The organism is Arthrobacter sp. Z5-13 (assembly GCF_056499105.1).
Map to the genome: position 1 here is coordinate 741,864 of NZ_CP096460.1, position 452,520 is coordinate 1,194,383.

Annotated in this window: 428 protein-coding genes, 4 tRNA genes and 6 pseudogenes (2 of these 438 running past the window's edge); 242 read left to right on the forward strand and 196 right to left on the reverse strand. The window is 61.9% G+C overall.

Going from position 1 to position 452,520, the window contains the following annotated elements:
- Together M1E02_RS03470 and M1E02_RS03475 are read left to right on the forward strand one after the other, a co-directional pair.
- Window positions 1–282, forward strand: partial view of an ANTAR domain-containing protein gene (locus tag M1E02_RS03470; protein WP_479376774.1) — the 3' portion only. Its footprint begins 465 nt before the window's first position; 282 of the gene's 747 nt are visible here — the last part of the coding sequence; its start codon lies off the left edge, out of view; its stop codon occupies window positions 280–282.
- Window positions 283–405: 123 nt separating this feature from the next.
- Complete coding sequence (locus M1E02_RS03475) at window positions 406–840, forward strand: hypothetical protein (protein WP_479376775.1); 435 nt, start codon at window positions 406–408, stop codon at window positions 838–840.
- A gap of 16 nt (window positions 841–856) precedes the next feature.
- Here M1E02_RS03475 and M1E02_RS03480 read toward each other — a convergent pair whose 3' ends face one another.
- From M1E02_RS03480 to M1E02_RS03495, 4 genes are all read right to left on the reverse strand, one after another.
- Window positions 857–1,168 (reverse strand): hypothetical protein, encoded by a 312-nt coding sequence (locus tag M1E02_RS03480; protein ID WP_479376776.1) that lies wholly within the window; start codon window positions 1,166–1,168, stop codon window positions 857–859.
- A gap of 11 nt (window positions 1,169–1,179) precedes the next feature.
- Entirely contained in the window at window positions 1,180–1,899 is a 720-nt protein-coding gene (locus tag M1E02_RS03485; protein WP_479376777.1) for a GAF and ANTAR domain-containing protein, read from the reverse strand.
- A 321-nt stretch (window positions 1,900–2,220) separates the two neighbouring features.
- Window positions 2,221–2,415, reverse strand: a complete 195-nt coding sequence (locus tag M1E02_RS03490) for a hypothetical protein (RefSeq protein ID WP_479376778.1) — start codon at window positions 2,413–2,415, stop codon at window positions 2,221–2,223.
- The gene (locus M1E02_RS03495; RefSeq protein WP_479376779.1) at window positions 2,408–3,139 is read right to left on the reverse strand and encodes a phosphatase PAP2 family protein; all 732 of its coding nucleotides are present in this window, start codon (window positions 3,137–3,139) and stop codon (window positions 2,408–2,410) included. The genes M1E02_RS03490 and M1E02_RS03495 overlap by 8 nt, the downstream gene beginning before the upstream one ends.
- A gap of 189 nt (window positions 3,140–3,328) precedes the next feature.
- Here M1E02_RS03495 and M1E02_RS03500 point away from each other — a divergent pair, with 189 nt between their 5' ends.
- A complete protein-coding gene (locus tag M1E02_RS03500) occupies window positions 3,329–5,485 on the forward strand; it encodes a transglycosylase domain-containing protein (protein WP_479378047.1) in 2,157 nt (718 codons plus the stop codon).
- A 39-nt stretch (window positions 5,486–5,524) separates the two neighbouring features.
- Here the strand turns inward: M1E02_RS03500 and M1E02_RS03505 are convergent, their stop codons facing one another.
- The 8 genes from M1E02_RS03505 to M1E02_RS03540 form a co-directional block, all read right to left on the reverse strand.
- Window positions 5,525–5,923, reverse strand: coding sequence for a hypothetical protein (locus tag M1E02_RS03505; protein ID WP_479376780.1), 399 nt, complete (start codon window positions 5,921–5,923; stop codon window positions 5,525–5,527).
- Window positions 5,924–6,119: 196 nt separating this feature from the next.
- On the reverse strand, window positions 6,120–7,265 hold the full coding sequence (locus tag M1E02_RS03510) for a Gfo/Idh/MocA family protein (RefSeq protein ID WP_479376781.1): 1,146 nt from the start codon (window positions 7,263–7,265) through the stop codon (window positions 6,120–6,122).
- Complete coding sequence (locus M1E02_RS03515; RefSeq protein WP_479376782.1) at window positions 7,262–8,056, reverse strand: ThuA domain-containing protein; 795 nt, start codon at window positions 8,054–8,056, stop codon at window positions 7,262–7,264. Before M1E02_RS03515 ends, M1E02_RS03510 begins: the two co-directional genes overlap by 4 nt.
- Window positions 8,057–8,149: 93 nt before the next feature.
- Window positions 8,150–9,004 carry a carbohydrate ABC transporter permease gene (locus M1E02_RS03520; protein ID WP_479376783.1) on the reverse strand — a complete coding sequence of 285 codons (855 nt, stop codon included), beginning with the start codon at window positions 9,002–9,004 and terminating at the stop codon, window positions 8,150–8,152.
- Window positions 8,997–9,977, reverse strand: a complete 981-nt coding sequence (locus M1E02_RS03525) for a carbohydrate ABC transporter permease (protein ID WP_479376784.1) — start codon at window positions 9,975–9,977, stop codon at window positions 8,997–8,999. Before M1E02_RS03525 ends, M1E02_RS03520 begins: the two co-directional genes overlap by 8 nt.
- A 9-nt stretch (window positions 9,978–9,986) precedes the next feature.
- On the reverse strand, window positions 9,987–11,222 hold the full coding sequence (locus tag M1E02_RS03530; RefSeq protein WP_479376785.1) for a sugar ABC transporter substrate-binding protein: 1,236 nt from the start codon (window positions 11,220–11,222) through the stop codon (window positions 9,987–9,989).
- Between the two features lie 148 nt (window positions 11,223–11,370).
- Window positions 11,371–12,399 (reverse strand): LacI family DNA-binding transcriptional regulator, encoded by a 1,029-nt coding sequence (locus M1E02_RS03535; RefSeq protein WP_479376786.1) that lies wholly within the window; start codon window positions 12,397–12,399, stop codon window positions 11,371–11,373.
- Window positions 12,400–12,536: 137 nt separating this feature from the next.
- The gene (locus tag M1E02_RS03540; protein WP_479376787.1) at window positions 12,537–14,192 is read right to left on the reverse strand and encodes a glycoside hydrolase family 13 protein; all 1,656 of its coding nucleotides are present in this window, start codon (window positions 14,190–14,192) and stop codon (window positions 12,537–12,539) included.
- A gap of 440 nt (window positions 14,193–14,632) precedes the next feature.
- Between M1E02_RS03540 and M1E02_RS03545 the strand changes: the two genes are divergently transcribed.
- The 5 genes from M1E02_RS03545 (at window position 14,633) to M1E02_RS03565 (ending at window position 19,794) form a co-directional block, all read left to right on the forward strand.
- Window positions 14,633–16,330, forward strand: coding sequence for a S8 family serine peptidase (locus M1E02_RS03545; protein ID WP_479376788.1), 1,698 nt, complete (start codon window positions 14,633–14,635; stop codon window positions 16,328–16,330).
- A 120-nt stretch (window positions 16,331–16,450) separates the two neighbouring features.
- A complete protein-coding gene (locus M1E02_RS03550) occupies window positions 16,451–17,812 on the forward strand; it encodes a sensor histidine kinase (protein WP_479376789.1) in 1,362 nt (453 codons plus the stop codon).
- Complete coding sequence (locus M1E02_RS03555) at window positions 17,805–18,485, forward strand: response regulator (RefSeq protein ID WP_479376790.1); 681 nt, start codon at window positions 17,805–17,807, stop codon at window positions 18,483–18,485. Before M1E02_RS03550 ends, M1E02_RS03555 begins: the two co-directional genes overlap by 8 nt.
- Before the next feature lie 92 nt (window positions 18,486–18,577).
- Entirely contained in the window at window positions 18,578–18,796 is a 219-nt protein-coding gene (locus tag M1E02_RS03560; RefSeq protein ID WP_479376791.1) for a hypothetical protein, read from the forward strand.
- Window positions 18,797–19,011: 215 nt separating this feature from the next.
- Window positions 19,012–19,794: a response regulator transcription factor gene (locus M1E02_RS03565; protein WP_479376792.1), complete on the forward strand. Its 783-nt coding sequence runs from the start codon at window positions 19,012–19,014 to the stop codon at window positions 19,792–19,794.
- A 53-nt stretch (window positions 19,795–19,847) separates the two neighbouring features.
- Here the strand turns inward: M1E02_RS03565 and M1E02_RS03570 are convergent, their stop codons facing one another.
- Window positions 19,848–20,966, reverse strand: coding sequence for a S1C family serine protease (locus tag M1E02_RS03570; RefSeq protein ID WP_479376793.1), 1,119 nt, complete (start codon window positions 20,964–20,966; stop codon window positions 19,848–19,850).
- Window positions 20,967–21,114: 148 nt separating this feature from the next.
- Between M1E02_RS03570 and M1E02_RS03575 the strand changes: the two genes are divergently transcribed.
- Together M1E02_RS03575 and M1E02_RS03580 are read left to right on the forward strand one after the other, a co-directional pair.
- On the forward strand, window positions 21,115–22,362 hold the full coding sequence (locus M1E02_RS03575) for a serine/threonine-protein kinase (protein ID WP_479376794.1): 1,248 nt from the start codon (window positions 21,115–21,117) through the stop codon (window positions 22,360–22,362).
- On the forward strand, window positions 22,359–22,910 hold the full coding sequence (locus M1E02_RS03580) for a hypothetical protein (RefSeq protein ID WP_479376795.1): 552 nt from the start codon (window positions 22,359–22,361) through the stop codon (window positions 22,908–22,910). Before M1E02_RS03575 ends, M1E02_RS03580 begins: the two co-directional genes overlap by 4 nt.
- A 45-nt stretch (window positions 22,911–22,955) precedes the next feature.
- Here M1E02_RS03580 and M1E02_RS03585 read toward each other — a convergent pair whose 3' ends face one another.
- The 3 genes from M1E02_RS03585 to M1E02_RS03595 form a co-directional block, all read right to left on the reverse strand.
- The gene (locus M1E02_RS03585) at window positions 22,956–23,699 is read right to left on the reverse strand and encodes an ANTAR domain-containing protein (RefSeq protein WP_479376796.1); all 744 of its coding nucleotides are present in this window, start codon (window positions 23,697–23,699) and stop codon (window positions 22,956–22,958) included.
- Between the two features lie 222 nt (window positions 23,700–23,921).
- Window positions 23,922–25,019 carry an NAD(P)H-dependent flavin oxidoreductase gene (locus M1E02_RS03590; protein WP_479376797.1) on the reverse strand — a complete coding sequence of 366 codons (1,098 nt, stop codon included), beginning with the start codon at window positions 25,017–25,019 and terminating at the stop codon, window positions 23,922–23,924.
- A gap of 70 nt (window positions 25,020–25,089) precedes the next feature.
- Window positions 25,090–25,905: a carbonic anhydrase gene (locus tag M1E02_RS03595; RefSeq protein WP_479376798.1), complete on the reverse strand. Its 816-nt coding sequence runs from the start codon at window positions 25,903–25,905 to the stop codon at window positions 25,090–25,092.
- Window positions 25,906–26,080: 175 nt separating this feature from the next.
- Here M1E02_RS03595 and M1E02_RS03600 point away from each other — a divergent pair, with 175 nt between their 5' ends.
- Window positions 26,081–26,953, forward strand: coding sequence for an NAD-dependent epimerase/dehydratase family protein (locus M1E02_RS03600; RefSeq protein ID WP_479376799.1), 873 nt, complete (start codon window positions 26,081–26,083; stop codon window positions 26,951–26,953).
- A 29-nt stretch (window positions 26,954–26,982) separates the two neighbouring features.
- Here M1E02_RS03600 and M1E02_RS03605 read toward each other — a convergent pair whose 3' ends face one another.
- Window positions 26,983–27,651: a helix-turn-helix transcriptional regulator gene (locus tag M1E02_RS03605; protein ID WP_479376800.1), complete on the reverse strand. Its 669-nt coding sequence runs from the start codon at window positions 27,649–27,651 to the stop codon at window positions 26,983–26,985.
- An 86-nt stretch (window positions 27,652–27,737) separates the two neighbouring features.
- Here M1E02_RS03605 and M1E02_RS03610 point away from each other — a divergent pair, with 86 nt between their 5' ends.
- A complete protein-coding gene (locus tag M1E02_RS03610; protein ID WP_479376801.1) occupies window positions 27,738–28,157 on the forward strand; it encodes a hypothetical protein in 420 nt (139 codons plus the stop codon).
- On the opposite strand, the gene M1E02_RS03615 is transcribed toward M1E02_RS03610, so the two are convergent.
- The 7 genes from M1E02_RS03615 to M1E02_RS03645 form a co-directional block, all read right to left on the reverse strand.
- Window positions 28,145–28,339: a hypothetical protein gene (locus tag M1E02_RS03615; RefSeq protein ID WP_479376802.1), complete on the reverse strand. Its 195-nt coding sequence runs from the start codon at window positions 28,337–28,339 to the stop codon at window positions 28,145–28,147. The genes M1E02_RS03610 and M1E02_RS03615 overlap by 13 nt on opposite strands.
- 77 nt (window positions 28,340–28,416) lie before the next feature.
- Window positions 28,417–28,626: a hypothetical protein gene (locus tag M1E02_RS03620; RefSeq protein WP_479376803.1), complete on the reverse strand. Its 210-nt coding sequence runs from the start codon at window positions 28,624–28,626 to the stop codon at window positions 28,417–28,419.
- A 38-nt stretch (window positions 28,627–28,664) separates the two neighbouring features.
- Entirely contained in the window at window positions 28,665–29,972 is a 1,308-nt protein-coding gene (mmsB, locus tag M1E02_RS03625; RefSeq protein ID WP_479376804.1) for a multiple monosaccharide ABC transporter permease, read from the reverse strand.
- A gap of 5 nt (window positions 29,973–29,977) precedes the next feature.
- Complete coding sequence (mmsA, locus tag M1E02_RS03630) at window positions 29,978–31,507, reverse strand: multiple monosaccharide ABC transporter ATP-binding protein (RefSeq protein ID WP_479376805.1); 1,530 nt, start codon at window positions 31,505–31,507, stop codon at window positions 29,978–29,980.
- A gap of 111 nt (window positions 31,508–31,618) precedes the next feature.
- Window positions 31,619–32,743 (reverse strand): multiple monosaccharide ABC transporter substrate-binding protein, encoded by a 1,125-nt coding sequence (gene chvE, locus M1E02_RS03635; RefSeq protein WP_479376806.1) that lies wholly within the window; start codon window positions 32,741–32,743, stop codon window positions 31,619–31,621.
- Between the two features lie 297 nt (window positions 32,744–33,040).
- Window positions 33,041–34,174: a DNA alkylation repair protein gene (locus tag M1E02_RS03640; protein ID WP_479376807.1), complete on the reverse strand. Its 1,134-nt coding sequence runs from the start codon at window positions 34,172–34,174 to the stop codon at window positions 33,041–33,043.
- A gap of 50 nt (window positions 34,175–34,224) precedes the next feature.
- Window positions 34,225–34,449 (reverse strand): hypothetical protein, encoded by a 225-nt coding sequence (locus tag M1E02_RS03645; RefSeq protein WP_479376808.1) that lies wholly within the window; start codon window positions 34,447–34,449, stop codon window positions 34,225–34,227.
- A gap of 161 nt (window positions 34,450–34,610) precedes the next feature.
- On the opposite strand from M1E02_RS03645, the gene M1E02_RS03650 reads away from it, so the two are divergent.
- Complete coding sequence (locus M1E02_RS03650; protein WP_479376809.1) at window positions 34,611–35,390, forward strand: phosphatase PAP2 family protein; 780 nt, start codon at window positions 34,611–34,613, stop codon at window positions 35,388–35,390.
- A gap of 53 nt (window positions 35,391–35,443) precedes the next feature.
- Here M1E02_RS03650 and M1E02_RS03655 read toward each other — a convergent pair whose 3' ends face one another.
- Window positions 35,444–35,731 (reverse strand): MerR family transcriptional regulator, encoded by a 288-nt coding sequence (locus M1E02_RS03655; RefSeq protein WP_479376810.1) that lies wholly within the window; start codon window positions 35,729–35,731, stop codon window positions 35,444–35,446.
- A 142-nt stretch (window positions 35,732–35,873) separates the two neighbouring features.
- Between M1E02_RS03655 and M1E02_RS03660 the strand changes: the two genes are divergently transcribed.
- From M1E02_RS03660 to M1E02_RS03675, 4 genes are all read left to right on the forward strand, one after another.
- Window positions 35,874–36,293, forward strand: coding sequence for an Hsp20/alpha crystallin family protein (locus tag M1E02_RS03660; RefSeq protein ID WP_479378048.1), 420 nt, complete (start codon window positions 35,874–35,876; stop codon window positions 36,291–36,293).
- A gap of 147 nt (window positions 36,294–36,440) precedes the next feature.
- On the forward strand, window positions 36,441–36,818 hold the full coding sequence (locus tag M1E02_RS03665) for a J domain-containing protein (protein WP_479376811.1): 378 nt from the start codon (window positions 36,441–36,443) through the stop codon (window positions 36,816–36,818).
- Between the two features lie 51 nt (window positions 36,819–36,869).
- Window positions 36,870–37,259 carry a hypothetical protein gene (locus M1E02_RS03670; protein ID WP_479376812.1) on the forward strand — a complete coding sequence of 130 codons (390 nt, stop codon included), beginning with the start codon at window positions 36,870–36,872 and terminating at the stop codon, window positions 37,257–37,259.
- Window positions 37,260–37,365: 106 nt separating this feature from the next.
- On the forward strand, window positions 37,366–38,850 hold the full coding sequence (locus M1E02_RS03675) for a glycoside hydrolase family 1 protein (protein ID WP_479376813.1): 1,485 nt from the start codon (window positions 37,366–37,368) through the stop codon (window positions 38,848–38,850).
- A gap of 21 nt (window positions 38,851–38,871) precedes the next feature.
- Here M1E02_RS03675 and M1E02_RS03680 read toward each other — a convergent pair whose 3' ends face one another.
- From M1E02_RS03680 to M1E02_RS03690, 3 genes are read right to left on the reverse strand one after another with little or no spacing between them, the layout of a single operon-like run.
- Window positions 38,872–39,930 (reverse strand): App1 family protein, encoded by a 1,059-nt coding sequence (locus M1E02_RS03680; RefSeq protein ID WP_479376814.1) that lies wholly within the window; start codon window positions 39,928–39,930, stop codon window positions 38,872–38,874.
- A gap of 53 nt (window positions 39,931–39,983) precedes the next feature.
- Window positions 39,984–40,715 (reverse strand): DUF72 domain-containing protein, encoded by a 732-nt coding sequence (locus tag M1E02_RS03685; protein ID WP_479376815.1) that lies wholly within the window; start codon window positions 40,713–40,715, stop codon window positions 39,984–39,986.
- Window positions 40,716–41,597 carry an aldo/keto reductase gene (locus M1E02_RS03690; protein ID WP_479376816.1) on the reverse strand — a complete coding sequence of 294 codons (882 nt, stop codon included), beginning with the start codon at window positions 41,595–41,597 and terminating at the stop codon, window positions 40,716–40,718. It abuts the gene before it with no gap.
- 143 nt (window positions 41,598–41,740) lie between these two features.
- Between M1E02_RS03690 and M1E02_RS03695 the strand changes: the two genes are divergently transcribed.
- The 3 genes from M1E02_RS03695 to M1E02_RS03705 all read left to right on the forward strand — a co-directional run bounded on the left by M1E02_RS03695 (window position 41,741) and on the right by M1E02_RS03705 (window position 44,649).
- On the forward strand, window positions 41,741–43,534 hold the full coding sequence (locus tag M1E02_RS03695) for a glycoside hydrolase family 15 protein (protein WP_479376817.1): 1,794 nt from the start codon (window positions 41,741–41,743) through the stop codon (window positions 43,532–43,534).
- 96 nt (window positions 43,535–43,630) lie between these two features.
- Window positions 43,631–43,939: a YegP family protein gene (locus M1E02_RS03700; RefSeq protein WP_479376818.1), complete on the forward strand. Its 309-nt coding sequence runs from the start codon at window positions 43,631–43,633 to the stop codon at window positions 43,937–43,939.
- The gene (locus M1E02_RS03705; RefSeq protein ID WP_479376819.1) at window positions 43,939–44,649 is read left to right on the forward strand and encodes an HAD family hydrolase; all 711 of its coding nucleotides are present in this window, start codon (window positions 43,939–43,941) and stop codon (window positions 44,647–44,649) included. Before M1E02_RS03700 ends, M1E02_RS03705 begins: the two co-directional genes overlap by 1 nt.
- On the opposite strand, the gene M1E02_RS03710 is transcribed toward M1E02_RS03705, so the two are convergent.
- From M1E02_RS03710 to M1E02_RS03720, 3 genes are read right to left on the reverse strand one after another with little or no spacing between them, the layout of a single operon-like run.
- Window positions 44,646–45,458 carry an SDR family oxidoreductase gene (locus M1E02_RS03710; RefSeq protein WP_479376820.1) on the reverse strand — a complete coding sequence of 271 codons (813 nt, stop codon included), beginning with the start codon at window positions 45,456–45,458 and terminating at the stop codon, window positions 44,646–44,648. The genes M1E02_RS03705 and M1E02_RS03710 overlap by 4 nt on opposite strands.
- A 3-nt stretch (window positions 45,459–45,461) precedes the next feature.
- Complete coding sequence (locus tag M1E02_RS03715; protein ID WP_479376821.1) at window positions 45,462–45,821, reverse strand: VOC family protein; 360 nt, start codon at window positions 45,819–45,821, stop codon at window positions 45,462–45,464.
- 2 nt (window positions 45,822–45,823) lie between these two features.
- A complete protein-coding gene (locus M1E02_RS03720) occupies window positions 45,824–46,063 on the reverse strand; it encodes a hypothetical protein (protein WP_479376822.1) in 240 nt (79 codons plus the stop codon).
- 261 nt (window positions 46,064–46,324) lie between these two features.
- Between M1E02_RS03720 and M1E02_RS03725 the strand changes: the two genes are divergently transcribed.
- Window positions 46,325–46,738 carry a CBS domain-containing protein gene (locus tag M1E02_RS03725; protein ID WP_479378049.1) on the forward strand — a complete coding sequence of 138 codons (414 nt, stop codon included), beginning with the start codon at window positions 46,325–46,327 and terminating at the stop codon, window positions 46,736–46,738.
- Window positions 46,739–46,800: 62 nt separating this feature from the next.
- Window positions 46,801–47,976 (forward strand): zinc-dependent alcohol dehydrogenase, encoded by a 1,176-nt coding sequence (locus M1E02_RS03730; RefSeq protein WP_479376823.1) that lies wholly within the window; start codon window positions 46,801–46,803, stop codon window positions 47,974–47,976.
- Window positions 47,977–47,979: 3 nt separating this feature from the next.
- Here M1E02_RS03730 and M1E02_RS03735 read toward each other — a convergent pair whose 3' ends face one another.
- Entirely contained in the window at window positions 47,980–48,954 is a 975-nt protein-coding gene (locus tag M1E02_RS03735) for a CHAD domain-containing protein (protein ID WP_479376824.1), read from the reverse strand.
- Window positions 48,955–49,016: 62 nt separating this feature from the next.
- Between M1E02_RS03735 and M1E02_RS03740 the strand changes: the two genes are divergently transcribed.
- Complete coding sequence (locus M1E02_RS03740; protein ID WP_479376825.1) at window positions 49,017–49,331, forward strand: hypothetical protein; 315 nt, start codon at window positions 49,017–49,019, stop codon at window positions 49,329–49,331.
- A gap of 54 nt (window positions 49,332–49,385) precedes the next feature.
- Window positions 49,386–50,237 carry an RCC1 domain-containing protein gene (locus tag M1E02_RS03745; RefSeq protein WP_479378050.1) on the forward strand — a complete coding sequence of 284 codons (852 nt, stop codon included), beginning with the start codon at window positions 49,386–49,388 and terminating at the stop codon, window positions 50,235–50,237.
- 20 nt (window positions 50,238–50,257) lie between these two features.
- On the opposite strand, the gene M1E02_RS03750 is transcribed toward M1E02_RS03745, so the two are convergent.
- The 4 genes from M1E02_RS03750 to pucL form a co-directional block, all read right to left on the reverse strand.
- Window positions 50,258–51,070, reverse strand: a complete 813-nt coding sequence (locus M1E02_RS03750) for a bifunctional allantoicase/(S)-ureidoglycine aminohydrolase (RefSeq protein ID WP_479376826.1) — start codon at window positions 51,068–51,070, stop codon at window positions 50,258–50,260.
- Entirely contained in the window at window positions 51,067–52,371 is a 1,305-nt protein-coding gene (locus M1E02_RS03755; RefSeq protein ID WP_479376827.1) for a DUF6986 family protein, read from the reverse strand. Before M1E02_RS03755 ends, M1E02_RS03750 begins: the two co-directional genes overlap by 4 nt.
- 3 nt (window positions 52,372–52,374) lie before the next feature.
- Window positions 52,375–53,973, reverse strand: coding sequence for a malate synthase A (aceB, locus tag M1E02_RS03760; protein WP_479376828.1), 1,599 nt, complete (start codon window positions 53,971–53,973; stop codon window positions 52,375–52,377).
- Window positions 53,974–54,102: 129 nt separating this feature from the next.
- Entirely contained in the window at window positions 54,103–55,011 is a 909-nt protein-coding gene (gene pucL / locus M1E02_RS03765; RefSeq protein ID WP_479376829.1) for a factor-independent urate hydroxylase, read from the reverse strand.
- A 183-nt stretch (window positions 55,012–55,194) separates the two neighbouring features.
- Here pucL and M1E02_RS03770 point away from each other — a divergent pair, with 183 nt between their 5' ends.
- The 8 genes from M1E02_RS03770 to M1E02_RS03805 all read left to right on the forward strand — a co-directional run bounded on the left by M1E02_RS03770 (window position 55,195) and on the right by M1E02_RS03805 (window position 63,375).
- Window positions 55,195–55,503: an ArsR/SmtB family transcription factor gene (locus M1E02_RS03770; protein WP_479378051.1), complete on the forward strand. Its 309-nt coding sequence runs from the start codon at window positions 55,195–55,197 to the stop codon at window positions 55,501–55,503.
- A 22-nt stretch (window positions 55,504–55,525) separates the two neighbouring features.
- Complete coding sequence (locus M1E02_RS03775; protein ID WP_479376830.1) at window positions 55,526–55,825, forward strand: hypothetical protein; 300 nt, start codon at window positions 55,526–55,528, stop codon at window positions 55,823–55,825.
- Window positions 55,826–55,958: 133 nt separating this feature from the next.
- Window positions 55,959–57,236 (forward strand): XdhC family protein, encoded by a 1,278-nt coding sequence (locus M1E02_RS03780; protein WP_479376831.1) that lies wholly within the window; start codon window positions 55,959–55,961, stop codon window positions 57,234–57,236.
- On the forward strand, window positions 57,227–58,177 hold the full coding sequence (locus tag M1E02_RS03785; RefSeq protein ID WP_479376832.1) for an FAD binding domain-containing protein: 951 nt from the start codon (window positions 57,227–57,229) through the stop codon (window positions 58,175–58,177). Before M1E02_RS03780 ends, M1E02_RS03785 begins: the two co-directional genes overlap by 10 nt.
- A 2-nt stretch (window positions 58,178–58,179) precedes the next feature.
- On the forward strand, window positions 58,180–61,020 hold the full coding sequence (locus M1E02_RS03790; RefSeq protein WP_479378052.1) for a molybdopterin-dependent oxidoreductase: 2,841 nt from the start codon (window positions 58,180–58,182) through the stop codon (window positions 61,018–61,020).
- Between the two features lie 33 nt (window positions 61,021–61,053).
- A complete protein-coding gene (locus tag M1E02_RS03795) occupies window positions 61,054–62,295 on the forward strand; it encodes an amidohydrolase (protein ID WP_479376833.1) in 1,242 nt (413 codons plus the stop codon).
- Between the two features lie 47 nt (window positions 62,296–62,342).
- Window positions 62,343–62,603 carry a hypothetical protein gene (locus M1E02_RS03800; protein ID WP_479376834.1) on the forward strand — a complete coding sequence of 87 codons (261 nt, stop codon included), beginning with the start codon at window positions 62,343–62,345 and terminating at the stop codon, window positions 62,601–62,603.
- 112 nt (window positions 62,604–62,715) lie between these two features.
- Window positions 62,716–63,375: a DJ-1/PfpI family protein gene (locus tag M1E02_RS03805; RefSeq protein ID WP_479376835.1), complete on the forward strand. Its 660-nt coding sequence runs from the start codon at window positions 62,716–62,718 to the stop codon at window positions 63,373–63,375.
- Between the two features lie 6 nt (window positions 63,376–63,381).
- Here the strand turns inward: M1E02_RS03805 and M1E02_RS03810 are convergent, their stop codons facing one another.
- Window positions 63,382–63,714, reverse strand: coding sequence for a metalloregulator ArsR/SmtB family transcription factor (locus tag M1E02_RS03810; protein ID WP_479376836.1), 333 nt, complete (start codon window positions 63,712–63,714; stop codon window positions 63,382–63,384).
- 67 nt (window positions 63,715–63,781) lie between these two features.
- Between M1E02_RS03810 and M1E02_RS03815 the strand changes: the two genes are divergently transcribed.
- Entirely contained in the window at window positions 63,782–64,711 is a 930-nt protein-coding gene (locus M1E02_RS03815; protein ID WP_479376837.1) for an NAD(P)H-binding protein, read from the forward strand.
- A gap of 399 nt (window positions 64,712–65,110) precedes the next feature.
- Here the strand turns inward: M1E02_RS03815 and M1E02_RS03820 are convergent, their stop codons facing one another.
- From M1E02_RS03820 to M1E02_RS03845, 6 genes are all read right to left on the reverse strand, one after another.
- The gene (locus tag M1E02_RS03820; protein WP_479376838.1) at window positions 65,111–66,289 is read right to left on the reverse strand and encodes an MFS transporter; all 1,179 of its coding nucleotides are present in this window, start codon (window positions 66,287–66,289) and stop codon (window positions 65,111–65,113) included.
- 77 nt (window positions 66,290–66,366) lie between these two features.
- Window positions 66,367–66,897, reverse strand: coding sequence for a helix-turn-helix domain-containing protein (locus M1E02_RS03825; protein WP_479376839.1), 531 nt, complete (start codon window positions 66,895–66,897; stop codon window positions 66,367–66,369).
- 207 nt (window positions 66,898–67,104) lie between these two features.
- Window positions 67,105–69,477, reverse strand: coding sequence for a LamG-like jellyroll fold domain-containing protein (locus M1E02_RS03830; protein WP_479376840.1), 2,373 nt, complete (start codon window positions 69,475–69,477; stop codon window positions 67,105–67,107).
- The gene (locus M1E02_RS03835) at window positions 69,477–69,968 is read right to left on the reverse strand and encodes a hypothetical protein (RefSeq protein ID WP_479376841.1); all 492 of its coding nucleotides are present in this window, start codon (window positions 69,966–69,968) and stop codon (window positions 69,477–69,479) included. The genes M1E02_RS03830 and M1E02_RS03835 overlap by 1 nt, the downstream gene beginning before the upstream one ends.
- Window positions 69,968–70,516, reverse strand: coding sequence for a hypothetical protein (locus tag M1E02_RS03840; RefSeq protein ID WP_479376842.1), 549 nt, complete (start codon window positions 70,514–70,516; stop codon window positions 69,968–69,970). The genes M1E02_RS03835 and M1E02_RS03840 overlap by 1 nt, the downstream gene beginning before the upstream one ends.
- A 1-nt stretch (window position 70,517) precedes the next feature.
- Complete coding sequence (locus M1E02_RS03845) at window positions 70,518–70,973, reverse strand: hypothetical protein (protein ID WP_479376843.1); 456 nt, start codon at window positions 70,971–70,973, stop codon at window positions 70,518–70,520.
- A gap of 348 nt (window positions 70,974–71,321) precedes the next feature.
- Between M1E02_RS03845 and M1E02_RS03850 the strand changes: the two genes are divergently transcribed.
- A complete protein-coding gene (locus M1E02_RS03850) occupies window positions 71,322–72,305 on the forward strand; it encodes an aldo/keto reductase (RefSeq protein WP_479376844.1) in 984 nt (327 codons plus the stop codon).
- Window positions 72,306–72,316: 11 nt separating this feature from the next.
- Here the strand turns inward: M1E02_RS03850 and nboR are convergent, their stop codons facing one another.
- The gene (gene nboR / locus M1E02_RS03855; protein WP_479378053.1) at window positions 72,317–72,907 is read right to left on the reverse strand and encodes a nicotine blue oxidoreductase; all 591 of its coding nucleotides are present in this window, start codon (window positions 72,905–72,907) and stop codon (window positions 72,317–72,319) included.
- Between the two features lie 510 nt (window positions 72,908–73,417).
- Between nboR and M1E02_RS03860 the strand changes: the two genes are divergently transcribed.
- The 7 genes from M1E02_RS03860 to M1E02_RS03890 all read left to right on the forward strand — a co-directional run bounded on the left by M1E02_RS03860 (window position 73,418) and on the right by M1E02_RS03890 (window position 79,997).
- Window positions 73,418–74,464, forward strand: a complete 1,047-nt coding sequence (locus M1E02_RS03860) for an ABC transporter substrate-binding protein (protein ID WP_479376845.1) — start codon at window positions 73,418–73,420, stop codon at window positions 74,462–74,464.
- The gene (locus tag M1E02_RS03865) at window positions 74,461–75,381 is read left to right on the forward strand and encodes an ABC transporter ATP-binding protein (RefSeq protein WP_479376846.1); all 921 of its coding nucleotides are present in this window, start codon (window positions 74,461–74,463) and stop codon (window positions 75,379–75,381) included. The genes M1E02_RS03860 and M1E02_RS03865 overlap by 4 nt, the downstream gene beginning before the upstream one ends.
- Complete coding sequence (locus M1E02_RS03870; protein WP_479376847.1) at window positions 75,381–76,307, forward strand: ABC transporter permease; 927 nt, start codon at window positions 75,381–75,383, stop codon at window positions 76,305–76,307. The genes M1E02_RS03865 and M1E02_RS03870 overlap by 1 nt, the downstream gene beginning before the upstream one ends.
- A gap of 32 nt (window positions 76,308–76,339) precedes the next feature.
- Window positions 76,340–77,314, forward strand: a complete 975-nt coding sequence (locus M1E02_RS03875; RefSeq protein ID WP_479376848.1) for a TauD/TfdA dioxygenase family protein — start codon at window positions 76,340–76,342, stop codon at window positions 77,312–77,314.
- Window positions 77,311–78,741 (forward strand): LLM class flavin-dependent oxidoreductase, encoded by a 1,431-nt coding sequence (locus tag M1E02_RS03880; protein WP_479376849.1) that lies wholly within the window; start codon window positions 77,311–77,313, stop codon window positions 78,739–78,741. The genes M1E02_RS03875 and M1E02_RS03880 overlap by 4 nt, the downstream gene beginning before the upstream one ends.
- Window positions 78,741–79,244: a flavin reductase family protein gene (locus M1E02_RS03885; protein WP_479376850.1), complete on the forward strand. Its 504-nt coding sequence runs from the start codon at window positions 78,741–78,743 to the stop codon at window positions 79,242–79,244. The genes M1E02_RS03880 and M1E02_RS03885 overlap by 1 nt, the downstream gene beginning before the upstream one ends.
- Before the next feature lie 105 nt (window positions 79,245–79,349).
- Window positions 79,350–79,997 (forward strand): Pr6Pr family membrane protein, encoded by a 648-nt coding sequence (locus M1E02_RS03890; protein ID WP_479376851.1) that lies wholly within the window; start codon window positions 79,350–79,352, stop codon window positions 79,995–79,997.
- Here M1E02_RS03890 and M1E02_RS03895 read toward each other — a convergent pair.
- The 5 genes from M1E02_RS03895 to M1E02_RS03915 all read right to left on the reverse strand — a co-directional run bounded on the left by M1E02_RS03895 (window position 79,986) and on the right by M1E02_RS03915 (window position 85,302).
- Window positions 79,986–80,378, reverse strand: a complete 393-nt coding sequence (locus M1E02_RS03895) for a sterol carrier family protein (protein ID WP_479376852.1) — start codon at window positions 80,376–80,378, stop codon at window positions 79,986–79,988. The genes M1E02_RS03890 and M1E02_RS03895 overlap by 12 nt on opposite strands.
- 106 nt (window positions 80,379–80,484) lie before the next feature.
- Window positions 80,485–81,501 (reverse strand): asparaginase, encoded by a 1,017-nt coding sequence (locus tag M1E02_RS03900; RefSeq protein ID WP_479376853.1) that lies wholly within the window; start codon window positions 81,499–81,501, stop codon window positions 80,485–80,487.
- A 36-nt stretch (window positions 81,502–81,537) separates the two neighbouring features.
- On the reverse strand, window positions 81,538–83,115 hold the full coding sequence (locus M1E02_RS03905; RefSeq protein WP_479376854.1) for a molybdopterin-dependent oxidoreductase: 1,578 nt from the start codon (window positions 83,113–83,115) through the stop codon (window positions 81,538–81,540).
- A 78-nt stretch (window positions 83,116–83,193) separates the two neighbouring features.
- On the reverse strand, window positions 83,194–84,219 hold the full coding sequence (locus M1E02_RS03910; RefSeq protein WP_479376855.1) for a PDR/VanB family oxidoreductase: 1,026 nt from the start codon (window positions 84,217–84,219) through the stop codon (window positions 83,194–83,196).
- A 57-nt stretch (window positions 84,220–84,276) separates the two neighbouring features.
- On the reverse strand, window positions 84,277–85,302 hold the full coding sequence (locus M1E02_RS03915) for an aromatic ring-hydroxylating oxygenase subunit alpha (RefSeq protein WP_479378054.1): 1,026 nt from the start codon (window positions 85,300–85,302) through the stop codon (window positions 84,277–84,279).
- A gap of 235 nt (window positions 85,303–85,537) precedes the next feature.
- Between M1E02_RS03915 and M1E02_RS03920 the strand changes: the two genes are divergently transcribed.
- The 3 genes from M1E02_RS03920 (at window position 85,538) to M1E02_RS03930 (ending at window position 88,500) form a co-directional block, all read left to right on the forward strand.
- On the forward strand, window positions 85,538–86,125 hold the full coding sequence (locus M1E02_RS03920; protein WP_479376856.1) for a PadR family transcriptional regulator: 588 nt from the start codon (window positions 85,538–85,540) through the stop codon (window positions 86,123–86,125).
- A gap of 105 nt (window positions 86,126–86,230) precedes the next feature.
- Complete coding sequence (gene purD / locus M1E02_RS03925; RefSeq protein WP_479378055.1) at window positions 86,231–87,547, forward strand: phosphoribosylamine--glycine ligase; 1,317 nt, start codon at window positions 86,231–86,233, stop codon at window positions 87,545–87,547.
- A 2-nt stretch (window positions 87,548–87,549) separates the two neighbouring features.
- Window positions 87,550–88,500, forward strand: coding sequence for a phosphoribosylaminoimidazolesuccinocarboxamide synthase (locus M1E02_RS03930; RefSeq protein WP_479376857.1), 951 nt, complete (start codon window positions 87,550–87,552; stop codon window positions 88,498–88,500).
- Here M1E02_RS03930 and M1E02_RS03935 read toward each other — a convergent pair.
- Window positions 88,497–89,774, reverse strand: a complete 1,278-nt coding sequence (locus M1E02_RS03935; protein ID WP_479378056.1) for a helix-turn-helix domain-containing protein — start codon at window positions 89,772–89,774, stop codon at window positions 88,497–88,499. The two genes, M1E02_RS03930 and M1E02_RS03935, sit on opposite strands and share 4 nt — an antisense overlap.
- 130 nt (window positions 89,775–89,904) lie before the next feature.
- Between M1E02_RS03935 and M1E02_RS03940 the strand changes: the two genes are divergently transcribed.
- Window positions 89,905–90,105 (forward strand): hypothetical protein, encoded by a 201-nt coding sequence (locus tag M1E02_RS03940; RefSeq protein ID WP_479376858.1) that lies wholly within the window; start codon window positions 89,905–89,907, stop codon window positions 90,103–90,105.
- A gap of 162 nt (window positions 90,106–90,267) precedes the next feature.
- On the opposite strand, the gene M1E02_RS03945 is transcribed toward M1E02_RS03940, so the two are convergent.
- The 5 genes from M1E02_RS03945 to M1E02_RS03965 all read right to left on the reverse strand — a co-directional run bounded on the left by M1E02_RS03945 (window position 90,268) and on the right by M1E02_RS03965 (window position 97,502).
- Window positions 90,268–90,344: transfer RNA gene (locus M1E02_RS03945), tRNA-Pro, on the reverse strand.
- Window positions 90,345–90,433: 89 nt separating this feature from the next.
- Window positions 90,434–92,266: an ABC transporter ATP-binding protein gene (locus M1E02_RS03950; protein ID WP_479376859.1), complete on the reverse strand. Its 1,833-nt coding sequence runs from the start codon at window positions 92,264–92,266 to the stop codon at window positions 90,434–90,436.
- Window positions 92,263–94,071 (reverse strand): ABC transporter ATP-binding protein, encoded by a 1,809-nt coding sequence (locus M1E02_RS03955; RefSeq protein WP_479376860.1) that lies wholly within the window; start codon window positions 94,069–94,071, stop codon window positions 92,263–92,265. The genes M1E02_RS03950 and M1E02_RS03955 overlap by 4 nt, the downstream gene beginning before the upstream one ends.
- Before the next feature lie 145 nt (window positions 94,072–94,216).
- The gene (locus tag M1E02_RS03960) at window positions 94,217–95,164 is read right to left on the reverse strand and encodes a metallophosphoesterase (protein WP_479376861.1); all 948 of its coding nucleotides are present in this window, start codon (window positions 95,162–95,164) and stop codon (window positions 94,217–94,219) included.
- 7 nt (window positions 95,165–95,171) lie between these two features.
- A complete protein-coding gene (locus M1E02_RS03965) occupies window positions 95,172–97,502 on the reverse strand; it encodes a transglycosylase domain-containing protein (RefSeq protein ID WP_479376862.1) in 2,331 nt (776 codons plus the stop codon).
- Window positions 97,503–97,539: 37 nt separating this feature from the next.
- Here M1E02_RS03965 and M1E02_RS03970 point away from each other — a divergent pair, with 37 nt between their 5' ends.
- The 3 genes from M1E02_RS03970 to M1E02_RS03980 are packed head-to-tail and all read left to right on the forward strand — an operon-like array spanning window position 97,540 to window position 99,157.
- A complete protein-coding gene (locus M1E02_RS03970; protein ID WP_144671455.1) occupies window positions 97,540–97,695 on the forward strand; it encodes a Sp36 family protein in 156 nt (51 codons plus the stop codon).
- 1 nt (window position 97,696) lies between these two features.
- Complete coding sequence (locus tag M1E02_RS03975; protein WP_479376863.1) at window positions 97,697–98,230, forward strand: RidA family protein; 534 nt, start codon at window positions 97,697–97,699, stop codon at window positions 98,228–98,230.
- A 15-nt stretch (window positions 98,231–98,245) separates the two neighbouring features.
- Window positions 98,246–99,157, forward strand: coding sequence for an NUDIX hydrolase (locus M1E02_RS03980; protein WP_479376864.1), 912 nt, complete (start codon window positions 98,246–98,248; stop codon window positions 99,155–99,157).
- Between the two features lie 257 nt (window positions 99,158–99,414).
- Here M1E02_RS03980 and M1E02_RS03985 read toward each other — a convergent pair whose 3' ends face one another.
- Window positions 99,415–100,092: a Crp/Fnr family transcriptional regulator gene (locus tag M1E02_RS03985; RefSeq protein ID WP_214961308.1), complete on the reverse strand. Its 678-nt coding sequence runs from the start codon at window positions 100,090–100,092 to the stop codon at window positions 99,415–99,417.
- 237 nt (window positions 100,093–100,329) lie between these two features.
- Between M1E02_RS03985 and M1E02_RS03990 the strand changes: the two genes are divergently transcribed.
- Window positions 100,330–101,514 carry a MarP family serine protease gene (locus M1E02_RS03990; protein WP_479376865.1) on the forward strand — a complete coding sequence of 395 codons (1,185 nt, stop codon included), beginning with the start codon at window positions 100,330–100,332 and terminating at the stop codon, window positions 101,512–101,514.
- A gap of 22 nt (window positions 101,515–101,536) precedes the next feature.
- On the opposite strand, the gene M1E02_RS03995 is transcribed toward M1E02_RS03990, so the two are convergent.
- Complete coding sequence (locus M1E02_RS03995; protein WP_479376866.1) at window positions 101,537–101,773, reverse strand: hypothetical protein; 237 nt, start codon at window positions 101,771–101,773, stop codon at window positions 101,537–101,539.
- Window positions 101,774–101,861: 88 nt separating this feature from the next.
- Here M1E02_RS03995 and M1E02_RS04000 point away from each other — a divergent pair, with 88 nt between their 5' ends.
- Entirely contained in the window at window positions 101,862–105,098 is a 3,237-nt protein-coding gene (locus M1E02_RS04000; protein ID WP_479376867.1) for a hypothetical protein, read from the forward strand.
- 212 nt (window positions 105,099–105,310) lie between these two features.
- Here the strand turns inward: M1E02_RS04000 and aroQ are convergent, their stop codons facing one another.
- Window positions 105,311–105,787 carry a type II 3-dehydroquinate dehydratase gene (gene aroQ, locus M1E02_RS04005; RefSeq protein WP_479376868.1) on the reverse strand — a complete coding sequence of 159 codons (477 nt, stop codon included), beginning with the start codon at window positions 105,785–105,787 and terminating at the stop codon, window positions 105,311–105,313.
- A gap of 109 nt (window positions 105,788–105,896) precedes the next feature.
- Here aroQ and M1E02_RS04010 point away from each other — a divergent pair, with 109 nt between their 5' ends.
- The 6 genes from M1E02_RS04010 (at window position 105,897) to M1E02_RS04035 (ending at window position 112,436) form a co-directional block, all read left to right on the forward strand.
- Window positions 105,897–106,280 (forward strand): hypothetical protein, encoded by a 384-nt coding sequence (locus tag M1E02_RS04010; RefSeq protein WP_479376869.1) that lies wholly within the window; start codon window positions 105,897–105,899, stop codon window positions 106,278–106,280.
- 17 nt (window positions 106,281–106,297) lie between these two features.
- Window positions 106,298–107,932: a sensor histidine kinase gene (locus M1E02_RS04015; RefSeq protein WP_479376870.1), complete on the forward strand. Its 1,635-nt coding sequence runs from the start codon at window positions 106,298–106,300 to the stop codon at window positions 107,930–107,932.
- Entirely contained in the window at window positions 107,929–108,588 is a 660-nt protein-coding gene (locus M1E02_RS04020) for a response regulator transcription factor (protein WP_479376871.1), read from the forward strand. The genes M1E02_RS04015 and M1E02_RS04020 overlap by 4 nt, the downstream gene beginning before the upstream one ends.
- Entirely contained in the window at window positions 108,585–110,108 is a 1,524-nt protein-coding gene (locus tag M1E02_RS04025) for an SLC13 family permease (protein ID WP_479376872.1), read from the forward strand. The genes M1E02_RS04020 and M1E02_RS04025 overlap by 4 nt, the downstream gene beginning before the upstream one ends.
- Window positions 110,109–110,130: 22 nt before the next feature.
- Complete coding sequence (locus tag M1E02_RS04030; protein ID WP_479376873.1) at window positions 110,131–111,339, forward strand: glycerate kinase family protein; 1,209 nt, start codon at window positions 110,131–110,133, stop codon at window positions 111,337–111,339.
- A 125-nt stretch (window positions 111,340–111,464) separates the two neighbouring features.
- Window positions 111,465–112,436, forward strand: a complete 972-nt coding sequence (locus tag M1E02_RS04035; RefSeq protein ID WP_479376874.1) for an SMP-30/gluconolactonase/LRE family protein — start codon at window positions 111,465–111,467, stop codon at window positions 112,434–112,436.
- Between the two features lie 95 nt (window positions 112,437–112,531).
- Here the strand turns inward: M1E02_RS04035 and M1E02_RS04040 are convergent, their stop codons facing one another.
- The 4 genes from M1E02_RS04040 to M1E02_RS04055 all read right to left on the reverse strand — a co-directional run bounded on the left by M1E02_RS04040 (window position 112,532) and on the right by M1E02_RS04055 (window position 118,171).
- Window positions 112,532–114,736, reverse strand: a complete 2,205-nt coding sequence (locus M1E02_RS04040; protein WP_479376875.1) for an alpha-galactosidase — start codon at window positions 114,734–114,736, stop codon at window positions 112,532–112,534.
- Between the two features lie 105 nt (window positions 114,737–114,841).
- Entirely contained in the window at window positions 114,842–116,182 is a 1,341-nt protein-coding gene (locus M1E02_RS04045) for an ABC transporter substrate-binding protein (protein WP_479376876.1), read from the reverse strand.
- A 56-nt stretch (window positions 116,183–116,238) separates the two neighbouring features.
- The gene (locus tag M1E02_RS04050) at window positions 116,239–117,210 is read right to left on the reverse strand and encodes a carbohydrate ABC transporter permease (protein ID WP_479376877.1); all 972 of its coding nucleotides are present in this window, start codon (window positions 117,208–117,210) and stop codon (window positions 116,239–116,241) included.
- Window positions 117,211–117,220: 10 nt separating this feature from the next.
- Window positions 117,221–118,171, reverse strand: coding sequence for a carbohydrate ABC transporter permease (locus M1E02_RS04055; protein ID WP_479376878.1), 951 nt, complete (start codon window positions 118,169–118,171; stop codon window positions 117,221–117,223).
- 207 nt (window positions 118,172–118,378) lie between these two features.
- Between M1E02_RS04055 and M1E02_RS04060 the strand changes: the two genes are divergently transcribed.
- Window positions 118,379–119,581, forward strand: a complete 1,203-nt coding sequence (locus M1E02_RS04060) for a Gfo/Idh/MocA family protein (protein WP_479376879.1) — start codon at window positions 118,379–118,381, stop codon at window positions 119,579–119,581.
- 14 nt (window positions 119,582–119,595) lie between these two features.
- The gene (locus M1E02_RS04065) at window positions 119,596–120,627 is read left to right on the forward strand and encodes a LacI family DNA-binding transcriptional regulator (protein WP_479376880.1); all 1,032 of its coding nucleotides are present in this window, start codon (window positions 119,596–119,598) and stop codon (window positions 120,625–120,627) included.
- Window positions 120,628–120,658: 31 nt separating this feature from the next.
- On the opposite strand, the gene M1E02_RS04070 is transcribed toward M1E02_RS04065, so the two are convergent.
- Together M1E02_RS04070 and acs are read right to left on the reverse strand one after the other, a co-directional pair.
- Entirely contained in the window at window positions 120,659–121,462 is an 804-nt protein-coding gene (locus M1E02_RS04070) for a DeoR/GlpR family DNA-binding transcription regulator (protein ID WP_479376881.1), read from the reverse strand.
- A 199-nt stretch (window positions 121,463–121,661) separates the two neighbouring features.
- Entirely contained in the window at window positions 121,662–123,716 is a 2,055-nt protein-coding gene (gene acs, locus M1E02_RS04075; RefSeq protein WP_479376882.1) for an acetate--CoA ligase, read from the reverse strand.
- 403 nt (window positions 123,717–124,119) lie between these two features.
- On the opposite strand from acs, the gene M1E02_RS04080 reads away from it, so the two are divergent.
- From M1E02_RS04080 to M1E02_RS04090, 3 genes and pseudogenes are all read left to right on the forward strand, one after another.
- On the forward strand, window positions 124,120–125,580 hold the full coding sequence (locus M1E02_RS04080; RefSeq protein ID WP_479376883.1) for a hypothetical protein: 1,461 nt from the start codon (window positions 124,120–124,122) through the stop codon (window positions 125,578–125,580).
- A 9-nt stretch (window positions 125,581–125,589) separates the two neighbouring features.
- Window positions 125,590–126,465 (forward strand): endonuclease III, encoded by an 876-nt coding sequence (gene nth, locus M1E02_RS04085; RefSeq protein ID WP_479376884.1) that lies wholly within the window; start codon window positions 125,590–125,592, stop codon window positions 126,463–126,465.
- Window positions 126,462–127,103 (forward strand): annotated as a pseudogene (locus M1E02_RS04090) (NUDIX hydrolase); the annotation flags it as partial. The gene nth and the pseudogene M1E02_RS04090, both read left to right, overlap by 4 nt.
- Before the next feature lie 12 nt (window positions 127,104–127,115).
- Here the strand turns inward: M1E02_RS04090 and M1E02_RS04095 are convergent.
- Both M1E02_RS04095 and M1E02_RS04100 read right to left on the reverse strand, forming a co-directional pair.
- Window positions 127,116–127,313 carry a YegP family protein gene (locus tag M1E02_RS04095; protein ID WP_479376885.1) on the reverse strand — a complete coding sequence of 66 codons (198 nt, stop codon included), beginning with the start codon at window positions 127,311–127,313 and terminating at the stop codon, window positions 127,116–127,118.
- A gap of 154 nt (window positions 127,314–127,467) precedes the next feature.
- Entirely contained in the window at window positions 127,468–129,174 is a 1,707-nt protein-coding gene (locus M1E02_RS04100) for a bifunctional 3'-5' exonuclease/DNA polymerase (RefSeq protein ID WP_479376886.1), read from the reverse strand.
- 200 nt (window positions 129,175–129,374) lie between these two features.
- Here M1E02_RS04100 and ssd point away from each other — a divergent pair, with 200 nt between their 5' ends.
- The 7 genes from ssd (at window position 129,375) to M1E02_RS04135 (ending at window position 134,675) form a co-directional block, all read left to right on the forward strand.
- Entirely contained in the window at window positions 129,375–130,643 is a 1,269-nt protein-coding gene (gene ssd / locus M1E02_RS04105; RefSeq protein ID WP_479376887.1) for a septum site-determining protein Ssd, read from the forward strand.
- Window positions 130,640–131,902 carry a TadA family conjugal transfer-associated ATPase gene (locus tag M1E02_RS04110; RefSeq protein ID WP_479376888.1) on the forward strand — a complete coding sequence of 421 codons (1,263 nt, stop codon included), beginning with the start codon at window positions 130,640–130,642 and terminating at the stop codon, window positions 131,900–131,902. The genes ssd and M1E02_RS04110 overlap by 4 nt, the downstream gene beginning before the upstream one ends.
- 218 nt (window positions 131,903–132,120) lie before the next feature.
- The gene (locus tag M1E02_RS04115) at window positions 132,121–132,777 is read left to right on the forward strand and encodes a type II secretion system F family protein (protein ID WP_479376889.1); all 657 of its coding nucleotides are present in this window, start codon (window positions 132,121–132,123) and stop codon (window positions 132,775–132,777) included.
- Entirely contained in the window at window positions 132,774–133,457 is a 684-nt protein-coding gene (locus tag M1E02_RS04120; protein WP_479376890.1) for a type II secretion system F family protein, read from the forward strand. The genes M1E02_RS04115 and M1E02_RS04120 overlap by 4 nt, the downstream gene beginning before the upstream one ends.
- Window positions 133,458–133,601: 144 nt before the next feature.
- Window positions 133,602–133,949, forward strand: a complete 348-nt coding sequence (locus M1E02_RS04125) for a DUF4244 domain-containing protein (protein ID WP_479376891.1) — start codon at window positions 133,602–133,604, stop codon at window positions 133,947–133,949.
- Window positions 133,946–134,332, forward strand: coding sequence for a TadE family type IV pilus minor pilin (locus M1E02_RS04130; RefSeq protein WP_479376892.1), 387 nt, complete (start codon window positions 133,946–133,948; stop codon window positions 134,330–134,332). Before M1E02_RS04125 ends, M1E02_RS04130 begins: the two co-directional genes overlap by 4 nt.
- Window positions 134,322–134,675: an Rv3654c family TadE-like protein gene (locus tag M1E02_RS04135; protein ID WP_479376893.1), complete on the forward strand. Its 354-nt coding sequence runs from the start codon at window positions 134,322–134,324 to the stop codon at window positions 134,673–134,675. The genes M1E02_RS04130 and M1E02_RS04135 overlap by 11 nt, the downstream gene beginning before the upstream one ends.
- A gap of 93 nt (window positions 134,676–134,768) precedes the next feature.
- On the opposite strand, the gene M1E02_RS04140 is transcribed toward M1E02_RS04135, so the two are convergent.
- A complete protein-coding gene (locus M1E02_RS04140) occupies window positions 134,769–137,153 on the reverse strand; it encodes a DEAD/DEAH box helicase (protein WP_479376894.1) in 2,385 nt (794 codons plus the stop codon).
- Between the two features lie 182 nt (window positions 137,154–137,335).
- On the opposite strand from M1E02_RS04140, the gene M1E02_RS04145 reads away from it, so the two are divergent.
- The 3 genes from M1E02_RS04145 to M1E02_RS04155 all read left to right on the forward strand — a co-directional run bounded on the left by M1E02_RS04145 (window position 137,336) and on the right by M1E02_RS04155 (window position 138,432).
- Window positions 137,336–137,647, forward strand: a complete 312-nt coding sequence (locus M1E02_RS04145) for a hypothetical protein (protein WP_479376895.1) — start codon at window positions 137,336–137,338, stop codon at window positions 137,645–137,647.
- 288 nt (window positions 137,648–137,935) lie between these two features.
- Window positions 137,936–138,205: a hypothetical protein gene (locus M1E02_RS04150; RefSeq protein ID WP_479376896.1), complete on the forward strand. Its 270-nt coding sequence runs from the start codon at window positions 137,936–137,938 to the stop codon at window positions 138,203–138,205.
- Window positions 138,206–138,282: 77 nt separating this feature from the next.
- On the forward strand, window positions 138,283–138,432 hold the full coding sequence (locus tag M1E02_RS04155) for a hypothetical protein (protein WP_479376897.1): 150 nt from the start codon (window positions 138,283–138,285) through the stop codon (window positions 138,430–138,432).
- Window positions 138,433–138,599: 167 nt separating this feature from the next.
- Here the strand turns inward: M1E02_RS04155 and M1E02_RS04160 are convergent, their stop codons facing one another.
- Entirely contained in the window at window positions 138,600–139,292 is a 693-nt protein-coding gene (locus M1E02_RS04160) for a GNAT family N-acetyltransferase (RefSeq protein WP_479376898.1), read from the reverse strand.
- A 187-nt stretch (window positions 139,293–139,479) separates the two neighbouring features.
- Between M1E02_RS04160 and trhO the strand changes: the two genes are divergently transcribed.
- The gene (gene trhO / locus M1E02_RS04165) at window positions 139,480–140,373 is read left to right on the forward strand and encodes an oxygen-dependent tRNA uridine(34) hydroxylase TrhO (RefSeq protein ID WP_479376899.1); all 894 of its coding nucleotides are present in this window, start codon (window positions 139,480–139,482) and stop codon (window positions 140,371–140,373) included.
- Window positions 140,374–140,477: 104 nt separating this feature from the next.
- Here trhO and M1E02_RS04170 read toward each other — a convergent pair whose 3' ends face one another.
- Window positions 140,478–141,014 (reverse strand): hypothetical protein, encoded by a 537-nt coding sequence (locus tag M1E02_RS04170; protein ID WP_479376900.1) that lies wholly within the window; start codon window positions 141,012–141,014, stop codon window positions 140,478–140,480.
- 151 nt (window positions 141,015–141,165) lie between these two features.
- Between M1E02_RS04170 and M1E02_RS04175 the strand changes: the two genes are divergently transcribed.
- On the forward strand, window positions 141,166–141,738 hold the full coding sequence (locus M1E02_RS04175; protein WP_479376901.1) for a GNAT family N-acetyltransferase: 573 nt from the start codon (window positions 141,166–141,168) through the stop codon (window positions 141,736–141,738).
- Between the two features lie 82 nt (window positions 141,739–141,820).
- Here M1E02_RS04175 and M1E02_RS04180 read toward each other — a convergent pair whose 3' ends face one another.
- The gene (locus M1E02_RS04180) at window positions 141,821–142,264 is read right to left on the reverse strand and encodes a hypothetical protein (RefSeq protein WP_479376902.1); all 444 of its coding nucleotides are present in this window, start codon (window positions 142,262–142,264) and stop codon (window positions 141,821–141,823) included.
- Window positions 142,265–142,446: 182 nt separating this feature from the next.
- Here M1E02_RS04180 and M1E02_RS04185 point away from each other — a divergent pair.
- From M1E02_RS04185 to M1E02_RS04225, 9 genes and pseudogenes are all read left to right on the forward strand, one after another.
- Window positions 142,447–143,215: pseudogene (locus M1E02_RS04185) on the forward strand (MerR family transcriptional regulator).
- Between the two features lie 107 nt (window positions 143,216–143,322).
- Window positions 143,323–144,984, forward strand: coding sequence for a DUF7059 domain-containing protein (locus M1E02_RS04190; RefSeq protein ID WP_479376903.1), 1,662 nt, complete (start codon window positions 143,323–143,325; stop codon window positions 144,982–144,984).
- A 58-nt stretch (window positions 144,985–145,042) separates the two neighbouring features.
- Window positions 145,043–145,708 carry an ArsR/SmtB family transcription factor gene (locus M1E02_RS04195; protein WP_479376904.1) on the forward strand — a complete coding sequence of 222 codons (666 nt, stop codon included), beginning with the start codon at window positions 145,043–145,045 and terminating at the stop codon, window positions 145,706–145,708.
- 295 nt (window positions 145,709–146,003) lie between these two features.
- Entirely contained in the window at window positions 146,004–146,978 is a 975-nt protein-coding gene (locus M1E02_RS04200; protein WP_479376905.1) for a hypothetical protein, read from the forward strand.
- Complete coding sequence (locus M1E02_RS04205; RefSeq protein WP_479376906.1) at window positions 146,971–148,425, forward strand: hypothetical protein; 1,455 nt, start codon at window positions 146,971–146,973, stop codon at window positions 148,423–148,425. The genes M1E02_RS04200 and M1E02_RS04205 overlap by 8 nt, the downstream gene beginning before the upstream one ends.
- 1,198 nt (window positions 148,426–149,623) lie before the next feature.
- A complete protein-coding gene (locus M1E02_RS04210) occupies window positions 149,624–149,989 on the forward strand; it encodes a MobC family plasmid mobilization relaxosome protein (protein WP_479376907.1) in 366 nt (121 codons plus the stop codon).
- Window positions 149,986–151,659: a relaxase/mobilization nuclease domain-containing protein gene (locus M1E02_RS04215; protein WP_479376908.1), complete on the forward strand. Its 1,674-nt coding sequence runs from the start codon at window positions 149,986–149,988 to the stop codon at window positions 151,657–151,659. The genes M1E02_RS04210 and M1E02_RS04215 overlap by 4 nt, the downstream gene beginning before the upstream one ends.
- A gap of 3 nt (window positions 151,660–151,662) precedes the next feature.
- Window positions 151,663–152,145, forward strand: a complete 483-nt coding sequence (locus M1E02_RS04220; RefSeq protein WP_479376909.1) for a hypothetical protein — start codon at window positions 151,663–151,665, stop codon at window positions 152,143–152,145.
- On the forward strand, window positions 152,123–152,428 hold the full coding sequence (locus M1E02_RS04225; protein WP_479376910.1) for a hypothetical protein: 306 nt from the start codon (window positions 152,123–152,125) through the stop codon (window positions 152,426–152,428). The genes M1E02_RS04220 and M1E02_RS04225 overlap by 23 nt, the downstream gene beginning before the upstream one ends.
- A gap of 510 nt (window positions 152,429–152,938) precedes the next feature.
- On the opposite strand, the gene M1E02_RS04230 is transcribed toward M1E02_RS04225, so the two are convergent.
- The gene (locus M1E02_RS04230) at window positions 152,939–154,255 is read right to left on the reverse strand and encodes a chymotrypsin family serine protease (RefSeq protein WP_479376911.1); all 1,317 of its coding nucleotides are present in this window, start codon (window positions 154,253–154,255) and stop codon (window positions 152,939–152,941) included.
- 651 nt (window positions 154,256–154,906) lie between these two features.
- On the reverse strand, window positions 154,907–155,953 hold the full coding sequence (locus M1E02_RS04235; protein ID WP_479376912.1) for a PDDEXK nuclease domain-containing protein: 1,047 nt from the start codon (window positions 155,951–155,953) through the stop codon (window positions 154,907–154,909).
- 250 nt (window positions 155,954–156,203) lie between these two features.
- On the opposite strand from M1E02_RS04235, the gene M1E02_RS04240 reads away from it, so the two are divergent.
- Window positions 156,204–156,881, forward strand: coding sequence for an 8-oxoguanine DNA glycosylase OGG fold protein (locus M1E02_RS04240; RefSeq protein WP_479376913.1), 678 nt, complete (start codon window positions 156,204–156,206; stop codon window positions 156,879–156,881).
- Window positions 156,882–156,928: 47 nt separating this feature from the next.
- On the opposite strand, the gene M1E02_RS04245 is transcribed toward M1E02_RS04240, so the two are convergent.
- Window positions 156,929–157,189, reverse strand: coding sequence for a hypothetical protein (locus M1E02_RS04245; protein ID WP_479376914.1), 261 nt, complete (start codon window positions 157,187–157,189; stop codon window positions 156,929–156,931).
- Between the two features lie 25 nt (window positions 157,190–157,214).
- Window positions 157,215–158,801 (reverse strand): competence protein CoiA, encoded by a 1,587-nt coding sequence (locus M1E02_RS04250; RefSeq protein ID WP_479376915.1) that lies wholly within the window; start codon window positions 158,799–158,801, stop codon window positions 157,215–157,217.
- 170 nt (window positions 158,802–158,971) lie between these two features.
- Between M1E02_RS04250 and M1E02_RS04255 the strand changes: the two genes are divergently transcribed.
- Entirely contained in the window at window positions 158,972–159,265 is a 294-nt protein-coding gene (locus M1E02_RS04255; RefSeq protein ID WP_479376916.1) for a hypothetical protein, read from the forward strand.
- 9 nt (window positions 159,266–159,274) lie between these two features.
- Here the strand turns inward: M1E02_RS04255 and M1E02_RS04260 are convergent, their stop codons facing one another.
- The 7 genes from M1E02_RS04260 to M1E02_RS04290 all read right to left on the reverse strand — a co-directional run bounded on the left by M1E02_RS04260 (window position 159,275) and on the right by M1E02_RS04290 (window position 163,525).
- Window positions 159,275–159,433, reverse strand: a complete 159-nt coding sequence (locus M1E02_RS04260; protein WP_479376917.1) for a hypothetical protein — start codon at window positions 159,431–159,433, stop codon at window positions 159,275–159,277.
- A 232-nt stretch (window positions 159,434–159,665) separates the two neighbouring features.
- Window positions 159,666–160,391, reverse strand: a complete 726-nt coding sequence (locus tag M1E02_RS04265) for a DUF2511 domain-containing protein (protein ID WP_479378057.1) — start codon at window positions 160,389–160,391, stop codon at window positions 159,666–159,668.
- Window positions 160,391–160,657 carry a hypothetical protein gene (locus M1E02_RS04270; RefSeq protein ID WP_479376918.1) on the reverse strand — a complete coding sequence of 89 codons (267 nt, stop codon included), beginning with the start codon at window positions 160,655–160,657 and terminating at the stop codon, window positions 160,391–160,393. The genes M1E02_RS04265 and M1E02_RS04270 overlap by 1 nt, the downstream gene beginning before the upstream one ends.
- Window positions 160,658–160,972: 315 nt before the next feature.
- On the reverse strand, window positions 160,973–161,389 hold the full coding sequence (locus M1E02_RS04275) for a DUF2690 domain-containing protein (RefSeq protein WP_479376919.1): 417 nt from the start codon (window positions 161,387–161,389) through the stop codon (window positions 160,973–160,975).
- 85 nt (window positions 161,390–161,474) lie between these two features.
- Window positions 161,475–162,065 carry a hypothetical protein gene (locus tag M1E02_RS04280; protein WP_479376920.1) on the reverse strand — a complete coding sequence of 197 codons (591 nt, stop codon included), beginning with the start codon at window positions 162,063–162,065 and terminating at the stop codon, window positions 161,475–161,477.
- Between the two features lie 133 nt (window positions 162,066–162,198).
- Window positions 162,199–162,831: a DUF4913 domain-containing protein gene (locus M1E02_RS04285; RefSeq protein ID WP_479376921.1), complete on the reverse strand. Its 633-nt coding sequence runs from the start codon at window positions 162,829–162,831 to the stop codon at window positions 162,199–162,201.
- Between the two features lie 4 nt (window positions 162,832–162,835).
- A complete protein-coding gene (locus tag M1E02_RS04290) occupies window positions 162,836–163,525 on the reverse strand; it encodes a type IV secretory system conjugative DNA transfer family protein (RefSeq protein ID WP_479376922.1) in 690 nt (229 codons plus the stop codon).
- A gap of 70 nt (window positions 163,526–163,595) precedes the next feature.
- Here M1E02_RS04290 and topA point away from each other — a divergent pair, with 70 nt between their 5' ends.
- From topA to M1E02_RS04310, 4 genes are all read left to right on the forward strand, one after another.
- Window positions 163,596–166,322, forward strand: coding sequence for a type I DNA topoisomerase (gene topA, locus M1E02_RS04295; protein ID WP_479376923.1), 2,727 nt, complete (start codon window positions 163,596–163,598; stop codon window positions 166,320–166,322).
- Between the two features lie 65 nt (window positions 166,323–166,387).
- Window positions 166,388–166,834, forward strand: coding sequence for an SseB family protein (locus M1E02_RS04300; protein ID WP_479376924.1), 447 nt, complete (start codon window positions 166,388–166,390; stop codon window positions 166,832–166,834).
- A 63-nt stretch (window positions 166,835–166,897) separates the two neighbouring features.
- The gene (locus tag M1E02_RS04305; protein ID WP_479376925.1) at window positions 166,898–167,926 is read left to right on the forward strand and encodes a Ppx/GppA phosphatase family protein; all 1,029 of its coding nucleotides are present in this window, start codon (window positions 166,898–166,900) and stop codon (window positions 167,924–167,926) included.
- Window positions 167,927–168,760, forward strand: a complete 834-nt coding sequence (locus M1E02_RS04310; protein WP_479376926.1) for a sugar phosphate isomerase/epimerase family protein — start codon at window positions 167,927–167,929, stop codon at window positions 168,758–168,760.
- Window positions 168,761–169,025: 265 nt separating this feature from the next.
- Here M1E02_RS04310 and M1E02_RS04315 read toward each other — a convergent pair whose 3' ends face one another.
- Entirely contained in the window at window positions 169,026–169,715 is a 690-nt protein-coding gene (locus tag M1E02_RS04315; RefSeq protein WP_479376927.1) for a hypothetical protein, read from the reverse strand.
- A 333-nt stretch (window positions 169,716–170,048) separates the two neighbouring features.
- On the opposite strand from M1E02_RS04315, the gene proC reads away from it, so the two are divergent.
- Window positions 170,049–170,882, forward strand: coding sequence for a pyrroline-5-carboxylate reductase (gene proC / locus M1E02_RS04320; protein WP_479376928.1), 834 nt, complete (start codon window positions 170,049–170,051; stop codon window positions 170,880–170,882).
- A 15-nt stretch (window positions 170,883–170,897) separates the two neighbouring features.
- Here proC and M1E02_RS04325 read toward each other — a convergent pair whose 3' ends face one another.
- Both M1E02_RS04325 and M1E02_RS04330 read right to left on the reverse strand, forming a co-directional pair.
- Window positions 170,898–171,536: a potassium channel family protein gene (locus M1E02_RS04325; protein WP_479378058.1), complete on the reverse strand. Its 639-nt coding sequence runs from the start codon at window positions 171,534–171,536 to the stop codon at window positions 170,898–170,900.
- A 40-nt stretch (window positions 171,537–171,576) separates the two neighbouring features.
- Window positions 171,577–173,013 (reverse strand): TrkH family potassium uptake protein, encoded by a 1,437-nt coding sequence (locus M1E02_RS04330; RefSeq protein ID WP_479376929.1) that lies wholly within the window; start codon window positions 173,011–173,013, stop codon window positions 171,577–171,579.
- 104 nt (window positions 173,014–173,117) lie between these two features.
- Between M1E02_RS04330 and M1E02_RS04335 the strand changes: the two genes are divergently transcribed.
- Together M1E02_RS04335 and M1E02_RS04340 are read left to right on the forward strand one after the other, a co-directional pair.
- A complete protein-coding gene (locus tag M1E02_RS04335; protein ID WP_479378059.1) occupies window positions 173,118–174,329 on the forward strand; it encodes an acetoin utilization protein AcuC in 1,212 nt (403 codons plus the stop codon).
- Between the two features lie 62 nt (window positions 174,330–174,391).
- Window positions 174,392–174,955 (forward strand): ArsR/SmtB family transcription factor, encoded by a 564-nt coding sequence (locus M1E02_RS04340; protein ID WP_479376930.1) that lies wholly within the window; start codon window positions 174,392–174,394, stop codon window positions 174,953–174,955.
- Between the two features lie 88 nt (window positions 174,956–175,043).
- Here the strand turns inward: M1E02_RS04340 and M1E02_RS04345 are convergent, their stop codons facing one another.
- Entirely contained in the window at window positions 175,044–176,384 is a 1,341-nt protein-coding gene (locus M1E02_RS04345; protein ID WP_479376931.1) for an alpha-hydroxy acid oxidase, read from the reverse strand.
- Window positions 176,385–176,509: 125 nt separating this feature from the next.
- Here M1E02_RS04345 and M1E02_RS04350 point away from each other — a divergent pair, with 125 nt between their 5' ends.
- The gene (locus M1E02_RS04350) at window positions 176,510–177,199 is read left to right on the forward strand and encodes a FadR/GntR family transcriptional regulator (RefSeq protein WP_479376932.1); all 690 of its coding nucleotides are present in this window, start codon (window positions 176,510–176,512) and stop codon (window positions 177,197–177,199) included.
- A gap of 239 nt (window positions 177,200–177,438) precedes the next feature.
- Here the strand turns inward: M1E02_RS04350 and M1E02_RS04355 are convergent, their stop codons facing one another.
- Window positions 177,439–178,452: a LacI family DNA-binding transcriptional regulator gene (locus M1E02_RS04355; RefSeq protein ID WP_479376933.1), complete on the reverse strand. Its 1,014-nt coding sequence runs from the start codon at window positions 178,450–178,452 to the stop codon at window positions 177,439–177,441.
- A gap of 178 nt (window positions 178,453–178,630) precedes the next feature.
- On the opposite strand from M1E02_RS04355, the gene M1E02_RS04360 reads away from it, so the two are divergent.
- The 5 genes from M1E02_RS04360 to M1E02_RS04380 are packed head-to-tail and all read left to right on the forward strand — an operon-like array spanning window position 178,631 to window position 184,593.
- Entirely contained in the window at window positions 178,631–180,070 is a 1,440-nt protein-coding gene (locus tag M1E02_RS04360) for a Gfo/Idh/MocA family protein (protein ID WP_479376934.1), read from the forward strand.
- Window positions 180,067–181,095 carry an NAD-dependent epimerase/dehydratase family protein gene (locus tag M1E02_RS04365; protein ID WP_479376935.1) on the forward strand — a complete coding sequence of 343 codons (1,029 nt, stop codon included), beginning with the start codon at window positions 180,067–180,069 and terminating at the stop codon, window positions 181,093–181,095. The genes M1E02_RS04360 and M1E02_RS04365 overlap by 4 nt, the downstream gene beginning before the upstream one ends.
- On the forward strand, window positions 181,092–181,997 hold the full coding sequence (locus M1E02_RS04370; RefSeq protein WP_479376936.1) for a 5-dehydro-4-deoxyglucarate dehydratase: 906 nt from the start codon (window positions 181,092–181,094) through the stop codon (window positions 181,995–181,997). Before M1E02_RS04365 ends, M1E02_RS04370 begins: the two co-directional genes overlap by 4 nt.
- Window positions 181,994–183,124: a mandelate racemase/muconate lactonizing enzyme family protein gene (locus M1E02_RS04375; protein ID WP_479376937.1), complete on the forward strand. Its 1,131-nt coding sequence runs from the start codon at window positions 181,994–181,996 to the stop codon at window positions 183,122–183,124. Before M1E02_RS04370 ends, M1E02_RS04375 begins: the two co-directional genes overlap by 4 nt.
- Complete coding sequence (locus M1E02_RS04380) at window positions 183,121–184,593, forward strand: aldehyde dehydrogenase (NADP(+)) (protein ID WP_479376938.1); 1,473 nt, start codon at window positions 183,121–183,123, stop codon at window positions 184,591–184,593. The genes M1E02_RS04375 and M1E02_RS04380 overlap by 4 nt, the downstream gene beginning before the upstream one ends.
- On the opposite strand, the gene M1E02_RS04385 is transcribed toward M1E02_RS04380, so the two are convergent.
- The gene (locus tag M1E02_RS04385) at window positions 184,562–184,753 is read right to left on the reverse strand and encodes a hypothetical protein (protein WP_479376939.1); all 192 of its coding nucleotides are present in this window, start codon (window positions 184,751–184,753) and stop codon (window positions 184,562–184,564) included. The genes M1E02_RS04380 and M1E02_RS04385 overlap by 32 nt on opposite strands.
- Before the next feature lie 415 nt (window positions 184,754–185,168).
- On the opposite strand from M1E02_RS04385, the gene M1E02_RS04390 reads away from it, so the two are divergent.
- A complete protein-coding gene (locus M1E02_RS04390; protein ID WP_479376940.1) occupies window positions 185,169–185,462 on the forward strand; it encodes a hypothetical protein in 294 nt (97 codons plus the stop codon).
- A 33-nt stretch (window positions 185,463–185,495) separates the two neighbouring features.
- On the opposite strand, the gene M1E02_RS04395 is transcribed toward M1E02_RS04390, so the two are convergent.
- The 4 genes from M1E02_RS04395 to M1E02_RS04410 all read right to left on the reverse strand — a co-directional run bounded on the left by M1E02_RS04395 (window position 185,496) and on the right by M1E02_RS04410 (window position 191,339).
- A complete protein-coding gene (locus M1E02_RS04395; protein WP_479378060.1) occupies window positions 185,496–186,503 on the reverse strand; it encodes a M24 family metallopeptidase in 1,008 nt (335 codons plus the stop codon).
- 152 nt (window positions 186,504–186,655) lie between these two features.
- Window positions 186,656–188,704 carry a DUF6807 family protein gene (locus tag M1E02_RS04400; protein ID WP_479376941.1) on the reverse strand — a complete coding sequence of 683 codons (2,049 nt, stop codon included), beginning with the start codon at window positions 188,702–188,704 and terminating at the stop codon, window positions 186,656–186,658.
- Between the two features lie 96 nt (window positions 188,705–188,800).
- Window positions 188,801–189,991, reverse strand: coding sequence for an acetylesterase (locus M1E02_RS04405; RefSeq protein ID WP_479376942.1), 1,191 nt, complete (start codon window positions 189,989–189,991; stop codon window positions 188,801–188,803).
- A 55-nt stretch (window positions 189,992–190,046) separates the two neighbouring features.
- Window positions 190,047–191,339, reverse strand: coding sequence for an ABC transporter substrate-binding protein (locus tag M1E02_RS04410; protein WP_479376943.1), 1,293 nt, complete (start codon window positions 191,337–191,339; stop codon window positions 190,047–190,049).
- Window positions 191,340–191,627: 288 nt separating this feature from the next.
- Between M1E02_RS04410 and M1E02_RS04415 the strand changes: the two genes are divergently transcribed.
- The 3 genes from M1E02_RS04415 (at window position 191,628) to M1E02_RS04425 (ending at window position 195,014) form a co-directional block, all read left to right on the forward strand.
- The gene (locus M1E02_RS04415) at window positions 191,628–192,572 is read left to right on the forward strand and encodes a carbohydrate ABC transporter permease (protein WP_479376944.1); all 945 of its coding nucleotides are present in this window, start codon (window positions 191,628–191,630) and stop codon (window positions 192,570–192,572) included.
- Window positions 192,565–193,506: a carbohydrate ABC transporter permease gene (locus M1E02_RS04420; protein WP_479376945.1), complete on the forward strand. Its 942-nt coding sequence runs from the start codon at window positions 192,565–192,567 to the stop codon at window positions 193,504–193,506. Before M1E02_RS04415 ends, M1E02_RS04420 begins: the two co-directional genes overlap by 8 nt.
- A 155-nt stretch (window positions 193,507–193,661) precedes the next feature.
- A complete protein-coding gene (locus M1E02_RS04425) occupies window positions 193,662–195,014 on the forward strand; it encodes an ABC transporter substrate-binding protein (protein WP_479376946.1) in 1,353 nt (450 codons plus the stop codon).
- 279 nt (window positions 195,015–195,293) lie between these two features.
- On the opposite strand, the pseudogene M1E02_RS04430 reads toward M1E02_RS04425, so the two are convergent.
- Both M1E02_RS04430 and M1E02_RS04435 read right to left on the reverse strand, forming a co-directional pair.
- Window positions 195,294–197,105: pseudogene (locus M1E02_RS04430) on the reverse strand (HNH endonuclease signature motif containing protein); the annotation flags it as partial.
- 130 nt (window positions 197,106–197,235) lie between these two features.
- Entirely contained in the window at window positions 197,236–199,356 is a 2,121-nt protein-coding gene (locus M1E02_RS04435; protein WP_479376947.1) for a beta-galactosidase, read from the reverse strand.
- Between the two features lie 183 nt (window positions 199,357–199,539).
- Between M1E02_RS04435 and M1E02_RS04440 the strand changes: the two genes are divergently transcribed.
- The 5 genes from M1E02_RS04440 to M1E02_RS04460 all read left to right on the forward strand — a co-directional run bounded on the left by M1E02_RS04440 (window position 199,540) and on the right by M1E02_RS04460 (window position 204,723).
- Complete coding sequence (locus M1E02_RS04440) at window positions 199,540–200,823, forward strand: ABC transporter substrate-binding protein (RefSeq protein WP_479376948.1); 1,284 nt, start codon at window positions 199,540–199,542, stop codon at window positions 200,821–200,823.
- A 47-nt stretch (window positions 200,824–200,870) separates the two neighbouring features.
- Entirely contained in the window at window positions 200,871–201,824 is a 954-nt protein-coding gene (locus tag M1E02_RS04445) for a carbohydrate ABC transporter permease (RefSeq protein WP_479376949.1), read from the forward strand.
- Window positions 201,821–202,738 carry a carbohydrate ABC transporter permease gene (locus M1E02_RS04450; RefSeq protein WP_479376950.1) on the forward strand — a complete coding sequence of 306 codons (918 nt, stop codon included), beginning with the start codon at window positions 201,821–201,823 and terminating at the stop codon, window positions 202,736–202,738. The genes M1E02_RS04445 and M1E02_RS04450 overlap by 4 nt, the downstream gene beginning before the upstream one ends.
- 27 nt (window positions 202,739–202,765) lie before the next feature.
- Window positions 202,766–203,383 (forward strand): Poxvirus protein I5, encoded by a 618-nt coding sequence (locus M1E02_RS04455; protein ID WP_479376951.1) that lies wholly within the window; start codon window positions 202,766–202,768, stop codon window positions 203,381–203,383.
- 71 nt (window positions 203,384–203,454) lie between these two features.
- On the forward strand, window positions 203,455–204,723 hold the full coding sequence (locus M1E02_RS04460; RefSeq protein WP_479376952.1) for an MFS transporter: 1,269 nt from the start codon (window positions 203,455–203,457) through the stop codon (window positions 204,721–204,723).
- Between the two features lie 100 nt (window positions 204,724–204,823).
- Here the strand turns inward: M1E02_RS04460 and M1E02_RS04465 are convergent, their stop codons facing one another.
- A complete protein-coding gene (locus M1E02_RS04465) occupies window positions 204,824–206,908 on the reverse strand; it encodes a DUF6807 family protein (RefSeq protein ID WP_479376953.1) in 2,085 nt (694 codons plus the stop codon).
- Window positions 206,909–207,283: 375 nt separating this feature from the next.
- Between M1E02_RS04465 and M1E02_RS04470 the strand changes: the two genes are divergently transcribed.
- Both M1E02_RS04470 and M1E02_RS04475 read left to right on the forward strand, forming a co-directional pair.
- Window positions 207,284–208,024 carry a rhamnogalacturonan acetylesterase gene (locus M1E02_RS04470; protein ID WP_479376954.1) on the forward strand — a complete coding sequence of 247 codons (741 nt, stop codon included), beginning with the start codon at window positions 207,284–207,286 and terminating at the stop codon, window positions 208,022–208,024.
- A 189-nt stretch (window positions 208,025–208,213) separates the two neighbouring features.
- Window positions 208,214–209,101: a glycosyltransferase family 2 protein gene (locus M1E02_RS04475; RefSeq protein WP_479376955.1), complete on the forward strand. Its 888-nt coding sequence runs from the start codon at window positions 208,214–208,216 to the stop codon at window positions 209,099–209,101.
- On the opposite strand, the gene M1E02_RS04480 is transcribed toward M1E02_RS04475, so the two are convergent.
- Entirely contained in the window at window positions 209,096–210,133 is a 1,038-nt protein-coding gene (locus M1E02_RS04480) for a LacI family DNA-binding transcriptional regulator (protein WP_479376956.1), read from the reverse strand. The genes M1E02_RS04475 and M1E02_RS04480 overlap by 6 nt on opposite strands.
- Before the next feature lie 181 nt (window positions 210,134–210,314).
- On the opposite strand from M1E02_RS04480, the gene M1E02_RS04485 reads away from it, so the two are divergent.
- From M1E02_RS04485 to M1E02_RS04520, 8 genes are all read left to right on the forward strand, one after another.
- Window positions 210,315–210,656, forward strand: coding sequence for an L-rhamnose mutarotase (locus M1E02_RS04485; RefSeq protein WP_479378061.1), 342 nt, complete (start codon window positions 210,315–210,317; stop codon window positions 210,654–210,656).
- A 28-nt stretch (window positions 210,657–210,684) separates the two neighbouring features.
- Complete coding sequence (rhaI, locus tag M1E02_RS04490; RefSeq protein WP_479376957.1) at window positions 210,685–211,851, forward strand: L-rhamnose isomerase; 1,167 nt, start codon at window positions 210,685–210,687, stop codon at window positions 211,849–211,851.
- An 8-nt stretch (window positions 211,852–211,859) separates the two neighbouring features.
- Window positions 211,860–213,917, forward strand: a complete 2,058-nt coding sequence (locus tag M1E02_RS04495) for a bifunctional aldolase/short-chain dehydrogenase (RefSeq protein WP_479378062.1) — start codon at window positions 211,860–211,862, stop codon at window positions 213,915–213,917.
- Window positions 213,914–215,413, forward strand: a complete 1,500-nt coding sequence (locus M1E02_RS04500) for a rhamnulokinase (RefSeq protein WP_479376958.1) — start codon at window positions 213,914–213,916, stop codon at window positions 215,411–215,413. The genes M1E02_RS04495 and M1E02_RS04500 overlap by 4 nt, the downstream gene beginning before the upstream one ends.
- Window positions 215,414–215,516: 103 nt before the next feature.
- Window positions 215,517–218,084, forward strand: coding sequence for a glycoside hydrolase family 95 protein (locus M1E02_RS04505; RefSeq protein ID WP_479376959.1), 2,568 nt, complete (start codon window positions 215,517–215,519; stop codon window positions 218,082–218,084).
- 292 nt (window positions 218,085–218,376) lie between these two features.
- The gene (locus M1E02_RS04510) at window positions 218,377–219,495 is read left to right on the forward strand and encodes a 3-deoxy-7-phosphoheptulonate synthase (protein ID WP_479376960.1); all 1,119 of its coding nucleotides are present in this window, start codon (window positions 218,377–218,379) and stop codon (window positions 219,493–219,495) included.
- Window positions 219,496–219,658: 163 nt separating this feature from the next.
- Window positions 219,659–219,871: a helix-turn-helix domain-containing protein gene (locus M1E02_RS04515; protein ID WP_247042322.1), complete on the forward strand. Its 213-nt coding sequence runs from the start codon at window positions 219,659–219,661 to the stop codon at window positions 219,869–219,871.
- A 151-nt stretch (window positions 219,872–220,022) separates the two neighbouring features.
- Complete coding sequence (locus tag M1E02_RS04520) at window positions 220,023–220,121, forward strand: 30S ribosomal protein bS22 (protein WP_003792170.1); 99 nt, start codon at window positions 220,023–220,025, stop codon at window positions 220,119–220,121.
- 110 nt (window positions 220,122–220,231) lie between these two features.
- On the opposite strand, the gene M1E02_RS04525 is transcribed toward M1E02_RS04520, so the two are convergent.
- Window positions 220,232–221,050 carry an HAD family hydrolase gene (locus tag M1E02_RS04525; protein ID WP_479376961.1) on the reverse strand — a complete coding sequence of 273 codons (819 nt, stop codon included), beginning with the start codon at window positions 221,048–221,050 and terminating at the stop codon, window positions 220,232–220,234.
- A 130-nt stretch (window positions 221,051–221,180) separates the two neighbouring features.
- On the opposite strand from M1E02_RS04525, the gene M1E02_RS04530 reads away from it, so the two are divergent.
- Window positions 221,181–221,435 (forward strand): glutaredoxin family protein, encoded by a 255-nt coding sequence (locus M1E02_RS04530; RefSeq protein ID WP_479376962.1) that lies wholly within the window; start codon window positions 221,181–221,183, stop codon window positions 221,433–221,435.
- A gap of 95 nt (window positions 221,436–221,530) precedes the next feature.
- Complete coding sequence (locus M1E02_RS04535; RefSeq protein ID WP_479376963.1) at window positions 221,531–222,226, forward strand: redox-sensing transcriptional repressor Rex; 696 nt, start codon at window positions 221,531–221,533, stop codon at window positions 222,224–222,226.
- An 88-nt stretch (window positions 222,227–222,314) separates the two neighbouring features.
- Here the strand turns inward: M1E02_RS04535 and M1E02_RS04540 are convergent, their stop codons facing one another.
- The 3 genes from M1E02_RS04540 to M1E02_RS04550 form a co-directional block, all read right to left on the reverse strand.
- Window positions 222,315–223,172: a hypothetical protein gene (locus M1E02_RS04540; protein WP_479376964.1), complete on the reverse strand. Its 858-nt coding sequence runs from the start codon at window positions 223,170–223,172 to the stop codon at window positions 222,315–222,317.
- Window positions 223,173–223,400: 228 nt separating this feature from the next.
- On the reverse strand, window positions 223,401–224,054 hold the full coding sequence (locus tag M1E02_RS04545) for a hypothetical protein (protein ID WP_479376965.1): 654 nt from the start codon (window positions 224,052–224,054) through the stop codon (window positions 223,401–223,403).
- 286 nt (window positions 224,055–224,340) lie between these two features.
- A complete protein-coding gene (locus M1E02_RS04550) occupies window positions 224,341–224,889 on the reverse strand; it encodes a YceI family protein (protein ID WP_479376966.1) in 549 nt (182 codons plus the stop codon).
- Between the two features lie 214 nt (window positions 224,890–225,103).
- On the opposite strand from M1E02_RS04550, the gene M1E02_RS04555 reads away from it, so the two are divergent.
- The 5 genes from M1E02_RS04555 to ccsB are packed head-to-tail and all read left to right on the forward strand — an operon-like array spanning window position 225,104 to window position 230,156.
- Window positions 225,104–225,769, forward strand: coding sequence for a histidine phosphatase family protein (locus tag M1E02_RS04555; RefSeq protein WP_479376967.1), 666 nt, complete (start codon window positions 225,104–225,106; stop codon window positions 225,767–225,769).
- A gap of 2 nt (window positions 225,770–225,771) precedes the next feature.
- Window positions 225,772–226,398: a TlpA family protein disulfide reductase gene (locus tag M1E02_RS04560; protein WP_479376968.1), complete on the forward strand. Its 627-nt coding sequence runs from the start codon at window positions 225,772–225,774 to the stop codon at window positions 226,396–226,398.
- A 13-nt stretch (window positions 226,399–226,411) separates the two neighbouring features.
- On the forward strand, window positions 226,412–227,167 hold the full coding sequence (locus tag M1E02_RS04565; protein WP_479376969.1) for a cytochrome c biogenesis CcdA family protein: 756 nt from the start codon (window positions 226,412–226,414) through the stop codon (window positions 227,165–227,167).
- Window positions 227,167–229,035 (forward strand): cytochrome c biogenesis protein ResB, encoded by a 1,869-nt coding sequence (resB, locus tag M1E02_RS04570; RefSeq protein ID WP_479376970.1) that lies wholly within the window; start codon window positions 227,167–227,169, stop codon window positions 229,033–229,035. Before M1E02_RS04565 ends, resB begins: the two co-directional genes overlap by 1 nt.
- Complete coding sequence (ccsB, locus tag M1E02_RS04575) at window positions 229,035–230,156, forward strand: c-type cytochrome biogenesis protein CcsB (protein WP_479376971.1); 1,122 nt, start codon at window positions 229,035–229,037, stop codon at window positions 230,154–230,156. Before resB ends, ccsB begins: the two co-directional genes overlap by 1 nt.
- A 30-nt stretch (window positions 230,157–230,186) precedes the next feature.
- On the opposite strand, the gene M1E02_RS04580 is transcribed toward ccsB, so the two are convergent.
- The gene (locus M1E02_RS04580) at window positions 230,187–230,576 is read right to left on the reverse strand and encodes a PLD nuclease N-terminal domain-containing protein (RefSeq protein WP_479376972.1); all 390 of its coding nucleotides are present in this window, start codon (window positions 230,574–230,576) and stop codon (window positions 230,187–230,189) included.
- A 107-nt stretch (window positions 230,577–230,683) separates the two neighbouring features.
- Here M1E02_RS04580 and M1E02_RS04585 point away from each other — a divergent pair, with 107 nt between their 5' ends.
- Window positions 230,684–230,992 (forward strand): DUF4229 domain-containing protein, encoded by a 309-nt coding sequence (locus tag M1E02_RS04585; RefSeq protein WP_479376973.1) that lies wholly within the window; start codon window positions 230,684–230,686, stop codon window positions 230,990–230,992.
- Between the two features lie 23 nt (window positions 230,993–231,015).
- Here M1E02_RS04585 and M1E02_RS04590 read toward each other — a convergent pair whose 3' ends face one another.
- The 4 genes from M1E02_RS04590 to M1E02_RS04605 all read right to left on the reverse strand — a co-directional run bounded on the left by M1E02_RS04590 (window position 231,016) and on the right by M1E02_RS04605 (window position 234,598).
- Complete coding sequence (locus M1E02_RS04590; protein ID WP_479376974.1) at window positions 231,016–231,897, reverse strand: 1,4-dihydroxy-2-naphthoate polyprenyltransferase; 882 nt, start codon at window positions 231,895–231,897, stop codon at window positions 231,016–231,018.
- A gap of 59 nt (window positions 231,898–231,956) precedes the next feature.
- Complete coding sequence (locus M1E02_RS04595; protein WP_479376975.1) at window positions 231,957–233,090, reverse strand: AMP-binding protein; 1,134 nt, start codon at window positions 233,088–233,090, stop codon at window positions 231,957–231,959.
- A gap of 71 nt (window positions 233,091–233,161) precedes the next feature.
- A complete protein-coding gene (locus M1E02_RS04600) occupies window positions 233,162–234,136 on the reverse strand; it encodes a 1,4-dihydroxy-2-naphthoyl-CoA synthase (protein WP_479376976.1) in 975 nt (324 codons plus the stop codon).
- A 21-nt stretch (window positions 234,137–234,157) separates the two neighbouring features.
- Entirely contained in the window at window positions 234,158–234,598 is a 441-nt protein-coding gene (locus M1E02_RS04605) for a VOC family protein (RefSeq protein WP_479376977.1), read from the reverse strand.
- Window positions 234,599–234,863: 265 nt separating this feature from the next.
- Here M1E02_RS04605 and M1E02_RS04610 point away from each other — a divergent pair, with 265 nt between their 5' ends.
- The 4 genes from M1E02_RS04610 (at window position 234,864) to M1E02_RS04625 (ending at window position 239,865) form a co-directional block, all read left to right on the forward strand.
- Entirely contained in the window at window positions 234,864–236,138 is a 1,275-nt protein-coding gene (locus M1E02_RS04610) for an ABC transporter substrate-binding protein (RefSeq protein ID WP_479376978.1), read from the forward strand.
- Window positions 236,139–236,141: 3 nt separating this feature from the next.
- A complete protein-coding gene (locus M1E02_RS04615; protein WP_479376979.1) occupies window positions 236,142–237,086 on the forward strand; it encodes a carbohydrate ABC transporter permease in 945 nt (314 codons plus the stop codon).
- A gap of 3 nt (window positions 237,087–237,089) precedes the next feature.
- The gene (locus M1E02_RS04620) at window positions 237,090–238,007 is read left to right on the forward strand and encodes a carbohydrate ABC transporter permease (RefSeq protein WP_479376980.1); all 918 of its coding nucleotides are present in this window, start codon (window positions 237,090–237,092) and stop codon (window positions 238,005–238,007) included.
- Window positions 238,008–238,071: 64 nt separating this feature from the next.
- Window positions 238,072–239,865: a hypothetical protein gene (locus M1E02_RS04625; RefSeq protein ID WP_479376981.1), complete on the forward strand. Its 1,794-nt coding sequence runs from the start codon at window positions 238,072–238,074 to the stop codon at window positions 239,863–239,865.
- On the opposite strand, the gene M1E02_RS04630 is transcribed toward M1E02_RS04625, so the two are convergent.
- Window positions 239,834–240,583, reverse strand: a complete 750-nt coding sequence (locus M1E02_RS04630) for a lysostaphin resistance A-like protein (protein ID WP_479376982.1) — start codon at window positions 240,581–240,583, stop codon at window positions 239,834–239,836. The two genes, M1E02_RS04625 and M1E02_RS04630, sit on opposite strands and share 32 nt — an antisense overlap.
- A gap of 52 nt (window positions 240,584–240,635) precedes the next feature.
- Between M1E02_RS04630 and M1E02_RS04635 the strand changes: the two genes are divergently transcribed.
- The 5 genes from M1E02_RS04635 to M1E02_RS04655 all read left to right on the forward strand — a co-directional run bounded on the left by M1E02_RS04635 (window position 240,636) and on the right by M1E02_RS04655 (window position 246,810).
- Window positions 240,636–241,589 carry a metal ABC transporter substrate-binding protein gene (locus tag M1E02_RS04635; RefSeq protein ID WP_479376983.1) on the forward strand — a complete coding sequence of 318 codons (954 nt, stop codon included), beginning with the start codon at window positions 240,636–240,638 and terminating at the stop codon, window positions 241,587–241,589.
- On the forward strand, window positions 241,586–242,338 hold the full coding sequence (locus M1E02_RS04640; protein ID WP_479376984.1) for a metal ABC transporter ATP-binding protein: 753 nt from the start codon (window positions 241,586–241,588) through the stop codon (window positions 242,336–242,338). Before M1E02_RS04635 ends, M1E02_RS04640 begins: the two co-directional genes overlap by 4 nt.
- A 2-nt stretch (window positions 242,339–242,340) precedes the next feature.
- Entirely contained in the window at window positions 242,341–243,216 is an 876-nt protein-coding gene (locus M1E02_RS04645; RefSeq protein ID WP_479376985.1) for a metal ABC transporter permease, read from the forward strand.
- A gap of 302 nt (window positions 243,217–243,518) precedes the next feature.
- Window positions 243,519–245,210: a ribosomal protection-like ABC-F family protein gene (gene abc-f, locus M1E02_RS04650; protein WP_479376986.1), complete on the forward strand. Its 1,692-nt coding sequence runs from the start codon at window positions 243,519–243,521 to the stop codon at window positions 245,208–245,210.
- Window positions 245,211–245,349: 139 nt separating this feature from the next.
- Window positions 245,350–246,810 carry an amino acid permease gene (locus tag M1E02_RS04655; protein WP_479376987.1) on the forward strand — a complete coding sequence of 487 codons (1,461 nt, stop codon included), beginning with the start codon at window positions 245,350–245,352 and terminating at the stop codon, window positions 246,808–246,810.
- A 116-nt stretch (window positions 246,811–246,926) separates the two neighbouring features.
- Here M1E02_RS04655 and M1E02_RS04660 read toward each other — a convergent pair whose 3' ends face one another.
- Window positions 246,927–247,103: a CsbD family protein gene (locus tag M1E02_RS04660; protein ID WP_479376988.1), complete on the reverse strand. Its 177-nt coding sequence runs from the start codon at window positions 247,101–247,103 to the stop codon at window positions 246,927–246,929.
- Between the two features lie 137 nt (window positions 247,104–247,240).
- On the opposite strand from M1E02_RS04660, the gene M1E02_RS04665 reads away from it, so the two are divergent.
- The 5 genes from M1E02_RS04665 to M1E02_RS04685 all read left to right on the forward strand — a co-directional run bounded on the left by M1E02_RS04665 (window position 247,241) and on the right by M1E02_RS04685 (window position 251,441).
- The gene (locus M1E02_RS04665) at window positions 247,241–247,699 is read left to right on the forward strand and encodes an SRPBCC family protein (protein ID WP_479376989.1); all 459 of its coding nucleotides are present in this window, start codon (window positions 247,241–247,243) and stop codon (window positions 247,697–247,699) included.
- Between the two features lie 32 nt (window positions 247,700–247,731).
- A complete protein-coding gene (locus M1E02_RS04670) occupies window positions 247,732–248,388 on the forward strand; it encodes a pentapeptide repeat-containing protein (protein ID WP_479376990.1) in 657 nt (218 codons plus the stop codon).
- Between the two features lie 151 nt (window positions 248,389–248,539).
- Entirely contained in the window at window positions 248,540–249,769 is a 1,230-nt protein-coding gene (locus tag M1E02_RS04675) for a thiolase family protein (protein WP_479376991.1), read from the forward strand.
- Complete coding sequence (locus tag M1E02_RS04680) at window positions 249,769–250,560, forward strand: enoyl-CoA hydratase/isomerase family protein (RefSeq protein WP_479376992.1); 792 nt, start codon at window positions 249,769–249,771, stop codon at window positions 250,558–250,560. The genes M1E02_RS04675 and M1E02_RS04680 overlap by 1 nt, the downstream gene beginning before the upstream one ends.
- On the forward strand, window positions 250,557–251,441 hold the full coding sequence (locus tag M1E02_RS04685; protein ID WP_479376993.1) for a 3-hydroxyacyl-CoA dehydrogenase family protein: 885 nt from the start codon (window positions 250,557–250,559) through the stop codon (window positions 251,439–251,441). The genes M1E02_RS04680 and M1E02_RS04685 overlap by 4 nt, the downstream gene beginning before the upstream one ends.
- Before the next feature lie 44 nt (window positions 251,442–251,485).
- Here the strand turns inward: M1E02_RS04685 and M1E02_RS04690 are convergent, their stop codons facing one another.
- The gene (locus M1E02_RS04690) at window positions 251,486–251,716 is read right to left on the reverse strand and encodes a DUF6480 family protein (RefSeq protein WP_479376994.1); all 231 of its coding nucleotides are present in this window, start codon (window positions 251,714–251,716) and stop codon (window positions 251,486–251,488) included.
- 110 nt (window positions 251,717–251,826) lie between these two features.
- Between M1E02_RS04690 and M1E02_RS04695 the strand changes: the two genes are divergently transcribed.
- Window positions 251,827–252,441 carry a GNAT family N-acetyltransferase gene (locus M1E02_RS04695; RefSeq protein WP_479376995.1) on the forward strand — a complete coding sequence of 205 codons (615 nt, stop codon included), beginning with the start codon at window positions 251,827–251,829 and terminating at the stop codon, window positions 252,439–252,441.
- A gap of 40 nt (window positions 252,442–252,481) precedes the next feature.
- Entirely contained in the window at window positions 252,482–252,925 is a 444-nt protein-coding gene (locus M1E02_RS04700; protein ID WP_479376996.1) for an SRPBCC family protein, read from the forward strand.
- Window positions 252,926–252,995: 70 nt separating this feature from the next.
- Here the strand turns inward: M1E02_RS04700 and M1E02_RS04705 are convergent, their stop codons facing one another.
- Entirely contained in the window at window positions 252,996–253,832 is an 837-nt protein-coding gene (locus M1E02_RS04705; protein ID WP_479376997.1) for an SGNH/GDSL hydrolase family protein, read from the reverse strand.
- Window positions 253,833–254,057: 225 nt separating this feature from the next.
- Here M1E02_RS04705 and M1E02_RS04710 point away from each other — a divergent pair, with 225 nt between their 5' ends.
- Window positions 254,058–254,807 carry a tyrosine-protein phosphatase gene (locus tag M1E02_RS04710; protein WP_479376998.1) on the forward strand — a complete coding sequence of 250 codons (750 nt, stop codon included), beginning with the start codon at window positions 254,058–254,060 and terminating at the stop codon, window positions 254,805–254,807.
- Between the two features lie 63 nt (window positions 254,808–254,870).
- On the forward strand, window positions 254,871–257,591 hold the full coding sequence (locus M1E02_RS04715) for a S1 family peptidase (protein ID WP_479376999.1): 2,721 nt from the start codon (window positions 254,871–254,873) through the stop codon (window positions 257,589–257,591).
- Window positions 257,592–257,594: 3 nt separating this feature from the next.
- On the opposite strand, the gene M1E02_RS04720 is transcribed toward M1E02_RS04715, so the two are convergent.
- Window positions 257,595–257,960 (reverse strand): PaaI family thioesterase, encoded by a 366-nt coding sequence (locus M1E02_RS04720; protein WP_479378063.1) that lies wholly within the window; start codon window positions 257,958–257,960, stop codon window positions 257,595–257,597.
- 296 nt (window positions 257,961–258,256) lie between these two features.
- Here M1E02_RS04720 and paaZ point away from each other — a divergent pair, with 296 nt between their 5' ends.
- Window positions 258,257–260,377 carry a phenylacetic acid degradation bifunctional protein PaaZ gene (paaZ, locus tag M1E02_RS04725; RefSeq protein WP_479377000.1) on the forward strand — a complete coding sequence of 707 codons (2,121 nt, stop codon included), beginning with the start codon at window positions 258,257–258,259 and terminating at the stop codon, window positions 260,375–260,377.
- A gap of 292 nt (window positions 260,378–260,669) precedes the next feature.
- Window positions 260,670–261,875, forward strand: a complete 1,206-nt coding sequence (locus M1E02_RS04730; protein WP_479378064.1) for an IS30 family transposase — start codon at window positions 260,670–260,672, stop codon at window positions 261,873–261,875.
- 110 nt (window positions 261,876–261,985) lie between these two features.
- On the opposite strand, the gene M1E02_RS04735 is transcribed toward M1E02_RS04730, so the two are convergent.
- Window positions 261,986–263,248, reverse strand: coding sequence for a glycosyltransferase 87 family protein (locus tag M1E02_RS04735; protein ID WP_479377001.1), 1,263 nt, complete (start codon window positions 263,246–263,248; stop codon window positions 261,986–261,988).
- 193 nt (window positions 263,249–263,441) lie between these two features.
- On the opposite strand from M1E02_RS04735, the gene M1E02_RS04740 reads away from it, so the two are divergent.
- From M1E02_RS04740 to M1E02_RS04750, 3 genes are all read left to right on the forward strand, one after another.
- Window positions 263,442–263,849, forward strand: a complete 408-nt coding sequence (locus M1E02_RS04740; RefSeq protein ID WP_479378065.1) for a VOC family protein — start codon at window positions 263,442–263,444, stop codon at window positions 263,847–263,849.
- 116 nt (window positions 263,850–263,965) lie between these two features.
- Window positions 263,966–264,244 carry a putative quinol monooxygenase gene (locus M1E02_RS04745; RefSeq protein WP_479377002.1) on the forward strand — a complete coding sequence of 93 codons (279 nt, stop codon included), beginning with the start codon at window positions 263,966–263,968 and terminating at the stop codon, window positions 264,242–264,244.
- 485 nt (window positions 264,245–264,729) lie between these two features.
- On the forward strand, window positions 264,730–265,071 hold the full coding sequence (locus M1E02_RS04750) for a DUF8129 domain-containing protein (protein WP_479377003.1): 342 nt from the start codon (window positions 264,730–264,732) through the stop codon (window positions 265,069–265,071).
- A gap of 81 nt (window positions 265,072–265,152) precedes the next feature.
- On the opposite strand, the gene M1E02_RS04755 is transcribed toward M1E02_RS04750, so the two are convergent.
- Genes M1E02_RS04755 through M1E02_RS04765 form a run of 3 tightly spaced genes read right to left on the reverse strand, consistent with a single transcriptional unit; the run spans window position 265,153 to window position 267,726 of the window.
- Window positions 265,153–265,758, reverse strand: a complete 606-nt coding sequence (locus tag M1E02_RS04755) for a TetR/AcrR family transcriptional regulator (RefSeq protein WP_479377004.1) — start codon at window positions 265,756–265,758, stop codon at window positions 265,153–265,155.
- A 37-nt stretch (window positions 265,759–265,795) separates the two neighbouring features.
- Window positions 265,796–267,154: a phenylacetate--CoA ligase PaaK gene (paaK, locus tag M1E02_RS04760; protein WP_479377005.1), complete on the reverse strand. Its 1,359-nt coding sequence runs from the start codon at window positions 267,152–267,154 to the stop codon at window positions 265,796–265,798.
- A 32-nt stretch (window positions 267,155–267,186) separates the two neighbouring features.
- Window positions 267,187–267,726: a hotdog fold thioesterase gene (locus M1E02_RS04765; protein ID WP_479377006.1), complete on the reverse strand. Its 540-nt coding sequence runs from the start codon at window positions 267,724–267,726 to the stop codon at window positions 267,187–267,189.
- A 115-nt stretch (window positions 267,727–267,841) separates the two neighbouring features.
- Here M1E02_RS04765 and pta point away from each other — a divergent pair, with 115 nt between their 5' ends.
- The 3 genes from pta to M1E02_RS04780 all read left to right on the forward strand — a co-directional run bounded on the left by pta (window position 267,842) and on the right by M1E02_RS04780 (window position 272,532).
- Window positions 267,842–269,977 carry a phosphate acetyltransferase gene (gene pta / locus M1E02_RS04770; RefSeq protein ID WP_479378066.1) on the forward strand — a complete coding sequence of 712 codons (2,136 nt, stop codon included), beginning with the start codon at window positions 267,842–267,844 and terminating at the stop codon, window positions 269,975–269,977.
- 8 nt (window positions 269,978–269,985) lie between these two features.
- Window positions 269,986–271,140 (forward strand): acetate kinase, encoded by a 1,155-nt coding sequence (locus tag M1E02_RS04775; RefSeq protein WP_479377007.1) that lies wholly within the window; start codon window positions 269,986–269,988, stop codon window positions 271,138–271,140.
- 234 nt (window positions 271,141–271,374) lie between these two features.
- Entirely contained in the window at window positions 271,375–272,532 is a 1,158-nt protein-coding gene (locus tag M1E02_RS04780; RefSeq protein WP_479377008.1) for a glutamate--cysteine ligase, read from the forward strand.
- A gap of 96 nt (window positions 272,533–272,628) precedes the next feature.
- Here the strand turns inward: M1E02_RS04780 and M1E02_RS04785 are convergent, their stop codons facing one another.
- Both M1E02_RS04785 and M1E02_RS04790 read right to left on the reverse strand, forming a co-directional pair.
- Window positions 272,629–274,848, reverse strand: a complete 2,220-nt coding sequence (locus M1E02_RS04785) for a S9 family peptidase (protein WP_479377009.1) — start codon at window positions 274,846–274,848, stop codon at window positions 272,629–272,631.
- 219 nt (window positions 274,849–275,067) lie between these two features.
- Window positions 275,068–275,442 (reverse strand): cupin domain-containing protein, encoded by a 375-nt coding sequence (locus M1E02_RS04790; protein WP_479377010.1) that lies wholly within the window; start codon window positions 275,440–275,442, stop codon window positions 275,068–275,070.
- A 187-nt stretch (window positions 275,443–275,629) separates the two neighbouring features.
- Between M1E02_RS04790 and M1E02_RS04795 the strand changes: the two genes are divergently transcribed.
- Entirely contained in the window at window positions 275,630–275,995 is a 366-nt protein-coding gene (locus M1E02_RS04795; protein WP_479377011.1) for a hypothetical protein, read from the forward strand.
- A 66-nt stretch (window positions 275,996–276,061) separates the two neighbouring features.
- On the opposite strand, the gene M1E02_RS04800 is transcribed toward M1E02_RS04795, so the two are convergent.
- A complete protein-coding gene (locus M1E02_RS04800; protein ID WP_479377012.1) occupies window positions 276,062–276,775 on the reverse strand; it encodes an ArsR/SmtB family transcription factor in 714 nt (237 codons plus the stop codon).
- 134 nt (window positions 276,776–276,909) lie between these two features.
- Between M1E02_RS04800 and M1E02_RS04805 the strand changes: the two genes are divergently transcribed.
- The gene (locus tag M1E02_RS04805) at window positions 276,910–277,740 is read left to right on the forward strand and encodes a methyltransferase domain-containing protein (protein ID WP_479377013.1); all 831 of its coding nucleotides are present in this window, start codon (window positions 276,910–276,912) and stop codon (window positions 277,738–277,740) included.
- A gap of 47 nt (window positions 277,741–277,787) precedes the next feature.
- Here the strand turns inward: M1E02_RS04805 and M1E02_RS04810 are convergent, their stop codons facing one another.
- The 3 genes from M1E02_RS04810 to M1E02_RS04820 all read right to left on the reverse strand — a co-directional run bounded on the left by M1E02_RS04810 (window position 277,788) and on the right by M1E02_RS04820 (window position 279,892).
- Window positions 277,788–277,979 (reverse strand): three-helix bundle dimerization domain-containing protein, encoded by a 192-nt coding sequence (locus M1E02_RS04810; RefSeq protein WP_479377014.1) that lies wholly within the window; start codon window positions 277,977–277,979, stop codon window positions 277,788–277,790.
- Between the two features lie 57 nt (window positions 277,980–278,036).
- Window positions 278,037–279,104, reverse strand: a complete 1,068-nt coding sequence (locus M1E02_RS04815) for an LCP family protein (RefSeq protein WP_479377015.1) — start codon at window positions 279,102–279,104, stop codon at window positions 278,037–278,039.
- A 143-nt stretch (window positions 279,105–279,247) separates the two neighbouring features.
- A complete protein-coding gene (locus M1E02_RS04820) occupies window positions 279,248–279,892 on the reverse strand; it encodes an arsenate reductase/protein-tyrosine-phosphatase family protein (RefSeq protein ID WP_479377016.1) in 645 nt (214 codons plus the stop codon).
- Window positions 279,893–280,098: 206 nt separating this feature from the next.
- Here M1E02_RS04820 and paaA point away from each other — a divergent pair, with 206 nt between their 5' ends.
- The 7 genes from paaA (at window position 280,099) to galU (ending at window position 286,326) form a co-directional block, all read left to right on the forward strand.
- The gene (gene paaA, locus M1E02_RS04825; RefSeq protein ID WP_479377017.1) at window positions 280,099–281,091 is read left to right on the forward strand and encodes a 1,2-phenylacetyl-CoA epoxidase subunit PaaA; all 993 of its coding nucleotides are present in this window, start codon (window positions 280,099–280,101) and stop codon (window positions 281,089–281,091) included.
- Window positions 281,088–281,540 (forward strand): 1,2-phenylacetyl-CoA epoxidase subunit PaaB, encoded by a 453-nt coding sequence (gene paaB, locus M1E02_RS04830; RefSeq protein WP_479377018.1) that lies wholly within the window; start codon window positions 281,088–281,090, stop codon window positions 281,538–281,540. The genes paaA and paaB overlap by 4 nt, the downstream gene beginning before the upstream one ends.
- Entirely contained in the window at window positions 281,537–282,373 is an 837-nt protein-coding gene (gene paaC, locus M1E02_RS04835) for a 1,2-phenylacetyl-CoA epoxidase subunit PaaC (protein ID WP_479377019.1), read from the forward strand. Before paaB ends, paaC begins: the two co-directional genes overlap by 4 nt.
- A 14-nt stretch (window positions 282,374–282,387) precedes the next feature.
- Window positions 282,388–282,918, forward strand: coding sequence for a 1,2-phenylacetyl-CoA epoxidase subunit PaaD (gene paaD / locus M1E02_RS04840; RefSeq protein WP_479378067.1), 531 nt, complete (start codon window positions 282,388–282,390; stop codon window positions 282,916–282,918).
- A 10-nt stretch (window positions 282,919–282,928) separates the two neighbouring features.
- Window positions 282,929–284,167 (forward strand): 1,2-phenylacetyl-CoA epoxidase subunit PaaE, encoded by a 1,239-nt coding sequence (paaE, locus tag M1E02_RS04845; RefSeq protein WP_479377020.1) that lies wholly within the window; start codon window positions 282,929–282,931, stop codon window positions 284,165–284,167.
- Window positions 284,168–284,256: 89 nt separating this feature from the next.
- Entirely contained in the window at window positions 284,257–285,045 is a 789-nt protein-coding gene (locus M1E02_RS04850; protein WP_479377021.1) for an enoyl-CoA hydratase/isomerase family protein, read from the forward strand.
- Between the two features lie 396 nt (window positions 285,046–285,441).
- Entirely contained in the window at window positions 285,442–286,326 is an 885-nt protein-coding gene (gene galU / locus M1E02_RS04855) for a UTP--glucose-1-phosphate uridylyltransferase GalU (RefSeq protein ID WP_479377022.1), read from the forward strand.
- A 19-nt stretch (window positions 286,327–286,345) separates the two neighbouring features.
- On the opposite strand, the gene M1E02_RS04860 is transcribed toward galU, so the two are convergent.
- The 4 genes from M1E02_RS04860 to M1E02_RS04875 form a co-directional block, all read right to left on the reverse strand.
- Window positions 286,346–286,879, reverse strand: a complete 534-nt coding sequence (locus M1E02_RS04860) for a VanZ family protein (protein WP_479377023.1) — start codon at window positions 286,877–286,879, stop codon at window positions 286,346–286,348.
- A gap of 209 nt (window positions 286,880–287,088) precedes the next feature.
- Entirely contained in the window at window positions 287,089–287,673 is a 585-nt protein-coding gene (locus M1E02_RS04865; RefSeq protein ID WP_479377024.1) for an LPXTG cell wall anchor domain-containing protein, read from the reverse strand.
- 165 nt (window positions 287,674–287,838) lie between these two features.
- Entirely contained in the window at window positions 287,839–289,620 is a 1,782-nt protein-coding gene (locus M1E02_RS04870) for a DUF4012 domain-containing protein (RefSeq protein ID WP_479377025.1), read from the reverse strand.
- A 125-nt stretch (window positions 289,621–289,745) separates the two neighbouring features.
- Window positions 289,746–291,248: a tyrosine-protein kinase domain-containing protein gene (locus M1E02_RS04875; RefSeq protein ID WP_479377026.1), complete on the reverse strand. Its 1,503-nt coding sequence runs from the start codon at window positions 291,246–291,248 to the stop codon at window positions 289,746–289,748.
- A 426-nt stretch (window positions 291,249–291,674) separates the two neighbouring features.
- Between M1E02_RS04875 and M1E02_RS04880 the strand changes: the two genes are divergently transcribed.
- The 4 genes from M1E02_RS04880 (at window position 291,675) to M1E02_RS04895 (ending at window position 296,943) form a co-directional block, all read left to right on the forward strand.
- Complete coding sequence (locus M1E02_RS04880; RefSeq protein ID WP_479377027.1) at window positions 291,675–293,453, forward strand: polysaccharide biosynthesis protein; 1,779 nt, start codon at window positions 291,675–291,677, stop codon at window positions 293,451–293,453.
- On the forward strand, window positions 293,362–294,582 hold the full coding sequence (locus tag M1E02_RS04885) for a DegT/DnrJ/EryC1/StrS family aminotransferase (protein ID WP_479377028.1): 1,221 nt from the start codon (window positions 293,362–293,364) through the stop codon (window positions 294,580–294,582). Before M1E02_RS04880 ends, M1E02_RS04885 begins: the two co-directional genes overlap by 92 nt.
- Before the next feature lie 115 nt (window positions 294,583–294,697).
- Window positions 294,698–295,966: a nucleotide sugar dehydrogenase gene (locus tag M1E02_RS04890; protein ID WP_479377029.1), complete on the forward strand. Its 1,269-nt coding sequence runs from the start codon at window positions 294,698–294,700 to the stop codon at window positions 295,964–295,966.
- A gap of 47 nt (window positions 295,967–296,013) precedes the next feature.
- The gene (locus M1E02_RS04895; RefSeq protein ID WP_479377030.1) at window positions 296,014–296,943 is read left to right on the forward strand and encodes an NAD-dependent epimerase/dehydratase family protein; all 930 of its coding nucleotides are present in this window, start codon (window positions 296,014–296,016) and stop codon (window positions 296,941–296,943) included.
- A gap of 83 nt (window positions 296,944–297,026) precedes the next feature.
- Here M1E02_RS04895 and M1E02_RS04900 read toward each other — a convergent pair whose 3' ends face one another.
- The 6 genes from M1E02_RS04900 to M1E02_RS04925 all read right to left on the reverse strand — a co-directional run bounded on the left by M1E02_RS04900 (window position 297,027) and on the right by M1E02_RS04925 (window position 304,337).
- Complete coding sequence (locus tag M1E02_RS04900) at window positions 297,027–298,094, reverse strand: lipopolysaccharide biosynthesis protein (protein WP_479377031.1); 1,068 nt, start codon at window positions 298,092–298,094, stop codon at window positions 297,027–297,029.
- A 218-nt stretch (window positions 298,095–298,312) separates the two neighbouring features.
- Window positions 298,313–299,728 (reverse strand): O-antigen polysaccharide polymerase Wzy, encoded by a 1,416-nt coding sequence (gene wzy / locus M1E02_RS04905; protein ID WP_479377032.1) that lies wholly within the window; start codon window positions 299,726–299,728, stop codon window positions 298,313–298,315.
- The gene (locus tag M1E02_RS04910) at window positions 299,721–300,842 is read right to left on the reverse strand and encodes a glycosyltransferase (RefSeq protein WP_479377033.1); all 1,122 of its coding nucleotides are present in this window, start codon (window positions 300,840–300,842) and stop codon (window positions 299,721–299,723) included. Before M1E02_RS04910 ends, wzy begins: the two co-directional genes overlap by 8 nt.
- An 88-nt stretch (window positions 300,843–300,930) precedes the next feature.
- On the reverse strand, window positions 300,931–301,542 hold the full coding sequence (locus M1E02_RS04915) for a sugar transferase (protein ID WP_479377034.1): 612 nt from the start codon (window positions 301,540–301,542) through the stop codon (window positions 300,931–300,933).
- A 34-nt stretch (window positions 301,543–301,576) separates the two neighbouring features.
- A complete protein-coding gene (locus tag M1E02_RS04920) occupies window positions 301,577–303,973 on the reverse strand; it encodes a glycosyltransferase (RefSeq protein ID WP_479377035.1) in 2,397 nt (798 codons plus the stop codon).
- Window positions 303,974–304,037: 64 nt separating this feature from the next.
- The gene (locus M1E02_RS04925; RefSeq protein ID WP_479377036.1) at window positions 304,038–304,337 is read right to left on the reverse strand and encodes an acyltransferase; all 300 of its coding nucleotides are present in this window, start codon (window positions 304,335–304,337) and stop codon (window positions 304,038–304,040) included.
- Between the two features lie 422 nt (window positions 304,338–304,759).
- Here M1E02_RS04925 and M1E02_RS04930 point away from each other — a divergent pair, with 422 nt between their 5' ends.
- Entirely contained in the window at window positions 304,760–305,404 is a 645-nt protein-coding gene (locus tag M1E02_RS04930) for a NeuD/PglB/VioB family sugar acetyltransferase (RefSeq protein ID WP_479377037.1), read from the forward strand.
- 62 nt (window positions 305,405–305,466) lie between these two features.
- On the opposite strand, the gene M1E02_RS04935 is transcribed toward M1E02_RS04930, so the two are convergent.
- Window positions 305,467–305,931: an Lrp/AsnC family transcriptional regulator gene (locus M1E02_RS04935; RefSeq protein ID WP_479377038.1), complete on the reverse strand. Its 465-nt coding sequence runs from the start codon at window positions 305,929–305,931 to the stop codon at window positions 305,467–305,469.
- Between the two features lie 159 nt (window positions 305,932–306,090).
- On the opposite strand from M1E02_RS04935, the gene pdhA reads away from it, so the two are divergent.
- The 3 genes from pdhA to M1E02_RS04950 are packed head-to-tail and all read left to right on the forward strand — an operon-like array spanning window position 306,091 to window position 309,888.
- Complete coding sequence (pdhA, locus tag M1E02_RS04940) at window positions 306,091–307,335, forward strand: pyruvate dehydrogenase (acetyl-transferring) E1 component subunit alpha (RefSeq protein ID WP_479377039.1); 1,245 nt, start codon at window positions 306,091–306,093, stop codon at window positions 307,333–307,335.
- Complete coding sequence (locus tag M1E02_RS04945) at window positions 307,332–308,447, forward strand: alpha-ketoacid dehydrogenase subunit beta (protein ID WP_479377040.1); 1,116 nt, start codon at window positions 307,332–307,334, stop codon at window positions 308,445–308,447. The genes pdhA and M1E02_RS04945 overlap by 4 nt, the downstream gene beginning before the upstream one ends.
- 4 nt (window positions 308,448–308,451) lie before the next feature.
- Complete coding sequence (locus tag M1E02_RS04950) at window positions 308,452–309,888, forward strand: dihydrolipoamide acetyltransferase family protein (protein ID WP_479377041.1); 1,437 nt, start codon at window positions 308,452–308,454, stop codon at window positions 309,886–309,888.
- Between the two features lie 90 nt (window positions 309,889–309,978).
- Here M1E02_RS04950 and M1E02_RS04955 read toward each other — a convergent pair whose 3' ends face one another.
- Together M1E02_RS04955 and M1E02_RS04960 are read right to left on the reverse strand one after the other, a co-directional pair.
- Complete coding sequence (locus tag M1E02_RS04955; protein WP_479377042.1) at window positions 309,979–311,469, reverse strand: right-handed parallel beta-helix repeat-containing protein; 1,491 nt, start codon at window positions 311,467–311,469, stop codon at window positions 309,979–309,981.
- Between the two features lie 323 nt (window positions 311,470–311,792).
- On the reverse strand, window positions 311,793–312,146 hold the full coding sequence (locus M1E02_RS04960; RefSeq protein ID WP_479377043.1) for a hypothetical protein: 354 nt from the start codon (window positions 312,144–312,146) through the stop codon (window positions 311,793–311,795).
- A gap of 25 nt (window positions 312,147–312,171) precedes the next feature.
- On the opposite strand from M1E02_RS04960, the gene M1E02_RS04965 reads away from it, so the two are divergent.
- Together M1E02_RS04965 and M1E02_RS04970 are read left to right on the forward strand one after the other, a co-directional pair.
- A complete protein-coding gene (locus M1E02_RS04965; RefSeq protein WP_479377044.1) occupies window positions 312,172–312,639 on the forward strand; it encodes an SGNH/GDSL hydrolase family protein in 468 nt (155 codons plus the stop codon).
- A gap of 102 nt (window positions 312,640–312,741) precedes the next feature.
- Window positions 312,742–313,557 (forward strand): MBL fold metallo-hydrolase, encoded by an 816-nt coding sequence (locus M1E02_RS04970; RefSeq protein WP_479377045.1) that lies wholly within the window; start codon window positions 312,742–312,744, stop codon window positions 313,555–313,557.
- 16 nt (window positions 313,558–313,573) lie between these two features.
- Here M1E02_RS04970 and M1E02_RS04975 read toward each other — a convergent pair whose 3' ends face one another.
- Entirely contained in the window at window positions 313,574–314,308 is a 735-nt protein-coding gene (locus M1E02_RS04975) for a GAF and ANTAR domain-containing protein (protein ID WP_479377046.1), read from the reverse strand.
- Window positions 314,309–314,457: 149 nt separating this feature from the next.
- Between M1E02_RS04975 and M1E02_RS04980 the strand changes: the two genes are divergently transcribed.
- The 3 genes from M1E02_RS04980 (at window position 314,458) to M1E02_RS04990 (ending at window position 317,597) form a co-directional block, all read left to right on the forward strand.
- Window positions 314,458–315,714, forward strand: a complete 1,257-nt coding sequence (locus M1E02_RS04980; RefSeq protein ID WP_479377047.1) for a MinD/ParA family ATP-binding protein — start codon at window positions 314,458–314,460, stop codon at window positions 315,712–315,714.
- Window positions 315,715–315,811: 97 nt separating this feature from the next.
- Window positions 315,812–316,264 carry an SRPBCC family protein gene (locus M1E02_RS04985; RefSeq protein ID WP_479377048.1) on the forward strand — a complete coding sequence of 151 codons (453 nt, stop codon included), beginning with the start codon at window positions 315,812–315,814 and terminating at the stop codon, window positions 316,262–316,264.
- A gap of 217 nt (window positions 316,265–316,481) precedes the next feature.
- A complete protein-coding gene (locus M1E02_RS04990; RefSeq protein WP_479377049.1) occupies window positions 316,482–317,597 on the forward strand; it encodes an ice-binding family protein in 1,116 nt (371 codons plus the stop codon).
- Window positions 317,598–317,616: 19 nt separating this feature from the next.
- Here M1E02_RS04990 and M1E02_RS04995 read toward each other — a convergent pair whose 3' ends face one another.
- Window positions 317,617–318,300 carry an esterase/lipase family protein gene (locus tag M1E02_RS04995; RefSeq protein ID WP_479377050.1) on the reverse strand — a complete coding sequence of 228 codons (684 nt, stop codon included), beginning with the start codon at window positions 318,298–318,300 and terminating at the stop codon, window positions 317,617–317,619.
- Entirely contained in the window at window positions 318,297–319,097 is an 801-nt protein-coding gene (locus M1E02_RS05000; protein WP_479377051.1) for an alpha/beta fold hydrolase, read from the reverse strand. The genes M1E02_RS04995 and M1E02_RS05000 overlap by 4 nt, the downstream gene beginning before the upstream one ends.
- A 153-nt stretch (window positions 319,098–319,250) precedes the next feature.
- On the opposite strand from M1E02_RS05000, the gene M1E02_RS05005 reads away from it, so the two are divergent.
- From M1E02_RS05005 to M1E02_RS05015, 3 genes are all read left to right on the forward strand, one after another.
- Window positions 319,251–319,814 (forward strand): DUF2243 domain-containing protein, encoded by a 564-nt coding sequence (locus M1E02_RS05005; protein WP_479377052.1) that lies wholly within the window; start codon window positions 319,251–319,253, stop codon window positions 319,812–319,814.
- Between the two features lie 10 nt (window positions 319,815–319,824).
- Window positions 319,825–321,039: an MFS transporter gene (locus M1E02_RS05010; RefSeq protein ID WP_479377053.1), complete on the forward strand. Its 1,215-nt coding sequence runs from the start codon at window positions 319,825–319,827 to the stop codon at window positions 321,037–321,039.
- 228 nt (window positions 321,040–321,267) lie between these two features.
- Complete coding sequence (locus tag M1E02_RS05015) at window positions 321,268–321,744, forward strand: hypothetical protein (protein ID WP_479377054.1); 477 nt, start codon at window positions 321,268–321,270, stop codon at window positions 321,742–321,744.
- Between the two features lie 134 nt (window positions 321,745–321,878).
- On the opposite strand, the gene M1E02_RS05020 is transcribed toward M1E02_RS05015, so the two are convergent.
- Window positions 321,879–322,874, reverse strand: coding sequence for a phosphatase PAP2 family protein (locus M1E02_RS05020; RefSeq protein WP_479377055.1), 996 nt, complete (start codon window positions 322,872–322,874; stop codon window positions 321,879–321,881).
- Window positions 322,875–323,020: 146 nt separating this feature from the next.
- On the opposite strand from M1E02_RS05020, the gene M1E02_RS05025 reads away from it, so the two are divergent.
- The 5 genes and pseudogenes from M1E02_RS05025 to M1E02_RS05045 all read left to right on the forward strand — a co-directional run bounded on the left by M1E02_RS05025 (window position 323,021) and on the right by M1E02_RS05045 (window position 331,123).
- On the forward strand, window positions 323,021–323,992 hold the full coding sequence (locus M1E02_RS05025) for an o-succinylbenzoate synthase (RefSeq protein ID WP_479378068.1): 972 nt from the start codon (window positions 323,021–323,023) through the stop codon (window positions 323,990–323,992).
- Between the two features lie 41 nt (window positions 323,993–324,033).
- Entirely contained in the window at window positions 324,034–326,130 is a 2,097-nt protein-coding gene (locus M1E02_RS05030) for a PhoX family protein (protein ID WP_479377056.1), read from the forward strand.
- Window positions 326,131–326,304: 174 nt separating this feature from the next.
- Window positions 326,305–328,103 (forward strand): annotated as a pseudogene (gene argS, locus M1E02_RS05035) (arginine--tRNA ligase).
- A 155-nt stretch (window positions 328,104–328,258) separates the two neighbouring features.
- Window positions 328,259–329,986, forward strand: coding sequence for a 2-succinyl-5-enolpyruvyl-6-hydroxy-3-cyclohexene-1-carboxylic-acid synthase (menD, locus tag M1E02_RS05040; protein ID WP_479377057.1), 1,728 nt, complete (start codon window positions 328,259–328,261; stop codon window positions 329,984–329,986).
- A gap of 156 nt (window positions 329,987–330,142) precedes the next feature.
- Complete coding sequence (locus M1E02_RS05045) at window positions 330,143–331,123, forward strand: hypothetical protein (protein ID WP_479377058.1); 981 nt, start codon at window positions 330,143–330,145, stop codon at window positions 331,121–331,123.
- A 127-nt stretch (window positions 331,124–331,250) separates the two neighbouring features.
- Here the strand turns inward: M1E02_RS05045 and M1E02_RS05050 are convergent, their stop codons facing one another.
- From M1E02_RS05050 to M1E02_RS05065, 4 genes are all read right to left on the reverse strand, one after another.
- Entirely contained in the window at window positions 331,251–332,048 is a 798-nt protein-coding gene (locus tag M1E02_RS05050; RefSeq protein WP_479377059.1) for an amino acid ABC transporter ATP-binding protein, read from the reverse strand.
- Window positions 332,049–332,059: 11 nt separating this feature from the next.
- Entirely contained in the window at window positions 332,060–332,851 is a 792-nt protein-coding gene (locus tag M1E02_RS05055; protein ID WP_479377060.1) for an amino acid ABC transporter permease, read from the reverse strand.
- A gap of 119 nt (window positions 332,852–332,970) precedes the next feature.
- On the reverse strand, window positions 332,971–333,774 hold the full coding sequence (locus tag M1E02_RS05060) for an ABC transporter substrate-binding protein (RefSeq protein WP_479377061.1): 804 nt from the start codon (window positions 333,772–333,774) through the stop codon (window positions 332,971–332,973).
- Between the two features lie 182 nt (window positions 333,775–333,956).
- The gene (locus M1E02_RS05065; RefSeq protein WP_479377062.1) at window positions 333,957–335,330 is read right to left on the reverse strand and encodes an isochorismate synthase; all 1,374 of its coding nucleotides are present in this window, start codon (window positions 335,328–335,330) and stop codon (window positions 333,957–333,959) included.
- Between the two features lie 116 nt (window positions 335,331–335,446).
- Between M1E02_RS05065 and M1E02_RS05070 the strand changes: the two genes are divergently transcribed.
- From M1E02_RS05070 to M1E02_RS05090, 5 genes are all read left to right on the forward strand, one after another.
- Window positions 335,447–336,232, forward strand: a complete 786-nt coding sequence (locus M1E02_RS05070; protein ID WP_479378069.1) for a demethylmenaquinone methyltransferase — start codon at window positions 335,447–335,449, stop codon at window positions 336,230–336,232.
- Window positions 336,233–336,238: 6 nt separating this feature from the next.
- Window positions 336,239–337,558, forward strand: coding sequence for a geranylgeranyl reductase family protein (locus M1E02_RS05075; protein WP_479377063.1), 1,320 nt, complete (start codon window positions 336,239–336,241; stop codon window positions 337,556–337,558).
- Complete coding sequence (locus tag M1E02_RS05080) at window positions 337,555–338,655, forward strand: polyprenyl synthetase family protein (protein WP_479377064.1); 1,101 nt, start codon at window positions 337,555–337,557, stop codon at window positions 338,653–338,655. The genes M1E02_RS05075 and M1E02_RS05080 overlap by 4 nt, the downstream gene beginning before the upstream one ends.
- Before the next feature lie 482 nt (window positions 338,656–339,137).
- Window positions 339,138–339,296: a type IV toxin-antitoxin system AbiEi family antitoxin domain-containing protein gene (locus M1E02_RS05085; RefSeq protein WP_479377065.1), complete on the forward strand. Its 159-nt coding sequence runs from the start codon at window positions 339,138–339,140 to the stop codon at window positions 339,294–339,296.
- A 113-nt stretch (window positions 339,297–339,409) separates the two neighbouring features.
- Entirely contained in the window at window positions 339,410–339,835 is a 426-nt protein-coding gene (locus M1E02_RS05090; RefSeq protein WP_479377066.1) for an endonuclease domain-containing protein, read from the forward strand.
- A gap of 116 nt (window positions 339,836–339,951) precedes the next feature.
- On the opposite strand, the gene M1E02_RS05095 is transcribed toward M1E02_RS05090, so the two are convergent.
- Window positions 339,952–340,374: a hypothetical protein gene (locus tag M1E02_RS05095; RefSeq protein ID WP_247042083.1), complete on the reverse strand. Its 423-nt coding sequence runs from the start codon at window positions 340,372–340,374 to the stop codon at window positions 339,952–339,954.
- Window positions 340,375–340,388: 14 nt separating this feature from the next.
- The gene (locus M1E02_RS05100) at window positions 340,389–341,054 is read right to left on the reverse strand and encodes a trimeric intracellular cation channel family protein (RefSeq protein ID WP_479377067.1); all 666 of its coding nucleotides are present in this window, start codon (window positions 341,052–341,054) and stop codon (window positions 340,389–340,391) included.
- A gap of 62 nt (window positions 341,055–341,116) precedes the next feature.
- Between M1E02_RS05100 and M1E02_RS05105 the strand changes: the two genes are divergently transcribed.
- From M1E02_RS05105 to M1E02_RS05160, 12 genes are all read left to right on the forward strand, one after another.
- Complete coding sequence (locus M1E02_RS05105) at window positions 341,117–341,887, forward strand: sirohydrochlorin chelatase (RefSeq protein WP_479377068.1); 771 nt, start codon at window positions 341,117–341,119, stop codon at window positions 341,885–341,887.
- Window positions 341,888–342,024: 137 nt separating this feature from the next.
- On the forward strand, window positions 342,025–343,767 hold the full coding sequence (locus tag M1E02_RS05110; protein WP_479377069.1) for a nitrite/sulfite reductase: 1,743 nt from the start codon (window positions 342,025–342,027) through the stop codon (window positions 343,765–343,767).
- Window positions 343,764–344,510, forward strand: a complete 747-nt coding sequence (locus M1E02_RS05115) for a phosphoadenylyl-sulfate reductase (RefSeq protein WP_479377070.1) — start codon at window positions 343,764–343,766, stop codon at window positions 344,508–344,510. The genes M1E02_RS05110 and M1E02_RS05115 overlap by 4 nt, the downstream gene beginning before the upstream one ends.
- Window positions 344,507–345,469 (forward strand): sulfate adenylyltransferase subunit CysD, encoded by a 963-nt coding sequence (gene cysD, locus M1E02_RS05120; RefSeq protein ID WP_479377071.1) that lies wholly within the window; start codon window positions 344,507–344,509, stop codon window positions 345,467–345,469. Before M1E02_RS05115 ends, cysD begins: the two co-directional genes overlap by 4 nt.
- Window positions 345,469–346,890, forward strand: a complete 1,422-nt coding sequence (locus M1E02_RS05125; protein WP_479377072.1) for a sulfate adenylyltransferase subunit 1 — start codon at window positions 345,469–345,471, stop codon at window positions 346,888–346,890. The genes cysD and M1E02_RS05125 overlap by 1 nt, the downstream gene beginning before the upstream one ends.
- Window positions 346,891–346,908: 18 nt before the next feature.
- Window positions 346,909–347,877 carry a homocysteine S-methyltransferase gene (gene mmuM / locus M1E02_RS05130; protein WP_479377073.1) on the forward strand — a complete coding sequence of 323 codons (969 nt, stop codon included), beginning with the start codon at window positions 346,909–346,911 and terminating at the stop codon, window positions 347,875–347,877.
- Window positions 347,878–347,969: 92 nt separating this feature from the next.
- Window positions 347,970–349,112 (forward strand): ABC transporter substrate-binding protein, encoded by a 1,143-nt coding sequence (locus tag M1E02_RS05135; RefSeq protein ID WP_479377074.1) that lies wholly within the window; start codon window positions 347,970–347,972, stop codon window positions 349,110–349,112.
- Window positions 349,113–349,163: 51 nt separating this feature from the next.
- Complete coding sequence (locus M1E02_RS05140) at window positions 349,164–349,889, forward strand: ABC transporter ATP-binding protein (RefSeq protein WP_479377075.1); 726 nt, start codon at window positions 349,164–349,166, stop codon at window positions 349,887–349,889.
- Window positions 349,879–350,826, forward strand: coding sequence for an ABC transporter permease (locus M1E02_RS05145; protein ID WP_479377076.1), 948 nt, complete (start codon window positions 349,879–349,881; stop codon window positions 350,824–350,826). Before M1E02_RS05140 ends, M1E02_RS05145 begins: the two co-directional genes overlap by 11 nt.
- 262 nt (window positions 350,827–351,088) lie before the next feature.
- The gene (locus M1E02_RS05150) at window positions 351,089–352,027 is read left to right on the forward strand and encodes a PLP-dependent cysteine synthase family protein (protein ID WP_479377077.1); all 939 of its coding nucleotides are present in this window, start codon (window positions 351,089–351,091) and stop codon (window positions 352,025–352,027) included.
- 130 nt (window positions 352,028–352,157) lie between these two features.
- Window positions 352,158–353,441 carry a uroporphyrinogen-III C-methyltransferase gene (cobA, locus tag M1E02_RS05155; protein ID WP_479377078.1) on the forward strand — a complete coding sequence of 428 codons (1,284 nt, stop codon included), beginning with the start codon at window positions 352,158–352,160 and terminating at the stop codon, window positions 353,439–353,441.
- A gap of 23 nt (window positions 353,442–353,464) precedes the next feature.
- Window positions 353,465–354,931, forward strand: coding sequence for an FAD-dependent oxidoreductase (locus M1E02_RS05160; RefSeq protein WP_479377079.1), 1,467 nt, complete (start codon window positions 353,465–353,467; stop codon window positions 354,929–354,931).
- Window positions 354,932–355,035: 104 nt separating this feature from the next.
- Here M1E02_RS05160 and M1E02_RS05165 read toward each other — a convergent pair whose 3' ends face one another.
- From M1E02_RS05165 to M1E02_RS05175, 3 genes are read right to left on the reverse strand one after another with little or no spacing between them, the layout of a single operon-like run.
- Complete coding sequence (locus M1E02_RS05165) at window positions 355,036–356,289, reverse strand: SRPBCC family protein (protein WP_479377080.1); 1,254 nt, start codon at window positions 356,287–356,289, stop codon at window positions 355,036–355,038.
- A gap of 2 nt (window positions 356,290–356,291) precedes the next feature.
- Window positions 356,292–357,119, reverse strand: a complete 828-nt coding sequence (locus tag M1E02_RS05170; protein WP_479377081.1) for a DUF1206 domain-containing protein — start codon at window positions 357,117–357,119, stop codon at window positions 356,292–356,294.
- Window positions 357,120–357,139: 20 nt separating this feature from the next.
- The gene (locus M1E02_RS05175; protein ID WP_479377082.1) at window positions 357,140–357,424 is read right to left on the reverse strand and encodes a hypothetical protein; all 285 of its coding nucleotides are present in this window, start codon (window positions 357,422–357,424) and stop codon (window positions 357,140–357,142) included.
- Window positions 357,425–357,634: 210 nt separating this feature from the next.
- On the opposite strand from M1E02_RS05175, the gene M1E02_RS05180 reads away from it, so the two are divergent.
- The gene (locus M1E02_RS05180; RefSeq protein WP_479377083.1) at window positions 357,635–358,174 is read left to right on the forward strand and encodes a hypothetical protein; all 540 of its coding nucleotides are present in this window, start codon (window positions 357,635–357,637) and stop codon (window positions 358,172–358,174) included.
- A gap of 73 nt (window positions 358,175–358,247) precedes the next feature.
- Here the strand turns inward: M1E02_RS05180 and M1E02_RS05185 are convergent, their stop codons facing one another.
- From M1E02_RS05185 to M1E02_RS05200, 4 genes are all read right to left on the reverse strand, one after another.
- Window positions 358,248–359,420, reverse strand: a complete 1,173-nt coding sequence (locus M1E02_RS05185) for an AI-2E family transporter (protein ID WP_479378070.1) — start codon at window positions 359,418–359,420, stop codon at window positions 358,248–358,250.
- A gap of 103 nt (window positions 359,421–359,523) precedes the next feature.
- Complete coding sequence (locus M1E02_RS05190; protein ID WP_479377084.1) at window positions 359,524–360,216, reverse strand: FadR/GntR family transcriptional regulator; 693 nt, start codon at window positions 360,214–360,216, stop codon at window positions 359,524–359,526.
- A complete protein-coding gene (locus M1E02_RS05195) occupies window positions 360,213–361,553 on the reverse strand; it encodes an MFS transporter (protein WP_479377085.1) in 1,341 nt (446 codons plus the stop codon). Before M1E02_RS05195 ends, M1E02_RS05190 begins: the two co-directional genes overlap by 4 nt.
- Before the next feature lie 98 nt (window positions 361,554–361,651).
- Window positions 361,652–363,097, reverse strand: a complete 1,446-nt coding sequence (locus M1E02_RS05200; protein WP_479377086.1) for a PucR family transcriptional regulator — start codon at window positions 363,095–363,097, stop codon at window positions 361,652–361,654.
- 183 nt (window positions 363,098–363,280) lie between these two features.
- Here M1E02_RS05200 and M1E02_RS05205 point away from each other — a divergent pair, with 183 nt between their 5' ends.
- Together M1E02_RS05205 and gabT are read left to right on the forward strand one after the other, a co-directional pair.
- A complete protein-coding gene (locus tag M1E02_RS05205) occupies window positions 363,281–364,711 on the forward strand; it encodes a gamma-aminobutyraldehyde dehydrogenase (RefSeq protein ID WP_479377087.1) in 1,431 nt (476 codons plus the stop codon).
- Window positions 364,712–364,797: 86 nt separating this feature from the next.
- On the forward strand, window positions 364,798–366,153 hold the full coding sequence (gene gabT / locus M1E02_RS05210; protein ID WP_479377088.1) for a 4-aminobutyrate--2-oxoglutarate transaminase: 1,356 nt from the start codon (window positions 364,798–364,800) through the stop codon (window positions 366,151–366,153).
- A 25-nt stretch (window positions 366,154–366,178) separates the two neighbouring features.
- Here the strand turns inward: gabT and rarD are convergent, their stop codons facing one another.
- Window positions 366,179–367,156, reverse strand: a complete 978-nt coding sequence (gene rarD, locus M1E02_RS05215; protein ID WP_479378071.1) for an EamA family transporter RarD — start codon at window positions 367,154–367,156, stop codon at window positions 366,179–366,181.
- Window positions 367,157–367,373: 217 nt separating this feature from the next.
- Here rarD and M1E02_RS05220 point away from each other — a divergent pair, with 217 nt between their 5' ends.
- Together M1E02_RS05220 and M1E02_RS05225 are read left to right on the forward strand one after the other, a co-directional pair.
- Window positions 367,374–368,372, forward strand: a complete 999-nt coding sequence (locus M1E02_RS05220) for a DNA topoisomerase IB (protein WP_479377089.1) — start codon at window positions 367,374–367,376, stop codon at window positions 368,370–368,372.
- 72 nt (window positions 368,373–368,444) lie between these two features.
- The gene (locus M1E02_RS05225; protein WP_479377090.1) at window positions 368,445–369,899 is read left to right on the forward strand and encodes an FAD-dependent oxidoreductase; all 1,455 of its coding nucleotides are present in this window, start codon (window positions 368,445–368,447) and stop codon (window positions 369,897–369,899) included.
- 66 nt (window positions 369,900–369,965) lie between these two features.
- On the opposite strand, the gene M1E02_RS05230 is transcribed toward M1E02_RS05225, so the two are convergent.
- Window positions 369,966–370,553: a hypothetical protein gene (locus M1E02_RS05230; protein ID WP_479377091.1), complete on the reverse strand. Its 588-nt coding sequence runs from the start codon at window positions 370,551–370,553 to the stop codon at window positions 369,966–369,968.
- A 200-nt stretch (window positions 370,554–370,753) separates the two neighbouring features.
- Between M1E02_RS05230 and M1E02_RS05235 the strand changes: the two genes are divergently transcribed.
- The gene (locus tag M1E02_RS05235; protein WP_479377092.1) at window positions 370,754–371,788 is read left to right on the forward strand and encodes a C2 family cysteine protease; all 1,035 of its coding nucleotides are present in this window, start codon (window positions 370,754–370,756) and stop codon (window positions 371,786–371,788) included.
- A 17-nt stretch (window positions 371,789–371,805) separates the two neighbouring features.
- On the forward strand, window positions 371,806–372,069 hold the full coding sequence (locus M1E02_RS05240) for a hypothetical protein (protein ID WP_479377093.1): 264 nt from the start codon (window positions 371,806–371,808) through the stop codon (window positions 372,067–372,069).
- 159 nt (window positions 372,070–372,228) lie between these two features.
- Here the strand turns inward: M1E02_RS05240 and M1E02_RS05245 are convergent, their stop codons facing one another.
- Complete coding sequence (locus tag M1E02_RS05245) at window positions 372,229–373,155, reverse strand: hypothetical protein (RefSeq protein ID WP_479377094.1); 927 nt, start codon at window positions 373,153–373,155, stop codon at window positions 372,229–372,231.
- A 143-nt stretch (window positions 373,156–373,298) separates the two neighbouring features.
- Here M1E02_RS05245 and M1E02_RS05250 point away from each other — a divergent pair, with 143 nt between their 5' ends.
- The 3 genes from M1E02_RS05250 to M1E02_RS05260 all read left to right on the forward strand — a co-directional run bounded on the left by M1E02_RS05250 (window position 373,299) and on the right by M1E02_RS05260 (window position 377,337).
- Window positions 373,299–375,026, forward strand: a complete 1,728-nt coding sequence (locus tag M1E02_RS05250) for a sigma-70 family RNA polymerase sigma factor (protein ID WP_479377095.1) — start codon at window positions 373,299–373,301, stop codon at window positions 375,024–375,026.
- 104 nt (window positions 375,027–375,130) lie between these two features.
- The gene (locus M1E02_RS05255) at window positions 375,131–376,663 is read left to right on the forward strand and encodes an APC family permease (RefSeq protein ID WP_479377096.1); all 1,533 of its coding nucleotides are present in this window, start codon (window positions 375,131–375,133) and stop codon (window positions 376,661–376,663) included.
- A gap of 68 nt (window positions 376,664–376,731) precedes the next feature.
- On the forward strand, window positions 376,732–377,337 hold the full coding sequence (locus M1E02_RS05260) for a TetR/AcrR family transcriptional regulator (RefSeq protein WP_479377097.1): 606 nt from the start codon (window positions 376,732–376,734) through the stop codon (window positions 377,335–377,337).
- A gap of 7 nt (window positions 377,338–377,344) precedes the next feature.
- Here the strand turns inward: M1E02_RS05260 and M1E02_RS05265 are convergent, their stop codons facing one another.
- On the reverse strand, window positions 377,345–377,758 hold the full coding sequence (locus M1E02_RS05265) for a hypothetical protein (protein WP_479377098.1): 414 nt from the start codon (window positions 377,756–377,758) through the stop codon (window positions 377,345–377,347).
- Window positions 377,759–378,121: 363 nt separating this feature from the next.
- Between M1E02_RS05265 and M1E02_RS05270 the strand changes: the two genes are divergently transcribed.
- A complete protein-coding gene (locus tag M1E02_RS05270) occupies window positions 378,122–378,415 on the forward strand; it encodes a DUF3040 domain-containing protein (RefSeq protein ID WP_479377099.1) in 294 nt (97 codons plus the stop codon).
- A gap of 29 nt (window positions 378,416–378,444) precedes the next feature.
- On the opposite strand, the gene M1E02_RS05275 is transcribed toward M1E02_RS05270, so the two are convergent.
- The 4 genes from M1E02_RS05275 to M1E02_RS05290 all read right to left on the reverse strand — a co-directional run bounded on the left by M1E02_RS05275 (window position 378,445) and on the right by M1E02_RS05290 (window position 382,048).
- Window positions 378,445–379,080, reverse strand: coding sequence for a DUF2461 domain-containing protein (locus tag M1E02_RS05275; protein ID WP_479377100.1), 636 nt, complete (start codon window positions 379,078–379,080; stop codon window positions 378,445–378,447).
- Between the two features lie 123 nt (window positions 379,081–379,203).
- Entirely contained in the window at window positions 379,204–380,721 is a 1,518-nt protein-coding gene (locus tag M1E02_RS05280; protein WP_479377101.1) for a catalase, read from the reverse strand.
- A 7-nt stretch (window positions 380,722–380,728) separates the two neighbouring features.
- The gene (locus M1E02_RS05285; RefSeq protein ID WP_479377102.1) at window positions 380,729–381,217 is read right to left on the reverse strand and encodes a Fur family transcriptional regulator; all 489 of its coding nucleotides are present in this window, start codon (window positions 381,215–381,217) and stop codon (window positions 380,729–380,731) included.
- Between the two features lie 30 nt (window positions 381,218–381,247).
- Window positions 381,248–382,048: a hypothetical protein gene (locus tag M1E02_RS05290; protein WP_479377103.1), complete on the reverse strand. Its 801-nt coding sequence runs from the start codon at window positions 382,046–382,048 to the stop codon at window positions 381,248–381,250.
- 191 nt (window positions 382,049–382,239) lie between these two features.
- On the opposite strand from M1E02_RS05290, the gene htpX reads away from it, so the two are divergent.
- Window positions 382,240–383,106 (forward strand): zinc metalloprotease HtpX, encoded by an 867-nt coding sequence (gene htpX / locus M1E02_RS05295; protein WP_479378072.1) that lies wholly within the window; start codon window positions 382,240–382,242, stop codon window positions 383,104–383,106.
- 25 nt (window positions 383,107–383,131) lie between these two features.
- Here the strand turns inward: htpX and M1E02_RS05300 are convergent, their stop codons facing one another.
- The gene (locus M1E02_RS05300) at window positions 383,132–384,085 is read right to left on the reverse strand and encodes a glycosyltransferase family 2 protein (RefSeq protein ID WP_479377104.1); all 954 of its coding nucleotides are present in this window, start codon (window positions 384,083–384,085) and stop codon (window positions 383,132–383,134) included.
- A gap of 167 nt (window positions 384,086–384,252) precedes the next feature.
- On the reverse strand, window positions 384,253–384,744 hold the full coding sequence (locus M1E02_RS05305) for a YajQ family cyclic di-GMP-binding protein (RefSeq protein WP_458111681.1): 492 nt from the start codon (window positions 384,742–384,744) through the stop codon (window positions 384,253–384,255).
- A gap of 207 nt (window positions 384,745–384,951) precedes the next feature.
- On the opposite strand from M1E02_RS05305, the gene M1E02_RS05310 reads away from it, so the two are divergent.
- Both M1E02_RS05310 and M1E02_RS05315 read left to right on the forward strand, forming a co-directional pair.
- Window positions 384,952–385,206: a hypothetical protein gene (locus M1E02_RS05310; protein ID WP_479377105.1), complete on the forward strand. Its 255-nt coding sequence runs from the start codon at window positions 384,952–384,954 to the stop codon at window positions 385,204–385,206.
- A gap of 149 nt (window positions 385,207–385,355) precedes the next feature.
- Window positions 385,356–385,437 (forward strand) — tRNA-Tyr (locus M1E02_RS05315).
- Window positions 385,438–385,729: 292 nt separating this feature from the next.
- Here M1E02_RS05315 and M1E02_RS05320 read toward each other — a convergent pair.
- From M1E02_RS05320 to M1E02_RS05335, 4 genes are all read right to left on the reverse strand, one after another.
- Window positions 385,730–387,178 carry a M23 family metallopeptidase gene (locus tag M1E02_RS05320; protein WP_479377106.1) on the reverse strand — a complete coding sequence of 483 codons (1,449 nt, stop codon included), beginning with the start codon at window positions 387,176–387,178 and terminating at the stop codon, window positions 385,730–385,732.
- 225 nt (window positions 387,179–387,403) lie between these two features.
- Complete coding sequence (locus M1E02_RS05325; RefSeq protein ID WP_479377107.1) at window positions 387,404–387,883, reverse strand: hypothetical protein; 480 nt, start codon at window positions 387,881–387,883, stop codon at window positions 387,404–387,406.
- A 333-nt stretch (window positions 387,884–388,216) separates the two neighbouring features.
- On the reverse strand, window positions 388,217–389,029 hold the full coding sequence (locus tag M1E02_RS05330) for a LysM peptidoglycan-binding domain-containing protein (protein WP_479377108.1): 813 nt from the start codon (window positions 389,027–389,029) through the stop codon (window positions 388,217–388,219).
- 314 nt (window positions 389,030–389,343) lie between these two features.
- Window positions 389,344–390,090 carry a potassium channel family protein gene (locus M1E02_RS05335; protein WP_479377109.1) on the reverse strand — a complete coding sequence of 249 codons (747 nt, stop codon included), beginning with the start codon at window positions 390,088–390,090 and terminating at the stop codon, window positions 389,344–389,346.
- Window positions 390,091–390,173: 83 nt separating this feature from the next.
- Here M1E02_RS05335 and M1E02_RS05340 point away from each other — a divergent pair, with 83 nt between their 5' ends.
- Both M1E02_RS05340 and trxA read left to right on the forward strand, forming a co-directional pair.
- Window positions 390,174–390,719: an acyl-CoA thioesterase gene (locus tag M1E02_RS05340; protein WP_479377110.1), complete on the forward strand. Its 546-nt coding sequence runs from the start codon at window positions 390,174–390,176 to the stop codon at window positions 390,717–390,719.
- Between the two features lie 101 nt (window positions 390,720–390,820).
- Entirely contained in the window at window positions 390,821–391,237 is a 417-nt protein-coding gene (gene trxA / locus M1E02_RS05345) for a thioredoxin (protein ID WP_479377111.1), read from the forward strand.
- A gap of 40 nt (window positions 391,238–391,277) precedes the next feature.
- On the opposite strand, the gene M1E02_RS05350 is transcribed toward trxA, so the two are convergent.
- Window positions 391,278–391,556 carry a putative quinol monooxygenase gene (locus M1E02_RS05350; RefSeq protein ID WP_479377112.1) on the reverse strand — a complete coding sequence of 93 codons (279 nt, stop codon included), beginning with the start codon at window positions 391,554–391,556 and terminating at the stop codon, window positions 391,278–391,280.
- A 102-nt stretch (window positions 391,557–391,658) separates the two neighbouring features.
- Between M1E02_RS05350 and M1E02_RS05355 the strand changes: the two genes are divergently transcribed.
- A complete protein-coding gene (locus M1E02_RS05355; protein ID WP_479377113.1) occupies window positions 391,659–393,335 on the forward strand; it encodes an AMP-binding protein in 1,677 nt (558 codons plus the stop codon).
- Window positions 393,336–393,386: 51 nt separating this feature from the next.
- Here M1E02_RS05355 and M1E02_RS05360 read toward each other — a convergent pair whose 3' ends face one another.
- From M1E02_RS05360 to M1E02_RS05390, 7 genes and pseudogenes are all read right to left on the reverse strand, one after another.
- A complete protein-coding gene (locus M1E02_RS05360) occupies window positions 393,387–393,695 on the reverse strand; it encodes a hypothetical protein (protein ID WP_479377114.1) in 309 nt (102 codons plus the stop codon).
- A gap of 119 nt (window positions 393,696–393,814) precedes the next feature.
- Complete coding sequence (locus tag M1E02_RS05365; RefSeq protein WP_479377115.1) at window positions 393,815–395,311, reverse strand: C2 family cysteine protease; 1,497 nt, start codon at window positions 395,309–395,311, stop codon at window positions 393,815–393,817.
- Between the two features lie 84 nt (window positions 395,312–395,395).
- Window positions 395,396–395,566, reverse strand: coding sequence for a hypothetical protein (locus M1E02_RS05370; RefSeq protein ID WP_479378257.1), 171 nt, complete (start codon window positions 395,564–395,566; stop codon window positions 395,396–395,398).
- Between the two features lie 6 nt (window positions 395,567–395,572).
- A pseudogene (locus M1E02_RS05375) lies at window positions 395,573–395,746 on the reverse strand (ABC transporter permease); the annotation flags it as partial.
- 1 nt (window position 395,747) lies between these two features.
- Window positions 395,748–396,586 (reverse strand): annotated as a pseudogene (locus M1E02_RS05380) (ATP-binding cassette domain-containing protein); the annotation flags it as partial.
- Window positions 396,587–396,769: 183 nt separating this feature from the next.
- Window positions 396,770–397,813, reverse strand: a complete 1,044-nt coding sequence (locus tag M1E02_RS05385; RefSeq protein ID WP_479377116.1) for a DNA-3-methyladenine glycosylase family protein — start codon at window positions 397,811–397,813, stop codon at window positions 396,770–396,772.
- A 68-nt stretch (window positions 397,814–397,881) separates the two neighbouring features.
- Window positions 397,882–398,562: a TetR/AcrR family transcriptional regulator gene (locus M1E02_RS05390; RefSeq protein WP_479377117.1), complete on the reverse strand. Its 681-nt coding sequence runs from the start codon at window positions 398,560–398,562 to the stop codon at window positions 397,882–397,884.
- Window positions 398,563–398,670: 108 nt separating this feature from the next.
- Here M1E02_RS05390 and M1E02_RS05395 point away from each other — a divergent pair, with 108 nt between their 5' ends.
- From M1E02_RS05395 to M1E02_RS05410, 4 genes are all read left to right on the forward strand, one after another.
- Window positions 398,671–399,816 carry an epoxide hydrolase family protein gene (locus M1E02_RS05395; protein ID WP_479377118.1) on the forward strand — a complete coding sequence of 382 codons (1,146 nt, stop codon included), beginning with the start codon at window positions 398,671–398,673 and terminating at the stop codon, window positions 399,814–399,816.
- Window positions 399,817–399,949: 133 nt separating this feature from the next.
- Window positions 399,950–400,372, forward strand: a complete 423-nt coding sequence (locus M1E02_RS05400; protein ID WP_479377119.1) for a VOC family protein — start codon at window positions 399,950–399,952, stop codon at window positions 400,370–400,372.
- Window positions 400,373–400,448: 76 nt separating this feature from the next.
- The gene (locus M1E02_RS05405) at window positions 400,449–401,834 is read left to right on the forward strand and encodes a cystathionine beta-synthase (protein WP_479377120.1); all 1,386 of its coding nucleotides are present in this window, start codon (window positions 400,449–400,451) and stop codon (window positions 401,832–401,834) included.
- 35 nt (window positions 401,835–401,869) lie between these two features.
- Entirely contained in the window at window positions 401,870–403,051 is a 1,182-nt protein-coding gene (locus M1E02_RS05410; protein WP_479377121.1) for a cystathionine gamma-synthase, read from the forward strand.
- Window positions 403,052–403,064: 13 nt separating this feature from the next.
- On the opposite strand, the gene M1E02_RS05415 is transcribed toward M1E02_RS05410, so the two are convergent.
- From M1E02_RS05415 to M1E02_RS05425, 3 genes are read right to left on the reverse strand one after another with little or no spacing between them, the layout of a single operon-like run.
- Window positions 403,065–404,558, reverse strand: coding sequence for an APC family permease (locus M1E02_RS05415; RefSeq protein WP_479377122.1), 1,494 nt, complete (start codon window positions 404,556–404,558; stop codon window positions 403,065–403,067).
- On the reverse strand, window positions 404,555–405,766 hold the full coding sequence (locus M1E02_RS05420) for a glutathionylspermidine synthase family protein (RefSeq protein WP_479377123.1): 1,212 nt from the start codon (window positions 405,764–405,766) through the stop codon (window positions 404,555–404,557). Before M1E02_RS05420 ends, M1E02_RS05415 begins: the two co-directional genes overlap by 4 nt.
- A gap of 1 nt (window position 405,767) precedes the next feature.
- Window positions 405,768–406,487, reverse strand: coding sequence for a Tat pathway signal protein (locus M1E02_RS05425; protein WP_479377124.1), 720 nt, complete (start codon window positions 406,485–406,487; stop codon window positions 405,768–405,770).
- 182 nt (window positions 406,488–406,669) lie between these two features.
- On the opposite strand from M1E02_RS05425, the gene M1E02_RS05430 reads away from it, so the two are divergent.
- The 7 genes from M1E02_RS05430 (at window position 406,670) to M1E02_RS05460 (ending at window position 415,232) form a co-directional block, all read left to right on the forward strand.
- Window positions 406,670–407,323 carry an MOSC domain-containing protein gene (locus tag M1E02_RS05430; RefSeq protein ID WP_479377125.1) on the forward strand — a complete coding sequence of 218 codons (654 nt, stop codon included), beginning with the start codon at window positions 406,670–406,672 and terminating at the stop codon, window positions 407,321–407,323.
- Between the two features lie 421 nt (window positions 407,324–407,744).
- Window positions 407,745–409,994 carry a DEAD/DEAH box helicase gene (locus M1E02_RS05435; protein ID WP_479377126.1) on the forward strand — a complete coding sequence of 750 codons (2,250 nt, stop codon included), beginning with the start codon at window positions 407,745–407,747 and terminating at the stop codon, window positions 409,992–409,994.
- 214 nt (window positions 409,995–410,208) lie between these two features.
- Window positions 410,209–410,280, forward strand: a tRNA-Thr gene (locus M1E02_RS05440).
- A gap of 61 nt (window positions 410,281–410,341) precedes the next feature.
- Window positions 410,342–410,415: transfer RNA gene (locus M1E02_RS05445), tRNA-Met, on the forward strand.
- A gap of 118 nt (window positions 410,416–410,533) precedes the next feature.
- Window positions 410,534–411,208: an SGNH/GDSL hydrolase family protein gene (locus M1E02_RS05450; RefSeq protein ID WP_479377127.1), complete on the forward strand. Its 675-nt coding sequence runs from the start codon at window positions 410,534–410,536 to the stop codon at window positions 411,206–411,208.
- Window positions 411,209–411,258: 50 nt separating this feature from the next.
- Window positions 411,259–412,680, forward strand: coding sequence for a 3' terminal RNA ribose 2'-O-methyltransferase Hen1 (locus tag M1E02_RS05455; protein ID WP_479377128.1), 1,422 nt, complete (start codon window positions 411,259–411,261; stop codon window positions 412,678–412,680).
- Complete coding sequence (locus M1E02_RS05460; RefSeq protein WP_479377129.1) at window positions 412,677–415,232, forward strand: polynucleotide kinase-phosphatase; 2,556 nt, start codon at window positions 412,677–412,679, stop codon at window positions 415,230–415,232. The genes M1E02_RS05455 and M1E02_RS05460 overlap by 4 nt, the downstream gene beginning before the upstream one ends.
- Window positions 415,233–415,513: 281 nt before the next feature.
- On the opposite strand, the gene M1E02_RS05465 is transcribed toward M1E02_RS05460, so the two are convergent.
- Both M1E02_RS05465 and M1E02_RS05470 read right to left on the reverse strand, forming a co-directional pair.
- A complete protein-coding gene (locus M1E02_RS05465; RefSeq protein ID WP_479377130.1) occupies window positions 415,514–415,867 on the reverse strand; it encodes an MATH domain-containing protein in 354 nt (117 codons plus the stop codon).
- 96 nt (window positions 415,868–415,963) lie between these two features.
- Entirely contained in the window at window positions 415,964–417,133 is a 1,170-nt protein-coding gene (locus tag M1E02_RS05470) for an RtcB family protein (RefSeq protein ID WP_479377131.1), read from the reverse strand.
- A 47-nt stretch (window positions 417,134–417,180) separates the two neighbouring features.
- Here M1E02_RS05470 and M1E02_RS05475 point away from each other — a divergent pair, with 47 nt between their 5' ends.
- Window positions 417,181–417,840 (forward strand): SDR family oxidoreductase, encoded by a 660-nt coding sequence (locus M1E02_RS05475; RefSeq protein WP_479377132.1) that lies wholly within the window; start codon window positions 417,181–417,183, stop codon window positions 417,838–417,840.
- Window positions 417,841–417,857: 17 nt separating this feature from the next.
- Here the strand turns inward: M1E02_RS05475 and M1E02_RS05480 are convergent, their stop codons facing one another.
- Window positions 417,858–419,063: an ROK family transcriptional regulator gene (locus M1E02_RS05480; protein ID WP_479377133.1), complete on the reverse strand. Its 1,206-nt coding sequence runs from the start codon at window positions 419,061–419,063 to the stop codon at window positions 417,858–417,860.
- Window positions 419,064–419,242: 179 nt separating this feature from the next.
- Here M1E02_RS05480 and M1E02_RS05485 point away from each other — a divergent pair, with 179 nt between their 5' ends.
- From M1E02_RS05485 to M1E02_RS05530, 10 genes are all read left to right on the forward strand, one after another.
- Window positions 419,243–420,532: an ABC transporter substrate-binding protein gene (locus M1E02_RS05485; RefSeq protein WP_479377134.1), complete on the forward strand. Its 1,290-nt coding sequence runs from the start codon at window positions 419,243–419,245 to the stop codon at window positions 420,530–420,532.
- Between the two features lie 22 nt (window positions 420,533–420,554).
- Window positions 420,555–421,514, forward strand: a complete 960-nt coding sequence (locus tag M1E02_RS05490) for a carbohydrate ABC transporter permease (RefSeq protein ID WP_479377135.1) — start codon at window positions 420,555–420,557, stop codon at window positions 421,512–421,514.
- Entirely contained in the window at window positions 421,514–422,431 is a 918-nt protein-coding gene (locus tag M1E02_RS05495; RefSeq protein WP_479377136.1) for a carbohydrate ABC transporter permease, read from the forward strand. Before M1E02_RS05490 ends, M1E02_RS05495 begins: the two co-directional genes overlap by 1 nt.
- A gap of 68 nt (window positions 422,432–422,499) precedes the next feature.
- Window positions 422,500–424,203 (forward strand): glycoside hydrolase family 13 protein, encoded by a 1,704-nt coding sequence (locus tag M1E02_RS05500; RefSeq protein WP_479377137.1) that lies wholly within the window; start codon window positions 422,500–422,502, stop codon window positions 424,201–424,203.
- Window positions 424,204–424,369: 166 nt separating this feature from the next.
- Window positions 424,370–425,233, forward strand: a complete 864-nt coding sequence (locus M1E02_RS05505; RefSeq protein ID WP_479377138.1) for an HpcH/HpaI aldolase/citrate lyase family protein — start codon at window positions 424,370–424,372, stop codon at window positions 425,231–425,233.
- 37 nt (window positions 425,234–425,270) lie between these two features.
- The gene (locus M1E02_RS05510; RefSeq protein ID WP_479377139.1) at window positions 425,271–426,218 is read left to right on the forward strand and encodes a DUF2797 domain-containing protein; all 948 of its coding nucleotides are present in this window, start codon (window positions 425,271–425,273) and stop codon (window positions 426,216–426,218) included.
- Between the two features lie 34 nt (window positions 426,219–426,252).
- Entirely contained in the window at window positions 426,253–426,477 is a 225-nt protein-coding gene (locus M1E02_RS05515; protein WP_479377140.1) for a DUF3188 domain-containing protein, read from the forward strand.
- A gap of 26 nt (window positions 426,478–426,503) precedes the next feature.
- Complete coding sequence (locus M1E02_RS05520; protein WP_479377141.1) at window positions 426,504–426,965, forward strand: FAS1-like dehydratase domain-containing protein; 462 nt, start codon at window positions 426,504–426,506, stop codon at window positions 426,963–426,965.
- Between the two features lie 2 nt (window positions 426,966–426,967).
- Window positions 426,968–427,405, forward strand: a complete 438-nt coding sequence (locus M1E02_RS05525) for a MaoC family dehydratase (protein WP_479377142.1) — start codon at window positions 426,968–426,970, stop codon at window positions 427,403–427,405.
- Window positions 427,406–427,441: 36 nt separating this feature from the next.
- Window positions 427,442–428,509 carry a UDP-N-acetylmuramate dehydrogenase gene (locus M1E02_RS05530; RefSeq protein WP_479377143.1) on the forward strand — a complete coding sequence of 356 codons (1,068 nt, stop codon included), beginning with the start codon at window positions 427,442–427,444 and terminating at the stop codon, window positions 428,507–428,509.
- A 43-nt stretch (window positions 428,510–428,552) separates the two neighbouring features.
- On the opposite strand, the gene M1E02_RS05535 is transcribed toward M1E02_RS05530, so the two are convergent.
- On the reverse strand, window positions 428,553–429,032 hold the full coding sequence (locus M1E02_RS05535; protein ID WP_479377144.1) for a hypothetical protein: 480 nt from the start codon (window positions 429,030–429,032) through the stop codon (window positions 428,553–428,555).
- A 257-nt stretch (window positions 429,033–429,289) separates the two neighbouring features.
- Between M1E02_RS05535 and M1E02_RS05540 the strand changes: the two genes are divergently transcribed.
- The gene (locus M1E02_RS05540; protein WP_479378073.1) at window positions 429,290–430,357 is read left to right on the forward strand and encodes a winged helix DNA-binding domain-containing protein; all 1,068 of its coding nucleotides are present in this window, start codon (window positions 429,290–429,292) and stop codon (window positions 430,355–430,357) included.
- A 208-nt stretch (window positions 430,358–430,565) separates the two neighbouring features.
- On the opposite strand, the gene asd is transcribed toward M1E02_RS05540, so the two are convergent.
- The 13 genes from asd to M1E02_RS05605 all read right to left on the reverse strand — a co-directional run bounded on the left by asd (window position 430,566) and on the right by M1E02_RS05605 (window position 443,128).
- On the reverse strand, window positions 430,566–431,696 hold the full coding sequence (gene asd, locus M1E02_RS05545; RefSeq protein WP_479377145.1) for an aspartate-semialdehyde dehydrogenase: 1,131 nt from the start codon (window positions 431,694–431,696) through the stop codon (window positions 430,566–430,568).
- 71 nt (window positions 431,697–431,767) lie between these two features.
- Window positions 431,768–432,175, reverse strand: a complete 408-nt coding sequence (locus M1E02_RS05550) for a hypothetical protein (RefSeq protein WP_479377146.1) — start codon at window positions 432,173–432,175, stop codon at window positions 431,768–431,770.
- The gene (locus M1E02_RS05555) at window positions 432,175–432,816 is read right to left on the reverse strand and encodes a hypothetical protein (protein ID WP_479377147.1); all 642 of its coding nucleotides are present in this window, start codon (window positions 432,814–432,816) and stop codon (window positions 432,175–432,177) included. Before M1E02_RS05555 ends, M1E02_RS05550 begins: the two co-directional genes overlap by 1 nt.
- 20 nt (window positions 432,817–432,836) lie before the next feature.
- A complete protein-coding gene (locus M1E02_RS05560; protein WP_479377148.1) occupies window positions 432,837–433,865 on the reverse strand; it encodes a WXG100 family type VII secretion target in 1,029 nt (342 codons plus the stop codon).
- 166 nt (window positions 433,866–434,031) lie between these two features.
- Complete coding sequence (locus M1E02_RS05565) at window positions 434,032–434,250, reverse strand: NF038396 family protein (protein ID WP_479377149.1); 219 nt, start codon at window positions 434,248–434,250, stop codon at window positions 434,032–434,034.
- Window positions 434,251–434,252: 2 nt separating this feature from the next.
- Complete coding sequence (locus M1E02_RS05570; RefSeq protein ID WP_479377150.1) at window positions 434,253–434,846, reverse strand: dihydrofolate reductase; 594 nt, start codon at window positions 434,844–434,846, stop codon at window positions 434,253–434,255.
- The gene (locus M1E02_RS05575) at window positions 434,843–435,646 is read right to left on the reverse strand and encodes a thymidylate synthase (protein ID WP_479377151.1); all 804 of its coding nucleotides are present in this window, start codon (window positions 435,644–435,646) and stop codon (window positions 434,843–434,845) included. Before M1E02_RS05575 ends, M1E02_RS05570 begins: the two co-directional genes overlap by 4 nt.
- Window positions 435,647–435,655: 9 nt before the next feature.
- Window positions 435,656–436,045, reverse strand: a complete 390-nt coding sequence (locus M1E02_RS05580) for a GntR family transcriptional regulator (RefSeq protein WP_479377152.1) — start codon at window positions 436,043–436,045, stop codon at window positions 435,656–435,658.
- Window positions 436,042–437,685: a hypothetical protein gene (locus M1E02_RS05585; protein ID WP_479377153.1), complete on the reverse strand. Its 1,644-nt coding sequence runs from the start codon at window positions 437,683–437,685 to the stop codon at window positions 436,042–436,044. Before M1E02_RS05585 ends, M1E02_RS05580 begins: the two co-directional genes overlap by 4 nt.
- A 129-nt stretch (window positions 437,686–437,814) precedes the next feature.
- Window positions 437,815–438,861, reverse strand: a complete 1,047-nt coding sequence (locus tag M1E02_RS05590; protein ID WP_479377154.1) for an NUDIX hydrolase — start codon at window positions 438,859–438,861, stop codon at window positions 437,815–437,817.
- Window positions 438,813–441,062: an RNA degradosome polyphosphate kinase gene (locus M1E02_RS05595; protein WP_479377155.1), complete on the reverse strand. Its 2,250-nt coding sequence runs from the start codon at window positions 441,060–441,062 to the stop codon at window positions 438,813–438,815. The genes M1E02_RS05590 and M1E02_RS05595 overlap by 49 nt, the downstream gene beginning before the upstream one ends.
- A 103-nt stretch (window positions 441,063–441,165) precedes the next feature.
- Window positions 441,166–442,155, reverse strand: coding sequence for a mycothiol synthase (gene mshD / locus M1E02_RS05600; protein WP_479377156.1), 990 nt, complete (start codon window positions 442,153–442,155; stop codon window positions 441,166–441,168).
- A 274-nt stretch (window positions 442,156–442,429) separates the two neighbouring features.
- Window positions 442,430–443,128 (reverse strand): winged helix-turn-helix transcriptional regulator, encoded by a 699-nt coding sequence (locus M1E02_RS05605; protein WP_309108148.1) that lies wholly within the window; start codon window positions 443,126–443,128, stop codon window positions 442,430–442,432.
- A gap of 387 nt (window positions 443,129–443,515) precedes the next feature.
- Between M1E02_RS05605 and M1E02_RS05610 the strand changes: the two genes are divergently transcribed.
- The 4 genes from M1E02_RS05610 to M1E02_RS05625 all read left to right on the forward strand — a co-directional run bounded on the left by M1E02_RS05610 (window position 443,516) and on the right by M1E02_RS05625 (window position 446,594).
- Window positions 443,516–444,250 carry a permease gene (locus M1E02_RS05610; protein WP_479377157.1) on the forward strand — a complete coding sequence of 245 codons (735 nt, stop codon included), beginning with the start codon at window positions 443,516–443,518 and terminating at the stop codon, window positions 444,248–444,250.
- Between the two features lie 178 nt (window positions 444,251–444,428).
- Window positions 444,429–445,043, forward strand: a complete 615-nt coding sequence (locus M1E02_RS05615; protein WP_247041898.1) for a nitrobindin family protein — start codon at window positions 444,429–444,431, stop codon at window positions 445,041–445,043.
- A 49-nt stretch (window positions 445,044–445,092) separates the two neighbouring features.
- The gene (gene ygfZ, locus M1E02_RS05620; protein ID WP_479377158.1) at window positions 445,093–446,175 is read left to right on the forward strand and encodes a CAF17-like 4Fe-4S cluster assembly/insertion protein YgfZ; all 1,083 of its coding nucleotides are present in this window, start codon (window positions 445,093–445,095) and stop codon (window positions 446,173–446,175) included.
- The gene (locus M1E02_RS05625) at window positions 446,172–446,594 is read left to right on the forward strand and encodes an ankyrin repeat domain-containing protein (RefSeq protein WP_479377159.1); all 423 of its coding nucleotides are present in this window, start codon (window positions 446,172–446,174) and stop codon (window positions 446,592–446,594) included. The genes ygfZ and M1E02_RS05625 overlap by 4 nt, the downstream gene beginning before the upstream one ends.
- Before the next feature lie 69 nt (window positions 446,595–446,663).
- Here M1E02_RS05625 and M1E02_RS05630 read toward each other — a convergent pair whose 3' ends face one another.
- From M1E02_RS05630 to M1E02_RS05650, 5 genes are all read right to left on the reverse strand, one after another.
- Window positions 446,664–447,392, reverse strand: coding sequence for a GNAT family N-acetyltransferase (locus M1E02_RS05630; RefSeq protein WP_479377160.1), 729 nt, complete (start codon window positions 447,390–447,392; stop codon window positions 446,664–446,666).
- A gap of 100 nt (window positions 447,393–447,492) precedes the next feature.
- Window positions 447,493–448,518 carry an ATP-dependent 6-phosphofructokinase gene (locus M1E02_RS05635; protein ID WP_479377161.1) on the reverse strand — a complete coding sequence of 342 codons (1,026 nt, stop codon included), beginning with the start codon at window positions 448,516–448,518 and terminating at the stop codon, window positions 447,493–447,495.
- 159 nt (window positions 448,519–448,677) lie between these two features.
- Window positions 448,678–448,935: a PspC domain-containing protein gene (locus tag M1E02_RS05640; protein ID WP_479377162.1), complete on the reverse strand. Its 258-nt coding sequence runs from the start codon at window positions 448,933–448,935 to the stop codon at window positions 448,678–448,680.
- A gap of 3 nt (window positions 448,936–448,938) precedes the next feature.
- Entirely contained in the window at window positions 448,939–449,241 is a 303-nt protein-coding gene (locus M1E02_RS05645; RefSeq protein WP_479377163.1) for a hypothetical protein, read from the reverse strand.
- A gap of 1 nt (window position 449,242) precedes the next feature.
- Complete coding sequence (locus M1E02_RS05650) at window positions 449,243–451,000, reverse strand: PspC domain-containing protein (RefSeq protein WP_479377164.1); 1,758 nt, start codon at window positions 450,998–451,000, stop codon at window positions 449,243–449,245.
- 125 nt (window positions 451,001–451,125) lie between these two features.
- On the opposite strand from M1E02_RS05650, the gene M1E02_RS05655 reads away from it, so the two are divergent.
- A protein-coding gene (locus M1E02_RS05655; RefSeq protein WP_479377165.1) for an ATP-binding protein crosses the window boundary here: on the forward strand, window positions 451,126–452,520 show its 5' portion. 99 nt of this gene lie beyond the right edge of the window; only the first 1,395 of its 1,494 coding nucleotides appear in the window; its start codon is at window positions 451,126–451,128; its stop codon lies off the right edge, out of view.

Here is a 452,520-nt window from a genome sequence, read left to right on the forward strand (position 1 = left end):
GAGGATTTTGCCGAGCGAATATCGAAGAGCCTGCGGTTGGCCCTGCGGATCGCGCAGCTGACAGAAGCGCGGAATGACCTTACGGCCGCAATGCAGTCCCGTACCACTATCGACCTGGCAGTCGGAGCCATCATGGCGCAGAACCGGTGCAGCCAGGATGCTGCCCAACAGATGCTGAACAGGGCCTCGAACAGCCGGAACATCAAGCTGCGTGATGTGGCCGCCGGGATCATCGCTTCCATCACAGAGGACGCGGCGGTGCACACCCACTTTGACGAGTAGGGCAGCCCATCCTCCGGAGGCGGCCGGGATCTTGTCGGATTTGCTGCCGAAGGTTAGCCTGATCTCGGGAGCAACGCTCAAGCAGAGTGGGCACAGGCCTCCCATACAGCAGGAGTCCTGTCAGTGTCGACCATCTCCAACCGCTTCATTCCAGGCGGCGCCCACCATCCTTACAGCCAGCGTCTTTGGTGCACTCAATGTCATACCGATCGTTTCCTGATCATCGAGTCCATCAAAGCCTTCGAAGGAGGGGAACGGGATCTCGTCAGGGTTTCCTACACCTGCGGGGAATGTGAATACTTCTACGATCACACTGCCGATGTGTCACAGGTGGCGGCCATCCTGAACCGTCCCGGTCCTCCGAGGTCCTTGGGGGTGTTGCAGTTCGGCGGGGAATACATCCATTGCGGCGAGCCAATGCACGTTGCTGGTTCCGAGCTCCGCAATGCCTATGCCGCAATGAAAACGGAACGGGAACCTGAAGCGCTCCTGGATGTTTACCTCAGGACCCGCGTCCTCAGGTGCAATTGCGGATTCCAGATGGAGATACCTGCCTGAGCGGCTTTCCGCGGTTTCAGGTGTTCCTGTTGGAGTTCTTACCGCCGGTGCCCCCTGCCTCGTGGCTGCCCTCCAGGTCTTCCGCGTAAGGGGCGCGTGGCAACGGGGGGACAGCTTCGATCAGCTCGTTGGCGGCGTAGGCCAGCAGGTCCCGCTGCAGGACGGGCAGGGACAAAAGCCCCTGCAGATACGCGTGGACCTCATATTCGCCCACTGCTCCACCGATGCTGAAGTACGTCAGCCAGAGGTCCGCCGGGGTGATGTCGGCGTATTTCAGCGCCTTCCTTAGCAGGCGGCACTGTTCTTGTTCGTGGGCTTCGAACCCCATCAGTGACTCCTCTACCCGCGGGGCCCCGGTAATGCTGCGATGATCCGACTGCACTCTTCCAAGAGCGTTGTCCTGTCTGCACGGACACGGCTCAGGAGTTGCTGCATTGCGTCCTCGCTGCTCAGCCCGTGCCGTTCCATCAATATGCCGGTTGCCCGGGCGATTGTGTCCCTGCTGTAAAGGGCGGTTTCCAGCGATTCGCTGATGCGGCGGGGCGTTTCAGAACTTTGGATGTTCGCCAGAAGAGTGGCGGCCGGCCCGGCGAAGAGCTGAAGGAGCCGGCTTGTTTCGTCGTTATAAACAGCCGGCAGGGCGGCGTAGATCTTCAGCGCGCCGAGCGATTCTTTCCCTGCCGTCAATGGAGTGCTCAGCACTGAGCGGATGGGAAGATCCTTCATCGCGGCACACCATTCGGGCCACCTGGATTCTCTCCGCACATCCTCGACGAGAATTGTTTCCTCCGCAGCCCAAGCGGTCAGGCATGGGCCTTGCCCCAGTTCGTACTGCGCGGCGTCAGCCTCTTCCACGATTTTGTCCGTGGCTGCGAAGCTGGTGCGTCTGCCCTGCGTATCAAGAAGGGAGATACCGGCACCCAGTGTCCCCGGAATGGCCTGCTTGGCGGCACTGGCGAGCAGCTGTACAGCCCTGTCGACTTTCTCCTCAGTAAGGAGCAGTCCCTTCACCCGGGCGATGACTGAAGAAAGTTCGTCGAGGGGAAGCTGTTTGGACATGATGGCCTCTTGGTCGGATTCGGGGGTGTGGGCTCAGACCCGTTCCAGGGTTCCCCAGCCCACAAGCCGGCTACTTCCAGCATAGCCTCAAGCCCGCTGGGGCGCCGGGAACCGGCTCTGCCATAAGTCTGAATCAAGGTTGAATCAAGAACACGCTTTTGCGGCTTTTGAACCGTGAACACGCTGTAACTTGTTCCCTAAGCCTCCGCTTTCCCCCGAAGACCGGAGTGCCTGGAAGCCCCCGCGCTTGAGCTCAGGCTCGCGTGGGGGCTTCCGTCATTTGGGGGAGTCCACCGGGATGGCGGTCGACGGCGATGGTGGTCAGAGCGGGTCTATTGACCTGTAACCGTAGGGGTTCTCGGCAGGACCGCCGGAGGCACTGTCATGGCCTTCCTGCCAGGCATTCCTTACAGAAGTGACCAGGGCTGCGAGCAGCCCGTAGTAGGGATGGTCGGGGCCCAGGAAAATCATCTCTTCCCGGGCTTTTTCCAGGACCACCTGGATGTCCTTACTCATCTGCCATCTCCTCCTTGATCGGAGTGTCAGTCATTCTGGCCATGAGCGAGGACCTTCGCAATGGCGGTTCCACCAGTCTGTTCCACGTTGGTAGCCACAACAGGATGGCCGCAGTATTGATAAGTACCGCACCTAAAACGTCGCTTGGGTAGTGCACGCCCAGGTACAGGCGGGAGTATGCAACCACCGTGACGAGAACCAGACCCGCGACGGCGCTGACGGTCCGTTGGTGCCGGCTTTGCGCCAGCACCAGGATGGCACCCCAGGCGAGGGCCGCCGCGAACGCCGTGTGCCCGCTGGGGAAACTGTCATGACCGGCTTCTGCGATCAGCGCCTGCGTGGCATCGGCTGGTGGCCTCAGCCGGAGTACGGTGATTTTTCCTATCTCCGAGGACAGCCACCCCATTGAAACCAATGATCCGAACGCGACGGCTTTGAGTGGCTTCTTCAGAATCACCAGGAGCAGGCAGGCCAATGCCAGGATGATGACATTTCCCAGCGGGGAGAAGAGGCTGTGAAGGCCGAGGAACAGCGCTGTGAGGGCGGGGTTTCGTCCGGAAATGAACAGTTGATCCATTGCGAGGTCAGGTCCCGGGGATCCGTAGGTTTTCCCTAGGTATCCCAGCGCAAGAGTCAGAGCGAACAGCGCAAAGGATCCGGCCAGCAACAACCAGCTTTTCCCTGGTACGCCGAGGCAGGGAACGGGTTGACGTGGTTCCTTCATGTCGTCTTTCTGGCACGGAACTGCAGGGAAGGAGGGGTTCAAGTATTCCACCCGAACTGTTCCATGTGAACGTGGGAGGACCCTGACAGAACCGTGGGCGAATGCCTTTTCACCCCGCTGGGCCTCTGGAACGAGGTGGGTGCCGGGCGTATTCTGGAAACACGTTTCACCCCGCAGAGCTGGAGAGCCATGGAGCTGAAAGATAGCCCGAAACTGACTCTTGGTGCGGCCCTCTTAAGGGTCCTCGGATTCGTCGTGGTGAGTGCTCTGTGCGGGGTGCTGGCGGCCGGTTTTGTGGTGCCGGCAGTTGCCTTCACGGGGACGACCGTCAGCAATTCTGTTTCCTTCTTCAACAACCTCCCGGGGGAGCTCAACGTAGACACCCCGTCGCAATCTACGAAGGTTGTGACTTCTGACGGTAAACCCATTGCCACCTTCTATGCCGAGAACCGCGTGCGCGTCCCGTTGGATCAGATCTCACTCCATATGAAGCAAGCGGTTATTGCCATCGAGGACACCCGCTTCTATGAGCACGCGGGCGTTGACCCTCAGGGCATCATGCGGGCATTGACTTCCAACCTCAGCAGCGGGGGGCGCCAGGGTGCGTCCACCATTACCCAGCAATATGTCACCAACGTGCTGAACGAATCCCGGCTGTCCGAAGGAAATACCGAGGAAATCGTGCTCAGCGGCCAGAAAACAATCGGCGACAAGCTGCGCGAGATGAAACTGGCGCTTGAACTTGAGAAGAAGTTCACCAAGGACCAGATCATCGAGGGATACCTCAACATTGTGTTTTTCAATGCCAATGCTTACGGGATAGAAGCAGCATCCCGGTACTTCTTCAGCACGTCCGCCAAGGACCTGACGTTGCCGCAGTCCGCGTTGCTCGCGGGGTTGGTCAACAGTCCCAGCTTCTATGACCCCTCGGTTTACCCGGAAAACGCGCTGCAGCGGCGCAATCAGGTGCTGGGGAAAATGCTTGAAGAGCGAATGATTCAGCAGGCGGACCATGACGCCGCGGTGGCCTCCCCCGTAGAACTCAAAATCACGCCGTCAAAGCAAGGCTGCGCAGGGGCCGAAATGGCTGTATATTTCTGCGACTACGTCTCACACCTGATTCTTAACGACCCCGCATACGGCGCCGATATTTCCGAACGTGAACGCCACCTCTACCGGGGCGGACTGACCATCGTCACCACATTGGACAGCAGGTTGCAGGCTCCGGCGCAGGCCCAAGTGGACTCTACGGCAGTGCCCAATCCTGATAAATGGGGAGCAGCCCTGGTGACGGTCCAGCCCGGAACGGGACGGATCCTGGCCATGGCCCAGAACACCGTTTTTCTCCCTCAGGAAGGAATGTTTGACACCCAGCTAAACTTCAATGTCGATTCCAAGGATGCCAATGGAGCTGACCTTAATGGGGCCGGCGGTTTCCAGCCAGGATCCACAATGAAGCCGTTCACGTTCGCCCAGTGGCTCAATGAAGGCAAATCCATAACGGCTGAGGTGGATGCCTCGCGGCGAACCTATCCGCTTAATTTCCCTTGGCGATCCACTTGCGGGAAGGTTCTGGGCGGTTACAGCACGGCGGAGAAGAATGCCGGCCTTGGCACCGCTGACGACCTGCAGAATGCGGATGAAGGGTACTACCGGAAAATGCCCGTGAACTACGGGCTCTACAACTCCATCAACACCGCCACATTCGCGTCAGCCACCCAGCTGGACTTCTGTGGCATCCAACAGATGGTTGATGCATTAGGGGTGCATAGCGGCCTGGACGGTGCCCAGGTCAACATGCATCAACTGGGCAACCTCCTCGGAGCGATCGGAGTTGCCCCGATGCATTTGGCCAATGCCTTTGCCACCTTCGCCAACGATGGAAAGTACTGCGCCCCCATCGCCATTCTGGACGTTAGCGACGCGAATGGGCGAAAGTTCCCGGCTCAATCAACCAGCTGCCGGGACGCAGTGAAACCCGAGGTTGCGCGCGGCGTGAACTCCGTCTTGCAGGATGTCCTGAAAATCGGGTCAGGGGTACATATCAACCCCAAGATCCACGACAAGTTCCCCACGGCTGCCAAGACCGGAACGTCCAACAACAATGGTGCCAGTTGGGTGGTTGGCTACACCTCGGGACTTTCCACAGCATCGTTCTTTGGGGACACCCTGGAGGGGCAAAGCCGGCCGGGTCACAACCTGACCATCAACGGCAAAACCTATCAGCGCGTGGACGGTTACATGATCGCCGGCCCTCAATGGGTGAACTACATGCTCCAGGTAGCTGGACTCTACCCGGCGGCACCTTTCCCCGGCCCACCGGAATCAATGACGAGGAAACCATAGGACAGCTACCTTGAAGTCAAGGGGCGCTAATCTTGAAGGCTAACCAGCAGTCGGGACGGGAACAAGCCGTGTCCCCGTCTGATCCCTAAGCCAGCGGGCCAGCTTCTTGCCTTTGCCCTTCCACCAGTTGTCCTCGTCCTTGTTGGCATGAAGGCGGAAGACCAGGGCCATCATGATGAAGGTCCCGAATGCCACATCCATCCACGCCCAGAAGGCCGCGTCCATCAGAACCCCCACGGCCGTGACCAGGATCGACGGCAAGGCCAGCGTGCGGAAAACCGTGTTGCCTATGTAGCGCCCCTGAGATCTTGGTACCGAGAGCATGCTCATCAGATCAAAGCAGAGGCAAACCACCACCATGGTCTGTCCGAGGACCAACAGGATCATCCCGGGCAGGCTGCCTCCGAAGGAAGCCAGGGCCGTCAGCCCGGAATTCATGGCGTGACCCTATCTTTGGGGTCTGCGAGCGGATCCATGGGAGCTCCTCGATGATGATGTGACCGTTGACGTGACCGCGGCCGCCGGGTTTCCTGCGGCTATGGACCAAGAATGGCCGGACAAGATCAAAAATCCCCTCGCTTTCGCAAAAAATCACCTCAAGTTCCGGGCCGGCAGGCGTTGGAACTGTCAGCCCCTAGGGTAACCTGCTGGGCTCCAGGGCCAATGCAGTCCGGACCGTTGGCCACGATTGCAGAATCTGCAGGACGTCGGGATTCCGCTCTGAAGCGATGCATTGGGCGTATGACTCCTCCAAGAGCGAGTCCACCATGATCCTTTGCCCGCTTGATGCACTCAGCACCGAGGCCTCCACCATGGCCAGGCTCATGATGTTCTGGTGCACCTGCCCCATGGGCGCGGCCCCCGTCCGGAGCGATGACACGAAGTCCGCGAGCGCGCCCGCTATCTCCTGGCCGGGATCCTCGCTCTCCAGCCCGGCATCAGATTCAAGAATTTCGACGGCGGTTTCCACCAGAGGTTCGTTGTCGCCGTCCCAGATAACGGAGCCATGTTCGCCGCTGATCCGCCACGCGGCGTTCCAGGACGTCTCCAGGCCGGGGCTGCACCAGCTGCCGGTAAAGACGAACCGCTCTCCGCCGGACATTTCGAAAATTGCCGTTGCCCCGGCGTCGCCCTGGTACCAGCTCCAGGACGGGTTGTACTCCTCGCAGAAAACGGAGACCGGATCGGCGTCGAGCAGGAACCTCGCCATGTCGAATTGGTGGATGGCCATGTCCAGCAGGAGCGGATGCTCCATGGCATCCCGGAATCCGCCGAATCGGGGGGCCTTGAAGAAGTCAGCCGAGACTATACCCACGCTCCCGATCGTGGAGGCCAGGCGCTTGGCCGCAAAGAGCTGACGGTTATAGCGCCGGGACTGGCTCACCATAAAGAGCTGTCCGGAAAGCTCGGCAGCAGCCGCCAGGGACATCCCCTGGGCCAGCGTTGAAGCCACCGGCTTCTCGCCCAGCACGGGAAGCCCTGCTGCCAGCGCTTCAGTAGTGACCGGATGGTGCGCGGCCGGGACGGTGACGTTGATGACGGCCTGGGCGCCGACGTCGGCCGCTAACCGGGCAGCGCCCGTTCCCACCGGAACAGGGCGGCCGACCGCCGCGGCGCCTGCACTGGCAGCGGAGAGGTCAAGATCAACGATGCCCACGAGCTCGACGAGAGGGGAAGCTTCCACGGTGTTCAGCCACGCGCGGCCCATACCCCCGGCGCCGACGACGACGACGCGCAGGGGAGTGCCGTCGTCGGGGATGGTAGCAAAAGTGTTACTCACGCCCGGGCTCCCTGGTAGCTCTTGCCGTTGAAGAAATCATTGGTTTCGTAGCGGAGCAGCTCCGGGTACACGCGCTCCGGACGGTCCGTGAGTGCCCACTCCACCGCATTGGAGATCACGCGGCGGACGTCCTTGTGGTGGTAGACGGGGTAGTCCTGGTCGCCCGGGCTGAAGTAAAAGATCTTGCCGTGGCCACGGCGGAACGTGCAGCCGGACCGGAATACTTCCCCTCCGCTGAAGGAGCTGATGAACACCAGCTCCTCAGGAGCCGGAATGTCAAAGAACTCGCCGTACATCTCCTGCTCGTCTATCACGATGGGGTGCGGCACTCCCTTGGCGATGGGGTGGGTGGGATCCACGGTCCACACCAGTTCACGGTCCTGTTCGGAGCGCCAGCGCAGCGTGCAGGAGGTGCCCATGAGCTTTGTAAAGATCTTGGACCAGTGGCCGGAGTGCAGGACGATCAGGCCCATGCCGGAGAGAACATGGCGGTGCACGCGCTCCACCACTTCGTCACTCACATCGCCGTGGGACATATGGCCCCACCAGGTCAGGACGTCGGTGTTGGCGAGGACCTCCTCTGTGAGGCCGTGTTCGGGATCGTCCAAGGTAGCCGTGCGGACGGAGACCCTGCTTCCGAGGTTCTCCTCGATGCCTTCCTTGACGGCGCCGTGCATGCCTTTGGGGTACAGGTGGGCCACGAGTTCGTCGTGCTTCTCGTGCTGGTTTTCGCCCCACACAGTGACGCGGATTTGTGGTGTTGCTTCAGCGGCCGTGGCGCTGGTGGTCATGGTCTCTCCTGGATTGGGTTCGGGGTTTGGGTTCGGGGTTCAGTAGGGGTGGGGGTTGGAACTGCTTATACAGCCGCTTACTTAAACAGCCGCCTATTTGACAGCTCCGCTGGAGGTGCCCGCAGCTATGTACTTCTGTGCCGCAACGAGCAGGATGATGGCAGGAATGGAGGCCAGGACGGCGGTTGCCATCACTGAACTCCAGTCGTTCACGTAGGCCCCGATGTACTGGAAGATGCCCAGGGTGACCGGCCGCACTGCCTCAGTGGTTGTCAGCGTCAGTGCGAAGAGGAAGTCGCTCCATGCGAACAGGAAGGTAAAGAGGCCTGCGGTAATCAGTGAATTGCGGCTTAGCGGAATGACGATGGAGAAGAACGCCCGCAGATGCCCCGCTCCGTCCACTTTTGCCGCTTCGATCACCGAGGAAGGCAGTCCGTTCATGAACGCCCGGATGATCAGGATGGCGAACGGAATTCCGTGAGCCGAATCCGCCAGGATCAGTCCAGGGATCGAGTTCAGCAGTCCCAGATCGTTGTAGGCCGTGTAGAGCGCGTTGGCTACGACGATCCCGGGGATCATCTGGCTGATCAGGATGGCGAACAGCACCACCCCCGCGCCTTTGACCTTGAAGTACGCCAGGGCGTACGCAGCGGGCGCGGCGATTGCCAGGCTGAGCAGCACGCTGCCCAGGGAGATCACCAGGCTCGTCACCAGATTGGGGCCTTGTTCGCGGATAGCCGTGAGATAGCCCGTGAAATCCGGGTTCAGGGGCAGCCAGGTGGTGTCCACCGTGGCACCGTTCGGCTGCAAGGACGCGTTGATCATCCAGTACACCGGGAAGAGCATGATGGCCAGGAACAGAATGGCCAACGCGGTGTACCCCCAGTTCCGGGGCTCAGCCTTCCTCTGGATCTGCTGGGTCTGCTGGGTCATGGTGCTCTCACTCATCGACTGCCCGCCTGCTCGCCCGGAGGTAGAGGACCGCAAACACCAGCGAAATGATCACCAGTACGTTCCCCAGCGCTGCACCTTCGCCGAACTTGAACTCCTGGAAGGACAAGGCATAGGACTGCGTGGCAATGGTTTGCGTCGAGTTGGCGGGACCGCCGTTGGTCAGGCCCAGAATGATGTCCAGCACTTTGAGGGTGTAGACGACGCCGAGCACCAGGACCACGCTGACTACCGGTTTGAGCATGGGCCAGGTGATATGGCGGAAGGCCTTCCAGCCCGTGGCTCCGTCCAGGGAGCCGGCTTCATAGAGTTCGGCAGGAATTTCCTGCAAGCCGCCGTAGAGGATGGTCAGGTTGAACGGAATCCCGATCCAGATGTTTACGCCGACGACGGCGATCAGCGCCAGTGACGTGCTGGTCAGCCAGGGAACGCCTGTGTCGATAATGTTCAGATCGCCGAGGAAGCGGTTCAACGCGCCGCTGTCCTTGTCCAGGATCCAGCGCCAAACCGCGCTGGACACGATCAACGGCAGCAGCCACGGGAGCAGGAGCAGTGAGCGGAGGATCCCGTTGAGCGGAAACTTTCGCTGGAAGAAAATGGCCAGGGCGAGGCCGATCACAAACTGCCCCAGGATGGATCCGATGGTGAACAACGCCGTATTCAGGAGGGACGTTGAGAACAACGACGACGACAGTACAGTGACGTAGTTCTGCACGCCTACCCAGGGGGCTTCTCCGGTGAAGAAGGTTGCCGTGGTGTAGTCCTGGAAGCTCATGATGACGTTCTTCACTACGGGGTAGCCAAAGAACAGGGCCATGTACACGACGGCAGGCACCAGGAAGAGCCATTGGAAGAGGCGTTCTTTTCGATGGCGGTTGCGTCGGCGCGGAACCAGGGGTGTTTGATCCACCCCCGGCTTTTGCTGCGTGGATGGCGCCTTCGACGGCGACAAGTCAGCGGCTAGTGACATGACTTCCTCTTACTGGCCCTGGGCTTGCTTGAGTGCATCAGCGGGCGAGGCGCTCCCCGTCAGCGCCGCCTGGATGGCGGTGTAGATCTTGGTTGCCTGGGCGGGCCACCCGTCACCGAGCTGGCCGGTACGCGCCCTGGCGGTCTTGACGAGCTCAGTGAACGTTGCCAGCTTGGGGTTTTCCTGGGCAAAGGTCTCCGCCAACGAGGTCTTGGACGGAATGGTATTCCGGGCCTTTGCCATAGACAGCTGGTTTTCGTCGCTGTTCAGGCAGGAAACGATCTCCGCGGCTTTGGCCTGGCGGGCCTTGTTGCCCGTTTGAGGAACGGTCCAAACTTCTCCGCCCAGAGGAGCAACCGCCGTCTGGCCGGCATCGCGGACGGGAATCTTTACCACGCCGTACTGCAGCGAGGGCTGCTTGTTGAGCGCCGGGATCTGCCAGGGTCCATTGACCATCATGGCGGCCTTGCCTGCCAGGAACTGATCGTTGACATCGGCCTGGGTCCAGTTCAGGGCCGACGAGGAGACTGAGCCGTCCTTCACCAGATCTGTCCACAGCTGCAATGCCTGGGCAGTCTCCGGGGTGTTGATGTTTTTCTCATCGCCGCCGTTGGACCACATCACGGGGAGGAATTGCCACGTGCCCTCATACGTTGGGTTGGCGTTGAAGGCCAAGCCGTATTGGTCTCCTTCGGTCAGCTTTGCTGCTGCAGCTTCCAGTTCATCCCACGTCGTAGGGGGAGTGACGCCTGCCTTGGCCAGGATGTCCTTGTTGTAGAAAAGGGCAATGGTGTTGACTGTGGGGGCGAGGCCATAGACCTTGTCCTTGTAGGTTCCCGCACTCAGGACACCGGCAGCGAAGTCTTCAGTGCTTATCTTGAAGTCCGACAACGGCGCCAAAGCACCGGTAGCAGCGATTTGTTGCAGATCAGGGTTGTCCAGCATGAGTACATCCGGCAGTGTTTTCGAGGATGACTGCTGGAGGACCTTGGAGATCAGGGATTTGCCCGGCACCGTTTCCCGCTTGAGCGTGACTCCGGCCTTCGACGCGCAACTGTTCAGGGCATCGCCGATGAACGACTTGTCCGGCTCGTTGTTGTAGTAGTCCATCACGGAGATTTCCGAAACATTTTCAGAACTGGAGGAGGCAGAAGGTGCCCCACACCCGGCGAGCAGGAGTGGAAGGCCCACAAGGGCTGTGACGGCGGTGGCAAGGGGCCTGTTCCGGGTGAATGCTGACTTCATTGTCTGTCCTTCTTGATAGTGGTGCTCCCCGTGACATCTCTTGGAATCAGTAGGGAGGAATCTGTTGTTAGTTTTATTGAAATGGTTCGTCGATGCGTATCGATGATTTCAAAATGCAGCGGTTGTGGAGACAGTGGGTTGGTATGGTCTAGCTTGCTCTGGCGTTGTCGGTGCGGATGACGCTGGATCTGTGCATAATCATGGGCGGCACCAGCTCCAGGGATTCATGAGGCCCCTCTAAGCCGGATTCGAGCAGATTGCAGATAATCTCCACCGCCCTGCGAGACACTTCGCGGGCCCGGAGGTCGATGGTTGACAAGGGTACGGGTTGGAGTTCCGCCTGCTTCGGCGATGCGCTGCCGATGACCGACACGTTTGTTCCCGGCGTCAGCCCGCGGGCGGAGAGAGTCCGGAGCAGAATCTCCTGCACTGTTCCCTCCGGGGCTATGAAAGCCGGCTGCCCGGTGGTCTGGGCAAGTACTGCATCCACCGACTTGGAAATGGTTTTAAGGTCGGTTCCACCGACCACGTGGAGCAGCTTCACTCCCAGCTCCTTTGCTGCCTGGTTGGTGCCCCGCACGAAGCGCTCGACGTAGTTGACCTCACGTTCCACTACCTCAGGCTGCCAGGCGATGACTCCCATGGTGGTGTGTCCGGCTGCGGCGAGATCTCTCACTGCCAATTGCCCGGCCAGTTCAAAGTCGGCGTCGATGCAAACAAGGCCGGAAGTATCACGCGGAATCCCGATTAGTACTACCGGAACCTTCAACGCGCGGGCAACGGGAAGCCGTTCGTCCTCTCCCGCCACTTGCATCAGGATCAGACCGTCACAGATTTGTTGCCCGACGACGCGGCGGAGCCCGTCTGCGCCTTCATCTTCCGTCACCAGGAGGATGTCGTGGTCGTGCTGCCTGGCGGTTGATGCGATGCATGAGACAAATTCCATGAGCGAGGCCATATGCAGTTCCGGAATGAAGGGAATGACCAGGCCGATGACACGGGTCCGGCGGCTCGCTAAGGCGCGGGCTCCGGCGTTGGGGTGGTAGGTGAGCTGTGCAATTGCAGCCTCGACCTTTTTTCTTGTCTTGTCCGAGATCGGGCGTTTACCGCTCAACACGTAAGAGACAGTACTTTGGGCTACGCCCGCGGCGAGGGCAACATCCTTGCTGGTTGGCATGGATTCTGTCTCCCCCCGTTGTCGATACTTCGGCTGAACGCATCTGGATGCTCATCTATACGCGTTGTCGATACGCATCGTCGATGCGCATCGAGAAAAAGTATGGCACGCATCACTTGAGCAATGCAATGGTCAATTCAGGAATCAGCGATAACCCAGGCAGTTGTATCCACTGGGAGCATCCCCTGGACCAGCGGTCCGCTGGTGATCACGGGGTCACCCTCCGGCAGCGTGGCCGGTTCAGGTCCGAAATTGGTCACGCTGTGCCAGCCTCCAGGGCGCACGAAATGCAGCACATCCGGACGCGGCCCACTTACCCAACTGAGCTTCTCGGCAGACCGCAGGCTTCTGCGCAGCAGGAGCGCCCTCCGGTAGAGGTTCAGGGTGGAGTCGGGGTCAGCTTCCTGGCAGTCCACGGACAAAGGACCGAACCACCCCGGCTGGGGCAGGTGCGGTTGGGTATTGCTGAAACCGAAGAAAGGGGCATCGCCGGCCCAGGGGAGAGGAACCCTGCAACCATCCCGGCCTTTTTCACGGCGGCCGGTCCGAATCCAGATGGGATCCTGCAGGACGTTTTCGGGGAGGTCCGCAACCTCGAACAGGCCCAGTTCCTCGCCTTGGTACAGGTAGGAGGAGCCGGGAAGGGCAAGCATCAGCAGCGTTGCGGCACGCGCCCGTGGTAGCCCTACTTCTCTATCCTCTCCAGGGGACGATCCGCCAGACCGAAGCCACGCCTGAAAATCGATTCCGGGTGGCAGCCCATAGCGGGAGGCGTGCCGGACGACGTCGTGGCTGGAAAGAACCCACGTGGAAGACGCCCCGGAAAGTCCGGCTTCCGCGAGGTTGGTGGTGATGATGGTCCGGAATGTCTCCGGCTCCCAGTTGGCCTCGAGGAGATCGAAGTTGAATGCCTGGCCCAGGCCGGTGGACCTCGCATAGAGAGCCCTCCGCGGCGCAGTGGGAGCCCACGCTTCCGCGACTGCTGCCCGCGGCGGATCGTACTCGTTCAACACTTTGCGCCACTCCGCGAAGATGATGTGGACATCGTCGCGGTCAAACAAAGGGTCAGTGCCGTCGTCGGGCGCCGCATGGGGGTCGGACGTGGGCCTGCTCCTGAGCGGTTCGGACAGATCCTTGGCCATGCCGTGGGCAACGTCGACCCGGAAGCCGTCCACTCCCCGGTCTGACCAGAAGCGAAGCGTCGTCAGGAAGTACTCGCGAACCTCAGGATTGTCCCAGTTGAAGTCAGGCTGCTCCGGCGTGAAGAGATGAAGGTACCACTGGCCATCCGGCACCCGTGTCCAGGCGCTTCCACCGAAATGTGAGAGCCAGTCCGACGGCGGCTGGGAGCCGCCTGGGCCGGTTCCGTTCCGGAAGATGTAGCGCCCGCGCGCGGCTGAACCGGGTGAGGCAGCGAGCGCTTCCTGGAACCAGACATGCCGGTTGGAGGAATGGTTGGGAACAATGTCCACGATCAGGCGGATCCCCACCTGGTGAAGGGCGGCCAGCAGCTCATCGAAGTCTTTGAGCGTGCCCAACCTGGGGTCCACGTCCCTGTAATCGTCAACGTCATAGCCGCCGTCGGCCAGCGCAGAGGGATAAAAGGGGCTCAGCCACACCGCCTCGATTCCCAGCGACTGCAGATAGGAAACCTTCGCGGTGATGCCGGGGAGGTCGCCCAGACCGTCCTCATTGGAGTCCGCGAAACTGCGGGGGTAGATCTGGTAGACAGCCGCCTGGCGCCACCAATCGGCATCGGTACTCAGGCCTGTCTGGTGGAACTCCGCGTTCATGTGGACCATCCTATGGTGCCTGCCCGGCCGGAAAAGGCGTGAGGCGGGCTGGTTTCCGCAGGTTTTCGCCTGCGTTTCCCCACCTTGGGCCGGGCTTGCCAATTCGCTGTCAAGGATCCTGCAAGGGTTCCGCAAGGTTCCGGAAAGAGGCAAAAGGGTTGCCTACTCTGGAATTACCCCCAGAGCGCAATGAGCATTTCCCTCCTCCATATTCATCTGGCCAAGCAGGCTCCCTTTTTGAGAAGGACCCCAAAATTTCCGCTCTCCCATTCCCCCGCACAGCAGTAGCCACCACTCTCACTGCCGCTCTTCTTACCACCTTCGCAGCGCTTACGACGGCGGGTTCCGCCTCGGCCGCGATGCCGTTGACTCCCGGGGCTTCACCCGCTCCCCAGAACTTTCCGGTCACAGGGGGCAGCGAACGCTACTTGGTCCAGTTCATGCCGGGATCCGACGTTGCTGCTGAGTCCGCGGCGCTCCGGTCCCAGGGTGTCGGCGTCGGCCGTACTTTCTCGGCCGCCACGCGCGGTGCCGTCGTCGCAGCAACACCTGGCCAGGCTGCGGCTCTGAAACGATCAGCACGGTTCACAGCGGTGGAAGTGGATGCCCCTATCAGCATTTCAGAGACCCAACAGCCGGCTCCCTGGGGGCTGGACCGCACGGATCAGCGTACTTTGCCGCTCTCCGGGAGCTACACCTACTCGGCTGCGGGGGCCGGAGTCAGCGCTTACGTTGTGGACTCCGGAGTCCTGGCATCCCACGTCGAGTTTGGCGGCCGGGTAGCCAGCGGATGGAGTGCCATTTCAGACGGGCTCGGCTCCAGCGACTGCAACGGGCATGGCACTCACGTCGCGGGGACCGTCGCCGGCAAAAACTACGGAATCGCGAAGGCCGCCACGATAGTTCCGGTCCGGGTGCTCAATTGCGCTGGATCCGGCTACAACTCGGACGTCATCGCCGGGCTGGATTGGGTTGCCGCCCATCATGCCCCGGGTGCGCCGGCCGTGGTGAACATGAGCCTCGGCGGCTCGGTCAGCGCCATGGTGGACTCTGCTGTGCAGGGCGTGATTAACGATGGTGTGACCGCGGTTGTAGCGGCCGGGAATTCCAGCGTTGACGCCTGCAACAGCTCCCCCGCACGGGCACCCCAGGCCCTGACGGTTGCCGCAACTGATTCTTCAGACCGGCAAGCCTCCTTCTCCAACTTCGGGGCCTGCGTGGACCTCTACGCCCCGGGGGTCGGAATCTTATCTGCCGGACACGGCTCGACGACGGCTTCTGTCACCATGAACGGGACCTCAATGGCCACCCCCCATGTTGCCGGGGTGGCAGCCGTTCTGCTTTCCCGTGCACCAACCGCGACTCCGGCTGATATTTCCGCCAAGGTCCTTTCAACCGCTACCCCAGGGGTGGTGGCTGCCGCTGGTGCGGGGACTCCCAACCGGCTGCTGTTTTCAGACCCGGCTCCTGCTCCGGCTCCTGTTCCGGCTCCAGTGGTTGCACCCACGGTAACTGCCTTCGGCCCAGCGAAGAATGCCATGGCAGTGCCGACGGGAAGCAATGCCACCGCCACCTTCAGCACCGACGTCCAAGGTGTCAGCGCCAGCACGTTCGTGCTGAAAACGGCCACGGGTGCCACGGTTCCGGCAACCGTTACCTACAGTGCCGCCACCCGCATGGCAACCCTCGATCCCACCGCCACTCTCACGGCAGATCAAAAGTACACAGCCACCCTTATTGGCGGAACAACGGGCATCAGGGATAGGGCAGGCACCCCGCTGGCCACGACGTCATGGACCTTTACCACCGGACCCGCTCCAGTCGTCACCTCCCGGACGCCGGCCCCAGGGGCCACATTCGTCCGGCGTGCCAACAACATCAGCGTGACGTTCAGCGAAGCCATCCAGGGAGCCGGGACCAGCACCATAACAGTCAAAAACACGGCGACGGGAGCCCTCGTCCCCGCCAGCGTTTACCGGTACGGCACCACCAACCAGTGGATCCTCGATCCTTCCGTCTCCCTGGCTGCGAAAACGAACTACACCGTCACTGTCACCGGAGGCGCGGCCGCCATCAGGGACCTCGTAGGCAACCCACTGACCCGCGTCAGCTGGTCCTTCACCACGGGAGCATTCTGAGGGCTCGCCCTGTTGCCCCCTCCTCGGCGAATTGGCCTGGGGAATGAATCTGCTGGCCTAAAGGCTGAGCTTTGACGGAAACCGCGGTTTGGGGACCTTAGGGTGGATAGTGTGGCACGCATGCAACCACTCCTGAAAGTCCTGCGGCAATGGGGCGCCCCCGCGGCGGCCGTCATCTTCTTCGTACTCTGGTTTGTTGGTGAGGTTGGACGAGATGGATCCCTACAACTAGGGCCCATGTGGTCAGGGATTGTTGCCTTGATTGTCATCAGCGCAGCCATAGCCGTGTCAGTTCTGAAGCCCTATTTGTCGCTTGGGCTTAGCGCCGCAGTCCTGGTTGGCCAGCTGCTCTACTTTATTCCTTCATTCCGTTCCAACACCTGGCCGCTCTACTTGGGCGCCTTCATCTCCCTGGCTTTCATTCTCTGGACCGCTCCTAAGAGAACTCGTCTGGTATCGGCGGTCGTAAGCGTGGCATTCGCGTTCATGATGACGTTTCTAATGATCTCTTGGCGGTACGGACAGGGCGTGGGCTGGTTTGAGCAGCTGTATCACGGAGACCGGGTTAATTTTCAGGTTCACGGAGCGCAACTGTTCTCGATACTTTTCCTGATTGCCGCTGCCTTCGGCTCGGTTGGTCTCCTCTTGGCTCTGTACGAGGAGCGCGGCAGCCTGTTCCGGGCGCGCAACCTTGCACAATCCACTCTTAAGGAAACAGAAGTCGATCTCATCGTCGAACAGGAACGGACCAGAATAGCCCGGGATCTCCATGATGTCCTGGCGCATTCACTTGCGGTAATCGCTGCCCAGGCGGACGGCACGAGGTACCTGAGTAAGGACCAACCGAAGGCCGTGCTAAATGCACTGGAGAACATCGCCGTTTCCGCACGGAGTGCCTTGGTGGATGCCCAACGAGTCATCGAGGGGGTGCATGATGACGGGATGATCACCCCTCAGCCCCGCCTTAGCGATGTTGCACCCCTGGTGGACAGAATGAAGATGCAGGGAAGCCTCGCCGTCGAGCACAGCCAGTCAGGTGAGCCGGTTGAATTGACGGCAGGGCAGCAGGTGGCAGTCTTCCGGATCGTCCAGGAATGCCTGACGAACGCCCTTAAGCATGGCGGCAGGGGCACCGCCGTCAGATTGCACTTCGATTGGAGCGGCCCTGGCCTCGCAGTGAACGTGGCGTCCGAGCTGCCCACGGAAAATGCAAATACGGCGGCTGAGGCAGCTCAGGAGCGCGTAGGCCGCGGCCTGCCTGGTATGCGGGAACGGGCACATCTGGCCGGCGGCTGGATCACCACGGGGCCGGACGGTGAGCAGTTCCGTGTCACAGTCTTCATTCCCTATGGCAAGCGGTCAGATGACTCTCCACAGCCGGAGGACCTGGAAGCAGGGCCCGCACTGGAAGCGAGGGTGGGCGCTCTCGCCGGCTCGCCGTCGTCGGCTCCTTACTTGCAGGAAGGCACCACTGGTGCCTGATGCCGGCAGCCGCATCCGGGTAGCTCTGGTGGATGATCAGGCGCTCTTCCGCTCGGGTATCCGGATGCTGATCGAAAGCCAACAGGACATGGAGATGGCAGGTGAGGCCAGCGACGGGAAGGAGGCTGTCGCCTTGGTTGCTGAAAAGCCCGTTGACGTTATGCTGATGGACCTGCGCATGCCTGTCCTGGATGGAGTGGCTGCGACCCGGCGAATCATGGAACAGGCTCAAGTACCAGGTGAAGCCAGGCCGAGAATCATCGCCCTGACCACTTTCAACCGTGATCAGGCTGTGGTGGAGGCCGTACATGCAGGGGCGAGCGGTTATCTGTTGAAGAGTGCAGAGCCGGAGTTCCTCCTCGCTGCGGTCCGGACCGTTTACTCGGGATATTCAGTGATTGCTCCGGGGTCAATCCACGATCTCTTCCAGCATGCCGCCCGGACGTTCCCCAGCGCCGGCCCGGATCTGTCCGTTCTGGAGGTGCTTTCCGCACGGGAAAGAGACGTCTTCCTGCTAGCGTCAAAGGGGCTCGGAAACACTGAGATCGCCGCGAGTCTCTTCATCTCCGAGGCCACGGTCAAGAGCCATTTGCGGAATGTATTGGACAAGCTGGAGCTGCGGACCCGGCTTCAGCTGGTGGCATTCGCCCATGGACGCCGCCTGCTGGGCTGACCCACTACCCCAGCACCCCGGTGGGGCATATTCTGAAGGCGGCCGTTCCGCCGAATTACCGGTTCCCCCATTGCCCGGCCTGAGAGGTCACCATGTCTGAAAAACTGCATCTCACCCCTGAGGATGCCTTCCCCGAGGACCTCTCGGTAGTGAAGGACAAGGACCTGCAGATCCTGGACAGCCAGGTCCAGCGCCAGCTTGACTACGAATATGTCGCCGAGGGCGGGCCTAATCCGGAAACCGAGTTCAGGCACTATGACCTCGACGAAGAGTTTGACGAACGGGATCACCGGAACGTCATAGCTGAGTAGATTAGGCGGCGTCCCGGGGCGCGTCCTTTTGTTACTCCCGGGTCAACTACACTGACTTTACAAATCGTGCCGCTTGTCAAGGGGCGGCGCAGGTTTGAGTTGCGCTTTTCTGCTGCTTTTGAGTACTCCCTGACCTCAGGGTCATTGATTGTTGAAGCGGCTGCAGCAGCACCGGTTTTTGTAGTATTGGGGCATCAAGAAGCGTGGGGGCGTGGATGGAAGAGCGGGGCATTGCCGTTGTCTTGGAGGACGACGACGACATCAGGGATTCGCTCAGCGAAGTTTTGCAACAATCGGGTTTCACGGTGCATTCGACGTCGACCGGAGCGGCGGGCGTCGAAGCTGTACGGCAGCACAACCCCACCGTCGTGACGGTGGATCTGGGGCTCCCGGATTTTGACGGGATCGAAGCTTCGCGGCGAATCCGTGTATTCAGCGATGCCTACCTCATCATCATCGGGCGCCTGGACGAGGCGGATGCCCTGCTGAGTTTCGAAGCCGGGGCCGATGACTACCTCACTACTCCTTTCCGTCCGAGGGAGCTGAGGGCGCGGATCGCCGCCATGCTCCGCCGGCCGCGGCGGTTCCATCCACCCCAGGCGGCCGCTCAGTTGCCGTCCGATCCGCTCCTGCCAGCCGCTCCAGAGCGGTTGCAGGCTGAAACCCTCCCTCATGGATGCTATGAGCACAACGGACTGATCCTGGACGAGGGCAGGCGGACCGCGAAAATCGACGGCCGGGCAGTCAATTTGACGCGTACACAGTTCGACCTCCTGCTGGCCATCATGGAAGGCGGACGACTTGTCCAGACGAGGGCTGACCTGGTGAGGCGCATCCGGAATGAAACAGCTGGAGCAACTTTTGTCTCAGTGGCCGATGAACATGCCATCGAAGTGCATATGGGAAACCTGCGTAAGCAGTTGGTCGACGATTTTCGTGACCCCCGGTGGGTGGAAACCGTCCGGGGAATCGGCTACCGGCTTGGGCGGACACGTTAGCTTTCAGCCTGGCAGGCCTGCCCGCTCAGGGCTCCAGTCGGTGTGGACCACTTCTACTCGGCCGGACGCTCACTGAGCTGGACTTTGGCTTCCTGTCCCTGGTTGTCACGGTTGAAGGAAACCGTGACCGTCTGGCCTGGATCGAGCCCACGAAGGGCCGCCAGCAGATCTTCGGGAGCCGAGAGCTCTTTGCCCTCCAGAGCGAGGAGTACATCGCCAGGTTCAATCCCCGCATCGTCAGCAGGGCCGCCGTCGGCTATTGACATGACCAGAACGCCATTTGTATCCCGGATGCCCAGCCTCTCGGCGATCTGCGGCGTCAGCTGGCCCGGAGTCAGGCCGATAAAGGCGTGCTGAGCCCGTCCGGTTTCCTTCAGCTGCTCGGCAACTTCCACAGCCGTGGCCGCAGGAATCGCAAAGCCCAAGGCAACAGCCCCCGCCTGCGGAGGGATGTAGGCCTCGCTGATTCCGACCACTTGCCCCCGTGAGTTGACCACTGCCCCGCCGGAGTTCCCTGGACTGATGGGCGCATCGGTCTGGATGAGGTCCACTAGGGACTGACTGCTGGCTGCTGAGCCGGGTATGGAGCGGTGCAGCCCCGAAATAATCCCGGCAGTGACAGTACTTTCAAATCCCAAGGGGGAGCCGATCACTACAGCAGTCTCGCCTACGCGAGGAAGCTCCTGTTGAAATTCGGGCACTGGCAGGCCTGTGCGGTCGGTCTGGACGAGGGCCAGATCAGAAATAGGATCAGCGGCCCTGACCGTACCTCCTACCCGCTGGCCATCCGCGAAACCGACCTCAACCTCGGAGTTTCCCCGCACTACATGTTCGTTGGTCAGAATCAGTCCGTCTTCGCCATAGACCACGCCGCTGCCAACACCGTCACCGGCGAATATGGTGACAACTGAAGGGGCCAGCTCTTCGACGATCCGCGTGATATCCAGCTGCTGGCCACCCTGCGGGTTGCCGCCTTGGGTGCCCTGTTGGTTGCCTCCGGGGGACGGGGCTGGCGATGGTGCCTGATCTGTGACGGAAGGCGACGACGCCGTGGGCTCGGGGCCTTCCTCCATCCCGGTGCAGGAGCAGAGCAACACGATTGCCAAAGTGGCGATCCCGGCAAGACCGGAGCGGAAAAGCGTTGGTCTCACCACTCGGGGGAAGGGGCTCATTGAACAGCCTTTCCATTGTTTTCTCTACAGATTTCAACCGTATCTCCCAGTGGGTAGGCGGGAATAGTAGTGATCTGCAACAATTAATCAGTATGCTTATGAATTGGGGAGATGAGCCTGGCTGCTGCATTGAACGAAAGCTGTGAAGATGACTGAAGTGATGAGAAGCGGCCTGACCGGGATGCTCTTGGCCGAGCGGTACCGCATTTTTGAACTGGTGGGACGAGGTGCTGCTGCTGTCGTCTACAAGGCCCGGGACGAAGCACTTGGCCGGGAAGTGGCCGTGAAGCTTTTCCACCGGGAGAGTGCAGATACCGAAATGCTTGCCCGGCAGCAGGCTGAAATCAGGATGTTGGCATCCTTCAACCATCCCTGCTTGGTGACCCTCTTTGACGCTGCAACTGATGACGCCGATCCTTTGGGTGAACGGGTCTTTGTGGTGATGGAATTCGTCGGTGGCCGTGATCTGCGGGGACTACTGCAGGCCGGGCCGCTTCCGCTGGCGGACACTGCCAGGATTGGGGCCGACATTGCTTCAGCCCTCGACTACGTCCATGACCAGGGCGTGGTCCACCGTGACGTGAAGCCGGGCAATGTTCTGCTGACCCCAGCGGATGGAACTGTGGCTGCCCGCGGCGTCAGCGCCAAGCTGACCGATTTCGGAATTGCCAGGGTGCTTGAGGGGGACAGGATCACCGGCACCGGACGCACCGTGGGAACTGCTGCCTACCTGAGCCCGGAGCAGGCACGTGGAGAGTTGCTGACAGGCAAGAGTGACGTGTACTCCCTGGGGTTGGTCCTTCTTGAATGCCTGACCGGACACGTCGAGTTCCCCGGAAGCCCGGTTGAATCTGCGGTGGTCAGGCTGCAGCGTGATCCGCTGATCCCCACTGGTTTGAGTTCGGAATGGCAGGAACTGCTCGGGGCCATGACAGCCAGGGAACCTGCCGAGCGGCCTTCGGCGGGGGACGTCACGTCGGTACTCGGTTCTCTCGCGGATGCTGCTCAAGCGGGCGGTTCTCTTGCTGGCGGCTCGCTCGCAGGCTGGCCTCTCACGGACGGTGGGTCGCTCTTCGCTGGCGGTGAGGCTATTACGACGGCGGTAGGCGTCGCGGACCCCGGTCCCGTCACCACCAAAGTGCCCGCCACCACCAAAGTGCCTGTCCCGCAATCGACTGTCCCTCGATCATCTCCCCATAACAAGGGCGGAAGGCTGCGCAGCAGAAGGATTCGGATGGTGCTGGTCCTGTCCGCCGTGCTGATGTCCGGCGCGGGGATAGCCGCGGTCGGTGGGGGAGAGCAGCCTGCTTCCCCTCTTACGCCAGCGCCTTCACCGCCGCTCTCCGGGACTCTGGAGCGCGAGATGGCCGATCTTGAGAGGAGCCTCACCCCGTGATCCGTTGGAAGAATCTGCCCTCGGCGCTCATGGTCTCCGCCCTGTTGGTGCTCGCCCCTGCATGTTCAGCGCAGACGCCGGAGTTGTCGGTGGATGCTGCCCGGCAGTTGCAGGCACGCCTGCCGGAGGTCCGGCAGGCGGCGGCGGGCAACGACTATTCCCGCGCCCTCGAAGTTCTGGAGCAGCTTGAAAAGGACCTGGATGAGGCTGCCGGCGACGGCAAAATGACTTTTGCCCGTTACCAGGGAATCAGGAGCGCCTTGGAAGATGTCCGGAACGAGCTGCAGGCGCTTGCTGAGGCCGCAGCGCAGGCGGCCAGAATGACGGATGTGGTTTCCCCCGCTCCTGGGCCGTCTGTCACGGCATTTCCGGAGGTCGCAACCGTCCCGCTCCCGCCCGCGGCTTCCCCGCTGACTGAAGAATCCAGCTCGCCGGAACAGGAAGCCAGCGAAAAGGGCTCCGCCGACAAAAACGATGACGGCAAATCCGGTGGCGGCAAACCCGACGAGGGCAAACCCGACACTGGCGGCAAGAACAAGGGTCCCTAGCAAGCAAGACCGCTAGGAAAACAGGGTCCCCGACAGGCGGCACCGTTACGATTCGAAATGTGTCCTGACGTGGCCGTGTCCCAGGGAATCAACAATGCTCGTCGCCACGCCGTGGAGTTTTACGTTCCGGGCGCTAGAGGCTGCCTTGAGGAGTTCGAAGGCCTCGGCCTGGCTGCAGCGATTCTGCGCCATGATGATCCCAACGGCGACGTCGATGGCCGTCCGGGATTCAAGGGTGGCCTTGAGGTTTGCTGCCGCCTCACTGTGGTGGGCGAAGCGCACGGCCAGCCTTAGGGCCATGGACGTCTGGCTGACAAAGTCCTCGGCGAGCTTCAACACTTTTCCCTCGAACCTTCCAGGCCGGTGCGAGTAGAGGTTGAGCGCTGCCTTGGTGTCGCCCTCCAAACGGAAGGGGACGGCCAGGATGGAGCGGACTCCCTGCTCCAGGACTTTTTCAAAATACTGCGGCCAGCGCTGGTCGCTCTCCAGGTCCTGTACGTGAATGGTCAGCTGCTCCCGGGAGGCGGTCATGCAGGGACCGTCTCCATATGAGTACTGGATCTCGTCCATAACCTGGGCCTGCTCACTGCTGCTGGCCACAGTGGCGGCTTTGCGGTGCCGGAGAAGGGTGATGCCGCACAGAACCTCGTCGCCGTCTACTGACAGGCTACGGGCGGATACGCGTGCAAGCTCGTGAAGGAAATCCCCTACATCCGAGCTGGTGAGTACCAGTTCCTGAAGGTGCTCGGTGATTGATGGTGCAGATTCTGCGGTCGACTCGCTGGCCACGATTGTTTGATGCCGTTTCGCTCAGGTCAAAACAATCCGGCGCTGCAGACACCGCCCTCAAAAAAGGGTGAGGTTAACGGTGTCCGCGGCAGGAGCCGGATCGAAGAACTCCCCAACGGCCTTCTGCTAAACCGTACCGGAAAATTATATACAGCCGACGGCATTCCCTCTGACCCGTCCGCAATGGCAAGGGCCCGTTTTGCCAAGTGCTCCTCGGCTGCGTCAGGTGCCGCCGTCGAGTATTCGGGTGGTGGAGTCGACGATGCTTCGCAGCAGGTGCCCGGCGTCGTCGTCATTATCAAGTGCTGCCGCGATAAGCGGCGCGGACTGACCGGCCCACAATGACATCAGCTCCGGGATGTCCAGTTGCGCGGCCTTGCCCCGGAACTGCCCGGTCAACCAGTTCTGGACGGGGAAGGGTGCATGAAGGCCGGGATGGTTGAGTTCGCGTGCTATCCGGTTAGGCATGCCGCGGCCCAATCTGCCGCTATAGGCCCGGGTGAGGACGGTACGCTGCGCCTCGGGTCCCCGAAGAGCAGCCCGGTATCCGTTGCTCGCAGCGGATTGCTTCGTGGCAAGGAAGGCCGAACCGATCTGCACGGCATCGGCGCCCAGAGTGAGCGCAGCAGCCACTCCGCGGCCGTCAGCCACCCCTCCGGCCGCAACGACGGGAACTGCCACAGCGTCTGCCACCTGCGGCACCAGGGAGAAAGTTCCGATCAGGGAATTCTCGGGCTTTTCAAGGAACGAGACCTTATGACCGCCGGCTTCCATGCCCGAGGCCACAATCGCGTCCACGCCGCCCCTTTCCAGAGCGAGTGCCTCCTTGACGGTGGTGGCCGTACCCATCACTGCGATGCCGCGGGCATGCGCGGCATCGACGACATCTTCAGACGGAACGCCGAATACGAAGCTGATGGCGGCGGGTTCTGCCTCCAGTGCGGCCTGGATCTGATCGTCCACATCGGGCATGTAGTTGGCAGGCCTGGCAGGAGGCTGGACCCCCAGAGCCTCGAAATATGGCCTCAGAACCTCAACGTAGGAGGCAAACTGCGAATCGTCGGGCTGCGGCGGTTCTTCGCCAGGGATGGGCAGCCACAGGTTCAGGGCGTAGGGCCTGGTTGTCGCTTCATCAAGGGTCCGGGCCGTTGCCCTGATCCGGTCTGCGTCATAGCCGTACAGGCCAAATGATCCGAGTCCGCCTCCTTCGCTGACCGTGGCTGTGAGGCCGATCGAGGACACGCCCCCGAACGGCCCCAGCACGATGGGCAGGTCAATGTTCAGCAGACGCGTGAAGCGTGTGCTGGTCCAGGCTGTCATATCCAACAGTCAATCACGTCGTTCAGTCCAGTCCCACCCGGTTCTACCGGTCAGTCCCTGACGCCCTGGCCTACTGGTTCACCAGGGTGACAGTTCGGTTGTTCAACTCCTGCGTTGGGCGGTTGTTCGCGGAGTGGACGGCCTGCAGTTTGCTGATTTGCTCGGTACCGAGTTCGATCGGCTGGTCCAACACCAGCCAAAGCACGTTCTCCGTGCACGGGGGAGTGGTGAGGCTCCCTTCGTAGGCATAGTGCTCCAAGGAGGCCGGAAGCAGGGATGCGAGGTTCACATTGCCGATCGAACGCTCCGAGGTGGAGCCCGCGGCAGCATCGACAAATGGCGCCCACACCGGGTTCGTTTTTCCCGCTTTCGCCAGAACCCCGACGACGGCAAGTACGCCGTCATCAGACTGGTGGACAAAGTGGAACTCGACGTCGAACCGGGTGCCCTCGATGGTGTGTTCGGAGGGATCGTGGAAGTGCATTTGTTTGAAGGTGTAGTTCTTACCGCTCACCGTGAGGCTTTGGGTTGACTCCGCGTGCAGCTCGACGGTGTGACCGTTGTCGTGGACTTCGCATTCGGACGCGGAGTAGGCCAGTGATATGGGAGCCGGAGACTTGGGAGTGGCTGCCGGAATATCAATGGGTGACTGTGCTTTGCCGGTGGTGCAGGTCTGATAGGCCGAGCTGAGGTTCCCCCAATCGCCGGGCCCTTCGGCGCCTTCATAGGACCAGTGGGCCACGTTGGCCGTTGACGCAGTTGGAGTGCCCGAGGCCATGGCCTCACTGCCTGCCGGGGACTTGGCACAACCTGCGGTGAGGGCAAGCAGCCCCCATGCTGAGCCGATGAGCAGGGATTTTCGGGTGATATCTGGTGTGGAACGCATTGCCATCCTTTACAAAAAACAGCGGTATTGCCGTTGGGGTGTTCAGAGAAATACCACGTGAAAAAGTCCGGACTATTTCATGGGACTCAATGTGAAGCGGCTATGGAGCTGTTTCTGCGCGAATTGCCTGGCGGCGTGAGGGCAGCGGAGCATGTTCGGGCTCTAGTGTGGAGGCATGAGAATTGCAGTTACCGGTGGAAGCGGAAAGCTTGGCAGAAGCGTGGTCCGTCGGCTGAATGAGGATGGCCACGAGGTCACCAATCTTGACCGTACAGGCCTGAAATCCCGCGGATTTACGCAGATCGACCTGACAAACTACGGTCACGTCCTCGACGCCCTCCTGGGGCTGGACGACAGGCACGGCGGCATTGATGCGGTGGTTCATTTGGCTGCAATTCCAGCGCCTGGACTGGCCCCCGATGCTGCCATTTTTGAAAACAACATGCTCTCCACATACAACGTTTTCCAAGCAACTCGGCGGGCGGCTATCAGGAAGCTCGTGTACGCGTCCAGTGAGACTCTTTTGGGCTTGCCGTTCGACGTGGATCCGCCCTACATTCCGGTGGATGAGGAGTATCCCGCGCGGCCCGAAAGCACCTATTCCCTGGTCAAGCACCTCGAAGAGCAGATGGCCATACAGCTGACGCGCTGGGACCCTGATTTGAGCATCGTTGCGCTCAGATTTTCCAACGTAATGGACCCTGAGGACTATGAGGCATTCCCGGCCTTCGACGCTGATGCGTCCTCGCGTAAGTGGAATCTCTGGGGCTACATCGACGCACGGGATGGTGCCCAGGCTGTGGCCAAGGCGCTGGAATACGACGCCCCTGGGTTTGAGGCCTTCATCATTGCAAACGCCGACACGGTGATGCAGCGCTCCAGCGCAAGCCTGGCCGCGGAGGTGTTCCCTGCGGTCACCGTAACCAAGGAATTAGGGGAGCACGAGACCATGCTCTCGATCGACAAGGCGAAGCGTCTGCTCGGCTTCGCGCCGGAGCATAGCTGGCGGACCTATCACTCGCTCCGTACTACTCCGACGGAGGACTGAAGCCCGACGCCGGCTGGTTACTTTGGGGGTTAATCCTGTGGAACCAGGCGGACGCAGCAGCGTTCCACCTGCGGTTCAAGAACGGCCTTGTAGCAGCCCGGCTCCGCGGTCTCGGCGACTGCCGCCAGGAGATCCAGGTTGAGGCCGCAGATGGTGGACGTGTGGGCTCTGGACAGGCGGTGAAAGGGGCAGTTGAGGAGTTCGACGCTGCCATCCTCGCCGACGTCGGGTTTGTATCCGTAGAGTTCCAGGGCGCCTTTGAGGGTTCCCGCCTCCTGACCGATCTCCTCCCCGGCTCGGGCGGCAACGGTCTGCAGCGCTTCGGCTACCGGCATGCCGGTTTCGACGGCGGCTTCCACTCCTGCTGCGAGAAGCTCGCCGGCCAGATCATAGCGCCGTGGGGGAAGGCTTAGGGCCACTTCCCGCACGGCGGGGGAGTAGAGCTTGTGGGGTCGCCCCGATCCTGGTCCGGTTCGTCCTGTCAGTCGCCGGAAAGAGACCTCCAGGAGGTCTTCTGCCGCCAGTCGGTCCAAATGGAAGGCGGCAGTGCTTCGCACCAACCCCAATGATCCAGCCACCTCATCACGGCCCACAGGGCCGGCAGCATGAAGGACGTACTCGAACACGGCCCGGCGTGAGGGGTCGCCTAAGGCACTTAGGGCCTTGCCCATACTCAGGCCGGTTTCCGCTGTAGTCATAATGAAATCCTACTCTAAAATCAATGACCATTGACATAACAAACAATTCTAAAGTCAAGTATCAGCACTTTTAGAAGGAGGAAGTCATGCTTGACCATCAGCCGCAGCCCGCTGCACAGGAGGCTCGGCATCACGAGACGCACCAGGCTTATCTGCTGCTTCGAACCGTCTTTACCATTGCGCCGATTGCATTCGGAATCGACAAATTCACCAACTTCCTGGTGGATTGGACCAGCTACCTGGCTCCACTTGCAACACAGATCGTGCCGGTAAGCCCCCAGACCTTTATGTACGGGGTGGGAGTGGTGGAAATCCTGGCGGGCCTGTTGGTGGCGTGGCGTCCCAAGATCGGCTCATTGGTGGTGGCCGCTTGGCTGGCAGGGATCATCGTGAACCTGCTGCTGGTGCCGGGATTCTTTGATGTTGCCCTTAGAGACTTTGGCTTGTTGGTTGGCGCGCTGGCCTTGAACAGGCTTGCTTCAGGGCAGGACCGTCAAAGGGGGTGAACCTCGTAGCCGTCGGTCCTGGTGACAAGCTGACGGCCATGGTTGCCATCAAATCGCAGCCACAGGATAGCTGCATCCGGGGTTACGTCCTCGACCTCGGCGATGCGGACCAGCTGTCCGTCCCGGCGCAGTTCAACAACGCGGCCCACCAAATGGCTCCAGTCTTCACCAGATTCAGACATCCGCTTCTTTCCCCCTTTTTGAGCTCAATAAACAACGCGCTTCCCGCGGGATCCCCCTCCCGCGGGAAGCCCATTTGTTAGTGAATGAGTTCCCTGGTCATTCCGAAGGGCACTTGGTCCGAAAGCGCCGCGGTGTAGTGCCCTGGCTTGTTTCGCGTGAGCAGGATGCCGTGGGTTCCGGCAGCCATGGCAACCTCTTGAAGGTCGCGCACCGCTGCTTCGAGGCGCTCGTCGAGCAGATGACGGCTGCTCACCTGTATATCTATGCGATGGCTGGGGATAGACATGGAAAACTCTTTCTTTACGGGGATTCTGACGGGGGATTTCAGGGGTTCCGCGAAGCTGCGGCTTTCTCGGTGTCACCGGCTGGCTTGCCGGCAACGGGAGTGGTGCTCTCGCTGCCTGCTGGTGGCGAGGTCTTGCGCTTGAAGCGGCTACCGATGGTGGATCCGCCACCGCTGCCGCTTCGATTCTTGTTGAAGATATCAAAACCGACAGCCAGCAGAAGAACCAGGCCCTTGATCAGCTGCTGGTAGTCGGTGCCGAGGCCCAGGATGGACATACCGTTGTTCAGCACACCCATGATGAGGCCGCCGATCATGGCTCCTGCCACGGTACCGATGCCTCCCTGCACGGCTGCTCCGCCGATAAAGGCGGCAGCAATTGCGTCGAGCTCAAAGCCGGTACCACCGGCGGGCTGCGCGGAGTTCAGGCGGGCGGTGAACACGAGTCCTGCCAGTGCAGCGAGGATACCCATGTTGACGAACAACCGGAACGTCACGGCCTTGGTTTTGACGCCGGAGAGTTCAGCGGCGTGCAGGTTCCCGCCGATTGCATAGATGTGACGGCCAAAAACACTGTTGTTCATCAGTGCCGAGTACAGGATCACGAGTACTGCGAGGACCACCAGGACGATCGGGGTTCCGCGGTAGCTGGCCAGGAGGAAGGTGATGATGAGCATCAGCAGCGCGATGAAGGCGGTTTTGACAACGAACCAGGCCATGGGCTCATTTTCAAGATTGAACTTCCGGCGAACCCGGCGTTCCTTGATGGCCTGGAAGAGGATGGCAGCCGTGCCGCCGACGCCGAGGATCACTGTCAGGAATTCCAGGACGGAAGTACCGCCGGAAATATCCGGCAGGAAGCCGCCACCCAGCGCACGGAGCTCATCGGGGAACGGGGTGATCTGCTGGTTCTTGAGGGTGATGAGTGTGAGGCCGCGGAAGATCAGCATGCCGGCCAGGGTGACGATGAAGGCCGGAATTCCTACGTAGGCGATCCAGTAGCCTTGCCAGGCACCGACGAGTGCGCCTACCAGCAGGCAGGCCGGAATGGCGATCCACCAGGCCCACCCCCAGTGCACGATCATGACGCCGGAAACAGCTCCGATGAACCCGGCAACGGATCCAACGGAGAGGTCAATGTGGCCGGCGATGATCACCATCACCATGCCGATGGCCAGGATCAGGATGTAGCTGTTCTGGACCACCAGGTTGCTGACGTTCTGCGGCTGCAGGAGGATGCCATCGGTCAGGACCTGGAACAGGATGACGATGAGTATGAGGGCGACGAAAATGCCGACCTGGCGCAGGCGGCTTGTCAGGAAGCTCAGGGATTCTCTGAGGGCGGACATGTTCGCTATTCCTTCTCTTTGGTCATGTAGTGCATGAGCTTCTCTTGGGTGGCTTCGGCGATTGGCACCTCGCCAGTGACGTGCCCGGCGGACAACGTGTAGATGCGGTCGCAAATACCCAGGAGCTCGGGCAGTTCGGAGGAGATCACGATCACTGCCTTTCCTTCGGCTGCAAGGCGCGCAATGATCGTGTAGATCTCGAATTTGGCACCGACATCGATCCCACGGGTGGGTTCGTCAAGAATCAGGACGTCGGGGTCCGAGAACATCCACTTGCTCAGCACCACCTTTTGCTGGTTTCCGCCTGAGAGCTTTCCCGTAATGGCGGCTACGGTGGGTGCCTTGATGTTCATGCTGGTTCGGTAGCGGTTGGCGACAACCGTCTCTTCGTTCCTGTCCACCCAGCCGCCCTTGACGAGCTTTCGGAGCCCAGCCATGGAAATGTTGCGCTTGATATCCTCAATGAGGTTCAAGCCATACTGCTTGCGGTCCTCGGTGGCGTAGGCGATGCCGTGGTTGATCGCCTCGGACACGGTGGACGTGTTGATTTCCTTGCCGTATTTGTACACCTTGCCGGAAACGGCTCGGCCGTAAGTGCGCCCGAACACGCTCATGGCGAGCTCAGTGCGGCCCGCGCCCATCAGTCCCGCCATGCCCACAACCTCACCCTTGCGGACGTTCAGGCTGGCGTTGTGAACCACGATCCGGGAATGGTCCTGCGGGTGCTGAACAGACCAGTCTTCGATTCGCAGGACTTCTTCGCCGATCTGCGGATTGCGGTCGGGGTAGAGGCTCTCCAGATCGCGGCCAACCATCCCGCGGATAATCCGCTCCTGGGTGATCTGGCCTTCGTCGAGCCTGAGCGTCTCGATGGTCTTGCCGTCCCGGATGATGGTGACGGCGTCCGCCACCTTGCGGATCTCGTTGAGCTTGTGGCTGATGATGATGCTGGTGACGCCCTGGCCTTTGAGGTGCAGGATGAGGTCCAGCAAGTGGCCGGAGTCCTCGTCATTCAGAGCAGCCGTCGGTTCATCAAGGATCAGCAGCTTTACTTCCTTGGACAGCGCCTTGGCGATCTCGACGAGCTGTTGCTTGCCGACGCTGATGTGCTGCACCGGAGTAATGGGGTTTTCGCTCAGTCCTACCCGGGCCAGCAGCTTGGCGGCCTCCAGGTTGGTCTTGCGCCAGTCGACCCAACCGCGGGTGGCCTGCTCGTTGCCCAGATAGATGTTCTCTGCGATGGAGAGGTAGGGGCTGAGGGCCAGTTCCTGGTGGATGATGACGATGCCGCGCTTCTCGCTGTCCGAGATGCTGTTGAAACTGCACGGTTCGTTTTCGAAGAGGATGTCGCCCTCGAAAGAGTTGTGCGGGTAGACGCCCGACAGCACTTTCATGAGGGTGGATTTTCCGGCCCCGTTTTCACCGCAAATGGCATGGACTTCGCCGCGGTTCACGTCCAGGGTGACGTCCTGAAGGGCCTTCACTCCCGGGAAGGTCTTGGTGATTCCTCGCATTTGAAGAATGGGTGTATTCATCGTCAATTCCCACTGAATGATCGAAACTTGTGCTGCCCTGCGGCTGCAGGGCTGCTGGGTAAGGGTTTGTGGCCGGACCTCGGGGGTCCGGCCACAAACCCTTGGACAGTGCTACTTGACGTCGGCCTCGGTGTAGTACCCGGTGTCGATGAGTTCCTTCTTGTAGTTATCCTTCGTGATGATCAAGGACTTGAGCAGGTAGGCCGGAACAACCTTGACCTTGTTGTTGTAGGTCTTGGTGTCGTTGACCTCAGGCTCTTGGCCCTTCAGGGTTGCATCGACCATCTTCACGGCCTGCTCGCCGAGCTGGCGGGTGTCCTTGAAGATGGTGGAGTACTGCTCGCCGGCGATGATCGACTTAACGGAGCCCTTTTCAGCGTCCTGGCCGGTCACGACGGGAAGGCTTCCCTTGGCGTAGCCGCCGGTGCTGGTGAGGGCGGAGATGATGCCGATGGAGAGGCCGTCGTACGGTGACAGAACGCCGTCGAGCTTGGTGCCGGAGCTGTAAGCGGAAGTCAGGATGTCTTCCATGCGCTTCTGGGCAACGGGTGCCTGCCAGCGAAGGATGGCAGCCTGCTCAAACTTGGTCTGGCCACTGGGAACCTTGAGGGTTCCGGCATCCAGGAACGGCTGGAGGGTGTCCATGGCGCCGGTCCAGAAGAAGTTGGCGTTGTTGTCATCCGGGCTGCCGGCGAAGAGCTCGACGTTGAACGGGCCCTTGCCTTCGACCTTCTTGCCGCTGGCATCGAGCAGACCAAGGCCGGTCAGCAGGGAAGTGGCCTGCTGGACGCCTACGGTGTAGTTGTCGAACGTGGTGTAGTAGTCAACGTTGGGGGTTCCGTTGATGAGGCGGTCGTAGGCGATGACCTTGACGTTCTGTTCCTTGGCCTTGGCCAGGACATCGGTCAGGGTGGTGCCGTCGATCGCTGCGATGATCAGGGCCTTGGCGCCCTTGGTCAGCATGTTTTCAATCTGGGAAACCTGGGTGGGAATATCATCATTGGCGAACTGGAGGTCCGCTTTGTATCCGAGCTTGGTAACGGAATCGGAGACGTTCTTGCCGTCTGCGATCCAGCGTTCCGAGGTCTGCGTAGGCATGGAAATTCCAACCAGCGAACCTGAGGCGTCAGCCCCTTCTGTGGGCGTTGTTGTTCCGCCGCGGGTGCCACAACCCGTAGCCCCCACGGTAACTGCGAGGACGACGGCGAAGGCGCCCAGGAGTTTTTTGATTCTCACTATGTTCTCCTTCCGCTGACCGGGGGTCAGCGAACTGGTGCTTGGCCGAAAAGCATCTGCGCTTACGGCTTTCCCGGCCAGTGATGTCCGGTTTCCTCACGAGGGGTCTGATGACCCTTTGTCAGGAAGAATTTTGAGGGTCAAGGCCGGCGAACGGATGCCGGTCTTGAATACTCCGAGCTGCTGCTAGATCTACCATGACACTACAATGACGATATTGCGTCCTGTGAGCGCTAACAACTACCATAGAGTAACCCGATCTTCTATTGTGAGTCAAATCACATTTTAGCAACTCCCTCAGGACCCTTCCGGTTGGAGCACAAAATCCACGGTGTGGTACCGGATTCCATTGACTTGAAGCTCCAGGCTGTGCTTGCCGGCATGGTGGACGCGTGTGGTCATTTGGCGGAATGCATGCCGCTTGGAGAAGCTCTTGGTTTCGCCGGGAACCAGGGTGACAGTGGCGAGTTTGAAGACCTTTGGCGAGCGGGACCCGTTCGCCTTTCGGTAATGCACCACATAATCAACGGCGAGTCGCGCAGGTTCTGCACCCGTGTTGGAAATTTCGAACGCAAAGCCCAGATCTGAAGGAAGAACGACGTCGTCCCGGTCGAGTTGCGGTGGGCTGACAGTGAGCTCTGCGGGAATGAAGCCCTGCAGGGCCAACGCTTGTGGGTGGCCCTTCTTGATCAATGTCCGCAAGCCGTGCCGCACAACCGGAACGGTGTTGCTGTCCGGATTTGCCATCCAGCGTGCTGCCGTGGAGATGACCAGGTCCGGTGCATGGCGGGCCAGATCGTTGAGGTGGTTGGCCACTGAGCGTCTCACGTACTCGTGGGTGTCCCTATAGAGTGCGTCAAGGATGGGCACTGTGGCTTCAGGGTGATCGATAATGGCGGGTACCCGCACCGCCCAAGGCAGGTACGGCCGGGTGCCTTCGCTTGCAAGGCGCCTGACATGTTCATCAGCGTGCGTGGTCCAGGACTGGATTGCGGCTAAGGAACGTGGCAGATCTGCTGCCAGCAGCCGGCGAATCGCGAATTCGCCAGTCAGCCGCGGCGTCAGTTCGGCCAGCAGTCCGAGGCAGTCGTCGAAATGCGCAGGATCCTCGGACTCTAAAGCCAAGGTAGCTGCCGACTCAGTGACGGGCCACAGCGCCCAACCGGAGAAACCGGGATCCTGCAGGGCCTGGCGGAAGGCCACTGCCGCCGTCGCATAGTTTCCACCTGCAGGGGTGTTATCAGCCTGTTGCCTGAAGTCTGCCACGAGTGCGCGGCTGACGTGATCGGCGCGCTCCCGCAGGCTCAGGCCATCCAGGCCTGCCCCGGCAGCGGTCAGCTCAGGCCAGCCTTGACCGGGAACTGCGGATGTGAGCACCCTGAGCAATGAATCCACAGCGGCCTGATTGATCAGTTCGTTCATGGCGCCCATGCAGTCAGGGTACTCCCGGCCGGACGTCCAGGGGCTTCATTTCATGCCTATCAGCTGGGTTCACTGGTGTCAGTGGGTGTGTCTTCCACCTTCTCAGTGCCTTCTGCCGTGGCCGTTGGATCTTCCTCCGGCTCGAAGGTATTCGGCTCGTTGCCGGCACCCATCCCCACGCCCTTATCGCTGCCCGGAATGGTGCCTTCGGGTCCCGACATCTTGCCGGACCTGCTCTGGTCTTCGTGGCTCTTGCGGTCCTCACCGGCTGCGTCCATGCTCATGGCCCCTCCTTGCTCTGCTGTCCGCTTTCTGCCCACGCTAACAGTGCTTCCGGCAAATAGTAAGTAGACTGGCCACCTCCCGCACAGGAACGTTCAGGCCCCGGAACGGAGATAATTTTCCACGAAGACGATTTCACCGGTACACGGGCGGAGACGGAAAAATGACCGAGAGAACGGATGACAATCCGGGATTCTGGCGCGTTTTCCACGACAAGTTTGTTGTGGAGGAGCGGTACATGAGTGCAGCTGCCAGGACCAGGCTCTACCGGGTGGCGGCAGTGCTGATACTGCTCGGGTCAGTACTGTTTTTCGTCACCTTGGGTGACATCCTGAACAAGGATGGGATCGCCGGCGGCGATGACCCCATGCAGTCATGGTTCCTGACCCAGCGCTCGGAGCCCCTCACCACGGCCATGATCATTTTGGCGGTCATCTTCGGTCCGGTGGTGTTGCCGATCATCATCCTGGTGGTGACTGTTGCCTGGGGTCTTGCCGCGAAGCATGCGTGGCGGCCCATCCTGCTTGCGGCGGGGATGCTGACGGGCGTTGTGCTGGCCCAGATCATCGGCCGTTTAGTAGGCCGCAGCAGGCCACCCATTGAGCAGATGCTGTTCGGCCCGGACTCAACGTTTTCCTTCCCGTCCGGCCATGTGCTGGGTGCTGCCGACTTCCTCCTGATTACCGCTTTCCTGGTCTTTTCCCGCCGGAAGCACGTTTGGCCGGCGGTTATCGGATTTGCGGCGGCCGCCGTCGGGATCTTTTTTGCTGCGATCAGCCGCCTTTATCTTGGCTATCACTGGGTCAGCGACGCCCTTGCCTCCGTCTCGCTGTCATTGGTGATCCTTGGCGTGGTCATCGTTGTTGATACATGGCGGACTGCCCGGATTCCCGGTGAGAAGATCACGGGGGAGCTGTCCAAAGCAGACACGAGCACTGACTGACGCGGCGCCCGCAGGGGGATCAACACTCTCCGCTCGGGCAGTGAACTTTCCGTTCAGCGGCCCCGTGCCCGCTTCAGGTCCCGGTGGAGCTTGGCATTTGCTTCCTCCAACTCCAGTACCTTGGCCACTCCGGCCAGGTTGAGGCCTTCGTCAAGAAGTTCACCGATCCGTCGCAAGACTGCGACGTCGGATTCGCTGTACTGACGCGTTCCCCCTGAGGTGCGATCGGGCGTGAGCAGGCCCTTGCGCTCGTACTGTCGAATGTTCTGTTGGCCTGTCCCAAGCAGCTGCGCCACTACCGAGATCGCGTACACGCCAACGTCGTCTCCATGCTCTGTCATGACGCTCCTTAGGTTGTGCTCAAGAGCTCTTGCCATAGTCTCTCACTGGTGTTATAAAAAATCTATATCCAGCACCACAGATAAGTGGAACGGATACCCAAAAGATATGAGCAACTACTTCATGCTGAAGGAGTGGGAAATGATGTTGATGCGCACCGACCCGTTCCGTGAGCTGGACAGGTTCACGCAGCAGGTCTTCGGAACTGCAGCCCGGCCGGCCGCGATGCCCATGGATGCCTGGCAGTCGGACGGGGAATTCGTCGTCGCGTTCGATCTCCCTGGGGTCAGCGCTGATTCGGTGGACCTCAATGTTGAACGCAACGTCCTCACTGTCCGTGCGGAACGCGGTGAACCAGCGGGTGAAGGCGTTGAATTGATTGTTTCCGAGCGGCCTCGCGGCGTCTTCAGCCGCCAGCTGATCCTCGGTGACACTCTCGATACCGAAAACGTCAAGGCAAGCTACGACGGCGGTGTCCTGACCCTCCGCATCCCGGTCGCTGAGCAGGCCAAGCCCCGCAAGATCGAAATCGAAACGCAGCGCCGGCAGGAAATCAACAGGTAACTCCACCGGGAACAGGGTGGCCGGAACTTTTGGCACCCGGTAGCTGAGGCACGCAGGGCGGCTTTCGGCAGTAGCCCGAAGCCGCCCCGCAGTGGCATCAGGCACCCGGCATCAGGCATCACGCAGCGATGGCAGCGGATGGCAAGCATGAGCAACGAGCCTTCTGACTACTACACAGTGCTCGGTGTGGCTGACACAGCCACCCAGCAGGAGATTTCGCGCGCTTTCCGCGGGCTGATGCGGACACGGCACCCGGACGTCGATGCTGCCGCGGCTCCACCGGCGTCCGCTGAAGTGCTGGCGATCATGAATGCCTTCGGTGTGCTGCGTGATCCCAGGAAGCGCGCGGAGTATGACCGTCGGCAAAACCGGAATCGGAAAGAGGAACCGCGATCCGGACAGGACATACCCGTGCGCTATGGGCCCCCTGAAGTTCCGGTTCGCCGGATTCCAAAGCCATCCCCGCTCCTGCGGGTCACCCCTGTGCGGTGGGAAGAAGGGCCCTGGGCCGGGCCCGCTGTGTAAACGAACCCGCTGTGTAAACGAACCCGCTGTGTAAACGAATAGGAGAACCATATGAGCGCCTGGCGCCGCTACGATTCGCACCTGATCCCTGCCTTCCACGAACGCTTTGAACAACGTTGGGGACAGGGAACTGCGCCGTTCCTGGATCCTGAAGCGCATGAGGAGCCGTTGCCGAGAGCCCAATGGATCAACCCCGATACAGGAGCGGCCATGGCCGTTGTGCCGATCTGGACTCCGGATGACGTTCAGCATCGCTCGTTCGGTGTCTTCTACCTTCCGCCGTCGGGTGATATCTGGGTGTTGCGTCCCGGATACACTGCCTACCTGGAACCGGACGGCACCGATTCGGAGCAGCTCATAACTCTTCGCAACGACGCCTTCAAGAAGGCGCTGGCGCACGCGAAGGACTTCCTGTTCGGTTCAGACGCCCTGCTCCTCTGACCAGTTGTTCCGTGTAAGGAGGAACTCCTGCTGCCACGTGGCGCGCAGACGCCGCTGGTCCTAAAATCAATGCACCAACGGCACAACAGCATAGGGGTCCCAGGACATGAGCGTAACCGCCAAAGACCTGGCCGCATTGATACCGGCGACCTTTACCATGGGCGTTGCGACGGCGGCTTTCCAGATTGAGGGAGCTCTGGATAAAGACGGGCGCGGACCAGCCGGGTGGGATCTCTTCGCTGCCAAACCAGGGGCAATCGTGGATGACGGCAGCCCTGCTGTTGCCTGCGACCACTACCACCGGATGCCCGAAGACGTTGCCTTGATGAAGGATCTCGGTATTGATTCCTACCGGTTCTCCCTCTCCTGGCCCCGGATCCAGCCCGACGGCAAGGGACCCCTGAATCCGGCCGGTCTGGACTTTTATGACCGCCTCCTGGACGAGTTGCTGGCCTGCGGGATCTCCCCGATGGTTACCCTCTACCACTGGGACACACCCCTTCCCCTGGATCAGGCCGGCGGCTGGATCCACAGGGACACCGCCTACCGCCTGGGCGATTTTGCTGCCATCGCAGCGTCCTTTTTCGGGGACAGGGTAGCCCGCTGGGTGACCATTAACGAGCCAGCGACTGTGGCAACGAACGGATATGCCTTGGGGCTGCATTCGCCCGGGGAATCGCTGCTGTTGAACGCATTCCCAAGCGTCCACCACCAGCTCCTGGGGCATGGCCTGGCTGTCCAGGCCTTGAGGTCAGCCCATGTTCCGGGGGAAATTGGCATAACCAACGTCTACTCCCCGATGGTTCCTGCATCGGGTAACCCCTTGGACAAACTAAGCGCCGGCCTTATGGATATTGCCCAGAACCGTCTTTACGCGGATCCAGTTCTGACCGGCAAGTACCCCGACGTTATCCGGGCAGCCAAGTTCTTCTCATCCTTCAACCATCCGGATGAGGACATGGCTGTGATTTCCCAGCCCCTGGACTTCTACGGGTTGAACTATTACATGCCCACCAAAGTCGCGGCGGGGGCAGGGGAAGGGCCGGTCCCGGCAGGCATGGCCGAGGCGATGGGCAGTGATCTGACTGACAGCGCCCCGGGTTCGCCCTTCCACATCATGGCCTGGTCCGACGCGGAGACCACTGCTTACGGTTGGCCCATCAAACCGGAGTACATGTCTGTTGCGCTCGCTGAGATGGCGGAACGCTATCCGGATCTTCCGCCGGTGATCATCACCGAAGGAGGTGCCAGCTTCGACGACGTGGTGGTCAAGGACCGGAAAACGGACAGGATCATCATCCCTGACGAACGCAGGCTGAGATACCTGGCGGAACACCTGGCCAGTGCCTTGGAGGCAACCGCCCCCGGTGGCGTGGCGGAATCGATAGACCTTCGCGGGTATTACGTGTGGTCCCTCATGGACAATTTCGAATGGTCCGCCGGGTACCGGCAGCCTTTCGGCCTCATCCACGTCGACTTTGAAACCCTGGTGCGCACTCCGAAGGCGTCCTACTACTGGCTTCAGGAGGTCCTCGCCTCCCGCCACCCCGGCATTCCTGAAACAGCGGAAGGCGCGGCAGCGGTCCGATGACTGGAGCGGGCGAAACAACAGTCAGAGAAGGTTCAGGCCTTTGAGGCCCTTCGCGATTCCGGCACCGTCGGGGGAGTAGATCCACGGGACACTTGAACCTGTGTGATCGCCGTTCTCCGAGTGCCCGCCCGCCAGGACCGATTCACTCACGGACAGCTGGCGGATGGCGATGGCTGCCACGCGGGACCCATGCTCCCGGGAAAAGTCCGAATAGATCTGTTCATCGTGCTGGCCGTTGTCACCAACCAGGAGCCACCGCATGTCGGGGAATTCAGCGGCCAGGCGCTCGAGGTTCCGGAGTTTGTGCTCCTGCCCGCTGCGGAACCAGCGGTCCTGAGTGAGTCCCCAGTCCGTGAGCAGCAACGTGCCCGAGGGGTACATATTCCGGGTCAGGAAGCGCGCCAGCGTAGGAGCGGCGTTCCAGGGCCCGGTGGATAGGTAGACAACAGGCGCATCTGGGTGCTCCACAACGAGCCGGTCCAGCAGCACTGCCATGCCGGGTGTTGCCATCCTGGCCCTCTCGCTCAGGACGAAGGTGTTCCAGAGCGCCAGGAACGGGCGCGGAAGGGCCGTGACCATGACCGTGTCATCGATGTCCGAGACAATTCCAAAGCGGGTATCGGGAGCCACCACAAAAATGCTTGCCTCGGCCGGTTCAGTGCCCTCCGCCCGCAGCACGGCTGTGTGCCATCCTGGCGCGAGGGCAACCATTACATCCGTGTCCACCAAGCCGCCGCGGTCGGTTTTTACTGTGGTCAGCACTCCGCCGATTTCGATTTCCACAGTCACGTTGGGAATCGGAACGCTGGTGAAGGCACGCCAGCCCCGGACGTTCTGGTTTCCGTTTTTGGCGGCGTGCTCTGCCCGGCTGCCGGGGGCGGGCTTGCTGGTCAAAAGGACCCTCGCCAGGATTCGGACGAAGTCGGTCGAACCGTACCCCTGATACGCAACGGTCTGGGGCACGAATTTCCAGCGCCTGGCCAGCCGCATCCGCAACGTGTTCCCGGCATCCGACAGCTTATGGGCAAGCCGGAACACGTGGTTCCCTGCCAATGATGATTCCTTGGGCGCCAATTCCATGCCTCCACTCTGCCACAGCTGCTACGCCCAAAGACGCAGATCAGTCCACAGGATCAACCGTCTCCGAGCAGCCCGCGTAATGTGACCGCATTCCGCACTGCGTTGCCGCCGCCGTCGTTGTTGAAATAGACCAAAACGTCCTTTCCCGCTGAACGCCATTCGCTGATCCGATCAGCCCACCATTTCAAGTCATCGTCTGAATACGAGCCACCGTAGAGGTGCTGGTGGTCTGGCCCGTGGAGCCGTATGTACACAAAGGGGGCAGTGGCGCGGAGAATGCAGGGCAGATTTGCTCCACTCATGATGCAGTAGGCCGCTTGGTGACGTTCAAGGAGCTGGTAAACCTCCGGATGGTCCCAACTGTCATGGCGGAACTCCACCGCAACGCGGATCCACTCCGGCAGCGCGGACAGGAAGTAATCCAGCCGGGCGTCGTCACGGGCAAGATTGGGCGGCAACTGTGCCAGCAGCACCGCCCGTTTGTCCCCCAGCTCATGCCAGCACCGGGTTATCCGTTCCACCCACACTTCCGGACTGTAGAGCTTCTTTGCATGGGTCAGACCACGGGGGGCTTTGACGGACATGGCGAATCCGCCGGGAAGCCGGTTGCGCCAGCTCGCGAAGGCGGTCTCCCTGGGCCAGCGGTAGAAGCTTGCGTTAAGCTCCACCGTGTTGAACCGGGCTACGTAATACTGCAGACGGTCCCTCGACGGCAATCCGGGAGGATACAAAACATTCTCCCAGTGGTCATAGCTCCAACCGGACGTGCCGATGTTGAGGGACACTTAGTCCTCGCCGGCCCATTCCCGGGCGTGAAGGGTGAAGGCTTTCTCCCAGCGGTGAAGTTCAGTTTCCGGCAAAGGCCCACGGGCGACGGCGGCCGCAGCCTCCTCGAGGTGGGAGACGTTGGAGGTACCCATGACCATGGTGGAGACCCCTGGGGCGAACGCAGAGAATCGTACTGCCGTGCCTGGCCAGTCGTCTGCCTGCGGTTCGAGACCCATCTGGTTGATACGGTCCCAATACGCTTCCACGTTAGTGCCGGTTGGCCGCTCGCTGTGGCGCCAGACTGCGTTGGCTAGCGGGCGTTTGGCCACCACACCGATTCCCCTGTGAGCGGCGTCCGGCAGAATCTCGTGCAAGGAGTTCTGGTCGGCGATGTTGACGGATGTCTGCAGGGCGCCGAAGCCGTTGGATGCGGCGGCCCAGGCGAGGGCTTCGTTGTCCCCGCTGTAACCGGCGACGCGGACCTTGCCGGAATCAACGCAGGCCAGCAGTGCATCTATAGCTTCGCCCTTTTCGAGGATTTCCAGCGGGCAGGAGTGGAGGAAGACGACGTCGATCACGTCAGTCCGCAGGGTGCGGAGTGACTCCTCCACGCCTAGGCGGACTGCTGCCGCACTCCAGTCCGGCTGGCCAGGTACGTCAGTCCCCACCTTTGTGGAGAGCACCACCTCATCACGGTGCGGAGGTAGAAATGCGCCGAGGCGTTCCTCCGAGCGCCCATAGCTGCGGGCGGTGTCAAAAAAGGTGATTCCCAGCCCCAGCGCCCGATCCAGAAGGCGGTGGGCTTCCTGGTCCGTGAGGACGTCATCGCCGAGGTGTCCTGCACCAAAGCCCAAGGCTGAGACGGCGAAAGTGGTGTGGCCGAAAGTCTTATGAAGCATTGACTGGGTTCCCTTCTGTCCTGCGGCATCCATATGCCCGCGACAGAACCCAGCACATGGAAATGAATCCATCGGCAGCTGCATCACCGTATTTCAACCCTACACCTCGTCCCTGGAGGGCAGATTGTGGCACGCTAGGGTCCATGGCACGCATCGAGGACTATGCGATGGTGGGGGATCTTCACACGGCCGCGCTGATCAGCATGGAAGGTTCCGTGGATTGGCTGTGCCTGCCGCGGTTTGACTCCCCGGCGTGCTTCAACGCCCTGCTGGATACCCCGGCCGCCGGCCGCTGGCTTCTGGCTCCCGTGAACGGCGGCAAATGCACCCGCCGCCGGTACCAGCCGGGGACGCTCATCCTTGAATCGGAGTGGGATACCCCGGACGGGCAAGTCCGCATCATTGACTTCATGCCACCCCGTGACGAGGTGGCTGACATTGTCCGAATAGTGGTGGGCGTCAGCGGACAGGTGAGGATACGCGGCGAACTGGCCTTGAGGTTTGATTACGGCCACATCGTTCCGTGGGTCCGCCGTGACCACTATGGGGTGCATGCCATAGCCGGACCCGATGCAGCCTACCTCGTGACGCAGGCGCCATTGCGCGGCGAAAAGTTCCAGACTGTCAGTGACTTCACGGTGCACGAGGGTGAACGCATTCCGTTCGTACTGACGTGGGCGCCCAGCCACGTCCGGAGACCCCGCTCTGTTAACGCTGAAGAGGTGCTGCAGGCCACCGAGGAGTTCTGGCTGGAATGGACGGAGAAGTGCCCTGTCAATGGACCGTACAGCGAAGCGGTGCAACGTTCGCTGATCACCCTCAAGGCACTGACCTACGCCCCGACCGGCGGGATCGTAGCAGCGGTTACCACCTCGTTGCCTGAGCAGCTGGGCGGTCCGCGGAACTGGGATTACCGCTACTGCTGGCTGCGCGATGCAACCCTCACCCTTCAGGCTCTGCTGGCGGCCGGCTACACCGACGAAGCAGCAGCCTGGCGCGACTGGCTGCTGAGGGCCGTAGCGGGGGACCCGGCGGATCTTCAGATCATGTACGGAATCCACGGCGAACGCCGGCTACCGGAGATGCAGCTCCCCTGGCTCGCCGGGTATGAGAACTCCAAACCGGTGCGGATCGGAAATGCGGCAGCAGACCAGCTCCAGCTGGACGTCTGGGGTGAAGTGCTGGACTGCCTGTCCCTCACCCGGAACTCGTTACTTCGACACACCGATGAGGCCTGGGATGTCCAGATCGCCCTGATGGAGTACCTCGAAGGTGCCTGGGAACAGCCCGATAACGGGTTGTGGGAAATGCGCGGGCCCCGCCGCCATTTCACTCACTCCAAGGTGATGGCGTGGGTGGCTGCGGACCGGATGGTCAAAGGTGTCCGGGAGTCCGGGCTGCCGGGGCCAGCAGACCGCTGGGAAGCCCTGCGGGACAGGATTCATCGCGAGGTCATGACCGAAGGTTTCGACGTCGAACGCAACACATTTACGCAGTCCTACGGCCGTCCGGAACTGGACGCGAGCCTGCTGCTGATTCCTCGGGTAGGATTCCTGCCTCCCGACCATCCACGCGTGGTTGGGACCATTGATGCCATCCAGCGGGAACTGTCCCGGGACGGCTTCCTGCTGCGGTATCAGCCGGAACACAGCGACGACGGTTTGCCGGGGGACGAAGGGGTGTTCCTTGCCTGTTCGTTCTGGATGGTGGAGGCGCTGCTGGGAGCGGGGAGGCATTCCGAAGCGAGGGATCTCTTCGAGAGGCTCCTGTCGCTGCGTAACGACGTAGGCCTGCTCAGTGAAGAGTTCCATGTGGGGGACGGCAGGCACCTCGGAAATACGCCCCAGGCCTTCAGCCATTTCGCCCTCGTGTTGAGCGCCCTGGAACTCGAGGAAGACACCATGCACCGCAGCGATACGCCGTTGAGGGGAAGCTGAGCAGCGGCTGAAAGACCTATTCCGGTTTTTCCTCTAAGCTATCGGTAAGTATACTTACTAATACCTCACGACGCCGTGGAGTATGGAGGAGATGCAATGTCTGGATATTTCGAACTCGTAGACGCGCCCGATGGCGGATACCGCATCAGGATGCTGGACGGAACGGGAGCCCTCATGGCTATTTCCGTTACTTTCCCGACCAAGAAGGCAGCAGTGGCAGGCATTGCCAAGGCCCGCGAAATCGCCGGCACAGGCCTGATCCGTGACCGCAGCCATGACCAGCAGTCCGCACCCGTAAAAAAGCAGAGCCTCAAACAGCACGTTAAGGCCGCCAGGAAATCTATGGCGGGCGGGGGGCACGGTCAGCTGGTAGCCGCAGGAAGGCGTAGCGGCCTGGCGCACTGATGCTCAACGGCAAACCCCGCGGGGGGCATCGGGCTGCGGTTCTTTTTGACGTGGACGGGACACTCGTTGACTCGTCCTACCTCCACACCTTGGCCTGGTGGCACGCCTTCCGGGGCTCAGGTTTCGATGTGCCCATGGCTTCGATCCACCGGGCCGTGGGCATGGGCGGGGACAAACTGGTGGCCCATCTCCTCCCACCGGATCGCGACAGGGCCAAGGACACCTCGGTGATGGACGCGCACGCCGCGATTTTCTCCACCTACTGGCCGTTCCTGCGGGCTTTCGACGGTGCCCGCGATCTTCTGTTTCAATGCTGCGAAGGCGGGCTCGCCGTAGCGCTCGCCTCTTCCGCGCGTGAGCAGGACCTGAAAATGCTCAAGTCCGCCCTTAACTCGGACTCCTACATCCACGCTGCCACGAGCGCCAATGATGCCAAGGAGAGTAAACCCGAGCCCGACATCCTCCTGGCTGCCCTGGATGCCGTTGGAGTGGGCGCCGGCGATACCGTATACGTGGGCGATGCAGTATGGGATGTGTATGCGGCCGCCAAAATCGGTATATCCACAGTCGGAGTGACTTGCGGCGGCACAAGCGAGGCTGAACTCAGGGATGCGGGCGCCATTGAGATCTATTCGGGCCCGCGGGAGCTGTTGGGCAATCTGAGGGACAGTGCCATCGGGAAGCTCCTTCAAAGCAAAGCGTCCCGCTAACGCGCGCGCCACTCGTCGTCGGGAAGCGCGGCTCCGGCCATCGGACCCATCTGGAGCATTCCTCCGTCCACTACCCATGAGGCACCCGTGACATAGCTCGATGCCGGTGAGGCAAGGAACGCGATGACGTCCGCAATCTCCTGGGCGCGGCCCGAGCGCCCAAGCGGAATCCCGGGCTCGTTCCGGGGTGGCGGATCGTCGCCCTCCTGCCCGGACATGGGGGTTGAGATGGCACCCGGAGCGACGGAATTGGCAGTGATGCCGTGGCTGGACAGTTCCAGGGCAATTGTCTTGATGAGCCCGCCCAGCCCGTGCTTGGCTGCCACATAGGCCGAGGAGCCTACCTTGGGCTGCGTTTCGTGGACGCTGGTCACGGCAATGATACGGCCACCCTTGCCCGCCTGGACCATGTGCCGGGCTGCTGCCTGGATGCACAGGAAAGCCCCGTTGAGGTCCACGTCCACGGTCTTGGCCCACGTGTCGTATTCAAGCTCCAGGAAGGGCGTGCCTTCACCAGTGCCGGCGTTGTTGACAAAAACATCCACCCCGCCGAGTTCCGCGACGAGTTCATCTACGACGCCGGAACATGCCGGCATGTCAGAGGTGTCCAGTTGCCGGACCACCGCCGTCCTCCCCGCCTCACGCACCTGCGCGGCGGTGTGTTCCGCACCCGCCTGATCGGTGTGCCAGGTAATGCCGATATCCAGGCCGTTCCGGGCCAAGGCCACGGCGGTGGCCCTGCCGATGCCTGAGTCGCTGCCCGTGACGATTGCTGTTCGGGGGTTGAAACCCTGCAATGAAGATTCCATACTCTAGCCCTCACTGGCATCGACGACACAAAAACGGTTGCCCTCTGGATCTGCGAGCACTATGAAGTCCGCGTCATCCGGGTAAAGATCCCAATCAACGCGTTCGGCTCCAAGGTTTAGAAGCCGCTGGACCTCGGCTTCCTGGTTGTCCGCCCAGAGATCAAGGTGGATCCGGGGGTGGAATTGAACGGGAGTCTCGCTGAGCATCAGCGCCAGCCGGGCGCCGTCGCCCTTTTGCGGGTTCAGAATTACCCACGTGTCGTCCCCGTTGTCCTGGGGAGCATAGTCAAGGGCGGCGCTCCAGAATGCAGTTGCCCTGGCGACATCGCCGACGCCAAGCACGGTGGTTCCGACCCTCAGCATCCCTACACAGCCTGACCTGTGGCGGCCTCGTTGGCGGCATCGTCCTTTCGCCAAGCCACGAATACGCGGACGGAGCCGTCGTCGTTTCTGTCCACTTCCGTTACGATGTCCGCCACGCTTGCCCCCATGCCCATCAACTTTGCCCGATAGGTGGTGACCAGCTCTTCGAGGCTGGATTCGGTCCATTCTCCCGGCCGCATCCGGGTAGAAATCTCGACGGGCTCAGGCTGGTATAGCGTCATGATGCTGCCTTTCCTTGGGGGACTGGGGCACCTTCAACGCTAGTGAATTTCCGGGCCGGGAGGCAAGGGATTTGATCAGGTTGCTTAGTTTTTCTCCGAAACAAAACTAATAAGCATGCTGACCTTCACAGGAAACTGATTCGGCGCTACGGTCAAAGTACCCCCGGGAAGTTGTCGGCCATGACCTCAACCGGGACCAATTCCATATCCATTCCGGGCCGGGGAGCTGCCGCCCGGAGGACCTCGTGAGGAGTGAGCAAAATGCCGAAGGCACGCGATTTTATGACTCCGGGCGCGGAATGCGTCGGAGAAAACGAAACCCTGGAGGCGGCGGCGCGGAAGATGAAATCGCTCAACGTAGGTGCATTGCCCATCTGCGGAGAGGATCAGCGGCTCAAGGGAATGGTTACTGACAGGGACATCGTCATCAAATGCCTGGCTGAGGGCGGAGATCCGCGCAGCGCCACGGCAGGCGAGATGGCTGAGGGGAAGCCCGTCACGATTGGTGCGGACGACTCAATAGAAGAAGCCATCAAGACCATGCAGGAACACCAGGTCAGGCGTCTGCCGGTGATTGACGGGCATGACTTGGTGGGCATGCTCAGCCAGGCCGATATTGCCCGCAACTACCCCGAGGACCGTGTGGGCGAGCTCGTGGAGTTCATTTCCTACTGATCCTTTGGACCCTTCGCCGTCCGGCTGGCGCATCCGATTCTCATCGCATTGAGAGGCAAACGATGAAGGCTCTTACTTGGCAAGGCAAACGATCCGTCAGCGTAGAGGAAGTTCCTGATCCCGTGATCCAGGAACCAACCGACGCGATCGTCCGGATCACCTCCACTGCCATCTGCGGATCCGACCTCCACCTGTACGAAGTGCTGGGTCCGTACATGCATAAGGGCGATGTGATCGGCCATGAGCCGATGGGCATCGTTGTGGAGGTTGGCAGCGCCGTGACCAACCTGACGGTGGGAGACCGCGTGGTCATCCCGTTCGGGATAGCCTGCGGCGAGTGCTTCATGTGCCGCCGGGGTCTGCAGTCCCAATGCGAGACCACCCAGGTCAAGGAGAAGGGCTCCGGAGCTGCCCTGTTCGGCTACTCCGAGCTGTACGGTTCCGTGCCGGGGGGCCAGGCCGAGTACTTGCGGGTGCCCTTCGCAGACTACGGCCCGGTGAAGGTGGGAACGGACCTGCCCGACGAGAGGTACCTGTTCCTGTCCGACATCCTGCCTACGGCCTGGCAGGGGGTCAAGTATGCCGACGTCCCTGACGGGGGAACCCTCGCTGTCTTCGGCCTTGGCCCTGTTGGACAATTCGGATCGAGGATAGGGCGGTACCTCGGGCAACGGGTCATTGGCATTGATCCCGTTCCGGAGCGGCGGGCAATGGCAGCCAGGCACGGCGTGGAAACGCTCGACTACTCCAAGACCGTGGCAGATGAACTGCGCGATATGACGGAGGGCCGCGGCCCCGACGCAGTGCTTGATGCTGTGGGGATGGAAGCCCACGGCTCGCCTGTAACAGGGTTTGCGCATCAGGCGTTGGGGCTGCTGCCGGACAAGCTCGCGCAGAAGGCGATGGAAACGGCGGGCGTGGACCGGCTGGCCGCCCTCCACGCGGCGCTTCATGCGGTGCGTCGGGGCGGGACGGTTTCCCTCAGCGGCGTCTACGGAGGTCAGGCCAGCCCGATGCCCATGCTGTCCATGTTTGACAAACAGATCCAGCTGCGGATGGGGCAATGCAATGTGCGCAACTGGACTGATGATTTGCTCCCACTGGTGGAGGACGACGCCGATCCGCTGGGGGTGATGGACCTCGTCACCCACCGTGCGGGGCTGGGCGACGCGCCTGCGCTGTACGAGAAGTTCCAGAAGAAGGAGGACGGCTGCATCAAAGTGGTGCTGAACCCGTGATTTCTAGGGGAAATCCTTCCAGGCCTTGAAGAATTCCTTCTCGGCTTCGTCAGCGCGGCGTTCTTCAAGGGCGTGCAGACGGCCGAAGGTAAAGCTGCTGTTTGCTCCGGACTTCGACTCCGGCCATGAGTTTGTTCCCAGGCGCAGAAGCTGTTCCCTGGCCACGACGCTGTCCTGGTGCTGGCCGAGAATCTTTTGGATTGTGTGGGCTGCTTCCTCGATCCGGTCAGCGGACTTGGCCTTGGCCAGGGAGGAAGCCTCGGCAATGTAACGTACCCGTTTGGCTGCTTTCCGCACGTCATGGAAAGCTACGTTTCGTGAGTCCGGGTTTGAGTTTGAGCCAGCTCCTGAATCTTCGTCTTCCGACTTCGGCTGCTCCAGCGCCGCAGCCTTCCGACGCAGCCTCCGTACATCCTTCTTGACCAGCTTTACCAGCCCCTTGCGGGCCGGCCGTGCTGCCTTGTCACCCCGGTGCGGGGTGTCGGGGAGCGAGTCCAGGGCCCTAATCAGACGGCCGTAGCGGGTGCTGCTGAGTGCCTTCAGTACCTCGTCACGCGCTTCCTGGGCCGCTGCCTCGAGGGCTTGTTTGATCCGCTCTGCCGCGGAGCCCACAAGCAGGGCGTCCGGCTGCTCCGCCATAAGGGCGGTCAACCGGTCCCGGATCACCTCCGGGTCCCTGGCCTTGCCCAACACCCCGGAGAGCCACTTCAGTTCAGCAAGCAGCTCGGAGTGGGAGAGGTCCGGGCTGCCCTCGTCTGGCTGCCTGTTAGGCGGAGCGAGCACCGACCTTGCAGATTTAAGCACCGCGCGGAGGCGCCGGGCAGACATTCTCATCTGATGGACCGAGTCCGGCAGGTCGTTCCGAACACGCGGCGCCTGCTGCTGGAGTTCCGCTGTCTGGCGCCGCAGGTACTCCAGCAGGACTTCACCGGAGGTCGGATTCGACGACGTCTCCGTAGGATCCCGGGTGCCCGCCATGCTTCACTCTACGGCCGGGAGGCTGGCGATTTACAGCCCAGGCGAAGGGCTACAGTTGCCTCATGACTTCATTGGGGGATGGGCTGGACAGTTCACGGGCAAAACGAATAAGGGCGGTCGCGCTGGCGGCAGCGTTGGTGTTGGTGCTGCTGACAGGCCTGGTCCTTGTTCTGCTTCCGAGCACGGAAACATACGGCTGGTTTGCCTACGCGCCATTGTCCCAGCAGTACTTCATGCCCGAGGGGCTGGTGTTTCTCGGAGCTAGAGCCAGGGTGGGGATCGCACTCATTGTGGTGGCCCTGTTGGGAGCTGCTTTCTGGGCCGGCTTCTGGCTGGGCAGGCGCCGCGTGGATCCATCGGGCGGCGTGAATCCATAGCCTCCTGGACCTAATTTTCGGCGCCGTAACTCCTGAGACAACCCCCTAGTGGCTATGGAAGATTCCCGCTCTGTTATCGCCGCCGGGCGTCGGCACTCCCTAGGCGTGACCGCGGAGGGCTCCGTGCTGACCGCCGGAATCTCTACTGCGGAGGAGTGCCGGGTCGACGGATGGAGCGGCATCGCCGCAGTAGCAGCCGGAAACGTGCACACGGCGTCCAACACTGGCCGATCCCACACTGTGGGACTGCGCGCGGACGGTACTGTCGTCGCTGCGGGCTGGAACAATGACGGGCAGTGCGACGTGGATGGCTGGCGGAGCGTCGTGAGCATCGCCGCTGGTTGGCGTCGCACCCTGGCGGTCCTCGCAGACGGGACAGCACGCGCGACGGGCCGGCGTAGCGAAGGAGCCTGCGATGTTGATATGTGGAATGACCTGGTTGCCGTCGCAGCAGGAGACTGGCATTCCGTTGGGCTCCGGGCAGATGGCACGGCCGCAGCCGTGGGAAACAACCGTAGGGGGCAGTGCGAGGTATCAGGGTGGCGCGATCTCCATGCGATTGCAGCGGGCTATCTGCACACCATGGCCCTCACCGCAGACGGGCGTGTGCTCGCCACGGGCGATCGAGCGTCTGGCGTCCAGGAGGTATCTGCTTGGCGCGACGTAGTCGCCATATCTGCAGGCAGCCATCACACCGTCGGCGTCGTCGCAGGAGGCCGCGTGCTCGCCGCCGGTGACAACAGTCACGGGCAATGCGATGTCTCGTTGTGGAGGGACGTCGTGGCGGTCGCGGCAGGCTCGACTCATACACTAGGACTACGCACAGATGGGTCCGTCCTGGCAGCCGGCAATAACGACGACGGTCAGTGCGACACTGCGCACTGGCAACTCTTTCCCAGCAGCTGACCCGAAACTTGGACTGAATCCTAGGTGAGGCGGATCTGCCGGTTGACGTCCTTGTACAGCAGGTAGCGGAAAGGACCTGGGCCGCCGGCGTAGCAGGCCTGCGGGCAGAAGGCGCGGAGCCACATGAAGTCACCGGCTTCCACCTCCACCCAGTCATCGTTGAGCCGGTAAACGGCCTTGCCTTCCAGCACGAACAGGCCATGCTCCATCACATGGGTTTCGGCGAAGGGGATGGTGCCGCCGGGCTGGAACGTGACGATGTTGACGTGCATGTCGTGGGCGAGGTCGTCCGGGTCCACAAACCTGGTGGTGGCCCATGCACCGTTGGTATCCGGCATGGGCCGGGGCTCGACAGCCTGGTCGCTGGTGACGAAGGACTTGGCCTGGAAACCCTCCAGGGGCTCGTAGGCCTTGCGGATCCACTGGAACGTGGCGGGTTCCCCCGAACTGTTGCTTACGGACCAGTCCGAGCCGGCCGCCAGGTAGGCATAGCCCCCTGCCTCAAGAAGGTGGGTATCGCCGTCGAGCGTCAGAGCCAGCTTGCCCTGCGTCAGGAAGATGACGCCTTCGACGCCGGATTCGGCCTCCGGTTTCTCTGACCCTCCCCCCGGGGCTACTTCCACGATCAGCTGCGAAAACGTGGTGGCGAAGCCCGCTATAGGGCGAGCGATAATCCACGACCGGGTCTGGTTCCACCCCGGCAGGTTGCTGGTGACGATATCCCGCAACACGCCCTTGGGGATGACGGTATAAGCCTCTTTGACAATGGCACGGTCCGTGAGGAGCTGGGTCTGCGGTGGCAGCCCGCCTTCCGGAGAAAAGTAGCTGCTCATGGGTTCGCTCCTGGAGGGGTGGACGGGTGGGTTGAGGTGTTGCTGGCTTGCGGGTGGGCCAGGGAGCGGAGCTGGGGGAGTTCAAGGCCCGCCAGCAGCTTCACTTCGGCGGTTCCAACGGCGCCGCACTGCAGTCCGCGGAGCACGAAGGCTGCGAGGGCGCGGGCGCTGGCGGGCTCGTCCATTACACCCTTTTGCGTGCTCTGCACATAGTTCCGGAGGCGCGTGGCTGCGGGGATAAGGCCCTGCCGGTAAAAGGCATAGGTGGCCGCATAACGGCTGGGAAGCTGCGCCGGATGAAGGTCCCACCCCTGGTAGAAGCCACGCTCCAGGGAACGCCGCACCAACCGCCCGTGCAGGACCCACGCTGTCTCGATATTCTCACCCACCGGGATGATGTTGGTTGAGCCGTCTGAAAGCCGGATCCCTGTCCCCGCCACGGCTAGCTGCATGACTTCCTTGGCGAAATCCGCCACAGGATGCTCCATGGACTGATACTCGGCGGAAATCTGGAGGGACGCCGAATAATCGTAGGTGCCGTAGTGCAGGCCGCTGATCCGTCCCGGGACCACGTGCGGAAGTTGGGCCACCGGCGAGGTGCCGTCCGGCCCGAGGATGAGCTGGGGCGTCTCCACCTGCACCTCGAACTGTAGCCTTCCCGGGGGGAGCGAATGGATCTCCTCCAGCCGGGACACCACAAACTCCAAGGCCTGCACCTGGGCCACGGTGGTTACTTTTGGCAGCGTCAGCCTGAGCCCGGCCGGAAGCTCGCCAGCTTCCGCCAACCCGGAGATAAAGAGGTCCAGGGTCCGGAGCCCGCGGGCGCGGGTGGATTCCTCCAACCCCTTGAAGCGGATGCCGATGAACGGGGGAGAGCTCCCGTCGACAACGGCCTGGGCCACCGCGCGAGCGGCTGCAACAGCGTCAGCGTCCTCGGCGTCGTCGCCCCTGTCCCCGTATCCGTCCTCAAAGTCGAGGCGGAGGTCCTCGATGGGCTCGCTCTTCAACTTCGCTTCCACTCTGGTGGCGACGGCGGTTGCCAGAGCCCGTTCCTGGCCCAGCAGGTGCCCGAGGTGAACAAGGCCGCCCCGGGTCTCGGCGGTTGCAAGCGCCTGGGCACCCCACTCTGCGGCAAGCGACGGCGTGAACGTATCCGCCGGTACGTAGACAGTCTGAACGGGTTGGCGCGAGCCGTCGTCGCCGGGGTAGTTCTGCACCAGCATCCGGTCCGTGGCAGCGAGCCGTGAATCGATCTGCGCGAGGTCCGTACCCGAAAGCGATCCCCGGGCCGCTCCCTTCACGAATCAGCCCACCAGTTCATACGCGGGAGTGGTCAGGAAGTCCGTGTATTCCTCTGACAGGCAGATATCGGCAATGAGGTTGCTGGCCGGCTGATAGTACTTCTCGAACGCCTCTTCACCCACCTCGGTACGCAGGCGCTGAGTCTCCTCGGCCAGGATTTCGGCCACAAGTTGGCGGGTCACCGTGTTGCCGGTGTCGGCCAGATCCACTCCGTTGCGGATCTGCTGCCAGACCTGGGAGCGGGAAATCTCGGCGGTGGCAGCATCCTCCATCAGGTTGTGGATGGCCACTGCACCGTTGCCGGAGATCCACACAGCGGTGTAGGCGACGGCGACGTAAAGGTTCAGCCGCAGCCCGGCTTCGGTGACCTGGCCGCCTGCTGAGGCAATATCCAGGAGTTGGTCAGCGGTGACGGAAACCTCGGGACGCTGCTTGTCGAGCTGGTTGGGGCGCTCGCCGAGCACGCCGTCGAACACTTCCTGGCAGATGGGGACAAGATCGGGGTGCGCCACCCAGGAGCCGTCGAAGCCGTCAGTCACTTCGCGGGTCTTGTCCGCCCTGACCTTCTCGAAGGCCTGGGCCGTTACCTCCGGCTCCCTACGGTTGGGAATGACTGCTGCCATCCCACCCATCGCGAAGGCGCCGCGGCGGTGGCAGGTTTTGACCAGCAATTCCGTATAGGCGCGCATGAACGGGGCCGTCATCGCTACCGAGGCACGGTCCGGAAGGACGAAGGTGGGACCAGCATCCCGGAAGTATTTGATGATGCTGAAGAGGTAGTCCCAGCGGCCAGCGTTCAGCCCGGAGGCGTGGTCCCGCAGTTCGTAGAGGATCTCGTCCATTTCAAAGGCCGCTGGAATGGTTTCGATCAGGACGGTCGCCCGGATGCTTCCCTGCGGAAGACCCAGGTAATCCTGCGCGAATACGAAGACGTCGTTCCAAAGACGTGCTTCGAGGTGGCTCTCCATCTTTGGCAGGTAGTAGTACGGGCCGTGGTCGTTGCGGAGCAATTGTTCGGCCACATGGAAGAAGTGCAGGCCAAAGTCCACCAGCGCGCCGGCGGTGGGTTCGCCGTCGGTCAGCAGGTGCCGCTCATCCATGTGCCAGCCGCGGGGCCGGGCCACCACCACGGCCAGCGGGGCGTCGGTGCGGAGGGTGTACTCCTTGCCCTCCGGGGACGTGTAGCTCAAGGTGCCGCGGGCTGCGTCGCGAAGGTTCAGGATGGAATCGATCACGTTGTGCCACGTGGGCGTGCTGGCATCTTCCAGGTCAGCGAGCCATACCTTGGCACCGGAGTTCAGGGCGTTGATGGCCATCTTTGCGGGAGAAGCAGGGCCGGTCATCTCCACACGCCTGTCCTGGAGAGCAGCCGGAGCGGGAGCAACTTTCCAGTCACCGGAGCGGATATCGGCAGCCTCGGGGAGGAAATCCAGCTTCCCGGTCCGCGCAACCTGCTCACGCTTGACCACTCGTGCCTTCAACAGCTCAGCACGGGTTGCAGCGAACCGCTGGTGAAGCTCCTCGATGAAGGCGAGCGCCTCTGGCGTGAGGATTTCCCCGGCCCTTGAAACCGGCTGGGGATCGGTGACTGTGAGGGCCATCGACTGTCCTTTCCTAGGCAGCTGAGGCTGCGTTTGAGGCGGCATGGGCAACCGCTGCGGCGGCAGCATCCGCTGCCGTGATTCGGGACGAAGAACCTGTGGACAATCTAACCGGCATTGGGTCAGCCGTCAGCAAAAGCCGGCCATGCCCGTCCAGGCGGCGTCAGCTGGTACGGCATCTTCACGCAGTACCGTGGCTTCAATCAGGCCGTAGGGGCGGTCTGCCGCGAAGAATACTTCGTTGGGGTTGTCCAGGCCGAAAGGAGCCAGGTCCACCAGGAAGTGATGTTTGTTAGGCATCGAGAACCTGATCTCTTCGATCTCGCCATGGGCTGCCAGGACCTTGGTGCCCATGTCGAACAGTGTCTGCTGCAGGGCGTGGGAGTACTTCTCAGCGAAACCTTCCAGCAGGAGCCGCCTGACGTCGTCGTAATTCCTGTTGAAATCAAACGTGCCCGTATCGAGGGAAGGATTGAAACGCCAGCGGGCCGTGACGTCGGTAGCCAGGATCCGGTCGGTTGTCTCCGGGAGGGTGGTGTATTTGTCCTTGGGGTAGCCCGTAAAGCCTGACTGCGTCGATTTCAGGACAGTGAGTTCACTGAGGCCGGAGATGACATGAACGGCCGCGCCTTCCCGCACCAGCACAGCGGTGCGTACTTCACGGCCGTTGCGTACGAACGAATGGTGGTGGTCCTTGCCCGCCACCTGAATCCGGTCCCAGCTGTAGGACTCCGCTTCCCAGCGGCCGCCGCTGATCCAGTCGAAGCTCGAGGTGAAGTGCTCGCCAAGCCTCAGCAGGAAGGCTTCCGGGGAGCCGATCCCGTCCCGGGCGAAGGCATAGATGGTGTTCTTCTGGGTGTCGGTGGCCACCACATGGGCGTTGTTGCCCTCCAGATGCGCGGCGGCAAAGTCCCCGCGCAGTTGCGAGGTCACGTTGAGGTCTTCGATCTCGTGGCGCTTCGTATCACGGGTGATTTTGACGACTCGGACTTCGGCCTTGCCGTACTGGTTGCTGCCGAGGACTATCTTCCCGCTCATGGTCTGTTTCCCAACTTCCGGTCGATGCAACCAAGGTGGCACAGCGAAATTAACAGCATGTTTCCTGCCCTGACCCAAACGTACTGCCTGTCCCAAAAAGTACTGCCTACAAAAAGGGCCGGACTCCGGGTCGCCTGACACTTTGATCAAAAAAACATATCAATGTATGTTTATGTATTGATGATGACTGATGAGGAAACCCTGATCCAGGCGGCTGAGTTGTTCAAGGCGCTTTCCACCCCCTCGCGCTTACACATTCTCTGTGTTCTGTCAGAAGGACCCTCATCCGTCAGCAGCCTGGTGGAGGTGACCCGCCTCTCCCAACCGTTGGTTTCCCAGCACCTGAAATTGCTGCGGGGAAACAACCTGGTCACCGTCACGCGCACAGGCAGGGAGGCCCTCTATGCCCTTGCTGATGAGCACGTTGCCCACGTCATCCGTGACACCATCGCCCACACGCGGGAACCACATCACGGCAGCCAGATCAGCTGACTGGCGCCATAAAGGAGCAATCATGACCGAAGAACTCGAGGCAGAACACACCCTCACCGAGCACACACACGGCAGTAATGACTGCAGTCACGAGACGGTGCAGCACGGCGACCACGTGGACTACCTTCACGATGGCCACCGCCACGCAGAGCACGGTGACCACTACGACGAGCACGACGATCCTGCCGAACACAGCGCCCAGGAGCACCGTCATGGCGGCGGGGACTGCACACATGAAACCGTGCAGCACGGGGATCACGTGGACTACGTGCATGATGGCCACCGCCATGCCGAGCACGGCGACCACTACGACGAGCACTGACCCACTTCTGCTCACTCCAGCAAGCCCCGCCATGGCACCGCCACGGCGGGGCTTGCTTCCTTCGGCGGAGAACAGGCAGCAGAATGGACAACACCGCGGCGAGGGACGTGCCGGGGGACGAAGGGAGCGCAGCATGCTGAATTTATTGCCTTCCGTCAGGGACTGGCAGCCTGCGGTTTCCGGCCAGCCCTGTGCTGTGGCCACGGTGGTAGGCGCATCAGGTTCCGTACCGCGGCCAGTAGGTACGTCGATGATCGTGTCTGCCGCCGGCGAGGTGCTGGGCAGTCTGTCCGGCGGGTGCGTCGAGGGGGCAGTGGTGCAGGCTGCGCTGGAAACACTGCACGACGGCGGCACCCGCCGTGAGTCGTTTGGCTACAGTGCCGAAGATGCGTTCGCGGCGGGCCTTACCTGTGGCGGGCGACTTGACGTTCATATCGAGCAGTTTGAATTCGGACCGTTGTGGACGCAGTTATGGGATCCAGAAAATCCGAGTCCGGATCGGGCAGCTTTGGCGCTGGTCCGCAGGCTGGACCGGGACGGTAAAGACGCCGTCGTGATCAACGCTCCGGAACACTTCAGCGTCACTGCCTCCGCTGAAATTGCCGTGCTTCTGGACCTCGACCCGTCGCAGCATTCTGCCCTGCGCGCCGCAGCGGCCCAGCTGGAGCCACTGCTTCGCGGTGGCAGATCGGGACTTGTCAGGCTGGCTCCCTTAGAGGGCTGTTCAGTCGTGTCTGGCCAGAACCTGCCCGCCTCTGGCCAGATTCTGCCCACTGCCGGCCAGGACGTGCCGGAGCCTGTCACCCTGCTGGTGGAAAGCCGCCTTCCTCAAGCCCGGATGCTGATCTTCGGGGCCAACGACTTTTGTGCAGCCCTCCTGCCCGCCGCCAGACTGCTGGATTATCACGTAACCGTCTGCGATGCCCGCGAACTTTTTGCCCGTCAGGAGAGGTTCACCGGAGCGGACGACGTCATCACGGACTGGCCCCACCGCTATCTGGCAGCGGAGGTGGAGGCCGGGCGGATCGATTCCAGGACTGCAATATGTGTCCTGACCCATGATTCCAAGTTCGACGTCCCGATCCTTGCTACGGCACTTCAGCTTGAGCTGGCGTATGTGGGAGCCATGGGATCACGGCAGAGCCACCGCGGGCGGGTGGAGTCCCTGCTGGCGGAGGGCGTGACGCCGGAATCGTTGTGGCGCCTGCATTCCCCCATCGGCCTTGACCTCGGAGCCGTGACTCCCGCGGAGGTTGCCGTCTCCATCATGGCTGAACTGGTGGCAACCTTGAACCGCGGCGCCCAAGCCGCCCCCGCCTCGCTGAAAGACGGAACCGGTCCCATCCACTGGCGCCCCGCCTCAACAAAAGACTCCACAGAAGAAGTTCATTCGGAGGGCGCGTGGACCTGAACACCGTGGAGGCCGTCATCCCCACTGCCGATCCTGGGCAGTGGCAGCCGGGTGATGCGTGGCTGGCCGGTGGCACGGTGCTCTTTTCCGATGCCGGCCCCGCTGTTGGTGGGCGACCGCTGAAGCGTCTGCTGGACCTCGGTTCCACCGGCTGGCCAGCCATCACCATGAGCGGGGAAGGCATAGAACTGGCCGCAACCTGCACCGTTGCCGAGCTCTACGATCTGCCCAGGGATCTCAGTAATCCCGGAGAGCCGGACGACGGGTACACCGCCGCCGCCGGACCGGACGACTGGCCCGCGCTTGCACTCATCCGCCCCTGCTGCGACTCCTTCGTTGCCTCGTTCAAGGTCTGGAACATGTCCACTGTGGGCGGCAACCTGTGTACGGCCTTGCCCGCAGGACCGATGATCTCGCTGTTAGCCGCCCTGGACGGGGTGGCTACTGTGCTCGCCGCCGGGGGTGTCAGCCGGACGGTGCCCGTGGCCGGCTTCGTGACCGGTGACGGGCAGAACTGCCTGGCACCGGGGGAATTGCTGCGCAGCATCAGCCTGCCGGCTGCTGCCCTGCGCTCACGGGTGGCGTTCCGGAGGCTTTCATTGAGCAATCTGGGAAGGTCTGCGGTACTCCTGATCGGAAGGCTCGACGCCGATGCCGGCTTTGTCCTGACCGTCACGGCCGCAACCAGGCATCCCGTTCAGCTGCGCTTTGGGCCAGGTTCCGGCGTCCCACAGGCAGCGGCCTTCGAGCGGGCTCTGAACGATGCCATTCCGGACCGGCTCTATCACGACGACGTCCACGGACTTCCAGCCTGGCGCAAGGACATGACGTACCGCCTTGCCGAGGAGATCCGGGTTGAGCTGGAGGCAGCCCCCGGCGAAGGCGGCCAACCGTACGTTTCAGGAGACTTTTGGCCACCAGCCGGACGCAGGGGGTGGTGACTGTGGCTATCGGTATCAACGGGAACCCGGCAGAGTCCCAGCCAAGGCCGGGCCAATGCCTGAGGACCTTTCTCCGGGAGCAAGGAAATCCTGGAGTGAAAAAGGGTTGCGACGCCGGTGATTGCGGCGCCTGCACAGTACACGTGGACGGGATCCCCGTGCACAGCTGCATCTATCCCGCCGTCCGGGCGCAGGGAAAAGAAGTCACCACCATCGAAGGCCTCGCGGGGGCCTCAGCGGAAGGTTCAACCGAAGCAGGGCTTCATCCCATGCAGCAGCAGTTCCTGGACCGCCAGGGCTTCCAATGCGGATTTTGCACGGCCGGGATGATCATGACCGCGGCCACCTTCGACCAGGCACAAAAAGAGAATCTGGACCGCAGCCTCAAAGGAAACCTTTGCCGCTGTACGGGCTACCGTTCCATCGAGGATGCGGTGTGCGGGCACGAGGGGCACCCTGACCCGGGAGCTCAAACCTCAGGCGTCGGCGGCAGGGACCAGCCCGATCCCCGGCCAGGACAGCTCGGCGACGACGCTCCCGCCCCCGCCAGCCTCGGAGTGGTCACCGGTTCCGCCCCGTACAGCCTTGATGTACCTCCCGGGGAACTGCAGGGCCTCCTGCACCTGAAGCTGCTTCGTTCTCCGCACGCCCACGCCAGGGTACTGAACATTGACGCCACAGCTGCTTTGCAGATCCCCGGTGTGATGGCTGTCTTCACCCATGAGGACTCACCGGAGCAGCTGTTCTCCAGCGCCCAGCATGAGCTCTATACGGACGATCCGGATGACACCCGTGTCCTGGATGACGTGGTGAGGTTCATCGGGCAACGGGTAGCCGCCGTCGTCGCCGATTCGGTGAGCGCGGCGGAAGCCGGGACGCGCGCCCTGAAAGTCGAGTACGAGGTCCTGGACGCGGTCTTTACACCGCAGGACGCCATCCTCCCCGGAGCGCCGGTTCTCCATGGCGATAAGGACGCCGACACCTCGCGCATAGCCCGTCCGCTTCAGAACGTTGCCGCTGAGCTGCACTCCGAGCTCGGGGACCTTGCCGGAGGATTCGCCAGGGCCGACTTCATCCACGAACATACGTACCGGACCCAGCGGGTGCAGCACGTCGCCATGGAGACGCACGCATCCATTGCTTCTTTCGACGACGACGGCCGCCTCACCGTCCGCACGTCCAGCCAGGTCCCGTTCCTGGCCCGCCGTACCTTGGCGCGGGTCTTCGGCTTGCCCCAGGAACAGGTGCGGGTGGTAGCCGGAAGGGTGGGAGGAGGCTTCGGCGGCAAGCAGGAAGTCCTGACCGAGGACATCGTGGCGCTCGCGGCCCTGAAGCTCCAGCGGCCGGTCCAGCTTGAATTCACGCGGTCAGAACAATTCACCTCCTCCACTGTCAGGCACCCTTTCACCATTCACCTCAAGGCCGGAGCCACCAGCGACGGCGAGCTGACAGCCCTGCAACTGGAGGTCCTGACCAACACGGGCGCCTATGGCAACCACGCGCCCGGCGTCATGTTCCATGGCTGCGGCGAATCCCTGGGTGTGTACAAGTGTGGGAACAAGAAGGTGGACGCACAGGCCGTGTATACCAACACTGTCCCTTCGGGTGCCTTCCGTGGATATGGGCTGAGCCAGATGATCTTCGCCATTGAATCTGCAATGGATGAACTGGCCATTGGGATCGGGATGGACCCCTTAGAGTTCCGCAGCCGGAACATGGTCCGGGAAGGGGACCAGATGCTCTCGACCCATCCGGAGCCCCAGGAGGATGTGCACTACGGCAGCTACGGCCTGGACCAATGCATCCGCCTGGTGCAGGACGCCCTTGACCGCGGCGGTGAACCTTACCGGACTGCCAGGCTGGACGACGCCGGGCCTGGCTGGGTCACTGGCATGGGAACTGCTCTTTCCATGATCGATACTGCCCCTCCCAGAGGTCACTTTGCCCACTCCGTCGTCAGGCTCCTTCCGGACGGTACGTATGCCGCCGACGTCGGCACCGCGGAATTCGGCAACGGAACCTCCACGGTCCACGCCCAGCTCGCGGCAACCGCCCTGTCCACCACCTCCAGCCGCGTCGCCATCCGGCAATCGGACACCGACCTGGTGCCACACGATTCAGGAGCCTTCGCTTCCACAGGAACCGTGGTGGCAGGCAAGGCGACCCTCGCAGCCGCCGAAGACCTTGCGGTGCGGATCCGTGCCTTCACGGCCGGCATCCGGCGGGTCCAGTCGTCAGGCTGCGTCTTGGACGGGGACTCGGTGATCTGTGAAGGAACCAGGGTGCCGCTGACTGAGATTTACGACGCCGCTGCCCAGGCCGGCGTCGAACTCTCGGCAGACGGGCAATGGGGCGGGACACCGCGCTCGGTGGCCTTCAACGTCCACGGCTTCAGGGTGGCAGTCAACACCGGAACCGGCGAGCTGCGCATCCTGCAAAGCGTGCAAGCGGCGGACGCCGGAGTGGTGGTCAATCCGAGGCAGTGCCGCGGCCAGATCGAAGGCGGTATAGCGCAGGCACTTGGGGCGGCTCTGTATGAGGAGGTGCAAGTGGACGACGCCGGGAGGGTCACCACGGATGTTCTCCGGCAGTACCACATCCCTACCTTTGCGGACGTTCCGCGGAGCGAGGTCTACTTTGCTGACACCAATGACAAGCTGGGGCCTCTGGGGGCAAAATCCATGAGCGAGAGCCCTTTCAACCCCGTTGCTCCCGCCCTTGCCAACGCCATCAGGAATGCCACGGGCATCCGCTTTGCGGAGTTGCCTCTCCGCCGCGACCGGCTGTATTTGCGCATGAGGGAAGCGCGCATCCGTCCCGACAACTCCCGGGCCGAGTACTAGCCAGAGCTCGTGTCAATCTGTAAGTGTGAGCCCATGAGTATCGATCTTGAAGAGCTTTATCGCGACCTGCATTCCAACCCGGAGCTTTCGTTCCAGGAAGTCCGGACCGCCGAAATCGCTGCTGGGCATCTGGTGGATCTCGGCTTCAAAGTTCACCGCAACGTGGGCAAGACGGGTGTGGTTGGTGTCCTGGAGAACGGTCCTGGTCCCGTTGTCCTTCTCCGGGCAGACATGGATGCCCTTCCTGTCAAAGAAGCAACAGGCCTGGACTACGCAAGTGAGGCCGTCGGCGCGGACCATGAGGGCAGGGAGGTGCCGGTGATGCACGCCTGTGGGCACGATGTTCACGTCACCTGCCTGGTTGGAGCGGTGGAAATCCTGGCGGCCCAGCGTGCGGAATGGCGCGGGACACTCATCGCAGTGTTCCAGCCGGCCGAAGAATGGGGTGGCGGCGCACAGACGATGGTTGCAGACGGGCTTTATGACCTGGTACCGAAGCCTGATGTGGTTCTGGGCCAGCATGTGGCACCGTTTCCCGCCGGGTGGTTCGGCATTCGCCCCGGGGTCCTCATGGCCTCCGCCGATTCCCTCGACATCACGCTGCACGGCAGGGGCGGTCACGGATCACGTCCCGAAACCGCAGTGGATCCGGTCCTCATGGCCGCTGCCGCAACAGTCAGGCTGCAGGGGATCGTCTCACGTGAACTTGCCCCCAGCGATGCTGCTGTTGTCACCGTGGGACAGATTCACTCCGGAACCAAGAACAACATCATTCCTGAGACTGCCTCATTGGGTCTTAGCATTCGCTCGTTCAGCAATGTGACCAGGGACAAGATTCTTGGTTCCATTGAACGGATTGTGCGCAGCGAAGCAACAGCCTCAAATGCTCCCAGCGAGCCGGAATTCCATTATGAAGAGCACCTCCCTCTGACGGTCAACGACGAAGCAGCGGCAGCTAAGATCACTTCCGCATTCCAGCAGAAGTTCGGGCACGGGAAGGTCATTGACCCGGGCGCCGTTTCGGCCAGTGAAGATGTTGCAATGCTGGCACAGGCTGCCGGTGCACCACTCGTCTTTTGGTTTCTTGGCGGAGCTGACCCTTCGTTGCCCTCCTTCAAGGAGTGGGCCGAAAGCGGACGCATGCCGGAGGACATTCCATCGAACCATTCGCCCTACTTTGCCCCGAGTATCCAACCCACGTTGGGCCTTGGTACTGAGGCGCTGGTGACAGCTGCCCGCGAATATCTGGGTGGACCACCGGCTAAGGATCAGTAGCTGAGATCGCGTCTCCAGGCAGCAAATGGTGTGTGATTCTTATAACGATGAGATTCTTCCGAAAACCTGCCGCCGCCGCCGTGCCGTCGGAATTGGCTCGCCCTGCGCTTAGCGTGCTAAGTGAGGCCGAGGTCGGCTGGATGGGGAGCCATCTGCAGCTAATTGCCAGCAATGATGTGGACCTCGACGATCCCCGGAAGATTGGTGGGTTTTACCTGGTCGCGAAACGTTGGGTGGATAGGCAGCCAGGAGACTTCATTCCCGGGATTGCCGACGACGTCATCCGGCGCCTCAGGAGGAGCGACTGAAGGTGTGAATCGCAGGCGGTATTGGGCGTTGTTCTGTCCGCCGCAAATGGCGCTTGGCCACCTACTCAATACTCACCCCTGATATCGAGTGCTGCTATGGAAGAATCGCGGCATGAGCGAAACCACTGCCCCGACCCGGGTTGGCATCTTTATATTCGACGAAGTTGAAGTCCTTGACTGCTGCGGACCGTTCGAGGTGTTCTCAGTCGCCAATCGTGTCAGTCCGCTGCGCAACGGAACGCCGCCGTTCGTCGTTTCGCTGATCGCCAAGACTCGTGAGGTGTCCGCCCGAGGCGGACTGGCGCTGCGGGCTCACCAGATCATCGATCAGGATCCCGAGGTTGACCTGCTTCTTGTCTCAGGAGGCGTGACCGATGCGGTCGAGCGCGACCACGTAACGATTTCCTGGCTCTCGAGGTCGCAGGCGCCGGTGAAGGCCTCTATCTGCACGGGGGCTTTTCTGCTTGCAGAAGCCGGAATCCTGACTGACCAGCGTGTCACGACGCATTGGGAGGACCAGAGTGCCCTCAGCGCCCGGTGGCCGAGCCTAAGAGTGGAACGGGACAGACGGTGGGTGCGTGACGGGAACGTCTTCACTTCAGGCGGGATATCCGCCGGGATCGACTTGAGCCTGCATCTTGTCGAAGTGACAGCTGGTCGTGATCTGGCAGTCGCGACTGCAAAGCAGATGGAGTACACATGGGTTGAAGATGCCTACGGTACGAGAGATGACGTCGTTCGGTCGGGAACCATCAACGGGACAGCGGGGTAAAGGCGGTTAAGGTTGTGTCTCCGCTGCCCGGCCAGAACTGCGCTTCCGGACCTCGCGTAGCACGATCTGCTCCGGGCAGACGGTGGAGAGGAAGTCACCCACCGACAGGGCAAGGCGCTCACCCACCAGCGAGTACAGGATGCGGTTGGCGTCGCGCCGTTCGCTCACCAGGCCAGCTTGACGCAGCACACTCAGGTGCCGGGATATGGTCGGGCCTGTTGCCCGGAAGCGCGCGGCGATCTCACCGGCGGCGAGCTCGCCGTCCTTGAGGTCCTGCAGGATCTGCCGCCTCGTCGGATGCGCGAGAGCAGAAAATATGTCTGACGCTGTGTCTGTCATGTTTGCAATATAGCACAATAGCTATATAGGATTTAGCTATATTGCTAATAAGCGAAGGATCAACATTATGCGTGTAGCCATCACAGGCGGTACTGGGTTCGTCGGACGTCATCTCGCAAAGCAGCTGGACCCAGCAGATACCGTTATCGTGTCCCGTCGGATGGGCGTGCTGATTGACGACGTGGACGCCTTGGCGGCGGCCTTCGCCGGCTGCAACGCCGTCGTCCATTGCGCGGGGATCAATCGTGAGATCGGCAACCAAACCTTCGCCCGCGTGCACCTCGACGGAACCCGGGCTGTCATCGAGGCTGCCCGCCGGGCGGGGGTGCAGCGGATCGTGATGCTGAGCTTCCTCGGGGCGCGGCCCGACTGCGGTTCCGCCTATCACGAGACGAAATGGGCCGCTGAGGAGCTGGTACGCCAGTCCGGAATAGAACACACCATCCTCAAGGCGGGGATGATCTACGGCCGAGGCGACCACATGGTGGATCACGCCACGCGCGCTGTACGCACCTGGCCTGTTTTCGCCACTGTTGGGTATCGTGACCGGACGGTCCGCCCGGTACCTGTCCACGAAGCCGTGAGTGTCCTGCTCGCTGCTCTCGAGGGACGCGTGCCTCACAACACTGTCGCCCTCGTGGGAGCGGAGGAACTTGAGTTCGGTGAGGCTATCCGACGGATCGCCCATGTCGCCGGACGGCGGCCTGTCTTCGTGCGCTTCCCTGTCTGGGCTATCCGTGCCCTCGCGCAGCTAACTGAGTGGACGATGGTGGTACCACTAGTGGCTAAAGCACAAGCGCGGATGCTTGCTGAAGGTGTCAGTGAGCCGGCACCTTTCGCACCCGGACTCCCCGAAGGAATCCGCCCCACTCTCCCGTTTGACGAAGAGCGGATCAGGGCAGCCCTTCCAGAGGGTCGGTTTGGCCTGGAGGACCTCAGAATCACGAACTGGTGGGTCCGGCTGCGCCGCAGAGACTTGCTAGGGTCCACCCATTAGGCCGCACCCGAAGGCCTCCTTATCCGTTTGCACGACGATGAAGACTCTCGCTTCAGCGGAAGGCGGCTGCGCAAATATCTTCGCCCCTCCTGCTGTTTCACCCTGTGAGGTCAGCTCGGTCAGATTCCGCTCGGTGTGCTTCGGATCGGGACCACAGTTATATTCGCGGCCAGCGAATTGAACTTTCGAAGGAACTTCCTTAGGCGAAAGGACCCAGTCCGACGTCTGTTGATGGACGCTCCACAGCCTGGCAGCAGCAAGAACCGCTGCGAACACCAGCACGGAAACTATCCACGGCAATGCAGTTCGCGCCACCCGATTCATGGAGCAAACAATCCACGAATGTGCAGCCAGGGTCAATGAAGGGACAAGTATTGATTGTGTGCTGCGGATGAGTGATCACAGGTGTTTGTCGAGGTTGGCCGGTTGGTGAGTTAGGTGCGGGCCAGGGGTTCCGAGGCGGAGTGCCATGAGGGCGGCGATGAGGTAGAGGAGTCCTTGTACTTGCAGGCCGACAGTTAGGCCCGTTCCGGTTCCCAGAAATCCTGCGAGGAGTGTGCCGATGGCTTGCATTGCTCCGAACAAAGCGAAGTAGGTGCTCAGCACCCGTCCTCGGGCCCGTTGTTCGCAGTTGCTTTGAAGGACAGTCAGAAGGCCTGTCATCAGGGAAACACCGGGAACGCCGATGAGGATGAACAGCCCGACGTAGACCGAGAAGCTGGTAGTCAGGGCGGGCAGGTTCCAGATCGTTAGTGACAGGGCGCTGAACAGCAGAAGTGAGCCTGAGATGAGTCGTCGCGGTGTTATGCGGTTAATGACGAGACCAAGCAGTGCCCCGCCTACGAGTGCGCCGATCGCCTGTACGCCACGCAGCACACCGACGTCGGCCTCGTTGCCCTGAAGTTCACGGGCGACGAAGAGCACGAAGAGCAGGACGAAGCCGCCTTGAGCGAGAGCGATGAAGGACACCACACCCATGACCTGGCGAAGGGCCGGTGTCCTTGCCGTGATCCGTAAGCCTTCCACCAAGTCTGCCCAGGGACTTGTCCGCCTTTCCTGGTGGGTCTGGTCTTTCCTATGGGTTTGTTGTCCCCGGGTGCCGATGGTGAAAATGATGGCCGCGACCAGATACGTGCCTGCGTTCGCGTAGATGATGGCGTCGAAACCGCCTACAGCGAGGATGAGTCCGCCGAGTGGGCTGCCGAGCAGGCGGGAGAGGCTGGAGAGCACTCCCATGAGCTGGTTAATCTCTGCGAGCTGGGCCGCGGGCACAAGGCCGGCGGCGGTTGTAGCTCTGCAGGGCTCGATGATCGTTCCAAGGACGGATTCGATGATGACCACACTGTACAAAATCCATAGGTCGGAGGCATCGTTGACGGCGGCGAGTGGGGCCAGGAAGAGAGTTTGCAGGCCAGCAACGATGGCCATGAGTTTCCATGGTTCGCTGCGGTCGACGAGTACGCCGGCCACTGGTCCTGCGAAGATCGTCGGTGCCAGCCCGAGCACGAAGACAGTTGCGGTGACCAGCGGTGATCCGGTGATCTCCAAGACGTAGAGCGGCAGGGCGATTAACAGCATCCAGTCTCCCGCCTCGGCAAGGAAGCCTGCCCCAGCAAGACCTGAAATGCGCCGGCTACTGAGTAAACGCAGCAAAGCTATGCGACACCGTCGCCGGACCTGTCAGGGAAGGACCGTACCTGCATCTGCACGATCCTGCTGCCTTCTGGTAGTTCAGCGCGGTGAGGTCCTACGTAAGGTCGGACAAGTTCATCCATCGATGCCAAAAGTGCTGTCAGTTCCGCGGCGGTGAGCGCTAGGTGGTACCGATGTGTGCCTGCTGCGTCCTGCCATTCCTTCGGCAACCGGTCCCGATGCGCGAGGTAACGGTCAAACGCATCATTCGCGTTCTGTGCCACCACACTCTCGAGAGCGGTGCCCGCAAGTTCCCCGGCTTCCGTGCCGTCGCCGGAAAAATCGAAACCTGTCGCTGTCGCCTGCCAAGGACGATCCCTGCCGTCGCTTGCTGAAGCTTCCGCCCTCTCAACGAGGCCAACTTTCGCCAGCGCCCGCAGGTGCCAGGAACAGTTGGAGGGCGTTTCACCGACCACCTTCGCGCACTGGCTCGCGGTAGCAGGTCCCAGGGCAAGAAGGTGATCGAGGATCGCGAACCGAGCTGGTACGGCCAAAGCAGCAAGAGCGTCTCGGCCAGCCACCTTCCGAGGAGGTACCGAACGTTTTGGTTCACTTGACATGGTGCTCCGATCTGAAGTGGGGACTTCATAATTTCGCCGCGGCTACCAGATGTCAAGTCCGTACTTCATGAATTTGTGAGTCACAGCACTAGCACAGTTTTCCGGCGCCTTGTAGGGAAATTCGGGGGTTACTGCTCCACACTACTGGGCGGCGAGTGCGGCGACCTCGGTGGCGGTGATTGCCCGATCGTAGAAGCGCACGTCGTCGAGCGCTCCGTTGACGTAGTCCACGGGACCGGCGTACCGTGCGCGCCCTATCGTCGTTAGGCCATTTGCCCGCCATGCAGTGGTGGCCGTGGTGGATCCTTGTGAGACCCCGTTGACGAATAGCTCGATGGTGTTGTTTGTCTTGTTGTAGACCCCGGCGACGTGAGACCAGGTGCCGGTTGTGGGTGCGAATCCAGTCACCCGCACGTGCAGGGATGCAGTTGTATCGGCTGTGTGCTGCGCGAAGAGGAACTTCCCTGCTACTAACTGCAGGTAAAACGGGCTGATGTTGGCGCCGTCGACGCTTGCGAAGGTCTGGTTGTTTCCAGTGACAGTGTTCAGCTTGACCCAGGTGGCGACCGAATAGCTGTTGCTTGTGTCGATCACGGGCGTGTTGACGGTGACGGTGCTGGTGGCTGTTCCATTGAGGCTGAGGGCGTTCGTACCCACTTTGCCCGTGGTCCACCCAGCCGTGCTCCCGAATGTCCCTGTGTGGAAGTTGCCAGTCGAGTCGATGGCCACCGATCCAACCCCTTCATCGAATGCCCAATGGGCGCCGAGAGTTCCTCTTAGCGCAGCCACTTCTGCAGCTGTGATTGCACGATCGTAGAAGCGGACCTCGTCAATGGCTCCGTTGACGAAGTCCACGGGTCCACCGTTGTATTTTGCACGGCCTACCGTGGTGTTGCCCGTGCCCTTCCATGCTGTCGTCGCAGTCGCTGTTCCCTGCAACGTGCCGTTGACGTAGAGCTGGATAGTGTTCGCGGTCTTGTCGTAGATTCCAACGAGGTGATACCAGGCGCCGATTGTAGGTGCGGGTCCCTTCACCAGCACCAATGGGGACCCAATCGCATCGGATGCGTGCTGCGCGAACGTGAAAGTCCCTCCTGCTAACTGCAGGTAAAACGGGCTGATGTTGGCGCCGTCAACGCTTGCGAAGGACTGGTTGCTTCCAGTGAAATTGTTCAGTTTCACCCACGTCGAGACAGAGTAGTTTTGGCTGGTGTCTATGACGGGGTAAGGCACGGTCATCCAGCTGGGGTTGGTTGCGTTCAGGCCGAGAGCGCTGGTTCCGAACATCCCGGTCGTCCAGCTGGCATTCGCCTGGAGCGTTGCCGTGTTGGAGTTGCCGGAGGAGTCCACGGCGGTGGTTCCCGTTCCCTCGTTCAATGCCCAGTAAGACCCGTAGGGCGAACGGGCGACGTTCGCACTGGTGGCTTCGTGAGTATTGCCCACCCGGTCCGTGACGACGTACCGATATTTGTGGCACTGATCGATGGGGACGGTATCGACATAAGGTGAAGTGGGGCTGGACCCGCCGGTTACGGTGGCGAACGCACTGTATGCCCCGCAGTTGATGCCGGACAGAGTGGCGTCCGCGCGCTGTAGAACTCGAGTTGCGATGCCGGATCCGGTGTCAGTGCCCGTGGTGAAGCTGACGGTTATCGGGTTCCCGCCTGTGCTTCCGTTGACGTAGCTGACGCTTCCCGCAGTTGGCGCCACGGAGTCGTTGACGAACGCGAGGTTGGTCGTTGCAGTGTTTCCTGCCTTGTCTCGCCCGAAAACCGTTGCTGTCGGCGCGCTGGTGGTCGCGGCCGCCCACGCGAAAGGGTTCGAGACGTACGGCCCGCCACTCGGCGCGGACACGGTGGAAGGAGTATGGCTCCACCCGGCGGTTGTCCCGCCGACGGCGGTGGTGGTGCTCGACGCCGGGCCGGAGTATGCGTCCGTCACGGCGTTGGTCAGAGTGAAGCTGCCTGAAGAGGCGCCTCGGTAGTAGATAGTGGAACCGCTCATCCACGCGCCGCCGCTGAGTCCCGAAAGAGCGAGCGAGTTCGCCGGGGGCGTGCTTTCCGCGATGACCGCTGCACTTTTCGCGCCCTCGTTGCCGCGCCAATTGGTGCCGATGACGGGTGTGACGGAGTACGTCCACACACCGGTCGGTACGGACTGCTCCACACAGGAAGTTGCCGTGATGGCGCCGGCACATCCAGAAAGAACGGTCTGCGGCGCCGAACTGTTCGCATCATAGCGACTTACCTGATACCCGCTCACGGCCTGCCCTGATGCCAGGGAGGATGCCGCCCACGAGACGGTCACCGCGTTGCCCAAAGCGGTCGCGGTCGGCGTATTACCGGCGTTGACCGTGGTCGCGGCGGAGGCGCCGCTGCTTCCGGGGGTCGAGGTCGCTGTCCAGTATGCCTGAGCTGCTCCGACTCCTGTTCCGAGGGCCAGTACGGCTACGAGCAGAACGGCGAGAACATTCCGCCGGGGAAGGAGCGGGAGGCAGTGCGAGGAGGTCGTCATCAGCTGGCCTTGAGATAGATGGTGAAGGTCGCGCCCTGGCACTCGCTGGCGGCGGAAGTTGACATTGCGAGGGCGCCGGGGAGCGTGACCGGCATGGTACCGTTCACGGCTCCGGTCCGTGCCGGTACGGTCCAGCCATTACCGCCGTTGAGCGCAGTCGAGTAGGTGAGGGCCGTTACCGAGCATCCCGGGTGCATCGTGTCCACGGAGTAACCGGCGGTGCCTTGCGTCGTGTCCAGACCCAGCGAAGTGACATGGATCGGGGACTCGTTCGGGTTGGAGATCGTAGCGACCACGTCCGCGAGACCCCCTGGGTAGAGAGCGGAAGCAGGTGTGCCCGCACTGATTGAAATGGAGGTCGTGGTGCTCGTGATGCTGGTGCCGGCGCCCGTTCCACCAGCGCCCCAATACGCGTAGGCGGCGATCGACAAACAGACCCCGAGCGCGAGCGTCACACCCGGCACGACGAGGCCCAGGACTGGCCGTCTCACTACTCCACCCGTCCGGAGCCCGTGTACCGGAGCGATAACGAGGCCCCCTTGCAGCCGTCTTGGTTCGAATCTGAGTTGGTCATACCTACCGTCGGCCATAGGTTGCTCGCTACGCCGAGCTCCTGGAGGGATTTCGAGTGGCCGGACGGCACGCGAGCCTCCAATGCGGTGGATGGTTGTGAGACCGTGAAGTCGTCCGTAGTGCAGGGCCGGCTCTCGGAGGCGTTCGGTGCACTGACCGCGTCGACTGTCACGGTGAGCCCAGTAACGACGATAGGAGCTTCGTACTCGTTGGCAATGGTTAGATTGAGCGAGATGGCGATTCCGGGACGAACAACCTCGTCCAGGCCTCCGTCCACTGCGAACGTCGCGACGGGATGGCCTGCACTGCCGAATCCTTCGCCAGAACCGTTGCCAAAGTCGGTTGTTGCATAAAAGGCGAAACTCGCCGCGATCCCGACGAGGACTCCTCCTGCCGGGAGGAGTCCTCTGCGGACAATTCGGCGCCCACGGCCCGAGGATGTCGCGCCGCCATTCGAGATCGTCACATTAGGTGACCGTGTATCCGAGGTTCACGGTCGCCCCCTTGCAGCCGTTTTGATCGGAACCTGTGTTGTTGAAGGCGATGGTCGCGCCTCCCCACGTGGCTCCGTCGTCGACGAGGGCAGCGATAGCCATCGTCGCGCCGCTCACTGTGTAGTCGGCGGCCGAGCACGCACCGGCGCCGCCGGTGACACTCGTGATTGCGACGGTGACGCTCTCAACGTAGGTCGGGGAATCGTTGAGGTTTGTGAAGGTGCCTTCAACAGCTTGAGCTGCACCCCCGGGGCGGATATCCGAAATAACGGATGTCTGGGTCACGTTCACTGCGAGAGTCGTTCCCGTGGTTCCGGTTCCCGATCCGCTACCGCCTGATGACCAGTAGGCCATTGCTACTCCAGCGCCGCCGAGCGCGCACACCGCAACTGCTACACCTGTAATAAGGCTCTTCTTAGTCTTTTGCATGATCTCTTGCTCTACTCAGTTGCAAACGGAAAAACGGACCGGGTCGGGCACCGTTTCTCCTTCGAAACCGCGAGCTCACCGCTGATAGCGTCTGAGGGTGGCACACCCTCGCTATCAAGGCTCCTAAGCTAACAGAGGAGACAGGGGGTATTGGGGACTTTGTGTTAACCTGCGCATTAACCTGCGCGGATACTCATCGACCTGCGGGGAGCCTTGGCAAAGACTGCGGCGATACTGCGGAAGGCAAAGGCGCAGTCTCCGGCCAAACCGGGCGGCAGTTGTTGGCGCTAACGGACTAGGGGACAAGCTCGAGTTAGCCGTGGCTGAACCAGCATCTATAGTCGCATTATGGAACAACGCACATTAGGCAAAACCGGCCAGAAGGTCTCCGTCATCGGCCTCGGAACATGGCAGCTCGGAGCTGACTGGGGCAACGTCGATCCCGCCCAGGCCCAGGCCATCCTCGCAGCATCGGTGGAAGCCGGAGTCACCTTCTTCGATACCGCTGACGTATATGGCGATGGCCGCAGCGAGCAGGCCATCGGTTCTTTCCTCTCCGACAACCCCGGGCTGGACATTACCGTGGCCACCAAGATGGGCCGCCGCCTGGATCAGCTGCCCGAAAACTACAACCTGGCCAATTTCAGGGAGTGGACGGACCGTTCACGTCGCAACCTGGGTACGGACTGCCTGGATCTGGTCCAGCTGCACTGCCCGCCTACCGCCGTTTACAGCAACGCTGAAGTCTACGACGCCCTGGACACGTTGGTTGCGGAAGGAGCAATCCGCAACTACGGCGTCAGCGTAGAACGCGTCGACGAAGCCCTGGAAGCCATGCGCCACGAGGGAACAGCCACCGTTCAGATCATCCTGAACGCCTTCCGCCTCAAACCCCTCGACGCCGTTCTTCCTGCTGCCCAGGCCGCCGGCGTGGGCATCATCGCTCGGGTGCCCCTCGCGTCAGGTCTGTTGTCCGGGAAGTACACGCTGGACACGCAGTTTGCCGTGGACGACCACCGGAACTTCAACCGCTCCGGCAACTCGTTCGACGTCGGCGAGACCTTTTCCGGGGTGGACTACGAGCAGGGACTGCAGGCGGTCGCGGAATTTGAGGAACTGGTGCCCGACGGCGTCAGCACCGCCCAGGCGGCACTTGCCTGGGTGGCCGCCCAGGACGGCGTGAGTACTGTGATCCCCGGTGCCCGCAACGTGGCGCAGGCGCGGGCCAATGCTGAGGCTGCCGATGTCCCGGGCATTGATGCAACGTTCGACGTCGGAGTCCACGAAATCTATGACCGCTACTTCCGCGAGGCCATTCACCCGCGCTGGTAGGAGCTGGTAGGTCAGCGGTCTGATTGCAGCAGATGCAACTGGTCCGGGGTGTCGAGGTCTTGGCCCCCGGACTGGTCGCTGCAGTCCACGAGGTCGATCAGCCCTGGGTTGGCCTTGAGGAAGTGCCGGGCTCCTGCGTCGCCGCTTGCGGATCTTGCTGCTGCCTCCTTGAGAGAGGCGTCCAGCAGCAAAGGATGTCCGCGCGTGAGCGCCCCGCCCGGTTCGCCGTATCCAGCGGCGGTGACACGCCCCGGACGATGGGCTGAGATAAGCCTCGCCACGGTATCGGACGTAAGGCCCGGCTGGTCCACGAGAGCAACCAAAACATGATCCAAAGGTTCTGAAGACTGCACTCCAAGCCGGAATGAGCTGCCCATTCCCGACTGCCACTTCGGGTTGACCACTACCTTGTGCCGGTTCAGATCCACGGTGGTCAGCACCCGGGCTGCCTCGGCCCCTAGAACCACCACCACTTCGCGGCATCCACCGCGCTGCAACACATCCGCCAGGACCTCCACCAGGGTCCCGCCGCGGAAAGGGAGAAGGGCCTTGGGCCCCAGTCCCAGGCGGGAGCCAGGGCCAGCCGCCAGCAGTATGCCCATAGTAGGCCGGATATCTGCCGCCACTGTCACCCTGGAGTCTGCCACGTTGGGGCCAGCCCATTCGGGGTGCTCATAGGACCACCCTAAGCGTGCACACCCGGGTTGTGCGGCGACCGTCGCTGTTCATTCCGGCTGCGGTTTGCGTAACAATCCCGTGAGCCCTCAAAAAAGTTTCCGAAGCCCGTCTGCGCTGAGCCGTTTTTACCCTCTGTCATGAGGAGTCATGCTCCGTAGCCTTGGCGCCATATGCCGGCGGAGAGCGCCCTTTCGGGCTCAACATAAAGGCTCTGAGCGTACCCCTGCGACGAACCTCTTACGCAATGTTTCCCTCCGTTTCCGCCGCACTGAATTCCCGTTGCCGACTGCAGAAGTCGAGGCCGTTACGTCCCGTTTCGTCGCATGAATCCGGCACTTATGACCCCCGCTCTTCTCTGCTTCGATGGGTGACACAAGCCGGCCAGCCCGGCCCATTACAGCCAGACCGCACCCTCAAGCCAGAGAGAAACCGTCATGAAAAACCGCCTCTTACCCGCAGGACTTATCTCCGCCACAGCCCTCACTGCCGCTGTGGCGACCATGCTGCTGGTGTCCGGCTGCGGGGGCCCGGCGTCGGCGGGAGCGGCTGGCGCCAACGGTTCCGAAGTGAAGGAACTCCGTTACGAAGGCTCAGCAAACAACGTCGTGCTCCCGGAGCTGGCGGCCGACCTGGGATACCTGGAAGACGTCAAGCTGAACTGGGTAGGCAACTCCACCAGCGGGCCTGCAAGCATCCAATCGGCGGCCACAGGGGCAACAGATTTTGGCGGGGCTTTCTCAGGGGCCGTAGTGAAGCTTATTGAAGCCGGCGCACCGGTAAAAGCTGTCATCAACTACTACGGCGAAGATGAAAAGACGTTCACCGGTTTCTACGTCACCCAGGACAGCCCCATCCGGACACCAAAGGACCTGATCGGCATGAAGATCGCCGTCAACACCCTGGGGGCGCACTCGGATGCTGTAATCAACAGCTACCTCAAGAAAAACGGACTCAACCAGGAAGAGATCCGCCAAGTCCAGCTGGTGGTTGTTCCACCGAACGACACTGAAGAAGCTGTCCGTCGCGGCCAGGTGGATGTCGGCTCGCTGAGCGGAGTGCTGCAGGATAACGCGGTGGCCAAAGGCGGGCTCCGTTCGCTGTTCAGCGACTACGAGCTTTTCGGAACCTTCGCCGGCGGCCAGTACGTCTTGAGGAACGACTTCATCCAGCAAAACCCGGGCACCACCAGGATCTTCACCACCGGAGTGGCCAAGGCGATCGAATGGCTCCGCAACACTCCGCGTGAGGAAGTCATTGCCCGGTTCAAGAAGATCATCGAGGCCCGCCAGCGCTCCGAAAGCACAGAGACCCTGAAGTACTGGAAGAGCGTGGGTGTGCCGGCGAAGGGTGCCATCACAGATGAAGACTTCAGCAAATGGTCAGACTGGCTCAAGGACACCGGGATCGTGAGCACCGACATCACGCCGTCCAAGTACTACACCAACGAATTCAACGATCTGCTGACAGGAAGTGCCAAGTGAGCGTCCAGACCAGCCAGCCACCCAAAATCAGCCTTCAGAACATAGGCAAGCAGTTCGCAGTACGTCCCACTAAAGAAAACCCCGAAGGTTCCACACTGACGGCCCTTGACGGCATCACCCTGGACGTCGCGGCAGGTGAGTTCCTGACCCTGGTGGGCCCGAGCGGATCAGGCAAGACCACACTGCTTGACCTGTTGGCCGGGCTGACGAAACCGGACACCGGAAAGATCCTGGTGGACGGAAAGGAAGTCTCAGGTCCGGGCAGGGACCGCGCCGTCGTTTTCCAGCAGTACGCTCTCTTCCCCTGGCGGACCGCTTCCTCCAACGTCTCCTTCGGACTGGAAGGATCCGGGAACCGCGCCGACGGGCGGAACAGCAGGCTCAGCCGTAAGGAACGTGCGGAAAAGGCGCGTCACTACCTGGACCTCGTTGGTTTGTCCGGTTTCGAGGACCGCTACCCTCACGAACTCTCCGGCGGCATGAAGCAGCGGGTGGCTATCGCCCGCAGCCTCGCCTACGAACCGGACATCCTGCTGATGGATGAACCCTTCGCAGCCCTCGATGCGCAGACCCGTGAGCAACTCCAGGAAGAACTGTTGAGGATCTGGAGCTCCACCGGAAAGACCATCATCTTCATCACCCACGGGATCGATGAGGCCGTTTATCTGGGTCAACGGGTGGCCGTGCTCAGTTCCAGGCCGGGCAGGCTCAAGGAGATCGTCGATATCAACCTCGGAGACAGGACGGGTGACGGCGACGTCCGCTCCAACGCAACGTTCGTCGAACACCGCCACAAGGTCTGGTCCCTGCTGCACAGTGAAGTCCGCCGGGCGCAGGAAGCCGGCCACGCCAAGATCCAGCCGGACGGCTCGGCACCCGACGAAACCCGCCTCGCCGGAGCAGGAAAGGCAGCATAATGACCACGTCAACATTGACCCCACGCCAACCCACCGGCTCCCCAGCTGCAACAGAGCCCGCCGACGCCGCTGCACCCGAAGAAGCGACAACTCCGCAGGGGGCTCCCGAGAGCCGGTCCGCACGGTCCTCCCTCTTCCGCGCCGGTGCCCGCCGGACGGGCAGGATCGTGTGGGGCTCCGGTGCCATCCTCCTGTTCCTTCTGCTGTGGGAACTCGGGCCCCTGTACCTGGCCCCGCCGTCCACCAGGGTGTTCCTGCCTCCGCTGCATGAAGTGCTGGCGGCCCTGGCAGCGCTCATCGCCAAGGGCCAACTGCAGAACCACCTGGCTGCCAGCCTCACCCGGTCGGCGAGCGGTTTTGGCATCGCTGTGGTCGCGGCCGTCGCCCTTGGACTGTTGGTGGCCTGGTACCGCGCCCTTGACCGTTTCCTGAACCCGTTGCTGGAGGTTTTCCGCAACACAGCCGCCTTGGCCCTGCTGCCCGTCTTCACACTGTTGCTGGGAATCGGCGAGACCTCAAAGATCAGCATTGTGGCCTATGCAGCCTTCTTCCCGGTGCTGCTCAACACCATCGCCGGGGTAAGGACGGTGGATCCCCTGCTGGTCCGTGCGGCACGGTCACTGGGACTGTCGAACTTCGAGCTGTTCCAGAAGGTCATTCTTCCCTCAGCCGTGCCCACCATCTTTACGGGAATCCGGATGGCCGGCACGTCCTCCATCCTCGTCCTGATCGCGGCGGAAATGGTGGGCGCCAAAGCCGGCCTCGGCTACCTGATCGTTAATTCGCAAAGCAGTTTCCTGATCCCTGACATGTACGCCGGGATCCTCACGGTTTCCCTGCTTGGCCTGCTGGTCAACTACCTGCTGGTCGCCGTCGAACGTCATTTCTCCCGCTGGCGCACCGCCGTCGGATCCCAATCGCTGTAAGCAACCAACTTGAATATTGAAGGAGCAAGACCATGACCACCATTTCCGAAACCAAGCTCGAGTTCCGCAAGCTGGGCGCCCGGATCGGCGCTGAGATCCGCGGCCTGGACCTTAGCCAGGACCTCCGCCAGGGCGTTATTGACCAAATCCGGGAGGCGCTGAACGAGCACAAGGCCCTGGTGTTCCGTCAAGCGAACGTGCACGACGACGACGCCCAGGTCCGCTTCGCCAGCAGGTTCGGTCCCCTCACCCAGGCGCACCCCACCGTGGCGTCCGTCGCCGGAAAGCCTGCCGTACTGCCGGTGGACAGTGAAAACGGAAGCGCCAACACCTGGCACACAGACGTCACGTTCGTGGTGAACCCGCCGCAGGCCTCAACCCTGCGAAGCATCACCCTTCCGGCCTACGGCGGGGAAACCCTGATCGCTTCCGCCGCGGCCGCCTACCGAGATCTCCCTGACGAACTGCGGAATTTCGCCGACACACTGTGGGCCATCCACACGAATGACTATGACTACTCTGTGCCCAAGAACCTGGAGCATGAGAACGCCACCGAACGGCGTAAGGAATTCACCCGCATCCACTTCGAGACGGCACACCCCGTAGTGCGTGTTCACCCGTTGACCGGCGAGCGTGGACTCTTCATTGGAGGCTTTGCACAACGGCTGCGCATCGTGGGCCTGTCCAATACCGAGTCCCGGGACATCCTTCGGCTCCTGCAGTCCTACGTCACCCGGCCGGAGAATGTGGTGCGGGTCAATTGGGAGCCGGACCAGCTGGTGCTGTTCGACAACCGGATCACCCAGCACTACGCCCCGGATAACTATGACGGCCAGGCACGGCAGCTCAACCGCGTCACCATCGCAGGAGACATTCCGCAGGGCATCGACGGCCGCCGCAGCTCACCGATCAAGGGCGATTCCTCCACTTACTCCGAGACAGTTGTATTGGGAGACACCGCCGGAGGCAGCGGCCTCGGGGCCACAAGTTTCGGGGCCACCGAATGAGCGGCGGGCGGCAGCTTCACCTCAACGCCTTCCTCATGAGCACGGGGCACCATGAAGCCTCGTGGCGGCTCCCGGAAAGCAACGCTTTCGCAGGAACAGAGATAGCCCACTTCCAGCAGTTGGCTGCCACGGCGGAACGCGGAACGTTTGACTCCATTTTCTTCGCCGATTCTCCTGTGCTTCACGGGGATGTGGCCCAGCGGCCTTATGGCTCGCTGGAACCTACTGTGCTGCTGGCGGCGATTGCGGCTGTCACCTCGAAGATCGGGCTGATCGCAACGGCCTCCACCACCTACAACGATCCGTACAACCTGGCCAGGCGCTTCGCTTCCCTTGATCACATCAGCGGCGGCAGGGCAGGCTGGAATGTCGTTACCACGGCAGGGGAGGCAGCGGCCCGGAACTTCTCGCTTCTGGACCAGCCGGCCCACGGGCGCCGTTACGAACGTGCCGCTGAGTTCCTCGACGTGGCGAAGAAGCTCTGGGACAGCTGGGAGGACGACGCGCCGGTGGGGGACAAGGCTGCCGGCACCTGGGCGGACAGTTCGCGGGTGCACCGGGTGAACCACGCAGGCCGCAACTTCCGGATCCAAGGGCCGCTGGATGTGCCCCGCTCCGCGCAGGGCCATCCGCTGATCGTGCAGGCTGGGTCTTCCGAGGACGGCAAGGAGTTCGCGGCACGCTACGCCGAGGCCGTATTCACTGCGCAGCAGACGCTGGGGGACGCCCAGCGTTTCTACGCCGACCTCAAGGCCAGAACCGCCGCCGTCGGCCGGGATCCGGAATCCATCAAGGTACTGCCGGGAATCGTCCCGGTCATAGCCTCCACGGAGGCGAAGGCCCGGAAGCTCGAGCAGGAACTGGACGAGCTGATCCACCCGTTGCATGCCAGGAACCAGCTTGCGGGCCTGCTGCGCGTAGCGCCGGAATCCTTGCCGCTGGACGCCCAGCTTCCGGAGGACCTGCCGGACGAGGACCAGATCGAGGGCGCCAAGAGCAGGTACACCCTGATCGTGGACCTCGCCAGGCGGGAACACCTCACGGTGCGGCAACTCATCGGCAGGCTTGGGGGAGGCCGTGGGCACAGGACGTTCTCGGGAACTCCTGTGCAGGTTGCAGATGCCATCCAAGGGTGGTTCGAGGCCGGGGCCGCAGACGGCTTCAACATTATGCCGCCGGTGCTGCCGTCCGGACTCGAGCTGTTCGTGGACCACGTCATCCCCATCCTTCGCCAGCGCGGACTGTTCCGGAAGGCGTACACCAGCAGCACCCTGCGCGAACATTACGGGTTGCCGCGGCCAACAAACGTCTTCGAAGCGGGGCGCCTGCAGAACCAGCTTGACCTGCAGAACCAGCAAGCCGAGGCGCTTCAGGAGCCCGAAACGACTCCGGTGGTAACCCTTCAGCCGGTGGGAGGAGCCGGCTGATGCTCAGGGACGATCTGGAACCCAGCGTTTTGCGCACGGTCTTTGGCCAGTATCCCTCCGGTGTGGCGGCCCTTTGCGGGTTGGTGGACGGAGCGCCCGAAGGGATCGTGGCTTCGACCTTCACCGTAGGCGTGTCCCTGGACCCTCCGCTGGTGATGTTTGCGGCCCAGAACTCGTCCCTCACCTGGCCGCTGTTGCGGAGGAGGGACAGGATCGGTGTTTCTGTACTGGCCTCGGGGCAGGGCGACGTGTGCCGTCAGATCGCGTCAAGATCGGGGGAGCGCTTTTCCGGAGTTGCGGTGACAACCAATCCAACCGGAGTGGTTTTCCTTGACGATGCAGGGCTTTGGCTCGATTGCTCGCTGGAAAGTGAAACGGCTGCGGGTGACCACACAGTGGCGTTGCTGAGAGTCCATGGCTATGAAACCAGGGCCAACAGCGTAGATCCGTTGATTTTCCACGGCTCAGGTTTCCACAGCCTTCGGGTTCCAAGCTTCGCCTGATCCGTTCTATGACATTCGCCTCTTCGTATGCCCAGCCGCGAGCCTCCAAACCGCGAACCCCTGAGCCTCCCCAACCCGCCCTGCATGGTGACCTAGGATCGGCTCATGACGGCAAACAGGGGGCTCGCGGTTTTCAGGTTTTTCTTTGCGGCGTTGTGTCTGGCGGCGCTCGTTGGCCAGTACACCTACAACATCCAGAACATCGCCGACTACCGGCCCTTGAACTTCTTCAGCTTCTTCACCGTGGAGTCGAATATCATCGCCACCGCCACGTTCGGGGTCGCAGGATGGTACGCGTGGAAGGGCGAGAGCCCCCGGTGGCTGGAGTTGCTGCGGGGCGCGGCCACAATGTACATGACAGTTACAGGCATCACTTACAGCCTGTTGCTCAGCAACGTCGCGGTGGACACAGCCGTGCCTTGGATCAACGTGGTGCTGCACTACACCATGCCCACGGTGATCGTCATCGACTGGCTGGTGGACCTGCCCAAGAACCGCGTTTCGCTCAGGGAATCCCTGATCTGGCTTGCGTTTCCGCTGCTTTACCTCGTCTACAGTCTGCTCCGCGGCCCTCTCGTGGACTGGTATCCGTACCCCTTCCTGGACCCGCGGATCGAAGGCTACGGAAACGTGGCCGTCATGTCCGTTCTGATCGCCGTTATGGCTTTTGTTCTTGCCGTGGTCATTGCCATGTCCACGAAGCTGCAGAACACAGTGCCGCAACCGATTTCAGCCGGGTCCTCAGAGCGGTAGCAGTGCTGACAGGTCCGCCCGCAGGCCGGAGGCCGATACCCTCCCGGCTGCTACCGCGTCCGCCCAGCTCAACTGTCCGGTAACCATGGCCAGCCACGTGGCGGCGTCGCACTCGATCACATTGGGTGGGGTGCCGCGCGTGTGGCGGGGCCCCTCCACACACTGGGTGACGCCAAAGGGGGGAACCCGCACCTCCACGGAGTTTCCCGGAGCGCGGGCGGTGACCTCCTCAAGCGAGTACCTCACCGCCGTCGCTGTTACCGTCCTGGGGACTGCGGCAGGGGAACTATTGGAGTCCGACGACGGCGGGCCGGCATCCAGCCAGGCGGCAAGCGCCGCGCGGCCCTCGTCCAGCGGAATTCGTCGCCGGGATACAGCCATTTCTGGGCTCCTGCAGGGGTCTAAAGCTGGTTTACGACGGGCGGTTCAACCTTACGTCACCCGTCAACCTCGTATGGTGGGCAGATTGCGGCGGGGTAAGACGACCTCAGTCAAGCAGCGCTGAAACAGCGTGGCCGAGCCGGATCTTGCCCACAGGGCGGCCGCCGCCCATCACGGGTTCCACCACCTTTTCCAGAACGCTGGAGACTCCCGGAATGTCCACGGCGCCGGCGGCTGCCAGGACAGTGAGGCCCACCAGGGTGGTGGCGCGGAGGTTCCCGTCGAGCATCTTGATGGCTACTGAAACCCCCTGGGCTGTCGCCATGACCAGCACGCCCTCGGCGCCCACCTTGGCAATGATTTCCAGTTCGGCCATCACGATGGTGTTCGCTTCGCCACGCCCCTGCACTGCCCACGGATAGTCGAGCATGGAAGTGGCAATCGTGGCAGCCCTGGCGTTGGAGCTTTTGTCTCCGGGCGCTTTGGCGAGCATTGAGAAGGCCCGAGCCAGTCCTGTCAACGAAATGGCGGCAACCGGGGCTCCGCAGCCATCAATGCCGAGGTGCGCAATGCGTTCGCCGGAGTATTCCTCAATCACTGACCGGATTTGCTGCTGCAGGGGATGGTTGGGCTCTAGGTAGCTGTGGATATCCCAGCCGTTCTCTACGCATGCCCACAGGAAAGAGGCATGCTTTCCGGAGCAGTTGTGGGCCAGCCTGGAGACGCCTTGGTCGGAGCGGACCAGCCAGTTCCGGGCTGTTTCATCCTGCGGCCAGGCGGCCGGGCACTGGAGGTTCTCCTCTTTGAGGCCCGCTCCCTTGAGCATGCCTTCCACCACATCCATATGGTCCAGCGACCCCGTGTGGCTACCGCAGGCAAGTGCTACCTGCGCTCCACGCAAAGGCACACCTGACTGCATGGCGGCGAGCGCCTGCAGAGGCTTGAGTGAGGAGCGTGCGTAGATGGGTGTTGTGATGTCCCCCAGCTGCGTGACGACGGTTCCGTCAGCGGCTAAAACGACGGCGGAACCGATGTGCCGCGATTCGACGAAGCCGCTGCGTTCCACCACTGCCAGTTCGACGGCGGAGTCCACGGAAAAGGTGGCATGCGAATTTTCTGGCATGGCTAAAGTCTAGGGCGCAGCCTCGCGAATACCCGGCTATTCCACGGTGACCATGACCGATTGCCAGCCAGAGGCACCGTCGGGCACCGGGTCCGCCCGCTGGTCTGTCTGCACATCACCGGTTCCATCGGTGGCACGGACCTTGATGTAGTGCGGCCCCGGAGTGGCTTCCCAATCAAAAGACCATTGCCGCCACGTGATGACCGATGCCTCCGCGGAGAGCGTGGCCTCGGCCCACTCATCGTTGTCGATCTGGACTTCTACCTTCGTAATTCCCCTCGTTTGTGCCCACGCCGTCCCGCCGATAGCCACCCGCCCTGCGGGGACCTTGGCAAAGGACCTGGGTACTTCCACCCGCGCCATAGTCTTGATGGGGCCACGCTCCGACCATCCGCGCTGCGTCCAATAGGCCTTGCTGTCGGCAAAACGGGTGACTTCAAGATCCACCACCCATTTTGTGGCAGACACGAAACCATACAGCCCCGGTACCACCATGCGGACGGGGTAGCCATGCTCCAGCGGCAGCGGCTCTCCGTTCATGGCGATGGCGAGCATGGCGTCACGATCATCCTGCAGGACCTCCAGCGGGGTAGATGCGCTGAAGCCGTCCTCCGAGGTCGAGAGCACCATGTCAGCTCCAGCCTTGGGGCGAGCCATCTTCAGCACATCCCGGAGGGGAACTCCCAGCCACTTGGCGTTTCCGGCCAAGTTGCCGCCCACGGGATTAGACACACACGTGAGGGTCACATGGGACTCGATCAATTCGGCGTCGAGCAGATCCTGGAACGTCAGCCGGACTTCCTGTTCCACCAGACCATGGACCCGGAGCTCCCAGTCCTCCACGTTGATTTCCGGAACGCTGAGGGCCGTATCAATGCGGTAGAAATCGTTGTTGGGCGTGATCCATGGTGTGACTCCCTGCACGGGGGACTGGACACCCGCCGGAATGGCTTGCGCCGCCGTCGCTGGTTTGGGCAGTTGCAGCGACCGCCTGGCCTCGGCGATGTTGCTCCGGGCGGCACCCAAAAGTCTGCCCCCGCCCGCTGAAATGACCGAAGCTGCAGCCGTGATCCCCGTGGCCGCGAAGAACGCACGCCGGGTGGCCGGCAGACGGTCCGTTTCCCTGGCAGCACGGTCGGTAGGGGCTTCCGGCCAGGTTTTCATCCGCCACAGCTGCCTGGTCAGGAGCCTCAGCACCACCACCCCGGCGATGGTGCCGAAGAGAGTGGGCAAGGCATCGACGGGTTTCACACCGGCACGGGTGACCACGCTGGCCACAATCACCGTGCCCATCAGCAGGACACCGGCAACGCCCAGGATCCACTTGCGGTACGCCACTATGCCCAGGATTGCTGCGAGCACAGCGATAGTGAGGCCCATCCCAACAAAAAGTGCGGCCTTGTCGTTGGTGCCGAACGTGGCAATGGCAAAATCCTTCATCCAGGGCGGAGTGAAGTCGATGAAGGTCGATCCCAAAGCAATAAGCGGAGTCGCGCGCGCAGTGAAGAACGCACCCGTCAGTTCCGCGACGGAAAGTACGACGGCGGCCGCGGCCATTCCGGCCAGGGCGGCCAGCGCCGCCGGGCTTCCCAAGCGGGATCTGAGGTTCTTCATACCCTTTGTTCGTAGCCGCTCGCTCCGCGGATTTGTCGGGTCATGGACTTCCCGCCCGCCGGGAAGGGCAGGTAGCGGCTAGGGAACCTCGATGACGATGCTTGGCAGGCCCCGGCCCGAGCCCTGAGATGCTCCTCCTTCGCCGCCAATGGACGCGACGCGGGAGACACAGCAGCAGATTTTCTCGGCCGCTTTTTGCTGGCGCTCGCTGTAGAACACATCGCGGTGGTCAATGGCGCCCTCGAGGCGGAGCACCCGGACCTCACACAGCCCGCATTCGCCCTTGCGGCAGTCGAACATCATGTCTGCCCCCGCGTCCTCCAGGGCCTCCAGCATGGAACGGTCGGGACCAACGGTTGCTTCAATACCCAGCCGCGGAATCCGCACAGTGAATTCCTGTGGCGTATACCAGCCGCTGTTGCCGAAGGTCTCGAAACGCAGATTGGCCGGGTTGAGCTCTTGCTCCAGCCAGTTCCGCCGCAGCGAGTCCATGAGCCGGATAGGTCCGCACATGTACAGCTCCGTGTCCGGAGCCACTGCTCCCACCAGGGAAGCCACGTCCAGATTGGTGCCTTCGTCATTGATATGCGCGATCAGCCTGTCGCCATGAAGCTGCTGCAGTTCCTGGAGGTAGGCCATGGCCGCCCTGCTGCGTCCCGCATATACAAGGGTGTAGTCCGCATGAAGCTCGCGCAGAACGCGGGCCATGGCCGCAATGGCCGTAATGCCGATCCCGCCGGCCACCAGGACATACTGTGGTGCGCCGATGCGGAGGGGGAAGTTCTGCAGCGGCTGCGTGATCTGAAGTGTGTCTCCCACTCTAAGTGCGTGCATGGCTAGCGATCCGCCGCGGGATGAGGGGGCGCGGAAGACGCTGATGGTGAGCCGGGCGCCGTCGTCCGCTGATTCCACCACTGAATAGGAGCGCTTGAGGGCTTCACCCTGCGGGGAGGCAGTCCCGTTCAGCTTCACATCAATATGGGAGCCGGGGTCAGCCTTCCGTGGAAGGTCCGGCCGCAGGACGATCCGTTTGATGTGTTCGGTCACGGCAGTGGCTTCAATTACTGTTGCCTGCTGCCAAACTTCTATGTTCGTCGCTGCCATTGGCTGAATCCTTGACTGTGTTGGTGCCGGTGGTGTCCGGTGTCTTTCCAGGCGTTCCTAGGCGAAGGGCAGGAGGCGTCCCTCGGCTGCCAGTTGGCGTTCGATGAGGCGGCGGACCCACATGCCGCCGGCGTCGATGTTGAGGTTGTAGAACTCGTAATCCGGATTGGCATCGATGGCAGCCTGCTGTGCCTCCAGCATGTCCTCGTCCTCCTTGAACACCCGTGACACACCGTCGCGGAGCTGGGTGGTGATGAGCTGGCTCTCCAGCCGGTAGTTGCGCATAAACGCCCAGAAGTAGTGGCAGGTTTTGGCGGTCTCGGGTGAGATGGTGTTCATGACATACCCGTTGACTCCCTGGCTGCGGTCGCCGTCGGGAGCGCCTGTTCCGGCTTTTGCCACACCTACGTCGATGCAGATGGTGGAGGGGGATTCGAAATGGATGATCTGCCAGCGGTCCACCTTTCCCTCGTAGCCCGGAAACTTGTCCTGGATGTTTTTGCGCCAGAACGGAGGGGCGTCGATGTCGAGCATCCATCGGGTCACGGTGACAGTGTTGCCCTCGTGGGTCACCACAAAGTCGGACTCACTGAGCTCCTCCTGCCCGATGCTGGAGCCATGCACGAATTCCTCGTGCGTCAGGTCCATGAGGTTGTCCAGAACCAATTGGAAGTTGCAGTTGACCGGGATAGTCAGGCCGTCGCCGGCCCACGCAGGGTCTGTCATCTGCCGCATGTCAGGGATCAGTTCAGGATCTGCCTTCGTCGCGTCCCCCAGCCAGACCCAGACATAGCGGTAACGCTCGACGACGGGGAAGGAGGGCACCGTGGCGCTGGGGTTGATGGTTTCCTGGGCGGGCATGGAGACGCAGCGGCCCGCGGAGTTGTAGATGATGCCGTGATACGGGCACTGGATCTGGTCGCCGGCCAGTGTCTTGCCGAGTGACAGCGGCGCCAGGCGGTGCCAGCAGGCGTCGGCCAGGGCGACGGCCCTGCCGTCCTCCGCCCGGTACAGCGCCAGAGGACGGTCCGCAATACGCCGGGACATCGGCTTGCGGGTGACCTCATGGTCCCATGCCGCCACATACCAGGCGTTGAGGGGATAGACGAGAACCTTGTTGGTGGTGCTGGATGCGTTGCTGGTGCGGGAGGTGCTCTTTACAGCGGTGGTTTTTAGGGTGCTGCTGTCTACAGCGGGGGCGATGCTCACAATGACTTCCTTCCAAACGGGCCGGACTATCTACACTGATAGATAGTGAGCTGCACCACAGACTATCTATGGATATAGTTATTGGCAACACCGAATGCAAAGGAACCCCGTGAGCCTCCGCTATGCCTTGCTGGCGCTGCTGACTGTCGAGCCGATGACCGGATATGACCTGTTCAAGCACTTCGAGTCCTCCGTGGGTTACGTCTGGCATGCTCCCGATTCGCAGATCTACCCGGAGCTGCGGCGGATGGAAAGCGACGGCCTGCTCGAAGGCAGGGAGGTTCCGTGGGGTCCGCGAGGTAAAAAGACGGAGTACCGGATCACCGACGCCGGAGTGAAGACATTCCGGGCCTGGATGAACACGGACCTGGAATACACCCGGGAACGGGACCCGGCGCACCTTAAAGCCGCGTACCTGGAGTGGGCGGACCCGGAGGCGGCGCGCAGTCAGATGCAGGCCCACATCACGCATTACCGGGCGAGGCTGGAGCAGTGGACGGAAAAGATCAGGGAAATCGACAACGGCGCCAGCCCCATGCTGAACAAGCGCTTGTCCGGAATTCCCGCCGAGGAACACCTGAAAACCGTGGCTTTCAAACGCTTCACCTACGAAGGCCTTATCGCCCGGGCAGAACATGAAATCGCGTGGGCGGAGCGGGGACTGGACCTGATCTCCGAGCTCTACGGCACTCCCTGAACACGTGTTGCCAGGCAAGACTCCCAGGTGCTGCCTGGCTAAGCGGCGGGCTGCGCAGGTCATGGCTTAGGAGTGCACCGGATCCACAAAGTACCCTTGGAGACTGTGAAGGTACTCGTCATTGGCCCTGGTGGCCGCGAACACGCCATTGTCCGCTCCCTGCTTGCAGACCCCAACGTCTCCGAAGTCCACGCGGCTCCGGGCAACGCCGGCATCAGCAAGCTGGTCCCAACGCACGCGATCGACGCCAATGATCCTGTCGCCGTCGCCGCCTTGGCCGCGCGCCTGACTGCCGACCTCGTGGTTGTTGGCCCCGAGGCGCCGCTGGCCGCAGGGGTGTCCGACGCCGTACGCGCCGCAGGCATTCCTGTATTCGGGCCCAGCAAGGCCGCCGCACAGCTTGAGGCATCGAAGGCCTTTGCCAAGCAGGTCATGGCCGAGGCCGGCGTTCCCACTGCTATGGCATTGGTTGCCGCTAACGCAGAGGAAGCGGAAGCGGCCCTCGATACGTTCGGCGCCCCCTACGTGGTGAAGGATGATGGACTTGCCGCAGGCAAGGGAGTGGTGGTTACCCACGACCGCAATGCGGCCCTCGCCCATGCCCAAAGCTGCTTCGACGCCGGTGGAACCGTGGTTATCGAAGAGTTCCTGGACGGCCCGGAAGTCTCAGTCTTTGTCCTGTGCGACGGACACAACACCGTGGCACTTTCCCCGGCGCAGGACTTCAAGCGCATTTTTGACAATGATGAAGGCCCCAACACCGGTGGAATGGGTGCCTACACCCCCTTGGATTGGGCACCCGAGGGACTGGTGCAGGAGGTCATCGACAGGGTGGCACAGCCCACCGTCAACGAGATGGCCGCCCGTGGAACCCCCTTCGTCGGTGTCCTGTTCGTCGGTCTCGCCCTGACGTCCCGCGGCACGCGTGTCATCGAATTCAACGTACGCTTCGGCGATCCTGAAACGCAGGCCGTGCTGGCCCGGCTGAAGACGCCCCTCGGATCCCTCCTGCTCGCAGCTGCCAAGGGCGAACTGGACAAGGCCGAAGAGCTGCGGTGGGCCAAGGAAACCGCCGTGGCCGTCGTCGTGGCTTCTGAAAACTACCCTGACACCCCACGGACGGGAGACCGCATCCGCGGACTCAAGAAGGTGGAAGAGCTCGAAGGCGTGCATGTCATCCATGCAGGGACCGCGCTCGACGACGAGGGCAAGGTCATCTCCGCAGGTGGCCGGGTGCTCGCCGTCGTCGCGCTGGGAACCGACCTTGTGGAGGCGCGGGAACGCGCATACGACGGCGTGGAGCTGGTGCAGCTGGAAGGCTCACAGTTCCGGACGGATATTGGCCGCAAGGCTGCCCGCGGCGAAATCCGCGTAGCGGCCTCAGGGGTCACGGGAGCTTCCAAGGCAAAGGCAAAGGCATGAGCATGGTGGACTTGAATGAGCCCGGAACCCAAGCCGGAGGGCTTCAGACCCAGGCACCGCAGCTGCCGGGCTGGAAGCACGTGTACTCCGGGAAAGTCCGGGATCTCTACCTGCCCCTTGACGAAGCCATCAAGGACCAGCTCCACCAGGACTGCGTTCTGGTGGTCGCCAGTGACCGTATCAGTGCCTTTGACCACGTCCTCAGCAGCGAGATCCCGGACAAGGGGCGCATCCTCACGCAGCTGAGTCTCTGGTGGTTTGATCAGCTTGATGTGGAGCACCACGTCCTCGCCTCCACCGTGGAAGGCGGCGTTCCCGCTGCCGTTGGGGGAAGGGCCATGATCTGCAAGAAGCTGGACATGTTCCCGGTGGAATGCATCGCACGCGGCTACCTCACTGGTTCGGGATTGGCCGAATACAAGCAGTCGCGCACAGTCTGCAGCATCCCGCTGCCCGAAGGACTCGTTGACGGATCACGCCTCGACGAACCGATCTTCACACCCTCTGCCAAGGCAGAGGTGGGGGAGCACGACGAAAACATCACCTACGACGCCGTGGTGGACATGGTGGGCGTCGACGTTGCCGAGCGACTGCGTGAGCTCACGCTGAAGATCTACAGCCGGGCCGAGGAAGTGGCCCGCAGGCGCGGGATTATCCTCGCCGACACCAAGGTTGAGTTCGGGTTCGACGTCGTCACCGGGGTCATTACCCTCGGCGACGAAGTGCTGACCCCTGACTCCTCGCGTTTCTGGGATGCCGCCACTTACGAACCAGGAAAGGCCCAGCCGTCCTTTGACAAGCAGTACGTCCGGGACTGGCTCACCTCTCCGGAATCCGGCTGGGACAGGGCCTCGGACACACCGCCGCCGGCGCTTCCGGCCGAGGTTGTGGACCGCACGCGCGGTCGCTATGTCGAAGCGTATGAGAAACTCACCGGCCGGAAGTTCGTCTAGGCAGTTTCAGCTGAACCGCCGGACGCCGCAGCAGCGCGGCGTTCGGCGAGCTTGATCTCCAGGATGGCGTCCATGGCCTGCTGCAGGCGGTCCGAAGCTCCGGCTGAGCTGAATTCCTTCCGAGCCTCTTCAAGATGTTGCAAGGCCTCCGCAGGTTCGCCCGCTGCCTTGAGTGACTTCCCCAGCAGGAGGGAAACCTCGCCCGCAGTGTGCTTGCCGAGTGCCTTGCGCTCGGCGTGAATCTCGCGGAGCTTGTTGACGGCCGCAACGATGTCACCGGTGAGGTACAGCCACCGGGCCCGGATGAACGCAACCTCGAGCTGATCGGTCTTGTTTCCTCCGACGATGGAGAGCGCCAGCTCGGCACGTTCGATAGCTGAGAGGGTTTCCGGCTCCACTATGCCCGAGGACAGGCGGACGGCGGCCGAGGCTTTGTTGAACCGCGCCCAAAGCTCGATGTCGTTCGCTGGCGAGAGCAGCCGGGCGGCGCGTTCGTGGTGTTTGATGCCCTCCTGGTAGTCGTGGCGCATAAACGCCACGTTTCCGATCACCCAGGCCACCTCGCCGGCAAGTTGGGACATGGAGTTCTCGTCCGTTTGCTCGTTCATGAGCTCGCAGTACTTCCAGGCCTCATCAAGCCTGCCGCTTTCGGCCAGCGCTCCGATCAGCGCGCGCATGGCACCGATGATCAGCGTGGATCCCTGGGGCAGTTGTGCACAGAGCCTTACGGCTTCCTGCGCATGCTCGACGGCGTCCGTGAGCTGGCCTTGGCCGTGGCACACTGCGGCGAGCATCTGCCGTGCCCTGACGCCCAGGCCCACCGATTCGGCGGCCATGGGGTGCTCCAAAAGGTGCTGGATGATCTTCTGGCATTCAGCCAAGTGACCCTGCTTCATGAGGCACTCGGCCTGCATATAGGTCATGTTCCACCAGGCGCTGGTGTTCCGGCCTTCGAGGGCTATCTGCGCGGCAGTAGCGGCGTGGCTTGCGGCAAGCGGATAGTCCCTGAGGTCCCAGGCCTGGCGGGCATACAGGCCGGCCAACACGTACTCGGCGTCGCTGATGGACACCGGCTGGCTCCACGCCTCAAGGGCTTTGGGCGCCATTTCCAGGCGCCTGGCCAGCTCTTCAATGACCTCTGCGGTTGGCTCACGGCGCCCGGTTTCGAGCAGGGAAATGTAGCTGGGGGAGTAGAGGTCCTTCCCGAGCTCGGCTTGAGTCAGCCCCCGTTCGAGACGCTCCGCACGGAGCTTCTCGCCGAATCCGTTCCCCACCGATTTCCTCCTCATTTTGGGCTGTCTTAAAGGAAATGCTTGACAGCCTCTGTGGAAAACATTTTACAATGTATGTCAACAAGTCCTGCGCAGACTTTGTAACGAATCCAACTCGTATTGAGGAACTTCCATGTTGAAGAAGATTGCTGCTTCCGTTGCCATGGCCGGAGCAGTGGCTTTCGCGTTTGCTGCTCCAGCCGTCGTGTCTGCCGCTCCCGTTGAATCCTCGACTGTAGCGATCGGCAACTGGCCGGACCCCATGAGCGCACCGCAGGCGCTCGGGGGCCTGCTCGCTCCGATGGGCATCGGCAACTGGCCCGATCCGATGTAAAAGACGTCAGCCCGAAAGGGACCATCCAGAGCCCCGGGTCCATGCCAAGCGCATGGACCCGGGGCTCGAGACTTTAAGCGGAGATTCCAAGCAGGGCCGCAGGCGCTCAACGCGCTGGAAACGCAAAAGAGGGCCTTCCGATTGGAAGACCCTCTTGCTGTTTGGTCGGGATGACAGGATTTGAACCTGCGACCTCTTCGTCCCGAACGAAGCGCGCTACCAAGCTGCGCTACATCCCGATCCGTTGCAAAAGCAACTTTACAAGAATAGCGGATCGGAGCACCGGATGCGAAATCACCAGGCCCTCCACGCCGCCCTCGAACCGGAATCAGACCAGCGAATCCTTCCACGCACCATGAAGCTGTGCGAAGCGGCCGCCGCCACTGATCAGTTCCTCGGGACTGCCGTCTTCCACCACCCGTCCGTCGTGGATCACCAGGACGCGATCGGCCGTCTCCACCGTTGAGAGGCGGTGCGCAATGATAAGCGCAGTGCGGCCCGACTCCTTGCCGGCAACTCCTTCCAAGAGCCCGGCCAGGCCCTGCTGCACCAGCCGTTCTGAAGGGACATCGAGCGACGACGTTGCTTCGTCGAGAATCAGGACAGCAGGTTTCGCCAGGAAGGCGCGGGCAAAACTGATGAGCTGGCGTTGACCGGAGGAAACCCGCCCGCCGCGCTTGTTGACGTCGGTGTCGTAGCCCTCCGGCAACTCCAGGATGAACTCGTGGGCTCCCACGGCCTTGGCCGCTTCCTCAATTTCGGTCCGGGAAGCCTCCGGGCGTCCCAAGGCGATGTTGTCCGCCACGGAACCGCTGAAGAGGAAGGCTTCCTGGGTAACCATCACCACGTTGCGGCGAAGATCTGTGGTGCTCAAGTCCCTGAGGTCCACGCCATCCAGGGTGAGCGTTCCGGAGGACACATCGTAAAACCTGGCGATCAACTTGGCGAAGGTGGATTTCCCCGCGCCCGTCTGCCCGACCAGGGCTACAGTCTGTCCCGCGGGGATGTGGAGATCCAGCTTGGGAATGATGACAGGTCCGTCGCCGTACCGGAACTCCACTCCCTTGAAATCGATGGTGCCGCGTGCGTCCTTGAGCGGTACAGGGTTCTTGGGTGGCCGGACTGTGGGGACTTCCTCCAGGAGACCCGAGACTTTCTCGAGGGCAGCCTGCGCGCTCTGGAAGGAGTTGTAGAACATGGCCATCTGGTCCACCGGTTGGAAGAAGCGCTTGGCGGACAGCATCAAGGCCAGCAGTACGCCCACCTCCAGATCACCGCCCAGAACCCGGAATCCGCCGAAAAGCAGGACCACAGCCACACAGACGTTGCCGATCAGCACCAGGCCCGGCTGGAAAATGCCGTTGAGGTTGATGGAGCGGACGGTGACTTTGCGGTAATTCTCAGAGAGGTCCGTGTACCGCTCGGCGTTCTCCCGTTCCTTGCGGAAGGTCTTGACGGCGCGGATCCCGGTCATGGACTCCACAAAATGAACAATTAGCCGTGCAGAGACCACCCTGGATTCCCGGAAGACAATCTGGGAGTGCTTCTGGTACCAGCGGGACAGGAAGTACATCGGAACGCCTGCACCCAACAGGATCAGGCCACTCCGCCAGTCGAGGGCGAACACCGTAACGGCGGTAAACACCATAAAGAGCATTCCTGATGCCAGGGAGCTCACGCCCGAATCGAGGAGTTCCCTGAGGGCTTCAAGATCGGAAGTCTGCCGGGCGATGATGCGGCCGGAGGTGTACTTTTCGTGGAACTCGAGGCTGAGCCGCTGGGTGTGGCGGAACACCCTGAGCCGCAGGTCCAGGAGCATCGCCTGGCTGAGCTTCGCCGTCGACGTGACATACAGCGCCGTCAGGGCCGCGGTAGTGACCGCCGCCGCCAGATAGGCGACGCCGGTGAGCATCAGGGGGACGTTGTCACCGTCGCGCAGGGCCGGGAGCGCACGGTCGATGCCGAAAGCGATGAGGACCGGCCCGGAGACCCTCGCCAGCTGGGACAGGATCACGGTGGCGAGGGTAAGCCAGAACCGGAGCCGGACCGGACGGATCAGAGAGCCGAGCAGCGCAAGCGACCGCCGTCGTACGGTCCTGCTGTCGCTCTTGCTGAGGAAGGCGTTGTCCTCGTTAGCTGTACCGAAGGTGGTGGTGGTCATCGGGACATCTCCTCGGCATCGGCGTCGAGTTCCGACAACTCTGAATCCAGATCCCGGGGTTCCGCGACCAGGTTCGCAATCACGTACCGGTAATGGTCGTTTGTTGCCAGCAGTTCCGTATGGGTTCCGACGGCGGTGATGCGGCCGTCCTCCAGCAGAGCCACCCGGTCCGCCAGCGCGACAGTGGACGGCCGGTGCGCAACGATCAGGGTGGTTGTATCGGCGAGGACTTCCCTGAGCCTCGCTTCGACGAGTTCTTCAGTGTGGACATCCAAGGCGGACAGCGGGTCATCGAGCACCAGCACCTTGGGCTTGGCGGCGATGGCGCGAGCGAGCGCGATCCGCTGGCGCTGCCCTCCGGACAGGCTCAGCCCTTCCTCCCCGATCAGCGTGTCCACGCCATCCGGAAGGGAGTATGCGAAGTGGGCCTGGGCGACCTCCAATGACTCGTGGAGGAGTTCCTCGGTCCGCTCCGCCGCCCCGAGCAGTACATTGTCACGGACGGAGTTGGAGAACAGGGTGGTGTCCTCGAAAGCCATGCCTACAACGCGCCGCAGTTCTTCGACGTCGAAATCGCGAAGATCGATGCCGTCGATGGTGATGGAGCCGTCCGTAACGTCATACAGGCGAGGCACCAGCTGTAGCATGGCACTCTTCCCGCTCCCGGTGATACCTACCAATGCCAGCGTCTCTCCGGGCGTGACGTCGAGGTTGATGCCACGAAGTATGGGGTGTTCCGGGGCATCCTCAAAGGCAAAAGAAGCGTTGTTGAAACTCAGCGCGCCCTTTACCTCCGAGGGCTTCCGGGGCGACTCCGGGGTGGTGATGGTGTTGACCGAGTCCATGACTTCGAAATGCCTGTCCACAGCGGTTTTGGCTGTGAGGGCCATGGCAAGGAGCATCCCGGAGAACTCGACTGGCGCCGCGACCACGGCCGCGGTGGCAAAGAAGGCCACCAGAGCACCGATGCTCAGCTCGCCGCTTGCCGCCAGCATTACCCCCACCACCAGACCCGCGCCCAGGGCGAGCTCGGGGAGGAGCGTGACCACCATGGTGAACGTGGCCTGGTGCTTGGCCTTCGCGATTTCGGTCTGCCGCAGCACTTCAGCCTGCTCATTGAAGTTCTCCAGCGCTTCCTGGCTCCTGCCAAAGGCCTTCAGGACGCGGATGCCGTGCACCGACTCCTCCACCGTTGTGGCAAGGTCACCGGCCTGGTCCTGGCTTTGCCGCGTGACCTTGCTGAAGCTTGTACGGAACCGGAAACCATAAATCATGATGGGCAGGGCGGCGCCGAGGAAGATCAGGGCCAGCTGCCAGCTCATGGTGAACATCACGACGACGCCGATCACCACGGTCAGGGTGGTCACCACCAGCATGATGGCTCCGAAGGCCATCCAGCGGCGCAGGAAGTTCAAATCAGTCATGGCCCGGGAGAGCAACTGGCCGGAGCCCCAGCGGTCGTGGAAGGCAACGGGGAGGTCCTGCAGGTGGTGGTAGAGCGAGATCCGCATCCGGGTTTCCACCGAGGTGGCGGGGTTGATGACGAACTGCCGGCGCAGGGCAACGAGTCCGGCCTCGGCGATCCCGAGCACAAGGATGGTCAGCGAGGCCATCAGCACGGACTCGGTTGCTCCACCCGGTTGGAGGGATTCATTGACCAGCACGCGCAATACCTGCGGGATGGCCAAAGCCACGATGCTGGCCAGGAGCGCACAAAGAAGCCCCAGGAAAAGCCTGGGGAGGATGGGCTTCATGTGCGGATAGAGACGGCTGATGGATTGGAAGAATGAGGTCTGCTTGGTCATGCCCGCTTCTTAGCGCTCAACTGCGTATGTGGTGTCCCGTAGCAACTACCCTATTCCATGGCCTGACGCGTTTCACGGAATTCCAAGAGAGACATTGAGCTTGGGCAGTTATTGCAATTCGCAATGCGGGCCGTGAGGGCTTGCCCTAGGCCTTTGGCGTCAGGGTGAGCAGCACAGCTTCCGGGCGGCAGGCGATACGCACCGGTGCGAAGCGTGACGTGCCGATGCCTCCCGAGACGTTTACCGGCGTCGTGCTTCCGTTGCTTTCCCAGTCGTGGAGGCCTTTTGCCCGCCACGTGGGGAGGTCGCAGTTCGAGACAAGCGCCCCGTAGCCCGGGATGCAGATCTGACCGCCGTGGGTGTGGCCGGCGAGGAGGAGATCGGCGCCGTCCTCCGTGAAGTGGTCAAGGACGCGTTGGTAGGGCGCGTGGATCACGGCGACGCGGAGATGCGGCGTGATGTCCTGGTTCTTGGTCCCGCGGGGCCAGCCAGCGTACCGTTCCAAGCCGAGGTGGGGGTCGTCGACGCCGGAGAAATCGAAGCGGAGGCCCTTGAGTACCACGGACTGGGCGCGGTTGGTCAGATCCACCCAGCCACCCATACCGAAGCCTGCCCGGAGCCGAGGCCAATCAAGCTCAGGCTGTTTCCGGTCTGCCCGGGATGGTCGGAGGAGGTACTTGGCGGGATTTTTCAGCCGTGGCGCGAAATAGTCGTTGGAGCCAGGGACGAAGACGCCGGGGAATTCCATCAGCGGCTGCAGTGCCTCGAGGAGGGGGTCGACGGCGTTCACATGGCTGAGGTTGTCACCCGTGTTGACCACCAAATCCGGTTTCAAGGCTGCCAAAGACCGCAACCATTCTGCTTTCAGATTCTGGCCGGGAATGAAGTGGATGTCGCTGAGGTGCAGGACGCGAAAAGGACCGTAGCCGTTGGGGAGGATGGGCAGCGTTTCTTCGCGCAGCTCAAACTGGTTCTTTTCCCACATCCCGTAGGAGGCGGCGGCAAGCCCGGTGGTAGCCCCCACGGCGGCTGTGATGGCAAGACCGCGCCCGACGGTGCGGGCGCGGTCTGCCAATGCGGAGAAATCGGCCATCGGTGGGCTATCCGTTCCCGCGGCCCTTGTCGTCCGACCCTGTCGGGCCCGGAGCAGGTGCCGGAGCGGGGGCCTGGGTGGGTGCCTGGGCCGGAGAGCTGCTCTGGGTGGACGGACGGGGAGCGGGGGCACCATTAATCATGTTCGACGGCGGAGCAGGGAACGGATTGGTGCCGTAGGCAGGGGCAATCTGAGTCATGAAGTTGGAGAACTGCGGTCCTGCAATCATGTAACCGTCCAGATAGGGATAGGACTGGCCGTTGAAGTTCAGGTTTCGCCCTGGACGGCTTTGGTTACCCAGGGGATCGCCGAACCAGGAGGCCGTGGCCAGACCTGTCGTGTGGCCTACCACCCATGTTGATTCGTTCATGTTGGACGTACCGGTCTTGGCAGCAACGGGGAAGTTGGTCTTCGTTGAAATCCTGGGCTGGATCAGCGAGCCTGAGCCGCGGTCCAGGACCTGCTGCAGGGCGTAGTTGACGCCCCGGGCCACCTCGGGCTTGAGGGCGTCGCGGCAATTCGTGGACTGGGCCGGGAGTTGGGCTCCGGTCTGATCCGTCACGGCAGTGATGGCGATCGGCGCACAGTATTTTCCGTCGTTGGCGAAAGTGGCGAAGGCGCTTGCCATGGTCAGGGGTGCGGTCTGCCTGGAGCCCAGGAGGTTGCTGATCTGGCTCATATTGATGGTGGGGTTCGGATTGACGATCTTCCCCGATTCGTCCTTTTTAGGACTGCCGTCACTGTTGCGCTCCGGAAGGCCCTCATGCATTCCCGTTGCATCGACGATCTTTTGGATCCCGCAGAGGTCCAGCTGGGCCGCGGAAGCGAACGTGATGGTGTTGATTGAGTTCGCCAGGCCGTCCAGGACCGACATCGAACGGTAGTAGCCTTCCGTGGCGTTCTGCAGGTCATCCGCGGCTCCAAGGGCCGCTTCGGCAGTGTTGTACGCGCCGCTCGTCGGGCCACAGGTGTTCCTCCAGGGGAAGGCCAGCGGATACTTGCGATTGTTGCCATTGACTGTCTGGTTCATTGGCTTGCCCTCATTGAGCCATTCAGCGAAAGTAAAGGGCTTCATGGTCGAACCAGGCTGGGCGCCGCCGAGGCCGTTGAGGTCATTGCCGTTGGCGTCATAGGCGTCAACGTTGAAGTTGAGCTGGGTATCGAACTTTCCGTCAGCCGCCAGCCACGTGGTGTTTTGGGCCATGTTGATGATCTTGCCTGTGGTGGGCTGGACGGACACCAAGGCAGCGCCCCACTTGTCCGGGTTGGCTCCTGCCGATGCGTCAACCTGTGCCTGTGCCGCGTTCTGGGCATTGGGATCAAGAGTGGTGGTAATGGTGAGTCCGCCTCGGTGAATCTTGTTCCACCGTTCGTTGGAGTCGGCACCGTAGGCCGGATCATTCAGCAGGAGGTGGAGCACGTAGTCGCAGAAGTACGGAGCCGTGGCGGCGTAGGCGCAGCCCTGACGCGCAGGAGTGACCTTTGTTTCCACAGGGGTTGCAATGGCGGCATCATGATCAGCCTGGTTGATCTTCCCATGACTGAGCATAAGGTTCAGGACCAGGTCGCGCCGGATTTTGGCGTTCTCGGGGTTGGCAATGGGGTCGTAGTAGGAAGGGCTGTTCACGACGCCAGCCAGCAATGCGGCTTGCGGGAGGTTCAGGTCCTTCGCGGAGGTGCTGAAGAAGAGCCTCGAAGCAGCCTCGATGCCGTACGCGTCCCGGTTGAAGAAGACGATGTTGAGGTAACCCTCGAGGATCTGCTCTTTGGTAAATTTCTTCTCCAAGGCGATGGCAAGCTTCATTTCCCGCAGCTTGTCCCCAACACCCTTGTTCACGCCGTTGAGCTTGATATCCGCATCCTTGCCCTCGGCGGCGAGGTTGGAGTTCAGCACGTTGTTGACGTACTGCTGCGTGATGGTGGAGGCGCCTTGCTTGTTTCCCCGGGCGGTGCTGACGAGCGCACGGAGAATACCCGTGGTGTCCACCCCGCCGTGCTCATAGAAGCGGCTGTCCTCAACTGCTATGACCGCATCTTTGATGTATGGCGACATCTGGTCCAGCGGTACACGGGTGCGGTTCTCGTCAAACAGCGTTGCGATGACACTGCCATCGGCTGCGAGGATTTTGGTGGACTGGCTCGGCGGGTCCACCTGCAATTCGGCCGGAAGAGTGTCAAAGAACTCAATGGATCCGCTGGCTGTGCTGCCGGAAACGGCCGCTGCCGGAACCAGCAAACCTGCCACCAGGACACCGCAAATGGCACTCACACCCAGGAATCCGAGGATCTTTCCGAGGGTAGTGGCCGTGTCAAATAAAGGGTTCTTACCAGTCGCCATGTTTTCCACTTTAGCGGGTAGGACTAGTCTTTCTCTCATGACCAAATGGGAGTACGCCACGATTCCGCTCATTATTCACGCCACAAAGCAGATCCTTGACCAGTGGGGAGACGACGGCTGGGAGCTGGTCCAAGTTGTTCCAGGCCCTGAAGGAAACGGCCTTGTTGCCTACCTCAAAAGGGAGAAGCAGTAGCATGACAAGCCCCGCAAACACTGACGCCGCGGCATCTGACGCACCGGCATCCGCCGTCGAACAACGACTCGCCGAGCTGGGACTGACCCTGCCCGAGGTGGCTGCCCCGGTGGCTGTCTACGTGCCGGCAGTGATTTCCGGCAACCACGTTTACACCTCCGGCCAGCTGCCCTTTATTAACGGCAAACTCGAAGCTACGGGCAAAGTGTCCACCGGTTCGGAAGGCTATGCCGACGAGCCCACAGTCTCCCCTGAAGACGCCAAGCGCTACGCCGCGGTGTGCGCAGTTAATGCCCTGGCCGCCGTCAAAAGCGTCATCGGTGACCTTGACCGCATCACCCGGATCGTCAAGGTTGTCGGCTACGTCTCCTCAGACCCGTCCTTTACCGGCCAGCCGGGGGTCATCAACGGTGCCTCCGAACTGCTGGGCAAAGTCCTCGGCGACGCCGGGCAACACGCACGCGCCGCCGTCGGCGTTTCAGTCCTACCCCTTGACTCTCCGGTTGAAGTGGACCTGATTGCCGAGTTCGCCTAAGGCCGGTCGTTCCCTTTGCCTCAGTTAGCCCGTCGCCTGTTTGTGTTGCCCCCTGAACTTGAGGGGGCAGCACGCAGTTGGCTCGAACACGGCGAGCGGACACCACGTGCGCCCCGTCTCGCCTCATCCGTCGTCCTGCTCCGGGATTCCCCCACGGGCTTGGAGACCTGGCTGGGCTACCGTCCCGGGTCTTCCCCGCTGGGGGTGCTCGCCTTCCCGGGAGGGTCCCTTGATACCTTCGACGACGACCCCCTCGGCTGGCTTGGCCCCTCACCGCAGCATTGGGCCGAGCAGATGGGAACGGACGACGTCGGACTCGCACGCCGCCACATCGTGGGAGCCATCCGCGAACTGTTCGAGGAGACCGGCGTGCTGTTGGCCGGTCCCGACCTGTCCAGCACTGTGGAAGCCACGTCCACTCCGGAATGGATGCGGGCACGCGAAGCTGTGGCTAACCAGGAAAAGTCCTTTACGGATGTCCTGGCCAAACGGGGGCTGTCCCTGCGGACGGATCTGCTGAAGCCCCTGGTCAACTGGCTCAGCCCGGATTTTGCCCATCACCGTTTCAACACGCGCTATTTTGCCGCGACTGTACCGGTGAATCAGCAGCCCACGCTCCTGGAAAGCAAGGGCGTGTGGGGCCGCTGGGTGTGCGCCAAACGGGTCATTGACGAGCGCGACACCACGGCGCTCGGTGACGAGGTTGGCCAGGAGAACACTGTGGGCCTCACCCTCGGCCAACTGCTGGTGCCGGGGTCTGAGATCATGCTCGAGAAAATGGCGGCGGCCAACGGCTGCATCGCCTACCTGAGCTACAAGCGCAAGCCACACGTGTATCAGCCGAAGCTCGTGGAAGAGGATGGCAAGCTGATGCTCGAAGTCGAGGCAGCAAAGACCGTAGCCGGAGAGCCTCAGCGGGAGCGGTAAGCGCACGGACGTCGCCGGCCGCCAGCCCTTCGCCGTCGCTTAGACACGACGCATAGGGGCGCCTCCGGTCGCGGGGCGACCTCCGGAGCCCGATGCGCCGCGATGCGCTCCTACACGAAGGACCGTCGCCCGCCTTGTGGGTGCCTCCCCGCGCGCCGAATGGAAAAGGCCCGAGGTCCGGCATCCGGAAGCGTGCGTCTAAGCGAGGAACGAGCGAGCACGCGGAGGATGTCGGCCTCGGGCCGGAACAACTAGGGCTAGCGGGAGCGCTGGCGGAGGCGCTGCATGTCCAGGATTACGACGGCGCGCGCTTCCAGGCGGAGCCAGCCTCGCTGCACGAACTCGGCCAGGGCCTTGTTCACCGTTTCGCGGGAAGCGCCGACAAGCTGGGCGAGTTCTTCCTGCGTGAGCTCGTGGGCCACCAGCACGCCGTCGGTTGCCGGACGGCCGAAGCGGTCGGCGAGGTCCAGCAGGGCCTTGGCCACGCGGCCGGGGACATCCGAGAAGACGAGGTCCGAGAGTGAGTCGTTGGTGCGGCGGAGCCTGCGGGCAAGGGCCTGCAGCAGCTGGGCCGAAACCTCAGGGCGGGTGCGGAGCAAGGCGTTGAGGCTTTCGTTCCTCAGCCCGGCCAGCCGTGTTTCAGAGACGGCAGTGGCCGTTGCTGTGCGCGGGCTGGGGTCAAACAGCGCCATTTCGCCGAACAGCTCGCCCGGGCCAAGGATGGCCAGCAGGGACTCGCGTCCGTCGGGGGATGTGCGGCCGAGCTTAACCTTGCCGGAGACGATGAAGTACAGCTGGTCACCCTGGTCGCCTTCGCGGAAGACAGATGCTCCGCGTGACAGGTCCACCTCGGTGAGTTCGTCCGTCAGCAGACGGAAAGCTTCGTCGTCGAGCGTGGCGAAAAGGGGTGCGCGGCGCAATACCTCGATGTCCATGAAATCTCCTGAGTAAAAGTGTCGGCTGTGGGCGCTTTTGCCATTGTTCCAGAATTTTGGCGGTTCTGTGACGTACTTGGCACGCGAAACGCCTGCAATGGCGCTGAAGAGAGCCCTGCGGCGGCCCGGATGATCAGGATCGGCTCCCCAACGGCGTCCCCCGGCATCACCCCGCTGAGCGCAAACTGTCAGACTTCGCCAGTAGAATCGGATCCTAACTGTATGTAAGGAGCCTTGGTGTTCGGCTTGACCGTTTTGGACCTGGCGCTGATTCTGACGCTCTTGTCCTATCTGATCTATGGCCTGCGCAACGGCTTTCTGGTAACTCTCGGCGGCATTGCCGGATTTGCAGTCGGGGCAGTTGCGGCCTTCGTCTCCATACCGCTCGTCAGCGATTTCGTTGAGGACACCGGTTGGAGGCTCACCGCGGTCATTGGCACCGCCGTCGTGCTCATGGTTATGGGGCATGCGCTGGGGACGGCAATCGGCCGGAGAGTCCGCAGCGCCGTGCGGATCCAGCCTTTGCGGGCTGTTGACCGTGGCATAGGCGGCGCCGTCAACGTGGTGGTGGCGGCTCTTGTCATGTCCATGCTCGCATTCAGCATCAGTGCGCTGGGTGTCCCGTTTGTCTCGCAGCAACTGGCCGAGTCGAAGGTGATCAGGTTCATAGACGGGCTGACGCCTACGCCTGTCAAGACCACCATGGCGCAGCTACGCTCCACGGTAATAGGCAACGGCATTCCCACCCTGATCGAGGGCTTCGGTCAGGGCCAACCTGTTCAGGTTCCAAATGCCAGCACCGACACTCCCGAACTGAACAGAGCGGCGCAGTCAGTCCTGAAAATCGCCGGAACTGCCTACCAATGCGGGCAGAACCAGACCGGTACCGGCTTTGTTGTCTCACCCGACAGGGTAGTGACGAATGCCCATGTCGTGGCGGGCGTGTCGCAGCCTGTTGTAGAGCTTCCCGACGGCGGTGCGTACCCCGGGCGGGTGGTGTACTTCGACGGCCAGCGTGACCTTGCCGTCCTCGCAGTCGAGGGCCTGCCCTCGTCGCCGCTGGGGCTGAGCACGGACCTTCCCAATGGCAGCCCTGCGGCCTTTGCCGGCTACCCCCACGGCGGCCCGTTCCAGTCCAAGCCGGCCACTGTCCAGGACATTGCCACTGTGCTGGTACCTGACATCTATGGCAACAACCCGACTCCCGACGACGTCTACCGGCTCGCCGGGGACGTCCAGCCGGGTAATTCAGGGGGTCCGCTCCTGACCGTTGACGGGCAGGTGGCAGGAGTGATCTTTGCCAAAGCTACGTCGGATGCCGCCTTGGGCTTCGCGATTCCCATGGATGACCTCAACCCCGTGGCAGCCCAGGCGCCCGCGCTCAAGGATGCAGTCTCCCCGGGCCAGTGCATCCAGAAATAGGGTCCTGCGTGTGACGTGCGAGTTAAAGCCATTCCAGGCTTTGGCCGTGCGGACCTGCGATGGCAACCGGCTCACCGTTATGAGAGATCAGGAAACGCCCCTTGAGCCAGGTCTCGTCAATGCTCGGCACCACGCTTGAGCCGTCCTCCTGCTCGATGACGGTGTTGCCCTCGTTGGAGAGCCAGTGACTGCCTCGTGCCGTGAGGCTCATCATGATTGCCTGGAACTCCGCCCGCTCGCTGCTGCTCAGATAAGCCATGAGAGCGCTATGGAAAACCACGAGTGCTGCATCTGCGGGAGCCTGCTCAACAGGGCGGAAGGCCAGGGCATCTGCCTAGGATGGCAGCATGGCTAATGGGTCCGGCGGGGTATCCGCGGCGTTCGGGTTTCGATATCAATACCTCGTCACGGTCGAAGAGCTTCTGGAGCTCTACGAGCGCGCGCCTGAACCTGGGTGGCGCGTTGGCGTTGACCTTCACGATCAGGACTCAGCCGACATCCTCGTCTTTCAAAGTTTGTCAGGGCGGCCGTCGCGGGCAGTGCAGGTAAAGGCGTCGATGGCTTCATCCATCACGAAGATGGATCTACCGACGGCGAAGCGGTGCCTCGACGCGCTGGACACCGAGCATCCTGAGGCCGCCGAGCTGGTACTGGTGACCAACCGAACACTCAGTGCGCCTGCGATGGAGCATGCGGCATTCCTGCGGAAGCAGCCGGGGATGAGTTCTCGCCGCAGGTGCATCGATGTGCGAACAGAGGAAGTGAGCGACATCGTTCTGCGACTAATGGACCGCATTTCGCGGATTCGGGCGCGCGGGAAAGGTGGGCTGGGAAGGCGGGTGCATCACATTCTGCTCGCCCAGCTCGTTGATCTCGTCCTGGCACGGGGCTCGCAGACCGCGTTGCAGCATATTGATCACGGCCAGGTTGCGGACATCCTCGACGAGGCGGCAGCGATGCTTGCGGATGCCGGTGGCGTACGTTCGTGGGGGAGGGTGTATGGGATGCCTGTGGGATCGTTTGTGCCACGTCCCGCGATCGCGGAGTTCCTCTCCGTACACCTTAATGACGATGCCCTCCGCGCGGGCACCCCGGCTTGTGCGGTGTTGTCGGGGCTGTCTGGGTCGGGCAAGTCCGCTGCCGTCGCTTCCTGGGCAGAGGGGCATCGGGAGCATTACGCTTTTTCTTTGTGGCTTGACGCCGCCTCCGATCGGGCACTCGCTGAACAGGCTCCTGCACTGCTGGAATGGTTGGGTGCTGGTGGAGAGCTCAACGATGACCTTGCGCAGGGCTTTCGCGATGCCCTTTCGGGCCTGCCGGTTCCTTGGCTGCTCGTCCTCGATGGGGCTCGGGACCATGCGGAGCTAAGTTCCTGGATGCCTGCTTCAGGCTATGGGCATGTCATCGTTACCACAAACCGTCGTGATTGGCCGATCGACACCTCACCACAATTTGAGGTCGACGGCATGGCGGACACCGAAGCGATCGAGCTGATCCGACTGCGACTGCCCACGCCCCAGAGGGCCAAGGGTGGGGAAGAGGCGGCACTTGCCTTTGCCATCAGATTGGGGCGGTGGCCGCTGGCGATCGATCTGGCCTGCGCGTGGGTGCGCGGCCTAGGCGGCGACCATTCGCGCCTGCCAGAGTTCCTCACGCGACTAGACCGGCTGGATTTGCTGGCGGGCGGAGCGCAACTGGGAAGTTACTCGAGAAACGTCTCTCACGTGATCCGGGAACTGTGGGAGGGCCTTTCGTCGCAGAGCCGCGAGGTGCTTGGGATCATCATCATGAGCGGCGGCGCACATGTCCCGCTGATTGTGATCGACCGCTGGGCCGCGCTCTTGCGGAAGGAAAGGGGTCTTGAGATCGATCCGAGGAGTGCGCTCGAAGAACTTATCGGCGCTGCTTTGATAACACGGCGTCTCCGGCAGGATGCGGGGTACATGAGCGGGGTGGACGAGTCTGTCTACGTGCACGAAGGGATTCAAACGGTTCTCGCTCGCGGGATCGGCATGAACATCCCGGACGTCTTCCTGTGGCTCGAGGCCTATGCGACGGTCCTGAGCGAGCTCGTGGATGGCGCGAAGCTGGCCGAGGCATCTGCTCTGCTTCCGGCGGCAGAGGGGCTATTGAATTCTCTCCAAACGGCGAGGATAACAGGAGCCGAAGATGAGCCCCTGCTGCGGTTCGTGCAGGTTACGGCCACCACGATGATGCACAACCTCGGCTCAATCGGCATCTTGACAGGACGGCTGGACGCTGCGTCGGAATGGTTACGCGCAGCGATCGATACCCGGGAGAAGCTGCTCACGGATCAGCAGCGCGCTACGGCCGCGTTCGCAGCCACTCAGATACAGACCCTCGCTACCTTGGTCCAGGTTGTGCTTCGGCAGAACAGATCCGAAGAGATTACGGAGATCATTCACAGGGCCCTTCGTTACCTAGACGAGCACTCAGTCGACGGCCTCGAGAGTGCGGGGGTGTCAGTGATCCCGGCTCTCTACACACTGGCCGAAGCGACGCAGTACGCGCCGGAAGGCTCCGAACAGCTTCGTTTGCGGATCGAAGCGACACTGCAAGGACACAGACCTAGCGCATCAGAGCAAACTATGCTTCAACGTCAACTCTTGCAATTCAACGTCGTCAATTCGCGTGTTCACGCCTACTCCAGTTCAGAGCAATGGTCTCGTGCCGCTGACACCGCCCTTTTCGCTGCGAATCAGGCACTCGGCACTGGCATTCTGGAGAATGATGCCGTCGACACGATCCTTGATACTGGGCTCGAATTGATGCACTCAAGACTGATTCGTCCACATGTGCCACCCTCTTCGGGCTGGAAGGCAGCCGTCGGACGTCTCGTGGAATGGGGCCAGGCAAATATCGACTCCCTAAATGACTCACAGCGCCTTCGATTCTCGATCCTTGTTCCGTTCGCCGACCATGATGTGGCGCGGCTACGCGCGAAGATTGACGAGATTCGCCAGGCGGGGAGCGACACGCCACAGGTGGGGGCCTGGATCTCTATAGCTGAAATTGCGGTCGAGACGATCGCCGCGCAGGAGCGGTTTTCCGGGCTGTTAGACGGCGGGAACCTGCCTGAAGGCATGTCCGTGGTTCGGACCATCGACGGTGGAGGCAAGATTCGTTGGTGGGCGGTGATGGTGGACAAAGAGCCTCTCCTAGTCTTCGTTACAGTGAGCGCGTCGATGTATGTCGGTAGCGAAGTGCTCGATCCGGTGCGGGACTCACTTATAGCCGCCGGCTTCCCGAACGAGTTAGCCGAAGGTCATCCGCGGTCAGCGGTGGGATGGAACGTCCACGTCGAGGAGAACGGCATCGTGGTGCGGGACCGGAGCGGGAAGAGTTGGGTCGAGGCGGAGGGCATCCGGGACGACCCCCAACTGAGCCGGTGGTGGGCGGCTGTTGACCAGGCAGAGCTTCTCCGAGTCGTCTATCGTGATGCAGCTGATCTCACGGATCGCGAGCTCCTTGCCACTGAGATGCAGGCGATGGTGCCTATAGCGAGGCCGAAACAGGTGAGCTCATGGTGGAGGCGTTGGAAGTCGAGTCAGCGGAGGCCGTAAGTTTATGACGCGCCTCCGCGTTTACAAAGCTCACGGGGGTACAAGCGCAGCTATGGTGGTCGGCAATCACCGCCCGCTTTGCGAAGTTACAGCAGCCGTAGCGGCCCCTCTATGAGGGCAACGCCGGAGCTTAGGGCGTGAGGAACCCGGGGCATCAACGGTCCCGAAGGTCCAGTACCAGTCAGCAGTCGCCGAGCCCCTGGAAGCCATAGTCAGGCGCTTCCGGAACCAAGCCCGGCCAGGTATTCGACCGCGAACCGGTAGCCCATGATGCCGGCACCGGCGATCACCGCTTTACTGACATCCGAGAGGTAGGAGTGGTGCCTGAAGGCCTCGCGGGCATGAACGTTGGTGATATGAACCTCGACGGTGGGCAGCTGCACGGCGGAAATTGCATCCCGGATGGCCACTGAGGTGTGCGTGTACGCTCCGGCGTTCAACACGATCCCTACGGCCTTGCCCCGCGCAGCTTGGATGGCATCCACTAGAGCACCCTCGTGGTTGGATTGGAAGCATTCGACGTCCAAGCCGTGGGCGGCAGCCGTTTCTTTAGCAAGCTGCTCGACGTCGGCAAGGGTGGCCGTACCGTACTTTTCAGGTTCCCGGGTGCCGAGCAGATTCAGGTTGGGTCCATTGAGAACGAGGATGGTTCCGCGGCTGGGTCCGTTGGCTGGCTGTGCGTCGTTCATGCCCCAACTCTAGGGGATGGAGGTTCGCGGCTTCGGTGCTTCCGGCGAGATGAAGATTTTTTCACAGGCGTTTCATGAGGGCTTCATAAGTGGCTGACACGATGAGTACATGGAAATGATGCGACGGGCCCTATTGATGGCGGCGGTATTGGTATTGCCGGTGCTGCTTGCCTTGGGGGGCAGCCTGTTGGCAGCGCCAGCCGGTCCTCCTGACGTAGACGCCCACCCCGTGAAACTCGGTTCCCTGCCCGGGGCTCCTCCGGTGCCTGCCTTGGAACCGCAACAAGGGCCGAGCCCCGCGCCCTCGCCTGTCCCGTCGCCGGCCCCGGCTCCACCGGACGGCACGGCACCGGGTCAGCCAGACCCTGCTCCCGCCCCCGGGCCGCCTCCAGCTCCTCCTGCGCAGCCTCCAGCGGCCCCCGCTCCCGCTCCGGCGCCGGTGGTGCCGCCGGTTGTCATCGATGACGACGACGTTGAATACGGTGATGACTAATGGCGGTGCTGGGGGATGTGAACCGATATAAGGATGCCGGGCAAGAAGCTGAAGCACCCGGAGCTGCCGGTACCACGGAAGCGCCCAAGCCTGCTGAGACGCCGTTGCCAACTGGTGAGGCAGCCCGCGACAGCGTGAATCGCCCCGGGCAGAGGCTCGGCTCCAAAGTACCGGCACGTTGGCGGATCGCGGGTTGGATCCTCTTCACAACCGCACTGACGCTGTTGGCTGTGCTGCTCACTGTGCGCTCGCTGATGGTGAACCATGCACGGACCGAGGCCCATGACGCCATCGCCCAGGAGCTCAGCGAATTCCGGGCGTTCTCGGCGGAAGGTGTCGATCCAACCACAGCCAAGCCGTTCACCAGCATCGAGAAGATGCTGGAACGGTATCTGAGCCGCCAATCGGCGGCCCAGGATGAAGTGATCCTTGGCAGCGTGGACCGGCACGTTCTCTATACGCCCACGGGGGCACTCCACTCCTCGTCGATCAGCCACCGGCTCCCGGAGGACAAGGCCCTCATTGACTCCATCCGGACGGGGACTGCCTCTTCCGGAATTGCCCAGACCACTGGTGGAGAGCTCCACTGGGCCAGGTTGCCCGTGGTCTCGGGGCCGGAAACAGGCTACTTGATTGTGGGCTACTACATGGCTCCCCGTCTGGCTGGAGTGGCCGCCACCACCCTCATCATCTTCTTCGTGTCCCTCGGTGGCTTGGCCGTCACCGCCGGAATGGCCTGGCTGGTGGCAGGTCAGATCCTGCGTCCTGTGCGAGAGGTCCGGCGTGTTGCCGCAGACATCTCCGAGAGCGACCTCACCGCCCGCGTCCCCGTGCAGGGAAATGACGACATCTCGGCCCTGGCAGTCACGTTCAACACGATGCTTGACCGTCTGGAGGTGGCGTACAGGACCCAAAGGGCCTTCGTGGATGACGCATCGCATGAGCTGCGAACTCCCATAACGGTCATCAGGGGCCATCTGGAGCTGATGGAGGACAACCCGAATGACCGGCAGAGGACCTTGGCGCTCGTTGATGATGAGCTGGCCAGGATGGGACGGATCGTGACTGACCTGCTGCTCCTGGCGAAAGTGGACAGGCCGGGCTTCACCAGGCTGCAGGATGTGGACGCCGCCGCATTGCTTCTGGACATTGAAGCGAAGGCCCAGACCCTAGGACACCGGGGATGGCCCATCCTGGAGATCGCAGAGGGCAACCTGAAGGCGGATCCTCAGCGCATCACACAGGCGGTACTGCAGCTGGCTACCAACGCCTGCCAGTACTCGGAAGAGGGATCCACGGTCTCCCTGGGCTCGTCCTTTGCCGGAGACGGGGCTGGAAGAACGTTCTCCATCTGGGTTGCGGACAAGGGTATGGGAGTGGCTGAGGATGAAGCCGCGGCCATTTTTGGACGCTTTCACCGCGGCGAGGCCTCACGGTCGTCTGCACGCTCCAGGCCAGGGGCGGGCCTCGGCCTGGCCATCGTGCTCAGTATCGCAGAGGCACACCACGGGACCACGTGGGTGCGCAGCAGTGCAGGGAAAGGTGCCACCTTCGGGCTGACAATTCCTGCACCGGACCAGCTGGAACTTGACCAACAAGACCACGAATCAGTCACGAGCCCCGCTGACGGCTCACGAAAGGGGCAGGCATGAGCAGGATCCTTGTTGCCGAAGACGATCCACGCATCGCCGGGTTCATCGAGAAGGGCCTCAGCGCCGCAGCTTACTCATGCCTTGTAGTGGATGACGGCGCCAGCGCACTTCTGCTTGCCAGGTCTGGTGAATTTGACATGCTGATTCTCGACATCGGGCTGCCTACCCTGAACGGTTTTGAGGTTCTGGCCCAGCTCCGGGGCGAAGGCTCCAAGACACCGGTGATTGTGCTCACGGCAAGCGATTCGGTCTCGGACACTGTGTACGGGCTGGAAAGCGGCGCCAATGACTACATGACCAAGCCCTTCCAGTTTGCGGAGCTTCTGGCCCGGATCCGCCTCCGGCTCCAGGACGACGCCCAACCGGGCATGACCATGGCGCTCCAACACGGGGATCTTGAACTGGACCTCCGCAGCCGCCGCGTACGCTGCGGGAACACGGACACCGATCTGACGGCAAGGGAGTTCTCCCTCCTGGAAGTGTTCATTCGCCACCCCCGGCAGGTCCTTACACGGGAGCAGCTCATTTCCCACGCCTGGAACCTTGATTTTGATCCTGCCTCGAACGTCGTGGACGTCTACGTTCGTGCCTTGCGGGCCAAAATCGGAGCCAACAGGCTTGAAACCGTCCGCGGAGCGGGTTACAGGCTGCGATGAAAACCGTCTACTTCGAATCGGCCGCGCCTTCCTCTGTGGAAACCCCAGCCAGGGAAACCAGCAAGTGGCGCCCCTCAGGCATCATTTCCCTGGCGTCGGCAATTTCGCTTCTCGTCGCCATGGCCGCCATGGCTGGTCTGACTGCCACCGTGATGTACGGGCAGGGCCTCAGCGCCCAGGCTGCCATCACTTTGTGCATTTTTGTCGGAGCCGTCTGGTTCTGGATTTTCACGAAGGTGGAGGACACCTACGTTGCCCTCGGCGCCGCCGTCGCGCTGGTAATCAGCGGAACGTTGCCAACCCAGAGCCTCTTTCACGCGCTGGGTGAAGAGTCCATCTGGCTGTTGATGGCCGCTTTTGTCATCGCCAGCGCTGTAGCCTCGACGGGGCTCGCAGCCCGCGGCGCGGCCTTTGTGATAACCGGAGCACGCAACGTCCGGCAATTGGCTCATCTGACGTCCCTTGGCCTGATAGTGACTGCCTTCGCGATTCCGGCAACATCGGGACGGGCGGCACTGGCCCTTCCCATCTTCCTGGCCCTGCGCGGCTCCCTCCGGGAGCGTCCGAATGTGGCCAAAATGCTGTCCATTCTTTTCCCCACCGTAATTTTGTTGTCGGCCGTGAGTTCCTTCCTGGGGGCCGGAGCACATCTGATTACCAGCCAGGTCCTCGAATCCGCGGGACTCCGGGGCTTCGACTTCGCGTCCTGGCTGCTTTTAGGCCTCCCCCTGGCCATGGTCTCGTCCGGGCTGGCCACCGAACTCGTACTCCGGCTTTTCACCAGCAAAAGCGACCAGTCCCACGGCCTCCGCGTCAGCATCAGCGAGCTCCAGGAACAATCTGCCGCCAGGCTGCAAGGTCCGCTGGATCTGGACGAGCACCGATCGCTGTTGCTGCTGGGGGCGGTGGTGGTCCTTTGGTGCACCGAGCCCATCCACGGACTGGAGCCTGCCCTCGTGGCCCTGATCGGCGCGCTGGTGGTGTCCTCGCCATATTACGGTTCAGTCAGACTGGGTGCAGCCCTCAAGAAAGTGCCCTGGTCCATGCTCATTTTCATGGCCGCCACCCTTGCCTTGGGATCCAGTCTGGTGACATCCGGGGCGGCTCACTGGCTGGCTTCATCGCTCCTGGGCCCCGTAGAGTTCCTTGGCCCTGCCAAGCCGGTGGTTTTTGTTGTGGCCGTCGTGGGTATTTCCACCCTTGCCCATCTGGTTATCCAGTCCCGTTCCGCGCGTTCGGCAGTGCTGATCCCCATTGTGGTGGCGTCTGCAGGGGCCATGGGCGTTGACCCGGTGGCCGCGGCCTTTGCATCAACAGCTGCTGCCGGTTTCTGCCACACCCTTACAAGCTCAGCCAAGCCCGTGGCTCTGTTTGCCGAAACCGACGGTCAGGCCAACTACGAGCCCCGAGATCTCCTCCGGCTCTCGGCGTGGCTGGGACCGGCCAACGCCGTCGTCGTCCTGCTTTTCAGCTTTTTCGTCTGGCCGCACATGGGCCTTCCGCTCTTTTCCTCCCACTAACCACTAGCTAAAGGTGGCTCCAATGGTTATGTCCATTCCGCAAAAAATCCTCGTGGCTCCTTCCGGATTCAAGGAAAGCCTCGACGCCGTGGAAGTCGCAGCGGCCATAGCAGCGGGTATACGGCAGGTGATCCCCGGCGTCCAGGTCAGGTCAGTTCCGCTGGCCGACGGCGGGGAAGGAACCGCTGTTGCGCTGGCGGCAGCCACAGGGGGAAGGATCGTGGCCCGTGAAGTGACAGGGCCGCTCGGTGAGAAAGTCGCGTCGCACTTCGCGATGCTCGGCGGCGCGGCGGGCAGGACTGCTGTCGTGGAAATGGCCGCAGCAGCAGGCTTGAAGCTGGTGCCCAAGGACTGCCGCAATCCAGGCCTGACCTCTACCCGCGGAGTGGGGGAGCTCATTCTGGCCGCCCTTGATGAAGGAGCGGAGCGGATCATTGTGGGGTGTGGAGATTCGGGAACTTCCGACGGCGGTGCAGGCGCCTTGCGGGCTCTCGGGGCACGGATTTATGGTACGAACGGGGACGCGCTGGAGGAAGGAGGGCAGTCCTTGGCGAAGGTTGTGGGAATTGATCTCAGCACGTTGGATGCCAGGTTGGCGGCCTGCAGGATCGATCTTGCCCTTAATCCTTTCAACGTCCTGTGCGGGCCCCAGGGCGTGGCGCGGGTTTTTGGACCGCAAAAGGGAGCCACGCCCGAACAGGTGGAGATCCTCTCGTCCGGTTTCGATCGCTGGGCCACGGTTCTTGCGGCGGCATCCGGCAAGTCTGAACTGCACCTCAGAACCGGATCAGGAACAGGGGCCTCCGGGGGATTAGGCGCCGGGCTGGCTGCCATCGGAGCCAACCTCGTACCTCGCTTTGAACTGCTGCTGGATTCCGGGCTGGCTGGAATCGACCTGGATGCCTGCATCGCCGACGCGGACCTGGTGGTCACCGCCGAAGGAGCCATAGACTTCCAAACACCCCGCGGAAAAGTACCAGCCGAAGTCGCAAAACGGGCCCAGGCGGCGGGCGTTCCGGTGCTGGCCTTCGCCGGCTCGATCGGTAAGGATGCCCACGACGTTCACGCCGCCGGGATCGATGCTATTTCCGGCATTATCCCGATTCCCATGGACATGGACCGCGCCGTGGCAGAAGGTGCCATGCTCCTCCGGGAAGCTACAGAACGAACGTTTCGCGTGCTCCTGCTTGGCTCGGCGATCTCCTCCCGATTGGGCGGTCTGGCTGCCTGAAAGTGGTCCGGCGGGGAGCTATGGCTACTCGTGGCGGGGTTGCCTACACTGGAAAAACCATCGTGCGGAGTAGCCCGTTCGTACCCAGAAAAGCCCGCACGGAAGAACCCGAAGCGGGGAGAATCATGTCTGCAAAAACCAGGAAGTTCACGTCATTCCGCACTGCCGCGGCAACCATCGCCGCGCTCGCGGCCATGCTGCTGGCCGCACCTGCAACGTTGGCCGCACCCCAGGCCTCAAACGGGGGGACCACTGTCATCGACCTGCCCGAAGCAGAAGGAGCTGAAGGGATTGCTGCCGGTAAGGGGACCACATTCTTTGCCGGCGATCTGGTGAGCGGTGATATTTATCGCGGGGACATCCGTACCGGGACGGCCGAAGAGTTCATCACGGCTCCGGAAGGCCGGGCAGCCGTAGGCATGAAAGTGGATGTAAAGAATGACCTCCTGTTCGTCGCAGGAGGCGGCACCGGCCAGGCCTACGTCTATGACCTGCAAACCGGCGGTACCGTTGCCACGTACCAGCTGGTCCCGGCAGAAACGGGTTTCATCAATGACGTCACCCTCACCCACCACGGCGCCTGGTTCACCAATTCAGCCGAGGGCTCGCTGTACTTCATCCCTGTTGACAACCAGGGGAACCCGGGAGCCTTGGAAGTCTTGCCCTTGAGCGGTCCGGCCGCCAATGACACCTTCGGATTCAACCTCAACGGGATCACCTCCGTCCGGGGAGGCCAGACGCTGATTGTTGCCCACTCCGGACTGGGCACCCTGTTCACCGTTGACCCGGAAGCCGGCGGCAGCGCACCGATCATGGTCACTGATACTGCCGGAGACCCGGCGGTGCTGACCAATGTGGACGGCATCATTGCGCAGGGCAACACCATCTGGGCTGTTCAGAACTTCCTGAATCAGGTCAGCCGCGTCCAGCTGAACGCCACGCTCTCCTCCGGTGTTGTTGAGGAAGTCATCACCAGCCCTGACTTCCTGATCCCGACGACAGCGGCCCTGTTTGGCGGAACGCTCGCCGTGCCGAACGCGAAATTCAACACAGGTGCCACCGAATTTGAAGTAGTGCTCGTCGACGCCCGGAGCTGAGTGCTCCCGTTGAGGCTGCTAACGAACAAGCCGTGCCGGTCCTCTCGGACCAGCACGGCTTGTTCGTTTCAAAGGGCGTTTCTGCAAGGCGCCTGCTACAAGGTGGTGAACCTCAGCACCAAGGCGTGCTCAGGGTTGAGGATGGGCATGGGCAGGCCGACTTCCGCGAGGAACCGTCCCCTGGCCTCTGCCCCCGAATTAAGCCAGGCGGGCGGCTGCGTCTGGGTGAAGGTGTGGCCATAGTCAGCATCGCCAGGAGCGGGAAAGATGGCCTCCACGCGGTAGGACTGTTCGGGAACAAGGCCGGGAACGGCAATTCTTCCGGGCTGCTCGGCAAAACCGGTTCCCGTGCTTACCACCGCGAAGAGTCCACCGGTTCCGCCTGGTGCCGGCAATGAAGCCGGTACAACGCCGTGGAGCATCAGGGAATCCTGGGGGACATCGGCCCTGATCATTTTGCCGGAATGGATGAGGCCACGGTGCTCCTTGTACAGAGTGATGAAGCGCTGGAGCTCCTCACGTTCCTGGCCCTGGACTTCCCGGACGTCCCATTCCATCCCGAAATGTCCGAACAAGGCAGTGATTGCACGGAAGGACAGATCATGGGTACGGGCTGTGGTGTGGGACGTGGTGGGGCCAACATGGCCGCCGACCAGTTCCGGCGGTACCACCAGCCCTGTCCAGCGCTGGATGGTCTGGCGTTCCAGGGCGTCGTTGCAGTCCGATGCCCAGATCCGGTCGGTGCGCTCAAGGATGCCAAGGTCGACGCGCGCGCCCCCTGATGAGCAGCTCTCGATTTCGACGCCGGGATGCGCTTTGCGAAGCTCGTCGAACAATCTGTAGGCGGCCAGCGTCTGCTCGTGGACAGAGGCCCGCCCTGCATGCCCATGCTCAGTGAGGTCACGGTTCTGGTCCCACTTGAGGTAGCTGATCTTGTATTCCCGGAGGAGGGAATCGATCCGGTCGAAAATGAACTGCCAGGCGTCAGGATTGACCAGGTCAATGATGTGCTGGGACCGCCAGGGCAACGCCAGCCTGCCGCCGTCCTTGTAGGAGGAGCTTGCCGGGCCTACGATCCAGTCCGGGTGTGCCCGGGCCGTGTCCGAATCAAGGTTGACCATTTCCGGCTCCACCCAAAGGCCGAATTCCATTCCCCGGGCGTTGACGGCATCGATGAGCGGGTGAAGTCCGTCGGGCCACAGGGCGTCGTCAACGTACCAGTCGCCCAGGCCGGCCTGATCGTTGCGACGGCCAAGGAACCAGCCGTCGTCGAGCACAAAGCGTTCAACTCCCAGGTCAGCGGCGGAATCGGCGAGCTCGATCAGTGTGTCGAGGCGGTGATCGAAGTATACGGCCTCCCACACGTTGAGGACGACGGGACGCGGCTTTCCGCCACCGGCCGCCGGGAGCACGTGATGGGGCCTGGCGCGGAACCAGCTGTAGAAGGCCTCGCTGATGCCGTCCAGGCCGCGGTCCGAGTACGCCGCGAACAGTGCGGGGGTGGTGTAACTCGTTCCGGGCTCGAGGATCACCTCCGCTGAACCGAGGAGTTCCGAGCCGCCGATCGTGGTGCGGCCGTCAGCGATGGTGTCGGCGAACTGTTCGTGGTTGCCGCTCCAGGCCAGGTGGGTTGCCCACACCTTGCCATGGCGGTTGCCGAAGCCCGCGCTGCCCGCAGCAAACAGCAGTGAGGAATCGTGGCCTGTGCGGCCGTGGCGTCCGGTCCGGACCCACGTCCCCTGCTGGATCGAGCGGCGCTGGGGGTGGCGTTCGCGGCACCAGCGGCCCGTCAGGTCCAGGAGTTCGACGGCGGCGGGTCCCACGGGGAGGACCGTGGCCAGCTCATCGAGCTGGAACGGCGATGATCCCGTATTGGTGATGGTGTGCCGCAGCTCCAGCAACCCGCCGTCGTGAAGGGTGAGGGAGGACTCCACCTTAATTCCTGCGTCCTCATCTGCCTGGACGACGACGGCGGCAGCACCTTTCCCGGGAACGTCACCGGTGGCGACCACGGAGGCTTTCACCGCCCGGAGGCGGACCGAGAAGTCCAGGCCGGAGACGCCGTCGGCAATTCTGTGACCGCGGAGGGCGGGGCGTCCGCGCCAGCTGGAGGATGCCTGGGGAAGCAGGCCGGAGGGGACGGTCGCGTCCACCGACGACGGGGGAATGGGCTCACCGAGGATGGAGAGGTCCGGCAGCGTGGGACCGAGATCAGCCCCCCAATGAACGACCTCAGCCTCCCCGTTGTCGAAGCTCATCACCAGGCTGGTGCCGGCGGAACGGAGGTGCAGGGGATCCATTGAAAAGTCTCTTTCTGTACAAATTTTGATCATTGCAAGGCCCGCTTTACGCGCTCGATCGGGATCAAGCGCGCAAAGCGGGCCCCGGAACTGCCAGCTGTGTTCCTACTTGAAGAGCGAGTTGACCTGGTCGTTGGCTTCGCTCAATGAGCTGGCTGGCTTCTTGCCCGACAGCACTGCGTCCATGGCCGGCTTCATGATGCCTTCAACCTTCGCCGCTTTATCTGCGATCGGGAGGAGGAAGGTCGTCTCGTCCTTGACGTGGGTGGTGAAGGCGCTGACGTCAACGCCCTTGGCTGCGAACGCCTTTGCGGCAAGATCCGAGGAGGTGGAGATGGCCGGGAACACCACTGCCTTTGAAGCTACAACGTCCTGGCAAGCTGCGGAGGCAAGGTACTCCACCCATTTGACCGATGCCGCGGGGTTCTTGGTGCCGGCCCAGATGGAGTCGGCCAGGCCATTGAACATGCTGGCCCGCTTGCCGTCCGGTCCCTTGGGGGTGGGGGCTATGCCTGTCTCCACTCCCTTGTAGCTGGTGTACTGTCCGATCATCCAGGAGCCGTTGGTGTTGATGGCGGCCTTACCTGCACCGAAGTTGTCAGCCACGCTTGCGCCGACTGTGGTTTCCAGCTTGGGCATGTAGCCCTTTTCTACGAGCCCGGTCCACCAGGCAATGGTTTCCTGGAACTTGGGATCGTCGTAGTTGAATTCCTTGCCCCACGGGTTCTTGTCCGTGTGGGTCCAACCCATGGTGGCGCTGAGGAAGCTCCATTGGGTCTGGCCGGTGCCGGCTCCGGAGTTTTCCAGGCCCAATCCGTAAACGGCAACGTTGTTCTTGTCGAAGCCGGCCTCGTCTCCGCGCACGCCGTTCTTGTCGACGGTCAGGTGGGCGATCGCCTTTTCGTAGCTGCCGCCGTCCTTGGGGTTCCAGTCGAGGCTTTTCAGCTGCTCCTCGGTGTAACCGGCGTCGGCGATCAGCTTCTTGTTGTAGAACAACGCGATGGTGTCCCAGTCCTTGGGCAGCCCGTAGCGTTTGCCGTCTTCGGTGACCCAGAGATCGCTGAGGCCCTTGTTGTAGACCTCGAGGTCGAGCTTGTCGTTCTTGACGGCGTCGTCAAGGGCGAGGAGCTGTTTCTTCGAGGCAAATTCCGGGAACTTTGCCAGGTGGTCCGTGAAGACGTCAGGTGCTGTTCCTGCAACAAAGCCGTTGGTCAGGGTGGTCCAGTAATCGTCCCAGCCGCGCTGGGTGATCTTTACCTTGATGTCCGGGTTGGCCTTGGTGAAGTCGTCAGCGCATTGCTGGTAGGCGGGAAGCTGGTTAGCGTCCCAGAGCCAGTAGTTGATCTCGCCTTTGGCCTCAGTGGAAGCCGGTGCGGGGCCTCCACAGGCTGACAAGGAAAGCGCGATGGCCGCGGCGGCAGCGACGACGCCGATGGTTGTCTTCATGATGGACCTTTCGTTTTACGTTTGGGCAGTGAGCGGTTGGGATGCGAACGGTGGTGCTATTTGACGCCGGAGAAGCCGATGGAGTTGACCACCTTTTTGCCGAAGGCGATGAAGAGAAGGAGGACTGGCAAGGCGGCGATAAGGGTGGCCGCCATAAGCCCGCTCCAGTCCGGGGCGCCCTGTGGCGACTGGGACTTGAAAACGCCCAGGCCAACCGTGAGGACCCGGACGTTCTCGTCCTGGCCCACCAACAGCGGCCAGAAGTACTCATTCCAGGTGCCGATGAATGTCAGCAAAGCCAGCGTGGCCATGGGGGCGGCAGCGTTGGGCAGCACAATCTGGAAGAAGATGCGGAACTTTTTGGCGCCGTCCAGCATTGCTGCTTCTTCAACTTCCCGGGACATGCTCATGAAGAACTGCCGCAGGAAGAAGATGGCGAAGGGTGTCATGAACAGGAAGGGAAGAATGATGCCGGCGTAGGTGTTCAGGAGGCCCAGGTTCTTGATCATCAGGAAGTTGGGCAGTGCTGTGAAGATCGGCGGCACCATCATGGTGGCCAGGAACAGGGCGAAGACCTTTTCGCGGCCTGGCCAGCGCAGCCGGGAAAAAGCATAAGCCGCCATGGCGCTGAAGAACACCTGGCCGGCAGTGACCAGCGTGGAGACGATGATGGAGCTTCGGAGGTACCACCAGAAGTTGATGGCCGCACCGGAGCCGCCCTCAGCAAGGGCTTCCTCAGGGGTTTGCAGGCCAAGAACGCGTTTGAAGGCGCCCCAGCTGAAGTCGGCCGGCAGGAGGTTGCCCGCGTTCGCGGCTAGTGAGTGGTTGCTGGATAGGGCTGTGCGAAGCATCCACAGGAACGGCGCAATGGTGACGATCAGCGCGATGACAACAAGGGCCCACGCTCCTGCACGACCCCAATTGAAGGGCTTCCGGGGCTTGGTAATGACGGGCTTGACCGGGGCATCAGCGTTGTGGCGGGCGGAGGGCTTGCCGGCATCTTGACGGGAAGGAGACGTAGTAGTCATTGCGGGGTCCTTAGTCCAGATCCGATTCATTGCCCTTGAGGAACTTCATTTGGATGAAGGCCACCAGGGCGAGGATGACGAAGAGAATGACAGACAGTGCAGAGGCGTAGCCGAAGTCCGACTCGGTGAACGCCTTTTGGTAGATGTACATCTGAATCACACGGGAGGCATTGATGGGGCCGCCTGCTGTGGTGACGGCCACTGTGTCGAACACCTGGAACGATCCGATCACTGTGACCACCAGGACGAGTACCAGGACCGGGCGCAGGAGCGGGATGGTGATGCCCCAGAAGGTCCTGGTAGGCGAAGCGCCGTCGAGCGATGCCACTTCATAGACGTGCTGCGGAATCGCCTGGAGTCCTGCAAAGATCAGCAGGGCGGTGTAGCCCATGTGGCGCCAAACGTTGACGGCCGCGATGGTGGGGATGGCCCATTGCTCGCTTCCGAAGAAGGCGATGCGGGGGAGGCCCATCCAGTTGATGATCTCGTTCACGATGCCCAGCTGGTAGTCGAGCATCCAGAACCAGAGGAGCGCTACGATCACGTTGGCCACGAGGAACGGCATCAGCAGCGCGCCTCGGATGAACGTTGACTTTGCCACGCGGTGCATGAGGAGCGCCAGGCCAAGCGCAATCACCGTCTGGAATCCGATGTTGATTGCCACGTACTGGACGGTTACAGCCATCGAGTTCCAGAAGAGTTCGTCGGCAAATATAGAGACGTAGTTCTTCAGGCCGATCCACGCGGGGTCACCCAGGATGCTGTACTCGGTGAAGCTGAGGTAGATGCCCCGGATGGTGGGGATCAGGAAGAAGACGATGAAGCCGATCATCGCCGGGAAGATAAACACCAGTGCCATTTTGAGGTCACCGATGCTCCGGCCCTTTCGGACCGGGAGTGCGGTTCCGGTCTTCTTCGTTCCGCCTGCGGGCGGGTCAGGAAGTTTAGTGATGGTGGTCATCGTCGACCTTCCGTAGGTGTGACATGGATAACAACTGCGAGTGAATCTACACGAGTAGAAAGGTGCTGACAAGAGAAATTTCTTTTATTTCCGAGTGGGAGCTACTGCGGGTCGTGTACCTGTTGACTCGAGTAGATGGCGATGGAACACTGAGAATCAGTTGCTGCCCGGCCGGGGAGCGGGATTGAAACCATTCATGGAGGAACAATGGCGTTTTCGCTGGGGGTCGTAGGGGCGGGTCAATTCGGGGGGCAGTTCGCCCACCTTTTCAGGCTTCACCCCGGCGTGAGCAGCGTCGTTGTTGTAGACGAACTTCGCGAGAGGGCCGCTTCCGCGTGTAAGCAATGGGGACTCGACGGCGTTGTGGACAGTTTCGAGGAACTCCTTGCGTCCGACGTCGACGCCGTTGCGATCTTTACCCAACGCTGGACCCACGGACCCTTGGTAGAGCGGGCACTGCGCGCCGGCAAAGACGTCTATTCGGCTGTTCCGATGGCTGTCTCGGAGGAGGAGATCTCAGGGATCATCGACGCCGTCCGCGAGACCGGGAACGTCTACATGATGGGCGAAACCAGCTACTACAACCCGGCCACCGTCTATGCACGGGAACAGCATGCCGCCGGGCGCTTCGGCCGGGTTTTCTACTCCGAGGGGGACTATGTCCACGACATGGACCTCGGCTTCTATGATGCCTACCGGTACAGCGGCGGGGAGAGCTGGAAAGAGACTGCGAGTTATCCGCCCATGCTCTACCCCACGCATGCCATCGGCGGGGTCCTGGGAGCTGTTCCATCCCATGCCGTCAGCGTGAGCTGCGTCGGAGTCAGCGATGACCGTGGAGACGGTGTCTTCGATAAGGGCGTCAGCATGTTCGGCAATGATTTCTCCAATGCCACCGCCCTTTTCGAACTGAACGACGGCGGAGTAATGCGCACCAACGAGATGCGGCGGGTGGGCTACCCCTCGCATATCCGCGAATCTCGCTTCAGGTTCTTCGGCACCGAGGCAAGCCTGGAGCAGCTGGCCCACGTCACAGTTTGGCAGGACAAGAAGGAGGTCCAGGACATCTCCGCCCTGATGGAAACGCGGCCCAGCATTCCTCTGGACGATCCCTCGCTCGCCAATGTTGCCCCGGAACTTCGCGATGCCTTCGTCTCGGGCCTGGCCCCTGTACACGATCCCGCCAGACTTCCGGAAGAATTCCGTGGTGCTCCCAACGGTCATGAGGGAAGCCATCATTTCCTGGTGGACGACTTCGTCACGGCCGTCAACAACCGCAGTATGCCGCCCGTGAACGCGTGGGTGGCAGCCCGGTTTACGCTGCCGGGGATCGTTGCCCACGAGTCAGCCCTGAACGGCGGTGAGCGCTTGCCTATCCGGGACTTTGGCGATGCGCCGCTAAGTCTCTAGCTAGGATTTAAGCCATGACGACACCAACAGTGCAGGCCCCTCGCGGCCCGGTAACCCGGAAGGATGTTGCCCGGTACGCAGGCGTAAGCACCGCCGTCGTCAGCTACGTCGTGAACGGCGGCCCGAAGAAAGTGGCCCCGGCAACGGAAGCCAAGGTGCAGGATGCCATCCGGGTCCTCGGGTACCGTCCCAACGCTGCTGCCCGCGCCCTGAAGCTGGGTTCAAGTGAAACCATCGGCCTGGTGATTCCGGATAACAGCAACCCGTTCTTCTCCCTGCTCTCCCACGCGGTTGAAGATGCGGCCGCGGAGTGTGGCTATGCCCTTGTTCTAACGAATTCCGACGGGAGTGTTGCCAAGGAACGCCGCCATATCCGAAACCTGGCCGCCCGGCAGGTGGACGGCGTGGTGCTGGCAAGCGTGCTTTTTGAGCCGGACCTTGTGGAACTGGACGACGCCGACATTCCAGCGGTGTTGCTGAACCACGGGGACGCGGCTCCGGGCTTCAGCAGCGTCGGCGTGGACCTTGCAGCCGGCGCCCGGATCGCCGTTGAGCATCTGATCGGTCATGGGCACACGAATATCGGCCTGGCCATGGGTACCAACACGGCCAATGATTTGGACGGCCGGGAAAAAGGGTGGCTGCAAGCGCTCTCGGACGCCGGGCTGCTGGAGGGGCCGATCGTGCGCGGACCCTTTTCACGGGCGGGAGGCTACGCTGCCGGCCAGCGGCTGCTGGCCTCAGCGAACAGGCCGACCGCGATATTTGCCAGCTCTGACATGCAGGCCATTGGCATTCTCCGGGCAATCCACGAGGCCGGGATCTCTGTTCCCGGGGACATCGCTGTGGCCTCGTTCGACGGCTCAGTTGAAGCAGAGTACAGCTGGCCGGCCCTCACCACCGTGGAGCAACCGGTGAAAGCCATGGCCGAGGCTGCAGTCAGGGCCTTGGTCGGGGCAGACAGGGGTAAGCCTGCCGGGCACCAGCTGTTTCCCACCAAGCTGCTGGTCCGGCAATCCTGCGGATGCACCAGGGCCGTCAGCTAGAGCTTGAGGTCTTGCCCGCAGGCCTGCGTTGTCAGGCCTGCAGGGGAGCCAGCTCGGCGATCCGCAGCCTGCTGACGCGCTCCTGAAGGCTGCGTTGGGCATCAATGCCCAACCCTGTGTCGCTGATAACCTCATCAGCCTCATCGAGCTTGGCGATGGTGCTGATTCCCAGGGTGCCCCACTTGGTATGGTCCGCAAGGACCACCACCTTCCGGGCCGATTCCATAAATGCCCTGTTGGTTTCAGCTTCCTGCAGGTTCGGTGTGGTGAACCCTGCTTCGGCATCCATTCCATGGACGCCCAGGAACAGGATGTCCAGGTGCAGCTGCCTGAGCGCCGCGGTGGCGATCGGCCCCACAAGCGCGTCCGACGGCGTCCGCTCACCACCGATGAGGATCACGGTGGAGCGGGCACGGTTAGAGCCCGCCGGTACAGCCACGTGGAAAAGATCCGCAATTCGCACTGAGTTGGTGATTACCGTGATCCGTGGCCCGGCCGCCAGTTCGCGCGCCAGGGCCCAGGTTGTGGTCCCGGCGCTTAGCCCCACTGCCATTCCTTCCTGGACCAGTGAGGCAGCCTCCAACGCAATGGCGCGCTTCTCAGCAGTCAGCCGGGTGGACTTCAGTTCAAATCCCGGCTCATGCGTGCTCGCATCGCCCGGCAGCTTAACGCCGCCGTGAATCCGTTCCACCCGCCCTGCTTCTTCCAGGAGATCGATGTCCCTGCGAACTGTCATCAGGGACACGCCCAGTTGCTGGGCAAGGTCGGAGACGCGCACTATCCGATCGCGTTGGACTGCATCCACGATGGCTTGGTGACGTGCTGCGGCGAGCATCTCAGCGGAATCCTTAAGGCAGGGGAAAGGGCTGGTCCCAGTCTAGGGTTAGCCCGCTGACGCGAGCGGGTCATCCTCCGCGTGCTGCTCATTCTTCGCTTTGACGCACGCTTCCGGATAACCCCCTCGCGTCAGCTCACCATGGTGGTAGGACCAGTCTTTACCTCGAGGGCTCCGCTGAATGCCTCCCCGCCTTTCCTTACTTTTTGAGGGAGGCCGCGATTTGCTGCATAACAGTGTTGTCGGCGAGGGTGGTGGCGTCTCCGACGTCGCGGCCTTCGGCGACGTCTTTGAGGAGGCGGCGCATGATTTTTCCGGACCGGGTTTTGGGCAGTTCCGGAACGATAAGGATGGTTTTGGGTTTGGCGATGGGGCCGATTTCCTGGCCCACGTGGTTTCGGAGTTCCTGGACCGTGGCGTCCCCGGTGTCGACGGCGTCCCCGCGGAGGATGACGAACGCGACGATTGCCTGCCCGGTGGTGGCATCCGCGGCGCCGACCACTGCGGCTTCGGCGACGGCGGGGTGGGAGACCAGGGCGGATTCGATTTCGGTGGTGGAGAGGCGGTGCCCGGAAATGTTCATGACGTCGTCCACCCGGCCCAGGAGCCAGATGTCGCCGTCGTCATCCTTCTTGGCGCCGTCGCCGGCGAAGTACATGGTCTCGAACCGCGACCAGTAGGTTTCCTTGAACCGGGCCGGGTCGCCCCAGATTCCGCGGAGCATCGCCGGCCAGGGTTCGCGGATGACGAGGTATCCGCCGGAGCCGTTGGGTACTGATTCTCCTTGCTCATCCACCACGTCCACGGCGATGCCGGGGAGCGGTGTTTGGGCCGAGCCTGGTTTGGTGGCGGTGACTCCGGGCAGCGGTGCGATCATTTGCGCGCCGGTTTCGGTCTGCCACCAGGTATCAACGATCGGTGCTTTGTTTCCGCCGATGACTTCGCGGTACCACATCCACGCTTGGGGGTTGATCGGTTCCCCGACTGATCCAAGGACACGGATGGAGGAGAGATCGTACTTGGCGGGGATGTCCTTGCCCCATTTCATGAAGGTCCTGATAGCTGTTGGCGCGGTGTAGAGGATGGAGACTTTGTATTTCTCGATGATTTCCCACCACCGGCCTTGGTGCGGGGAGTCGGGGGTGCCTTCGTACATCACCTGGGTGGCGCCGTTGATCAGCGGTGCGTAGGTGACGTATGAGTGGCCGGTGACCCAGCCGACGTCGGCCGTGCACCAGTACACATCGGTTTCAGGGTGCAGGTCGAAGACTGCTTTGTGGGTGTATGCGGTCTGGGTGAGGTAGCCGCCGGTGGTGTGCAGGATGCCTTTGGGCTTGCCGGTTGTCCCGGAGGTGTAGAGGATGAACAGCGGGTGCTCGGAGTCGTGCCCCACGGCCGCGTGTTGGGTTGAGGCGGCGCCGACGGTGTCTTCCCACCAGTGGTCCCGGCCCTCGTGCCAGTCCACGTCCTGGCCATTGCGTTTGACCACGATGACGTTCCGGACTGTGTGGCCGTCACGGGCGAGGGCGTCATCGACCGCGGGTTTGAGGGCGCTGGGCTTGCCGCGCCGGTAGGTGCCGTCTGCGGTGACGACGAGTTTGGCTTCGGCGTCCTCGATCCTTGAACGCAGGGCGTCCGCTGAGAAGCCGCCGAAAACCACTGAATGCACGGCCCCGATCCGGGCGCAGGCCAGGAGGGTGATGACGGCCTCGGGGATCATGGGCAAGTACACGGCCACCCGGTCGCCCTTGCCCACGCCCAGGGATTCGAAAGCGTTCGCGGCTTTTTTGACCTCGTCGGTGAGCTGGGCATACGTGTAGGTGCGGGTATCGCCGGGCTCGCCCTCGAAGTAGATGGCCACCCGGTCCCCGAGCCCGTTCGCGACGTGCCGGTCCAGGGCGTTGTAAGCGGCGTTGACCTTACCGCCCACGAACCATTTCGCGAACGGCGGCGTGGACCAGTCCAGTGACTGAGTGAAGTCTTGGTCCCAGGTCAGCAGCTCCCGGGCCTGCCGGGCCCAGAAGGCGGGACGGTCGGCGTCGGCCTCTGCGTAATCCGCCTCCGTCACCACGGCATTGGCAGCGAACTCCTCGGACGGCGGAAAGCGGCGGTCCTCATGCAGCAGGTTCTCGAAGGCGTCTCCCTGCCGGGCGGGCTGGTGGGACGGAGCGTGGATGGCGGCGGACTCGGCGTCTGTTTCCCCGGACCCTGCGTGGGCGGCGATGGCAGCAGAGCCGGGCGTTTCCTGGGACATGGTGAACCTCATCATTCATCGATCTTTGCTGAGCGGAGCTCCTGCACCGGCCGTCCGTTCGTCGTTGACCGGGGACAGCGGCCCGTCATGGAAGTTCCGCAAAGAGCTGTTCCGAAATACACACTAACTCTTGCTCACGACAGTAAGTGGCGAGGCTCACAAAGTCCGCCACGAACGGCGTTTATTAAGCGCTGAGCGGTTTTATCCCGGCACTAAAGGGCCTGTGCCGTCCCGGCCAGTCAGCTAGTGATTGGCCGGGCACTTGACTAGGCTGAGATGGAATCGTGACATCCGAGGAGCACTGGGCCGCTAGCGGTCCGGTTGTGTCTGCCGTAGGCGGCACTATCCAGGCGGCACTATCAGACGGCCCTGTCCAGAGGGCCGTGATGCTAAGGAGAACAAATTGAACGAGCAACGTGGCCAGCAGGACGCAGCCCCGGATAACCGGGTCCCGCAGTCGGCTGAGGATCCCCGGACCGGCACGTCCCAAACCAATACCTCTCAGGCCAACGACTCGCAAACGAACACTTCACAGCCACTGGCTTCCGATCCCCGCAGTGCGTCGGCGGCTCCTGCAGCGGGGGGTCCGGCAGCGGCTCCTGCGGCCGGCGGCCCGGCTACGGGAAGCCCTGCCGCGGGAATGGCCGCTACGGAAACCCCGGCGGCCAAAACTGCAACCAGCGGCCCAGCGACAAGCGGCACACCGGCTGCTGGCGAAACAAAGCCCAGCGCAACAAAGCCTGGCGCAAAGAACGAGGCTGTTCTGGGTAATTTCACTATCCGGGACCTCACGGTTTTCGCTTCAACGTTGATCCTGTTCGTGGCATCGCTCATTCCAATGTTCGGCGGCCGTTACAACCTCTGGAATATGGGAAGCCTGTTCTTCCTGGGTCTTGGGGTCATACTTCCGTTGATCGTCACGGCACTCTTTGTGGCCCGCCGTCTTACGCCTGGCTCCAAGGTCCGGATCGGTTCGCTGTCCGTAGATCAGTTCGCCTCCGTCACCGCTTCCTTCACTTTGGCCTTCTTCTTTCTGGCCATCGCGGGCGACTTCGCACCCAGTCTTCTGGTAGGGCTGATCGGTTCCGTGGGACTCTTTGCCGGAACTGTGTTGGCACGTCTTATCCCCTATTTCGCAGGTGACTTCCTGGACCGCCGGGAAGAGCCCGCCCATGTGGTGGCGAGGGAATCCGCCGCTCCTGCACGGAAGCCACACGTGGCCAAGGAACCCAAACCCGCCAGGGAGCCTAAGCAGGCCAAAGAGGCTCTAGCCAGAATCCTGCCCGGCCGGGGACCACGCCCGACGACGGACAGTCCGTCAGCGCGGCCGTCAACTGCCCGCGGTTCATCGGCGGGCGCGACCGCTGTACCGGGACCAGCGGGAACAGGACCGGCTTTTGGCGGGGCGGCTGCCGGGACTGCGGCGGCTGCCGCTTACCCGACTGCGGCGGAACAGACCCAAGCGGCCGCCGTCGTTCCTTCCTCCGCGGCGGAGGAGACCCGGACTTCGGCCATGCCCACCACCCGCTCCACGGCGGGTGCAACCGCCGTTCCCAGCCAGGCCGCGGCTACGCCTCCCACCACGGTGAATCCTCAGGTGAGGTCCCAGGAGCCAATTGGTGCCACAGTGGATCCGGCTCACAGGCCTGAACAGGATGAAGACGAGCCAGTGCAGGAAGCTTTCTGGTTTGCTGTGGCCCAGCCCCGGACTGCCTTTGACGAGGCAACCGGAGCGCCCGCCTTCATCATCGAGCCAGGCGGCTGGGTGCTCGCACTGGAGGATCGCGGCAACGAGTTCCTCGTTCAGCACACGGACGGCCGGCTTGGCGTCCTTCGGGATCTCAGCAACATCGAACGCGGCTGACGCCCACCCATGGACCTGGATCCCGGCCAGCAGTCAGAAGCTGAGCCCCCTGCTGAGAAAAAGCAGGGGGCCAGGCCGCGCCGCGGCGCGACGTCGGTGAGGCCGGTCGAATCCCTGTTGGCGCAGAAACGGCGCGCCCGCAGGATCAACAAGGAGTTGGCGGCGGTCTACCCCTATGCCCACGCTGAGCTGGACTTCCGCAACCCTTTTGAGCTGTTGGTGGCCACTGTCCTCTCCGCCCAGACCACCGATGTCACCGTCAACCAGGTCACACCGGTCCTGTTCGCCCGGTACCCTGATCCCCGCAGCATGGCTGAAGCCCCGGTGGAGGACCTCGAAACCCTGATCAAGCCCACCGGGTTCTTCCGCGCCAAGACACGGAGCCTCCTCGCGTTGTCCACCCGGCTGGTAGATGAGTACGACGGCGTTGTGCCCGGCCGGCTTGAAGACCTCGTCACCCTCCCCGGGGTGGGGCGGAAGACGGCCAACGTTGTGCTTGGTAATGCGTTTGGTATTCCGGGGATCACCGTTGATACCCATTTCGGGCGACTGGCCCGCCGCTTCGGCTGGACCACCTCGGATGATCCGGTGAAGGTGGAATCGGATGTCGCTGAACTTTTCGAGCCCCGTGACTGGACCATGCTTTCCCACCGCGTGGTATTCCATGGCCGGCGCGTTTGCCATGCCAAGAAACCGGCGTGCGGGGCTTGTGCCGTGGCTAACTGGTGCCCCAGCTATGGCATGGGGGAGACGGATCCGCAGAAAGCGGCCAAGCTGCTGAAGTATGAATTGGCGCCTGGAAAAGAGGAGCTGCTGGCCCGTCTGCGCGCCGAAACCCACCGGGCGGCCGAGATCCGGATGGAATCCCAGAAGAGGCCGCAGTGACAGCCAGGCAGGATCTCCTTGACCTCGTCGCGGCCATCAAATCCGGTGCCGGACCGGCCCCGGATCCACGCTGGCGCGAGCTTTCCGTTGACCCCTCTGTGGTGCGCAAAGCCGCGGTCCTGATGCTCTTCGGCGTTCTGGACAACGTTCCCGCTGCCTCTGAAAAGAATCTGGCTCCGGCTCATCTTGACGTCCTGTTGTTGCAGCGCGCCAACACACTGGTTGACCACCCGGGCCAGGTCGCGTTTCCAGGAGGAGGCATCGATTCCGGTGAAACTCCGGTCGACGCCGCCCTGCGGGAGGCCGAGGAAGAGACAGGCCTGGACAGCGCGGGAGTGGAAGTCCTTGGGGTCATGCCGGAACTCGCACTCCCGCGGGGCAACTTCCTGGTGACGCCTGTCCTGGCCTGGTGGGCATCACCATCCCCGGTGCGGGTGGTTGACTACGCAGAATCGTCGCAGGTCTTCAGGATCCCGGTCAGTGACTTACTGGATCCGGAAAACCGGCGGATGGCAACCGTGACCAGGCGAGGCGAAACTTTCCAAAGCCCGGCGTTCACGGTAAATGGCGTGGTTGTGTGGGGCTTCACCGGGCTTATCCTTAACCAGCTGTTCGACCAGCTGGGGTGGTCGAACCCTGAACGGCCCCTTCTAGCCAGAGGCCTTCGGTGCGGAGCAATCAACAATCAGTCCCGTTGCTGCGTTCTCCCTGACCGCTGTGATACCCGCAACCACTCCCTTGAGTGTCTTGAAGGCCGGCGATACCGCCACCACAGATCCGTCCTCTGCAGTGAGCCGGAAATGGAATGACTCGTGTGCTTCTTTGACTATTTCAAATCTTCCAGCCATAGCTGTTGTTTCCCCCTTGCAAATGCTTCCCCCGAGTAACGCATGGTGCTGATCGGCTTAGCCCCTTCGGCAAACCGACCTCAGTCGACAGTACCCTTGCTGTCTCAAGCTGTTCAACGCTACTGGCGGGTAAGTGACAGAAAGTGTCTAGTGACTACTTGGCTTTGTCATAGGAATCGGTTACAGCAATGCTGATGGGAAATTCGACCGGTATCCGCCCAAACAGCAGTTCCTTGGCTGCGCTTGCCGCCTCCTCGATGGCAGCGATGCTTGCCTCAACCGCGTTATCGGGGCTGTGCACCATCACCTCGTCGTGGAGGAAGAACACGAGCTCCCCGGCAGGTGAGCCGTTGGAACGCAAAGTGCGCAGCCGGCGTCGTAATTCTGCCAGCCAGCACGCCGCCCAATCGGCTGCAGAGCCCTGGACCACAAAGTTGCGGGTGAAGCGGCCGCGGGACCTGGCTATCGAGTCGGCCCTGCGCTGTTCCTCGGCCGTCGCGGTCCGCTGGCTCTGGAGCCACCTCTCCGAAGGTGGCGGGCTGCTCCGGCCCAACCGTGACGTCACCGTTTTCCCCGCTTCTCCATCGCGGGCTGCCCCCTCCACGAGGCCAACGGCACGGGGATAGGTCTTGGTGAGCTGCGGCATAAGCCTTCCGGATTCACCCGAAGTCGCGCCATACATGGCACCAAGCATGGCGATTTTCGCCTTTGCCCGGTCGCCGCCAAAACCCTGTGCTGCGACGGCCGCGTAGAGGTCCTTGTCCTTGGCGGCCTCGGCCATAACGGTGTCCTGGGAAAGTGCCACCAACACCCGGGGTTCCAGCTGTGAGGCGTCCGCCACGATGAGCTTATGGCCAGGATCGGCATGAACGGCTCCCCGGATCTGGTGCGGAATCTGCAGTGCACCGCCGCCACGAGATGCCCAGCGGCCGGAAACCACTCCACCCACCACATACTCAGGCCGGAAGCGGCCGGCATCCACCCAGGCATCCAACCATGCCCAACCGTTAGCTGTGTGGAGGCGGGAGAGTTTCTTGTATTCAAGCAGTGGGAGGATCGCAGGATGGGTGGACTGCTTCAGCTCCCATTGCCTGGTGGTCTTGACCTCGATCCCGTTTCGGTGGAGCGCACGCATGAGGTCCTGGGGTGAATCCAGGTTCAGGGCGGGTGAATTTAGCAGGTTTCTGAGCTTAACGGTGAGTGTTTCAAGTTTGGCTGGGCGCTGGCCGTTCGCCGGGCGGGGACCCAGATAGTCCACCAGGATTTTCTCCTGCAGTTCTTCCCGCCAGGGCACACCGGTGTGCTGCATCTCGGCAGCAATCATGGAGCCGGCCGACTCCGCGGCGAGGAGCAGTTGCAGGCGCTGCCTCCTATTCCCGTCGGTACTGGCACCGTTGAGTGCTTTTTGCTGCGCGGCGAATTCACTGCGGAGGTGCTCAAGGGAGAGCCGGGCGCCGGTGGCCGGTCCGGCGTGTTCGAACAGCGCCCCTTGTTCCTTGGGCGGGGGAGGCGGGCGGAGCCCTACGGGTGGTCCCTGAAGGTCATCGTCCTGAACGAGCTTCTCGGCGGTCCGGGCATACTCGGTATGGGCAGTGAACTCCGAATGAGCCAGGATCGCACCGCAGAGACTGAGGTCGTAGCACCGCTCCAGCTCAATGCCGGAACGCAGAAAGCGGGGGTACCAGTCCTGCGTACGGTGCCAGATCCAGCGGGGGCGGCGGTTTTCCAGTTCACGCACGACGTCGGGTAGCTCGCCGAGCGCTATCACGCGCGGTTCCGGGCTGGCAGGGGCCGGTTCGCCAGCCGGGCTGAGTTCCTGAAGGGCTGCGCCGTCGGCGTGGGCGGCAAGCAGCAGATACATGCTTCAATTCTGCCTTGTGGTGCCGGGCGTCCCTTACAGAACGGGTTCTATTGAGGACGTTGTGTGTCCGGATGCTTTTGCTGGTGGGCTTTGCTTTGGGCGTTGGGGCTGAGCCTGGGGGAAGCCGCCACTACCGTGAGTTGTCCACATAGCCTCATCGCTGCCTTACACGATGCGTCCAGCCCCTGCACTCTAGCCATATGAGCAGGCACCACCTGAAGCACCCTCGACAGACCGATCCACCTTCCGCCGCGGCAGCACCATCCACCTCGGCAGGCCTGACAGGCGGCGCAGGAGTGCCCATCCCGTTGGCGGCAAGCCCTCCGGGACCGATAACCACGCCGGCGTATTCACGGTTCGGCAGGGGAGCACGGTTTCGTGAAGGAACGCGGAGGCCACCCCGCTCGGCGGAACTCTGGCTCCCTGACGAGGCAACGGAGACATTACTCGTTACGGGGTTCGACGTTCTCCGGTCAGAGGTGGAGCGAATCGTGGCCGCCGCAGGCGGAGAATTGCGGGTGGTTGCCGACGCCACCGAGGCTGCATCCTTCTGGGACTCGGCCGCAGCTGTGCTGGTAGGCAGCGATGTCCGGGAGCTTCCTCCGAGGCGACGTGCCCCTGCAGTACTGGTGGGACTCAGCGGCGAAGGCGACAGTCTGTGGCACCTTGCCGCCGCCCTGGGTGCGGAGCGTGTAGCTGTGCTGCCGGATGCGGCCACATGGCTTGCTGAGTATTTGAGCCGGGCCGATTCCCCAGAAGCAGGAGGCTTGGTGGTCGGCGTGACCGGTGGCTGCGGTGGGGCAGGTGCCACGACGGCAGCCATCTGGATAGCGCAGGCCGCAGCAGGCCTCGGAGCCCGGGTGCTTCTGGTGGATGGCGATTCCTGGGGAGGAGGCCTTGAACTCGCGCTTGCAGCGGAGGAAACGGCGGGGTTGCGCTGGCCTGACCTCGCGGACGCACGCGGCAGCATAAATCCGGAACAACTTGCCGATGCCTTACCAGTCGCCGGAGGATTTTCCTTTCTTTCCTGGCCCGGCAGCCGGGACCGCTCTGCAGTTGTGGAGCCCAGCACAGTCGCCGGAGTCCTCGACGCCGCCAGAAGAGGCTACGAACTTGTCGTGGTGGACATCGGAAGGGGCACAGAGCCGCTCCGGAACTTCGCCTGGGATTGCGATCGGCTTCTGCTGGTGGTGCCTGCCCAGCTCAAAGCCGCCGTCGCCACAGCAAGGATCCTCCAGGAGCTTCCCCCGGTGGAAACGTCGTTGGTGGTGCGGGGCAAGCCGGGGGCTGCCCTGGACGCCGGCCTGATAGCGGATTCAGTGGGCCTGCCCCTGCAAGCCGTGTTACCAGAGGTGAGGGGAACGGCGGGGGCTGCTGAGCAGGGTCGGTTGCTGGAAGTGGGGCAAAGAAGGAACGTCCGCCGCTTCGTGTCTTCTGTTCTGGAGCTTTTCGACGAGGAGGGTGCATGAACGCCCGTCGAAACCTGCCCGGCCTCCCTTTTGCCCCCGCACCCTCGGATCCCGGCCTCACCCGGCGCAGGCAAGGCCGATCAGTCGATGCCCGCCTGCTTGAATCCGTCCGTGAATCAGTCATGGCTGACGCCGGACCGGTTACGCCGTTGCGGGTGGCATCGGCAGTCCAGGCTTCTGGGCGGCTGCTGGGCACTGCCGGTTCCCTGGCCGCTGTGGAGAGCATCAGCGCGGAGCTCAACGGACTCGGGCCACTGCAGGCCCTGGTCCGGGACCCGGCCGTGACTGACATCTTCGTGAACGCACCGGACGCCGTCTGGCTGGACCGCGGCAAGGGCCTTGAGCGGGCTCCCGTCACCTTCGTCAATGAGGCCCAGGTACGGGCCCTTGCAACGAGGCTCGTCGCCGCCGGCGGGCGCCGGCTGGATGACGGTTCTCCCTGCGTGGACGTCAGGCTCGACGGCGGTTATCGCGTCCACGCCGTTCTTCCTCCGATCTCCACTCTCGGAACTCTGTTATCCGTGCGGATCCGGCGCGATCAGGTGTTCTCCCTCGACGAACTCAGGGATGGCGGGATGTTCGGGCCTCTCGGCCAGCAGGTGCTGGAACGCATGGTTTCGCACCGGTTGAGTTTTCTGATCAGCGGTGCCACGGGGTCAGGGAAAACCACGCTCCTTTCAACGCTGCTGGGCTTATGCCATCCAAACGAACGGCTGGTTCTGATCGAGGACGCTTCGGAGCTCAATCCAGTGCATCCCCATGTGGTGTGCCTGGAGTCAAGGCACGGGAACGTGGAAGGCGGCGGCGCCGTCGATCTTGGCGAACTGGTGCGGCAGGCGCTGCGGATGCGGCCTGACCGCCTGGTGGTAGGGGAGTGCCGGGGAGCTGAGGTGCGTGAGCTCCTCACGGCAATGAATACCGGCCACACCGGGGGAGGCGGAACAATTCACGCCAACGCCGCGGCAGCCGTTCCTGCACGGCTTACCGCCCTCGGCGCGCTCGCGGGTTTAACCCAGAATGCCGTGAGCCTGCAGGCTGCCAGCGCCTTGGACGTTGTGGTCCATGTTGAAAGATCAGGCAATGGCCGGCACCTGGCATGCATCGGTCTTATTGAGGATGCCGGGGAAGGGCTGACCGTTTCCACAGCGCTGGAGAACAGTGCTGGTGAACTCTGTCAGGGGCCGGCGTGGCCCCGACTTGCGAATCGCTTGGGACTCGACCCGGGGTGTGCAGTTGGGCCGGGGAGGGAATCGGCGTGAGCTTGGTGATGGCGGTTGCCCTTGGAGTCGCGCTCTGGCTCATCATTCGTCCTGGTCGATCCCCGGCGTATCGCCTCGGGCTCACACTCCCCACCGGCGGTAGACAGCACGGGAGCAGCCGTGCCGATTCAGGGTTTCCCGGACCAGCTGCTGCCGGTGTGTCTCCAGGGCGAAGTGTCTCCTTTTGGAAAAGGAACCGCATCGAAGAGTCACATCACATGACCGTGGTAGTACAGCAGCTTGCTGCCTTGCTAAAGGGCGGGCGTACTCCCTCCCGGTTATGGGAGGAGCTCGCAACTCTTTATCCGGCAGAATCATCCGGGCTCCCCGCTGACGCCTCTCCTCCGGCGGGCAGGCCCAGTGGCGCTTCGCAGGCCCGTCGTGGTGGGTCCAGCCGGCATCAGGGAGACGCCTCTGGCTCCGCTTTTCAACTCGTCCTGGCAGCAGCACGGGCAGCTTCTCTCCGGGGGTCACCTGTCTCGGAGGCTATCCGATCAGCTACAACAAGCGCATACCCCAGGAGGTCGCGGAACCGCCGGATCTGGGGAGAACTCGCCGCTTGCTTTGACATTGCCGAAGCCAGCGGATGTCCATTGGCGGACATCCTCACCCGATTCGCGGCGCAGCTGGAAGCGGAGGATGATGCTGATGCGGCACGGCAAACGGCGTTGGCCGGGCCAAAGGCCACCGTGAAGCTGCTGACCTGGCTGCCTTTCCTGGGATTCGCCCTGGGCACGGCACTGGGAGTAGACCCGCTGAAGATCCTTGTGGGGACGCCCTACGGAATCGCCGCCTTGGTTGCCGGCATAATCCTGACAGTGGCAGGACGTGCATGGTCCGCCCGCCTGGTCCAGCACGCGGCAGGGATGCCATGACCGTTGATTTCCTTCCAGCTGCTGTGGCCGCGGGGTTGGCTGCCATAGCCGCTCTAGTGGCATTGGCCGGGCCGGAGTCGGTGAGGAGACGGCTGGCTCGGCTTCTTGCCTTTGGTGAAGCGGGCACCGCCCATAGCGGCAATCGGCACAGCCCAGCAGGAAACCGGAGCGATTCGAGTGGCGACCGGGATGCTCTGAGGGGAAACCACTCGTCCCCGCCAAGTGGTGCTGCCCCCTCCCCGGATGGCCTGGCCGATACCGCCATGATGCTTGAGCTCATTGGAGCGATGCTGGATGCCGGTGCCGGAGTTGGCCGCTCACTTCAGCTTGTGGCCGGCTGCTCATCCGCCGAGCACGCGCTGTCCCTCCGCCCGGTTGTTTCAGCGCTTGCGATCGGAGCGGACTGGGATACGGCGTGGCGCAGCTCTGCCGTGCAATCCCGGGAAATGCTCGAACTGCGCGATGCCTTGGGCTTTCCGGCGCTCACCGGTGCCCCGTCGTCGTCGATCCTCTATGCCCAGGCCGCCCGCATGAGGAGGGAACGGTTCAGGGGTGCCGAAAAACGTGCCGCTGCCCTGGGCGTGAGGCTAGTTATCCCCCTCGGGTTGTGCTCTTTGCCTGCCTTCGTCTGCCTGGGTGTGGTTCCTGTTCTTCTCGCGATGATTCCGTCAGCGGGCTGAAGCGCTCCCGAGTTTTCCTCCACAGCGATCCAATTCCACGGTTATCCACTTAGCGGTCTTCGTCACTTATTTGCCCAAGAACAAGCCGGAAGAGTCGAAGCAGCCGGTGCTTCAACCGGCACCCCATTTACGGAAGGACACATCATGTCGACCACAGCACATCCCCCCGAAAAGCCAGAGCCGGCCCAGGCGGAACAGGCCGAAGCCAGGGTCAGCGAGATTTACCCCGGGGCAAGCGTGGCTCCTCAGATCCGCAATAACGTCGCGGGTCTTCGCAATCGCCATGGTCGCATCCGCCGGCTGGGTTTTCGGCGGTACACCCTTCGCCAGCAGAGTTCGTGGAGCTCCGAAGCCGGCATGGCGACGGCGGAATATGCCATCGCCACCTTGGCCGCCGTCGGATTTGCCGGTCTGTTGGTTTTTATTCTCCGCAGTGAGGAGGTCAGGGGCTTTCTGCTCAATCTCATCCGTACGGCGCTGGCCTTGCCATGACACCCGCCTTGGAAATGCTCCGAGTCCCTGGCGCGGGGAAGTGCCGGGGTGCTGTAACGGCCGAGTTTGCCGTTGCCTTGCCGGCCGTGTTGTTGCTGCTGGGAATGTTGCTTGCTGGTTCCGCGGCTGGTCTCACCCAGTTGAGGCTGGAGGAGGCAGCAAGGGCAGGGGCCAGAGCGCTTGCAAGGGGTGAGGACGCGGGAACCGTTGAGGGCATTGTCAGGCAGGTGGCAGGCAATTCCGCGTCGGCCGCTATCAGTACGGAGGGGGAATGGCTGAGTGTCACGGTGTCAGGAAGGAGCGGCGGGCCAGCGGCTTCCTTGGTCCCGTGGACTTTGACGGCCAAGGGAACGGCCAGGGGAGAGTCCCGCGGTGCATCCTGAATCCGAGCGCGAGCGTGGTTCCGGGACCGTTCTGGCTGCGGCACTGGGCCTTGTGGTGATCATGGCGATGGCATTTGTGCTGCTGCTTGCACAGTCGGCGGTAATGGCGTCCAGGGCCGCCTCAGCCGCCGACCTTGCAGCCCTGGCCGCGGCCGACGCGGCACGGGGACTGACGGGAGGGGAGCCATGTGCGGTGGCATCGGCTGTCGCGGCACGGCACAACGCGCGGGTGACAGACTGCGCACAAGGGACAGGCCAGACAGTTGAGGTCCGCACCCAGCTGGAGACTCAGACTGTTGTCGGGGCAGCCACTGGACATGCTCGAGCCGGACCACCGCCGTGAGAGGAGCTGTGGTAAAGGGAGGGAGGCAGCATCGTGGAGGATCTGCGCCCGGATCGGCCGACGGATCTCAGACGGAGGACTTGCCTCGTGGGACTAACTGCGATCGGGGCTGGTTTGAAGCTTTTCCAGACGAGCAGCCTCACTGGCATCCCGGAGCAAAACGTCCAGCAGGATGACTGCTGCGGCTTTGTCCAGGGGATTGTTCTTGTTGCCACATTTGGGGGACTGCACACAGGACGGGCAACCCGACTCGCATTCGCACGCTTTGATGGCTTCCCGGGTTGCTGACAGCCACACCTTGGCCTTATCGAAACCGCGTTCCGCAAAGCCGGCCCCACCGGGGTGCCCGTCGTACACAAAAATGGTCGGCACCCCGGTATCGGCATGCAGGGCGGTGGAAACGCCGCCGATATCCCAGCGGTCACTCGATGCCACCAACGGCAGAAGTCCGATCGCGGCGTGCTCTGCTGCATGCAGCGCACCGGGAAATTGCGCTTCGATGAGGCCCGCGGCAGTGAGCGAGCTGTTGTCCACCTCAAACCAAACTGCTTTGGTGAAGAGCTCCCTGGCCCCAAGCTCCAATGGCTCCTCGCCCAGGATCTCGTTGGAGATCAGTGCCTTGCGCTGGAAGGAGACAACCTGGGTGGTTACCTTCACGTCGCCGAAGTGCACTCCGATGTCCCCCCACCGGACGTGGCGCTGACTCTCCAGGACCTCGATCTGCGTTACATCCCTGGCCGTCGTGTAATAGTCCGGGTTGGCCCGCCGCACCACCACACAGTGGTCGTCCTCGTTCAGGTCCTCCACCACGTAGCTGTCACCCTGGTGAACGTAAACGGCCCCCGTATGGGCCTGGTAATGGGTCTGCGGCGAGTCCATGGTGCCCAGCAGGGAGCCGGTATCTGCATCCACGATGCTCACAGGTCCGCCGCCGCCGGCTCTGAGGTTCACCATGGCAGCAGCACTTTGAGAATGGGTCCAGAACCATCCGGCAGGTCGTTTTCGCAGGTATCCCTGGATAACCAGCTGGTCCAGCAGTTTCTCAGCTGTGTCTCCGAAGAGTTCCAGTTCCCCGTGGCCCAAGGGGAGTTCGGCTGCTGCTGCGCAGAGATGGGGACCAAGGACGTAGGGATTGGACGGGTCAAAAACAGTTGCCTCAACCGAGAGGTCAAAGATGGCTTCAGGGTGATTCACCAGGTAAGTGTCCAGCGGGTCGTCGCTGGCAACGAATGCTGCGATGGCGTCCTGCCCGGTGCGGCCCGCACGCCCAATCTGCTGGAACAGAGAAGCCCTGGTGCCAGGCCAGCCTGCCACCAGTACTGCGTCGAGGCCGGATATATCGATGCCGAGCTCGAGGGCTGAGGTGCTGGAGACGCCCAGGAGCTCGCCGGACCGAAGCGCCTTCTCCAATGCGCGCCGCTCCTCGGGCAAGTACCCCGAGCGATAGGCAGCCACTCGTTGCGGAAGGCTGGGATCGACTTCGTCAAGCAGCCGCTTTGTGATGGAAGAAATGGTTTCCGCTCCACGGCGGGACTTGATGAAGGCAATGGTACGGACATGGGAGGACACCAGATTGGCCAGCAGATCTGCTGTTTCAGCCACGGCAGTCCGCCGCTCCGGCGCGCCGTTTTCGCCCCGGAGTTCCATCAAGGCGGGTTCCCAGAAGGCCACCGTGGTGGACCCGTGCGGTGAGGAGTCTTCGGACACCGCCTGAACCGGAGCGCCAATGAGACGTCCAAACGATTCACCAGGTTCGGAGGCTGTGGCAGAGGCAGCAATAAAGACGGGCCCCGGGGATCCGTTGCCTGCGTAGTAGGCACAGATCCGCCGCAGCCGGCGCATCAGGTTGGCCACGTGAGAACCGAAGACCCCCCGGTAGCTGTGGGCCTCATCCACAATCACGTAGCGGAGCCGCCGGAAGAAGCTGGCCCACCAGGCGTGGTTCGGCAGGATGCCGAAGTGCAGCATGTCCGGATTGGCGAGGATGAAGTTGGCATGGTCACGAATCCAGCGCCGGGCGGCGGGATCGGTGTCGCCGTCGTATGTCTCGGCCCGGACGGTGGGGAGCTTCAGCGCCCGAATAGCGGAAAGCTGGTCAGCAGCCAGCGCCTTGGTGGGGGAGAGGTATAGTGTCACGGCGCCGTCGTCGTGGATCTTTCCCGGCTGGGACAGGACCTCCAGTTCCGACCGGTGGATCGAGTCGAGCGCCGGAAGCTGGTACGCCAGCGATTTTCCTGAGGCAGTTCCGGTGGCTATCACCACATGTTCGCCGGAATGAGCCAGGCTGGCAGCGAGCACCTGATGCCGGTAAGGCTGCTGGATTCCCAATGAGCCGTAGGCAGTGACGAGGTCTGGGTGAGCCCATTCCGGCCAGGCCTCGTGGATGGCTTGTCGGGCCGGAATGGTGTGCACATGACGCAGCTGCTCCGGGTCCGGGCCCCGGCCCAGAAGCGGGATCAACGAGTCATGTGGGTTCACCTAAACATTGTTTCACCCGGGCTCAAATCGCTGGCCGAAAGCGTATGGTTTCTGCGAGGTTCGTGAGGATTGGTGGGCGTCGACGTGCTGACTTCATGCTCGAGGGGCAGTTGCCAACTCCACCACCGCCTCTTCTGTAGCAAATGCCGGTGAGATTGCGTGGCATGAGGAAGGATCGTGCCATGGAGTCGATCTCGTGGCCGAATGCCTGGCAACCCGAGGCCCGTGCCGCCTTGCTGCACTTTATAGACGCCGACGACCGAGTCGAGATCATCGTAGGCGATCCCCTCACTTCGGTTGACGGCAGCGTTATTGCGGGCCATGTCTACCTCGAGGGCACCGATCTGATGATCATTTACGATCGCTCGCGTCGTGCAGACGTTTATCCGTGGCGTCTCCTGGCTGGCCCCGTTCTCGAAATTTTTAGTCTCTCAGGGCGTCGGCGCAAGTCGATCTACCGTCATCCGCAGTGGACAAGACGTCGACGTGATTGACCAGGAATACTGTTCTGTCTGGGCCGACCGCAATCCCGTCCGGATCACCGGACTGGTCAGGGGCAGACTTACCTCGTTCGGGCGGCCAATCCGTCCGGCTGAAAGACCATGTTCCACAGCGGTTGATGGGCTGGCTTCAATGGCACCGCTCGATGCTCAGCGTGTAAGAATCTCAGATGAGTGGTCTATCAGCCGCCAGAGCTAACCTTGGGGGTACTTGTGGGCGCGAGCGATATCTCCCAAATAGGGCGCAACCAAACAGCTGCTCCAATGAGAATCCGAGGTGCAATGCGTCACAGACCGAAGTTCAACGGTTTCGTGGGCCTTGCCTTAGTGCTGGCCTTGGTGTTTATGGTTTCAGGCTGCGGCTGGCCAGAGTCAGCACCAATCACGGAAGCTGAAGTACATGGCAAATGGATCAGCCGGGGACCGGACGGCCAAACCGCAACACTGGTCTTCGCCGAAGACGGCACCTTCCAGGGCACGGACCTGCCAGGCGATGTCTTCCACTCACCGGACGACGAGAAATTTCCTGCGCCGCTGACTGGAAGCATCTAACCGAACGCCACGGTACTTGGACCATAAGGGACAACGCGTCCAACAACCGGACTTATATCGTCTTGCATACTCAATTCGTGGAAGGAGAAACACTTACTGTTTTCGGCTCGGATCGGGGTTCAGGGAAGACTCTGAGTGCTTTTATCGGTGACCCTGATAACTGGGTCAGGCTGATCTTTGAACGTGGGGACCGTCCGGGCCTGGGCGCCACTGCACCCGCGGGCTAGCCCCTCCTTCAATAGTCGATTTTGCGCGAAAGCTATGATTTTGCGCGAAAGCTATACGGCGCCAAGCCGCAGAGACCCCGCTTGACGAATATAGAAGCATCCCGGCTGAAAGAAAACCAGCCGCGACGGCGGGGAGCTGGCCTTCCCCCGCGTCTGAGCCTTTGGAGCTAGGCGACCGAGAGATCTGCACCTTCGTCAGAGGCGGAGATCATCAGGACGTGGCAGATGGTTTTCCAGCCCAGGTGTGAGTACAGCTTCTGCCCGTCCAAGGATGCCAGCAACAGTCCATTCTCGACGTCGTGCTCAAAGGCCTGTGCGGCCAGCGCCTTCATGATGAAGCTGCCCAGCCCGCGGCGCTGGTATCCGGGTTCAGTGACGATCCGGTCGAAAACAGCAGTATTCCCCACCACGTAGACACGGCCGCTGGCGGCCACTTCATCGCCACCGCGGACCACCGCATGGTGCACGCCGTCCGTTTGGGACGTCTCGAGCCTGAGGTCATCATCAGCGAGCCAAGGGTCCTCAGAGTCCTGGGTCTCCATGTCAACGAACATCATGGTTTGAGACGCCGACGTGATGTTCAGGCCATGCTCCTCCGCGAGGAAACTGTACCGGGCGGCGTCGTTGGTGAACACTGTGATGATCCTGGTGGGGGACTCCGCCGCCTTGGACACCAACTCGGCGAACTCGGCGTTGGAGGGATCATGGGCGAAGTAGACCCAGTCCCTGTTGGCGTCAGCTCTGAGCGCCGCGGTAAAGCGGCCCTCGTTGCGGGTCTCGTAGCCCCGGCAGCCGGCCCAACCGGCTACCCAGACTTCCAGCAAGTGGGTGATGTCTTCAACCATGGCGTCCGGAGTCATGTGATGAGGGTATTCCAGCGCTGTCACAAGCAACAGGGGTAGGTGGAGGAGAAAGGGCTTGCTTATGAAATTGTGACCGGGGCAAGGGCCCCGCATCCGGCGCAAAGGTACACCCCTGTAGCCGAACACCCCTGCAACGGAGCTCCTCACATAACGGCGATTTCCTGTACCAAGTACCCTTAAATACGTGGCTTTGAACCGAATTGTGCTTTTCTACGGCTTTACCCCTCTCCCGGACCCTGACGCCGTCCGGCTTTGGCAGCGTGCCCTGTGCGAGAAGCTGGGGCTGACCGGGCGCATCATCATCTCGAAGGACGGCATCAACGCCACGGTCGGCGGTGAAATCGGTGCAGTGAAGCAGTACGTCAAGACCACCCGTGAGTACAAGGGCTTCCACGACGTCGATGTGAAGTGGTCCGACGGCGGTTCCGAGGACTTCCCAAAGCTCAGCGTGAAAGTCCGCGACGAAATCGTGTCCTTCGGCGCACCTGGCGAATTGAAGGTCGATGAAAATGGCGTGGTGGGCGGTGGCACCCACCTCAAGCCTGAAGAGCTGCATCACTTGGTTGATGCCAAGAAGCAGAGCGGCGAGGACGTCGTGTTTTTCGATGGCCGGAACGCCTTCGAGGCCCAGATCGGAAAATTCAAGGATGCCGTAGTCCCCGACGTTGCCACGACGCATGATTTCATCAAGGAGCTGGACTCCGGAAAATACGATGCGCTGAAAGACAAGCCGATCGTAACGTACTGCACTGGCGGCATCCGCTGCGAGGTCCTCTCCAGCCTCATGGTCAACCGTGGCTTCAAAGAGGTCTACCAGCTGGATGGCGGGATCGTCCGCTACGGCGAGACCTTCAAGGATCAGGGACTGTGGGAGGGCTCGCTCTACGTCTTTGACAAGCGCATGCACCTGGAATTCAGCGATGAGGCCAAGACGATCGGCGAGTGCACACGCTGCTCGGCCCCCACCAGTAAATTCGAAAACTGCTCAAACCTCAGTTGCCGCACGTTGACCCTGTACTGCACCGAGTGCGCCTCAAGTCCCGAAACCCTTCGGTGCCCGGACGGCTGTGCCGTTTAGAACCCGAACGGCTGTGCCGCCTGACATCTGACCGGTTAGCCGCAAGTCTTCCTGTCTAAGACTTCCCGCGGCCCTTCCCCGGGGCCTTCCCGCCAAAGGGCACTTCAGATCCGGCTCACGATATAGGCGTAGTTGGCGGCCGGAACGGTTTCCATCTTTAGTGACAGCACAGAATCCTTCGTCAACTGGATCACGCTGACCCGCGCAGTTCCGCACCGCAGGCTCAGATTGATCAACTCTGCGTCTCCGTTGCTGATGACGAAGTCCATCCGGTAGTGGCTTCTGCACGCCAGCGTGAGCGCATAGGTGCCACTGGGTAACTGCCCCGTGCTTTCGGTGTGGATTGCACGGCGGTCGAGTGAACCAAAGCCTGTGTGGAAGACCTGCCCCTGCGTGTCCGGCAGGACTGACGCAACCCACAGCTCCAGTTCGTCCCCCGATACAGGCTCATTCATCCTCGGGTCCCGGGGGAGCCTTACATCCGTGAAGGTCGGGGTGGGGGTTGCGATGAGCGGCCGCCCGTCGTCGTACGCGTACTCACAGCCAGTGGTGATTGCCGCGGCTGCCAAGGCAACGGAAAGGACGACGGCGGCGCCCGGCCGGCGCTTGAGCGTCGCCCGCGGTGCCCGCACTCTGGGCATACTCTGACTTTAGGCCCGGCATAGTCGCTAAGCCATAGGCAGTGCAGGAGTGCCAGCGCTACAGCTGCCCACTATGGTGGGCCTAGAGGCCCGTTCACAGTAGCCGGCTTCTGCGTTGGATTCCGGGAACCAATCGAGAGGATTCCGCCAAGTGGCAATCGAGGTTCGTCCTGCAAGGCAGTTTGAGGACGTGAAGACGATGGTTGGACCCAAGCGGCCCGACGCGAACGTTTGCTGGTGCGTGAGCTACCGCATCCCCTCAAAGCAGAACCTGGAGTTGCGCGGCACAGAACGCGCGGAACTGGTCAAACAGCTCGTGGGGCAGGAGCCTCCGCCCGGGGTGCTCGCGTACGACGGCGACGAGGTGGTGGGCTGGGCGGGGGTCCATCCGCGCGCCGACACAAGCTTTGCCCGCAATCGGAAGATTCCCCACTTGGACGATCTCGACGTTTGGTCAGTTTGGTGCATCCGCGTTCGGCCGGGGTATCGCGGCAAGGGAATCTCCCATCACCTGCTCGAGGGAGCCGTGGACTTCGCCCGCAGCTACGGCGCGCCCGCCATCGAGGGCTACCCGGTGGACAACCAGGGCAAACGCGTTGACCTTACAATGGCCTACGTGGGCACCCGCAAACTCTTCGAAGAAGCCGGATTCACCAAGGCCGCCGATACCGACTCCATGATCAATGGCTTCCCGCGTGTGTTGATGCGGCTGGCCCTCCGCTGATCTCTGTTCCCGTGCAGGGTTAACTCTCCGCGCCGATTAGCTCCGGGGCAGGCTAGCCCCCGGGAGGATCAGCTCCGGGAGGCTAGCTCCCGGGCGTCAGCTGATACGCGAAGATCAAAGGTGCGTCCACGCTGGATGTGCTGATTTGCAGCGTCCCCGCTTCAGGCACCGGCACCTTTGCCCGCTCGAGGCTTCCGTTGCAGGCAGCTCCGGCGTCGACGATTTCCCGGCCCTGCTGAGTGACTGCAAAGAAAGCTTTGCCGCCACCCTCACACGTCATGGTGAGCGTGTAGGCCCCGGCCTGAACGTCGGCCGCTTCCTGGGTCAAAGCCTGCCGATTCAGAATCTTTCCTGAGTCCTCGAGCACGACACCTGTGGCAGTAGGCAACGCCGTGGCCTTCCACGCAGGCACATCAGCATTTTCGATTGAAACGGCCGGAGCGCACGCCGTGATGCTGCCTGCCGTGAGCATGGTGAATGCTGCAACGGCAAAGGCGCGTCGCAGCAGTACTTCAGATCGGGACATACTCCCAACTTACCCGTTGCGCTCCACTGACCGATGCTCAGCTGCAGCACCAACTCCTGTGGTAGCGCACACCGTAAATTGCCAGTGAAAGATCCCTTGACGTTGACGCAACGTCAACCTTTAGAGTCGAAGGACAGGCAAGTCACCATGGCGGACGGTTACCGGAAAAGAAGGGAGCAGCAATGGAATGGTCCATCCAGGAGATCGCAAAAATCGCCGGGACCACCAGCCGGACGCTCCGTCACTATGACGACATCGGGGTCCTCAAACCGAGTAGAACAGGCCACAACGGGTACCGCTACTACAGTCAGTCGGCCCTGGTGCAACTCCAGCGCATCCTGCTCCTCAGGGAACTGGGTCTTGGGCTACCGGTCATCGCGCAAAGTGCTCGACCGTGAGCAGGAAACCGCGGTGGCCCTCAACGGTCACCTCGGCTGGCTCGAGCAGGAACAGAACAGGCTGGCCCGGCAAATAGCATCGGTCCGGCGGACCATCAAGGCAGTGGAAGGAGGTGAAAATCTCATGGCAGAGGAAATACTGGATGGCTTTGACCACAGCCGCTACAAGGACGAAGTCGAGGAACGATGGGGTAAGGATGCCTACGCGAGGGGCGACGCCTGGTGGCGCGGAATGGGCCCGGACCAAAAGCTCGCCTGGAAACAGCGCGCGCAGAAGCTCGGCAGCGATTGGATCGCGGCTGCAGAGGCCGGTATCGCACCGGACAGTGCGGCAGCCCAGGAACTGGCCAAGCGCCATGTGGAGTGGCTTACGGACATTCCGGGCACTCCGGCTGCGGCCAACGGCTCCAATAGCGCAGACCTTAAGGAGTACGTGACCGGACTCGGGGAAATGTATGTTGCTGATCCCCGTTTCGGGGCCAACTACGGGGGCGTGGAGGGTGCAATATTCGTCCGCGACTCGCTGCGGATCTACGCTGAGCTGAATCTGTAGGTATAACCGGGGAGGGAGAGCACCCGCCTTCGTGCCCGGTTATCTCCGCCGTGAGTTGTTATGGCTCCTGCGTGGTCTTGTCGGAGGCTCCGAATAGACTTGCACCCGTGACCGAACCAGCTGCCCTTTCGCCCGCATCATTCATTTCCGGCAACACGCCGGACGCTCCGCGTAGCGATATTCCCGGCCTTCTCGAGGCACTGGCAGCGGATCTGCAGAACCTCAACTACACGGTGGACGGCGTGGCCGGGCTGCTGGGCGAATCGGCCTCCGAGGCGCTGAACCGTGACCAGCTCATCCCGGCTTTGATCGCCACAGAGTCCGCAGCCCACGGTGAGAATGCTACAGCCGCGCTGGCCGCCGTCGTCCGCTTATTTCTCCTCGCCCAGCCGCAGCAGCCGGCAACGCTCGACGCCGCGTTCCCCACTCTCCGGACGGAAGGCCTGGTAACGCTGGGATTGGTCCAACACGGCGACGGCGGTGTGAGCGCGGTGGTGGATCTGCGTCCTTACGGTTGGGAAGGTGGTGCACAGATTTCCACCGAGGATGACGCAATTGATACCAGCAGTGTGGAACTGTGGGTGGCGAGCGATCTCGGCGCCCATCAGCGGCCGGGCGTCCTGCGGCACGATCACGTTCTTGGCATCGGCCAGGCGTCCACCACGTTGGTTCAAGCAACCATCCGCCGTCCTGTGACCCGTGCGCTGGACCTCGGTACCGGATGCGGCATTCAAACCTTCCATTTGCTGCAGCATGCCAGGCACGTCACGGCAACCGACATTTCCGAACGGGCGCTCGCTTTCACGCGCTTTAACCTGCTGCTGAACGCCGGGCCGCTTCATCTGGATCCATCGAACCTGGAAGAGCGCGTGACACTGCGGCTGGGATCACTGTTGGAACCTGTGGCGGGCGATGAGTTTGACCTGGTGGTCTCCAATCCGCCGTTCGTAATAACGCCCAGGAGTCTGGACCAATCCGCGCCCAACCAGTTCACTTACCGGGACGGCGGGCTGGCCGGTGACCAGATTGTGTCATCGCTGATCCGGGGTTTGCCGAAAATCCTCTCACCTGGCGGAACGGTACAGATGCTGGGTAACTGGGAAATCACTGCGGGTACGTCCTGGGAGGAGAGGCCCCAGAGTTGGATCGGCCCGGACACTGATGTGTGGATAATCCAGCGTGAGCAGTTGGGACCGGACCTGTATGCGGAAACGTGGCTTCGCGATGCCTCGGAAAGCCGGGACCGCGGGAAGTATCAGGAGGCCTACTCTGCCTATCTTCAGGACTTTGCGTCCCGGAATGTGTCCGGAATCGGCTTCGGTATGGTGTGGCTGCGACTGCCGGCGGAAGCGGCCAGCAGGAAGATCGAACGGTTCGAGGAAATCACTTACCCGATAGAACACCCTGTCGGTCCCCACCTTGGCGCCGCCGTCGAACGTTCTGACTGGCTGGCTGCGAATGACTTGGCCGCTGCCCATCTTGTGGTCGCTGACGACGTCACTGAAGAACGGCACCAACGTCCGGGGGCAGAGCACCCCGGCGTGATCCTGCTCCGCCAGGGAGCCGGTCTCCGCCGCACTAACTTGCTGAGTACAGAGCTGGCCGGGTTTGTATCGGCGTGCGACGGCGATCTAAGTGTCAGACAGATTATCGGGGCACTGATTGCGTTGCTCGGCGGGGAAGACGGATTCGACGCCGGGACCTTCCGTACCTCTCTCCTCACCGAAGTGGGCAACCTTGTCCGGGACGGTTTTCTGCTGCCCGCCTGAGGTACGGATATGTCAAGCAGTTATTTCAGGGTTAGGAGCTGCTGGCTAGACTGGACGAGTGAATACACCAGCGTTGGGGTCTGACCCTTCGGCTCAGGCCGCCATGGAGAAGGTGGAAATCACCGACCCCAAGGCCATCCGTGCACTTGCGCACGCCGCCCGGCTTGAAGTGATCTCCGAACTGTATTCCACCCAGATGAGCAGGACAGCAACTGAGCTTGCAGTCCAAACCGGCCTGACGCCAAGCGCCATGAGCTACCACCTGCGGGCCCTCCAAAAGTGGGGCATAGTTGTGCCGGCGGAGACATCCGGGGATGCCCGGGAGAGGCGATGGCGGGCAGCAGGAACCGATGTCACCATCAACTCGGGCGGAAGCCTGGCCAACCCGGAGTTCGCGGTTCTTGACCTGGAACTCGATGCCTTCCGACGCCGGGCCAGGGTTTACGCCAAGTCCAAGGCGGAGTCCATCCGGTCCCAATCCGGGCCGGAGGCCTCTTTTGAGGAGCCGAAGCCCGGCACCGAAACCCCGGCGGCCCCCGCTTCGGTGGTGCTGGCCACCAACCTGCTGTATTTGACAGTCGAGCAGCGGGCAGAACTCAACGGCAGGATCTTTGAACTTTTGCGGGACTATGAGGTGGACGATCCAGCCGGAATCCCGGATCAGGCTGAGCGGATGGCCACACTGTGGTCCATGATTCCTGACGGCCGGCCGCGTGCCTCCTGACACTCTCCTGAGCGGCCTCCTAAAGGGATTTACCGGATTTTCCGGATGCCCATTTGTGGGCCAATGACCAGCCGGGCTTGCTGCGGAGGCTCAAATTGTGGTCGGTTGTTGGTCGCAATCTGAACAGGGTCGGCGCAGCCTGGTTCATCGACGAGCCCTGATGCTCGCTGATAACAGCGGTCTGCATCACATTAAGATGTGAGCACAGGGCAATGTGGCGAGCCGGAACGTCCACTTTGTCACCGGCGGTAGATAATCTCTTCTCGGAAGCGAACCGCAATCGACTTGGGGGATAATGATGGCTGAACAGGTCGACGTGAACAAGGCCATAGAGGGCATTGGCAAGGCCTTGCGAAGTGCGTCGACGCAGATCATCGAGCAGGTTGAAAGCGTCAAGGAAGCCGCCAAAGACACAGTCGATAAAATGGCAGCGAAGGCGCCGGACGCCTACGAGGAGGCTATAGCGGAGTACAACGCGGCCTTCGCCGCGATGAGCGACAAGGGACTTTCGCTCTTGCGCCAGCGCGAACGGTCAGCGGACCTGATGGAGTTCGTCGAGCTGCTGGTGAACAGTATCGCCAACACCCCAAAGTCGTTCGAGACGTCCTTCGGTGAGATCGGCGTCCACAAAGCCGAGTTCCTGGATGCGGAGGAGTTCGCCCGGAAGGATCTCGAAGCTGCCCAGCAGTCTGCTGCCGGCGCGGGCGCTGGGTTTGCCGCGGGAGCTGCAGTTGCGAGCGTAGCGCCAACGGCCGCCATGTGGGTCGCCACCACTTTCGGAACTGCCTCAACTGGTACCGCTATCTCCGCTCTCTCCGGAGCCGCTGCGAGCAACGCGGCTCTTGCCTGGCTCGGAGGCGGCGCCTTGGCTGCCGGAGGTGGAGGCACCGCTGCCGGAGGCGCATTATTAGCGCTGGCAGGCCCCATCGGATGGACGGTCGCAGGAGCCACCCTCCTCGCGTCAATCGCGCTGTTCGCCAAGAAAAAGTTCGACAATCTGGCGGCAAAGCAGGAGGCGCTTGCTGCAGTCAAGCGAAACTCTGCGACGCTCAAAAGCGATGATGCACAGATCGACGACCTCCTCCAGATGACAACCACGCTTCGCGTAGAGCTGGTGAGCTGCTACCGGGACGCACTGCCGTACTTTGGCGCCGACTTCCTTTCGCTCTCCGATTCCCAACAAAAGAGGCTGGGAGTCCTCGTGAACAACACGAAGTCGTGCGCAGCCCTGCTAAGTCGGCGCATCGAGCGGGACGCACCTGATGACTGACATGCCGAAGCTCATCAGGAGCAACCAGGAGCAGGCGGCCGCTTCATGGGTGAACTACCTAAATCAACTCCGCATTGACGACCTACTGAGCTCATTCCGCCAGCAGGACGAGAACCTCCTGAACGCACTCACCAGCATCGATGAAGCTATCAGGAAGATCGACCTCGAAGTCGTCACAGCCAATCGCGGCGGACAGGACGGGATGCACGGCTTCATCGCCGAAATCGCCGAGGTCGGTATCAGCAATGCCCGGCAACAGATCCTCGGCCATGAGCCCGTCCACCAATGGGTGAACAACAACGGACCCGTGGACCTGCTCCGCAGCGGCGTGGAGATCCAGCAGAAGTTCGTCGCAGCGGGCTTTTCACTAGGAGCGCTCACTGAGCACCTCCAGAGGTATCCCGACTACGTGCAGAACGGCGGGAAGTACCAGATCCCCGCTGATCACTTCGAGGTGATCAAGAAGCTGTACTCTATGCCGCCCGAGGAAGCAGGAAAGCTCCTGTCGCGCAGCGGCGACGGCCCCTCCTTCAAGGACTGGCAACGGATCGATGCGTTCTTCCAAGAGGGATCGATCGGCTTTGAAGCGCTCGAACCATCAACGCTCAAGTACCACGAGGTACAAAGGGGCGTTTACGAGTCGACCATGGCGGCCGAGGAAACCTCCCTGCTTTCTACCGACCAGTCTCGTCGTGACAACGCCTATCAGGAGAGCCTGCCAAACCTGCAAGAAGGAGCTGCGGCCACAGTTGCAGCTGCCCTGATTGAGGGCGGGACAGCTTTCGTGCTCGCAGTGGTCGCCAAGCGTCGGGAAGGCAAGCGGCTCAGAGAGTTCAGCGAGCAGGACTGGCTCGACATCGCAGGAGAGACCGGCTTCAGCTTCGTCAAAGGCGGAGTACGAGGCCTCAGCATCTACGCGCTGACGAATTTCACCGCCACGTCAGCAGCTGTCGCAAGCTCAATCGTCACCGCCGCCTTCGGTATCGCAGAGCAGGCGAATAAGCTCCGCTGTGGCGAGATCGACCAGCTGGAGTTCATCGAGAACGCGGAGCTCGTCGCCCTGGAAGCCGCAGTGAGCGCACTGTCTTCTTTTGCCGGCCAGGCGCTCATCCCAGTTCCAGTCCTCGGCGCCATTATCGGCAACACGGTTGGCACCTTAATGTACAAGGCGGTCGAATCGTCCCTCTCGAAGCGAGAGGCCGAGCTGATCGAGGGCTATCTCGACGAGCAGCGCGTGCTCGACGAGCAGCTCAGCGCCGAGTACCAGGAGCTCATAGAGAAGTTGGACCAAGGCATGTCCGGCTTTCTCGGATTGCTTGAACGAGCCTTCTCGCCTGACGTGGAGGCCGCGCTCTTTGGATCAGTCGAGCTCGCACGAGGAGTCGGCGTGGCTTCAAACGAAATTCTGGACTCCGAGTTGAAGGTTATCGCCTACTTCCTGGACTAGTTTGTTGCACTCGAAACTTCCGGGTCCTGAGCCCTGCAGATCTCTTCCAAGCGGTGTAGGTATGTATTGAGGCACTCCAACTCTTCATCAGACCTGGGCTTCTTGCAGCTACTGCTACTCCCGTGGTTTGCGACTGGCAGCAGGACGTGTTGATGTGGGACGAGTAGTCCTGCGGCTAGATTTATAGGGCCCGGCACATTTCCTTCATGGCAGCGGAGAAGCGTGGCTGAGTTTCGTGAGCCCGGGAAAATGGCACCGCCCGCCGATAGGATCCAGGAGCCCCTTTGACGGAAAGCAGACCCGGGGCCCTCACGATTGGTCTCAGGTGCAACGGTAGAGGCGAAATTGTTGGCGGGGGATGCCAGTTCAGCTGACATTTGTTTCTCGTTGCAGGCTGCTATCCCTTACTGCATCTGGAACAGTATCGAAGGAGCGTTCACAATCACCGTCACGCGTACCGGCAACTACGGTATCTTGTCCGGAGAACACCGGCAGATGCCTAACCACGAGGTCATCATTGTGTCCACGACCAGTGACGCAACGTCTGTGACGTACACTGAGGCGGTCGTCTACCGTCGCGATCTCTCGAGTCCGCTTTGCCTTGTGTCTATGGTTTGCGAAAGGCGTCGATGGCGGGCTACACAGGAACGTACTAGGAATTGAAATATGAGTAGACGCCTAGCGCCGGTGGTTGTGTTCGCTGCGATAACCGGCGCACTGACGTATTTGTTCTCAGGCGCGTGGGCAGCCGCTCTGACATCGCTCGGTGGTCGACAATCTTTCGACTACCACAAGGCGGTCTTTTTGCAGTACTGGACGGATCCTGCTTGGGTCATCGCAGCGTGTTTGGTCGCATGCACCGTTCTGGTTACGGCGCTCCCAGACTCACGCAGCGTTGTGGCAGCCTGGCGGCGGTGGCCACTATGGGGGCTTCTACCGGCCGGGACATACGTTCTAACGCTTGCGGTGCTTGTTCCGATCCTTCGTGCTGGTGAACTTTCGGATGGGATTTACGTCGCCGCCTGGACCGCAATCGATGGAAGCCTCTGGATGACGCTTCTTTCTCCGCTTCTTGCGCGGGTCATTGTGAGCAACGTACGGCCGTGGATGGTTCACTTCGCCTTCCACAACGAAACCACGAGATATCGAAGGCGAGGCCTGACTGGAGGCTAGGGTCGGATCACCGCATCTCGGTCGCTTGGTCTTCTACTGCGCCCACCAACAGAGCCGCGTCCCTGCCCCCATTACCTACGACGTGTCCGTCTCCCTTGAAGAGAATGCCCGTCTTGAAGTGCTGGCCACCGAGGGCAGGGTGACCATCCAGAGGTTGCTCGTTGAGTCGGCCCTTGCCGGATCCCGTCCTACCGTGACGGTGGGCAAGGACCAGATCGTCGCCCTGATGGAGATTCGCCGTCTCTTGGCAGGTGTTGCGAACAACGCCAACCAGATTGCCAGGCATGCCAACACCGCCTCGGAAGTGCCCGCCGAGTTCGCCGCAATGATCAGCGAAGTCCGCGCCCTGGGCGCCACCATTGCCAGCGTTGTGGACAGGTATGCCAAGTGATTCCAAACATCACCAAGGGCTCCGACATGCGTGGGCTGATGGGGTACCTGGTCGGCCCGGGTAAGCGCAATGAGCACACCCATCCGCATCTTGTGGCCGGAAGCGGTCCGACGATGGCGTGGTACGACGACGCCGAGTTGAACTACGACAGTGCATCCGCATTGGCAACGGAGTTGGACCGGGCGCGGCGCGTCCTGGACGTCGCAGCCGATGACTGGAACGTGTGGCATTGCTCCCTCAGCTTTGAAGCCGCCGAGGGCATCCGAACGGACCAGGAGTGGGCGAGCATTGCGCAGGAGTTCATGGACGACATGGGCTTCACCGAGGCCAGTGGAAAAGCTCCGTGCTCCTGGCTGGCAGTGCACCACGGTCAGAGCATCAACGGCAATGATCACATCCACATCGTGGCCTCCCGCGTACGCGAGGACGGCACCAAATGGTTCCTTCGTGGTGACTACGCGGCAAGCCAGAAAGCAGCCCGCGCCATCGAGCAGCGATACGGCTGGCGTGAACTGAGCTCAACCCACACCTCTGTTGGCTACCACCCCGCAGAACAGATTTCCGTTGCCCGCCGGAGGGCCGCTGCCAAGCATTCGGCCGCCGTAGCAAAGGGCACCGAGAAGGTCGAATGGAAGGCACTGGGAGCCGCGGAACGCAAACGGCTGGCGGCCGCTGAGATGACCCAGGACCAGCCGCGCTTTGAGCTGGCCCGGGCCGTGCGGGCATGCTCTGTCGCTGCAATTAACGAAGCAGAGTTCGTGCGCCTCATGCGACAGAACGACCTGCTCGTCCGCCCTCGCTTCGCAGACGGAACAACAGACGTCGTGACCGGGTTCTCCGCGGCCACCAAACCCCTTCACGGCGAACGGCCGATCTGGTACGGCGGGGGCCACCTCGGGAAAGACCTGACGCTACCCGTGCTGAGGTCCGGATGGCCGGACAGCATCGGCGCTGCTGATTCGGCGGCCGCCGAATGGAGTGCTGCTTCACGTGGCCGCCGGCCTGTGGCACGAGACAGGGGCAGGAAAGCACAGGACAGCCTGACGCTGCAGCGCTACTCTGAGTCCCTGGAAAAGCTTGCGTCCGATATGCGTGCACTGACCCACAGCAACACATCGGCCTGGGCGCAGATAGCCCGCGACCACGCTGGAGTAACCGCTGCGTGGTCCCGCCGACTCCCTCAACCGCTGGCAGCGGACATGGCCGCCACCTCGGATGCCCTGGCACGCACAGCACAGGTGAGGAACAACCCCGTCCAGGCCCGACGCTCTGTTGGTGTCTCCGCACGAGGAATGGCAACGGCACTACTCGCCGCTTCACCGAACGATGTAGTGGCCACCGTGGCTGTCTTGCGCCAGCTCAAAAACCTTGGTGAGGCAATGCGCGACATGCACTCGGCCGCCGGGGACCTTCGCCTCGCTACGGCAACCCGCAGCGCGGTCTCGGACCGGCTGGTGAAGGTCTACAGGGTCTACAACGAACAAGCCAAGACAGAAGCACAGCAGCAGCAGGTGGCCAGCCTCCCAGCAGAGGCCAGGGCCGCACTGGAACACGTTGCGAAGTCCGCTGGACCGCCCAGCCCGCTGCCTCCGGTACTGCCGGCGAAGATCGAGGCGCCGGCCCATCAGCCCCAGCACGTCAAGCGCAGCACTGAAGTCGAGAGGAACTAACCAATGGATATCGCAGATGGCGTAGACGACGCTTTTGATCAGTCACTGAGGTCCGCGATCACCGTCGCGAGCCGCGTAGGTGAACAACTGGCACGGCAGCGGGAACAGCGTTTGCGGGATCGTGCTGCCGCTGAGCAGCAGCAGGCCCGTGAACTTGAAGCGCGCTACGAAGCCGAACGGGCGGCAGCACGCGCACGGTTGCGCCTCACCGAGCAGCCGAAGTGGTGGGATAAGGCAACACCTGAGGCAATCGCAGAAAACTACGCCGTCGCCGTGGCCTGGAAGGACGACGACGAAGTGGCCCGGACTGCCGCCGAGCGGATCCGGCAGGAGGCCAGGACCCGTTACGGCATTGACGTTGACGCCCTGACCCCAGCAGGCACAATCGCCGAGCAGGAGGCCAAGGAAGAAAGGCTGCCAGGAACTCGATACCCAAAAAGCACGGGCACTAAAGGGACAGGGATTGGGCGAGCTCGCCGCAGCTGAGCGCGAGACCGGCGCACAGCGCGAGCAGTCGGAACGCACAGGCGGGCGACAGCTCGACGAAAGCGATAAGGACTGGGACTCGGCCGACTCCCGTAGAGCCCGCGCAGCAAACCTGGAGAACGTGGCGGATAACGAGGCTGTAGCTGCCCAGCTACACGCTGACCGCGGCCAGGGCCGCTCACCTGCCGATGCCGTGGCACATGGACCGTCATCGGCGCCGAAGGCACGCAAGGCTTCAGGAGTGAAAACATCCCGACAAAGGGAAGTTGGACGATCGCGTTAGCGCGTTATCAGAGCTCGTAGGGCCCCCTACCACATAGCGGGAGCGGGCCCTACGTGTATGGTTTTGCTATCCATGGACCGATCTCGGAAGGATAATCGTCGGGACCCTTGCGACGCTGCTGCAAGCGAGACTGGGCCTACGTCCTCCATAACCTGAATTCGAAAGGTGTGGGCAGTGGGGGAGCGGTCGCCCTGCTACCCCGATCAATTGGCTACTTGTCATTGAAGTAGAGGCTGGAAGGTTTACAAATGAAGGCTCCGTCCGAAAGCCGGACGGAGCCTTCAAATTGAAAGGTGCACGACGCCTGAAGGACACACAGTCCGCCGTCATTTGCCAGTTCTGCTGCACATAGGCTGTACCAGGAACGCTAGAGTACGGCCAGGGTATACTTCTGTGCATGAGGACGCTAGGGAGTCGACTATTTGGCTGGGCGATTCTTGCTGTTGTTATTGCTTTCGTTGCAGCAGGAATTTGGGCCATTTCATCGGTAATGCCTACTTAATTGTTTCTTCAGTAGGTCAAGATCCCATAGTTTGGGTTGTCTTGGAAAAATCCCTCGATAGGGGCCAAGATGTTGTGGACGCTGCATAACCGCTCGCCGTAACCAGTACATTGGTCGCTCCAGCCCCACATTCCACTTACGACCCCTGCTGCGTAGGCTGAGCCGTTTCTATTGGCAAGTACTGGTCCACCCGAATCACCCTGACCACTCGCGGGGATGTTGTCGACCTGATCCGTGTAAACATGGTTGCGATAGCACGGGCCACCGATGCCGTAGCAGACGGTTTGATTGAGGCTTGTAACCTTGTTACCGCACACAATTCCTGACTGCGAGCCGGAGTAGCAGTACATGTCATTCAGGATTGGGGTTACTGCGCCCTTTATCCCGATTCCGGTGTTCGATTCGACCGAACCGCCGTAGACAACCGGCCCCCACTGGGCTCCCGTCATTCTCTTGCTGTCTGTTCCTACGGCAGCCGTATTCTGCATGGTGCCGAGAATTGGGAGACCTGTACTCCCGGTCCTCCACTGGGACCCGGTAGGGCCGCAGTGGTCGGCGGTAAGATGTTCCGTCACCAGTGTTGATCCTGACATATAGCCGATGCCGAATCCTGTACTGCAATGGATGCTGTACCCGGGATCCCCGGGCCTGCTCATGTCTGCACCACCCCAATGAGGGGCGACTGGATCAGAGCTGCGGCTTGATGCCATTGGCGCTTGATTGAAGGTGACTTCCACCGGGTACTTTGAAATTGTGCCGGCGGCATGGCGTTCTTTCGCCTGGTGGGCAGCCCCTTCTACGGTAACTTGGATTGCGCTGGAGTCGGCGTTGGGTCCGGCGCTGAAGATCGTACGGCCGTTTATCTTCTTTTTGTTACTTGCTAGCTCCCATGATTCATTCTCGATGTCGGCCCGGGAGAACGGGTCTTTGGCGATACGCCATTTCGTGGCGCCCATGCCTTGGCTTACGTGCGCCTTGACCGTCTCGTTGGGTGGGACGTTGACGTGGACAATGATTTCGCCTGTTGCATCATCGAGTTCAGCTGAGTTGAAGGTCTTTCCCATGGCTTTTTTTGCTATCCCGATCCCACGGTGCCCATCCTGAGTTACGCGGGACGCGTGAGTCTGAGGAAGAGTAGTGCCTGGGTTCCGGCTTCCGAGGGGAATTTCAGCCTTAAAGGCACGGATTGAGCCATCTTTTTGTAAATGCTCGGCCGCTTTGGCTGTACCGTCTGTGCTCGTGCTCGTGCTCGCTTGAGCGGCGCTCATACCGGTTATGAGCATCAGACCGATACTGATTGCTGACAATGTTTTTTTTCGCTTCATCCCCATACCTCATTGATTGGATACGAAGGGGAGCATCCCGAGAGAAGTTTCTTTGTGGATGAAGAAATAGTCAAAGCTTTTCTTTTATTACGCCTAGGCGCTTATTGACTATGACAATATTGTTATCTGTGTTAAAGCAAAGATAGCTTGGTGATACAAAAGGCGCACGCCAGTCGGCAGCGCCGCTCAGTCGTCGGATTTTTGGGAAAAAGCCGCAAGGAGCAAGGGAACCAGCTAATTTGGTCGGCTCCAAACTCGCCGAGCGCATTGGCGCGATATCCACGGTGAGCGGCATCGAAACGTCTGAGAAGAAAGCGATTTTTCGCGGCCGACGCGATTAGTCAACGGCACTTAGTTCATCGCATTTTTCCTCGGTGTACTCCGATTTTCAGCGATTGATGGGGCCTCCGGGAATCCCAAGCTCATAGGTGGGAGAACCGAACCAAACTCGTTGCGGGCGCCGGCCGGAATAGCGGCGAAGCCCCATCTGCCCACAGTCTTCGTCTCGAGGCTCGACAGCCGCATCATCAACTCCCGCGCGTTCCCGCAAAACCGAATCCGGCACTGTATGGATTAACAAGGCAGCTGACGGGCGGCTCGACCTGGATGTCACCGAACTGCCTCATCTGAGAGCTCACGCCAGATCGACTTTCATGCGTCGGGAGGACCAGCTGGGTCGCGTTCGAGAGCGGTGGTTATTGCCTCCGGCGACGGCAATACTGCCTGTTCATCGGCCGGAAGCGCCTCGTACGTGTAGGACGTCACGGTGAGGGGCTGAGTGGAACCGTCCAAGGCGTACCGCACAGTGCGTTCATTCCTTGACCCACAAACCAGGATGCCGACGGTCGGGGCCTGCCTGGGCAGCCGGAGCATGTCGTTGACTGCCGTGACGTAGAAATTCAGCTGCCCCAGGTGCTCGGGCCTAAATTTGCCGGCCTTCAGTTCCACAACCACGTACCTGTCAGACGGTACGTGATAGAGCAACAAGTCGATGAAGAAGTCGTCTCCATCGACGTCGAGATGGTATTGGCGGCCGACGAATGCGAAGCCGGGTCCGAACTCGGCCAACGTTTGGGCCATGCGCAGAGTCATAGCCTCTTCCATGGCAAGTTCCTGGGCTTCCTCCGTCAGACCCAGAAAATCCAGTACGAGCGGATCCTTGGCGACCGCCCTGGCAAGGTCAGTACCTTCGCCCGGAAGCCGCGCCTCAAGGTTGTTAGGTGCGGAGCCGGCGCGGGCGTGAAGGCTGGTACGGATCTGGTGCTCTAACACAGCCACAGACCAACCATGTTGGACGGCTCGTGATGCGTACCATCGGCGCAGCTCGTGGTCGTCCAGCTTGTTCAGAAGTGCCACATTATGGCTCCAACTCAATTGTCCAGACGGTGTCTGGACAATTGGTTCCGGGCCGTTCCATGCCGCAGCCAACGCCCGCATGTTGTACACGTTGGTTCGGGAGAATCCCTTCATGTGCGGGAACTCAGCCCGTAAATCCTGGGCGAGCCGGTCGAGTACTTTGCTCCCCCACAGCTGGTTCACCTGGCGGTCCAGGATGGTCCGGCCGATGTTCCAGTAGAGATCGATCATGGCGGTATTTACGACGCGCTGCGCCCGGTGCTGAGCCTCCCGCACGAGGCTCTTCAAAGTCACGAGCGCGGCGGAGTAATCTCCCGGAAGTTCAGGTTCGAGCTGGGGCATGAGTCCACCCTAGTTGGAGGCTCTGACGTTCCATTCCAATTGTCCAGACACCATCGGGACTATTTGGGCTGAACGGCCACACACTAACCAACCGTCGTGAGCCGGCCGTTTGCTGACCTCCACCTGTTGATCCTTGCTCGCGTTGCGCGGGTCTTCACCGCGGTAGTGAATGTCGACGGACTTTACCTAACCCGAAGCCCAGGCGGCATATGCGAAGGTGAGTGGACCATCTACCTGGGGGAGATAGACCATGCCAGCTGCGCCCGATGACCTGCAAAGCAGATTCCAGAGATGGGACGCGGAGGGGCGTCCAGCGCAGATGCCTTTTGGGTGGAAGAAGGGCAACTGGCAAAAGTACCTTGGCAGCCGCAGCATTCTCGAAACACTTCCGAACCCCATAGACCGCGGAGGCGTCCTGGAATCATTCAAGCTCATCCATGATTCGGACTCGGCTCTGGACGCTTACATCGCCAGCTACCTCTGGGGTTATGCAGGGACTGGTTTCGGCCCGTACCGCGCCGCTAGGGTCATCAGGCTCAACACGGACATTGAGAACGGCAAAGACTTCTCCGGTGAGCTGCGCAGGCTTGCCCAAATCGCAATGGAAGACGGTGGGAACGCCGCGTTTGAGCACATTGTGAGCCAACGACAACGCGACAGGAAGTTCTTTGTTTGGTGGGGTCCGGCCTTTGCCACGAAGTTCATCAGCTTCGCTACCAAGGCGTCAGACCAGGTGGCTACCACGCCAGTCATGGACAGCGTCGTCGCGGGATGGTTCCGGAAGCACTGCGAGGAGATCGCCCCCCTCTGGCTCACATGGTACAGCGCCGCTAGTTACGGCCGATACACCGAATGCATGGCCGAATGGGCAGAAGGCCTCGGCATTGAACCCGAGCAAGTCGAACAGCTGATCTTCAGGCGGGACTGAGCGCGGTGGGAGCTTGAGCTCCCGGGGGGAAATACCTCGTCGCCTCTCTAGCCGAACCAGGAAGCCTTCCGGTGCAGGACGGCTATGTACGTCCCGTCTCCAGTCTCTTGCCACGCCTGATAGGCGTAGCCCTTTGGTAGCCAAGAAACCACGGAATTCAGCCCGTGACTATAGAAGGTACCTTCACCCTTCCAAGAAGTTGGCCCCTTGTCCTCTACATTGCCCTGGTCATCAGTAATCCGCACCCACCAAGTACCGTCCGGTTTCGGGTAGACCGTCATGCTGATTGGTTCAGCTTCGTTGCTCATGTCCTCAAGCTACCCCGCCCGCGCTTCATTTCCCGCGCGGAATCGGGACGCACCGATCAAGCAGCCGCTTCATCATCGCTGTGCCCGCATTTTCAAGAGTCCTTCCCTTGGAGATGCTCTCGTAAATGCCATCGGAGTAATGCCGCGAGCCAGGGATTACATTTGCTTTCGCTCTGAGCCGGCGCCAAGTGCATTCGTATTCAGGATGCGGTTGGTTGCCACACCAATCGCAGGAGGTGGTCCCCGCTGGTTGCGGCTTTTCCTTCTTTCGGGCCGAGGACCAGGAACTGGACGAGGGGTCCCCGTGGTCCGGATACCGGTGTCCGGTCATTACGGCCACAGCGTCTCTTGCCGAGATCTCCGTGCCCACCAGCGCAACATCTACTGCGTCTGCGCGCGTCAGCTGGCGGCGCTGATGTTGGCCGGGAATGTACCCGTCAAACGCCGGCTGCTGGCTCTCTGACGGGTCCTGGCTGCATGGTCCGAAGCCCTTGTCCGCGCACAGATGGACCTGGGTGAGAATTCCAGCAGCAAGGGGAATACGGGCTGTTGCCGGTATGGTCACGGATTTCCAACGAGTCTCCATCTCCAGGAAGCCGTCGCCGAAAAAGCCGACCCTGCAATGAGCACAGCCGTAAGCCAGGGAGGTCTTCTCTGCCTTCTTCGAGTGGTGCATCCGCAGGGGAGCCAACAGCGGAATACTGCCCTTGCCCAGAACCGCTGCGACGTCACCGGCAACCAGAGTCTCGATGCGCTCGGTTGGCCATAAAGGAAACTCTGTCCGGGTGGCATCAGTTGTCTCCTGGCAGCGGGACTGGATGGAAGCAGCGCTTATCCTCCAGATTGTGGATGGCCGTTTACAGGCCCAACACGCCTCACCCAGATGCTGAATCGTCACCGAGGTTATCCGCGCCTGGATCCGGTCAAGGTACAGCCCCAGCAGGAGAGCGGTGACGTGTGCGTGAAGACCCACGGGTGCCGCTTGGTGGAACGCCTTCTCGGCAAGGACATCAAACGGAGCATCGTCACCCTCGAACACGACGTGGGGAACACCGGAGCGCCTGGCCTCGTCCCTGTTTCGCCGGTGGACGTACCAGAAGCATTCAACGCCGTCAGCGGCATAGCGCTCCTGTCTGCGCCTAAACTCCCCGGCGTCCTGGCGTGACCACTGGACCTCCAACGCCAGGCGCCTGCCAATGCTCTCTGCAAGGACATCAGCGACCCACCCCCGACCTTCTGCGCTCCACTCGATACTCACCTGCCAGCCGGCATCTCTGGCCGCCTGTGCGATCAGAGTTTTGAGCGCCCTGTGTTGGGGGGACTCGTTCCAACAATCGATGAGACCGCACTGAACGCCGGCCTTGTGCGCAAAGTGCTTGAGGCCACGCCTGGACGTGCGTGGGATTCCAGGCACCCCGCACCGCATGAGCAAAGACCGGCTCTTGTACTCGCTCTTCATCAGATCCCAGTGCTCATCTGTGGCTAAGTAGGATTCGATTCGTTCCCCGTCGAGAAACGCCACCAGCGGCATTGGTTCCCCCTTACTGCCCGCGGGCATTTGACTCACACTAGCCACAGGCACCGACAGAATGGTGCACCCGTAACAACCCATTCGGCTACTTCCGATAAATCGGGGCCCTCGTGGTGCCAGATCAGAGTGGGAGGAGTTTGAAAGCCTCCGGAGCGGCTGGTGTAACTTTCTCCCATGGACCTTTCTGCCTTGGATGATTCCCAATTCGGCTCAGCCGGTGTCTCCCAGATCTTCGACGGCGGTAAGCTCTGATGGCGGTCCGGCAGCGCCGTAGCTGGAAGGCAGCAGCCAAGTCCAAGCAGGAGTCCAAAGAGCTGGGGGAGCTGCACCCGGTAGAACCAGCTGCACGCCGCAGCGATGGATCACCCAAGGTCGGTCCAGGCCAGGTCTACGTGGTCAGCTCGGGAAAGGTCTACCACCCGGCCTGGTGCAACTCCGTGGGCAACGTCTGGGACGAGAACCCCAAGAGGCTGCTGGTCATTGAAGAGAACGCGGTGGGGGAGCGCAAGGCTTGCAAAGCCTGCGACGAATCCCTGCAGGCCTGAGGCCGACCTCTACTTTTCCGCCTGCTCCGGGTCCCAGTCTTCCGGGTCACGCTTCTCCAGCGTCTCAATCAACGGTTCGAAGCCGCCCACACCGGTAGCCGCTGACACATCACGGATCTCTGCAGCTAGTTCCCGCCAGATCCCCGCAAGCGACGGGATCAGCGCCATGCTCCAACAGAAACGCATCCAGGGTCGCCTTTCGATAGACCAGTCTTGCGCCTCGCTTCTCAACGAGCGGACCCGGGCCGACGTACCTCAGGCTGCGCAGAAACTCCGCGCTTACCGCGTACCCGACCGGTCCGCTCAGGTACGCGGCGGCTTCCTTGGAGCTCATCTCCATGGCTGGAGCAACTCGTCCATTGAGCCAGGGATTTGTCCTTCTTTCCTTGCTCGACGAGTGTCAATCGCAAAGTGCAAGAGCGGCTTCAATGACTGGGCTTATGTCGATTTTCAGACCGGAAACACTGGGATGCGGTGCCCAGATCGGATCTATGTCGGGATAGTTGCCGTGATCCTTAGCTGTGCCATTGGCTGCGTAGGTCTTGCCATCCGGAGCATCGACGGTGGCTACCTGATGATGCCGCCCGGCCACCGTGATGCCCTCACAGTGGGCCACGACATAAGGAACCGTCAGCGGCCATTTATCCCCGAAATCGGTGCTGATGAGAAGACCTGGATCTTTGGTCACCGCGGCCGGCACGTCGACCTTGGTGGGTGCTTTTGCTTCAGCTGGTGCATATTCCGCGCAGGTTCCGTCCTGCGGTTTACCCAGGGCGACCGCAGGAAAGCTGACCACGACGTAGCCGGCGTTCCCGCCGAGCTTTTCCGGGCCTCCTCCTGGGGCCGAGGTGCGGTCAACGCAGATCTCGGAGCCGTCGACGACGACTCCTTTGAAGGTCATGCCTTTCCAGATGGGCGCATTGGGAAGTACTGCCTGGACTGCAGCCTCCGCCTTGGTCACACGCTGCGCATCAGTCAGCGTGCTGACCGGAGCTGCTGATGTGGACACCGTCGACGTCGACGGTGCTGAAGTCTCCACGGCTGTCGGGGACGCTGGCGCTGCGCAGCCAGCGAGAAGCAGCCCGGCAAAAGTGATGCAGGCCGGCGCTGTGTACCGGGAAGTCATCACGGCTTCACATCTCCGTCGATTTCGTCATTCACTGGGGAAGTCTCCAGCTGTTGCATCGCCAGCAACTTCTTCTCATGCCTGGCGGCCGCAACGACTTTGAGCTTGTGGATGCCGATCTTCACGGCATAAATGGTTCCCGCGACGGCGATGACACCGACGGCGCCGAGACCGGCACCTAGCCCGAGACCTTCATCGTGGCCCTCTTGATGACCGTCTTGGTGCCCCTGGTAGTAGCCGATTCCGTAGATAGGGCTTCCAGACATGTTTCCCCCGTTGTTGGTTCTTGAGTGAAGTCGAGCATATCGGCCCGGTGGGTCGCTGGTCGGGATCCTCCTTGACGAACCGTTTAGCGGCCGGCCCTGAGGAAGCTCACCAGTAAAACCACCCGCAGCACAAGGAAGCCCGAAGCGCCCAGAGGCCCTTCGGGCTTCGCTTTACTGCGACTCCCCTAGCCGACGTTGGAGTCCTAGTGAGTTGTCTGCAGCGACCTTCTCATAGACTCCGCTGATCTTCATCCGGAGCTCCGTCGAGTCGTCGAGGGCCACGAATCGAGAGAGACGCCACTCGGCGTACCCTGCTCAAACGCAAGCTGTTTCCGTGGTGCCCCAATTTCCCCAAGTGACAGCCTTGACGCACAACGTCGGCGAGTAGATCATTTTCGACCACGCGGTTGTCCCATTGTTTGAGCTGTAGCCCTGGGTGTATCCGGTTTGTTGGACGGCTTTTACGTTCGTGGTGACCCAGTTAACGCGCGCCCAGTTCGTTTTGCAGGTTGGCGACCAACGGATCTCAACCGTACTTGCGCCGTTTGTTCCATACACGGAAGCGGTGTGAACTGTGTAGGCATCTGCGGAGCAGCCCGTACTTTGCGGATCTTGCCCGGAACAATAATCGCCGTAGCAACTAACTGCAAACGCAGGTTGGGCCGTGAACAATGTCCCGCCCATGAATGCAAGGGCAGCGCTGGCAGCAAGAATCTTTCGCGAAATCTTCATAGATGTTCCCCCAAGTGTGGTTGGTCTTCAATGTCGTCACGCGACGATCATTGGGGCCACGCTATCGGAGATGTTTCAAATTGCTTCAGCTATCCGTCGAGCCTTCGGGCTCATTCGGTTTCGGCCCGGAACTGCGGGCGACCAACCAAATCGGCAACCCCGCCACATAGAGTGCCGAGCCCGACAGGTTCACCAGCGTGGACCCAAGCCACCACCTGATACTCACCCGAGTTGCAGAGATGAGCTGAGAGACGATCCAGGCGCTCACGCCTGCTATCAGCCCTGTGACCAGATAACCCGGTATCGTCCCTGGATCCACTTCCCAAACAACAGAGAGTGCGATGAGCGCCGTCGGGGCTCCCCTCCAAGGACCGGGGACGGACGAACGACCGGAACCGTCACCAACATTGAAGGCCAGGCCAGCCATGAGCACGAAGGAGGCGACCGGCTGAACGACGTCTTTCCGAGTGGTCAGCCACTGAGACACAGCACCCGTCACATCATCGGCCTGCCCCATGCCAAGATAAGTGCCGATGTAGCCGATGGCATCGAGAGGGCTGGAAGCCGGCACCCAGCTGAAGAGGACGCATGCGCAGCCGATGGTCAGCAGCGAAGCCATAATCCTGTAGGGCGCATCCCAGCTGAAGCGGATGGCTGAGGCTATCGTTGCGAACAATTTGTATTCCTGTCTTCTGGATAATTGACGCAAACATTAAGGAGGGCCGGGGCAAGTGCCCTGACCCTCCCAAACATGCGTAGATAAAGCGCTGAATGCCGATCACTCTTCGACGTCGTGCTGAGACAAGTCCCTAATGCGATGTGAAGAGGCCTGGCGGGGCGGGAGAGACCGGAAGCGGTGCGGTCTCTGGCTTGTGCCCTTCTTTGCAGTTGGCGAATGGACCCTCGGGGTCCATGAGGACGGCCATGTGGTGGGAGCAGTGGTCCCGGTACCAGACGCTTAGTCCTGTGGCCGGGTCGAGTCTCAAGTGCTCCCATGCCCGCCACAGAGCATCGAGACGCGAGACAGCCTCCCCATGCTTCCACCAGTCACTGCACCACCTGTGGGTGCTGTTCAATGCAGCGGTGGACCTGCGGAAGCCAGGGGACAACCAGTCAGCGACCCAGGCTTCCACGGTCGGATACAGCAGCTGGGGCTGTTCCTCCTGAACATCCTCTTCCACAGAAGCGGGCTCCGGGTGGAGCTCGGCCTGTACTGCCGCTTCTGCCTGTTCTTTTAGGCCGGCTAGCGCGTCCTCATCCATAGCGGCTTCGAGGGCAGCAACGACAGCGGTATTGACCGCGGCCGCCACAGCTCGCTTGACGGCCGCTCCAATATATTCCGTCAGGTCAACGGCGGCTAGGGCGTCCTTGATGGCATCGCCCTGCAGGGCGGGCCCTTTCGCATCGGTCGCCTTTAGTTCACCGGTAGCGAGGTCAACCACTCCGTCAGAATCCCGCCAGCAGGTCCTTACCGGACCCATCGAAGAAGGCATCGGTCTTGGCGCCCGCCTCACGGCTCCCGGCGGCAAAATGACCGGCCAGGTTCGCTGCCCTGACCTCATTCGTGACGTAGGTAAGAGGGTTCCACCACCAGTCCGGTGCCTGCTCGCAAATGCCCTGGGGATCGAAGATCCAGACCTGGCCAACCTTGTCCCGGACGCCTCTGGTGGCATCCACGACGTCACGCTTATTGGAGGTCGTGATGAGACTGCCACGTGCTTCCACAATCTGCGGGACGACCCACGATGTGGTTTTACCGGTACGGGGCCCTGCAATAGTCAGCATCATGTCTTCAAAGCTGGCGTAAGCGTGCTTGCCACCAGCAACCAGGACGCCGAGGCAGGTGCCGATTCCCTCAGTGACGCCGAGCCTCTTCGCGGTAGCAGCTGCGCCGTCTTTCAGGACGGACTTCATGTGCCTCGCAGTAGCCATGTGGCTGGCCGCAACATCAACCCAGGTGTGGGCAGTACCGAGCTTGCCGGCCACTTTCACCGCCAGCACGAGCAGCGCCCCAACGATGACCACCAGAGCGATGGAAGCGGTGGTGGAAGCTCCTGAATGGAAGCCTGCTGAGAAGAATAAGGCCTTCTGCGCCAGCTCTTTTTGCCGTGCGTTTTCCACATGAATGCGCATCATTCCGGAAAATATGGTGAACTAGGCAAATATGGGCTCATCTGCCCGAGCAATCTTTTTCTGTAGGAGCACCGTGCCAAGCAAGGCCAAAACCGGCAAGAAACTCGTCATTGTGGAGTCTCCTGCCAAGAGCAAGACCATCGCCAAGTACCTCGGCGAGGGCTTCATCGTAGAGGCCTCCATCGGTCACATCCGCGACCTGCCTCAGCCGTCAGAGCTCCCCGCGGAACTCAAGAAGACGTCCGTGGGCAAGTTCGCCGTCGACATCGAAAATGGCTTCAAGCCGTATTACGTGGTGTCCCCGGACAAGAAGAAAAAGGTGGCCGAACTCAAGGCCCAGCTCAAGGACGCCGACGCCCTCTATCTCGCAACCGATGGGGACCGGGAGGGTGAGGCCATTGCCTGGCACCTCCTGGAAGTGCTCAAACCCAAGGTGCCGGTCTACCGGATGACCTTTGGAGAAATCACCAAGGAAGCCATCCACCGCGCCATGGACAACCTGCGCGACGTAGACACCGCTCTGGTCGACGCCCAGGAAACCCGCCGCGTTCTTGACCGTCTGTACGGCTATGAGATTTCCCCAGTGCTATGGCGCAAAGTGGCCCGAGGCTTGTCCGCCGGCCGCGTGCAGTCCGTGGTCACCCGCATGGTGGTGGACCGTGAACGCGAACGTATGGCGTTCAAGGCCGCCTCCTACTGGGACCTGACTGGCCAGTTCGGTGCAGGCACAGGTTCCTTTAAGGCAAAGCTGGCGTCCGTCGACGGGGCGAAGGTAGCCAGTGGACGTGATTTCAACGACGACGGCGAACTCACCTCCCGGAATGCGGCGCACCTCAACGAGGAACTCGCTACGTCCTTGGCGGCAGCGCTGCAGGATGCCGACTTCCGGGTCAGGTCCGTTGACACCAAGCCGTACACCCGCCGTCCTGCTGCGCCGTTCACCACTTCAACGCTGCAGCAGGAAGCCGGACGAAAGTTGCGGTTCTCCTCCAAGAGCACCATGCAGGTAGCCCAGCGCCTGTATGAAAACGGCTACATCACTTATATGCGTACGGATTCCTCCGCGCTGAGCAACGAGGCCGTGACTGCTGCCCGCCGTCAGGCTTCAGAGCTCTACGGCCCGGAATACATTCCGCAGTCCCCCCGCGTCTACAGCGGCAAGGCAGCAAACGCCCAGGAAGCCCACGAGGCCATCAGGCCGGCCGGTGACTCCTTCCGTACGCCCGCCCAGGTTGCCAAGCAGTTGTCCGGTGACGAGTTCCGCCTCTATGAGCTGATCTGGAAGCGGACCGTCGCTTCGCAGATGGCCGACGCCAAGGGCTCAACTGCAACAATCCGCCTCGGCGCTGTGGCATCAGATGGCCGGGACGCAGAATTCTCCGCATCCGGAACCGTCATCACCTTCCCCGGCTTCCTCGCCGCCTACGAAGAAGGCAAGGACGAGAGCCGCGGGGACGACGAATCCGACGAAGCACGCCGGTTGCCGAACGTGGCCAAGGATGATTCCCTCACCGCCAAAGACCTCGTCGCCGTCGGCCATGAGACTTCGCCTCCGCCGCGCTACACGGAAGCGTCCCTGACCGCGGAACTGGAAAAGAAGGGCATCGGACGCCCGTCCACCTACGCCTCCACCATTTCCACCATCCAGGACCGGGGATACGTCCGGAAACAGGGCTCGGCCCTGGTACCCAGTTGGATCGCCTTCTCGGTCATCCGGCTGCTCGAGCAGCATTTCACGGACTATGTGGACTACGAGTTCACGGCTGACATGGAAGGGGACCTGGATAAGATCGCCAACGGACAGGCGGTGGGTGCCGCCTGGCTGAAGCACTTCTACTACGGTGAAGACTCCGATCCCGGGCTGCTGAGCATCGTGAACAACCTCGGCGAAATCGATGCCAGGGAGATCAACTCGGTTCCCATAGCCGAGGGCATCACCCTGCGCGTGGGCAAGTTCGGCCCCTACCTGGAAAGCTCCATTCCCACTGTGGATCCGAAGACCGGCGAAGTGGTTGAATCTGCCCGCGCCAACGTTCCCGAGGACCTCGCCCCCGATGAGCTCACTGCCTCCAAAGCTGTTGAGCTGATGGAGACGGCAGCGCCGGAAGAACGCGTGCTGGGCGCTGACCCGCACACCGGACACACCGTCGTCGCCAAGAACGGCCGCTACGGCGCCTATGTCACCGAGATCATTCCAGAGATGACAGATGAGCAGCTGGCCAACCAGCCCGTTGAGTACTACAAGAACGGGAAGCCGAAGCCGCCGAAGAAGCCTGTGAAGGCCAAGCCGCGCACAGGCTCACTGTTCAGCTCCATGAGCGTTGACACCATCACTCTGGACGAGGCACTCCAGCTCATGAGCCTGCCGCGAGTACTTGGGGAAGACGCCGAGGGGAACGTCATCACGGTGCAGAACGGCCGCTTTGGTCCTTACCTGAAAAAGGGAACGGACTCGCGCTCCATCGGCTCCGAAGAGGAAATCTTCACTATCACGCTGGAACAGGCCTTGGAGATCTACTCCCAGCCGAAGCAGCGCGGGGCACGCGCAGCCGTTCCGCCGCTGGCCGAATTCGGGCCGGACCCGGTGTCCGAGAAGAACATCGTGGTGAAGGAAGGCCGCTTCGGGCCATACATCACCGACGGCGTCACCAACATCACCGTTCCGAGGACTACTGCGCTGGAGGAGCTCACGCGGGAACGCGCCGTCGAACTCCTTGCCGAAAAGCGTGCCAAGGGACCCGTGAAGCGCACCTCTACCGCACGGAAGGCTCCGGCCCGGAAGACAGCAGCGAAAAAGTAACCCTGCGAGCTCGTCCGGGCAGAACTCCGTTTGCGCGTCACAGCTCAACATGATCGAGTAGAGACATGACTGAACAGCCAGATCCCATGGATACCCGGCCGCTGAACGACCTCGAGGAGAAGCTCGCAAAGGGGGACCAGCCTGATGCAAACCCCGTGGACGTCATCCTGTCGTTCCTGAACAACGAGGTCTACATCATCAGCTCAGACACCGTCGAGGGCCCCGATTCTCAGGTCGAGCCGCTGGTGCTCGCCAACTCGGAAAACCAGCCTGTTCTTGCTGTCTTCTCGCACCCCACCAGGGTAAACGAGCAGTATCTTGCCGCAGCACCAAACATCCTCGGCACCCAGGGCGCCGCGATCATCGGCAATCTTGGCGACGAGCTGGGAATGGTGATCAACCCCGGCAGTGCTTTCGGCTTCGAAATCGGCCCGGAAGGTGTGGCCAACATCCGCCGCGACTTCAAGCGTGAGGACGAGCAGGGGGCGGCGGACCAGACGGCGGAGGAGTAACCGCCTAAGACTCCGAATGGACGCAGTTGGGTGTGCCGCCTGATCTCCGGCGATAATGGCAGAATGCGTCTTGGCGTCCTCGACATCGGTTCCAACACTGTCCATTTACTCCTGGTTGATGCCCATGCGGGCGCCCGGCCGGTACCTTTTGCCTCTCACAAGCGGCCCCTGTCCTTGGTGCAGTTCCTCGATGGGGAGGGCAACATCAACGAGGACGGACAGCATGAGCTGATCGAGTTCGTTCTGGAGGCCTGGGAATTCGCTGCCAAGCACAAGGCCGAAGACCTGCTGGCTTTTTGTACTTCCGCCATGCGCGAGGCCACCAATGGCGCCGAAGTCCTGGCCCGTGTGAAGCATGAAACCACAGTGACGCTGCAGGAACTCACCGGCAGTGAAGAAGCGTCAATGACTTTCTTCGCCGTGCGCCGCTGGTACGGATGGGGAGCCGGCCCAATCCTGGACCTGGACATCGGGGGCGGCTCCTTCGAAATGGCCATCGGGCATGACGAGCTCCCTGAGCTGGCTTTATCCGTCCCTCTGGGCGCGAGCCGCCTTACCCGTGACTGGCTGCACGAGGATCCCCCCACCGCCAAGAGTGTTAAAGAACTGCGCCGCTACATCCGTTCCACGCTGAAGCCAGCGGTGAGGAGCTTCGAAGCCCTCGGCAGGGCCAACCTGGTGGCCGGTACTTCCAAGACCTTCCGATCCCTGGCACGGATTGCCGGGGCAGCACCCAGCGGCGCCGGGCCCTACGTCAAGCGTGAACTTTTCTCGGCTGATCTCGGATTGTGGGCCCAGCGCATCTCGGCCATGAAAGCCGAGGACCGCTTGCACCTGCCCGGGGTGTCGGAGGCCCGGGCGCCGCAGTTGCTTGCCGGGGCACTCGTGGCGGAAGCTGCACTGGAGCTGTTCGAGTTTCCCAGCATGGAAATCTGCCCCTGGGCTTTGCGAGAAGGGCTCATCCTTCGCCGCTTGGATCAGTTGGTTTTGGACGGACCCCTCGAGCCCGCCCCGCATGTGGAAGCCAGGCAGGCATTGTCCGCTTCGATGGCCGCCTCCACGGTGCCCGCAACCCACCAGGTCGCGGGCTAGATGGAAGAGCTATCGCCGGGGAAAGATGTTGCAATTCCCGTGGCCCTGTCCAGTGCTTCCGTCTATCCATTGAACGTTCATGAGGCTTTCGCTGCTGCCCAGGAGGTGGGGTACGACGGCGTGGAGGTGATGGTTACCAACAACTCCACCAGCCAGAACGCCCATGCGCTCCTGGAGCTCAGCCACCGTTACCGGAAGCCGATCGTGTCCATCCACGCACCGACACTGCTCTTGACTCAACAGGTGTGGGGCACTGCCTGGAACAAGATCGAGATGTCCTGCCGAATGGCCCGGGAAGTTGGCTGCGATACGGTGGTAGTCCATCCGCCCTTCCGCTGGCAAGGAACGTACGCCGCAAAATTTGCTGCCGGAATCCGGGAACTCGCGGAAATGTACCAGGTCCGGATTGCCGTGGAAAACATGTTTCCGTGGCGAGTGCGGGGCCGGGAGGCAGCCGCCTATGCGCCCCATTGGGACCCTCGGGACCAGGATTACGACGACGTCACTTGGGATTTCTCGCATGCCTCCACAGCAGGTTCAAACAGCCTGGATGTCATCAAGGGCCTCGGCCATAGGCTCCGTCACATCCATCTCTCGGACGGATCGGGTTCCAGGAGGGACGAGCATCTGGTTCCGGGTACGGGTAACCAGCGCTGTGCTGAGGCGTTGCAGTATCTTGCTGCCAGTGGCTTCGATGGCGTGGTGGTGGCGGAAATCTCCACGCGCAGGGCTCGGAGCGCGAGTGAACGCCAGCAACGACTTCAGCAAACCCTCCGGTTTGCCCGCCAACACTTAAGCCTTCCGCTGGTAGAAGCTTCCGAGCACCAGTCGTAAAGGTCCCTCTGCTCCGTTAACGAGAGAAGCGCCGGGTGGTTTCGCAGAAGAAGTTGGGGGAACGCTTCTACAACTCCATTTAATGAGAGAAGCGCCGGGTGGTTTCGCAGAAGAAGTTGGGGGAACGCTTCTACAACCACCCGGCGCGTTCGTCGATCCGGGGGGAATCGACTCATCACTCGCACCTTTTCAGGCATTTATAAAGCTAGTCGCCTTTTTTGGGCGTTCTGCGAGTTTTCCCTGTGAGTAGGCTGGGAATTCCGGCTTACCTGCGCCGGGCGGCAAACTGGACCTGGATCCGCTGGAGCTCGGCGCGTGGAAGGACCGCTGTCACGACCCCGCCGCCTGGCAGTTCTGCACCAATGCCGTATACGAACGGGGCCGTATCGATCTCCGCAGCCGGCACTCCGACACCATCGATGTTGACACTGACCTGGCCGTTGACCAGCAGGTCCGTCACTGCCGGGCCGGGTTGCTCCCATGGCTTGTCGCTCAGCCCGAGTTCCTGCCGGTACTGGTTCATGAGGATGTAGTTGACGTGGTCTGTAAGCAGGCTGCCGACCGAGGCCCGCTCGGACGAGTCACGGTGCCAAGTAGTTCTGACAGCCTCCCAGAGTTGGGGGTATCGCATTCGTTCCACCTGCTGGACCAGCCACGCAGGTCGCGGCCAAGGAGGGACATCCTCTAAAGCCCTCCGGGTCTGCTCATCGAGGGCCGCGAGGTTTAGGGGGTCTGACCGGTCAGCCGGGTTCCGCCAGATTGTGTAGCTGACACTCGCTGTCATTTCACTGTATCCACGGTCGTCTTGGACGTATCCCAGGCCAACGGCATCTGTATCCTCGAGCGAGGGCTGGGGAACCAGCCCCACCACCGGGATAGGCATCAGTTTCAGCCGCTCAGCCTGCTCCAGGCGGGGGTCGGGTGCATCCTCAGGGAGGATTCCTGTCACTCTCATGCCTCATTATGGACCGGGCTCATCGCGACTCGTACCGCCCCCAAAAAACTGTCTTGCCTTAAACGCGAAAGCACCGGTGACCTGCTGCAGGAAAATGGGGGGAAACCCGCTGCAGTGTCACCGGTGCCAAGGCAAGCATCCCCATGCTTGCTGCATCACTCGCACCCTCAATGAGGTAGTTACTACGTTAGGGGCCCACTTTGTGTAGAGCCTGCGCCCAACGTGGGAATGAGCTGGGAATGCAGCTTTGTGTTTTCGTTTTCATCCTGCTGGCACCGGGTAACGGCAGAGTAATCTCCTGCACCCATCCCGTCGAACTGCAATGATGGAGCCATGAGCAACCGAATCGCCTTCCTTGGCTGTGGATCCATGAACGAGGCCATCCTGACCGGACTCCTGGAAGCTGGAACGGATCCTGCCGATATTGTCGCCACCGTCCGTCGTGGCGAGCGTGCGGCTGAGCTCGCCGAACGCCACCATGGCATCACCGCGATCGCCGGTGAGGAAGAGCCTGACAACAACAAGGACGCAGCGCGAGGTTCCGCCGTCGTGATCCTGGGCGTGAAGCCCCTCGGCATCGCCGACCTGGCGCGGGAGATCAGCGCGTCCATTTCGCCCTCCACCATTGTCATCAGTGTTGCAGCCGCCGTGTCCATCGCTCAGCTGGAGGCGGCCCTCCCTGCGGGCCAGCCGGTCATCCGGACGATGCCGAACACACCCGCCAAGCTGGGCAGGGGAGTGGTTTCGCTGTCGCCGGGCACAAACTGTTCCCCGGAGCAGCTGCAGCTTGCTAAAGACATCCTCCGGGGCGCCGGCACAGTAGTTGAGGTTCCGGAAGAGCAAGTGGATGCGCTGGCAGCCATTAGCGGTTCCGGCCCCGCCTACGCCTTTTACCTTGCGGAGGCGATGGCCGCTGCCGGAGTGAGGCTCGGCCTGGACCCGGAACTGTCGCTCCTGCTGGCGAAGGAGACGGTTGCGGGCGCAGGCTTTATGCTGGCCGAGCCCGGGGCTGACCCCACCCAGCTCCGCAAGGCAGTCACCAGCCCGAACGGAACTACAGAGCGTGCCATTGCCACCTTTGACGAGCGCGGCCTGCCCTCGATCATCGCCGACGGTGCCCGCGCCGCTGCCGACCGGTCGGCAGAAATCACCAAGCAACTCGCGTAAACGGCGGAGCCGCTGTCAGGGCCGGGCCGCGAACCGCTCCAGGAGATCCACATGCCCGGACACAATGAGCATGTCCCTGGCTGAAACCTTCGTCTCCGGCCGGGCATAAGTGAAGTCCTCGCCCGGAGATTTCACGCCCACTATGGTCACGCCGTACTTGGACCTGACCTTTGATTCGTCCAGTGTGAAACCGACAGTCTCGCGCGGCGGGTACATCTTCACGATGGCGAAATCGTCGTCGAACTCAATGAAGTCCAGCATGCGTCCGGAGACCAGGTGGGCTGCCCGGACACCGGCGTCGGCCTCAGGGTAAATGACGTGGTTGGCGCCGATCCGGGTCAGGATTTTGCCGTGCGAAGGCGTGATGGCCTTGACCCACAGGTGTTCGATGCCGAGGTCCACCAGGTTCACCGTGATCAGCACCGAAGATTCAATAGACGTTCCCACGCCAACCACGGCGGAGCTGAATTCCTGCGCCCCGAGCTGCCGAAGGGCATCAATATTGGTGGCGTCGGCTTCCACAACGTGGGTGAGGATCGGTGCCCACTTCTGCACCAGCGTGCGGTCACGTTCGATGGCCAGCACTTCCCTGCCTTGCTTGACCAGCTGCTCTGCGGTTGCTGATCCAAAACGGCCCAATCCCACAACCAGCACTGGTGCATTGTGGGCGGGGCGGTTGGTGGCGCCGGACGAGTTAGCCAATGATCGGCCTTTCTTCGGGGTAGTGGTACAGCTGGCTGCGCTGGCGCAACGCCAGGGCGGCGGCGAGGGTTACGGTGCCGACGCGTCCGGCAAACATCAGGGCGGAAAGAACGTAAACCCCCGACGGCGGCAGCTCGGCGCTCAGCCCGGTGCTGAGGCCGACGGTGGCGAACGCGGAGATGGTTTCGAAGAGCACCCGGTCCAGTGAGGCCCCGCTGATGGAGAGCAGCAGGAAGGCGGAAACCGAGACGAGGGTGGCGCCGGCCACGATAACGGAGATAGCTACCCGCATGGTGCCCTGGGGAATGGTGCGGCCGTAGACCTTTACATCGGCGTCGCCACGGGCTTCAGCAACGATGGCCAGGAACATGACGGCAATGGTGGTGACTTTGATGCCGCCGGCCGTGGACGCTGAACCGCCGCCGGCGAACATCAGGGCATCGGTGAGGAGCATGGTGGTGGATTCCATGTGGTTCTGCTCCACAAGGTTGAAACCGCCGGAGCGGGTCATCACAGAGGCAAACAAAGAGTGCGTGATCTTGTCCATAACGCTCATGGTGCCGATCGTTCGCGTGTTGTCCCACTCCATGAGTGCCCACAGCACGGTCCCCGCCGCCAGGAGGATAAAAGACACCTGGATGGTGAGCTTCGTATGGAGGTTCCACCGTTTCCAGTTGAGCCCGTTCTGCTGGAGCACCATCACGACCGGGAAGCCGAGGCTGCCCAGAAAGACGCCGACCATCAGCGGTATCAGAATCCACAGATCGGTTTCATAGGGGACGATTCCGTCTGAGTGCGGCGTGAAGCCGGCGTTGTTGAAGGCAGAAATCGCGTAAAAGATACCGTGCCAGACGGACTGCCAGAAGGGCTCGCCCAATGTCAGGAACCGGGGAATCAGCGCGAGGGCAAGGATGCCTTCGATCACCACTGAAGTGGTGATAACAATCCGCAGCAGGGTGCCGACTTCACCAAGCCGGCCAGCGTTATTCATGGCTTCCTGGGCGATCAGCTTGCCGCGCACGCCGAGCTTCTTGCTGACCATAAGGGCCAAGAGGGAAGCGAGGGTCAGAGTTCCCAGGCCGCCCACGAAGATGCCGATCAGGATCACGAGCTGACCGAAGAAGGACCAATGAACTGCAGTGGAGACCACAGTGAGGCCAGTGACGCAGACTGCTGAAACTGCGGTGAACAGCGCCTGATGCAAGGGAGTGAAGTCGCCAGTTGCGGATGATGCGGGCAACGACAGCAGGAAAGTGAACACCAGAACCACCGATGCGAAGGCTGTAAGGGCCAAACGCGCCGGGGAAGTGTTGGCAACGCTGTCGATGAAGTCACGGAGGCGGGTGAGAAGCCAGAGACTTTCCCGGTCTGGTGGTTCGGGCTGCTTCCAGCTGGCCGGGCTCTTTGACCTCGGCTGGATCTGCGTCATGTGTGGCTTTTCCTCGGTCGAAACTGCTTCCTTGAGTAGTAAACCACTTATTTTCGCACGAATGCGGGGCTGCCTGCCCGCCACGCTCGGGTAGCCTGTCCATGATGACATTCCTCCCCGGACTCAGCCTGCCCGCACTGCCAACGACGGTGGTGTGGGATTCCGCCATGACCTCGTACAACTTCGGCCTCGGGCATCCGATGGCTCCGGAGCGGATGGAGCTCACCGCACGGCTTGCCCGGAGCCTGGGGCTGCTGGATCTCGAGCACGTCACGGTAGCCCCACCGGAAGTGGCCGGGGACGAAGATCTTGTCACAGTCCACAGCCCGGAATTCGTTGCCGCCGTCCGCCGCGTCAGCGAATCCCCTGGCATTCCGGATCTGGATCGCGGCCTGGGCACTGAAGATGACCCCGCCTTTGCCGGAATGCATGAGGCGAGTGCCCGGATCGCCGGGGGGTCGCTGCTGGCCGCAACTTCCATCCTGGACGGCAGCGCGGTGCATGCCGTGAATTTTGGTGGCGGTATGCACCACGCCTCCCGTGATCGTGCGAGCGGGTTCTGTATCTACAACGATGCCGCGCTGGCCATCCAAAAACTGCTCGACGGCGGTGTGCACCGTGTTGTGTATATCGATGTGGACGCACACCACGGCGACGGAACGCAGAGCATCTTTTGGGACGATCCCCGCGTCATGACCATCTCGCTGCACGAAAGCGGCATGACGTTGTTTCCGGGGACAGGTTTCGCCAACGAGATCGGCGGACCGAACGCCCTGGGCACCTCGGTCAACGTCGCCCTACCGGCAGGCACGGGTGACGCCGGATGGCTGCGTGCCTTCCACGCCGTCGTTCCCCAGCTGGTGGGCGCCTTCGAACCGGAAGTCATCGTCAGCCAGCACGGCTGTGACGCGCACCGGCTGGACCCCCTCACGCACCTCAACATCAGCATTGACGGCCAGCGCGAGGCGGCCACCGCCGTCGGTAACCTGGCCGCACGCCATTGCGGCAACCGGTGGATCTCCACCGGAGGCGGCGGCTACAGCGTGACCAATGTTGTGCCGCGGTCCTGGAGCCACCTCATTGCCATCGCGGCCGGACGTCCTGTGCCATTGCGGACCCCGGTCCCGGAGGACTGGCGCAGCTACGTGCAGGACAAATTTGGAACGCATGCCCCCGAACTCATGGGTGACGACGTTGATCTGTGGTGGCGCTCCTGGGAAGTGGGCTTCGACCCCAACGACGCTGTGGATCGCAGCGTCATGGCCTGCCGGAAAGAAATCTTCCCCCTGCACGGACTGGACCCTTGGTTCGACTGAATTCACGGTTCCATGAACAGCAAGTGATGCCATCTCAGGCATATGTTCGCTAGGGTGGACCCATGGTGACAGACGACGTATTTGCCGTCATTGCTGAGGCAACCCGGCGTGACATTCTGGTATCCCTTCGGGCAGGGGACAAAGCAGTGGGTGAACTGGTCCAGGAGCTGGAGGCAAGCCAGCCCACCATTTCCAAGCACCTGAAAGTTCTCCGGGAAGCCGACCTCGTCACCATGCGGGCCCAGGGACAGAAGCGCTATTACGCGCTGAACCCCCAGCCGCTGATCGGCATCGCGAACTGGCTGGAGACGTTCGACGTCGGCCGTTCAAGTGCCACCGGAAAGTCATCGGCAGCGGAGGCTCCGGCGTCGTCCGAAGCCGGGAGGGTCCCAGCTGCACAGCGGCCGGGCACCGCCGAAGCCGGACTTGCAGCCGCCGTCAGTTCGGAGGCCCAGGCCGTATCCCCCCGCTCGGCGCAGGGCCAGCTGAGCCCCGCCGTCGCAATTCCGGTTGCTGTGGGCCCCGACGGAACCGTGCCACAGCAGATCGGCCGGACCGTGGGGCGTGCTGCCGCCAAGGCGTCCGACCTTCTGTCCAACCTTCCCAAGTTCGGCCGCAAGAAGTAGCATGCCCGCGAGATGGCACTTAACAGCAGTATCCGGCGTCGGAACTACCGTTAAATGCCATCTCGGCGCAAAGGTGGCACCGGAGCGGTTACTTGCCGAGGATCCGCACGTGGTCCGGGGTCAGTTCTGACAGCTTGGTGACGCCCAGAAGCGCCATGGTGCGCCTCATGTCCTTTTCCAGGATCTGGAGGGCGCGGTCCACTCCGGCGCGGCCACCCGCCATCAGCCCGTAAAGGTAGGCGCGGCCGATCAGTGTGAAGTCTGCGCCCAGGGCCACGGCTGCGATGATGTCGGCGCCGCTCATGATGCCGGTGTCGAGGATGATCGCTGCGTCGCTGTTGTCGGCCTTGAACGCAGCGGAGACCTCAGGCAGAAGGTGGAACGGGATGGGGGCCCTGTCCAGCTGGCGGCCGCCGTGGTTGGAGAGCACCACGCCGTCGGCTCCGTGGTCCACCACCTTGCGGGCGTCCTCGACGGTCTGGATACCCTTGACTACCAGCTTGCCCTTCCAGGTTTCGCGCAGCCAGTCCAGGTCCTCGAACGTGAGGGTGGGATCGAACATGGAGTTGATCAGGTCCGCGACGGTGCCGGTGTAGCGGGAGAGCGAGGCGAAGGTTAGGGGCTCGTGGGTGAGGAAGTTGAACCACCACGCTGGCCGGTACGAGGCATCGAGGACGGTCTTGAGAGTGAGCGCCGGAGGAATGGTCATCCCGTTGCGGACGTCACGCAGGCGCGCTCCGGCAACGGCGGTGTCCACGGTGACCATGAGGGTATCGTTCCCGGCGTTGGCGGCCCGCTCGATGAGTTCGAGGGAACGGTCACGGTCGGTCCACAGGTACAGCTGGAACCAGTTCCGGCCGTTGGGGGCGGCCTCGGCCACGTCCTCGATGGAGGCGGTGCCCATGGTGGAGAGGGTGTAGGGAATGCCGGCGGCTTCGGCGGCCTGGGAGCCGGCGTACTCGCCTTCCGACTGCATCATCCGGGTAAAACCGGTGGGAGCAATACCGACGGGCAGCCGGGATGGCTTGCCCAGAATGTCGGTGCTCAGATCGATGCTGGAGACGTTCCGAAGGATGCCTGGGCGGAACTCGATGTCCAGGAACGCTTCCCGGGCACGGCGCAAAGTGATCTCGGCTTCCGCGGCGCCGTCGGTGTAATCGAATGGGGCCTGAGGAGTACGCCGCTTGGCAATATCCCGCAGTTCCCAGATAGTGCTTGCCCGGCGCAGCTTGGCTTCACGGCTGAACTCAGGCTTCTTGAACTGCATGAGCGGAGCAAGGTCTGCGTATTTGGGTACGCGTCGCTTGAGGGCCGCTGGGATGCGATCCTTTGAGCTGGAGGCTTCGACGGCGTTCGCACTTCCGCCGGGCGTGGTGGCTTCAGGAGTGGTGGGGGCTTCTGGACTTGTGGATTGAACAGTTTGCGTCATGTGCTGCCTCGTCAAGGGATAGGGGCGGTGATTCGTCCGCGGCCAGGGATTGGGCGAAGGAAAGCTGCTGTGGTCTAACCACACCTTAGGGCATGTGGTCCAACCACATCAAGTACCATTGCTCCATGCGTACGCACCAGCTCGTCCTGCAATGGATCGAAAGCCAGCTCCTCGGCGGCAACTTGGCGCTGGGGGGCCGGCTTCCTGCTGAGCGGACCCTCGCAGAACAGCTTGGGGTGTCGCGTACCTCGGTGCGCGAGGCTATCCGGATCCTTGAAGCCATGGGAGTGGTGCGGGCAGGAGTGGGTTCTGGCCCCGATGCCGGCACGGTGGTTATTGCCGACCCCACCACGGCGCTTGGCTCAGCATTGAGGCTTCACGTTGCAACCTCGCACCTTCCTGTGGGCGATATTGTCCAGACCCGCGTGCTCCTTGAGTCCTGGGCTGTTGCCCGCGCAACCCCTGGTTCGCCCGCTCTGGCGGAGGCTGCGGAGCTGCTCGACGAGATGGAAAAAAGCACAGAAACGGACCAGTTCCTGGCCTTGGATGTGCGCTTTCATCTCGCCTTGGCGGAAGCTGCCGGCAATGCCGTTGTCAGCGCCATTATGGGCTCCCTGCGTGAAGCCATCCAGGGTTACGCCGGCCGCCTGACGGCGAATCTTCCGGATTGGGATGCCACCGCCGCCCGGCTGCGTGACGAGCACCGATCGATTCTTGCAGCCGTCAATAAGAACGACGGCGCCAGTGCGGCAAAGCTCGTTACCGACCACATTCAGGGGTACTACGAGCAAGCCGGACTGGGCTCCGGACGCTGACCCGGCACGGCACACACCCCGCCCCACATCCCAGCCGTCCCATTTTCCACCCAGTCACGCCACACCTCTAAGCCGCACCCCTACGCGTGATGGCACTTCACGGCAATGCGCATCGCCAACACTGCCACGAAATGCCATCTCGCGGTGAGGGGGGAGGGTAAGAGGGGTGGGGAGGGCGGGAGGGAGGTAAGGCCCAGGGGCAGGGTGAGGCGCGGGAGGAGCAGGGGTGGCGGTCTGATCTACGCCTTCGCTGGCCCCGTGCTGCCGCGGACCTCCAGCTGCGGCTGGAACGTGCTGGGCGTTGGGGGCGCCTCCGCCTGCTGGATCAGGGCACGCATGCTGTGCCAGGCCTGCTGGCCAAGCTCGGTAATGGGAACCGCCGCCGTGGTCAGCGGAGGTGTGGTGTAGCGCGCGAAGGGAATGTCGTCGAAGCCTGTCACCGAAATATCTTCGGGGACCCGCGCTCCTCTCTCATGCAGCCCGCTCAGCAGGCCCATCGCCACGAGGTCGTTGAAGGCCAGGACGGCGGTTGCACCGCTCGCAATGACCTTGCCCGCCGCTTCGTGGCCGGCTTCAAAGCTTGAGCCGCCCTCAAGGATCTGCAGCTCAATATCCGGATGGGCTGCAGTGAACTTCTCCAGGCCGCTGAGCCGCAAGCCGTTTGAGGCGCTGCGGGCAGGACCTGACAGGAATGCCAGCCGGGTGTGGCCCAGGCTGACAAGATGATCTGCCAGCTCCTGGATCCCTTGGCCGTAGTCCACCATCAAGCTGGGTGCCTGCGCTGATTCAGTGCTGCGGTTGATGAGCACCATGGGGTGGAGCGAGGGGGCAAGCTCTTCCAACTCTGCGTCACTCATGCGCGGGGCACAGAGGACAAGGCCATCACAGCGTCGCCTGGCCTCTCCCGCCAGGATGGCTTCTTCGCTGGAGACTTCCGAGGAATCCGCGATCAGCACCCGATACCCGTCCTGCGCGGCGGCCATGCTGAGACCGCGGAGGATGGCCTGGAAGGTGGGGTTGGACAAGTCTGGCACCACGATCCCGATGGTGTCCGTTTTCCCCAGTGCCAGGCTGCGGCCCACAGGATTCGGCTGGTAGTTCAGCTCAGCCGCCGCCGCACGAACGCGCTCCGCGATGGTTGCATCCACCGTGAAGTTGCCATTCATGACACGCGAAACTGTGGCATGTGAAACTCCAGCCAGAATTGCGACGTCGGCTATGCCGATTCGCCGTGTGGTGGATCTCCTGCCCATGGGGCCCCTTTCCGGGAATCTAAGATCCGGGCCGTTTTGGCGGATGGTTGACGTGACCACCGGAGTCTTGGTACAAAGTTTATAACGCACTGAGAAAACGCTTTCTCATAATTCTTCCCGCATCACCATCGGCCGTCAAGCGGCCAGGCTTCCTGCCTTTCGAAAGGGGCGCATCCCAATGGTCAACGTTGACACCGCCGATATTCCGCCGGCCTCACAGGCGGCAGCAACGGCGGCAGCTGAGGAGCAAAGGCCGCAACAAAGGCGCGCCCGCATCGCCCTGATCGGCACCGGCGGGAGATCGGAAATGTACATCCGCGCGGTCTTGGGCGCGCACTCCGATACGGCAGAACTGGTGGCCCTATCGGATGTGAACCCCGGACGGGTGGACTACTACCAGAAGCTCATCGGAGAACTGGGCGAAACCGGCCCTGTCCGTTCTTTTGATCCTGCGCAGCTGACTGCGTTCATCAAGGAAAACGGCATTGACCGTGTCATAGTCACCACCCCTGACTACACCCATGCCGACTACATCGTGGAGGCGCTTGAGGCGGGTGCCGACGTCGTCGTCGAAAAACCCCTCACGATCGACGCCGATGGCTGCCGCCGCATCACTTCTGCGGTGGCGTCAACCGGCCGCAATGTAGTGGTCACGTTCAACTACCGCTATTCCCCCCGCAACAGCGCCCTTAAGGAAATCATCCAGAGCGGCGTGATCGGAAAGGTGACGTCCATTGACTTCAGCTGGGTGCTGGATACGGTCCACGGCGCCGATTACTTCCGCCGCTGGCACCGTGAGAAGAAGAACTCCGGCGGCCTGCTGATCCACAAGGCGTCGCACCACTTCGACCTCGTGAACTGGTGGATCGATGACGTCCCGGAGCGCGTTTTTGCTTCCGGCGGACTCAAATTCTACGGCGACAAGAACGCCGCCGACCGTGGGTTGGGCGCGCGTCCTGAACGCGGCACCCCTGAGGCTCCAAACTCCGACGGCGGAGCCAAGGATCCGTTTGTCCTTGATCTTCGCGACGACGAGAAACTCCGCGAGTTGTACTACGAAAATGAGCACCATGACGGCTACCGCCGCGACCAGGACGTTTTTACGGCCGGGATCACCATCGAGGACAACCTTGCCCTGATCGTCGATTACCAGGGTGGCCCGACGCTCAGCTACTCCCTCAACGCGCACAGCCCGTGGGAGGGCTACCGTGTGGCCGTGAACGGTACCGAAGGGCGTGCCGAGCTGGAAGTGGTGGAGCGTGCCGCCGTTGTCAGCAGCACCGATAAGAAAACGGTCGTTGATCCGAGCGCTACGCCGGTTGAAGAGGATGACACCGTTCGCCGCAACGGAGAGCGCCTGGTGGTCCAGCGCCACTGGGAAGCCGCCTACGAAGTGCCAATCATCAACGGTGATGGCGGCCATGGCGGTGGCGACGTCCTCCTGCTGTCAGACCTGTTCAATGGACCGGGTGAGGACCCGCTGGGACGACCTTCCGGTTACCTTGACGGCCTGCGGTCGGTATCGGTGGGCATTGCGGGAAACCGCTCCCTCGAGTCCTCACTTCCGGTGCGCATTGAGGACCTGGACCTCGGCGTAGATCTGCGACGTCAGCCATGAGGATTCTTGTCACCGGAGGCTCCGGCAGGCTCGGTCGAAGCGTCGTCGCAGGCCTCGCGGCGGCCGGCCACCGGATTATCTCCGTGGACCGCGACGCCGTTCCATCCGACCAATTGCCGTCCGAGGTTGAGCAGGAAACTGCCGACCTCCTCGCCCCGGGGGAAGCGCGCCGGATCATCAGCGCCACCCTGCCCGACGCCGTCGTCCACCTCGCGGCTATTGCCGTTCCCTTCAGTGCCCCTGAGGACGTTATCTTCAGCACGAACACGCGGCTGGCATTCGCGGTGGTGAGTGCCGCAACTGAGCTGGGGGTGCGAAGGATAGTCACAGCCAGCAGCCCCACCGTACTGGGCTACGGATCGCCTGCAGGCTGGCTGCCCGAGCGGTTCCCGGTAGACGAGGAAATGGTGCCGCAGCCATGGAATGCCTATGCGTTGTCCAAGCTGATCGCCGAGCAGACCGTCCAGATGTTCGCCGCTGCCCAGGGTGAGAAGATCCGGTATGCGGCTTTCCGGCCCTGCTACGTTATTTCTCCCGAGGAATGGAAGGGAGCACCAACCCAGCAGGGCCACACGGTCCGGGAAAGGCTGGAAGATCCTGCCTTGTCGGCGCCTGCCCTGTTCAATTACGTGGATGCCCGGGACGTTGCCGACTTCCTGCATGCTCTCCTCGGGAAGATGGATTCCATCCCGAACGGGCAAACGTTCTTTGTGGGAGCCGCGGACGCGCTGGCCACAAAGCCCCTCGCTGCGCTGATGCCGGAATTCCTGCCAGGCAGCATGGAAGCAGCCAGTGGGCTGACGGGTACCAGCCCGGCGTTCTCCATTGCCAAAGCGCGGGAACTGCTTGGCTGGGAGCCGCGCCGTAGCTGGCGGACCGAGCTCAGCCCGGCACTGGGTGACGGACCAGCTTCTGAAGGCGCCAATGATGAATCGCAATTTAGTGGTGAACCGCTCAAGGCAACACACACCGAAGGTACCGCCGACCTCATAACGGCCGGGACCGGATCCAAGGAGAACAAGTGAAATTCGACGGCGTCCTATTCTTCCCGGTCACACCCTTCACTCCCGAGGGCAATGTCGATGTAGCCATCCTCAAGGAGCACATCACCTCCCGGCTGCCGTTCGGACCGGGCGGCGTTTTTCCTGCCTGCGGCACCGGCGAGTTCCATGCCCTCAGCATCGAAGAAGTCCGCACCGTGGTTACCGCAGCGGTCGAGGCCGTCGCCGGCCAGGTGCCGGTTGTAGCCGGGGCAGGCGGGCCGCTGGGCCATGCTCTTGCGGCCGCCCGGGCCGCGGAGGAAGCCGGGGCAGATGCCCTCCTGGTCCTTCCGCCGTACCTCGTTACGGGTCCCAGCGCTGGGTTGGTGGCCTACATCGAGGCCGTGGCCGACTCCAGCAACCTGCCCGTCATTGTCTACCATCGCGGCAATGCCAAATACACGGCGGCGTCCATGACTCGCCTCGCGGCAAACCCGAAGGTGATCGGCTTCAAGGACGGGCTGGGGGATGTGGGGCTCGCCCAGGAAATCGTCTCGGCCATCAACGCCAGCGGACGCAGCGACTTTGCTCTGTTCAACGGCCTGCTGACGGCTGAACTGAGCCAGGGCGCTTACCGTGGCCTCGGCATTCCGCTGTACTCCTCTGCAGCCTTTGCCATGGCTCCTGAAATCGCCAAGGCATACTACGACGCCTACATGTCCGGAGACGAAGAACGGCGCAACGCCCTGCTCGAAGGCTTCTACGCCCCGCTGGTCCGGCTCCGCGACCAGACCCCCGGCTTCGGCGTGTCGCTGATCAAGGCCGGGCTCCGCCTGGGCGGGCTGCCTGTGGGCTCGGTACGACCGCCGCTGGTAGACCCCAGTGAGGACCAGTTGCTGCAGCTGAAGTCCATCCTGGCAAAGGGCTACGAGCTGGCAGGGCAATGATCGCTGAAGAGAAAATAACCAGCAGGATCTCCGGGCTCTCCGCCCGGCTGCTCACCATTCCGCTGCGTCGCAGCTGGGGCGCCGATGCCCCTGAAAACCACGTGATCGCCACTGAAATCAGGACGGACGACGGCGGTGTGGGGCACGGCTTTTCGTGGACCCCCACCATCGGCCCACAGGCGGTAAAGGCCCTGCTCGAGTTCGACATCGCACCCTTCGTTACCGGGCTCGAGGCCAACCCGGAGCTTGTGTGGGACCAGTTGTGGAAGAGGCTGCACGAGGCTGGCGGCGGGGGCCTGACCACCATCGCGATGGCTGGAATGGATCTGGCCTTGTGGGATCTGCAGGCCCGGCGCGCCGGAACTTCGGTGACGGGGCTGTTGGGCCAGCGCCATGAGTCGGTGGAGGTCTATGGCTCGGGCGTGAATCTGCACTACACCCTGGACGAGCTTGTTGGGCAGGTCCAGCGCTGGGTGGCTGCAGGCCACAAAGCTGTGAAGATCAAAGTGGGGAAACCGGATATCCGGGAGGACGCCGAGCGCGTGGCGGCAGTCCGTTCCGTGCTGGGACCGGACCGGAAACTCATGATTGACGCCAACCAGAGATGGGATCTTCCCACGACATTCCGCGCTCTTGATGTGCTGGAAGGCTACGGGCTGGAATGGCTGGAAGAACCCATTCGAGCGGACGATCTATGGGCCTACCGCAGACTTCGGAAACATTCACCCGTACCCATTGCTCTGGGAGAAAACCTCCACACGATCTACCGCTTCCGTGACTTCATCGAAGCGGAGGCCGTGGATATCATCCAGCCCAACATCGTGCGGGTTGGCGGAATCACGCCGTTCCGGAGGATTGTGGAATTGGCCAGAACCAACAGCATCAAGGTGATGCCGCACTTGCTTCCCGAATTGTCCGGACAACTGGCGCTCACCATGGCCGAGCCAACCCTCGTTGAGGACGTGGAGGACGCGGCCTTTGAACAACTCGGCGTGCTGGACGGACCTTCACCCATCCGCGTCACCAACAGCCTTTTGACAGTGACGGACCAGCCAGGGCTTGGATTCAGCTTCACGGAAAAGCCCGCTGCCCCGCAATACCAACCGCAGAACAGGATCAAACAGTGACAACAGCAACTCTTGACCTTACGGAACTGACCGGAGCGGCCACCCGGGCTGCCAAAGCGGCCGCCAGAGCGACCGACGCCGAGCGGGCGTCGTGGCTCACCGCCGTCGCCGATGCCCTTGATGCGAACGCCGCTGAACTCGTTTCCATTGCCGACGAGGAGACCCACCTCGGCGAAACAAGGCTGACGGGAGAAGTGGCGCGTACTTCGGGCCAACTGCGGCTCTTCGCCAAGGTGATCACGGAGGGTTCCTACCTCGAAGCCGTCATTGACCACGCCGATCCCACTGCCACTCCGCCCCGCCCCGATCTTCGCCGGATGCTGCAGCCTATCGGGCCGGTGGCGGTGTTCTCGGCGTCGAACTTCCCGTTTGCCTTCTCCGTGGCGGGTGGAGACACTGCGTCAGCCTTGGCGGTGGGCAGCCCTGTGATCGTCAAGGCCCATTCAGGCCACCTCAAGTTGTCGCTGCGGACGGCTGAGATTGTGGCGGAGGCCTTGAACGCTGCGGGCGCCCCCGAGGGCCTTTTTTCGCTTGTCAGTGGACGTGAAGTGGGTACTGCGCTGGTTCAGGATCCGGCGATTAAGGCCGTTGGCTTCACTGGCTCCATCCCGGGCGGCCGCGCCTTGTTCGACCTCGCTACGTCACGGCCGGACCCCATCCCGTTTTATGGAGAACTGGGCAGCTTGAACCCCGTTGTTATCACGGCCCGGGCCCTTGAAGCGCGCTCGGCTCAGCTCGCCAGCGGACTTGCCGCTTCCTTCACCATGGGCGCCGGTCAGTTCTGCACCAAGCCTGGACTGGTCTTCATTCCGGCTGGTACAGACTTCGGCTCTGATCTTGCTGATGCCGTCGCGGGCGCGCCAGCTTCTCCGATGCTCACGGAGCGCATCGCCGCTGCCTATCCTGAAGGCCTCCGCAGCGTTGCGTCGCTGCCCGAGGTCTCGGTCCTCAGCGGCACTGTGGAGCAGAATGCCGAGATCGACGGCGCCGCACCAGTAGTCTTTTCGACCACGGCTGCGAACGCTATGGAACATCCCGCCGAATTACTCGAAGAATGCTTCGGACCCACCACGCTGCTGATCGAGTACGCCAGCGACGAGGAGCTCTCGGCGGTCCTGGCCAAGGTGCCGGGCAGCCTCACAGCCACTCTGCATGCGCAGCCGGGGGAGGACGTTGCTGGGCTCGTGGATCAGTTGTCGTCACTTGCCGGCAGGGTGCTTTTTGCCGGGTGGCCCACCGGAGTCGCGGTCAACTGGGCCCAGCAGCACGGCGGTCCTTACCCCGCCACCACATCGCTTTTCACCTCAGTGGGGGCGACGGCGGTGCGCCGCTTCCAGCGGCCGGTGGCCTATCAGGATGCTCCCGAAGCCCTGCTGCACCCGGCACTGCGGGAGGACAACCCGCTTAACATCCCACGGAGGGTGGACGGCAGGCTGGTTATTTCTGATTCGCCCGGATCCACGGATTGATGGTCTCCTCAAGCCAGCCAGGCGACTGGCCAAGGCGGAAGTCGGGGCTAGGGAGTTTTCCGCGGTTCACCCAAACCCGGATCAGTCCGATGTCCTGGCCGGTGGCTGCTGCAATATCTGCATAGCCCAACAGCGGGACTGCGGGATTCTCTTCCGGCATGTTCGCAGTCTACGCGCAGCAGTGAAGCGCATCTGGGAATGCCGTAGGCCGGTTAGTACATAACTACAGGATCCGAATCGTCATCGGCGTCCACCCAGGCGGCGAAATCTGAATAGGACATGAAGGAGTAGTAATCACAGAAGCGCTGTGTCGCCTTTTCAGGCTTGCTCATGCGCCTTACCGATTCCTTCTACCTGACCTGGTTTTTACACCAAAATTGTAATGCCGCGTAACAGGGCTATTGATGACAAATAACAGGGTTGTTATGCGTTCGAGACCTCGCTTGGTCATCCGAGATCTGCCCGAAACTGGAGTCCCGAAGCGACACAGAAAAATCATGTGGCGGAAACGAAGCAGCAACGTCGGTACGCCATGCTGATGGAACCTAGTGATGCGGTTCAGGGGAGGAATGACCATGGCAGGGCAGGGGAAAGTGCGTGTCCGGGACTGCGCCGAACTATCGGCTGGCGATGACATTGAGGCCTGGCATAAAGGCAGATTGTTTCATCGCGGCAGGGTGACAAAAGTGCTTCCCTCAACGGGCCTTTTCTGGATGGAAGACCTCACCTCGGGAGCACGGCGCCTGCTGGACGTAGAGGCGCTGGACGTAGTGCTGGCTGATCCGCCCAAGGTTCAGTCCACCCCCGGCCCACAGCGTCAGGGGCAGCCAGGCGTGGATCCGAACCATGTCTGGTTCTCGTCAGCGTAGGGGTGGGTACCCGGCTTTACAGCTCCAGGTCCTTTACAGCTGCAGGGTGAGGGGCCGCCGCAGCCCATTCACCGGCGTCGCGGGCCAGCGCGGATCAACGCTGAGGACGGCAATCCCGGCTTCGGTCAACTGCACCGTGTCCTCAATTTTGACCCCCGGCCCGGAGGGATTCCAGGTAAACGTCTGATTCAGGACTACTTGGTCCTCTGTCAGTGCGGTTACCCGTGGATCGCGCCCCGCATAGCCCGCCACGCCGCCTTGGTGATGCAGCGTCCATTGATCCGGCCCAAAACCATGCCGCACGTAGGCTCTTTTGATCTCGCGGAAAATGCTGTTCAGCCTGGCTTCTGGGACTGTCGCATCAAAGATGTCTGCTTCAACAGCCATAAGGCGGGACTCGGCGTCGAGCTCGGCAGGAGTGCCGTCGTCGAACCTGACCCAGCGGGTTACGTTGGCAACAAGGCCGTGGCGGCGGGCGCACACCACTGCCATCGCCCGGCGGCCCAGACGGCTGTGGGTGGGAAGCGGGTGCCGGAACGTGCTGCGGCTGGTTCCGTTACAGAGCAGCACAAGGGGTTCCGCTCCCATGGCCATAATCCGGCTGGCAAGTTGGGCGGCGATTTCGAATTCGGTTGACGCTGGAGTGGCACGTGAAAGAACGTCAGTCAGGGCCGCAGCCGTGTCTGCATTGAGCCGGGCGTACCGGGCACTCTCGGCTGGAAGGAAGGGTTGGCGGGCCCCCCGCAGCTGTGCCGCGACCTCGGACTCACCCATGGGCTTGCCGCCGGCCAATTCACGCGCGACCGTTTCGAGGGAACCATGCCAAGGAGCAGAGTGAATGGTTACCTCGGGGGGCACTTCCTCAGTGGCCAGCCGCTCGGCCTCGTTGTTAAACGTCACTAAGTGATCGCCGTCGCGCGTCACAAGCATCGCCGCGATTGGCGCTCCCGCAAGGCTGATATGCATGCGGCTGCCGTCCAGGTACCAGCACAGGGAGGTGTTGCTCGTCAGTAAAAGCGAGTCTGTCTCTGCGGAGTCCATAATGTCGAGCACACGTTGCCTTTTGACCGCGCGGTCGGCTGCGTTCCCAGGGGAGGCTGTCCGGTCCTCTGCTGACCTGGCCCATTGTGACGGGTCGCCTGTCGGTTCCACGGCCGAGGTGTCCGGGATGGTGGAGTCGATAATTGCCTTGCTCACGAGTTATCCCCCAGGGAGTTGATGAGATGTTGGATTTCGGATGTATCCAGGCGCCCGTCGGCCACGAGCACTGTGACGCTACGTTCAACCGCGTCCTCGGGACTTGTGATCACGGGTTCTTCCCAGGCCAGGGCCTGTCCGACTCCCGGATAACCAGCGACCCTGACGAACCAGGGGTCCATGGAGCCCTGGGCTGCGACGAAGACGAGAGTCGCGGCTTTGCTGCCTACATCGGCGCTCCAGGCCAGCCACGGTGAGATGCTGCCGTGCACCCTGGCCTCGCCAGATGCGCTCGCCGTGCGTACGTCGACGTTTTCGCCAGCGGGCAGGCGCCAGAAAAACCCGCCGTAACCGCCCTCGTGGCGTCCGTTGGACCCTGGACTCCCCAGACTGACTGGCCGGTCTCCCGCAGGAGAGAGCTTGAAGCCAAGGCTTAAAACCCATGTTTGGGGGTCGACGGCGGCCCAGTTCCAGTGGCGTCGTTCGTGGAGGACCGCCTGACCATCCGGTGCCAGCCACTCGAGGCGCTCAGTCAGTGATCCCTCGGCCTGTTCCGCGGAGGTGATGACAATCCGGCCGTGATCGGGCCGCCACACATACTCTCCGGCTTCCCTGGTGTAGGTCCGGCCACCCCAGAAATTGACGCCGTCTACGTCCTGGATTGCCACCCCGGCGCCGAGGTGCCACACATGGTCCTCTGGAAGATGATCTGTGACCACGGTCCCTGAGCGCGTGGACACCGGATGAAGGTAAGGGCGCGGCGCCGAGGTGGGCATTATGTTGCTGCCGTCCTTTTCGAAAGCCACGGTGGTGCCATCCAGCGTCAGCTTGGTGGCCTTAGCCTCGTCAGCCGGACGTGCCCAAACGGCGCCGAGCTCGCTGAAGGTCGACTGCGAAAGGACTGCGCGGCGGATAAGCGCCCGGATATTGCCGATCACCGGATGGGCGCCATCGCCGTCGCCCTCCCATGTCACATGCTCGCCGCCGATGGGCAAGGGCTGTTCTGCTGTGCGGATTGCCTCCAAGACCGTCATAAACGCTCCGCTTCCATCCAAGGGGCTCAGCAGGGGCGTTCCGGTTCGACGTGCTTCAAGCAGATTCTCAAGCAGGTCCCTTCGCGAGTAGGTCTCGGTGCGCTCGCCGTCGGGAGTGGTGATTGCCAAACGGTCCTCGGTGTAAAAGAGCTCGGCCTTGCCCCTTGTCCCGAAGACGGTGACAGAGGGAGCCGTTTGCTCGTCGGCGCACAACGTCAACGCGCAGAGCAGGACCGTTCCTGCAGCGGTCCGGACCCGGATAACAGAGGTGTCATCACTTTCAGTGCGGTACGCGTGGTGAAGGTCGGTTTCAATAGAAGCGACGTCAGCTACGGTGCGGGCGGAGGCGATGCGCAGTGCCGTAGCCACTGCGTGAGCGAGGGCGTTGGTGGCAACCCCGTCCACAACATCGATGCCGTCCAGGCTGCGTTTGCCAGCCCAGCGGGACCGCTTGAAGTAGGCGAGGTTCCGCACCCACGTTCCTTGTGCGCCCACGCCCCGGACCTCACCGATCTCTCCCGATGCAATCAAGTGCTCTATGGCAGGGAGGGCATTGGAACCCAGGCTCTGGAATCCCACCTGTACCAGTCTGCCCGCTTGCTCCGCAGCTGCCAGTACGGCATCGAATTGGGCCATTGACGCCACGGGCGGCTTCTCCATATAAACGTCCGCGCCGGCTGCAAGCGCTGCGAGGGCGAGTGGCGCGTGGGTCTGGATGGGGGTCGCGAGGATAACCACATCCGGAACAGGGCTGCTCTCAAGTAATTCGTCCAACGAGCCGTAAACACTGACACCCTTGCCCAGAGCTCCTTCTGCGGGAGGATGGGGATCGGCCACCGCAACGAGCTGCACCAAGCCCCCATCCTGAAGCCGTTGCAGGTTATCCAAATGGCGCAGCCCGTAACCGTGGACACCCACGAGGGCGATCCGGGCGGGGATATCCCGGGAGGAGGGAACGGCTTCGAAGGGAAGACTGGCCGGATGGCTTTTCGCCGTTGTTGTTTCAGTCATGACCTGGTCCTCGGTGTTGAAGCTAGAGCATTCTCTGGGCTTAACTGTAGCTGAGAAAACGGTTTCTCAGTTGTTGAGTTCTTACCCCTGATCGTCTTAGTCCTCACGAGCGCGGCTACCCCTTGAGGTCACGGGGCTGTGCAGGGTGCCCTGCAGGAATTCAATCGCCTCTTCCTGCATCGGAGCCGTGAACTCATGCCTGCCCGGCCAAAAGCTTCCTCTGTAATGGCCTGGCATCTCCAGCGTGAGGAGCTGCGCGTGGGCCTGGCGCATTCCGTCCTCCGGAAACAGCTGGTCGGCTAAGGCGTATTGAACAAGCAAAGCTTCCGCGGAGGAACGGGCGGCGAGCTCAGGCCAGTCGCCAAGACGCCGAATACCCGGTGTCTGCAGCAGCCAGGAATGTGCGTCCAGGTAGGCTGGAACCAGCGCATCGAAGCTTGTCATCATGCAGGTGACTACGTAACTCCGGACAAGCGGACTCAACGCGGCAAGGGTGAGAGAGCGGCCGCCGCCGCCTGAGAAACCGATGCAGCCAAGCCGGTCCGCGGCCACGCCGGGCAATCCTGCCAGAATTTCCAGCGCGGCCAGGTCATCGTGGGCCACCATGCCTGCGAAGCTCGTCCCTAATAGCCCGGCAGCCTTGGCCACAGTATCTTCATGGATGGCTGCCGCTGCGTTGTACAAATCCGCTTCGGAAGGCACGACGCCGGCCTCCCGCCATTGAACGAACCTTGCCTCCAGAGCCTCCTCTGTCCGCCACGGCGGGGTGGCCAGATCGAAGCGGCGGCTGCCCCAGGCGAAGGCGTCGTGGGTAAGGACAGCGAAGCCGCTCCGGGCCAGTTCTGTTGCGAGGCTTCGACCGCCGTAGAGGGCCGTTCGTGACGCCTTTGCCAAGGCATGGTTCCCCGAAAGCTTCACCAGCCGTTCCGCCCCCACGAACTTGTTGCCGCCGTGGCAGTGCAAGGCCAGAATCCCGGGCATCGGCTCACTGACTCCGCTGGGGCGCACAAACCAGGCGCGGGTCCTTGGCCCAAAGCCCAACTGCCAGCTGAGCTGGGAGGTGGTAACGCCGTCGTACTCTTCTTCCCAATCCGTCACCGGAATGGGGACCCCGCGGCGCTCGGGAACGCCGAGTGCCGCCACGAGCTCTTGGGCCGCCGTGGAATGGGCACGGTGCATGCCCGTTCCACGGACGATTCCCTGGACATATCCCGGCCAGTCTTCATAACCGGGAATTGCGCTGGATCTGGTGCGGGCTTGGGGTTCGCGGGACTGCTGTTCTGACAAGAAGACGACTCCGGGGTGGATGGAGGGTGGCTGCAAAACAACTGCAGTGACGGGGCTAGCCGAGGTTCTGGTTCACTTCGGAGATCAGGGCCTTTGCAGCATCGCGGGGGCTGATCTTGCCGAACAGAACGTCGGTATTCTGGCGGGTCAGCACTTCCATGGTGGCGGAAGATCCGGCCGGGAAGGGTAGCGGAGCTTCAAGGTTCATCTCGGCAACCCGGTCCAGGTAGCCTGCCTCCTTTTTCTGCCCCTCCTTCAGTAGCGGTTCGATGGCTGCCTTGGTTTCAGTGTTGGCGGGCATTCCACGGTCGGTCTTTATGAGCTTGCCCGCTTCGGGGCTGTTGACCAGGAAGTTCAGGAATTTGGCGGTTTCCTTGGGGTGCTTTGACTTTGAAGAGATGGCGTATTCCATGGAGGACCGCAGCCAGGTTCCGCCCTTTGAGGACTCTCCCGGCAGCTTGAGCATCTCCAACGGGGCGTCCGAGTAGGAAACCATTTGGTTGCTCCAGGAGAGCTTCATGCCCTGCTTGCCCTGTCCCAGAAGGGTCTGCTCGGGTTGCGATGAGGCATCCTCAACAGTCTGCGAAGCGCTGGGTGCACCGCCGGTTTCCATGAGCTTCTTGTTCAGCTCGAACCACTTCGTGGCAGTGTCCTCGCTGATGGCAAGCTTCTTTCCGTCGTCGGTGTACAGCTTTTCGCCGTGCTGGCGCGCCCAAACTGCGAGGAAAGAATCGTTGGCCATGGAGGTGGTGCCAAAGGTGCCTTGTGGGGAGTTCTTGGAAATCTTCCCGGCGATTGTCACGTAATCGTCCCAGGTCCACTTTTCATCGTCGGGAAGCTCGACGCCGGCAGTCTTGAAGACGTTGCGGTCGATGACCATGGACATGGCGTTGACCCCGGCGGTGACGGTGTACTGCTTGCCTTCTATCTGCCCCAGTTCGAGGGTTCCCTCGGCAAACTTGGAGGTGTCGATCTCATTCTTGACTGTCTCAAGGTCCAGCAGAACACCGCGAGTGGCATATTCACTCGGGTAGGAGCCGCTCATTGTGAAGATGTCCGGAGTAGTGCCGCCTGCGATCTGGGTGGCCATTTTGTCCCAGTAAGCGCTGAATTCCGTTGTTTCTGCTTCGACCTTAATGGTGGGGTTTGCTGCCTCAAAAGCCTTGATGACTTCCTGGGTTGTCTTAGCCCGGGCGTCGTTGCCCCACCAGGAAAACCGGATGGTCACAGGCTTCTCCACTGTCCCTTCCTCGCTGGGAGAGGAGGCGGCGCCGCAACCAGTGAGCAGGAGTGCTGAGGCGGCCGCCGCCGCAACCGTGCACAGGAAAGTTCTCGCGAGACCAAACATCAATGTCTTACCTCTCGTTTGTGGTTTTCCTGTTCATGGCTCTACAGTGATCCCGACCACAGAAAACGCTTTCTCGAAAGCTAGCAAAAGGCTGTACAGGAGTCAAGAAAGCGTTTACTTTGGTACGAGTACGCTTCGGCCGGTTGAGGAAGTCCCGACTGACTTTCCCACGGTGAACCAGCGGGGCCGCGATGACAAAGGAGACAAGATGGCCGTGAAAACACATGGCATGCAGGGGGCGGCGTTGCCCGGCCTGACCTGCTCCGCAATGATGGCGCAGGAGGCGCCATGAGTGCGATCAGTGAGCTTTCCTCACTGACTCGGCGCAAGGGGCCGGTCACGGCCGCTGAAAGAAAAGCAAACGGCCGGGACAACAAGGCCGCCTACATATTTTTGCTCCCTTGGCTGGTGGGACTGCTCGCCATCACTATCGGGCCGATGCTCATGTCCCTCTACCTTTCCTTTACCGACTACAACCTGCTGCAGCCGCCCGAATGGACGGGCCTGGATAACTTCACCAGGATGCTCAGCGACGCCCGCCTTCATAATTCACTCGGAGTCACCTTCACCTACGTCCTGGTGGGCGTTCCGCTGCAGTTGGCTGTTGCCCTCCTGATTGCATTGGTGCTCGACAAAGGGCTTCGTGGACTGCCGTTTTACCGTTCGGTGTTCTATCTTCCGTCGCTCCTGGGAGGTTCAGTGGCGGTCGCCATCCTGTGGAAGCAGATTTTCGGCACCACAGGCCTGGTCAACCAGGCTCTTGCGATGTTCGGCATTCAGGGGCCCGGGTGGATCTCGGATCCCAGCACTGCTCTCGGTTCCATCATCCTGCTTCATGTGTGGACATTCGGCGCCCCCATGATCATCTTCCTGGCAGGCCTCCGCCAGATTCCCAATATGTATTACGAGGCCGCCGAAGTGGATGGTGCCAGTACGCTGCAAAAATTCTGGCGCATCACTCTGCCGATGCTCAGCCCCATCATCTTCTTCAACCTCGTGTTGCAGATCATCGGCTCATTCCAGTCCTTTACGCAGGCGTTCATCGTCTCCGGCGGGAATGGCGGCCCGTCCGACTCCACGATGTTCTTCACGTTGTATCTCTACCAAAAGGGCTTTGGCCAGTTTGATATGGGCTATGCCTCAGCCATGGCCTGGTTCCTGCTGGTAATTATCGGCGCATTTACCGCCATCAACTTCATCGCTGCTAAGTATTGGGTGTTCTACGATGACTAAAATTCAGGCGCTTCCTGCAGCGGACAGCAAGTCCGTTGACACCATCACCAAGCCCGCCTCTCCACGTCGGCCGCGGGAATCCCGGGGCAGCCTGGCGTTCAGCCGGCGAGCCCGCATCAACGGACTGGTTAAGCACGCGATTCTGATACTGGCCGGCGGCCTCATGATCTATCCGCTGCTGTGGATGGTGGTTTCCTCACTGCGGCCCAACGACCTGATCTTCCGGGAGCCTGGATTGTGGCTCAACAGTTTGGAAATGAGCAACTACACCGATGGTTGGTCAGCCCTGACCCACCCGTTCGGGCACTACATGATCAACTCGGCAATTGTGGTGATCGGCTCCATCCTGGGCAACCTGATCTCCTGCTCGATGGCCGCCTACGCCTTTGCCCGGCTGCAGTTCAACGGTAAGAAGCTGTTCTTTGGCATCATGTTGCTGACTATCATGCTGCCCTTCCATGTGGTGATTGTGCCCCAGTACATCCTGTTCTCGCAGATCGGCTGGGTGAACACTTTCTGGCCGCTCATTGTGCCGAAACTGCTGGCCACCGACGCCTTCTTTGTCTTTCTGATGGTTCAGTTCATCCGAGGCATTCCTAAAGAACTGGATGAGGCCGCAAGGATCGACGGCGCTGGACACCCCCGCATCTTCCTACGCGTGATCCTGCCGCTCATGGTGCCTGCCTTGGCCACTACCACCATCTTCACGTTCATCTGGACGTGGAATGACTTCTTCGGCGCCCTGATTTACCTGACGGATCCGGACATGTTTACCGTGCCTGTTGCTTTGCGCGCCTTCGTTGATTCGCAGTCCAGCACCAGCTGGGGATCCCTCTTTGCGATGTCGATTGTCTCCCTGCTCCCCGTCTTCCTGGTGTTCCTCTTCGGCCAGCGTTTCCTCATCAAGGGAATCGCCACCACCGGAATCAAATAGGCCGGGCTTCCCGTCATCGGCAGTATCAGTTTGCGGTGGCGGGAACATCCCTTTGGTACTTGTATTACAAGTTGCCATCTTGTATTATCAGTTAGAAAGCGTTTTCTCTAAATCCGTTCATATCCGTTCCAGATCAAAGAAGATCGGAGTTCCACGTGCCGCTATTTCCCTTTCGTGCCGCTCGTCAGGCACCCAAACCAACTCCTGCCAAAGCCGCCAGCCGGCTCGGGCGGGTAGGCGCAACTGCCGCAGCCGCTGCCGTCGTGCTTGCCCTCACTGCTTGTGGCGGGGGTGGATCCCCGCAAAGTGCCGACGGAACAGTCGAGCTGCGCTTTTCCTGGTGGGGAAGTGACAAGCGGGCCCAGGTCACTCAGGCAGCCATTGACGCCTTTGAGGCTCAGAATCCAGGCATTAAGATCAAGCCGGAATACGGCGACTGGAGCGGTTACTGGGACAAGTTGGCCACTCAAGTGGCTGCTAATGATGCCCCGGACATCATCCAGATGGATGAGAAGTACATCACGGAATATTCCAGCCGGGGGGCGTTGCTGGACCTATCCAAGTACGACATCGATACCAGCAAGTTTGACGAGGCTGCCCTGAACGCCGGCAAAGGTGAAGATGGCCTGACAGGGATTGCGGCAGGCATTAATGCTGCGACGATCCTCGCCAATCCGGCGGTTTTCAAAGCTGCAGGAGTAGAGCTTCCGGATGACAGCAAATGGACCTGGGAGGACTTCGAGCGTATCGCTGCCGAAGTCACTGCGAAATCGCCGAAGGGAACTTATGGTGCTGCTGCTTACGGGACGGACGAGGCTTCCTTGGGCGTTTGGTTGCGGCAGAATGGCAAGTCCCTCTACACATCGGACGGAAAGTTGGGCTTCGAGCCCAGAGACATCGCCGGCTGGTGGGCCTTCCTCAAGCAAATGAGTGAAAAGAAAGCTGTGCCATCTGCGGCAGAAGTGGTCGAAGCGGAAGCGGCACCCCTGGACCAGAGTGGCCTTGCAACAGGCAAGAACGGCCTCGCATTCTGGTGGTCCAACCAGCTGCCAGCACTGGAGAAGGCTGCGGGAGGTGAGCTGAAGGTCCTGCGTTTCCCGTCAAAGACAGGTTCAGCCTCCGACGCCCAGCTCTGGTACAAGGCCTCCCAGTTCTGGTCCGCCTCATCCCGGACGAAGCACCCGGAGGAAGTCGCCAAGTTCATCAACTTCCTTGCTAACGACGTGAAAGCCGGTGAAGCCCTGCTTGCTGACCGAGGTGTTTACCCGAACTCCGAGATTCGCGAAGCGATCGCCCCCAAGCTGACTCCCGCTGACGTCAAGGTGGTGGAGTTCATCGATCAGATCAAGGGTGAGCTTGGTGAGGCGCCGGCCCCGCCGCCGAAGGGAGCCGGAGCCATCCAGGAAATCGTCAAACGCTATACGTCTGAGGTTCTTTTCGAGCGACTGTCCACAGATGAAGCCGGAAAGAAGGCCGTCGACGAGATGGCAGCAGCTATAAGCAGTTAGCCAAAACAACGACGGCGTCGGTTCAGTTTCTGGGCTTTGGTCCTGCTGAACAATAGCTACGCAAGTTTGCCCCAACCGGATTATTGAGGGATCCGCTTGGGGCATTCTTGTGTCCGGGCTGTGGCCCGTGTTTGATCCACTCCCGAGTTTTCCACTCCCGTGGTTCGGCTCTCGGTTTGATCCGCCCCGTGCTGGATCGGCTTCCCGGTTTGATCCGCCCGTGCTGGATCGGCTGCCCCGTGTTTCAGCGACCCGCGTGTTTGTTGGGCGTCCGGGTTGTTGGTGGAAGTAGTGGTTTTGTCGGGGTTGTTGGGTGGGGTCGATGTGTGGTGGTGGGATGAACCAGGGGATGCCGTGGGGCATGTGGATGGTCCATTGTTCTTTGTGGATGAGGTGGTGGTGGTGGCTGCAGAGGAGGGTGCCGTTGTCGGTGCTGGTGGGTCCGTTGTGTGACCAGTAGGTGGTGTGGTGGGCTTCGCACCAGGGGGCTGGGATGGTGCAGCCGGGGAAGGTGCAGCCTTGGTCGCGGGCGGTGATGGCTTTGCGGATGTGGGGCGGGAAGATGCGGGTGGTGCGGCCGATGTCGAGGATGCGGCCTTCGCTGCCGAGGAGGATGGGGATGATGTCGGCGTCGCAGGCTATTTTGCGGATGGTGGAGGCGGTGACGGGTCCGGTGAACGCGAACGTCCCGGTCCCCGTCCCTGTGTCCGTCCCCGTCCCTGTGCCCGAACCGGTGCCTGGGCCTGCGCCCGAACGCGTGGCTGTGCCTGTGTTGGTGTTGGTGTGGTTGAGGCGGGTGAGGAGATCTTGGTAGTCGATGGTGACCATGACCTGGGGTCGGAGGCCTCCTGTGGTGGGGAGGTGGGTGGTGGTGAGGGCTGTTTTGCAGGCGCCGATGAGGCCGTCGAGGAGTCGTTGGGGCCGGGTCCTGCGATCCAGGGCTGCTGTCTCTGCGGCTGATTCATCCGATACCACGTCTGTGGGTGCTGCTCCGGCCGGATCCTCTGCTGCCGCTTCTGTTCCTGCCCCTGTTTCTGCGGCCGGGGTTCCTGGTTCGGCCGAAGATGGTGTGGGGTGGAGGCGGGGGTTGGTGGCGGTGTTCATGGCGGTGAGGAGGTTTTCGTATTGGTCGGTGGTGGCGAAGATTTCGAGGTGGTGGAGTCCGCGGCGGGTGTGGCGGATGAAGGCTCCTTGGCGGTGGCGGAGTTCTTCTTCGGAGGGTTCGGTGCCGTCCTGGTCGATGGCGTCTGCCCAGCGGCGGGTGATGCGGGTCAGGAAGTCCTGGTCTTCTTCGGTGGCGGTGCGGGTCAGGGCGTGTTCCATCCGGTTCAGGGTGTCCGGGTCCGTGACGTGCTGGGCGCGTTCGAGGGCGAGGGTGATGATGGTCGCGGCGCGGGAGGGGATGGCCCCGGTGGCGTAGGCGGTGGCGAGTTCTTCCCGGGCGGGCGGGACGGGTTGGCCGGTGATTCCGGTGGAGGGCAGGAGCGCTGAGGCCAGGGCAAGGCGGCGTCGGGCTTCTGCGATGCTGATCCGCAGCCGGGCGCGGAGGAACTCGGCAGTATTCCGGCACCCATCCCCAACAGGCACAGCAGACCCCCGACCGGAAGGAGCAGCAGATCCGGCAGCACCGCGACCGGAAGCGCTGCCGGCCCCGTTTTCCACTGTTTCAGTGCCCCACCCGGTGGTCCACCCGGCCGAAGTGTTTGAGCTGGCGGCTTCGGTGCGGGTGCGGTCCACGGCTGCGGCCGCGAGGACCTGGAGGTATTCCACGGTGCGGGAGAGTTCCTCGACCTGGCCGGCGAAGTCCGCCGCGTCAGTGAAACCGGACAGTGCGAGCTCACCGGCCGCCGTCGTCCGCGCCGTTCCCAACAACTCAACACTCGCCGCCACCGCACCGGACACACCGCCATCGAAGACGCCGTCGGACTCTGATTGCATGGAAACGGTGGGTCCGGAAGCCAGAGGAACCGGATGGGACGCTGGGATGCTTCGCAAACCTCGAACCGGCAGCGGAGGAGGTCCAACAGGGACGGCACTCAACTGCCGCCGGCGCACTACGCCAGCTGCTGCAAGTTCCCCCATGGCTTCCATGGAACAACTCTGCCAAAGGGGTACGACAAAATAAGCCCAAGAAGTGCGGACCAGTCGAGCGCCGAAACGAGAACTAGACCGAGCCTTCCCGAGACGTGAACTTCCATAGGGTCCCGCCCAAAAGAACGGCCTAGTCTTCTGCGACCACTGCCACGGCGCCCGCTGCTACAGTTCCGCTGAAACGCGTGCCCGAAACCAGATCTACTCCGGAAACTGAAACCGAGGCATTCATCCTCGAATGATTGATCGCGAAGACAAAACTCCTGCCATCCTCATTGCGGCGGCGGGTTAGTTCCACGCCGGCATCTGAGGCTGCCACGGAGGAAACCCCGGATTCGGTCAACAGCCTTTCCACCAGGGCCTCGAGGCTGTCAGGCTCCGGGAATGTGGCGAGATACCAAGCGGTTCCAGTGCCAACTTCGCGTCGTGTCAGGGCCGGAACACCTTCCAAGGGATACTCGGAGAACGTCGCCAGCACCTCCGCGGCCCCGTCCCCGCCCGCGGCCCCGTCCCCGCCCGCGGCACCGACCCCGTGGCAGCCAGGGGCCCCATCCCCGCCCGCGGCGCCGCCGCCACCGTCCTCAACGTCAACGACAACATGAACGTGCTCGCTCCAAACCGAAGCCGTCCCACCGTCGCTGAGCTTCAGCTGTTCACCGGCCAGCAGCGGGTGGAATTCCTCAACCGTGATTCCCAGGAGGTCACGGAAAGCGCCTGGGTAGCCGCCCAACCGGACGTGGTCATGCTCGTCAACTATCCCGCTGAAATAACTGACAAGTACCGTTGCGCCACCGCGTGCAGCGGCCGCAATATTGTCCGCGAACTCATCCGAAACGTTGTAAAGCGTGCAGACAAGAACCAGGTCGTAGCCATCGAGGGACGCGGAAGGATGCACAAAATCCACGGCAACGCCGCGCAGGAACAGGGACCTGTGGAAGCTGCGCAGGAGGTCCAGATAGTTCACGTCCTGGCTGGGGTGGGAATCCAGTTCGGAGGCCCACCACGCTTCGTAGTCGAAAACGATGGCCACCCGGGATTCAACCCGTGAACCGCGGACCGGAGCCAAACGCTTGAGGGTAGAGCCAAGATCCACCACTTCCCGCCAGACCCGGGTGTCCCGGCCGCCGTGGGGGACCATGGCGGAGTGGAACTTTTCGGACCCTGCGTAGCTTTGCCGCCACTGGAAGAACATCACAGCATCCGCTCCACGTGCCACATGGGCCAGCGAGTTACGCAGCATCTCGCCGGGCAGCTTTGGCCGGTTGCGTGGTTGCCAGTTGACCGCCGACGTCGAGTGTTCCATGAGGATCCACGGGTCACCACCCGCGATTCCGCGCGTGAGGTCGGCGCTGAAGGCGAGCTCCACGTGTGATTCCGGATCCGCTGCCACCAGGTAGTGGTCGTTGGCAATGACGTCCAGGTCCTGCGCCCAATCGAAGTAATCAAGGGACTTGGTGGCGCTGGTGGCCATCAGATTGGTGGTGGCGGGGATTTGCGGGGTGACCTCACGCAGAACGGCAACCAAGGAACGATAAAAGTCCATCAACGCCCAGGAGCTGAAGCGTTTGAAGTCCAACTGCTGCCCGGGATTTAGAGTGAACGGCGCTACCCGCGGAGGCAAAATTTCCTCAAATGAAGCATAATTTTGAGACCAGAAAGCTGTGCCCCACGCACGGTTCAAAGCTTCGATCGTTCGGTAGCGCCGTTCCAGCCAGCGGCGGAACGCGGCAGCATCCTCGTCACCATAGAACTCTGAAACATGGCAACCAAGTTCGTTATCCACGTGCCACAAGGCCAACGCCGGGTGCTCCTTGTACCGCTCCGCAAGCACTCGCGTCATTCCGGTCGCGTAGCGCCGGTAAACGGCCGACGACGGCGAGTAGTGCCGTCGGGAGCCGGGACCCAGCACCGTTCCCTCGGCGGTAACAGGAAGGATTTCCGGGTGCTTGTGCACCAGCCAGGGCGGGGGAGCGGCGGTGGCCGTAGCCAGGGCTACCTTGATCCCGGCAGCCGAAAGATTGTCCAGTACCTCGTCCAGCCACTTGAAGTCGTACTCGCCTTCGCGCGGTTCCAGCGTGGCCCACGAAAAAATCCCGACGCTCAGGAAAGTCACACCCGCTTCTTTCATGAGGTCCAGGTCCTCAACCCGAACGTCCACCGGCCACTGCTCCGGGTTGTAGTCGCCACCGTAGGCGATGCCGTCCAAATGGCTCCAGGGAGCTGTGGGCGGGAGGGATTCCTTGCGGGACATGGGGGACTCCTTTGTCAGTGGTGCCAGAAGCGGAACTACCAAATTCGATCTTTTGGAAAACGCTTGCCCAACTGGGCGATAACCGATATTGTATCGTTTCAGAAAGCATGTTAGCCAGCTCACTACTTCCGTTGTAGGGACCACCCGAACACATGCTGACCCAAATCGAGCAAGGAGGCTCTCATGATCAACAGAAGGAATTTCCTCACCACGGTAGCGCTGGGCACAGCGTCTGCCGCCGTCCTGGCAGCCTGTGGCCAGCCATCGCCCGCGCAGACAGGCTCTGCTGAGAACCCCGTCACCATCAACTACACCTGGTGGGGCAACGATGACCGCGCCGAGCGCACCCGCAAGGCAATCGCTCTCTTCGAATCCAAGAACCCGGATATCAAGGTCAACGGCAACTTCACCGACTTTGCCGGTTACTGGCAGAAGCGTGCCACCGAAGCTGCAGGCGGCGGCCTCCCCGATGTTATGCAGTGGGACCTCTCCTACCTGCGCGACTACGGCCAGCGTAACCAGCTCCTGGACCTCAGCACCGTGAAGATTGACACCTCGGCATTCGACAAGTCACTGCTGCCCTCGGGCCAGATCAAGGGCAAGACTTTCGGTATCCCCACCAGCACCAACGCCTTCGCTGTCTACTACGACCCCGCCAAGCTGGCCTCCCTCGGCATTGCAGAGCCGGACGGCTCCTGGACCTATGACGAATACAACGCCTTCCTCACCGAGGTGGGCACCAAGAGCGGCGGTGCACTCTTCGGTTCCAGCGACTACACATCTGTGTGGTGGATGTTCAACATCTGGCTTCGCCAGCAGAACATCGAAGCCTTCACCGAGGATGGCAAGCTCGGTTTCAGCAAGGACGATCTGAAGGAATGGTGGGACAAGGTTGGTGACCTGCGCGGCACTCCGGCCATCATCCCTGAAGAGCGCGTAACGCAGCTCGCGCCGAAGTCGGCGTTTGGCTCAAATGCGACCGCCTCGGAGGTCACCTGGGACAACTTCATGGCCGGGTACCTTGGGGACAGTGGCGCCAAGGAGCTCAAGCTCGTGCCTGTCCCCTCCGACGATCCCAACAATCTGGGCCTGTTCCTGAAGCCGTCCATGCTCATGGTTGCCAGCGCCAAGACCAAAAACAAGGATGCAGCCGCTCGCTTCATCGATTTCATGGTCAACGATCCCGAGGTCGGCCAGATCTTCAAAACCTCCCGCGGCGTTCCTGCCTCGAAGACCCAGCGCGACGGCACTACATTCGAGGGCACCGACAAGCTGGTTGTTGACTACGAGAAGTCCATTGAGAAGTACCTCAAGGACGCTCCCGAGCCCCCCATTGTTGGCTTCGGCACCCTCGAGGCTTCCTTCAAGCGAATCAGCGCGGACCTGAACTTTGGCAAGCTGGACGTAAACGGCGCAGCCGACGCATGGTTCAAGGAAGCCGAAGACCTCATCAAGCAGAACGCCTGATCAGGCAGAATGTCCCAATCAGGCTTCACAACTGACGGAATGAATTCGTGACTCAAAGCCCAACCCTGAGCAGGCGTTCGACGTCGTCCGATCTCCCGCTGCCGCGCAAATCGCGGCGGCGGGGGGCGGATACCCGCGCCGGCTACACTTTCCTGCTGCCCTGGCTGTTGGGATTCATCGCCCTCACCGTAGGCCCGATGATCTCATCGCTATACCTGTCCTTCACCAACTACAACCTGTTCGAACCACCCAAGTGGATCGGGCTGGACAACTACATGACGCTGTTCCAGGACGAACGGTTCCTGCAGTCGGTGGGTGTGACAGTCAACTACGTGGTCTTCGGTACGCCGATCAAGTTGGCGGCCGCACTCGCGGTCGCCATGCTCCTCAACAGCAAGCGCAAAGGCCAGGGGTTCTACCGTTCCGCTTTCTACGCGCCGTCACTGATCGGGGCCAGCGTGTCGATTGCCATCGTCTGGAAGGCAATGTTTGGCGATTCGGGGCCGGTTGATCAAAGCCTGTCCTTCTTTGGCATCAACCTCGGCGGCTGGGTGGGCAATCCGTCCATGACCATGCCGATGTTCATCCTGCTGACCGTCTGGCAGTTCGGCGCACCGATGGTGATCTTCCTGGCCGGTCTGAAGCAGATTCCGGGCGAACTCTACGAGGCTGCATCAATGGATGGGGCGGGCCCTATCCGGAAGTTCTTCAACATCACCTGGCCCATGCTCTCCCCGGTGATCTTCTTCAACCTGCTTATGGAAACCATCCATGCTTTCCAGATCTTCAACGCCGCGTACATCATCTCGAATGGTGAAGGCGGTCCGGCAGGCTCCACTCTTTTCTACACTCTTTACCTGTACCTGCGGGGCTTCAGCGACTTCCGGATGGGCTATGCGTCAGCGATGGCGTGGCTCCTGGTGATCGTTGTTGGCATCATTACCCTGATTTTCTTCCGCACGTCCAAGTCCTGGGTCCACTACAGCGGTGATTCGAAATGACGACCATGGCAACCCCAACAACGTCTGCAGCGGACACACAGGCGCCGCACTACAACCCCAAGTCCGAAACCGCAGGCGCCAAGCGGCTCAAGAGCGTCATTTTCCACATCGTGGCACTTGCGCTGACGGCAGTGGTGCTCTACCCGGCACTGTGGATGATGGCTTCGTCCTTCAAGCCGAATGCAGAGATCGGCGGTTCGAATACGTCGCTGTGGTCAGATAACTTCAGCTTCGACAACTTTGTGACTGCAATGGAGGGCATCGGTGGGGTATCCACCATGACGTTCTTCACCAATTCGTTGATTTTGGCCCTCGGGGCCGTGGTGGGAACCATTCTGTCCGCCAGTGTCTCGGCCTACGCGTTCGCCAGAATCAAGTTTCCCGGCCGCAGCATGTTCTTCGGGATGATGATCGCCACCCTTCTCCTGCCATTCCACGTGGTGATCATTCCGCAGTACATCATCTTCAATCAGCTTGGCCTCGTGGACACCTACATCCCGTTGCTGGTTGGCAAGTTCCTTGCCGCTGATGCTTTCTTCGTCTTCCTGATGGTCCAGTTCATGCGGAACCTCCCGACGGAACTCGACGAAGCAGCAAGGATCGACGGCGCCGGGCATGCCAGGATCTTCGGTTCGATCATGCTTCCGCTCATGAAACCCGCGTTGATTTCGACGTCGATCTTCTCCTTCATCTGGAGCTGGAACGACTTCCTGGGTCCCCTGTTGTACCTCAACACCCCGGAGAAATACCCACTGCCGCTGGCACTGCGGCTCTTCGTGGATCAGACGCAGAGCTCGGACTATGGCGCGATGATTGCCATGTCCGTCCTGGCGCTGCTCCCAGTGCTGGTGTTCTTCCTGGTGTTCCAGCGGTACATCGTTGAAGGCGTCTCTACCCAGGGCCTCAAGGGCTGACGGAATTCAAGGGCTGGGAGATCTAGGATGAGCACCATGGAAAGCACCGGACCAAGGCAGGGGAACGATCTTCCCCACGAAGATCCCATTCCGGTCAATCGCTTTGCGCTCTTCGCCGAAGCGCTCCTCACCGGCGCCCTGGTCCTGGTCCTTTCCCTTCCGCTGGTGACCATTCCCGCCGCCTACGCCGCGGGAATCTCCCATCTCGAACGGCACCTTTACGGAACGGATGACTCCGTCCGCGCCCTCTGGCGTACCTTCCGTTCGGCGCTGCCCGGCAGCTGGAAACTGGGAACGACGACGGCGGTGGGGGCCGTCGTCGTCGTCCTCAATCTGCTGCTGGCAACCGTTGGACAGCTGCCGGGCCGGACGGTTGTCCTGCCCGCCACGCTGGTACTGGCCACCGCGGCTGCAGTCTTCCTGCTGAGGATTGCGGCAGCCTGGTCAACGCACCACGACTGGCGGCTTTCATTGGCCGAGGCGAAGGTTGTTTCGCTCCGTGATTTCAGCGGATCGTTGCTCCTGGTGGCAGCCCTGTTTATGTGCGTTGTGTTCGTATGGATGCTCGTGGCTCTTTTTGTGGTGGTCCCCGGGGCTTTGGTCCTGGCAGCGGCCGCTGTGAAGATCCGCGCAGGACGCAAGTAGCCACAGCCAAAAGTAGCCAAAACCAACAGGCCCTCTTCCGGGCCCTCTGTTCTCACCCCTCAGCGAGCAAAGTGTCTTCAGAACGCCAAAAATCCGCCCAAGCTGATTCCCCCGGGGTTGTGCGCTGGTACACGCCTCTCCGCTTACGCAACTACCGTTTGTTCGTCTCGCTCCAGTTCCTTGGAAGTACGGGAGTGTGGATGCAGCGGCTTGCCCAGGACTGGCTGGTGCTTCAGCTCACCGGAAGCCCGGCCGCAGTTGGGGTTGCTGTAGCGCTGCAGTTCCTGCCCATGCTTGTGGTGGGACCGCTGAGCGGGATCCTGGTGGATCTCTTCCCCAAACGGCGCATCCTTTTGGTATGCCAGTCCATCGCTGCGGCGTTGGCCATGACGCTCGCAGTCCTGAACGCCAGCGGGTCCATTACCGTCTGGGCCGTTTATGCCTGCTGCGTGGCCTTGGGGATGACCTCAGCCGTGGAAGGCCCTGCACGCCAGGTATTCGTCAGCGAAGTGGTGGGAGATGATGCACTCCGGCCTGCCATCGGACTCAACAGTGCCATCCACCAATTGGGCGCGATGGTGGGGCCCGCCCTGGCCGGGGTGGTGATCGCCAAAGCCGGCGTGGCCGCTGCCTTCGCCTCCAACTCTGTGATTTGCCTTGCGGTTATTTGCCTGGTCACGGGGATCCGAACCTCTCAACTCCATGCCAGCCCAACCCCTATGAGGGGCCGGGGCCAGGTCCTGGCAGGCTTCCGGTATGTTCAGCAGCGGCCCGCCCTGCTGCTCGTTATCCTGCTCTCCGGTCTAATGGGGGCCTTCGGGATGAACGGGCCTGTGGTGCTCGCGGCCTTTGCCGACACCATCTGGCACAGCGGAGCCCAGGGCTTCGGCTTGTTCAATACCTTCAGCGCGGTGGGTGCCTTGGCCGGAGCACTTCTGGCGGGCCGATTGGGATCGTTGGGGCGGCCGGGACTTGTAGCATCAGCCGCGCTGTTCGGGCTCTCTCAACTCATTGCTGCGCTGATGCCGAGCCAGGAGTGGTTCGTTGCCATGTTGGTGATTGTGGGGTTCATGACCTTGCTCTTCCTCACCATCGCAGCCACCACAGTGCAACTGGAGGCCGGGCCGGAGGTTCGGGGGAGAGTGATGGCCTTATACCTGCCCTTGTTGCTCGGCGGCCACGCTTTTGGCGGCCTCCTGGCAGGCTGGCTGACCGAGCAGTTCGGTGTCCGGGAAGGACTCGTGGCTACGGGTGCCCTTGGGATGCTGTCTGCCGCCGTCGTCGGACTGCTGATGTGGCGGAACTCGCGACGCCGGAATCAGTCCGTACCGGCTGCATAAGACTTCCTGCTGTAGACGCGTTCCTATCAAGACACGTCCCACTTAAGACGCCTCCCGATTAGGACGCGTCCGGATTAGGACGCGTCCGGATTAGGACGCGTCAGAGTTGGGCCGTTAAGGCGGCGGCCTCGGCAGCATTCAGCCTGCCATCGCTGATCCAGACGGTAAAGGTCCGGGTAACGGCCTGGCCCGCTGCCAGTTCCACGGGACGTTCCCAGGCCAGGGCTGAGCCGACACCGGGGTAATCGGCGGCACGGACGAACCAAGGATCCTGGGACTGAGGCGGAGCCGCGAAAACAAGGCTCGCCGGTCCATCGGCAAAATCTGCCGTCCACGAGAGCCAGGGCGACACCGAACCGTGGACCATGGACTCTCCGGATTGCTCGGCCGTGAAGACGTGAACGTTGGTGCAGAGTGGAAGCCGCCAGAAGAATCCTCCATAGCCACTGCCTGCCGCTCCATTGGACCCTGGCCCACCCAGCGATGCGGGGGCGACGGCGGTTAGTTCCGTTTCAAGGTCGAATCGCCACGTGCGATGGTCAACCTGCGCCGCCTTGGTGTTTCGGTGCTCCCGCAGGAGCTCTGCACCGTCAGGTGCGCGCCAGCTCAGTTCCTGTTCCAGGCGGCCAGGGGCCACGGTGCTTCCGGTCTGGAAGATGGTGCCGTGATCATCCCGCTCCTCATAGCGGCGGGCGCTGCGGGTATAGGTCTTGCCGCCCCAGAAATTGGTGCCATTGACGTCCTGGAGGGCAATACCTAGTCCCAGATGCCAAGGGTGGTCCGACGGGAGGTGGTCAGTCACCACCACTCCAGCCAGGGTCCGCACCGGATGCAGGTAGGGCCTGGGGGAGAGTCGGGCGGCAAGGGTGGTGCCAGTGCGAAGGGAAGCCACAGGGCCGCCGTCGTACTGTTTCTGGTCTTCCACGGTCAATACCTCAGCCGGTTCCCCGGGCAGGGGCCTGGCCCACGGAAGAGCGAGCTCGCTGAAGGTGGCATGGGCTGCAGTGGCCCGGTCCAGGGCATCTTCGATGCGCGTTACCACCGCGTGTGCGGCCTCGCCTTCACCCTCCCAGACGATGAATTCATCGCCGATCCGGGTTGGAGGTTCCGCCGTCCGGATCGCCTCAAGGACGCGCATGAAAGCACCGCTGTCGGCCAAGGGGCTGATCAGCGGACCGCCCTCAGTCAGGTGTTCCAGGAGATTTTCAGTGAGGTCGTCCCTGCCAAAGATTTCCCGCCGCTCCCCGTGGGAAGTCAGGACGTCGAGGCGGTCCTCGGTGTAGTGGAAAACAACTGAGCCTTCGGACCCTTGCAGGCTGATGTACGGCTCCACTGATTCCTCGGCGCACAGTGTCAGCGCGCAAGTGATAGGGATCCCGGTAATAGTGCGGAGGCGGATTACTGACGTGTCGTCGGATTCGATGTCGTTCGCCCGGTAAAGATCAGTTTCCACAGAGACAAGGTCGTCAAACCGACGGGCGTCAGCAATCCTCAACGCCGTGGCGATCGCATGCGCCAGCGGATTAGTTGCCACGCCGTCAACAACATCAATGCCGTCGATGCTGCGCTTTCCTGCCCAGCGGGAACGCTTGTAGTAGGCGCGGTCCCGGACCCAGCGCCCCGTTGCCGTAATCCCCAGCAGATCACCGATCTCGCCCTGAGCAACGAGATCGCGGATTGCTTCAAGGGCGTGTGAACCAAGGCTCTGGAATCCGATTTGAACGCTGCGTCCTGCCGATTCGGCGGCGGTTTGCAGCCGCTGGAAGTCAGCCAGGGAGGCAACCGGCGGCTTCTCCAGATAAAGATCTGCAGCAGTAAGAGCGGCCAAGGCAAGCGCGGCGTGAGTCTGAATGGGAGTTGCCACAATCACCAAGTCCAGGGCGGGCGTGCCCTCAAGCAGGTCGTCAAGATTGGCGAAGACGGCCGTCTCAGCAGGAAGGGCGCCTTCCGCAGGCTGGTTCGGATCTGCCACGGCTACCAGGCTGACCAAGTCCTTCTCCTGGAGCCTCTTGAGATTCCTCAGGTGATGGCTGCCAAAGCCATGGACACCTACGAGGGCCACCCGCAGGGGGCCGGCGCTAACCTTCTCCATTCCAGGGGAGGCGGCGGAGACCTCGGCATCCGGGGCGCCTTGGGACTGGGCAAGGGGCCGTGGGATTGCGGGATCGGGAGCGGACGGGGCCATGGCTCTCCTCATAGTCAGATGTCTTTTCCTGCTCGCGTAGGCGGACGCTGTTAACGCTTGGGCCGCTGGCCGCGTGGTTTTGCAGGGTCTGTAAATACGGCTTTCGTTGTTGCCACCTGGCGGCTTTCACTACTCCACACTAACGCGGCAAGCGCTTTCCAAGGCGCCATATCAGCAGTTTACTCCACTTACGCCGATCGTTTAACGATTCGCGGTCCGCCCTTGACCAAGGAAAGGGCAAGGGTCTAAGTTTTTGAGAAACCGTTTACTGAACCGAGCGTCCAGCGGCTGTTCCGCACTTTTGCAACGTTGGAGAGGGTGGAGGCTGCAGGGTCTCGGCAGGAAGCCCGTCTCCCACATTTACGAGAAAGCTGCATGATGAAGATCCTGTTGGCCGGCGACTCCACTGTCGCCAGTTGCCCCACGTACGAGTACCCGATGAGCGGCTGGGGAGCCCATCTCGCCGCAGAGGTTTATGGCTGGGCAGCCGTGTACAACTACGCCAGGGGCGGTGCCAGCACTGAGTCTTTTCGCGAAGAAGGATTATGGGCCGCTTTGCTCCAGGAAGCAGGGGAGGGCTGCCTGGTCCTGATCCAGTTCGGGCACAACGATCAGAAACGTCACCATCTGGCCGCCCGCACGGGTTATGCGGCAAACCTTCGCGCCATGATTGCGGAGGTCCGCTCCCTGGACGCCACGCCCGTCCTCTGTACCTCGGTTGAGCGGCGGCACTTCCTTGGCGGAAGCGGAAAAGTCCTGGAACTTGAAGAGAGCCTCGAGGACTATCCGGAAGTGGTGCGGGAACTGGCGGCCGAACTGCAGGTGCCTCTGATTGACCTCAACAGCTGGACCCGTGAGCTTTATCTACGGCTGGGTGTGGACAGGTCAAGGGAGCTCTTCTGCCATTTTGAGCCGGGGGAGCATGCCTACTGGCCGGTTGGATTGGCGGACAATACCCACTTCCGCGAGGAAGGAGCCAGGCTGATCGCCGGGCACGTTGCGGGCTGGCTGGCACACGCCGGTTTCGGTGCCGATGAACGCACGACTTCCAGCGAACGCACCTCTTCCAGGGAACGCACCTCTTCGAGGGAACGGACGACGGCGGCAATCGGCTGAGTGCCGACACGCCAAGCAAGACACGCCGTGGGGAGCTAACACGGCTGTGTGAGACCCCGGCCTGCTGGGTAAGGAGCCTTTAGCGGAAAGCGCCGCCGCTCCGGCTGAGGCGCTCCCACTCCGCAAAATCCGTTTGTCCGTAACCGGTGGTCTGCAATCAGTGGTCCGCATTTTTTGGGAGGTCGGGGTATGAGCCGACGATCGTCAGCACAATGGGCGGGGGCCGCCCGCTCCGCTGAGGACGCCGATCTGGACGTACTGATTCCCACCTGTAACAGGCCCGCCGAGCTTGCCGTTACCTTGTCCGGCCTGGCCGGCCAGGCTGACCCGCCCTTTCACGTCATCCTCAGCGATCAATCGTCGGCCGAACCTGGCTGGGAACATCCTGCAGCGGCAGCCATGATCCGGCTGCTGGAGGCACAAGGCAGACCAACTTCCCTGATCCGCCATTTGCCCAGGTTGGGGCTGGCCGAGCATCGGCAGTTCCTGTTGGAGCAATCAGGTGCAGAGAAGGTGCTGTTCCTTGACGACGACGTCTGGCTGGAACCCGGCGCGCTGGAGAGAATGAGTGACGCCCTGGACCGGCTGGAGTGCGGTTTTGTTGGCATGGCACCCCAGGGCTTGTCGTTCCTCAACGACAAGCGGCCTGAACAGATGGCCTCTTTCACTGCCTGGGATGGTCCTGTTATCCCGGAGAAAATCAGACCGGACGCCCCGGGATTTGAGCGGTGGCCGCTTCACAGCGCGGCCAACCTAAGCCATCTGAGCGCCCAACTCGGCCTGGAGCCCGGGCAGTGGGTTCCCTACCGGGTGGCATGGGTTGGAGGGTGCACCATGTATCGGCGTGAGGCCCTGAATGAGGCCGGAGGGTTCAGTTTCTGGCCACAACTGCCCCCTGAGCACTGTGGCGAAGACGTGCTTGCGCAGTGGCAGGTGATGGAAACCCATGGCGGCGCCGGCATCCTGCCGTCAGGTGCCGTCCATCTGGAATCGCCTACCACAGTCAGTGACCGGAGTGTGGAGGCTTATCAAGCGGTTCTTGGGGCAGCCAGTGGAAACTACCGGCAGGATCTATAGGGATGCCTCCAAGGCTGCTTCTGCGCCGCGTGTGCTCTGCCGGACAACAAGTTCGGGAGTGAAGACAACAGCCCGGTGCCTGACCTGCTGTGATTCCAGCTCTTCGGTCAGAAGTTCGATGGCAGTCCTTCCGATGGCTTCGGTGGGCTGGCGGATGGACGACAACGGAACCACGGCCGAGACCGAAAAATCGATGTCGTCGTAGCCGATCAAAGCAATATCCTCCGGAATGCGAAGTGTGTGCATCATCGTCAGTGACTGCATAACGCCGAGGGCCAAGAGATCGTTGGCGCAAAAAATCCCGTCGGGGAGATTCTTCGCAGGTCGCTCCACCAGGCGGTTCCCGATGTCTCTGCCTGCCAGGACGGACTGTCCCTCTGAATCCAGGACCTCAAGGGTGGCGTCCGCCTCTTCCTTCACTGCCCTCTGGGCGCCACGGAGGCGGTCGGCCACCTGATGAATGGACAACGGACCACCCACGAAGGCCAGCCGACGGCGGCCTATGTCAAGCAGGTGCCGCGCTGCGAGGTAACCGCCCTCGTCGTCGTCCACTGAGACCGAACTGAACATGGCGTCGTCGGCCAGCCGGTCCACCAGAACGGTGGGCACTCCGCGTTCCCGGAGGACGTTCAGCCGAGCGGTCACATCTCCCACCGGCGAGATCAGCAGTCCCTGCACCCGCTGTTCCTGAAAGAGATCAATGTAGTTGGACTCACGGCTCTCGTTGTGACCGCTGTCGCCGAGGAGGACTGCGCTGCCCTGGAGCGCGGCGGCGTCCTCGGCCGCACGGACCACGGAAGTGAAGAAGGGGTTTCCGACGTCAAGCACGATGAGTCCGATGGTTCTGCTGTGGCCGGCCCGGAGCTGGCGTGCCGCATCATTGCGCACGAAGCCAAGATCATCGATGGCCTTGAGGACGCGTTCCTTGGTTCGCTCGGAAACACGGTCCGGGTAGTTCAAGACGTTGGAAACCGTGCCGACGGCGACACCCGCCTGATTCGCAACATCCTTGATGCTGGCCGTCCGATTCATTTTCTCCCAGTCCTTCTGCTTACTGCCGCCAAAAGTGGACGCACCATAGGAAGATACGTTCGCTTGTGGGCAATTGCTTGACACCTGCTCGACTTCAAGAGTACGTTGAATCGTAACAATGAAACGATTCAACTGATCGTGTTTTTCACATTGATTCAGCAGGTCTTCAGGAGAGATGCAAATGCGAGTGTGCTTCCGCTCTTCAGTGCAGCCCGGACTCATCGATGAGTACCGGCGGCGGCATGCTGCGGTTTGGCCGGACATGCTCCGGGCGCTCAAGGAGGCAGGATGGCACAACTATTCCCTGTTCCTGGGCGCCGACGGGCTCCTGATCGGCTACCTGGAATGCGATGGCTTTGACCAAGTGAAAGCCCGGATGGCGGTGACCGAAGTCAACAGCCGCTGGCAAGCCGAGATGGCCCTTCTCTTCGAAGACTCCGAGCAGCGTCCCGACGAGGGATTCCAGATTCTCGAGGAAGTCTTCAACCTGGACAGCCAGCTGGCTGCCCTGGATACCCACTAACCACGCTCCACCAGCGGAAAGAATAACTATGAACGACGTAGCGACGGCGCTGGGCAGGCTCGAGGAGCTTGCCATTGAGGTTCCCTCTTGGGCGTATGGAAATTCGGGGACCCGTTTCAGGGTGTTTGGTACTCCGGGAACTCCGCGGACCATTCAGGAAAAGTTGGCTGATGCGGCTATGGTCCATGAGGTGACGGGCCTGGCCCCGACGGTGGCGTTGCATATTCCGTGGGACAAGGTGGATGACTACGCGGCGCTGAAGGAATATGCGGCGGGTTTGGGGGTTGGCCTCGGGACGATCAATTCGAACACGTTCCAGGATGATGAGTACAAATTCGGTTCGCTGACGTCCTCGGATGCCTCGGTGCGGCGGCGGGCCATCGACCATCATTTCGAGTGCATCGAGATCATGCACGCCACGGGTTCCCGGGACCTGAAGATCTGGCTCGCTGACGGGACCAACTACCCGGGCCAGGATGATCTGCGGGGCCGGCAGGACCGGTTGGCGGAGTCCCTGACGGAGATCTACGGCCGGCTGGGTGAGAACCAGAGGCTGGTGCTGGAGTACAAGTTTTTTGAACCGGCTTTTTATCACACCGATGTTCCGGACTGGGGGACTTCCTATGCCCAGGTGCTGGCGTTGGGGGAGAAAGCCCTGGTGTGCCTGGATACCGGTCATCACGCGCCGGGAACGAATATTGAGTTCATTGTGATGCAGTTGCTGCGGCTGGGGAAGCTGGGGTCTTTTGATTTCAATTCCCGCTTCTATGCCGATGATGATCTGATCGTGGGCGCGGCTGATCCGTTCCAGCTGTTCCGGATCATGGTGGAGGTCATCCGCGGGGGTGGGTACGGCAAGGACTCAGGGGTGGCTCTGATGCTGGATCAGTGCCACAACCTGGAGGAGAAGATCCCCGGGCAGATCCGCTCGGTCCTGAACGTGCAGGAAATGACTGCCCGGGCCCTGCTGGTGGACCGCGAGGCCCTCACGGAGGCGCAGCGGGCCGGGGATGTCCTGGCAGCCAACGGCATCTTCAACGATGCCTTCTACACCGACGTCCGGCCCGTCCTGGCCCAGTGGCGTGAATCCCGGGGCCTGCCCGCTGACCCCATGGCAGCATTCAAGGCCAGCGGTTACCAGAAGAAGATCAACGAGGACCGCGTCGGCGGCCACCAAGCCGGATGGGGCGCGTGAAAATCACCATGCAAAACGCCAGTAACTCTGCAAGCAACAACACTGTTGAAGACCTGATTTCGCGGTCCAACCGCCTCGGCGCGGACAAGCGGAACACCAACTTTGCCGGCGGAAACACCTCCGCCAAAGGTAATGAAAAAGACCCCGTCACGGGCGAGGATGTCCAGCTCCTCTGGGTCAAGGGATCGGGTGGAGATCTGGGCACCCTGAAGGCCGAAAACCTGGCCGTGCTCCGCTTGGACCGCCTCAACGCGTTGAAGAATGTCTACCCCGGCGTCGAGCGCGAAGACGAGATGGTGGCCGCATTCGACTACTGCCTCCACGGCAAGGGCGGCGCCGCCCCGTCGATCGATACGGCAATGCACGGTTTGGTGGACGCCGCCCACGTGGACCACCTGCACCCCGATTCCGGGATCGCCGTCGCTACAGCAGCCGATGGTGAGGCACTGACGGTCAAAATCTTTGGCAACAAGGTTGTCTGGGTTCCCTGGCGCCGACCCGGATTCCAGCTTGGCCTGGATATTGCCGCCATCAAGGAAGCCAACCCGCAGGCCGTGGGTACTATCCTCGGCGGCCACGGCATCACAGCCTGGGGTGCCACCAGCGAAGAGGCGGAACAGAACTCGTTGTGGATGATTGAACAGGCTGAGGAGTACATTGCCGAGAACGGCCGGCAGGACCCCTTCGGCGCCAAACTGCCCGGCTTCGGCCCCCTGGCTGAGGCAGAGCGGAAGGCCAAGGCGGCTGCCCTCGCACCGGTGATCAGGGGACTGGCGTCCACGGACAAACCGCAGCTGGGGCACTTCAGTGATGACGCCGTCGTGCTGGAGTTCCTGGAAAGCACGGAACATCCCAGGCTCGGAGCGCTGGGTACGTCCTGCCCGGACCACTTCCTTCGCACCAAGGTCAAGCCGCTGATCCTGGATCTGCCGGCAAATACGTCCATTGAGGATTCCGTGGCGCGGCTCAAGGAGCTGCACGCCGCGTACCGTGAGGACTACCAGGCCTACTATGACCGCCACGCGGATGCGGACAGCCCAGCACTGCGCGGTGCCGATCCGGCCATCGTCCTGGTCCCGGGCGTGGGCATGTTCTCCTTCGGCGCCAACAAACAGACCGCCCGGGTTGCCGGTGAGTTCTACATCAACGCCATTAACGTGATGCGCGGGGCGGAGGCCATCTCCACCTACGCCCCGATCGAGGAATCCGAGAAGTTCCGGATTGAATACTGGGCGTTGGAGGAAGCCAAGCTGGCCCGGATGCCCAAGCCCAAGTCCCATGCCACCCGCATCGCGCTGGTCACCGGGGCGGCATCGGGGATCGGGAAAGCCATTGCCACCCGCCTGGCCGCCGAAGGGGCCTGCGTAGTGATCGCCGACCTGAACCTGGAAAACGCCCAGGCCGTCGCTGCCGAACTTGGCGGCTCAGACGTCGCCATCGGAGTGCAAGCCGACGTTACCGACGAAGGCCAGGTTGCCGCAGCTATCGACGCCGCAGTGCTGGCATTCGGCGGAGTGGACCTGGTGGTCAACAACGCCGGTTTGTCCATCTCAAAGCCGCTGCTGGAAACCACCGAAAAGGACTGGGACCTGCAGCACAACGTAATGGCCAAGGGCTCGTTCCTGGTGGCCAAGGCCGCCGCGAAGGTCATGATCGAGCAGGACATGGGCGGGGATATCATCTATATCTCCTCCAAGAATTCGGTCTTCGCCGGCCCCAACAACATCGCCTACTCAGCCACCAAAGCAGACCAGGCCCACCAGGTCCGGCTGTTGGCGGCTGAACTGGGCGAGTACGGCATCCGCGTCAACGGCATCAACCCGGACGGAGTGGTCCGCGGTTCCGGGATCTTCGCCGGCGGCTGGGGTGCCAAGCGTGCCGCCGTCTACGGTGTGGACGAACAGGAACTGGGCAAGTATTACGCGCAGCGGACCCTGCTCAAGCGCGAAGTCCTCCCCGAGCACGTGGCCAACGCTGCCGCTGTCCTCACCAGCTCCGAACTGTCCCACACCACAGGGCTCCACATCCCTGTGGACGCCGGTGTAGCTGCAGCCTTCCTGCGATGAGTACCGGTCCTGCCAACGGCCCTACGCTGGACGGCACTGCTCTGGACGCCACTACGTTGGACGGCAACTTGTTTGCCGCCGTCGACATCGGAGCCTCCTCCGGCCGGGTCATCCTGGGCCGCCTCAGCGGGGGCGCATCCACGCTGGAGGTGGTGCACCGTTTTCCAAACGGTGTTGTGGAGTCCGACGGCGGCCTGCGCTGGAACTTCGACGCTCTGTTCGCAGAGGTACTCACCGGACTGACGGCAGCCGGCAAGGCGGCCGCACGCCGCGGTGCTCGCATCGCCAGCATCGGGATCGACACCTGGGCCGTGGACTACGGACTGGTCGACGCCGCAGGGGAGTTGGTTGCCCAGCCCTACAGCTACCGTGATCCCCGCGGGCAGGAAGCTGTTAACGGCGTCCATAAAGTCCTGGACCCGGCCAGGCTCTACGCCACCACCGGGCTCCAGTTCCTCCCCTTCAACACCCTTTACCAGCTGGCCGCCGAACCAGCGTTGACGGGATGGCAGGCATTGCTGATGCCGGATCTGATCGCCTTCAAGCTCACGGGCCAGCGCCGCACCGAGGTCACCAACGCCTCCACCACCGGACTGTTCGACGCGGTAGCGGGGGAGTGGGCCACCGAGTTTCTCGCGGCATTGCAACTGCCACCCACGCTCTTCCCCCCGCTCATCCAGCCGGGTGAGACAGTAGGCACGCTGCAGCCTCAGATCGCAGAAATCACTGGCTTGCCCGAGGCAACGCGGGTGGTTGCAGTCGGTTCCCACGACACTGCCTCCGCCGTCGCAGCGGTGCCCGCCTCCGGGACGGACTTTGCCTATATTTCCTCAGGCACCTGGTCCCTGGTGGGCGTTGAGCTGAGCCATCCGGTGCTTACCGAAGCCAGCCGGAACGCCAACTTCACCAATGAGCGCGGGGTGGACAACACCATCCGCTACCTAAGGAATGTAGGAGGCCTCTGGCTGCTGAGCGAGTGCCAGCGCACTTGGGCCGGGGTAGGCTACGAGCCTCCATTGGAGGAGTTGTTGAATGCCGCGGCGGCCCTGCCCCCAGGCGGTCCTTTGATCAACGCTGACGATTCATACTTCATCGCCCCGGATGACATGCCTGACCGTATCCGATCAGCTGCCCAGCTCACCGGGGCTGTGCTTCCGGACAAACCAGCGGCGATTGTTCGTTGCATCCTGGATAGCCTGGCGGCCGGATATGCCCGCACCATTGCCGACGCCGAGCGGCTGTCAGGAACAGCCGTGGACGTAGTGCACATTGTGGGCGGCGGATCCCAGAACCGCCTGCTTTGTCAGCTGACTGCCGACAGCACCGGGAAACCGGTGGTTGCAGGGCCTGTGGAAGCAACTGCCTTGGGAAACATCCTGGTCCAGGCACGTGTTGCGGGTTCCCTGGGTGGAACGCTGCGGGAGCTTCGGCATCAAGTTTTACAATCGTCCACTTTGGAAACTTATGAGCCGGCCTTGGCAACGCCCCACACATAGCTGCAGATAGATCAGATGATTTTTTAGGTACAGCACCCAAATTCATAAAGTTCTTCTTTCCACCCCTTGGAAGGTCTGATCTTTTCCTCTTAGAATGGCAGTCATGCATCCCGATGACGCCCTGGTCTACGACAGTCCTGCCGATAATTGGCTTGAAGCACTCCCCTTGGGAAACGGCTTCCTGGGGGCGATGGTTTTTGGTGGACCAGAGCATCATCGTTTCCAGATGAATCATGGGACAGCATGGTCCGGTTCGCCGCACAGCCAGGAACTCGAGCCGCACTTCAGCCGTCAGGAGGCGGACGGCATTTTGGCCCGCGTCCGTGAACTGGTGGCCAGCGAAAACTACCCTGCCGCCCACGAGGCCTTGAAGGCACTTCAGCACAGGCATTCGCAGACCTTCCTTCCGTTCAGTGACCTGATGCTGTCCCTCACCCCTGGGCACCATGCAGAGGTAGGTGGCGGCGAGGCCCCTACGGACTATTCCCGCAGCCTGGATTTGGCGCGCGGTGTGAACAGTGCCCGCTACACGATTTCCGGCCACGAAGTCAGGGTTGAGGCCTTCATCAGCAACAACCCGTCGGTACTGGTGATAACAGTGGACACCGAGCTCCCCAACGGCTTGGACATTTCGCTGGCGCTGGATTCCCCGCTGCTCATCACCAAGCGCACAGGGATAATCCGCCGCAACGGGGGAACCCAAGTCATGGCTGGCCTGGAGCTCAAGCTGCCGGCCGATGTTGCACCAAGTCACGGCACCGGGGAAATCAAGTACTCGGATGACGATTCGCTCAGTTTGCAAGGTGCAGTCACTGCGCTACTGGAGCACGACGGCGCCACAGGCACCGCAGCTGCCGGAATCGGCTCTGCTGAGCCCGGGGAGGGCGTGCAGGGGGGAGAAGGTCCGAAGGAGCCGTGGGCAACCGGGGTGAAGCATGCGGTGATCTATGTCAGTGGCACCACCACCTTCGATGGGATGGGCCGCCCGCCCCAGGGCACCTCAACGAAGGCGGCTGAAGCCGTGACGGCTACTTTGGTGGACGCCAGCAAGATGGGGCCGGAGTTTCTCCTGCACCGGCATGAGGAGGACCATGGCGCGCTGTACAGGGCAACAAATCTCCGCCTCGGGGCGGGAGAGCGGTATACGGGAGGCCCCGGCGGCACGAATACCGCCCAACGGCTTGCCTTGGCCAACTCCCATCCCGAAGGTCCTTTAGCTGCCGATCCAGGGCTTTCAGCATTGCTCTTCAATTACGGCCGCTATCTGCTGATCTCCAGCTCCAGGCCCGGCGGCACTCCCGCCAACCTGCAGGGCATCTGGAACGACAAGATGCTGCCGCCCTGGAGCTCAAACTTCACTACCAACGTCAACCTCGAGATGAACTACTGGGGAGCGGAGGTGACGGGCCTCGGCGAGTGCGTGGAGCCGCTCTTTGGATTGATCGAGGCACTCCAGATGACCGGAGCCGCAACCGCGAGTGAGTACTACGGGGCCCGGGGCTGGGCCGTCCATCACAATTCAGATATCTGGGGCTACAGCAAACCCGTGGGCCACGGCATTGACTCGCCAGAATGGTCTTTCTGGCCCATGGCCGGAGCATGGCTGGTCAGGCATCTGTGGGAGCACCTGGAGTTCGGCGCTGACCGTGAATTCGCCCTCCGACGGGTGTGGCCAGCCATCAGGGGACAGGCTGAGTTCCTGTTGGACCTCTTGATCGAGTTCCCCGACGGCTCCCTGGGGACAAGCCCCTCAACCTCCCCTGAGAACAGCTTCAAGGCTGCCAGTTACGGGTCAGCGCTGCATGTGCCGGATATGGAGAATGAAGGGGCAAACGGGCCGATAAAGGTTGCGGTGGGCGCTTCCTCCTCCATGGACCTGACCCTGTGCCGGGACGTGCTTGGCATGATCGATGCCCTGGCGGTGACACTCGGGCTTGAAGATGACCCTGTAGTGAAGGAAGCCCGTGCGGCGTTGCCGAGGATTCCAATGCCGGCGCCCGGAGCCAACGGGAGGATGCGGGAATGGCTGGCGGATCCGCCGGAGTGGGAAGAGGAGCACAGGCACCTGAGTCATCTCTACCTGGCGTATCCGGGTAACGAGCCGCTGGACACAGAGCTGGAGGCCGCTGTTCGGACCAGCCTGGACGGGCGCGGTGACGATTCCACGGGGTGGTCCCTGGCCTGGAAAATGGTGATGAGGGCCCGCCTCAGGCAGCCCGAAAAAGTCTCTGCGCTGATGCGTCTGTTCTTCCGCGGCATTCCAGGTGAGGACGGGCATGTCACCTTCGGTGGGGGCCTCTATCCCAACCTCTTCGCTGCCCATCCACCGTTTCAGATCGACGGCAACCTTGGCTACATCGCTGGCGTTGCAGAGTGCCTCGTCCAGAGCCATCGCGGGGAAATCGAGCTCCTGCCGGCCCTGCCAGCCGAGTTGTCCGACGGCGAGGTATCGGGACTCCGGGCCCGTCCCGGCGTCGTGGTTTCCTTGGCTTGGAGAAGCGGGAATCTGGAAATGGCGTCCATTGCCTTGGCGCCGGGCTCCCCATCAAGCCGGTCCCTCCGGATCAGGTACGGCGAGCGGACCCAGGAAGTTGTAGTCCATGCACAAGGGGAGACAAAACTGGACCTGGCTGGCTTCCTTAGTGAACCGCACGTTGCCGCTGGAAGATGAGTCCAGCGCGCGGCACCTGACTTCCTGCGTGATCTGTTGGCGGGGTACCAGGAACGCAAGATGACGGCCAGGATCAACCGAATTTTGCCCTGATCGACACCGTCCGGTTATGGTGTTGGCTATGACTAACCGTTGGTATGCGTATTTTTCGTTGGCTCTGGAGGAGCCCGCGTCTAACTGACACGCACCCAACTTTCCTTCAGAGCCAACAGGGCAGAGATCATTCTCTGCCCTTCGCCATTTCTACGGCGGGTTCTGACCAGGGCCCGCTCCTATCTGGAACAGGACCCCTATGAGCACCACAGCAGCCGCCGCCAATCCCCAACATTCCACCTCGAACTTGAGGATCAGCGAGTTCACTGCGCTGCCCACTCCCCACGAGATGATCGCTGAGCTTCCGTTGGACGCCAAGGTGACGGACGTCGTCGGGCGGGGAAGGGATGAAGTCCGCGCCGTCATGGACGGCCTGGACGACAGGTTGCTGGTGATCGTAGGTCCCTGCTCCATTCACGATCCGAAGGCGGGGCTGGAATACGCCCGCAGGCTCGTCAGCCAGGCTGAGAAGCACAAGGAAGACCTGCTGATCGTGATGCGGGCGTACTTCGAAAAGCCGCGGACCACGGTGGGGTGGAAGGGGCTCATCAACGATCCCCATCTGGATGGCAGCCACGACATTGCCACCGGCCTCCGTGCGGCCCGGAGCTTCCTTCAGCAAGTAACGGCCTTGGGGCTCCCAACCGCTACCGAGTTCCTTGAGCCCATCAGCCCGCAGTACACGGCGGATCTCGTCTCTTGGGGCGCCATTGGGGCCCGCACCACGGAAAGCCAGATCCACCGGCAGCTGGCGTCAGGACTTTCCATGCCCATCGGCTTCAAAAACGGTACCGACGGCGACCTCCAGGTGGCAGTTGACGCGTGCAGCGCCGCTGGTGCTGCGCAGGCTTTCCTGGGGATTAACGACGACGGCAAGGCTGCCCTGGTAGCGACGGCCGGCAACCCGGACACGCACGTGATTCTCCGTGGCGGACGCAAAGGGCCCAATTACTCCGCAGCCGACGTCGAAGCCGCTTCTGCCCGGCTGGCAGCGAAGAACCTGAACCCCCGGCTGATCGTCGATGCCAGCCACGCGAACAGCGGGAAAAGCCACCACCGTCAGGCCGAAGTCGCCTTCGAACTCGGCGCTCAGTTGGAGGAAGGCGGGGCTTCAGCCAACGCCATTGCCGGCGTCATGCTGGAGAGCTTCCTGGTAGGCGGCGCCCAGAACCTGGACGTGAGTGACGCCCATGCAACTTCCGGACTTGTCTACGGCCAAAGCGTGACGGATGCCTGCATGGAGTGGGACGTGACCGTGTCTGTGCTGGCGCAGCTTGCCGCTTCTGCCCGGAAGCGCAGGATTTCCTTGGCAGAATAAGGGCTGCCTGGTCCGATGGAATCCGCAGATATAGCCGTACGCCTTTCACATTGGCCCCAACTGCCTCTAGAGTAACTAGCACACGGTTGTCCGATGGCTCAGCATCGCCGCACCCGCAGAACACTGGTTGCCGCAGAACGCTGAGAGCAAAGGAATATGGGAAATGTCCGCAGAGTCGAACTTCTCGAACGCGAAGTTCTTGACCGTGGCCGAAGTGGCTGAGGTCATGCGCGTCTCGAAGATGACCGTCTATCGCCTGGTTCATTCGGGTGATATGCCCGCTGTCCGCTTTGGCCGCTCGTTCCGGGTGCCGGAGTCCGCCGTCGAACAGTACCTGAAACGCGCCGTCGTGGAGGGCCAGTCCGAGACGGCGTAAATCGCTGTCGTCAGTTTCCGCTCCGGATAGGCGGTAGGCTGTTAAGGAACGTTTTACGTCATTGTAAGAATCTGTCAGTTGTACAGTCTGTTGCTTAGTCCACGGACCTTTTCCATCAGACAGGTACGCATCTAGTTTGTAAGGAACTTTCGTGGGTTCAGTTATCAAGAAGCGTCGCAAGCGTATGGCCAAGAAGAAGCACCGCAAGTTGCTTCGTAAGACGCGCCACCAGCGTCGCAATAAGAAGTAGTAATACTTCCAAAGCGTCAATGCCCGTTGCCTCTCGAGGTGGCGGGCATTTTTGCGTCCTACGGTTGGTACGGCAACGGTGATTCCAGCGCAGGCGGGCCGCAGCTTCTGCTAAATAGTGGGGCCGCGGAACCGCGAGAAGCCCTTCCAGAGCCCATAGACCGCACCGCCGACCGTGGCTGCCTTCAGCCCCAGGGTGGCGGCTCGGCGTCCTGAGCGGAAATCGTAGACAGGCCAGTTGTTCTCCCGGGCATGCCGGCGCAGGCGTGCGTCAGGGTTGATAGCCACGGGATGCCCCACCATGCTGAGCAACGGGATGTCATTGTGGGAGTCGCTGTAGGCCCAGCACCTTTTGAGATCCAGGCCCTCCTCGTCAGCGATGGCCTGCACTGCCACGGCCTTGGCGGCCCCGTGGAGGATCTCGCCCACCAGTTTGCCGGTATAGACCCCGTTCTTGATTTCTCCGACCGTGCCGAGGGCTCCAGTCAGTCCGAGGCGGGTCGATATGACGGTGGCTACTTCGATGGGAGTCGCCGTTACCAGCCAGACCTTCCGGCCGACCCGGAGGTGCTGCTGGGCCAGGGCTTTGGCGCCGGGCCAGATCCTGGAAGCGATCATTTCGTCAAAGACCTCTTCGCCCAGGACTTTGATGTCTTCAACGGTGATGCCTGCTGCAAGCAGGAGGGCTGAATCGCGGACTGCATGGACGTCGTCGAGGTTCTCGCCGAGAATCACAAACTTGAACTGTTTCCAAGCGAAACCAGCAGCCTGGGTCAATGTGAACGTCCCGCGCTGGTGCATTTTCCGTGCCACGTGAAACAGGCTGGCACCCTTCATGAGGGTGTTATCGACGTCGAAGAAGGCGGCCTCGCCGTGTTGCTGGGTGGCAACCGGGCGGCGGACCACAGCAACGTACTTCTCCTCGGGCATGCCACGAGTCTAGTCAATGCGCGGCATGGCTGCCGCCTGCGGCGCTCTGTTGCTCCCCTCGTGCGATACCTGAAGGCGATTCAGGTCACCAACGTCGACGACGGCGGACAGCGCGGGCTACCGTGGAACCATGGGAAAACCAGACGTCCTCCTGCTCACTAAAGCCGATTGCCATCTATGTATGGCCGCGCGCGACGCCGTCGGCCGCGTCGCTGACGGGCTCGGACTGGAGTGGCGCGAACAGTTGGTGGACAATGACCCGGATCTCCGTGAGCGCTACGCCGAAGAGATTCCGGTGGTCTTTGTCGATGGGATTCAGCGTGACTTCTGGAAGATCGACGAAGCCCGGCTGACCAGAGTTCTCCAGCAGGCGATGGCGAAGTAGGCCTGGACCAAAGTCCGGATGACGTTGTTCCCGCTTTTGTTGACTCAAGTGGTGGGCCCTAGAGTGGACTCACAACGCGACGCAATGGAGCAGATGTGACTTCGCTCGATTCATCCCCGGAAGCAGTCCGCGGGGATTCCGGAACTGTTGCAAAGCAGATTCCGCCTGCAGCCGTGGCACGGCTCACCCTCTATTTGCGCGCCCTGACCACCATGCTGGCCGAAGGCGTGGACAGGGTCTCCTCCGAATCACTCGCTGAGGCCTCGGGCGTGAGCTCAGCCACCCTCCGCAAAGACCTTTCTCACGTAGGGTCCTACGGGACCCGCGGGGTCGGTTATGAGGTTCAGTACCTGAGCAGGAACATTTCAGCGGCCCTGGGCCTCACCAAGGACTGGAAAGTGGCTATCGTAGGTGCCGGTAACCTCGGAAAAGCGCTGGCCCGGTACGGCGGATTTGAATCGCGCGGTTTTGATGTTGTGGCCATTTTCGACGCCGATCAGATGATCGTGGGCAACGAGGTGGGCTGGCTGCGAGTAAGCGACGCCGCGGACATGGAGGCCGTCCTCCAGCGCACAGGAGCGAACATGGTGGTCCTGGCGCTGCCTGCCGCTGTCGCGCAAAGCGTGTGCGACCGGGTGGTGGCCGCCGGTGTCCGTAGCATTCTGAGCTTCGCCCCGGTGATGCTGCAGGTCCCGCCCGGCGTGAATCTCCGCAAGGTGGACATGGCCACGGAGCTGCAGATCCTCGCCTATCACGCACAAAGGACGCAGGCACCGGAGGAGCTGGAGTAAATAACCCTGCTCCGCCGGGGCGTGCGTCCTCAGCGTGGATCTCTATGGCCCTGTGTTCCAGCGGCCTGCGCGGCGAGCCCTACTGGCTCTAGCGGCCGTACGGCTGCGAATACGGGCTGGCGAAAGGCTGCTGCTTGCTGAAGTACGGTGCAGCGCCGGGGAGGTACAACAGGACGATTGCGGCGATGCCGGCCGCAGTGCCAATGGTTGCCCAGCTCAATGAGAAGAGGCCAAAGATGGACAGGGCTGCAAAAACGGTTCCCAGTATGCGGGCCCAGTTCTTTCCCTTACGCACGTTGAACGCCACCAAGGCGTACAGTCCGGCGGTGATCACGGCGAATACTGCGAGCACTCCGACGATCATGCCTTTGAAGTCTTCGAACGGGATCTCCCCTTGGCCTTGGGCGGCCATCTGGTCTTCAAACTGCCCGCGTACGGCAGGGTCATCGAGTGTCGGAATGACCAGAAGGATGCTTAGAACTGAGATAACAGCCGAAAGGATAAGCAGGTAGAAGGAGATGTTTACCAGCTGTGGCACCGGGCTGCTGGAGCTCGGAAGCTCTGAGGGGTACTGCGAGTACGGTGACTGGCCGTAGGGAGACTGCCCATAAGGAGACTGGCCCTGCTGCGGCTGGCCGAACTGATTCTGGCCGAACTGCTGCTGTGCAGGGTTCTGGCCGTACTGCGGAGCCCCATACTGTGGCTGCTGCGGAGCGTTCTGCCCATACTGCGGCGCCCCGTACTGTGGCTGCTGCGGAGCGTTCTGCCCGTACTGGGGCTGCTGCGGAGCGTTCTGCCCGTACTGGGGCTGCTGCGGATTATTCTGGCCGTACTGCGGAGCGTTTTGCCCATACTGTGGCGGCGTGTTCTGGCCATACTGAGGGGCGTTCTGGCCGCCAGACTCAGGCTCATCCTGGTTGGCGGGAGGGACTGGGGGAGTGCTCATGTTCGATCCTTCATGTGTCGACTTCGAAAATCGGCTACCGGGATCAGTGTGATGCCCCTGCCCCCAGCATTGGTCTTGCTTCCACCGTACCGCGCTTGGTGCGGCAGCGGGATCATTCGCAAGAGGTATTCCTGTTGGATTTGAAAGGCCGCGGCAGGGGATTCCCTGCCGCGGCCTTCACTGCTTAACTAACCCGTTGGGGGCGCTTACGCCCCTTGTTGTGCGCTGTCAGCTTTTGAAATGTTCCTGGGACTGCGGCAGCCACATCATGACGGCGGCGGCGACAGCTGCCGCCGTCCCGATCAGGCTCAGTACGCCTGTAAACAACGAGAAGGGGAGCGCCACAAGCGCCAACCCACCGAAAATCGACAGGACCAGCCGGGCCCAGCGGGCACCTTCCTTGAGCCGGATGGCAATGAAGATGTACACGGCGGCCCAAATCAGGCTGAAGATCAGCGCGACGCCAGCAATGCCACCGGCGTTACCCACGATGGTGACGAGGCTGCCCACAACACCGAGCACAGCTGCGCCAACCCAGAGCCAGTAGGAAATAACCAGTTGCTGGGGTACACCCTGGGTGTTGGTCACGCGCTCTTTGAGGTTGTTGAAATCCAAAGCAAACGTGTTGCGCGCAGGGGCGGCATAGCCGAGGCCTGCTGGTGGCGCGTTGTTAGCCGCTCCGGCGGGGGCGGCATAACCTGGCTGCCCCGGCGCCTGGTATCCGCCTGGCGACTGGTAGTTACCGGCCGGATAACCCTGGGGCGGCTGCTGGCCCTGCGGCGCCTGATAGGCCGGGGGCTGCTCGTAAGGAGTGGGCGGGACATTGCCGGGAGCCGGCTGCCCGGGCTGCTGAGGCTGAGGGGCATCACTTGGGTTGGTCATGGCTTTCACTGTAGACGGCAGTACCCCTGTTATCTAGGCAACTTTGGGCTAACTCGCCGTAAATGGCCAAGAATTTACAATCGTTGTACGACGGAGCAGGTTAAGCTGCATATTCCCTGACGGCCCTTCGTTTTGAGCTCCGGTCCTGATGACCCCTTAAACGCGCCCCCTTTAAACTCCGCGCCCCCGTCCCAGGAAACTGGAACAGGGGTGCAGGGGCAGGAATCAGTTTCCGCCGGATCAGCGGAGCGGAATCAGCAGAGCGATGCTGACCGGTGTCGGCTGATTAGGCAGCCGGGGCGATGAAGGCCAGTTCAAGGTTGATGGCAACCTTGTCGCTGACCAGGACCCCGCCCGCTTCGAGGACTGCGTTCCAGGTGAGGCCGAAGTCCTTGCGGCTGATGGTGGTTTCAGCGGAGACGCCGGCGCGGGTGTTGCCGAACGGGTCAACGGCTGCTCCGTTGAACTCGGTCTCGAGGGCAACCGGACGGGTCACTCCCTTGATGGTGAGATCGCCCTGGAGTTCGTAGCCGTCACCCTTGGGCACAATGCCGTTGGAGACGAACGAGATCTCCGGGAACTTCTCGACGTCGAAGAAGTCCTCGCCACGGACGTGGCCGTCGCGGTTGACGTCGCCGGAGTCGAAGCTGGCTGTCTGGATGGTGGCGTTGACCTTGGAATCTGCAACGTTGTCTGCCAGATCGAGGGTAGCTGTAGCTTCCTTGAACTGGCCGCGGACCTTGCTGATGCCTGCGTGGCGTACCGTGAACCCGATTTCGCTGTGCGAGGAGTCGAGGGTCCAGGTGCCGGTGGTGAGGTTGGTGGGAAGTGACATTTTAGTTCTCCTTGTTGTGCGAAAGTTCGGGTCGGAAACCATCTGATCATTACTTGAAGCATCATCTGTTGAAGCCTCAAGTAATCGCTTCACCCAGTATAAACATGCATTTGCATCTTTTATTCCGACCAGGCGGAACTTTTTTCCGAGGCCTCTAGTTCTACTTCTTGTAGAAGATTTCAGATCGCCCGTCATCTTTGAGAAACTGGTATACATGCCCCAAGCCACCGTTCATTTGCTTCGCCATGGCGAAGTCCACAATCCCGCCGGAGTCCTCTATGGACGCCTGCCCGAGTTTCATCTCTCGGAGCTTGGACGGGAGATGGCCCGCACCCTGGCGGAGCACTTCAGCCAGCGGGCTTCGCATGGGGCAAATATCGTCTACCTTGCCGCTTCACCGTTGACCCGGGCCCAGGAAACGGCGCTCCCCATATCCGAGGCACTCAGGCTGGACATCGCCGTCGAAGATCGCATCATCGAAGCCGAAAACTACTTTGAAGGCATGAAGGTCACCAAGGCGGAGCTCCGCAGGCCGAAGCACTGGCCGCGCCTTGTGAATCCCTTCCGCCCTTCCTGGGGCGAGCCGTACAAAAAGCAGGCACACCGCGTGATGGCTGCCGTCCAGGACGCGCGGCTCAAGGCGTTGGATCTGGGCGGAGACGGCGCGGAGGCCATCCTGGTGGCACACCAGCTCCCCATCTGGGCCACCAGGCTCAGCGCAGAAGGTAAGCCGCTCTGGCACGATCCGAGGAAGCGTGAGTGCACCCTGACGTCCCTGACGTCCCTTGTTTTTGACCACGAAGGTGCACTGGTGCGCGTCGACTACACCGAGCCCGCCGCAGCACTCCTCCCGGGTGCCTCCAACACACCGGGAGCCTGAGCATGCAAGGCCCAAACCCCAACCGCGGTCCCAACACCTCACGCCGCAGTGTCCTGGCAGCCGGAGGTGCGGCATTGGCCGCACTCACCCTTGGCCTGTCCGCTTGTGCACAGGAAGACGCTTTGGCCAAGCAGGCCAGGGCAGGGGACAACAAGAACTACGTGGCAGGAGATGGCTCCGTTACAGAGTTCGCAACGGCTGACCGCAAAGCCGCGTTGGGTATCAAGGGGGCCTTGTTCAATGGCTCCACGGTTGAACCGGCTGACCTCTTGGGCAAGGTCACTGTGCTCAACTTCTGGTTCGCGGCGTGCGCCCCATGCCGTGTGGAAGCGCCGCTGCTGGAAGAACTGCACCAGGAGTTCAAAGATCAGGGTGTGCAGTTCTACGGCGTCAACCTGAGGGATGAAAAAGCGACGGCAGAAGCGTTCGACAAGTCGTTCGGCCTGACTTACCCCAGCTTCAACGATAAAGATGGCGGAGTCCTCCTGGCTGTTTCGGGCCTGGTCCCGCCTGGGGCTGTTCCCACCACGCTCGTCCTGGACAAGGCCGGCAGGGTGGCTGCCCGCGTGCTCGGGGAAATCGAAAAAGGCACTTTGAAGGCCCTCATCGCCGCGGCCGTGGCTGAGTAGCGGCGGTTTCCCAGTGAACAGTCCTTTTGCCGAAGCCATCCTGAATGGATCGCTCCTGCTTGCCATCCCGGTGGCGCTGCTGGCAGGACTGGTTTCCTTCCTCTCACCGTGCGTGCTGCCGCTTGTACCGGGCTATCTTGGCTACGTCACAGGGCTCACCGGCGTGGACCTGCAGAAGCAGAGGCGCGGCCGGATGCTGGCAGGAATCGGCCTGTTCGTGCTGGGTTTCTCGGCCATCTTTGTCCTGTTGGGCGGAGCCTTCGGGCAACTCGGAACCCTCATCACCGGTCCGGAAAACGCCTGGATCACCCAGATTCTTGGCCTCCTGGTCATCGTGATGGGCGTGGTGTTCATGGGCGGGTTCGGTTGGCTTCAGCGGGATGCCAAAATCCATGCCAAACCACCCGCCGGGCTCTGGGGCGCACCCTTACTGGGAATTACCTTCGGGCTGGGCTGGGCTCCGTGCATTGGCCCCACCTACTCGGCAGTGCAGCTCCTCAGCCTCTCCGGCGGTTCCTCCGCCGCCAAGGGGGCCTTCCTGGCTTTCGTGTACAGCCTCGGCCTGGGCATTCCGTTCCTCCTGATCGCGTTGGCGGTCCGCCGGGGAATCGGTGTGCTGTCCTTTTTCCGCACGCACCGACTCGTTATCCAGCGGATCGGCGGAGGAATCCTGATCGTCCTGGGCATTCTGATGGCCACCGGCCTGTGGGGAGCCTGGGTCACCGGGTTGCAGTACTGGTTCCAAACCGATGTGAAGTTGCCAATCTGATGAGCGAGCGTGTGAAAGAACAGAAGAACTCTCCGGAGACGGCCACCAGCCAAAAGGCACCCAAGGACACTGCGGCCAATCCTGTTTCTGCGGCGAAAGCTGAAGCAGCCCTCCCCGCTCTTGGCGTCAAGGGTACGCTTCGCTGGGCATGGACGCAGCTCACCAGTATGCGTACCGCCCTGTTCCTGCTCCTCCTCCTGGCGGTGGCCGCTGTGCCCGGTTCACTGTTCCCGCAACGGCCTGCCAACCCGTCGATCGTCACCCAGCGCATCAAGAATGACGGCGATTTAGGCAAGGTACTGGACGCCCTCCAGTTCTTCGACGTCTACTCCTCCGCATGGTTCTCCGCCATTTACATCCTGCTGTTCATCTCGCTGATCGGCTGCGTAGTGCCCCGTGCAATAGCGCATTACAAGGCCATGCGCTCCCAGCCTCCCCGGACGCCTAAACGCCTTTCCCGCCTCCCGGAATACGGCACCCTGATGGTTCCGGCGGACGCCGGGATCCCGGCGTCGCGCGCTGTAAATGAAGCCGCCGGTCTGCTGAAGAAGCGCGGTTACCGCGTTGAGGTGAGGGACGACGGCGGCGCGCAGCCGTCTTTGGGGGCAGAGCGCGGCTTCCTGAAGGAGGTCGGGAACCTCGTTTTCCACACATCCCTGATCGGGGTGCTGGTCTCCGTAGCGGCCGGCGGACTCTTTGGGTACAGCGGGCAACGCATCCTGGTTGAAGGCGATACATTCGTGAACACCCTCGTGGGGTACGACCAGTTCACGCCGGGAACCAATTTCCAAAGCAGCCAGCTTCAGCCCTACTCCATGCGGCTGGACAAGTTCCGGGCCACCTTCGACTTGGAATCGCGGGGCAAGATCGGTCAGCCGATCGACTTCAAGGCCGACGTCACCACCAAGGAATCACCGGATGCCCCGGAAAAGCAGCAAGTTCTCAAGGTTAACGATCCCGTAAGCCTGGGTGGTACCAGCGTGTATCTCACGGGCAACGGCTACGCGCCGTTGGTCACCATCCGCGATGGGCAGGGAAACGTGGCCTTCCAAGGTCCTGTGGTGGCACGGTTGCAGGGAGATAACTACTACTCCTCAGTGGTCATCAAAGTCCCCGACGCCAAACCTGACCAGCTGGGCTTCGTCGGTTTTTTCCTTCCCACCGAGGCTTTCACGCAGGATGGCATTTCCTTCAGTGAGTATCCCGACCTCCTCAATCCAACATTGACCCTAAGCTCCTTCTACGGTGACCTTGGACTGGACGACGGAGCTCCCCAGAACGTCTTCGAACTCGACGTCAAGGAACTGAAGCCGCTCAACGCCAGGAACCTCGACGCCGGCGGCATCACCCTCAAGCCCGGAACCAGCCAAACGTTGCCAGATGGCAAGGGATCCATTACTTTCGACGGCGTGAAGCGCTACATCGGCGTCGATATCCACCACAACCCCGGCCAGCTATACGCGCTAATTTTTGCACTGCTGGCCGTGGGCGGACTGGTCACTTCCCTGTACGTGAACCGGCGCAGGGTCTGGGTGCGTACCGGCACCCACGAGGACGGCCGCACCATGGTGGAGTACGCACTCCTGGCTCGAGGCGAGGACCATCGGCTGGCCGGAGAAGCCCAAGCCATCCGTCAATTGCTGGTTGAGGAGTGGGGCTTGGAGTCCCAGGACGCCAAGGCCTCCCGGGATTCCCAGAGTGTTCCCAGCGGGCAGGCGGACAATGATGGGGCCGAACGTGCCGCCGATTCAGAGGCTACCGAAGCAGAAGAAGCCGAAGCATCAGAAGCCACGGCGGCCACAAAAGCCCCCGCAGCAGACGTTATCCAGTCAACAGCAGGCTCGGCAGAGTCTAAGAAGGACCAGTAATGCTTGGCATCAACGAAACCATGGGCTACTACAGTGAGCTCTTTATGCTCCTGGCGGGTGGCACTTACACAGTGGCCTTCATTGCCTTTGCCTGGGATTTGGCGAAGAGCAGCAAGGCCCTCCGTGCAGTGGACCTGAAGGCAGCGGCAGCAGCCGAAGCCCTGGAAGATGCATCGTCGCCTGCCGCAGCCAAGATCCCTGTTGCCGCAGGCTCTGTGAAGGCAGCAAGTACCGACCGCACAGACTCTGACGTCAGCGGGCCCGTTGGGCGGGCCGAGCGGCCGTCGTCAGCAGTGTCTGCCGCAGGTGCCGGATCAGGGGTTGGGCAGACCGCGGATGCCGGTATGCGTTATGGAGCCGAGCGCCGGGTTCCTGCCCGTGTGGCAGTGGCGCTGACCGTCCTCGGGGCCGCCATCCACGCTGCCGGAGTACTCACCCGTGCCTTGGGCGCCGGGCGGGTTCCGTGGGGAAACATGTACGAGTTCCTCACTACAGGTGCTTTTGTAGCCGTTGTGGTCTTCCTGGTGGTGTTGATCCGGCGCGACCTGCGGTTCCTGGGCACTTTCGTGGTGGGGCTGGTGATCATCATGCTGGTGGCTGCCGGTACTGCTTACATGACCCCCGTGGGCCACCTCGTCCCTGCCCTCCAGAGCTACTGGCTGATCATCCACGTCTCCATCGCCGTGCTGTCCTCGGCGCTTTTCACCTTGACCTTCGCCATGTCCGCCCTGCAACTGGTGCAGGCCCACCGGCAAAAAAGCATTGCTTCCGGGGGAGTGGACAAACTGGGCTTCATGCGGCTGGTGCCGTCCGCGCTGAGCCTCGAAAACCTCTCCTACCGGATCAACGCCATAGCTTTTGTCGGATGGACCTTCACCCTGATGTTCGGCGCGATCTGGGCCGAAAAGGCGTGGGGCCGCTTCTGGGGTTGGGACACCAAGGAAGTCTGGACGTTCGTGATCTGGGTTGTTTACGCCGGATACCTGCACGCCCGGGCCACGAGGGGCTGGACCGGAACGCGGGCTGCGTGGCTGTCGATCGTTGGCTACCTGTGTGTGGTCTTCAACTTCACCATCGTGAACCAGTTCTTCAACGGCCTTCACTCATACTCAGGGCTCTAGCATCCCGGACATTGCCTGCCCGTAGCGGGGTTACTTAACTTCGTCGTTGCCCTGGGCATCGTCGTGGCTGTCGCCGGATCCCTCGCCGCGCTTCTGTTCCCGCGCGTCGAGCTGGTCCTTGAGCTTCTTCAGCCTGTCAGCCTCAGCCTGGTTGCGGCGCTTGAGCTCCAGAGCACGGAGAAACTCGGGATCGTCATCGGGGGCCGAGGGGTGGCGGAAGGTTTGCTGCACTGGCCGGTTGCCACGCGGACGGCCAAAAATGAACCAAAGCGCCGCACCGATGACCGGCAGGACCACCATCACCACGATCCAGGCAGGCTTGGAAATCCCGCGCGTGAGCCGCCGATCAGTGCGGATCACGTCAACCAGACCATAGACAACGATGGTAAGTACGGCGACGGCGAGCAGAACGCGGGGCATACACCCAGTCTAGCCTCCGGGGGCACTTCACATGGCTACGGTTGGATCACAGGGAGGCGCCGGTCCCGCCGCTCAAAGCCGTCTTCCGGGGCGGCTAAACTTGAAGCGTGGCTTTCCTGAAATACTCCCTGATTCGTTTGGCACTGTTTGTGCCGTTGTTCGTGCTTTTCCAGCTGCTGGAGCTGGGCGCCATTCTGTCCGTGATTTGCGCGGGCCTCATCGCATTTGCCATCAGCTACCTGTTCTTCCAGAAGCAGCGGGACGCCGCCGCCGGAGCCGTTCATGAGCGGTTCTCCGGCCGTGCCAAACCGATCCGGACGGCTGGCGAGGTGGACGACGCGAACGCCGAGGACAGCCTGGTGGACGCCCACCCGGACGTCACGGTCAAAATGGACAAGCGCCCCAAAGACGCCTGAGCGCCTTCCCCCGCAAGAGGGCCCTAGACGCCCCGGGTCAGTACCAGGCCTGCAGAGAACAGCACGCTGTACCCCAGGTTGATCAGGCCCGTCTGTTTGAGGACAGGGATGAGGCTCTTGCGCTTCCTGCCGTTGATCATGAGCCAGGAGGGCATCAGGCTCGCGGGAATGAGCAGAAGTACCAGAAGCATCCATGGCCGCCCCGGTGCGAGAACCACCACAAGCAGGATCGCCACAGCCAGCATCAGGACGTAGCTCTCCCGTGCGTGCTTGTCTCCGAGGCGCACGGCCAGCGTCTTCTTGCCGGCCTTGGTGTCGGTGGGAATATCCCTGACGTTGTTGGCCATCAGCAGGGCGCAGGCGATGAGTCCGGTGCCTATGGCGCCGATGATGGCGGCCAGGTTCACGTGCCCTGCCTGGGTGTACGTGGTGCCAAGGGTGGCCACAAGTCCAAAGAAGACGAACACGAAGACATCTCCCAGGCCCAGGTAGCCGTAGGGGTTTTTCCCGCCCGTGTAGCCCCATGCGGCCAGCACGCAGCCCAGGCCCACCAGGATGAGCCACCAGGCCTGCGTGATGATTACCAGGGCCAGTCCGCACATCATGGCCAGCGCAAAGGCTGCAAAGGCTGCGTGTTTGACCTGGTCCGGGTGGGCGGCGCCGGACCCCACAAGGCGCAGCGGCCCCACACGGTCCTCATCGGTGCCGCGGATGCCGTCAGAGTAGTCGTTGGCGTAGTTGACGCCAATCTGCAGCAGCAGCGCCACCACAGCGGCAAGAGCGGCGTTTACCGGCCGGAAGGCACCCATCTCGAAGGCGGCGGCCGTGCCGATCAGTACCGGAGCGATCGCCGCCGGCAGCGTGCGCGGACGGGCGCCTTGGATCCATTGGGCGGCTGTTGCCACTGTGAGTACCTCTTGCTGGTTCAGGACGCTGCGGACGTGCAGCGGGTTGCAGGTCTACTTTACTTTCCCTGATGGAGCTGGTTGAGCAACTCCGTCATAGCCAGGCGGTCAGGTTTTCCGTTAGGCAACAGAATCAGTTCCGGTGCAGCCATTACTGTCTTGGGCTCCAGGGGGCCCGGCAGGTGTTGACGGTTGGCGGTGAAGCCGCTGATCCCCTCCTGCGTACTGTCAGCAACAGCCACGTAGGCAGCCACAGCCTGGCCCCACTCCTCGGACGGAACGCCGGTCACAAAAGCTGCGGTGACGCCGTCGAGCTTTTCAAGTTCTGCCTGCACGTGGGCGGCGGAAACCTTGACGCCTCCGGTGATGACGACGTCGTCTGCTCTGCCGAGCACGGTCAGGATGCCTTCTGCGTCAATGGACCCGAGATCATTCGTGCGGAACCAGCGAAGGCCGTCCTCCTCGATGAACGCGTCAGCGGTGAGGTCAGGATCATCCAGATAGCCGGCGGCGACGGTATCCCCGCCAAGGAGGATCCGACCGGTGTCCGAAACCTTCGTTTCCACGCCTTCGATCGGAACGCCGTCGTACACGCATCCGCCGCAGGTCTCAGCCGAACCGTAGGTGGTCACTACGCGGAGCCCGGCGTCCCGCGCAGCCTGCAGCAGCTCTGTAGAGGCGGGAGCGCCACCCAGGAGAATGGTGTTGAAGCGGCGGAGAACGGCAAGGGTTTCGGGTGCGGGGGAGTCCAGCAGCCGCTGCAGCTGGGTGGGGACCAGCGATGTGAACCGGATCTTGTCTGTGAGTTCCAGCGCCGCTGCTGTGAATGCCTTCGGAGTGAATCCGGCGGAGAGATCCATGGCCCAGGGGCGCGTTCCGGCGAAAAGGGAACGCACAAGCACCTGAAGCCCGGCTACGTATTGCACGGGCAGCGCCAGCAGCCATTGGCCTTCGCCCTTGAGTGCCAGCGCCGTTGCCATGGACGAGGCAGCGAGTGCCTCCACCGTCAGAACCGTCGCCTTGGGGGTCCCGGTGGAGCCGGAGGTCCGCACCACCACCACGGCGTCATCGAACCCGGGGGTCTGGACGGGAGAGACAACAGGGCTTCCGTCCGGGGCCGTGGAAAGTTCGACGGCGGGGCCCTCCCCATGGAGGGCGGCAGCAAGTGCCTTGAGCGCGGGTTCAATGTTCACAAGTGTCTGCCTTCGAGTGTTCTGGCCGGGGCGAGGGGTCTGGATGCGGATGCACGGGCATCACAGGCGCGTCAGAAGTAGTACGGGAACCGTGACCAGTCCGGTTCGCGCTTCTCGAGGAAGGCCTCCTTGCCCTCCACTGCCTCGTCCGTCATGTAAGCCATCCGGGTGGCTTCGCCTGCGAAAACCTGCTGGCCGGCAAGTCCGTCGTCGGCCAGGTTGAAGGCGAACTTGAGCATGCGGATGGCCTGGGGGGATTGCCGGGCGATGTCGGCGGCATACTCCAGAGCCACGTCCTCGAGCCGGTCGTGGTCCACGGCCTCGTTGACGGCGCCCATGCGGACCATATCCTCCGCGGAGTACTCACGGGCCAGGAAGAAGATTTCCCGGGCAGTCTTCTGTCCGATCTGCCGGGCCAGCAGCGCAGAGCCGTAACCGGCGTCGAAACTTCCCACTGTGGCATCTGTCTGTTTGAACTTGCCGTGCTGGCGGGAAGCGATGGTGAGGTCTGAGACCACGTGCAGTGAGTGGCCTCCACCGGCTGCCCAGCCGTTTACGACGGCGATCACCACCTTGGGCATGGTGCGCATGAGTCGCTGCACCTCCAGAATGTGGAGGCGGCCCGCACGGGCGGGGTCGATGAACTCAGCGGACTCCCCGGCCGCTCCTGAAACGCCGTCCACGGCATACCGGTACCCGTCCCGGCCGCGGATCCGCTGATCGCCCCCTGAGCAGAAAGAGTGCCCGCCGTCCTTGGGGGAGGGACCGTTGCCGGTGAGCAGGACAGTGGCCACGTCGGGTGTCATCCGCGCATGGTCCATGGCCCGGTAGAGTTCATCCACCGTTGCGGGGCGGAAGGCGTTGCGGACTTCCGGCCGGTCGAAGGCGATCCGGACGGTGGGCAAATCCCGCACCACTGAACCGTCCTCCGAGCGCTCCACTTGCCGGTGGTATGTCAGGTCCTGGAAGTCGTCGAATCCGGACACAACGCGCCAACGGGAAGGGTCAAAGACGTCGGAAACCTTGGCAGGTAAATGGGTGCTCACACACCGAGTCTAGTAATCGGGTCAGCTGATGCAGAACTCGTTGCCCTCGGGATCGGCCATGGTGTGCCAGGAATGCGGTCCCTGATTGGCTGTCCAGAGGAACGTTGCGCCCCGGGCTTCCAGTGCTTTCCGCACCTCGTCCTTGTCGGCGCTCTCGATCCGGACATCCCAGTGAATCCGGTTCTTGACGGTTTTCTCTTCCGGAACGGATTGAAACAGGATGCGGCGCGTTGGCTGCTTGGCATCGATCTCTTGGGGTGGCCGGATGGCGGCGCCCTCCCGCCAGACAAGCCTGCCCTGGTGAAGTTGGGTCTGGGCCTCGGTAGCGAACCCCTGCGCGATCATGGAACGGATGAACGTCTCGTCCTGCGGTTCCACCGCCCACTCGAGGGTTTCGGCCCACCAGTCGGCCAGCTCATGGGGGTTCTTGCAGTCGACGGCGATCTGGATGTTCAGTGTCATGGAACCGAAAATACGGCATGCTCGCTGGCGTCGGAAGGTCTTTGCGGACAGATCAGGACCTGATGCTGGGCGTCCCGTTGGCCGTCATGGCAGCGCAGAGCACCACAAATGAAAAGCTTGACAGATTGTCATGACATGGGTCACAGTTGAGGCGTGGGAAAGGCTTTTCCAACGAGGAACTTTGGGGATGCGCCCACTTGTTCTTAGCCGCCCCAGCTTGGTCCCGGATCTGCGGTACCAACCACGGAACAGACAGGAAAGTCCAGTGTCAGAGAAGACAATCTTTACCCAGCTCAGCCGTCGCCAGCTTGGAAAGGCGGTCTTTGGCTTGTCGGCCGCCACCTTGGCTCTCAGCGCCTGCGGAGGCGGTGGCGGTGGGGGAACGGCCGATCCGTCGAAGCCGCTGCAGTTGGTCCTTTCAGGCGATACCAACCAGGGTGGTGCCTTCGCCGCAGCAGCCAAGAAGTACAAGGAAGCCACGGGCATCACCATTGAGGTGGTTGACGTGCCCACGGCGGATATCACCACCAAGCTGAAGAACGCCGCTACGGCCAACGACCTTCCTGCCCTGGCACGCGTAACCGGACTTGACCCCCTGTGGGCCCCGCAGCTACAGGATCTGTCGGACATCGCCAAGAACCGGAAGATTGATGAGAACTTCCTGCAGGAAGCACCGGATGGAACCATTCCGGCCATCCCGTCGGACCTCACTGCCGTGGGCCTGTTCGTCAACAAGAGCCTCTTCGAAAAGGCCGGCGTCGCATTCCCCACAGAGATCGCGAGCTCCTGGACCTGGGATGAGTTTGTCGCAGCAGTCGACCAGGTCCGCGAGAAAGCCGGCGCGAAGTACGGTGTGGTGATGGACCGCTCGGGTCACCGCCTGCGTGCCATGATGTACCAGTTCGGCAGCACAGCATTCCCCAAGGAAGGCGACAAGTACTCCGCGGATGACAAGGCCGTGGAGACGCTCGAATACTTCCAGAAGATCAACGATGACAAGACCATGCCGAAATCCGTCTGGCTCAGCGGCGAGGACGGAAACGCCATGTTCAAGAGCGGCCAGGTCGCCGCGTACTACTCCGGCAGCTGGCAGGTGGCCGACTTCAACAAGAACATCAAGGACTTTGAGTGGATGTCAGTGCCGCTGCCCAAGCAGCCGCTGAACGCCACCAACCTGGGCGGCGGCTTCATGGTGGCGTTCAAGGACACCGGCCAGGATGAGGAAGCCAAGAAGTTCATTGACTGGTTCTACGACGACGCCAACTACACCGAGTTCGCCAAGCAGGGCGGCTACCTGCCGCCCAAGGACCTGAAGGTGGAATACCCGTTCCAGCAGGCTGCCTTTGAGCTGTACCAGCAGCAAATCGCCGAGAACGAAGGCAAGGGCGAGAACCCCATCAAGCGTGTGGTCTCCGAAGCCTTCGCCACAACGCCATTCTCGGGAGACCCGCTGCGCGAAGAGACTGTCAAGATGCTCGGCGGCAGCCAGGATGCAAAAACCACGGTGGATAACATCGTGAAGCTTTACAACGGCGGCTAAGCCGTGGCTACTCCAACAACGGGCTCCACAGTGACGTCTGAGACGCTCCGCACGCCAGCCGTGCGGAGCAAGTCCCAGCAGAAGCGCCACAACCGCTACGTCCTTGCCCCGCTGATCCTCATCGGCGTCAACGTGGTGCTCTTCCTTGTGTTCTTCGTGTGGCCCGGGGCGCTCGGGCTCATCTATTCCTTCACCGACTACCGCGGCATCGGCAGGCTGAACTTCATCGGGCTGCGAAACTTCGAGACGCTCTTCGCGGACAGCACCTTCTATGCTGCGCTGAGCCGCACTTTTCTCTACACGGTGCTGTCGGTGCCCCTGATCTATGTCTCATCCCTCGGTGTTGCAGCCCTCCTTGTCAGCAGGGCGGTCAGGGGGCGCACGGCGGCCAAGATCATCATCTTCCTGCCCTGGCTGATCTCGCCCATCGTGGTGGGTGTCATCTGGAAGTGGATGTTCGGCCAGGACTTCGGCTTCGTCAACTTCATCATCTCCACCCTTGGCGGAAACCCGTTGCCGTGGTCCAGCAACGGCAACCTGGCTCTTACTGTGGTGATCTTCGCCGCGGCCTGGGGCGGCACCGCCTTCAACATGCTCCTGTTCATAGCTGCGCTGAAGAACATCCCGGAGGCCCTGCTGGAGGCGGCCGAACTGGACGGGGCCAATGCCTGGCAACGGTTCCGGCATGTGACGCTGCCTGGCATCGCCCCGACGTCGTTCATGGTGATCCTGCTCTCCACCATCCATGCGATGAAGGAGTTCGCCATGATCCAGGCGCTGACCAACGGCGGCCCGGGCACTGAAAATGTCCTGATCGTCCAATACATCTACAAGACCGGTTTTGAGCAGTCCAAGGTGGGCTATGCAAGTGCCGCGTCCATGGTGTTGATGGTGGTGCTGCTGGCTATCGCTCTCATCCAGCTTCGCTTCAACCGGAAGAAGGGCTGAACCATGACAACAGCTGCCAATCTGCCTCCAGTCTCGGACGAAGTCGTCGTCATCGGGGCCGAGGAAGCTGCCCGCAACGCTGACACACAGAACCTGCGGAACGGCCGGGCAAAGCTGTCCGCGCCGCTGACAGGCCTGATGTGGCTCATCGTGGCCATCTATGCCCTGCCGCTGCTGTGGTTTCTCCTCAGCTCGTTCAAGCCCGGAAGTGAGCTGTTCACCTATCCGCTGTCCATGATCCCGAGGGAATGGACGTTCCAGGGCTTCATCGACGCGTGGGAGCGTGTGGACTTTGCCCAGTACTTCCTGAACACGGCAACAGTGGCACTGGTGACCACGGTGCTGACTGTTTTCTTCAGCGCCTGCACGGGTTACGCCCTGGCCAAGTACAACAATGCGGGTACCCGCCTGTTTTTCGTCTGTATTCTCGCCACCACCATGCTGCCCACCGAGGTGATCCTGAACCCGACGTTCACCGTGATCCGGGATCTGGGGCTGTACAACTCCCTGGCCGGCATCATCGTGCCGTCTGTGCTGACCGCCACGGGTGTGTTCATGTTCCGCCAGTTCTTCCTGACGGTCCCGGACGACCTGCTGCATTCAGCCCGGATCGATGGCGCCAGTGAGCTGGCCATCTTCTTCCGGATCATGCTCCCGTTGTCCAGGCCCATCCTGTTCACGTTGGCCATCTTCTCCTTCCAGTGGCGCTGGAATGACTACATCTGGCCGCTGATCGTGCTGAACGACCCCAAGTGGTACACCCTCCAGGTGGCGCTGCGGAGCATCGTGGGCGCGGAGAACATCGACTGGCCTGTCCTGCTGGGCGCCTCGGTGATCTCCATCCTGCCCCTGGTGCTCGTGTTCTTCGTCTTCCAGAAATACGTCCTCAACGCCGACGTCAGCGCCGGCCTGAAGGACTGACCACCCCTGCAGAAACCAGCTAGAAACCTCCCGGCGTTGCTGCGGAGGAACACGAAAGGCAACAGTGCGGAGCGCACAGATCCTACAGACCAGCCAGAATGACCAGGCCTTCCTGGCAAAGATAACGTCCGACGCCGACCTCCAGATAGCGGCCGTTCTGCCACTGCTTGCGTCCCGGCAGGAGAAGGCCGCCAAGGCGGCGATGCCGCATAGGTCAGCAATGAGTCATCTGCTGGGGATGGTTGCTGTTTTCACCTCCCCAGGTTCTCGCTTTTATGGCAGCCACGAGCTGGTCGATCCCATGATTGGTTGCCTCGAAAGGCTCGAGCAGCTGCAGGGCCCCGACGGATTGTTCGGCGGAGACAACCTGAGTTCACCGCCGGACTCGGCCTTTACCATCAACGACGCCTGCCTGGCTGTGCAGCTGCTCAGGGCGCAGGCTAGAGGCCCTGCAGGGGCGGCGCTGCCGGAGCTCGAAGCGAGGCTCTGGAAGATCATCGCCAAAATCACCCCGGCTCTTGTGGAGGGCGGGGTCCACACTCCGAACCACCGTTGGGAATTGTGCGCCGCGCTCGCCCACATCCACACCTTGGACCCCCGGCCTGAAATTGACCGGCGAATCGACGAGTGGCTGGCCGAAGGCATCGACCAGTTGCCTGACGGCATGTATTCAGAGCGAAGCCCGCTTTATGCATCAGCCGTCACGAACCCTTCCCTGCTGATAATCGCGGACTCGTCGGACCGGCCGGAGCTGCTGGATCAGGTGCGGAAGAATCTCGAGGCGTTCCTGCCGTGGTTCAACCCGGATGGAACGGTGGAATCGGTCTTTTCGCGCCGGCAGGATCAGTGGCTGGACTTCGGCGCTGCAGGGTTCCTGCTGCCGTACCGGCGGTTCGCCATCCAGAACGGCCGCAGCGACTTCGCTGCAGCGGCCTCATGGCTCGCCGGATTCCCGTTGCTGGAACCCGCGAAACTGCTGGCGCAGACAATGGTCCTGCCGGGCCTCGCCGGACCACTTCCGCACCGAACGGAAGAAACACAGCAGCCCGGGCAGCAGCGGATGCCGGCTGCGCTGGAACCCGAACGGGCTGCCCTCGAGAGCTGCGGAACGTACCGCTTCCGGCGCGGGGAAACAGCGGTAACGGTCTTCGGCGGTGGCGACCACTCGCCGTCGGGCGTTGCCTCGGGGTTGTCGAATAATCCCACGTTCCTGCGGTTCCGGCACGGAAACAGCGTCCTGAGTGATGTGCGCCTCTCGCGCAACTTTTTCAGCCTCGGCCCATTCCGCAGCAAGGAAACCCTGGCAGAGGGGGAGAGCGTCAGGCTTCACGAGCAGGTGGAAGCTTCCTTTTACCTGCCCCTTCCTGCTGAACGGCGCCGGCAGGACGGAATCTACGAACAATCCCATGAGGGGCGGTTCAGTGCAGCCATGGACTTTGCGGGCAGGCCCACTGTGAAGCACTGGCTCGGCACCGGGGTGACCGTTACAGTCAACGGCCATCAGGCCGACGTCGGAATCGCCTTTGACGGCGCAGACACTTCGTTCGCGCTTGAGCTGACTTTCCGGCCAGGAGGGGTGCTCGAGGGTGTGGAAGAAGTTGCGGACGGTGTGTACCAGCTGGCCGGTTCAACGGGCCGGTACTCAGTGGGCGGGGACACCATTGAGTTCGGCCCAGGTTGGCCCGCGGATCCGGACACTCCTCCCGAATACAACCCCGGGGAGAACTACACCTACCTCCGCGGGACCAACGCCACGGAGGGCATAAAGGTCTACATCACGGGCCGGACCCGGGGCACCACGCGCCTGACGCTCCGGGGGACACGTGCTACGGCTGGAGTTGCTGCAACTGCTCCATGAGCTCCGGCGGTATGGCGTAAATGAAAACCACCGCCAGCAGGTTCTTCGACGCGTGCACGAAGTAGGAAAACATCAAATTCTTGCCGGTCCACACGTACACAAAGACCAGTGCGGCCCCCATGGCAAGGTACGGCAGCAGAACAGTCAGGGTGAGGTCCTGCTTGCCCACCACATGGAGTGCCGCAAAAAGAACCACGGACAGTCCGCAGCACACCCAGATGTTGATCCGTCGGCTCAGCTTGCCGATCAGGAGATGCCGGAAAAAGTACTCCTCCACAAACGGCGCCACCACCACCAGCAGGGGAACGATGAGCCAGGCAGGTACCTCTTGGATCAGCGCTTGGACGGAAGCCTGGTTGACGGAGGGCTCAACGGTTCCCGCCAGGGCAACGAGGATTGACGTCACTATGAGCATGCCAATCAGGCAGGCGGGAACCATGAGCAGCGTGAACCAGGGTCGGGTGCCCAGGATTCTCAAGTCCCGTGCCACGATGCGCCGTGCCGCGAGAAAAGCCACTATTCCTACACAGGCATAAGAGAGCAGGTTCACCGAGTAGGTGGCGACGGCAGGGCTGGGAGAAACCTGCTCCAGCAACGGAAACAGAAGCTCACCCGCGAGGGCGAACAGAGCTATGTATAGGCCCAGCGCTGTGAGATCCAGGGATGAGATGCGCTGAAGGTCGCGTGGTGCTGGCGGAATCCGTTGGACTGTATCCATGTATTAAGCCTAGCGTTGCAGCCATCCTCGGCCTTCTCCTACAATGTTCGGTATGCCTAACTTTTTGTTTCGGTGCGCCAAAGTAGTCCGCCGAACTTCCGCTGCAGTGGTTGCAGCGGCCCTGACCCTTTCCCTTGCCGCCTGTGGTGGAACCTCTCCCGGAGCCAGCGGAGGGGATGACGACCGGCCCGTAGTGCTAACCACCTTCACAGTCCTTGCCGATATCGCCCGCAACGTCGCGGGAGACAAGCTCCGCGTTGAATCGATCACGAAGGCTGGCGCCGAAATCCACGGGTACGAACCCACGCCGGGCGACATCCGCAAAGCAGCCCAGGCAGATCTGATCCTGGACAACGGACTGAACCTGGAAGTCTGGTTCGCTCAGTTCGTGGAGGGACTGGACGTTCCCCACGCCGTCGTCAGTGACGGGGTGAAAGCCATGCCTATCGGAGAAGACGCCTACGAGGGAAAGCCGAACCCGCACGCCTGGATGTCACCGGTGAACGTGCAGATCTACGTCGACAACATGGTGCAGGCTTTCTCGAAGCTCGACCCGGACAACACCGCCGTCTTCGAAGCGAACGGCAAGGCGTACAAGGCCGAGTTGCAGTCCGTGCAGGATCAGATGGTCCAGAAGCTGGCAGCAGTCCCGGAGAAGCAGCGGGCTCTGGTGACGTGTGAGGGCGCGTTCTCATACCTTGCCCGGGACGCCGGGCTTCGCGAGGTGTACATCTGGGCTGTAAACGCCGAGCAACAGGCCACGCCCCAGCAAATCGCACGGGCCATCGAGTACGTCAAAGCCAACAAAGTCCCTGCGGTGTTTTGCGAATCAACAGTTTCGGATGCTCCCATGCAGCAGGTTGTGAGTGCAACCGGTGCTAAATTCGGCGGAGTTCTCTACGTTGATTCCCTATCTGAAGCGGATGGCCCTGTGCCCACCTACCTTGACCTGATCCGGCACGACGCCAAGACCATTACGGAAGCACTGGCAGGCTCGCCGTCATGAACCAGCGGACCGGCGCCCCTGCAATCTCCGTGGACAGAGTAACGGTGCACTACGGTGAGGTCCTGGCGCTCGACGCCGCCTCCCTCAGCTTGGAACCTGCGCGCATCTGCGGACTGGTAGGGATGAACGGTTCGGGGAAATCCACCCTTTTCAAGGTCATCATGGGGATGATCAAGCCCGACGCCGGAAAGGTCCTCATCCACGGCGAGCCGCCTTCCAAGGCACGCCGGCAAGCCGGGATCGGCTACGTGCCGCAAAGCGAGGATGTTGACTGGCAGTTTCCGTTGTCTGTGCGCGACGTCGTCATGATGGGCCGCTACGGACATCAGGGGTTCACGCGCCGCGCCAGCAAAGCGGACCGTGCCGCCGTCGAGCATGCCCTGGACCGGGTGGAGCTGACAGAGTTCGCCGACCGCCAGATCGGGCAGCTCTCCGGCGGCCAGAAAAAGCGGGCCTTCGTGGCACGCGGCATCGCGCAGGGTGCCACCATGATGCTCCTGGACGAACCGTTCGCCGGCGTGGACAAGCGATCCGAGGCCACCATCACCCGGCTGTTGCGGGAACTGGCCACGGACGGCTGCACCATCCTGATCTCCACCCATGACCTCCACGCCCTCCCGCAGCTGTGCGATGAGGCAGTCCTGCTCATGCGGAAGGTCCTGATGCACGGACCACCGGACGTGGTGCTGCAGCCGGAGAACCTGGCCATGGCGTTCGGCCTGGACGTCCTCAACCGTGGAAGGGGCTGACGATGGACTTCCTGGACTTCCTGCTGGAGCCCCTCAGCTATGACTTCATGGTCCGCGCTATCGTCACCACCGCGCTCGCCGCTGTTGTCTGTGCCGTCCTTAGCTGCTGGCTGGTGCTGATCGGCTGGTCCCTCATGGGCGACGCCGTGTCCCATGCCGTCCTGCCGGGTGTGGTCCTTGCCTACATGGTGGGTGCCCCCTTCGCCCTTGGCGCCCTGGTGTTCGCGCTCATTGCCGTGACCCTGATCGGGGTGGTCCGTAACACCAGCCGCGTCAAGGAGGACGCAGCGATCGGGATTGTGTTCACGTCGCTGTTCGCGCTGGGGCTTGTGCTCATCTCAGTCACTCCCAGCCAGACAGACCTGAACCACATCATTTTCGGAAACCTCCTGGGTGTCAGCGTGCCGGACCTGATCCAGGTTCTGGTGCTGGGCGTGGTGGCGTTCGCAATCCTGATCCTGAAAAGGCGCGACCTCACCCTGTACGCCTTCGATCCGGTTCACGCCCACGCCATCGGGCTTTCCCCCCGGCGGCTTGGCGCGCTGCTGTTGGGTTTGCTGGCGTTGACATCTGTGGTGGCGCTGCAAACGGTCGGCGTGGTGCTGGTGGTGGCCATGTTGATCATCCCAGGGGCCACGGCGTATCTGGTCACAGACAGGTTCTCGCGGATGCTGCTGATCGCCCCGGTGGTATCCGCGGCCTGCTCAATCGCCGGCATCTACCTGAGCTACTACCTGGATACTGCCTCCGGCGGCATGGTGGTTCTGACCCAGGGCGCCGTGTTCGCCGTCGTCTATCTCTTCAGCCCACGGCAGGGGCTGATCGGCACCCGCCTTGCCAAGGCCCGCCGGAAGAAAGTGGCGGCACTTTCCGTGTAGCAGGCGCTGGCAGGCCTTGGCAGGTCCCTTGCCGCCATTTCGATGGTTCCCTGCGCACTAGACGTTCGGCGCCGTCGAAAGGGCGGGGAACCGTCGAAACGGCGGACGACGACGGCGGCACCCGCCTTGACGTTGTGGCTGGCACTTGACAGTCTGGACCGATGAAGTCCTAGTTGAAGGCGCCGCCCCGGCCGCGCCTCACTCCGTTTGCCAAGGCCTCCGTCACGCTTTCCAGGATTGTCCGATTTTTCCAGGAATCCGTCGTGCTCCGGGGCCACCCTCCTGACGTGCAAGGACTTCCCATGACCGAACATCTCTCACTTTCCGGCGTTTCCCATGGCTACGGGGACCGCCAGCTTCTGGACACCGTCAGCCTGGTCATCACCGCGGGTGAGCACGTGGCCGTCGTCGGCGAAAACGGGGCAGGCAAATCAACCCTCCTCCGGATCATGGCCGGTCTTGAGGCACCCAATGAAGGAACAGCGGTGAGCCACGGCAGGGTGGGTTACCTTGCCCAAACACACGGCCTGCCAGATTCGTTCACTGTGGGAGCCGCCATTGACGCTTCCCTGGCATCCTTACGTGCGATCGAAGCAGAGCTGGACCGGTTGGAAGCCGGGCTGGCAGACGCCGAAGCCGAAGAACTGGAGGCATACGGCAGGCTGCAGACCGAGTACCAGTTGCGCGAGGGCTACGCGGCGGAATCGAGGGTTGAGGCAGCACTGGACCGGCTGGGCCTGGGCGGCCTGGACCGGACCAGGATGCTCGGCACGCTCTCCGGCGGTGAACAGGAGCGCGTGGCCCTTGCCTGTGTCCTGGCCGATCCTGCGGACATCCTGCTCCTGGATGAGCCCACCAACCACCTGGATGCCCGGGGAACCGCCTGGCTGGAGGACCGGCTGGCCGCCCACCGGGGCAGCGTGGTGGTGGTCTCCCACGACCGCGTGCTGCTGAGGAAGGTGGCCACCACCGTGATCGAGGTCGACGCGGAGCGCCGCTCTGTCACCCGCTACGGCAACGGCTATGAGGGCTACCTCCGGGAGAAGGCAGCGGAACGTGAACGCTGGGTCCAGCAATACGAGGCCTGGCTGGCTGCCATGGAGGCCGAACAGCGCCAGGCCGCCACAATCGCCGGGAAGATGGGCTACGCCCGCCAGCGCGACGGCGACAAAATGGGTTTCGATTTCAAGGCCGGGACCTGGCAGAAAGCTGCCAGCAGCAAGGTCCGAAACGCCCAGGAAAGGCTGCGCCGGCTGGAGGAGAGCCCCGTTGACAGGCCTCCCGTTCCGTTGCGCCTGGCTGCAGAACTTGAGGTGGATCCGGAGGCCTCGGATGTCCCGGTGAAGGTTCTGGACGCCCGGGGCATCGCCATTCCGGGACGCCTCGAGCCCACGGACTTCCATGCCGAGGCCGGCGAGAAAATCCTTATCACCGGGCCCAATGGTGCGGGCAAATCGACGCTGCTTTCAATCCTCGCAGGCACGTTGGAACCTGTTGAAGGGTCAGTGACGAGGCCGGCCCGGATCGGCTACCTCCAGCAGGAACTGGAGCTCCCCAGGCGGCCAGGTCTCCGCCTCCTTCCCGCGTTCGCCGCCGGGCTGGGCGGAAACATCGACGAGCACGCCGAGGCACTGCTCCGGCTGGGGCTGTTCCGCACCAGCGAGTTCCACGTTCCGGTGGGTGGCCTGTCCGCCGGGCAGCAGCGACGGCTTGCCTTGGCCAGGCTGCTACTGGGTGGCTACGGCACCCTGATCGTTGACGAGCCCACCAACCACCTCGCTCCCGTGCTGGTGGAGCAACTCGAGGAGGCGCTTGCCGGTTTTGCCGGGACCTTGGTCATGGTGAGCCACGATCGCGCGCTGCGGGAGTGGTTCGCCAGCTGCGCAAGGAAGAGCGATAAGTCAAGGACGGACGACGCCAGTCGCTGGGTCAGCTACTCCATGGAGGATGGCTCCCTGTTGCCCGGGTCAGGGCTCCAGCATGGAGTCTTGTAGGATGGACGAGCCGTGCCACCATTCGGCCCCGTGTGAATTCAAGCACAGATACTGCCTTCAAAAGAGGTAAAGACCGAATATTCTGTGCTGAATCTGGGGCTGAGGCGCGCAGCCAAACCCCTACCCACAAGGATCAGCTGTGCCACAATCCACCCCCACAGAACTTCAGAGCGCCACGACGCAACCCGCCGTCGCCGACTCCACTCTCAGCGCCGAGGGCTACAAGAAGTCCCTGAGCGGCCGTCAGGTCACCATGATCGCAATGGGCGGCGCCATCGGCGTCGGCCTCTTCATGGGCGCCGGCGGGCGCCTTGCCTCCACTGGCCCCGCTCTCATTTTTTCCTACGCCATTGCCGGCGTGATCGCATACCTGCTGATGCGAGCACTGGGTGAACTCGTCATGTACCGCCAGACGTCGGGTTCCTTCGTCAGCTACGCCGGAGAAATGTTCGGCAAGAAGGGCGCCTACCTGTCCGGCTGGATGTACTTCATCAACTGGGCCATGACCGGCATCGCCGAACTCATTGCAATCGGACTGTACTTCCAGTTCTTCTTCCCCAACGTCCCTGTCGAACTTTCGGCGATTGCGGCCCTGCTGCTGCTCGTGGGCGTCAACCTCCTGAGCGTCAAGGCGTTCGGCGAATTCGAATTCTGGGCCTCCTGCCTCAAGGTTGGCGCCATCGTTATCTTCCTCGCCGTGGGCACGTTCATGGTGGTCACCAACGCCCAGGTGGGCGACGGCAATGCCTCGGTCAGCAACCTCTTCGCAGCCGAAGGCGGAATGTTCCCCAAGGGCGCGCTCGTTATGATCCTGGTCCTGAACGCCGTGATCTTCGCCTACAACGGCATTGAGCTCGTGGGCATCACAGCCGGTGAAATGCAGGACCCTGCCAAGGAGGTGCCCAAAGCTATCCGCGCCGTGGTCTTCCGGATTGTGGTGTTCTACGTCGGCTCCGTGACCCTTCTGGCCATGCTGCTGCCTTCGGACCAGTACGTGGCCGGCACTTCACCGTTCGTCACCGTGTTCGGCCAGATGGGCCTGGGCTGGATGGGCGATGTCATGAACATGATCGTTATCACCGCCGCTTTGTCTTCCTGCAACTCGGGCCTGTACTCGATCGGCCGTATCTTCCGCACTATGGCGAACAATGGCCATGCGCCGAAATGGCTGACCCGTATGTCCAAGAGCCACGTACCGTACGCCGCCATCCTGGCCATCGGTGCCGTATACCTCGTCGGTATCCTGCTGAACATCTTGCTGGGCGGCTCCCACGCTTTCGATCTTGCCCTGAATTCCGCTTCCATTGGTGTGATTTTCACGTGGGGTGCCATCTTCGCCAGCCAGATTGCCTTGCGCGCGAAGAAAGGAAAGGTTTCCAGCCTGCCGATGCCCGGTTCGCCCTGGAGCAGCTGGGCCGGACTCATTTCCTTGTTGGCGATCACCGTGCTTATCGGCTTCGACACCATGACCAGCAAGACCGGCGAAGTGTTCCACCTTGGCCTCTGGACGCTGGCCACTATCCCGTTCTTTGCGCTGCTGCTGTGGCTCGGCTGGCAGAAGGTCAAGAACAACGAACCTAAGAACGCACTGTTCAGCTAGCCCTTATTCAGGGCAGAAAAAACCGGCGGCGGGCCTCCCCCAAAGGAAGGTCCGCCACCGGCGCATCTAAAACCAGTTCAGCAGCTGGGGCTAATCGCCCTGGCTGCTGCTCGTTCTTAGTCTTTCTTGAACTCGTCCTTCACGTTTTCGCCAACCTTCTTGGCGTCAGCAACAACCTGATCCTTCTGGCCTTCTGCACGAAGGCGGTCGTTATCCGTGGCGTTGCCGGCTGCTTCCTTGGCCTTACCGCCGAGGTTTTCCGCTTCGTTCTGAATCTTGTCGCCGATACCCATGGTGTTAACCACCTTTCGTTGCCGGTTGAAAAACTAAGCACAATTACCGTAACACAAAGCATACTTACTATTTCAAGTTGGGATCTGGGTTGTTTGCCGGTCTCCTGTTTGTCGCGGCCCCCGGCTAGGCTCGAACCATGGAGCACACCACCACCATCACCAAGCACATCAATGCCAGTCCGGATAAGGTCTGGGCAGTCATTTCCGACATTCCAGGCTCTGCATCCACCCTTTCGGGAGTGGACTCTGTTCAGCTCCTCACGGATGGACCCTACGGCGAGGGGACCCGGTGGAAGGAGACGCGCACCATGATGGGCCGCTCCGAAACTGTGGAAATGTGGGTGGCCCAGGCGGACCCTCCGCGCAGCACTACCGTGAAAGCCCTGCAGGGCGGGGCCGACTACACGTCGCGTTTTACGCTTGCCGAGCGCGACGGTGGAACGGACCTGACGCTCACATTCGGGGCCGGGATGCGGGATCCCAGTGCATTCAGCAAGGCCATGATGGCCGTCTTTGGAAAGATCGGAATGAGCTTCACGCGCAGGGCACTGGCGAAGGACCTCGCTGAAATCGCTGCAAAAGCGGAGTCTCTCTAGTGGCTGCCGGTTCCGGTGCGAAGTCTTCCGGTGTGAAGTCGGCCAAAGTTGCCAGTCCCAGGCTGTCTCCCGTTCTCTTGACGGAACTTCGGGAGGATCCTGCTCCCGACTTCCGCCGCGGTGAGAGGTACGACGGCGCCCGGTACAGCCGCGCGGTAGCCGACGGCCTCGAACTCAACGGAACTGATTTCGCCGAATGCGAGTTCGCTGGAGTCTCCTTCAACGAAACCCAGTTGCGGGGCGCGTCCTTCAAGGACTGCGTTCTGAGTGAGCTTTACGCGCCTGTGTTTGCCGCCGCTCGGACCACGTGGCGCGACGTCGAGATTTCAAGCCCGCGCTGGGGGTCCGCAGAGATTTACGAAAGCGGTTGGCAGTCGGTAAGGATCGACGGCGGCAAACTCGACTACCTGAACCTGCGCGGCTCCAAACTCAACGATGTCCAGATCAGCGACTGCATCATTAATGAGCTGGATCTGGGCTCGGTGACAGCCAACCGCGTGGCTCTGCGGAACTGCACCATCGGCACCCTGGACTTCAGCGGCGCCAAGCTGAAGGATTTCGACCTGCGCACCACGGACTTCCGTACCATCAACGGACTCGAAAGTCTGGCGGGCGTGGTCATTGACGATTACCAGCTCAGCCTTCTCGCCCCGCTGCTGGCTGGGCACTTGGGGGTCCGCGTCCTGTAATCGAAGCGATCTTGGTTGACCCATTGATTCCGCCGTGTAATCTTTATAGAACGAACGGTCGGTAAATATGCTGGTCGCCGGGCTCACGCCTTGCCTTGGAGCTGTTTGCCGTTCTGATGACAGTGTTGTTTATCGTGAGAAGGATGGACCCATGGCCCAAGCAGGAGCAGGACCCCAGGCTTTTCTGGTGGGCGGTGTCCGAACCCCCGTGGGGCGTTATGGCGGGGCCTTGGCTGCTGTTCGCCCCGACGATTTGGCCGCCTTGGTGGTCCGGGAGGCGGTGTCGCGGTCAGGGCTGGACCCGGACTCCATCGAGGAAGTGATCCTCGGAAACGCAAACGGTGCCGGCGAGGAAAACCGGAACGTAGCCCGCATGGCCGCCCTCTTGGCCGGGCTGCCGGTGCACATTCCGGGCATCACCGTGAACCGGCTCTGCGCCTCGGGCCTGAGTGCCATTCTGATGGCAAGCCACATGATCAAAGCCGGGGCGGCCGACGTCGTGGTTGCCGGCGGGGTGGAGTCAATGACCCGCGCCCCGTGGGTGCAGGAAAAACCGCAGAGCGCGTTCGCCAAGCCAGGAGCCATCTTCGACACCTCCATCGGCTGGCGCTTCGCCAACCCGCATTTCACCAAAGGGGAGTTGTCCCGGGACGGAAAGATGACGTTTTCCATGCCCGAAACAGCTGAGGAGGTTGGCCGGCTGGATGGAATTTCCCGGGAAGATGCAGACTCCTTTGCTGTCCGCTCACATGAGAGGTCCCTCGCGGCCATCGGGGCGGGCAGGTTCAAGGACGAAATCGTCCCGGTTACGGTGAAAGCCCGGAAGGGGGAAACCGTAGTTGACACCGACGAGGGTCCCCGGGATGACACCACTCTTGAGGTCCTCGCCGGACTCCGGCCAGTTACCACAGGGGGATCCATTGTCACGGCTGGCAATTCGTCCTCCCTGAACGACGGAGCATCGGCCATCATCGTGGCGTCGGAGGCAGCGGTAGAGCGGCTCGGACTCACTCCCCGCGCCCGTATCGTCGACGGCGGCTCCGCAGGGTGCGAGCCCGAGATTATGGGAATCGGCCCTGTTCCGGCTACACAGAAGGTGCTGGACCGGAGCGGCTACCGCATCGGTGACCTCGGCGCCGTCGAACTTAACGAAGCGTTCGCAACGCAATCCCTGGCCTGTATCCGGCGGTTGGGGCTTGACCCGGATATCGTCAATAACGACGGCGGAGCGATCGCTTTGGGACACCCGCTCGGTTCCAGCGGCTCCCGCATCACCATTACCTTGCTGGGCCGGATGGAACGCGAAGATGCCCGGATGGGACTGGCAACCATGTGCGTAGGCGTTGGCCAAGGGGCCGCCATGCTGCTGGAGCGAGTGTAATGCGGCCCGATTCGAGCCTGCTCAGTTCCGAGGCCTTCGGCACCCTTCTGGTAGAGGAACGCGATGACCGGGTGGTAGTGCTTCTCAACCGTCCCGAGGTCCGCAATGCCATTGACCAGCAGATGGTGGATGAGCTGCATGCGGTTTGTGCGGTGCTGGAGCGGCGCCCCAAAATCCTCATCATCGCCGGCGTGGACGGGGTGTTCGCGTCCGGCGCGGACATCTCGGAGCTGCGGCAGCGCAGAAGGGATGACGCGCTGCTCGGGATCAACTCCACAATATTTGTCCGGATCGCCAAGCTGCCTATGCCGGTCATCGCCGCCTTGGATGGCTATTGCCTCGGCGGAGGGGCCGAGCTGGCCTACGCAGCCGACTTCCGGATCGGCACTCCCAGCGTAAGGATCGGCAACCCGGAAACCGGACTGGGCATCCTGGCGGCTGCAGGTGCCAGCTGGCGGCTGAGGGAACTGGTGGGGGAACCTCTTGCGAAGCAGATCCTGCTCGCCGGGCTGGTGCTGCGGGCCGAGGAGGCGCTGGCGGCACATCTCATTACCGAAATCCACGATGCCCCGGAGCTGATGGCCGCAGCACACAATCTCGCTGACAGGATTGCCCAGCAGGACCCCCTGGCGGTCCGCATCACCAAGTCGGTGTTCCACACCCCTCCGGATGCCCATCCCGTCATAGACCAGTTGGCGCAAGCTGTTCTGTTCGAGTCTGAGGCCAAGTTCGACCGGATGCAGGCCTTCCTGGACAACAAATCCGCCAATCGGAAGAAGAAGCAATCATGAGCGATTCCTCCCTTCCGGCCGGCCCGCTGCAGAAGCTCCCACGCAGAGTTGGCGTTCTTGGTGGCGGCCGCATGGGCGCTGGAATTGCTCATGCTTTTCTGATCAACGGGGCAAACGTAACCGTCGTCGAGCGTGATGAACCGTCGGCTGAGGCCGCCCGCGAAAGGGTTGAAGCCGCCGCGGCCAAATCCCTGGAGCGCGGCTCCATAGATGGCAATCTGGACGAAATGGCATCGCGCCTGGCTGTATCAGTTGACTATGCGGATTTCGCGGACTGTGACCTTGTGGTGGAGGCCGTGCCTGAGGACTTTGAGCTGAAGGCCGGCGCCCTGAGACGCGTTGAGCAACAGTTGCCCGAGGGTGCGTATTTGGCCTCCAACACGTCGTCGCTCTCAGTTTCGGAGCTCGCCGCCCAGCTGGAGCGCCCCTCGGATTTTGTGGGACTCCATTTTTTCAACCCGGTTCCTGCCTCGAGCCTGGTCGAGGTGGTTCTTGGCGCGGAGACTTCTGCCGAGCTGGCCGCCGCGGCGAAGGAGTGGACGGAAGGGCTGGGCAAGACGGCGGTGGTGGTCCGTGATGCTCCAGGCTTTGCCTCCTCGCGCCTGGGCGTTGCCATAGCGCTGGAGGCGATGCGGATGGTGGAAGAAGGGGTGGCCTCTCCCGAGGATATCGATGCCGCCATGGTGCTGGGCTACAAGCACCCAACGGGCCCTCTCAAGACCACGGACATTGTGGGGCTCGACGTCCGGCTGGGCATCGCTGAGTATCTGCATTCGACTCTTGGTGAGCGTTTCGCTCCTCCGCAGATCCTGCGCGACAAGGTGGCCCGGGGGGAGCTGGGACGCAAGAGCGGTAAGGGGTTCTTCGACTGGTCTGGCTGAGCGGCTGGAGCTGTTGTTGGCTCGCTTTGTCCGCTTTCGGCGGGCTAAAGGAAGTTCACGATATAGCCGATAAAGTACAGCAGCGTAAAGAGGACCACCGCGCCGGTCACCACCATCCAGAGGAGAGGGACACCTTTACGGGGACCGTGTTCATCATGGCCTTGGGGTCCGGCCGTTGATGCCTCGGCAGGAGGGGTCTCGCCCGGCGGCACTCCGCCACCTGGTTCAAGCCCCGTGATTTTATTCTCAAGTGGATCCGGATTCTCACTGGACATTTTGTCCTCCTCCCTTTTTTCTAGGGTAGCGAGCCAAGAAGCTGAGCACACGTCTTCCGGAACGCCAATCGGAGCCTGAGGGCCAGCCGTTCTGTGCCTAGGATGGAACGGTGACCCGCATCGAACCCGTTACCCTGACCGGCCAGCACGTCGTCTTGGAGCCTCTGAGCCACGAACACCATGACGGGCTCCAGGCCGCGGCCCGGGACGGGGAGCTGTGGAAGCTCTGGTACACATCAGTACCGTCGCCTGAGGACATGGCGGCCGAAATCCGCCGTCGCCTCACTCTTCAGGAGCAGGGTTCCATGGTGCCTTTCACCACCAGGCTGCGGGACCCTGCTACAGGCGGTCCGGGGAAGGTGATCGGAATGACCACCTACATGAACATCGATCACGAGACGCCCCGGCTGGAGATCGGCTCCACCTGGAATGCGGCCTCCGTCCACGGCTCAGGTACCAACCCCGACTCCAAGCTGCTGCTCCTTCGGCACGCCTTCGAAACCCTGGGCTGCGTCGCCGTCGAGTTCTGCACACACTGGATGAACCATCAGTCCCGCGAGGCTATCGCCCGTTTGGGAGCCAAGCAGGACGGCGTTCTCCGCAGCCACACTCGAACCAAGGATGGAGCGCTCCGGGACACCGTGGTGTTTTCGATCCTCGACCATGAATGGCCAATGGTCCGGAACGGCCTCGAGTACCGGCTGGCAAAGCAGCGCGCTATCTAAGGAACGCGGAACCGACGGCAACAGCTGCCATACTCTGACGATGACGGTCCACTTCGAATGCAGAACCCGCACACGGAAGTCGAAAACAGAATTATTCGATCTCTCCCGCAGCATCGATGCCCACAAGCTCTCGATGTCGGGTTCTCGTGAAGAAGCGGTGGCAGGTGTCACCTCGGGCCTCATTTCACTGGGACAAGAGGTGACCTGGCGCGCGTGGCACTTCGGCGTTCCGCTCAGGATGACCAGCCGGATTACGGCGATGGATTCGCCTGACTACTTTGTGGACGAACAGGTCAGTGGACCCTTTCGCAGCTTCCGCCACGTCCATGAATTCACTAGTGACGGAGCCGGCACAGTCATGATCGACCGAATAGAGTTCACTGCACCGTTGGGACCTCTCGGGCGGCTTGCAGAAAAACTGTTCCTTGCCCGCTACCTCAAAAAGCTCATAGAGTCCCGGAATCAGCATCTGACGGCTGACTGACAAACCCTTTGGACGGTGCTGACCATCGAGGCAGCAGTTGTTCCTCGGCCGCCTCGATGGTTAAGCGGTGCTAGCGTGTGAATGCGCCAGCGTTGGCGAGGGCCGTGTAGTACGCGATGTACCCTTCTGCCGTGGGATGCAGGTTCTCCGGGTCAAAGGGATTGAAGGGGTCAAAATTGAACCATGGATCAGTTGAACCGATGCCGTGGCCCGCAAAAGCCAGAGTCACGTCAACGTAGGTTGCGCCGTTGGCCTCGGCCACGTTCTTGATGACCGTGTTGAGCGTCATGGTGAGCGAGTTGACCACAAAGGCCAAGGCAGGGTCTGAAAAGGCTGCGTCAAAGAGCAGCGGATAGCCGGTCACATAGATGGTGGCGTTGGGCGCCTCTGCCTGGATGGCCTGGATGGCGGCGGTGAGATCTGCCACGAGGGGGCTTGATGCCGGGTCATAGATCGCCTGGGTGAGGAGCGCCTCACGCTGGGCAAGAGCAGTGGCACAGGCAAGTTCACTCGTCGAGCAAGCAAGCACCAAGTCATTTACGTCGAGGTTGTGCCCGCCCACTGTCAGCGTGACCACATCGGTGGCGGGAGAGAGCCGTTTCAGCTGCGTTGCCACAACGTCGTCGGCAGTGGCTCCGCTGCAGGCCGCGTTTTCGACGAGCCTCACCCACTTGGAGACATCCGCGATGGCGGGATAACTGCTTGCGCTGCGCAGGCAGGAGTCGAGATAGGGCTCGGCCCCTTGTCCGGCGGCGTAAGAATCGCCCAGAGCAACATAGGCCAGCGGCGGCGCCGGCGGCATTGCAGCGTGGGCTGGAGCGGTGGCCAAGCCCGCAAAGGCCAGTACCACGGTAGCCAGGCCGGCAGCGAAAATGGGCCGCCGACGTCGAACTTTCAGAAGTGCCATGACATGTCCCCTTTTTTGAGTGGATGGCCGGGCCTGAAAATCCGACCTGGACCCCGGGGAATCCGGCGCAAGCATGACGACGCTGCGTCGGAAAGCGCGGTCGTAGTGACACGATACGCCCGCACGGGGTGAGTGACACGGGCACTCTGTACTCGTTTTTTCGCTCCGTTGGATAAGAGTGGAACAGAGAGTGCGAGTACACCCCCGATGTGCTTAGCTGGCGGAATGGATGAGACTGCGCACCGAGCGGCGGGGGCCCGGAACAAGGCCTCCGCTGTCACCTGGGAGGGCGCAGTCAACGCCTGGCGAATTTCCGGGATCGTCTACCGTATGGGCAGGCGTGAGTGGCTCACTGAGACCGGCTGGAATCAGGCGTACGACGACGGCATCCGAACCGTTATTGACCTTCGCAATGTGGGGGAACGGAAGCCTCGGGAAAGCGACCCTGTGGTGGGCAAGGACGTGCTGGCGCGGTTTCAGGTGCTGCTGGCGCCAACTGAAGATCCTGAGAATGTCGAATTCCGCTCCCTCTGCAGGCCCTATCTGAATGATCCGGCGGCGTACCTGGACAACGCGCGTCTTTTCCCGGAGAAACTGGCAGCGGTCTTCAAAGCCATTGCAGCGGCTCCCGGGGGCGTCGTAGTTCACTGCTCTGCTGGCCGGGACCGCAGCGGAATGATCGCGGCGATGCTTCAGGATCTTGCCGGCGCTGATGATGACGCCATCGTTTCCGGCTACCAGGCAGCGATGCGGGGGATCAATGAGCGGCACCGCACGCATGGAGCGCCACATGTCCACGAACAATATCTGGACGAAACGGCCCTTGCGCCCCTGCTCGAATCCCGCGGTGAACGAGTCCTCGACTTTGTGCGCCGGTTGAACACCCGGCAATATCTGCTGCAAAGCAGGGTCACGGATGAGGAACTTTCTGCAATACTTGCCCTGCTCCACGGTAGGGTGGGTGTGAACTCTTGAGCTGCTCCTCCTAACGGCAGCTGCACCAGCGTTCCGGCGAGCAACCGATCTTTGGGGGAGACCGTGAGTTACAGCGTGGTTCGGAACAGCCTGCGGCGAACCTGTGCCCTGGGAGCCGCGGCGGCATTGGTTTTGGCAGCCACGCTGGGTGCCATTCCGGCCTCTGCTGAAACAGAACCCAACCCTGGCGGCTCGGGCACGACGGCGTCTGCGGCCACGACTTCGGGTACCTCACCGGAACAAATTTCGGCAGGAATCAGCGCAGACGGTCTGCAAGAGGCCATCCTGCGGGACTTGGGAATGACCCCGGACGAGTTCGCAGCCGCCGGGGAACAGGGCAAACGCGCTGCCGACGCCGCTGCCGCCTTGCGGGATCTCCCCGGTTTTGTTGGCATCAGCATCAAAGACGGCAAGATCGTCGTCGAAGCGTCGGGCCCGGAGCTGCAGACCCGGATTGCCGAACTGAATGACCAGGGGCCGGACGAGATAGTACTGGTTGACCCACCTGCACCGTCAAAGCCCTCGGAACCCGAGACCTCTCTGGCAGCGGACCCGCCACCTGCCCCTCTACCCTCGCCGGCGCCGTCGTCCTCACCTCAGGAAGCCCCCGATGCAGCTGCGCAGGCCGGGCCAAAGGAAGCCGACTCTGCTCTGATGGCTGCGAGCATCGACCAGCTGTATCACGCGTACGTCCGCGAGGTGGGTACGGCGGGCCTTCAGGCTGTGGCGTACAGCAACGGCCAGTTCGTCATACGCACGGGCGGCTCGAATTCGCCGGAATCGTCGCCCTTGGCCCTGAAGCCATCTGCAGGGCCGGCCGCAAAAGGGCTGGCAGCCCGAGGGCCAGTCAGCCGAGAACCCGCTGCGGGGGAGAACCCTGGCGAGACGGATTCGGGGCAGAGTCCTTCCGGCGAGGCGAAAATGTCGCCGTCGCAGTTCGTGGCCAAGTACGCCAACGTCATATTGGAGAAAGGCGAACCGATTGCTGCCGAAGAGGATTTCTTCGGCGGGCAGGGGTACTACATCGACAAGGCAAGGGTCTGTTCGGCTGGTTTCTCGGCCTTCAACCCAAGTGGCCTGCCGTTGGTGCTCACTGCAGGGCATTGCGCCGACGACGGAGCAGCGCACCTGGCCGAAGTCGCTCTCACAGCAGGTGAACCGGCAGGCGGAGCCACCGAGCCACCAGCAGTCACAGGCAAGCTCGGAACCTTCGGATTCAGCCAATTCGGTGGTCCAGGGAACTCCACAATCACAGGGGATCCCAGCAATCCGGGCAATGTGGGCACAGACATTGCAGTGCTGGAATCAATTCGTCCGGACCTTAATGTCCTGCCCGAGGCCACTACCTGGGGAAGCGACATGACTGGCGGTAATCCGGTCGAAATAGTCGGTGCAGGTGAACCGCTCCTGGGCCAGGCAGTGTGCAAGTCCGGTCGAACCTCGGGGTGGACCTGCGGCCGTGTTGATGAAGTGGCGATTTACGTTATCGGCGGCCCCAAAAACATTCCTAAAGGGGCGGATCTGAGGGCTTTCAAGGGGTTTGCCTCCAACGCAGTGAAGTCTGGCCCGGGGGATTCCGGAGGTCCTTGGATCAGCGGACACTTTGCAGTCGGATTGCACACCGGTGCCGAAAGCGGGGATTCAGGACAGCTGCGCGCCATCGCTACAACTCTCAATGACGCTATGACCCGCCTCCCCGGCGTCCAGCTGGAGGTCTTCCTGAACAAGCCGGTGCTCACCGGCCCGGCCAGCGGCGGTGCGGTGCCAGGAGGCGGACCCATTACCGGCAAGGTGGATGCCGCGCCGGCCAGCTCCCTCGCCGCCAACTCCAAGGTCCGGATCTCGGTGCCCGGACATGAGCCCTTTGAGGTGCCCGTAGGCAGTGACGGCAACTGGCAGTTCACCGCGCCCGCAATCCTCGGCGAACTCAACTTCACCGCCGAGACCGTCAATGGCTTCAGCAGCTCAGGCCCAGAGTCCCTGAGCGTGATCGTCGACTCAGGGGACCTGCCCGCTCCGGTGATTGATAGCCCGTCCGAAAATGCGGTACTCACCTCGCTCGAAGAAATCCGCGGGAGCGGAACTCCTGGTGCCACCGTAGAACTCTCTGGAGCTGTTGTTGGTTCGGCCCGTGTTTCCTGGACTGGGCAATGGGTTTTCCCCGGGGCGGGCAAGCCCGGCTTCGGCCCGGCCGCAGTGACGGCTATCCAGACAGCAACCGGGATGCGGGACAGCCCGATCATGACCCGGAACTTCAGCCTGGTTCCGCCCGCGCCCACTGTCACCAACGTTCAGGACGGCCAGCATTTCGCCTGGGACGGCGTTCCGCCGGAGCTCACGGGCACAGGCCTCGACGGTGCGCTTGTCATTGTGGAGTTGGACGGCGTCAGGCTCGGAAGCGTCCTCGCCGGCAAACCCAACGTGGACGGCCAAAACTCCCAGGCTGCCGCAGTGGCCGGGGTATGGAGCGTTTCCCTGCCAGCAAACGTCGTTGCCGGAGGACACACCTTGGCAGTCACTCAATCTATGGAAGGCGTAGCGTCGGCCAAGGCCGCCCTGACGTTCATCGTGGATCCGAAGCCCTCGGTGACAGCGGTGCTTCCAGCCGCAGGTAGTGATACGGCAGTTTCCGGTAGCGCCGGAAGCAACATGCCGACGTCGAACGGCTGGCTCGCACTTACGGGTGCCAACGGCATCTGGCTTGCAGCCGGCATCGGAGGGAGCGTTCTGTTCCTGGGTTCCATCGCGTTGTTTGCAGCCCGGCGCCGCCGCGCCCGCCGTTAGACATCAATCTTCGGCCGAAGCCTTGCGGTCCAGCAGCAGGTTGGTGATGCGGAGGGTGCACAGCCTCTGACCGCCTTCGTTGGTGATGATCACCTCGTGAGCCGTGAGGGTCCTGCCGAGCTGAAGCGGTGTAGCGGTGATAGTGATGAGGCCTTCGCGGGCTGAACGATGATGAGTGGCTGAAACGTCCACCCCTACGGCGGTCTTGCCCATCGTGCTGGCGTGGATCACCGCAGCCCAAGATCCAACGGCCTCTCCCACAGCCAATGATGCCCCGCCGTGAAGGAGACCAAACGATTGGCGGTTTCCCTCCACAGGCATGGTGGCGACCACGCGCTCCACCGACTCCTCGATGATCCTGACCCCCATTTTCTCGTCGAGTTCGCCGAGCGTGATCTTCCAGGGCCCGCCATCTCCCGAGCCGGCATCTTCAGCTCGGCCGGGGCGGGAAGCCACATCGTTGACAGCATTCGCCGGAACGCCGGGTTCGGGAATCATTCATTTCTCCTCTGCAGCGGTCTGCATGTAACGGGTATGCCTGCTGTATCCAGTGTGGGCTCTAGTGTGCGTCAGGGCACATTCATGTACTCTAGACATATTACCGAACGGACGGTCAGTAATGCTGGCTGTATGATCTTGCCCCGCGTTGGAAGGACCCGTCAACGATGACCACCATTACCAGCTCCTTTGGAGACACCAAGCCCACGGTAGACGCAGTAGAAACCGTTCCCAGTTACGTGCAGGAATCCTGGTGGACGCCGGACGCCGCTGCCGCCGAATCCGCGGTTCCTGTCCTGGACGCCAGTACCGGGGAGCTCCTTGCGAAGGTGAGCACAGAGGGACTGGACTTGGCCGCCGTCGTGGATTACGGGCGGACCACCGGGCAGGAGGAGCTCGGGAAGCTGACGTTCCACCAGCGCGCCCTGAAGCTCAAGGAGCTGGCCCAGTATCTGAATGAGCGCCGAGATCAGTTCTACGCGTTCTCCGCGCAGACCGGCGCCACCCGGATCGACTCGATGGTGGATATCGACGGCGGAATCGGCGTGCTCTTCACCTTCGGCTCGAAGGGACGGCGCGAACTTCCCAACGCCCAGGTGGTGGTGGACGGTCCAATGGAAGTCTTGTCGAAGGACGGATCCTTTGCCGGCGAGCACATCTACACACGCATCCCCGGCGTCGCAGTCCAGATCAACGCCTTCAACTTTCCCGTTTGGGGCATGCTGGAGAAGCTCGCCCCTGCCTTCCTTGCCGGGGTTCCCACCATTGTGAAGCCGGCTACGCCCACCGGGTATGTTGCTGCTGCCGTGGTCAAGGCGATCGTGCAGTCCAACATCCTGCCCAAGGGTACGCTGCAGCTTATTTCAGGCTCCGCCCGCGACCTTCTGGATCATCTGGACTACCGGGACCTGGTGTCATTCACAGGGTCCGCATCCACGGCAGTCAAGCTCAAGTCCCACGTCAACGTTGGCGAAGGAGGAGTCCGCTTCACCTGCGAGACGGACTCCCTCAACGCGGCCATTCTTGGGCCCGACGCCATCAAGGGCACCCCTGAATTCGATGCCTTCATCAAGTCACTGGTCGCCGAGATGACCACTAAAGCCGGGCAAAAGTGCACGGCGATCCGGCGGGCCATTGTGCCCCACGAGATGGTGTCCGACGTCGTCAATGCCGTGGGTGAACGTGTCCGGGAGCGCGTTGTGGTCGGTGATCCCCGGGCTGAGGGCGTCACCATGGGTGCCCTCGCCTCGCTGGAACAGCTCGCGGACGTCCGTGCGGCCGTTCAGTCGATGCTCGATGCCGGAGGCGAACTTGCGTACGGCACGCTCGATTCCCCGAACGTCACCAATAAGGACGGGGAAGTGGGCGTCGTCGAGGACGGTGCCTTTATGTCGCCAGTGCTGCTGAGCTGGGCGGATGCAGAGGCGGAGGAGGTCCATACGCTTGAAGCGTTCGGGCCAGTCTCCTCCGTGATCGGCTACTCGGATATCCACGACGCCGTCCGGCTCGCCGCGCGTGGCGGCGGGTCCCTCGTCGCATCCGTCTGCACGAATGATCCAGAGGTTGCCCGGCAGCTGGTAACCGGAATTGCAGCCCACCACGGCCGCGTGCTCATGCTCAACCGCGAGGACGCGCGAAGCTCCACAGGCCACGGTTCGCCGCTGCCGCACCTGATTCATGGTGGTCCGGGGCGCGCCGGTGGCGGCGAGGAGCTGGGCGGAATCCGCTCCGTTCTGCATCACATGCAGCGCACCGCCATCCAAGGATCACCGAACATGCTCACCGCGGTCACGGGTGTCTGGCATGCCGGCGCGGACCGGAACTTCACCGTGCAAACAGAGCAGACGCACCCGTTCCGGAAGTCGCTGGAGACCCTGCGGATCGGTGATGCAGTACTTTCCGAACTGCGCCAGGTCACGCTGGAGGACATCACGGCGTTCGCCAACTCCACCGGGGATACTTTCTACGCGCACACCAACCAGGAGGCGGCGGAAGCCAACCCGTTCTTCCCGGGCATTGTGGCTCACGGGTACCTGCTGCTGAGCTGGGCTGCGGGGCTGTTTGTTGAGCCTGCTCCGGGGCCCGTCCTTGCCAACTACGGACTGGAAAACCTGCGCTTCATCACCCCGGTAGCCGCTGGGGACTCAATCAGGGTCACGCTCACAGCGAAGAAGATCACCCCCCGCGAAACTGACGAGTACGGCGAGGTGGCCTGGGATGCCGTCCTGACCAACCAGAACGACGAAATCGTGGCGACCTACGACGTCCTGACCCTCGTGGAGAAGTAACGCTCCCTCAGGTTCTTGAGTTCTAGCGGTCGTTGCAACACCCAGAGTTTTGGGAGTTGCAACGACCGTGTCGTCTTTGTCGAAAGAAGCGTCGGGCCGAGGGAGGTACACGCAGGAGCAGAAAGAGGAGTTCTTCGCCGTTCTGGACCGGGTCAGGAATGTGACCGTCGCCGCAGCCGAGCTTGGGCTGAACCGGATGACCTGTTATCACTGGACCCGCGCTGCGGGCATGGCCGGAAAGCGTCCGGACTCTTCGAGGCGTGAGGAGTTCCTGCGGTTGCGCAAGGCTGGCCTGGGCCGGCAAGAGGCCGCCGGGAACGTGGGTGTGAGCATCCGCACGGCCAGGGACTGGGACAAGGGAATCCGACACTCCGGCAGCCGGCGCTTTTACCCTGACGGACGAGTTGTGGACTACAAACGGGGTGTGACCACTTCGACGACTGCCGCTGGTGGGACCGGGACGGTTCCCGGCCCCCAGATCCCCGTCTCGGAGTTGGAGAAGGCTATCGATCCGCGTTATCTGTCTTTGTCAGAGCGTGAAACGATCCGGGACATGTCAGCAACCGGGGCGTCTCTGCGGGCGATTGCGTCCGCATTGGGCAGGTCTGCTTCGACCATCAGCCGAGAACTCTCCCGCAACACCACCTCAAACCTCGGCTATCAGCCGTATGCGGCGCAACGGGCCGCTGCCGCCCGCCGTCCCCGGCCCAAGGATCGGAAGCTGCTAACAGTGCCCCGGCTGAGGGAATACGTTCAAACCAAACTGCTCGTGCGCCAATCACCGGAGCAGATCAGCAACACTTTGATCAAGGACTTCCCCAACGATCAGGAAATGCGCGTGAGTACAGAGACGATTTACCAGGCCCTCTACTTCCAGGCCCGCGGAGGTCTCAAACGCGAAATCCAGACCGCCCTCCGCACCGGCAGGACCCGCCGCAAACCCCACAACACCGGTGAACAACGCACTCAACGATTCAGGGACCCGATGGTGATGATTTCCGAACGCCCACCCGAAATTGAGGACCGCGCCGTGCCTGGCCACTGGGAAGGGGACCTGATCACCGGGGCATTGAACCAGTCCGCTATCGGGACCCTCGTCGAGCGCACGACCCGGTACGTGATGCTCGTCCATTTGCCCAATGACCACACCGCCGAAACCGTCCGCGACGGCCTCATCAACACCATGACCACACTGCCGGCCCATCTCCGCGGTTCCCTGACTTGGGACCAGGGCGCAGAAATGGCCAACCACAAATCCTTCACGCTCGCCACAGACATGCAGGTCTACTTCTGCGACCCCGCGAGCCCCTGGCAGCGCGGATCGAACGAGAACACCAACGGGCTCCTGCGGCAGTACTTCCCCAAAGGCACCGACTTATCCGTCTACGGACCCGAAGACCTCGAACACGTAGCCCAGGAACTAAACGCCAGACCACGCAAAACGCTCGGCTGGGATACCCCGGCCGAGCGCCTCCGTGATCTACTTTTGACCACATAGCTACCATCTGTGTTGCAACGACCCCCAGAATCCGCCGTTTCGCGGGTTTTTGGGGGACGCTCCCTCAGGTTTTGCGGGTTTTTGGGGGACGCTCCCTCAGGTTTTGCGGGTTAGGGTACGGTGCTGCTCTGCTCGGATGCTGTTTCCGGCGGTTGGGATGCTTCCGGTTTTCCTGGCTCTGTGCCCAAGGCATAGAGCCGGCGCAGCGACCAGAAGAGCAGCACCACCAGCATGAGATTGCGGATTGTGAGGACCATTGCGGCAAACGGGTTGTTATTGCTGAGTTGTTGAAAGAGCACTGGGAAGACAAAGAATGTGGCGACGGCGATAACCGTCAGTAAGGCGGCCGGAACACGCCACTCTTTCCAGTTGTGCGCCAGTCCCACTGCCACTGCAGGGCCAAGCCAGAGGACGAACTGCGGCGACCCCACCTTATTGAACACAACGAATGCTGTGGCCATCGCGAGCGATCCCACGAGCAAAAGTTCACTGCGATCCGCACCCCCTGCGAGCTTGCCGTTGTGGAGAGCCCAAAAAATCAACCCGGTCACCACGAGAGCCACCAGAATCAACAATGGCTGCATAAGGACGGCCATAACTTCAGTTCCCGGTCCATCAACCTGCATGGAACCGATTTCAACGTTCTGATACGTTCGTGAGCCGTCGATACCGAGAACTGCCAGCCACAACCAGGGAGTGCTGAAGGTGGCCTCGAGTTGCATGCCCCGGCTGCCTTGGAGGGTCAGGAAATTCATCAACGCAGGGAGCCAGCCCATGAGGCTTGCCAGTCCCACCGCTGCACCTGTTACCAAGATTCCGGCCGTCAGGAGCTGCAACCGATTCTTTGTAACCGCAAACAACGAAAGCAGCACTGCGGCCGGCCAGACCTTGATCCAGGTGCCGACGCTCAAAAGCACTCCTGCGATGAATGGCGCAGATACTCCAAAGGCCAGGGCAACGAGAACGATGGGCGCTGTTACGCCATCCACCCGTGAGAATCCAACGAAACCCAGGACAACGGTGAAAACAAGCCACCACCAAGCTGCTCTGATCGCCACCTGCTGACGACCCCAACTGGTCAACTTGGCTATGGCTAAGCCATTGAGAACGGTGATCACGAAAACCCAACCGGTGAAGAATAGCTGGGGCCCAGCGAGGCCCGCTATTGCCATGGGCACCACGGCCAGGATCGGGTACACAGATGCGCTGGGCCCTCCAGTGGCACTTTCGCTGCTGAAGCCGCTGAGCATCCAGTCCCGGTATATCGCAGTGTCACCGAGTGCTGCGCCACGCATGGAGAAGGCAAGCGAGAAAAGCAAAAAGGCGGTGTGGATAATCAGGTAGCCGAAGAGCAGGCCTGCGGGGGAGTTCATAGCCCGTTCCAGGCGAAGCGGGATGACACGGGACCGGAACCACGACAATCTGCTAAAAAATGCGTCAGTAGAAATGAGCGGATCCTGTCACTTGGTCGCGAACCTAAATGACTAGTTTCTCACGGACGATATTTCACTGGGTCTTCAACCGCTCTGAAGCGTAAAATTTTCAGCGTAGGAGGTGGCGAAAATGATGACCCTCGGACTAAGCACAGCCACTACTGTCCTGCCTGTCGATGACGTGGCGCGTGCCCGCCGTTTCTATGCCGAGGCGCTGGGCCTGCCGCACCGTGGAGTGGCGGAAGACGGTAGCGAATTGTTTGGCATGGACGGCGGCCACATGCTCCAGTTGAAGCCCGTTAAGGACGGTAAGCACTCCGAGCACACAACCTTGAGTTTCGAGGTGCGGAACATCGAGGAAGCCGTTCAGGAATTGGAGCGGAAAGGCATCCGCTTCCAGGACTACGACGAGCCGGATCTCAAAACGGAGAACCACATTTGTTCAACCGAATCCGAGAAGTGCGCGTGGTTCATGGACACAGAGAACAACGTCCTCTGCATCCATGAGACCTTGGGGCAGCAGGCCGAATATCAGCTGTGAAACCGGACTTGGAGGCGCCTCGCATAAAGCGGGGCGCCTTCAGCGTTGTTGATCCTAAGCTGAATCCACGCCCTACGATGCGGGTGTTGCATCTTTAGAGGTGTGAGGATGAAGCTATGAACAATGTCCATCTGACTGGGAAACTCATCTGCGGTGACAAAGACGACGTTGCGATCGTGGCGCAGCACCTTCCCCTTCATGTAGAGCTGACGCGTGCTGAGGAAGGGTGCATCTCATTCGAGGTGAACCGTAGCCCGGAGTCGTTGGAATGGCAGGTCGAGGAGAGGTTCCGAGACGCTGACGCATTTCGGGCACATAGGGAACGAGCCATAGAGAGCGAGTGGGGCCGGGTGACTGCCGGCATGGAGCGGAGGTACACGGTCGAAGGCATGTAGTCGAATCCGTGGAAGTTCCCTTCACGTCGCCTAAAGGGCGTACAAAGAGATCCTCGATAAGGTGACTTCATGGACCTAATTTTGCGATTCGGAGGCCCAGATGAATAGTTCCCCTGACGGGATCCACGACGATTGGCACGGTCCCTTTCCACGCATGGCGTTACCGGCTCCACTGCCCGGTTACGACGTCACCCTCGCCGAAGGGGAAAACGCGCTAATAGCTCTCAGAGCCCTGCAGGCTTGCCCGGGCTCTCAGCTTCCAGATGCCGGGATCCAGCCCACAGTTCTTGGAATCGCCCGAGACGATATTCTCAGGGCGACTCCTAAAGAGCTCAGCTTCCCCCGCTAACGGCAGCGGCAACGAAAACTGCCTTTTTTAGTTGCAATTCTTACCCGCATTCCCGGGCGCCCCTTTGCTCCAAGGGCCTCTTTATATTCAAGATTGCCGCTGTTACCGTGGACAGACCAACAACCCAGGAGGAGTCATGAACCATTCCCCTGAACGGGGTCAACTGCCGCTTCCGGACTACGATCACATCCCCCTTGGCACCCTTCCTTCTCGGATTCACGCTTTGGATGCAGCAGGCATCGAAGCCATCTTGGACTATGAACGGCACCATGGGGACAGGCTGCCGGTGATCCAGGTTCTGGAAAGTCGACTGCACGCTCTGCAGGAAGGTGCTGAACCCAGCGGGTCGGTGCCACACGACCTCCCCGAGATGACAGAAGGCCATTCGGGGTCGCAAGTCAGCCCAAATACTGCCGGCCCGAAAATCAACCCGCCATTCCATGGGGTCTCGACGACACAGGCACAACCCCGGCCCTGAGCCCTGAGCCCTTCGGCCTGCAGGATGTGAGGGAGCGTCGGGGGAAAGCCTGCAGAATGTGAGGGAGCGTCCGGGCTAGGGCTAGGGGCTGGCGTGGAGCCCGCGGAACGTCATGGTGATGACGTCGTCGGCGAGCTTTTCGGGGGACAGCGAACCGCCCGGTTTATACCACTCCACGATGGAGTTGATGGTTCCGAACAGGAGCCTCGTCACGGTGCGCGGGTCGATGTCCTTGCGCATGGAGCCCTCGTCCTGGGCTGACGAAATCAAACCGGCAACAATGTGGTCGAAGGCACGACGACGTTCCATGGCGTTCCGCTCGATCTCCGTATTGCCCCTCAACCGCAGGAGCAGTGTCACGAACGGCAGGCGCTCGACCAGCACGGAGATGGTTTGGCGCAGTACGAATTCCAGCCGTGCTTCCGCGGAACCTTCCTTGGCTTCCGGCTCGTCCAGGATGGCCTCCAACCCACCAAGGGCGTGTTCCAGAGCCAGCTTGAGAAGATCGCCCTTGGACGGGACGTGGTGGTAGATCGCTGACTTGGAGATGCCCAGGTTCTCCGCCAGGATCCCCATTGACGTTGCGTCATAGCCGTGCTTGTTGAAAACGTCGACGGCGATCAGCAGCACCGACTGCTGGTCGTAACCGGGCCTGCCGCGCTTGGTGGTTGCTGCTGTACTGGACATGTTGGCTAGTTTCTCATGAACGGTCGGTTGGTGTGGCCTAGCTGGACTGGCCCTTGGGCCGGAGATCGTAGATCCTCCGCAGCTTCCCGCTCGAGCGCTCCAGCGTTCCGGGCTCCACCACAGAAACCTCGCACGAAGACCCAACGTGGATCTTGATCTGCTCCCGCAAGGTCCGTGCCGCCGTCGAACTCTGTTCAGGGGTCACCGATTCCCGACGCTCGATCTTGACCGTCATCTGGTCCATGCGCTGGCCTTCAGGCCTGGTGAGTTCCAGCTGGAAGTGCGGGCTCAGTTCAGGAATCCGCAGCGCAATTTCCTCGATCTGGGACGGGAACAGGTTGACGCCCCTGAGGATGATCATGTCGTCACTGCGGCCGGTGATCCGGCCCATCCTGCGGTGCGCCGGGCGGGCGGTGCCTGGCAGGAGCCGGGTGAGGTCCTTGGTGCGGTAACGGATGATGGGCAGCGCTTCCTTGGTGAGGGAGGTGAACACCAGCTCGCCGTGCTCGCCGTCGCCCAGCACAGCGTCCACGCCAATCACCGGGTTGAACGCGTCGATGATCTCAGGGCGGAAGTGGTCCTCCCAGATGTGGCTCCCGTCCTGCGTCTCCACGGCTTCCCCTGCCACTCCCGGGCCCATAACTTCGGAGAGCCCGTAAATGTCGCAAGCCTTGATGTTCATGGTGGCTTCAAGCTCGTGCCGCATCTCCTGGGTCCACGGCTCTGCTCCCAGAACGGCGTACTTCAAGGACGTCGAGGCGGGGTCAATCCCGGCGTGCACCATGGCATCGGCGATGGTCAGCAAGTATGTAGGCGTGCAGAGAATGGCATCCGGCTCGAAGTCCTGGATGAGCTGAATCTGGCGCTCGGTCTGCCCACCGGACATCGGAATGACCGTGCAGCCGAGGACTTCGGCGCCGGCGTGAGCGCCCAGGCCTCCAGTGAAAAGACCGTAGCCGTAGGCATTGTGGACCTTCATTCCGGGGCGGACGCCGGAGGCGCGGAGGCAGCGGGCCACCAGTTTGGCCCAATCGGCGAGATCCTGTTTGGTGTAGCCAACCACCGTGGGGCGGCCGGTGGTGCCTGAGCTGGCGTGGACGCGGGCCACCTCGTTTTGCGGCACGGCAAACATTCCGAAGGGGTACTCCTGCCGGAGGTCTTCCTTGGTGGTGAAGGGGAACTTTCCCAGATCGGCCAGGTCCTCCAGATCGCTGGGGTGGACTCCGGCCTCGTCGAATTTGCGCTTGTACAGAGGCACCCGCTCGTAGGCGTAGGCCACCGTGTCCTGCAGGCGTTTGAGCTGCAGGGCCTCCAGTTCGTCACGGGACATGGTTTCTTCGCGGTCCAGGACGGCATCGTTGGAAGCTGATGCGGACTCGGTGGCGTGCAGGGTCATGATGGTTCTCTGTTCTATTGCCAGAAGGGGTGCTATTGCCCGGTGGGGTTCTGTTTCTTGGTGATGGTCCGGCTGCGCCCGCGGAACTCGGCGATGAGTTCGCCCGGGGCGAAGGCAGGACCGGCGTCGGAAGTTGGCATGGCCGTCGCTTCCGGAGTGCCGGGGTTGGCAGCAAAGATCCGGATGTCATAGAGTCCGGTCCGCCCGGCGCTCGCCCGGAGATCGGCGACGGCGGTGATCACCTGGCCTGTGTAGGCAGGCTGCAGGAAGTTAATGTCGACGCCGGCGGCAACAGTGATGGTGTCAGCCTCCTCTGCAGCCGGGTTGACCGGGTTGCAGGCCAGGGCGAACGCGGAGTCAGCGAAGGCGAAGATCATTCCGCCGTGCGCCATGCCGAAGCCGTTCAGCATTTCCTGGCGGAGGGTCATCCGGATGGTGGCGTGGCCGTCACCGAGGGCGAGGACTTCGATTCCCATCCATTCAGAGGCGTAGTCGTCCTTCAGGATCGGATGGGTGATTCCTTGCGGCAGGGGGACGCCTGTAGCGGTGCCCGGGATGGTCAGTTCAGCCATGCGTCATTGCCTCCAGCTTTATTTACCGAATGTTCATTAGGTAATCCCATTTGGGTGGTGGCTGTCAAGAGGTGAAAGTATGGTGGGACGGGACCAGCACAACCAAGGGTGGACCATGGCTAAAGGGATCTACGTCAGCGCAACAACTCCAGGCTCGGGGAAGTCGCTCGTCGCATTGGGCCTGGCGGACACGCTTCACAGGCACGCGGACCGGATCGGGTTCTTCAAACCGGTAGTGCACGGTAATGACCCCTCGGCGGATCCTATGGTGGCGCTGATGAAGGCCCGCTTCGACCTGGACGATGAGCGATGCCGGGGCGGCCTGACCTCCACGGAAGTCAGGAAGCTTCTGGCCGAAGGCAACCGGGCAGAGATCGATGCCCGGTGTGTTGAAATCTTCGCGGAAATCTCCCGCCACTGCGATGTGGTGATAGTTGAAGGAACGGATCTGACCGGCCAGGACGCCGCCGTCGAGTTCGATCTCAATGCCCGCCTCGCCAACAATCTTGCCGCCCCCGTGGTGGCCGTGGTGGGGGCAAAAGGGCGCACGGTGGCGGAAGCCGCGGACGCCGTCGAAGTTGCCCGCAAGGAACTGGTGGCGGAGCGCTGCTCCCTCCTGGCCCTCATGGTGAACCGCGCTGATCCGGCCGACCTTGAGGCCATTGCCGCAGCCGTGCGTCCCGGTGCTTCCGGCCGGCCCGTCTATGTCCTTCCTGAGCTTGAGGACATCGCTCGCCCCACCATAGGGGAAGTGGCCGCAGCCCTGGGCATCCGGCAAGTGGCCGGACGCCAAGACATGGAACGGGATGTCCATTCCAACAAGGTGGCGGCCATGAATGTGGCCAACTTCCTGCACGTGCTCGACGACGGTGCGCTGGTGATCGTTCCCGGTGACCGGGCCGACGTGATGGTGGCCTGCCTGGCGTCGTCGTTCTCCCCGGAGTTTCCGGTGCCGTCCGGTCTGATTCTCACCGGCAACCTCGCCCCGGATCCCACCATCTATTCACTCCTGGCGCAGGCGCCCTTCCCCGTGTTCACCGCCCCGCACGATACCTACACCACAGCCAAACAGGTCTCGGAGGTCCGCAGCGAAATCTGGTCAGGCCACCGCCGCAAGGTTGCATCCGCCCTGGGCCTGTGGGCCCGCCGGGTGGACGAGGCGGAACTGGTGGAGCGGCTCCATCTGCCGCGCGCGGAGCGGATGACGCCGCTGCGCTTCCTGCACGACCTCATAGAGCGGGCACGGTCGCAGCGACGGCACATTGTGCTCCCCGAAGGCACGGACGTGCGGATCCTGCGGGCTGCGGAAATCCTGCACCGCCGGGATGTCTGCGAGCTGACGGTGCTGGGCCGGGAAGCTGACATTCGGGAGCTCGCGGCGAGTCAGGGGATCGACCTGACCGGGATCAACATCGTGGATCCGCACACGTCCAGATGGCGCCAGGAGTTCGCCCGGAGGTACGCCGAGTTGCGGGCGCACAAGGGCGTTGACTTCGCCAGGGCGCTTGAGGTGATGCAGGACGAAAGCTACTTCGGCACCATGATGGTCCAGCTGGGAGTGGTGGACGGAATGGTATCCGGCGCCGCGCACACCACGGCCCACACCATCCGTCCCGCCCTGGAGTTCGTGAAGACCCGCGACGGCGTCAAGATCGTATCCTCGGTGTTCCTGATGCTGATGCCGGACAGGGTGCTGGTGTACGGGGACTGCGCGGTGAACCCGAATCCGAACGTGGAACAGCTCGCGGACATTGCCGTGGCCTCTGCCGAAACCGCGGCCCAGTTCGGGGTTGAGCCCCGTGTGGCCATGCTCTCCTACTCCACCGGCGGTTCCGGTTCCGGTGAGGCGGTGGACGCTGTCCGGCAGGCCACAGAACTGGTCAAGGGCAGGCGGCCAGATCTCGCCGTCGAAGGTCCCATCCAGTACGACGCCGCAGTGGACGCCGCCATCGCCGAGTCAAAGATGCCGGGGTCAACAGTTGCCGGCCAGGCCACTGTGTTTATCTTCCCGGACCTGAACACAGGCAACAACACGTACAAGGCGGTGCAGCAATCCTCGGGGGCTGTCGCCGTCGGGCCTGTCCTGCAGGGGTTGCGGAAGCCGGTGAACGACCTCTCCCGCGGCTGCACCGTGGAGGACATCGTGAACACTGTGGCCATCACCGCGATCCAGGCCCAGTCAGCGGAAGTGCCGGCGGAAGTCGCCGCAGAAGCGCCGGCAGAAGAACTCTCAGCAGAAACGAAGGCTTAGGAGGCCCTGTGCTCGTCCTCGTCATCAATTCCGGTTCGTCCTCGCTCAAGTACCAGGTCCGCGATGTGGAAGCAGCCAACGTGCTGACCGAAGGGCTGATCGAGAAGATCGGCATGGGTACCGGAGGAGAGGGGGACGGCGAAATTATCGGCCCCAGGGACCATGCCGAAGCACTGGAGCAGGTGGACGTCGCCATCCATCAGGAACTCGGAGAGCTGGAGCTCGCAGCCGTGGGGCACCGGGTTGTCCACGGCGGTGAACGGTTTTCCGAGCCAGTCCTGATCGATAACGAGATCACCCGGGCCATTGAGCGCCTCAACCCGCTGGCCCCGCTGCACAATCCGGCGAACGTGCTGGGCATCCGGGCCATCTCCAAGAAGTGGCCGGACATGCCGCAGGTAGCCGTCTTCGACACCGCCTTCCACCGTACCCTGCCCGAGCACGCGTGGCGGTACGCCGTCCCGGACGAGCTCTACACCAACCACGGCATCCGCCGCTACGGCTTCCACGGCACTTCTCATGAGTATGTGACGCACCGCGCCGCCGCCATGCTGGATCTGCCCGTTGAAGAGTTCGACGGCGTCATCGCCCACCTGGGGAACGGCGCCTCAGTCACTGCGATCCAGGGCGGAAAATCAGTGGACACCTCCATGGGATTCACTCCCTTGGAGGGGCTGGTCATGGGCACGCGGTCAGGAGACCTGGACCCGTCCATCCTCGTTTTCCTGGCGCGGGCGGGCTGGTCCACCGAGGACATCGACTCGATGCTGAACCGCCAGTCCGGGCTCAAGGGCCTGGCCGGTAACAACGACATGCGCTCAGTCGTGGAAGCCTCCGAAGCCGGCGATGCCAGGGCGTCCATGGCGCTCGCGGTTGCTGCGTACCTGCTGGCGAAGTACATCGGCGGCTATCACGTGGCGGCTGGCGGGGCCAAGGCCATTGTGTTCACGGCAGGGATCGGCGAAAACTCCCATCAGTTCCGCGCCCTGGTGGGACAGCATCTTGCAGCCCTGGGAATACAGCTCGACGCCGGCCTCAACCAGGTGCGGTCCAAGCTGGCCCGCGTCATTTCCGCAACGGACTCGGCCATCCCTGTTCTGGTGGTTCCCACCGATGAGGAGCAGGCCATCGCGGAGGCAACTGCCGCCGTCGTCCGCGGTTAAGCGCTGTATCGGTGAGGCTGTAGCGGCGTGACGGAGGATACTGGGGAGCCTTAATGTTGGGGAAACTGGCTGCTAATTCTCAGCTCTGGCGCTGGGAGCCTCTAGACACCCTGTCTATAATTGATTTCACATCCTGGCCTGAGGTGATCCCTCGGACCCGGTGGAAGGGATTGGTTTATGCTCCCGGGTCGTGCAGGAGGCCCGTTAATCATCGTTCGACCACGGAGGTCAAACGTGAAGTATCAGCAGCCCGGGCATTTGCGTCAGTTTGGGGTCGAAGAGGAACTGCTGCTTGTGGATTCCCTCACCTTCAAGCCGGTGCCGGCCGTAGCCTCGGCCCTTGCCGGCCAACCTGCCGCCGTCAAAGCGGCCTTCCTTGAACTTGAGGTCAAGCAGGAACAGATCGAAGTGGTGGGCTCTCCGTCCCTGACGATGGCCGATGCCTTGTCCACTATCAGGCAGGGGCGCCGCCTTGCCGATGCCGCAGCTTCCAGCGCCGGTGCCAGGGCTGTGGCCCTGGCAACCTCCGCCGTTCCAGTGGTACCGCACATCGTCCGGACCAGCAGGTACCTTGCCATGGAGTCCCGTTTTGGCCGGACCATGAAGGACCAGCTCACATGCGGCTTCCATGTCCACGTGGAGGTGGGCTCCGCGGAGGAAGGTGTGGCAGTTCTGGACCGGATCCGGATCTGGCTGCCGGTCCTGCTGGCCCTGAGCAGCAACTCGCCATTTTGGAACGGGACCGAGAGCGGTTTTGCCAGCTACCGGTATCAGCTCTGGAACCGCTGGCCGACGTCGGGACCCTGCGAGATCTTTGGCTCTGCTCCCGCTTATAGGCGGGAAGTGGCCCGCTTGCTGGAAACGGGTGTGCCCCTTGACGGCGGAATGATCTACTTCGATGCTCGGCTCTCCCGGAACCACCCCACCGTGGAAGTGAGGATCGCTGATGTTTGCCTTGACGCTGAACATGCGGCGGGGATTGCCGCTGTGGTCCGGGCGCTCGTCCAAACCGCCGCGCGTGACTGGAAGGCGGGCCGGAAACCACGCCAGGTCCCGGCAAGTGCCTTGCGCCTGGCCTCGTGGAAGGCCAGCAAGTCAGGGGTGGAGGGTGATCTTATCCACCCGGTCACAGGCCAGCCTCGGGACGCCGCCGTCGTGGTCGCAGCACTCTTGGACCATGTGCAGAGGGCCCTGGCTGAGTCCGAAGAAGACGGTGACGTGGCGCGTGTTGTAGGGAACATCCTCGCAGGCGGTACCGGCTCTGCAATACAACGCCGGGCTGTGCAGGCAGGTGGTTCCCTCGCCGGGATGATGGCCCAGGCTGTCGAGCGGACGCACCGCCTGGGTGATGTCCCGCCGGAGGAAGTCTTCCAGGAGCCGATGCGGTACTAGGAGGCGCTTTGCCCCTCATCCATTGCTCCGTAGGTGCCGTTTTGAGGGTCCAAAAGGGCGCCTACGGAGCAATCGATGGGTGGAGGTGGGCGCGGGTCACTTGAGCCCGGCTCCGGGCAGCAGCTCGGTGGCTCCGAGGGCGTCGGCGATATAGGCGTAGTCCCACGCCCGCTCACGCCATTGGACGTACCGGCCGGAGGCTCCGCCGTGTCCGCCCTCCATCTCGATCTTCATCACGATCGGTTCGCTGCCAGTGGTGGCCTCGCGCAGGGCCTGGACCCACTTGGCCGGTTCCACGTAAAGGACCCGTGTGTCGTTGAAGGAGGTGACAGCTGCGATCTTGGGGTAACTGGCCGCGCGGATATTCTCATACGGGGCGTAGGACTTCATGTAGGCGTACGCCTCGGGATCCGTAATCGGATTGCCCCATTCCTCCCACTCCAGGGCGGATAGCGGCAGCTCCGGATCCAGCACCGAGGTCAGGGGATCCACGAACGGCACCTGCGCCACCACCGCAGCGTACTTTTCCGGTGCGAGGTTGGCCACGGCGCCCATCAGGAGCCCGCCGGCCGAGCCACCCAGGGCAGCGATGCGGGACGGATCCACCCATCCGGAGCTGGCCAGCCAGTCAGTGGCGGCGATGAAGTCAGTGAAGGTGTTCTTCTTCCGCAGTTTCTTGCCGTCCTCGTACCAGTGCCGGCCAAGCTCACCGCCGCCACGGATATGGGCGATAACAAAGACCACTCCGCGATCCAGCAGGGACAGGCGGGCAATCCCGAACCCCGGATCCATGCTCATCTCGTACGAGCCGTATCCGTACACCAGCCCGGCGTTGGTGCCGTCCTGCTTCACCGATGCGTGCCTGAGCACTGACAGCGGAATCCGGGTGCCGTCGTCGGCGATTGCCCACTCCCGCGTCGCCACATAGTCAGCGGCGGAGTAGCCGCCCAGCACCGGGCTTTCCCGGCGCAGGAGCAACTCTCCGGCGGGGCGTTCAGCTGTGGGCAGCACAAAGTCATACACGCGCGACGGCGTGAAGTAGGACGTGTAGCCCAGCCGGATCACAGGCGCCTCGTAGTCGGATCCGCCCACCCCCGCCGTGTAAAGCTCCTCATCGAAGGCAGGCTCCACGGGAGCGCCCTGCGCCGGCGTCCCCAGCCCGGCCAGCGGCAACACCTGCACCCGCTCGATGGTGTCCTTGCGGGCCGAGACGATGAGGTGCGTTGAGGTGACGCCCGCACCGTTGACGCGGACGTCGTCGGAATGTTCGACGACGGTGGTCCAGTGCTGCTCGGACAGCGGCTTGGACAGTTCAGAAGGATCAATGAGCGAGACCATGGAGTTCACGGCGTTGCGGTTGTGCGTGATGAGGATCTGCTCGGCGCGGGCACCGGAGGCGACTTCGAGCAGGAACGGTTCGGCCTCATACAGGACGCGCTCGTTGCGGGAGACCACGGTGGTGAGCCCGGCGTCGTAATCGTCGAAGCGCAGGAACCTTGTTTCGCTGTACTCGGAGCAGCCGATGCTCAGCACGAGGTGCCGCCGGTCACTGGAGAGCTCAAAGCCCAACCACATTGCGGCGTCGTCCTCTTGGTAAATAACGGCGTCCTCGTCCACGGGCGTGCCCAGAATATGGGCCTTTACCTGGTACGGGCGCCAGGAATCATCCACCACGGTGTAGAACACCCGGCTGCCGTCGGGGGAGAAGGAGACTCCATAGAACACGTTTTCGATGACGTCGGGCAGCATCTCGCCGGTCCGGAGGTCCTTTAGGCGCAAAGTGAAGCGTTCGTCACCGGAGTTGTCCACCGCGTAGGCGAATAGGTTGCCGTCCACCGTGACGGCTGTCCCGCCGATGGAGAAGAAGGGCTGGCCCTCGGCCTCCACGTTTCCGTCCAGCAATATTTCTTCGCCGGTGATCTCAACACCGGCTTCCACCTCGGGAGGGGTCCAGTCGGCCACGGGATTGCCGGTGTTGCTGGCGAGGACGCGGCAGGAAATGCCGTACTCCTTGCCCTCAACAGAGCGGGTGTAGTACCACCAGCCGTCTTTCCGGTTGGGTACCGAGAGGTCCGTCTCCTGGGTGCGGCCCTTGATCTCCTGGAAGATAGCTTCGCGCAGGGGTTGCTGGTGGGCAGTCACCGCTTCCTGGTAGGCGTTTTCTGCCTTCAGGTGCTCCACAACATCCGCGGATTCCTTGTTCCGGAGCCATTCATAGTTGTCCACGAACGTGTCACCGTGGTGGGTGCGCTCAGTGGGGACTTTCTTGGCAAGGGGCGGTGCGGCGACGGTGGTCTGCAGCGGAGTTTCGGTCATTCCAACAATCTACCGCCACCCTCCGTTGTGCGCCTCCGGCCGAGCCAGGTTCCAGCTGAGGGCTGAAACCCGGTCCCTTGTCGGCAGAAATGCTTGGGCCTTCGCCGAAATGCGTCACTTTTGCGGGGTGGAGCTGCCTAGAGCCCCGTGATTCCGCCGGTGCACCCCGCAAACCAAGGCAAAAGTTACGCATTTCGGTTTGCAGGCAGTGGGGCGAAGCTACTCAGGCTTGGCGTAGGTGGCCGCGCTCATGATTTCGTAGCCCACGAACGTCTCGTCATTTTCCACCCAGGCGTCGTGGCCCGGAGGAATGGCGTAGGCGTCGCCGGCGTGGATGGTGGTCCGGCTCCCGTCCTCCAGCTGGACGGTGAGTGTTCCGGCGGTGCAGAAGCCCAGATGGTTGCTCTGGCAGCTGTCGGTGTGGACTACTGTCTTGACCGTCTCGGACCAGCGCCAACCGGGCTCGAAGGTGAACCTGCCCAGGGTGGTGTCGCCAATGTTGACGACGTCGACTTCGGTCCGTGGTGGCCGGCGCTTCTCATCCGGTTCATTGAAAGACTTCGTTTCAAGGGCCTTGACTGTTACTGCAGGCATTTCAGTTCTCCTCAACAGGGAGTGTTATTACTGTTCGTCCGGAGCCCTGACAGGGGGCTCCGGGAATGCAGCCGCTCTTTGACGCAATCCGGTATCAATATGACGGTTGCTGTTGCGTACATCACATAGCGCTGTTTAGTGTGGGGTTCGGTCGCAGCGTCGCGGCCACCCATGGAGGGGGATTCCATTGAACGACAAACTTCGGGTACTGGTCCGCGTGGACCTGGATTGTGGACAGGCGGAGGTGGCCGCCCAAGGTCATGTGACCGCCCAGAGCATCCAAGCGTTGTACGTGGTTGTGAAGCGAGCCAATCATCTGAGGGAGGGCCTCGACGTGGTTGTTGACGTCAGCCACGCAAAGGTGGACACAGCCGCCCTGGATCAGCTCCGCGAGTGCTCCAAAACCCATCATCTTCCAACCTCTATCGATCCGTTCCAGTCCGAGTGCAAACTTCGCATCGTTGCTCCTGCGGCTGAAAAACCACTAGTTGCCGACGCCAGAGGCCGCACTATGGAGGGACGCCGCTTGCCTGCCCTGGCAACAGCCGCCTGACCTTCCGCCCCTGCCGCCCGAAAGGCGGCAGGGATGCGTATTCACACTCTCGCTCAGGGAGCATGGCTATGTCCCGAAGGCTTTGGTATCGGAGGCCTCCACCGGGAGGCCTGCTTCTTTCCACTCGGGAAATCCTTCCTCGAGCCGCGCGGCCTCTTTGCCGTGCCGAGTCAGTATCCTGACGGCATTGTCAGCGTAAACGCAGTAAGGCCCGCGGCAGTATGCAACGATCAGCCGGTCGTTGGGCAGCTGATCCAGCCTCGTCTCGAGCTCCTTGACTGTCACTGATGCCGCGCCTGCAATGTGGCCGGCTCGGAACTCTGCCTCTGGCCGGACATCGATGACCATCAGATCGCCATCGCCTATCCGCTCACGCAGTTCGCTACGCGTCAGGGTGGTCAGGCTGGACCGGTCTCCCAGATAGGACGTTGCAAGCCCGTCAAGTTCGGCAACGTGCTCCGCGGCCACATCCCTGACAGCTGCCCACAGTCGGATTACGGCTGGGCCACTGAGCGAGTAGTAGATCCTCGTCCCCTCCCGGCGACTCCTTGCGAGGCCTGCGCGCAACAGTAGCTGCAGGTGCTGGGATGTGTTCGCCATGGACTGCCCGATTTCGCGTGAGATCTCGTCAACGGGACGCTCACCCTGCGCCAGGATGTCAACGATCTCTGCACGTCTTCCGCTGCCCATCACTTTGGCCACGGATGCGAAACCGTCGAACAGCTCCTTCTTGGCCTCGTGGCTGCCTGGGGTACCACTGCTCTTCATGTGCCCGCTCATTGCCTGTCCCTCACAGCTATTCAAGTAACTGCTTGACAATGTACGCCCGGCAGGAAGAGTATTCAAGCATCTACTTGATTACGCCTAGAGCCCTTGACCTCCAGGGCCCGGCCCAATTAGAAGAGGCGAACGCAATGGAGGAAGTACAGTCCCTCCCTACCCGTGTAGAAACAGTGATCGAGACCGGTCTGAGGAATGCGAGAGAGGCCGTTGACCGCACTGATCTGGAGGAAAAGGTCAAGGGGGTCTATCGTCAGGTCGCCTTGGCCCCGGAGGGGAAGTATCACTTCGAGCTGGGCCGCGCCCTTGCAGAACGATTGGGCTACCCGGGGCCACTGCTTGACGCTCTACCTGCCCGCGCCGTTGAGTCTTTCGCCGGTGTGGGCTATTTCTTGGACCTTGCAATGCTTTCCCCTGGTGAACGCGTCCTCGATCTGGGAAGTGGCTCCGGGACGGATGTGTTCGCTGCGGCTGTGTCTGTTGGCGAGGATGGATCCGTTGTGGGCCTGGATATGACGCCCGAACAGCTCGACAAGGCCAGGGACTTCCTGCAGGAGGGCGCATTTCCTAACGTGGACTTCAAACAGGGCCACATTGAAGAACTGCCATTCGAAGATGCCAGCTTCGACGTCGTCATCTCCAATGGGGTGATCAACCTTTCTCCCGACAAGGCTGCCGTATTTCGCGAGGCCCAGAGGGTACTGCGAAATGGCGGACGGTTCATCTTTGCGGACATCGTCACCAGCAGGCCGCTGACTCCCCAGATTGTTTGTGATGCCGAGCTGTGGGCTGCCTGCGTCGGCGGTGCTGAGCAGGTGGATGCGTACCAGCAGCTCATCGCCGATAGCGGGCTGCGGTTGGCGGAGCGAAAGAGGAATCCGTACGAGTTTCTTTCCGGCAGGGCCCGCAAGGCAACTGACAAGTACGGCGTTATGAGCCTCTCGTTTGCGGCGGCGAAGGACTGATGGGCTCGGGTTGTAGCTGTTTTCCTTCAGAGCAGGCAGGGACTTGCTTATTCAGCTAAGCGTTGCTTGGCCGCTCTCTCAACCAGCACAGGAATGTAGTCCCGGATGGGCCCGGCGTTGAGTAGCCCATGTTCTTCAGCCACCACTATCTCGATGGTCGTGCGTGGCTTATCCGGGAAACGCTCGGCCAGACGGTCGATGACAACCACTAACGCATGGGGCTCGTTGTCTCTTTGCATGCGCCAAGTTTCCGCCCGGCAGCTGAACGTCGTCAACAAGAAGTTCGCGCAAGCCGCCTAGTTCCCGCCAGCCAACCCGTTGGCAACAATAAACTCACCGATCCTGCCTTCAGCGAGGGCCGCCCCAACAGCGGCCGTAGCAGCCTGGTCCTGCAGGACTATTGATTGCCCGTCGCTTGAGAAACCTGTGCCGGCGGTGGGTAGCGTAAAGAGGACGACGTTCTCTGGCGGCACTTTGCTCAGGCTGTAGGCAAGCCATGCCAGCGATGTGGCGTCCCACGACTGGTCCACCGTGACGTATGGAAGCACTGCGAGCGCCAGGCGTCCCGCTGCTCCAGGATCGGAGGCCGACGCGGTCGTGTTTACCTGGGCCAGCACAGAGCGCAGGAAGGTCTGCTGATTGCGCACCCGCTGGTAGTCGCCGTCAGAAAACGCGTAACGTTCACGGACGAATTCCAGTGCCATCGCTCCGTTCAGGGTTTGAACCCCGGGCGGGAAAGTGTGCCTGCCGTCGTGAGTGGAGGTGAAGGGAACCTTGACATCCACTTCAATGCCACCCAACATGTCCGTGAGTTGCTTGAAGCCTTCAAAATCCACCATGACGGTGTGGTCGATCCGACTGTTCAGCAGGGTTGAGACAGTCTCTGTCACTAAATGGACTCCGCCGATTTCCAGGCTGGAGTTAATCTTCGCCCCGCCATAGCCCGGGATGTTCACCCATAGGTCCCGCATCAGGGAGAAGCCATAAATGCCATGGCGGTCCGCCGGGACATGGATCACCATCATGGCATCGGCGCGGTGATCGGGCCGTTGGCCTGTTGCGGACCGTGCTGCTTCGCCCTCGCGTGCATTGCCACGGATATCGCTGCCAATCAGGAGGATGTTCATCGCCGTTCTGGGAGGTTCCGGATCAGGCGTGGGTGTTGGCGTGGGCGTGGGAGTTGGTGTGGGCGTTTCCGTCGGAATTGATGTTTCCGTTGGGGGAGGCCCGGGGCTCGCGGTGGGTTGCCGGTTGAAATAGAGGGCCGCGCTGATGACGCCAAGGACCAGTACAAAGGACAGCGCCATGGCAAGGAAAAGCTGAGGCCGGCGCATTTCTCCGCCGGAATCGGATGGGATGCTCAAGGCACGAACCCCCTCTGGGATGACCCTTTTCAGTTGCGTTTTTCGGGCCGGGCAACTCCATGCCACCGCCTATGACGGGACCGTACCACTTCTGGATTCGCTGCGATATAGGTGGCCGCTGGGGTGTTGAGACTGCTTGCAGGCTACCTTGTTACCGGGGCGTTCAGGCGCGCAAAACGAAGGACTGAGAGGATTGCCGGCGCCAATTCATCTTCCATCCGGCTGTAGTACTCGGCGCTGCGTCGGTACGGATCCACCACGTCGTTGTCCGCTGGGTCCGTGGCCAGCGCCAGGTGCCGCACGGACGCTGCACGTCCGGGAAGGTCCCGCCAGAGAGTCTTGAGGTCACCCCATGATGAATACGCGTCCGACGGCGGCACGACGGTTTTGGTTCCCGCTGCGCCTTGCTCTTCAAGCACCTCGAGCATTCGCGCGAACTCCCTGATGGTGAAAGTCCGCTTCAGCAGCGAGGGGTCCAGTTTCAGGACCTCACCTCTGTGTCCAGTGGACATGGTCAGCACCAGATCGGTGTCCCGGAGGATTTTCGGCGTCAACTGCCGGGCCGCGAACGGCTGCGGGTTACCTCTGTACCGGGTAATGATTTCGGCCGAAAGCGGCTGAATGGGGTCCCCGACCATTGCCCTGGTCCCGGCGCTTCGGACTTCGAATCCGCCCGGCAGCACCTGGTCCAGCCCGGCCTGAAGCAGCCGTTCCGCCACCGGCGAGCGGCAGATGTTGCCGGTACACACGGCCAGGATTCGGACAGTGGCTGATGCGGGTGTTTCCAAAGGTGAGGGCTTCTTCCGGAGAGCGGGCAGATCGGCTGATCCCTGGACTTCAACTTAACATGCAGGAACCCGGTGGGCACGTGCCGAACCGCCCTTGTTGGGCAGTCCCAGGGTGATGTGTTGCTTGACGCTTCCGGACGGTTCCGCATATCCTGAACGAACGGTCGGTAATTATTTACTGATGTTCGGAATGCATAGGAGCAACCATGGCATCGCAGATTCTGCAGTCGGAGCAGGATGGGGCCGCCCTCGAGGCTGAAGGCCAGGCCTACTTTGACCGCATCATTTCAGAGGATTCCCGGATTGAACCCCGGGATTGGATGCCGGCTGGCTACCGCAAGACTCTGCTGCGCCAGATTTCCCAGCATGCCCACTCGGAGATCGTCGGGATGCAGCCCGAGGCCAACTGGATCTCCCGCGCGCCAAGTCTCAAGCGCAAGGCCATCCTGATGGCCAAGGTCCAGGACGAGGCAGGTCACGGGCTTTACCTGTACTCAGCTGCCGAGACCCTTGGCCAATCGCGTGACCAGATGATGGAGGACCTGATCGCAGGCAAGGCCCGCTACTCCTCCATCTTCAACTACCCGGCTTTGACCTGGGCTGACATGGGCGCGATCGGCTGGCTGGTGGATGGTGCCGCCATCTGCAACCAGGTTCCTTTGTGCCGGGCATCCTACGGGCCGTACGGCCGTGCGATGGTCCGCATCTGCAAGGAGGAGTCCTTCCACCAGCGCCAGGGTTTCGAAATCCTCCTCGAGCTGTCCAATGGAACGCCTGCACAGAAGCAGATGGCCCAGGACGCAGTGAACCGTTGGTACGCGCCGTCGCTCATGATGTTCGGCCCTCCCGACGACGATTCCCCCAACTCGAAGCAATCCATGGCCTGGAACATCAAGCGTTTCAGCAACGACGAGCTCCGCAGCCGCTTCGTCGGAATGATGGTGGAGCAGGTCAGGGTTCTGGGGCTTACACTGCCGGACAGCGAGATCCGTTTCAACGAGGAAACGAAGAAATGGGAACACGGACCCCTGGACTGGGATGAGTTCAAGGAAGTGCTGAACGGGCGCGGCCCCTGCAACGCGCAGCGCCTTGAGCGCAGGCGCGAGGCTCACGAAAACGGCGCCTGGGTGCGCGAAGCAGCCGCAGCCTATGCGGAAAAACAGAGCCGCAAGCAGGCAGAGAAGGAACTCGCAGCATGAAACCACACGGTAACCCCGAGATGCCGGCGAGCGCCGGCGGCGGGCCTGACTCGTCGTCGTCCGCCCCCACTGATGCCCCATCTGAGGCCACGCCCCAGACTCAGACGCCCCAGACCCAGGCCCAGACCCAAACGCCGCAGAGCCATGCCACTCAGAGGGAAGGCCACCGCAGCGCCTGGCCCCTCTGGGAAGTCTTTGTGCGCTCGAGCCGGGGCCTGTCGCATGTTCACGCCGGGTCCCTCCACGCGCCGGATGCGGCCATGGCCCTGCGCAACGCCCGTGACCTTTACACCCGCCGCAATGAGGGCGTGTCCATCTGGGTTGTCCCGGCTGACGCCATTGCCTCGAGCGATCCCGATGCCAAGGGCGCCTTCTTCGAGTCACCCCAGGGCAAGGATTACCGCCACGCCACGTATTACACCAAGAGCGAGGGCGTGAAGCACCTGTGAGCAGCGAGTCAGCCACCCGCATCACTCCCGGAAATGCGCTGCGCCCCGAGGACATTGCGCTCGAGGTCAGCACCGGCCTGGTTAAGCCCGGCGAAGATGCGGCCGAATATGCCCTCCGCCTGGGCGATGACGCGCTGATCCTCGCGCAGCGGCTGGGACATTGGATATCCCGCGCTCCTGAGCTGGAGGAGGACGTGGCCCTGGGTAACATCGCCCTCGACCAGCTGGGCCATGCCCGTTCCTTTCTCAGTTATGCCGGGGGAGCGTGGGGCAAAAGCGAGGACGATCTCGCCTACTTCCGCCGCGAGCCCGAGTTCCGCTCCGCCCACCTTGTCGAGCAGCCCAACGGCGACTTCGCCGTCACCATCGCCCGCCAGTTCGTGGTGAGCTACTACCAGTTCGAGCTGTACCGCCGGCTCACTGAATCCACCGATTCCACGCTTTCCGCCATCGCCGCCAAGGCTGTGAAGGAAGTGGACTACCACCGCGACCACAGTGCCCAATGGGTGCTGCGCCTGGCCCTCGGCACCGAGGAATCCCGCCGGCGGATCCAGCACGCCTTCAAACTCATCTGGCCCTACGTTGATGAGCTCTTCCACGACGATGACCTGACCACGCGCTTGGCTGAAGCCGGCGTCGCCGTCGCACCTTCCAGCCTGCGCGGCGACTTTGACCGCCTCACGGGTGAAGTACTTACCGAAGCCGAGCTGGAGGTTCCCCAGGTTCCGGCAGCGCCGGGGGGCGGCCGGCGGGGACGGCACTCCGAACACCTGGGCTACATCCTTGCTGAGATGCAGGTTCTGGCCCGGGAACATCCCGGAGCGAAGTGGTGACCGCCGTGGCAGTGATGCAGGAGCGAACCCGGACCCGGCAACAGGCCTGGAGCATCGCTGCGGCTGTCTGCGACCCCGAAATCCCCGTGCTCACCATCGAGGACCTCGGCATCCTCAGGAATGTGGAGGTGCTGGAGGACAGGGAGCCCGACGGCGGCATTCGCCAGGCGGTCCGGGTCACCATCACGCCCACTTACTCGGGATGCCCGGCCATGGACGCCATCCGGGACGACCTCACGTCAGCGTTCGCCAAGGAAGGCTACGCCGACGTCACAGTGGACCTGGTGCTCTCGCCGGCCTGGACCACGGACTGGATGAGTGAAACCGGGAAGGCCAAGCTGCAGGAATACGGCATCGCGCCACCCAGTGGCCGGGCCGCGGCGCTGCGCCATGCCGGCCCCGTGAGGCTGACCCTCGCCGTCAAGTGCCCGCAGTGTTCCTCCCTGGACACCAAGGAACTCACCCGCTTCGGTTCCACATCCTGCAAGGCCCTGTACGTCTGCCAGGACTGCAGGGAACCGTTCGACTACTTCAAAGTCCTGTAAGGAAGAGCCCATGCCTGTTGTCCGCCAGACTGCCGCTGAATCGGCCGCAGCCACCGGCCGCCGTCGTGCGTCCTTCCACACGCTCACCGTCACGGAAGTCCGCCGGCTCACGGAGGACGCGATTGAGGTGACGTTCGGAGTGCCGCCAGGGCTGGCAGGGCAGTTCGACTACCTGCCCGGCCAGTACGTGGCACTGCGAACCACCTTGCCGGATGAAAAGGGCGAGCTGCATGAGGTCCGCCGCAGCTACTCCATCTGCGCTGAACCGCGGAGCTTCGAGGACGGCAGCAGTGAGATCCGGGTGGCCATCAAGAAGGACCTCGGCGGACTGTTTTCCAACTGGGCCAATGCCGAGCTCAAGCCTGGGGACACCCTGGACGTTATGAGTCCCATGGGCGCGTTCGTCTCCCGTCACGGCAAGGATGGCAAGGCCGTGGAACAGAAGCTGATGAACTCCATGAACAACCCGTTGGAGATGGCCGGCGAGCGGAACGGGCAGCCCGGTGACTTTGTGGCTATCGCAGCCGGTTCGGGCATCACCCCGGTGATCGCCATAGCGCGCGCTCTGCTGGCCGCGCATCCGGACACCCGCTTTGACCTGATCTACGCCAACAAGGCGGCCATGGACGTGATGTTCCTCGAGGAGCTCGCGGACCTGAAGGACAAGTACCCCTCCCGGCTGGCGCTCCACCATGTGTTGTCGCGTGAGCAGCGGATCGCGCCCCTGATGACTGGCAGGATCGACGCCGAGAAGCTCCAGGCGCTGCTGGGCACCGCCATCCATGCGGACGACGTGGACGAATGGTTCCTCTGCGGGCCGTTCGAACTGGTGCAGCTGTGCCGGGACACCCTGGCCGAGCGCGGCGTGAAGCCCGAACAGATCCGCTTCGAACTGTTCACCTCGGGCAAACCGGACCGCCCCGAAGGCAACGCCGGCCGTCCGGTGGTGGCGGACGAGTCCAAGGAAACGTACAAGATCACGTTCAAGCTGGACGGTCTGCAGGGCGAGGTGGCGAGCCCCACCCATGCGCGCGAATCCATCCTCAACGCGGCGCTGCGCGTCCGGGCTGACGTGCCATTCGCGTGTGCCGGGGGAGTGTGCGGCACCTGCCGGGCCAAACTGGTCAGCGGCAGCGTGAACATGGACGAAAACTACGCATTGGAGCAGGATGAACTGGACAAGGGCTACGTCCTGACCTGCCAGTCCCATCCCACCACGCCGGAAGTCACCGTGGACTTCGACGTCTAGCATGGCCGCTTCACCACCGGCGGAACCCGCCCCTTCAACCGCCCGCTGAACCGCCCGCTGAACCGCCCGCTGAACCCCCAAGGAGCCCGATGATTTCCCTGTCTACAGCCGACGGTGTTGCCGAGATAGTGCTGAACGCCCCGCACAAGCTGAACTCGCTGGATGAGCAAGCGCTCCGGGATCTCGGTGAAGCGTTGGACGACGCCGCTGCCGCCGCCTCCAGGGGAGACGTCAGGGCGCTGCTGTTGCGGGGTGAGGGACGGGCCTTTTGTGCGGGGCGGGATATCTCCGGGGTGAGGCCGGAGACGGACGACGCCGCGGCCTACCTTGGCGGGCTGGTGCAGCCGCTGCTGCGGAAGATGAGCGCGTTCCCTGCTCCAACATTTGCGGCAGCGCAGGGGGCCTGCCTGGGCGTGGGATTGGGCCTGCTGCTGGCAACGGACGTGGTGTACGTGGCGGAGGATGCCAAGTTCGGCTCCCCGTTCGCTAAGCTCGGCGCCACCCTCGATTCGGGTGGGCACTGGTACTTCACCGAGCGGCTCGGAATGCACCGGACACTGGACCTCATCTACACAGCAGAGCTGATGAGCGGAGCGGAGGCTGTGGCCCAGGGAATGTTCAGCAGGGCCATGCCCAAGGACGAATTACTGGAGAGCACCCGCCGGATAGTTGCCAGCGTCGCATCGGGGGCCACCGGGGCTTTCAACGTGAGCAAGGAATTGGTGGCCCATATCCGTGACGAGAGGCTGGGACTTTGGGAAGCCATGGAAGAGGAGAATGCCCAGCAGGCACTGTTGTGCAAGACGGCTGACTATGCCGAGGGATTCCTGGCGTTCCAGGAAAAACGGACTCCCAACTTCAGAGGCACAGGGGTCTGAAGTGGCTGATTTGTGGGTCTGACCGGGGTTAGGAAAATGATTGTGAAAATACCTGAGACCTTTTGAAGACCTGCCACATTAACCAGATGTAGGACCCACGGGGCGCTCCCATTGGGGGATGAAGGAAGAACGGCCTTCATTAGTGGTTGAGCGCCCCAGGGTCCTTCTGTATCCCGTATCCCTGAAGCGGAAAAGGCGCTTTGAGAGTTCCGGACTGATCCTGAGACCTTCAGTCCTCCCGGCACATTAGTTACTTGAAGGGCCTGGGGAGCTCCCGTTGGAAGAAGGAAGAACGGCCTCCGTCCCGCTGGTCGAGCTCCCCAGGGCCCTTCCCAATCCGTACTTGTTCCACCCGTCCCGATTTCGTTTTTCCAACCCGGATTGTATGGTTCAAAGATGACTATGGGGAAAGTTCGCAAAGCAGTAATTCCGGCAGCTGGGCTGGGCACCAGATTCTTGCCAGCCACAAAGGCCATGCCGAAGGAAATGCTTCCGGTGGTTGATATGCCGGCCATCCAATACGTGGTGGAGGAAGCAGTCAAGGCCGGACTCACTGACCTTCTCATGATTACCGGGCGCAACAAGCGGTCCCTGGAGGATCACTTTGACCGGACACCTGCACTGGAGCGTGCGCTGGAGGAGAAGGGGGACAGGACTCGTCTGGAGGCTGTAAAACACTCCTCTGAGCTCGGGCCCATCCACTATGTCCGTCAGGGCGAAGCCAAGGGCCTGGGGCACGCAGTTCTTTGCGCCCGGCAGCACGTGGGCGAGGAGCCTTTTGCCGTCCTCCTGGGGGATGACCTCATTGACGAGCGTGATGAACTGCTCACCACCATGATTGAGGTTCAGGTGAAGACCGGCGGTTCCGTCATTGCCTTGATCGAGGTGGATCCCTCACAGATCAGCGCCTATGGATGTGCTGATATTTCCGTGGTGGACGGCGAAGACTATGTCCGCGTGAACAGCCTTGTTGAGAAGCCCTCTGTGGAGGAGGCTCCTTCCAATCTGGCCGTCATAGGCAGGTATGTGCTCCATCCGGCCGTATTCGATGTTCTTGAGAAGACCGGTCCCGGGCGCGGGGGAGAGATCCAGCTGACGGACGCCTTGCAGACGCTCGCCGCCAGCAGCGATGGCGGTGGCGTGTACGGGGTGGTGTTCAAGGGCCGGCGCTTCGATACCGGAGACAAGCTGAGTTACCTGAAGGCTGTGATAACGCTGGCAGCGGAGCGCGTGGAGTTCGGCGAAGAGCTCCGGGCCTGGATGAAGGCCTTTGTGAACTGACCCCTTTGTTAGATGGGTTTCAGATAGGTTCAGCGCGTATGGAGCGCTGGGCCTGTCTCCTTTTAAACCACCGGGTCAAGGCGTAGGCCAAGAGAATACCTGCCATCGTTCCTATGGCGTTTGTAAGGAGGTCCCTTGAGCTGGGATCGCGGTGGTCAAGGAATAGAAACTGCCCCAGCTCCATGGACGCCGAAACCAACACACCGATTGCGGCGTTTTGCAGCCAGCTGTTCCGCCGGAAGGCGGCCACGCACAGGGCGCCCACCGGAACAAATAGAAGCACGTTTGCTCCCGCTTCCAGCAGCCTGTAGTTGAACCAGCGGGGTGCACCGTGCCGGTGCAGCCAGCGGAACAGGGCGTTCAGCGCGTCGCTGGCCGCCTCATCAACGGGTGTGGGCCAATAACCGATGACTGCCAGTGCGGCAAAGTAGGCTGCGAGTATCCAGCCCCAGGGAACCTGCCTCCCAGCTGGGAACTCTCCGGCGCTCAGGTTGTCCTCGCTAGGGCTACCGCTGCTGTTCCCAGGGCGGCCAAAGCCAGCAAAGCTAGCCAAATGTAGGGAAGCCACGTCCGTGGCGGCAGGGTGATGGTCCTGCCCGCTACTGCGTCGCTACTGCGCCAGTGTCGCCCCATAGGCAAATGATTACCACAGCGTGGTACTCCGTGAATATGCCTGGTTCGATGAAAAAAGTGGGTGATTCTCCGGTTTCCCGGAGAACCACCCAGCTTGTGATGCTTATTTCTGATGTTTCTATTGCGAGACTACGCTGCGGCTTCAGCCTTAGCGCGGCGGCGAGTGACAACGACAGCCGCAGCCCCGAGACCCAGAACACCGATACCGGCTGCCCCCCACAGGAGGAGACTCGCGTCAGCGCCCGTATTTGCCAAGGGTGTTCCCCCGGTGCCCGCGAGCGGAGCGGCCTCGCCCACAACTGTCACGTAAACCGGGCCAACGGTGATGCCGGAATTGTTTCCGGTGGCGGTGAGGGCGTAGGTACCTGGTGTGTCGATGCTGAGAGTGATGCTGAACCTGCCCTGGGCATCGGCAACTGTACTGAACGTCTGGGTTGCCATCGGCAGCTTGATCTTGCCCGAGACGGTCTGGCTACCACCGGCAATGCTTGCGCCAGTAGCCGCAGGCCGTGCACCGGGAGTAACAGAAATGGTGAGTGGTTCGCCGGCGTGCATACCCTGGCCGCGGAAGACGAAGTCCTCGCCCGGGCCAACCGTGCCGTCAGACACGGCAGCTTGCGGCGGCAGAGGCGGGTAGTTTGCGGCAATAGACGGAGCTGCGCCGACGAGCGCAATTAATCCTGCGAGTGCGATTGCTGACAATGCCTTTTTCATGAAGTGTCCCCCCGGAGACTTATGTATATATATTTACCCGAAATTGAGGAGATTCCCTCTCCGCCCTGAGACCAACTGCGGAACTGCCGGATATGTATCCCAAAAATGACCGTACCACTTAGTCTTGATCATTCGCAAAGGTTAATCCTGACGATTTACTTGCGATTAACCTGAGGTTCCACTGCTAGCGGTGCAGTCCTTTTCCTCGCGGTCGCGAATTACATCGTTGACATTCTGGACTGTAGGCGTAACTATGACTTTCGGTTCAGCGTGTTGAACAATCTTTCCGAAAGTAAAGTCCACCGTACTTTCTTGGCCTGGGGCCAAACTTGTTGTCACCATGCCCACCGGACGTCCACCGTGAATATGAGAGCCGAAGGGAACTTTGGTCCCATTGTCGTGGGCGGTTTCAATCTGTGCTTGCGCAGGACCATAAACAACGATGTTGGTTTGCACGGTTCCTGCAGGTACCCCGTATCGGCCCCCACCCGTGACTAATTCAGGTAGGGAAGTAGCTGCGTCGACGGGGGCCGTGTTGGCCGTAGTTACCCGAACGGTGACTTCCGAATAACCATCACTTTTGCACTCTCGTATGAGTTGCACACTGCGTCGCACGTAGTAGTCCATTTTGGCGCCCGTTCCGTCGTTGAAGAAGACGCCGAAGGAATTGCCGCCGGCAGCGGGTCCGGATATTGAGCCGCCAATATTGGTTTTCGCGATAATTTCCTGTTCTGAGTTGTGACTACCCCAGACATGCAGGCGGTTCTCCTCGGCACTGGTCGTCAGGGCTTCAATAAGTTGGTCCCCGGGAACTGCTCCCGAAGCCAAAGCAGAGAAAACTTCTTTGGATGCCAATGCAAAATAAGCATCTTGCAGCGCATTGCTGTCAAGGTCCTTGTAAACATCGGAGAGGAGGGTCTTTACGACATTTTCTTCTGTCAAGGTTGTGGGCAACCCGGTTGCCATCACGGGGGCAGGGATCGGGATAGTGAGCGGGCCAGATGCTTTGAGAATGTGGGCTAGAACCACGGGGTCCACTGCGATAACACCGTCCACTGGAGTGCCGTACTTTGCCTCCCACATGGATTTTGCGGCTTTTGCTGCTGTTGGAAAGTCCGGCGTGAGGTTGACGTCGCTAATGAAGGTTCCCAGCCTCTTTGAGTAAATCTGCGTCTGCTCCTGATCCACGTCAACAGGAGGCGTGAACCTACCCATTGCGGAACCGGTGGACTGCGCCTCAAGCCTAATTTCACCGTCCTCCACGCGCAGCACGGCCAGGGCGCCCGGCAGCCCGCCGGTCGCACGTAGCTCTGCGTTGTTCTGGATCAGTATCAGGTAATTCCGAGGTCCGTTGGCCCCCATCATCGCCGGAAGTATCTGGGAAGTATCAGCGGCAGTATTGAGCGTCCGTCTTAGCTCGTCCAGCGATTGCGTTGCTTCCGCGAGCGGCCGGGCGACCTCGGGGAACAGCCCAGCTCCGTCGATTCCGGACAGCCGTGCATGAGTCAGTTCAACCGTATTCGCGGCGGTCACGATAGTCGGTGAAGACGATTCCAACGGTGAAACGTCGAACTTGCCGTTTACGGGAGCCATTTTCTGCCAGTCCAACGAGCTGAAGACTCCCAGCATCGGCTGGGCGGCCCGGTCAACCACATCGTCAGCCGAGAGTACCAACTCGGTCGTGACTGAGAAATTGTGGCCTACAAACGGAAGCGCCCCGGCCGCTTTCCACAGTGGATCGGTCGCCGCTCCGCTTGCCGTATCTATGTGCAGCTCTATCTGGTCGAGTGTTTTCTGTGCCGCTTCATTGTCCTTGGCCAGCAGTTGGTCTTTGAACTCAGGCGCGAGTTGGCTGACGGCCGTCATTGCAGTTCGCAGCTCCGTGGCGCGATATGCCAGCCAGGCTGCCGCTGCCAGAATTGCTAGTGAGCCCACTACTGCTGCCATGCGTACTAGGAGCCGCCTTCGGCCGCTATAGCGAGACCGCTTGGGACTTGTACCTAAGGGACGAGTAGCACGACGTTGCTCGGTAGATTCTGACACGGCCAAAGGATCCCCCAAATCCTTAGTGGTCACCGCGACTGCCTGCCGAGTCCGCTCTTTATGCGGGTAGCATCTTTGGACGCTCCTCGCAGTATTTCTTCTGCGAAACGTCCATCGTCCTCGTCTGGCGTCGCTTGAGAATCCGGGTCATCGGGTTTCATGGTTTGAGCACCGCTCGTTGCGTTGTCGTAGCGGTAATAGCCGTAGGTGTAAGCATCGGGTCCCTTGGTAGGAAGCCGGTTGAGCACCACACCCAACACATCAGCTTGCACCATCTCCAATGCAGCAAGAGATTTTTCGAGCTCGGTGGTGCGTACCTTTTGCGTCCCCACCACCACTACCACTCCGCCTACTTGCTGGGCGAGAACGGCGGCGTCGGTCACAGGCAGAAGCGGCGGCGCGTCGATGACTACAGCGTCAAAGGTGCTCTCCAACTTGGAGATCAACTGCTTCATTTTTTCGGATCCCAGCAATTCGCTCGGGTTTGGAGGTATTTGACCTGACGCGAGAACATACAGTTGCTCACTGCCCCAAGGCTGCAGCAGATCGGCGATGTCCGCTCTCCCGATGAGGGCTGTGGTCAGCCCGGCATTGCGTTCAAGCCCCAGGTATTCGGCGATCATAGGTCTGCGCAGATCGGCATCCACTAACGCCACAGTCTGTCCCGCTTGCGCCATAGCAATGGCAAGGTTTAGTGCTGTTGTGCTCTTGCCTTCGCCCGGAACCGACGAGGTGATGAGTACGGTTTTTGAGTCATGGCCCACGTGGGCGAACTGCAGATTCGTGCGTAGCTGACGGAAGGATTCTGCCCTTGGGCTTTGAGCCGCTGCTTGCGTAAGCAGGGGCTTCTTCACGGCATCCGAGTCAAAGCTGACCCCGCCGAGTACCGCTGCCTCCGTAACCCTACGTAGATCTGCCTCGCCGCGAATTCTTGTGTCCAGAACGGATCGGAGGACGGCAAGCGCGAAGCCGGCAGCAATTCCCGCCAGCAGTCCCAGAATCAGGTTCAGGCGGACGTTGGGAGAAGACGGTGCTGTGGGTGCGGTCGCCGGTGTAACGATGGAGAGCTTCACGGGGGACGGTTCGCCCGCTGCTGGCCGCTCCAGTTCGTCGACAGCCTCTACCAAACTTCGGCTTACGGCCTGGGCAATGGCTGCCGCTTGGACCGGCGACTCGTCCGTGACTGAGATGCTTATGAGAACGGTATTTACATCTGAACTGGCCACTATGTTTTGGGACAGTGCCTGCGGAGTGAGGTCCAGTCCTAAAGCATCGATTACGGGTTGAAGAACTGTAGGTGTATTTACAGTTTTCACATATGACTGCACGCGGGCCTGACTGAAGACGTTACCCTGTTGCAATTCTGTGACCGATCCAGAATTCTGGAGCGCCACAAACAGCTTAGTGTCAGATTTGTAACTTGGCTTGATAAGCAAGGAGGTCACGCCGGCAGCTAGCACCCCGATCAATACGCAGGCTATGACGATGATCCAGTTGCGCCGTAAAACCCGCAAATAGTCCTTCAGCTCCAAAATCGAGCCCCTTCCAGATATCGTCCTCGGGCAAGTGCTCCTCATGGTACCCGCTCGTGGTCGTGAGAAGCGGGCACAATCTTTAGTTATCTGTATGATATTTCGCCCGGCTCTTCTCTACCTACACTTGAACATACAAGTGATCCGATTGAGGAGATCTAGGTTCCTTCTGGGACTTCCCTTTGTAATTGAGCACCATCAGGTAATAATGAAGAAGAATTTGCAAAGCTGGAATCGGTCTCAGCTTCTACCAGCCTTGCATTTTCATAAGGGAAGCCAGTCACTGTGCTGCCCTGCCTGTCGAAGTGTCCGCATCGGACTCTTTTTGCAGTCGAATTTTCCGGGGGGATACTTTCAATGCAGGCAAGAAACCAAATACAAGGCCGACCTGTCGACGAGGGGCGTACAGAACGGTGGGCGTCCCGAGTGCTTCAGTATTCGGTGGACGCTGAAGCCTGGGTTATTGCTGTTACCTTCGCCGTGCTATTTCGGTTTGACTTCGTGGCTGCCCGGGTCAACTGGGGCTCTGTTGGAATACTTGTCGTTTGTGCCATTCTGCTTCAAGCAGCAATTGGCTGGTACTTGGCCCTATATAGGGGGCGTCATCAACACGGAGTTTTTCACGAAGCCCAAACTCTACTCTTTACCGTCTGCATCGTTGCGGCGGCAATTTTTGTCGTCAACGTTCTTCTATTAGATGCAGCTGGTACTCCTCGCAGCACAGCCCTTGTGGCCTTGCCCGTGGCCTTCGTGTTAATGGGAGGAAGCAGATACCTGCAGAGACTCGTTTCAGAACGACGAGTCCGACCCCGCGACTCCGCAGAGCGTTCACTAATCTATGGAGCGGGTCACACCGGGGCTTATCTTGTGAAGCGGATGCTGAGCGATCCAGCCTCCCCTTATATGCCTGTTGGGCTGATCGATGATGACCCCGACAAGCGTCATCTTAGGCTCTCCAATATTCCAGTGCTGGGTGATGGAAGCGAGTTAGTGGAGTTGGCACGGAGGGTTGACGCAACGGCACTTGTATTTTGTGTTGCCCGAGCAGATGCCGAGTTCATCCGCCAAGTCTCCGACCAAGCAGACAAAGCTGGGCTCCGGATGATGGTCATGCCACTTCTTTCCGAGATTCTCGAAGACGGCATGAAACTTGGGGACCTTAGAAACGTCGCGATCGAAGACATCATTGGACGAAATCCCGTCGATACAGCGGTGGAGTCTATCGCAGGCTATGTTGCTGGAAAGCGAGTTTTGGTGACGGGTGCCGGAGGATCGATTGGATCTGAACTATGTCGGCAACTGTCAAGATACCGGCCGCAAGAACTGATCATGCTAGACCGTGATGAATCAGGACTTCATGGTGTCCAGATGACTATTTCCGGGCACGGGTTGCTCGATAGCGATGATGTGGTTTTGGCTGACATCCGGGATCCGGAAGCCCTGAATGAGATCTTTGATCATCGTAGGCCAGAGGTAGTGTTTCACGCTGCCGCCTTGAAGCATCTCCCGATGCTTGAGCAGTATCCGGAAGAGGCTTGGAAGACCAACGTCCTCGGGACATTGAATGTCCTGGCTGCCGCACGCCGCGTGGGTGTAAGGACATTCGTCAACATCTCCACAGACAAGGCTGCGAACCCTACTAGTGTCCTTGGCCATTCGAAGCGCATTGCTGAAAAGCTGACGGCCTGGGCTGCAGACCAGACCGGCGAAACTTTTCTGTCGGTTCGATTCGGGAACGTGATCGGAAGCCGCGGATCAATGCTTCCGACTTTCATAGCCCAGATTGAGGCCGGAGGGCCATTGACAGTCACTCATCCCGAAGTGACGCGTTACTTCATGACCATTCCAGAGGCCTGTCAGCTCGTGATTCAAGCAGGAGCAATCGGGCGCCCAGGGGAAGTTTTGATTTTGGATATGGGGAATCCAGTAAAGATTCTGGACATCGCTGAGCGCATGATCAGCAAGTCAGGGAGGCGAATCGATGTGGTCTTCACGGGCCTCCGCGACGGTGAAAAGCTACATGAGGAACTCTTCGGCGTCAGCGAACACGATGAACGACCATTCCATCCCAAAGTGACCCACACTGCAGTGCCTCCCCTGGAGCCCGCGTTGCTTGACCACGAGCAGTGGGAGCAAACCGAAGGTCATACAAACGACATACCGAAGCCCTATTTGGCTTCATCATTTTCGGGCAACAATGACTGAGCGTATCTATATGTCGGCTCCTGACATTGGCGAGTTGGAGGAAAAGTACATTCTGGACGCGCTTCGTTCTGGCTGGATTGCTCCGCTCGGGCCGGACGTGGACGAGTTCGAACGGGAAATGTCCGAGCGTATCGGTCGTAAATATGCTGTGGCTCTGAGTTCCGGAACGGCTGCCTTGCACCTGGCCCTCCTTGCAAAAGGAGTCGGACCCGGGGATGTGGTGCTGACGTCAACTATGACTTTCGCAGCAACTGCAAACGCCATTGTTTACACCGGTGCCGAGCCATTCTTCATAGATTGCTTGTTGGAAACAGGGAATATGGATCCGTCTTTGCTCGAGCGGGCGCTTGAAACTCTCACAAGGGCCGGGACACGGGTTGGCGCCGTTGTTCCGGTTGATCTCTTGGGAAAGGCCGTCAATTACACAGCCATAGGTCAAATTGCTGCTCGCTACGGTGTGCCTGTAATTGCCGACGCTGCCGAATCTTTGGGTGCCCTGCATTCCGGAAAGCCAACTGGCGCTTTTGGCGATGCGGCTATCTTTTCCTTCAACGGCAACAAGATCATGACAACCTCCGGTGGCGGAATGCTCCTGACGGATGATGAAGCGGTTGCTTTGCGGGTCAGATACTTGGCAACGCAAGCACGTCAACCCGTAGCGCACTATGAGCATCACGATATTGGATTCAACTACCGCTTGAGCAATCTACTGGCGGCTCTTGGCCGGGCACAGTTGGTCCGACTTGACGAGATGATTTTGAGGCGCCGTGAACACCGGAACACATACCGACAACTGCTGACTGGCGTCGCTGGTGTCTCGATCTTTGGGGGCAGCAGGGACGAGGAGGACAACGTCTGGTTGACATCAGTACTTGTGGAACCAGAGAAGGCCGGCTTCAGTGTCCGAGACCTGAGCCTTGCCCTTGACGCACTGAATATCGAGAACCGTCCGCTGTGGAAGCCTATGCATCTTCAGCCGGTATTCAGCAAAGCCCGCGGCCTCATTAACGGCACTTCACAACGCCTTTTTGGAATGGGGTTGACCCTTCCCAGTGGGTCTTCCCTCACCGCCGATTCCATTGAACGGATCGTCTACACAATGAAAGGTTTTTTGAAGACTCAAAGATGAAGGCATCGAAGTCGCAGTCAGCAAGTCTCGGAAGTGTCTGAGAAAAACATCAAACAAACTTCCTGAAGAATCCGCTACAGATACACGATTTATTAAAACGGCAGGACATGGGGATATGAAAGTCAAAGACCGCAAAGTAGTAATTGTAGGACAGGGCTACGTAGGGCTCCCGGTGGCAATGCGTGCTGTGGAGGTTGGCTATTCTGTCGTGGGGGTAGATCTGGACAAGAATCGAGTCAATAGTCTTCAGAACGGTGATTCGTACGTGGATGACGTGTCTGACGTTCAGCTGCGAGCGGCCTTGGATTCAGGCCGGTACTCAGTTTCGCATAGCTACGAAGACACAGCAGGATTTGACGTTGCCGTGATTACGGTCCCAACGCCGCTGCGCGAGAGTCTTCCAGACCTGACATTTATCGAGGAGTCGAGTAAGTCTTTATCCGACCACCTCAAGCCCGGTGCAGTGGTTGTTCTCGAATCTACGACTTATCCTGGCACTACCGAGGAGCTTTTGGTACCGATCCTTGAGCAGGGCTCCGGGCTTATAGCCGGCAAACAGTTTCATGTCGGGTACAGCCCTGAACGCATAGATCCCGGCAACACGACGTGGGGTTTTGTCGAGACGCCTAAGGTGGTCTCCGGCATGACAGCCCTCTGCCTCGAAAAAGTCAAGGGCTTCTATGACGATTTAGTTGATCAGACAGTTCCCGTAAGCTCCCCCAAAGAGGCTGAGCTCACCAAGCTACTTGAGAATACGTTCCGTCACGTCAACATCGCACTAGTCAACGAACTCGCAATCTTTGCCCATCAGCTCGGTGTCGACGTTTGGGAATCAATCGAGGCCGCCGGAACAAAGCCATTCGGGTTTATGAAGTTCACGCCCGGCCCAGGCGTTGGCGGCCATTGCCTGCCCGTAGATCCTAGCTACTTGTCCTGGCAGGTCCGTCGGAAGCTGGGCCAAAACTTCCGGTTTGTGGAGCTTGCAAACGATATTAATGACAACATGCCGCAATACGTCGTGCAGCGCATGATGGAGCTACTTAATGTGCAGGGTAAGCCGCTGAAAAACTCACATGTTCTTCTGCTCGGGCTCGCTTACAAAAAGAATACGGGGGATATCCGCGAAGCCCCTTCACTCCGAGTGGCCGAATTGCTAGGCGAATTCGGGGCAACCGTAAGCGGTGTGGACAAACATGTTGAGCCTCACCGCTGGCCACGAGGGGTTGCTGAAGCGGAACTCTCTACGGAATCGGTAAGGGAGGCCGATATCGTGGTGCTCCTGACTGACCATGACTACTTCGATTACGACTGCGTAGTAAATGATTTGACTGTCGTTCTAGATACCAAGCACCGCGTGCATGGACCGAAGGTGCACCATCTTTAGACCCAGGCCAGAGAACACTCGTTATCCGATTTTCAAACAGGAGAGTAATGCAAATACTTATCACTGGTGGCTGTGGCTTCATAGGTACGAACCTCGTAAATCGTCTCGTCCAACAGCCTGAAGTAGAACTTGTCAGGACGCTGGACAACTATGTCACAGGGGTACGTCGTGCTTCCTTGTCCTCCCGCATCCAAGAGATTGATGGTGATCTCCGCAATTTCGACGACGTCCTACGCGCCAGCGAGGGAGTGAACGCCATCGTTCACCTTGGCGCCCTTCCGTCAGTTCCGCGCTCCATCAAAGATCCAGTTTCGACGAACGAGGTTAACGTCAATGGGACGCTGCACGTACTGGAGGCGGCTAGATTGAGCGGCGTTGCCCACGTCAGTGTGGCTTCGTCCTCCTCGGTCTACGGCGCAAACCCCATTCTTCCCAAAGTTGAGTCCCTGGCGACTTTGCCGCTTAGCCCCTACGCTGTTACTAAGCTTGCTACGGAGGCGTATGCAAACGCGTATTCCAGTAGTTATGGGCTTTCAACAATAGCATTCCGCTTCTTCAACGTCTTCGGCCCCTTGCAGCGAGCTGACCATGTCTATGCTGCAGTTATTCCAAAATTCTTAGCGGCGTTGAAAGATGACAGGCCGCTAACTATTTTCGGTGACGGGGAACAGTCCAGGGACTTCACCTCCATTCATGCAGTAACGGACGCACTAACAAAGGCCGCAACCCGTAAAGTGACAAGTTCCACACCGGTAAACTTGGCTTTTGGCACTCGGACTTCTCTCAACGCCGTTGTTGAACTACTTCAGGAGATGCATCCCAAACGCATCAAAGTTGAATATGTGGAAGCAAGGCCGGGGGATGTCAAGCATTCTCAGGCGTCTTCGGCGTTATTGGACTCCCTGATGCCCGATGTGGAGAAGCCGGACTTTGTCCAAGCCCTTAAGGAAGTCTACGAATGGTACATGGGCCTATAGAGCAGGGCTCCCGCGCCAAAGAGCGATGCCCTGCTACCACATTCACCCGGGCAAGACTTCTTTTCAGCTGGTGTCGTACAGCCTCACCTCTTGCTTTTTGGAGTCCTTACCGACTCCACCTGCGGGGGCCGTGAATCCACGGAACTCGGTTCAACCGGATGCCTGGGGATGAGTAAACTACCAAACCCTGCTGTTGCGGACATCGCAAGGTAGGCGAACGCAGCAGACCATGCGGCACCAACAGCGCCAAGGGATGGAACTAACCAAAGGCAAGCTGCTGCCAGCGTCAAAAAACCGACCAAACCGGCAGCGCTGGCTGTGCGCAAACGTTGAGCTCCGGCCAATACACGACCGAGAATGAGGAAGGGGGCGAGCGCTATCTCTGCGACAAGGAGCACCCTGAATGCCGTTACGGCTTCTACATACTCGTCGCCGAAGACAAGAACGAATGCTGGTGTGGCGATGAACCAGGCCAATGCTGCGAGTGGAAGAAGCAAGCACATCAACTTAAGGAGCGTAGTTATCAGCTTTTGCCCAGTCACCTGACCCGATGCTGCATGGTGAAAAAATAGTTGGCCCATTGCGTTCGATGGGATGCGCAGCAGGGCCGCAGGAGTAGCCGCTACGGCGTACAAACCGACTTGGGTCGGAGTGGACTGTATCGCCAAAAATATCAGGCCGGAGCTGTAGGCCAAGTGCTGCCCGACATTGAGGCCCATGGACTTCAGGCCGTCTGCAGTCAGTCTCAGCATTCCTTCCCGTGAGTGGGTTTTCGAAGCCTTGATGGAGGGCCACAAGGTCCTCACAGTCATCATGAACTGCAAAACGACGGACAGCCCGTAGGCGCAGATTATGGCAACAAGGTTGCTATTTAGCAACCAGCACACACATACGAAAAAGAGACAGGCAATTGAGCCATAGGCATTATGTTTCGCAGATTTACTGACTAGTCCTTGTGCGTTGAGTAAATCAAGCGACTGGACCGCGAAAAAATAAGTGAGCCCGTAGGCACCGAAGGCCATTGCAACTCCAAAATCGATCAGTCCTCCCTTCACAGTGCGGGACGCAACAAAGTAAGCAACGGCAAGGACTACTGTGACCAGGCCGGCCAATAGAGCTGTGAGCCGAATGTAGTCGGCAGCGACGACCAATTGCTTCCGTGGAAGATGAGTTCGGACGGCGATGTTAGAACCGAGTGTTCCTAGGAGGACACTTAGACCAGCCAGGGTGAGAACTACTGCAAGAGTTCCTCTTGAATCCGGTCCGAGGGAGCGAGCAGTGATAACCCCTGTGACAGTTGAGGCCGCAACAGCGACCACGGTCCACCGAGCCACCCTCGATGTGGGCCCCGAAAGAAAACCGAAACCTCTCATGGGACTGATCGCTCTGGTTGCTGGATCTGGAGGGTGGGCGTCCTGCGGCTGAAAAAATAGACGCATCCAACCACCAGTCCGCTGATGACGATGAAAGGGAGCACTGGGACGAATGAGTTGCGGATGTGGGTGAAGAGTGGAACCGCAACACAGACGTAAATTATCGCAACAGGAACAGTAAACGATCGCTGCGAAAAGTAGCCGAAAAGAACACCCAAACATAAAGCAATGAGTACGACACCGATAATCCCAAAGTTGTGGAATGATTCTGCAATCACCGAACCGCCGATTGCCCCAGACCTTGACCCTATTTCAGAGTTCATCAGTCGGAAGTCCGCTCCAGCAGGCATACTGCCCGATGGAGAGAAGAGACCCTCGAATAGTCTGGCAGGAGCTACTGTGTAGGTGTCTCCCAGACGGTAATTGTCGCCTTGATGATCGTGCCAGATGATGACCTGGGCGACGACCCTTATAGATGATCCCATTTCGGCCAAGGCCTCAAGAGGGCTAAAAGCTGTGAGGTCTACTAGGCCACCTGAAATACCCTTCTCGCGAATGTTCTTGGCCCCATTGATAAGTGACAACGCAAGGGCGCAGGCTGCGAAAATCCATCCTCCGCGCGGCATTCGCACCCTGTACGCGAGGACGGACGCGGCTACAGCAGTAGGGAAGAGGACTTCACCCCTTAGACCGAGAAAAAAGGCAATGAAAGCGTAAGCCGCGAACGCGACAAGAGAGATTTGCACGAGACGTAAGTCATGGCCAAGCGCAGCTAGCCCCAAGCCCAGGCCAATCACCATGTACGTAACAGGAAGGTTTGTGTTCGCAGTGATAGAAAGAAAGGAAATATAAGAACCGAAAAATATGCCGACTCCACCGGCGTTATATGTTAGATAGAACCAATAGAAAACGCCCCCTATTAGCGCTAGCGCGCCGAATTTCGCTAGGACCGTTCTTCGCTCCTCTAGATTAGTGCTTGGAGCCAGCTCCGTGAGGGAGGACGATTTATTCGTTACCATTGCGACAACAATGGCGGCAAATATAAAACTGGCCATGAAGAGATTTACGGCCGAGAATGCTTGTCTTCCCACCTCACCGTAAAACCAGGTGTAGTCATCAGCACGGATAAAGAGTGGATCCCAGTCGAAGATGGCAAATGGGGCGAGTCCGACGTGGAAGATCCCGACTATAAGCAGGAAGAGGACTACCGGGGACCAGAAACCTCGAACAAACGAACTGCTGAGCGTTGCTACACCCGCTGCGACCAAACCCATGGCTTCGAGGGCCAGCCATAACAGAGGGGGGTGAAGTTCAAGTGTCTGGAATACGATAAATAGTGCTACCAAAAACCACACAATTCCGAAAACTTCCAGCCGGCTCCGACTTCGGTTAGCCACCAGCGCATCAGCCATCCAGACCCCACACCTCCATAAATTGTGGGACGATTTTCTTCAGCTGGAAGGGACTCGCATCGAATGAGGAGCGGATAGCCTCCCTATTTGTTGATGCCGCTGAATGAATGGCACGAATCCAAGACTGGTTTGGTTCACTAACACTGCAGATCTGCATGCCACTTACCTGCTGTTGTATCCAGCGGGTCCCCGGAAGATCATTGGCCACTACTGGGACGCCAAGGGCCAAAGCCTCCAGTACCACGCCAGGAAGTCCTTCCCTTATCGAAGTTACAAGCAGCACGTCCGCGGAGTAGATGTGGTCCAAAGGACGCGAAGTAAAACCGACGATGTCTATTGTGGAGCGCGTTTTGGATTCGCTGACTAGTTCGCCACACAAGCGTTCCTCATCCTCGGACAAATCGCCGACCAGTATCAAGGTGGCATCACAGGATTTGGCAAACTCTTGCCAGATTTCAATCGACCGCAACCTGTTTTTCTCTGGAAGCCGTCTTCCGACGTTGATTATGCGCAGAGGCGCGTGCTCGTTAGGGGTAGTAGATAGAGCTAACGAGGTTTGCTTTCTCATCTTCTGGCTGTCGTATCCGTTGGGAATCACTTTACAACGCGGGTCACGGCCCCATGTTGCTTTCCACCCATTCTCAAGTGCACCAGGTGATACACCAAGAAGATCTGTAGCAACGAGCTGAATTAGGATTCTAGAAACCCACAAATATACAATTTTAGAAAGACGTCGGCTACCACCTATTCCATCGCTACGGAAATGTACGATTCGGCGGGGCACACCGGCTATGAGAGCCAGAAGCATTATAACGCCCGACGCTGAGCCTAGATGAGAATGAATAGCAACATATCTCCCCGAACGGAAGAATCTGTAGTAAACCAATATGGATTTCAAGCGCAGCCGTTCATTGATGACGGTATGGCCCTGCCGGATGAGGCCCTCATCGAGTTGCCCCTGCCCGCCGGCGATGCCATAGAAATGAAATGTGGCCCGGGTTTCACTCACTAGCTCAACAGTGCGAAGCTCGGCGCCACCCGGATCCATGCGATTGAATATATGGGCAACGCCACTGTCCCGTCTCTCACGACTGCTGACCACCGGCGATGTCATGTTGCTTCTGCTTTCTCGGTTCCTAAGTCGGGGATGCCCGTCTTCCACAATATCGCCGTCATCCCTGGACTCTCATGAGGGTGATGATTCATAGATCACGTCGTCCTTCAAATTCTGGTGTAGTTACATGCCCTGGAGACGAAATGCCGCTGCGTCGGAGGACTGTCCAGAGCGTCTTCCAAAGGATGTAGATGTCCAGCTTCATGGATCTCTGCTCAACGTAAAGAACGTCCAAGCGAAATTTCTCATCCCAAGTGAGCAGGTTTCGCCCATGGATTTGTGCGAGTCCGGTGATGCCGGGCTTGACGTGGTGACGCCTCGCTTGTTGTGGCGAATATAAACTCAGGTATCCAGGCAAGAGGGGACGTGGTCCTACCAGGCTCATTTCCCCTCTAATGACATTAATAAGAGTTGGGATCTCATCTAGGCTTGTTGAACGAAGAAATGATCCAAGACGCGTTAGGCGCTCGTCATCGGACGCATTATTAGCAGTGTTTTTCATTGTTCGGAACTTCAACAGTATGAAGATTTCACCATTCAAACCCGGCCTAGCTTGCCTGAAAATTACCGGTCTACCCAGATTGAGAAGAATTAGTATTGCGACAATTGCCTGAACTGGCAGGGCAACAACGTAGGTGACCAGTGCCACCGTTACGTCCAACAATCGTTTGGTAACGGCATAAGTGTTCAAAGTGGTCATGCGCATTATCAGTTTCTCGCTCGCATCCGCTGATTCATTCGTTTTGTTGTTGTGAAACGTCATCGACTTGGCTTTGCTTATGTGCATGGCGGGCTACGATGTTGCACCACTCATCAAAAACCTTTTCCAGTTCGTCGTAGTGGTATCTTTTGGCGACAACGTAGTTGGTTCGTGCGGCTGTGTCCGCCTCCTGGGGATTGTCGAGCATGCGTTGAATGCAATCGGCCAGCATCGAAGCGTTCCCGGGTTCCACAAGATGCCTGTCATGCAGCAACTCTGGTAGTCCACCGACTCTTGTGGCAATGACCGGACGAGAGCGAGCCATTGCTTCAATGACTACCCGGGGAAGTCCTTCTGACCGGGAGGGGTGGAGGAAGATGTCAGTTGCATCCAGAAACTTCCAGAGTTCTTTTTTGGAGCTATAGCTGTCAATAAAAGTCACGAAATTAGTGACTTTCAATTTGCGTGCCAGATGCAGGAGGTCTGAATGCAGGGCTCCATTGCCAATCAGCACCATGCTGCAGTCATAACCACGTTGCCTCAAAAGAACCATTGCTTCCAAGGCAATATCGTGACCCTTGTAGTTCGTCTCTTGTGTCCCGATGCATGTCAAAGCCCATGGAAGCGCCCGGCTAGGGATGTACTTTGAACAAAAGTCATCATCATGAAGTTGAACATTGCTCATGTTCAGAGAAGGGTTGCCTGGTCTGGGAGGATAGAGCGATTGAAGTGTCTTATGGGTCACAAATCGAGTGCCGTCAGCAGTGCGAACACAATAGCGCATGAGAAAGCCTGCAGTCTTCGCTAACGCCCGCACCGGGCGCGATGAATGATGGCGAATAACAGTTTCCGGATCACCGACCACTTCCACGAAAACTGGTTTCGATAGAATCCTCGCCAAGATGACGGTGATGAAACCGAGAGGACCCGGCAGTCTGGCAATGAGTACCCGTGACCCACGTACAACTTTCCACAGTCGAATTACGAGTGCAGGCGTTGTTCGCAGCAGCTGAACGAGACCTACGTAATAGGGTAGCCGCTCCAGTTCCACTGATCCCAGAGCTACTCGTCCGGAGCCAGGAACGGGCGAGGTCCGGGCAGCTAGCCTGAAGCCTTCGATCCGGGATGAGTAGCGTTCCCAAGCCGCCGCGGCACTAGCGGCATCGAGGGCAGCGACCTGTCCAGTTCTGTCCATTCCGAGCCTGGCTTCGCTGACCAGGGTTACGGTTTTCGGTGCTCTCTGGCTTCGGATAACGCTCTCGAGGATGTCGACGATTCTCGTGGCGCTGGTTTTGGCATCGAAGGATTGAGCTGTCTGTTGACGGCTAATGATCCCCTTGTTTTCCAGGGCGCCGTCACGGTGCTCCCTGTAGGCTTCTTCGAGCGACTGAAAAAGGGCTTCTTCATCTCCGCGGGGGACAACCCAGCCGGACGATTGGTCAGTTGTCTCAGGCAGTCCGCCAGCATCGCTCACAATGCGTGTTACGCCGCTTGCTCCGGCTTCAAGGGCTGCTCCATGATTCTCGGATAGCGATGGGCTGACACTCACATTACTGGCCCAGTAGTACGGCCGAACGTCCTCAACACTATCTGTCCAGCTGACGTCCGTGGATCGAGTCACGTACCTGTCAATGAGTTGCTGCCGGTGTAATTCGCCCTCGCGGTCGAAACCATTTCCCACCAATAGTAGCTTTACATCCTTTTTGTTAATCGCAAATCTCTGCCAAGCAGCTAAAAGAATGTCGTGCCCTTTTATTCCGGAATGAACATGAACCAATTTCTTCGGTCCATACACGTAAGCAACAATGACGGCGACGAACATGTCCTGACACAGATCGAGCTCATCACGAGCCGCGAGCTTCTCTTGAAAAGTCGGTAACCGGAAGGTTTCGACGTCCACCCCATAAGGTACGACGTCCAGCCTCGAAGGTTGTAAACCGAGTGCAAGATATCTATCTGCTGTGTTCCTGCTGCCAGCGACTAGCATCGTGTCTCGTTTCACAAGAAAACGTTCTGCAAAACGAATGATCCCAGAATCAAGATAGAGCGGTCCTGCGACCATATGCACCGACGGGATTCCTAACCCGATTGCAGCCAAGCGTGTAGCCAAAGCAGATGCATAAAGGTGATAGTGCAGCACATCCGGGTTGGTCTCCTTGATCTGCTTTCGAAGTCGGAGGAGGCACCGAAGGGTACTAGGTCGAGGTGAGAACTTGAATTCAAAACTGGATGGAACGATTCTCACGTTTGTTTTGCGGAGGGATCGAGTCAAGCGGCCGTCTCCCGGTGGAAGGATGACCGACACTGAATGGCCGCGTAGGAGCATCTCTTGGATGTGGGGAAGTATCCAGAGACCGCCTTCATTTGTCTTTAGGACAAGCGTTATGCGTAAGGGGTTCTTAGACGGTGAATTGGCAATCTGCTTCATCATTCTCGCTCATAACGGGTATCGATCGGACTCTCACAGGCGGTTAGGGCATCCGATTGCTGGCGGATTAGGTGAAACGACTCAGCAGACATTTCTGCTGCTCAACAGGAGACAGACCCTTGGTAAGTATCGCTTCGTGTTGGACAGCACTCCTGTGGTCGTCCAAGGCTTTTATGAGCTTTGCAGGAGCCCCTCCCCAGACCGAATCACCAGGTATGTCGCGCGTCACGACACTGGCTGCTGCTACAACCACGTTGGCCCGAATAGTAACGCCCGGAAGTATTGTGGAATTTAGTCCAATGAAGACGTTGTAACCGACGGATACCGGCTTTATTATATCTAGCTCAGGTGATTCTTTCCGGAACACCCAGACTCCTCCATCGTGCGTCAGGAATCGAACGCGCGGTTATGGTGACATGTTCCCCTGTATTGACTAAATAGGGTTCAGAGCCAAAAGTGGCGCGCGGCGTAGATATGAACCTGCAGTTTTCGCCCACAGTTACCCCTAGCTTTCTTGCCGCCTCGACAAGACCTTAGTGAATGGTTGCAAGGATATACGACTTCTGCGGACAAGCGCTTTGAATATGGACATTTTTCGCCTTCGTCTAGTTGCCGGCCACGACTTGGGTAATTCTTGTCTACTTGCTCCAAAGACTAGCCGCTCTTCTTCGATTTCGTTATGGCTAGAATTGGGGCGGGACACTGCGGGCACGGCATCTCGCTGTGCTGACAGACAGTGAAAAGGCCCACAGCTTTGGCAAGTAGGTCTGTATACGATAGTGGGTAACCATGACACTTCCGCTTGTGATAATCGGTGCTGGGGGCTTCGGTCGTGAAACCCTGGATGTAGTTTTGGCGCAGAATGCCGCTGGGTCTGGCCCGAGATACGACATCTTAGGCGTCGTTGATTCGAGCCCAAGCAGCGCAAATCTTGACCGGTTGAGTCGCAGCGGCATCCAATATCTGGGCGACGAGAGTCATTGGCTAGCTAGGGGTCTTGAGACTTGCTACCTAGTGGGAGTGGGTAACCCCGCGGCCAGAAGATTGATAAGCGCCCGATTTAGTGATGTGAACAATACGCCGGGCCTGGCGATTCATCCGTCCGCGACGATTGGTTCCCTAAGCATGGTTGGCGCAGGTTCCATCATCTGTTCGGGAGCGCAGATATCGACGAATGTGCGCATGGGCAGGCACGTGCAGATTAACCCGAATGCCACCGTAGGCCACGACTCCGTTTTGAGGGATTTTGTTTCCGTAAATCCGGGTTCGATAATCTCCGGCGATGTTCTCTGTGAGGAGGAAGTGTTGGTTGGTGCCGGGGCGGTTATTCTTCAAGGTCTTAGAGTCGGAGCAAGAAGCACGGTAGGTGCTGCGGCTTGTGTTACTCGCAGCGTTAAATCGGATTGTATTGTCAAAGGGATCCCGGCCCGCTAAGAGCCATCCATAACAGAGGCGATGTAAACGAATGGCCTAGTGAAATTGACGTTGCCTAGTGCCTACCGCGTATCCAGATCCTCAAACACCAGGAATGTCTGTGTGTCCAGCACGCCAGGCATTGACTGCAACTGGTCGAAGATCACCCGGCGTAAATCGACGTTGTCCACCGCCCTGACCAGGAGAATCACGTCGAAGTCCCCGCCCACCAGGGCAATGTGGTGAATTTCAGGAATGGTGCGGAGTTGCTCGCGGAGCTCCCGCCACGAGTGTTGGCTGACTTTGAGCGTGACGTAGGCGGAGGATCTGAGGCCGGCCTTAATAGGGTCCACCAGGGCTGTGAACTTAGTCAGCACGCCTTCGCTTGTGAGTCGCGCGATGCGTGTGTAGGCATGCGCCCGCGAGATGTGGACGTTCTCCGCTACCTGTGTCACGGACATCCGGCCGTCGCGCGTCAACTCGGCAATGATGTCACGGTCCACGTCGTCCAAGCGGACTTCGCCGCGGTCAGCGCCACTCTCGGCCATTTGTCTACAACCCCTACCCGTAATCCAGCTCACACTTACGTTTTGTCTTTCAGAGTAGGTCATGCAGCCTCGCTTTTCCATGATTCCCTGTGAGGCTGGATACGAAACAGCCTTGAGGACGATACTGGGAATGAATAGTGGCTATAGAAGGACTGACCAATGACGATCTCCGCAGACCACGCCGCCGCACAGCCGGCAGGGCCAGAGAGCCAGCCCGGACAAACCGGCCAGGATGCAGTGACCGAGGCTGTGCGCAAGTTCGGCATCACCGTTGAGGACTACATGCTGCCCGCCCGGCACCCCATTCAGATGGTGGACCAGGACGGTGCTCTGATACACCACAGTGAGCAGGGCACCCAGCCGGGCCACGAGTACCCGCTGCCCGGCGACGCGGAGCTGCTCGCCGCCTACGAGCAGTTGGTGGTAGGCCGCAGGGTCAATGACCAAAACTCGGCGCTGGTCCGCCAAGGTCGGATGGCGGTTTATCCCTCCAGCCACGGCCAGGAAGCGTGCCAGGTGGCTGCCGCTCTTTGCCTGTCAGAGGGCGACTGGATCTTTCCCACCTACCGCGATTCCGTCGCGGTGATGGCCAGGGGAGTGGATCCCGTCCAGACCATGACACTGTTCCGGGGCGACTGGCACAGCGGCTACGACCCCACCGAGCACAAGGTCGGTCCTCAGTGCACGCCGCTGACCACTCAACTGCTTCACGCCGTCGGGGTTGCCCATGCCGCCAAGCTCCGTGGCGAAGACACCGTTGTACTGGCAATGTGCGGTGACGGAGCCACGAGTGAAGGTGACTTCCACGAGGCCTTGAACTTCGCGGCCGTTTTCCACCTGCCCGTGGTGTTCTTCGTCCAGAACAACCAGTACGCAATTTCGGTGCCTCTTGCCCATCAGTCTGTGGCGCCATCCCTGGCTCACAAAGCAGTGGGCTATGGAATGGCCGGTGAGCGTGTGGATGGCAACGACGTCGTCGCGCTTCTGGCGGTGCTGGACAGGGCAGTCAGCCTCGCTCGCGGCGGTTCCGGCCCCCTATTGGTCGAGGCTCACACCTACAGGATGCAGGCCCATACCAACGCCGATGACGCCACCCGCTACCGCCAGGACAGCGAGGTTGCCCAATGGGCTGCCAGGGATCCACTGAAGCGGATGCAGGTTTATCTGACCGAACGGGGGCTGTTGGACGAAGCTGCGGAGGCCCGGATCTCCGGGAAGGCTGAGACAGTGGCGGCCCAACTCCGCGAAGGATTGGGCCAAGACGCTCCGGTGGATCCGCAGGAACTCTTCCGCCACGTCTTCTCAAAACCCACACCACAGCTGAAAGACCAGTCAGCAATGCTCGCAGACGAGCTTGCCCGCGAAGCAGCAGCAGATGCCAGTACAGAAGAGGCCGAACGATGAGCCCATCAGTCACCACCTCGTCAGAGGTCAACGGCAATGTCAGCGCTGCCACGGCGCGAGCAGCCGCGAAGGCTGCAGCGTCCGCTGAGGAGTCCGGCGGCCCGCAAGCCATCACAATGGCCAAGGCGCTTAATACCGCTATGGCCGATGCAATGCACGCTGATTCTTCCGTCCTTGTTTTCGGTGAAGACGTAGGAATGCTGGGCGGCGTCTTCCGAATTACGGATGGCCTCACAAAAACCTTCGGTGAGCAGCGCTGCTTCGACACTCCTCTGGCGGAGTCGGGCATCGTTGGGATGGCAGTCGGTATGGCCATTAATGGCATGCGCCCCGTGATCGAAATGCAGTTCGACGCCTTCGCCTACCCGGCCTTCGAGCAGATCGTCAGCCACGTCGCCAAGATGCACAACCGCACCAAGGGTGCCGTGAAGCTGCCCATTGTTATTCGCGTCCCATATGCGGGTGGCATCGGGGGCGTGGAGCACCACTGCGATTCTTCTGAGTCCTACTACGCGCACACAGCCGGTCTGAAAGTCTTCACGCCGGCCACGGTTGCGGATAGTTACCGGATGTTGCGCGAGGCCATCGACTCTGATGATCCGGTGATTTTCATGGAACCCAAGAAGCTGTACTGGTCCAAGGACATGGTTGACCTGGACGCCCTCCGCACAGAACATCAGGCAAACCTCGACGGCGGAACTTCTTCCGAAGGGCGCGCCGCCGTCGCCCGTGCCGGCACGGATGCAACGCTGATCGCCTACGGCCCCACCGTTCCAACCGCTCTGGCCGCTGCTGCCGCGGCCGCCGAAGAAGGACGCTCCCTGGAAGTCATTGACGTCCGCTCGATAGTTCCCTTCGATGACGAAACTGTGAGCGCATCTGTCCGCAAGACGGGCCGGGCCGTCGTGATCGCGGAGGCGCATGGCTTCGCCTCGGTGTCATCGGAGATAGTGGCCAGGGTGCAGGAGCGCTGCTTCCATTACCTGGCCGCACCCATTCGGCGTGTCACCGGATTCGATATCCCCTATCCCGCTCCCAAGCTGGAGCATTACTACTTGCCTGGCGTGGACCGCATCCTTGACGCCGTTGACGACCTCCAGTGGGAAGACTGAACCTATGAGCGAAACGAAAGTATTCCTCCTGCCGGACCTCGGCGAAGGCCTCACGGAGGCCGAACTTGTGAACTGGCTCGTAGCAGTCGGCGACGAGATCCAGGTGGACCAGCCGATAGCTGAAGTGGAAACCGCCAAGTCCATGGTGGAGGTGCCCTCGCCGTTCGCGGGCACCGTCGCGGAGTTGCATGGTGAGCCGGGCCAGACACTGGACGTTGGTAAGCCACTGATCTCTGTCAGCACAGGCCCAGCCCTTGAGCCAGCCCAGACTCCGGTTGAGGAAGCGGCGGAGACCTATCGCGAAGAGGAGAAGGCCGGCTCGGGGAACGTCCTCATCGGATACGGAACCCCTGGCGGTGCTGGCACCGCACGTCGTACACGGGCACGAAAGGGGGCAGCTTCACTCTCCTTGGTGGAGCCGGAATCATCGACTCCAGCGGCTGATGTGGGTGACCTCTCGCTTCTTCGGACGCGGGTACCGGGGAAACTCGGAGCAGTCATCTCGCCGCTGGTCCGCCGAATGGCTCGGGAGCACGGCGTGGACTTGGGTGAACTGCATGGCTCGGGGGAGAGCGGCCTAATCATGCGCCGGGACGTGGAGGCTGCCATTTCACCAAGGCCGGAGCAGGAATCTGCGGAACTTGAGGAGACACATTCTGTTGGAGCTGCCGGCGTTGCCCGCCCTTCCGAGAGCCAGTTGGAGATCGATTCTCGCAGCGGTCTCAGTATCGTCGGCCGGACGCCGATCCGTGGGGTCCGCAAAGCAACGGCTGCCAATATGTCACGAAGCCGTTCGGAGATCCCCGAAGCGACGGTCTGGGTAGATGTGGACGCTACGGCTTTGGTGGAGATGAGGGCTTCCATGAAGAAGGCAGACCCTCAAAACACCCCAGGCATTCTCGCCTTCATTGCCCGATTTGTCACAGCCGGGTTAAAGAAATACCCGGAGCTGAACTCGCGCATCGTTTCGGCCGGGGACGGCCAAGGCGGTCAGTCTCAGGAGATTGTGGCCTTTGACGGAGTCAACCTCGGCTTCGCGGCCCAGACCGACCGGGGTCTCATGGTTCCCTCGATTCGAAACGCTGATAAACGAACTGCCCGGGGACTTGATGAGGAAATTCGCAGACTTACCGCAGTTGCGCGCGAGGGTAAGGCAACCCCTTCTGAGCTGGGGAGCGGCACGTTCACGCTCAACAACTACGGAGTATTCGGTGTGGACGGCTCGGCTGCGATCATCAATCATCCGGAAGTGGCAATCCTCGGCATCGGGCGGATCGTCGACAAGCCCTGGGTGCTGAACGGGCAGCTGGCGGTCCGCAAGGTAACCGAACTGACACTGACTTTCGACCACCGAGTGTGTGACGGGGGAACGGCAGCCGGCTTTCTGCGTTATGTTGCGGACGGAATGGAGAACCCAGGGGCTGTGCTGGCTGATCTGTGAGCTGAGCCCTTACCGCGGCCGATAAAATTTGCCAGCGTGCTCAACAACCTAACTGGCGCGCCTCCGGATCAACCAACGCTTGCTCAGTTGTCAGGCCCAGACGTCGGCAGAGGTGTTGCCACGTGAAAGGTTCTCCGTCGGTCCACCTATCACTAACGAGTTGACTGAGCTTCGCGGAATGTAAAAACCGGAGCCACCACACCCAACGGCAACGTTGTCCCGGACAATGGCGCCGTCAACACCGTTCAACAGAAAGCCATGCCGGGCGGCACCTCGAACATAGTTGTTGGCCCAGATGATGTTCTGGGTATTGATCAAACCGTCATTCGTTTTACCTGACCGCATGCCATAAGAAGAACCGCCCTCAATAACATTGCCCGTAGCGATCACTGCCGACGTGGCCAGCTGCATGGAGGGCGAAGGCGTGGCGGTACCCATGTTCACCAAGTGATTGTTCGTTACAATGATGCGGTCGGACGGGTTCAACGCACCGTTCGAGGAAACCTTTAGTTCTATACCGTGCACACCCATATCTAAGATGGTGCATCCGTCTATTAGACCGCGTTGCGCATCGAAAGCGTCTATTGCATCTCGTGATCCGTTGTTTAGACGACAATGTAGGACTTTCCAGTACTCTGCGCCAGCCGAGAATTTTATTAGATCACCCTTGGTTATGTCAGTACCCGCATCATGGAACCAGCATCTATCCAAAGTCACGTGCCTGGTACCTCTAGCATGAAAGCTGGCGTCTTCTGTATAGGCAGTCCATTCGCAACCCGCAAATTCCACGAATGCGTCGAGACCAGATGTCAGAGACAATATTGTTCCGTCCGCTGTCTTTGCCCCAATCCTTCCCGGCACCGTACTCACCCCGTCAAACTTGACGTTTTCGAACCGCCAGTTCCTAAAGTTACCGGTGTTGACCAATTGGAATAACGTACGTGCGTTGGATCCATTTCCTTTGATTGTCATATCTCGGATAAGTACGTCCGAGGCCCCCACCTGGAACATCGCAGCGTTGAGAAAGAGGGTAGTGGCATCTACGCCTTCTCCTTCTAAAATCATTCCAGGCCTAGTTACTATCAGCCTTGTTCCCATCAGGTAGGAGCCCTTACGGAGAAACACTTTCCCCCCTTTAGAGGGCAGTAAGTTATGGCTTGCGCCAATCCTGGGCTGCGCATCTGTGGTGCCGTCCGTAGGTGCACCTTCCGCAACAGCGTCTACAAACAGGTCACGGTTTCGCAGTGCCCTTTGACTTCCGACTAATAGCGGTGAGAAAGCGCTGGTAAATCCTTCTGCTGTCGGGCCATAGGTAGAGGAGAGGTCGGGAAGTTGGGCTGGGGGAATCTTGGATTCGACATCCAGGGTCGCAACGCCTGACGCGACACCTTTTTCCGCAAGTGGGACATAAGTATTCGGCGGGTTCTTGTCCCCTGGTGCTGCTCCAGCGTTTTTGGCGTCAAGAGCTGAAATTGCAGAAGCGCCAGTGAGAGCAGTTACTAAGGTCCCAAAACGGAGGAGCCCGCGGCGCTTTATACCGGCCTCCGGCTTGGACTCCTGCCTGCCTTCGTGGTCAGCCACGGCTGCACCGCGAGACGTACGATCGCCTGACGATGGCGTGCTCAGTCGATCGAGAGCAGATCGCACCCGACCGTGGAACTGAGAAGGACCTGTTCGCTTTAGTGCAGAGACGCGCGACGCAGGGTACTGCCGTTCTAAGTGTCAACACTTTGAGCCTCCCAAACTCATAAATTGCTGTACTTAGAAACTAATTCGCTCAAATTGCGCAAACCACCGTGATGACTACGCGTCTTATTTGTGACACATACTTGCTTGCGTTGCCGAATACGTAGTTATCAAGTACGGACACTTGGGTGAGGATGGCATTAACAGTTTCCTTTGACTCAAAATTGATCAAATAATAAGAATATATTGAGCGTATTCGACGCAAAGTAAAGGTCAAAAAATGCATTCAATGAAAAATGAGTATGCAGACCTTGACGTAATAGACTTGGCTGGTACTCGAACTCTAGCTCTGGGGTGTCCATGCCTTTCCATCGCTTCTTGTTGGTGATTGCCGCGTTGGCTGCGATTGCTCTCTCGGTTGGCTGTTCAGCCACACCGCCTGTGGCACCAGTGACGTCCAGTGCAACACCTCCCAGTAGCCCACAGCAGTCCATCGACGAGAATCCGGGCAGCAGCCCTGCTCCGGCCCCAACGTCAAAGCCGGTTACTTTCGCTGCCGTCGGTGATTCCATTACTGAAGCCAACAGCACCGATTTTTTGGCCGGTAAGATCGGGTCGCGTTCGTGGGTGTCACATGTTGGGCCAGGCGCAACGTTCGCCGGAGGCTGGGCCCTTAGCGGCGCTCGTTCCGGCGCCATGGCAGAGAACGCCCGCGCCGTGGAGGCCGATGTGCTTGTCATCTTGGCGGGAAGCAACGATGTCTTCAACGATGTGCCGTTCGAGCAGAGCGCTGGAAACCTTGTCCGCGTCACAGAGAAGGTGGGTGCCGAGAAGGTCCTCGTCTCCGCCATTCCCCCTATCGATTTCGAGCCGGAACTAGCCACCCGATTCAATCAACAGCTGAAACAGTTCGCGATGTCACGTGGCTGGGTTTTTGTTGACCCCATGACAGGGATCCGTGAAGGTGACCGCTTTGCCGCGGGCATGACAACCGATGGCGTTCACCCCACGGAGGCAGCAGCGCAGGTCATCGGGGCCGCGCTGGGTCAGGCCATAAAAGGTTGAAGCGTGTTCCATGCACACCCCGCAATCCCGGGCTTCCCTCACCTCACCGCGTAGAATCGAGGCCTGAACAACGCAGGTACGCGCCGGAAGTACGGAGAAGTAATGTCACCATGGCAAGAAGTTGGCTCGGAAAACTATGTGCTGGCAACCCAGGGTTCACTGCTGAACACTGGCTTGGTTGTCGGTACGGAACGGGCCATGGTGATCGATACCGGTTGTGGTCCACGGCAGGCCCGGGAAATCCTTGACGCGGTCCGCGAAAAGACCCAACTGCCCCTCGTGGTGGTGAATACCCACGCCCATTACGATCACTTTTTCGGCAACTCGGTGTTCGCGGACGCCGGCGTTACGGAGTTCTGGGCTCACGAGAACTGCGCTGTGGAGATTGAGGAAAACGGCGACGCCCAACGCCGGTTCGTTACCGCCATCGAACCGGAGATGGCAGCCGGTGAAGGCGAAAACGTTGAACTGGTGGTGCCGAACGCCGTCGTCAAGGACCAGCCGGTTCTGGTCGACCTGGGCGGACTGGCGGCAACCCTCTTCTGGCTAGGCCGGGGGCATACAGACGGCGACCTGCTGGTGGGCACTCCAACCACCCTGTTCGCGGGCGATCTTCTGGAGCAGGGCTCCCATCCGTCCTTCGAAGACTCGTACCCGGAGGAGTGGGCGGACGTCCTTCGCCATATCTCCGCCCTCAGACACCGCTACGAATTCCTCATCCCCGGCCATGGCGGTCCCTGCAGCGACGAGTTCGTGAAGACCATGGCCAACACTATGAGTACGGCAGTGCGTCAGGCAACGCAGTCCATTCGGGATACGCCCTCGGATGCCACCAAGGCCATCCCTGTCCTTCCGTATGGCCCGGAACAGTCGCGCTGGTTCATCAAGCGGCTCCAGGAGACCAAGGGACACCATTAGGGTCACTAAAACGGCACTAGCCGTCGAAGTGTGTGCTGACCTTTGACCCTGAAATGTTGGCCAGCATCTCCTCGGCCACAACACGCAGTTTCTGGTTGCGGTGGCTCGATACCTTACCGAGGATGACCATGGCCTCATCCTGCGAGCAGCGGTTCTGGCCCATGATCACGCCGCATGCCAGGTCTATAGAGGTGCGGCTCTGCATTGCTGCCTTGAGATCGTCGGCCAGGTTCTGTGCCGAACCCAGGCGGACCGCCAGGCGCAGGGCGCGGCCGGCAATGTCGGCGAAGTCCTCCGCTTCGCGCACCACTTCCTCAGTGAACACGTTGGTTTCGCCCGCGAAGAAGTTCAGGGCAGCCGAGGAGTCCTCGCCGATTTCCAAAGGTACGCCCAGAGTGCTGTAACAGCCGGTTTTCTCCAGCGCGGCCTGGTAGTCCGGCCAGCGCGGATCGCTGCGGACATCACCCAGCAGGACGGTACTTTTCACCCGCAGTGCTTGTATGCAGGGGCCGTCGCCCATCTGCTGCTCGATCCTGTCCAGCATGACCGCATGCGGGCTGCTGCCCGCAACGGTGTCCGTCCGCCGTCGTCGTTTCAGCGTGACGCCCACTTCCACAGTAGAGCCGCTTTCACGGCTGAGGGTAGTGGCAGCGAATGAGGAGAGGTGCCCCAGAAACTCGGCAACGCTTTCGCTGCTGATGATGAGGTCCTGCAGTTCAAGAACGCGCTCACGTTCCGAGGAAGTGGTCATTCTTCAATGTAAATTGCGCCGACGATGTGCACAACCAGAAGCACGGGCCGCGCTTACCCGGCAGCGAAATCAGGAACAGCAGGCTGAGCGCCTAGAATTGCTAGCTGGACGAAGTATTTACGGCCTCCGCAGGTCTCAACTTGCGAGTTATGGGAGATCAGGAAATGTCCGAATCGTTGGAAGACAGCACTGCTGATGGCGCACCAGGCCTGGAAGAGCCCCTGGTGCGCCGCCGCGACCGCCGCCGTACTGATGGCGACGATGCCGCAGGGACAGGAACCATGCCCACCGTACCCAGCGCAGCCACCTCCATCGCGACCCTTGAGACGGAGATCCCCAGCCCGCCGTCGCGTGAACCCGCCGGCTCCATTGCGGCAAATTCATCCGTAGATGACCACCCGTCCCGTGTTGCCCAGGCTGTTCCAAAACGCGGAAAGAGCCGGAACGCGGCCCGCGAGGCCCTGGCTGATGCCCCGATGCCGGACTTCATCAGCTCGCCGGGCCTCTTTGTCCGCGAGCAGAAGCCCCGCCCCATCGGCGGCTTCCGCGGCGTCCTTTATGGTGTCACCGGCGGCGCCCTGAACCTTGGCCCGAGCGCCCGCCAGCGGGAGGAGGACGAACTCGGCCGCCGCATCTCACGGCAGCTGCAGGGAAGCTACAATACCGCAGTCCTCAGCCTCAAGGGCGGAATCGGCAAGACCTCCACCACTGTGGGTGTTGGCCTCACCCTGGCCGAATTCCGGGGTGACCCGCCCTGCGCCATCGACGCCAACCCTGATTCGGGTGACCTCGTGGAGCGGGCCCTCGGCGAAGGTATTTACCAGCAGGCCAGCCCCCGCACCATCACCGATCTGCTCAAGAACATTGAGTCCATCGATTCACTCACCGCACTTTCGCGCTACATGCACCATGCAGGGCGGTTGCACCTGATCGCCGGCGAGCAGGATCCGGAAGTCTCGGATTCCCTCACAGCCGAGGAATACCTGCGCATCCGCAAGCTCATCTCCAGCTACTACTCGATCGCCCTGACCGATTGCGGCACCGGGGTCACCCACAATGCCATGAGCGGCATCCTGCAATCGGCAGACAACCTGATCATCGCAGCAGGCTACGCGGTCAGCGGCGCCAAGCGTGCCCGGAGCACCCTGCAGTGGCTGGCCCACCACGGCTACGAGGATCTCGCCAGCAACGCCATTGTGGTGATCACGGACAAGGACGAGGTTTCCAACCGTGTGGATAAGGACGCCATCGAGGAGCACCTTTCGGGCATCTGCCGCCAACTGATTGCCGTTCCCCACGACAGGGGAGTGGCCGACGGCGATCTGGTCACCCTTGAGTCCCTGCGGCCTGAAACGCGGCGGGCCTACCGTGAAATCGCTGCCGCGATCGTGGACGGTTACAGCTAGCCAAGGAGGCAGTTCCAGTATCTTGACCCCTTAATGGCGGCGGCGGAGAATTTGTGCCACCTGACGAGTTCGTCGGGAAGATACTGAAGGGACAGTCATGCCTGTCATAGAAGAAAGTGTGGTGCTTCATCGGGAGCCGGACGTAGTTTTCGACTTCATCGCCGACCCCACGAATCTCCCGGTGTGGGACAGTTCAGTGGTCGACGCCGAGCAGGTCAGCGATGGCCCGCCACGCCTCGGGACCCGTGCACGCGGAACCAGCAAGATCATGGGCCGTCGCTTCCACTGGACAACTGAAGCCACCGAATTCAATCCGCCCAATCGTGTGGTCAACACCGCCGTAGAGGGCCCCATGAAGTTCCAGGTGGCCCTCATTTTGGAACCGGCAGACGGCGGGACCAAGCTGACCTACCGCGTTGACGCCGAATCCGGCCTCGGCGGGGTTTTCGGCAAACTGGCCGATCCGCTCATCGAACGCGCCCAGGGCAGAACCATCCGCGCGAACCTGGAATCGCTGGCCGAACTTCTCGCCGACCACCCGGCGGGCTGAGCAGAAAACGCCGTCACAAATAAAGTAACGATGCTTACTGCTTTTCTGTGCATTGTGGGTCTACTCTGAGCACAGGGTGCGCAGCTCGTCTCCAGCTTTGGTCAAGCGCAGCCTGTCCATTCACTTTCCGATTGTGACCTGATCGAGAACGTTCACTCTGGGTCGTCAGGGGTGGATCTCGCTTATGGCTGCTTTTCCCTTGCTGAAAGGCAGCCCAATGAGCAACGCACGCACGGGGGACGCCAAATTCTCCGACGCACCCGCCAGGACCACCATCGCCGCCATCACCGCCGGTGGGGCTGTTCTGGCCCTGTCGGCTACTCTGATGGGGCTGCCGGCCGCTTTCGCAGCAGAACCAGCGCCGGTTGGTCTTGGTACCGCCGGCAGCTACTCCGTTCTCGGTGGACAAGCCGTTAGCAATACCGGTCCAAGCAACTTGAACGCAGACCTTGGCGTAAGCCCCGGTACAGCCATCACGGGCTTTCCGCCAGGAATTGTGGGCGGATCCATCAATGCCGGCAACGCTGAGGCGGCACAGGCCCAATCGGACCTGGTTATTGCCTACAACGACGCTGCGGGGCGCGCTCCAACCGGTGACGTTGCCGGGGATCTTGTCGGCCAGACTCTCAGCCCCGGCGTCTATAACTCGACAGGGCCACTGGCACTCAGCGGCACGCTAACGCTCGACGGGCAGGGGGATCCCAGCTCGGTCTTTATCTTCCAGGCAGCATCAACCCTTATAACCGCAAGCGCCAGCAACGTCAGCCTCATAGGGGGCGCGCAGGCCTGCAACGTATTCTGGCAGGTCGGTAGTTCCGCCACTTTGGGCACGAACTCTACCTTCACGGGTTCCATCCTTGCCTTGACTTCGATAACCGTCACCACCGGGACAACCGTCGAGGGCAGGGCCTTGGCGCGCAATGGCGCGGTCACCTTGGACAACAACACCTTCGCCTCTGCCGGGTGTGCAGCCGTCCCGACCACTGATGTCCCCACCACTGATGACCCGACGACGGGTGTCCCGACTACTGATGACCCGACAACGGGTGCGCCCACGACGGATGCTCCGACAACGGGTGCGCCCACGACGGATGCTCCGACAACGGGTGCGCCCACGACGGATGCTCCGACCACCAGCGAGACAGCAACGGAGTCAGTTTCAGCCAGCGCAACCGTAGCCGGGGGACTGGGCGGAGGCCTGGGCGGGGGCATGGGAGGGGCAAGCCTGGTTCGGACCGGAATGGAAGCAACGCCGATCGTATTGGGCGCTCTGGCCCTTCTGACCCTTGGCATAGCGGCTTTGGCTGCCACGAAGGTTCGGCGCCGCCACTAACGGTGCACTGGACCCACGTCTACAGCGGAATCTCTTCCAGAATGGTGCGGACGGTGTCCTGGTGCCCCAGGATCCGGAAGTGCCCGGGGACGTCCAGCTTGATGTTCCGCGCACCGGGGAGGATGCTGCCCTCCGGAATGTGGGGATCGAACGGGCCGAACACTGACGTAATGCGGTGGTTAATGCGTTCTTCCCGGGCCAACTGCAGGGTCAGCGCGTTCCGCGGGGAGAAGGCCCGCAGGCTCGGCGCAAGCATGAAACGGGCGTACCGGGATCCCGAGAACGGCGAACAGACCGCCACCATGCGCTCCACCCGCCGCTCGCCGTCGTGCGTCATCATGAGGTATTTACCGATCAGGCCGCCCTTGCTGTGCGCCACGATGGCGGCGTTCATCAAGTCCTGCGCGGCCAGATGCTTGGCCACCAGCGTGGCTGCTGCCGGTATGGCGAGCCGGTTACGCTGCAGCACCGTCACCACGTGCACGGGGTGCCCAGCCTGATGCAGGGCAGTGATCAGGGGCAGCATGAACTGCCAGTTTTCGTACACACCGGGAATCACGACGACGGGACGTCCGGTACCGCTGAGGAAGTCGTTCGGCTGCGTGCGGTCGAAGAAGCTGCGGAGCTGCCGGCCGGTGGCATAGGCGTAATCCTCCGTCCACCACACTGCTTTCTGTACGCTCCGCCGGGCGGTACCACTCACCTCGGGCCCTCCTTGGACGCCACCGCGGGAAGGCCTGCGAACGTCCTGATTACCTCGGCAACCTTTTCCGTGGCCAGGTGCTGCACCACGTGCCCGCTTCCGGGGAACTCGGCAAGCTGGCCGCCCGCCCGCCTTGCAAGCCTGCGGGCCCAGTCCCCCTTGGCCACGGGGTCCCGTTCACCCCTGATCACCAGCACCGGGGCCTTGACGTGCGCTACCCGCTCTTCCATGGGGTAGTCCATCATCACGGGCAGCTCCTTCAGATACCAGCGCGGCCCGCACCGGAAGTAGTCCGAGAAGACGATCCAGTTGGAGCTCCAGGACTCGGAGCCAATGCCGTCGCGCATAAGATCCCAGGCCTGCTTGAGTACGTGCCTCCGCTTCGGATCGACTACTGGCCCCATCAGCACCACGTGGGAGAACAGCTCCGGATCCTTGATGGCCGCCTCCACCCCGAACTGTGTGCCCATGGAGTGGCCGATCACGACGCAGTTTTCCGTGATGTCAAGGTCTGCGATTGCCGCCCGGATAAAGGAGGCGTAGTCCTCAACACTGAGTTGGCGTTTGGGCTTGGGCATGGAGCCGAAGCCGGGGAGATCGATTGAGTAGGTGTCCGCGGACAAGGCCAGAGCGGCGTGCAACCTGGCAAGGTAACGGTGGGAGACGCCGATGCCGTGCACCAGCAGGAAGGTGGGCCCGCCGTCGCGATTTCCGCCGTTGTTTTTGGACGCGTAGATGCGCCCGCGAAGGTCCCCGTACTCGACGTCGGTGACGTCAGGTTGTGCGGAACGGTCCATGGCTTGAGGATATCGCCGCGCCGGCCGGAATTTTCCTGGCCCTGGAACAGGACCAGGTGCCGAGCGCAGGGTGTGGGCGTCTTCATTGATGGACTTCATGGATAGTAAGCTTACTGTCTAAATGGCTGTTGTGAGGCGGGAGCGGGGCTAGGGATGTCTGATGAGTTGGCTTCGGAAGGTTCCGTGCGGAGCGGCGGAGCATCGGCGATCCGGCTGCCGGGGATCCTCTTGGGGATCGGCCTTGGCGGGTTTGTGGATGGCATCGTGCTGCATCAGATCCTGCAATGGCACCACATGCTGAGCAGCGCGGACACCGCCAATATCCCCGTTGGAGCCCATCCCGTGGATACCGTGGAGGGCCTGGAAATGAATACGCTGTGGGACGGCCTCTTCCACTCGTTCACCTGGCTGGCCGTGGTGGTGGGCCTGGCCATGCTGTATTCCCGGGTGGCAAAAGCCCGGGAGAGGGTCTGGGCTTCAAAGGTCCTCTGGGGCTGGGTCCTGGTGGGATGGGGAGCATTCAACCTGATGGAGGGCATCGTGAATCACCATGTCCTGGCCATACACCATGTGACCAGCGGCCCCTGGCAAACGGCCGCCGACCTCCTGTTCCTGCTCTTCGGCGCCATCCTGGTAGTGGCAGGCTGGCTGCTCCAACGTTCCGGTGCCGTGGGGTCTGCTGGACGTGTTGCCGGGGCGGCGCGGCAGGACACCTAGGATAAAAGGGATGACCACCCAGCGCGCAGCCCCTCCCTTTAGCCTCCGGGGTATTGCCGTTCCCGCTTTCGGTCCCAGCCTGCTGTTCAGTCTGGGGGAGGGGGCCGTACTCCCGGTGGTGGCCTTAACCGCCCGGGACCTCGGCGCCTCTGTAGCTGCAGCCGCGCTTATCGTCACGCTGATCGGCCTCGGATCCTGGTTCTCCAACCTGCCGGCCTCCCTGATTACCCTGAAGTTCGGCGAGAAATGGTCCATCGTGGGCGCCGGCGCAGCGGGAGCGCTGGCACTGACCGCCGCAGGGCTCTCCCTGCTGGTCCCCGATGGAGTCTGGCTGCTCGCAGCGTCGATGGTCGTCGTCGGGATGGCCTCAAGCGTTTTCAGCCTGGCCCGGCAGAAGTACCTTACGGAAGCTGTGCCGGTTAGGTTCAGGGCGCGGGCCTTGTCCACGCTTGGGGGAGTCAGCAGGATCGGGATCTTCCTGGGGCCTTTTATCGGCGCGGGTGTGATGCAGTTAGCCGGAATCAGCGGCGCCTACTGGGTAGGGGTGGCCGCCATGTTGGCTGCTGCCGTCATTGCCCTGACCATCCAGGAACTGGCACCGCCGGACACAGCTGGTTCGCAGATCGGACCGGAGCCAACCCTCCGCAGCGTTGGCGCCTCCCATGCAGGCGTGTTCCTCACTGTTGGCTTCGGGATCCTGCTGCTCAACGCCCTGCGAGCCTCCCGCCAGGTGGTGATCCCGCTTTGGGCCGACCACCTGGGGATGGATGCCACCCAGGCCTCGCTGATCTACGGGTTGTCCGGCGCAGTGGACATGCTGGTGTTCTATCCGGCAGGCAAACTGATGGACCGCAAAGGCAGGCTCTGGGTGGCGCTTCCTGCCACGGTCATCATGGGAGTTGCCCTGATGCTCATTCCGCTGACGTCCGGATTCGTGGGGCTCATGCTCGTCGGCATGCTGGTGGGATTCGGCAACGGCATCAGCTCGGGCCTCAACATGACCCTGGGAGCGGACTTCTCGCCTGAGCACGGCCGCGGGCAGTTCCTTGGCCTGTGGCGCTTCATCGCCGATGCCGGTTCCACGGGAGGGCCTGTGCTGCTCTCAGCCGTCACTGCGCTTACGTCGTTGGGTGTGGGAGTGCGGGCAACCGGGCTGCTGGGTTTCGCCGCGGCCACCGTCTTCGCAGTGACCATTCCCCGGCTCAGGCACCGCCGGAACTACTAGCGCGCCGGGCTGCCCGGTTTGGGTCTGTTCCCGGACGGCCAGGAGGCGTACTCTCTGGGTATTGAGAGCCGTCGTCCGGTAATTCCGGGTGACGGCTAATGGTGGAACCGGCCGCGGGTTGGCCGAGTTTACTGGGGACTCAACTACTCATCTGCGTCCTGTTCCCGAACATTGGAACAGTCGATTCTTTGTGTGCAGAAATCGGAGTAGAGAATGTTGAGAAGGAAAATGACCCTAGTGCTGGGGGCAGTCGTTGCCCTCCTGGCGGCCGGACTCACCCCTGGTATTGCAACCGCAGCCAGTGACGCCGCAGGAACCGCCGAAACGAGGCAACTCGCCGCGGGACTGCGTCAGGCAACAGCCCAGTATCACAACATTGACGCAGCCTTTGCTGACGGTTACGTCCAGGTGACGCCCTGCATCCCGGGTATGGGGATTCACCTTGGGCAGCAGGAGCGGATCGACGGCGTCATCGATCCGTTGGCGCCAGAGCTGCTGGTGTACATGGCTAACTCTCAAGGGAAATACAAGCTGGTAGCCATGGAGTACCTCGGCTTTGCGCCGACGGCTCCCTCAGTGGGCGGCGTCGAGTTTGATGCGGGCCCGTTCCCTGGTTCCTGGGCTCTGCATACGTGGGTCTGGATGCATAACCCGGACGGAATGTTTGCTCCGACGAACCCGAACGCGATCTGCCCCGCCACGTAACCTGACTGGTCCAGCACTGACCCAACTGAGTACCAGTAGGTGACATTCTGAGCGCTCAGAATGACATCTACTGCTACTCAGTTGGGCGTTTGGGTGCTGGCGAGGCGTGGCTCTGAACGAAGCGAGAGGCGGGCCTACCGCCGAGGCGCGTGCCGCCGTCGTACTGCATACCCGAAAAGCCAAACTCCAGCGAGGGTGGCCAGATACCCGGCGATCACAATGAGAGACACGCCAGCCCAAAAGTAGCTGACGGTGCTTCCTGCCTGTTCCGCTCCCGGCCCGATCATCAGCAGGGAGTAGGCGGCCACTCCCGCAGATGCCAGACACGTCAGCACTGGGAGGACCACCCACAGCCGCAAGGATCCCAGGTGCCGTCCGTAGCCGTCCCACACGTTCCACGCCGGCCCGGTCCGAATCACCAGCCAGCCCGCCGGAAACATAAAGACCCCCACCACCAGGAACGCCGCAACCACGTCCGCGGGGCGGTGCCACTGGTTAATCAGAGTGGAAACGCCGCTCGCGACGGCGAAGCTGCCGCCCAGGAATGCCGCCAGCGGACGCCAGCGCGGGGAGGCCATGATGAAAACCGCGGCCGCTGCTGATGCTGCCAGGGTGGTGTGCCCGGACGGGAGTGAATTCAGGTCAAGGGTGGTCACACCGCGGAAGGGCCTGACGGGAACCATCTCCTTGATGACCTGCGTGGCAAGGTTGGCGGCCACGCACGCTGTCACGGTGATACCGGCGGCCACCCACCGCCGTCGGATAACGCACACGAAAATGACCACAATGACGGCCATTACCAGGGAGAGGGTAGGAAGCCAGTCCAGTAACTGCGTAGCCGCCTTACCTGCAGGTCCGTGGATGGCCACCGCCTCAACCAAGGCGGACTCGTCGATATACTGGCCCGTGGTGGTGCGGACAAAGAAGTAGTAGGTCCCGGCAACGCCGGCGGCGCAGGCCAGTGTGGCCAGCAGGAAAAGGAATCCGGAAGCGAAACCGCCTCGGCTGTAGCTGCTGTCTGTGTTGCTGCCCCCGGGGTGGCGCCGTGTGGCTGCTTCGTCGGGTCCGGCAGCCTCAGGCTCAGCGCCTGAGGACGCTTGAGTGCTAAAGGGCTGGCCGCTGTGTGTCATCCTTTCCAGATTGCCACAAAACCCTGCAAACTGCCTGAAGGTAGAGTGGCGCTGTGCCCGAGTCCCCAGCCGCCTCCCTCCCGAATTACCGCGGACTCCCGCCCTGGGAGGAAGTCCGCGACGGCGCGCGCGTCGTCAGCCTGCCCATGCGCGTGAAGTTCCGCGGGATCCTGCACCGGGAGGCTCTCCTACTCCGGGGTCCCACTGGCTGGGGTGAGTTTGGTCCCTTTCCCGAATACGCCGACGTCGAAGCCTCGCGCTGGCTTGCCGCAGCCATTGAGGCCGGCTGGTACGGTTTCCCCGAGCCGCTTCGGGACAGCATTCCGGTCAACGCCACCGTGCCGGCAGTCCATGCCAGCCAGGTATCTGAGGTGCTGGCGCGCTTCGGCCGTGTGGACGCCGTCAAGATCAAGGTGGCAGAGCGCGGGCAGCCACTGACAGACGACGTCGAACGGGTCAACGCCGTCCGCGCAGCCCTCCCCGACGCAGCCATCCGCGTGGATGCAAACGGCGGCTGGGATGTGGATGAGGCCGTTCACGCGCTCACCCGGCTCGCCGACGTCAGGCTTGAGTACGCGGAGCAGCCGGTTCCGGACATCGCCGGCCTAGCGGAAGTCCGCCGCCGTCTTCGAGCAGCCGGAACCCCTGTACTGATCGCAGCTGACGAGAGCGTGCGCAAGGAAGAGGACCCGCTGAAAGTTGCCCGGGCCGGAGCCGCCGACCTGATTGTTGTGAAAGTGGCGCCGCTCGCTGGAGTGCGGCGTGCCCTGGAAATCGTGGGGCAGGCAGGACTTCCCGCCGTCGTAAGTTCCGCTTTGGATACGTCGGTGGGCATCAGGGCCGGGCTGGCGCTCGCCGCAGCGCTCCCGGACCTGCCCTATGCCTGCGGCCTGGGTACGGTGTCGCTGCTCGCCGGCGACGTCATGCATGATTCCCTGGTGCCCGACGACGGCGCCATCCGGCTCCGTGAGGTAGTTGCCGATCCCGGACTGCTGGCTGAGTTCGCTGCGCCGCCCGATCGTGTGGCCTGGTGGATGGAGAGGCTGCGGCGGGTTTACGGCCACCTTCAGTTCACCGAAGCTTCACCCGGTGGTCCTCCAGGCTTCGCACCACGCTGACAGGGTGGGGGGGACCGCATCTCACCCCCTGGAAGGTCCCCATGCCTGAAATCTCCACCCCGGATACTGCCCGGCGCAAATTCCCGTTTCTTCCCATGCTCGGCCACACCAAAGGAAAGCGCAGCCCCGTCACCTGCGCCCTGAAATGCGATAACGCCTGTTCCGGTGAAGTCTGCAACACCAGCTCCAACTCCTACTTCCGGGACATCGCCTCCGCCACCATGTCCCGCCGCGCCGCCCTTGGGTTCGGCGCCGCCGGTGCCCTCGCCGTCGCGCTTGGTGGCTCCTTGAGTTCGGCAGAAACCGCAGTAGCCGACGGCGGTCCGGGCCTCGCGCCCGCAGCCAAAAAGGGCCTTCATTCCCGGCTCCAGTTCACCGCCATTGCTCCCGTTGACGCCGCCGTTGATGCCGTCACCGTCCCCGAAGGTTTCACATGGAAGCCGGTCATCCGCTGGGGCGATCCGCTCTTCAGCGACGCACCCGCTTTTGACGTGTCGAACCAGACGGCTGCAGCCCAGAAGCGCCAGTTCGGCTACAACAACGACTACACGGACATCCTGGAAATTCCCGGCAGCAAGGGCCGCCGGGCTGTACTCTTCGCGAACCACGAGTACACCAACGACGCCATCATGTTCCCGCCCAGCATGCCTGCCGACCAGGTGCGGGCCGTTGGTCAAGCCGCCCACGGCCTGTCCGTGGTGGAGCTCGAACGCAAGAACGCCCGCAAACCGTGGACCTACGTTCAGGGCGCCAAGCTCAACCGCCGCTACCTGAACGAGACTGTCTATGAACTCACCGGCCCGGCCGCCGGTTCGGAGTTCGTCAAGACCGTTGCCGACCCGTCCGGTAAGGCCATCAAGGGCACGCTGGGCAACTGCGCCGGCGGCACCACGCCCTGGGGCACCATTCTCTCCGGGGAAGAGAACTTCAACGGCTACTTCGCTGCGGCAGGCACTTCCGCCTCTGACAAGCGGTACGGCCTGACGTCGTCGTCCACTGCCAGGGGCTGGGAGCTGGACGATCCTCGCTTCGATACCCGCAACGCCGGGTACGCCAACGAGTCCAACCGCTTCGGCTGGATCGTGGAGGTGGATCCGTTCGACCCGACGTCCACCCCCAAGAAGCACTCCTCGCTGGGTCGCTTCAAGCACGAGGGCGCCAACGTGATCGTGGCCGACTCCGGGCATGTGGTGGCTTATTCCGGGGACGACGAGCGCTTCGACTACCTGTACAAGTTCGTCTCCCGCGACAAGTACATTGAAGGCGACCGCGCCCACAACATGACGCTGCTCTCCGCGGGCAACCTGTACGTCGCCAAGTTCACGGGCAACTCGCCGCTGGCCGAAATCGACGGTTCCGGCACCGTTCCTGCTGACGGGGAGTTTGACGGGACCGGGCAGTGGCTGCCGCTGGTGGTTGACGGCGCATCAGCGGTTGCGGGGATGACCGTGGCCGAAGTCCTGGTGTACACCCGCCTCGCCGCGGACAAGGTTGGCCCCACCAAGATGGACCGGTGCGAAGACGTGGAGCCCAACCCGTTCACGGGCAAGGTATACGTCGCGTGCACCAACAACTCCGACCGCGGCAAGGCCGGCAAGGAAGGCGCCACCGAGGTCAACCCGCGCAACCTGAACCGTGACGGCCACATTGTGGAGATCACCGAGAGCGGCGACCAGACTGCCACCAACTTCAACTGGAACCTGCTGATGGTCTGCGGCGACCCGGCCCAGGGCGACGTCACGTACTTCAGTGGCTTCCCCGCGGATAAGGTCTCCCCGATTTCCTGCCCGGACAACCTGGCGTTCGACTCGGTCGGAAACCTCTGGATCTCCACCGACGGCGCCCCCTCGGGTATCGGTAAGGCTGACGGTCTGTTCAAGGTCACCCTGGAAGGAGCCGAGCGTGGCCGGGTGGAGCAGTTCTTGGCCGTACCGCAGGACGCCGAGACCTGCGGCCCCATCATTCACGATGCCGAGCGCAACGTGTTTGTCTCGGTTCAGCACCCGGGCGAAGACGGCACCTTTGACGCGCCCCGGTCGCTGTTCCCGGACTACGTCGCTGCCGGGGCCACTCCTGCGCCTGGCCAGGCCGCGGCTCCCCGTCCGTCCGTGATCCAGGTTTTCCGCACCGAGGACTGACCCTCCCTCACCTTTCGCCGGTTTTTTGGGGATCCTCCCTCACGTTTCGCCGGTTTTTTGGAAACCCTCCCTCACCTTCCGCCGCACACATGGCGAAAGGTGAGGGAGGGTTTTGGGTTTAGGGGCGAAAGGTGAGGGAGCGCTGCTTTTGGCGCCGACTGATATTTTGACAGGGTGAACAGCCCAGCCGACCTGCTAGTCCCCAGAGTCCAGACCGCCATTGCCCAAGCCTTCGGTGAAGATTTCAGCCAGATAGATCCGGTGATCAGGCCCTCGCAATTCGCTGACATCCAGATCAACGCAGCCATGGCCTTGGCCAAGAAAGTGGGACTTCAGCCTCGGGAGGTTGCAGCGCGGATCGTAGAGGCTCTGGAGGTGAACGGCATCTGCACGTCGGCGGAAATCTCGGGTCCCGGCTTTATCAACCTCACTTTCGATGGCACTGGATAGAGGAACTCCTCAACAAGACGAGTCAGCCCAACGGCGAGCCGCCGACGGTACGGCAGCGCGTCGTCGTCGACTACTCCTCCCCAAACGTCGCCAAAGAAATGCACGTTGGACACCTGCGAACCACCGTGGTGGGCGACAGCCTGGTTCGCGTTCTTGAGGCTCTTGGGCACACGGTGATCCGGCAGAACCACATCGGCGACTGGGGGACGCCGTTCGGCATGCTCATTGAGCACTGGCTGGAGGTTGGCGAGGGATCGCAGGAGGCCGCGCTGCTGGTGGATGACCCCAGCGCGTTCTACCAGGCGGCCCGGGCAAAGTTCGATGCTTCTGCCAATGATGAGGACGGTTTTGCCGCAAGGGCGCGACGGCGGGTGGTGGCGCTTCAGAGCGGTGACCAGGAGACGTTTGAGGTGTGGAAGCGGCTGGTGGCTCAGTCGAAACTGTACTTCAACGCCATCTACGCCAAGCTCGGCGTGAGCCTGACTGACGACCATATTGCCGGCGAAAGCTCCTATGATGCTGATTTAGCGCGGCTGTGCCAGGAGCTTGAGGACCTCGGAATTGCCAGGGTCAGTGACGGCGCACTCTGCACTTTCCCGGCAGGCTTCAGGGGACGGGACGGCGAGCCGTTGCCGCTCATCATCCGCAAGTCCGACGGCGGTTACGGTTACGGAACCACCGACCTCGCCACCATCCGCTACCGTGTGCGGGAGCTTCAGGCCGACCGGGTGCTTTACGTCGTGGGTGCCCCGCAGAACGTGCATTTGCGAATGGTGATGGCGACGGCTCGTGAGGCTGGCTGGCTGCCGGAAACTGTCGAGGCTTTACATGTGCAGATCGGAAACGTCCTGGGGGAGGACGGAAAGATTCTGCGGACACGCTCCGGTGCCCCCGTGAAGCTCATGGCGTTGCTGGATGAAGCTGTGGACAGGGCTCGCGCTGTTGTTGACCTCAGCCGTCCGGATCTGACGCCTGAAGAACGCGAGCTGACGGCCCGGAAGGTAGGAATCGGCGCCGTGAAGTATGCAGACCTCTCCGTGGGGCACGATACCGAGTACGTCTTCGACTTTGACCGGATGCTCGCCCTCAACGGGAACACCGGCCCTTACGTTCAATATGCGGCAGCCAGAATCCGCTCGATCCTGCGGAAGGCCGGGGCGCTCGACGGCGGGGTCGGGGGTGCGGGTTCCCTAGGTGGGGGTTCTTTGGGTGCGGGAGCAGCCGGTGCGGGGATCCCCGTCGCGGGCATCGCCGTCGTCGAACCGGCGGAGCGGGCGCTTGCGCTGCATCTTCTTGAATACGGGAGCACCCTCCGCAAGGTAGGCGAATTGCTGGAACCGCACCGGCTTTGCGCGTATCTGTTTGAGCTGGCCCAGCTGTTCACCACCTTCTACGATCAGTGTCCGGTTTTGAAGGCTGGGGAGTCTGTTCGTGAATCCCGGCTGGCCCTGTGCGGACTTGTCCTCCACAGGCTCATTGACGGGTTGGATCTGCTGGGCATCGAGACGCCGGAGAACATGTAGCCGGCCTTTGCCTGACTGGGACCCTCCCTCAGCTTTCGCAGAAATTCCTTAGACGCTCCCTCACCTCCTGCAGCCGGACGTGCGAAAGGTGAGGGAGGGTTGCCTGAAAAGGGGCGAAAGGTGAGGGAGGGTTTGAAGGGTGGCAGACTGGTTCGGTGACTTCTGAGAACACCGGGCCGGCCCGGAACATCCTGACCTCGCTCGCGGCGGCCCGGATTGCTGTTGCGTCGCTGGTAGAGGGTGGGGTGCGCTACATTGTGGTGGCGCCAGGTTCGCGCTCGGCTCCAATGGCCTATGCCCTGGCCGAAGCGGATGCGGCCGGTCTGGTTGAACTGCTGGTCCGGATCGACGAGCGAAGTGCAGGCTTCACAGCCCTTGGGCTCGCCCTCTCCACCGGGGCGCCCGCCGCGGTGCTGACGACGTCCGGAACCGCCGTCGGAAATCTGCTCCCTTCCGTGATGGAGGCGAACCACGCCGCAGTCCCGCTGGTGGTCATTTCCGCTGACAGGCCAGCGGAACTGCGGGGGACCGGAGCCAACCAGACCACCATCCAGCTGGACCTTTTCGGAGAGCATGTGCGTTTCGCTGCCGACGTCCCCGCGGGTGAAAATCCCCAGCGCGCCGTGGAAACTGCCCTGAGCGCGGCCACCGGGGCGTTCGACGACGTCGCCCCCGGTCCCGTTCAGCTCAACCTCGCCTTCCGGGACCCGCTGGTGCCCGCAGAGGGGGAGGGTCTGCCCGTTAGCCCGGACCGCCGCCACTACTCCTTTGGACGAACTCCGGAAGCCCTGGTCCTTCCGCCCGCACCCACAGAGCTTCCGGAACGCAGAACCGTGGTCCTTGCGGGGCACGACGCCGGTCCCGTCGCCGAAGCCTTCGCGCGCGCCCACGGGCTGCCCCTGCTCGCCGAGCCTTCCTCCAACTCCCGGTTCGGGCCAAACGCAGTGGGACCTTACCGCTTGCTGCTCGAACACTTCGGACCGGACTCCCCGCTACCCCTCGAGCGTGTCGTGGTCTTTGGCAGGCCCACGCTGTCCCGGCCTGTTGCCTCATTGCTGGCCCGACGGGACGTTCCCAGCGCGCTTTATCAACCGGTGGCTGTGGCCTGGTATGAGTCAGGGCGCCGGCGCGAAACACCCATCGACAACCTCACGGACCTGGCGGAATTCTCGGGACGTGGCTCGTCCGTGTGGCTGGACGCGTGGCTGCTTTCGGGGGCTTCGGCCCAGCACGCTTTGGACGACATCCTTTCGTCCTCAGATGCTGCGACCGGCCCGTCTGTTGGTGCCTTGGTTTGGAAGCACTCCCGCGGACAGTTGGTGCTTGGCTCCTCTAACGGCATCCGTGACGTCGACCTCGCTGGCCAACCGGGCCCGGAGCCGCTGGCCACCGTTTTCGCAAACAGAGGCCTGGCCGGAATCGACGGGACAATCTCCACGGCCACTGGCATTGCGTGGGGAGGGCGGCAGGAAACGACTCTTCTCGTTGGGGATGTCACCTTCCTGCACGACGCCGGCGGCCTCCTCCTTGGTTTTGGCGAACCTGACCCGCTGTTGCGGATCGTGGTGCTGAACGACGGCGGCGGAGCCATCTTCGACCTCCTTGAGCACGGCTCTGTCCGGGCGGCCGGACAGTACGGAGACGTCGTCGAGCGCCTCTTCGGCACCCCGCACACAGTGGACATCTCCGCGCTTGCGGCAGCGTACGGCGTCGAACACTGCTCGGTAACGACGACGGCGGGACTCGCCGAGGCTCTATCTTCGCGGCCGGACGGACGGCGCCAGGTCATCGAGGTGCGCACGGACCGCGCAGGGCTCCGCGCCCTACACGCGCGGATCAAGGCCGCGGTGGCTGCTGCCGTGGCGGGTGTGCTCGCCCCCTAGCCGGGGGTTTGCTGAAAAACCGCTGCGCTATCGGACATCCGCTGCCTTGGTCTGGGGCGCGGTTGTCCAAATTGGTCGCGCCCAGGCACCGGGCAGTTATCCACATCGCGAGGACAGCTGGTTACACAGCGACCAGTTTGTAGCCAGCATCGGGGGATGGAGCCTTCTCAGCTGATCTTAGCCAGCCGCTATTCGCTGCTGGGCCACGATGTTCGGAGCCTGGCGCGACAGGCGAAAGCTGGTGAGCTGCGCAGGATCAGGCAAGGCGTTTATGTCCGCGCCGTCGAATGGGATGTGCTCAAAAGCTGGGAGAGGTATCCGCTCCTGATTCATGCGGCGGCAGCTACCTTGCAAAGCAACACAGTGTTCTGCCGTCAGTCGTCAGCTGCAATTTGGGGCATTCCGCTGCTTGGTTGCCAGACGCTCGTGCATGCCTGTACGTTCGACGGCGCCGGCGGACGTTCGAGGGCAGGTGTCCGGCGGCATTATGTGCAGAGGGCGGACCTGCGGAGCGAGGAGGTTTCCGGATTACTGGTCACTGATCGCATCCGAACGTCCTTGGATCTTGCGGCTTACGAATCGTTTGGGCAGGCCATGGTAGTTCTCGACCACATATTGAAGCCAGACAAAACGCGCCCATTGGCGGCCCTAAGCAGGGACGAACTTGAGAAGGCATTGGAGCCCAGCAGCCAAGGTTCCAACGGGTCAGCTGTATACAGTGGGGCTGCTGTCCGCCGGATCAGGGCAGCCCTCGCCTTTGCCGATCCGGCCTCAGGCTCTCCGGGGGAATCTCTCAGCCGCGCCTTCATGCATCAGCTGGGTTTTCAGGTGCCGCTGCTTCAAACAGTGGTGCGGGACGCCACCGGCTTCGTGGCATATTGTGACTTCGAATGGCCAGGGGCGGGACTCGTTGGTGAGTTCGATGGCCTGGTCAAATACCGGAAGGCAGAGTATCTGAGCGGGCGGACTCCCTCCGAAACCGTCATTGACGAGAAACGCCGAGAGGACAGGATCCGCGCTACAGGCCGCCGGGTCATCCGCTGGACCTGGGCGGAACTTGCCGATTCCCACAGATTTTCTGCTTTTCTGGCGTCAGCAGGAGTCCCGAGGGTGGTGCCACCGTCGCGACGACCGTGAACGCTAGGGCCTCCCGCGCCGAATTCCGCACCGTTTCTGGACGGACGCCGCGAAATAGGACAGCCGCTACCTGGATCCAAGTAGCGGCTGTCCGAAATCGCAGCGGTGATCAGAAGCGGAGGGAAGGCTAGGAGAGATCGATGTGCGTCGGATCGAGGACCCGGCGCAGGAACTCCTTGGTGCGGTCCTGGGTGGGGGCGCTGATGACCTGTTCGGCCGAGCCCTCCTCCACCACAACGCCGCCGTCCATGAACACCACCCGGTCCGCCACTTCGCGGGCGAAGCCCATCTCGTGCGTCACCACCAGCATGGTCATGCCCTCCTTGGCGAGGTTGCGCATGACGGACAGGACGTCGCCCACGGTCTCGGGGTCCAAAGCGGAGGTGGGCTCGTCGAACAGCATCAGCTCCGGATCCATGCTCAGCGCCCGGGCAATCGCCACGCGCTGCTGCTGGCCGCCGGAAAGCTGGTCCGGGTACCGGTCTGCCAAGTGCCCCAGACCCACGCGGTCCAGGTTGGCCTGCGCCACTTTGTCGGCCTCGGCCTGGGAGCGCTTGAGCACTTTGGTCTGCGCTACGGTGCAGTTCTGCAGCGCGTTCAGGTGCGGGAACAGGTTGAACTGCTGGAACACCATCCCCACTTTGCGCCGCATCCGGTCAATGTCCACGTCGGGGTGGGTGGCCTCGAAGCCGCCCACATGGACCGTGCCCTCGTTGGGCTGCTCGAGGAGGTTCACGCAGCGCAGCAGGGTGGATTTACCGGATCCGGAGGGTCCGATCAGGCACACCACTTCACCCGGCGCCACGTCCAGGTTGATGCCCTTGAGTACTTCGTTGGAGCCGTAGGACTTGCGGAGACCCGTGAGGGAAACACCGGCTGCCTGTACGTGCCCGGCTTTCGGTGAGGAATTTACGACGTCGTTCATGACTGTCCTGCCTATCGCTTCGTCCGCGCGGAGCGGCTTTCGAACTTCCGGGCCAACAGGCTCAGCGGGATGGTGATCACCAGGTAGAGTGCGCCGGCAACCAGGAGCGGGGTCAGCCCTGCACCCAGGCTTGAGATACCATCGCGGCCGAACTTGGTCAGTTCATACTGCGAAGCGGTGAGGCCCAGGACGTAAATCAGTGAGGAGTCCTTGGTGAGCAGAATGACTTCGTTGGTCAGCGGCGGCAGCACGATCTTGAACGCCTGCGGAATGACGATGGTGACCATTGCCCGCCACTGCGGCATACCGAGGGACCGGGCGGCTTCGAGCTGCCCCTTGGGAACAGCCTGCAGGCCGGCCCTCAGCGTTTCGGCAATGTAGGCCGAAGCCACCATTCCGAGGGACACCATGACCACAATGTTCACGTGCCACACCACCCCGAATGCCATGGGAACGCCGTAGCCGAAGGCAATGAAGACCAGCAGCGCAGGGATGCCGCGGAAGAACTCGATGTAGCCTGTGGCGATCCAACGGTAGAGCGGGAAGCTGGAGAGTTTCATGAGGGCCAGGAGCAGGCCGCCGGAGAGGCCCACGATGAAGCCGAGAAAAGTGTAAACAAGGGTGTTCTTCAGGCCGGCCAGGAAGATGTCCGGGAACATCGGGCCGATCTTGCCAAAGTTGAAGACACTGGCGCCGATGGTCTCCCAGTCCGTGGCCAGGATCAGTGCGGCCACGACCACAATAAAGATCCCTGCTTGGACGTTCAGGCTGACTCTGGCTCGTTGAGTTGCGGTCATTGCCATGATGTACTCACATTCATTTTTGCGCAGTCTTGAGGACCCCGTGCCGCCCTTGGTCTTAGGACTGCTTTCAGGACGGTACGGGGCCTCAGCTGCTTAGGTCTCAGGGGCTGAGGTGCCGGCTACTTGGCGGCGTCGCCGAACCAGGTGGTCTGGAACTTCTTCAGGCTGCCGTCATCCGTCAGGCGCTTCAGGGTTGCGTTGACCTTCTCGGCCATGGCGGTGTTGCCCTTCTTGATGGAAATACCCAGCTGCTCGCCCGTGGAGTAGTCCTCAACGGACTTGAGCTTGGAGTCGTCCTTGATGGCGAAGCCCAGAACGGACTGGTTTCCCAAGGCCGCGTCGATGGTGCCGGCCTGGAGAGCCTGGACCAGGAGTCCGGTGTCTTCGAACTGCTGGGCATCGATGCCCTTTTCCTTGGCGTAATCGGCGCCGGTGGTGGCCTGCTGGACACCCACCTTCTTGCCCTTGGCGTCATCGAGGTTCTTGACGCCGGAGTCCTGGGAGGCGACCAGCGAGAGGTCGTCGTCCATGTACGGCGTGGAGAAGTCCATGACCGACTTGCGGGTATCGGTGATGGAAATCGAGGAGATGGAGACGTCGCACTGGCTCAGAGCGGTGCCGGTCTCGATGGCCTCGAAGGAGCTGTCCACCACACTGAGTTCAGCGTTGAGGTCCTTGGCGACCTCGGCAGCGATGTCCATGTCGAAGCCGACAATCTTGCCGTCCTTCTGGAACTCGAAAGGCTCGTAGGGGACATCCGAGCAGACGGTCAGTTTGCCCGACTCGATGAGCTGGATTCCGTCCTTTGCGGCCGGGGTGGCGCCGCTGTTGCCACCGCAGGCAGTGAGGGTGAGTGCTCCGATGGCGAGGACTGAGGCTGCCTTGACGGCGAGTTTTGCCGTGGCAGGGGACTTCGGCTGCATAGTTTTTCTTACCTTTTGTTGCGGGGGATGTGTTCTGAGACGGCTAATAGTGTATCTGCTGCAAGAGAGATGTGCGTCACAGGAAACTTTGTTTCACTATTGGATAACTATTGGACCCCAAAAAACAAGACTCTTTTCGGGATACTCGTCTTGGATACCGGACTGCAGGGCAGAAGCCGCAGTCAGCTGCTGATGCCCAGGGACTCCAGCATCGGGCGGAATTTGGCCCACGTTTCCGCAAGCTCCGCCTCCGGTTGGGAACCTTCAACGATCCCGCAACCCGCGTAGAGGCGGACCGTATCCGGAGCTTCGATCACAGCACCACGAAGGGCGATGCCCCACTCGCCGTTCCCTGCAGCGTCGAGCCAGCCCACGGGTCCCGCGTAGGGTCCGCGGTCCATGTGCTCGAGCTTCCGGATCAGGGCTCCTGCCACGAGGGTTGGGGTTCCGCAGACAGCTGCGGTGGGGTGGAGCGCATTGATGAGGGCAAGGCACGTGGGCACGTGGCCCTCCACCTCAGTGAGCTCGGCCTTCACGTCTGAGGCCAAGTGCCACACATTGGGCAACTCGAGGATAAAGGGTTCGCTGTGGGCGTTCATGGCTTCCGAGAAAGGTGCCAGCTGCTTGGTCAACGACTGGATGGCGATCTCGTGCTCATGCCGCTGCTTCTCCGAACCGGCCAGCACCCGCTCAGCAAACGCCAGGGGCGAGCCTTCCATGCCATCGGCATCGCGCCGGTCCAGCGTCCCTGCCAGAACACGGGCCTGTGCAGTGCGGCCCTCCACCTGGATGAGCATTTCCGGTGTGGATCCAACCAGGCCGTCCACCCCGTAGGTCCAGCATTCGCGGTACCTGATGGCCAGTTGTCGAAGGATCTCAGCGGCGTTGACACCTTCGGGCAGGGTAGCCACGATGTCCCGGGCCAGCACCAATTTTTCGAGCTTGCCGGTCCGTACTTCAGCCACTCCCGCGGCCACTGCGGCCATCCAATCGTGCTCGCTGAGGGATCCGGTTTCGAGTTTTGTTTGGGGCACGACGGCGGCACCCGGCACTGCGGGCACCCCACCAACGGGCACCCCACCAACAAGCGCCTCCCCGCCAGAAGCCTCGTCCCGCGCTTCCTCAGACCCTTCAAGCCACCCCTTCAGCGCGGCGAGGGCGCCCGCTTCGGTGAGCTCGACGTCGTCGAACGTTAACTGCGTGAGCCAAGCCCTGCCGTCCCGGACGCCCACCACAATCTCGGGCACAATCAACCTGGAACGGTGCGTGGACAGCTTGGAGAAGGCGAATGAGCCGAAGGCTACCGGGCCTGTGCCGGGGCACTCAACGAGGTCCGTGACGTCGGCCTCAAGCACCAGATGGCGCCACCAGATGTCGGCCTCCAAGAAGCGGTCCGGGCCGGTTGCGCTGAAGCGGGTGAGCTCCCCGAAACCCACGAGACCTGCTTCGCGCCGGGTCCAGCAGAGGACGTCGTCCCGCGTCAGAAATGACGGCAGCCCCCGTTGCGCTGATCCTGCATCGAGGGGGACTGTTAAAGTACGGAACGTGCTCGTCATGATGGGTCAAGAGTACTGGAAAGTACTGGGGTCCTTGGGTACTTTAGGGTATCGCCATCTTACGCCGCACCCGCGCGTGGTTCGTGGGCCTGCCTAACATTTGAGACAATGGCATGGTGAACCGAGCATCCTTGGATAAGCGTCCGGACGAAGTAGCCACGATGTTTGACGACGTCGCCCCCAAATACGACGTCGTCAATGATGTCCTCTCGATGGGGCAGACCCGCCGTTGGCGCAAAGTGGTGGTGGAGGCCATTGATGCCACCCCGGGCCAGCGGGTGCTGGACCTGGCTGCCGGAACCGGAACATCAAGCGAGCCCTACGCCGACGCCGGCATTGACGTTGTGGCGTGCGATTTCTCCCTCGGGATGCTCAAGGTAGGCAAGCGCCGCCGCCCGGATATCGACTTCATTGCCGGTGATGCCACCCGCCTCCCTTTCGCGGATAACTCCTTCGACGCTTCCACCATTTCCTTCGGCCTGCGCAACGTCAACGAGCCCAAGAAGGCGCTGGCCGAGATGCTGCGCGTCACCAAGCCCGGCGGCAAGCTGGTCATTGCCGAGTTCTCACAGCCAGTGGTTCCGCTGTGGCGCACCATGTACACCGAGTACCTCATGCGGGCGCTCCCGGCCATCGCCGTCAAGGTGTCCTCCAACCCGGACGCCTACGTGTACCTGGCAGAATCCATCCGCGCCTGGCCGGACCAGGACCACCTCGCCGCCTGGCTCCAAGAGGCTGGCTGGGAAACGGTCACCTACCGCAACCTCAGCGGTGGAATCGTGGCAGTGCACCGTGCCCACAAACCGCTTGAACCAACGCCCGACGGCGGTGCTGCCGCCATCGCTGCCCACACCGGCCCGGTTGCCAAACTGCGACGCAACATTTCGCGCAGCACGCGCTAGCTCTCTGTGAAAGTACTGATAGTAGGCGCAGGCCCTGCCGGATCCACCGCCGCGTATTACCTTGCCCAGGCCGGCATCGAGGTCACAGTGCTGGAGAAAACCAGCTTCCCGCGCGAAAAGGTTTGCGGCGACGGCCTGACTCCCCGGGCTGTCAGGGAGATCCAGAAACTCGGCCTGCCGCACCTGGAAGAGGACGGCTGGCGCCGGAACAAGGGGTTGCGGCTCCTCGCCGGCGGACGCAGTATCGAGCTGCCCTGGCCTGAAGTTTCTGATTTTCCGCAGTACGGACTGATCCGCACCCGCCTCGGTTTCGACGAAGAACTGGCCCGTCATGCCCAGGCTGCCGGCGCCGTCGTCCTTGAGCGTCACAGCGTCACCGAAACGCTTCGCGCCGAAGACGGCCGTGTCATCGGCGCCCGCGCCGCGATCCTGGACGAGTCCGGGCGGAAGACGGGGGAGTCGCGTGACTTTACTGCCGACGTCGTACTGGCCGCTGACGGCAACTCAACCCGCACCGCCGTGTCCCTCGGGATCCAGAAACGCGATGATCGCCCCCTTGGTGTCGCCGTCCGCACCTACTTCACCTCGCCCCGCACCAACGACGACTGGATGGAAGGCTGGCTTGAGCTTCCCGGCCGTGACGGCAAACTGCTGCCCGGTTACGGCTGGGTGTTCGGCGTCGGCGATGGCACATCCAATGTAGGCCTCGGAATCCTGAACTCATCCAAGGAATTCGGCAAGCTGGACTACAAGCAGGTGCTCCGCGAGTGGACCGCCGGTATGCCTGCCGAGTGGGGCTTCACGCCGGAAAACCAGGTGGGGGAGATCCGCGGCGCAGCGCTGCCCATGGGCTTCAACCGCACGCCGCACTACTCGCCGGGACTCCTGCTGCTGGGCGACGCGGGCGGGATGGTGTCCCCGTTCAACGGTGAGGGCATCTCCTACGCGATGGAGTCGGCCCGCTTCGCCGCCGAGTTCATCATTTCCGCCGGTTCAGCGCACGACGCCGACACCCACCTTGCGGGGTACGCGGACTATGTTCGCGGCCAGTGGGGATCGCACTTCACACTGGGCAGGGCTTTTGCCGCGCTGATCGGCAAACCGGCCATTATGAAGCTCGCACTGCGGACCGGTATGCCTATCCCCGTGCTGATGCGGTTCGTCGTACGCCTGCTGGCCAACCTCACCGATCCGGCCGCCAAAGGGTTTGAGGACAAGGTGATCCGCGTGCTTGAAGCGCTGGTCCCGGCAACCTCCAACACCTCAAGCGCTCCCTTAGCCACCAAACAGCGGTTTCCGCAACAAAAAGTTAGGGTTAACCCGTGACCAACTCTGCAGACCAAAGCTGGACGCATGCCGGACACGGCCTGCCGGGCTCTGAACCCGATCTAAATACCACCGCCATTGCCACGGGCCTCCAGCTGCCCGCCGGCTTCGCGGCCATCGCCGAGGACCCTGAATTGGGCCCGGCGATCACCACAAACCTGGCACGGGTAGAAAAGAAGCTCCGCGAGGCCATCGCCAATTCCGATCCCCTCGCCGACGCAACGTCGCGTCACCTGGTGGAAGCCGGTGGCAAGCGGATCCGGCCCCTGCTCACGCTGCTCTGCGCCCATCTAGGTGACGCTTCACTGCCCGCGGTGGTTCAGGCCGCCGTCGTAGTGGAGCTGACCCACCTCGCTACGCTGTACCACGACGACGTCATGGACTCAGCGCCCTTCCGCCGCGGAGCTCCCACGGCCCATGAGGTCTGGGGTAACTCGGTGGCTGTCCTCACCGGCGACCTCATCTTTGCCCGTGCTTCAATTCTGGTTTCGGAGCTGGGCTCCCGCGCGCTGGGAATCCAGGCACGGACCTTCGAGCGGCTTTGCCTGGGCCAGCTTCACGAGACCGTGGGTCCGCGTCCGGACGAGGACCCCATTGAGCACTACCTCTCGGTCATCTCGGACAAGACTGGTTCCCTGGTAGCCGCGTCCGGCCAGCTCGGTGCCATCTTCGCCGGTGCCGATGACGCCTACGAAGACGTGCTCGTGGAATACGGCGAAAAAGTTGGTGTGGCTTTCCAGCTCGCGGACGACGTCATCGATGTCACCGGCATCAAGGTGAAGTCCGGGAAGTCCCCCGGTACCGATCTGCGCGAAGGCGTGCCTACTCTGCCTGTTTTGCTGCTGCGTGAAGCTGCTTCGGCTGGTGACCAGTCGGCGGTGGAGCTCCTTGACCTGATCGACGGCGACCTGTCCTCCGATTCCGCCCTGGCTGAGGCAGTTGCGGGCCTCCGCGAACACCCCGTCACGGCTGAATCCTGGATCGTGGCGCGCCGTTGGGCTGATGAGGCAATTGCCGCGCTCGCTCCGTTGCCTGAAGGTGTGGTCAAGACGTCGCTGAGCAACTTCGCTTTGGCTGTGGTGGACCGCAGCAGCTAGCCTGTTTGGCTCTTGGTTCTCTTGGCCTTTTCCGGGCTTTGTGCGCCGGAGCTTTGTGCCAGCCGTGCTTTTGGCTGCCCGTGATTGTGCCTGCGGATTTTTGTGGATGCTTCGGATTGTGATGCCACGCATTTAACGGAACAGCCCCGGTCCCTTGCGCAACGTTCGTCATCCGTTGCGCTGAACCGGGGCCATTTCTCCGTTCGCATCAGATCCACCGGAGGCAATTAGTGGATCCGTGAATGAGTCTATGACAGATATGTCATGTTGGCTAACCAAGATGTAAATGGCGTGTCACATTTCCATACACCCTTCATCCTGCCGTCCTGACCCGATATGGTTGCCCCGTTGCAGCGACGCGCCGTCCTGGCAGCGTGTCCCTGGACGTGCTGGCTGAAACAGGGTCAGGACGGCAACACTTTTCATCCACATACGCCTCCTGGCTTGTGTCTACCTGGACGCAGACTCGCAACGATTGCCTCATGGACCCTGATCAATTTCTGTGGACACGAGGCGGCGTGGCACGAGCCGCGGATCTAAGGAGGGCGGGGTTTAGCCGGCCGCAACTCTCTGCGTGGGTCCGTAGCGGGATGCTGATCCGTCCAGTGCGTGGCGTCTATGCCACTGCGGGGGGCCGATAAAGACGTGTTGTCTGCTTACCGGGAAAACGGGTTGCTGACCTGTATTTCCGCGGCCAGGTTTTATGGGCTGTGGGTTCTCCACCGAGCGGATGTCCTGCATCTTAGCTGTGGCAATGGAGTGCCTCGTCTTGGTGTGGTGGACCACGCAGCCTGTGTTTTCCCAGGCTATCCAGGCCTTCCTGTGGCTGGTCTGGCGGATGTGGTTGCTTCTGCCTCGAGCAGACTCGCTGCTGGAAGTCCTGGCGCACCCGCACTTTGTCCGGGCGGGGTTCCGGGTACGCATGCACGTGGTGTTGGAAGGCGTGGGTGAGGTCGATTGCCTGGTTGATGACTGCCTGGTGGTCGAGCTGGACGGTTCTACCCACTTCGAGCCGCGGCAGGTCAAGAAGGATCAGCGCCGCAATAACGCCAGCATGCTGGGTGGCTATCTGGTGCTGCGCTACTACTATGACGACGTCGTACATGCGCCTGAAGCGATGGTGGCAGAGATTCGAGCCGTGCTGTGGCAGAGGAAGCTAGGGACCTTCGCGCCGTCGTGACCCTCTTTGGTGGCGCACGGCCGACGACACGCCCGGTTCACGGCGTGGCGCGGGGGATAAACCGGCAAACAAGGTCAGGAAAGACAAAGGGCGGGCACAGAGCAGCCCAGAGAAGCTCAGTCCTCGTCGTTGAAAGCCCACTCGAACATGTCAAAGACGAACTCAGAGAAGGTACCCTCTTCGCTCTTCCATTGGCCCCGGGCATTGTTGCGCCGCCACACAATGGGATCGGGGACGTTGAGATCGCCTACGCGGAATCCCCAGGTGAACTGCTCTTCCTCGTCCTCAAGGAACATCAGGAAGCCTTCATCATCCACTTCCAGTTCCTCAGGGTCCCAGAAGTAGTGGTAGGCCTCCATGAGATCCTCGCAGCCGCCCACAGCTTCGTAAAACTCGCGGAGCACCAGCGGGACTGTAAATTGGTGGTCTGCCAGGGCTTTGTCGAGCTCCTCCTGGGACAGCCCATCCTCTTCCTGCCATTCGTCTTCGAGATACTTCGGAACGAGCGCGCGGAACTTCTCGAGGAACATGTCAGTCATGGCTCTTATCCTAGCTAATCGCGGGGCCTGCCTGCGCCGTCCAAACCGAGCCGGTGCCACCCGCGGACGGCCAGCGGAACGTGCCATGAACGGCGCCAGGCGGTGACCCGGAACGCGAAGACAACGGCCGCCACAACGCAGGCAGTGATGGCGTTGAAGGAACCTGTGGTCCACAGGATGGCTGTCAGGGTGGCGCCGGCAAAAGCGGGCAGCGCGTATATGTCCTTGGGATCGAACAGCTGCGGAATCTCGTTGGCCGTAATGTCGCGCAGCAAGCCCCCGCCCACTGCAGTGGTGACACCCAGGAGTACGGCGGCAAAGGGGTTCATCCCCAATGAGAGGGCCTTCAAAGTTCCGGTGATGCAGAACAGAGCCAGCCCGCCGGCGTCGAAAAGGACAAGCAAAGAGGTAAAGCGCTGGAGGCTGGAGAACAGGAAATACACCAGCAGGGTTGCCAGCAAGGGCGGGGCCAAATACGCAGGGTTACTGAAGGCAGCGGGCGTGGTGTTGAGGATGATGTCGCGGATCACGCCGCCACCCAGCGAAACAAGGGAAGCCAGGAGCAGGGAGCCCACGATGTCGAACTGTTTACGTGCAGCAAGCAAGGATCCCGACACCGCAAAAAAGAAGACTCCAGCGAGGTCCAGCCATACCAGGGCGATGTCAAAAGGGAAGGTCATGCAGCGGCATCCAGTGGATTTCGAAAGGCGGACGGGGCGGCTCCAACGTTACGCTAGCCCTTATGAATAACCCGATCCTCATCGCCTGTTCCCACGGGACCTCCAACGCCCAAGGTGCTGCAGAGGTCAACGCCCTGCGCGATGCCATCGCAGCCCTGCGCCCCGGGCTGGATGTCCGGGAGTCATACGTTGACGTTCAGCAGCCGGATCTGGTGGACGTTGTGGCTGAACTTCCCGAGGGAGAGCCTGCCGTAGTGGTGCCGCTGCTCCTGAGCGTTGGCTACCACGTCAAAGTGGACATCGCGCGGGCTGTGAAGAGCCGTCCGGGAACACTCGCCGCCGCACCCCTGGGACCGGATCCGCGGCTTGCGGCCCTGCTGGATCAGCGCTTGCGCGAGGCCGGTGTAACGGATCGCGACGCCGTGGTCCTGGCCGCCGCCGGGTCCTCCAACCCCAACGCTGCACGCAGCGTGGAAGAACTGGCCGATCAGTTGCGCGCGCTCCGGCCCAACAGGATCGTGCCCGCCTATGGCGCCTCGGCCCAGCCGTCCGTGCCTGACGCCGTCGCCATGCTCCGTGAAGAAGCGGCAGCCGCAGGCGGCGCGCAAACCCGAGGCGGCGGCCAAACCCCAGGCGGGCCGATGGAGTCTGCCGGTGCCGTGGACGACGGCGGCCGCGTGGTCATCGCGTCCTACCTCTTGGCGCCGGGCTACTTCCACGACCAGCTGGCTAAAGCGGGCGCGGACATTGTGACCGAGCCATTGCTGCCGTCGCCGATTGTGGCCGAGATTGCCCTGGAACGGTTCGACGCCGCACTACACGTCCCTGCCTGAGGCGCAGCTCCGGTTATGGCCACAAGCAGCAGTCCCTTACGGCCACAAATCGCCAGAAGATGACGAAATATTTCCCTAGGTGACCTCCCGTTTCCCAACCTTTGTGACGCGTTTCCGGTCCCCTCTACAGTCGATGCATGACTGATACAGCTCTAGCCGGAGCGTCCGCGGATTCCGCTCCGAAGCGACCGGCCCGCACCTCCCGCCCGGCAGCCAAGCCGCACGGCCAGTGGAAGGTCGACGGGACCACACCGTTGAACGCCAACGAAACCTGGAAACAGGAAGACGACGGCCTCAACGTCCGTGAGCGTATCGAGTCCATTTACTCCAAAGAGGGCTTTGACTCAATCCCCGGCCAGGACCTTCACGGACGCTTCCGCTGGTGGGGCCTCTATACCCAGCGCAAGCCCGGGATCGACGGCGGCAAGACCGCAACGCTGGAGCCGCATGAGCTTGAGGACAAGTACTTCATGCTGAGGGTGAGGATCGACGGCGGTGCGCTCACCACCGAGCAGCTGCGCGTCATCGGCCAGATCTCAGTCGACTTCGCCCGCGATTCAGCGGACCTCACTGACCGCCAGAACATCCAGCTGCACTGGATCCGGGTGGAAGACATCCCCGAGATCTGGCGCCGCCTCGAAGGTATCGGCCTGTCCACCACTGAGGCCTGCGGCGACGTTCCGCGCGTCATCCTAGGCTCACCGGTGGCGGGCATTGCCAAGGACGAGATCATCGACCCCACGCCGCTGATCGCCGAGCTGGGCGAGCGCTTCATCGGCAACCCGTTGCTCTCCAACCTGCCGCGCAAGTACAAGACCGCCATCACCGGCCACCCGAGCCAGGACGTGGTCCACGAGATCAACGACTTTGCCCTCGTCGGCGTGCGCCACCCCGAGCTGGGTATCGGTTACGATCTCTGGGCCGGCGGCGCACTCTCCACCAACCCGATGCTCGGCAAGCGCCTCGGCGCGTTCGTGAAGCCTGAGGAAGCCGCTGAGGTTTGGCTCGGCGTCACCAGCATCTTCCGCGACTACGGCTACCGTCGCATGCGCACCAAGGCCCGCCTGAAGTTCCTGATGGCGGACTGGGGCCCGGAAAAGTTCCGCCAGATCCTCGAGGACGAATACCTCGGCTACAAGCTTGCTGACGGCCCCGCCGCACCCAGGCCCACCAGCCCGGGCGACCACATCGGCGTGCACGAGCAGAAGGACGGCAAGTTCTTCATCGGTGCCACGCCGCTGGCCGGCAGGCTTTCCGGCAAGCAGCTGGTGAAGCTCGCTGACACCCTTGAGGCCAGGGGCTCGTACCGCCTCCGCACCACGCCGCACCAGAAGCTGGTGGTCCTCGATGTTCCCAAGGAGCAGGTTGAGCCGCTGGTTGCCGAACTGGACACCCTGGGCCTTTCCGCGCGCCCGTCTGTGTTCCGTCGGGGCACCATTGCCTGCACCGGCATCGAGTACTGCAAGCTGGCCATCGTGGAAACGAAGGTCACCGCGGCCACCGCCGTCGCCGAGCTCGAACGCCGCCTCGCAGACCTGGCAGCGTCCGGCGAACTGCCTCACGCCCTGTCCCTGCACATCAACGGCTGCCCCAACTCCTGCGCCCGCATCCAGACCGCGGACATCGGGCTCAAGGGCATGATGCTGCCAACGCCCGACGGCGATCCCACCCCCGGCTTCCAGGTCCACCTGGGCGGCGGGCTGGCATCCACCGATCGCGACGAGGCAGGCTTGGGCCGCACCGTCCGCGGACTCAAGGTCTACGTCGAGGACCTTCCTGACTACGTGGAGCGGGTAGTCCGGAGCTTCGTGGCCAAGCGCACCGAAAACCAGACTTTCGCCGAGTGGGCCCATGCAGCTGATGAGGGGGACTTGCAATGACCAGTGACGCTGCCAAAACAGCTGACGTGCAGTCGGCGCCTGCGCTCCGGAGCAAGGAAGAGCTCAAAGCCCTGGCAGAGTCTGGCGCTGCCGAGCTCGGTTGGGACGCTCCCGCCCGTGACGTAATCGCCTGGGTGGCGCGCAACTTCGAGCTGCCCGCGGTCGCCGTCGCCTGCTCCATGGCCGACGCCGTCCTCCCGGCCCTCGTCGCTGACCAGATTCCCGGCGTCGACGTCCTGTTCCTGGAGACCGGCTACCACTTCCCGGAAACCTACGCCACGCGGAATGAGGTTGCCGCTAACCTCCGCGTCAACGTGGTGGACGTCCTCCCCGAGAACACCGTGGAGCAGCAGGACCGGCTTCTGGGCAAGGACCTCTTTGCCCGTGACGCCGCCCAGTGCTGCGCCCTCCGCAAAGTGGCGCCTCTCAAGCGCACTCTTGGCGGCTACGAGCTGTGGTTCACCGGGGTACGCCGCGATGAAGCCCCTACCCGCACCAATACACCGCTTGTTACCTGGGATGAGGCCAACGGCCTGGTCAAGGTCAACCCGGTGGCGGCGTGGAGTTTCGACCAGCTGGTGCAGTACTCCGACGACAACCTCCTCCCGGTCAACCCGCTGCTTTCACAGGGCTACCCGTCCATTGGCTGCCAGCCCTGCACCCGGAAGGTGGCGCCGGGCGATGACCCCCGCGCCGGCCGCTGGGCAGGAACCGACAAGACAGAATGCGGACTACACGTATGAGCACCCAAATTAGCAACGAGGACCTGGAGCTGTCTGTGCTGGAATCTGACACCACCGTCCCAGCCACGCGCCTCTCGAGCCTGGACACGCTTGAGTCCGAGGCCATCCACATCATCCGCGAGGTTGTGGCCGAGTTCGAGAAGCCTGCGCTGCTCTTCTCCGGCGGCAAGGACTCCGTAGTCATGCTGCACCTCGCCACCAAGGCGTTCTGGCCGGGCAAGGTTCCGTTCCCCGTGCTGCACGTGGATACGGGGCACAACTTCCCCGAGGTCATCGACTTCCGCGACCGGACCGTGGAGCGGCTGGGCCTCAAGCTCGTCGTCGGAAGTGTCCAGGAATTCATTGACCGAGGCGAGCTGGCCGAGCGCGCCGACGGCACGCGCAACCCGCTGCAGACCATCCCGTTGCTGGACGCTATCCAGTCCAACAAGTTCGACGCCGTCTTCGGCGGCGGCCGCCGTGACGAGGACAAGGCCCGCGCCAAGGAGCGCATCCTGAGCCTCCGCGACGAGTTCGGCCAGTGGGACCCCCGCAACCAGCGGCCAGAACTTTGGAACCTGTACAACGGCCGCCACACCGTGGGCCAGCACGTCCGCGCCTTCCCCATCAGCAACTGGACCGAGCTGGACGTGTGGCGCTACATCGAGCGCGAGAACATCGAACTTCCCGGGCTGTACTACGCCCACGAACGCGAGGTCTTCGCCCGCGACGGCATGTGGCGCGCTGTGGGCGAGGTGTCGCAGCCCCTGGACACCGAGGAAGTCATCACCAAGACCGTCCGCTACCGGACCGTTGGCGACATGTCCTGCACCGGCGCTGTTGAATCAGCTGCCGCAACCGTGCGCGACGTCGTCATCGAAGTTGCCGCTTCCACCATCACCGAACGTGGCGCCACCCGTGCAGATGACCGCATCTCCGAGGCCGCCATGGAAGACCGCAAGAAGGATGGCTATTTCTAATGAGCACCGAACTCGACGCCGCCCGCGCGGCCACACTTCTTGACGACGCACCCCTTAAGGATGCGACACTCTTCCGTTTCGCCACCGCTGGATCGGTCGACGACGGCAAGTCCACCCTGGTGGGCCGCCTCCTTCACGATTCCAAGGCGATCCTGGCCGATCAGCTCGACGCCGTAGCCAGGACCTCTGCTGACCGCGGCTTCGGCGGTTCTGCAGGCGGGATTGACCTCGCCCTGCTGACCGACGGACTGCGCGCCGAACGCGAGCAGGGCATCACCATTGATGTCGCCTACCGCTACTTCGCCACGGACCGCCGCAGCTTCATCCTGGCGGACTGCCCCGGGCACGTGCAGTACACCAAAAACACGGTGACAGGCGCATCCACTGCTGACGCCGTCGTCGTACTTATCGATGCACGCAAGGGTGTTCTCGAGCAGACGCGTCGGCACTTGTCCGTACTGCAGCTGCTGAGGGTTGCCCACGTCATCGTGGCCGTGAACAAGATCGACCTGGTTGACTTCAGCGAGTCCGTCTTCCGCGAGATCGAAGCCGATGTGCAGAAGGTGGGGCGCGAGCTTGGCCTGGGCAGCGACGGCATTGCTGATCTCCTGGTCATCCCTGTTTCGGCCCTCGACGGCGACAACGTGGTGGACCGCTCGGACCGCACCCCCTGGTACGAAGGTCCGGCACTGCTGGAAACACTCGAGTCCCTTCCCGCCGCGGACGAGCTCGAAAGCCACCTGGAAAGCTTCCGTTTCCCCGTGCAGCTGGTCATCCGGCCCCAGGGCGCCCTGGCACCGGACGCCATCGCCGGTGGCCTGGACGTGGAAAAGTACCGCGACTACCGTGCCTACGCCGGGCAGATCACCGAAGGTTCAGTGAAGCTGGGGGACAAGGTTACTGTCCTGACCCCGGGGCAGGGACCCCGCACCACCACCGTCATCGGGATCGATTTCGCGGGAGCCGAGCTCACCGAAGCGGCTGCACCGCAGTCTGTGGCGATCCGCCTCGCAGACGAATTCGACGTCGCCCGTGGCGACACTATCGCGGCAGCCGGCACCATCCGGGAAAGCTCCGCGGACCTTTACGCCGCGTTGTGCTGGCTTTCGCCCAAGCCGCTCCGCGAAGGCGCCAAGGTACTGGTCAAGCACGGTACCCGCACAGTCCAGGCCCTGGTCCGGAACGTGACGGGCAAGCTCGACCTCGCGAACTTCCAGCTGGAAGCTACGTCCAACCTGGAACTGAACGACATCGGCCACGCGCAGCTTCGGCTTGCGGCCCCGCTGCCGCTGGAGAACTACCTGCACCACCGCCGCACCGGCGCCTTCCTGGTGATCGATCCGATCGACGGCAACACCCTTGCCGCCGGCCTCGTGAACGACCACCCGGGCGATCACGAGGATGAGCGCTACTCGATCTAGTCCCGGAGCTGTGAAACGATGCCCCGTAATGCCCATAACACCACCCTGTCCAGCATGTTCGACGCCGGCAGGAATGTGGTGGTGGACGGTGCCCTCGCCACTGAGCTTGAAGCCCGCGGCTGCAATCTGGAAGACGCATTGTGGTCGGCCAAAGTACTCCTGGAACAACCGCACCTGATCAAACAGGTACACAGCGATTACTTCGGTGCCGGAGCAGCAGTGGCCATCACGGCAAGCTATCAGGCGACGCCCCAGGGATTTGCCCAGCGTGGCATTTCTGAAGCGGAAGCCTTGGAACTGGTGGCACTGAGTGTGCGCCTGGCCGATGACGCACGGCGGGAGTACCTCGCCGAGAACCCCGGAGCGGGTCCCCTGCTGATTGCAGGGTCTGTTGGACCTTACGGCGCCTACCTCGCTGATGGTTCGGAATACCGGGGCGACTACGTCCTCAGCCGGAGTGAATTCAAGGAGTTCCATCGGCCCCGGATCGAGGCGCTGGTGAAGGCCGGAGTGGACCTATTGGCTTGTGAGACGCTTCCTTCCTTCACAGAGGCTGAGGCGCTGTTGTCGCTCGTTGAGGAGTTCGACGTCGAATCCTGGTTTTCCTTTACCCTGCGCGACGGCGGGCACATCAGCGACGGTACGCCACTGGCCGCGGTGGCAAGGCTCTGCGGAGCGCAGCCGCGGGTGGCGGCGGTCGGCGTGAACTGCGTGCCGTTGGATCTGGTCTCGCCATCGCTGGAGGCTCTGCGCAAAGCCACTGACCTGCCGCTGATCGCGTATCCGAATTCCGGCGAAAGCTACGACCCCATCACCAAGACGTGGGGCGCCGCGGGGACGGGGCACAGCGAACCCGGCGTCACACCGCCTGCAGGCATCGCGGAAGGATTCGGCATTTGGCGTGAACTTGGTGCCAGGGCTGTCGGCGGGTGCTGCCGTACCACACCTCGGGATATCGCCGCCGTGGCCAGGCTGGCAGCGGAGTAACTTACATTGCGTTTGTGACGCTGCATGAACCTGCATGACCCCCCGTTTCCGGCTCATTGAATGACGTTTGTGACACTCCCTATGGTGAATTCATGACTAGTCCACAGCCCGGCATGAAGCGCATTGTTGCTGGTGAAAGCAACAAGCCGCAGCGGAGCCGCGCCGTGGAGATCGCGCTGGCCATTGGTCTGGTCCTGCTCATCGCTGCCGGTGCTGCCGTTTCCTCGATGTCCAATGCGCAATCCGGCCCTCCGGCGGAAGCCACAGATGCCGCGGAACTTAAACTTGGGTACTTCGGCAACATCACCCATGCACCCGCTCTCGTGGGAATCAACCAGGGCTTCATTGCCAAGGAACTGGGCAGCACCCACCTCAGCACTGAATCCTTCAACGCCGGCCCGGCCGCCATTGAGGCGCTCAACGCCGGTGCCATCGACGCCACCTATATTGGCCCCAACCCCGCTATCAATTCCTTTGTCAAGAGCAAGGGTGAGTCCATAAGCATTATTGCCGGGGCCGCGGCGGGCGGCGCGCAGCTTGTTGTCAGGGAAGGCATTAACTCGCCTGCGGACCTGCGGGGCAAGACGTTGGCCACCCCTCAGCTTGGCGGAACACAGGACGTTGCGTTGCGGTCCTGGCTGGCGGAGCAAGGGTTCAAAACCAGCACCGACGGCAGTGGCGATGTAGCCATCAATCCCACCGAGAACTCGCAGTCCCTGAAACTTTTCCAGGACGGAAAGCTCGACGGCGCGTGGGTGCCTGAGCCGTGGGCCTCACGTCTGGTCCTCAAGGCCGGTGCGAAGGTCCTGGTGGATGAGAAGGACCTGTGGGACGGCTCGCTGACCGGCAAGCCAGGACAGTTTCCCACCACAGTCCTGATCGTAAACAAGCAATTTGCAGCCAAACATCCTCAAACTGTCGCTGCACTTCTGAGGGGTCATGCCAAGTCCGTTGCCTGGCTAAACGATGCGCCGGCTGCTGAGAAAGCTTCCGTTATTAACGCCGCGCTGAAAGAAGACTCGGGCGCCGAGCTTCCCGCCGACGTACTGGACCGCTCCCTGCAGAACATTATCTTCACCACGGATCCGCTGGCCGGAACCTTTCCCCGACTGCTCCATGACGGGGTCGAGGCCGGAACCACCAAACAGGCGGACCTCAACGGCATCTTCGACCTCTCGGCTCTGAACGCCGCCACCGGTGAACATGCTTCTGCCGCCGGCCTCGGCCAGGACTAGCACCCCCGGCAACGCAGCACCTCCACACCACCACTAACAAAGGACGGGACCATGCCAGTCGTACTGGAAAACCTGGGCAAGCGCTTCGGCGACGGCGCCCCGGTACTGGACGACGTCAACGCCAGCATCGGCAAAGGCGAGTTCGTCGCCCTGCTTGGTGCTTCAGGCTGCGGCAAGTCAACTCTGCTGAACATCATGGCGGGACTGGAACTCCCGACGTCGGGCGCCCTCGAGGTGCCCAGCGACGGCGCCGCGTTCATGTTCCAGGACTCGGCACTGTTCCCCTGGCTCACAGCCCGGGAGAACATTGAGCTGGCCTTGAAACTGCGGGGTGTGGGCAGAAGTGAGCGTCGGGTCAAGGCCGGCGAGCTTCTTGAGTTGGTGCACTTGGCGGGAGCGGGGGACAAACGTCCTCACGAGCTGTCCGGCGGTATGCGCCAGCGTGTGGCACTGGCCCGTTCCCTGGCCCAGGACCGCCAGTTGCTGCTGATGGACGAGCCCTTTGCGGCCCTCGATGCCATTACCCGCGACCTCCTTCACGACGAACTCGAGCGGATCTGGAAGGAAACGGGCCGCACTATCGTATTCGTGACGCACAACGTCCGCGAAGCCGTCAGGCTGGGCCAGCGTGTGCTGCTCCTGTCCTCCAGGCCCGGCCGGGTGGTCCAGGAATGGAACGTCACTGAGGAACACCGAACCGATGCCGGGCTTGCCGGACAGCTGACCGGGGTCATCACCACCCGGCTGCGAGAGGAGATCCGCCGCCATGCCAAGTAACCCTGCACCGGTCACCGAAGTTTCTGCTGAGCCCGTGGAATCGCACAAGGTCCATGCTGCGCTGACGCGTTCTTCAACCGGCTCCGAGGACCTCCGCGAACTTGGTTCCGGCCTGGATTCACTGCAATCGGACGCCGTCCGCAAGGCACGGATCGACTGGTCGCGCATCCTGCTTCCGGTGGCAGCCATTGTGGTGCTCATCATCATCTGGCAGCTCTATGTGTCCATGGGCTTCAAGCGGCGGGACCTCGTTCCCGGACCGATGGATGTGGTGGCCCAGTTTGGCGCGCAGTGGAGTGAAGGCAAGCTCCAGGAAGCCGTATGGACCTCCCTTGAGCGCGGGCTCCTGGGATTCCTCATCAGCGTTGCCATAGCGACCCCCGTTGGCCTGCTGTTTGCCCAGGTGGCTCCGCTGCGCCGTGCTTTCGGCCCGCTGATTTCCGGGCTCCAGGTGCTGCCGTCCGTCGCCTGGGTGCCTGCCGCCATCATCTGGTTCGGGCTCACCGACGCCACGGTGTACTTCGTCATTTTCATGGGCGCCATCCCGTCCATCATCAACGGATTGATTTCTGGCGTGGACCAGATCCCGCCGCACTACCGCAGCGTTGGCACGGTCCTGGGTGCCTCCCGGCTCGAGATGGCGTTGCAGATAGTCCTTCCAGCGGCCCTCCCCGGCTACCTCAGCGGCCTCAAGCAGGGCTGGGCCTTCTCCTGGCGCTCGTTGATGGCAGCCGAAATCATCGCCGTCGGCGGCACCATCGGCTTCGGCCTCGGCTCCATGCTCAACCAGGGCCGCGATCTATCCGACATGACCATCGTGATGTCCGCCATCCTCCTGATCCTCGCCATCGGCATCCTGATCGAGCTGCTCGTCTTCGCGCCGATTGAGAAGCGGCTCCTCCGCAGCCGGGGACTCCTCGCCGGCAGCACGCGCTAGGCACCACCAGAGATAATAGTCGAGCCCGACGGCGAGTCCCGCCGTCGGGCTTTGCTCCATATTTGCGTAACTTATGACTTCTCATGAGCGGGGAGGCCCCCGATTGCATGGAACGCGTACCGCGAGACGTGCCGAAACCTTACGCATTTTCGCCGGCAGCATCCGCTAGGCCCGCAGCACCCTAGCGTCCTCATGTCGGCAGGTATACCTTGACACGTATCCGGGGTACCCGGGACGCGCGTTTGAGACGTGAGGTGTGGTCATGGAGCGATTGGAGTCTGGGGAAGGCGTTCTGGCAGGGATCGGTTCCACGCCGCTAATCGAACTCAGCAACGTGGTGCCTCTGGGCTCGGCGAGGATCCTCGCCAAGCTCGAATGGGCGAATCCGACTGGGAGCATGAAGGACCGGATGGCGGCTGCGGCGATACAGGGAGCCGAAGAGCGGGGCGATCTGGTGCCTGGCGATACCGTGGTTGAGTACACCGCCGGTACAACGGGAATCTCCCTAGCGCTGGTCTGCGCAGCCAAGGGCTACGGGCTCCATGTAGTTTTTTCCGACGCGTTCAGCCCAGAGAAACGTCGAACCATGGAGGCCCTGGGGGCCGTCGTGGAAAGTGTGCCCAGCGATCAAGGACGGATCACAGAACAGCTGATCAAGGCCATGATCAGCCGTGCAGGCGAACTGAGCGCCCAGCCATCGCATTGGGCATGCGATCAGCTCAACAACAGAGATGCCGTCATCGGCTACCTGGCGTTGGGCGAGGAAATCTGGCAACAGTCCGACGGGCGGGTGGACGCCTTCGTCCAGTCTGTAGGCACCGCCCACTCCATCCATGGCGCAGCCCGTGCCCTGCGCACCCACCTGCCGGACGTGAGGGTCGTCGCCGTCGAACCAGCTGAATCCGCCGTGCTTTCCGGTGGCCCAACTGGCTCCCACAGGATTGAAGGGATTGGCATCGGCTTTTTACCCCCGCTTTGGGAACCGGACCAGGTTGACTCGATAGAACTGGTCTCTTCCGCTGATGCCATGGCCATGAGCCGGCGCCTAGCCCGGGAGGAAGGAATCTTCGCAGGGACTTCCTCAGGGGGAAATGTCGTTGCCGCACTTCGGGTCGCAGAAGAACTGGGGCCCGACGCAACCGTTGTCACGGTAATGGTCGATTCCGGTTTTCGCTATCTCAGCACGGGGCTTTACGGCTAGGAAGCTGCGCCTCTTGTTTTGCAGGAGATTGCTGAAAGCCGTAAAACCCAATGTGACGCAGCATTACCTTGCGTGAACTGGTGTTGCCGCGGCGTTGGTCCCCAATGTGACGCGGCCCTACCGTTGATTCATGGCTATCCAGGACATCTATCCCACAGCGCTGCGCCTCCTCGGCCGCCCCGTGCTGGTGGTGGGCGGCGGCCCCGTCGCTGCCCGCCGCGCCAAGGGACTCCTCGACGCCGGAGCCCGGGTTACCGTCGTCGCTCCTGTTGCGTCAGCAGCGCTCCTGGAACTGGCCGACGCCGGACTCCTCACCTGGGAGGAGCGGACTTACCGGCCTTCCGACGTCGACGGCGTCTGGTTCGTCCAGACGGCCACCGGTGACGCAGCCGTCGATGCCCAGGTCTCCGCCGATGCTGAGGTACAGCGCATCTGGTGCGTCAACGCCTCGGACCACGAAGCCTCAGCTGCCTGGACGCCCGCCGTCGCCGTCGTAGACAACGTTCACATCGCGGTGAATGCCGGGGGAGACCCGAGGCGCGCCATGGCTCTCCGCGATGCTGTTGCCACTGCTTTGGAGACGGGCGACCTTCCCCTGCGCCGTCGTCGTGCTTCCACCGACGCCGGTTCCGTGGCCCTTGTGGGTGGCGGGCCGGGTGACTCCGGCCTCATTACCGTGCGCGGACGGCGGCTCCTCGGCCAGGCCGACGTCGTGGTTGCCGACCGCCTGGGTCCCCGTGAACTCCTCAAAGAATTGGCCCCGGACGTCCGCGTCATCGAGGTGGGTAAGACCCCTGGCAACCACCCTGTTCCGCAGTCGGAGATTAACCGGATCCTCGTGGACGAGGCACTGCAGGGCAACCGAGTCGTCAGGCTCAAGGGCGGCGACCCGTACGTCCTTGGACGCGGCGGCGAGGAAGCAGAATTCTGCCGCCAGCACGGCGTCGAGGTTGAAGTGGTCTCCGGCGTGACTTCAGCAATCTCCGTTCCCGCGGCCGCCGGTATTCCTGTGACGCACCGCGGACTGGCGAAAGGCTTCAGTGTGATCACCGGCCATGAGGAGCTCGCCGAGGTTCCGGCCCGTGCCGACCACACTGTGATCTTGCTCATGGGAGTGGGGCAGTTGCGCTCCTCCGCGGCCTCCCTGGCCCACGCCGGGCTGCCTTTGGATACTCCCGTTGGTATTGTTGAAAACGGCTATTTGCCTAACCAGCGCGTGACGATCGGCACCCTGTCGTCCATAGCGGACCAGGCCCAAGCCACAGGCGTCGCTAACCCCGCGGTGATCGTGATCGGTGACGTTGTCCGCGTCAGCCCGTTCGCGCCGTCGCACTTCAAGACTTCCGATTACAGCACCATCACCCCGAACCGCCCCCGCACCACCTTGAGCTCCGCCCGCGTTCTCACTCCCTGATGCAGAAGAAAAGGAACACAGCCGTGTCAATCAGCACCACCGTAGGATCTGCTGCCCGCCCGCTGCGCGTCGCCGTCGTTGGCTCCGGCCCTGCCGGCGTTTACGCTGCGGACATCCTCACCAAGAGCGAAGCCGTCAAGAGCGGCGAGCTGACGGTCAGCATCGATCTCTTCGACCGCTACCCGGCCCCCTACGGCTTGATCCGTTACGGCGTTGCCCCGGACCACCCCCGCATCAAGGGCATCGTGAACGCCCTGCACAAGGTGCTGGACCGCGGCGACATCCGCTTCTTCGGCAACGTGGATTACGGAACGGACCTTTCCATCGAGGACCTCCGCACCCACTACGACGCCGTCATCTTCGCGACCGGCGCCATCAAGGACGCGGACCTGAACATCCCCGGCGTGGAGCTTGAGGGTTCCTACGGCGGCGCCGACTTCGTCTCCTGGTACGACGGCCACCCGGACGTGCCCCGTGAATGGCCGTTGGAAGCCAAGGAAATTGCCGTGATCGGCAACGGCAACGTGGCCCTGGACGTCGCCCGCATGCTGTCCAAGCACGCCGATGACCTGCTGGTGTCCGAGATTCCGGAGAACGTCTACGCCGGGCTGAAGTCCTCGCCCGTCACGGACGTCCACGTGTTCGGCCGCCGCGGCCCTGCCCAGGTGAAGTTCACCCCGCTTGAACTGCGCGAACTGTCCCACTCCAAGGACGTGGACATCATCCTGTACCCGGAGGACTTCGAGTTCGACGAAGAGTCCGACCGTCAGGTCCAGACGAACAACCAGACCAAGACCATGGTGGGAACCCTCACCAACTGGATCGCCGAGCAGCCCGAGGACCCGTCAGAGTTCAAGGCTTCCCGCCGCCTGCACTTGCACTTCCTGCACAGCCCGGTGGAAATCTACGACGACCCCGCGAACCCTGGCCACGTTGCCGGCATGAAGTTTGAGCGCACCGAGCTGGACGGTACCGGCAACGCCCGCGGCACCGGCGAGTTCATCGACTACCCGGTCCAGGCCGTTTACCGCGCAATCGGCTACTTCGGCTCCGCCCTGCCTGAGGTTGAATTCGACCACAAGAAGGGTGTTGTGCCGAACGACGGCGGCCGCGTGCTGGACGCTTCCGGCTCGCACGTCCCGGGCATCTACGCCACGGGTTGGATCAAGCGCGGGCCTGTCGGCCTCATCGGCCACACCAAGGGCGACGCCCTCGAAACCGTGACCTACCTCCTCGAGGACCGCGAAAACCTTCCGGTCGCAGCAGTGCCTGCCCCGGACGCCGTCGTCGAACTGCTGGAAAACCGCGGCGTCAAGTACACCAGCTGGGAAGGCTGGCTGGCCCTGGACGCCCACGAGCTGGCTCTCGGTGCCGAGGCCACTGCTGCCGGCGGGTCCCACGGTGTTGAGGTCAAGCGTGAGCGCATCAAGGTTGTGCCGCGCGAGGACATGGTGGACATCTCCCGCGACGGCGTTGCCGCCAGCGTCTAGTCCTCTTACTTCAGCGCGAGCTGGCAGCAAGTGCCCTCAAATCAGGTTTTCGAGGGCGCTAGCTGCCGGCTCGCTGCTTTTTAACAGCTGGTTAGCCGCCAGCCTCAGATGGCCGGGCCCTTAGCGCCGGCGCCGCCCGAAGCCATCAACTCCAGGCGCTTAAGCGTCTCCTTGTTGCGGACGGTAATGAGGGGATCAAGGATGAATTTAGGGATAGCCTTCCCTGGACCCTTGATGGCGTCCTCGGCCATGGTGACCTTGCAGCCAGTGCGCTGCTCCTCGATGGTGATCACCACTTTTGCTTCACCAAGCGGCCAACCCCTGGCGATGAGTTCAATGGACTTTGTCGGGTTTGCGGCAGTCACATAGGTTTTGTCGTTGATCAGGAGGGGCCAGGCTCCTACCGAATGATGGAGCACGGCGTCCTCGGCCGGCCAGAGGGCGTCGACGTCGCGAATCCTCGATGCCCCCACCACCCAGCCGGAGTAGAGCCAGCCGTCCGCAATGACGTTCCAGACGTCGTTTGCCGAGGCGAGGAAGGTTTTGCTGACGGTAACCATTTGAGTGCTCCTGCTCAGGGATCGGTGGATAGGCGGACTATAGGCGTGGATGGCTCGACGGCGGGACGTTCGGTCCCTTGGCTGGAGATGGTTTGCCTGGTGGTCGCGTGGCTGGCGGGCGGTGCCATACGCAGGGGCACGCAGCCGTCTGGTCCAGGGGTAGGTTTCGGGGCTTTTCAGCGGATTGAGCACCGGATCGAAGCGGAGGCCGGTATCACCGCCGTCGGGTGCGGGCCGGAGGGAGAGGGTGCTGAAGCGGATCCAGGGTCCCGACGGGCGGGCGTAATGCATCCCCAGCACCCAGCTGTCTGCGGAGCGCTCTGTTGCCGGCGCCGCTCCTGAGGACTCGGTGGTGAGACCCAGCAGGACAGGACCGCCCGCGCCCTTATAGGGCATCAGCGTGGTGAAGGTCGCCCTGCCTGGATCCCGGCGGGGCAGGAGCGCGAATCGGGCAGGCCAAGACCAGCCGGTGGTCGCAAAGAGAACATCCGCGGGACCGCCGTCGTCCTCCAACCTCAGAGCCAGCCCCAGGATGTCGGGCAGGGGAGCGGGCAGTCCCAACGAACGGGAAAAACGGGCAGTTACCGCGTGCCGTCCAGGCGAGTCGATCCAGGGTATACCGCTGGGTTGGGGGTTGTCCGGGCTGTCGGTGCCCAGACCGTCCCTGGTGAGTTCGCCGGTAAGGAGGGTTCCCTTCGGATGGATAGGCCGTTCCGGCCGCACCACCTTCAGTGCCTTGAAAATCAGGGCAAACCCAAGGCCGGCGACCCCGGCCACGCTGCTGGTTCCGATGCCCATGGCTACATCCTGCCGAACCGGGATCTGACGAGTGCGAAGACCCCGTAGCAGATGAAGCCGGCACCGATGGCTGTGAGGAGAACCGGCCCCCACGGATGGTCGCGCAACGCCAGCAGACTGCCGTCAAGACCTGTGGATTCTGCGGCGTTGTCCTTCACGGCTGCCACGATGAACAGCAGTCCCACCAGCTTCAAGGCAACACCCTTGGCAACATGCCCCGCAACACCAAGTCCGCTGATAGCCCTGCCCCGCCGTGTGCCCTCGAAGTGCTGCAGTTCGTCCTTGAACCGCTTGGCAAATCCCTTGAACACGAAGTAAACGCCGATGCCGATGATGGTCAGGCCCACAATCACCAGCACCGGGGCGCCGAGCGGGCGGCTCAGCAGGGAGGTACTGAAGGCCTTGGTCGACTCCCCGGAGTCGCTGCGCGCACCCACGGCAAAACTCGCGAACGTGTAGCCCACGCTGCCGTACACCAAGCTGAGCGACCCGGAGGAGATCAGCTTGCCCAGACGCTCACGCCGGCGCTCGCGGCGGACCCGAAGTGTAGCTTCGCTCAGTTGCCACAGCGCAAGGCCGGCGCACCCCGCTGCGCATGACCACATCACAAAAGGGCCCCAGGGATTAGCCGCGAGCTGTTCGATGGCACCCGTAGGCTCCGGCTCCCCGGGCTGCCCGAACGCGACGGCTATGGCGATGGCCCCCACAACAACATGAAGCAGTGCCATCACGGCAAACCCCCAGCGGGCGACGACGTCGAGCGCCTTGCCGTTGGAGGCCGCCTCTGCGGCGCTCGCTGCTTCGCTCAGTACCGAATCCATGTCCGTCATGTTCAAACCGGCTGACCTTCCTACCCGTTCATGGGTCCCTCGGCGTGGATCTTCTCTGAGCCGGGGCCCACAAGCTTGACGGTGCAGCGGACCACCAGGTTGTCCGGTGCTGTGTGAATGTCCACCAGGGTTTCCCCGGGAGCCAGCACCGTGTAGGTTTCCGTGCCCGGCTCCACACTGACGTTTTTGGAAGCAGCGGCCTGCTTCGCGTTCTCAAGTGCTTCATGGCGAAGGGTCTGCACGTACTGCGCCTCATCCTCCCTTGAGGCATCCCCAAAGGCCCAACCGAAGAGTGTTCCGGTCATTCCAGTTCCTGCCGATTCCCTAGCCGTGCTCATCCGCTTCAACATTCCGTTCCATTCCACTTCAAGGGGTATCAGTTCTATAGTAAGTGTGCTTACCATATTAGATCACGACCTATTATCCGGATCTTGCCTGAACATCATGCGGTGAAGGTCCGGGAAGGCCTGAAGCCAATCCCAATCCAGGAAACGCAAACACGTTAGGAAGAGACAATGGCAGGAAATCTTATTGCCCGTTCCATCCACGATCTGACGGCAGGGGCTTGGTTCGGTGGTTCGCTGATGGGTGCCATCGGACTCAACGGGGCAGCGGCTGAGGCCAAGGATCCGACCGAGCGCACCCGGCTGTCCAGTCTCGGCTGGAAGAGGTGGGCGCCGGTTCAGACAGCCGCCTTTGCGGCTCACATTGTTGCCGGCCTCGCCGTGATCTGGGAGAACAAGGAGCGCATGGCCAAGCAGGACGGCGTCACCCGCCTGAGCATCTACAAAACGGCTGTGACATTGGCCGGGGCCGCCGTCACACTCTATGCGGGCATGCTTGGAGGCAAGGTCGAGAAGCTTGCCGCCGAAGGAGCAGAAGGGGCAACCGAGCCCCATCCTGCAGCTTCAGATGAGCTCAAGGCGGCGCAAAAGCAGCTCAAGTTGCTGCAGTGGGCAATTCCTGCCTTTGCCGGAACAGCGATCGTCATGGGCGCAAAGCACGGTGAGATGCAGCGTCCGAAGAACGTCCTGGCAGGCCTCAGGCGCTCCTAGGCGCCAGTCCGGCCAGCCGGCTCAATCCGGCCAGCTGAGCACCAGTCCAGTCCAAGCAGCCAGCCCGGGAAAGTTACACGGGCTGGCTGTCGGCTGGGGGCAGTTCGGGATTCATGTCCTCGAGTTTCGGATCCTCGGCGGTCCAGACCTGGATGATGGCCCAGGCCACGGCCGCGAGAGGCACGGACAGTACGGCTCCGATGATGCCCGCCAGAATGGTCCCCGCCGTAAGCGCCATCAGGATGACCAGGGCGTGCAGTTGAAGTGACTTCCCCATGACAATGGGCTGCAGGAGGTCTCCCTCGAGTTGGTTCACGGCGATGACAACGGCCACCACGATCAACGCCACTACCGGCCCGTTCGCCACGAGTACCACCAGCGCCGCGAGGATGCCGGCAACGGTTGCTCCCACCAGGGGGATGAAGGCGGTGATGAACACGATGATGGCCAAGGGAATGGCGAGGGGGACCTGCAGTATCAGGAGGGCCGCGCCGATAGCCACAGTATCCACGAGGGCCACGATTGCTGTGCCGCGCACGTAGCCGCCCAGGACCTCCAGCGTCCGCTTGCCTGCCCGGCGTAGTTTCTGCTCACGTTGGCCCTTGAAGGGCCGCATGAAGAACTCCCAGATCTTGGCGCCGTCCTTGAGGAAAAAGAAGAGGATAACCACCATGAGGATGGCGCCGGCCAGGAACTCGGTCACCACGGACAGCCCCGTAATGGCCCCGGACCGCACCTGGCTGCTGGTGGCAAACTCCACCAGGCCGGTCCGTGCCTGTTCCAACTGTTCCCTGTCCAGCGGGAAAGGGCCGGTCAGGAGGAAGTTTTCCAGCTCGTCCAGCCCTGACGCCGCTTGGGACACAAGCTCGCCCCATTGGTTGCGGACAGACATGACGATGATGCTCGTCACTCCCGCCAGGACAGCCAGCAGCAGAACGAAGGCGATAGCCGTTGCGGCGCCGCCTGGTAACCCACGCCGCCGCAGCAGGTTCACGAACGGGCCGATCGCAGCGGCCAGGATAAGCGCGATCAGCACCGGAATCACCAACAGCCGGACCTGCATCAGGGCAAATATGGAGACACTGACCACCGCCAGGATCAGCAGAATCTGGGCAGAGCGAACGGCCACCCGCCCCAGGCTGTCAGACCAGAGGGAGCGTGGGGTTTTGGGGGTAGTAGCGGCGGTGATGGCTGGCGGCGCAGGTGCCGTGGATTCCTGTGCTGCGGGTTCCACTGCTCGAGCCATGACGTTCTCCCAGTTGTCGGCGGGCAAAGCTGCATTCAGGGTTCGGTGAAAAGGTAACCCTGAAACAGTAAGCCTACTGACATTTCGAAGGAAGTTCAGCGGGCTACTGCGGCAGCCACTCCCGCAGCCACTCAGCGCATGAGTTCAAAGCGCGCTGTACACTTTCGACGGCGGCGGTCTCGTCGTGCGCTTCGATGGCGTCCAAGAGTTCGCCGTGACCCGCAGCCGGAACTCCGTCGAAACCGGGGCGGAGTTGCTGGCGCACAAGATCGCTGTGGAAGACTCCGCCGAAACTGGTGTAGAGCTGATGAAGCAGGGGATTCCCCGATGCCTGGGCAACTGCCTCGTGAAACTCCCAGTCCGCCCGGGCCCACGTTGCGTAGTCTCTTGCAGTCCAGGCGTTCTGCCGTACGGCCAGGAGCGAGCGCATCGCGGTGATGTCGGCTTCGGTGGCGTTGCGGGCAGCAAGCCGTGCAGCCTGGGTGTCCAACCCAACCCGCACCTCGAGGATGTGCTCTTCGGTGTGGTCCTTGTACATCCGGCGGGCAGCTCCCGAAAGCTCGCTCGTGGCCCGGACATAGGTTCCGTCGCCCCTCCGGACCTCCAGCATTCCGCTGTGCGCCAACGATTTAATGGCTTCACGCAAGGTGCCGCGGGAGACGCCAAGCGCAGCCATCAACTCGGGTTCGGCAGGGATCCTTTCCTGCAGGGGCCATTCCCCGGACTGGATCATTTTCCGCAGCTTGGCAGTAACTTCTTCGGCCAGCGCCGGCCGGGAAGAGGCAGTGAGGCTCATGGCTTAACCACCGGGATCTTTTTCCCTGTTCGTTCACTGGTGAGCTGATGGGCCACCACGATCTGTATAAGGGCGACGGCGAGCAACAGCGCCAGGGGGAGGGTCCAGCTTCCGGTGGCGCTGTGCAGCAGGCCCATCCCGAACGGTCCTGCCGTTCCCAGCAGGTACCCCACCGACTGCGCCAAGGTGGAGATTGCCGTGGTTTCCGCCGTCGTGCGCCCGCTGCGGCTGATCATCACCATGACCAGCGGGAAAATTCCGAGCCCGAAGCCCAGTACTGCTGCCGGTACGGCGGCAAGGGACGCGGGCAGGAAGAGCAGCGCGGCGATTCCCAGGACCATGGCGGTGGTTGCCAGGTAAAAAGCTGGCCGCAGCATCCGCGGCCGGGAGCCGAGGGCAATGAGTACCATCCCTGAGGGAACCGAGACGAGCTGCATGAGCCCGAAGAGCAGCCCGCTGTCCGCCGCAGTCAGGCCTACGGTGGTGAGCATGTACGGGAACCAGCTCAAGATGGAGTAGGCCAGCAACGCTTGCAGCGTGAAGATGGCCGTGATGAGCAGGCCCTTGCGGGTCCGCAGCATCTGCCAAGGCGAGAAATGCAATGGAGCCACAGCCCTTGGCGCCCGGTGCGCACGCAGGGCTACAGGCAGGAACCCGAGGAAGGCGGCGGCGGAGAGCAGTCCGATTGCCCCGACACCCAGGGAGGGTGAACCCAGCTGATGGGCGAGGGGGACGATCAGTACGGAGGAGAGGGTGGCTCCGGTGGTCATGGTGACGGTGTAGAGGCCGGTCATGAGTGATGTCCGGTGCGCGTAATGCTCACGGATGAAGGAGGGCATCGCGACGTTGCAGACCGCCAGGCCGGACATTGCCGCCACAGTTCCTGCCAGCAGCATTCCGGTGGAGGGGATGCCCCGCAGCAGGAGTCCGGCCGTCAACATTCCCAAGGCCAGCAGTATGGATTTTTCGACGCCCAACCGGCGGGTCAGCCAGGATGTGGCGGCCCCGGCGACGGCGAAGCAGAGGGTGGGGATCGACGGGATCACTGAGGCAATAAAGGGTCCGTAACCCAGTACCTGCTGCAGATCATGGAACAACGCCGAAGCTCCCGTGATGCCCGCCCGCAGATTCAGGCCGATCAGCACAACAGCGATGACGCCCAGAATCAGCACGGAACGGGGCTTTGAAGGGACGCCCGGGACTTCGTCGGCAACGGTGTTAGTTGCCGCACCGTCTAAACGGGTTCCGTCTGCTTGTGGGTCCACTGCCGGATCTGCTGCTGCACCGTGGTCAAGAGGTGCAGCGGTCCGCAGGGGCGCCGTCGTCGTTCTAGCCATTATCAAAGGTTAGACGTTAGACGTTTGCGGTGAGAACTTAAGTGGCGCAGATCGCGCTCCAATTGCGGAACCAGAAGCCGGTCACCAGATTCGAGTGGCTATCTGCCGGCGTGCCGCGCGCCCAGACGGGAGACTGCCAAGGCGAGCCACAGTTGTACCCGGTCCGCCGTGATGGACGGATCGTAGCCGGTCATTTCGGTGATCTGGGCAAGGCGGTACCGCACTGTATTGCGGTGCAGGGTCAGGGCTTCGGCGACGGCGGCCACCGACCCGTTGTTGCTGAGGTAACTCTCCAGCGTGGTCATCAGCTCGGCACCATGAGTGGCATCGAAAGTCCGCAGCGGATTGAGGGACTCGTTGGCCATGTCCGCCAGGGGTACGTCTTCGCTGGCCAGCAGCAGCGACGTCAGGCTAAGCCGTTCCGGTTCGTTCACTGGCAGGCCACGGCTGGCGGCATCACGGGCCTCGAAGTAGCTCCAGCGGAGCCCGTTCGGCTTGGTGTACGCGCCGCCCATGCCAATTGTGGCGTGGATGCCTGCCTCGGCGAGGTGATCGCTGAGGCGCTTGGCGAGCGCGCCGGAACCGCTGCCGTCGTCGGGGATGACAGTAATAAGGTCCTTGCCGACGACGGCGGTGACCCCCTGCTCCAGCTCGGGCGGAAGTGAGGAGCTGACGAGTTGTTTCTGGTGCGCCGCGGATTCGGCCAGCAGGACCACGTTCTTGCGTGTGCTGTTCACCCCTATCCCCGCCAGTCGCCGGGAAGCTTCACTGGGTTCCAGCGTGCCGTGAATAACGTCCTCAAGGACCTGCCCCGACAATGCCCGCTGGGACTGCCGCTGCTTCATCATGTTGTTCAGCTCCACGCTGATGAGGTTTTGGGCGTAGTTGACGATCCCTGAATCCTCGAAAGGCTTTTTGACCCAAAGAGTGCAGGCATCCCGGCGGCCCGTGGGAATGGGGTAGGACGCCCACCCGTCAGCTGTGGGGGAAGGGTTTCCGGCAGCGCTGTTGTAAAGCTGCGCGGTGAACTGGGTCAGGATGATCTCGGTGCGGAGCATGGAACCGAGGTGCCGGAGAAGCTCCGAAAGCCCGCCGCCCGTCAGCAGTGCCCGGGCCAGGATCTGATGACCGGCGATGAGACGCTCAAGTTTGGCGTAATGGTCGGCCGACTGCGCATCGGCCACCAGTTTGCCGATGGCGATGAACGGGGTCTCGTAGGGCACTTCTACCACCGGAAGTCCCCAGCGGTTAGCTTCGGCGATCAGTGCCGGCGGGACATCCTCATGCGTCAGCCCCGTTCCGAAGCCGATCCCCACCGCACCGGCCCGTTGTACCTGGCGGACGAAGCGGCGCTGCTCCGGAGCCGTGCGCAGCCGCATGCCCGTGGTGAGCACCAGCTCTCCGCCGTTGAGGAACCGCTGGGGATCCTCTTGTTCCGTGACGGCCACCCAATGAATGTCCTGATGCCAGGTGGTCTCCGCCAGGCCGGATTTGCGGAGTTTCAGAGCTTGCACCCCCAGCAGGGCTGCGAGTGAGATTGCCATGCGTAAAGGATAGCCCTGTGCTGTGTCATCGCACTAAAGGATTCGGGCAAAGGTGTGCAGGTGGCTATTCCCAGCTCTGAGGGCAAGGCATAGGCTCGTTGCAGCCGTATCGGAGGCATGCTCCTATGCTCCGCATCACATAAAGGCTCTTTGCCTGAGTCAGTACGAAAGAGGTTGCACACCGTGGTTCAAACCTTGCAGAACTTCATCAACGGCGAGTTCGTCACGCCGTCCGGCACCGCGTTGCTGGACATTGTGAATCCCACCAACGGTGACGTCGTGGCGAAATCTCCGGTTTCCGGCCAGGCTGACGTTGATGCCGCCATGACGGCGGCCGCCGGGGCTTTCAAGAGCTGGAAGCACACCACGCCGGGCCAGCGCCAGCTGATGCTGCTCAAACTTGCTGACGCCATCGAGGCCAACAGCGACGAAATTGTCGAGGCCCAGCACCGTAACACCGGGCAGGTCCGCTCCCTGATCGCCTCAGAGGAAGTTGCAGCCGGAGCAGACCAAATGCGGTTCTTCGCCGGTGCCGCGCGCATCCTGGAGGGCAAGTCCGCCGGCGAGTACTTCGAAGGCCACACCTCCTTTGTCCGCCGCGAGCCCATCGGCGTCGTGGCTCAGGTTGCTCCCTGGAATTACCCGTTCCTTATGGCCATCTGGAAAATCGGTCCGGCCCTCGCTGCCGGCAACACTGTTGTGCTGAAGCCCTCGGACACCACTCCGGAATCCACGCTGGTCCTTGCCAGGCTGGCAGCGGATATCCTTCCCGCCGGCGTGCTCAACGTGATCCTTGGCACCGGCGAGACCGGTTCGATGATGGTGGAGCACAAGGTCCCGGGCCTCGTGTCCATTACCGGTTCAGTCAGGGCGGGTATCGCCGTGGCTTCCGGAGCTGCCAAAGGCCTCAAGCGTGCCCATCTCGAGCTGGGCGGCAAGGCACCTGCCATTGTCTTCAAGGACGCTGATATCAAGAAGAGCGCGGCAGCCATTGCTGAGTTCGCCTTCTTCAATGCGGGCCAGGACTGCACGGCCATCACCCGCGTGCTCGTTGAGGACTCAGTGCACGACGACGTCGTGTCCGCCATGGTGGACCACACCAAGACCCTGCACACCGGCTCCCAGAACGATGAAGAAAACTACTTCGGCCCGCTGAACAACGTCAACCATTTCAAGGCTGTCAGCGCCGTGGTGGAGTCCCTCCCGGAGAACTGCCGGATTGAAATCGGTGGCAAACGGGCGGGGGACCGGGGCTTCTTCTTTGAGCCCACCATCATCACCGGAGCCAAGCAGACAGACAGTGTGGTGCAGCAGGAAACGTTCGGCCCCATCATCACTGTCCAGAAGTTCAGCAGCGAGGAAGAAGCGGTCACCCTGGCCAACGACGTCGAGTACGCCCTCGCGTCAAGCGTCTGGACCAGCGACCACGGTACTGCCATGCGGGTCAGCCGTGACCTCGACTTCGGTGCTGTCTGGATCAACACGCACATCCTGCTCACCGCGGAAATGCCGCACGGAGGTTTCAAGCAATCCGGTTACGGCAAGGACCTGTCCATGTACGGCGTCGAGGATTACACCCGCATCAAGCACGTGATGAGCGCGCTGGACGCATAGTCCCCACCGGCACCCTAACCTCGCTCCGCTTCGGCCAGGGAACCCTCCCGACGTGGGCCCAATTCAGTAGTAAGAAAGGCTTCTCAATGACCGCCACAGCAAGTGAAATCACCTACCGTCTCGAGCAGAAGCGCCGTGTCCATGCCGACTTCCCCGGCCCCAAGTCAGTAGCTCTGACCGAACGCCGTAAGGCAGTGGTGGCTGCCGGCGTCGCCTCCGCCGTCCCTGTTTATGTAGCGGACGCCGACGGCGGGATCATCCACGACGTCGACGGAAACTCCTTCATTGATCTTGGTTCAGGCATCGCCGTGACAAGCGTCGGTGCTTCCGATCCCGCCGTCGTCGGTGCAGTGAAGGAAGCGGTGGAGCACTTCACGCACACCTGCTTTATGGTCACCCCGTACGAGGGCTACGTGGCCGTCGCCGAGCAGCTCAACCGGCTCACCCCCGGCGACTATGAGAAGCGGACGGTCCTCTTCAACTCCGGTGCGGAAGCTGTTGAGAACGCCGTCAAGGTGGCTCGCCTGGCCACCGGCCGGGACGCCGTCGTCGCCTTTGACCACGCCTACCATGGCCGCACCAACCTGACCATGGCACTGACGGCGAAGGCGATGCCGTACAAAACCAACTTCGGCCCGTTCGCGCCCGAGGTTTACCGCATGCCCATGAGCTACCCCTTCCGCGAGGAGAACCCCTCGATCACCGGTGCCGAGGCCGCCAAGCGCGCCATCACCATGATCGAGAAGCAGATCGGTGGCGACCAGGTTGCTGCCATCATCATCGAGCCGATCCAGGGTGAAGGCGGGTTCATTGTCCCGGCGGACGGCTTCCTGCCGGCCCTCTCGGCGTGGGCCAAGGACAAGGGCATCGTCTTCATTGCCGACGAGGTCCAGTCAGGTTTCTGCCGCACGGGCGAATGGTTCGCGGTTAATCACGAGGGCGTTGTTCCGGACATCATCACCATGGCCAAGGGCATCGCCGGTGGCATGCCGCTCTCGGCTATCACCGGCCGCGCTGACCTGCTCGACGCCGTCCACCCGGGCGGCCTGGGCGGCACCTACGGCGGCAACCCGGTAGCGTGCGCCGCTGCCCTCGCGTCGATCGGCTCCATGGAGGAGTACGATCTCAACGCCCGCGCCAAGCACATCGAAGAGCTGGCAACGGGCAAGCTGCGCGAACTCGCTGAGGAAGTCTCCGTAATCGGTGACATCCGCGGCCGCGGCGCCATGCTGGCCATCGAACTGGTGCACTCCGGCTCCAAGGAACCGAACCCGGAGCTGACCAAGGCTGTGGCCGGAGCCTGCCTCAAGGAAGGTGTCATCATCCTCACCTGTGGAACCTACGGCAATGTGATCCGCTTGCTGCCGCCCCTCGTCATCACCGACGAACTGCTGCTCGATGGTCTCTCAGTGCTGGCATCGGCCATCAAGGCCCACGCCTGAGGGGAGTGCCGGAGGCGTCGTCTGGCTAGGCGTGGGCCAGCTTCCGAGCTACTGAGTTCTTCCGGGCGTGAATGAGCATGTCCACTGTGAGAACCAGTAGCGCAAGCCAGACGATGCCGAATCCGATCCACCGGCCCGTCGTCATGGCCTCCTGGAACACCACGAGGGCAATGACGAACTGGAGGACCGGAGCGAAGTACTGCAGCAGGCCGATGCTGGTCATGGGCAGCCGCCGGGCGGAGGCACCGAAGAACACCAGGGGAACAGCTGTGATGATCCCGGAGGACAGCAGCAGCCAGAAGTGGGTAGCCCCGTGGTTGGTCAGTGTGGCGGTGTTGCTGAAGGCAAGGAAAACCATGGTGGCTGCTGCCAGCGGTGCCAGCACAATGGTTTCCACCGTGAGGCTGGTGATGGCGTCCGCCTTTGGACCCACGCGCTTTTTCACGAAGCCGTACAGGCCGAAGCTGACCGCCAGCGTCAACGCGATCCAGGGCAGCTTGCCGTAGGAAATCGTCAAGACCACTACTGCTACAAAACCGATGACGACGGCGGCCCACTGCATGGGGCGAAGCGTTTCCTTCAGCACAAACACGCCCAGCAGGACGGAGACGATCGGGTTGATGAAGTAGCCAAGCGATGCCTCCACCGCCTGGCCGGTGGTTACTCCGAAGGTGTAGGTAAGCCAGTTCACGGCGATAAGGCCGGCCGCTATGGCTAGCGTTCCAAAAACTGTGCTGTCCTTGAAAGCGCCCATGAGGACAGACCAGGAACGTGTGACTGTAATCAGCAGCGCGCAAAAGATGAGCGACCACACCACACGGTTGGCCACGATTTCTACAGCTCCGGCGGGTTGCAGCACGAAGAAGTAGATAGGAAGCAGCCCCCACAGGCCGTAAGCGCCAATCCCGAAGAGGATCCCCGCCGTCGTGTCCTTATCTACAGCCTTCAAGCCAGGCTTTTGTCCTCCCGGAGTGGCTAAGGCGGCTCCGGAATGGGATTCCATCGAAGGTTCGGGCTTCATTGAAGGGCCTGCCACGGGGCCAGAGTTGGTAACACTGGCAGAGGAGGATCCGTGAGAAGTAGGCACAAAGTCAAGAACATCACAGTTGCCGCCAGTATTCCGCCCAGAGAGAAAAGCCTGCTGTCCAAACTGCCCTGGCCCCAGAGGTAGTCAGTAGGCTTACCATTGTGAGCATGATGCATGGGCAGGAAAGCATTCTATGAGACTCAGGCGGAGCAACGCCACGGGCCGGGGCTACCGCAGGGTGGCTGCCGGAAATGGCTTCAGCTACCGGGACTTGGATGGCACTACGCTGCCGCCGGGTCCTGTCCGTGAGCGCCTGGAGAGCATCGGGATCCCGCCCGCCTGGAAGGATGTCTGGATCTCGCCCTTTGAGAACGGGCACATACAGGCGACCGGTCTGGATGCTGTTGGCCGGCGCCAATACATCTACCACCCCGAATGGCGAGAGCGTAAGGACCGGGTGAAGTTCGACCGTGCCCTCCAGCTTGCCGAGTCCCTTCCTTCCGCGCGACGGCGGGTTACCTTGGATCTGCGCTCCGAGGGGCTTTCGCGCGAACGGGTCCTGGCCGCGGCTTTCAGGATGCTGGACAGCGGATCGTTGCGGGTGGGCTCGGAAAAGTACACCAACGAAAATGGCAGCCACGGACTGGCCACGCTGCTCTGCGCCCATGTAAAGGTGCGGAACGACACTCTGCTGCTCAGTTTTCCTGCCAAGAGCGGGAAGACCTGGGAATCGGAAATTGACGATCCGGACCTGGCGTCCCTGATGCGCATTCTCAAGAAACGCGGCGGGAATGCACGCCTGCTGGCCTTCCGGGAACGCCGCAGGTGGCATCCGGTAACAAGTGCCGAGATTAACACCTACGTGAAGGAACGAACCGGGTCCGACTTCACGGCGAAGGACTTCAGGACCCTGCGTGGAACTATTGCTGCCGCCGTGAGCCTCGCCCGGAGTGGGCCGCAAAAATCAGTGGGCGCCCGCAAGGCTGCCATCAGCCAGGCCATGCGGGAGGCGGCGGCTGTTCTTGGTAATACACCTACTATCGCTCGGAAGAGTTACGTCGATCCGCGTTTGCTGGACCACTTCGCGGCCGGCGAGACGATTGATCCCAGGAGGCTGGACTCCGCGGAATCTGAGCTTCGTGCGCTGCTGTACCGCGAAGGGCGGGTGGTCGCCATCCAGAACGCTGGCTGACGGACAGCCCACTAGAATTGGATACTGTGCGCGGCATGAGCTCGTGCAGTCTCCAGTTGCAGAAGGGCACCCGTGACCAGTTCGGCAGAAAGCACGCCCAAACGGCCCCTCCGGGTCGCGATCATCGGCGCGGGGCCGGCAGGGGTCTACGCGGCGGACATCCTCACCAAGTCCAATGAGGTTAAGGACGGGGATTTCGAAGTCAGCATCGATCTCTTCGAGGCCCATCCCGCACCGTATGGCCTGATCCGTTACGGCGTAGCTCCCGACCACCCCCGGATCAAGGGAATCGTCAATGCCCTGCACAAGGTGCTGGACCGAGGCGACATCCGCTTCCTCGGCAACGTTACGTACGGCCGGGACCTGACCCTTCACGACATCCGCGCTTTCTACGACGCCGTGATTTTCTCCACCGGCGCCATCAAGGACGCGGAACTGGACGTGCCCGGTGTCGAGCTGGAGGGATCCTTCGGTGGCGCGGATTTTGTGTCCTGGTATGACGGACATCCGGACGTACCCCGGGACTGGCCGCTGGAAGCCAAGGAAATCGCCGTGATCGGCAACGGCAACGTGGCGCTGGATGTCGCCCGCATGCTGGTTAAGCACGCGGATGAGCTGCTGACGACGGAAATCCCGGACAACGTGTACCGGGCGTTGAAGAATTCCCCCGTCACTGACGTGCATGTGTTCGGCCGCCGGGGTCCGGCTCAAGTGAAATTCACACCGCTTGAACTGCGCGAACTCAGCCATGCCAAGGACGTGGACATTGTTCTGTATCCCGAGGACTTCGAGTTTGATGAGGCCTCCGAGGAAGCCATCCGGAGCAACAACCAGATCAAGACCATGGTCAACACCATGACCAACTGGCTGGCGGAGGAGCACACCGAGGCCGACGTTCCGTCGTCGCGCCGCTTGCACCTGCACTTCCTGCACAGCCCGGTCGAAATTTATGGAAGCGATAGCGGCGACGGCGACGGTGCCGGCAAGGTGGCCGGCATCAAGTTCGAGCGCATGCGGCTCGATGGGACGGGCCATGTCAAGGGCACCGGCGAGTACATCGACTACCCCGTCCAGGCTGTCTACCGCGCCATTGGCTACCACGGTTCCCCGCTGGACGAACTCGAGTACGACGCCAAGTACGGTGTGATCCCCAACGAGGGGGGTCGTGTACTGGACGAATACGGCGAGCCCGTCCCCGGGATCTACACCACCGGCTGGATCAAGCGCGGCCCCGTGGGACTTATTGGCCATACCAAGGGCGATGCATTGGAAACCATCGGCTTCCTGTTGGAGGACCGGCTGACGCTTCCTCCCGCGAAGAATCCCGATCCGCAGGCCATCATCCGGCTGCTGGAGGAACGGGGAATCCGGTATACCACCTGGGAAGGCTGGAACCGGCTGGACGCCCATGAGTTGAAACTCGGTGTGACCTGGTCCGGCGAGACCGAGTCCGGCATCATTCGGGAACGCGTGAAAGTGGTTCCCCGCGAGGAAATGATCGAGATTTCACGCGGACCACAGGACTGACTCGCAGGCGGCTAGCGCCCGGGCACGCATCTGACAGTGATGTGGTGGCTGGCCGGGGGCCGGCCTCTAGCTCAGCCCGGCCAAATCCCCGGACGAGCACGAAGCCGACTCCACGGGTACGTTCAGTCGTAATTCCACATCAGTGCGGCCCGCCACGTTGAGCTTGGCCCCCTGGCTGTTGGACGACGTGACGGACCAGTACCCCTTGGCTCCCTCGTCGAGTCCGGTCACGGTGCTGAATTCGTGGCGCTGCAGCGCGGGGTTTACTGCGTCCATCACCTTCTTGAAACCGTCCGAAGCCTTGACCAGGTCACCGTCGCTGCGGAAGGTCGGGAGGAAGAGGATGCAGCGTCCGTCCGGCTGCCTGTTGATGGACGTTCCATCCGCCGCGGACCAATTGACCTCCGGAATCTTCTCCTCCAAAGCGTTCCTGATTTCAGCCGACACGGGTGAATACTTCTTGAAGCTCTCAGCAATGCCCGACGGCGGTTGGGTCACCGCAGGGACGTCACGTTCGGGAGGCGGGGATTGGCAGCCGGCGAGCACAGGCACAGCAATGAGCACACTCACGACTGCGGCACTGAACGGTGGGAGGCGATGCTCTGCGGCGCTGATGCTCGATGTCCTGACAGGGTCCTGCCGAACTGTCTTCACGTTTCCCCTTGTTTCACTTGATGTCCAGCCTGGCAGTCCTGGCGCTGCGTCCTTTGCGCGCTGCCTGTTGATGCCCAGCCTAGCCTCCGCTGTCTCCGTTCTGCGATGGGCATTCCTACCCATCGCCGGCGCGGTGTGTTCTGGACTACCTTTGGCGCAGGAAGTGCAACACGTTGTCTTGGGAAGGGCTTGGCGGAAACATGTCTGGATTTTGGGGAGCCGATGCTGGCCAGTTGCGGGAGCTGGCGGGATCCCTTCGCGACGGCGGTGAGCGCCTGGCCAGCCTTGCACAGAGTCTGCAGGGGACTTTGGACTCAACGCTCTGGAAGGGCAACGACGGAGAGGCGTTCCGCAGCCAGTGGCAGGGCGAATACCGTGCCGCGCTGGTTCGTTGCGGGCATGTGCTGATGGAGGGCTCCCGCACCCTTGAGGGAAATGCCAGAGACCAGGAACTCGCCAGCGGTGCGGGTAGAGACGCCGTCAACGCCGGTTCCGGAAAAGACCGCGAAGGCGAACCGACAGGCAAGGATGAGCACAAACCGATCGAGGATCCGGTCCCTGAAGGGGACGAAGATCTGGCTGCGGACAGGATTGAGCAGGGTGGGCTCGCGGACTGTTGGTTGCTCGCGAGCCTGGGGGCCATCGCACAGAACGATCCTGACTTCATCCGTGAACACATGGAACTGAACGACGACGGCAGCTATACGGTCACTTTCTACAGGGACGGTGAACCGGTGGAGATCACAGTGGAAGCGAGCATGGTTGAGGCCGCAGCAACAGATCCCGACGGTAACCCCAACTTCGCCACCATTTATGAAAAGGCGGCAGCGGAATTCTTCGGCGGCGACTACGCGGACATTGAATACGATGATCCCCAGCGGGCCCTCGAAGCCATTACCGGTCAGGACGCCGACACCGAGGGGGAGTTGAACTTCGATGATATCCAAGAACGGCTCGACGACGGCCCAGTGGTGGTGTCCTCGGAGTCCGGCGGTGACTGGAACCCCTTCACCAGCAACGACGGCGACGTCGATGACAGCCGCATCGTGGACAACCACGTCTATGTGGTCTCGGAGATCAAGGACGGCAAGATCCACCTGATCAATCCTTGGGGACCCGACGGCGGTACCGGCAGTGATGGCGAATCAAAGGTCGGCGACATTTGGCTGACTGAAGACGAGTACCGTGAAAACTTCCAATCCGTTAGCTCCGTACCTTCAACCAGGGACAAGTGAAGGCAGGCATGTTGACCATGAGCGAAACCATTACCGCCAAACAGGGCACCCAGCCTGAACTCCATGGCGTGCGCATCGGCGTGATGCGGCTCGGCAGGCCGGAGGGCGTCGGCGTGGCCCGGTTGTCCCTTCGCACCCACAGTGAATCACGCATCGAACTTCTGCGGGAGGGTGAGAGCACTGCGCTCTTCGGCAAGGGGACGCTCACGCTGCGGACTGTGTTGTTGCCGGGTGCCGAGTTTGAGCGGGGTGCAGTGGTTCTGGACTTCGAGACTGCCTAGCCTGGAGTCAGTCCGTCCGTCGGCCAACTTGCTGAGAGCCATAGGTTAGAGACGCCTTCCAAGTAAGGGAGGCCTCCTGCGATAAGCAGGAGACCTCCCTCGGTGGTGCGGCCTTCCCTGACACCCCCAGCGGGCCAGGCAAAGCAGTTCTTTTCGTGGTCAGCGCCGCAGGCTGTCCAGGAGCCTGGCCACGTCATGGACATCGTCCGGGAGGGGTTCGACGTCGATCCTCACCTTTGCCCCCGGAAACTGCCCGGTCAGCAGGGTGTTCAGCTCCGCGGCACAACTGTTGATTCGTCCAAAGGCGTCCTGGGTCCGCTCCGATAGAACGATGACGGCGTCAGGGGACCGGCTCAAAACTGTTCCGCTCCGGCTGAAGTTGTCCGCGCAGATGTGGCCAATCCTGGCTTCCAGTTCCCAGCGTCGCCCTGCACCGTGATGGCTGGGGTGCCTGAGGACGGCAAGCAGGAAGCGCCGGCTGACGTCCTCGTGTGCGCCATAAAGTTCATAAAGCCGGTTCCTGAAGTGCGGCCAGGTGGAGAGGCCGCTGGCGGGATCGGTGCAGGAAATCGCAACGCTCAGGAGCGAAGAGGCCTCCACCCAGGCCTCGGCGAAGGCAGCTGTCACCTTCATGGGCGTGGGAAGGTCATGGGCCGAGAAGAGTGCCCCGACGTCGGTCAGGGCTTCGGCGATGCCAACGCCGTCATAAGCCCTCGCCGCCCCCAGTTGCCGTACGGGTTCGAGTGAGCCTGGATCTGCTGTCTTGATGCCTGCGCCAAGCGAACCAAGGCTGAAGACTTTGCCTCCGTGCTGGCTGCCTGCGGACTGGCCGGCCGGCTGGCCGGCCGTGGGCTGGCCGGCCGGCTGGCCGGCCGTGGGCTGGCCGGTGAAGCGGTCGCTGTAAGACGAGGGCCGTGTTGGATCGAAGGATCCGCGGGCAAAAGCGGTTGCCACGGACCGTGTTCCCGCACAAAGCCAGTCGGCCTCGACCCGCCAGTCGGCTGCCATGCTGCGCTGCCGCCAGCGCGCCAGCACATCCAACGGGTCCATAGGCCTGATGCCGGCCGCGGGCTGAAGAATGGTCACAACGGTTAAGAGCGCTCTGCACAGGAGTCATGACGCGACTTTTGAAGATTTTCCCAAGACAACCCGGGAACCTGATTCGCCGGCCGTAAACTGGGAGCCCTGCCCGGTCCGGCAGGGGATACGACGGCCTGTCAGGAAGAATAATGCTCAGCGAAGCCACCCCCGGCGCAGAACCGGCCCAACCCAGCGATGCGGAACTCATCGCCAAGGTGCGGGCAGGAGAAGGGGACGCCTACGGCCAACTCTTCGGACGGCACCACCGGGCCGCCGTCGGGCTTGCCCACCGTTATGCACGCAACGGATCCGACGCCGAAGACCTGGCCGCCGAGGGGTTCGCAAACGTCCTCGCGGCGTTGCAGACCGGATCCGGACCCGACGCCTTCTTTCGTGCCTACCTGTTTTCCTCGATTGCCCGGCTGGCAGCCAGGAAGAACGTTGGAGACGGCCGCCAGACGCTGAGCGATGATCTGACTGCCTATGAGAACCCCACGGGCTACACGGACCCCGTGCTTGCATCATTTGAGTCGAAGACTGTTGCCGACTCGTTCCGCTCGCTGCCCGAACGTTGGCAGGCAGTGCTCTGGTACACCGAAATCGACGGCATGTCGCCAGCGGCCGTAGCGCCGTTGCTGGGATTGTCCGCCAACGGTGTCTCTGCGCTCGCCGTCCGTGCACGCGAAGGCCTGCGGCAGTCCTACCTCCAGCACCACATCACGGCAACAGCCGAGGATCCCGGCTGCGCAGCGGTCACCGACAAGCTGGGCGGCTATGCCCGCCGGGGGCTCAGTCCCCGGAACGAAGCAAAGGTCCGCGACCACCTGGATGAGTGCTCCAAATGCCTCGGCCTGCTCCTGCAGGTCCAGGACGTAGGGGCGGGCATGCGTGGAATCATCTTCCCGCTGGCTGCCGGGCTGGCCTTCCCAACGGCGGGGATTGCCGCCGGCGGACTTTTCAGCGGGGCAGTCCTGGGACTGCAGGAGGGCGCCGCACGCACCTGGGGCTGGGCGCGTTCCCATGCCCTGGTCAGCTCAGGCGCGGCCTCTGTTGCTGCTGCTGCCGTCGCAATCGCAGTGGCCGTGCAGTTTGGCGGGCTTAATGCCGGCGGCGCCGGACAGCAGATGCCGGCAGCCCAATTGCCGGGGGACAGCAGGCCGGCGGACGCGCTGCTTCCTGGCGGGGGAGTTGCCCCCGACGGAGGCTCTTCGCCGGAAGAGGCGCCGAAGGCAGGCGTTCCCGGCTCGCCCGGAACCGAGGACCGGCTGCCTCACGGGTCGGCCGGGGATCGGGCAGCGGATCAGGGCGCAGCGGACCTAGTATCCGCTGATGGGCCGGGCCCAGTGGGAGCAGTGCCAGGCGGTGAACAACTGACAGCGGGGGAGGTCCCTCAGCAGGACACGTCTGCTGATTCAGGAGCCGTGCAAACCGCACCGCAGCCTGCACCGCCGCCAACCGAGGGTCCGGCCCCTTCGCCTCCTCCTGCACCCACGACTCCGCCGACTGCCCCTGCCCCGCCGCCGGCCCCCGCGGAAGCCACGTTGTTCAGCGCCTCGGCCAATGTCAGCCGGAGTGGAGGCGAACAGTTTAGTGACGTACTGGCTATTTCGCTCGCCGCTGTAACCGGCGGATCCCATCCCACAGACGTGACTGTTGTTTTGAAGTATCACGGCTCCCAGACCCGGCCCACAACCGCTGGTTCCGGAGGATGGCAGTGCTCGGTCGGGGGCCGCCAGATCAACTGCACGCTGCCGGCAGCCACCGCCGGAGTACTACCGCCGCTCGTCATTGGCGGTACCAATCCGGCGGCCACGCCCCGCAGCTTCACCCTCGACATTGGTGGTACCCGGGTGATACCTGCGCAATTCGCGTTCTAACTCGAAGCCGTCTCACATTCCGGGACAAATATTGCCGTCCACTGGATGGACACTACTCTTGACAAGTCTGTTTCCAGCACGAAATCAAGATTGTGGACTTCCTCATGAACCTTTTCCGGACCAAGTCAGTTGAGCAGTCGATAACCGACGCCGAAGAGCCGGGCCGCACACTCAAGCGGACCCTGAGTACGTGGGACCTGATGATCATGGGCGTCGCCGTTGCTGTCGGCGCCGGAATCTTCTCGGTAGGGGCAAAGGCTGCGGCAAACTTCGCAGGCCCTGCCGTCACGGTTTCCTTCGCGATCGCTGCCGTCACCTGTGCGCTGGCTATCATGTGCTACGCCGAGTTCGCCACGGCCATTCCGGTGGCAGGCTCCGCCTACGTCTTCACCTACGCCACCATGGGCGAGCTGCTGGCCTGGATCATCGGCTGGAACCTGATCCTGGAGCTGTTCACCGCCGCCGCAGTGATCGCAAAGTACTGGGGAATCTACCTCAGCAAAGTATTCGCGCTGACCGGCCTCGATATTCCGCCGGCCATCTCGCTCGGAGGGATCGACCTCTACTGGGGCGCCTTCCTGATTGTGGCCATCTTTACCGTGCTGCTGGTGCTGGGGACCAAGCTGTCAGCCCGCGTCGGGAACGTGTTCACGCTGATCAAGATCGCCGTCGTTCTGTTCGTTCTCGTTGTGGGGTTCACCTACGTCAAGTTCGAGAACTACAGCCCGTTTGTCCCGGCGTCTGAGCCCACCGCCGCGGCAGGCGCCACCGATGTCCTCAAGCAGTCCTTCTTCGGCTTCCTGACGGGTGCTGCCCCCGCGCAATATGGAACTCTCGGCATCTTTGCGGGCGCAGCCCTGGTCTTCTTCGCTTTCATCGGCTTCGACGTCGTTGCTACCTCCGCTGAAGAGGTCAAGAACCCGCAGAAGACCCTTCCTCGCGGCATCTTCGGTGGCCTGGCAGTGGTGACCCTGCTGTACATCCTGGTCTCGCTCGCGCTGACCGGAATGGTGTCTTACACCGAACTGGCCGAGGTCAAGAACCCTACCCTTACCACGGCTTTTGAAGCGGTAGGGGATACCGGCGCGGCCAAGGTGATCGCGTTCGGCTCACTCGTTGGCCTGACCACTGTCATTATGGTGCTCCTCATGGGTCTGTCGCGTGTGGTTCTTGCCATGAGCCGGGACGGACTCCTGCCGCGATCCCTGTCCAAGACCAGCGCAAAGCGCTCCACTCCGGCCCGTCTCCAGATCATTTGCGGGGCAGCCGTAGCCGTTGTGGCGGGCCTGACGAATGTGGATCTTCTGGAGGAGATGATCAACATCGGAACCCTCTCAGCCTTCGTTATGGTCAGCCTGGGCATCCTGGTACTCCGGAAGAAACGCCCTGACCTGAAGCCGGCGTTCCGCGTTCCTTTCGGCAAGGTGCTTCCGGTGGTGTCTGCCCTTCTGTGCCTCTACCTCATGACAAACCTGGCCGTAGAGACCTGGATCTTCTTCGCGATCTGGCTGGTAGTGGGCATTGCGATCTACTTCTCCTACGGACAGCGGCACTCACGTCTGAACGAGCGCTTCAGCGAAGCCAGGTCTGCGGTTAACAAGACAACGGACGACGACGACGCCCTGACCCGCGTCTAGGCCGCACCCGGGTTTAGGGCCCGTTCGCGACGTCAACCCTGCCGGGCCATGGCTCCTAAGATGGAGCCATGGCCCGCCCTGCAAAACCCGAGCGCAAAGCGGAGCTCCTGTCTGCCATCCTGGACTATCTGATGGACAAGACACTGGCGGCGCTGACCTTTCGCAGCCTCGCCGAGGGGCTCGGTATCTCCAGTTACGTGCTGGTCTACCACTTCGGCAACAGAGAGCAGCTGATCGCCGAAATCATCAGTTCCATCGAGTCCAGGCTGGACCCGATGCGGAGCGCCGACGTGCGCCACATCGATCGCGAGGCGTGGCGCGCGTTCCTGCTGCAATCGTGGGGGTGGACCATGGCACAGCGGAACCGCCATCTGGCGCGGCTGGAGTTCGAGGCCACTGCACAGGACATCGTGGCCGCAGCACCTCGTGGTACGTCGCAGGAGAACTTTCGGATGCTGCACCACAAGACCCGGGACTGGCTGATGAGCCAGGGCATCAGGGAAGAATTCGCCGATACTGATGCACGGCTGTTCACATCGACCTTCTATGGCTTGCAGTTCGACTTTGTGGTCATGAACCAGCCCAAAGAAGCGACCAAAGCGTTTGAGCTGATGCTCTCAGTTTTTTTCAGCAACGTTGACTTTCGACTGGCCACCGAAGGTCACCACAGATGACCTGGGCTCAAACGTGATCGAGCCCAGCGACACCGTACTTCACGGCCTGATCGTAGAGTTCGCGGTGGAATTGGAACGGCCCGAAGGCTGAGTAGTTCCAGCCCGGCCGGTGGGGTTGCTGGAAGCCCGACCATGTGACGGTGGCGTCGGTGACGGTGATTTCAGCGGCCAGGGGCCAGCAGCCGACTTCTCCGCAATCGCATCCCAGCAACCAGGCCTTGCCGGGCTCTGGCCATTGACTGGCTTCTGTTCCGAGGTAGTAGCGCGAAAGGTCACCGTATCTGAAAAAAGCGAGGACAATTCCGCCATATGCACCAGCTGGGCTGTAACCGCGTGAAGATTCGTATTCGTTGACAAGCGTGACAAGTGAACTTCCATCGACCTCCGGTACGAGCGACATCACAGTGTCGATTTCGTACATGGTTTTGACTCTTAATCTCAGCTTGCTCATCACAATCTCATGATGCCATTAGTAGCCGGGCCATCGCTTGCGACCGTGAGTACTTCCATCCCTCGTAGTCTTCAGGTAATTCCAGCCTTTGGAGAGGGTATGGAGGGCCCCAAGAGCGGATCAGGGTGAGTAAAATTGACTCTAGGCCGGCGACGGCGAGGGTCTGCAGGTGAACCCGTGTGCGCCTGAGGTCTTACCAGCCCGCCGCCGGTCCTGACTTGCGTCAGCAGCCGTGAACCACGGTGCAGAGAGAAGGTGGCGTCGCATTGCGGCAGGTTCGGGACATTCCGGACGCTCCATCCCGGCTGCTTTTCCATAGGCAGGAAGACCCCCATGGCCCTGTCGGATGAGGAACGCGCCCGCCTAGAAAAGCTCGAACAGGAACTCGCCGCATCCGATCCTGACCTGTACCGGAAACTGCAATCGGGAGTCCCAAGCAGCAGAACCGCCTCACAGCGCGTCTACGGAGTCCTGACCATATTGGCCGGAATCGCAGTGATCATCGCAGGTATCGTCACGGAGATCACGATCATCGGGACCCTTGGCTTCATGCTGACGGTTGCAGGCGCCTACTGGTTCCTCTATGGACTCCCCAAACGAACCAGGGCGGGAGGGCCGCCCCCGTGATGGTGGGCTATTGCGTCAAGCTGCGCGCATCATGGTGCGGCGTGGCGGCCCACCCACTCGACAAGGGGGCGCAGCTGTTCCCAAAGCCCGGCGATTTCATCCGAGGCCGCAGGAGTAGCCAGCCAGCCAGGCTGCCCCAGGTCAACTCCTGCAGTAAGCGTCTTGTGTTTGAGCAGGTCGGCGCGGGGATGGGCGGAACCGAAGCCGCGGGGTACGGTCTTTAGCTTTTCACCATCAACGGCGAACCCGGAGGTGCCGAGGGCTTCCACGATGTGCTGCAGCGACTCACCCGTTGCCGAGGCGTCCACGGCGTTCCGGTAGCGTGCGAGTTGGGCAGGGGAGTGGGAGTGGTAGCCGCCGCCAACAAGAAGGCCATCAGCCGCCACTTGAAGGTAGTACCCCACACCCTCCTGATAGGACGCGAACGCTCCTTGGGCCGTTTTGTACGGCGACTTGTCCTGCGAGAACCGGATGTCCCGGTTGGGCCTGAAGATCTTGGCGGGACCGAAGCGTGGCTCCAGCGCGGCGAGCAACGCCGTCAATGGTTTTTTGACGTCCTTCTCATACCTGGCCTTGTTCTGCAGCCACCAGTCGCGGTTGTTGTCTTCTTCCAGTTCCGCGTAGAAGCCGAACGCCGTCGGGGGAATTCCTTCAAAAGAGTCCATGTACGGATGGTAGGCAGTCATCGATGGAGCGGGCCATACTCTCCGGAGGCTATGTGGAAAACAGAAACGCCCCGCCGCGGAGAAATCCGCGACGGGGCGTTCAGCAATGCTTGGATCAGAACATCAGCCGATCTTGTTGGCAGCTTCTGCCTCGGAATTGCCAGCTCCAGCGGCAACGCCTGCACCAAGGTTGGCGCGGAGTTTCGCACCAAGCTCGGCGTCAACGTTGGTCCAGTACTGGATGGCGCGTTCCTTGATGCCCGGGCTCTTGACGCCGCCCACAGCACCGGTGATGGTCTCGAGCAGGCGGGCCTTGGCGCCGTCGTCGTAAACCTCGCGGTACAACGCTCCAGCCTGGACGAAATCGCTGTCCTCAGCGTGCAGGGAGTGCGCGGCAAGGGTCAGCTCGCCGTCGTTCTCCCAGCCACCGGCCGGGCTCTGCGGCTCAACCGCAGCCGGGCCGCCTACCGAGTTCGGTGCGTAAACGGGAACGGAAGGGGCGTTGAAGTGGTAACGTCCCGCGCCGTCCTGGCTGTAGTTGTTGACCTGGTTCTTCGGCTGGTTCACCGGGATCTGGGCGTGGTTGGTGCCCACGCGGTAGCGGTGTGCGTCCGCGTAGGAGAAGATGCGGGCCTGCAGCATCTTGTCCGGGGAAGCGGCAATGCCGGGAACGAAGTTCGACGGCGCAAACGTGGCCTGCTCGATCTGCGCGAAGTAGTTCTCCGGGTTCCGGTTCAACTCCATGGTGCCCACCTTGATCAGCGGGTAGTCAGCGTGCGGCCACACCTTGGTGAGGTCGAACGGGTTGAAGCGGTAGGTCTTGGCGTCCTCGTACGGCATAACCTGCACGTGCAGGTCCCATGACGGGAAGTTGCCGGCAGCAATGTTTTCCTGCAGGTCGCGGATGTAGAAGTCGGCGTCTGAACCGGCCAGTTGCTCGGCCTGGTCCCCGCCCATGCTCTTGACGCCCTGGTTGGACTTGAAGTGGTACTTGACCCAGAAGCGCTCGCCTTCAGCGTTGATCCACTGATAGGTGTGCGAGCCGTAGCCCTGCATTTCACGCCAGGATGCCGGGAGGCCGCGGTCGCCCATGAGCCAGGTGACCTGGTGTGCCGATTCCGGGGAGAGGGTCCAGAAGTCCCACTGCATGTCTGCGTCACGCAGGTGGGTACCCGGGAGGCGCTTCTGGGAGTGGATGAAGTCCGGGAACTTGATGCCGTCGCGGATGAAGAAGACGGGGGTGTTGTTACCGACGAGGTCGTAGTTACCCTCGGAGGTGTAGAACTTGACGGCGAAGCCGCGGGGGTCGCGCCAGGTGTCAGGGGAGCCATTCTCGCCCGCAACCGAGGAGAAGCGGATGAGCATCTCGGTCTCAACGCCCGGCTGCAGGAAAGCAGCCTTGGTGTAGGCCGAGACGTCCTCGGTGGTGGTGAACGTACCGAAAGCGCCGCCACCCTTGGCATGCACTACACGCTCCGGCACGCGCTCGCGGTTGAACTGCGCGAGCTTTTCGATCAGGTAGTGATCGGTGAGGATGATTGCGCCGTCAGCACCGACGGAGCGGGAATGGGCATCTGAAGTGACAGGGGCCCCTGATTGGGTGGTGGATACGGGGATTGGCGCAACACTGTTCGCGGTCATCGTTCTCCTATTTCTTGGATGGGTACTTATCGAGTTCGGAAGGAAGCTGTTGGGTGCGCTGGCAGTCCTGGCAAATGCCCTGGTACAAAACGTCAGCGATCTGGATGGTCATGCGCCGTCCGCTGTCCTCGCCCCAGTGGGGGGTGAGGCATGGAGCGTGGCCAACCGCGCAATCGACGTCTTCCACCCGTCCGCAGCTGATGCAGATCGCATGGTGGTGGTTGTCAGCCACCCGCGTTTCGTACAGCGCGGGTGAATGGGGAGGTTCAAACCGGCGCAGCATGTTGAGATCGGTGAGATCCCCCAAAACCACGTAGACGGACTGGGCCGTCAGCTCGGGAAGATCATTCCGCGCGGCTGCAAGGATGTTTTCGGCGGGGGAGTGGGGGTGGCGTTCGACGGCGGACAGCACGGCGAGGCGCTGTTTGGTCACCCGGCGCCCGTGGGCACGCAGAGCCTTTGCCCATGCTTCGTGGTCGCCACCGGAATCCCTCATGGCACCATTGAAACACTTATTATGACTGAATCACAATAAGGCTTGGCTAAGTTCAGACGAATCGAGCAATGCAACCAGCGGATTCCTCGACTCGTTGGCCGAGCGACCCAGCACATGTACCTCCAGACGGCCGCCGGTAACTGCGGGATCGGGGGCAATGCAGCTAAGGCCACTGACAGTGGGATCCGCGGCTAGTCCTTCCAAAACCTTCGCGAGGGCCAGGATTTCCGCGGGGCGTACGTCTGAGATGGAGGCCAGGGCGCGCTGGACGGTCAACACGCGGTGCCCGCCGTCGATCAGGTAGGCAGGCATGAGGGTAACGACGTCGGGGGGTATGGTGCCGTTGTCACCGGCCGGCGGGCCACCATCCAGATCATCCTCAGCAAGCATCATTTCTGCGTCGAACGCCGCCGCAGCCCGGAGGGCGTCACGGAGAGCGAGATCAATTTCCAGGAGTTCGGCTTCGCCCAAAGGCGTCCGGCGATGAGCGGGGAGTGCCAGCACAGAACCAGGGGTGACCGGTTCCGCGTCCCAGCGTCCGAAGAGATGGAACGTAGGGGTGGAGGACTCAGCGACCGGCTCGCCCACAGCTGCCCCCAGAGCATGCCATTGATAGGCAAACATCAGGGTGGAGTGGGTCACACCCAGGACCTGCGCGAGTGCAGCAAGAGCGGCTCTGTGGCAGCGGAGCCAGTCTGAGGCCGAGCGCTCGTCAAGGGCAGTGGCGGGATTACTGAGCCTGACCAGCAAGTGACCTGCGGTCAGTGGCGTTCGAGGGCGGGCTACTTCCCAGACCGCCGATCCCCACAACAGCCGTCTGGCCAATCCCATGTGCGCTCCTTTCCCAGCTGACCATATCAAGCGCGAATCAAGCCGAGTCTCCGCCCCGGGAGTTGCGGGCCCGTGGCGGCACTAAACTTTTGAGTGAAGGTTGGGTTCTGCTGTTGGCTGGCGTGCTGTGCATCGCGGTGGCACGGATCGTCGCGCAGTTGCAGTCAGGACGGTTGTCAGCGGGAGGCGAAGTGCACAAACATTACAACGGATTGAAGACCGCGGCCCTTTTCGGGGTGCTGTGGGCTGTGCTGCTCGGACTTGGTGCCTTGATTGCCGCCAGCATGCGCAGCACCACACCTATCTGGATCATGGCCTTAATCGGTGTCGGCACCACGGCCTATGGCTACTGGAACAGCGACAAAATCGCGCTCACGTCCATGCAGGCGTACCCTGTTTCCGAGGCCCAGGCGCCCCAGCTGTATCAGATTGTCCGGGAGCTTTCGGTGCAGGCCAAGCAGCCCATGCCCCGCATCTACCTTTCACCAACCATGGCTCCCAACGCCTTCGCCACAGGGCGGAATCCGCGGAATGCGGCGGTGTGCTGCACAGAGGGAATCCTGCAGATCCTCAATGCCCGGGAGCTGCGCGGCGTCCTGGGGCACGAGCTGATGCATGTCTACAACCGGGACATCCTCACGTCCTCGGTAGCAGCCGCCGTCGCGGGCGTGATTACCTCGGTGGGGCAGATGCTCGTGTTCATGGGCGGAGACCGGCGAAACTCCAACCCCATCGCCATGCTGGCCATGGCTTTGCTGGCGCCGTTCGCAGCTTCTATGATCCAGCTGGCCATCTCCCGCACCAGGGAGTACGACGCCGACGAGGACGGTTCAGCGCTGACCGGGGATCCGCTGGCGCTTGCCTCTGCCCTGCGAAAGATTGAGCAGGGCGTTCAGCTCACCCCGCTGCCGCCGGACCAGCGGCTGGTCAATGCATCCCACCTCATGATCGCCAATCCGTTCCGAGGCGGCGTTATGAACAAGATGTTCGCCACGCACCCTCCCATGCGGGAGCGGATTGCCAGGCTGGAGCAGATGGCGGGTCGGCCGCTCAGGTGACGGATCCTGACCGGTCCGCTCGTTCTCAGATGCCGCGGCCGAACCGGCGGGCCGCGGCCAGCACCCGGTCGGGGCTGGCCAGGCCGCTGGCCACCACCAAAGCGGCATAGCCCTGCCTCGCGCGGCGCGATTTGCGCAACGCGCGCAGCGCCCACTTCACCGCTGAGGCGCGATTGCCCAACGCCGCATGGGAGAAGGCGATCTGACCCTCGATCCGCGCCAAACCGACCGGATCCTGCCGGAACTCCGGAACCCGGTCGAGCAGGTAGTGCAGGGCGTCGTTGATGGTCTGCCAGCGGCTGGCGAAGAACGACGAGTCGTGCAGGTAGACCCGCGACTGGGGCTCCTCCACGCACACGATGGGGCCCAGCCGGGCGGCTCGCAGCAGCAGTTCATAGTCCTCGGCGTAGCTGCCCGGCAACTGCTCGTCGACCAGGCCGATAGTGCTTAGCAGCTCGGCGCGCGGAATCAGGTAGGTAGAGGCGTTGGCCTCAAGGTGCCGGTCGTGAATCATGTCGGAGAACGTCAGAGCCGGCAGTTCGGCCTGCCGTGGGATGTCCTTGCCCCGGTAATGGTAGAGGAAACCCGAAGCCGCCGCGCTGGCTTCGGGATGCTTGCGAAGCAGGTCGACCTGGGCGCGCAGCTTGCCGGGCAGCCACTCGTCATCGTCGTCGCAGGAGCCCACCAGCTCGCCCGTGGCGGCGAGGTAGCCGGTATTGCGGTTGCCTGCAAGTCCCGAAGTCCGATTGTTCACAAGCACCTGCACCGTCCGGCCGTCCCGCAGCCGGACTTCTGGCATTACGGGCTCGGTGCCGTCAAAGACCACCAGGCACTCGATGTCGCCCGGGTAGTCCTGATCGATTACCGATTGGACGGCGCGGATCAGCAACTGCGGCCGGTCCATGGTGGGGATTACCGCGGTAACCAGCGGCCACACCGTCGCATCGTCCAGCCAGCCGGAATTGGGAGTCACTGCCATCGGCACAGCCTATCTCAATGCACCACAATGTCAGCCGATAACCTGATGTCAAAAGTTAGAATTCAGAATTCGGAATTCAGGCTTCAGAATTCCGGGAAAGCTGGCGGGCTTACCCCCGGAGTCGGTTTGGAATTGCAGCTAAAGAACCGGCAGACCGGAGCAGTGTATTAGCTGCGGAAATTCACAAACTGGAGGTCGGCCTCGTCGAAGTCCTTCAGCAGTGCCATGGTCTCCTGCAGGTCGTCGCGGGACTTGGAGGTCACGCGGAGCTCGTCGCCCTGGATCTGTGATTTGACCGACTTCGGAGCCTCGTCGCGGATCAGCTTGTTGATTTTCTTGGCGAGGTCCTGGGCGATGCCCTCCTTGATGGTCGCTTCCAGGCGGAACTCCTTGCCTGAAGCGTAGGGCTCGCCGGTGTCCAGGGACTTCAGGGAAATCCCGCGGCGGATGAGCTTTGACTGCAACACGTCCAAAACCGCGAGCACACGCTCTTCTGAGTTTGCCTTCATAAGGAGCTTCTCGCCGCTGAAATCGACTTCGGCGCCTACACCTTTGAAGTCGTAACGCTGGGCCAGTTCTTTCTGGGCCTGGTGCAGGGCGTTTGCAACCTCCTGCTTGTCTACTTTGCTAACGACGTCGAATGTGGATTCGCCTGCCATGACTCTCCTCCTGCTGTTGGTCCGGTGCCTCAATAACGGCCGGGATGTCTGGAATCCAGCCTAGTACGGATGGGCCGGAAGTGAAGTCGGCGGAAGGTTCGCCGGAAGCACCGTTTCACAGTTCACTCATAGCTGACCCCCGGGAGGAACCAAGCGTGCCCGGCCAGAGTTGTAGCTGTTGGAAGTGTCACCCCGAAAGGAAAGACCATGCCGCACAAGGCCGTCCGCTACGTCCTCCGTTCTACCTCCTCAGCCGCAGGAACCATCGCATCGGCCGCCGGCTCCGTGGCCGCTGCAGCCTTGGCGGCTTCGATCATTCTCAGCCCCACCGCCGCGGCCTCAGCCCGGATGGACGGAGTGCATACGGATTTGTTGCGGGCAGTCCAGCTGAACCAGATCACTGAAGAGCAGGCCGCACGATTCGAAGCAAAGCTGGCGGGCCGGATACTCGGAGAAGCCTGATTTTCCGGGCTTTTTAGCCCGTCCCGGCGCCGATTCGATTCTTAGGCGGAAGTTCTGTAAAGTTGTCTTGCCCGCGGTCACCGGAAGCAGAACGGACTGGAAACAGCCCCTCTGGCATGGAGAACGCGAGTGATCTTCTTTTGAAGTTCGGCAGATTACCCGAGCGGCCAAAGGGGGCTGACTGTAAATCAGCTGGCAACGCCTACGGGGGTTCGAATCCCTCATCTGCCACCCTCCCGAATTCTAGGGAATTTAGACCCGTTCGGATCTCTTCGGAGGTCCGGGCGGGTCTTTTTTATTGCTCGGTGATCACGGTTGTGAGCACAGCCCGTGGTCTTGGACACGATGTCCTTCTCGACGTACGCGCAGGTTCCTGGACCTGCCGGTTCTGGTCTAATTTCGACCGGGAATGCCCCCACCCTCTTCCAGGGTGGGGGCATTCCTTTGACGCTCGCTGGTGACCCTGTTCGTGGTCGTCAGCGGACTCAAAAGGGGGGTCGAGTCCCCCGGGACAAACCTGCCTTTAGCGTCCGAATGACGGACTTGTCCCTGCCATCATGCCTACTTGGTAGTCCTTGCCACCCAACGATCCTGTGCTCATGAGGCTTCCGGTGTTTGCGTGGAAAGCTACCTGGTAACCCCCGTTCGCTTGAGCCGAGACGGCTGGGCTTGTGCCCGCCATCATGCCTTGCCTGTGGTCCATCCCCCCGGCTGACCCCACTGTCATCAGTGATCCGGTGTTGGCCTGCACGGCGGCAACCCATCCGCCGTTGGTCAGGGTTGTGATGCTGGGGCTGGAGCCTTTCATCATGCCTAGACCCCAGTCCTTGGACCCGAAGTGGCCTACAGTGATCAGGCTGCCGGTGTTGGCTTGGACTGCGGCCTGGTAGTTGTTCCCGACGGTTGTTATCGCGGGACTTGTTCCTGCCATCATGCCGATGCGCCAGTCCTTCTTACCATCGTCGGCGATGGTCCACAGCGATCCGGTGTTAGCTTGCATGGCCACCGCAACATTCCCATTCGCCAGTGTTGCGATTGATGGGGATGTCCCGCGCATCATGCCCAATTCCCTGTTGATCATGCCTTCGGGGCCAATGGTCCACAGCGATCCGGTGTTGGCCTGAGCAGCGACCCTGTATCCTCCGCTGGGGATGGCGGCGATGCTGGGGCTTGTTCCGGCCATCATTCCGAATTGGTGGTCTTTGACTCCGTCAGGTCCGATTGTCCAGAGGGACCCTGTGTTGGCTTGGAAGGCGTAGACCTGTTGCCCGTTGGAAAGTTTTGCTACTGCCGGGCTGGTGCCTTTCATCATGCCGAAGCCCATAGGTGTGCCGCCGGAGGAAGTAGCTTTCCACAGTTCGCCCGTGTTGGCTTGGACCGCGATGGTGTCGGATAGCTGTGTGGCGACGGTGTTGGTGTTTTGGCTGGTAACCCACATGCCGGTGCTGAAGCCACCAGGATACTCAACCGAACCGATCTTGCCGACAGATTTGTACGAGTCGCAGTAGACGGTGTCCCAGTGGAGGTGTTCCCCGGAACTGGGATGGTTCCAACCAGCGCTGGTTAGACCGGTGCTGCCAACGGTTCCGATGTGCTGGGCCCGGGACACTGACTGCCCCACTGATACAGCCGAGGTAGCGAGGTGGTTGTATTGGGTACAGAAGTTATTGCCGTGATCGATCAGGACGTGAAGTCCGTTCTCTTCATACGGATACCCGAGATTAGCCGAGCGGCGGACGACGCCGCCCGCGGAAGCGATCACAGGCGAGTTGCGTGCCAGACCGAAGTCAACTGCCCAGTAGCCAACCTCGCCCAAAGTGCCGTGGGGGCTTTGAGTCACGCTGGTCCCCACGCCGGCGGGGAAGGGAAGATAGAGGCTTGGTGCTGCCTGGGCGGGCGATACGACTGCGAGTCCAACGCTGGCGGTCAGTATGAGCGCACCCAGCGTCCCCCCCAATATTTTCTTTATCAAGTTCTGTCCTTCTCAAGTATCCAACGGAGGACTTGAACGCCCCCCAAAGAGAGGCTAGGTGGCCAAAACCTTAATTTCGCTATGGAATGGATTTATTTCCGCATGACACTTCGGAAGGCTCCAGGTGCGCTAGGTTTAGAGATTTGTCGAGTCCAAGCGCAAATAAATCGGCGTTGCTTGGCAGGTTATTGCCCCAAGGGAAATACTTCGATTCGAGGACGACGCCTACGGCATCAGTGGAGGAAGTGCCGGAACATCCAAGAACCCTGGAGCCCATATTTGAACCGCAATAATCGACAGGTTGACCAGGGCGAAGACGATCATCCCAGCGATCCAAACCCGATAGCTTCGGAACTTGGCGAGGCCATGCTCGGCAGGGGGCGCTCCATGACCTACCAGCCAATCAGGAATCCTGTATTTGCCGTTGCTGTAGAAGTACTCTCGGTTACTGAGGTGATCAATCTCCAGCCGCTTCTCCAACGCATGCAGATGAGCCCTGTCTAACAAATTGAGGAACCGATGCTTCGCCATGAGCTGCATTGACAGCAGCGCCACTACAAGGCCAAGGGCGGCAGAAAGGTAAGTGGCGAAAGCACTCGACGTAGGGTTCAGGGCGATGGTCAAAAGAAAGGCCTGGGCTGTGAGGGCGATGGTCGGGGTCTGCCAAAGCATGGCATCCTGTTCCAGCTCGCGCTGCAAAAGCATCTCGTAAGTGAACAGGTTCCTGGCATTCTTACTAGCCCACCGGCCCGAAACCTTACTGGAACGCGAAACGCGGGGCCGTCTGAAGATCATGATGCTAACTCTAATCGTGCCTATGAAGGCTCCTCGTCAGATCGCTACGTCAGCTGGTGTCCGCAAGACGCGATAGCCGGGAACCGAAGAACCGACGGGCACCTTGACGGCTAAGCCACAGCCGGCACAACGGATGGGTTCATTGGAAAGGCCTCCGGAACCAGCAGGATCCGAAGGCCTTTCGGTTGCCGGCTGCAATCACTGGAGGGTGGGTGCGCAACCGGACAGTTGTGTGGCACTGCGCTAATTCAGAGCGATCAACAGCATCTGGTTTGTGCCGGGAATGCAGGTCTGCAGGATGGCCCGCGGGAATCCTCCGAACACTGCGATGACGTCATTGGTAGTGCCGGGATTGGGAACCTGGCCGCGTGCTGTCACCGTATAGGTTCCATACCCGCCCAGGCTTACGGTTTCACCGAGTCCTATCCCTGAAAAACGTGCCCAGCCGCCACAGTAATCGTGTTCCGTGATGAAGAGCGAGTAGCCATCGTTGGGTGTGTAGTGAATCGGCCCGATGCAGCTGTCTACGAGGGCCTGGCCACCGGCCCCTGCAACATGGATGGTCCGCACTGCGGGCGCCGGTGGGGGTGCCGGTGCGGCAACTGGCGGTGCCGAGGCAGCAACGGGAGCCGCAGGCGCAGGCTCTGGAGCCGGGACGGGCTGCGGCGCGGCGACGGGCTCCGGTACCGGTGGGGGAGCGGGCGGCTCCGGCGCAGGTTCCACAGCAATCGGTTCAGCGGGTGCAGGTGCCGCAACCGGCGCCTCCACAGGGAGCTCGGCCGCAAGGGAATCCGCCGGTCGGGCGCTTCCCGCCGCTGGGGCAGAGCCTTCCTGGTCAGCATTCCGGACGACCCCGACGTCGGCAGCCTGAGCGGGCTCCATCTGGGCAGTAGCGCTGGAGTCGCCGTCGAAGGTGAACAGCGAAGCAGTGAGAACGACGGCGAGAATGGAGCCCGCAATCCCTCCGGCTTTGAGCTTGTTGCCCGCTCCAAAGCGCGGGGCGGCTTGGCTGGCTGCCTTGACGTCGGCGAAGCGTTCGTCATGTTCATTTTCCACTGGTTCACCCCCATCAAACTGAGGGATTGCCGGTCGGAAATCCCTAGGGCGGTAGTTCCTTGTAAGTACGCCAGACGAGGTAAGGCGCGAAGCAGTACAAGGAGCTATCGATGAGACAAATCCGATAAATGCTGTTATTTATCGGCCCTAGGAATACCGAGTCTATGAATCGGGTGATACAGGGCGCACGAGTAGCGAATACTCGAATTTTCCGGCCAATTACTTAGGCCGAGGCTGCGTACTTAAGCGTGGTACGGGCAAAACGGCTTCGGGCATTGGGGCATGAAATCAAAAGCACGCAATATCCACTGGCGCTAAATGCTCTTTTCACTCCGCAGCGCCTCAATTTCGCGGCGTAATGCCGCAACTTCTTGCAGCAGGTCGTTCACTTCGTCAAGCACGGGGGCGTCCGCTGCTTCTGCTGCGGCCTCTGCTGCTGCTTCAGTTCCCTCTTCGATGCGCTGGACCAGCCAGGAAGCGATGGAAGCTGTGACCACGCCGAGCACAGCAATACCGCTCATCATCAACGCTGCGGCGACAATCCGTCCGATGGCCGTAACAGGGTACATGTCCCCATAACCAACCGTGGTGATGGTGGTGATGGCCCACCACAGGGCATCGCCAAATGTGACGATCTTCGCTTCAGGAGCTGATTGCTCCACGTCGAGTACCGCAAGGGCTCCCACAAACACAAGGAGCGCGGCCGATCCCGCCACGTACGTGACCACGCGGCCCCGCAGAGTCTCACCGATTGTCCTGTGGAGCACGGAAAGCAAGGTGACCAATCGGAGCAGTCGCAGTGGGCGGAAAAACGGAAGGGCCACGATGAGCAGCTCATGAAGATTGCGGACAAACCAGCGGAGGCGGTCTTCGGCAAGCCAAAGGTTAGTGACGTAGTCGAGGGCGAATATCGCCCAGGTGATCCACATGACAACCTCAAGGACATCGGCGTCGCGGCCTTCGATGGCGCCGATCACCTGCCAGGCATAGGCCGTGAGGAAAATCAGCGCCGTCCCCATAAGGGGCCATTCGGCGAGGTTGCGGTAGCGTTCCTGGGTCATAGTGGCATCATAGGGCGGCAGCTCCCCAATGCCTTGAAAAGCAGCGCTTGGCCAATAAGTTACCGACCGGTAACATTTAGATTATGCACCTATTGCTTCGTACGCTGCTCGTCTTGTTCTCTTCGTCCCGGCGATCGCGCCTGAGCGTTTGGGAGACGTCATCGTTGCCTCTGCGGGTTCTTCCCACCGACATAGACATCGCCCTGCACGTCAACAACGGCATGTATTTTTCCCTGATGGATCTTGGCCGCTTTGACCTGATGGCGCGGAGCGGTACCTGGAAAAAGATGCGCAAGCGCGGTTGGTCGCCGGTGGCGGCGGGGGAAACCATTGCCTTCCGCAAGTCGCTCCAGCTTTGGCAGCGTTACACCATCGAGTCCAGGATCATCGGACTGGATGCAAAGGCCATTTACTTCGAGCAGCGCATGGTGGCGGACGGCGAGATTTATGCCAGGGCCTATATCGCCACCCGGCTCGTCAGTAGAGGAGGCCCGGTCAGCCAGGAGGAAATCCTGAAGGAGTTCGGAGAGCCGCCAGCCGGGCTTGAGCTCCCGGAGTGGATCCACGAGTGGCGTGAGACCAACGCTTTGCCCGGCGCGCGGCGCCCTGCCCCACACGCCTGGGTGTAAGTTCCTTGCCAAGTGAGTGCCGGCGTTGCGCATGTCCATCCCTGGCTGAGCCGTCAGCGAACCGACGGGACAACGGGAGCGGGCTCGCGTACCGTGGAGGAATGGCTACCGTAGACATAACAGGTGAACAGTTCGCATCTACCATCGAGGACAACGACATTGTACTGGTGGACTTTTGGGCCGAATGGTGCGGCCCTTGCCGTCAGTTCGCGCCCAGATATTCTGCTGTCTCCGAGAAGCACCAGGACGTCGTTTTTGCCAAGGTGGACACCGAAGCTGAACAGCAGCTGGCTGCTGAGGCAGGCATTACGTCCATCCCCACTCTGATGGCGTTCCGCGAAAAGGTGCTCGTCTTTTCCCAGCCCGGCGCCCTGAACGAACAACAGCTTGAACAGGTTGTCGATGCTGTCAAAGCCCTGGATATGGAAGAAGTCCACGCCCACGTAGCGCGCTCACGGGCAGAGGCTTCCGCCGCTTCCGCAGGACCCCAGGATGGCTCCCAGATTCCCGAGGCCTAGTTTCCGGAGGCCTGGTTTTCCCGCACAGGCTGGGCGGCCCTTAGAGCCGTTCCCACTTGACTGGCTCGGCCAGCAACGCGCTCAGCCGCTCGTTGAGATCCTGGACCGCAACGCCCTTTGAATGCTTTTCCAGGGCATCTTCCGACGCCCAGCGCTCGGTCATCACCAGCCTGTCCTCCGAGGCCTCCGTCAGTTCATAGCCGATACAGCCTGGTTCGTTGACCACCTCGTCAATGGCAATTTCCAGGGCGAGCTTCACACGAAAGAACTCCCCGTCGTTGGGGATGAACGTGGTCTTCAAGTCAATGGGTTCAGTCATGCGCTTCACAATACCGGGCACCGGAACGTCGAAAGAATCGTTTAGTAGGACTCCCTAGTAGTTGCCCTTCTCATGAAGCCGGGGACGCTGTAGCGTGCCACCATGCGCGCTTACACAGCCGGGGACACTGACGTCCCGTTGCTCGAGGAGACCATCGGTCAGAACCTTGAGCGGATGGTGGCCGATTTTCCTTTCCACGATGCGCTGATTGAAGCGGCACCCGTTGCCGGCGAAGACGCCCGCCGGTGGAGTTACACGAAATTCAACGACGACGTCGACCGGCTTGCGAGGGCGTTGCTGGCCGTGGGAATCGACAAGGGGGACAGGGTTGGGATCTGGAGTCCCAATTGTGCCGAATGGACCATCCTGCAATACGCCACGGCCAAGGCAGGAGCCATCCTGGTCAACGTCAATCCGGCGTACCGCAGCTATGAACTCGAATTTGTGGTGAATCAAAACTCCATGCGAATGCTGGTGGCTGCGCCCTCGGACCGCAACAGCCAATACGTGGGAATGGCCCGCGAGGCCCTGGCCGCCTGCCCCGACCTTCAGCAACTGGTCTTCCTGCCTGAGTCCGGGGCGGAGGGGCTCGACGCCGGAGTCCCGGAACACGACACCGAGCTGACTTACGCCGAGCTGCTCAAGCGGGCGGACGACGTCGGGCATTCCGGTCTGAAGGCCCGGATGGCTGAACTCGACCCGCACGATCCCATCAACCTCCAGTACACGTCAGGAACCACCGGGTTTCCCAAAGGCGCGACGCTGACGCACCACAACATCCTGAACAACGGCTACGCGATCGGCGAGCTGCTGGGCTATACGGAACATGACCGTGTGGTGATTCCGGTGCCGTTCTATCACTGCTTCGGCATGGTGATCGGCAACCTCAATGCCCTCAGCCACGGAGCTGCCACCATCATTCCGAGCCGCGGATTCAACCCGGCGGCTGCCCTCGAAGCGGTCCAGGACTTCGGCGGAACCTCCCTGTACGGCGTGCCCACCATGTTCATCGCCGAACTCGCCCTGCCGGATTTTGCGTCCTACGATCTCTCAACGCTGCGCACCGGCGTAATGGCAGGATCCACCTGTCCCGTCGACGTGATGAACCGGGTCATTGCAGACATGAACATGAAGGACGTGGCCATTTGCTACGGGATGACCGAGACGTCTCCCGTCTCCACAATGAGCCGGCGGGGAGACACGTTGGAACACCGCACCCAAACGGTGGGCAGGACCATGCCGCAGCTTGAAAGCCAAATCGTCGACTCAGGTACCGGTGAGGTGCTGGAGCGCGGCCAGATCGGGGAACTGTGCACCCGGGGCTACGCGGTGATGCAGGGCTACTGGAACCAGCCGGAAAAGACGTCCGAGGCCATCGATGCGGACGGCTGGATGCACACGGGCGATCTCGCCTGGATGGACGATGACGGCTACGTGGTGATCGAGGGACGGATCAAGGACATGGTGATCCGCGGCGGCGAGAACATTTACCCGCGGGAGATCGAGGAGTTCCTCTTCGCGCACCCGGCGATCCAGGACGTCCAGGTGATAGGGGTCCCGGATGCGAGGTACGGTGAGGAACTGATGGCCTGCATCATCCAGGAGCCAGGAACGGAACCCTTGGACGCCGACGCCGTGGCTGACTTCTGCCGGGGACGCCTGGCCCACTACAAAATTCCCCGCTACGTGGATGTCCGTGAGAGCTTCCCGATGAACGTCTCAGGCAAGGTCCGGAAAGTGGAGATGCGGCAGGAAGCAGTTGCCAGGCTGGGGCTCTGACTGGTTCTAGCCGGCGATCCGCGCCAGGGCACCCGATCACCCGGGTGGCGCTCATTCCGGGTGTGTGACGAGGTCGAAGAGGACTTCCTTGTCGCAGATGGAGGTGATTTTGATGGTGTAGCCGTTGTGGGAAGCCTGGGAGCCGATCTGCAGGCCATTGAAGTAGACCGGAGCAGGATCAGGAGCATCTGCTGTCAGCGACAAGTCGGCGGTGGGTGTGGGCGCTTTGGCCTTGGTGCTCGCCAGTCCCACCCGGGGCGTGAACTCCTCGCCCTGGGGCGATAGAGGGAGCAGGGGCGTCGATCCGTGGACTGAAAAGACAATCCGGTAGGCGCCGGATTTAGTGCAACTGGCGGTCATGGTTGTCTCCTGTGAAGTAGCGACCTGCGGTTCTGTGGACGTCCCGGCACCGCATCCGGCTGCGCCTAGCATCAGGGTTGCAAGGGCTGCGCACTCGAAAAACCTGTGCCCATTTGGCGTCACTTCATTACCGTCGCGTTTGAATAGTTTTCTGCAAACTCCTGCGGTGTCACCTTCAGGACCGGATGATGGGAACCCCAAGGGTTTTGCAACAGCAAATTTCCATCTGCGTCCAAGCCGGCAACAAAATAGGCGTGACCGGCATTGTATCCGTCAGGTGCCCCTTCCGGCTTGTCGCCGAGAGTGGTCACCAGTGCGGGACGCCCGTCCTTGGCGGCATCCCAAAGGACACCAGCGTCATGCGTCAAGTCCACGTCCGGCCCCGCGAGGTATTGGAAAGCATCCGGGCCCCGGTTTCCTTCAATGGCCCGGTAGTTGCCTGGCGGGTGGGTAACGTCAGGAGGGGCCCCTTCGTTTGTAGGGTCCATGCTGTCGTCTTCCGTGTAGACCTGGGCCAGTGCCTTCTCGACGTACGCCGGCCAGTTTCCGCCGAGTCCCGCGCGCGCACCCAACTGACCGCCTTGGTCGTTTACGGGTAGGTCCGTCGTCACTGTAATCCATTGCTCCTGACCGCTCTTGTCGAACAACAGCACGGAAACCGTTCCGTTGCCGTTATCCGTGACATGGTCTCGGGCCCAGCCAGAATCCGCGTTGACCATGGCGCCGGCAGCTGCCAGGACCACGCAGTCCCCGTATTGGCCCTGCCGGATGTCGTCCGTGCTCGGCTGCCGCCCGATGACCGGGTGCCTTGGTTCCATCCACTGATTGGTGCTGCTCGGGTCGGCACCGCCAGGTTTGGCGGAGTCGCCCATCGCTTCGCCATTCGGCTGCGCCCAGGGAATCAGGCCTTTGAGCCGGTCCACCTGTTCCGGGGAGGCCTTGGACAGCAACTGGTCGAGGAGTTGGTGTTTCTCGAACGGTGTTGTTCCCTCCCAGTTGAAGAGTCCTTTGCCGTCGGAGGCGGAACCTTCGGCCAGCTTTTTCAGCTCGTCGTCCGATAACGTCTTCAGCAATTGGTCCAGCTGGGCAGGCTTCAGGTCGGCAAGGGCATCGCGGAGCTCATTGACGTCCTTGTCGTTGCCCTCAAAGGTGTCATTGGTGGTTCCGGCGTCCCTGACGAGGCCTCTGAGCTTCTCCAGTTCGTCGGTGGTGAGGTCTGGCTGACCCCGGTCCGGATGGCGTGCAACGGAAGAATCTTCGCGGTCCGGCAGCTTGCCCGCCACGCCTCCTGCTGCGGTGGCCGCACCGCCGGAGGTGCGGACTTGTCCGGAGGCACCGCCTCCATCGACGCTGCTTGCCTTCTCCTGCTCGTCCGCGTGCATGGCTGCGGTGTTTCCGGCGCCTACGAGAGCCTGGATGACCTTCGTCAGCAGAGCGCTGTGCGTGGCGTTCCATTCACCGCGGAACCGCTCGGCGTCGGATCCCTTCCAGGACGTGGAGTTGTTCACGTCCCGTGACAGCGCAGTCCGGGCGGACAGAAGGCGGGCCGATGAAGCGTTCAACTGCTTGCTCAGCGCGCGGAGCTGGGCCACGTCCGCCCCGTAAATCCCTGCCAATGTTCCCCCAATATCCAGTTCCAGCTTCCGGAAGTCTATGCCACGGGGGCCGGGTACGGGATGGGCAGAACTTCCCCCGGGGAATCAGCGGATGTTCCGGTTGATAGCCTTCACACCAATAACGAGCCCGACGGCGGCCGTCACCGAGGCGGCGAAAAGGCCGACGAGGGTGTCGGCTCCCATATTGCCGGGGAACAGTTCGCGCTCGGCATTGACGAGGTAGGTCAGCGGGTTGAACAGGCTGGCTGTTTTCATCCAGTCAGGCCCAGCCTCGATAGGGAGCATGATGCCGGAAAGGATCATGAGCGGGAACAACAGTGTCTGCTGCACAGCCCAGAAGATCCATTCCTTGCTCTGGGATACGAGGGCCTGAGCGTAGGACAGGGCACCAAGTCCGATTCCAAAGATCCCCAGGATGACCAGCCCGAAAAGCACGTTCCTTCAGCAGCGCCGGCGCCAGCCGGGCGCCTTCCGGGAGCCGCAGGCGGAAGCGGACGACGCCGTCGGACGCGTTTTCCTGCAGCTCGCCGCCCGCGGCGGCACGGCCCAACAGCCCCCTGACATCCGGGGCCGAACCTGCCGCAACCTCAACCGCCAGCAGATCCCCGGCGAGATTCGCCTTCAAGCGGGCAGCGGTGTCGTCGGCAATAATCTGTCCGTGGACTATGACGATGACGCGCTCGGACATCATGTCGGCCTCGTCCATGTAGTGGGTGGTGAGCACGATGGTGGTGCCGTACTCGGCCCGCATCCTCGTAATGTGCTCCCAGAGGTTAGCCCGGTTCTGCGGATCCATGCCGGTGGACGGCTCATCCAGGAACAGCAGCCGCGGCGAGTGCATCAGCCCCAGCGCCACATCCATCCTTCGCCGCTGGCCGCCGGACAACTTGATCACGGTGCGCTTGGCGAGATCAGTGAGATCCAGGGACGCCAGCAGTTCCTCCGTCCGTGTCTTGGCGTCACGGTGTTCATCCCGTAAAAGCGGCCCTGCATAATCAGTTCGTCGATCACCCGGAAGCTGTGCCCGCCGCCGTTGCCCTGCCCGATGTACCCGATCCGTGCCCGCACTCCGGCGGGATCCGAGACGACGTTCTCGCCCGCCACGATCGCCGTGCCGGAGGTGGGTCTCAAAAGGGTGGTGAGCATCCGCAGAGTGGTGGACTTGCCCGCACCATTCGGGCCCAGGAAGGCGAGCAGCTCGCCCGGGGAAACATCGATGTTGACGCCCTTGACCTCCTCTACGGTTTCCTTCTTGAAGACGAAATTCTTGCTGATTTTGTGTCCGTGTGGATCATGGCTGACTTCAGAGGATGAGTGCTGGTGCTCTGCTGCCGGTGCTCTGGTTCCGGGCTTCCGGGACTCTCTGGAGTCACGCTGTACCTATCCCGCGAGGCCGTCCACGGGCATCAGGACAGCTTCCGTCCGCTGACCTCTGGAAGCACAATCATGAGGGGCAGCTCAATGGTTTCGGTGGTCCTGAATGGTCATCCGGGGTCCGAACGTGGGTTTGCGGAAGCCGCTCAGCCCGATCATCCTGACTACACGCTGGCGGTGGCCCTTCCACGGTGCGAGCAGGTCCAGCATGCCGGCGTCGTCCATTCTCCGGCCTGTCAGAGCCGCGCCGACGTAGGCCGCGAGGTGGTAATCGCCCACCGCGATGGAATCCGGGCACCCGTGCGTGCGCTGCACTACCTCAGCGGCGGTCCACACCCCGATTCCAGGGATGGTCTGCATCTTCTGGGCTGCCTCCACAGCCGGCAAACCGGCAAGGCGTTCAAGCGCGACGGCGGAGCGCAGCGCCCGCATGACGGTGGCGGATCGTTGGGGTCCCACTCCCGCCTTGTGCCACTCCCAGGATGGAATGCGCAACCATGCCTCAGCGGTGGGTGCCACCAGGAGTCCGGCGGGGGCAAAGGTGCCGGCACCGGGGGCAGGGGTGCCGTGCCGGTACATGAGGTAGCGGTAGCCGCGGCGGGCCTCGATGACAGTGACCTTCTGCTCCAAAATAGTAGGCACCAGGGAATCGATGATCCGACGGGTGGAAGGCAAACGCACGGCTTTGTTCCGGCGTCGGGCTTCAACCACCAGCGGAGGAAGCGTGGCATGGAAGGCCGGTTCATCAAAACCGGACCAGTCATCTCCGGCCCCGAGCAGAGCCGGGACTCCTTCCACGGCTGCAGTGCAGCCGGGACCCCAGGCGGCAGCCTCGATCACGGTGCCTGGACCGGAAGTCCGGGGTGAGAGGCGCAGCGTGGCCGGACCGTCCGGCGTCGTAAAGGCCATCCAATATCCATCACGCCGGATGCTGGCGGCAGGGTCTGAGTTCCCGCGGAGAAGGATGCCGAGTGTTTGGAGGAGGTCGTAGTCCCCATCCGGTGACCACTGGGCCGAGGCGTCGGCGGACACTGTCCCGGCGGCAGCGGCGGTCCCCGCGAGAAAGGCCGGCGCGTCGGCAAACGTGGACACGTGCGCCAAGCCTGTGTATGGAGGAGCGGGGGTCACATGACTATGCTCCCACGCCCTGCCGACAGGATTGCGGACGGGTCGGCTGAAGGCAGAACGTGGGCCGCTCAGCCCGCCTGCCGCGGGATCCAACGTTCCCCGAGTTCCGCGCCGGTGGGAGGAGGGGCGGAAAGACTGCCGGCCTCAGGATTCGCCCGAAGCCCGTCCATCAGGATGTCCAGGTACCGCTGGCGAAGGGCAGCAGTCCGCGCCTCGTCCTGAAAGCGGATTGCCGTGAGCTGTTCAAAAATCATGGGAATGTCATTGGAATCTACCCCGGCACGCAAGGCCCCAGCCTCGGCAGCCTTGTCAAAAATCGTCTGCGCCATCAGTGCCGCCCGCGTCGAAAGTTCGCCAAGCTCAGGGGTGGGGGTGAAGGTTCCTGCGAGGTTGACCGTCAGGGCGTGCACGTCTGCATCAACGATGCCTCGAACAAACTCTTTCAGCGCCGTATAAGGGTCCGGCCGTCCGTCCGAGTGCCGCTCCGCGATAGAGATGAACGTGTGAAGGCCGTCAGCACACATCTTCTGGAGGAGCTGTTCCTTGCCCGGATACCGCCGGTAGAGCGCTGAAATACCGACGCCGGCCTTTTTTGCTACCGCGGAAACAGGAGCCTGCGGGTCGTGAAGGAAGACGCTCCGGGCGGCGGCCAGGATGGTGTGATCGTTCCGGGCGGCTTCTGCCCGCCGGCCGCTAAGCCCTGGCGTGGTCTGGGCCAGGGGTGGGGAGGGCTCCGATGAAATTCTCATAAATTCCAGAATACCACTTGAACGGAACGCTTTGTTCCGTTACAGTTGCAGCAACGGAACAAAGCATTCCGTTTCGGAAGCCAGAAAGATCCTGCCAAGGAGAACGCCATGGAAATGGAAGCAACCCGCCCGGAAATGGCGCCCCAACATGACAACTACATTCACCCGTTCAAGGTAAACGTTCCCCAGTCTGAGCTTGACGATCTCCACACCAGGCTGGACAGAACACTCTGGGCGGACGAGCTCCCCGGCTCCGGCGCAGACTATGGAGTTCCGGTTGCCCGCGTTCAGCACCTCCTGGCCCATTGGCGCAAGACCTTCGACTGGCGCGGCTTCGAGGCGCGGCTGAACAGCTATCCCCAGTTCACCACCGAGATCGACGGCCAGAATATCCACTTCCTCCACGTCAGGAGCGGCAAAACGGATGCAACGGGGCTCATCCTTACCCACGGCTGGCCAGGTTCGATTCTTGAATACCTGGACATCATCGACCCCCTCGTGGCGGCGGGCTATGACGTTGTGGTTCCATCCACTCCGGGTTTTGGCTTCTCAGGGCCCACAAAGGAACGGGGATGGGACCAATACCGCGTTGCCAGGGCCTGGGTTGAACTGATGGGCCGGCTCGGATACGAACGGTACGGAGCCGTTGGAAACGACGCCGGCTCCATCATCTCCCCGGAGGTGGGGCGCCTCGATCCCGCGCATGTCATCGGTGTGCACGTCACTCAGCTCTTTTCCTTCCCCAGCGGAGATCCCGCCGAATTTGCCGATCTGACTCCCGAGGAGGCGGCCGCGATCGAGCACCTGAAGTGGTTCTGGGAGAACATGGGTGCTTTCAACCAGTTGCAATCCCAGTCACCGCAGACGCTCGCTCACGCACTGGCTGACTCACCGGCAGGCCTTCTCGGCTGGAACAGCCAACTCCTTGGCGAAGATCTGGATGACGATTTCGTTGTGGCCAACGTCGCCATCTACTGGTTTACGCGGACCATGGCTTCGTCCGTACGGTTCTACTACGAGATGGCCAAGACGCAGGAACACCCGGAAGGACCAACCACGGTGCCCATTGCCCTGGCCGCTGGCGGCAGGGACTTCCAGTCGATCCGGCGCTTCGCTCAGCGGGACCACAGCAACATTGCCGCCTGGACCGTCTACCCGGAACACGGCCACCACGCAGCCCACGAGTCGCCGCAGGCCCTGGCCGAAGACATCCACACCTTCTACAGCAAAGTGGCTGTGCCGGCCGCAAAATAGCTGATCACCAGGAGGGGCGGGGGCCCGCGAACAGGGCCCTCCCACCGCTTACCTGGAAAGGGCCCCGAGACTAGAATTTGCCTGTGGCGCGGACCGCCCGTGCCAGGCCTTTTCGAATTGTCAGGTGAATCACATGGCTGGAAAAGTTGTGCATTTCGAAATCCCCACCGAGAACCAGGACCGTGCCCGGGACTTCTATAGTTCCGCCTTCGGCTGGGACATCAGTCCGGTGCCGGATATGGACTACAACATGGTGATGACAACCCCCTCCGATGAACAGGGCCTGCCAAAAGAACCAGGCTCCATCAACGGCGGAATGTTCAAGAAGGAGGGGGAGCTCACGGTCCCCGTCATCACCGTGGATGTGGAAGATATCGACGCCTCCCTGGCCAAAATAGCGGACCTTGGCGGGACAGTGGTTTCCCCCAAGCAGCCCGTAATGGACATGGGCTTTGCGGCGTACTTCCGGGACAGCGAAGGGAATCTGATGGGGCTGTGGCAGAACGCCTCGCCGAGTGAACAGAGCGCAGCTGCGGAGCAGCGGCCGGCCGGCTAGGGATCAGAGCCGGGCCCGGCAGAGGGAGGTGTGGCCGACCAAGGCCACGCGCGGGACTAGCGGTAACTTTGTACCTATGAAGTATGCCCAGTCCATCCTGGACCTCATCGGCAACACCCCGCTGATCAAACTGAACCACGTCACCGAAGGCATCAGGGCTACCGTCCTGGTCAAACTCGAGTACCTGAACCCCGGCGGCTCCATCAAGGACCGCATCGCGGCGAAGATGATTGAGGATGCCGAGCGCAGCGGCAAGCTCAAGCCTGGCGGAACCATCGTGGAACCAACCTCCGGGAACACCGGAGTCGGACTGGCACTCGTAGCCCAGCAAAAGGGCTACAAGTGCATTTTCGTGGTGCCGGACAAGGTGGGAGAGGATAAGCGCGCAGTCCTCCAGGCCTACGGTGCGGAGGTTGTAGTCACTCCCACCGCCGTCGCGCCTGACAGCCCACAGAGCTACTACAGCGTCTCTGACCGGCTCGTGTCCGAGATCCCCGGCGCCTACAAGCCGGACCAGTTCTCCAATCCGGCAGCCCCGGGCAGCCACTACCTGACCACCGGACCGGAGATCTGGCAGGACACGGACGGCAAGGTCACGCATGTGGTGATCGGCGCCGGAACCGGGGGCACCATCACGGGCACCGGGCGGTATCTCAAGGAGGTTTCGGCTGACCGTCCCGAGTCCGACGGCGGCCAGGTCAGGATCATCGGAGCGGACCCCGCCGGCTCGGTCTACTCAGGCGGAACCGGCCGGCCATACTTCGTCGAGGGCGTGGGCGAGGACATGTGGCCCGCCAACTACGACAAAGCCGTCCCCGATAACGTCATAGCTGTCACCGACGGGGACTCCTTTGCCATGACCAGGCGCCTGGCCCGGGAGGAAGGTCTCCTGGTGGGAGGATCATCGGGTATGGCCGTGGTCGCGGCGCTGAAGACTGCCCGGGAGCTGCCGGAGAGCGCTGTAGTGGTGGTCATCCTGCCGGACTCGGGCCGCGGTTACCTCGCCAAGATCTTCAACGACCAGTGGATGCGCTCCTACGGCTTCCTGTCCGGCGGGGAAGAAACCTCAGTGGGAGAGGTGCTCAAATCCAAAACGGGGGAGCTGCCTGACCTGGTGCACATCCACCCGAATGAGAGCGTCCGCGACGTCATCAACATCATGAACGAGTTCGGCGTCAGCCATATCCCCGTCCTGTCGCAGGAGCCACCGGTGGTCATGGGTGAGGTGCTGGGCGCCGTCGATGAACGCTCGCTGACTGCCAAATTATTCCGCGGGGAAGCCAAGCTGACGGACAAGATCGCCGAGCACATGGGGGACAAGCTGCCCGTCATCGGCTCGCTCGAAACCATTTCCGCCGCCCGCGAGCTGCTTTCCGACGTCGATACCGTGATGGTGACGTTCGTCGGGGCACCGGTGGGAATCCTCACCCGCCACGACCTTCTGGCCTACCTCAGCCACTGACCGCCTCCCCACTCAGCAACGATACAAGGAGCATCATGCCCGTCCCAGAATCCGCCGGCTTCAACACCCGCGCCGTCCACGCCGGCCAGGCCTTCGAACCCCGCACCGGCGCCGTGGTTCCACCGCTGCACTTCAGCTCCACCTACGCTCAGGACGGGATCGGCGGGCTCCGGGACGGTTATGAATACGGCCGCGGCGCCAACCCCACCCGCGATTCCCTCCAGGAGCAGCTTGCTGCCGTTGAAGGTGGCACGGCAGCCTTTTCCTTCGGTTCAGGCCTTGCTGCGGAAGACTCCCTCATCCGGGCTCTTACCCGGCCAGGTGACCACATTGTGCTCGGCAATGACGCCTACGGGGGCACGTACCGCCTGATCAACGGCATCCTGGGCGACTGGGGTATCGGGAACACACCTGTAGACATGGCCAACCTCGATTCCGTGAGGGAGGCTGTTACGGGCAACAGAACAAGGTTTGTCTGGGTTGAAACGCCCTCCAACCCACTCATGAAGATCACCGACATGGCTGCGCTCGCCGACATAGCGCACGACGCCGGGGCCCTCCTCGTGGTGGACAACACCTTCGCGTCCCCCTACCTGCAGAACCCGCTCGCCTTCGGTGCCGACGTCGTGGTTCACTCCACCACCAAATACATCGGCGGCCACTCGGATGTGGTGGGCGGTGCCCTGGTGGTCAAGGATCAGGAGCTGGCTGAGAAGATCGGCTTTGTGCAGTTCGCCGTCGGAGCCGTTTCCGGTCCGATGGACGCCTTCCTGACCACCCGCGGGCTTAAGACCCTGGGCGTGCGTATGGACCGTCACAGCGAGAACGCCCAGGCAGTGGCGGAATGGCTGCTGGAACGCCCCGAGGTGGAGGCCGTGCTGTACCCGGGCCTGCCGTCACACCCGGGACACGAACTCGCCCGGAAACAGATGAAAAAGTTCGGCGGGATGGTCTCTGTGCAGTTCAAGGAAGGAGAGGCCGCGGCCAGGAAGGTTGCCGAGTCCACTTCGGTCTTTACCCTGGCGGAGTCCCTTGGCGGGATCGAGTCCCTCATGAACTATCCGGCCGAGATGACCCACGCCTCGGTGAAAGGCACGGAACTGGCTGTTCCCGAGAACCTCATCCGGCTGTCATGCGGCATAGAGGACGTGGAGGATCTGATCGCGGACCTGGATCATGCCTTCTCGTTCATTTCCAACGGCCGGACCGGCGGCTGACCCGGACCGGCGGCTAGCGTAGAGCGGGTTGCTTGCTGACGAAGTAACCACGGGTGGCCGGAGCAAACCGGCACACTACGGCCAGGACCACGCCGAGTGCCAACAGGAGCACCCCGCTCACAAACGCGCCGCCCACCCCGAAGATCTCCGTGTCACCGTAGGCGGGGTCCCACATCTGGACGGCGGAGATGAAGAAGGCCGCTGTCAGCATCAGGGCACCGAGCAAAGGCAGGATGCCACGGAACCACAGGTTCCTGGCTGACTCGCGCAGTGTCCCGCGGAAGAACCAGAAACACGCAAAACCAGTCAGCGCATAGTAAAAGGCAATGAAGAGGCTGATGGAGCTGATGGAATCAGACAGCAGGTTTTCGCTGACGATGCTCATGGCTACGTAATAGGCAACGGCCGCCACGCCCATCACAGTGGTGGAGAACCCCGGGGTCTGGTTCCTGGGGTGGACCTGGCCGAACCTGGCCGGGAGAGCTCCATGGACTCCCATGGAGAGGGTTCCCCTGGCGGTGGGCAGGATGGTGGTTTGGGTTGAGGAGAGCACCGAGGCGAGCACGGCCACCACGATGAGCCAGCCCCAGGGACCCAGGACAACATCCTTCATGGCCACAAACACGTCGTCCTGGTTTTCGGCGTTACCCAGGCCGATTCCCTCCGTGCCCACGGTGGCGTACAGCATCACAAGGAGCGCCACGGAAACGTAGATGGCCACCAGCAGGAAAGCGGAGATGACGGCTCCGCGGCCGGGGGTTTTGGTGGGGTTCTCGGTTTCCTCATTAACAGCCAGGCAGGTGTCCCAGCCCCAGTAGATGAAGAGGGCCAGGAGTGCGCCGTGCACCACAGCCCCGGGATCTGCAAAAGCGCCCATCGGGTTGAACCATTCAATATCGAACGCCTGACCCTCCGGAGCCCCGCCCGCAATCCTGAACACCAGGGCCACCACGAAGATGCCCAGCGAGATGTACTGGACGTATGTCAGGACACGCTGGACGTGTTCACCGAGTCGGATGCCGCGGTAGTTCACCAGGGTCATGAGGGCGATGAAAAGCACGCCGGTGGCAGTGACCAGGAGGCTGTTCTCCGCCAAGGACCCGTCACCGACGAGCAGCCAGACATATTGGCCCGCCACCTGGGCGAGGTTGGCCAGCACTACGATGCCCGCCAAAGCGACGCCCCATCCGCCCAGCCAGCCAGCCCACGGACCGAATGTCCGGCGTGCCCAGATGAAGGTGGTGCCGCAGTCTGGCATGGCGCTGTTGAGTTCGCGGAAGGCATACGCGATGAACAACACGGGAATGAAGCCCAGGAGCAGGATCAGGGGAGTGTAGTTGCCGTTGACCGCCACAATCAGCCCCAGGGTGGCCGCCAGCGAATACACCGGTGCGGTAGAGGCGAGGCCCAGCATGACGGAGTCGCCGAGGTCCAGGATCCCGGCCCGCAACCCTTTGGAGGGAACGGGCGAAGGGGTGACTCCCGGCGTCGTCGTCTCAGTGCTCATAGTGCAATACCTGCCTTGCTGGATTGTGCCTGTGTTGAGAGGGGAGCAGGCGCGTCAATGGTGTTGGGTACAAAACGGCAGAAGTAATCGGTGATGGGTCCGTCGGATTCGCGGATGCCGCAGCCCACGGATTCTCCATCCACCACCCAAAGCCCCAGCACCGGATGGTTGCCGTCAAAGTCAGGGAGCGGGTGGTACTGCTGGTAGCACCAGCCTTCCCGGCCATATCCGCCGGGCATCTCAAGGTTGATGCCGGGCGCGTTGATACGGATGTTGTCCCCTTCGCGCCCGTGCAAAGGCTTGGCCACCCATTCCTTGAGTGGCCCGGGATCGTTCAGGTACGCCGGAAGCAGGTTGGGGTGTTCCGGATACAGGTGCCAGAGCGCGGCCAGGAGCGCTTTGTTGGAGAGGAGCATCTTCCAGGCGGGCTCCACCCAGCGGGGGTTATGGGCACGTTGCAGGAGCCTATGGCCAAACGGCTCCTTCATCATCAGCTCCCAGGGGTAGAGCTTGAAGATGGTGCTGATCATGAAGTTGTCCAGGTCCACAAAACGGTTGAGATTCGGGTCCCAGCCGATATCGGACATGTTGATGCCGATCGTGGTCCACCCGGCCTGGCCTGCCACGTCACGCATGTAAGCAGCTGTCATCCAGTCTTCCCCGGATTCCTCTGCCTCAGAGTGCGCAACATGGAGCGTGCTCATGCCCGTCCGGTACTGGAGCTTTTTCCACTGCCGGATGAGGGCCTCGTGGATGCCGTTCCACTGGTCCTTTTCGGGATGGACGTCCTGCAGCCAGAACCATTGGGCCACCGCAGCCTCAATGAGGCCGGTAGGGGTATCAGCGTTGTACTCCAGCATTTTGGCGGCGCCACCCTGGCCGTCATAGATGACGTCAAAGCGCCCATAGATGTCCGTGTCGCCGGCCTGCAGGGATTCGGCCGCCAGTTCCAGCGCCTGTGGCCCGATGCCGATGGGTCCCATGGCTCCGGTGGCGAGGTACTTCGCGGCCTCGAGGCACATCACGTGGAGGTCCTCGGCCGTCTTTTCGAGGGTTTCCACCTCGTCCATGGTGAACTCGTAGTAGGCGGCTTCGTTCCAGTATTCGATCTTTTTGCCGTCCGGCATGGTGGTGGTGGAGAAAACCAGTCCCTGCTCCTGGATCTTCTCTTTCCAGCCGGGGCGGGGAGTCGAGGTAAGTCTCTTCACGCTATCCGCCCGTACTTCCACCCTTGGAGCTGCTGCCGAAGCCGCCCCTGCTGACAGTGCCGCCCTTGGTGCTGTAGCCGGTGGAAGCCTTCGCACCCTGGGGGATGGTTTTGGTGAAATTGGGATAGCTGGAACGGTTCTGGCCCAGTGACGGAACATTGGCGCCGCGGGAATAGAAGTACCACGCGTAGACTCCGCCGCTCCGGCCTGCGCTGCTGTTGCACTGGGTGTCTTCCACCCGTTCGCCCGTTGCCTCGTCAAAACAAACCTGCGCGTAGTCCGCCTCGTCAGCGTTGCTCGCCACGATCGCGGTGATGGTTCCGGCCAGGAGAGCGGTAACGCCGAGGCCGACGACGACGGTGCGGCGCTGCGATCGCTTCTTCCGGGCAGCCAGTTCCCGCTCCCGCTCCCGGGCAAAGGGATCGACCAGTGGAGGTGGGCCGTCCTGAGGCTGTTGTTGAGCCGGGGGTTTCTGAGGATTCAGGAGCTCCGGGTGAAGATCTGGCTTGGGCACCTGGAAGGGCGGAGCCTTGGATCCTGACGGTTCCGGAGAGAAGTCCGAAGGCGAAGTTTTCCAGTCCGGCTGGCCGGGGGCGCGCTCATCCGCACCCGGGGTCCCGGAGGGATCCCGCTGTGGTTCCTCCCGCCGTCGTTCTCCTGACGGTGATTGCCCCGGCTGGCGATTGTTTTCGTCCCGGTTCTTATCCTGATTCGGGTTCATGGGTCCCCCTTGCTTGTCCATGCTGACTCCGTTGGCGCACTGCGGGCATGGTCTAACGCCGGAGTGACAATCCTGGAATCAGCCTAGCCGTTGCAAACGGCGTCGGCTAACAGTTTCTGGGGGAGAAGGACCCATCCCCAGCCGACACGCAGGCCGCTGGCGGGAGAACCTAGACTGTTGCCATGAACACCGCCGCCGTGCTTGCAGTCTGCCGCGTACATCAGCTCCTCCAGGACGAGGGGAGCGTGGGAGTCACCGCCATCGATAAGCGGCCCGTGACAGGCCCGGTCAAGGTCCACAAACTCGGCCTCCATGCCGATATTCAGGCAAGCCGTGTCCACCACGGCGGCGAGGACCAGGCCCTCTACGCCTACTCGCAAGATGACGCAGATTACTGGACAGATCAGCTGCAGCGGGATCTTCCGCCAGGGATCTTCGGCGAAAACCTGCGCGTCGCAGGCATTGAAACCACCGGCGCTGTCATTGGCGAACGCTGGAAAATCGGGCTCGACGTCGAGGTGGAAGTAACGTCCCCGCGGACACCTTGCGCCACCTTCCAACGCCGCATGAACGAGGCCCAGTGGGTCAAGCGCTTTGCGGAAGCCGGAAAGGTGGGGACATACCTGCGCGTCCTCCGGACCGGAACCATCAGGGCAGGGGACCACATCCACAAGCTTTACGTGCCCACCCATGGAGTGACCATCGGCAAGTGGTTCAGTGAACCGACTGTTGAGGACATGGAGGCGTTGCGGGACGCCGACGCCGACGGCGAGATCCGCTTGCAGCCGGAGTTCCAGGAGGCTTTTGCCAGGCTGGAGCGCCGGCTTCACGGCTAGACTGGGCCGCCGTCGAGGTCGCCGGGAGGTCGAGAGGCGCCCTGTGTGCGCAAGGTCACTGCCGCCGTCGGCCTCCCGATTTCCCTGAGTTGGGCACTGTAGCCTACACTTGAAACATCCCCCACTCCGGAAATCCCTTATTCTTGCCCAATTTTTGAGGCAGGACTGGCAAGTGTTGGGGCCCGACAATGTGATTGCGGGCATTTTCATAGGGAGAGCCGGCTAAAGAAAACGCTGTACAGACTGCTGGGATAGCAGCCAAGAGATGCAGCGGGAAGTCCTGCCACGGGATTGCGAAAGCGCCGGACTTCTACGTGACCGGCCGGTCAAAGTATGCCCGGCATCCACGGCACATGTACTGCGGCTCCGCTCACCCTCGGGTTGTGCCGCCTGGCCCCCTATGGATGAGGAATTCTTCCCTATGCCCGAAAATCAGAACGACCCCTTCGAAGCGAACACCGAGATCGTTGCCGGCGTCGAAACTCCCGAAGCAGCCGCACCGGCTGACTCCACCCCGGTCTTCGTTGAAGCTGCTCCCGTAGAGGCTGCGCCTGCTGTTGAAGCTGCGCCTGCTGTTGAAGCCGCTCCCGTAGAAGCTGCGCCTGCTGCGGAAGCCGCCCGCGAAGAGGCCCCGAAGGCTGACTCCTCCGCAGGAGACGCCGACACCGAAGCCGAAGGCATCCGCTTCGTTGACCTCGGCATCGACCCCCGCGTCCTTGCCGCGCTGCAGGACGTCGGGTACGAGAAGCCTTCCCCCATCCAGGCAGCAACCATCCCGCTGCTGCTCGAAGGCCGCGACGTCGTGGGCCTGGCCCAGACCGGAACCGGTAAGACTGCAGCATTCGCAGTACCGGCACTTTCCCGCCTGGCCGAGCTCCACGACCTCAACGGCCCGTCCCGCAAGACGCAGGCCCTGGTCCTGGCTCCCACCCGCGAGCTTGCACTGCAGGTTGCTGAGGCTTTCACCTCCTACGCCAAGCACATCGAGGACTTCACCGTCCTGCCCGTTTACGGTGGCTCCGCTTACGGTCCCCAGCTGGCCGGCCTGCGCCGGGGTGCCCAGGTTGTTGTCGGTACCCCGGGCCGTGTCATCGACCACATCGCCAAGGGTTCCCTGGACCTCTCAGAACTCCAGTACCTCGTGCTGGATGAGGCTGACGAGATGCTCCGCATGGGCTTCGCTGAAGACGTTGAGCAGATCTTCCAGCAGACTCCTTCGGACCGCCAGGTGGCACTGTTCTCCGCCACCATGCCGAGCCAGATCCGCCGGATGTCCAAGCAGTACCTGAACAACCCGGCCGAGATCTCGGTGAAGTCCAAGACCACCACGGGTGCCAATACCAAGCAGCGCTACCTGCAGGTCATGGGCCCGCACAAGCTCGATGCGCTGACCCGCATCCTTGAGGTTGAAGAGTTCGACGGCGTCATCGCCTTCGTGCGCACCAAGATGGCTACCGAGGACCTCGCCGACAAGCTGAAGTCCCGCGGTTTCCAGGCTGCCGCCATCAACGGCGACATCCCGCAGCAGCAGCGCGAACGCACTGTTGAGGCGCTGAAGGAAGGCCGCATCGACATCCTGGTTGCCACCGATGTTGCTGCCCGTGGTCTTGACGTGGAACGCATCAGCCACGTCATCAACTACGACATCCCGCATGACACTGAGTCCTACGTGCACCGCATCGGCCGCACCGGCCGTGCAGGCCGCTCGGGTGACGCGATCCTGTTCATGACACCGCGGGAGAAGTACCTGCTGCGTTCCATCGAGAAGGCCACGCGCCAGCCGGTGGAGCAGATGCACCTGCCTACTGCCGAAACTGTGAACACCCTGCGCCTTGGCAAGTTTGCAGAAAAGATCACGGAAACCCTGGCATCGCAGGACGTTTCGGCCTTCCGCGACCTCATTTCCTCCTACGAGGAAGAGCACAACGTTCCCGCCGCCGAGATCGCTGCAGCACTGGCCGTTATGGCTCAGGGCGGACAGCCGCTCCTGGTCAAGGAACTGCCTGCTGCTCCTGAATTCCAGAAGCGCGAACGCGCCAAGGACGGCTTCGGCTCACGTGGCCCCACCCGCACGCTCACCGAGGGCAACGCCACCTACCGGATCGCCGTCGGACGCCGTCAGCGCGTTATGCCGGGTTCCATCGTTGGCGCCATTGCCAACGAAGGTGGCATCTCCTCGGCCCAGATCGGTGGCATCGACATCCGCTCGGACCACTCCCTCGTGGAGCTCCCGGCAGACCTGAGCGCCGATCAGCTGCGCGCCCTGTCCCGCACGCGGATTGGCGGCGAGCTGATCCACCTCGAGCTGGACAACGGGCGCAAGCCGTCCGGTGGCGGCGAGCGTGGCGGCTACCAGGGCAACCGTGGCGGCGACCGCGGCGGTTACTCCGGTGGGGACCGTGGCAACTTCAAGGGCAACGGCGGGTTCAAGAAGGAATTCCGGAAGAACGACGGCGACCGCGGCGGTTACGCCGGTGGCGAGCGTTCCTCTGCTGACCGAGGTGGACGCACGTATAGCGAGCGCACCGAACGCAGCGTAGGAGCCGACAGCGGAGCCAGCCGCGGACAGTCCAACGACTCCCGCTTCGCCGGTCACGGTGACGGCTCACGCAAGCCCCGCCACGGCAACGAAGGCGGACAGCGCGACTTCAACCGCAAGGGCAAATGGTAAGCCCAGTTAGTTCCTGAGAACGGGCCGGTCTTTTACAGGCCGGCCCGTTCTTTTTAAGTGCTGCGAGTCACCTCATTCAGGTGCCAATCATCACGCTGTTGTGGCGGCTTCCCGGCCCTTCAATTGCCGCAGGATCGGCTGAATCCGGGCCTTTCACTCCTTCCCTTCCTCGATTTGTTGGTGGGGGGAATGTCCGGTAGAGTATTTACTCGTTGCCCCCCTAGCTCAGTGGTAGAGCGCGTTCTTGGTAAGAACGAGGTCACCGGATCGATTCCGGTGGGGGGCTCTGAATGAGGGCCTGTGTCAAGGCGGTTTTGACCGGCTTGGTGCAGGTTTTTCTCATTCGTGGCGGTGTAGCTCAGTTGGTTAGAGCGCACGACTCATAATCGTGAGGTCGGGAGATCGAGCCTCCCCACCGCTACAGAATCCGCAGGCCAGAGGCAAAGCCTCTGGCCTGCTTCTGTTTAAGTACCGGATCCAACGGAAAAGCAGATTCCCGGCGGACCATCCGAGTAGACGACTGACCTGGAAGGGCCAAAATGGACCAGACAAAGCACGTTCTCGTGTACTCCGACTCGCTCACGTGGGGGATTGTTCCCGGGAGTCGGCAGCGGCTCCCGTTCCACTCGCGGTGGCCCGGTGTGATGCACAACGCCATCAACGTCGGCGGCGAGCGGATCCGCGTCACTGAGGACTGCCTCAACGGCCGCCGCACCGTTTTCGACGACCCGTACAAACCGGGGCGCAACGCACTCGCCGGCATCCAACAAGTTATCGAAGCGCAGTCGCCCCTCGACCTCGTCATCCTGCTGCTCGGCACGAACGACTTCCAGTCGATGCACCCGCACACTCCTTGGCACTCGGCGACGGGGCTGGCCGCGGTCGTCAACGCCGTGCGCACCGCCCCGATCGAGCCGGGGATGCCGGTGCCGCCTATCCTCCTCATCGCGCCGCCGCAGCTCGATGACCCTCGCGGCCCTATCGGCCCGAAGTTCGCCGGCGGGGATGTCGCTTCGCGCGGCCTGGCCGAAGCGATCCGTCAGGTGAGCGAGGACACGGGCTGCGCGTACTTCGACGCCAACTCCGTCACCACTTGCAGCACGGTCGACGGAGTGCATTTGGATGCAGACCAGCACGAGACCCTCGGCCGCGCGCTCGCGCCCGTCGTCGCGGACCTGCTGCGCCGGGCCTGGGCGAAGCCTCAGACCTTTTAGAAGTAGGATGCGGATACGCCGCCATATAATTTGCCGATCGAAGGAATCCTGTGCTCGTCACCGTCACCTCGACCGCGCCCGCCGCGTCCAACCTGAGCCACCTGCTTCGCAAGCATCCTGATCGCGCCCAGTCTTTTCCGCTTAGTGTCGGCACTGCGCACGTTTTCTACCCTGAGGCCTCTGACGAGAAATGCACCGTGGCTATGCTCCTGGAGGTGGATCCCATTGGATTGGTCCGCAACAAGAACTTCAAGGGAAGCGATGCTGCCACTCTCACCCGTTACGTAAACGACCGCCCCTACGCGTCCTCCTCCATGGTCGCTGTTGCGCTAGGGCAGGTGTTCCGTACAGCCATGAACGGGACAAGCGAGTCGTTCCCCGAGCTTGCCGCCGCCGCGCTGCCACTTGAGATCGCCGTAGCGGCCGTGCCCGCCAGGGGACGCGATACCGCAGGTCTGGTCACCCGCCTGTTCGAACCTCTGGGCTGGGTCGTCGACGAGACGCCGATCCCCCTGGATCCCGAGTTTCCGGAGTGGGGCGACTCCGTGTATGTCGACCTCGTGCTGCGCGGGAATGTCCGGCTGAGCGACGCACTCCGGCACCTGTACGTTCTGCTGCCCGTCCTCGACGACGCTAAGCACTACTGGGTTTCCGACGATGAGGTTGGAAAGCTCCTCCGCGCGGGGGAGGGCTGGTTGCCTGATCACCCGGAGCGCGAGCTGATCACACGCCGCTACCTCGCGCATCAGCGATCCATGGTTGACACTGCAACGGAACTGCTGGCCGCTGATGCCCGATTGAGCGACCTCGACAATATCCCGGCAGACCACCAGATGGGCCAAAGCAGTGAGTCGCGCCCGGCGCCGCTCGCCCCGAAGCGCGCAGAGGCGGTGCTCGCAGCACTTCGCGACGTGGGTGCACATTCGGTCGCCGACGTCGGCTGTGGCGAGGGCGTCCTTCTGAAGCGCCTCGTCGCGGATTCTTCCTTCACGCAGATCATTGGATCAGACGTCTCAGCAAGTGTGCTCGCGCGCGCGGCCCGAGCCCTCAACCTGCGGGACGCGAGCGATCGCCAGCGCGAGCGAGTCCAGCTGGTGCAGTCGTCGGTGACGTACCAGGACGATCGCCTCGCCGGCCTGGATGCGATCGTGCTGATGGAGGTCGTCGAGCACGTCGACCCGGAGCGCCTCCCGGCACTTGAGGCGTCGGTTTTCGGCGCCGCCTCACCAAGTGCTGTCGTAGTGACGACGCCTAACGATGACTACAACGCTCTGTTCGAGTCGCTTGCCGCTGGCGCCTTCCGGCACCCCGATCACCGCTTCGAGTGGTCACGCGCCGAGTTCGCAGCTTGGGCGGACGGCGTGGCCCTGCGCCACGGTTACTCCGTCGAGTACCGCACCGTCGGCGACGTCGACGTTGATCGCGGCTCCCCAGCCCAGCTCGCCCTATTCCGAAAGGCCACCGACGGATGACGCGCCTTCCCCTTCCCGATATGTCGCTCGTCGTGCTTGTCGGAGCCTCCGGCTCCGGCAAATCGACGTTTGCCGCTAGTCACTTCGGGCGGTTCGAGACCCTCTCGAGCGATTTCTTCCGTGGGCTGGTGTCGAACGATGAGAACGACCAGGCTGCGACTGCCGCAGCCTTCGAGGCACTCCGGTTCGTCGCGGGGAAACGTCTCGACGCCGGACTTCTAACCGTCGTTGACGCCACGAATGTCCAGCCTGACGCCCGGCGCTCGCTCGTGGCCCTCGCTCGCGAGCACGATGTGCTCCCCGTCGCCGTTGTGCTCGACGTGCCGCAAGGTGTTTGCGTCGAGCGGAACGCCGCGCGGGCGGACCGCACATTCGGCGCGTCCGTCGTGAAGCGTCAGCACGACCAGCTCCGACGGTCCCTTAAGCACCTGGGCAAGGAGGGCTTCCGTCGGGTCCACGTGCTGTGCGGGCTCGAAGATATTGCAGCAGCTGAGTTTGTTCGCGAGCCGCTACTCAACGACCGCCGGGGTGAGACCGGTCCGTTCGATGCCATCGGTGACGTCCACGGCTGCCGGTCCGAGCTCGAGGCACTGCTGGGCAAGCTCGGCTACGAACTCCTTCGAGATGTGGAGGGGCGCCCGTTTGACGCCATTCACCCGGAGGGGCGCCGAGCAATCTTCCTGGGCGATCTCGTCGACCGTGGCCCCGATACTCCGGGCGTGCTGCGCCTCGTGATGGGCATGGTTGCTGCCGGTCACGCCCTGGCTGTGCCGGGCAACCACGAGGGGAAGCTCGTGCGCGCTCTCGAGGGAAAGAAGGTCCAAGCGAGCCACGGCCTCGCCGAGACGCTTGCCCAACTGTCAGGCGAAACCGAGAATTTCCGCCGGGAGGTCCTGGACTTCTGCCGGGATTTGGTGTCACACCTCGTCCTCGACGACGGTTGGCTGGTCGTCGCGCACGCGGGTCTGATAGAGAGATACCACGGGAGGGCGTCTCGGCGCGTGCGCGATTTTGCGCTGTTCGGAGACACAACAGGAGAGACCGACGAGTATGGGCTGCCGGTCCGGCTGCCGTGGGCCGAGGACTACCGCGGAAAGGCAACGGTCCTCTATGGTCACGTCCCGACTCTCGAGGCTGAGTGGGTTAACGGAACCATGTGCCTCGACACCGGGTGCGTGTTCGGTGGCAAGCTCAGCGCTCTCCGCTACCCCGAGAAAGAAGTTGTCCAAGTGCCGGCTGAGAAGGTTTGGTACGAGCCGACAGCGCCACTGGGAGGGCGAGGCTCGAGCGGCGACCAATCCCCGGGAGCCACGACGCGTACCCCTGGCCTCCTCAGGATCGACGACGTCCTCGGCAAGCAGATCGTCGAGACACGATCATTCGGCAAGGTGGGCATCCGCGAGGACAACGCCGCCGGCGCGCTCGAAGTTATGAGCCGATTTGCAACGGACCCTCGGCGCCTGGTGTACCTGCCTCCGACGATGAGCCCGCCCCCAGCGTCGAAGCAGGACGGCGTCCTGGAGCATCCGGCCGAAGCGTTCGAGGCTTACCGACGCGAGGGCCTCGATCGGTTGATCTGTGAGGAGAAGCACATGGGCTCGCGGGCGGTCGTCCTCCTGACGCGAGACGCCTCCAGATTCGGCGCGGCCGAGGGATGGCGGGGAGCAGTGCATACCCGCACCGGCCGGCCGTTTTTCGACGAACCAACGACCCATGATTTCCTGTCGCGCCTCGACAGAGCGGTCGAGACGGTAGGGCTCTGGTCCGAACTCGACACATCCTGGCTCCTGTTCGACTCCGAGCTCCTGCCCTGGTCACTTAAGGCGGGAGCAATGATCCGAGAGCAGTATGCGAGCGTGGCAGCGGCGGCTACATCCGCCCTTCCTGCCGCCTCACGGATACTGCAGACAGCAACCGGACGCGGAGTCGATGTCGCCGACCTGCTCAGCCGAACGAACCGTCGCGCGTCCAACGCCGCCGGCTACCGCAACTCGTACCGGCGCTACAGCCAGCACGTGTCGGGGCTCGACGGTGTGCAGCTAGCACCGTTCCAGTTGCTTGCTTCAGAAGGAACCAGCCACTTGGGGCAGGATCACGCCTGGCACCTCGCCGTCGCCGACCGACTCGCTGATGCCGACCAGAAGCTGATCCGCCGGACCCAACGCATCGAGGTCGATCTGTCATCGGCGGAGTCTGAGGCCGCGGCGACGATCTGGTGGGAAGAACTTACGGAGGCTGGCGGCGAGGGCATGGTCGTGAAGCCAGTGGCGGGCCTCGTGCGGGGAACCAGATCGCTCGCGCAGCCCGGCATCAAGGTGCGCGGGGCCGAGTACCTGCGGATTATCTACGGACCGGACTACCTCGATCCCGCGAACCTGGTGCGTCTCCGCGACCGGGACATCGGACACAAACGCTCGATGGCCCTCCGGGAGTACGCGCTCGGCGTCGAGTCCATCGAGCGGTTCGTGGCCAACGAGCCTCTTTGGCGGGTGCACCAGGCCGTATTCGGTGTCCTCGCAATGGAATCCGAGCCAGTAGACCCACGGCTGTGAGGGTATCCCTCGTGGGGGGCGGAGCCTGCTGTCAATGGCGCTTGGGGGCCGGGCCGTCCGGGAGCCCCAACAGGGGTTTGAGGCGGCGGCTCGTCACCCCCGTTTTGACATAACGAGCCGCCTTCCACCGACTGAGACCCCATGACTTAGTTCATCGGTGGTACCAAGCCCATACCCGCGGCCTCTCCATGTGAAACGAGGCATGCGCATTAATTGTCGGCAGGCACTGCAGGGACCGGATGGAAACCCATGGTCGGGTGCACGATGATTTCCCCGCGGGCTTACTCGGATCCGGTCTTTTGCTCCCGGTCCCGAAGGTTCCGAACGATGTCGTCCAGCTTGTCCTTGATGGTCTTCTCCGCGTCTGAGAGAGCCTTTCCTGCCCCGCTCAGGGGATCCAGCTGCAGGTAGACCTCCTGGCCGACAGGGAGGTCGTACTCGTCCTTCAGATGCGTGCCGCCCGAGACACCATCCAGGGACAGATAGACCTGGGCGTCAGTTCTTGCAATCCCCGCGATCCGCCCAAAGACCACCGTGAAGTCGTTCGACTGGAAGCTGATGGTGTGACCGACATGGGTGCGGTTCAGTTCACCAGCGGTGATTGCTTTTTCGTTGGGGCTGGCCGAGTAGTTCATGCAGTCTCCTAAGAATCTCCTGGGAATCGGCGCAGCGTACTACCGCTGCACCGTTCACGTACCCCAACCCACGGGCGGCCAAACAGCACCCCCGGACTAGTCACCCTTCACGTTGATGATCTGGCGCAGCGTTGCCTTCACCGCCACGAGGTCCTTGGCGTCCTGCATGACGATGTCGATGTCCTTGTAGGCGGCGGGGATTTCGTCGATGAAGGCGTCGGTGTCCCGGTACTCGATGCCTTTCATGGCCTTGCGCAGTTCCTCCCGTGAGAACGTTTTCCGCGCCGCGGTTCGCGAATACTCCCGTCCGGCACCGTGCGGGGCTGAATTCAGGGAAGGCGCGAATCCCTTCCCCTCCACAACGTAGGATCTCGTGCCCATGGAACCGGGGATGAGGCCGGGTCTGCCGGGCGAGGCATCGATAGCCCCCTTGCGGGACAGCCACACTTCCTTCCCGAAGTGGCGTTCCCTGCTGGTGTAGTTGTGATGACAGTTGATGCGGTCCTCCTCCACCACGGGTTGCCCCATCCAGTTGGCCATGGCGTGGACAACCCGGTCCATCATCTCCTCACGGTTCAGCAGGGCGAACTTTTGGGCCCACATCAGCTCGGCGATGTACCGGCTGAACTCCGGTGTTCCCTCCTCCAGATAGGCGAGGTCCCTGTCCGGCACCGAGATGGACCGCCGCCGGCAGTAGTCCTGGGCCACGCTGATGTGGCGTTGCGCGATTCTGTTTCCCACGCCCCGCGAGCCGGAATGCAGGAACAGCCACACCTGATCGTCCTGGTCCAGGGAAACTTCGATGAAGTGGTTTCCGGATCCGAGGGTCCCGAGCTGTAGGTCCCAGTTCTCCAGATAGGTGGCCGGATTGAACCCTGCGTTCCGGGCATCGGACTCGAGGACCTTGGCCCTTGCTGCGGCGCTTTCGGTCAGTCTCCGGTTGTTTTTTCCCGCGGACAAGGGGATGGCCTGTTCAATGGCCACCCGCAGTGCCTTCCGGTCTTTGCGGTCCAGGTACGGGAGGCTGAATTGTGTGCGGACCGCGATCATCCCGCAGCCGATGTCCACGCCGACGGCGGCGGGGATGATTGCGGCGACTGTCGGGATCACTGACCCCACGGCTGCACCCTTCCCAAGGTGCGCGTCCGGCATGGAGGCAAGGTGCGGCCAGATAAACGGCATGGAGGACGTCTTCAGGTTCTGCTCCAGTGTGGCCTTGTCGATGATGGACGCGAAGTTCATGTACTTCGCATTGACCTGCTGCATCACTGCTCCTTCCCTTCCCAAGCGTCTGCCTGAGGCACAATGAGTGCATGACGCGTATAGCCATCATCGGCGGCCACGGCAAAGTGGCCTTGCAGCTCTCCACCATTCTCTCCGCGCAGGGGCAGGGCGTCACGTCCTACATCCGCAACCCGGACCACCTGGACGATGTAGCCGCGACGGGCGCAACGCCGTCGGTCCTTGACGTTGAAAACTCGACGACGGCGGAGCTCGCCGTCGCCCTGCAGAACCACGATGCTGTGGTCTGGTCGGCGGGCGCTGGAGGCGGCAATCCGGCGCGCACCTATGCGGTGGACAGGGACGCCGCCATCCGCTCGATGGATGCGGCGGCTGCGGCAGAAGTAGGACGGTACATCATGGTCTCGTACCTGGGCGCTGGGCCCGGACACGGCATACCGGAGGACAACGGCTTTTTCCCCTACGCCGACGCGAAGGCCGCTGCGGATGAATACCTGCGGGGGACCGGCCTCCAATGGACCATCCTGGGCCCGGGTACCCTCACCGATGGTCCGGGCAATGGCCTCATCGACGTCAACCCGGCAGACACCTCAACGGGCACCGCTACCTCCCGGGCAAACGTGGCACTGGTGGCCGCGGCCGTCCTGGGCCTTCCGGAGACGGCCGGACACACCATCGAGTTCCGGGACGGTTCATTGCCCATAGCAGCCGCACTGCAGGCGGTGTACTGAGCGCTAACAGCCCGCGGTCAGGATGATGATGCAGGTTCCAGTTCAAGCCAATTGGCTTCAACATGGTCCAAGGCACGGCGCACTGCCCCCACGGTGACGATGGCATCGCCGAGGGGCGAGGCGGCCAGACGCGGCGGCGTGGCCGTCAGCTTGGGGAGGCGTTCTGCCACTGACTCCAAGAGGACGCCGGCGGACTTGGCAACGCCACCACCGATCACCACAAGTTCGGGGTTCACCATGGTGGCAACTGTCGCGATCACCCGCGCCACGCGGTCGGACAGACGGTCGAGGATAGCCAGGGCGACGGCGTCGCCGGCCGCGGCGGCCGCAAAAACATCCTCTGCCTCCACCTCCGTGCCCGGTGCTGACGGACGCAAAGTTGTCTTGGCCGGGCCAGCGAGGGCTTCCGCGGCCCACCGACGTGCCAGTGAGGCGATGCCGAACGGATCGCCGACGCCTTCCACCAGGTCCAGATAGGCCATCTCGCCGAAACCACCTCCGGATCCCCGGAGCAGCCTGCCGTCTTCGATGACCCCGGAGCCAAAGCGTTCACTGGCGAGAATCACCACGACGTCGTCGACGCCAACGGCCGATCCGCGCCAGCGTTCGCCCAGAGCCGCAAGATTGGCGTCATTCTCCAGCAGGACGTTCCAATCGTGCAGGTCCGTCAGCGCAGAGCGAAGCCCGACGTCGAACATTCCCCAAAAGCTCTGGGTGACCAGGACATCCCCATTGCGGTCAACGGGAGCGGCGATGCCAACGCAGACTGACATGACGTCCTGAGGAGATGCTCCGGCGTCCTCCAGGGCGGCGATGGCCGTACGGTCAATGACTTCGATCCTTTCAGTTGCCGGGATCTCGGCTGACCGGAAGGGCTGGCTCGCACGGCCCTGCAGCGTGCCGCGTAAATCAGCTACCACCACTGTCGTCTTTGCTACGCCCACGTCCACTCCGAGCACGTAACCCGCGCGCTGGTTGAGTTCGAACCGCCGCGCCGGGCGTCCCTTCTGGTATCCGCCGAAATCGCGCTGGTTGGGAAGCTCTCGCACCCAGCCACGCTGCGCAAGGTCTTCGCACACGGCAATCACTGTAGCCCGGGTCAGGCCGGTTGCCTCGATGAGCTCCGTCACGGTGACTGCCGTGGTGGAACGCATCACCAGCAATATGGCCTCGGCATTCACCCTCCGCAGCAACTGAGGCGTCGCAGCCGTAATTTCAGACATTCCTCTTGACCTCCCTGTGGTTCTGCTCACATAATACGTGAGGAACTAAATTTAGAACCTATATAAATACCGTTCCGCTCATGAAGTTCGTCATCAGCGAACCCCCGGCCCTTTTGCAAAGGAGCAACAGTGAAAATTCCTCAGCACGTCCCTGGCCGCAGCCAGGGCGGATGTGAGCTATGAATGCCGCCCTGCCCACCCGCCGTTTGCTGCTGAAGGCGGCAGGCTTATCCTGCGCCGCCGCGCTCCTGCCCCTTTCAGGTTGCGCAACGTCGTCACAGACGCAGCCGAAGGGCGTCACCCAGCTGCGATTCATGCAGAACAAACCCGAAGTCGTGTCCTACTTCAACGAGGTCATCAAGGACTTTGAAGCTCTAAATCCCGATATCCACGTGGTTCAGGACTTCAACGAAGGCAACTTTGTACCCTCGCTGGTCCGGAATGATCCGCCCGACGTCGTGACACGCGGTTTTGCCCAGACCACTGCAGACTTCACCCGGAAGGGCGTTTTTACGGACCTTTCCGGTTTGCCGTCCGCCGCCACAATCGATCCCAAGGTCCAGGCCCTGGTGAATTCGTGGGGCCAGTACAAAGGCGAAACCAGCGCCATTCCGTTCTCCCTCGCCGGGGCAGGGGTGATTTACAACCGGGAAATCTTCGCTCAGTACGGGGTGGCTGTGCCGGCGACGTGGGATGAGTTCCTGGCCGCCTGCGAAACCTTCCGTGCGGCAGGAATTACCCCGATTTACGGAACGTTCAAGGACACCTGGACCCTTCAGCAGGGTGCTTTCGACTACGTCACCGGGGGGACTGTGGACGTGGAGGACTTCTTCGCCAGTCTCTACGCCAAGGGCGCCGACATCCGGGAAGATGCTGCCGAGTCCTTCTCCAGCAACTTCGGCCCGGCCCTCCCCAAGATCCTGCAGCTCACCGCGTTCACCCAGACCGGGGCCTCAAGCAAAAACTACGCAGACGGCAACGCGGCTTTCGGCAGGGGACAGGCAGCCATGTACCTCCAAGGGCCCTGGGCGCTGTCCGAACTGGTCAAAGCCAACAAAGACATCCGGCTGGGTACCTTCCCGCTGCCTGCCACCAGCAATCCCGCCGACACCAAAGCCCGCGTCAACGTTGATATGGCCTTGTCCATCACCCGGAACACACCCAACCGGGCAGCGGCGGAAAGGTTCGTGAACTACCTCCTGGAGCCGTCGGTGGTGAACACCTTCAACGAAAAGAACGCAGCATTCTCACCCCTCCTGGACGCTCCTGCTGGGGGTAACCCGCAGATCAGCGGCCTGGCTCCCTATGTCGCTGAGGGGCGCTACTACCAGGGGGCAGGCACGTACTTCCCGCCGTCGGTCCCGTTGGGAAATTACATCCAATCCTTCGTGTACAACAGCAACGCCGGGCAGTTCCTCAGGGACCTCGACGCCGAGTGGCGCCGCGTTGCTGAACGCACCGCCGTCTGACCCCCACCTTCAGGAGCAAGAAATGACCACAACTTCCCCGGTGGGACAGGCAACGCCGTCAACCCGCCACACCGCGAGCGCTGGCTCTCCACCCGCGGGTTCCCCACAACTCAGGCTGACCAGGGACAAAGTCGATCCAACGTTCTACTGGATGCTGATTCCTGTGCTGGCCCTATTCGCCTTCTTCATCACCCTCCCAGCGCTCGTGGGAGTCTTCTTCAGCCTGACCAATTACGCGGGCTACGGTGACTGGAAATTCATTGGCCTCACCAACTACGTCAACATCTTCAAGGACCCTGCGGTTCTGCAGTCCTACCTCTTCACCTTCTTCTTCGCGCTGACCACCACAATTGTGGTCAACATCGTTTCGCTGGCCATCGCCCTCGGACTGAATGCCAACATCAAATGGCGCACCGGCATCCGCACCGTCTTTTTCATTCCCATGGTGCTCTCGGCCCTCATCGTCTCGTTCGTGTTCAACTACCTGTTCTCCAACACCCTTCCTGTCCTTGCCGAGCGCTTCGGGCTGACACCGCTGGCCAGCAGCATCCTGGCAAACGAGAACCTCGCCTGGATCGCCATCGTGCTCGTGACCGTGTGGCAGGCGGCGCCTGGAGCCACCATCATCTATTTGGCGGGCCTGCAAAGCGTTCCGTCCGAGGTCTACGAGGCAGCCGACCTGGATGGTGCCGGGAGCTGGCGCCAATTCACCCACCTAACGCTGCCGCTGATCCTCGGGTACCTGGTCATCAACGTGATCCTCGGCTTCAAGGGATTCCTGGGCACGTACGAAATCATCGTCGGGCTCACGGGCGGCGGCCCGGGCATGGCGACACAGTCGGTGGCCATGCGGATCTTCTCGGGCTTCACCGGAGGCGATTACTCCTACCAAATGGCCAACGCCGTCATCTACTTCCTCATCACCCTGCTCATCTCCGTCATCCAATTGCGCCTCATCCAGCGCCGGGGGGTCTCACTCTAATGACCGCATCAACAGCACTGCCCCACTCCGCTTCCGCCGCAAATGACCGGCGCCGGCCGCCTGTTCACCGGCCGCTTTTGCGCCGCTCGTCCCGGGAAGGCTTCAAGGTCAACTGGTGGCTGACTGCCTTGATGCTTGTGGCATCGCTGACCATCCTGCTGCCGCTCTACTTCACCGTCGCCATGGCCTTAAAGTCAGCGGATCAGATCGGCACCGGTACCGGCCTGGCGTGGCCCTCGCCCATGAACTGGAACAACTTCGCTGAGGCCTATGTAGCTACCAACTTTCCAAAGGCCTTCCTGTCCACAGCGTTTGTTACTGTGTTCAGTGTGCTTGGTGCACTGGCATCCAGTTCGCTCGTCGCTTACGCAATCGTGCGCAACTGGCACCGGAAGTTTTTCCGCGGATCGTTCGTGTATCTCCTTTCGGCCATGTTCATACCGTTTCCCGTCATCATCCTGCCGCTTATCAAGCAGACGGCCATGCTGGGGTTGGACAACCCAGGCGGAGTGATCTTCCTGCACGTCCTGGGCGGCATTTCGTTCAACACCCTCCTGTACATCGCGTTTGTCCGCTCCATCCCGGTGGAGCTGGAGGAGTCAGCGCGGATGGACGGGGCCACCACATGGCAGGTGTTCCGGAAGATTATCTTTCCGCTGCTGGCCCCGATGAACGCCACTGTGGGCATCTTCGCCTTCCTCGGCTCGTGGAATGACTTCCTGCTGCCGCAGATGATGATCGCCGATCCCGCGCTGCAGACTCTCCCCGTGGTGCAGATGCTTTTCCAAGGCGAATTCAACACTGACTACAGTCTCGCCTTCGCTTCCTACCTCATGGCCATAGCGCCCACCCTCGTGGTGTACATCCTGGCTCAGCGGTGGGTACTCTCCGGAGTAATGCGCGGTGCAGTCAAATAAGGCCGTCAGCCAGGCCGACCAATCCTTCAATACCTATCAAACAAACACACCAGAAAAGGAAAATCCCCTTGTCCACCACTGCCACTCTGGCAACCGTGTCCGATTCCGACCTCGCAGCCGATCCCAACTGGTGGCGCCAGGCCTCCGTTTACCAGATCTACCCGCGCAGCTTCTCTGACTCCAACGGGGACGGCCTGGGCGATATCAGGGGCATCACCGCCAAGGTGCCTTACCTCAAAAAGTTGGGTATCGACGCCGTCTGGCTCAGCCCGTTCTACCCCTCGGCGCTCGCCGATGGAGGTTACGACGTCAACAATTACCGTGACGTCGACCCGAAGCTGGGCACCCTCGAAGACTTCGCCGGGATGTCAGCAGCGCTCCACGCGGCCGGCATCAAGCTGATCGCGGACATCGTCCCGAATCACTCATCCAATCTTCACGCGTGGTTCCAGGAGGCACTGGCGTCGCCCAAAGGCTCTGCTGCTCGCGACCGCTATATCTTCCGCGACGGTAAGGGTCCCGACGGCGAGTTCCCGCCGTCGGACTGGGACTCTGTTTTCGGCGGTCCCGCCTGGGAGCGCATTACCGAACCGGACGGCAGCCCGGGGCAGTGGTACATGCACATCTTCGCCAAGGAGCAGCCGGACCTGAACTGGGCCAATCGGGAGGTCCGCGATGACTTCCTCAAGACGCTCCGCTTCTGGTCGGACCGCGGCGTGGACGGGTTCCGGGTGGATGTGGCGCACGCCCTGACCAAGGACCTGACTGAACCGCTGCAGTCCAAGCTCGAAATCGGTACCGAGGACGGCACTTTGGACGGATCGCACCCCTTCTGGGACCGTGACGAGGTCCATGAGATCTATGCCGAGTGGCGCGAGGTCTTCAACGAGTACAACCCGCCCCGCACCGCCGTCGCCGAGGCATGGGTCCATGCAAGCCGCCGTCCGCGCTACGCCAGCCCGAAGGGCCTGGGCCAGGCCTTCAACTTCGACCTCCTGCAGGCTGATTTCGATGCGCAGGAGTTCCGGGAGATCATCACCCGGAACCTCGAGGAAGCGGCCGCAACCGGTGCCTCGTCCACCTGGGTTTTCTCCAACCACGACGTCGTCCGGCACGCCACGCGTTATGGCCTGCCCAAAGCAGCGCGTGACGCGAACAAGCGCGGCAAGGGCCAGGACGGCAAGGCGTGGCTCCTCGCTGGGGCACCGGAGGAGGAATTGGACCGTGAGATGGGCCTTCGCCGTGCCCGGGCCGCGACCCTGCTGATGCTGGCATTACCGGGCTCCGCCTACCTCTACCAGGGCGAGGAGCTCGGGCTTCAGGAAGTGCCGGAGATCCGCGACTCCGAACGCCAAGACCCGTCATTCTTCCGCAACAAGGGTGTCGAGGTTGGCCGGGACGGTTGCCGCGTGCCGCTGCCCTGGACTGCCGAGGGCACTTCCTACGGATTCGGCGACGGCGGTGCTCATCTTCCGCAGCCGCATTGGTTCAGCGAATACGCGGTCGAGGTCCAGGACGGGCAGGAAGGCTCCACGCTGGAGCTTTACCGGGCGGCCCTGCGCCTGCGGCGGGAGCTGCAGGCTGCGGAGGAGCTGACCTGGCTCGAAAGCGCCAGCCTCGAGGTGCTGCACTTTACCCGCCCGGGCGGCTGGCAGGTGGTGACAAACTTCGGCGACGAGCCTCTCGAGCTTCCCGCAGGGGAACTTCTGGTCAGCAGCGGGCCCCTGGAAGACGGCCGGTTGCCGGCAAACACCACTGTTTGGTTGCGCTAACAGTCGGAAGTAATACTTTCGGGACAATGCATCCTGTCTGATGGGCCCTCTCCCGGCCTATCGGGCGGGATGCTCCCGTTTTCGTGGAGGATAATTGGTCGTATTGTTCACAACAGGTAGCCGCATTACTTCGCCGTAGACCGCTCTGGCCGGATACGGTAGATCTATGACGTCTACCACCGCCGCCGAAACACTACGGCCGACACGCAGAATCCCCGCTGAAATTGCCCGTTCCTGGCTTCTAGTCAACGCCATGAAGACGGAGCTTTTCCAGCAGTCCGCTGTCTCCCGCGCTGACGCGATCATTCTTGATATCGAAGATGCCGTTGACCCTTCCCAGAAGGATCGTGCCCGCCAGAACATCATCGAATGGCTGACAGCCGGCGGCAAGGCCTGGGTCAGGATCAACGACGCCACCAGCCCGTTCTGGGCCGCAGACCTCGCCGGACTCCGCGGCACCCCCGGGCTTCTGGGTGTGATGCTTGCAAAGACCGAGTCCGCAGACCAGGTCACCGAGAGCTTCCACCGCATGGACGGCAACACTCCAGTCATCCCCCTCGTCGAATCAGCGGTGGGCATTGAAGAAGCCAACAACATCGCCAAAGCCCAGGGCGCCTTCCGGCTGGCCTTCGGTTCCGGCGACTTCCGCCGCGACACCGGCATGGCCGCTACTCCGGAGGCCATGGCCTACCCCCGTGCCAAACTGGTTGTAGCCAGCCGGGTCGGCAACCTGCCGGGCCCTATCGACGGACCCACGGTGGGAACCAATCATCCCATCCTGCGTGAGCAGACCGGCATCACAGTCATGATGGGCATGACCGGCAAGCTCTGCCTCGCCATTGACCAGACGAGCGTTATCAACGAGGTCATCAGCCCCACGCCGTCAGACGTCGCATGGGCCACCGACTTCATGGCGGACTTTGAGGCCAACGGCCGGGTGATTCGGGACGGATCCGATCTTCCACGCCTTGGCCGGGCGGAAAAGATCATGAAGCTGGCCGCAGCCTTCGGCGTGCAGCCGGCACTCTGACCCTCAGCACGCCAATCATTGATTCTCAGAGGACCCCGTGACCGATTCCACTTATCTGGTCCACGGGGTCTTTTGGGATGGGCCCGCAGCTGTACGGCCAGGAGGCGACGGCGGAATGCCGCTCCTGCGGCTTCAGCACCGCGGAGGCGGGTTTAGTGAGATCCCGCTTGCTTCCGGTGTCCATCTCGGCTTTCGCCTGTCGGAATCCGGAAAATTCTGCCTCGGCCACCACAAGGTGCATTCGGCGTCCGAACGCGATCATGTCCTGTGTCCGGAGCAGGCCCCCGCGGTGAAGGGCAACCAGTGTGAGCGCTGCTTCGTGGTGGACGATTCCCGCCTGATCCACGATTTCCACCGTGGCGGGCGGGTGCCGCCAGGTCTGCGTGCCTACCTGTCACAACAGCACTGGCTCTATGTTGCAACGTTCGCCGATGGCGCCACCAAGGTGGGAACGGCGTCGAACCTCCGCAAATGGAACCGCTTGGCCGAACAGGGCGCAGTGGTTGCCAGGTATGTTGCGCGTGCGGACGATGGCCGGATCGTCAGGGTGCTGGAGGACATGGTCAGCCGCGAGGCAGGGCTGCCACAACAGATCCGATCTGCGGCGAAAGCTGCTGCCTTGACCGAACCGTCCCCCGCCGTCGGACTGGATGCATGGAACAAGCAGCTGGCAGGCAAGGTGCGCACCCTGCTTGCGGCTGCAGCCGTGGGAGGTTTCGACGTGGTGGATGAGCAATGGATTCGTCCCTCCCAGGCCGATCCTGTCTCCTTGCCAGGCTCGGGGCTCCGGCACGCGTACCCGCACGATTTGAGCGGGGGCGTGCACGGGTTCCGGATCAATTCCCTCAACGGCGGCTACGCCCTGGCCTCTATCGAAGGGTCTGAACTCGAGTTCGTGGTGAGCCTGGGCCAGCTGAAAGCCCGGAGGATCGAACTGGGCAATCACCGCTCCGAAGTGCCGGCTGTGCAGGAATCCCTGTTTTGAGATCCCTGTTTTCATCAGCCAGTAAACTGGCACGGTGCTGAACGAATTCTGGGCCTCGGCCTCAACCACCTACAAAATCCTCGTCTTCAGTGCCATGGGACTGATCGCCGTCGGGATCATCCTCAATCTGCTCGGCAACACCTCGCAGAATCAGGGACTTGCTGTGGCGTCCCTGCCAGTGATCGGTCTGGGGCTCGTTTTGCATATTGTGGCACTGGTGGTCCGGGGCCAACAGATCCGGAAGGGTTACAAGAGGTAGTCCGCCCGGACGATAGGCTTGAGGCCATGAGTATCAATCCGGATCTGCAGGGCCGTAGCTACCCTGCCGCAGAGGTGTACGACGTCGGCCGCGAGAAAATCCGCGAGTTTGCCCGCGCGGTCAAGGCAACGCATCCCGCCCATTTTGACCTGGATGCAGCCATTGCCCTCGGACACCCCGACCTCGTGGCCCCTCCCACTTTTGCGATCATCGTTGCCCAGCGGGCCGACGCGCAGCTGATCGAGGATCCGGACTCCGGCATTGACTTCTCCCGGGTGGTCCACGCAGACCAGCGGTTTGTCCACCACCGGCCCATCATCGCCGGTGACAGGCTGGTGGCTGAACTCCACGTGGACGGCGTCCGCTCCATGGGTGGCGGGGCCATGATCACCACCCGTTCAGAAATCTTCGCCCTGTCAGAGGGCGCTTCACGCAGGAACGTCGCCACCACCACGTCCTCAATTCTGGTTCGCGGAGAGGAACAGTAACCATGACCCCTAATTTCGCAGACCTCACCGTAGGCCAGGACCTGGGCAAGCGCACCATAGGCGTCACCCGGCAGGATCTGGTCAAGTACGCCGGCGCCTCAGGTGACTTCAACCCCATCCACTGGAACGAGTCCTTCGCCACCGGCGTGGGCCTCCCCGGTGTCATCGCCCATGGCATGTTCACCATGGGAGCCGCCGTGCAGCTGGTCACAGACTGGGCAGGGGACCCGGCAGCGGTGGTGGATTTCCAGACCCGCTTCACCAAGCCCGTCCTCGTAACCGACACCACCGGATCTGACGAGCCCGGGGCCAACATCGAGGTCAGTGGGACTGTCGGAGCCCTCGATGAGGATGCCAAGACTGCCCGGGTTGATCTCACGGTCGTCGCCGGAGGACAAAGAGTTCTCATGAAAGCCCAGGCCGTAGTCAGGCTTGGCTGAGACTTTGGATCCTTCGATGCCCGTTAAGCTGTTGAGGTGACCCAGACGCTGCTCGCCGACCTCACCACTGCCGCCGTCGGCGGTCCCGCCGCCTCTTTCATCGAGGCCCGCACGGAAGCCGAGATCATCGACGTCGTGCGTTCCGCCGATGCCGTGGGGGAGCCGCTGCTGATCATCGGCGGCGGGTCCAATCTCCTGATTTCCGACGACGGGTTCCCCGGAACGGTCCTGAAGCTCTCCTCCGAGGGATTCAGCGTCAGCGCTGAGGACTCCTGCGGTGGCGTGGCCGTGGTGGTCCAGGCGGGGCACAACTGGGATGACCTGGTGCAGCACGCGGTGCTGCACGCCTGGTCCGGCATCGAGGCACTCTCCGGAATCCCTGGCTCTACGGGCGCCACCCCGGTTCAGAACGTGGGTGCTTATGGAGCAGATGTCTCGCAGACCATCGCCGCCGTACGGACGTGGGACCGGGAGAAAAATGCCGTTCGGACCTTTACAAATTCCGAGCTGAAGTTCGGCTACCGCGATTCCCTGCTGAAGCAGACAACCGTGAACGGATCGCCGCGGTTTGTGGTGCTGACGGTGGAGTTCCAGTTGCCGCTGGGCCGCATGAGCGCGCCCATCCGCTATGCCGAACTGGCGCGTGCGCTCGGCGTCGAACAGGGCAAGCGGGCGTACTCCAATGACGTGCGGCGGGAAGTTTTGCGGCTCCGCGCATCCAAGGGCATGGTCCTGGATGCGGGGGACAGGGACACCTACTCAACGGGATCGTTCTTCACCAACCCCATCGTTCCTCCGGCCGTAGCAGACGAACTGCCGCAGGACGCGCCCCGCTATCAGTCCGGCAGCGATGGCCTGGTAAAACTCTCGGCAGCCTGGCTGATTGATAAGGCCGGCTTCGCCAAGGGATTCGGATTGGAACCGGACAGCGTTTCGGGAGGCCGGGCCGCCTTGTCCACCAAACACACCCTGGCCATCACCAACCGAGGCTCCGCCACGGCCTCTGACATGGCGGCTATCGCGCGTGAGGTGAGGCGCGGCGTCGTCGAACGCTTTGGCATCGAACTGCATCCGGAACCACTGCTGATCGGCGTCGAGCTGTAGGTTCGGGATGGGCCTCAGGTTCCCGGTTCCCAGTTCCCGGGGCTTACGGCTTACATTCTGGAGGAGGGTGCGGCGCCGCCCTGCTGAAGAGCAGATAGGTGAAACCGGACGCCGCTGCGGCCAGTCCGAAGACCTGGCAGAAGGCCACCGATTGGGGGCTTGGCCCGCTACGAAGCAGCAGTCCTGCTCCTGCAAAGGCGAGGGCTCCCAGCAGGAACACCACCGTGCCGGGCAGGAAGCTGCGCAGCGTGGACGGGAGCTCATCCTCGGGGTCCGGAGCAGCTTCTGGAACAACTTCATGGTGCAGCTGAAGCAATGCTGCCGCTGTGAAGCTGAATACGGCCAGGACGATGCCTGCCGATGACACCCGCTGCAGCGTAGCCATCGCGGGTGACAGACTTGTCCCGCTGGCTACCGCCACGGCGAGTCCAGCAGCCATACCTGCAGCGCTGGAGGCCCAACCCAGCAGGGCGAGCCTCCGGCATACGGGCCGCAGGAGGGGCCACAAGTCACCCATGGTCATGATTTCAGCGTAGGAGCGCGGGCTGGGCACCAACTGGGAGTTGACTGTACTTTGCTTTGGGTGGGCTTTTATGGGACCAGGATCTATCTGCCCCGGATTTCTGGCGAGTGGCTCCGCTGCGGACTGTATTCGTCCGCAGCTGGTCCTAGGATGTTGGCATGACGGCACAGGCGCAGGCTCAGCTTTCAGAGGCCCACTCAGCTTCGGTTCCCACCCGCGATTCTTCCAACGTGCCCGTGCGGCTTTCCGCACGGGTCATGGGGCGGCTGCGTCTGGTATCCCAAGGGGTACTTGGCGAGGGCATCGGTTCCGTGCCTGAGACCGTCCGGTGGATGACGGCAATGCAGGCCCAGGACCTCCAGGCAGCACTCTGGGCGGTGGGCCTGCGCTCGTCGGGTGCTGGGCTGGGTTCGGTGCGTGCTGCCCTGGACGACGGCGAAATCGTCCGTTCCTGGCCCATGCGTGGGACCTTGCACCTGGTGGCTCCGGAGGACCTTCGCTGGATGCTCAGTATCACCACGCCGCGGATGATCAGGGCCGCGGCCACCAGGCATCGGCAACTTGAGATTTCCGAGGGCGATATCAAACTGTGCCGTGACGTTGCCTTGGAGATGCTGACAGGAGGCAGAGCGGCAACCCGTCAGGAAATGTTCGCGGCCTTTGAAGTTGCAGGGCAGGTGACCAAGGAGCAGCGGGGGGTCCATCTGCTGGGCCTGCTGTGTCAGACCGCCTCGATCGTCCTCGGACCCTTGGCCGGAAACCAGCAGAAGTTTGCTGCTTTCGATGAGTGGATTACCGGGTCGCGGAGCCTGGAACGCGAGGAGGGTATTGCAGAATGGGTCCTTCGCTACATGCGAAGCCACGGCCCCGCCACTGAACGTGATTTTTCCTGGTGGTCCGGCATCCCGCTCACTGAAGTCCGCCAAGGGTTGAAGGCGGTCGAGTCTGAGCTTGGGAAGCTGGTATTTGAGGGGACCACCTACTGGCTGTCGCCGTCCACAGCGGAAGTGCTCGACGCCGGCGTACCGGGCGAGCGTGCGGTTCAGACGCTCCCAGCCTTCGACGAGTTCCTCCTCGGCTACACGGACCGCAGCCTGGTGCTTCCCCCTGAACATGCGGACAAGATCGTCCCGGGCGGCAACGGCGTGTTCAAGAAAATCATCGTCTCAGGCGGCCGGGTGGTTGGAACCTGGGCGCTGCAGGGGAGTGGAAAGGCTGCCGGCGTCGTGCCAGTAGCCTTCGACGAGGCAAAGCCCATGGGTTCCGCAACAGCGGCCGGGTTTCGGAAAGCCGGGGAACGTTACCTGAAGTTCCTTGCCGCCTGAGGGCTGGCCGCAGCTCGAAGACCCCTGGGCATTGCGACGACGGGTTGGCGCCACCCTTGCCCGGGCTCAGAAAAGGCTGGCCGGCTAACACAAAAGCGGCCCTGCCCCGCTTGAGCGGCCCCGGAAAGGGCAGTTCAAGCGGGGCAGGGCCGTGATTGCGGTGAGCGGGGTGTTGGTGAACGGGGTGAAGCCAGAGCCAGGGGCAGGACTACAGAGTGCCGGTGGCGATGTTCAGCATGCGGCGGAGCGGTTCGGCGGCACCCCACAGGAGCTGATCGCCCACGGTGAAGGCGCTGATGTACTCCGGGCCCATTTCGAGCTTGCGGATCCGGCCCACGGGGATGTCCAGCGTGCCCGATGCAGCCACCGGGGTCAGGCTCGCCATGGAGTCTTCCTTGGTGTTCGGCACCACCTTGGCCCACTGGTTGTCCGCAGCGAGGATGCTTTCGATCTCAGCCACCGAGAGGTCTTCGCGGAGCTTGAGGGTCAGAGCCTGGGAGTGCGAACGCATGGCGCCGATGCGGATGCACAGGCCGTCCATTACGATGTGGTTCTCGGCGGAGGTGCCAAGGATCTTGTTGGTCTCCGCGCCCGCCTTCCACTCTTCCTTGGACTGGCCGTTGCCCAGGTCCGCGTCGATCCAGGGGATCAGCGAGCCGGCCAGCGGCACTCCGAACTGCGTCGCGTCGATGTCGGAGCGCTGGTGTGCCAGAACCTTGCGGTCGATGTCCAGAATGGCCGACGCCGGGTCGTCCAGCTCCGTGCTGACCTCGGCGTTGAGAGTGCCGAACTGGCTTAGGAGCTCGCGCATGTGGCGGGCACCGCCGCCGGAGGCAGCCTGGTACGTCATGGACGTGCCCCACTCGACGAGTCCGTTCTTGAACAGGCCGCCGAGGCCCATCAGCATGCAGGACACGGTGCAGTTGCCGCCGATGAAGTCCTTGGTACCGTTCACCAGGCCCTTGTCGATGACGTCGCGGTTGATCGGGTCCAGCACGATGATCGAGTCATCGCTCATCCGCAGTGTGGAAGCTGCGTCGATCCACAAACCGTCCCAGCCGCGGCTGCGCAGCTCGGTGTGGACGCGCTTGGTGTAGTCGCCGCCCTGTGCGGTGACAATAATGGGCAGCTTTGCCAGCGTGTCGACGTCGAACGCGTCCTCGAGCTTGCCGGAGCCTTCTGCGAAAGAAGGAGCGGCACCTCCTGCATTCGAGGTGGAGAAGAACACCGGGTTGATGTTGGTGAAGTCGCCCTCGTCCTGCATGCGCTGCATCAGGACGGAGCCGACCATACCGCGCCATCCGACCAGGCCGACGGAAGGGGTAGCTGCTGTAGTCATTCGTCCAGTTTAGACTCCAGAACCTGCAGGCCGCAGTTGGTTACGTCACTACCGGCTTACGAAGGATAGGCTCACCAGTCTCGCTGAGTGGAGCGGCGGGTGGGTGGTGGTTCCACTGTCTTTCCGCTGGCCCGGCGAAGCCGGCTGGCCTTGCGCTCTTTCAAGTAGTAGGACCACGCGGTGGGGGGCAGCAAGATCGCAACGCCGAAAGCAATGACCACTTGGACCCAGTTGTGTGTACCGGGGGTCGTGACCACGATGATGCCGAGCACGAAAACCAGAGCACAGATGGCTGAAATCAGGATGGCGAGGAAGAGGAGTCCGCCGGTCGAATTTATGGGCTTAATGACACTGCCGGCAGAGCCTTTGTAGACACCGTATTCTTCGACGGTCAGGCCCTGTCTCTTGGCTTCGAGTTCGATCTGCGTCTGGTAGTAGCCCTTGCGGCCGTCGCCTGCCTTCTTCGACGAGCCGTTCATTAAATGCCTTCTCCCCGCGTGGCCCGTATGTGGGCCAGCAGTGCGGGAGTATCGAGCGACGTGGTTTCTTCAACGTCCTTCGTGGGATCCACCACCTTGGCAACGGCCCAGCCCTCACCGTCCGGACGGATGAGAAGGTGGTCCTCCGATGAGATTGTCTTGACACGAATGAAGGCAGTACCCGCGGGGTGGTTCCGGACGTGCCCTTCGATAATGGACAGCTCTGCGTCGGCGCCGTCTACATCCGGGTCCTGGGCGAAGACAAACCACGTGCTCAACGTCCGAGGCTGTAGAAGCAGGGAAACCTTGTCGGACTCCAGATGCACCACGGTGTCCGTCTTCTGCTGGTCCACAAGGCTGATTTCCGTCCAGCGGTGCGCCTTGGACAAAGCGTAGGCAGTAGGCACGGCCGGCCCCTCGAGCTCCAGATCATCGGTGACGGTCGCAAAGCCACGCCCCATCAGAGAAGATGAACCAGCTACACAAAGCTGATCAGACTGGACCTCTTCTTCAAGACGCAGCACCTGGGCCGATTTCTTCGCGGAATCAGTGTCAAACATCCTGATCATGTAGGCAATCTCGGCAAAGCCGAAGCCAACGGCCGTGTCTGAAGCCTCAGTCGACTCGATGCTGGTTGTCACGTTTCTACCCTTCAATTGAATTATCCGAAGCCAAGGAAGCTGGCGGCACCCTTGCCCAAATCGGCGAGATTCTTTCCTGTGTCCGCGACGAACTTGCCGGGATCCTTGACAGCATCAGTAACAGTGTTTGCGACTGTGCTCGCGGCGCCATTTACGAATTCCTTGACCGCAGGGATCTCATACACAGCAATAGCTGCGCTTGCCACCATGCAAACGGTTCCGGCTGGCGGGGGGAGGAAGGAGGCCACTCCAAGGGCCGTCTTAGCTCCCGACCAGAGCGCACCGTCCACGTTGCCGTCGGCTATGTTCTTGGCAGTGTCGAAGGCATTCAAGCCGACACCCGCCCAGCCAATGGCACGGCCGAGCCCGCCCTTGCCCAGACTTTCAAGGAGATCCCCTTGGCCCTTGAACAGAAAAGCGCTTTCCTTGAAGATGCCGCCGAATTGGTTCAGCGCAGGTATATATTTTTGAAGATTTTTGAGCCCCATCAGATCCGTTGCCGAGTCCATGAGATTGTAGGCGGCGCTGGTAGCCGGCAGCTTTGCCCATTTGGCGGCGTCCTGGAAAGCGTCGAGGCCCTTGGAGGCCATTGTTGCCAAGCCGAAAACATTTTTGGGAAGGTCTATTGAAGCTTTGATTGCGCCACGAAGACCCCACGCATCCCGGAATGGTGAGCCTTTTGCGAGCCAATCGGGTCCCCAGGGGTTTTTATCGCCGCCTTGGTTTCCCGCACCCGAACCCGAGCCACCCAGCGGCCCGCCAGCTGATCCAGGTTCACCACCGCTCGTCTTCTCCTGCGCGTTGGCGTTCTCGAGGAGCTTCTTGGATTCTTCCTTAAGACGGTCGGCGGCGCGCTGCAGGAGAGCGTGGTGATTCCCGTTCCAATTGGAGCGGAACTGGAGGGCGTCATTGCCTTTCCATGAAGTGTTGTTGTTGATTTGGCTGGTCAGCAGCGTGGATTGTTGCTGGAGACTCTCCGAAGCCTTACCAAACTGCTGTGCGAGCGTCCGCAACTGTGCGACGTCAGCGCCCCACAAGTTCCCAGTCATCAAAATCCCCCAAAAGGTTCCATATAGAACAGCGTGAGTGCTGCCCTGCCGAACAAACTGTAGCTACTTCAAGCTGACACCGCGATGGGGTCAACTCCCCATCGCACCTGCGGGGCTGGCTTCCCATCAGGAAAGCCGGACCCCGGAAGAGGCAGGCAAACGCCCACTACGCGCCGGAATGCTCGGAGAGCAGCAGCTGCTTCCGGGTCCGGATGGCAAAAAAGGCGCCAAAGGCAAAGATCTGGGCAACAACAACCAGCACAATGATGCCCACGATCTTATTTCCGCCCAGGATCATGGTCAGTCCCACGATCGCAGAGAGCAGCGCGAGCAGCGGCAGCAGCATGTAGCCCAGCACAAACAGCGTTTCTGGTTTCTTCAGCATCTCTATGCACCCTTCCGGCGCCATACGGTGAACCGGTAGCGGGTGCCGTTAGCCGAAGTGAGCCAGCCCTTGGGCGGTTCGTTGGCCGAGTTCTCCCATTCGTAACCGAGCTCCGGAGCGTAAGTGTCGCCGTCGGCCTCTGAATCGATGAACGTGACGACGGCAACGTCGGCGATGTCGACGGACTGGGCGAAAATTTCCCCACCGCCCAGGATCCAGACTGTATCCCCGCCGGGCACGAACTGGGATTCGAGCAGTGCGTCATCCAGGGACTTCACGACGACGGCGCCCTCCGCTTCGGGAGTGCTGCCCCAGTTCTCCTGGCGGGTTATCACGATGTTGGTCCGGCCGGGCAGCGGACGGTACTTGGCGCGGAAGGACAGCCAGGTCTTGCGTCCCATGATCACGGGGTGGCCTGTGGTGAGTTTCGTGAAGTGCTTCAGGTCCTCAGGAATGTGCCACGGCATGTCGCCGTCCTTCCCGATCACGCCGGCGGTGGTCTGTGCCCACACCAAGCCGACGCCGGTGATGTTTTCAGCCAGGTCTGCTGTGAAACCTTCCGGCGCTGCCTTGGATTCGGAATCTTTGCTGTTCATACGGCGATCGGAGCCTTAATCGTGGGGTGGTGCTGATAGCCAACCACCTCGAAGTCGTCCAGGGTGTAGTCAAAAATCGAGTCGGGCTTGCGGGTGATCTTCAACTGGGGATATTCATAGGGCTCCCGGGCGAGCTGCTTGAGAACCTGGTCCATGTGGTTCTCGTAGATGTGCACATCGCCACCGGTCCATACAAATTCCCCTGGTTCCAAGCCCACCTGCTGCGCCAACATGCACGTTAGCAGGGCATAGGACGCGATGTTGAAGGGGACGCCCAGGAAGGTGTCTGCCGAACGCTGGTAGAGCTGGCAGGAAAGCTTCCCGTCAGCCACATAGAACTGGAAGAACGCGTGGCACGGCGGCAGCGCCATGTCCTGTAGTTCGGCAACATTCCAGGCGGAAACCATGTGCCGGCGGGAGTCCGGATTGGCCTTCAGGTTCTCCACAAGCTCGGCGATCTGGTCGATGTGTCCGCCGTCCGGGGTGGGCCAACTGCGCCACTGGACGCCGTAAACGGGGCCGAGTTCGCCGTCGGCATCTGCCCATTCGTTCCAGATGGTGACGCCCTGGTCCTGCATCCACTTCACGTTGGTTTCGCCGCGCAGGAACCACAGCAGCTCCACAGCCACCGATTTGAAGTGGACCCTCTTGGTGGTGATGAGGGGGAAGCTTTTGCTCAGGTCAAAGCGCATTTGGCGGCCGAATACGCTGCGCGTACCTGTGCCGGTCCGGTCTGATTTGTGGGTGCCATGTTCCAGCACGTCACGCAGGAGGTCTTCATAGGGCGTTGGAATGCTCACGGTTCCAGTCTACTGACGCTCGCCAAGACGTTCTGCCAGGACCCGGAGCAGTGTGTCGTTCGCGAGCCCGGCCCTGCGGCCCTCTGCTATGTAATGTTCGACGGCGGCGGTCACCGGCGCTGGAGTCTCACCGGAGCCGGGGGCCGTGACGGGCGGCATGCCGACGACGACAGTGCCGTTCCGTCGTCGGGTCTCGATCAGGCCTGCCTGCTCCAGTTCCTTGTAGGCTCGGGCGACGGTTCCGGCCGCCAGGCCAAGGTCCGCTGCGAGCCCACGAACTGGCGGCAACCTGGCTCCCGGCTCCAAGGCACCGCGGACGATCAGGGAGGAAAGCTGGGACCGTATCTGTTCATACGGAGGGGTGGCGGAACTTAGATTGACCGAGATATCCACGGTCACGTGACGCTGTCCATCTCCGTTTCGAGAACACGGCTGCGTGGGGATGTACGGACGGGAATCAGGGCGATGAACACGGTACAGGCGGCGAGAAACACGCCAAATCCTGTCAGAAGCTCGTGGAAGCCAGAAAAGCTGGTGGGGCTGACGCGAAATCCCGCGGTGACGGCCGCCTGTTCGAAGAGCAGGAAAACCGCGGCCTCCGCAGCGAAGAAGGCCGCAAGAGTGCGGGCAGTCCGAACATAGGCGATGCTGCGATACGTTGCGTCGGGCCCAGCCGCGTTCCTGATACCGGGCCGGGTTCTGATGCTTTTGAGCACCTGGAGGGCCACCGCGACGACTATGCCCGCACACACACTGCTTTCAATCCATGCGGAACCTGTGCCCAGGTGCATTTCGCCGGAAGCGGTGGTTGCCAGGACAGATAGGAAGAGAACGACGGCCACTATGGCGGTAGTCGCAAGTGCAGGGCTCACTGCTCTTACTGGCAAGCCTCTGGGGAGCCCGGCATCCGTGTAGTTGCGGGTCAGTAGAACTTCTCCTGCAGCAATCACCCCGAGGACCGCTAACGCTGAAAGCGCAACAAACACCATCGGGCTGAATGGAACCCCGTGAGCCTGCCTGGCTTCGACAAACAGTCCTGAAAGCAACCAGCCCACAATGAGGGGGAGGGCTGCAGCCGCGACGAGCAATGGACCGAGCGAACCCACCAAGTTTGCCGCCGGATGGCGGTTGCTGATGTTCTGGTTTTTCCGGCCCGCGGGTTCCTGTATCTCATCTGCTGCCTCTTCGTTGGCAAGCTGGGGAGGCCGCCAACCCCACATCCACAGCAACACAACGAGGTTGACGATGCCCGCGTAGTTCATCCCGCCGAGCGGGGCAGTGGTCCCGGGAGGTACGTTCGTGGCAAAGTGTCCTGCGATTGCCGCAAGGCCCGAGGCCACGGTTGCTACTGTCCGAAGCAGGCGGTTTATGGCGATGGAGCGAAGGCTCCGGTTGTCCGCATCGGAAAGCCCTTCAAGTTGGCGGCGTCTCGTGATGAGAAGCAGCACCAGTACTGTCCCAACGGCCAGGACCAGGAGTGCACCGCCGAGACAAGCGGCCAGCTCAAAGCCGCTGATCCTGCCAGGCTGCCCCGACTGGGTAGGATATCCATCAGCTGTCTGTATGCGTTCCACAACAGGAAAGGCAGGCAAGCCCGCGGCCCATCCGATGAAACAGGCAGAGAAAACAAAGGCCCCGATGGTCAACCAAGCGAGCTTGCGGGGCACAAAATCCCTGAGTCTTCTCACCGAGAGGCTCGCCCGACGGCGTGTTCCTTTGTGTCCCGGATAACTGAACTGACCGATGGCGTGGATCAAAAGGCAGCCCAGGACGGGCCACGACAGCAGCCCTACGATCTCCCCTGGCGTGTCCGATGAGCCGTATGGAAATCCCGGGGCGATCGTACCGGCGTTTGCTGCTCCCTGGAGGCTGCTGGCCATCCAGCCTAGGACCCCTACCCACTTTGCATGCTTTGCAGCCGAAACAGGAGAAGCTGCACCAGCAGTCCAAACGCCCCATCTCAGCCAGAGGTAGACGAGGACAGCCAGAAGGAACGGCCACAACAGCACCATGGGTGGCAAAGTGACGTCAATCGGCATGGTTCCCCTAAGGTTCAGCACCTGAAAAGGCACTTTGTATCAAGTGCTTGATACAAAGTGTCAGTGACAAACGTCAGAGGTCAAGTCATGCTTTGCCGGTGTGAGGAGGCGTCCTGCAGCACGCGCCAGTCAGTCGTCGAAAGGCCTGAACTTCTCCACAGCGACAATCCTGCCCCGGTCTCCGCGGGACACATGGCATACAAGGATTTCCCCTGGCGCCAGGTAGGGATCTTTGGAAGGCAGGAGTGGCCGGAGGTCTGAATTCATATGGTGGCCCAGCTGTTTGAACACGGTGGGCAGTGCCGGCCGGTGCGTGCACAACAACGTGGACCGCTGTTTGTCCAGCAGGGATTCGACGACGGCGGCCGTCTTCTGCGGACTCCGGGCATGCTTGTGCTCGGTCAACGCCTCAATCACCTTGACCTTTGCATCCATGGACTTTGCGTAGGGCGCGACAGTAGCCACGCAACGAAGCCACGGACTGGTACTGATGCGGAGCGGCTTCCATGCCATCAGCAGCCGGCGGACTGCTTGGGCCTGCCTGAGTCCGGTGGCGGCCAAGGGCCGTTCGCCTTCAGCCTTGCTCCAGGACGAGCGTGGCTTTGCCTTGGCATGGCGGAGGATCACCAATGGCCAGGTGTCCAACGCGTTGCGTTCGTGGGCCGCCACCAGTTCTTCCAGTGGACCGACGTCGCTGGGGTTGCTTAGCAAGCGGGCGGCTTTGTCAGGGGAACACCACATAACGCTGTCCACTTCTTTGCCGTCAGGACGCAGCGTGGCGCCGTCGACGTCGACAGCCCAGTAGTGCACCACTTTCAGCCCCGCCGAAACGTGGTAGTGAATTGGCGGAAGCGGAATGCCCAAGGCTCCCTGGAGCCCGATCTCCTCCTCGACTTCCCTGATGGCACATTCAGGAACTGTCTCTCCTTGGTCGATTTTGCCCTTGGGCCAGGACCAATCGTCGTAGCGTGGCCTGTGAATTAGGAGGACTTCCAAACCGTCCTTGGTGAGCCGCCAGGGAATGGCGCCGGCCGCCGTAACCGCAATGGGTTCCCCGGGATGGTCGGTTTGGTCGGCAACGGGAGTGTCAAGGTCAGCAATCGGAGAATCGCTTTTCAACCCGGTGCCTACCGTCGGCTCGCCGACCGCTGGCGGGAACGCGAAGCCAGGAGCCATGACTGTACGTCCTCCAGATGCCTGCCGTCCTCCGCCAAGTGATGGCGAGTCCATTCTCCTTCGCTGTCCAGATGCCAACTGGACGTTCCAGGGTCCATGTATTTGCGGAGCATGTCCAGGACGTAGGTGGTGTCATCACCGCTCCTGAGGCGGACCAACGCCTCCACCCTCCGGTCCAGGTTGCGGTGCATCATGTCGGCGGACCCTATGAACACCACCGGGTCACCGCCATTGGCGAAGGCAAAGACCCGGGAGTGCTCCAGGAACCTACCCAAAACCGAGCGCACGATGATGTTCTCGCTCAAGCCCGGGATACCGGGCCGAAGGGAGCAGATGCCGCGGACGATGACATCCACCTGCACGCCGGCTTGTGACGCGCGGTAGAGGGAGTCAATGATGGCTTCATCCACCATCGAGTTCACCTTGATCTGCACGCGGGCGGGGATCCCGGCACGTGCATTGCGGATCTCAGTTTCGATCCGGTCGATCAAGCCTGACCGGACGGAACGAGGAGCAACCAGGAGCCGCTTGAACGTGGACTTCGGGGCGTAGCCGGAGAGCTGGTTGAACAGCTTGGACAGATCCTCGCCCACCTGCTCATTGGCGGTCAGGAGCCCCAGGTCCTCGTAGTAACGGGCGGTTCGGGGGTGATAGTTGCCGGTTCCGATGTGGCAATAACGCCGCAGTCCGTCCACTTCCTGGCGGACCACGAGGGAGAGTTTGCAGTGTGTCTTGAGGCCCACAATGCCGTACACCACGTGCACGCCGGCCTGCTCGAGCTTGCGGGCCCAAGAGATGTTGGCCTGTTCATCAAAGCGGGCCTTGATCTCAACGAGCGCCAGTACCTGCTTGCCGGCTTCGGCGGCATCGATCAGGGCATCCACAATGGGGGAGTCACCTGAAGTCCGGTAGAGGGTCTGCTTGATTGCCTGGACCTTGGGATCCGCAGCGGCCTGCTCCAGGAAAGCCTGGACCGACGTCGAGAACGAATCGTACGGGTGGTGCAGGAGGATGTCCCGACGCCGCATGGCTGCGAAGACGTTCGCAGCCTTTGATGTCTCGGACTCGTTCAAGTAGCGGGAGGTGTGCGGCACGTGCTTCGGGTAGTGGAGGTCCGCGCGGTCAATGCCGGCAATCACGGACATGCCACGGAGGTCCAGGGGCGCAGGCACTGAGTAAACCTCAGATTCCTCCACTCCAAGTTCCCTGATAAGCAGGGCGCGGATATTCGGGTTGATGTCAGTGGTGACCTCAAGGCGGACGGGTGGCCCGAAGCGTCGTCGCAGCAGTTCCTTTTCCAGAGCCTGCAGGAGGTTCTCGGCGTCGTCCTCTTCAACCTCAACGTCTTCGTTGCGGGTCACGCGGAAGGTGTGGTGTTCCAGGACCTCCATGCCTGCGAACAGCTGGTCAAGGTGGACCGCGATGACCTCTTCCAAGGCGATGAAGCGCGCAACCCGGCCCGGAATTGAACCCGCGCGGGGCCCGTCGATGGAAATGAGCCGGGGCAGCTGGTCGGGGACTTTGACGCGCGCAAACAGCTCCTTGTCACTGACCGGGTTTCGGACCACGACGGCGAGATTCAGCGACAGTCCGGAAATGTACGGGAAGGGATGGGCAGGATCCACGGCCAGGGGCGTCAGGATGGGGAAGACTTTCTCAGCGAACATCGCACTGAGCTGATCCTTGGCCTGGTCATCCAGTTCGTGCCAATGCATGAGGTGGATGTGCTCGTAGGCCAACGCCGGGCGGATCTGTTCCGCGTAGACACGCGCGTGACGTTGCTGAAGCTCGTGGGCAGCCTCGCCGATCTGTTCCAGGACCTGCACGGGGCTTAGCCCGGCGGGCGACGGAACAGCCAGCCCTGTCGCGATGCGCCGCTTGAGCCCGGCTACACGGACCATGAAGAATTCGTCCAGGTTCGAAGCAAAAATTGAGAGGAAGCTGACCCGCTCAAGGAGATGGAGATCGGGGTCCTCGGCCAACTCCAGGACCCGGGCATTGAAGGCCAGCCAGCTGAGTTCCCGGTCAAGGAAGCGGTCCGGGCTGATGTCACCCTCAGGTTCCAGGTTCGGAGCGAATTCCGGGATGTCGATGCGGTCTTGCGTTGCGCGGGACGCCGGCACTTCCGAGGAGCCAAAGCGTGCCCGAACCGATGGCACCGTGGCTTCGGACGTGGTGGTCCCGCCTGATTCCGGCTGCATGGTCTCTCCTTTTGCTGGCGCGGTTTAGTTTCAACCTTACAAGCATTCGATTCAGCAAAGACCCACGGTTTCTTTCGCCGCTTCAGTGCTTCAGCCTTGCGGCTTAGCCGGGAGCCACCGGCCCGTACAGGACGTCAACATCCCAGCGTGAAAAGCCAAGGCGGCGGTACAGCGAAACGGCAGGAAGATTATCGGCGTCGGTGTACAGCATGACGGCGTGCAGGCCTTGCTCCTGCAGGTACCTGATGCCCGCCACCGTGAGTGCCTTGCCGAGTCCCATACCCTGGGCCTCGGGCGTAACGCCAACCACATAGACCTCGCCCATTGCAGGATGCTTCCCGTTCCGGGGATGGATTTTGGTCCAGTGGAAGCCGAGCAGTTTCCCCTCCGTGTCCTCGGCCAGGAGGAATCCGGCCGGATCGAACCAGTCCTCAGCCATCCGTGCGTCGAGGTCGGCCCGGGTCAGGTTCCCTTGCTCCGGATGGTGGGAGAAGGCGGACCTGTTAGCGGCCAGCCAGGCACCTTCATCCTGGCCTGGAACAAAAGCCCGGAGGGCCACACCGTCAGGCATCGGCGCCAGAGGCAATTCCGCCGTCGCGGTGGTGAGGCGCATCTTCCACAGCTCACGAACGGGCAGATAGCCATACCTGCTGGCAAGCGCGGCTGCAGCCTCATGGTTGCCGTGAGACCAGGCAGTGAGCCCGGCGAAGCCACGCTCGGTGTCGAGGGTCCGAATCAACCGGTCCGCCACGCCCTGATTGCGGTAGCTCGGGTGAACGGCCACTTCCAGGACGCCTGAACTGTCGCCTTCCTCTATTACGACGGCGAGCCCGGCCAGATCTTGGGCGCTGCTTGGCTTCGAGTCCTCATCCACGGCGTAAAGTGCCAGGGCGAGTACGGAATGCCCGCCTCCATCTCCTGGCTCCGACGAGCCGCCGGGCCGCAGGGTCAGGAGCGTCTGTTCAGAAAGGGGAGGATTTCCATCGGATTCCTCCGCCGCTGCCGCGAGCTCCTTGAAATCCCTGTACAGCTGAGGTTCAAGGGCGTCTTTTGCAACCAGTACCGGCCAGGTTTCAGGATGTGCGGGACTCATAAGGTAAGGCTATACGCCTTGATCGATTGCGGCTGTGGATGTGCCTGCGCCACGGCTGGCGCCAGGATTTTGAAGCAATCAGTTCAGTCCGATATAGTCGGTACTCGTCCGGCTTGCTGAGCAGGACACGAGGGGGATCCACCACTGGGGTGGCCTCGATACGTTCGACCCGTATGTCCTCCACTGATGCAGGAACCCAAGAAGCCCCGGACTCCAGGAGTCCGGGGTTTCTTTTGTTTGGCTACTTGCCGCCTGAAGTTGGCGGGAGCGTGGATCAGGCCTCGCTGAGTTCTTCCTCCGGCAACCGGACAAGCGTCAGCCGGTAGCCGACGTTGCGCACAGTGCTGATCAGGTTCTCGTGATCGGCACCCAACTTTGCCCGCAGCCGCCGTACGTGGACGTCCACGGTGCGGGTGCCGCCGTAATAGTCATATCCCCACACCTCGGTGAGCAGCTGCTGGCGGGTGAAGACGCGGCCCGGGTGCTGAGCGAGGTACTTGAGCAGCTCGAATTCTTTGAATGTAAGGTTCAGCGGCGCCCCATTGACCCGGGCCGTATAGCTGGCTTCGTCAATCACGACGCCGGCTGCCCGGATTTCTGTGGGGGCGTCCTCCTGGTCGGGAACAGCCCGTGCCACTGAAAGACGGATTCTGGCTTCCACCTCCGCCGGTCCCGCTGATTCGAGGACGATGTCGTCCACGGCCCAGGCTGAGGAAACGGCTGCCATGCCGCCCTCCGTGAGAATCAGTACGAGAGGGGCGCTGAGGCCGGTGGCCTTCAGGAGTTGGGTCAGTGAACGGGCGCCGACAAGGTCCTTGCGTGCGTCGAGCAGCACAATGTCACAGGGGTCTGTTTCCAGGAGAGCTGTGGGCTCGGCCGGAAGGATATGCACCCTATGGTTGAGGAGTTCCAGGGCAGGCAGTATGTCCACCGATGAGCCGGCGCTGTTCGTCAGTAGCAGGATGTGTGACATTGTTCCTCCAAGGGGCTGTCCGCACATCATTGGGCGTCTGAACCGGGCTTGCACCGGCCGGTACTGTGCTTCCCGAAACAGGAGTGGCAAGTGACGCTGGTCTTACCAGCATTTCCCACCAGCCGTGTTCGCGGAAAGCGTAGCTGAACCTTGAGTATACCTAAACACCCCTTCGCGGACACTGAACCAAGGGCACCCCGCGTCTAATTTGCGACATATGACGTCCAGATGAGGCAGGATTGGATGGTCGGGGGCCGGCAAGTCCTTCTTCACTGGGACTCCTGAAGGTGACCCAAAGTCACAACGGCAAAAGGGACACAGCAGAGTTAGGTGCGGAGTCGAAGATGAGCATGCCGAAATCGGGTACGCAGTGAACGGGGGTGGGACATGAAGCCGTGGCAAATAGGCGTCATCGGCCTCGTGGGCCTGACGGCAATAGTCGTAGGCGCCTACAGCTCACCTGTTGTCCTGATGGTCGCAGCCATCGTCCTTGCTTTGGCCGTAGGCGTCGGCTGGCCTCATTTCCTGGGTATACCGGCCCGTAAAACACTCGCCGTCCTGATCGGCCTTCCTGGCGCCGGGTCAGCGGTGGCTGCCACTTACGTACCCGCTCCTGCCTTCCTGGACTGGACACCAGCCTTCATCGCAGCCGGCGTGGTGGCCGTGTTTGTCATGCAGCTCATCCGGGGGACCGGCCAAGCGCAACGGCTCGAGTCCATCCTGGGATCCTGCGCCGGCGTGCTCCTGGGCTGCCTGGGTGCAGGCTGGATCGCGGCTTCCCGGTTCAACGGAGTTCGCGAAATGCTTCTCGTGGCCGCCATCAGCGCAGCGGTGGCCTTGCTGACAGGACTTGTTCGCTGGCCTGACCGGATTGTTGCTCCCCTTGGTATAGTCCTGGCCGGATTAGCCGGTCCTTTGGCCGGACTCATCTTCTCCGATATCGCCGTCCTGCCTGCCGCCCTCGTGGGTATCGTCATCGGCTCGGTACTCGTCAGTTTCCGGCGGCTGGTTATACTCCGCGGGGAGGCCTTGAACGTGGCTGCGGCCATCAGCGTGGCAATCGCGCCGGTTCTCGCGGTGGGTTCCTTGGCCTACTTCATAGACAAAATACTCATCTACTAACGCGTTAGGATGGCATCATGTCCGTACTTGCATTTGAAATTTTCTTCCTCGTCCTGCTCGGCATTGCCGGCCTGGCCATGGCCTGGTTCGCCGGCTTCGTTGTTTACCGGCTCTTCAAAGGCCAGAAGTAATTCAGCGTCGCATCCACTAATCCAGACCGTTTCCAGAGGTAGTAGCTGTGCCGATTGAGATTCCCACAGACCTGACCCCCGAACTCGTCCCGCTGTCCTGGCTCATAGGTGAGTGGGAAGGACGAGGCCGGCTCGGCTCCGGCGATGAGGGTTCGGAGCATTTCCTCCAGCACGTTTCGTTTACCCACAACGGGCTGCCCTACCTGCAGTACAGGGCGGAAAGCTGGCTTGTCGACGACGACGGCGTGAAGCTGCGGCCCTTGACCGTCGAGACCGGCTTCTGGGCGCTGGAACGCAAGCAGCACGACGAAGATGGCGGCCCGGGGCTGGTTCCCGCCGACATCGTTCCCGTACTCAAGAGCGCCGATGAGGTTGAAGCCCTGCGCAACAAGGATGGCGGCTTCGATATTTCAGTCTCCATCTCTCATCCGGGCGGTATTTCCGAGCTTTACTACGGCCAGATCAAGGGCCCGCAGATTCAGCTCAGCACGGACATGGTCATGCGTGGCAGCCACTCGAAGGACTACAGCGCTGCCACCAGGATCTTTGGTCTGGTGGAGGGTAACCTCCTGTGGCGCTGGGACGTTGCAACGGGCGGCTCTTCGTCCACCGGAAGCGGCCTTGAGGCCCACGCTTCCGCCATCCTGAAAAAAGTCAGCTAGTTCCGCCGCCCCGCGGAATACAGCCGGCGTCAAAGGACTTCTAGTACATATGACTGTTAAGAGCCCCCTGTTGTCGCGCCCCGGTGCTGTTGAAGCCGGAGGCGCCGACGCCGGCGTCGCCTCTCACTATGGGGAACCGCTGCGGGAGCAACGGGCTCTGGCGGCCGGGACCGCCGTCGTCGATCTTTCCCACCGGGGTGTAGTAACGGTCACGGGACCGGACCGCCTCAGTTGGCTTAATACACTGTCCTCGCAGCAGGTCACCAATCTCCGTCCCGCCGAATCAAGCGAACTGCTGTTGCTGAGCGTGCAGGGCCGGATCGAGTTTGACGCGCGGGTAGTGGACGATGGCGCCACCACCTGGCTGATCGTTGAAGCCCACGAGGCAGCGCCCCTGGCGGAGTGGCTTAACCGGATGAAATTCATGCTCCGGGTGGAGATTGCCGACGCTTCAGCCGGCTGGGCCGTCGTGGCCTCCACGCGGAAGGTTGATGAGTGGTCCGGGCTGCTCGTCTGGGAGGACCCGTGGCCGCACATCGGTGCGGGCGGCTACTCGTACTCGGTGGTGGGTGAAGAGGCCCACCCGGGCTTGGAGCGGCCCTGGTTCGAATACCTCGTCCCGTCCGGGGAACTGGAATCCACCGTCGGAGACCGGCCACTTGCCGGCGTCTGGGCTTCCGAGGCTTTGAGGATCGCTGCGTGGCGGCCCCGCCTTGGCGCCGAGACGGATGACAAAACCATTCCCCACGAACTGGACCTCCTGCGGACAGCAGTGCACCTCGCCAAGGGCTGCTATAAGGGCCAGGAGACCGTGGCACGGGTACACAACCTCGGCCATCCGCCGCGGCGTCTTGTTTTCCTCCAGCTCGACGGGTCCCAGCACACGGTGCCCGCCGTCGGGAGCCCGGTGCTCTTGGGGGAGCGCAAAGTGGGCACTGTGACCTCAGCCGTCCAGCACTATGAAATGGGCCCCATCGCCCTTGCGGTGATCAAACGGTCGGTCTCGCCGGATGAAGTGTTGACCGTCATGGATGGCGACGAACCGTATACCGCTGCCCAGGAAGTCATTGTGGCTCCCGACGCCGGCCAGGTAGTAGGCAGGCAGACCGGCTTTCTGAAGGGAACCAGATGAGCGATCACCGCGGCGAAGATTCGAACGCAGACGAGAAACTTCGGCCCGACGACGAGACGCTGGCTCTGGCCCACACGCTGTTCGAGGCGGCACGCCAGGGTGAATCTGACCTCTTGCGGAGTTACCTCAATGCCGGCGCTCCGGCAACACTTACCAACGCAGCGGGAGACTCATTGTTGATGCTCGCCGCCTACCACGGACATGCCGAGACCGTTCAGCTCCTCCTCCACCACGGCGCCGATGCAAACGCCGCCAATGACCGAGGCCAGACACCCTTGGCGGGGGCAGCTTTCAAGGGGTACACGGACGTGGCCCGCGTACTCGTGGACGCGGGGGCTGATCCCGACGCCGGAACCCCCAGCGCCCGGGCTGCCGCGCAGATGTTTGCGCGTTCGGAGATCCTGGCCCTGCTCCAGTAGGTTCACCGGCACGAGATGACAGTTAACGGCAATGTTTGCTGAGAACATTGCCGTTAACTGTCATCTCGGCTAGCCCAGGAGCACGCTGGTCTGGATGCCGCCGACGGCGAATCCCAGGCTCCGCGCAATTGCCAGCGATCCCTTGTTGCTGACATCGGCGCGCCACTGCAGGGTCAGCCCTGAAGCAAGGGCCTCGTGCGCTGCCACCGATGCCGCGAGCGAGCCGAGGCCTTGGCGCCTCCACACGGGATCCACCAGTACACCCATGTGCGCGAGAATGCCCTCCCACTCGGCGTAGGCGCCACAGGCCACCGGAACGCGGTTCCCGTCGCCGCCCCGCATGATGGTAAAGCGGTTCTCCAGGTCAGAAAGTCCTACTTCGTTGACGTCGTCCGGCGGGCAGAGACTTTCCAGCTGAATCGCTTCCTGGTCCCCATGCGAGACAGTGAGTTCCTCAGGGGACTGAACGAGTGGCAGGTCATCGGCGAAGAACAAGGCGGCCGCCCCGAGACCATGACCGCCATGGGAGCGGGTAATGGTCAGGAGAGTGACGTGCTGGGCAAGGTCCTCGTCCGGAATTTCGACGGCGGCTTCCAGCGCCCACTCCGGACCCACCAGGGCTGAGCTACCGAAGAGACGGACGAACTGCACGCAGCGTTCGGACTCGTCGGCACGGGTGATCCGTGCCGACGGCCCTGTTCCGGCTGAGCGGGCAGCGGTGAAAGCGTCGTCATCGAGACCCAGATGGCGGGCCCAGGCAAGCTGGATGATGTCGGCTGAACCGACCTCAAGTGTCATGCCTCCACACTACCGAGCAGAAGGGCCAACTGCTGCTCGCCGCGTTCCGGCTCGGTCCTGAAGAGTCGTGGCGGGAAACAGGCGGGAATTAGCTGCCGGCCTACCCGAAGAGGACAGCTGCTTCCTTGTAGCGATGGGGTGGGACTGACTTCAGGTTGCCGAGCGCAGCTTCGAAACCAACGTGGACAATATCGGTTCCGTTGAGCGACACCATGGTGCCCCAGCGGTGGTCCACCACTGAATCGATTGCTGCCATTCCCAGCCGGGTTGCCAGGACGCGGTCGAAGGCAGAAGGCACGCCGCCGCGCTGGATGTGGCCGAGCACGGTGGCGCGGGTTTCGATGCCCGTCCGTGCTTCCAGCTCCGGTGCCAGCATTTCCGCGATGCCGCCAAGGCGGGGGCGGCCAAACGTGTCCAGGCCGCGCTCCGAGTGAGGAGTTTCCTGGCCTTCCGGTACAAAGCCTTCAGCCACCACTACCAGTGGCGCGCGGCCACGGTCGTGGGCCTCCTGAACCCACTCGGTGATCTGGTCCATGGACGCCTTTTGTTCCGGAATCAGGATGGCGTGAGCGCCGGCGGCCATGCCTGCATGCAGGGCGATCCACCCTACGTGGCGGCCCATGACCTCGGCGATCATGCAGCGGTGGTGGGATTCGCCGGTGGTCCGGAGCCGGTCGATGGCCTCGGTGGCGATCTGTACTGCTGTGTCGAAACCAAAGGTGTAGTCGGTGGCGTCAAGGTCGTTGTCAACCGTCTTGGGAACACCGACAATACGCAGGCCGGCGTCGGTAAGCCGTTTGGCTGCTGCGAGGGTGCCTTCCCCTCCGATGGCGATGATCGCATCAATGCCAAGCCTTTTCATGTGGTCCTTGATGACTTCAGGGCCACCGCCGTTTTCGAACGGGTTGGTGCGGGACGTTCCCAGTATGGTTCCGCCCTGCTTGGCGATGCCGCGGACCATTGTGCGGGGGATCTCGATAATGTCGCCCTCCACAACGCCGCGCCAGCCGTCCAGGAACCCCACGAATTCGTGTCCGTGGATGGCAATGCCCTTGAGAACGGCTCCACGGATGACAGCGTTCAGTCCAGGGCAGTCGCCGCCGCTGGTGAGGATTCCAATTTTCATAGTCTTTAGGCTCAAATCCTGGTTGAGGGTGTACAGGCAGAGCGCCACGCTGAGCTCACCTAGATTGTAGTGGGCAGTGTGGGACAGGACACAAACGGTTACAAAAACGTGCCCTCGCCCTTGGGGCGAAGGCACGTAGTTTGGCGGTTCCTTCAGGGTTTAGAGCTGCTTGTTTGCCCGCTTATCGATGAACGACTGAAGAACGATGCTGTCCCGCTGGTCCGGCAGGATCAACCAGGCAGCGACGTAGAAAACAAAGGCCGGGCCCGGCAGCAGGGCGAGGAGCAGGAATGCTATCCGGACGAAGGCGACGTCCACCTTAAGCTTTGCAGCAATCCCGCCGCACACTCCGCCCAGCAACCGCTGTGGGCCGCGCCGCAGTCCCATGCCCCTGACAATGCCGAAGAATTTATCCATGGTTCAAGACTTCCCTGTTGTGGTTTCTTTGTCACGTCGGCGGGCGGACAGGAGACCACCTATTACCAGTGCGGCGCCCGCACCGACCATGAGCCCGATCAGCACGTAGGTGCCGTTCAGTTCCACGATGCCGAGTTGTGCGACGACGATCAGGACGGCAAGCGCCAGGACGATCAGGCCCCAGACCACTGTTCCCACGCGGACTGTGGGCTCCGGTTCGGTGGGGGAGAAGGCGTCTACCGGCGTGGACCCCGATGTGGTGGAGGCGTCCGGAGCAGGGTCCGGAGTGTGCTCGTAGCTGCTCATATCAGTTTCCTTCCTTGATGGTCACGTTGCTCATGGTGCCGTCGATCTCAAGGATCAGGGGCCGCCCTGGTTTGTCGGTGTTGTACGTGCTCTGCTTCGTCGTCATTCCGCCATGGTGTTCATTGCCCTCATTGAGGTTTCCCATGGTCATGTCGGCCTCTATTTCCACCGGAACGTTGTCCGGGATGATGACGTCCACGTTGCTGGCTGTGATATCCAGCGGGATCACGACGTCGGAGGTCAGGGGGGCGTTGACGTTCAGCTTGGTGAGGTCAACGGTTCCCTGGCGGCCTGTGATGTCGAAGCCATCCCGTGCCTGCTCGATGCTGACAGGAGTCCAGTCGACCTGCTGGGAACGGAACCTGTCGCCGTTTTGAACCACGTTGAAGATGCCGCCGATGACCAAAGCCACCACCGCGAAGAAGCCGAGGATGCCTGACGTGCGGCCGCGGAGTCCGGAGATCAGGATTCCCAGGCCCAGGACCGCAGCAGCACTGGCCCAGACCACCGCATTAGCCGAATTGCCGAGATCGATCACGTTGCCGGCGTCGAGGGCTTTGATGCCGCCGCCCACCAGCAAGGCTGTGCCGGCAGTGATGGCGACGGCCGGAGCGCCGGGTCCAAACTTGCGCGGCTTCGCCGGAGGAGGCGTGGCCCCAGCAGGATTGCGGAAGCCGCCGTCGTACGGGCCGTAGGGTCCGCCGGGTCCATAGGGGCCGTTCGGGGGAAGGGATCCCGACGGCGGAACAGGCACCGACCCGCCTGACCCTGTCTGGGAGCCACCGGCTGGCGTGGTTGTGCTGAACTGGCTGGTGAAGGGGGCACTGTTGGAGCCTGCAGCGGTGGCACTGGCGGGGTAAGAGCTGCCAGGGTAGGTGCCATAGGGCCCGCCACTGAAGGCGGCAGCTCCCTGCGCGCCGGGCTGGGGATTGGTGTTCATCGCGGGGTTTCCACTCCGGTTTCTGTTCCTTTGTACCAGGAAGTAGATGAGATAAGTGATGGCGCCGATCCAGAAAACAGCCCAGATGAAGCGTCCGAAGCCGTTGCCTTCCCAGCCCCAGAACCCTGTACCCAGGCTGGGGAACCCGAGGATGGTTGTGATCAGGGCCCCCGTCATGCCGCCCGTCCAGCGCCCTGCGCCGGCTTCCTGGACGTGGATGCGGCCGTCAGGCTCAGGGAGCAGTGCCCAGGCGATGCCATACAGCAGGACGCCTATGCCGGCGAACAAGGCCAGGACGATGAAGACGCCGCGGACAATGAGCGGATCCACACCGGTCCGGTGGGCAATTCCGCTGGCGACGCCGCCGATCCAGCGGTCGCTGCCACGGTAAACCCCGTTTCCCCGAACCCATTCGAAGAAGCTCCGCGGCTGCGCGACGGCGTACGGCGCCGGCTGAGGGTATCCCTGGCCTGCATAACCGGGGGCTGCGTAGCCTGTGCCTGCATATCCTGGGCTTTCATATCCCTCGGTGGGGATCCCCTGGGCAGGAGTTCCCTGGTCCGGGTAAGCCTGTCGGAAGCCGGGATCTGTACTATCGGACGTTGCTGCGCCGGAGTCCGGTGCTGGTCCCGTAGCGTTGGAAGGGGTGCCCGATGTGGAACTTGAAGGCGAACCGGCCGGGGAGCTGGCAGCGGCGGTGCCACCGGAGGTGGCAGGAGATTCCGCCGCGGAGTCGCTTGCAGAATCGGAAGGTGTGACTGATGGCTGATGATTGTCAGCCGGTTGTTGATCTTCTGGGTTGACGTTGTGCGGGTTCATGCTTCGATCCTCCCGCCCGCAGCGCCACCAGCTCTACTGGGGAACACCCTGAGCTGTCCCTGAACGACCCCCGGTTCCGGCGCAAAACCGGTCCGGGCAACCCTGATCCGTGCTTGGATGGATTCATGAGTACCCCTGTCCTGCGGCCGCCTCTGGTCCGCACCGCCGACCGCGTCATAGCCGGCGTCTGCGCGGGACTCGCCATGCACATGGGCTGGCCCGTTCGGTTCGTCCGCATCGGCATGGTGGTGGCCACCTTGGCGGGCGGAGCCGGCCTCGTGTTCTACGCCTGGCTATGGATCATGGTTCCCACCGCCGATGAAAATGCCAAAAGGAACGCCCGCCGCCCGGCGTCGCCCATTGCTCCGGCAGTCAGCGGGCCTCTGGCAGCGCAGCAAGCGCACTGGCCGCATTCGAACCAGGGCCAGCCTCCGGGCCTGGCGGGTTACCCCGCCCAGCCGGGATCTTCGACTGCCTCGGCGTTTACCTGGCAGGACCCCTCCGGGGGGAAGGTGTTCGCGGATGCATCGTGGCAGGCGGGACTTCCCTCCGGCGTCTCGGCTACTGAGTCAGGCCAGCCAGTCCCGGGTTGGGTCCGCCCCACAAGCGGCGATGGACAAGCCTGGTTCCGGTTCCGCAGGATGCCGTACGCCAAGGAAATCCTCCTCGGGATCGGGCTGCTGCTGGCAGGCGCCATCCTTATCGCCCGGCTTCTTGGCGTCGATGTGCCCTTGGGAACGCTTATACCGGCCGCGGCGATCCTTGGCGGCGCTTCCATCGCCTGGATGCAGCTGGACGAGACGCGCCGTGCGGGAATAGTGGACAAGGCAAAGGTCAACCAGGCTGGCGGCTGGGTGAGGCTTGCTGCCGGGCTCGCACTGGTGGTGGCAGGCGTACTGGTGATGGTGTCCGGCTCCGGCTCCTGGGAACAGACATGGCTGGCTTTGCTCGCCTCCGTCGCTGTGCTGGGTGGGGTCGCCGTGGTACTGCTGCCATGGGGTCTCAAGTTCTGGCGGGACCTGGAGACGGAAAGGGCCGGGAGGGTGCGCGCTACCGAACGGGCCGAAATCGCCGCCCACCTGCACGACTCAGTACTGCAGACCCTCGCCCTCATTCAGCGGCGGGCCGGCAGCGAGCACGACGTCGTGCGGCTCGCCAGGGCACAGGAAAGGGAACTGCGCAGCTGGCTGTATCGAGACGAGGGCAAGGACATTGGCAACCTGTCGGAACGCATCAAGGCTGTAGCTGCTGAGGTGGAAGACGCACTGGGCCAAGCCGTGGAAGTGGTAAACGTGGGTGATACCGCAATGACGGAGCGCCATGAAGCACTGGTCCAGGCGAGCCGGGAAGCCATGCTGAATGCGGCCCGGCACGGTGGGGGCTCTGTTTCCGTCTACGTTGAGGCGTCGGACAAAGAGGTCGAGGTTTTCGTCAAGGACCGCGGCGCCGGCTTCGATCTTCACAAGGTCCCTGACGACAGACTGGGCGTCCGGGAATCCATCATCGGACGCATGAAACGC

What these genes read in the sequence shown, in the direction of transcription:
- M1E02_RS03480 (WP_479376776.1), bottom strand. Translation starts at nt 1,168, where the DNA reads ATGGGGTTCGAAGCCCACGAACAAGAACAGTGCCGCCTGCTAAGGAAG.
- M1E02_RS03485 (WP_479376777.1), bottom strand. Translation starts at nt 1,899, where the DNA reads ATGTCCAAACAGCTTCCCCTCGACGAACTTTCTTCAGTCATCGCCCGG.
- M1E02_RS03490 (WP_479376778.1), bottom strand. Translation starts at nt 2,415, where the DNA reads ATGAGTAAGGACATCCAGGTGGTCCTGGAAAAAGCCCGGGAAGAGATG.
- M1E02_RS03495 (WP_479376779.1), bottom strand. Translation starts at nt 3,139, where the DNA reads ATGAAGGAACCACGTCAACCCGTTCCCTGCCTCGGCGTACCAGGGAAA.
- M1E02_RS03500 (WP_479378047.1), top strand. Translation starts at nt 3,329, where the DNA reads ATGGAGCTGAAAGATAGCCCGAAACTGACTCTTGGTGCGGCCCTCTTA.
- M1E02_RS03505 (WP_479376780.1), bottom strand. Translation starts at nt 5,923, where the DNA reads ATGAATTCCGGGCTGACGGCCCTGGCTTCCTTCGGAGGCAGCCTGCCC.
- M1E02_RS03515 (WP_479376782.1), bottom strand. Translation starts at nt 8,056, where the DNA reads ATGACCACCAGCGCCACGGCCGCTGAAGCAACACCACAAATCCGCGTC.
- M1E02_RS03520 (WP_479376783.1), bottom strand. Translation starts at nt 9,004, where the DNA reads ATGAGTGAGAGCACCATGACCCAGCAGACCCAGCAGATCCAGAGGAAG.
- M1E02_RS03525 (WP_479376784.1), bottom strand. Translation starts at nt 9,977, where the DNA reads ATGTCACTAGCCGCTGACTTGTCGCCGTCGAAGGCGCCATCCACGCAG.
- M1E02_RS03530 (WP_479376785.1), bottom strand. Translation starts at nt 11,222, where the DNA reads ATGAAGTCAGCATTCACCCGGAACAGGCCCCTTGCCACCGCCGTCACA.
- M1E02_RS03535 (WP_479376786.1), bottom strand. Translation starts at nt 12,399, where the DNA reads ATGCCAACCAGCAAGGATGTTGCCCTCGCCGCGGGCGTAGCCCAAAGT.
- M1E02_RS03540 (WP_479376787.1), bottom strand. Translation starts at nt 14,192, where the DNA reads ATGAACGCGGAGTTCCACCAGACAGGCCTGAGTACCGATGCCGATTGG.
- M1E02_RS03545 (WP_479376788.1), top strand. Translation starts at nt 14,633, where the DNA reads ATGCCGGGATCCGACGTTGCTGCTGAGTCCGCGGCGCTCCGGTCCCAG.
- M1E02_RS03550 (WP_479376789.1), top strand. Translation starts at nt 16,451, where the DNA reads ATGCAACCACTCCTGAAAGTCCTGCGGCAATGGGGCGCCCCCGCGGCG.
- M1E02_RS03560 (WP_479376791.1), top strand. Translation starts at nt 18,578, where the DNA reads ATGTCTGAAAAACTGCATCTCACCCCTGAGGATGCCTTCCCCGAGGAC.
- M1E02_RS03565 (WP_479376792.1), top strand. Translation starts at nt 19,012, where the DNA reads ATGGAAGAGCGGGGCATTGCCGTTGTCTTGGAGGACGACGACGACATC.
- M1E02_RS03570 (WP_479376793.1), bottom strand. Translation starts at nt 20,966, where the DNA reads ATGAGCCCCTTCCCCCGAGTGGTGAGACCAACGCTTTTCCGCTCCGGT.
- M1E02_RS03575 (WP_479376794.1), top strand. Translation starts at nt 21,115, where the DNA reads ATGACTGAAGTGATGAGAAGCGGCCTGACCGGGATGCTCTTGGCCGAG.
- M1E02_RS03590 (WP_479376797.1), bottom strand. Translation starts at nt 25,019, where the DNA reads ATGACAGCCTGGACCAGCACACGCTTCACGCGTCTGCTGAACATTGAC.
- M1E02_RS03595 (WP_479376798.1), bottom strand. Translation starts at nt 25,905, where the DNA reads ATGCGTTCCACACCAGATATCACCCGAAAATCCCTGCTCATCGGCTCA.
- M1E02_RS03600 (WP_479376799.1), top strand. Translation starts at nt 26,081, where the DNA reads ATGAGAATTGCAGTTACCGGTGGAAGCGGAAAGCTTGGCAGAAGCGTG.
- M1E02_RS03605 (WP_479376800.1), bottom strand. Translation starts at nt 27,651, where the DNA reads ATGACTACAGCGGAAACCGGCCTGAGTATGGGCAAGGCCCTAAGTGCC.
- M1E02_RS03610 (WP_479376801.1), top strand. Translation starts at nt 27,738, where the DNA reads ATGCTTGACCATCAGCCGCAGCCCGCTGCACAGGAGGCTCGGCATCAC.
- M1E02_RS03615 (WP_479376802.1), bottom strand. Translation starts at nt 28,339, where the DNA reads ATGTCTGAATCTGGTGAAGACTGGAGCCATTTGGTGGGCCGCGTTGTT.
- M1E02_RS03620 (WP_479376803.1), bottom strand. Translation starts at nt 28,626, where the DNA reads ATGTCTATCCCCAGCCATCGCATAGATATACAGGTGAGCAGCCGTCAT.
- mmsB (WP_479376804.1), bottom strand. Translation starts at nt 29,972, where the DNA reads ATGTCCGCCCTCAGAGAATCCCTGAGCTTCCTGACAAGCCGCCTGCGC.
- mmsA (WP_479376805.1), bottom strand. Translation starts at nt 31,507, where the DNA reads ATGAATACACCCATTCTTCAAATGCGAGGAATCACCAAGACCTTCCCG.
- M1E02_RS03640 (WP_479376807.1), bottom strand. Translation starts at nt 34,174, where the DNA reads ATGGGCGCCATGAACGAACTGATCAATCAGGCCGCTGTGGATTCATTG.
- M1E02_RS03645 (WP_479376808.1), bottom strand. Translation starts at nt 34,449, where the DNA reads ATGAGCATGGACGCAGCCGGTGAGGACCGCAAGAGCCACGAAGACCAG.
- M1E02_RS03650 (WP_479376809.1), top strand. Translation starts at nt 34,611, where the DNA reads ATGACCGAGAGAACGGATGACAATCCGGGATTCTGGCGCGTTTTCCAC.
- M1E02_RS03655 (WP_479376810.1), bottom strand. Translation starts at nt 35,731, where the DNA reads ATGACAGAGCATGGAGACGACGTTGGCGTGTACGCGATCTCGGTAGTG.
- M1E02_RS03660 (WP_479378048.1), top strand. Translation starts at nt 35,874, where the DNA reads ATGTTGATGCGCACCGACCCGTTCCGTGAGCTGGACAGGTTCACGCAG.
- M1E02_RS03665 (WP_479376811.1), top strand. Translation starts at nt 36,441, where the DNA reads ATGAGCAACGAGCCTTCTGACTACTACACAGTGCTCGGTGTGGCTGAC.
- M1E02_RS03670 (WP_479376812.1), top strand. Translation starts at nt 36,870, where the DNA reads ATGAGCGCCTGGCGCCGCTACGATTCGCACCTGATCCCTGCCTTCCAC.
- M1E02_RS03675 (WP_479376813.1), top strand. Translation starts at nt 37,366, where the DNA reads ATGAGCGTAACCGCCAAAGACCTGGCCGCATTGATACCGGCGACCTTT.
- M1E02_RS03680 (WP_479376814.1), bottom strand. Translation starts at nt 39,930, where the DNA reads ATGGAATTGGCGCCCAAGGAATCATCATTGGCAGGGAACCACGTGTTC.
- M1E02_RS03690 (WP_479376816.1), bottom strand. Translation starts at nt 41,597, where the DNA reads ATGCTTCATAAGACTTTCGGCCACACCACTTTCGCCGTCTCAGCCTTG.
- M1E02_RS03695 (WP_479376817.1), top strand. Translation starts at nt 41,741, where the DNA reads ATGGCACGCATCGAGGACTATGCGATGGTGGGGGATCTTCACACGGCC.
- M1E02_RS03700 (WP_479376818.1), top strand. Translation starts at nt 43,631, where the DNA reads ATGTCTGGATATTTCGAACTCGTAGACGCGCCCGATGGCGGATACCGC.
- M1E02_RS03705 (WP_479376819.1), top strand. Translation starts at nt 43,939, where the DNA reads ATGCTCAACGGCAAACCCCGCGGGGGGCATCGGGCTGCGGTTCTTTTT.
- M1E02_RS03710 (WP_479376820.1), bottom strand. Translation starts at nt 45,458, where the DNA reads ATGGAATCTTCATTGCAGGGTTTCAACCCCCGAACAGCAATCGTCACG.
- M1E02_RS03715 (WP_479376821.1), bottom strand. Translation starts at nt 45,821, where the DNA reads ATGCTGAGGGTCGGAACCACCGTGCTTGGCGTCGGCGATGTCGCCAGG.
- M1E02_RS03720 (WP_479376822.1), bottom strand. Translation starts at nt 46,063, where the DNA reads ATGACGCTATACCAGCCTGAGCCCGTCGAGATTTCTACCCGGATGCGG.
- M1E02_RS03725 (WP_479378049.1), top strand. Translation starts at nt 46,325, where the DNA reads ATGCCGAAGGCACGCGATTTTATGACTCCGGGCGCGGAATGCGTCGGA.
- M1E02_RS03730 (WP_479376823.1), top strand. Translation starts at nt 46,801, where the DNA reads ATGAAGGCTCTTACTTGGCAAGGCAAACGATCCGTCAGCGTAGAGGAA.
- M1E02_RS03735 (WP_479376824.1), bottom strand. Translation starts at nt 48,954, where the DNA reads ATGGCGGGCACCCGGGATCCTACGGAGACGTCGTCGAATCCGACCTCC.
- M1E02_RS03740 (WP_479376825.1), top strand. Translation starts at nt 49,017, where the DNA reads ATGACTTCATTGGGGGATGGGCTGGACAGTTCACGGGCAAAACGAATA.
- M1E02_RS03745 (WP_479378050.1), top strand. Translation starts at nt 49,386, where the DNA reads ATGGAAGATTCCCGCTCTGTTATCGCCGCCGGGCGTCGGCACTCCCTA.
- M1E02_RS03750 (WP_479376826.1), bottom strand. Translation starts at nt 51,070, where the DNA reads ATGAGCAGCTACTTTTCTCCGGAAGGCGGGCTGCCACCGCAGACCCAG.
- aceB (WP_479376828.1), bottom strand. Translation starts at nt 53,973, where the DNA reads ATGGCCCTCACAGTCACCGATCCCCAGCCGGTTTCAAGGGCCGGGGAA.
- pucL (WP_479376829.1), bottom strand. Translation starts at nt 55,011, where the DNA reads ATGAGCGGGAAGATAGTCCTCGGCAGCAACCAGTACGGCAAGGCCGAA.
- M1E02_RS03770 (WP_479378051.1), top strand. Translation starts at nt 55,195, where the DNA reads ATGACTGATGAGGAAACCCTGATCCAGGCGGCTGAGTTGTTCAAGGCG.
- M1E02_RS03775 (WP_479376830.1), top strand. Translation starts at nt 55,526, where the DNA reads ATGACCGAAGAACTCGAGGCAGAACACACCCTCACCGAGCACACACAC.
- M1E02_RS03780 (WP_479376831.1), top strand. Translation starts at nt 55,959, where the DNA reads ATGCTGAATTTATTGCCTTCCGTCAGGGACTGGCAGCCTGCGGTTTCC.
- M1E02_RS03795 (WP_479376833.1), top strand. Translation starts at nt 61,054, where the DNA reads ATGAGTATCGATCTTGAAGAGCTTTATCGCGACCTGCATTCCAACCCG.
- M1E02_RS03800 (WP_479376834.1), top strand. Translation starts at nt 62,343, where the DNA reads ATGAGATTCTTCCGAAAACCTGCCGCCGCCGCCGTGCCGTCGGAATTG.
- M1E02_RS03805 (WP_479376835.1), top strand. Translation starts at nt 62,716, where the DNA reads ATGAGCGAAACCACTGCCCCGACCCGGGTTGGCATCTTTATATTCGAC.
- M1E02_RS03810 (WP_479376836.1), bottom strand. Translation starts at nt 63,714, where the DNA reads ATGACAGACACAGCGTCAGACATATTTTCTGCTCTCGCGCATCCGACG.
- M1E02_RS03815 (WP_479376837.1), top strand. Translation starts at nt 63,782, where the DNA reads ATGCGTGTAGCCATCACAGGCGGTACTGGGTTCGTCGGACGTCATCTC.
- M1E02_RS03820 (WP_479376838.1), bottom strand. Translation starts at nt 66,289, where the DNA reads ATGCTGTTAATCGCCCTGCCGCTCTACGTCTTGGAGATCACCGGATCA.
- M1E02_RS03830 (WP_479376840.1), bottom strand. Translation starts at nt 69,477, where the DNA reads ATGACGACCTCCTCGCACTGCCTCCCGCTCCTTCCCCGGCGGAATGTT.
- M1E02_RS03845 (WP_479376843.1), bottom strand. Translation starts at nt 70,973, where the DNA reads ATGCAAAAGACTAAGAAGAGCCTTATTACAGGTGTAGCAGTTGCGGTG.
- M1E02_RS03850 (WP_479376844.1), top strand. Translation starts at nt 71,322, where the DNA reads ATGGAACAACGCACATTAGGCAAAACCGGCCAGAAGGTCTCCGTCATC.
- nboR (WP_479378053.1), bottom strand. Translation starts at nt 72,907, where the DNA reads ATGGGCATACTGCTGGCGGCTGGCCCTGGCTCCCGCCTGGGACTGGGG.
- M1E02_RS03860 (WP_479376845.1), top strand. Translation starts at nt 73,418, where the DNA reads ATGAAAAACCGCCTCTTACCCGCAGGACTTATCTCCGCCACAGCCCTC.
- M1E02_RS03870 (WP_479376847.1), top strand. Translation starts at nt 75,381, where the DNA reads ATGACCACGTCAACATTGACCCCACGCCAACCCACCGGCTCCCCAGCT.
- M1E02_RS03875 (WP_479376848.1), top strand. Translation starts at nt 76,340, where the DNA reads ATGACCACCATTTCCGAAACCAAGCTCGAGTTCCGCAAGCTGGGCGCC.
- M1E02_RS03880 (WP_479376849.1), top strand. Translation starts at nt 77,311, where the DNA reads ATGAGCGGCGGGCGGCAGCTTCACCTCAACGCCTTCCTCATGAGCACG.
- M1E02_RS03885 (WP_479376850.1), top strand. Translation starts at nt 78,741, where the DNA reads ATGCTCAGGGACGATCTGGAACCCAGCGTTTTGCGCACGGTCTTTGGC.
- M1E02_RS03890 (WP_479376851.1), top strand. Translation starts at nt 79,350, where the DNA reads ATGACGGCAAACAGGGGGCTCGCGGTTTTCAGGTTTTTCTTTGCGGCG.
- M1E02_RS03895 (WP_479376852.1), bottom strand. Translation starts at nt 80,378, where the DNA reads ATGGCTGTATCCCGGCGACGAATTCCGCTGGACGAGGGCCGCGCGGCG.
- M1E02_RS03900 (WP_479376853.1), bottom strand. Translation starts at nt 81,501, where the DNA reads ATGCCAGAAAATTCGCATGCCACCTTTTCCGTGGACTCCGCCGTCGAA.
- M1E02_RS03905 (WP_479376854.1), bottom strand. Translation starts at nt 83,115, where the DNA reads ATGAAGAACCTCAGATCCCGCTTGGGAAGCCCGGCGGCGCTGGCCGCC.
- M1E02_RS03910 (WP_479376855.1), bottom strand. Translation starts at nt 84,219, where the DNA reads ATGGCAGCGACGAACATAGAAGTTTGGCAGCAGGCAACAGTAATTGAA.
- M1E02_RS03930 (WP_479376857.1), top strand. Translation starts at nt 87,550, where the DNA reads ATGGTGGACTTGAATGAGCCCGGAACCCAAGCCGGAGGGCTTCAGACC.
- M1E02_RS03940 (WP_479376858.1), top strand. Translation starts at nt 89,905, where the DNA reads ATGTTGAAGAAGATTGCTGCTTCCGTTGCCATGGCCGGAGCAGTGGCT.
- M1E02_RS03950 (WP_479376859.1), bottom strand. Translation starts at nt 92,266, where the DNA reads ATGACCACCACCACCTTCGGTACAGCTAACGAGGACAACGCCTTCCTC.
- M1E02_RS03955 (WP_479376860.1), bottom strand. Translation starts at nt 94,071, where the DNA reads ATGACCAAGCAGACCTCATTCTTCCAATCCATCAGCCGTCTCTATCCG.
- M1E02_RS03960 (WP_479376861.1), bottom strand. Translation starts at nt 95,164, where the DNA reads ATGGCCGATTTCTCCGCATTGGCAGACCGCGCCCGCACCGTCGGGCGC.
- M1E02_RS03965 (WP_479376862.1), bottom strand. Translation starts at nt 97,502, where the DNA reads ATGGCGACTGGTAAGAACCCTTTATTTGACACGGCCACTACCCTCGGA.
- M1E02_RS03970 (WP_144671455.1), top strand. Translation starts at nt 97,540, where the DNA reads ATGACCAAATGGGAGTACGCCACGATTCCGCTCATTATTCACGCCACA.
- M1E02_RS03975 (WP_479376863.1), top strand. Translation starts at nt 97,697, where the DNA reads ATGACAAGCCCCGCAAACACTGACGCCGCGGCATCTGACGCACCGGCA.
- M1E02_RS03985 (WP_214961308.1), bottom strand. Translation starts at nt 100,092, where the DNA reads ATGGACATCGAGGTATTGCGCCGCGCACCCCTTTTCGCCACGCTCGAC.
- M1E02_RS03995 (WP_479376866.1), bottom strand. Translation starts at nt 101,773, where the DNA reads ATGGCTTATCTGAGCAGCAGCGAGCGGGCGGAGTTCCAGGCAATCATG.
- M1E02_RS04000 (WP_479376867.1), top strand. Translation starts at nt 101,862, where the DNA reads ATGGCTAATGGGTCCGGCGGGGTATCCGCGGCGTTCGGGTTTCGATAT.
- aroQ (WP_479376868.1), bottom strand. Translation starts at nt 105,787, where the DNA reads ATGAACGACGCACAGCCAGCCAACGGACCCAGCCGCGGAACCATCCTC.
- M1E02_RS04010 (WP_479376869.1), top strand. Translation starts at nt 105,897, where the DNA reads ATGGAAATGATGCGACGGGCCCTATTGATGGCGGCGGTATTGGTATTG.
- M1E02_RS04020 (WP_479376871.1), top strand. Translation starts at nt 107,929, where the DNA reads ATGAGCAGGATCCTTGTTGCCGAAGACGATCCACGCATCGCCGGGTTC.
- M1E02_RS04025 (WP_479376872.1), top strand. Translation starts at nt 108,585, where the DNA reads ATGAAAACCGTCTACTTCGAATCGGCCGCGCCTTCCTCTGTGGAAACC.
- M1E02_RS04030 (WP_479376873.1), top strand. Translation starts at nt 110,131, where the DNA reads ATGGTTATGTCCATTCCGCAAAAAATCCTCGTGGCTCCTTCCGGATTC.
- M1E02_RS04035 (WP_479376874.1), top strand. Translation starts at nt 111,465, where the DNA reads ATGTCTGCAAAAACCAGGAAGTTCACGTCATTCCGCACTGCCGCGGCA.
- M1E02_RS04040 (WP_479376875.1), bottom strand. Translation starts at nt 114,736, where the DNA reads ATGGATCCCCTGCACCTCCGTTCCGCCGGCACCAGCCTGGTGATGAGC.
- M1E02_RS04045 (WP_479376876.1), bottom strand. Translation starts at nt 116,182, where the DNA reads ATGAAGACAACCATCGGCGTCGTCGCTGCCGCCGCGGCCATCGCGCTT.
- M1E02_RS04050 (WP_479376877.1), bottom strand. Translation starts at nt 117,210, where the DNA reads ATGACTACTACGTCTCCTTCCCGTCAAGATGCCGGCAAGCCCTCCGCC.
- M1E02_RS04055 (WP_479376878.1), bottom strand. Translation starts at nt 118,171, where the DNA reads ATGACCACCATCACTAAACTTCCTGACCCGCCCGCAGGCGGAACGAAG.
- M1E02_RS04060 (WP_479376879.1), top strand. Translation starts at nt 118,379, where the DNA reads ATGGCGTTTTCGCTGGGGGTCGTAGGGGCGGGTCAATTCGGGGGGCAG.
- M1E02_RS04065 (WP_479376880.1), top strand. Translation starts at nt 119,596, where the DNA reads ATGACGACACCAACAGTGCAGGCCCCTCGCGGCCCGGTAACCCGGAAG.
- M1E02_RS04070 (WP_479376881.1), bottom strand. Translation starts at nt 121,462, where the DNA reads ATGCTCGCCGCAGCACGTCACCAAGCCATCGTGGATGCAGTCCAACGC.
- acs (WP_479376882.1), bottom strand. Translation starts at nt 123,716, where the DNA reads ATGTCCCAGGAAACGCCCGGCTCTGCTGCCATCGCCGCCCACGCAGGG.
- nth (WP_479376884.1), top strand. Translation starts at nt 125,590, where the DNA reads ATGGACCTGGATCCCGGCCAGCAGTCAGAAGCTGAGCCCCCTGCTGAG.
- M1E02_RS04095 (WP_479376885.1), bottom strand. Translation starts at nt 127,313, where the DNA reads ATGGCTGGAAGATTTGAAATAGTCAAAGAAGCACACGAGTCATTCCAT.
- M1E02_RS04100 (WP_479376886.1), bottom strand. Translation starts at nt 129,174, where the DNA reads ATGTATCTGCTGCTTGCCGCCCACGCCGACGGCGCAGCCCTTCAGGAA.
- ssd (WP_479376887.1), top strand. Translation starts at nt 129,375, where the DNA reads ATGAGCAGGCACCACCTGAAGCACCCTCGACAGACCGATCCACCTTCC.
- M1E02_RS04110 (WP_479376888.1), top strand. Translation starts at nt 130,640, where the DNA reads ATGAACGCCCGTCGAAACCTGCCCGGCCTCCCTTTTGCCCCCGCACCC.
- M1E02_RS04115 (WP_479376889.1), top strand. Translation starts at nt 132,121, where the DNA reads ATGACCGTGGTAGTACAGCAGCTTGCTGCCTTGCTAAAGGGCGGGCGT.
- M1E02_RS04120 (WP_479376890.1), top strand. Translation starts at nt 132,774, where the DNA reads ATGACCGTTGATTTCCTTCCAGCTGCTGTGGCCGCGGGGTTGGCTGCC.
- M1E02_RS04125 (WP_479376891.1), top strand. Translation starts at nt 133,602, where the DNA reads ATGTCGACCACAGCACATCCCCCCGAAAAGCCAGAGCCGGCCCAGGCG.
- M1E02_RS04130 (WP_479376892.1), top strand. Translation starts at nt 133,946, where the DNA reads ATGACACCCGCCTTGGAAATGCTCCGAGTCCCTGGCGCGGGGAAGTGC.
- M1E02_RS04145 (WP_479376895.1), top strand. Translation starts at nt 137,336, where the DNA reads ATGGAGTCGATCTCGTGGCCGAATGCCTGGCAACCCGAGGCCCGTGCC.
- M1E02_RS04150 (WP_479376896.1), top strand. Translation starts at nt 137,936, where the DNA reads ATGCGTCACAGACCGAAGTTCAACGGTTTCGTGGGCCTTGCCTTAGTG.
- M1E02_RS04160 (WP_479376898.1), bottom strand. Translation starts at nt 139,292, where the DNA reads ATGACTCCGGACGCCATGGTTGAAGACATCACCCACTTGCTGGAAGTC.
- M1E02_RS04170 (WP_479376900.1), bottom strand. Translation starts at nt 141,014, where the DNA reads ATGCCCAGAGTGCGGGCACCGCGGGCGACGCTCAAGCGCCGGCCGGGC.
- M1E02_RS04180 (WP_479376902.1), bottom strand. Translation starts at nt 142,264, where the DNA reads ATGTCCCGATCTGAAGTACTGCTGCGACGCGCCTTTGCCGTTGCAGCA.
- M1E02_RS04200 (WP_479376905.1), top strand. Translation starts at nt 146,004, where the DNA reads ATGATGGCTGAACAGGTCGACGTGAACAAGGCCATAGAGGGCATTGGC.
- M1E02_RS04205 (WP_479376906.1), top strand. Translation starts at nt 146,971, where the DNA reads ATGACTGACATGCCGAAGCTCATCAGGAGCAACCAGGAGCAGGCGGCC.
- M1E02_RS04220 (WP_479376909.1), top strand. Translation starts at nt 151,663, where the DNA reads ATGGATATCGCAGATGGCGTAGACGACGCTTTTGATCAGTCACTGAGG.
- M1E02_RS04230 (WP_479376911.1), bottom strand. Translation starts at nt 154,255, where the DNA reads ATGAAGCGAAAAAAAACATTGTCAGCAATCAGTATCGGTCTGATGCTC.
- M1E02_RS04235 (WP_479376912.1), bottom strand. Translation starts at nt 155,953, where the DNA reads ATGCCCCAGCTCGAACCTGAACTTCCGGGAGATTACTCCGCCGCGCTC.
- M1E02_RS04240 (WP_479376913.1), top strand. Translation starts at nt 156,204, where the DNA reads ATGCCAGCTGCGCCCGATGACCTGCAAAGCAGATTCCAGAGATGGGAC.
- M1E02_RS04245 (WP_479376914.1), bottom strand. Translation starts at nt 157,189, where the DNA reads ATGAGCAACGAAGCTGAACCAATCAGCATGACGGTCTACCCGAAACCG.
- M1E02_RS04250 (WP_479376915.1), bottom strand. Translation starts at nt 158,801, where the DNA reads ATGGGTTGTTACGGGTGCACCATTCTGTCGGTGCCTGTGGCTAGTGTG.
- M1E02_RS04255 (WP_479376916.1), top strand. Translation starts at nt 158,972, where the DNA reads ATGGCGGTCCGGCAGCGCCGTAGCTGGAAGGCAGCAGCCAAGTCCAAG.
- M1E02_RS04260 (WP_479376917.1), bottom strand. Translation starts at nt 159,433, where the DNA reads ATGGCGCTGATCCCGTCGCTTGCGGGGATCTGGCGGGAACTAGCTGCA.
- M1E02_RS04265 (WP_479378057.1), bottom strand. Translation starts at nt 160,391, where the DNA reads ATGACTTCCCGGTACACAGCGCCGGCCTGCATCACTTTTGCCGGGCTG.
- M1E02_RS04270 (WP_479376918.1), bottom strand. Translation starts at nt 160,657, where the DNA reads ATGTCTGGAAGCCCTATCTACGGAATCGGCTACTACCAGGGGCACCAA.
- M1E02_RS04275 (WP_479376919.1), bottom strand. Translation starts at nt 161,389, where the DNA reads ATGAAGATTTCGCGAAAGATTCTTGCTGCCAGCGCTGCCCTTGCATTC.
- M1E02_RS04290 (WP_479376922.1), bottom strand. Translation starts at nt 163,525, where the DNA reads ATGATGCGCATTCATGTGGAAAACGCACGGCAAAAAGAGCTGGCGCAG.
- M1E02_RS04300 (WP_479376924.1), top strand. Translation starts at nt 166,388, where the DNA reads ATGACTGAACAGCCAGATCCCATGGATACCCGGCCGCTGAACGACCTC.
- M1E02_RS04305 (WP_479376925.1), top strand. Translation starts at nt 166,898, where the DNA reads ATGCGTCTTGGCGTCCTCGACATCGGTTCCAACACTGTCCATTTACTC.
- M1E02_RS04310 (WP_479376926.1), top strand. Translation starts at nt 167,927, where the DNA reads ATGGAAGAGCTATCGCCGGGGAAAGATGTTGCAATTCCCGTGGCCCTG.
- M1E02_RS04315 (WP_479376927.1), bottom strand. Translation starts at nt 169,715, where the DNA reads ATGAGAGTGACAGGAATCCTCCCTGAGGATGCACCCGACCCCCGCCTG.
- proC (WP_479376928.1), top strand. Translation starts at nt 170,049, where the DNA reads ATGAGCAACCGAATCGCCTTCCTTGGCTGTGGATCCATGAACGAGGCC.
- M1E02_RS04330 (WP_479376929.1), bottom strand. Translation starts at nt 173,013, where the DNA reads ATGACGCAGATCCAGCCGAGGTCAAAGAGCCCGGCCAGCTGGAAGCAG.
- M1E02_RS04335 (WP_479378059.1), top strand. Translation starts at nt 173,118, where the DNA reads ATGACATTCCTCCCCGGACTCAGCCTGCCCGCACTGCCAACGACGGTG.
- M1E02_RS04340 (WP_479376930.1), top strand. Translation starts at nt 174,392, where the DNA reads ATGGTGACAGACGACGTATTTGCCGTCATTGCTGAGGCAACCCGGCGT.
- M1E02_RS04345 (WP_479376931.1), bottom strand. Translation starts at nt 176,384, where the DNA reads ATGACGCAAACTGTTCAATCCACAAGTCCAGAAGCCCCCACCACTCCT.
- M1E02_RS04350 (WP_479376932.1), top strand. Translation starts at nt 176,510, where the DNA reads ATGCGTACGCACCAGCTCGTCCTGCAATGGATCGAAAGCCAGCTCCTC.
- M1E02_RS04355 (WP_479376933.1), bottom strand. Translation starts at nt 178,452, where the DNA reads ATGGGCAGGAGATCCACCACACGGCGAATCGGCATAGCCGACGTCGCA.
- M1E02_RS04360 (WP_479376934.1), top strand. Translation starts at nt 178,631, where the DNA reads ATGGTCAACGTTGACACCGCCGATATTCCGCCGGCCTCACAGGCGGCA.
- M1E02_RS04365 (WP_479376935.1), top strand. Translation starts at nt 180,067, where the DNA reads ATGAGGATTCTTGTCACCGGAGGCTCCGGCAGGCTCGGTCGAAGCGTC.
- M1E02_RS04375 (WP_479376937.1), top strand. Translation starts at nt 181,994, where the DNA reads ATGATCGCTGAAGAGAAAATAACCAGCAGGATCTCCGGGCTCTCCGCC.
- M1E02_RS04385 (WP_479376939.1), bottom strand. Translation starts at nt 184,753, where the DNA reads ATGCCGGAAGAGAATCCCGCAGTCCCGCTGTTGGGCTATGCAGATATT.
- M1E02_RS04390 (WP_479376940.1), top strand. Translation starts at nt 185,169, where the DNA reads ATGGCAGGGCAGGGGAAAGTGCGTGTCCGGGACTGCGCCGAACTATCG.
- M1E02_RS04395 (WP_479378060.1), bottom strand. Translation starts at nt 186,503, where the DNA reads ATGGACTCCGCAGAGACAGACTCGCTTTTACTGACGAGCAACACCTCC.
- M1E02_RS04400 (WP_479376941.1), bottom strand. Translation starts at nt 188,704, where the DNA reads ATGACTGAAACAACAACGGCGAAAAGCCATCCGGCCAGTCTTCCCTTC.
- M1E02_RS04410 (WP_479376943.1), bottom strand. Translation starts at nt 191,339, where the DNA reads ATGTTTGGTCTCGCGAGAACTTTCCTGTGCACGGTTGCGGCGGCGGCC.
- M1E02_RS04415 (WP_479376944.1), top strand. Translation starts at nt 191,628, where the DNA reads ATGAGTGCGATCAGTGAGCTTTCCTCACTGACTCGGCGCAAGGGGCCG.
- M1E02_RS04420 (WP_479376945.1), top strand. Translation starts at nt 192,565, where the DNA reads ATGACTAAAATTCAGGCGCTTCCTGCAGCGGACAGCAAGTCCGTTGAC.
- M1E02_RS04435 (WP_479376947.1), bottom strand. Translation starts at nt 199,356, where the DNA reads ATGTCCCGCAAGGAATCCCTCCCGCCCACAGCTCCCTGGAGCCATTTG.
- M1E02_RS04440 (WP_479376948.1), top strand. Translation starts at nt 199,540, where the DNA reads ATGATCAACAGAAGGAATTTCCTCACCACGGTAGCGCTGGGCACAGCG.
- M1E02_RS04450 (WP_479376950.1), top strand. Translation starts at nt 201,821, where the DNA reads ATGACGACCATGGCAACCCCAACAACGTCTGCAGCGGACACACAGGCG.
- M1E02_RS04455 (WP_479376951.1), top strand. Translation starts at nt 202,766, where the DNA reads ATGAGCACCATGGAAAGCACCGGACCAAGGCAGGGGAACGATCTTCCC.
- M1E02_RS04465 (WP_479376953.1), bottom strand. Translation starts at nt 206,908, where the DNA reads ATGGCCCCGTCCGCTCCCGATCCCGCAATCCCACGGCCCCTTGCCCAG.
- M1E02_RS04470 (WP_479376954.1), top strand. Translation starts at nt 207,284, where the DNA reads ATGATGAAGATCCTGTTGGCCGGCGACTCCACTGTCGCCAGTTGCCCC.
- M1E02_RS04475 (WP_479376955.1), top strand. Translation starts at nt 208,214, where the DNA reads ATGAGCCGACGATCGTCAGCACAATGGGCGGGGGCCGCCCGCTCCGCT.
- M1E02_RS04480 (WP_479376956.1), bottom strand. Translation starts at nt 210,133, where the DNA reads ATGAATCGGACGGCCAGCATCAAGGATGTTGCGAATCAGGCGGGTGTC.
- M1E02_RS04485 (WP_479378061.1), top strand. Translation starts at nt 210,315, where the DNA reads ATGCGAGTGTGCTTCCGCTCTTCAGTGCAGCCCGGACTCATCGATGAG.
- rhaI (WP_479376957.1), top strand. Translation starts at nt 210,685, where the DNA reads ATGAACGACGTAGCGACGGCGCTGGGCAGGCTCGAGGAGCTTGCCATT.
- M1E02_RS04495 (WP_479378062.1), top strand. Translation starts at nt 211,860, where the DNA reads ATGCAAAACGCCAGTAACTCTGCAAGCAACAACACTGTTGAAGACCTG.
- M1E02_RS04500 (WP_479376958.1), top strand. Translation starts at nt 213,914, where the DNA reads ATGAGTACCGGTCCTGCCAACGGCCCTACGCTGGACGGCACTGCTCTG.
- M1E02_RS04505 (WP_479376959.1), top strand. Translation starts at nt 215,517, where the DNA reads ATGCATCCCGATGACGCCCTGGTCTACGACAGTCCTGCCGATAATTGG.
- M1E02_RS04510 (WP_479376960.1), top strand. Translation starts at nt 218,377, where the DNA reads ATGAGCACCACAGCAGCCGCCGCCAATCCCCAACATTCCACCTCGAAC.
- M1E02_RS04515 (WP_247042322.1), top strand. Translation starts at nt 219,659, where the DNA reads ATGTCCGCAGAGTCGAACTTCTCGAACGCGAAGTTCTTGACCGTGGCC.
- M1E02_RS04525 (WP_479376961.1), bottom strand. Translation starts at nt 221,050, where the DNA reads ATGCCCGAGGAGAAGTACGTTGCTGTGGTCCGCCGCCCGGTTGCCACC.
- M1E02_RS04530 (WP_479376962.1), top strand. Translation starts at nt 221,181, where the DNA reads ATGGGAAAACCAGACGTCCTCCTGCTCACTAAAGCCGATTGCCATCTA.
- M1E02_RS04540 (WP_479376964.1), bottom strand. Translation starts at nt 223,172, where the DNA reads ATGAGCACTCCCCCAGTCCCTCCCGCCAACCAGGATGAGCCTGAGTCT.
- M1E02_RS04545 (WP_479376965.1), bottom strand. Translation starts at nt 224,054, where the DNA reads ATGACCAACCCAAGTGATGCCCCTCAGCCTCAGCAGCCCGGGCAGCCG.
- M1E02_RS04550 (WP_479376966.1), bottom strand. Translation starts at nt 224,889, where the DNA reads ATGTCACTTCCCACCAACCTCACCACCGGCACCTGGACCCTCGACTCC.
- M1E02_RS04555 (WP_479376967.1), top strand. Translation starts at nt 225,104, where the DNA reads ATGCCCCAAGCCACCGTTCATTTGCTTCGCCATGGCGAAGTCCACAAT.
- M1E02_RS04560 (WP_479376968.1), top strand. Translation starts at nt 225,772, where the DNA reads ATGCAAGGCCCAAACCCCAACCGCGGTCCCAACACCTCACGCCGCAGT.
- resB (WP_479376970.1), top strand. Translation starts at nt 227,167, where the DNA reads ATGAGCGAGCGTGTGAAAGAACAGAAGAACTCTCCGGAGACGGCCACC.
- ccsB (WP_479376971.1), top strand. Translation starts at nt 229,035, where the DNA reads ATGCTTGGCATCAACGAAACCATGGGCTACTACAGTGAGCTCTTTATG.
- M1E02_RS04580 (WP_479376972.1), bottom strand. Translation starts at nt 230,576, where the DNA reads ATGCCCCGCGTTCTGCTCGCCGTCGCCGTACTTACCATCGTTGTCTAT.
- M1E02_RS04605 (WP_479376977.1), bottom strand. Translation starts at nt 234,598, where the DNA reads ATGACACTGAACATCCAGATCGCCGTCGACTGCAAGAACCCCCATGAG.
- M1E02_RS04620 (WP_479376980.1), top strand. Translation starts at nt 237,090, where the DNA reads ATGACAACAGCTGCCAATCTGCCTCCAGTCTCGGACGAAGTCGTCGTC.
- M1E02_RS04630 (WP_479376982.1), bottom strand. Translation starts at nt 240,583, where the DNA reads ATGGATACAGTCCAACGGATTCCGCCAGCACCACGCGACCTTCAGCGC.
- M1E02_RS04635 (WP_479376983.1), top strand. Translation starts at nt 240,636, where the DNA reads ATGCCTAACTTTTTGTTTCGGTGCGCCAAAGTAGTCCGCCGAACTTCC.
- M1E02_RS04640 (WP_479376984.1), top strand. Translation starts at nt 241,586, where the DNA reads ATGAACCAGCGGACCGGCGCCCCTGCAATCTCCGTGGACAGAGTAACG.
- M1E02_RS04645 (WP_479376985.1), top strand. Translation starts at nt 242,341, where the DNA reads ATGGACTTCCTGGACTTCCTGCTGGAGCCCCTCAGCTATGACTTCATG.
- abc-f (WP_479376986.1), top strand. Translation starts at nt 243,519, where the DNA reads ATGACCGAACATCTCTCACTTTCCGGCGTTTCCCATGGCTACGGGGAC.
- M1E02_RS04660 (WP_479376988.1), bottom strand. Translation starts at nt 247,103, where the DNA reads ATGGGTATCGGCGACAAGATTCAGAACGAAGCGGAAAACCTCGGCGGT.
- M1E02_RS04665 (WP_479376989.1), top strand. Translation starts at nt 247,241, where the DNA reads ATGGAGCACACCACCACCATCACCAAGCACATCAATGCCAGTCCGGAT.
- M1E02_RS04675 (WP_479376991.1), top strand. Translation starts at nt 248,540, where the DNA reads ATGGCCCAAGCAGGAGCAGGACCCCAGGCTTTTCTGGTGGGCGGTGTC.
- M1E02_RS04680 (WP_479376992.1), top strand. Translation starts at nt 249,769, where the DNA reads ATGCGGCCCGATTCGAGCCTGCTCAGTTCCGAGGCCTTCGGCACCCTT.
- M1E02_RS04685 (WP_479376993.1), top strand. Translation starts at nt 250,557, where the DNA reads ATGAGCGATTCCTCCCTTCCGGCCGGCCCGCTGCAGAAGCTCCCACGC.
- M1E02_RS04690 (WP_479376994.1), bottom strand. Translation starts at nt 251,716, where the DNA reads ATGTCCAGTGAGAATCCGGATCCACTTGAGAATAAAATCACGGGGCTT.
- M1E02_RS04700 (WP_479376996.1), top strand. Translation starts at nt 252,482, where the DNA reads ATGACGGTCCACTTCGAATGCAGAACCCGCACACGGAAGTCGAAAACA.
- M1E02_RS04705 (WP_479376997.1), bottom strand. Translation starts at nt 253,832, where the DNA reads ATGGCACTTCTGAAAGTTCGACGTCGGCGGCCCATTTTCGCTGCCGGC.
- M1E02_RS04710 (WP_479376998.1), top strand. Translation starts at nt 254,058, where the DNA reads ATGGATGAGACTGCGCACCGAGCGGCGGGGGCCCGGAACAAGGCCTCC.
- M1E02_RS04720 (WP_479378063.1), bottom strand. Translation starts at nt 257,960, where the DNA reads ATGGGGGTCAGGATCATCGAGGAGTCGGTGGAGCGCGTGGTCGCCACC.
- paaZ (WP_479377000.1), top strand. Translation starts at nt 258,257, where the DNA reads ATGACCACCATTACCAGCTCCTTTGGAGACACCAAGCCCACGGTAGAC.
- M1E02_RS04735 (WP_479377001.1), bottom strand. Translation starts at nt 263,248, where the DNA reads ATGAACTCCCCCGCAGGCCTGCTCTTCGGCTACCTGATTATCCACACC.
- M1E02_RS04740 (WP_479378065.1), top strand. Translation starts at nt 263,442, where the DNA reads ATGACCCTCGGACTAAGCACAGCCACTACTGTCCTGCCTGTCGATGAC.
- M1E02_RS04745 (WP_479377002.1), top strand. Translation starts at nt 263,966, where the DNA reads ATGAACAATGTCCATCTGACTGGGAAACTCATCTGCGGTGACAAAGAC.
- M1E02_RS04750 (WP_479377003.1), top strand. Translation starts at nt 264,730, where the DNA reads ATGAACCATTCCCCTGAACGGGGTCAACTGCCGCTTCCGGACTACGAT.
- M1E02_RS04755 (WP_479377004.1), bottom strand. Translation starts at nt 265,758, where the DNA reads ATGTCCAGTACAGCAGCAACCACCAAGCGCGGCAGGCCCGGTTACGAC.
- paaK (WP_479377005.1), bottom strand. Translation starts at nt 267,154, where the DNA reads ATGACCCTGCACGCCACCGAGTCCGCATCAGCTTCCAACGATGCCGTC.
- M1E02_RS04765 (WP_479377006.1), bottom strand. Translation starts at nt 267,726, where the DNA reads ATGGCTGAACTGACCATCCCGGGCACCGCTACAGGCGTCCCCCTGCCG.
- pta (WP_479378066.1), top strand. Translation starts at nt 267,842, where the DNA reads ATGGCTAAAGGGATCTACGTCAGCGCAACAACTCCAGGCTCGGGGAAG.
- M1E02_RS04785 (WP_479377009.1), bottom strand. Translation starts at nt 274,848, where the DNA reads ATGACCGAAACTCCGCTGCAGACCACCGTCGCCGCACCGCCCCTTGCC.
- M1E02_RS04790 (WP_479377010.1), bottom strand. Translation starts at nt 275,442, where the DNA reads ATGCCTGCAGTAACAGTCAAGGCCCTTGAAACGAAGTCTTTCAATGAA.
- M1E02_RS04800 (WP_479377012.1), bottom strand. Translation starts at nt 276,775, where the DNA reads ATGAGCGGGCACATGAAGAGCAGTGGTACCCCAGGCAGCCACGAGGCC.
- M1E02_RS04805 (WP_479377013.1), top strand. Translation starts at nt 276,910, where the DNA reads ATGGAGGAAGTACAGTCCCTCCCTACCCGTGTAGAAACAGTGATCGAG.
- M1E02_RS04810 (WP_479377014.1), bottom strand. Translation starts at nt 277,979, where the DNA reads ATGCAAAGAGACAACGAGCCCCATGCGTTAGTGGTTGTCATCGACCGT.
- paaA (WP_479377017.1), top strand. Translation starts at nt 280,099, where the DNA reads ATGGCATCGCAGATTCTGCAGTCGGAGCAGGATGGGGCCGCCCTCGAG.
- paaB (WP_479377018.1), top strand. Translation starts at nt 281,088, where the DNA reads ATGAAACCACACGGTAACCCCGAGATGCCGGCGAGCGCCGGCGGCGGG.
- paaD (WP_479378067.1), top strand. Translation starts at nt 282,388, where the DNA reads ATGCAGGAGCGAACCCGGACCCGGCAACAGGCCTGGAGCATCGCTGCG.
- paaE (WP_479377020.1), top strand. Translation starts at nt 282,929, where the DNA reads ATGCCTGTTGTCCGCCAGACTGCCGCTGAATCGGCCGCAGCCACCGGC.
- M1E02_RS04850 (WP_479377021.1), top strand. Translation starts at nt 284,257, where the DNA reads ATGATTTCCCTGTCTACAGCCGACGGTGTTGCCGAGATAGTGCTGAAC.
- galU (WP_479377022.1), top strand. Translation starts at nt 285,442, where the DNA reads ATGACTATGGGGAAAGTTCGCAAAGCAGTAATTCCGGCAGCTGGGCTG.
- M1E02_RS04865 (WP_479377024.1), bottom strand. Translation starts at nt 287,673, where the DNA reads ATGAAAAAGGCATTGTCAGCAATCGCACTCGCAGGATTAATTGCGCTC.
- M1E02_RS04870 (WP_479377025.1), bottom strand. Translation starts at nt 289,620, where the DNA reads ATGGCAGCAGTAGTGGGCTCACTAGCAATTCTGGCAGCGGCAGCCTGG.
- M1E02_RS04890 (WP_479377029.1), top strand. Translation starts at nt 294,698, where the DNA reads ATGAAAGTCAAAGACCGCAAAGTAGTAATTGTAGGACAGGGCTACGTA.
- M1E02_RS04895 (WP_479377030.1), top strand. Translation starts at nt 296,014, where the DNA reads ATGCAAATACTTATCACTGGTGGCTGTGGCTTCATAGGTACGAACCTC.
- wzy (WP_479377032.1), bottom strand. Translation starts at nt 299,728, where the DNA reads ATGGCTGATGCGCTGGTGGCTAACCGAAGTCGGAGCCGGCTGGAAGTT.
- M1E02_RS04910 (WP_479377033.1), bottom strand. Translation starts at nt 300,842, where the DNA reads ATGACATCGCCGGTGGTCAGCAGTCGTGAGAGACGGGACAGTGGCGTT.
- M1E02_RS04915 (WP_479377034.1), bottom strand. Translation starts at nt 301,542, where the DNA reads ATGACCACTTTGAACACTTATGCCGTTACCAAACGATTGTTGGACGTA.
- M1E02_RS04920 (WP_479377035.1), bottom strand. Translation starts at nt 303,973, where the DNA reads ATGATGAAGCAGATTGCCAATTCACCGTCTAAGAACCCCTTACGCATA.
- M1E02_RS04930 (WP_479377037.1), top strand. Translation starts at nt 304,760, where the DNA reads ATGACACTTCCGCTTGTGATAATCGGTGCTGGGGGCTTCGGTCGTGAA.
- M1E02_RS04935 (WP_479377038.1), bottom strand. Translation starts at nt 305,931, where the DNA reads ATGGCCGAGAGTGGCGCTGACCGCGGCGAAGTCCGCTTGGACGACGTG.
- pdhA (WP_479377039.1), top strand. Translation starts at nt 306,091, where the DNA reads ATGACGATCTCCGCAGACCACGCCGCCGCACAGCCGGCAGGGCCAGAG.
- M1E02_RS04945 (WP_479377040.1), top strand. Translation starts at nt 307,332, where the DNA reads ATGAGCCCATCAGTCACCACCTCGTCAGAGGTCAACGGCAATGTCAGC.
- M1E02_RS04950 (WP_479377041.1), top strand. Translation starts at nt 308,452, where the DNA reads ATGAGCGAAACGAAAGTATTCCTCCTGCCGGACCTCGGCGAAGGCCTC.
- M1E02_RS04960 (WP_479377043.1), bottom strand. Translation starts at nt 312,146, where the DNA reads ATGGAATCACCGACGGCAGCGAAAGTAACCGGCTTTGACGTTGGGGCC.
- M1E02_RS04970 (WP_479377045.1), top strand. Translation starts at nt 312,742, where the DNA reads ATGTCACCATGGCAAGAAGTTGGCTCGGAAAACTATGTGCTGGCAACC.
- M1E02_RS04975 (WP_479377046.1), bottom strand. Translation starts at nt 314,308, where the DNA reads ATGACCACTTCCTCGGAACGTGAGCGCGTTCTTGAACTGCAGGACCTC.
- M1E02_RS04980 (WP_479377047.1), top strand. Translation starts at nt 314,458, where the DNA reads ATGGGAGATCAGGAAATGTCCGAATCGTTGGAAGACAGCACTGCTGAT.
- M1E02_RS04985 (WP_479377048.1), top strand. Translation starts at nt 315,812, where the DNA reads ATGCCTGTCATAGAAGAAAGTGTGGTGCTTCATCGGGAGCCGGACGTA.
- M1E02_RS04990 (WP_479377049.1), top strand. Translation starts at nt 316,482, where the DNA reads ATGAGCAACGCACGCACGGGGGACGCCAAATTCTCCGACGCACCCGCC.
- M1E02_RS05000 (WP_479377051.1), bottom strand. Translation starts at nt 319,097, where the DNA reads ATGGACCGTTCCGCACAACCTGACGTCACCGACGTCGAGTACGGGGAC.
- M1E02_RS05005 (WP_479377052.1), top strand. Translation starts at nt 319,251, where the DNA reads ATGTCTGATGAGTTGGCTTCGGAAGGTTCCGTGCGGAGCGGCGGAGCA.
- M1E02_RS05010 (WP_479377053.1), top strand. Translation starts at nt 319,825, where the DNA reads ATGACCACCCAGCGCGCAGCCCCTCCCTTTAGCCTCCGGGGTATTGCC.
- M1E02_RS05015 (WP_479377054.1), top strand. Translation starts at nt 321,268, where the DNA reads ATGACCCTAGTGCTGGGGGCAGTCGTTGCCCTCCTGGCGGCCGGACTC.
- M1E02_RS05020 (WP_479377055.1), bottom strand. Translation starts at nt 322,874, where the DNA reads ATGACACACAGCGGCCAGCCCTTTAGCACTCAAGCGTCCTCAGGCGCT.
- M1E02_RS05025 (WP_479378068.1), top strand. Translation starts at nt 323,021, where the DNA reads ATGCGCGTGAAGTTCCGCGGGATCCTGCACCGGGAGGCTCTCCTACTC.
- M1E02_RS05030 (WP_479377056.1), top strand. Translation starts at nt 324,034, where the DNA reads ATGCCTGAAATCTCCACCCCGGATACTGCCCGGCGCAAATTCCCGTTT.
- M1E02_RS05045 (WP_479377058.1), top strand. Translation starts at nt 330,143, where the DNA reads ATGGAGCCTTCTCAGCTGATCTTAGCCAGCCGCTATTCGCTGCTGGGC.
- M1E02_RS05050 (WP_479377059.1), bottom strand. Translation starts at nt 332,048, where the DNA reads ATGAACGACGTCGTAAATTCCTCACCGAAAGCCGGGCACGTACAGGCA.
- M1E02_RS05055 (WP_479377060.1), bottom strand. Translation starts at nt 332,851, where the DNA reads ATGGCAATGACCGCAACTCAACGAGCCAGAGTCAGCCTGAACGTCCAA.
- M1E02_RS05060 (WP_479377061.1), bottom strand. Translation starts at nt 333,774, where the DNA reads ATGCAGCCGAAGTCCCCTGCCACGGCAAAACTCGCCGTCAAGGCAGCC.
- M1E02_RS05065 (WP_479377062.1), bottom strand. Translation starts at nt 335,330, where the DNA reads ATGACGAGCACGTTCCGTACTTTAACAGTCCCCCTCGATGCAGGATCA.
- M1E02_RS05085 (WP_479377065.1), top strand. Translation starts at nt 339,138, where the DNA reads ATGGACCCTGATCAATTTCTGTGGACACGAGGCGGCGTGGCACGAGCC.
- M1E02_RS05090 (WP_479377066.1), top strand. Translation starts at nt 339,410, where the DNA reads ATGGAGTGCCTCGTCTTGGTGTGGTGGACCACGCAGCCTGTGTTTTCC.
- M1E02_RS05095 (WP_247042083.1), bottom strand. Translation starts at nt 340,374, where the DNA reads ATGACTGACATGTTCCTCGAGAAGTTCCGCGCGCTCGTTCCGAAGTAT.
- M1E02_RS05100 (WP_479377067.1), bottom strand. Translation starts at nt 341,054, where the DNA reads ATGACCTTCCCTTTTGACATCGCCCTGGTATGGCTGGACCTCGCTGGA.
- M1E02_RS05105 (WP_479377068.1), top strand. Translation starts at nt 341,117, where the DNA reads ATGAATAACCCGATCCTCATCGCCTGTTCCCACGGGACCTCCAACGCC.
- M1E02_RS05110 (WP_479377069.1), top strand. Translation starts at nt 342,025, where the DNA reads ATGACTGATACAGCTCTAGCCGGAGCGTCCGCGGATTCCGCTCCGAAG.
- M1E02_RS05115 (WP_479377070.1), top strand. Translation starts at nt 343,764, where the DNA reads ATGACCAGTGACGCTGCCAAAACAGCTGACGTGCAGTCGGCGCCTGCG.
- cysD (WP_479377071.1), top strand. Translation starts at nt 344,507, where the DNA reads ATGAGCACCCAAATTAGCAACGAGGACCTGGAGCTGTCTGTGCTGGAA.
- M1E02_RS05125 (WP_479377072.1), top strand. Translation starts at nt 345,469, where the DNA reads ATGAGCACCGAACTCGACGCCGCCCGCGCGGCCACACTTCTTGACGAC.
- mmuM (WP_479377073.1), top strand. Translation starts at nt 346,909, where the DNA reads ATGCCCCGTAATGCCCATAACACCACCCTGTCCAGCATGTTCGACGCC.
- M1E02_RS05135 (WP_479377074.1), top strand. Translation starts at nt 347,970, where the DNA reads ATGACTAGTCCACAGCCCGGCATGAAGCGCATTGTTGCTGGTGAAAGC.
- M1E02_RS05140 (WP_479377075.1), top strand. Translation starts at nt 349,164, where the DNA reads ATGCCAGTCGTACTGGAAAACCTGGGCAAGCGCTTCGGCGACGGCGCC.
- M1E02_RS05145 (WP_479377076.1), top strand. Translation starts at nt 349,879, where the DNA reads ATGCCAAGTAACCCTGCACCGGTCACCGAAGTTTCTGCTGAGCCCGTG.
- M1E02_RS05150 (WP_479377077.1), top strand. Translation starts at nt 351,089, where the DNA reads ATGGAGCGATTGGAGTCTGGGGAAGGCGTTCTGGCAGGGATCGGTTCC.
- cobA (WP_479377078.1), top strand. Translation starts at nt 352,158, where the DNA reads ATGGCTATCCAGGACATCTATCCCACAGCGCTGCGCCTCCTCGGCCGC.
- M1E02_RS05165 (WP_479377080.1), bottom strand. Translation starts at nt 356,289, where the DNA reads ATGGGCATCGGAACCAGCAGCGTGGCCGGGGTCGCCGGCCTTGGGTTT.
- M1E02_RS05170 (WP_479377081.1), bottom strand. Translation starts at nt 357,119, where the DNA reads ATGACGGACATGGATTCGGTACTGAGCGAAGCAGCGAGCGCCGCAGAG.
- M1E02_RS05175 (WP_479377082.1), bottom strand. Translation starts at nt 357,424, where the DNA reads ATGACCGGAACACTCTTCGGTTGGGCCTTTGGGGATGCCTCAAGGGAG.
- M1E02_RS05180 (WP_479377083.1), top strand. Translation starts at nt 357,635, where the DNA reads ATGGCAGGAAATCTTATTGCCCGTTCCATCCACGATCTGACGGCAGGG.
- M1E02_RS05185 (WP_479378070.1), bottom strand. Translation starts at nt 359,420, where the DNA reads ATGGCTCGAGCAGTGGAACCCGCAGCACAGGAATCCACGGCACCTGCG.
- M1E02_RS05190 (WP_479377084.1), bottom strand. Translation starts at nt 360,216, where the DNA reads ATGAGCCTCACTGCCTCTTCCCGGCCGGCGCTGGCCGAAGAAGTTACT.
- M1E02_RS05195 (WP_479377085.1), bottom strand. Translation starts at nt 361,553, where the DNA reads ATGGCTAGAACGACGACGGCGCCCCTGCGGACCGCTGCACCTCTTGAC.
- M1E02_RS05200 (WP_479377086.1), bottom strand. Translation starts at nt 363,097, where the DNA reads ATGGCAATCTCACTCGCAGCCCTGCTGGGGGTGCAAGCTCTGAAACTC.
- gabT (WP_479377088.1), top strand. Translation starts at nt 364,798, where the DNA reads ATGACCGCCACAGCAAGTGAAATCACCTACCGTCTCGAGCAGAAGCGC.
- rarD (WP_479378071.1), bottom strand. Translation starts at nt 367,156, where the DNA reads ATGGAATCCCATTCCGGAGCCGCCTTAGCCACTCCGGGAGGACAAAAG.
- M1E02_RS05220 (WP_479377089.1), top strand. Translation starts at nt 367,374, where the DNA reads ATGAGACTCAGGCGGAGCAACGCCACGGGCCGGGGCTACCGCAGGGTG.
- M1E02_RS05235 (WP_479377092.1), top strand. Translation starts at nt 370,754, where the DNA reads ATGTCTGGATTTTGGGGAGCCGATGCTGGCCAGTTGCGGGAGCTGGCG.
- M1E02_RS05240 (WP_479377093.1), top strand. Translation starts at nt 371,806, where the DNA reads ATGAGCGAAACCATTACCGCCAAACAGGGCACCCAGCCTGAACTCCAT.
- M1E02_RS05250 (WP_479377095.1), top strand. Translation starts at nt 373,299, where the DNA reads ATGCTCAGCGAAGCCACCCCCGGCGCAGAACCGGCCCAACCCAGCGAT.
- M1E02_RS05255 (WP_479377096.1), top strand. Translation starts at nt 375,131, where the DNA reads ATGAACCTTTTCCGGACCAAGTCAGTTGAGCAGTCGATAACCGACGCC.
- M1E02_RS05260 (WP_479377097.1), top strand. Translation starts at nt 376,732, where the DNA reads ATGGCCCGCCCTGCAAAACCCGAGCGCAAAGCGGAGCTCCTGTCTGCC.
- M1E02_RS05265 (WP_479377098.1), bottom strand. Translation starts at nt 377,758, where the DNA reads ATGTACGAAATCGACACTGTGATGTCGCTCGTACCGGAGGTCGATGGA.
- M1E02_RS05270 (WP_479377099.1), top strand. Translation starts at nt 378,122, where the DNA reads ATGGCCCTGTCGGATGAGGAACGCGCCCGCCTAGAAAAGCTCGAACAG.
- M1E02_RS05275 (WP_479377100.1), bottom strand. Translation starts at nt 379,080, where the DNA reads ATGGACTCTTTTGAAGGAATTCCCCCGACGGCGTTCGGCTTCTACGCG.
- M1E02_RS05280 (WP_479377101.1), bottom strand. Translation starts at nt 380,721, where the DNA reads ATGACCGCGAACAGTGTTGCGCCAATCCCCGTATCCACCACCCAATCA.
- M1E02_RS05285 (WP_479377102.1), bottom strand. Translation starts at nt 381,217, where the DNA reads ATGAGGGATTCCGGTGGCGACCACGAAGCATGGGCAAAGGCTCTGCGT.
- M1E02_RS05290 (WP_479377103.1), bottom strand. Translation starts at nt 382,048, where the DNA reads ATGGGATTGGCCAGACGGCTGTTGTGGGGATCGGCGGTCTGGGAAGTA.
- M1E02_RS05300 (WP_479377104.1), bottom strand. Translation starts at nt 384,085, where the DNA reads ATGGCAGTGACTCCCAATTCCGGCTGGCTGGACGATGCGACGGTGTGG.
- M1E02_RS05305 (WP_458111681.1), bottom strand. Translation starts at nt 384,744, where the DNA reads ATGGCAGGCGAATCCACATTCGACGTCGTTAGCAAAGTAGACAAGCAG.
- M1E02_RS05310 (WP_479377105.1), top strand. Translation starts at nt 384,952, where the DNA reads ATGCCGCACAAGGCCGTCCGCTACGTCCTCCGTTCTACCTCCTCAGCC.
- M1E02_RS05325 (WP_479377107.1), bottom strand. Translation starts at nt 387,883, where the DNA reads ATGCTTTTGCAGCGCGAGCTGGAACAGGATGCCATGCTTTGGCAGACC.
- M1E02_RS05335 (WP_479377109.1), bottom strand. Translation starts at nt 390,090, where the DNA reads ATGACCCAGGAACGCTACCGCAACCTCGCCGAATGGCCCCTTATGGGG.
- M1E02_RS05340 (WP_479377110.1), top strand. Translation starts at nt 390,174, where the DNA reads ATGCACCTATTGCTTCGTACGCTGCTCGTCTTGTTCTCTTCGTCCCGG.
- trxA (WP_479377111.1), top strand. Translation starts at nt 390,821, where the DNA reads ATGGCTACCGTAGACATAACAGGTGAACAGTTCGCATCTACCATCGAG.
- M1E02_RS05350 (WP_479377112.1), bottom strand. Translation starts at nt 391,556, where the DNA reads ATGACTGAACCCATTGACTTGAAGACCACGTTCATCCCCAACGACGGG.
- M1E02_RS05355 (WP_479377113.1), top strand. Translation starts at nt 391,659, where the DNA reads ATGCGCGCTTACACAGCCGGGGACACTGACGTCCCGTTGCTCGAGGAG.
- M1E02_RS05360 (WP_479377114.1), bottom strand. Translation starts at nt 393,695, where the DNA reads ATGACCGCCAGTTGCACTAAATCCGGCGCCTACCGGATTGTCTTTTCA.
- M1E02_RS05370 (WP_479378257.1), bottom strand. Translation starts at nt 395,566, where the DNA reads ATGAAAACAGCCAGCCTGTTCAACCCGCTGACCTACCTCGTCAATGCC.
- M1E02_RS05390 (WP_479377117.1), bottom strand. Translation starts at nt 398,562, where the DNA reads ATGAGAATTTCATCGGAGCCCTCCCCACCCCTGGCCCAGACCACGCCA.
- M1E02_RS05395 (WP_479377118.1), top strand. Translation starts at nt 398,671, where the DNA reads ATGGAAATGGAAGCAACCCGCCCGGAAATGGCGCCCCAACATGACAAC.
- M1E02_RS05400 (WP_479377119.1), top strand. Translation starts at nt 399,950, where the DNA reads ATGGCTGGAAAAGTTGTGCATTTCGAAATCCCCACCGAGAACCAGGAC.
- M1E02_RS05405 (WP_479377120.1), top strand. Translation starts at nt 400,449, where the DNA reads ATGAAGTATGCCCAGTCCATCCTGGACCTCATCGGCAACACCCCGCTG.
- M1E02_RS05410 (WP_479377121.1), top strand. Translation starts at nt 401,870, where the DNA reads ATGCCCGTCCCAGAATCCGCCGGCTTCAACACCCGCGCCGTCCACGCC.
- M1E02_RS05415 (WP_479377122.1), bottom strand. Translation starts at nt 404,558, where the DNA reads ATGAGCACTGAGACGACGACGCCGGGAGTCACCCCTTCGCCCGTTCCC.
- M1E02_RS05425 (WP_479377124.1), bottom strand. Translation starts at nt 406,487, where the DNA reads ATGAACCCGAATCAGGATAAGAACCGGGACGAAAACAATCGCCAGCCG.
- M1E02_RS05430 (WP_479377125.1), top strand. Translation starts at nt 406,670, where the DNA reads ATGAACACCGCCGCCGTGCTTGCAGTCTGCCGCGTACATCAGCTCCTC.
- M1E02_RS05435 (WP_479377126.1), top strand. Translation starts at nt 407,745, where the DNA reads ATGCCCGAAAATCAGAACGACCCCTTCGAAGCGAACACCGAGATCGTT.
- M1E02_RS05450 (WP_479377127.1), top strand. Translation starts at nt 410,534, where the DNA reads ATGGACCAGACAAAGCACGTTCTCGTGTACTCCGACTCGCTCACGTGG.
- M1E02_RS05460 (WP_479377129.1), top strand. Translation starts at nt 412,677, where the DNA reads ATGACGCGCCTTCCCCTTCCCGATATGTCGCTCGTCGTGCTTGTCGGA.
- M1E02_RS05465 (WP_479377130.1), bottom strand. Translation starts at nt 415,867, where the DNA reads ATGAACTACTCGGCCAGCCCCAACGAAAAAGCAATCACCGCTGGTGAA.
- M1E02_RS05470 (WP_479377131.1), bottom strand. Translation starts at nt 417,133, where the DNA reads ATGCAGCAGGTCAATGCGAAGTACATGAACTTCGCGTCCATCATCGAC.
- M1E02_RS05475 (WP_479377132.1), top strand. Translation starts at nt 417,181, where the DNA reads ATGACGCGTATAGCCATCATCGGCGGCCACGGCAAAGTGGCCTTGCAG.
- M1E02_RS05480 (WP_479377133.1), bottom strand. Translation starts at nt 419,063, where the DNA reads ATGTCTGAAATTACGGCTGCGACGCCTCAGTTGCTGCGGAGGGTGAAT.
- M1E02_RS05485 (WP_479377134.1), top strand. Translation starts at nt 419,243, where the DNA reads ATGAATGCCGCCCTGCCCACCCGCCGTTTGCTGCTGAAGGCGGCAGGC.
- M1E02_RS05490 (WP_479377135.1), top strand. Translation starts at nt 420,555, where the DNA reads ATGACCACAACTTCCCCGGTGGGACAGGCAACGCCGTCAACCCGCCAC.
- M1E02_RS05495 (WP_479377136.1), top strand. Translation starts at nt 421,514, where the DNA reads ATGACCGCATCAACAGCACTGCCCCACTCCGCTTCCGCCGCAAATGAC.
- M1E02_RS05505 (WP_479377138.1), top strand. Translation starts at nt 424,370, where the DNA reads ATGACGTCTACCACCGCCGCCGAAACACTACGGCCGACACGCAGAATC.
- M1E02_RS05520 (WP_479377141.1), top strand. Translation starts at nt 426,504, where the DNA reads ATGAGTATCAATCCGGATCTGCAGGGCCGTAGCTACCCTGCCGCAGAG.
- M1E02_RS05525 (WP_479377142.1), top strand. Translation starts at nt 426,968, where the DNA reads ATGACCCCTAATTTCGCAGACCTCACCGTAGGCCAGGACCTGGGCAAG.
- M1E02_RS05535 (WP_479377144.1), bottom strand. Translation starts at nt 429,032, where the DNA reads ATGACCATGGGTGACTTGTGGCCCCTCCTGCGGCCCGTATGCCGGAGG.
- M1E02_RS05540 (WP_479378073.1), top strand. Translation starts at nt 429,290, where the DNA reads ATGGGGCGGCTGCGTCTGGTATCCCAAGGGGTACTTGGCGAGGGCATC.
- asd (WP_479377145.1), bottom strand. Translation starts at nt 431,696, where the DNA reads ATGACTACAGCAGCTACCCCTTCCGTCGGCCTGGTCGGATGGCGCGGT.
- M1E02_RS05550 (WP_479377146.1), bottom strand. Translation starts at nt 432,175, where the DNA reads ATGAACGGCTCGTCGAAGAAGGCAGGCGACGGCCGCAAGGGCTACTAC.
- M1E02_RS05560 (WP_479377148.1), bottom strand. Translation starts at nt 433,865, where the DNA reads ATGACTGGGAACTTGTGGGGCGCTGACGTCGCACAGTTGCGGACGCTC.
- M1E02_RS05565 (WP_479377149.1), bottom strand. Translation starts at nt 434,250, where the DNA reads ATGCTGAAGAAACCAGAAACGCTGTTTGTGCTGGGCTACATGCTGCTG.
- M1E02_RS05570 (WP_479377150.1), bottom strand. Translation starts at nt 434,846, where the DNA reads ATGAACAGCAAAGATTCCGAATCCAAGGCAGCGCCGGAAGGTTTCACA.
- M1E02_RS05585 (WP_479377153.1), bottom strand. Translation starts at nt 437,685, where the DNA reads ATGCCGATTGACGTCACTTTGCCACCCATGGTGCTGTTGTGGCCGTTC.
- M1E02_RS05590 (WP_479377154.1), bottom strand. Translation starts at nt 438,861, where the DNA reads ATGGCTCCTGGCTTCGCGTTCCCGCCAGCGGTCGGCGAGCCGACGGTA.
- M1E02_RS05595 (WP_479377155.1), bottom strand. Translation starts at nt 441,062, where the DNA reads ATGCAGCCGGAATCAGGCGGGACCACCACGTCCGAAGCCACGGTGCCA.
- mshD (WP_479377156.1), bottom strand. Translation starts at nt 442,155, where the DNA reads ATGAGTCCCGCACATCCTGAAACCTGGCCGGTACTGGTTGCAAAAGAC.
- M1E02_RS05605 (WP_309108148.1), bottom strand. Translation starts at nt 443,128, where the DNA reads ATGTCACACATCCTGCTACTGACGAACAGCGCCGGCTCATCGGTGGAC.
- M1E02_RS05610 (WP_479377157.1), top strand. Translation starts at nt 443,516, where the DNA reads ATGAAGCCGTGGCAAATAGGCGTCATCGGCCTCGTGGGCCTGACGGCA.
- ygfZ (WP_479377158.1), top strand. Translation starts at nt 445,093, where the DNA reads ATGACTGTTAAGAGCCCCCTGTTGTCGCGCCCCGGTGCTGTTGAAGCC.
- M1E02_RS05625 (WP_479377159.1), top strand. Translation starts at nt 446,172, where the DNA reads ATGAGCGATCACCGCGGCGAAGATTCGAACGCAGACGAGAAACTTCGG.
- M1E02_RS05630 (WP_479377160.1), bottom strand. Translation starts at nt 447,392, where the DNA reads ATGACACTTGAGGTCGGTTCAGCCGACATCATCCAGCTTGCCTGGGCC.
- M1E02_RS05635 (WP_479377161.1), bottom strand. Translation starts at nt 448,518, where the DNA reads ATGAAAATTGGAATCCTCACCAGCGGCGGCGACTGCCCTGGACTGAAC.
- M1E02_RS05640 (WP_479377162.1), bottom strand. Translation starts at nt 448,935, where the DNA reads ATGGATAAATTCTTCGGCATTGTCAGGGGCATGGGACTGCGGCGCGGC.
- M1E02_RS05645 (WP_479377163.1), bottom strand. Translation starts at nt 449,241, where the DNA reads ATGAGCAGCTACGAGCACACTCCGGACCCTGCTCCGGACGCCTCCACC.
- M1E02_RS05650 (WP_479377164.1), bottom strand. Translation starts at nt 451,000, where the DNA reads ATGAACCCGCACAACGTCAACCCAGAAGATCAACAACCGGCTGACAAT.